General features: G+C 38.3%; 365 protein-coding genes, 7 tRNA genes and 1 riboswitch (2 of these 373 only partly in view). Of the genes, 165 read left to right on the forward strand and 207 right to left on the reverse strand.

The window, feature by feature from the left end; genetic code table 11:
* Nucleotides 1-497, reverse strand: partial view of a TerC family protein gene (locus DHW03_RS07170; RefSeq protein WP_109925096.1) — the start only. Its footprint begins 559 nt before the window's first position; only the first 497 of its 1,056 coding nucleotides appear in the window; the start codon lies at nucleotides 495-497; the stop codon falls past the left edge of the window.
* Nucleotides 497-1,468 carry a polyprenyl synthetase family protein gene (locus tag DHW03_RS07175; protein ID WP_109925097.1) on the reverse strand — a complete coding sequence of 324 codons (972 nt, stop codon included), beginning with the start codon at nucleotides 1,466-1,468 and terminating at the stop codon, nucleotides 497-499. The genes DHW03_RS07170 and DHW03_RS07175 overlap by 1 nt, the downstream gene beginning before the upstream one ends.
* 71 nt (nucleotides 1,469-1,539) lie before the next feature.
* On the opposite strand from DHW03_RS07175, the gene DHW03_RS07180 reads away from it, so the two are divergent.
* On the forward strand, nucleotides 1,540-2,538 hold the full coding sequence (locus tag DHW03_RS07180) for an alpha/beta hydrolase (RefSeq protein ID WP_109925098.1): 999 nt from the start codon (nucleotides 1,540-1,542) through the stop codon (nucleotides 2,536-2,538).
* Nucleotides 2,539-3,049: 511 nt separating this feature from the next.
* Nucleotides 3,050-3,499: a PH domain-containing protein gene (locus DHW03_RS07190; protein ID WP_109925100.1), complete on the forward strand. Its 450-nt coding sequence runs from the start codon at nucleotides 3,050-3,052 to the stop codon at nucleotides 3,497-3,499.
* Here the strand turns inward: DHW03_RS07190 and DHW03_RS07195 are convergent.
* The 6 genes from DHW03_RS07195 to DHW03_RS07220 all read right to left on the reverse strand — a co-directional run bounded on the left by DHW03_RS07195 (nucleotide 3,496) and on the right by DHW03_RS07220 (nucleotide 12,415).
* A complete protein-coding gene (locus tag DHW03_RS07195; protein WP_109925101.1) occupies nucleotides 3,496-4,479 on the reverse strand; it encodes a YpdA family putative bacillithiol disulfide reductase in 984 nt (327 codons plus the stop codon). The two genes, DHW03_RS07190 and DHW03_RS07195, sit on opposite strands and share 4 nt — an antisense overlap.
* Before the next feature lie 57 nt (nucleotides 4,480-4,536).
* A complete protein-coding gene (locus tag DHW03_RS07200) occupies nucleotides 4,537-5,949 on the reverse strand; it encodes an MBL fold metallo-hydrolase (protein WP_109925102.1) in 1,413 nt (470 codons plus the stop codon).
* Nucleotides 5,950-6,475: 526 nt separating this feature from the next.
* Nucleotides 6,476-7,495 carry an asparaginase gene (locus DHW03_RS07205; RefSeq protein WP_109925103.1) on the reverse strand — a complete coding sequence of 340 codons (1,020 nt, stop codon included), beginning with the start codon at nucleotides 7,493-7,495 and terminating at the stop codon, nucleotides 6,476-6,478.
* Between the two features lie 128 nt (nucleotides 7,496-7,623).
* Nucleotides 7,624-8,391: a TatD family hydrolase gene (locus DHW03_RS07210; RefSeq protein WP_109925104.1), complete on the reverse strand. Its 768-nt coding sequence runs from the start codon at nucleotides 8,389-8,391 to the stop codon at nucleotides 7,624-7,626.
* A 34-nt stretch (nucleotides 8,392-8,425) separates the two neighbouring features.
* The gene (uvrA, locus tag DHW03_RS07215) at nucleotides 8,426-11,335 is read right to left on the reverse strand and encodes an excinuclease ABC subunit UvrA (protein WP_109925105.1); all 2,910 of its coding nucleotides are present in this window, start codon (nucleotides 11,333-11,335) and stop codon (nucleotides 8,426-8,428) included.
* A 111-nt stretch (nucleotides 11,336-11,446) separates the two neighbouring features.
* On the reverse strand, nucleotides 11,447-12,415 hold the full coding sequence (locus DHW03_RS07220) for a hypothetical protein (protein ID WP_109925106.1): 969 nt from the start codon (nucleotides 12,413-12,415) through the stop codon (nucleotides 11,447-11,449).
* Between the two features lie 131 nt (nucleotides 12,416-12,546).
* Between DHW03_RS07220 and fic the strand changes: the two genes are divergently transcribed.
* Nucleotides 12,547-13,095, forward strand: a complete 549-nt coding sequence (gene fic / locus DHW03_RS07225; RefSeq protein ID WP_109925966.1) for a protein adenylyltransferase Fic — start codon at nucleotides 12,547-12,549, stop codon at nucleotides 13,093-13,095.
* 36 nt (nucleotides 13,096-13,131) lie between these two features.
* Here the strand turns inward: fic and DHW03_RS07230 are convergent, their stop codons facing one another.
* Nucleotides 13,132-14,178 (reverse strand): ferredoxin--NADP reductase, encoded by a 1,047-nt coding sequence (locus DHW03_RS07230; protein WP_109925107.1) that lies wholly within the window; start codon nucleotides 14,176-14,178, stop codon nucleotides 13,132-13,134.
* A gap of 308 nt (nucleotides 14,179-14,486) precedes the next feature.
* On the reverse strand, nucleotides 14,487-15,257 hold the full coding sequence (locus DHW03_RS07235; protein ID WP_109925108.1) for a lytic transglycosylase domain-containing protein: 771 nt from the start codon (nucleotides 15,255-15,257) through the stop codon (nucleotides 14,487-14,489).
* 265 nt (nucleotides 15,258-15,522) lie between these two features.
* Between DHW03_RS07235 and DHW03_RS07240 the strand changes: the two genes are divergently transcribed.
* A complete protein-coding gene (locus DHW03_RS07240; RefSeq protein WP_109925109.1) occupies nucleotides 15,523-17,058 on the forward strand; it encodes a pseudouridine synthase in 1,536 nt (511 codons plus the stop codon).
* A 209-nt stretch (nucleotides 17,059-17,267) separates the two neighbouring features.
* The gene (locus DHW03_RS07245) at nucleotides 17,268-18,380 is read left to right on the forward strand and encodes a lactonase family protein (protein WP_109925967.1); all 1,113 of its coding nucleotides are present in this window, start codon (nucleotides 17,268-17,270) and stop codon (nucleotides 18,378-18,380) included.
* 710 nt (nucleotides 18,381-19,090) lie between these two features.
* Here DHW03_RS07245 and DHW03_RS07250 read toward each other — a convergent pair.
* From DHW03_RS07250 to tilS, 5 genes are all read right to left on the reverse strand, one after another.
* Nucleotides 19,091-19,537, reverse strand: coding sequence for a KTSC domain-containing protein (locus DHW03_RS07250; protein WP_109925968.1), 447 nt, complete (start codon nucleotides 19,535-19,537; stop codon nucleotides 19,091-19,093).
* Between the two features lie 288 nt (nucleotides 19,538-19,825).
* Nucleotides 19,826-20,968, reverse strand: coding sequence for an N-acetyl-alpha-D-glucosaminyl L-malate synthase BshA (bshA, locus tag DHW03_RS07255; RefSeq protein WP_109925110.1), 1,143 nt, complete (start codon nucleotides 20,966-20,968; stop codon nucleotides 19,826-19,828).
* A gap of 105 nt (nucleotides 20,969-21,073) precedes the next feature.
* On the reverse strand, nucleotides 21,074-21,484 hold the full coding sequence (locus tag DHW03_RS07260; protein ID WP_109925111.1) for a GxxExxY protein: 411 nt from the start codon (nucleotides 21,482-21,484) through the stop codon (nucleotides 21,074-21,076).
* A gap of 249 nt (nucleotides 21,485-21,733) precedes the next feature.
* Nucleotides 21,734-22,225, reverse strand: a complete 492-nt coding sequence (locus tag DHW03_RS07265; protein ID WP_109925112.1) for a hypothetical protein — start codon at nucleotides 22,223-22,225, stop codon at nucleotides 21,734-21,736.
* Nucleotides 22,226-23,557 (reverse strand): tRNA lysidine(34) synthetase TilS, encoded by a 1,332-nt coding sequence (gene tilS / locus DHW03_RS07270; protein ID WP_109925113.1) that lies wholly within the window; start codon nucleotides 23,555-23,557, stop codon nucleotides 22,226-22,228. It lies immediately after the preceding gene.
* 64 nt (nucleotides 23,558-23,621) lie between these two features.
* Here tilS and DHW03_RS07275 point away from each other — a divergent pair, with 64 nt between their 5' ends.
* Complete coding sequence (locus DHW03_RS07275; RefSeq protein ID WP_109925114.1) at nucleotides 23,622-25,937, forward strand: OstA-like protein; 2,316 nt, start codon at nucleotides 23,622-23,624, stop codon at nucleotides 25,935-25,937.
* A gap of 185 nt (nucleotides 25,938-26,122) precedes the next feature.
* On the opposite strand, the gene DHW03_RS07285 is transcribed toward DHW03_RS07275, so the two are convergent.
* Nucleotides 26,123-26,701, reverse strand: coding sequence for a non-canonical purine NTP diphosphatase (locus DHW03_RS07285; RefSeq protein WP_109925116.1), 579 nt, complete (start codon nucleotides 26,699-26,701; stop codon nucleotides 26,123-26,125).
* 37 nt (nucleotides 26,702-26,738) lie between these two features.
* Nucleotides 26,739-27,392, reverse strand: coding sequence for a hypothetical protein (locus DHW03_RS07290; protein WP_109925117.1), 654 nt, complete (start codon nucleotides 27,390-27,392; stop codon nucleotides 26,739-26,741).
* A 104-nt stretch (nucleotides 27,393-27,496) separates the two neighbouring features.
* Here DHW03_RS07290 and DHW03_RS07295 point away from each other — a divergent pair, with 104 nt between their 5' ends.
* From DHW03_RS07295 to DHW03_RS07315, 5 genes are all read left to right on the forward strand, one after another.
* The gene (locus tag DHW03_RS07295; RefSeq protein ID WP_165825382.1) at nucleotides 27,497-28,084 is read left to right on the forward strand and encodes a hypothetical protein; all 588 of its coding nucleotides are present in this window, start codon (nucleotides 27,497-27,499) and stop codon (nucleotides 28,082-28,084) included.
* 60 nt (nucleotides 28,085-28,144) lie between these two features.
* Nucleotides 28,145-29,509, forward strand: coding sequence for a peptidylprolyl isomerase (locus DHW03_RS07300; protein WP_109925118.1), 1,365 nt, complete (start codon nucleotides 28,145-28,147; stop codon nucleotides 29,507-29,509).
* A gap of 5 nt (nucleotides 29,510-29,514) precedes the next feature.
* Entirely contained in the window at nucleotides 29,515-30,477 is a 963-nt protein-coding gene (locus DHW03_RS07305) for an AAA family ATPase (RefSeq protein WP_109925119.1), read from the forward strand.
* 128 nt (nucleotides 30,478-30,605) lie between these two features.
* Nucleotides 30,606-30,995 (forward strand): RDD family protein, encoded by a 390-nt coding sequence (locus DHW03_RS07310; RefSeq protein ID WP_109925120.1) that lies wholly within the window; start codon nucleotides 30,606-30,608, stop codon nucleotides 30,993-30,995.
* A gap of 125 nt (nucleotides 30,996-31,120) precedes the next feature.
* Nucleotides 31,121-31,315: a hypothetical protein gene (locus DHW03_RS07315; protein ID WP_109925121.1), complete on the forward strand. Its 195-nt coding sequence runs from the start codon at nucleotides 31,121-31,123 to the stop codon at nucleotides 31,313-31,315.
* A 60-nt stretch (nucleotides 31,316-31,375) separates the two neighbouring features.
* Here the strand turns inward: DHW03_RS07315 and DHW03_RS07320 are convergent, their stop codons facing one another.
* From DHW03_RS07320 to msrA, 5 genes are all read right to left on the reverse strand, one after another.
* Nucleotides 31,376-32,260: a glycerophosphodiester phosphodiesterase family protein gene (locus DHW03_RS07320; RefSeq protein ID WP_109925122.1), complete on the reverse strand. Its 885-nt coding sequence runs from the start codon at nucleotides 32,258-32,260 to the stop codon at nucleotides 31,376-31,378.
* 112 nt (nucleotides 32,261-32,372) lie between these two features.
* Complete coding sequence (locus tag DHW03_RS07325; RefSeq protein ID WP_109925123.1) at nucleotides 32,373-33,230, reverse strand: nuclear transport factor 2 family protein; 858 nt, start codon at nucleotides 33,228-33,230, stop codon at nucleotides 32,373-32,375.
* Nucleotides 33,231-33,358: 128 nt separating this feature from the next.
* Nucleotides 33,359-34,336 carry a M28 family peptidase gene (locus tag DHW03_RS07330; protein WP_109925970.1) on the reverse strand — a complete coding sequence of 326 codons (978 nt, stop codon included), beginning with the start codon at nucleotides 34,334-34,336 and terminating at the stop codon, nucleotides 33,359-33,361.
* Between the two features lie 19 nt (nucleotides 34,337-34,355).
* Complete coding sequence (gene cysS / locus DHW03_RS07335) at nucleotides 34,356-35,816, reverse strand: cysteine--tRNA ligase (RefSeq protein WP_109925124.1); 1,461 nt, start codon at nucleotides 35,814-35,816, stop codon at nucleotides 34,356-34,358.
* Between the two features lie 192 nt (nucleotides 35,817-36,008).
* A complete protein-coding gene (gene msrA, locus DHW03_RS07340; protein WP_109925125.1) occupies nucleotides 36,009-36,608 on the reverse strand; it encodes a peptide-methionine (S)-S-oxide reductase MsrA in 600 nt (199 codons plus the stop codon).
* Nucleotides 36,609-36,866: 258 nt separating this feature from the next.
* Here msrA and DHW03_RS07345 point away from each other — a divergent pair, with 258 nt between their 5' ends.
* Together DHW03_RS07345 and DHW03_RS07350 are read left to right on the forward strand one after the other, a co-directional pair.
* Nucleotides 36,867-37,829 carry an isopenicillin N synthase family dioxygenase gene (locus DHW03_RS07345; RefSeq protein ID WP_109925126.1) on the forward strand — a complete coding sequence of 321 codons (963 nt, stop codon included), beginning with the start codon at nucleotides 36,867-36,869 and terminating at the stop codon, nucleotides 37,827-37,829.
* A gap of 333 nt (nucleotides 37,830-38,162) precedes the next feature.
* The gene (locus DHW03_RS07350; RefSeq protein WP_109925127.1) at nucleotides 38,163-38,762 is read left to right on the forward strand and encodes a hypothetical protein; all 600 of its coding nucleotides are present in this window, start codon (nucleotides 38,163-38,165) and stop codon (nucleotides 38,760-38,762) included.
* Between the two features lie 294 nt (nucleotides 38,763-39,056).
* Here the strand turns inward: DHW03_RS07350 and DHW03_RS07355 are convergent, their stop codons facing one another.
* Both DHW03_RS07355 and DHW03_RS07360 read right to left on the reverse strand, forming a co-directional pair.
* A complete protein-coding gene (locus DHW03_RS07355) occupies nucleotides 39,057-40,874 on the reverse strand; it encodes a serine hydrolase domain-containing protein (protein ID WP_109925128.1) in 1,818 nt (605 codons plus the stop codon).
* A complete protein-coding gene (locus DHW03_RS07360; RefSeq protein WP_109925129.1) occupies nucleotides 40,861-42,495 on the reverse strand; it encodes an amidohydrolase in 1,635 nt (544 codons plus the stop codon). Before DHW03_RS07360 ends, DHW03_RS07355 begins: the two co-directional genes overlap by 14 nt.
* A gap of 176 nt (nucleotides 42,496-42,671) precedes the next feature.
* On the opposite strand from DHW03_RS07360, the gene mutL reads away from it, so the two are divergent.
* The 6 genes from mutL (at nucleotide 42,672) to DHW03_RS07390 (ending at nucleotide 51,199) form a co-directional block, all read left to right on the forward strand.
* Nucleotides 42,672-44,507, forward strand: a complete 1,836-nt coding sequence (gene mutL, locus DHW03_RS07365; RefSeq protein WP_109925130.1) for a DNA mismatch repair endonuclease MutL — start codon at nucleotides 42,672-42,674, stop codon at nucleotides 44,505-44,507.
* A gap of 27 nt (nucleotides 44,508-44,534) precedes the next feature.
* Nucleotides 44,535-45,248, forward strand: a complete 714-nt coding sequence (locus DHW03_RS07370; protein WP_109925131.1) for a rhomboid family intramembrane serine protease — start codon at nucleotides 44,535-44,537, stop codon at nucleotides 45,246-45,248.
* Nucleotides 45,241-46,095, forward strand: a complete 855-nt coding sequence (locus DHW03_RS07375) for a rhomboid family protein (protein WP_109925132.1) — start codon at nucleotides 45,241-45,243, stop codon at nucleotides 46,093-46,095. Before DHW03_RS07370 ends, DHW03_RS07375 begins: the two co-directional genes overlap by 8 nt.
* Nucleotides 46,095-47,204, forward strand: a complete 1,110-nt coding sequence (locus tag DHW03_RS07380) for an endonuclease/exonuclease/phosphatase family protein (RefSeq protein ID WP_109925133.1) — start codon at nucleotides 46,095-46,097, stop codon at nucleotides 47,202-47,204. Before DHW03_RS07375 ends, DHW03_RS07380 begins: the two co-directional genes overlap by 1 nt.
* A gap of 90 nt (nucleotides 47,205-47,294) precedes the next feature.
* Complete coding sequence (locus DHW03_RS07385; RefSeq protein ID WP_109925134.1) at nucleotides 47,295-47,927, forward strand: NAD(P)H-dependent oxidoreductase; 633 nt, start codon at nucleotides 47,295-47,297, stop codon at nucleotides 47,925-47,927.
* 545 nt (nucleotides 47,928-48,472) lie between these two features.
* Complete coding sequence (locus tag DHW03_RS07390; protein ID WP_240618492.1) at nucleotides 48,473-51,199, forward strand: alpha-2-macroglobulin family protein; 2,727 nt, start codon at nucleotides 48,473-48,475, stop codon at nucleotides 51,197-51,199.
* Nucleotides 51,200-51,743: 544 nt separating this feature from the next.
* Here the strand turns inward: DHW03_RS07390 and DHW03_RS07395 are convergent.
* The 9 genes from DHW03_RS07395 to DHW03_RS07435 form a co-directional block, all read right to left on the reverse strand.
* Nucleotides 51,744-52,703 carry a 2-hydroxyacid dehydrogenase gene (locus DHW03_RS07395; RefSeq protein ID WP_109925135.1) on the reverse strand — a complete coding sequence of 320 codons (960 nt, stop codon included), beginning with the start codon at nucleotides 52,701-52,703 and terminating at the stop codon, nucleotides 51,744-51,746.
* Nucleotides 52,704-52,775: 72 nt separating this feature from the next.
* Complete coding sequence (locus tag DHW03_RS07400) at nucleotides 52,776-53,576, reverse strand: DUF4249 domain-containing protein (RefSeq protein ID WP_109925136.1); 801 nt, start codon at nucleotides 53,574-53,576, stop codon at nucleotides 52,776-52,778.
* Nucleotides 53,577-53,582: 6 nt separating this feature from the next.
* Nucleotides 53,583-55,907, reverse strand: coding sequence for a TonB-dependent receptor (locus DHW03_RS07405; protein ID WP_109925972.1), 2,325 nt, complete (start codon nucleotides 55,905-55,907; stop codon nucleotides 53,583-53,585).
* 177 nt (nucleotides 55,908-56,084) lie between these two features.
* Nucleotides 56,085-56,747 (reverse strand): GDSL-type esterase/lipase family protein, encoded by a 663-nt coding sequence (locus DHW03_RS07410; RefSeq protein ID WP_109925137.1) that lies wholly within the window; start codon nucleotides 56,745-56,747, stop codon nucleotides 56,085-56,087.
* Nucleotides 56,748-56,780: 33 nt separating this feature from the next.
* Nucleotides 56,781-61,118 carry a PAS domain S-box protein gene (locus DHW03_RS07415; RefSeq protein ID WP_109925138.1) on the reverse strand — a complete coding sequence of 1,446 codons (4,338 nt, stop codon included), beginning with the start codon at nucleotides 61,116-61,118 and terminating at the stop codon, nucleotides 56,781-56,783.
* 211 nt (nucleotides 61,119-61,329) lie between these two features.
* Complete coding sequence (locus DHW03_RS07420; protein ID WP_109925139.1) at nucleotides 61,330-61,695, reverse strand: hypothetical protein; 366 nt, start codon at nucleotides 61,693-61,695, stop codon at nucleotides 61,330-61,332.
* Nucleotides 61,696-62,242: 547 nt separating this feature from the next.
* Entirely contained in the window at nucleotides 62,243-64,693 is a 2,451-nt protein-coding gene (locus DHW03_RS07425; RefSeq protein ID WP_109925140.1) for an outer membrane beta-barrel family protein, read from the reverse strand.
* A gap of 42 nt (nucleotides 64,694-64,735) precedes the next feature.
* The gene (locus tag DHW03_RS07430) at nucleotides 64,736-66,478 is read right to left on the reverse strand and encodes a PspC domain-containing protein (RefSeq protein ID WP_109925141.1); all 1,743 of its coding nucleotides are present in this window, start codon (nucleotides 66,476-66,478) and stop codon (nucleotides 64,736-64,738) included.
* Between the two features lie 17 nt (nucleotides 66,479-66,495).
* Nucleotides 66,496-66,831 (reverse strand): PadR family transcriptional regulator, encoded by a 336-nt coding sequence (locus tag DHW03_RS07435; RefSeq protein WP_109925142.1) that lies wholly within the window; start codon nucleotides 66,829-66,831, stop codon nucleotides 66,496-66,498.
* A gap of 543 nt (nucleotides 66,832-67,374) precedes the next feature.
* Between DHW03_RS07435 and DHW03_RS07440 the strand changes: the two genes are divergently transcribed.
* Both DHW03_RS07440 and DHW03_RS19265 read left to right on the forward strand, forming a co-directional pair.
* Nucleotides 67,375-68,811: an amino acid permease gene (locus tag DHW03_RS07440; RefSeq protein ID WP_109925143.1), complete on the forward strand. Its 1,437-nt coding sequence runs from the start codon at nucleotides 67,375-67,377 to the stop codon at nucleotides 68,809-68,811.
* A gap of 222 nt (nucleotides 68,812-69,033) precedes the next feature.
* On the forward strand, nucleotides 69,034-69,198 hold the full coding sequence (locus DHW03_RS19265) for a hypothetical protein (RefSeq protein WP_165825378.1): 165 nt from the start codon (nucleotides 69,034-69,036) through the stop codon (nucleotides 69,196-69,198).
* 85 nt (nucleotides 69,199-69,283) lie between these two features.
* Here the strand turns inward: DHW03_RS19265 and DHW03_RS07445 are convergent, their stop codons facing one another.
* The 3 genes from DHW03_RS07445 to DHW03_RS07455 form a co-directional block, all read right to left on the reverse strand.
* Nucleotides 69,284-69,913, reverse strand: a complete 630-nt coding sequence (locus DHW03_RS07445; protein ID WP_109925144.1) for a class I SAM-dependent methyltransferase — start codon at nucleotides 69,911-69,913, stop codon at nucleotides 69,284-69,286.
* Nucleotides 69,914-69,970: 57 nt separating this feature from the next.
* Entirely contained in the window at nucleotides 69,971-70,882 is a 912-nt protein-coding gene (locus tag DHW03_RS07450; protein WP_165825383.1) for a UbiA prenyltransferase family protein, read from the reverse strand.
* 623 nt (nucleotides 70,883-71,505) lie between these two features.
* The gene (locus tag DHW03_RS07455) at nucleotides 71,506-73,857 is read right to left on the reverse strand and encodes an efflux RND transporter permease subunit (protein WP_240618493.1); all 2,352 of its coding nucleotides are present in this window, start codon (nucleotides 73,855-73,857) and stop codon (nucleotides 71,506-71,508) included.
* 124 nt (nucleotides 73,858-73,981) lie between these two features.
* Here DHW03_RS07455 and recO point away from each other — a divergent pair, with 124 nt between their 5' ends.
* From recO to DHW03_RS07470, 3 genes are all read left to right on the forward strand, one after another.
* Entirely contained in the window at nucleotides 73,982-74,707 is a 726-nt protein-coding gene (gene recO, locus DHW03_RS07460; protein ID WP_109925145.1) for a DNA repair protein RecO, read from the forward strand.
* Nucleotides 74,708-74,772: 65 nt separating this feature from the next.
* Nucleotides 74,773-74,847, forward strand: a tRNA-Val gene (locus DHW03_RS07465).
* A 60-nt stretch (nucleotides 74,848-74,907) separates the two neighbouring features.
* Nucleotides 74,908-74,985: transfer RNA gene (locus tag DHW03_RS07470), tRNA-Val, on the forward strand.
* 66 nt (nucleotides 74,986-75,051) lie between these two features.
* On the opposite strand, the gene DHW03_RS07475 is transcribed toward DHW03_RS07470, so the two are convergent.
* The gene (locus DHW03_RS07475) at nucleotides 75,052-75,324 is read right to left on the reverse strand and encodes an isoleucyl-tRNA synthetase (protein ID WP_205940975.1); all 273 of its coding nucleotides are present in this window, start codon (nucleotides 75,322-75,324) and stop codon (nucleotides 75,052-75,054) included.
* Nucleotides 75,321-75,509 carry a hypothetical protein gene (locus tag DHW03_RS07480; protein WP_109925146.1) on the reverse strand — a complete coding sequence of 63 codons (189 nt, stop codon included), beginning with the start codon at nucleotides 75,507-75,509 and terminating at the stop codon, nucleotides 75,321-75,323. Before DHW03_RS07480 ends, DHW03_RS07475 begins: the two co-directional genes overlap by 4 nt.
* Nucleotides 75,510-75,592: 83 nt before the next feature.
* On the opposite strand from DHW03_RS07480, the gene ileS reads away from it, so the two are divergent.
* From ileS to DHW03_RS07495, 3 genes are read left to right on the forward strand one after another with little or no spacing between them, the layout of a single operon-like run.
* The gene (ileS, locus tag DHW03_RS07485; RefSeq protein ID WP_109925147.1) at nucleotides 75,593-78,994 is read left to right on the forward strand and encodes an isoleucine--tRNA ligase; all 3,402 of its coding nucleotides are present in this window, start codon (nucleotides 75,593-75,595) and stop codon (nucleotides 78,992-78,994) included.
* Nucleotides 78,995-79,028: 34 nt separating this feature from the next.
* The gene (locus DHW03_RS07490; protein ID WP_109925148.1) at nucleotides 79,029-79,412 is read left to right on the forward strand and encodes a TraR/DksA family transcriptional regulator; all 384 of its coding nucleotides are present in this window, start codon (nucleotides 79,029-79,031) and stop codon (nucleotides 79,410-79,412) included.
* Nucleotides 79,412-80,014, forward strand: a complete 603-nt coding sequence (locus tag DHW03_RS07495; RefSeq protein ID WP_109925149.1) for a lipoprotein signal peptidase — start codon at nucleotides 79,412-79,414, stop codon at nucleotides 80,012-80,014. Before DHW03_RS07490 ends, DHW03_RS07495 begins: the two co-directional genes overlap by 1 nt.
* A 138-nt stretch (nucleotides 80,015-80,152) precedes the next feature.
* Here DHW03_RS07495 and DHW03_RS07500 read toward each other — a convergent pair whose 3' ends face one another.
* The 4 genes from DHW03_RS07500 to DHW03_RS07515 all read right to left on the reverse strand — a co-directional run bounded on the left by DHW03_RS07500 (nucleotide 80,153) and on the right by DHW03_RS07515 (nucleotide 86,160).
* A complete protein-coding gene (locus tag DHW03_RS07500) occupies nucleotides 80,153-80,515 on the reverse strand; it encodes a ribosomal maturation YjgA family protein (protein ID WP_109925150.1) in 363 nt (120 codons plus the stop codon).
* A gap of 64 nt (nucleotides 80,516-80,579) precedes the next feature.
* Nucleotides 80,580-81,806 carry a 2-oxoglutarate dehydrogenase complex dihydrolipoyllysine-residue succinyltransferase gene (gene odhB, locus DHW03_RS07505; protein ID WP_109925151.1) on the reverse strand — a complete coding sequence of 409 codons (1,227 nt, stop codon included), beginning with the start codon at nucleotides 81,804-81,806 and terminating at the stop codon, nucleotides 80,580-80,582.
* A gap of 94 nt (nucleotides 81,807-81,900) precedes the next feature.
* The gene (locus DHW03_RS07510; protein ID WP_109925152.1) at nucleotides 81,901-84,699 is read right to left on the reverse strand and encodes a 2-oxoglutarate dehydrogenase E1 component; all 2,799 of its coding nucleotides are present in this window, start codon (nucleotides 84,697-84,699) and stop codon (nucleotides 81,901-81,903) included.
* Nucleotides 84,700-84,885: 186 nt separating this feature from the next.
* Nucleotides 84,886-86,160 carry a DASH family cryptochrome gene (locus DHW03_RS07515; protein ID WP_109925153.1) on the reverse strand — a complete coding sequence of 425 codons (1,275 nt, stop codon included), beginning with the start codon at nucleotides 86,158-86,160 and terminating at the stop codon, nucleotides 84,886-84,888.
* Between the two features lie 175 nt (nucleotides 86,161-86,335).
* Between DHW03_RS07515 and DHW03_RS07520 the strand changes: the two genes are divergently transcribed.
* The 3 genes from DHW03_RS07520 to DHW03_RS07535 all read left to right on the forward strand — a co-directional run bounded on the left by DHW03_RS07520 (nucleotide 86,336) and on the right by DHW03_RS07535 (nucleotide 90,988).
* Nucleotides 86,336-87,949, forward strand: a complete 1,614-nt coding sequence (locus tag DHW03_RS07520) for a DUF4139 domain-containing protein (protein ID WP_109925154.1) — start codon at nucleotides 86,336-86,338, stop codon at nucleotides 87,947-87,949.
* Nucleotides 87,950-88,713: 764 nt separating this feature from the next.
* Entirely contained in the window at nucleotides 88,714-89,616 is a 903-nt protein-coding gene (locus DHW03_RS07530; protein WP_109925156.1) for a TIGR01777 family oxidoreductase, read from the forward strand.
* Nucleotides 89,617-89,653: 37 nt separating this feature from the next.
* Entirely contained in the window at nucleotides 89,654-90,988 is a 1,335-nt protein-coding gene (locus tag DHW03_RS07535) for a cryptochrome/photolyase family protein (RefSeq protein WP_109925157.1), read from the forward strand.
* Here the strand turns inward: DHW03_RS07535 and DHW03_RS07540 are convergent.
* From DHW03_RS07540 to DHW03_RS07585, 10 genes are all read right to left on the reverse strand, one after another.
* Nucleotides 90,978-91,880, reverse strand: a complete 903-nt coding sequence (locus DHW03_RS07540) for an FKBP-type peptidyl-prolyl cis-trans isomerase (protein WP_109925158.1) — start codon at nucleotides 91,878-91,880, stop codon at nucleotides 90,978-90,980. The genes DHW03_RS07535 and DHW03_RS07540 overlap by 11 nt on opposite strands.
* 6 nt (nucleotides 91,881-91,886) lie before the next feature.
* Nucleotides 91,887-92,333, reverse strand: coding sequence for an FKBP-type peptidyl-prolyl cis-trans isomerase (locus tag DHW03_RS07545; protein ID WP_109925975.1), 447 nt, complete (start codon nucleotides 92,331-92,333; stop codon nucleotides 91,887-91,889).
* A 327-nt stretch (nucleotides 92,334-92,660) separates the two neighbouring features.
* Nucleotides 92,661-94,454: an acyl-CoA dehydrogenase family protein gene (locus DHW03_RS07550; protein WP_109925159.1), complete on the reverse strand. Its 1,794-nt coding sequence runs from the start codon at nucleotides 94,452-94,454 to the stop codon at nucleotides 92,661-92,663.
* A 169-nt stretch (nucleotides 94,455-94,623) separates the two neighbouring features.
* Nucleotides 94,624-94,977 carry a four helix bundle protein gene (locus DHW03_RS07555; protein WP_109925160.1) on the reverse strand — a complete coding sequence of 118 codons (354 nt, stop codon included), beginning with the start codon at nucleotides 94,975-94,977 and terminating at the stop codon, nucleotides 94,624-94,626.
* Nucleotides 94,978-95,081: 104 nt separating this feature from the next.
* Entirely contained in the window at nucleotides 95,082-96,257 is a 1,176-nt protein-coding gene (locus DHW03_RS07560; protein WP_109925161.1) for an acetyl-CoA C-acyltransferase, read from the reverse strand.
* 247 nt (nucleotides 96,258-96,504) lie between these two features.
* Complete coding sequence (locus DHW03_RS07565; protein ID WP_109925976.1) at nucleotides 96,505-98,910, reverse strand: 3-hydroxyacyl-CoA dehydrogenase/enoyl-CoA hydratase family protein; 2,406 nt, start codon at nucleotides 98,908-98,910, stop codon at nucleotides 96,505-96,507.
* 1 nt (nucleotide 98,911) lies between these two features.
* Nucleotides 98,912-99,346, reverse strand: a complete 435-nt coding sequence (locus DHW03_RS07570; protein ID WP_109925162.1) for a MarR family winged helix-turn-helix transcriptional regulator — start codon at nucleotides 99,344-99,346, stop codon at nucleotides 98,912-98,914.
* Nucleotides 99,347-99,482: 136 nt separating this feature from the next.
* Entirely contained in the window at nucleotides 99,483-100,808 is a 1,326-nt protein-coding gene (locus tag DHW03_RS07575) for an OmpA family protein (protein ID WP_109925163.1), read from the reverse strand.
* Between the two features lie 93 nt (nucleotides 100,809-100,901).
* A complete protein-coding gene (ggt, locus tag DHW03_RS07580) occupies nucleotides 100,902-102,623 on the reverse strand; it encodes a gamma-glutamyltransferase (RefSeq protein WP_109925164.1) in 1,722 nt (573 codons plus the stop codon).
* Nucleotides 102,595-104,370: an AMP-dependent synthetase/ligase gene (locus DHW03_RS07585; RefSeq protein WP_109925165.1), complete on the reverse strand. Its 1,776-nt coding sequence runs from the start codon at nucleotides 104,368-104,370 to the stop codon at nucleotides 102,595-102,597. The genes ggt and DHW03_RS07585 overlap by 29 nt, the downstream gene beginning before the upstream one ends.
* A gap of 259 nt (nucleotides 104,371-104,629) precedes the next feature.
* On the opposite strand from DHW03_RS07585, the gene DHW03_RS07590 reads away from it, so the two are divergent.
* Nucleotides 104,630-105,097, forward strand: coding sequence for a hypothetical protein (locus tag DHW03_RS07590; protein ID WP_109925977.1), 468 nt, complete (start codon nucleotides 104,630-104,632; stop codon nucleotides 105,095-105,097).
* A 219-nt stretch (nucleotides 105,098-105,316) separates the two neighbouring features.
* On the opposite strand, the gene DHW03_RS07595 is transcribed toward DHW03_RS07590, so the two are convergent.
* Nucleotides 105,317-107,146, reverse strand: coding sequence for a M61 family metallopeptidase (locus DHW03_RS07595; RefSeq protein ID WP_109925166.1), 1,830 nt, complete (start codon nucleotides 107,144-107,146; stop codon nucleotides 105,317-105,319).
* A gap of 273 nt (nucleotides 107,147-107,419) precedes the next feature.
* Between DHW03_RS07595 and DHW03_RS07600 the strand changes: the two genes are divergently transcribed.
* The 6 genes from DHW03_RS07600 (at nucleotide 107,420) to htpG (ending at nucleotide 117,036) form a co-directional block, all read left to right on the forward strand.
* A complete protein-coding gene (locus DHW03_RS07600) occupies nucleotides 107,420-108,514 on the forward strand; it encodes an efflux RND transporter periplasmic adaptor subunit (RefSeq protein WP_109925167.1) in 1,095 nt (364 codons plus the stop codon).
* Nucleotides 108,515-108,516: 2 nt separating this feature from the next.
* Nucleotides 108,517-111,627: an efflux RND transporter permease subunit gene (locus tag DHW03_RS07605; protein WP_109925168.1), complete on the forward strand. Its 3,111-nt coding sequence runs from the start codon at nucleotides 108,517-108,519 to the stop codon at nucleotides 111,625-111,627.
* Between the two features lie 5 nt (nucleotides 111,628-111,632).
* Nucleotides 111,633-112,946 carry a TolC family protein gene (locus DHW03_RS07610; protein ID WP_109925169.1) on the forward strand — a complete coding sequence of 438 codons (1,314 nt, stop codon included), beginning with the start codon at nucleotides 111,633-111,635 and terminating at the stop codon, nucleotides 112,944-112,946.
* A gap of 16 nt (nucleotides 112,947-112,962) precedes the next feature.
* Nucleotides 112,963-113,826 carry an N-acetylglucosamine kinase gene (locus DHW03_RS07615; protein WP_240618494.1) on the forward strand — a complete coding sequence of 288 codons (864 nt, stop codon included), beginning with the start codon at nucleotides 112,963-112,965 and terminating at the stop codon, nucleotides 113,824-113,826.
* Between the two features lie 116 nt (nucleotides 113,827-113,942).
* Nucleotides 113,943-114,332, forward strand: coding sequence for a response regulator (locus DHW03_RS07620; protein ID WP_109925170.1), 390 nt, complete (start codon nucleotides 113,943-113,945; stop codon nucleotides 114,330-114,332).
* Nucleotides 114,333-115,149: 817 nt separating this feature from the next.
* Nucleotides 115,150-117,036, forward strand: a complete 1,887-nt coding sequence (gene htpG / locus DHW03_RS07635; RefSeq protein ID WP_205940976.1) for a molecular chaperone HtpG — start codon at nucleotides 115,150-115,152, stop codon at nucleotides 117,034-117,036.
* A gap of 92 nt (nucleotides 117,037-117,128) precedes the next feature.
* Here the strand turns inward: htpG and DHW03_RS07640 are convergent, their stop codons facing one another.
* On the reverse strand, nucleotides 117,129-117,623 hold the full coding sequence (locus DHW03_RS07640; protein WP_109925173.1) for a type I restriction enzyme HsdR N-terminal domain-containing protein: 495 nt from the start codon (nucleotides 117,621-117,623) through the stop codon (nucleotides 117,129-117,131).
* A 391-nt stretch (nucleotides 117,624-118,014) separates the two neighbouring features.
* Between DHW03_RS07640 and DHW03_RS07645 the strand changes: the two genes are divergently transcribed.
* The gene (locus tag DHW03_RS07645) at nucleotides 118,015-118,758 is read left to right on the forward strand and encodes a LytR/AlgR family response regulator transcription factor (RefSeq protein WP_109925174.1); all 744 of its coding nucleotides are present in this window, start codon (nucleotides 118,015-118,017) and stop codon (nucleotides 118,756-118,758) included.
* Nucleotides 118,759-119,243: 485 nt separating this feature from the next.
* Here the strand turns inward: DHW03_RS07645 and DHW03_RS19270 are convergent, their stop codons facing one another.
* Genes DHW03_RS19270 through DHW03_RS19290 form a run of 5 tightly spaced genes read right to left on the reverse strand, consistent with a single transcriptional unit; the run spans nucleotide 119,244 to nucleotide 120,074 of the window.
* The gene (locus DHW03_RS19270) at nucleotides 119,244-119,381 is read right to left on the reverse strand and encodes a hypothetical protein (protein ID WP_165825384.1); all 138 of its coding nucleotides are present in this window, start codon (nucleotides 119,379-119,381) and stop codon (nucleotides 119,244-119,246) included.
* Nucleotides 119,382-119,406: 25 nt separating this feature from the next.
* Nucleotides 119,407-119,544, reverse strand: coding sequence for a hypothetical protein (locus DHW03_RS19275; RefSeq protein ID WP_165825385.1), 138 nt, complete (start codon nucleotides 119,542-119,544; stop codon nucleotides 119,407-119,409).
* Nucleotides 119,545-119,569: 25 nt separating this feature from the next.
* Nucleotides 119,570-119,716, reverse strand: coding sequence for a hypothetical protein (locus DHW03_RS19280; RefSeq protein WP_165825386.1), 147 nt, complete (start codon nucleotides 119,714-119,716; stop codon nucleotides 119,570-119,572).
* A gap of 30 nt (nucleotides 119,717-119,746) precedes the next feature.
* Nucleotides 119,747-119,893 (reverse strand): hypothetical protein, encoded by a 147-nt coding sequence (locus DHW03_RS19285; RefSeq protein WP_165825387.1) that lies wholly within the window; start codon nucleotides 119,891-119,893, stop codon nucleotides 119,747-119,749.
* Nucleotides 119,894-119,924: 31 nt separating this feature from the next.
* Nucleotides 119,925-120,074 carry a hypothetical protein gene (locus DHW03_RS19290; RefSeq protein WP_165825388.1) on the reverse strand — a complete coding sequence of 50 codons (150 nt, stop codon included), beginning with the start codon at nucleotides 120,072-120,074 and terminating at the stop codon, nucleotides 119,925-119,927.
* Nucleotides 120,075-120,214: 140 nt separating this feature from the next.
* On the opposite strand from DHW03_RS19290, the gene DHW03_RS07650 reads away from it, so the two are divergent.
* Nucleotides 120,215-121,330, forward strand: coding sequence for a sensor histidine kinase (locus DHW03_RS07650; RefSeq protein ID WP_109925175.1), 1,116 nt, complete (start codon nucleotides 120,215-120,217; stop codon nucleotides 121,328-121,330).
* Between the two features lie 567 nt (nucleotides 121,331-121,897).
* Here DHW03_RS07650 and DHW03_RS07655 read toward each other — a convergent pair.
* The 4 genes from DHW03_RS07655 to DHW03_RS07670 form a co-directional block, all read right to left on the reverse strand.
* Nucleotides 121,898-124,702, reverse strand: a complete 2,805-nt coding sequence (locus DHW03_RS07655; RefSeq protein ID WP_133248508.1) for a lantibiotic dehydratase — start codon at nucleotides 124,700-124,702, stop codon at nucleotides 121,898-121,900.
* 113 nt (nucleotides 124,703-124,815) lie between these two features.
* On the reverse strand, nucleotides 124,816-126,807 hold the full coding sequence (locus tag DHW03_RS07660) for an OmpA family protein (RefSeq protein ID WP_109925177.1): 1,992 nt from the start codon (nucleotides 126,805-126,807) through the stop codon (nucleotides 124,816-124,818).
* Between the two features lie 51 nt (nucleotides 126,808-126,858).
* Entirely contained in the window at nucleotides 126,859-127,860 is a 1,002-nt protein-coding gene (locus DHW03_RS07665; RefSeq protein WP_109925178.1) for a PorP/SprF family type IX secretion system membrane protein, read from the reverse strand.
* A gap of 40 nt (nucleotides 127,861-127,900) precedes the next feature.
* The gene (locus DHW03_RS07670) at nucleotides 127,901-137,311 is read right to left on the reverse strand and encodes an Ig-like domain-containing protein (protein WP_165825389.1); all 9,411 of its coding nucleotides are present in this window, start codon (nucleotides 137,309-137,311) and stop codon (nucleotides 127,901-127,903) included.
* 230 nt (nucleotides 137,312-137,541) lie between these two features.
* On the opposite strand from DHW03_RS07670, the gene DHW03_RS07675 reads away from it, so the two are divergent.
* Nucleotides 137,542-140,124: an NACHT domain-containing protein gene (locus tag DHW03_RS07675; RefSeq protein WP_109925180.1), complete on the forward strand. Its 2,583-nt coding sequence runs from the start codon at nucleotides 137,542-137,544 to the stop codon at nucleotides 140,122-140,124.
* A 313-nt stretch (nucleotides 140,125-140,437) separates the two neighbouring features.
* Here DHW03_RS07675 and DHW03_RS07680 read toward each other — a convergent pair whose 3' ends face one another.
* From DHW03_RS07680 to DHW03_RS07775, 20 genes are all read right to left on the reverse strand, one after another.
* Nucleotides 140,438-141,277, reverse strand: a complete 840-nt coding sequence (locus DHW03_RS07680) for an OmpA/MotB family protein (RefSeq protein WP_109925181.1) — start codon at nucleotides 141,275-141,277, stop codon at nucleotides 140,438-140,440.
* 66 nt (nucleotides 141,278-141,343) lie between these two features.
* Nucleotides 141,344-142,003 (reverse strand): DUF2461 domain-containing protein, encoded by a 660-nt coding sequence (locus tag DHW03_RS07685; protein ID WP_109925182.1) that lies wholly within the window; start codon nucleotides 142,001-142,003, stop codon nucleotides 141,344-141,346.
* Nucleotides 142,004-142,068: 65 nt separating this feature from the next.
* Nucleotides 142,069-142,464: a DUF983 domain-containing protein gene (locus DHW03_RS07690; RefSeq protein WP_109925183.1), complete on the reverse strand. Its 396-nt coding sequence runs from the start codon at nucleotides 142,462-142,464 to the stop codon at nucleotides 142,069-142,071.
* A gap of 1 nt (nucleotide 142,465) precedes the next feature.
* Nucleotides 142,466-142,738: a hypothetical protein gene (locus DHW03_RS07695; RefSeq protein ID WP_109925184.1), complete on the reverse strand. Its 273-nt coding sequence runs from the start codon at nucleotides 142,736-142,738 to the stop codon at nucleotides 142,466-142,468.
* 213 nt (nucleotides 142,739-142,951) lie between these two features.
* A complete protein-coding gene (locus tag DHW03_RS07700) occupies nucleotides 142,952-143,491 on the reverse strand; it encodes a DUF420 domain-containing protein (protein ID WP_109925185.1) in 540 nt (179 codons plus the stop codon).
* Between the two features lie 44 nt (nucleotides 143,492-143,535).
* Entirely contained in the window at nucleotides 143,536-144,231 is a 696-nt protein-coding gene (locus tag DHW03_RS07705) for an SCO family protein (RefSeq protein ID WP_109925186.1), read from the reverse strand.
* Complete coding sequence (locus tag DHW03_RS07710; protein ID WP_109925187.1) at nucleotides 144,231-144,587, reverse strand: cytochrome C oxidase subunit IV family protein; 357 nt, start codon at nucleotides 144,585-144,587, stop codon at nucleotides 144,231-144,233. Before DHW03_RS07710 ends, DHW03_RS07705 begins: the two co-directional genes overlap by 1 nt.
* Nucleotides 144,588-144,612: 25 nt before the next feature.
* Entirely contained in the window at nucleotides 144,613-145,320 is a 708-nt protein-coding gene (locus DHW03_RS07715) for a cytochrome c oxidase subunit 3 (RefSeq protein ID WP_109925188.1), read from the reverse strand.
* Nucleotides 145,321-145,351: 31 nt separating this feature from the next.
* Nucleotides 145,352-145,918 carry a cytochrome c oxidase subunit 3 gene (locus tag DHW03_RS07720; protein WP_109925980.1) on the reverse strand — a complete coding sequence of 189 codons (567 nt, stop codon included), beginning with the start codon at nucleotides 145,916-145,918 and terminating at the stop codon, nucleotides 145,352-145,354.
* Between the two features lie 15 nt (nucleotides 145,919-145,933).
* Entirely contained in the window at nucleotides 145,934-146,842 is a 909-nt protein-coding gene (gene cyoE / locus DHW03_RS07725; RefSeq protein ID WP_109925189.1) for a heme o synthase, read from the reverse strand.
* An 11-nt stretch (nucleotides 146,843-146,853) separates the two neighbouring features.
* A complete protein-coding gene (locus DHW03_RS07730; RefSeq protein WP_109925190.1) occupies nucleotides 146,854-147,912 on the reverse strand; it encodes a COX15/CtaA family protein in 1,059 nt (352 codons plus the stop codon).
* Nucleotides 147,913-147,994: 82 nt separating this feature from the next.
* Entirely contained in the window at nucleotides 147,995-149,782 is a 1,788-nt protein-coding gene (locus DHW03_RS07735) for a cytochrome c oxidase subunit I (protein ID WP_109925191.1), read from the reverse strand.
* Between the two features lie 116 nt (nucleotides 149,783-149,898).
* A complete protein-coding gene (locus DHW03_RS07740) occupies nucleotides 149,899-151,125 on the reverse strand; it encodes a cytochrome c oxidase subunit II (protein WP_109925192.1) in 1,227 nt (408 codons plus the stop codon).
* A gap of 70 nt (nucleotides 151,126-151,195) precedes the next feature.
* Nucleotides 151,196-152,419: a quinol:cytochrome C oxidoreductase gene (locus DHW03_RS07745; protein ID WP_109925193.1), complete on the reverse strand. Its 1,224-nt coding sequence runs from the start codon at nucleotides 152,417-152,419 to the stop codon at nucleotides 151,196-151,198.
* A gap of 15 nt (nucleotides 152,420-152,434) precedes the next feature.
* Nucleotides 152,435-153,046, reverse strand: coding sequence for a c-type cytochrome (locus DHW03_RS07750; protein ID WP_109925194.1), 612 nt, complete (start codon nucleotides 153,044-153,046; stop codon nucleotides 152,435-152,437).
* On the reverse strand, nucleotides 153,018-153,554 hold the full coding sequence (locus DHW03_RS07755; RefSeq protein WP_109925195.1) for a DUF3341 domain-containing protein: 537 nt from the start codon (nucleotides 153,552-153,554) through the stop codon (nucleotides 153,018-153,020). Before DHW03_RS07755 ends, DHW03_RS07750 begins: the two co-directional genes overlap by 29 nt.
* Nucleotides 153,555-153,556: 2 nt before the next feature.
* Complete coding sequence (nrfD, locus tag DHW03_RS07760) at nucleotides 153,557-155,029, reverse strand: NrfD/PsrC family molybdoenzyme membrane anchor subunit (RefSeq protein ID WP_109925196.1); 1,473 nt, start codon at nucleotides 155,027-155,029, stop codon at nucleotides 153,557-153,559.
* A 26-nt stretch (nucleotides 155,030-155,055) separates the two neighbouring features.
* Nucleotides 155,056-158,082 carry a TAT-variant-translocated molybdopterin oxidoreductase gene (locus DHW03_RS07765; protein ID WP_109925197.1) on the reverse strand — a complete coding sequence of 1,009 codons (3,027 nt, stop codon included), beginning with the start codon at nucleotides 158,080-158,082 and terminating at the stop codon, nucleotides 155,056-155,058.
* Between the two features lie 48 nt (nucleotides 158,083-158,130).
* On the reverse strand, nucleotides 158,131-159,444 hold the full coding sequence (locus DHW03_RS07770; RefSeq protein WP_109925198.1) for a c-type cytochrome: 1,314 nt from the start codon (nucleotides 159,442-159,444) through the stop codon (nucleotides 158,131-158,133).
* Nucleotides 159,445-159,744: 300 nt separating this feature from the next.
* Nucleotides 159,745-160,725 carry a deoxyhypusine synthase family protein gene (locus tag DHW03_RS07775; RefSeq protein ID WP_109925199.1) on the reverse strand — a complete coding sequence of 327 codons (981 nt, stop codon included), beginning with the start codon at nucleotides 160,723-160,725 and terminating at the stop codon, nucleotides 159,745-159,747.
* Nucleotides 160,726-160,950: 225 nt separating this feature from the next.
* On the opposite strand from DHW03_RS07775, the gene DHW03_RS07780 reads away from it, so the two are divergent.
* Nucleotides 160,951-162,081: a BamA/TamA family outer membrane protein gene (locus DHW03_RS07780; protein ID WP_109925200.1), complete on the forward strand. Its 1,131-nt coding sequence runs from the start codon at nucleotides 160,951-160,953 to the stop codon at nucleotides 162,079-162,081.
* A gap of 282 nt (nucleotides 162,082-162,363) precedes the next feature.
* Nucleotides 162,364-162,582, forward strand: coding sequence for a hypothetical protein (locus DHW03_RS07785; protein WP_133248509.1), 219 nt, complete (start codon nucleotides 162,364-162,366; stop codon nucleotides 162,580-162,582).
* A gap of 846 nt (nucleotides 162,583-163,428) precedes the next feature.
* On the opposite strand, the gene DHW03_RS07790 is transcribed toward DHW03_RS07785, so the two are convergent.
* On the reverse strand, nucleotides 163,429-164,100 hold the full coding sequence (locus DHW03_RS07790) for a DUF1345 domain-containing protein (RefSeq protein WP_109925202.1): 672 nt from the start codon (nucleotides 164,098-164,100) through the stop codon (nucleotides 163,429-163,431).
* Nucleotide 164,101: 1 nt separating this feature from the next.
* On the reverse strand, nucleotides 164,102-164,884 hold the full coding sequence (locus DHW03_RS07795) for an O-methyltransferase (protein WP_109925203.1): 783 nt from the start codon (nucleotides 164,882-164,884) through the stop codon (nucleotides 164,102-164,104).
* A gap of 43 nt (nucleotides 164,885-164,927) precedes the next feature.
* Here DHW03_RS07795 and DHW03_RS07800 point away from each other — a divergent pair, with 43 nt between their 5' ends.
* Nucleotides 164,928-165,800, forward strand: a complete 873-nt coding sequence (locus DHW03_RS07800) for a transglutaminase-like domain-containing protein (RefSeq protein WP_109925204.1) — start codon at nucleotides 164,928-164,930, stop codon at nucleotides 165,798-165,800.
* A gap of 567 nt (nucleotides 165,801-166,367) precedes the next feature.
* On the opposite strand, the gene DHW03_RS07805 is transcribed toward DHW03_RS07800, so the two are convergent.
* The 4 genes from DHW03_RS07805 to prfB form a co-directional block, all read right to left on the reverse strand.
* Nucleotides 166,368-173,600 carry a T9SS type B sorting domain-containing protein gene (locus DHW03_RS07805; protein ID WP_109925205.1) on the reverse strand — a complete coding sequence of 2,411 codons (7,233 nt, stop codon included), beginning with the start codon at nucleotides 173,598-173,600 and terminating at the stop codon, nucleotides 166,368-166,370.
* 548 nt (nucleotides 173,601-174,148) lie between these two features.
* Nucleotides 174,149-182,158, reverse strand: coding sequence for a gliding motility-associated C-terminal domain-containing protein (locus DHW03_RS07810; RefSeq protein WP_133248510.1), 8,010 nt, complete (start codon nucleotides 182,156-182,158; stop codon nucleotides 174,149-174,151).
* Nucleotides 182,159-183,855: 1,697 nt separating this feature from the next.
* Nucleotides 183,856-184,770, reverse strand: coding sequence for an alpha/beta hydrolase (locus tag DHW03_RS07815; RefSeq protein WP_109925207.1), 915 nt, complete (start codon nucleotides 184,768-184,770; stop codon nucleotides 183,856-183,858).
* Between the two features lie 11 nt (nucleotides 184,771-184,781).
* A protein-coding gene (gene prfB / locus DHW03_RS07820; RefSeq protein ID WP_109925208.1) for a peptide chain release factor 2 occupies nucleotides 184,782-185,856 on the reverse strand; the annotation gives its coding sequence in 2 pieces (ribosomal slippage) (nucleotides 184,782-185,795 and nucleotides 185,797-185,856; 1,074 coding nt in all).
* A 294-nt stretch (nucleotides 185,857-186,150) separates the two neighbouring features.
* Between prfB and DHW03_RS07825 the strand changes: the two genes are divergently transcribed.
* Both DHW03_RS07825 and DHW03_RS07830 read left to right on the forward strand, forming a co-directional pair.
* Nucleotides 186,151-187,407 (forward strand): 6-bladed beta-propeller, encoded by a 1,257-nt coding sequence (locus DHW03_RS07825; protein WP_109925209.1) that lies wholly within the window; start codon nucleotides 186,151-186,153, stop codon nucleotides 187,405-187,407.
* A 9-nt stretch (nucleotides 187,408-187,416) separates the two neighbouring features.
* Nucleotides 187,417-190,254: a TonB-dependent receptor gene (locus tag DHW03_RS07830; RefSeq protein ID WP_109925210.1), complete on the forward strand. Its 2,838-nt coding sequence runs from the start codon at nucleotides 187,417-187,419 to the stop codon at nucleotides 190,252-190,254.
* A gap of 171 nt (nucleotides 190,255-190,425) precedes the next feature.
* Here DHW03_RS07830 and DHW03_RS07835 read toward each other — a convergent pair whose 3' ends face one another.
* Nucleotides 190,426-191,730: an amidohydrolase gene (locus DHW03_RS07835; protein WP_109925211.1), complete on the reverse strand. Its 1,305-nt coding sequence runs from the start codon at nucleotides 191,728-191,730 to the stop codon at nucleotides 190,426-190,428.
* Between the two features lie 242 nt (nucleotides 191,731-191,972).
* Here DHW03_RS07835 and pgi point away from each other — a divergent pair, with 242 nt between their 5' ends.
* The 5 genes from pgi to DHW03_RS07860 all read left to right on the forward strand — a co-directional run bounded on the left by pgi (nucleotide 191,973) and on the right by DHW03_RS07860 (nucleotide 196,563).
* Nucleotides 191,973-193,619, forward strand: a complete 1,647-nt coding sequence (gene pgi / locus DHW03_RS07840; protein WP_109925212.1) for a glucose-6-phosphate isomerase — start codon at nucleotides 191,973-191,975, stop codon at nucleotides 193,617-193,619.
* A gap of 273 nt (nucleotides 193,620-193,892) precedes the next feature.
* On the forward strand, nucleotides 193,893-194,453 hold the full coding sequence (locus DHW03_RS07845; protein ID WP_205940977.1) for a YceI family protein: 561 nt from the start codon (nucleotides 193,893-193,895) through the stop codon (nucleotides 194,451-194,453).
* Nucleotides 194,454-194,457: 4 nt separating this feature from the next.
* On the forward strand, nucleotides 194,458-195,396 hold the full coding sequence (locus DHW03_RS07850) for a DUF5777 family beta-barrel protein (RefSeq protein ID WP_109925213.1): 939 nt from the start codon (nucleotides 194,458-194,460) through the stop codon (nucleotides 195,394-195,396).
* A 13-nt stretch (nucleotides 195,397-195,409) separates the two neighbouring features.
* The gene (locus DHW03_RS07855; protein ID WP_109925214.1) at nucleotides 195,410-195,862 is read left to right on the forward strand and encodes a QcrA and Rieske domain-containing protein; all 453 of its coding nucleotides are present in this window, start codon (nucleotides 195,410-195,412) and stop codon (nucleotides 195,860-195,862) included.
* Nucleotides 195,863-196,032: 170 nt separating this feature from the next.
* Nucleotides 196,033-196,563 carry a DUF4251 domain-containing protein gene (locus tag DHW03_RS07860; protein ID WP_109925215.1) on the forward strand — a complete coding sequence of 177 codons (531 nt, stop codon included), beginning with the start codon at nucleotides 196,033-196,035 and terminating at the stop codon, nucleotides 196,561-196,563.
* A gap of 216 nt (nucleotides 196,564-196,779) precedes the next feature.
* On the opposite strand, the gene DHW03_RS07865 is transcribed toward DHW03_RS07860, so the two are convergent.
* The 12 genes from DHW03_RS07865 to rsgA all read right to left on the reverse strand — a co-directional run bounded on the left by DHW03_RS07865 (nucleotide 196,780) and on the right by rsgA (nucleotide 210,506).
* Nucleotides 196,780-197,856 carry a glutaminyl-peptide cyclotransferase gene (locus DHW03_RS07865; RefSeq protein ID WP_109925216.1) on the reverse strand — a complete coding sequence of 359 codons (1,077 nt, stop codon included), beginning with the start codon at nucleotides 197,854-197,856 and terminating at the stop codon, nucleotides 196,780-196,782.
* Complete coding sequence (locus tag DHW03_RS07870) at nucleotides 197,834-198,199, reverse strand: YraN family protein (protein ID WP_109925217.1); 366 nt, start codon at nucleotides 198,197-198,199, stop codon at nucleotides 197,834-197,836. Before DHW03_RS07870 ends, DHW03_RS07865 begins: the two co-directional genes overlap by 23 nt.
* Nucleotides 198,200-198,205: 6 nt before the next feature.
* Entirely contained in the window at nucleotides 198,206-200,182 is a 1,977-nt protein-coding gene (gene dnaG, locus DHW03_RS07875) for a DNA primase (protein ID WP_109925218.1), read from the reverse strand.
* Between the two features lie 100 nt (nucleotides 200,183-200,282).
* Nucleotides 200,283-200,942, reverse strand: a complete 660-nt coding sequence (locus tag DHW03_RS07880) for an SGNH/GDSL hydrolase family protein (protein ID WP_109925219.1) — start codon at nucleotides 200,940-200,942, stop codon at nucleotides 200,283-200,285.
* Nucleotides 200,943-201,108: 166 nt separating this feature from the next.
* Nucleotides 201,109-202,050, reverse strand: coding sequence for a hypothetical protein (locus DHW03_RS07885; RefSeq protein WP_109925220.1), 942 nt, complete (start codon nucleotides 202,048-202,050; stop codon nucleotides 201,109-201,111).
* A gap of 92 nt (nucleotides 202,051-202,142) precedes the next feature.
* Nucleotides 202,143-203,327: a M20 metallopeptidase family protein gene (locus tag DHW03_RS07890; RefSeq protein ID WP_109925221.1), complete on the reverse strand. Its 1,185-nt coding sequence runs from the start codon at nucleotides 203,325-203,327 to the stop codon at nucleotides 202,143-202,145.
* On the reverse strand, nucleotides 203,314-203,757 hold the full coding sequence (locus DHW03_RS07895; RefSeq protein WP_109925222.1) for an SPOR domain-containing protein: 444 nt from the start codon (nucleotides 203,755-203,757) through the stop codon (nucleotides 203,314-203,316). Before DHW03_RS07895 ends, DHW03_RS07890 begins: the two co-directional genes overlap by 14 nt.
* Before the next feature lie 311 nt (nucleotides 203,758-204,068).
* Nucleotides 204,069-204,446, reverse strand: a complete 378-nt coding sequence (locus DHW03_RS07900) for a PEGA domain-containing protein (RefSeq protein ID WP_109925223.1) — start codon at nucleotides 204,444-204,446, stop codon at nucleotides 204,069-204,071.
* A gap of 261 nt (nucleotides 204,447-204,707) precedes the next feature.
* Nucleotides 204,708-208,010: a preprotein translocase subunit SecA gene (gene secA, locus DHW03_RS07905; protein WP_109925224.1), complete on the reverse strand. Its 3,303-nt coding sequence runs from the start codon at nucleotides 208,008-208,010 to the stop codon at nucleotides 204,708-204,710.
* Nucleotides 208,011-208,152: 142 nt separating this feature from the next.
* Nucleotides 208,153-208,452, reverse strand: a complete 300-nt coding sequence (locus DHW03_RS07910) for a hypothetical protein (RefSeq protein WP_109925225.1) — start codon at nucleotides 208,450-208,452, stop codon at nucleotides 208,153-208,155.
* 96 nt (nucleotides 208,453-208,548) lie between these two features.
* Nucleotides 208,549-209,499, reverse strand: a complete 951-nt coding sequence (locus DHW03_RS07915; protein WP_109925226.1) for a Smr/MutS family protein — start codon at nucleotides 209,497-209,499, stop codon at nucleotides 208,549-208,551.
* A gap of 86 nt (nucleotides 209,500-209,585) precedes the next feature.
* Nucleotides 209,586-210,506 (reverse strand): ribosome small subunit-dependent GTPase A, encoded by a 921-nt coding sequence (rsgA, locus tag DHW03_RS07920; protein ID WP_109925227.1) that lies wholly within the window; start codon nucleotides 210,504-210,506, stop codon nucleotides 209,586-209,588.
* 681 nt (nucleotides 210,507-211,187) lie between these two features.
* Here rsgA and thrA point away from each other — a divergent pair.
* The 4 genes from thrA to DHW03_RS07940 all read left to right on the forward strand — a co-directional run bounded on the left by thrA (nucleotide 211,188) and on the right by DHW03_RS07940 (nucleotide 217,292).
* The gene (gene thrA, locus DHW03_RS07925) at nucleotides 211,188-213,638 is read left to right on the forward strand and encodes a bifunctional aspartate kinase/homoserine dehydrogenase I (protein ID WP_109925228.1); all 2,451 of its coding nucleotides are present in this window, start codon (nucleotides 211,188-211,190) and stop codon (nucleotides 213,636-213,638) included.
* Nucleotides 213,639-213,705: 67 nt separating this feature from the next.
* On the forward strand, nucleotides 213,706-214,701 hold the full coding sequence (locus tag DHW03_RS07930; RefSeq protein ID WP_109925982.1) for a homoserine kinase: 996 nt from the start codon (nucleotides 213,706-213,708) through the stop codon (nucleotides 214,699-214,701).
* Nucleotides 214,702-214,791: 90 nt separating this feature from the next.
* A complete protein-coding gene (gene thrC / locus DHW03_RS07935; protein WP_109925229.1) occupies nucleotides 214,792-216,099 on the forward strand; it encodes a threonine synthase in 1,308 nt (435 codons plus the stop codon).
* A 650-nt stretch (nucleotides 216,100-216,749) separates the two neighbouring features.
* Nucleotides 216,750-217,292 (forward strand): REP-associated tyrosine transposase, encoded by a 543-nt coding sequence (locus DHW03_RS07940; RefSeq protein ID WP_109925230.1) that lies wholly within the window; start codon nucleotides 216,750-216,752, stop codon nucleotides 217,290-217,292.
* Between the two features lie 552 nt (nucleotides 217,293-217,844).
* Here DHW03_RS07940 and DHW03_RS07945 read toward each other — a convergent pair.
* From DHW03_RS07945 to murQ, 5 genes are all read right to left on the reverse strand, one after another.
* A complete protein-coding gene (locus DHW03_RS07945) occupies nucleotides 217,845-218,798 on the reverse strand; it encodes a methylenetetrahydrofolate reductase (RefSeq protein WP_109925231.1) in 954 nt (317 codons plus the stop codon).
* Nucleotides 218,799-218,909: 111 nt separating this feature from the next.
* Nucleotides 218,910-222,587, reverse strand: a complete 3,678-nt coding sequence (gene metH, locus DHW03_RS07950; protein ID WP_109925232.1) for a methionine synthase — start codon at nucleotides 222,585-222,587, stop codon at nucleotides 218,910-218,912.
* Nucleotides 222,588-222,755: 168 nt separating this feature from the next.
* A riboswitch (SAM riboswitch) is annotated at nucleotides 222,756-222,867 on the reverse strand.
* A gap of 115 nt (nucleotides 222,868-222,982) precedes the next feature.
* Complete coding sequence (locus tag DHW03_RS07955; protein WP_109925233.1) at nucleotides 222,983-223,738, reverse strand: Bax inhibitor-1/YccA family protein; 756 nt, start codon at nucleotides 223,736-223,738, stop codon at nucleotides 222,983-222,985.
* Nucleotides 223,739-223,776: 38 nt separating this feature from the next.
* Nucleotides 223,777-224,343, reverse strand: coding sequence for a hypothetical protein (locus DHW03_RS07960; protein ID WP_109925234.1), 567 nt, complete (start codon nucleotides 224,341-224,343; stop codon nucleotides 223,777-223,779).
* 90 nt (nucleotides 224,344-224,433) lie between these two features.
* Nucleotides 224,434-225,249, reverse strand: coding sequence for an N-acetylmuramic acid 6-phosphate etherase (murQ, locus tag DHW03_RS07965; protein ID WP_109925235.1), 816 nt, complete (start codon nucleotides 225,247-225,249; stop codon nucleotides 224,434-224,436).
* A gap of 189 nt (nucleotides 225,250-225,438) precedes the next feature.
* On the opposite strand from murQ, the gene DHW03_RS07970 reads away from it, so the two are divergent.
* Complete coding sequence (locus DHW03_RS07970; RefSeq protein ID WP_109925236.1) at nucleotides 225,439-227,046, forward strand: S41 family peptidase; 1,608 nt, start codon at nucleotides 225,439-225,441, stop codon at nucleotides 227,044-227,046.
* A 753-nt stretch (nucleotides 227,047-227,799) separates the two neighbouring features.
* On the forward strand, nucleotides 227,800-228,306 hold the full coding sequence (locus DHW03_RS07975) for a GNAT family N-acetyltransferase (protein WP_109925983.1): 507 nt from the start codon (nucleotides 227,800-227,802) through the stop codon (nucleotides 228,304-228,306).
* A gap of 9 nt (nucleotides 228,307-228,315) precedes the next feature.
* Here DHW03_RS07975 and DHW03_RS07980 read toward each other — a convergent pair whose 3' ends face one another.
* From DHW03_RS07980 to era, 3 genes are all read right to left on the reverse strand, one after another.
* Nucleotides 228,316-228,825, reverse strand: coding sequence for a GNAT family N-acetyltransferase (locus DHW03_RS07980; RefSeq protein WP_205940978.1), 510 nt, complete (start codon nucleotides 228,823-228,825; stop codon nucleotides 228,316-228,318).
* A gap of 171 nt (nucleotides 228,826-228,996) precedes the next feature.
* Nucleotides 228,997-230,298, reverse strand: a complete 1,302-nt coding sequence (der, locus tag DHW03_RS07985; RefSeq protein WP_109925237.1) for a ribosome biogenesis GTPase Der — start codon at nucleotides 230,296-230,298, stop codon at nucleotides 228,997-228,999.
* Nucleotides 230,299-230,429: 131 nt separating this feature from the next.
* Nucleotides 230,430-231,326 carry a GTPase Era gene (era, locus tag DHW03_RS07990; protein WP_109925238.1) on the reverse strand — a complete coding sequence of 299 codons (897 nt, stop codon included), beginning with the start codon at nucleotides 231,324-231,326 and terminating at the stop codon, nucleotides 230,430-230,432.
* A gap of 115 nt (nucleotides 231,327-231,441) precedes the next feature.
* On the opposite strand from era, the gene DHW03_RS07995 reads away from it, so the two are divergent.
* Together DHW03_RS07995 and DHW03_RS08000 are read left to right on the forward strand one after the other, a co-directional pair.
* Nucleotides 231,442-231,517, forward strand: a tRNA-Met gene (locus tag DHW03_RS07995).
* 78 nt (nucleotides 231,518-231,595) lie between these two features.
* A tRNA-Glu gene (locus DHW03_RS08000) sits at nucleotides 231,596-231,667 on the forward strand.
* Between the two features lie 366 nt (nucleotides 231,668-232,033).
* Here DHW03_RS08000 and DHW03_RS08005 read toward each other — a convergent pair.
* Genes DHW03_RS08005 through DHW03_RS08030 form a run of 6 tightly spaced genes read right to left on the reverse strand, consistent with a single transcriptional unit; the run spans nucleotide 232,034 to nucleotide 237,483 of the window.
* A complete protein-coding gene (locus DHW03_RS08005) occupies nucleotides 232,034-233,089 on the reverse strand; it encodes an NAD(P)-dependent alcohol dehydrogenase (protein ID WP_109925985.1) in 1,056 nt (351 codons plus the stop codon).
* Nucleotides 233,090-233,093: 4 nt separating this feature from the next.
* Nucleotides 233,094-234,371, reverse strand: a complete 1,278-nt coding sequence (locus DHW03_RS08010; protein ID WP_109925239.1) for a (R)-mandelonitrile lyase — start codon at nucleotides 234,369-234,371, stop codon at nucleotides 233,094-233,096.
* A complete protein-coding gene (locus tag DHW03_RS08015) occupies nucleotides 234,371-235,504 on the reverse strand; it encodes an NAD(P)-dependent alcohol dehydrogenase (protein WP_109925240.1) in 1,134 nt (377 codons plus the stop codon). Before DHW03_RS08015 ends, DHW03_RS08010 begins: the two co-directional genes overlap by 1 nt.
* Nucleotides 235,505-235,538: 34 nt before the next feature.
* Nucleotides 235,539-236,108, reverse strand: coding sequence for an NAD(P)H-binding protein (locus DHW03_RS08020; protein ID WP_109925241.1), 570 nt, complete (start codon nucleotides 236,106-236,108; stop codon nucleotides 235,539-235,541).
* Nucleotides 236,109-236,116: 8 nt separating this feature from the next.
* Nucleotides 236,117-237,100 (reverse strand): aldo/keto reductase, encoded by a 984-nt coding sequence (locus DHW03_RS08025; protein WP_109925242.1) that lies wholly within the window; start codon nucleotides 237,098-237,100, stop codon nucleotides 236,117-236,119.
* Complete coding sequence (locus tag DHW03_RS08030; protein WP_109925243.1) at nucleotides 237,082-237,483, reverse strand: nuclear transport factor 2 family protein; 402 nt, start codon at nucleotides 237,481-237,483, stop codon at nucleotides 237,082-237,084. The genes DHW03_RS08025 and DHW03_RS08030 overlap by 19 nt, the downstream gene beginning before the upstream one ends.
* Before the next feature lie 184 nt (nucleotides 237,484-237,667).
* Here DHW03_RS08030 and DHW03_RS08035 point away from each other — a divergent pair, with 184 nt between their 5' ends.
* Both DHW03_RS08035 and DHW03_RS08040 read left to right on the forward strand, forming a co-directional pair.
* A complete protein-coding gene (locus tag DHW03_RS08035) occupies nucleotides 237,668-238,564 on the forward strand; it encodes a helix-turn-helix domain-containing protein (protein WP_109925244.1) in 897 nt (298 codons plus the stop codon).
* A 381-nt stretch (nucleotides 238,565-238,945) separates the two neighbouring features.
* Complete coding sequence (locus DHW03_RS08040) at nucleotides 238,946-239,263, forward strand: RNA recognition motif domain-containing protein (RefSeq protein WP_109925245.1); 318 nt, start codon at nucleotides 238,946-238,948, stop codon at nucleotides 239,261-239,263.
* 282 nt (nucleotides 239,264-239,545) lie between these two features.
* Here DHW03_RS08040 and DHW03_RS08045 read toward each other — a convergent pair whose 3' ends face one another.
* Nucleotides 239,546-242,977, reverse strand: coding sequence for a PAS domain-containing hybrid sensor histidine kinase/response regulator (locus DHW03_RS08045; protein WP_109925246.1), 3,432 nt, complete (start codon nucleotides 242,975-242,977; stop codon nucleotides 239,546-239,548).
* Nucleotides 242,978-243,722: 745 nt separating this feature from the next.
* On the opposite strand from DHW03_RS08045, the gene DHW03_RS08050 reads away from it, so the two are divergent.
* From DHW03_RS08050 to DHW03_RS08065, 4 genes are all read left to right on the forward strand, one after another.
* A complete protein-coding gene (locus DHW03_RS08050; protein WP_109925247.1) occupies nucleotides 243,723-244,127 on the forward strand; it encodes a response regulator transcription factor in 405 nt (134 codons plus the stop codon).
* A 4-nt stretch (nucleotides 244,128-244,131) separates the two neighbouring features.
* Nucleotides 244,132-245,331 carry a sugar transferase gene (locus tag DHW03_RS19495; protein ID WP_133248511.1) on the forward strand — a complete coding sequence of 400 codons (1,200 nt, stop codon included), beginning with the start codon at nucleotides 244,132-244,134 and terminating at the stop codon, nucleotides 245,329-245,331.
* 193 nt (nucleotides 245,332-245,524) lie between these two features.
* Nucleotides 245,525-245,600, forward strand: a tRNA-Met gene (locus DHW03_RS08060).
* A 71-nt stretch (nucleotides 245,601-245,671) separates the two neighbouring features.
* Nucleotides 245,672-245,743 (forward strand) — tRNA-Glu (locus tag DHW03_RS08065).
* 112 nt (nucleotides 245,744-245,855) lie between these two features.
* Here DHW03_RS08065 and DHW03_RS08070 read toward each other — a convergent pair.
* The 6 genes from DHW03_RS08070 to DHW03_RS08095 all read right to left on the reverse strand — a co-directional run bounded on the left by DHW03_RS08070 (nucleotide 245,856) and on the right by DHW03_RS08095 (nucleotide 252,325).
* Nucleotides 245,856-246,059, reverse strand: coding sequence for a HipA N-terminal domain-containing protein (locus tag DHW03_RS08070; protein WP_109925248.1), 204 nt, complete (start codon nucleotides 246,057-246,059; stop codon nucleotides 245,856-245,858).
* Nucleotides 246,059-246,268, reverse strand: coding sequence for a helix-turn-helix domain-containing protein (locus tag DHW03_RS08075; protein WP_109925249.1), 210 nt, complete (start codon nucleotides 246,266-246,268; stop codon nucleotides 246,059-246,061). The genes DHW03_RS08070 and DHW03_RS08075 overlap by 1 nt, the downstream gene beginning before the upstream one ends.
* A gap of 285 nt (nucleotides 246,269-246,553) precedes the next feature.
* Complete coding sequence (locus DHW03_RS08080; RefSeq protein ID WP_109925987.1) at nucleotides 246,554-248,083, reverse strand: RagB/SusD family nutrient uptake outer membrane protein; 1,530 nt, start codon at nucleotides 248,081-248,083, stop codon at nucleotides 246,554-246,556.
* A gap of 10 nt (nucleotides 248,084-248,093) precedes the next feature.
* A complete protein-coding gene (locus DHW03_RS08085; RefSeq protein ID WP_205940979.1) occupies nucleotides 248,094-251,366 on the reverse strand; it encodes a SusC/RagA family TonB-linked outer membrane protein in 3,273 nt (1,090 codons plus the stop codon).
* A gap of 520 nt (nucleotides 251,367-251,886) precedes the next feature.
* Entirely contained in the window at nucleotides 251,887-252,081 is a 195-nt protein-coding gene (locus DHW03_RS08090) for a hypothetical protein (protein ID WP_133248512.1), read from the reverse strand.
* A gap of 34 nt (nucleotides 252,082-252,115) precedes the next feature.
* Entirely contained in the window at nucleotides 252,116-252,325 is a 210-nt protein-coding gene (locus tag DHW03_RS08095; RefSeq protein WP_109925251.1) for a hypothetical protein, read from the reverse strand.
* Nucleotides 252,326-252,689: 364 nt separating this feature from the next.
* On the opposite strand from DHW03_RS08095, the gene DHW03_RS08100 reads away from it, so the two are divergent.
* Nucleotides 252,690-253,088, forward strand: coding sequence for a response regulator (locus DHW03_RS08100; protein WP_109925252.1), 399 nt, complete (start codon nucleotides 252,690-252,692; stop codon nucleotides 253,086-253,088).
* A 220-nt stretch (nucleotides 253,089-253,308) separates the two neighbouring features.
* On the opposite strand, the gene DHW03_RS08105 is transcribed toward DHW03_RS08100, so the two are convergent.
* From DHW03_RS08105 to DHW03_RS19295, 3 genes are all read right to left on the reverse strand, one after another.
* Nucleotides 253,309-254,043, reverse strand: coding sequence for a sensor histidine kinase (locus DHW03_RS08105; RefSeq protein WP_165825390.1), 735 nt, complete (start codon nucleotides 254,041-254,043; stop codon nucleotides 253,309-253,311).
* A gap of 293 nt (nucleotides 254,044-254,336) precedes the next feature.
* Complete coding sequence (locus DHW03_RS08110; protein WP_165825391.1) at nucleotides 254,337-255,662, reverse strand: S41 family peptidase; 1,326 nt, start codon at nucleotides 255,660-255,662, stop codon at nucleotides 254,337-254,339.
* A gap of 141 nt (nucleotides 255,663-255,803) precedes the next feature.
* The gene (locus DHW03_RS19295; protein ID WP_165825392.1) at nucleotides 255,804-255,974 is read right to left on the reverse strand and encodes a hypothetical protein; all 171 of its coding nucleotides are present in this window, start codon (nucleotides 255,972-255,974) and stop codon (nucleotides 255,804-255,806) included.
* Between the two features lie 367 nt (nucleotides 255,975-256,341).
* Here DHW03_RS19295 and DHW03_RS19300 point away from each other — a divergent pair, with 367 nt between their 5' ends.
* The 6 genes from DHW03_RS19300 (at nucleotide 256,342) to DHW03_RS08135 (ending at nucleotide 259,668) form a co-directional block, all read left to right on the forward strand.
* On the forward strand, nucleotides 256,342-256,518 hold the full coding sequence (locus DHW03_RS19300) for a hypothetical protein (RefSeq protein ID WP_165825393.1): 177 nt from the start codon (nucleotides 256,342-256,344) through the stop codon (nucleotides 256,516-256,518).
* A 14-nt stretch (nucleotides 256,519-256,532) separates the two neighbouring features.
* Nucleotides 256,533-256,697: a hypothetical protein gene (locus DHW03_RS19305; protein WP_165825394.1), complete on the forward strand. Its 165-nt coding sequence runs from the start codon at nucleotides 256,533-256,535 to the stop codon at nucleotides 256,695-256,697.
* 114 nt (nucleotides 256,698-256,811) lie between these two features.
* On the forward strand, nucleotides 256,812-257,294 hold the full coding sequence (locus tag DHW03_RS08115) for a CPBP family glutamic-type intramembrane protease (protein ID WP_109925255.1): 483 nt from the start codon (nucleotides 256,812-256,814) through the stop codon (nucleotides 257,292-257,294).
* 216 nt (nucleotides 257,295-257,510) lie between these two features.
* A complete protein-coding gene (locus tag DHW03_RS08120) occupies nucleotides 257,511-258,362 on the forward strand; it encodes a CPBP family intramembrane glutamic endopeptidase (RefSeq protein ID WP_109925256.1) in 852 nt (283 codons plus the stop codon).
* A gap of 292 nt (nucleotides 258,363-258,654) precedes the next feature.
* A complete protein-coding gene (locus DHW03_RS08130; RefSeq protein ID WP_109925258.1) occupies nucleotides 258,655-259,134 on the forward strand; it encodes a CPBP family glutamic-type intramembrane protease in 480 nt (159 codons plus the stop codon).
* 21 nt (nucleotides 259,135-259,155) lie between these two features.
* Nucleotides 259,156-259,668: a GNAT family N-acetyltransferase gene (locus DHW03_RS08135; protein WP_109925259.1), complete on the forward strand. Its 513-nt coding sequence runs from the start codon at nucleotides 259,156-259,158 to the stop codon at nucleotides 259,666-259,668.
* A gap of 25 nt (nucleotides 259,669-259,693) precedes the next feature.
* On the opposite strand, the gene DHW03_RS08140 is transcribed toward DHW03_RS08135, so the two are convergent.
* Both DHW03_RS08140 and DHW03_RS08145 read right to left on the reverse strand, forming a co-directional pair.
* Nucleotides 259,694-260,497: a helix-turn-helix domain-containing protein gene (locus tag DHW03_RS08140; protein WP_109925260.1), complete on the reverse strand. Its 804-nt coding sequence runs from the start codon at nucleotides 260,495-260,497 to the stop codon at nucleotides 259,694-259,696.
* Between the two features lie 266 nt (nucleotides 260,498-260,763).
* Nucleotides 260,764-261,639: an oxidoreductase gene (locus DHW03_RS08145; RefSeq protein WP_109925261.1), complete on the reverse strand. Its 876-nt coding sequence runs from the start codon at nucleotides 261,637-261,639 to the stop codon at nucleotides 260,764-260,766.
* 161 nt (nucleotides 261,640-261,800) lie between these two features.
* Here DHW03_RS08145 and DHW03_RS08150 point away from each other — a divergent pair, with 161 nt between their 5' ends.
* The 3 genes from DHW03_RS08150 to DHW03_RS19420 all read left to right on the forward strand — a co-directional run bounded on the left by DHW03_RS08150 (nucleotide 261,801) and on the right by DHW03_RS19420 (nucleotide 263,159).
* Nucleotides 261,801-262,001 carry a hypothetical protein gene (locus tag DHW03_RS08150; RefSeq protein ID WP_109925262.1) on the forward strand — a complete coding sequence of 67 codons (201 nt, stop codon included), beginning with the start codon at nucleotides 261,801-261,803 and terminating at the stop codon, nucleotides 261,999-262,001.
* A gap of 112 nt (nucleotides 262,002-262,113) precedes the next feature.
* Nucleotides 262,114-262,500 carry a winged helix-turn-helix transcriptional regulator gene (locus DHW03_RS08155; RefSeq protein WP_109925263.1) on the forward strand — a complete coding sequence of 129 codons (387 nt, stop codon included), beginning with the start codon at nucleotides 262,114-262,116 and terminating at the stop codon, nucleotides 262,498-262,500.
* A gap of 119 nt (nucleotides 262,501-262,619) precedes the next feature.
* A complete protein-coding gene (locus tag DHW03_RS19420) occupies nucleotides 262,620-263,159 on the forward strand; it encodes a hypothetical protein (RefSeq protein ID WP_205940980.1) in 540 nt (179 codons plus the stop codon).
* A 595-nt stretch (nucleotides 263,160-263,754) separates the two neighbouring features.
* Here DHW03_RS19420 and DHW03_RS08165 read toward each other — a convergent pair.
* From DHW03_RS08165 to DHW03_RS08190, 6 genes are all read right to left on the reverse strand, one after another.
* The gene (locus DHW03_RS08165; RefSeq protein ID WP_109925264.1) at nucleotides 263,755-264,639 is read right to left on the reverse strand and encodes a glycoside hydrolase family 16 protein; all 885 of its coding nucleotides are present in this window, start codon (nucleotides 264,637-264,639) and stop codon (nucleotides 263,755-263,757) included.
* 75 nt (nucleotides 264,640-264,714) lie between these two features.
* Entirely contained in the window at nucleotides 264,715-266,136 is a 1,422-nt protein-coding gene (locus DHW03_RS08170) for a PKD domain-containing protein (protein WP_109925265.1), read from the reverse strand.
* Between the two features lie 11 nt (nucleotides 266,137-266,147).
* Nucleotides 266,148-267,659 carry a RagB/SusD family nutrient uptake outer membrane protein gene (locus tag DHW03_RS08175; protein ID WP_205940981.1) on the reverse strand — a complete coding sequence of 504 codons (1,512 nt, stop codon included), beginning with the start codon at nucleotides 267,657-267,659 and terminating at the stop codon, nucleotides 266,148-266,150.
* 8 nt (nucleotides 267,660-267,667) lie between these two features.
* Entirely contained in the window at nucleotides 267,668-271,024 is a 3,357-nt protein-coding gene (locus DHW03_RS08180) for a TonB-dependent receptor (RefSeq protein WP_240618495.1), read from the reverse strand.
* 215 nt (nucleotides 271,025-271,239) lie between these two features.
* Nucleotides 271,240-272,415: a FecR family protein gene (locus DHW03_RS08185; protein ID WP_109925267.1), complete on the reverse strand. Its 1,176-nt coding sequence runs from the start codon at nucleotides 272,413-272,415 to the stop codon at nucleotides 271,240-271,242.
* Between the two features lie 1,346 nt (nucleotides 272,416-273,761).
* Nucleotides 273,762-274,340, reverse strand: a complete 579-nt coding sequence (locus tag DHW03_RS08190) for an RNA polymerase sigma factor (RefSeq protein ID WP_109925268.1) — start codon at nucleotides 274,338-274,340, stop codon at nucleotides 273,762-273,764.
* A gap of 174 nt (nucleotides 274,341-274,514) precedes the next feature.
* Between DHW03_RS08190 and DHW03_RS08195 the strand changes: the two genes are divergently transcribed.
* From DHW03_RS08195 to DHW03_RS08205, 3 genes are all read left to right on the forward strand, one after another.
* Nucleotides 274,515-274,817, forward strand: a complete 303-nt coding sequence (locus DHW03_RS08195) for an ArsR/SmtB family transcription factor (protein WP_109925269.1) — start codon at nucleotides 274,515-274,517, stop codon at nucleotides 274,815-274,817.
* 13 nt (nucleotides 274,818-274,830) lie between these two features.
* Complete coding sequence (locus tag DHW03_RS08200; RefSeq protein ID WP_109925270.1) at nucleotides 274,831-275,931, forward strand: NADH:flavin oxidoreductase; 1,101 nt, start codon at nucleotides 274,831-274,833, stop codon at nucleotides 275,929-275,931.
* 207 nt (nucleotides 275,932-276,138) lie between these two features.
* Nucleotides 276,139-277,026 (forward strand): pirin family protein, encoded by an 888-nt coding sequence (locus DHW03_RS08205; protein WP_109925990.1) that lies wholly within the window; start codon nucleotides 276,139-276,141, stop codon nucleotides 277,024-277,026.
* Nucleotides 277,027-277,039: 13 nt separating this feature from the next.
* On the opposite strand, the gene DHW03_RS08210 is transcribed toward DHW03_RS08205, so the two are convergent.
* The 4 genes from DHW03_RS08210 to greA form a co-directional block, all read right to left on the reverse strand.
* Complete coding sequence (locus DHW03_RS08210; RefSeq protein WP_109925271.1) at nucleotides 277,040-278,236, reverse strand: hypothetical protein; 1,197 nt, start codon at nucleotides 278,234-278,236, stop codon at nucleotides 277,040-277,042.
* Nucleotides 278,236-278,877 (reverse strand): RNA polymerase sigma factor, encoded by a 642-nt coding sequence (locus tag DHW03_RS08215; RefSeq protein WP_240618496.1) that lies wholly within the window; start codon nucleotides 278,875-278,877, stop codon nucleotides 278,236-278,238. The genes DHW03_RS08210 and DHW03_RS08215 overlap by 1 nt, the downstream gene beginning before the upstream one ends.
* 373 nt (nucleotides 278,878-279,250) lie before the next feature.
* Nucleotides 279,251-279,649, reverse strand: coding sequence for an HIT family protein (locus tag DHW03_RS08220; RefSeq protein WP_109925273.1), 399 nt, complete (start codon nucleotides 279,647-279,649; stop codon nucleotides 279,251-279,253).
* Between the two features lie 63 nt (nucleotides 279,650-279,712).
* Nucleotides 279,713-280,186 (reverse strand): transcription elongation factor GreA, encoded by a 474-nt coding sequence (greA, locus tag DHW03_RS08225; RefSeq protein WP_109925274.1) that lies wholly within the window; start codon nucleotides 280,184-280,186, stop codon nucleotides 279,713-279,715.
* A gap of 292 nt (nucleotides 280,187-280,478) precedes the next feature.
* Here greA and DHW03_RS08230 point away from each other — a divergent pair, with 292 nt between their 5' ends.
* A complete protein-coding gene (locus tag DHW03_RS08230; protein WP_109925275.1) occupies nucleotides 280,479-282,359 on the forward strand; it encodes a M1 family metallopeptidase in 1,881 nt (626 codons plus the stop codon).
* Between the two features lie 88 nt (nucleotides 282,360-282,447).
* Here the strand turns inward: DHW03_RS08230 and DHW03_RS08235 are convergent, their stop codons facing one another.
* Nucleotides 282,448-282,924, reverse strand: coding sequence for an OsmC family protein (locus DHW03_RS08235; RefSeq protein ID WP_109925276.1), 477 nt, complete (start codon nucleotides 282,922-282,924; stop codon nucleotides 282,448-282,450).
* A gap of 100 nt (nucleotides 282,925-283,024) precedes the next feature.
* Nucleotides 283,025-283,954 (reverse strand): NAD(P)-dependent oxidoreductase, encoded by a 930-nt coding sequence (locus tag DHW03_RS08240; protein ID WP_109925277.1) that lies wholly within the window; start codon nucleotides 283,952-283,954, stop codon nucleotides 283,025-283,027.
* A gap of 232 nt (nucleotides 283,955-284,186) precedes the next feature.
* Between DHW03_RS08240 and DHW03_RS08245 the strand changes: the two genes are divergently transcribed.
* The 4 genes from DHW03_RS08245 to DHW03_RS08260 all read left to right on the forward strand — a co-directional run bounded on the left by DHW03_RS08245 (nucleotide 284,187) and on the right by DHW03_RS08260 (nucleotide 290,564).
* Nucleotides 284,187-286,679 carry an outer membrane beta-barrel family protein gene (locus tag DHW03_RS08245; RefSeq protein ID WP_109925278.1) on the forward strand — a complete coding sequence of 831 codons (2,493 nt, stop codon included), beginning with the start codon at nucleotides 284,187-284,189 and terminating at the stop codon, nucleotides 286,677-286,679.
* Between the two features lie 92 nt (nucleotides 286,680-286,771).
* The gene (locus DHW03_RS08250) at nucleotides 286,772-289,156 is read left to right on the forward strand and encodes an outer membrane beta-barrel protein (protein ID WP_240618497.1); all 2,385 of its coding nucleotides are present in this window, start codon (nucleotides 286,772-286,774) and stop codon (nucleotides 289,154-289,156) included.
* A gap of 30 nt (nucleotides 289,157-289,186) precedes the next feature.
* Nucleotides 289,187-289,741 (forward strand): NUDIX domain-containing protein, encoded by a 555-nt coding sequence (locus DHW03_RS08255; protein WP_109925280.1) that lies wholly within the window; start codon nucleotides 289,187-289,189, stop codon nucleotides 289,739-289,741.
* An 82-nt stretch (nucleotides 289,742-289,823) separates the two neighbouring features.
* The gene (locus tag DHW03_RS08260) at nucleotides 289,824-290,564 is read left to right on the forward strand and encodes a lysophospholipid acyltransferase family protein (RefSeq protein ID WP_109925281.1); all 741 of its coding nucleotides are present in this window, start codon (nucleotides 289,824-289,826) and stop codon (nucleotides 290,562-290,564) included.
* A gap of 219 nt (nucleotides 290,565-290,783) precedes the next feature.
* Here the strand turns inward: DHW03_RS08260 and DHW03_RS08265 are convergent, their stop codons facing one another.
* Together DHW03_RS08265 and DHW03_RS08270 are read right to left on the reverse strand one after the other, a co-directional pair.
* Nucleotides 290,784-291,533 carry a LytR/AlgR family response regulator transcription factor gene (locus tag DHW03_RS08265; protein WP_109925282.1) on the reverse strand — a complete coding sequence of 250 codons (750 nt, stop codon included), beginning with the start codon at nucleotides 291,531-291,533 and terminating at the stop codon, nucleotides 290,784-290,786.
* Between the two features lie 59 nt (nucleotides 291,534-291,592).
* Nucleotides 291,593-292,624 (reverse strand): sensor histidine kinase, encoded by a 1,032-nt coding sequence (locus DHW03_RS08270; RefSeq protein WP_109925283.1) that lies wholly within the window; start codon nucleotides 292,622-292,624, stop codon nucleotides 291,593-291,595.
* Nucleotides 292,625-292,868: 244 nt separating this feature from the next.
* On the opposite strand from DHW03_RS08270, the gene DHW03_RS19310 reads away from it, so the two are divergent.
* From DHW03_RS19310 to DHW03_RS08285, 4 genes are all read left to right on the forward strand, one after another.
* Nucleotides 292,869-293,033 (forward strand): hypothetical protein, encoded by a 165-nt coding sequence (locus DHW03_RS19310; RefSeq protein WP_165825396.1) that lies wholly within the window; start codon nucleotides 292,869-292,871, stop codon nucleotides 293,031-293,033.
* A 5-nt stretch (nucleotides 293,034-293,038) separates the two neighbouring features.
* A complete protein-coding gene (locus DHW03_RS08275) occupies nucleotides 293,039-293,947 on the forward strand; it encodes an ABC transporter ATP-binding protein (protein WP_109925284.1) in 909 nt (302 codons plus the stop codon).
* A 1-nt stretch (nucleotide 293,948) separates the two neighbouring features.
* A complete protein-coding gene (locus tag DHW03_RS08280; protein WP_109925285.1) occupies nucleotides 293,949-294,749 on the forward strand; it encodes an ABC transporter permease in 801 nt (266 codons plus the stop codon).
* Nucleotides 294,750-295,009: 260 nt separating this feature from the next.
* Nucleotides 295,010-296,575, forward strand: coding sequence for a M28 family metallopeptidase (locus tag DHW03_RS08285; protein WP_240618498.1), 1,566 nt, complete (start codon nucleotides 295,010-295,012; stop codon nucleotides 296,573-296,575).
* A 94-nt stretch (nucleotides 296,576-296,669) separates the two neighbouring features.
* Here DHW03_RS08285 and DHW03_RS08290 read toward each other — a convergent pair whose 3' ends face one another.
* Entirely contained in the window at nucleotides 296,670-296,933 is a 264-nt protein-coding gene (locus tag DHW03_RS08290; RefSeq protein WP_109925286.1) for a response regulator transcription factor, read from the reverse strand.
* A 224-nt stretch (nucleotides 296,934-297,157) separates the two neighbouring features.
* On the opposite strand from DHW03_RS08290, the gene DHW03_RS08295 reads away from it, so the two are divergent.
* From DHW03_RS08295 to DHW03_RS08330, 7 genes are all read left to right on the forward strand, one after another.
* A complete protein-coding gene (locus tag DHW03_RS08295; RefSeq protein ID WP_109925287.1) occupies nucleotides 297,158-297,535 on the forward strand; it encodes a hypothetical protein in 378 nt (125 codons plus the stop codon).
* Nucleotides 297,536-298,157: 622 nt separating this feature from the next.
* A complete protein-coding gene (locus DHW03_RS08305) occupies nucleotides 298,158-298,949 on the forward strand; it encodes a sensor histidine kinase (RefSeq protein WP_109925289.1) in 792 nt (263 codons plus the stop codon).
* A gap of 2 nt (nucleotides 298,950-298,951) precedes the next feature.
* On the forward strand, nucleotides 298,952-299,593 hold the full coding sequence (locus DHW03_RS08310; RefSeq protein WP_109925290.1) for a response regulator transcription factor: 642 nt from the start codon (nucleotides 298,952-298,954) through the stop codon (nucleotides 299,591-299,593).
* A 113-nt stretch (nucleotides 299,594-299,706) separates the two neighbouring features.
* Nucleotides 299,707-300,084 carry a BlaI/MecI/CopY family transcriptional regulator gene (locus DHW03_RS08315; RefSeq protein ID WP_109925291.1) on the forward strand — a complete coding sequence of 126 codons (378 nt, stop codon included), beginning with the start codon at nucleotides 299,707-299,709 and terminating at the stop codon, nucleotides 300,082-300,084.
* On the forward strand, nucleotides 300,081-302,051 hold the full coding sequence (locus DHW03_RS08320; RefSeq protein ID WP_109925292.1) for a M56 family metallopeptidase: 1,971 nt from the start codon (nucleotides 300,081-300,083) through the stop codon (nucleotides 302,049-302,051). The genes DHW03_RS08315 and DHW03_RS08320 overlap by 4 nt, the downstream gene beginning before the upstream one ends.
* 23 nt (nucleotides 302,052-302,074) lie before the next feature.
* Nucleotides 302,075-302,719, forward strand: coding sequence for a TonB-dependent receptor plug domain-containing protein (locus DHW03_RS08325; protein WP_109925293.1), 645 nt, complete (start codon nucleotides 302,075-302,077; stop codon nucleotides 302,717-302,719).
* 219 nt (nucleotides 302,720-302,938) lie between these two features.
* Nucleotides 302,939-303,310: an energy transducer TonB gene (locus DHW03_RS08330; RefSeq protein WP_109925992.1), complete on the forward strand. Its 372-nt coding sequence runs from the start codon at nucleotides 302,939-302,941 to the stop codon at nucleotides 303,308-303,310.
* A 437-nt stretch (nucleotides 303,311-303,747) separates the two neighbouring features.
* Here DHW03_RS08330 and DHW03_RS08335 read toward each other — a convergent pair whose 3' ends face one another.
* The 6 genes from DHW03_RS08335 to DHW03_RS08360 all read right to left on the reverse strand — a co-directional run bounded on the left by DHW03_RS08335 (nucleotide 303,748) and on the right by DHW03_RS08360 (nucleotide 310,603).
* Nucleotides 303,748-304,518, reverse strand: coding sequence for a succinate dehydrogenase/fumarate reductase iron-sulfur subunit (locus DHW03_RS08335; protein ID WP_109925294.1), 771 nt, complete (start codon nucleotides 304,516-304,518; stop codon nucleotides 303,748-303,750).
* Nucleotides 304,519-304,638: 120 nt separating this feature from the next.
* Entirely contained in the window at nucleotides 304,639-306,618 is a 1,980-nt protein-coding gene (locus DHW03_RS08340; RefSeq protein ID WP_109925295.1) for a fumarate reductase/succinate dehydrogenase flavoprotein subunit, read from the reverse strand.
* Nucleotides 306,619-306,635: 17 nt separating this feature from the next.
* Entirely contained in the window at nucleotides 306,636-307,316 is a 681-nt protein-coding gene (locus tag DHW03_RS08345; RefSeq protein ID WP_109925296.1) for a succinate dehydrogenase cytochrome b subunit, read from the reverse strand.
* Between the two features lie 391 nt (nucleotides 307,317-307,707).
* Nucleotides 307,708-307,899 (reverse strand): cold-shock protein, encoded by a 192-nt coding sequence (locus DHW03_RS08350; RefSeq protein WP_109925297.1) that lies wholly within the window; start codon nucleotides 307,897-307,899, stop codon nucleotides 307,708-307,710.
* 316 nt (nucleotides 307,900-308,215) lie between these two features.
* Nucleotides 308,216-308,512: a hypothetical protein gene (locus DHW03_RS19185; RefSeq protein WP_133248513.1), complete on the reverse strand. Its 297-nt coding sequence runs from the start codon at nucleotides 308,510-308,512 to the stop codon at nucleotides 308,216-308,218.
* A gap of 546 nt (nucleotides 308,513-309,058) precedes the next feature.
* The gene (locus DHW03_RS08360; RefSeq protein WP_109925299.1) at nucleotides 309,059-310,603 is read right to left on the reverse strand and encodes a trypsin-like peptidase domain-containing protein; all 1,545 of its coding nucleotides are present in this window, start codon (nucleotides 310,601-310,603) and stop codon (nucleotides 309,059-309,061) included.
* 243 nt (nucleotides 310,604-310,846) lie between these two features.
* Between DHW03_RS08360 and dapF the strand changes: the two genes are divergently transcribed.
* The gene (gene dapF / locus DHW03_RS08365; RefSeq protein WP_109925993.1) at nucleotides 310,847-311,629 is read left to right on the forward strand and encodes a diaminopimelate epimerase; all 783 of its coding nucleotides are present in this window, start codon (nucleotides 310,847-310,849) and stop codon (nucleotides 311,627-311,629) included.
* Nucleotides 311,630-311,633: 4 nt separating this feature from the next.
* On the opposite strand, the gene rsmA is transcribed toward dapF, so the two are convergent.
* On the reverse strand, nucleotides 311,634-312,413 hold the full coding sequence (rsmA, locus tag DHW03_RS08370; protein WP_109925300.1) for a 16S rRNA (adenine(1518)-N(6)/adenine(1519)-N(6))-dimethyltransferase RsmA: 780 nt from the start codon (nucleotides 312,411-312,413) through the stop codon (nucleotides 311,634-311,636).
* A gap of 350 nt (nucleotides 312,414-312,763) precedes the next feature.
* Here rsmA and pdxA point away from each other — a divergent pair, with 350 nt between their 5' ends.
* From pdxA to ade, 15 genes are all read left to right on the forward strand, one after another.
* Nucleotides 312,764-313,843: a 4-hydroxythreonine-4-phosphate dehydrogenase PdxA gene (pdxA, locus tag DHW03_RS08375; protein ID WP_109925301.1), complete on the forward strand. Its 1,080-nt coding sequence runs from the start codon at nucleotides 312,764-312,766 to the stop codon at nucleotides 313,841-313,843.
* 441 nt (nucleotides 313,844-314,284) lie between these two features.
* A complete protein-coding gene (locus tag DHW03_RS08385) occupies nucleotides 314,285-315,124 on the forward strand; it encodes a sulfurtransferase (RefSeq protein WP_109925303.1) in 840 nt (279 codons plus the stop codon).
* A 198-nt stretch (nucleotides 315,125-315,322) separates the two neighbouring features.
* The gene (locus tag DHW03_RS08390) at nucleotides 315,323-315,853 is read left to right on the forward strand and encodes a YceD family protein (RefSeq protein ID WP_109925304.1); all 531 of its coding nucleotides are present in this window, start codon (nucleotides 315,323-315,325) and stop codon (nucleotides 315,851-315,853) included.
* Between the two features lie 15 nt (nucleotides 315,854-315,868).
* The gene (gene rpmF, locus DHW03_RS08395) at nucleotides 315,869-316,060 is read left to right on the forward strand and encodes a 50S ribosomal protein L32 (RefSeq protein ID WP_025143959.1); all 192 of its coding nucleotides are present in this window, start codon (nucleotides 315,869-315,871) and stop codon (nucleotides 316,058-316,060) included.
* A gap of 101 nt (nucleotides 316,061-316,161) precedes the next feature.
* Entirely contained in the window at nucleotides 316,162-317,100 is a 939-nt protein-coding gene (gene plsX, locus DHW03_RS08400) for a phosphate acyltransferase PlsX (RefSeq protein WP_109925305.1), read from the forward strand.
* Nucleotides 317,101-317,109: 9 nt separating this feature from the next.
* The gene (locus DHW03_RS08405) at nucleotides 317,110-318,108 is read left to right on the forward strand and encodes a beta-ketoacyl-ACP synthase III (protein WP_109925306.1); all 999 of its coding nucleotides are present in this window, start codon (nucleotides 317,110-317,112) and stop codon (nucleotides 318,106-318,108) included.
* A 135-nt stretch (nucleotides 318,109-318,243) separates the two neighbouring features.
* A complete protein-coding gene (accB, locus tag DHW03_RS08410; protein WP_109925307.1) occupies nucleotides 318,244-318,717 on the forward strand; it encodes an acetyl-CoA carboxylase biotin carboxyl carrier protein in 474 nt (157 codons plus the stop codon).
* 160 nt (nucleotides 318,718-318,877) lie between these two features.
* A complete protein-coding gene (gene accC / locus DHW03_RS08415; protein ID WP_109925994.1) occupies nucleotides 318,878-320,224 on the forward strand; it encodes an acetyl-CoA carboxylase biotin carboxylase subunit in 1,347 nt (448 codons plus the stop codon).
* A gap of 187 nt (nucleotides 320,225-320,411) precedes the next feature.
* Entirely contained in the window at nucleotides 320,412-321,617 is a 1,206-nt protein-coding gene (locus DHW03_RS08420; protein ID WP_109925308.1) for an LVIVD repeat-containing protein, read from the forward strand.
* A gap of 178 nt (nucleotides 321,618-321,795) precedes the next feature.
* Nucleotides 321,796-322,677 carry a twin-arginine translocase subunit TatC gene (gene tatC, locus DHW03_RS08425; protein ID WP_109925309.1) on the forward strand — a complete coding sequence of 294 codons (882 nt, stop codon included), beginning with the start codon at nucleotides 321,796-321,798 and terminating at the stop codon, nucleotides 322,675-322,677.
* 45 nt (nucleotides 322,678-322,722) lie between these two features.
* Nucleotides 322,723-323,160 (forward strand): ribose 5-phosphate isomerase B, encoded by a 438-nt coding sequence (gene rpiB, locus DHW03_RS08430; RefSeq protein ID WP_109925310.1) that lies wholly within the window; start codon nucleotides 322,723-322,725, stop codon nucleotides 323,158-323,160.
* 32 nt (nucleotides 323,161-323,192) lie between these two features.
* The gene (locus tag DHW03_RS08435) at nucleotides 323,193-324,830 is read left to right on the forward strand and encodes a M28 family peptidase (RefSeq protein ID WP_109925311.1); all 1,638 of its coding nucleotides are present in this window, start codon (nucleotides 323,193-323,195) and stop codon (nucleotides 324,828-324,830) included.
* Nucleotides 324,831-324,920: 90 nt separating this feature from the next.
* Nucleotides 324,921-326,309 carry a LutB/LldF family L-lactate oxidation iron-sulfur protein gene (locus tag DHW03_RS08440; protein WP_109925312.1) on the forward strand — a complete coding sequence of 463 codons (1,389 nt, stop codon included), beginning with the start codon at nucleotides 324,921-324,923 and terminating at the stop codon, nucleotides 326,307-326,309.
* Between the two features lie 36 nt (nucleotides 326,310-326,345).
* Nucleotides 326,346-328,322 carry an alpha-ketoacid dehydrogenase subunit alpha/beta gene (locus DHW03_RS08445; protein WP_109925313.1) on the forward strand — a complete coding sequence of 659 codons (1,977 nt, stop codon included), beginning with the start codon at nucleotides 326,346-326,348 and terminating at the stop codon, nucleotides 328,320-328,322.
* Nucleotides 328,323-328,425: 103 nt separating this feature from the next.
* Nucleotides 328,426-330,063, forward strand: coding sequence for an adenine deaminase (gene ade / locus DHW03_RS08450; RefSeq protein WP_109925314.1), 1,638 nt, complete (start codon nucleotides 328,426-328,428; stop codon nucleotides 330,061-330,063).
* A gap of 30 nt (nucleotides 330,064-330,093) precedes the next feature.
* On the opposite strand, the gene DHW03_RS08455 is transcribed toward ade, so the two are convergent.
* Together DHW03_RS08455 and DHW03_RS19625 are read right to left on the reverse strand one after the other, a co-directional pair.
* Entirely contained in the window at nucleotides 330,094-330,702 is a 609-nt protein-coding gene (locus tag DHW03_RS08455) for a SprT-like domain-containing protein (RefSeq protein ID WP_109925315.1), read from the reverse strand.
* A gap of 290 nt (nucleotides 330,703-330,992) precedes the next feature.
* Nucleotides 330,993-333,260 (reverse strand): helix-turn-helix domain-containing protein, encoded by a 2,268-nt coding sequence (locus DHW03_RS19625; protein WP_205940982.1) that lies wholly within the window; start codon nucleotides 333,258-333,260, stop codon nucleotides 330,993-330,995.
* Nucleotides 333,261-333,558: 298 nt separating this feature from the next.
* Between DHW03_RS19625 and DHW03_RS08465 the strand changes: the two genes are divergently transcribed.
* Nucleotides 333,559-335,142, forward strand: coding sequence for a peptide chain release factor 3 (locus DHW03_RS08465; protein ID WP_109925316.1), 1,584 nt, complete (start codon nucleotides 333,559-333,561; stop codon nucleotides 335,140-335,142).
* Nucleotides 335,143-335,200: 58 nt separating this feature from the next.
* Here DHW03_RS08465 and DHW03_RS08470 read toward each other — a convergent pair whose 3' ends face one another.
* From DHW03_RS08470 to DHW03_RS08525, 12 genes are all read right to left on the reverse strand, one after another.
* On the reverse strand, nucleotides 335,201-336,721 hold the full coding sequence (locus DHW03_RS08470; protein WP_109925317.1) for a glycoside hydrolase family 32 protein: 1,521 nt from the start codon (nucleotides 336,719-336,721) through the stop codon (nucleotides 335,201-335,203).
* An 87-nt stretch (nucleotides 336,722-336,808) separates the two neighbouring features.
* Complete coding sequence (locus DHW03_RS08475) at nucleotides 336,809-338,062, reverse strand: pyridoxal phosphate-dependent aminotransferase (protein ID WP_109925318.1); 1,254 nt, start codon at nucleotides 338,060-338,062, stop codon at nucleotides 336,809-336,811.
* Between the two features lie 64 nt (nucleotides 338,063-338,126).
* Entirely contained in the window at nucleotides 338,127-339,458 is a 1,332-nt protein-coding gene (gene argH / locus DHW03_RS08480; protein ID WP_109925319.1) for an argininosuccinate lyase, read from the reverse strand.
* 27 nt (nucleotides 339,459-339,485) lie between these two features.
* Complete coding sequence (locus DHW03_RS08485) at nucleotides 339,486-340,550, reverse strand: M20 family metallo-hydrolase (RefSeq protein ID WP_205940983.1); 1,065 nt, start codon at nucleotides 340,548-340,550, stop codon at nucleotides 339,486-339,488.
* 73 nt (nucleotides 340,551-340,623) lie between these two features.
* Nucleotides 340,624-341,433 (reverse strand): pyrroline-5-carboxylate reductase, encoded by an 810-nt coding sequence (gene proC, locus DHW03_RS08490; protein ID WP_109925320.1) that lies wholly within the window; start codon nucleotides 341,431-341,433, stop codon nucleotides 340,624-340,626.
* Between the two features lie 123 nt (nucleotides 341,434-341,556).
* Entirely contained in the window at nucleotides 341,557-342,381 is an 825-nt protein-coding gene (argB, locus tag DHW03_RS08495) for an acetylglutamate kinase (protein WP_109925321.1), read from the reverse strand.
* Between the two features lie 256 nt (nucleotides 342,382-342,637).
* Nucleotides 342,638-343,606, reverse strand: coding sequence for a Rossmann-fold NAD(P)-binding domain-containing protein (locus DHW03_RS08500; protein ID WP_109925322.1), 969 nt, complete (start codon nucleotides 343,604-343,606; stop codon nucleotides 342,638-342,640).
* A gap of 223 nt (nucleotides 343,607-343,829) precedes the next feature.
* Nucleotides 343,830-344,960, reverse strand: coding sequence for an aspartate aminotransferase family protein (locus DHW03_RS08505; protein WP_109925323.1), 1,131 nt, complete (start codon nucleotides 344,958-344,960; stop codon nucleotides 343,830-343,832).
* A gap of 193 nt (nucleotides 344,961-345,153) precedes the next feature.
* The gene (locus DHW03_RS08510) at nucleotides 345,154-345,510 is read right to left on the reverse strand and encodes a four helix bundle protein (protein ID WP_109925324.1); all 357 of its coding nucleotides are present in this window, start codon (nucleotides 345,508-345,510) and stop codon (nucleotides 345,154-345,156) included.
* A 259-nt stretch (nucleotides 345,511-345,769) separates the two neighbouring features.
* Nucleotides 345,770-346,753 carry an N-acetyl-gamma-glutamyl-phosphate reductase gene (gene argC, locus DHW03_RS08515; RefSeq protein WP_109925325.1) on the reverse strand — a complete coding sequence of 328 codons (984 nt, stop codon included), beginning with the start codon at nucleotides 346,751-346,753 and terminating at the stop codon, nucleotides 345,770-345,772.
* 214 nt (nucleotides 346,754-346,967) lie between these two features.
* Entirely contained in the window at nucleotides 346,968-348,164 is a 1,197-nt protein-coding gene (gene argG / locus DHW03_RS08520) for an argininosuccinate synthase (RefSeq protein ID WP_109925326.1), read from the reverse strand.
* The gene (locus DHW03_RS08525; RefSeq protein ID WP_109925327.1) at nucleotides 348,164-348,865 is read right to left on the reverse strand and encodes an N-acetyltransferase; all 702 of its coding nucleotides are present in this window, start codon (nucleotides 348,863-348,865) and stop codon (nucleotides 348,164-348,166) included. The genes argG and DHW03_RS08525 overlap by 1 nt, the downstream gene beginning before the upstream one ends.
* Nucleotides 348,866-349,492: 627 nt before the next feature.
* Between DHW03_RS08525 and DHW03_RS08530 the strand changes: the two genes are divergently transcribed.
* The 7 genes from DHW03_RS08530 to DHW03_RS08560 all read left to right on the forward strand — a co-directional run bounded on the left by DHW03_RS08530 (nucleotide 349,493) and on the right by DHW03_RS08560 (nucleotide 357,610).
* Nucleotides 349,493-350,200, forward strand: coding sequence for a DUF4397 domain-containing protein (locus tag DHW03_RS08530; RefSeq protein ID WP_109925328.1), 708 nt, complete (start codon nucleotides 349,493-349,495; stop codon nucleotides 350,198-350,200).
* A gap of 180 nt (nucleotides 350,201-350,380) precedes the next feature.
* Complete coding sequence (locus DHW03_RS08535; protein WP_109925329.1) at nucleotides 350,381-352,768, forward strand: TonB-dependent receptor; 2,388 nt, start codon at nucleotides 350,381-350,383, stop codon at nucleotides 352,766-352,768.
* Between the two features lie 63 nt (nucleotides 352,769-352,831).
* Nucleotides 352,832-353,542 carry a DUF4198 domain-containing protein gene (locus DHW03_RS08540; protein ID WP_109925330.1) on the forward strand — a complete coding sequence of 237 codons (711 nt, stop codon included), beginning with the start codon at nucleotides 352,832-352,834 and terminating at the stop codon, nucleotides 353,540-353,542.
* 71 nt (nucleotides 353,543-353,613) lie between these two features.
* Nucleotides 353,614-354,819: a PepSY-associated TM helix domain-containing protein gene (locus DHW03_RS08545; protein WP_109925331.1), complete on the forward strand. Its 1,206-nt coding sequence runs from the start codon at nucleotides 353,614-353,616 to the stop codon at nucleotides 354,817-354,819.
* A gap of 158 nt (nucleotides 354,820-354,977) precedes the next feature.
* A complete protein-coding gene (locus DHW03_RS08550) occupies nucleotides 354,978-355,166 on the forward strand; it encodes a hypothetical protein (protein WP_109925332.1) in 189 nt (62 codons plus the stop codon).
* 49 nt (nucleotides 355,167-355,215) lie between these two features.
* Entirely contained in the window at nucleotides 355,216-356,358 is a 1,143-nt protein-coding gene (locus tag DHW03_RS08555) for a M28 family metallopeptidase (protein ID WP_109925333.1), read from the forward strand.
* A gap of 178 nt (nucleotides 356,359-356,536) precedes the next feature.
* Nucleotides 356,537-357,610 carry a DUF5694 domain-containing protein gene (locus DHW03_RS08560; RefSeq protein ID WP_109925334.1) on the forward strand — a complete coding sequence of 358 codons (1,074 nt, stop codon included), beginning with the start codon at nucleotides 356,537-356,539 and terminating at the stop codon, nucleotides 357,608-357,610.
* A 196-nt stretch (nucleotides 357,611-357,806) separates the two neighbouring features.
* Here the strand turns inward: DHW03_RS08560 and DHW03_RS08565 are convergent, their stop codons facing one another.
* The 3 genes from DHW03_RS08565 to DHW03_RS08575 all read right to left on the reverse strand — a co-directional run bounded on the left by DHW03_RS08565 (nucleotide 357,807) and on the right by DHW03_RS08575 (nucleotide 360,260).
* On the reverse strand, nucleotides 357,807-358,493 hold the full coding sequence (locus DHW03_RS08565) for a class I SAM-dependent methyltransferase (protein WP_109925335.1): 687 nt from the start codon (nucleotides 358,491-358,493) through the stop codon (nucleotides 357,807-357,809).
* Nucleotides 358,494-358,566: 73 nt separating this feature from the next.
* Nucleotides 358,567-359,970, reverse strand: a complete 1,404-nt coding sequence (locus tag DHW03_RS08570; protein ID WP_109925336.1) for an MBL fold metallo-hydrolase RNA specificity domain-containing protein — start codon at nucleotides 359,968-359,970, stop codon at nucleotides 358,567-358,569.
* Nucleotides 359,971-360,032: 62 nt separating this feature from the next.
* Nucleotides 360,033-360,260, reverse strand: a complete 228-nt coding sequence (locus DHW03_RS08575) for a YtxH domain-containing protein (protein WP_109925337.1) — start codon at nucleotides 360,258-360,260, stop codon at nucleotides 360,033-360,035.
* A 78-nt stretch (nucleotides 360,261-360,338) separates the two neighbouring features.
* On the opposite strand from DHW03_RS08575, the gene DHW03_RS08580 reads away from it, so the two are divergent.
* Nucleotides 360,339-360,965 carry an HAD family hydrolase gene (locus tag DHW03_RS08580; protein ID WP_109925338.1) on the forward strand — a complete coding sequence of 209 codons (627 nt, stop codon included), beginning with the start codon at nucleotides 360,339-360,341 and terminating at the stop codon, nucleotides 360,963-360,965.
* Between the two features lie 40 nt (nucleotides 360,966-361,005).
* Here the strand turns inward: DHW03_RS08580 and DHW03_RS08585 are convergent, their stop codons facing one another.
* Nucleotides 361,006-362,631: a DUF6600 domain-containing protein gene (locus DHW03_RS08585; RefSeq protein ID WP_109925339.1), complete on the reverse strand. Its 1,626-nt coding sequence runs from the start codon at nucleotides 362,629-362,631 to the stop codon at nucleotides 361,006-361,008.
* 278 nt (nucleotides 362,632-362,909) lie between these two features.
* Here DHW03_RS08585 and DHW03_RS08590 point away from each other — a divergent pair, with 278 nt between their 5' ends.
* A complete protein-coding gene (locus tag DHW03_RS08590; RefSeq protein ID WP_109925340.1) occupies nucleotides 362,910-363,611 on the forward strand; it encodes an SAM-dependent methyltransferase in 702 nt (233 codons plus the stop codon).
* 272 nt (nucleotides 363,612-363,883) lie between these two features.
* On the opposite strand, the gene nadD is transcribed toward DHW03_RS08590, so the two are convergent.
* The 3 genes from nadD to DHW03_RS08605 all read right to left on the reverse strand — a co-directional run bounded on the left by nadD (nucleotide 363,884) and on the right by DHW03_RS08605 (nucleotide 366,020).
* On the reverse strand, nucleotides 363,884-364,456 hold the full coding sequence (gene nadD / locus DHW03_RS08595; protein ID WP_109925341.1) for a nicotinate (nicotinamide) nucleotide adenylyltransferase: 573 nt from the start codon (nucleotides 364,454-364,456) through the stop codon (nucleotides 363,884-363,886).
* Between the two features lie 61 nt (nucleotides 364,457-364,517).
* Nucleotides 364,518-365,087 carry a guanylate kinase gene (gene gmk / locus DHW03_RS08600; protein ID WP_109925342.1) on the reverse strand — a complete coding sequence of 190 codons (570 nt, stop codon included), beginning with the start codon at nucleotides 365,085-365,087 and terminating at the stop codon, nucleotides 364,518-364,520.
* Nucleotides 365,088-365,156: 69 nt separating this feature from the next.
* Nucleotides 365,157-366,020 (reverse strand): YicC/YloC family endoribonuclease, encoded by an 864-nt coding sequence (locus DHW03_RS08605; RefSeq protein ID WP_109925343.1) that lies wholly within the window; start codon nucleotides 366,018-366,020, stop codon nucleotides 365,157-365,159.
* Nucleotides 366,021-366,486: 466 nt separating this feature from the next.
* Between DHW03_RS08605 and DHW03_RS08610 the strand changes: the two genes are divergently transcribed.
* The gene (locus DHW03_RS08610) at nucleotides 366,487-367,197 is read left to right on the forward strand and encodes a hypothetical protein (RefSeq protein WP_109925344.1); all 711 of its coding nucleotides are present in this window, start codon (nucleotides 366,487-366,489) and stop codon (nucleotides 367,195-367,197) included.
* 30 nt (nucleotides 367,198-367,227) lie between these two features.
* Here the strand turns inward: DHW03_RS08610 and rnc are convergent, their stop codons facing one another.
* The 3 genes from rnc to DHW03_RS08625 all read right to left on the reverse strand — a co-directional run bounded on the left by rnc (nucleotide 367,228) and on the right by DHW03_RS08625 (nucleotide 369,561).
* On the reverse strand, nucleotides 367,228-367,956 hold the full coding sequence (gene rnc, locus DHW03_RS08615) for a ribonuclease III (RefSeq protein ID WP_109925345.1): 729 nt from the start codon (nucleotides 367,954-367,956) through the stop codon (nucleotides 367,228-367,230).
* Nucleotides 367,957-368,049: 93 nt separating this feature from the next.
* On the reverse strand, nucleotides 368,050-369,303 hold the full coding sequence (gene fabF / locus DHW03_RS08620; protein WP_109925346.1) for a beta-ketoacyl-ACP synthase II: 1,254 nt from the start codon (nucleotides 369,301-369,303) through the stop codon (nucleotides 368,050-368,052).
* A 21-nt stretch (nucleotides 369,304-369,324) separates the two neighbouring features.
* A complete protein-coding gene (locus tag DHW03_RS08625) occupies nucleotides 369,325-369,561 on the reverse strand; it encodes an acyl carrier protein (RefSeq protein WP_008508386.1) in 237 nt (78 codons plus the stop codon).
* Between the two features lie 158 nt (nucleotides 369,562-369,719).
* On the opposite strand from DHW03_RS08625, the gene DHW03_RS08630 reads away from it, so the two are divergent.
* From DHW03_RS08630 to DHW03_RS08650, 5 genes are all read left to right on the forward strand, one after another.
* The gene (locus DHW03_RS08630; protein WP_109925347.1) at nucleotides 369,720-370,139 is read left to right on the forward strand and encodes an IPExxxVDY family protein; all 420 of its coding nucleotides are present in this window, start codon (nucleotides 369,720-369,722) and stop codon (nucleotides 370,137-370,139) included.
* Between the two features lie 150 nt (nucleotides 370,140-370,289).
* Nucleotides 370,290-371,720, forward strand: coding sequence for a pyruvate kinase (gene pyk, locus DHW03_RS08635; RefSeq protein ID WP_109925348.1), 1,431 nt, complete (start codon nucleotides 370,290-370,292; stop codon nucleotides 371,718-371,720).
* Between the two features lie 88 nt (nucleotides 371,721-371,808).
* Nucleotides 371,809-371,893 (forward strand) — tRNA-Ser (locus DHW03_RS08640).
* 102 nt (nucleotides 371,894-371,995) lie between these two features.
* Nucleotides 371,996-374,134, forward strand: a complete 2,139-nt coding sequence (locus DHW03_RS08645; protein ID WP_109925349.1) for a S9 family peptidase — start codon at nucleotides 371,996-371,998, stop codon at nucleotides 374,132-374,134.
* 105 nt (nucleotides 374,135-374,239) lie between these two features.
* Nucleotides 374,240-374,923, forward strand: a complete 684-nt coding sequence (locus tag DHW03_RS08650; protein WP_109925350.1) for a Rossmann-fold NAD(P)-binding domain-containing protein — start codon at nucleotides 374,240-374,242, stop codon at nucleotides 374,921-374,923.
* Between the two features lie 73 nt (nucleotides 374,924-374,996).
* Here DHW03_RS08650 and DHW03_RS08655 read toward each other — a convergent pair whose 3' ends face one another.
* Complete coding sequence (locus DHW03_RS08655) at nucleotides 374,997-375,176, reverse strand: hypothetical protein (RefSeq protein ID WP_109925351.1); 180 nt, start codon at nucleotides 375,174-375,176, stop codon at nucleotides 374,997-374,999.
* A gap of 826 nt (nucleotides 375,177-376,002) precedes the next feature.
* Between DHW03_RS08655 and DHW03_RS08665 the strand changes: the two genes are divergently transcribed.
* A complete protein-coding gene (locus tag DHW03_RS08665; protein ID WP_109925353.1) occupies nucleotides 376,003-377,703 on the forward strand; it encodes a glycoside hydrolase family 3 protein in 1,701 nt (566 codons plus the stop codon).
* 84 nt (nucleotides 377,704-377,787) lie between these two features.
* Complete coding sequence (locus DHW03_RS08670; RefSeq protein WP_109925354.1) at nucleotides 377,788-377,997, forward strand: hypothetical protein; 210 nt, start codon at nucleotides 377,788-377,790, stop codon at nucleotides 377,995-377,997.
* 70 nt (nucleotides 377,998-378,067) lie between these two features.
* Here DHW03_RS08670 and DHW03_RS08675 read toward each other — a convergent pair whose 3' ends face one another.
* A complete protein-coding gene (locus DHW03_RS08675; RefSeq protein WP_240618499.1) occupies nucleotides 378,068-378,604 on the reverse strand; it encodes a thioredoxin family protein in 537 nt (178 codons plus the stop codon).
* 104 nt (nucleotides 378,605-378,708) lie between these two features.
* Between DHW03_RS08675 and DHW03_RS08680 the strand changes: the two genes are divergently transcribed.
* The 9 genes from DHW03_RS08680 to DHW03_RS08725 all read left to right on the forward strand — a co-directional run bounded on the left by DHW03_RS08680 (nucleotide 378,709) and on the right by DHW03_RS08725 (nucleotide 391,825).
* A complete protein-coding gene (locus tag DHW03_RS08680) occupies nucleotides 378,709-379,365 on the forward strand; it encodes a TatD family hydrolase (protein WP_109925356.1) in 657 nt (218 codons plus the stop codon).
* 43 nt (nucleotides 379,366-379,408) lie between these two features.
* Complete coding sequence (locus DHW03_RS08685) at nucleotides 379,409-380,203, forward strand: tRNA threonylcarbamoyladenosine dehydratase (RefSeq protein ID WP_109925357.1); 795 nt, start codon at nucleotides 379,409-379,411, stop codon at nucleotides 380,201-380,203.
* A gap of 99 nt (nucleotides 380,204-380,302) precedes the next feature.
* On the forward strand, nucleotides 380,303-383,566 hold the full coding sequence (locus DHW03_RS08690) for a UvrD-helicase domain-containing protein (protein ID WP_109925358.1): 3,264 nt from the start codon (nucleotides 380,303-380,305) through the stop codon (nucleotides 383,564-383,566).
* A gap of 6 nt (nucleotides 383,567-383,572) precedes the next feature.
* Entirely contained in the window at nucleotides 383,573-386,494 is a 2,922-nt protein-coding gene (locus tag DHW03_RS08695) for a PD-(D/E)XK nuclease family protein (RefSeq protein WP_109925359.1), read from the forward strand.
* Nucleotides 386,495-386,557: 63 nt separating this feature from the next.
* Entirely contained in the window at nucleotides 386,558-387,115 is a 558-nt protein-coding gene (locus tag DHW03_RS08700; RefSeq protein ID WP_109925360.1) for a GNAT family N-acetyltransferase, read from the forward strand.
* 31 nt (nucleotides 387,116-387,146) lie between these two features.
* Nucleotides 387,147-387,503, forward strand: a complete 357-nt coding sequence (locus DHW03_RS08705; RefSeq protein WP_109925361.1) for a bleomycin resistance protein — start codon at nucleotides 387,147-387,149, stop codon at nucleotides 387,501-387,503.
* Between the two features lie 196 nt (nucleotides 387,504-387,699).
* A complete protein-coding gene (locus tag DHW03_RS08710) occupies nucleotides 387,700-388,686 on the forward strand; it encodes a pyruvate dehydrogenase complex E1 component subunit beta (protein ID WP_109925362.1) in 987 nt (328 codons plus the stop codon).
* Between the two features lie 347 nt (nucleotides 388,687-389,033).
* Nucleotides 389,034-389,336: an iron chaperone gene (locus DHW03_RS08720; RefSeq protein ID WP_240618500.1), complete on the forward strand. Its 303-nt coding sequence runs from the start codon at nucleotides 389,034-389,036 to the stop codon at nucleotides 389,334-389,336.
* A 200-nt stretch (nucleotides 389,337-389,536) separates the two neighbouring features.
* Nucleotides 389,537-391,825: a Tex family protein gene (locus tag DHW03_RS08725; protein WP_109925364.1), complete on the forward strand. Its 2,289-nt coding sequence runs from the start codon at nucleotides 389,537-389,539 to the stop codon at nucleotides 391,823-391,825.
* Nucleotides 391,826-391,967: 142 nt separating this feature from the next.
* Here the strand turns inward: DHW03_RS08725 and DHW03_RS08730 are convergent, their stop codons facing one another.
* Nucleotides 391,968-393,047 carry a mechanosensitive ion channel family protein gene (locus DHW03_RS08730; RefSeq protein WP_109925365.1) on the reverse strand — a complete coding sequence of 360 codons (1,080 nt, stop codon included), beginning with the start codon at nucleotides 393,045-393,047 and terminating at the stop codon, nucleotides 391,968-391,970.
* 201 nt (nucleotides 393,048-393,248) lie between these two features.
* Between DHW03_RS08730 and pnuC the strand changes: the two genes are divergently transcribed.
* Nucleotides 393,249-393,860: a nicotinamide riboside transporter PnuC gene (gene pnuC / locus DHW03_RS08735; protein WP_240618501.1), complete on the forward strand. Its 612-nt coding sequence runs from the start codon at nucleotides 393,249-393,251 to the stop codon at nucleotides 393,858-393,860.
* Nucleotides 393,857-394,837: an AAA family ATPase gene (locus DHW03_RS08740; protein WP_109925367.1), complete on the forward strand. Its 981-nt coding sequence runs from the start codon at nucleotides 393,857-393,859 to the stop codon at nucleotides 394,835-394,837. The genes pnuC and DHW03_RS08740 overlap by 4 nt, the downstream gene beginning before the upstream one ends.
* 176 nt (nucleotides 394,838-395,013) lie before the next feature.
* Here the strand turns inward: DHW03_RS08740 and DHW03_RS08745 are convergent, their stop codons facing one another.
* On the reverse strand, nucleotides 395,014-395,256 hold the full coding sequence (locus DHW03_RS08745) for a DUF2442 domain-containing protein (protein WP_109925368.1): 243 nt from the start codon (nucleotides 395,254-395,256) through the stop codon (nucleotides 395,014-395,016).
* A 145-nt stretch (nucleotides 395,257-395,401) separates the two neighbouring features.
* Nucleotides 395,402-395,560: a DUF4160 domain-containing protein gene (locus DHW03_RS19425; protein ID WP_205940984.1), complete on the reverse strand. Its 159-nt coding sequence runs from the start codon at nucleotides 395,558-395,560 to the stop codon at nucleotides 395,402-395,404.
* 501 nt (nucleotides 395,561-396,061) lie between these two features.
* Here DHW03_RS19425 and rplM point away from each other — a divergent pair.
* From rplM to frr, 7 genes are all read left to right on the forward strand, one after another.
* Complete coding sequence (gene rplM, locus DHW03_RS08755; RefSeq protein WP_109925369.1) at nucleotides 396,062-396,505, forward strand: 50S ribosomal protein L13; 444 nt, start codon at nucleotides 396,062-396,064, stop codon at nucleotides 396,503-396,505.
* Between the two features lie 3 nt (nucleotides 396,506-396,508).
* Nucleotides 396,509-396,895 (forward strand): 30S ribosomal protein S9, encoded by a 387-nt coding sequence (gene rpsI, locus DHW03_RS08760; RefSeq protein ID WP_025145383.1) that lies wholly within the window; start codon nucleotides 396,509-396,511, stop codon nucleotides 396,893-396,895.
* An 18-nt stretch (nucleotides 396,896-396,913) separates the two neighbouring features.
* Nucleotides 396,914-397,774 carry a 30S ribosomal protein S2 gene (rpsB, locus tag DHW03_RS08765; RefSeq protein WP_109925370.1) on the forward strand — a complete coding sequence of 287 codons (861 nt, stop codon included), beginning with the start codon at nucleotides 396,914-396,916 and terminating at the stop codon, nucleotides 397,772-397,774.
* 129 nt (nucleotides 397,775-397,903) lie between these two features.
* Nucleotides 397,904-398,749: a translation elongation factor Ts gene (tsf, locus tag DHW03_RS08770; protein WP_109925371.1), complete on the forward strand. Its 846-nt coding sequence runs from the start codon at nucleotides 397,904-397,906 to the stop codon at nucleotides 398,747-398,749.
* A 126-nt stretch (nucleotides 398,750-398,875) separates the two neighbouring features.
* Nucleotides 398,876-399,973 (forward strand): N-acetylglucosamine-6-phosphate deacetylase, encoded by a 1,098-nt coding sequence (nagA, locus tag DHW03_RS08775; protein ID WP_109925372.1) that lies wholly within the window; start codon nucleotides 398,876-398,878, stop codon nucleotides 399,971-399,973.
* A gap of 64 nt (nucleotides 399,974-400,037) precedes the next feature.
* Entirely contained in the window at nucleotides 400,038-400,742 is a 705-nt protein-coding gene (pyrH, locus tag DHW03_RS08780; RefSeq protein ID WP_109925373.1) for a UMP kinase, read from the forward strand.
* Nucleotides 400,743-400,782: 40 nt separating this feature from the next.
* Nucleotides 400,783-401,346: a ribosome recycling factor gene (gene frr, locus DHW03_RS08785; RefSeq protein WP_109925374.1), complete on the forward strand. Its 564-nt coding sequence runs from the start codon at nucleotides 400,783-400,785 to the stop codon at nucleotides 401,344-401,346.
* A gap of 311 nt (nucleotides 401,347-401,657) precedes the next feature.
* Here frr and infB read toward each other — a convergent pair whose 3' ends face one another.
* From infB to DHW03_RS08805, 4 genes are all read right to left on the reverse strand, one after another.
* Nucleotides 401,658-404,735 (reverse strand): translation initiation factor IF-2, encoded by a 3,078-nt coding sequence (gene infB, locus DHW03_RS08790; RefSeq protein ID WP_109925375.1) that lies wholly within the window; start codon nucleotides 404,733-404,735, stop codon nucleotides 401,658-401,660.
* 61 nt (nucleotides 404,736-404,796) lie between these two features.
* Complete coding sequence (nusA, locus tag DHW03_RS08795; RefSeq protein WP_109925376.1) at nucleotides 404,797-406,041, reverse strand: transcription termination factor NusA; 1,245 nt, start codon at nucleotides 406,039-406,041, stop codon at nucleotides 404,797-404,799.
* 64 nt (nucleotides 406,042-406,105) lie between these two features.
* A complete protein-coding gene (rimP, locus tag DHW03_RS08800) occupies nucleotides 406,106-406,570 on the reverse strand; it encodes a ribosome assembly cofactor RimP (RefSeq protein ID WP_109925377.1) in 465 nt (154 codons plus the stop codon).
* A gap of 121 nt (nucleotides 406,571-406,691) precedes the next feature.
* Entirely contained in the window at nucleotides 406,692-407,123 is a 432-nt protein-coding gene (locus DHW03_RS08805) for a hypothetical protein (protein ID WP_109925378.1), read from the reverse strand.
* An 18-nt stretch (nucleotides 407,124-407,141) separates the two neighbouring features.
* Between DHW03_RS08805 and DHW03_RS08810 the strand changes: the two genes are divergently transcribed.
* Nucleotides 407,142-407,486 carry a phage holin family protein gene (locus tag DHW03_RS08810; protein WP_109925379.1) on the forward strand — a complete coding sequence of 115 codons (345 nt, stop codon included), beginning with the start codon at nucleotides 407,142-407,144 and terminating at the stop codon, nucleotides 407,484-407,486.
* 65 nt (nucleotides 407,487-407,551) lie between these two features.
* Here DHW03_RS08810 and DHW03_RS08815 read toward each other — a convergent pair whose 3' ends face one another.
* The 4 genes from DHW03_RS08815 to panC form a co-directional block, all read right to left on the reverse strand.
* Complete coding sequence (locus DHW03_RS08815) at nucleotides 407,552-408,691, reverse strand: acyl-CoA dehydrogenase (protein WP_109925380.1); 1,140 nt, start codon at nucleotides 408,689-408,691, stop codon at nucleotides 407,552-407,554.
* A 179-nt stretch (nucleotides 408,692-408,870) separates the two neighbouring features.
* Nucleotides 408,871-409,851 (reverse strand): lysylphosphatidylglycerol synthase transmembrane domain-containing protein, encoded by a 981-nt coding sequence (locus DHW03_RS08820; RefSeq protein WP_133248514.1) that lies wholly within the window; start codon nucleotides 409,849-409,851, stop codon nucleotides 408,871-408,873.
* Between the two features lie 4 nt (nucleotides 409,852-409,855).
* The gene (panD, locus tag DHW03_RS08825; protein ID WP_109925382.1) at nucleotides 409,856-410,206 is read right to left on the reverse strand and encodes an aspartate 1-decarboxylase; all 351 of its coding nucleotides are present in this window, start codon (nucleotides 410,204-410,206) and stop codon (nucleotides 409,856-409,858) included.
* Between the two features lie 134 nt (nucleotides 410,207-410,340).
* Nucleotides 410,341-411,180, reverse strand: coding sequence for a pantoate--beta-alanine ligase (gene panC, locus DHW03_RS08830; protein WP_109925997.1), 840 nt, complete (start codon nucleotides 411,178-411,180; stop codon nucleotides 410,341-410,343).
* A 150-nt stretch (nucleotides 411,181-411,330) separates the two neighbouring features.
* Here panC and DHW03_RS08835 point away from each other — a divergent pair, with 150 nt between their 5' ends.
* The 3 genes from DHW03_RS08835 to glmS all read left to right on the forward strand — a co-directional run bounded on the left by DHW03_RS08835 (nucleotide 411,331) and on the right by glmS (nucleotide 415,605).
* On the forward strand, nucleotides 411,331-412,155 hold the full coding sequence (locus DHW03_RS08835) for a glycogen/starch synthase (RefSeq protein ID WP_240618502.1): 825 nt from the start codon (nucleotides 411,331-411,333) through the stop codon (nucleotides 412,153-412,155).
* Between the two features lie 21 nt (nucleotides 412,156-412,176).
* Nucleotides 412,177-413,604, forward strand: a complete 1,428-nt coding sequence (locus tag DHW03_RS08840) for a DUF4270 family protein (protein WP_109925384.1) — start codon at nucleotides 412,177-412,179, stop codon at nucleotides 413,602-413,604.
* A 162-nt stretch (nucleotides 413,605-413,766) separates the two neighbouring features.
* Entirely contained in the window at nucleotides 413,767-415,605 is a 1,839-nt protein-coding gene (glmS, locus tag DHW03_RS08845) for a glutamine--fructose-6-phosphate transaminase (isomerizing) (protein WP_109925385.1), read from the forward strand.
* 369 nt (nucleotides 415,606-415,974) lie between these two features.
* Here glmS and aspS read toward each other — a convergent pair whose 3' ends face one another.
* The 3 genes from aspS to DHW03_RS19315 all read right to left on the reverse strand — a co-directional run bounded on the left by aspS (nucleotide 415,975) and on the right by DHW03_RS19315 (nucleotide 418,789).
* Nucleotides 415,975-417,720 (reverse strand): aspartate--tRNA ligase, encoded by a 1,746-nt coding sequence (aspS, locus tag DHW03_RS08850; RefSeq protein WP_109925386.1) that lies wholly within the window; start codon nucleotides 417,718-417,720, stop codon nucleotides 415,975-415,977.
* 167 nt (nucleotides 417,721-417,887) lie between these two features.
* Entirely contained in the window at nucleotides 417,888-418,292 is a 405-nt protein-coding gene (locus DHW03_RS08855) for a hypothetical protein (protein ID WP_109925387.1), read from the reverse strand.
* A gap of 323 nt (nucleotides 418,293-418,615) precedes the next feature.
* Entirely contained in the window at nucleotides 418,616-418,789 is a 174-nt protein-coding gene (locus tag DHW03_RS19315; protein WP_165825397.1) for a hypothetical protein, read from the reverse strand.
* Between the two features lie 132 nt (nucleotides 418,790-418,921).
* On the opposite strand from DHW03_RS19315, the gene DHW03_RS08860 reads away from it, so the two are divergent.
* The 6 genes from DHW03_RS08860 (at nucleotide 418,922) to DHW03_RS08885 (ending at nucleotide 423,672) form a co-directional block, all read left to right on the forward strand.
* Entirely contained in the window at nucleotides 418,922-419,431 is a 510-nt protein-coding gene (locus DHW03_RS08860) for an RNA polymerase sigma factor (RefSeq protein WP_240618503.1), read from the forward strand.
* Nucleotides 419,424-419,948, forward strand: a complete 525-nt coding sequence (locus DHW03_RS08865) for a hypothetical protein (protein ID WP_240618504.1) — start codon at nucleotides 419,424-419,426, stop codon at nucleotides 419,946-419,948. Before DHW03_RS08860 ends, DHW03_RS08865 begins: the two co-directional genes overlap by 8 nt.
* A gap of 151 nt (nucleotides 419,949-420,099) precedes the next feature.
* Nucleotides 420,100-421,389: a hypothetical protein gene (locus DHW03_RS08870; protein ID WP_240618505.1), complete on the forward strand. Its 1,290-nt coding sequence runs from the start codon at nucleotides 420,100-420,102 to the stop codon at nucleotides 421,387-421,389.
* Between the two features lie 74 nt (nucleotides 421,390-421,463).
* Nucleotides 421,464-422,018, forward strand: a complete 555-nt coding sequence (locus DHW03_RS08875; protein ID WP_109925389.1) for a TlpA family protein disulfide reductase — start codon at nucleotides 421,464-421,466, stop codon at nucleotides 422,016-422,018.
* Nucleotides 422,019-422,157: 139 nt separating this feature from the next.
* Entirely contained in the window at nucleotides 422,158-422,934 is a 777-nt protein-coding gene (locus tag DHW03_RS08880) for a TerC family protein (RefSeq protein WP_109925390.1), read from the forward strand.
* 105 nt (nucleotides 422,935-423,039) lie between these two features.
* Nucleotides 423,040-423,672 carry a Pr6Pr family membrane protein gene (locus tag DHW03_RS08885; RefSeq protein ID WP_109925391.1) on the forward strand — a complete coding sequence of 211 codons (633 nt, stop codon included), beginning with the start codon at nucleotides 423,040-423,042 and terminating at the stop codon, nucleotides 423,670-423,672.
* On the opposite strand, the gene DHW03_RS08890 is transcribed toward DHW03_RS08885, so the two are convergent.
* The gene (locus DHW03_RS08890; protein ID WP_109925392.1) at nucleotides 423,669-424,559 is read right to left on the reverse strand and encodes a bestrophin family protein; all 891 of its coding nucleotides are present in this window, start codon (nucleotides 424,557-424,559) and stop codon (nucleotides 423,669-423,671) included. The genes DHW03_RS08885 and DHW03_RS08890 overlap by 4 nt on opposite strands.
* A gap of 134 nt (nucleotides 424,560-424,693) precedes the next feature.
* On the opposite strand from DHW03_RS08890, the gene DHW03_RS08895 reads away from it, so the two are divergent.
* Nucleotides 424,694-426,214, forward strand: a complete 1,521-nt coding sequence (locus tag DHW03_RS08895) for an MFS transporter (protein ID WP_109925393.1) — start codon at nucleotides 424,694-424,696, stop codon at nucleotides 426,212-426,214.
* A 10-nt stretch (nucleotides 426,215-426,224) separates the two neighbouring features.
* A complete protein-coding gene (locus tag DHW03_RS08900; RefSeq protein WP_109925394.1) occupies nucleotides 426,225-426,476 on the forward strand; it encodes a DUF6814 family protein in 252 nt (83 codons plus the stop codon).
* Nucleotides 426,477-426,991: 515 nt separating this feature from the next.
* On the opposite strand, the gene DHW03_RS08910 is transcribed toward DHW03_RS08900, so the two are convergent.
* A complete protein-coding gene (locus tag DHW03_RS08910) occupies nucleotides 426,992-428,176 on the reverse strand; it encodes a class I SAM-dependent rRNA methyltransferase (protein ID WP_109925396.1) in 1,185 nt (394 codons plus the stop codon).
* A 67-nt stretch (nucleotides 428,177-428,243) separates the two neighbouring features.
* On the reverse strand, nucleotides 428,244-429,278 hold the full coding sequence (locus tag DHW03_RS08915; RefSeq protein ID WP_109925397.1) for a LacI family DNA-binding transcriptional regulator: 1,035 nt from the start codon (nucleotides 429,276-429,278) through the stop codon (nucleotides 428,244-428,246).
* 254 nt (nucleotides 429,279-429,532) lie between these two features.
* Between DHW03_RS08915 and DHW03_RS08920 the strand changes: the two genes are divergently transcribed.
* From DHW03_RS08920 to DHW03_RS08930, 3 genes are all read left to right on the forward strand, one after another.
* A complete protein-coding gene (locus DHW03_RS08920) occupies nucleotides 429,533-432,739 on the forward strand; it encodes a SusC/RagA family TonB-linked outer membrane protein (protein ID WP_109926000.1) in 3,207 nt (1,068 codons plus the stop codon).
* Nucleotides 432,740-432,757: 18 nt separating this feature from the next.
* Nucleotides 432,758-434,548, forward strand: coding sequence for a RagB/SusD family nutrient uptake outer membrane protein (locus DHW03_RS08925; RefSeq protein WP_109925398.1), 1,791 nt, complete (start codon nucleotides 432,758-432,760; stop codon nucleotides 434,546-434,548).
* A gap of 93 nt (nucleotides 434,549-434,641) precedes the next feature.
* On the forward strand, nucleotides 434,642-435,658 hold the full coding sequence (locus DHW03_RS08930) for a pectinesterase family protein (RefSeq protein ID WP_109925399.1): 1,017 nt from the start codon (nucleotides 434,642-434,644) through the stop codon (nucleotides 435,656-435,658).
* Nucleotides 435,659-436,266: 608 nt separating this feature from the next.
* Here the strand turns inward: DHW03_RS08930 and DHW03_RS08935 are convergent.
* From DHW03_RS08935 to DHW03_RS08980, 10 genes are all read right to left on the reverse strand, one after another.
* Nucleotides 436,267-437,892, reverse strand: a complete 1,626-nt coding sequence (locus tag DHW03_RS08935; protein ID WP_109925400.1) for an NADP-dependent glyceraldehyde-3-phosphate dehydrogenase — start codon at nucleotides 437,890-437,892, stop codon at nucleotides 436,267-436,269.
* Between the two features lie 116 nt (nucleotides 437,893-438,008).
* Nucleotides 438,009-439,448, reverse strand: a complete 1,440-nt coding sequence (locus DHW03_RS08940) for an MFS transporter (RefSeq protein WP_109925401.1) — start codon at nucleotides 439,446-439,448, stop codon at nucleotides 438,009-438,011.
* A 22-nt stretch (nucleotides 439,449-439,470) separates the two neighbouring features.
* Complete coding sequence (locus DHW03_RS08945) at nucleotides 439,471-440,133, reverse strand: bifunctional 4-hydroxy-2-oxoglutarate aldolase/2-dehydro-3-deoxy-phosphogluconate aldolase (RefSeq protein WP_205940986.1); 663 nt, start codon at nucleotides 440,131-440,133, stop codon at nucleotides 439,471-439,473.
* A complete protein-coding gene (locus DHW03_RS08950; protein WP_109925402.1) occupies nucleotides 440,130-441,179 on the reverse strand; it encodes a sugar kinase in 1,050 nt (349 codons plus the stop codon). The genes DHW03_RS08945 and DHW03_RS08950 overlap by 4 nt, the downstream gene beginning before the upstream one ends.
* A 112-nt stretch (nucleotides 441,180-441,291) precedes the next feature.
* Nucleotides 441,292-442,692 (reverse strand): glucuronate isomerase, encoded by a 1,401-nt coding sequence (gene uxaC, locus DHW03_RS08955; RefSeq protein WP_109925403.1) that lies wholly within the window; start codon nucleotides 442,690-442,692, stop codon nucleotides 441,292-441,294.
* A gap of 90 nt (nucleotides 442,693-442,782) precedes the next feature.
* Nucleotides 442,783-444,429 (reverse strand): UxaA family hydrolase, encoded by a 1,647-nt coding sequence (locus DHW03_RS08960; protein WP_109925404.1) that lies wholly within the window; start codon nucleotides 444,427-444,429, stop codon nucleotides 442,783-442,785.
* A 1-nt stretch (nucleotide 444,430) separates the two neighbouring features.
* Nucleotides 444,431-445,942: a tagaturonate reductase gene (locus DHW03_RS08965; protein WP_109925405.1), complete on the reverse strand. Its 1,512-nt coding sequence runs from the start codon at nucleotides 445,940-445,942 to the stop codon at nucleotides 444,431-444,433.
* 46 nt (nucleotides 445,943-445,988) lie between these two features.
* Nucleotides 445,989-447,020, reverse strand: a complete 1,032-nt coding sequence (pelA, locus tag DHW03_RS08970) for a pectate lyase (RefSeq protein ID WP_109926002.1) — start codon at nucleotides 447,018-447,020, stop codon at nucleotides 445,989-445,991.
* 206 nt (nucleotides 447,021-447,226) lie between these two features.
* Nucleotides 447,227-449,158: a glycoside hydrolase family 88 protein gene (locus DHW03_RS08975; RefSeq protein ID WP_109925406.1), complete on the reverse strand. Its 1,932-nt coding sequence runs from the start codon at nucleotides 449,156-449,158 to the stop codon at nucleotides 447,227-447,229.
* A 9-nt stretch (nucleotides 449,159-449,167) separates the two neighbouring features.
* Entirely contained in the window at nucleotides 449,168-450,838 is a 1,671-nt protein-coding gene (locus DHW03_RS08980) for a glycoside hydrolase family 28 protein (protein WP_109925407.1), read from the reverse strand.
* Nucleotides 450,839-451,191: 353 nt separating this feature from the next.
* Between DHW03_RS08980 and DHW03_RS08985 the strand changes: the two genes are divergently transcribed.
* On the forward strand, nucleotides 451,192-451,956 hold the full coding sequence (locus tag DHW03_RS08985) for an HNH endonuclease (RefSeq protein ID WP_109925408.1): 765 nt from the start codon (nucleotides 451,192-451,194) through the stop codon (nucleotides 451,954-451,956).
* Complete coding sequence (locus DHW03_RS08990; RefSeq protein WP_109925409.1) at nucleotides 451,953-452,618, forward strand: HpaII family restriction endonuclease; 666 nt, start codon at nucleotides 451,953-451,955, stop codon at nucleotides 452,616-452,618. Before DHW03_RS08985 ends, DHW03_RS08990 begins: the two co-directional genes overlap by 4 nt.
* 2 nt (nucleotides 452,619-452,620) lie before the next feature.
* On the opposite strand, the gene DHW03_RS08995 is transcribed toward DHW03_RS08990, so the two are convergent.
* The 3 genes from DHW03_RS08995 to DHW03_RS09005 form a co-directional block, all read right to left on the reverse strand.
* Nucleotides 452,621-453,577, reverse strand: a complete 957-nt coding sequence (locus DHW03_RS08995; protein WP_109925410.1) for a pectinesterase family protein — start codon at nucleotides 453,575-453,577, stop codon at nucleotides 452,621-452,623.
* 344 nt (nucleotides 453,578-453,921) lie between these two features.
* On the reverse strand, nucleotides 453,922-454,704 hold the full coding sequence (locus DHW03_RS09000; protein ID WP_109925411.1) for a GLPGLI family protein: 783 nt from the start codon (nucleotides 454,702-454,704) through the stop codon (nucleotides 453,922-453,924).
* 4 nt (nucleotides 454,705-454,708) lie between these two features.
* On the reverse strand, nucleotides 454,709-457,498 hold the full coding sequence (locus DHW03_RS09005) for an outer membrane beta-barrel family protein (RefSeq protein WP_109925412.1): 2,790 nt from the start codon (nucleotides 457,496-457,498) through the stop codon (nucleotides 454,709-454,711).
* A gap of 299 nt (nucleotides 457,499-457,797) precedes the next feature.
* Here DHW03_RS09005 and DHW03_RS09010 point away from each other — a divergent pair, with 299 nt between their 5' ends.
* Nucleotides 457,798-458,439, forward strand: a complete 642-nt coding sequence (locus tag DHW03_RS09010) for a GIN domain-containing protein (protein WP_109925413.1) — start codon at nucleotides 457,798-457,800, stop codon at nucleotides 458,437-458,439.
* A 166-nt stretch (nucleotides 458,440-458,605) separates the two neighbouring features.
* On the opposite strand, the gene hisS is transcribed toward DHW03_RS09010, so the two are convergent.
* Nucleotides 458,606-459,997: a histidine--tRNA ligase gene (hisS, locus tag DHW03_RS09015; protein WP_109925414.1), complete on the reverse strand. Its 1,392-nt coding sequence runs from the start codon at nucleotides 459,995-459,997 to the stop codon at nucleotides 458,606-458,608.
* A gap of 192 nt (nucleotides 459,998-460,189) precedes the next feature.
* Here hisS and DHW03_RS09020 point away from each other — a divergent pair, with 192 nt between their 5' ends.
* Together DHW03_RS09020 and DHW03_RS09025 are read left to right on the forward strand one after the other, a co-directional pair.
* Nucleotides 460,190-460,522 carry a hypothetical protein gene (locus tag DHW03_RS09020; RefSeq protein ID WP_133248515.1) on the forward strand — a complete coding sequence of 111 codons (333 nt, stop codon included), beginning with the start codon at nucleotides 460,190-460,192 and terminating at the stop codon, nucleotides 460,520-460,522.
* 132 nt (nucleotides 460,523-460,654) lie between these two features.
* Nucleotides 460,655-461,373, forward strand: partial view of a TonB-dependent receptor gene (locus DHW03_RS09025; RefSeq protein ID WP_109926003.1) — the beginning only. 1,594 nt of this gene lie beyond the right edge of the window; 719 of the gene's 2,313 nt are visible here — the first part of the coding sequence; its start codon is at nucleotides 460,655-460,657; its stop codon lies off the right edge, out of view.

Raw genomic sequence — 461,373 nt, forward strand, 5'->3', positions numbered from 1 at the left:
AACTTTGCTATTAATGCTGCACCGACGAAAATAAAAATGAATCGCATCACAATTGCGCCAAGAATGCCCCAAAATAATACGCGATGGTAATATTTTTCTTCTACTGCGAATGCCGAAAAAATAAGCACGATAACGAAAATATTATCAATTGAAAGTGCATATTCGATTACATAGCCTGTTAAAAACTCTAAACCCAGGTTTTGCTTGTAGAGCGTTAAACTTTCTGGAAAATTATTGGGGATAAGCGTGATGTTATGCCGATGCTTTACTACAATTTCTTTTAGATGGGCGAAATCTTTAATGCCATGCAGTTGATGCCCTTCGGTTAGGAGAATGAAATAAAACCCGATGGCCATTGCCACCATAATTAAACTCATGATACCAGCTTGTTTTAAGCTTACAACATGCTCTTTTCTGCTAAAGAGACCTAAATCTAAAGCAAGTATAAGGGCAATAAATAAGAGGAAGCCTATGCTAAAGATTAATTCGTTATTCATTATTTTTTTCTTTCGGTAGTGTAAAGTACGAGTTGTTCTAATCCCGTTCTTGCTTCTCCGGCTTCAAATTGGTGTAAAATATCAAAGGCATCTTTTTGGTATTCCTGCATTTTTTGGTTGGCATAAAATACGCCTTCCATTCGGTTAACAAAATCGATAATCTGCTGAATTTTAACTGGATCATCTTGATGGTTTTTAACCAAGTTGATGATTTGTTTTCTTTCTGCCTTTTCGGCTTTGTTCAGGGCATAAATTAATGGTAAGGTTACTTTTTTCTCCTTGATATCTATACCCAATGGTTTACCTACATCATCGGTGCCAAAATCGAAAGTATCATCTTTAATTTGAAAGGCGATACCAACTTTTTCTCCGAATAAGCGCATTTGCTCTATTGTTGCATCATCTGCGCCTGCCGAAGCGGCACCTGCTGCACAACAAGATGCGATTAATGAAGCTGTTTTCTGTCTGATTACATCAAAATAAAGATCTTCGGAAATATCCATCCGCCTAACTTTCTCAATTTGCAAAAGTTCTCCCTCACTCATCTGTTTAACAGCTTCTGATACAATTTGTAACAAACGATGTTCATTATTGTTTACCGAAAGCAACAAACCTTTTGCTAAAAGATAATCGCCAACTAAAACAGCTATTTTATTTTTCCATAATGCATTGATGGAAAAGAAACCACGGCGTTCATATGCATTATCCACAACATCATCATGCACTAATGTGGCGGTGTGTAAAAGTTCGACCAAGGCTGCTCCTCTATGTGTAGATTCGGTGATGCCACCGCAAAGCTTTGCCGCAAAAAACACGAACATTGGTCGCATTTGCTTGCCCTTCTGCTTAACAATATAATGGGTAATTCGATCTAGCAAGGGCGCATCGCTGTGCATAGATTCTTTAAAGGTTTTTTCAAACGCTTTAATGTCAGTTGCTATAGGCTTTTTTATTTGTTCGATTCCCGGCATTATTGGAAAAAAATTGATTGCAAACTTAGGTTAAATTCCTATAAAACTTTACATTTAATAAAAACATTGCATTGAAAAAACGCTACAAAATATTAATAGGCTTATCTGTTTTAATTGTTGGCGCGTATTTCTCTGGGCCGAGGCCAAAGAAACCCCTTTACAGCGAAGAACTAACGAATGTTCCGGATTTAAAAGACTTGGATAATTATGTTAGAACCAAAGAAAGTGCGCATAAGTTAAAGCCCGATAACGAAGCTGAAATTGTGTGGGCGGATGCCGATCACCACCAAACTGAATATGCAATTGTGTATTTACATGGCTTTTCTGCATCGAAAATGGAAGGAAATCCTGTTCACTTAAACCTTGCTAAAAAGCTTAAAGCCAATTTATATTTATCACGCCTAGCCGACCACGGCCTTGACACCATTGCGCCCATGCAATATTTTACTGCTGAGCGACTTTGGGAAACCAGTAAAGAGGCTTACGCCATCGGCAAAAAGCTGGGTAAAAAGGTCATTCTGGTGGGCACTTCAACGGGTGGAACCGTCGCGTTGAAATTGGCGGCAACCTTTCCCGACATTCACAGCTTAATTTTACTTTCGCCCAATGTAGCCATAAATGATAAAAACGCTTGGTTGTTAAACGACCCATGGGGCTTGCAGATTGCCCGAAAAGTGGTGGGTAGTGAGGAACGTGTAATACTTGGTAAAAGCGAGGAAGCGAAAAAATACTGGTACACAAACTACCGACTTGAAGCTTTGGTAGAGCTACAGGAGTTTTTAGAAAGCACCATGATCAAAAGTACCTTTCAAAAAGTAAAACAACCGGTTTTGATGCTCTACTTTTATAAAAATGAATTGGAGCAAGATCCTGTGGTACGGGTGGATGCGATGCTGAAAATGTTCAATCAGCTGGGTACTCCAAATGATTTAAAACAGAAAATATCTATTCCAAACGCAGGGAACCATGTTTTGGGATCTTACCTAACGTCTAAAGATTTAAAAAGTGTTGAAACTGCCATTGATGGATTTGCACGACGATACAACCTCATTTCAACTGGAAATGAATAACAACACGGCCTTAATAACCTTATACCATTTATACTTTACAGAATGAAGCCAATATTTAAAGAGTTACTTTGGTTGTTTTTGCCGCTATTGATGATAATTGGGGGGTATATATGGTTGGGGGAACTAAGCCTAGAAATTAACCTGTTTGATAGCTATTTGGTTATTTCACCAACACCTTGCGTTTTTCTCTTATATGTTGGAATGGTTTTCGTCATTTATTTGATAAAGGAAACTAAACATCATTATCAAAGAAAGGCTCAGAATTTAATCACAATATTTTCAGGGCTAATCTTAACCATCATATGTACCCTCATTAATGGATTTATATATACATTCCTTTTTAACAGCTGGACCGTATATCCACCTCTAAGTGGCTTAAATGAACCACCCGAAAAGATTATAAATTTCCATAAACTAATCGGCCTAACAATTGGGGTAGGTTTCCAAATCATCATAATTCTTTTCTTAATTAATTTGGCCTATAATTGGGGAAAAGCTATCAAGAAATCAAATGGATAAAGCTATTTTCAAAAGTAACCGAAGCATCTTTTTCAGTTCTGTGGTAGTCATTACGGTAGTAGGTCTTCTAGCAATATGTGTTATCCAATTGATCACCCTGAATGGAAATATTTTAGGAATTATTCCTATGCAAATCATTTGTTGGTTATGTATTGGCTTTCTTCTCTCGATATTTTTCAATACCCATTATAAAATTTACAAGAGTTATTTGTTTTACAGAAGTGGTCCTATTAACGGAAAAATAGAGATCAGTAACATTAGAGAAATCATTATTGGCCAAAAATTTATCATTGGGTTTAAGCCTGCAACGGGCAACAATGGTTTAGTAATTAAATATAACCGATGGGATGAAATTTACATTTCGCCTGATAGCAACGAGGGATTAATTAAGTTAATTTTAGAAATAAATCCCGCGGTGATACTGACGGATTTGCGAACTTAAAACCAGGCCATAATATTTTTAACAATCATTTCGGCGTGTATTCTGGAGTTTTCGATAAAAAGCTTATGCGTATCCAAACCTCCGCAAACTACGCCTGCCAGGTATAAGCCTTTAACATTGGTCTCCATGGTTTCTTCGTTATACACAGGGCAAAGATTTTCGGGCAATTCAATGCCAAATTTTCTCAGCATCGCAAAATCGGGTTGGTAGCCTGTCATGGCAATCACAAAATCATTGGGGATGGTTTTTATGCCCTCGGGTGTTTTGATATCGACTTCGCCCTCCCTAATTTCAACCAATTCTGAATTAAAATGTGCGGTAACTTCTCCTTCTTTAATTCTATTTTGAATATCGGGGCGAACCCAATATTTAACGTGTGGCCCAAGTTCTGCACTACGCACCACCATAGTTACATTTGCCCCTTTTCGATAAGTTTCTAAAGCGGCATCCACCCCAGAATTGTTTGCCCCAACAACCACCACATTTTGAAAGGCATATAAATGTGGATCTTTATAATAATGGGTAACTTTTGGTAAATCTTCGCCTGGTACGTTCATTAACAAAGGAACATCATAAAAACCTGTTGAGACAATTACATTTTTAGCGGTGTAACTTGTTTTTGAGCTGGAGATTTCAAAAAAACCATCATCCTTTTTTATCACTTGATTCACACGCTCAAACAAATGAATGTTTAAATCAAAGGTTTCTGCCACTCGGCGATAGTATTCTACAGCTTCGTTTCTGTTTGGCTTAGGACTTATGGTTACAAATGGAAGTCCGCCAATTTCAAGTTTTTGAGAAGTTGAAAAGAAAGTCATGAACACAGGATAATTGAATAAGCTGTTTACCAACGCGCCCTTTTCTACAATAACATATGATAGTTTGGCTTTTTGAGCTTCGATAGCACAGGCCATTCCGATTGGGCCTGCACCAATGATTAACACATCGTAGTGATTGCTGTTATTCTTCTGTTCTATCATTTTTAAATATTAGGGAATTGATATTTTAAGCTTATTACATTTCTTGATTAATGCAACTTAAACCTTCATCGCTTTGCTTGGGCAGGCAAAGTCAGTTCTTTTTAATCCAGTATTTTTAATTGCCCCGTAACCCCCAGCAATATCAATTACATTTTCTACGCCACGCGATTTTAGAATACTCGCCGCAATCATAGAACGATAGCCACCAGCGCAATGGATATAGTAGGTAGCCTTTGGATTAATTTCACCTGTCCATTCGTTTATAAAATCTAAAGGACGGCTTAAAGTAAAATCCAAATGTTCAGATTCATATTCTCCAGGTTTGCGCACATCTATTGCGATAATTTCACTTTCATGAGCTGCCTTTTCAAATTCTTCTGCAGAGATAGATTCAATTGTGTCGATTTCTTTGCCTGCATCTGTCCACCTTTCAAAACCTCCCTCCAAGTAGCCTATGGTGCTGTCGTAACCCACTCTGGTTAGCCTAGTTATGGTTTCTTCCGCCTTACCTTCATCGGTAATGAGCAAAATGGGCTGTTGTAAATCTGTAATCAATGCACCAACCCATGGGGCAAATTGCCCGTTCAAACCAATGTTTATGGAGTTGGGTATAAAGCCCTTTGCAAACACCTGTGGATCGCGAGTGTCCAACATAATTGCGCCGGTATGATTTGCGGTATCTTCAAAAGCTTGTGGCGTTAGTGCGTTCAAACCTTTTTCATAAACCTCTTCTATACTTTCTACACCTCCTTTGTTTATAGCTGCATTCTTCGCAAAATATTGAGGTGGAGGCATAATTCCATCCGTTACTTCGGCTATAAATTGTTCTTTTGTGGCTGCTTTTAGGGCGTAATTAACTTCCTTTTGATGCCCTAAAGTATCGAAAGTTTCTTTACTCATGCTTTTGCCACATGCTGAACCCGCACCGTGTGCAGGATAAACAATTACATCATTTGATAAGGGTTTAATTTTATCGTTTAATGAATCGTAAAGCATTCCGGCCAAATCTTGCATGGTTAAATTACCTTTTTGAGCCAAATCTGGTCGGCCAACATCGCCAATAAAAAGGGTATCGCCGCTAAAAATACAGTGATCTTTACCATGCTCATCGGTTAATAAATAAGTGGTAGATTCTAAAGTATGACCGGGCGTATGTAGTGCGGTTATAGTTAAGTTGCCAATTTTAAATTGCTCGCCATCTTTTGCAATGTGCGATTTAAATTCAGTTTTTGCCGTTGGTCCGTAAATGATTTCAGCACCAGATTTCTCTGCCAAATCTACGTGTCCAGAAACAAAATCGGCATGGAAATGGGTTTCAAAAATATATTTAATTGTGGCTCCTGCCTTTTCTGCTTTCTTTAAATATGTAGAAACTTCTCTAAGTGGGTCTATAATAGCCGCTTCTCCATTACTTTCTATGTAATATGCTGCCTCTGCTAAACAACCTGTATATATCTGTTCTATTTTCATATTTTATTTATTGGTGTTTGAAGTATTAAGGGACGAGAATGGAGTTAAGGTTTTAAGTATCAAGTTTCCAGTATCAAATCACAAGTATCAAGTCATAAGTATCAAGTCACAAGTATTAAGTCACAAGTATTAAGTCACAAGTATTAAGTATCAAGTCATAAGCCATAAATCCTAAGTATCAAGTCACAAGTATTGAGTATCAAGTCGTGAGTTTTTTTTTGTCGGTAACAAGATTTGAGTTTTTACGATCGATAATTAAAGACTTTTAAACCTATTCTTTTACTTAACCTTAAATATTCCATTAATAGCATCAAGCAAAAATAAGGCTAAATACGAATAACCGAAATGATGACAGTCATAATTGCAGAAGTTTTACTTATGGGCTGCTGGGCCTTTTTGCATCCGTAAGTGGTGGAACATTTCTGATGAGTACAGAAAAACACGATACAGTCGTTTAGAATGGTCGCTTTGCTGCTCCAGGAACTCCTAAAAAAGGATTGCGGTTTATTGCCCCAAAGGGATTGCTTTAATCTTTGGTAAGTTCGCCGCGAAGCGACTCTTCCATTAACTGACGATTTTCTTCATGACTTAAACCTAAACCCATTACAAACATGAGCTTCGTTACCGTTGCTTCGAAAGTAAGATCGTAACCACTTAAAACGCCCATTTTTTGCAACTCTCTGCTGGTTTCGTAACGCCCTAGCTGAACTGAACCTTTTTTACATTGAGAAATATCGATAATAATTTTACCGTTAAGTATGGCTTGCCTCAAACTATCTAAAAACCATTGTGCAGTGGTGGTATTGCCAGAGCCAAAGGTTTCTAATATAATGGCATCCACTTTTGAATCGGTTATGGCCTGAACGGCTTGTGGTGTAATACCCGGATATAATTTGAGCACCCCGATGTTGGAATTGAAATTGGTGTGGATGGTTAACTTGCCAACACTTGGTTTAAGGATATAATTGCGATGAAACTGAAGATGAACCCCAGCTTCAGCCAAAACCGGATAATTTGGAGAACGGAAAGCTTCAAATTTTTCGCTATTGTATTTAATTGAGCGGTTACCCCTAAACAATTGCGCATCAAAATAAATGCACACTTCTGGAAACAAAGCCTTACCGTCTTCTTTCGTTGCGGCAATTTCCAAAGCTGTAATTAAATTTTCCTTTGCATCGGTTCTAATTTCACCAATGGGCAATTGTGATCCTGTTAACACTACGGGCTTGGTCAAGTTTTCCAACATAAAACTTAATGCCGAGGCTGTGAAGGCCATCGTATCTGAACCATGAAGGATTACAAAGCCATCATACAGATCGTATTTATTGTAAACAAGTTCTGCTAGCGTTTTCCAAATTTCTGGATCCATGTTGGACGAATCCAGAACTGGATTAAAGGAATGAACATCTAAATGATAATCCAAACGCGCTAATTCCGGCACGTTTTCTTTAATCTGCTCGAAATCAAAAGGGACTAACATTCCATTGCTGGGGTCATTAACCATACCAATGGTGCCACCGGTATAAATTATAAGGATTTTGGTCATTTGGTTGGTAAAGTTGCTCACCGCAAAAGAACACAAAAGATTTGTATTTTTTGGCGCTTTTTACCACAAAGCTCTTGGATTTTGCGCTAAAACCGCCGAAAATCTGAGAAAAGGGTGAGAAACTAACTTTAAATCCCAAAAATCTTTTTAGAATTTTCGGTCGTTACGTTTGCAATTTCCTCTACAGATACATCATAAATATCCGCTAGTTTCTCGGCAATGTAAATAAGGTAGCTGCTTTCATTTGGTTTACCTCTAAAGGGTACTGGCGCCAAATATGGCGAATCGGTTTCCAATACTAAATTGGCTAAGGGTATTTCAGAAAGTACAACATCCAAACCTGCCTTTTTGTAGGTAACCACACCTCCAATGCCTAAATAAAAATTAAGATCGATGGCTTGCTTGGCTTGCTCAGCATTCCCTGTAAAACAATGGAAAATACCTCGGAGCTTCTCATCACGCTCGCTTTCTAATAACTCAAAAACTTCATCAAAAGCTTCTCGGCAGTGGATAACAATGGGCAAGCCCAGCTTTTTCGCCCAACCTATTTGTTTTCTGAAAGCATCCTGCTGAATTTCTAATGTAGTTTTATCCCAATACAAGTCAATTCCGATTTCCCCTATTGCATAAATTTTCCGATTTGAAATACTGCTGTAAATCTCGTCAAGATGAGATAAATAATCTTCCTTCACATCGCATGGATGCAGGCCAGCCATAGCAAAACAATTTGCAGGGTATTTAGCCACCAAATCATCAATCATGGCTATCGATTTGACATCCACATTGGGCAAAAACAGGCGATTCACATCGTTTTCAAAACAACGCTCCATGAGTTGCGCTTGTTTTTCAGCATCTTGCTCGTAGTATAAATGGGTATGGGTATCGGTGAAAATCATTTTTAATCGTTCAATTTAAACAGGTTAGGCTGATCTATTTCACAACCTTTTTTGCCTTTTTAGGTTTTTTATCGCTTACTTTTTCCTCTTCGGGAGCTGGATGAAGTTGCATTTCTTTTTTCAGGAATTTTCCTGTTAAGCTTATCGGATTTTGGATTAAACCCTCTGGCGTGCCTTCAAAAAGAATTCTTCCACCGCCTGCGCCGCCTTCTTCTCCCAAATCAATTACCCAATCGGCCACTTTAACCACATCCAAATTATGCTCGATAACCAAAATGGTGTTCCCTTTTTCAACCAACTCTTGCAATACGCCCAAAAGCACATTGATATCTTCAAAATGAAGGCCTGTTGTAGGCTCATCTAAAATATAGAAGGTTTTGCCTGTATCTTTTTTAGAAAGTTCTGTAGCCAACTTAACACGTTGTGCCTCTCCCCCAGATAAAGTAACTGAAGACTGCCCCAAGGTGATGTAGCCTAAACCTACATCCTTTAAAGTTTTAATTTTACGATAGATGATCGGGATGTTTTCAAAGAAAACACAAGCATCTTCAATGCTCAAATCTAAAACGTCACTAATTGATTTTCCACGGAAACGGACTTCTAAAGTCTCTCGATTGTATCTTTTACCGCCACATTCTTCGCAGCGCACCTGCACATCGGGTAAGAAATTCATCTCAATAACTTTCATTCCGCCGCCTTGGCAAGTTTCACATCTACCACCTTTTACATTAAAAGAGAACCGACCAGGTTTATAGCCCCGGATTTTCGCCTCAGGCAATTGAACAAATAGGTTTCTAATGTCTGAGAAAACACCTGTATAAGTTGATGGATTTGAACGTGGAGTTCGACCAATTGGTGCCTGATCAATTTCGATAACCTTATCAATCTCTTTTAAGCCAGTAATTTTCTCGTACGGAAGTGGTGTTTTTTTCGCTCTAAAAAAATGATGATTCAAAATTGGATATAAAGTCTCGGTAATCAAACTCGATTTACCTGAACCAGACACACCCGTTACGGCGATAAATTTACCAAGTGGAAAATCTACAGAAACTTCTTTTAAATTGTGACCTGTAGCTTTGGTGATGGATAATTTATGTCCATTACCTTTTCTACGCACCTTTGGAGTTTCAATACTTCTCTTTCCGTTTAGGTAATCGGCCGTTAAAGTTTTCGATTTCAGAATTTGGCTTGCTGTACCCTCAGCAACGATTTGTCCGCCATGAATGCCTGCACCAGGACCAACATCAATAACCCAGTCGGCTTCCAAAATCATATCCTTATCGTGCTCTACCACCAAAACGGTGTTCCCCAAATCCCGAAGATTTTTTAAAGCATTGATTAACCGCTCGTTATCACGTTGGTGCAAGCCAATACTTGGCTCGTCTAAAATGTACATTACATTCATCAACTGCGAACCAATTTGGGTTGCCAAACGGATGCGTTGTGCCTCGCCCCCAGAAAGTGTTCGTGCGGTTCTATCTAAAGTTAAATAAGTTAAACCCACATCCGTTAAGAAACCGATTCGCGCTCTTATCTCTTTTAAAATTTCTTTGGCAATGATATTTTGGCGCTCAGAAAGTCGCTCATCTACTTTCTCAAACCAAGTATGTAAATTGGTAATGTCCATGGAGGCCAGATCGAAAATATTTTTTCCATCAACCTTAAAATGTAAGCTTTCTTTTTTTAATCGGGCACCATGACACTCTGGACAGGTTTTCAATTTTCGGAAAGCCTCCATATCATCCACCGCACTTTCCGATCTTTTCTCGTTCTGCTCTTCCAACATTTTAATGATTCCATCAAAAGTAATGTTGTAATTCTGAACGTTCCATTTATTATATTCTACCTCAACTTTAATTAAATCTTGAGAACCATTGAGGATAATATCTATCACTTCGTCGCTCAGTTTTTCAATTGGAGTGGATAAAGAGAAGCTATATTTTTTTGCTAAAGCCTTTAAAACCTGAAACATCCAGGTATCGCGGTACTCGCCAAGTGGCGCCAAACCTCCGTTTAAAATGCTCAGTTTTGGATTCGGCATAACCGATTCCTTGTCCACTACAAAAATATAACCCAAACCATCACAACGTTCGCAGGCACCGTAAGGCGAATTGAATGAAAAGCTGTTGGGCTGAGGCTCATCGTATGAAATACCAGTGGTTGGGCACATTAAAAATTTACTAAAATGGGCTACGTTATTATCTTTATCGCTAATTTTAATTACGCCCTTTCCCATTTTCATGGCCGTTTGCACGGAATCTAAAAGTCGTTTTTTGTCTTTATCATCAACAATCAAGCGATCGATAACAACTTCAATATCATGGATTTTATAACGATCTACCTGCATTTTGGCGGTAATGTCCTTAATTTCTCCATCCACACGAACCTTTACATAACCTTGTTTTCTAATTTGCTCAAAAAGCTCGCGGTAGTGCCCTTTTCTTCCTTTAACAACAGGCGCCAGAATATTTACAGCAGCTCCATCAAATTTGTTAAAGATGTTTTGCAGAATTTGGTCTTCACTCATGCGCTCCATTTTCTCGCCAGTATTGTACGAGTATGCATCGGCAACACGGGCGTAAAGCAAACGCATAAAATCGTAAATTTCGGTAATGGTACCTACCGTAGAACGTGGGTTTTTACTCGTTGTTTTTTGCTCAATGGCAATAACAGGACTTAAGCCAGAAACTTTATCAACATCTGGGCGTTCCATACCACCCATAAATTGCCTGCTGTAGGCGCTAAACGTTTCCATGTATCTACGCTGACCTTCGGCATAGATGGTATCAAAAGCCAGAGAAGATTTCCCGCTACCACTTAAACCAGTAATTACAACCAGCTGGTTTCGAGGGAAACTCACATCAATATTTTTTAAATTATGTACCCTTGCGCCGTAAACTTCTACTTCTTTCTGCTCCCCAAGGTCGATAGATTTTTTGCTCATATTTTATTGAAAATTGGATGGAATTTTAGCTCAAAACAGGCCCAAATTCCAATCTGCAAAAATGCTAAAAATTTTATCAAAAAGAAAGTGTAATTCAATCTGTATTCAGGTTTAATTGTCATAATGTCTACTTCTATTTCTCAGGAAACCAGAGGACAAACCAAAACGCATATACCCATAATGATCTTGAAAATAGATATTGTAATTATCCTCCCCATAATAGCCAACCGCAGCCATTAAGAATACATTATTCATAAACGGAAGGCTGTAATTAAAGTTTACTTCTGCGTTTAGCCGCTTGCCAATATTCACGATATTTTTTGATGGAATTTGGTTTACCGCATAAGACAGTTCTGTATTTAAACGCCAGGTTTCTTTTTCGGTTTTAACTTTTGGTTTGTTTCGTGCATTTTTTTCAACTTCATCGTACTTTCTCCAAGAGAAATTGTAGAGGACTCTTGTAAAGCCGAAACCTAAATCGAGTGCTGGCTCATAACGAAAAAACTTAAACCATTGCAAACCAATACGTTGATTAAATGAATAATAGCTCCCATTTGCGTTGAAGGCAGTTAAATGGCCAAAACGATATGATGCTGTTAAATAGTTAGCATTGAAATTCCCAGATATGGTATTTACAGAGCCATCGGGATTGATTGCGGCTTGATCTTGTCCGTTAGAATGGTGCGTGAAAGCCAGTTCGGCATATTTGTAATTTTCTGGGTTTGCATTAAGTCTGGCATATAAAACACCCCCAAGGCGATAGCTTGGAGTACGCACACCCGCAGAAAATTCGTTTCGAACACGCACGGTAAAATCAGGAATAATGGAAAAAGCAACGGGCGATTTATAGGTACCCAACAACATATAGGTTGTGGTTAACCTTCCGTTTATTACATACTTCGTAGGTGCCCCAATTTCTCCTGCCGGAGCCGTGTAAGATAAATCTGAATTTTCTTTATAAAGATTAATGTATTCCTTATTGGCAAACGCTCTTTTTGTGACGACAGAATCTAAATTATTTTGCGCAAGAACCGGCAACGTAAGGACTGTAACTACTAAAAACAATAAAGATTTTTTCATGCTTACATTAACGTTGATTCGCAAACAACAGTTTTATGTTTTTAGGAAATATTTATAGCCTCAATTTTGTAGGGAAACATTTTTATATTTACAATTCAACAAAGAATCATCATCAACGAATTAGAACAAATATGCAAAACATAAATAAAATAAGTTTTGAAAACGCGTTTCGTTTGTTTGAATCAGATGACATTAATAAAATCGATGTTGGCACAACGAAGGGTTTACAGCAAATCCACCAATATCTTTTTAACGGTTTGTATAATTTCGCTGGGCAAATACGCGTAAAAAATATATCAAAAGGCGGATTTAGATTTGCAACAACATTATATCTAAAAGAAATTTTAGAAAAAATTGAGCAAATGCCAGAAAACAATTTCGAAGAAATTATTGCCAAATATGTTGAGATGAATATAGCTCACCCTTTCATGGATGGCAATGGCAGAACCATGCGCATCTGGTTGGACATGATTTTAAAGAAAAGTCTCAAAAAAGTAATCGATTGGCAGCATGTAGATAAAACACTTTATTTACAAGGGATGGAAAGAAGCCCGATTAACGATTTGGAATTGAGAACTTTATTGGGCGCTAATCTAACTAATGACATCAACAATAGGGAAATCATTTTTAAAGGGATAGAGCAATCTTATTATTATGAGGGATACACGAAAGAAGACTAACTAAGTTCTCTATCACTTCCCGAGCTGGTAGATAATTTAAATCCACTCTATCGTTGTTCCATTTTCTGTAGGATGACCCGTACAAGCCAAAACTCTCCCCCGCTCCAACTCATCATCCGTTAGCACCTCATTGTAATCCATCCGAACGCTGCCTTTTGTGCAATTGGCTACACAAGTGCTGCAAACACCACCACGACAACTGTAGGGAAGTTTGATTTTGTGTTCAAGCGCTACATCCAATATGCGTTTAGGCCAAGGCACATCAAGGTTGTAAACTTCGCCCTTAAAATTTAAAACAACCGAATAGGTGTTCTTATCCACCACCTTTTCCGAGCTGTCGTCTTCATCTACCTCATCTTCAGGCAGAACGAAAGTTTCTCGTTTAATTTGAGAAATGTCAAAGCCCATTCCCAGTAATGTAATTCTGCATAGGTCCATGTAGATAATTGGCCCACAGGTATAAAAGAGCGCCTCCGTACGCTCAAATTTCAAATATTCCTTAAGAATTTTTTCTATGTAAAACTTATTGAGTCTGGCTGTGAGCAAATTTTTACTGTTGCTAAAAATCCAGATGATGTTTAATCGATTGGGGTATTCTGCTTGCCATTTTGTAAGTTCATCATAAAACAAGGCATCCTCCTTTGATCGGTTGCTGTAAACCAAGGTAATGATAGATTGTTCTTCGGCAACCAGAGCGGTTTTTAAAATGGAGAATAAAGGAGTTATCCCTACGCCAGCGGCAAACAAGAACAAATCACGATGAACATCCTTATTTGGGCGATAACTGAAAATACCTTGTGGCTCCAAAGCGGAAAGCACATCGCCTACTCCCGTTTTATGATGAAGAAACCGAGAAATTTCCCCATTCTCTACCCTTTTAACCGTAATGGCAAGTGGTTCGTTAACATCTGGTGAGCTATTAAATGAATACGATCTTCTAATTTCTTTGTGTTTACCCTCGAAAACTAACGAAACAAACTGTCCGGCTAAATATGTTGGGTAAGGCGTTCCAATTTCTTCAAACTGAAAAGTTAAGTTATCCCCAGGTTGATTAATAATTTTATCGATTCGCAATTTGAACATGTACAAAGAAAAGGATTAAAGGGGAAAGGGCAAAGACTAAAGGGGAAAGACTAAAGGGGAAAGGGCAAAGACCAAAGGGGAAAGACTAAAGCGGAAAGCACAAAGGAGAAAGACTAAAGTGGAAAGACTAAAGCGGAAAGACCAAAGGGGAAAGACTAAAGGAGAAAGAAACTTTTGTATTCTTTTGTTTCTTTTGTGGTAAAAAAACACGTTAAACTTAGAAATAAACAAAATTCGAGCGTGTAAAAAAAAGCGTCCAAACTTTACGTTAGGACGCCTTACCAAATGCTTTGTCTTTATTTTAATTGTTATTCAGCGTTGTAGGCCAATAACTGTTTCGGTTTATCGTAACCGTAACGTACAGGGTGCTCCATAATCTGTTTCATGGAAATTAATTTATAAACGTAGCCACCCGTTTCGCGGTTCAGCTTCATTTTATAGTAATTATCCTGATTTTGATTATTGATTTGCTTGCGAAGTCGGCCGTCGCCAACATTGTATGCCGCAGCAACCAATGTCCAGCTTTCTAAACCTTTATACATTTCTTTAATGTATTTGCAAGCTGCGATAGTTGATTTACGCAGATTGTAACGATCGTCTCTACCACCGCCAACTTTTAATCCGTACATACGGGCAGTACCTGGCATAAATTGCCAAATTCCGGCTGCGCCTTTTGGAGAAACTCCGCCTTGCATACCCGATTCTACCAGTGCAACGTATTTAAAATCGTTTGGAATTCCATAAGCTGCCAAAATAGGTTCGATAATTGGAAACCATTCTGCTGCTTTTCTATGTAAACGATGGGTTTGCAGGTTATCATAAGAATGTGCTGCAAGGATTTTTTTCATTTTACGTTCAACTCTTTTATCGCCTAAAGGCAAGGTTTCTTTCGCAAAATTTAACTGGGCCATTAAAGAAACAGGTTCTACTTTTGAGCTTACAGTTGGGGGTATTGTAGTGTTTAATTTTTCTTCTTTTAAAAGACTTTTTTGTGCTAAGGGCATTTGGTAAGCGAACACTTTTGCCATCATAAATAATGCTGCCATTACTACAAATGGTACTATGTGTTTCTTTAACATCTTCCTCCTTTTTTTGGTGAACTTATATAAAAACGTTGGCAAAGGTAAAAAATAATAAGCACATTATCAAATAGTTACGAATTTAGGCTCGAAAATCAGTCTCTAAAGTGCTTTAAACGTGGATTTTAAATTTTGATTTTAACTCCGAATTTTCTATTTTAGAGGCTATTTTTTGACTCAATTTTTAAGCGCTCAATAATTGTATTGTTCATCAATTTTGCCTAAATTTGCAACCCGCATTTTAGGATGTGATTAAAAGCGTATCATGATAAATAAAAACAACAGGAACAGTCGGGATGACAAGTCCAAACCGGGCAGCCGGAAAACAGAAGGCAGAAGCAGTTCTGCTGGGTCTGACAGAAAAAGATCAGACGAAAAAGACAGTAAATTCAAAAAATCATCCGACTCAAGAGAAGGCTTCAGACCTAGAAGCTCAGACAACAAAGATTTCAAATCAAAATCATTCGGAGACCGAAAAGATTCAAGACCAAGAACCAGCGGACGTGACTTCAAATCGAAAGATGAAGAACCGAAAGGCTTTAAATTTGGTGATCGTGAATTCAAATCAAGAGATTCAAATTCAAAACCAGAAGAACGTAGTTACAAGCCAAGAGAAGGTGGATCGAGAGATTATAAACCAAGAACTGGCGAGAGAGATTTTAAATCAAGAGAAGGCGGATCTAGGGACTACAAGCCGAGAACAGGAGATAGAGATTTTAAATCGAGAGATGCTAAAAGTGGAGATCGCGATTTTAAACCGAGAACAGGAGATAGGGATTTTAAACCAAGAGAAGGTGGATCAAGAGATTACAAACCAAGAACGGGAGAACGCGATTTTAAATCTAAGGATGGAGATTCGAGAGATTTTAAACCGAGAACAGGTGGATACAAAGATTTCAAATCAAGAGGAAAATCAGACGACTTTAAGCCAAGCGCTGGAAGCTCAAGAGATGTAAAACCTAGAGAGGGTGCCGATAGCAGACCTTTTAGAAATCGTGAAGAAAACCAACCAAGAGATACTGAGTTCAATCGCCCAGAAAGAACTGTAATTGCTCCAGGTCGTAGATCAACAAATGAAGATAAAGGCCTAATCCGCCTAAATAGATATATTTCAAATGCAGGTATTTGCTCTCGCCGCAAGGCAGATGAATTAATTGCTGCCGGCATTATTACCGTAAATGGCGAAGCCGTTACAGAATTAGGGCATAAGGTTGACCCAGCAAAAGATTTAGTACGCTATAACGGCGAACTGCTTAAACGCGAGAAAAAGGTTTATGTGTTATTAAATAAACCTAAAGATTACATCACTACTACGGATGACCCACAAGAACGCCGTACGGTTATGCAATTGGTTGATAAAGCCAGCCGCGAACGCATTTATCCAGTTGGCCGGTTAGATCGTAACACTACAGGTTTATTGCTAATGACCAACGATGGAGATTTAGCCGATAAACTATCCCATCCGAAAAACGGAATCACCAAAATTTATAATATTGAATTAGATAAATCTTTATCGCAAGGTGATTTGAATAAAATTGCTTTCGGTTTAGAACTAGAAGATGGTTTGATTAAACCGGATAACATTTCTTATGTTACAGGCGGTACCAAAAAAGAAATTGGCATTCAAATCCACAGCGGTAAGAACAGAATTGTTCGCCGTATTTTCGAACACTTGGGCTACACAGTAGAAAAACTCGATCGTGTTGTTTATGGCAACCTAACTAAAAAGGATTTACCAAGAGGAAGATGGCGCTATCTTGAAGAGCATGAGCTGATTCAGATTAAGCATCTAATTAAATAAAACACAAGGGGCAATCAATTGATTAGCCCCTTTTTTATACCCATTCAACTCAGCTATGAATGATATGCTTGTTAAACGAGATTTGGCTATACCTTAAATAGTTGTAACGAGCCTAGTCAAATTGTTTTTGGTAAGTGCCATCTCCTTTAAAAAATAATTTATTTAACGCTGATGTTTTTCCCATATTTGCTATTCAGCAACAAGTATTTATGAAAAAGTATTTCTTAACCCTACTCACCTTAACCTTATCTGCATTGGCATTTTCGCAACAAAGTAACTATAACCTGCTCATCGGCACCTACACTAGCGGAGGTAAAAGCGAGGGGATTTATGCTTATAATTTCAACACGCAAACTGCGAAAACGAAATTGAAAACCGTAACTAAAGGTGTGGAAAACCCTAGTTATCTGGCAATTTCGCCAGATGGGAAATTTGCTTATGCCGTTAATGAAACCGGAAATGCAAGCTCCGTTAGCGCATTCAAATACAATCCTGTTTCTGGCGCATTAATTTTTTTAAACAAGGTAAATAGTGAAGGCAATGACCCCTGCTACATTACAGTAGATGATAAAAATGTAATTGTTGCGAATTATAGCGGTGGTAGTTTGGCGGTATTTAATCGCAAAGCAGATGGCTCAATAACGGATGCCGTTCAGGTAATTAAACACAGTGGGAAAAGCATCGATCCAAAAGGAAGGCAAGAATCTGCTCATGTTCACATGACTAAATTTACCCCAGATCATCAATATTTAATATCCAATGATTTGGGCGAGGATCAGGTTTACATTTACAAATATAACCCAGCAAATAAAACAGACATTTTGAGTTTAAAAAATGTGCTTAAAACAAATGCTGGAACGGGTCCGAGACACATCACCTTCTCTCCTAACGGAAAATTTGCTTATTTGGCTCACGAATTTAATGGGTCTGTAACCGCTTTCTCATACTCCAGCGGAAGCTTGAAAAAGATTCAGGAGATTGGAACCGTTGCAAAAAATTTTGAAGGGAAAATAGATGGTGCAGATATTCATGTTTCGGCAGATGGCAAATTTCTCTATGAAAGCAACCGCGGGGATGCAAATACAATAACCGTATTTTCCATTTCACCGAAAGGCCTACTGAAACTTGTAGAGCGGGTAAGTACTTTGGGAAAAGGGCCGAGGAATTTTTCTATTGACCCAAGCGGAAGGTTTTTATTAGTGGCACATCAATATACGGATGAAGTTGTCATCTTCAATCGAAATAAACTAACAGGGAGATTAACAGACAGCGGAGAAAGAATTAAGGTGGGCGCCCCCGTTTGCTTAGTTTTTACTAGATAAGATAAATTCTAGTTAGAGTTGTTAATTCGCAGTAAATCGAAGGATTGGAGGTGATGTCGAACAGATCTTCTACATTCGTTCTCACCTATACGAAACAATTACAACTATTTTGTGGTACGTGGAGACACGTACCATGGCCGCTGAACGTAGCTACAGGCATCCAAGCAAAAAAAATCCTAATCAGAATATTTTCAAATGAACTGCCTTGGTTCGTGGCTTCACGAAACAATAAACACATTCTCGCCTTGTACTCCGTCAAGAGCCATACCATACCTGCTTACTACAGCAAACTGCATTTACCCAAACCATTGCAGTGGTCGGAATATTTTCAATTCCAATGTAAAAGACCTGCTTTTTTGAGCAGGTCTTTCAAATATTTTAAGCGGTTTCAGCCACTCTAGCTACATTTCTATACGGAAATTCGCTACAATTATTTTCACTTTGTGGTAGGTGGAGACACGTACCATGGCCGCTGAAGGTAGCTACAGGCATCCAAGCAAAAAAATCCTGATCAGAATAATTTTCAAATGAACCGCCTTGGTTCGTGTCTTCACGAAACAATAAAAACATTCTCGCCTTGTACTACATCGAGATACATACCATACCGCCTTACTACAGCAAACTGCATTTACCCAAACCATTGCAGTGGTCGGAGTATTTTCAATTCCAATAAAAAAGACCTGCTTTTTTGAGCAGGTCTTTCAAATATTTTAAGCTGTTTCAGCCACTCTAGCAACATTTCTATACGGAAATTCGCTAAAAATATGCCTTCTGGCAAAACGGCCTGGCGAATCTGCATTCACTAATTTCACATAAATCGCTCTCGGAACATCGAAGTATTCATAGCTGCTTCCATCAAAAAAAGTAACATTAAGTACTTGCTGTTTAAATTCGAAATCCTGAATGTTAGAATTGGTAATGGTTTGAGTATAAGTCTCAAGATTTTGTTCACGGGTTTCTGGTGCAATGCTCACTAAAAAATGATATGCCTCGATGATCTCTTTACTTCTTGCTTCTGCATCCAAACGCTCTTCTTCTTGCTGAAATTTATCTGGGTGACAGTCTTTCATCAATGTGCGGTAAACTGTTTTAAGCTCTTTTAGTTCAGCATTTTTATCAACGTTCAAAAGCTTTCTGTAATCAACTATTTTCTTCATCTGGCAATCTTTTTTTTTAATTTGATGATCAGATTGCAATTGTTATGTGCTCATAATGAGCTCACAATCTTTTCAAGGCCGCAAAGATACGATTTATAATCATTTGATTTTGAGAAAGTTTCAAATTTAATATTATGGTAATGTGGCATCTATTTTTAAAATAAAAGATGCCATATCATAATTCATCTGGCCTTTGAGGTTGCCAAATTATATTCTTGTAAACGATTAACTTTGTTGCTAAAATTACTTTTGATTAATGAAACTGCCTGTTTATGAATTCGATAACTTTTAATATCCTGGCTGAAGTGATTTTTCGATAACCTGCTTATAATATTCAACGTAAGATGGTAAAATCTTCTTCAAATCGAAATCTTTAGCTCTTTCATAAGCATTGTCTTTAAATTGCTTAAGCGTTTCGTCGTCTTTTAGTATTTCTATCGCATGCGCTGCCATTCCATCCACATCGCCAACATCATCTAAAAATCCACAGAACCCATGAACGTTAAGTTCTGGCAAACCACCTGCATTGGTGGAAATAACTGGAACTTTACAAGCCATTGCCTCTAAAGCTGCTAGTCCGAAACTTTCTGATTCAGATGGAATTAAAAATAAATCAGATACGGATAGAATTTCTTCAATTGCATCTTGCTTACCCAGAAAGCGAACACTATCGCAAATATTTAAGGTACGGCAAAGTTGTTCATCGTAAGCACGCTCTGGCCCATCTCCTACCATTAATAATTTGGAAGGAATTACAGATTGTACTTTTTCGAAAATTCTAATTACATCGGCAGTTCTTTTCACCTTACGGAAATTACTGGTATGAATTAAAATTCGTTCGTTGTTGGGCGCTATCGCTTTCTTAAAGTGATCTTTAGCTTGTAAACTAAAACGGTTAAAATCTATAAAATTTGGTATAACCTTTATGTCTTTTGTGATTTCAAAGTGGTTATACGTATCATCTTTCAAATCTTGAGATACGGTTGTTACGCCATCACTTTGATTTATAGAAAAGGTAACAACAGGTTTGTAGGTTGGGTCTTTCCCCACCAAGGTGATGTCTGTTCCGTGTAAGGTAGTAACCACGGGAATGTGAATGCCGTAACTTGCGAGGATCTGTTTTGCCATAAAAGCCGCAGATGCATGTGGAATAGCATAATGCACATGCAAAACATCCAGTTGCTCAAAACGTACAACATCTACCAATTTACTCGCCAACGCCGATTCGTAGGGCGCGTAATCAAACAAAGGATAGTCTCTAACCGACACTTCATGATAAAATAAGTTGGCGGAGAAAAAATCTAACCGGGCAGGTTGGCTATAGGTAATAAAGTGAACTTGGTGACCTTCGTTAGCAAGTGCCTTACCAAGTTCTGTTGCAACTACTCCACTACCGCCAAAGGTGGGGTAGCAAACAATTCCTATCTTCATTTATAAATGTATTGTTGTTACGCAAATGTAGCCCATTTATATCTAATTTACGTGTAAGGCAATTGCAATAAAAACCATGATGGATTTGGATTGAAAAAACTTTAATCAACAGATATTTTCTTCCATCAATAAAACTTGTTTGAATTGAAGTATTTCTTCATAAAAATTGATGGTTAAACCCAATTTTGGTTTTGTTACAACAAGTTGTTCAAGTACATCAACATAGCCATTCTTCAATCTTTCTGGTATGGATCTTACCTCAACTATGATTTGATCGTCAATTACAAAATCTGCAGAAAATTGTTGATCCATAATCAACCCGTTAAAGTTTAAGCCAAATCTCTTTTCTCTCTCAAAAGACATTCTTCTTGATTTTAATCGCTTGCTAAATGCTTCTTTGTAGGAAGAGTCGTCGAAACCACTGCCTAGAGATTTGTGCACGTCCATCGCAATTTCTATAATCTCATTGCAAGCCGCACTTAAGGGATATCGATTGAGTGATGTTTGATGTAACATTGCCTGATTAATTGTGTTGTGAGATTAATAAAGAATTTTCACATATCCTTAGGCTATAAGGTTGAGCAAATACAGAGAGCGGTGCTAAAACTGAGATTAGGATAACGATCAAGTTCTTAATATAATCCAACTGCAGATTACAATTCAATTAATATGCCTGTTAAAAAAAGGCTTTTAACAACAACATTAGATGGGTGGGATTACTACGGGAATTAATTTGTAGAAATTCGGGGAAATATAACCCCGTTGTTATGATTTTAAATTCCTCATTTCTTCTTTGATTACCAAAAACAATTCATTCGGGCGTTGTGTGCCAATGAAATATTCTAATCCATCTCGATCTGTTAAAACCACTGCATCTTTACCTGAGGAGTAAAAGCGGATGGTACCTTTGGTATGGAGATTATAAACGGGGTTATTAAAAAAATATCGACTATAGGTGGCTTTTCGAACATCAACAATACTGTTTAAGTCTATTTTAACACGCTTAGTTGTCCATAAACCATCTAAGATTAAACTCTTGTTATCCACCACAATTTTGTATTGTATAAGGAAAAGCAACAGCATTGAAACGCCGATAATTCCGAAACCGACAACCAAAAATAAATCTTGCGTATTGTCTCGGTCGCGTTCATAAACATAGGCAGCAAAGCAAAAGGCCGCCATAATAAGCCTAATGAAAATGCGAACATAATCACGACCAATGTATTGTTTTTCGATATACGCGTATCTGCTTTCCACTTAATTTATTTTGAGTTCGAATATAGCAACTTTTTTTGTTGTGGCTGTTAATTTATAACGGTTATCCTGACGCATTCCGGCAATCCAAACCACATCGCCATTTCCGTTTATTAAAATGGGCGTACTTGTTTTTAAATGAAGTGGTACTTTTTCATCAATAAAAAAATCACTCACCTTCTTAAAATTCCTCATTCCCAAGGGAATAAACTTATCTCCATTTTGCCAATTTCTAAGAATTAAAGGATAGATTAGTTTATTTAAATCTACAAAGGCTTTTTGCTTATTCGACTCATATTTTAACTCCTCTGTAAAAGTTTGCGCAATTTGGAGCGCTCCGAAACTGATGGTTTTTGTAACGGGGTGAAAGAATTGATTTTCAATAACATCGGCATGTTTTTCTACTATTACCAGGTTATTTCTATTAATAATGGCTTGATGACTTGCACTAAAAAATTGTGTACCGCTAAGGCTTTTCAAACTAGAAATTACCTCGGCAATCAGGCTTTCTGTAAATCCGTAGGGCTTTAAGAGTTCGAACAAAAGTAATTTCTGCGGGTTCAATTTTGCGATTTTATGTAAGGAAATGTAAATTCCATCGCCTTTTTTTACCACAATTTTTTCTTCTATTTTTTTAACTCTTAAGGCTAAAAACTGCTCTATCTCTGCAAATCGAGCAATATTTTCAGTAAAGGTTTTTTCCAGGTTAGGATTAATTTCCTGAAGATGCGGAACCACTTCCAATCTAATTTTATTACGGGTATAGTTGGTGCTTAAATTTGAACTGTCTTCAACATAGCTGATATCATTTTCATCAACCAATTGGTCAATTTCTTGGCGATTTAAGAATAGCATGGGCCTGATTAATCGCGCTCGCTTTGGTAAAATGCCATGCAAGCCGCTTATTCCAGTTCCTCGTGTTAAATTAATCAATACGGTTTCTACAGCATCGTTTTGGTGCTGGGCTAGCGCAATGAAATCGTAGTTTTCCTCGTTTCTAATTTCTTCAAACCATTGGTAACGCAATGAACGGGCAGCCATTTGGGTTGAAACTTTATTTTCTTGGGCATATTTTTTTGTATCAAATTGCGTTACATAAAAAGGCAAGTTTAGGCTGGCGGCTAGCATCTTTACAAAATTCTCGTCTCGCTGTGCTTCATCTGCCCTTAAATTGAAATTACAATGCGCTACGCCTACTTCAACTCCAATTGCTTTAAAAAGATGCAACATTAATACCGAATCTTTACCGCCACTTACGGCCAAAAGAATTCTGTTACCTGGGCTAAAAAGCTTATTTTGGTCAATAAAATCTTGAAATTGCGTTAAAGGTAACATCCCCAAAAATATTTAATTTTAACTGGTATTCCGAACGTTCGGAACAAAAAACTAACTTTGTAGAGTGCAAAAAATATTTGTCTTTTTATTTTTATTGATTTGCCCCGCAATTTTATTCGGTCAGCAAAAAGCTTCAATTATTAAAATCGTATCCTTCGAGCAAATCACAGGCGCTCCAAAAGCAAAGGTGTCTTATCTGCGGAAGCCGGTTTTCCAACAAGATAATGCTACTTTAAGTTGCGATAGTGCTGTGTATTATAGCGAACGAAACTACTTTGAAGCCTACAATAACGTACATATTACTCAGCTCACCACCAACATTTATTCTGATCAGCTTCAGTATGACGGTAATAAAAAACATGCGCATTTAACCGGAAATGTTAGAATGGAGGATCCCACCTCTATTTTAACAACCAACATTCTGGATTACAATACTTTAAGCAAAATCGGAACCTATACCAGCGGCGGTAAAATCGTCAATCAGCAGGTTACGCTTACCAGTAAAAATGGTTACTATTTTAGCACCAGCAGCGATGCCTACTTCAGGTACAATGTTGTGGTGGTTACTCCTCAGGTAGTCATTAAATCGGATACACTTCGCTACAACACCCAAACCAAATGGACTTATTTTTATGGCCCAACAAATATTAAAGGTAAAGACGATAATCTCTACACCGAAAATGGCGCCTATAACACCATGACGGAAGATGCTTACTTCGGAAAGAAAAATCTATACACACAAGGTACTCGATCGTTAAAAGGCGACAGCTTATACTATTTTGGTAAAATTGGTTATGGTAAGGCTGTTAAAAACATTGTCTTTTCAGATTCGAAAGATAAGCTCAAAATGTTTGGCGATTTAGGCTACTACTACAAAAAAGATCAGCGGACTTTAGTAACCAGAAATGCTTATTTGGGTATTGGAACGGAAGATTCCATTATGGTGAAAAACAAGAAAAAACCCGATAGTTTGTGGCTCGGGGCCGACACGCTTGAAACCCAAATGGTTTTACAAAAAACTTTGAAATTAATTCCAAAAATTTCGATTAAGGCCGATAACCAAGTTGGAGAAGATGATGAAGATGGGGGAGCAAAGGATAAGAAATCGACCGGAAAAGATAAAATTGCCCCACAAAAACGCGGCAACGCGCCAGATAAATCTAGCCAAGTTGATAAGGCTATCGATCCAAAAAGTACCAGAAAAAATAGAAAGGGAAGTAAATCAGACGATCTTAAAGCTGTGCCCGACAGCTTGAAATTGAAGAGCGATTCGCTTTCCAAGTCTTTATCCATTAAAGCAGATAGTTCACTTACCGCCACCATTTTAAAGACAAAGGCAGATTCGATTGCGAAAACCTTGCCCAAAATTAAAACAGACAGTTTACAGAAGAAAATTGTTGCCAAAGCTGCGGCAATTTCGAAAACGCTGCCAAAAGGCAATGTAGATAGCGTGGCCAAAACCGTTAATAAGCAAGCCCTAAAAAATGGAGTAAATTCTGTGCTGTCCAAATTAAAAACAGATAGTTTAAAAAATGATACGGCTAAGTTTAATCCAGCAGATACGGTGCAGGCTAGGGTGATTAGGGCTTACCACGGCGTAAAAATTTTCAAAAGTAATATCCAAGCTAAAACGGATAGTCTTTTCTACACCAGTGCAGACTCAACCTTACGCTGTTTTATCAATCCAATAATCTGGTCTGAAGGTTCTCAACAAATTGGCGATACCATTTATGTGCAGTTTAAAAAGAATAAGCTGAATAATCTTCAAGCCATTCGCAATGCGTTTTTAGTAAACACGCCTAAAGATTCACTTCGTTTTAATCAAATAAAGGGACGTTTAATGACTGGATTTTTTAGCGATGGCAAACTTAAAAACCTGTACGTTGATGGAAATGCAGAAAGTATTTATTACACGCAAGATGACAGTACAAAGGTTTACAAAGAGATGAATCAGACGCTGAGCAGTCGGATTAAGTTTATTTTTAAGGATAATGATATTGATGATATTGTTTACATAAAAGGCGTAGAAGGTGCCCTTAATCCTGAGGTTAAAGTTGCTAAAGACAATGTACTGAAAGGCTTTTCTTGGAAACCTACTGAAAGACCAAAATCAAAAAAAGATGCCATTGGCTCATCAGGCAAGGCTAAGCCAAAACCAAAGGCGAAACCTAAAGCTCCGCTTGCAAGTAATACGAAAGCTATAAAAGCTCCATCGCCGATAGCAACACCTGCTCAAGAAGTTTTAAAGAATGATTTAATTAAAAAAGCAGAAGCAACTAAACAGACGTTAAAAATCGATAGTTCTAAGCTTGACATTAAGCCTATCTTACCCAAGAAAGATTCTTTAGAGAAAATACTGAAAGGGATTGATAAACAATAAGGTACTGGCTTTTCTTCCTAATCATAGAAAGTGGGCCTGCCTTTTGGTTGTTTTTTTTCCGCTCAACCGCTGTGGTACCTGCCCCACTTACGAGCATACGAGAGATATGTTATTGTTTCGTGAAGAGGCGGATCAAGGCAATGGTTTGAGTAAAGAGCCTAAATAGCAAAGGAAATGTACGGAATTTAATGAGTTTCCTTTAAAAAATCAATCATCTTGGCAAGTGCAATTGCTCTATGACTGATTCTATTCTTTTCATCCATACTCATTTCCGCAAAGGTGATGTCATATCCGTTTGGCTGGAAAATAGGATCGTAACCAAAGCCCATTTTACCACTTAACTCCTCTCGAATGGTTCCTTCTACAAGCCCTTCAAATAAATGATTTTTACCATTTTGCATTAAAGAGATTACCGTTTTAAACCTGGCCTTACGATTGCTATTCCCTTCAAGTTTTTCTAAAACCAGATTCATGTTTTCTAAACTGTCTCTACTGCCTGAGTATCGTGCAGAATAAACGCCAGGCTCATTGTTTAAAGCCTCAATTTCTAAACCACTGTCGTCAGCAAAGCAATCTAAGTTATAATGTGCTACCACGTAACTGCTTTTAAGGGTGGCATTCCCGGCAAAGGTGCCGGAGGTTTCTGGGATATCCGCAAAACAGCCAATATCCTCCAAATTTAAAACTTCATATTGTCCTTTTAGGGCAGAACGGATTTCTTCTGTTTTATGTTGATTGTTTGTTGCAAAAACAAGTTTTTTCATTGAATTGAATTTCGAAGGCTTCAATTTACTATTGATGTTATTTTAATTTTTTAAGGTGTGTCCAAAGGGATATTTTGGCCTCTTGGTCAATTTCAAGATCATCAAGGTTTGGCGCAAAGATAAGCTTAGTAGATTGGTGTTGGATAATTTCATTCTGCCAAGTAACATTCAACTTTAGGCTATCGGCATTTACGCCGAAGGAAAGCATCACCTGTGGCTTAAAAAACTGATGAAGAGTTGTAAAATCGGCACCGAGATGATTTGCATAATTAACGAGGGCAAAATCTGGCGTTGTAAGTTCGATGGCCTTTACAATTTTACGAAGCAAATCTCTACCCCGTTCGGTACTCACATCGTTCAATGTATCGTGAACCAAAATTAAAACTGATTTTTGATTTCCGCCTAAATATTTGAACACTATTGGTGTAGCAGGCTCTTCCACAATCTGCGGTAAATCAGCAGGTTTGGGGTAATCTTTGGGCTCACTAGATGGGATATTATCCTTAATTACAGGATTTTGGACTGGCTCCGGTGATGGTTTGGCTGCATTTATAGGAGTGGATTCTTCTATAAAAACAGGCTTTTGGATAACTTCAGGCGCTATATTCACACTGTTATCTTCAACCAGAAAAACATCTTCAGTAAAAAATAAACGTAAAGCGTTCTCATTGTTGGTAACCTGGTTTTCCATTCGTATTTTTGCAGTATAATAATATCTGTTAAAATTAGTTAAATATCTTATAATAGCGTCGCTAATTGTTACTTTTATCCCTTAAAATTTACAGATTCCTCTACGTGAGAAAAGCTTGCTGTGTTATCGTTTTTAGCTTTATTTACAGCCTATCGTTTGGGCAAAACGTTGCTGTTATAAATGGCAAACCTTTAAGTAGCAAAGAGTTTCTATGGGCCTATAAAAAAAGCCATAATGGAAGCACCACAGCCGATTTTAACAGCTTGGCAGCTTATTTGAATTTGTATGTGAACTTTAAATTGAAGGTTTTAGATGCTCGCGAGATGGGGTTGGATAAAAACCCGAGCTATCAAGAAGAAATTAAAACTTATGAAACGGCGCTCTCTACCCATAAAAAGGTAAGTAACAGTGGAAAAGAGCATGATTATTTGGTAAATGAATATAGAGAAGGTGTTTTGATGTTTAATGTTTCTGAGCAGAAAATTTGGAGTAAAGCACAGGATGATGAACAGGCGATAATCGATTTTTACAATAAGAACCAACAAAACTACAATAAACCTTTAGGCGAGGTAAAAGGCCAAGTAATTGCCGATTACCAACAATCATTGGAAGAAAATTGGCTAAAGAGCCTAAAACAAAAGTATCAGATCAAAATTAACGATAACGAATTGAGGAAACTGGCAAAACAGTAAATTGATGCATATCCTAAAATCTGATCAATAATATTAAATTTGCATAATACATTAAATAGAATGAAGAAAGTTTTTTTAGTAGCAACCGCTTTAATTTGCTTGTTTTTGAATAGTTATGCCCAGCCGGGGAAGCATAACATCGATAAAGTTGCTGCTGTAGTGGGTAATAACATTATCTTACTCTCAGATTTAAATCAACAATACACGCAATATCTGTATCAAGGAAATCCAGCTAATCCAGAAATTAAGTGCAAAATTTTACAAAATACCTTAACCCAAAAATTACTTAAACAACAAGCAGAGATTGACTCTGTTATGGTTGAAGATGGGCAGGTAGATGATGAGGTGAATAAAAGAATGCGTTATAGCATGCAACGTGCTGGTGGACAAGAGCGTTTAGAGCAATTCTTAAATAAATCTCTGCTCCAATATAAAGACGAGATCAGACCATCTGTAAAAGATGAACTTATTGCACAAAAAATGCAGGCAAAAATTACAGAAAACATTAACGTTACGCCAATGGAAGTAGAAAAGTATTTCAAAACGCTTGGCGATAGCATTCCAGAATTTAATACTGAAGTTGAAGTTGGTGAAGTAATCTTAAATCCTCAATTAACACGTGCTGAAAAACAGAGGTTTCGCGATAAAATTGAAGCCTTACGTTTAAGGGTAAAAGGTGGCGATGATTTTGGCGTTTTGGCTAAAACTTATTCAGAAGATCCAGGATCATCTGCTGATGGTGGCGATTTAGGTTTCTTTGATCGAAGCACTATGGCAAAAGAATTTACGGCTTGGGCTTTTAAACTTAAAGCGGGCGAAATGTCGCCAGTTTTCGAAACCGAATTTGGATTCCATATCTTACAAGTAATTGAGCGCCGTGGAGAGCAGGTGCATGCACGCCATATTTTAATCAGACCGGCTACCACTCCAGAAAGTTTGGTGCGACTAAAATCACATGCCGACAGTATTTACAACAACTTAATGGCAAAAAAGATCTCATTTGCTGCTGCCGCAAACTTATATTCGGATAATAAAGAAACTAAATTTAATGGTGGTATGATGCTTAATGCCGAAAACGTACAAGCAAGAAGTACTTTTATCCCGGTTGATAAGTTAGACCCTACTGTGTTTTTAGTAATTGATACCATGAAGGTTGGTGGCATAGCCAAACCAGATTTATTCTCTTCTCCAGATGGAAAACAAGGATATCGTATTTTATATTTGAAATCCAAAATTCCACCGCATAAAGCCAACTTAGCTCAAGATTTTCCAAAAATCAGAGATGCCGCACAAAGTGATAAAATTAATCGTACTTTAAGCGAGTGGTTTGAAAAACGTCGTGAAAGCACTTACATTAAAATTGACGACGAATTTAATACCTGCGATGAATTAAAAATTTGGACTAAAACTACAGCCGCAAAATAACACGAATGCAATACAAGAACGAAGTAGAAGCTGTTGATGCACTTCATCAATCTTTCAACAAAATAAAAGCTGAAATCAGTAAAGTTGTAGTTGGGCAGGATGATATCATTAAATCTGTTTTAATCGCTATTTTTAGCAACGGACATTGCCTATTGGTTGGTGTGCCGGGCTTAGCTAAAACGCTTCTTGTTCAAACTGTTGCGTCTGTTCTTGATTTAGATTTTAACCGCATTCAGTTTACACCTGATTTGATGCCAAGCGACATTATTGGTGCTGAAATTTTAGGAGAAGATAGGCACTTTAAGTTTATTAAAGGTCCTGTTTTTTCAAATATCATTCTTGCTGACGAGATTAACCGTACCCCTCCGAAAACCCAAGCCGCTTTGCTTGAGGCCATGCAGGAGAAATCGGTAACGGCAGCTGGGCAAACCCATACACTGCCTAAACCTTTCTTTGTTTTGGCAACTCAAAATCCAATCGAGCAAGAGGGTACTTACCCTTTACCAGAAGCTCAATTGGATCGTTTCATGTTTAACATCCAGCTCAATTATCCTGCCTTTGCAGATGAGTTGAACATTGTAAAAAACACCACAAGCAACAAAACCATTCAATTGGAGAAAATCATCCATGCAGATGATATTCAATATTTCCAAAAGCTTATTCGCGATATTCCGGTGACGGATAATGTTTTGGAATATGCGGTTAAACTGGCTTCTAAAACCCGTCCGAACAGCCAATTCGCTACGGATGCAGTAAACAAATACATTAGCTGGGGTGCTGGTCCAAGAGCTTCTCAATTTTTGGTTTTGGGCGCCAAATGCCACGCAGCCGTTACTGGTAAATATGCACCAGATATCGAAGATGTACAGGCTGTTGCTGAAGCCATCTTGCGCCATCGTATTGTGCGAAACTACCGTGCTGAAGCAGAAGGTTTATCGATAGAAAAAATCGTTAAGGACTTGCTTTAGTCCTCCTCATTCCTCCCTAAATATTTAATTTAACAACCGTCACAGGGCATGATTGAAAATATTATGTTCCAGTTTTATTTATATTTTTAAAATGAATTAAATTTTAACAAAAAAACATTTAACGCAACATGGAACAGAAGTACCCAAATCTCCTACAGAGGTTACAATCAACATTTATAGATACGTTATTGATCATCCTTTTGATGGTCATTTTTTCAAATCTCTTAGATCGTTTCGAAAATGTACCCGATTGGATTAGAATTGCATTATTTATTTCCATCTTTTTCGCTTATGAACCACTGTTACTCACATTTGGTTGCACGCTAGGTAATTATGTTAAGGGCATAAGAGTGCGGAAATATTCCAATCCGACTGAAAAGATAAATATATTTCAGGCCTTAGTAAGATATCCCTTTAAGGCGGTACTGGGCTGGGTTTCATTTCTGACCATACATACAAATGAGGAGCGGAGAGCCATCCATGATTTGGTTTCGGGAAGCGTAATGATCAAACTATAAGGTTCTTGGGTTAAATTTCATCCAACAGTACGGAGAAAACGTCAAATCAAACTTTTAATTTTAAACTTTGTTAGTATCTTTATTGCGATTTTAAAGGACAAATTTTTAACTCAAAATATTTAGATATGTCAGGTCACGACACACACGCACCAGTTCAACAAACAAAAGGCATTTGGGCATTACCATTAACGGCTTGGATTATTGTTTTAATCCTTCTTGTGGTTTTCACCAGACCAATTTTACCACATGCAGAAGAATCTACATCACACGAAAAAACTGAGGCTAAGCATACTGCACCTGCTGAAGAAGCCCATCACTAATTAAATTAATTAGTATTATAGAAGGAATGCGCTGAATAATTCAGCGCATTCCTTTTTTTTTTATTTCAGTTGCCCCATCAAGTTTGGATAATCGGTGATTACTCCATCAACGCCCAAACTCATAAAATATTTAATTTCTTTAAGGGTATTTACTGTCCAAGGGATAATTTTAACCCCCATTTCATGGCAACGATCTACCAAACCCTTCCCTACCAAAACTGAATATGGGCTGTAAATGGTTGGTTTAAACCCCAGTTTATCAATATAATCTTCGAAAGGTTCTTTTTCATCAATTAACAATGAGGTTTGTATTTTGGGATACTTCTCGTGCAGGTATTGCAAAGTACGCATATCAAAAGATTGTATGATTACCCGTTTGGAAATCTTTTTCGCATTGACAATGTCCATAATCAAATCCACAAATTCAGCGGGTTCTGGCTGAAATTCGTTATCACCATTTTTGATGGTCTTGGTTTCGATGCTGTAAACAGGCTTAGTTAATTTATGCTCCTTTGCATAGGCCTCCACTGCATCAATGGTTTCTGTAAGTAATGGCTTGTAGGCCTTAAACTTCATCTGACCAGGAAAGCGTGCATGAACCTTACTGCCTACATCAAACTTTTTTACTTCATCATAATCCATTTTATAGATGTTGTATTTCTTCTGATCCTTAAAGCTGATTGCTTTACCATTTGGCATCAAAGAAATTTCATTGTTAAAATATGGCTCTTGCGACAACACAACCTGTTTATCTTTAGAGATTACGGCATCCATTTCTAAGGTGTTTACGCCTAAATCTAAGGCTTTTAACATCCCTTCGATTGTGTTTTCAGGCATAATACCCCTTGCTCCTGCTTTTCCTTGCACATCAAACTTCTGCTTTTGTGCCGAAACCTGAATGGAACATAAAATAATTGTGGAGAGCGTAAGTAATCGTTTTAACATAAAATTCGTTTTAGGAATGCTGTAAAATTAGGAAATTTCACTTCAAAAAAGGTTTAAACGAAAAAAGGGCAGCTCTATTACGAGTGCCCTTCTTTTCATTTTCACATTATAATTATCTTTCTGCCGGAACAAAAGCCTGTACAATTAGGTTCCAAGTATGATCTGCGGCTTTTTCGTAAACAAAAACATAGTTGAAACTTTCTCTTAAATCGGCTTTATAATCAATGGTTGCAACACCATAAGTGTAGGCTAAATCGCCACCAATCGCTTTATCAACACCATTCGTTTTTAAGTTGATTTTGCTAATCATTCCGTTAAAATATGAAATGATTTTCCCTTTGCCATTTATGGCATCGTTACCTGGAAAAAGCAATCTTGCATCTTCGGTTAAAAAGCCTCCAAAAGCGGCAATTCCGTGAGTTTTTAAAAGGGTATTTAAGGTTTTTTCTGTAGTTAAGATAATGTCTTTACCTGCTTTAACTTCTTTTTCATTTAAGAATTTAGGGGCGACATGATCTTTAGGCTCAACAAACTGGCTAGTTACTTTACCCAATGGTTTGTTGCTGTTCGTACCTAAATCGATAGCCAATTTCCATTTTCCATTTTCTACTTTCCAAATGGATAAATACTGACCATATTTCTTGTCGTCTTCTCCCATAATGTATGGGCCTGTAGTGAATCCTATATCGCCACTACGCGATACTTTAGCCAAATTCGGCTCCCAAGTTACATCATTCATGCCTTTGGCTTGATTTGAATAAAAACTTTTCGCGTTTACGGGATTGGGTCTGAAAACCAAGGCACTGTTTAAAGCATATTCTAAGTAAGCGTTCTTATCGCCATTTTTCGCAAGTGATTTAGCGAAATCCTTTTCGGCATTCACTAAAGATTTTGTGGTTCCATCGCTTTTTTGTGCATAGGCGCTTAATGATAAGGCAATAGCTATGGTAGTAGATAATAATTGTTTCATTGTGGTTTAGATATATAATTTGGCTAAGATAAAATTTTCCTGAATTCCTGTCTTTAAAAGTAATTAACAATTGCACATTTTGAGTGAATCTCGATACGGCCATCGTATAGAGAAAGTCTATTGCTATATTACTTTTCTCTATAGATGGTTTCCAAAACAGTTTGCCCTGTTGCTTTTAGTGTATTTTTATCAATATTACTGAGGTTATCCAATTGGGTGTGCCAATTCATATAAAAACCGCTATTGTCATTGTAATGGATAATATCTACGGATGGGATGGCTGCTTTATTCATCCACACATGGTCATCAACAATCCTTCCACTGGGTAAAGTGACAAAATATGAAGGATAGCCGATTTCATTGCCAATATCCCAAATCTTTTTAGCTACATCGGGCGCGGATTGACGAGAAATTTCATCTTGAGCAAATTGGGCACTTCCCCCGCCAACCATATCTAAATTGATGCCATAAAGCGCTTTATAGCCTTTTTTGACCGCTTCTTTCGACCAATATTGTGATCCTAAACACCACGTTTGCTCGTCTGGACTTTCATCGTTTGCTTTGCCATAATCTTCTAAATCCCACAAAACGAAATCGACTCCTACATTGGGTTGCTTTTGTTGGATTTGACGCGCCATTTCTAAAATAACGGCCACCCCACTACCTCCATCATTTGCGGCATCGAATGGCTTGTTGTGGAATGCAGGATTTGGATCTTGATCGGAAAATGGACGTGCATCCCAATGTGCAGTAACTAGGATTCTATTCGTTTTTTCTGAATTAAAGCTTGCTAAAATATTTTTGAGTTGGTAAACTTTACCATCGTATGTGGTGGTTTTTGAGCCTTGCATTTGCACAGCTGCACCGAACGATTTGAGCTTTGCAACCAGGTAATCTGCACATTTTTGATGCGCCAAGGTTCCGGGTATGCGTGGACCAAAATCGACCTGTGCCTTAACATAGGCGTAGGCACTATCGGCATTAAAATCTGGCGATGCCAATTTAATTTCTTGACTGCTATCTTCGTTTGAAACCTGTTTATCGTTTCTACACGCCTGAAAACTAAGTAAGGCAAGCGCAATAATAGTTATTCCTAATCTATTCATTTTAAAGGGAATGGTTAATTTAGGCTTTACTCCAAGTGGTGCCTTCTTTACCATCTTTTAATTGTATTCCTAATTCTTGCAAACCGATTCGGATTTTATCAGATGTTGCATAATCTTTATTTTCTTTGGCTTCTTTACGCAATTCGATAACCATTTCTAAAACGCTATTGAGCTCTAAATTTCCGCTTTCCTCATCTTTTAAGCCCAAAATATCGAAAACGAAATCATTTATTAATGCTTTCAGTTTCTCTAATGCGTCAGCAGAAATTTTACCTTTGCCATCGTAAACGGTATTTATGATTCTAACGGCTTCAAACAATTCGGCAATTAACACCGGACTATTAAAATCGTCGTTCATTGCGTTAATGCACTTTTCTTTTATTGCATCTATATCAAATTCGTTCTGATCGGAAACCGATAATTTTTCCAATAAGTTTACCGCAGCCATTAACCTTCTGAAGCCTTTTTCTGAGGCATCTAAGGCATCGTTAGAAAAATCTAGCGTACTGCGGTAATGGGCTTGCAACATAAAAAACTTCACCGTCATCGGGCTATAGCCCTTTTTTAACAGTGGATGGTCTCCTGTAAATAATTCTAAAGGGAGAAATCCATTACCTGCCGATTTTGACATCCGCGTACCATTTACGGTAAGCATATTGGTATGCATCCAATAACGGGCAGGCTGATGGTGACTGCATGCTTCTGATTGAGCAATTTCGTTGGTATGGTGTGTGGCGGCTAAATCCATTCCCCCACCATGAATGTCGAATTCGGCACCCAAATATTTTGCACTCATTGCCGAGCATTCGATATGCCAACCTGGAAAACCCATGCCCCAGGGCGACTGCCATTGCATTAAGGTTTCTGGTTTTGCTTTAATCCATAAGGCAAAATCTAAACGGCCTTTTTTATCATCTTGTCCGCCAAGTTCTCTTGTATTGGCCAGCATATCTTCCAAATTGCGATTGGTTAATATGGTGTAGTTGTATTTTTCGCTGTATTTTTCTACGTCAAAATAAACATTACCATCTACTTCATAACCATAGCCATTGGCTATGATGATTTTAATCATTTCGATTTGTTCGATGATGTGCCCCGTGGCTGTAGGCTCGATGCTTGGTGGCAAGGTATTGAGCATCCGCATTACATCGTGGAAACCCAATGTGTATTTTTGTACAATCTCCATGGGCTCCAGCTGCTCCAACTTTGCTCTTTTGGCAAATTTATCATCCCCTTCATCCCGATCGCCCTCTAAATGCCCTGCATCGGTTATGTTGCGTACGTAACGTACTTTATAGCCCGAATATTTAAGGTATCTAAAAATTAAATCGAAAGACATAAACGTGCGACAGTTGCCCAAGTGCACATCGCTATAAACGGTTGGACCACATACATACATCCCAACATTGGGTGCGTTTAGAGGTTGAAAAAGTTCTTTTTTACGAGAAAGCGTGTTATAAAGCTGTAAGCCAGTATTCATATTGCAAATGTAATATTTACCATCGGAAAGTTTCAGCAATGGTTAAGGGTTTAATTTTTGAATGTGGTTAATTGACAATTATTTCATCAAAAACAAGGTTCGGGGTATTTAAAGTTTATTTTAAAGCTATAAATAAAAATCCCGCATTGTTGTTAAACAGATGCGGGATGTATATAGGATGATTTAGCGATTCTAATTTTTCAGCTTTGCTTTAAAAACTTTCTCCAATTTTTCCAGTTTTGGTAAAATCACCAATCTGCAATAGGGTGCATTACCATTTTTGAGGTAGTAATTTTGATGGTAATTTTCAGCAACGTAAAATGGCTTAGCTGATTCTATCGCCGTGACCACTTTTTTACCATAGGCATTGGTTTTGTTTAAATCGGTCTTATACTTTTCGGCTAAAGCTTTTTGCTCTGGTGTGTGATAGAAAATCACCGATCGGTATTGCGTTCCGCTATCGGCACCTTGACGATTTAATGTTGTTGGATCGTGGCTTTTCCAAAAAACTTCTAATAAATCGGAATAGGTAATCTCCATTGGGTTATAGGTAATTTCTAAAACCTCGGCATGGCCGGTTAAACCTGTACAAACTTCTTCGTAAGTCGGTTTCTCCAACTGTCCACCTTCATAACCTGATTTAACAGATACCACGCCTTTCAATTTTTGAAATATGGCTTCGGTGCACCAAAAACAACCCATACCAAAGGTTGCCTTCTCGGTTTTTTTGCCTTGCGCATTGGCTGAATTTATGGCCAATACGGCAAGTAAAATTAAAATGATTTTTTTCATGTTGTGTGTTGATTTTTGACTGTCCCTGATTCTGAATACTCGAGGTTCAATTCTACTATATTACGAAATAAAATCTCCTAAAGTTTGTGAGGACTTAATAATGGATTTTGCATGACAATCTAACATTTCTTGTGTTTTGCTGTTAGTGTTAATAACTTAAAGTATTGATTTATAATTTAATGAAAATCAAAATTTTGTTTGGAATGCACTTATTAACAATTCTTTTTTAAATTCGTACTACATAAAAATTCAAAAAACATGTCTACACCCTATATCCCTTGTTTAGATTTAGGTTCGTACATCAACGGATCGGAAGAAGAACGCAAAAAATTTTCTGATGAACTTGGAAGAGCCTTTAATGATTCTGGTTTTGTTACGATCACCAATCATGGTTTAAGTCAGGATTTGATAGAAAAACTTTACGAAAATATAAAAGCGGCTTTTGCGCTTCCTTTAGAAACGAAAAGAAAATATGAAAAGCCTGAACTTGCCGGACAACGTGGATATACAAGTGCTGGCAAAGAAACCGCAAAGGGGGCTAAAACTCCCGATTTAAAAGAATTTTGGCAAATTGGACAGGAAGTTACGGATGGCGATCCAGTTAAAAATGAATATCCTGACAATGAGATTTTGGAAGAACTCCCTGAATTTAATGCGGTTACGGGTAGCATTTACAAGAAACTAGAAGAAAATGGAACGCATTTATTACGTGCCATTGCAACTTACTTAGAATTACCGATTAACTATTTCGATAAGCATGTGCACAATGGAAATTCCATTTTACGCGGAATCCATTATTTCCCTATCGAAAATCCTGAAATTATTCCGGATGATGCGGTGCGTGCTGGTGCTCATGAAGACATTAACTTAATTACCTTGTTAATTGGTGCCAGTGCCGATGGCTTAGAGGTGTTAACCAGAAGCAATGAATGGTTGCCGATTAAAGCGCATCATACGGATATTGTGGTAAATGTGGGCGATATGTTGCAACGTTTAACCAATAACAAACTAAAATCGACCACCCACCGTGTGGTTAATCCGCCTCGCGAATTGATGAAAACTTCTCGTTTCTCGGTTCCGTTTTTCTTGCATCCGCGTAGCGATATGGACTTAACCAGTTTACCATCTACAATTGATGCTGAACACCCTAAGCTTTACAGCGATATGACTGCCGGCGAATACCTTGACGAAAGGTTAAGGGAAATTGGTTTAAAAAAATAAATACGCCATTGATTGGCATTTTCTCTTTCTGTATTTAGAATAAGCGTCGGCCAAAAACCGATGCTTTTTTTTTGGACTCAAAAATTATGGGGCTTTCAATCATAATTATATATTTGAGTATTCTCCTTATTCCTTTATACATCCTGTTATCATGTTAAGTTATGACTCCAGAACTTTATCAGGGAATATTTTCGGTTTTTAATGCGATTTATCCGCTCAGTTGTACACGCTGAAAAAGCCAACATCTTATCAATAATATTGAATACGTGATTAAAACAGCTTAGATTAGCTAATTCATCTCAAACATCACTATCTTCAATTTCTAATTTACTTATGAAAAACATTTTATTAACCGCATATCTAACGCTCCTACTTTCTTCTTTTGCTTGTGCACAGAAGCAGGATATAAAAGACTTGTACTTCGATTATCTTCAGGTAAGGATGGATGCAGATGAAAAACCAGAGGCGAAAGCAAAGGCCATTGCTTTGTTACAGCGTTCATCAGAACTTAGCAAAACTCAACTTGGAAATGTGAACTATCATTTGGGTAGGTTATATGAGGAAGATGGTGAGATTGAAAAATCGGTTCCGTATTATGAAGAATCGATTAAAATTACTCCTGGATATTATGTTCCCTACCGTGCATTGGGTTTTATGTACTATAAAAAATGTAAAGATTTAGCGCAAAAGTTAACCACAATTAATCAATCTGGAACTGGAACGGCAGGAAATAAAGCTTCTGAAGAATTTAAATCGCTAAGCTTGAAAACGGCCAAATATTTAGAAAAGTCGCAAGCTTGTGATCCTGATGTTGAAACGCTTGGTATGATTAAAGCACTGTACAAAAACATAAAAGATGATCGTGCTTTGGCGACACTTAATGATAGGTTGAAAGCATTAAGTGCAGATTGTGTTACCTTGCTAGAGGATTAAATTTAAGGGGCTTCCAAGCTGTAATTTTATTAAAAATTAGCGCTTTTCGGGTCTTTAACCCATCATCTTAAATGGAGCTCAGCGGAATGGAGAGATCCTTGAACCCAATAATAAGAATCTCCTTAAAAGATTTTTCCACTGCGGTCGAAAGGACGATGGTCTAATCCGGCACCGCTCTGGAGCGCAGCGGAATTGCATTTTTAATTTAAAACCCCGCCAGGTGGTTGAGCTTATGCACTCAGCATACTAACGAGGTTTATATTGCAGTAAAGCTAATTTACCCAAATGTGTTCCTTATTTTCTAGAATCATCAATCGCTTTGTTTACAACATCTTGAATGCGACCTCTTATTTTCAAATTGGACAATTTCTCGGTTACGGTTGGGTTCACACGGTTCGATAAAAATATATAAACCAATCCTCTCGATGGATCTACCCAAACACAAGTTCCTGTGTATCCTGTATGTCCGTAAGTTTGCGGTGAGGCTAAATTAGATGGATAATGTTTGGTGCTATCTGGATCCCAACGGTCGAAGCCTAAACCTCTGCGACTTACATTGGATTGTTTGGAAGTGAACATATCAACTGTTGAGGTTTTAAAATACTCTTCACCGCCGTAAGTGCCGCGATTCAAAAGCATTTGATAGAATATGGCCATATCATTACTGCTTGCAAATAAGCCTGCATGTCCAGATACTCCACCTGCTAGTGCTGCGCCTTGATCGTGTACAAAGCCGACTAATAGCGTTTTTCTAAAATAGGTATCGTTTTCTGTTGGGATAATTTGATCTTGCTTAAACCGATTTCTTGGCAAGAAGCCTGCGGTTTGCATGCCTAGTGGTTTATAAAAATTCTCGTAAGCATATTGGTTTAAGGGCACTTCGCTAATGTGCTCTACAATATCTTTCATTACATACATGCTGATGTCGCTATACACATATTGCCCACGGGTTTTAATTGGTGAGTTGAGCATTTTTGGCCACATAAAATCTTTGAAAAAGCCCTTCTTTATGAAATAGTTGTCTGCAACCTTTGTTGGAAAGGCTGCTGAAGAATCGCGACTATAATCGCCTGTTTTAATGTAATTATGAAAAGGAATGTAAGGAATGAAACCCGCTTGATGCAACATCACCTCTCTTACTTGAATGTTATTCATCGGTGTGGTACGTGCCTTCGGAATGTAAGCGCCAATATTAGTGTCAAGCTTCAATTTTTGTTCTTCGAAAAGACGCATCACCGAAGGGGTAGTTGCCGTGACTTTGGTTATCGATGCCAAGTCGAAAATATCAGTAACTTTATCTGGGATATTATCATCGTAGGTATGGTTTCCGTAGGCTTTATTAAAAATTACTTTGCCATCTTTTGCCACCAATACCACCAAACCCGGGGTAGCTTTTTGGGAAATGGCTTCGGCAGCAATGGCATCAATCTCTTTGAGGTTATTGGAGTTTATTCCAGCATCTTCTGGTACGGTATATTTTAATCTGGTTGCTGTTGTTATAAAACCCGAACCAGCGGTATAGCGCCCAGAAAGGTTGTTTTTAAGTTTGTTGGTGGCGGGAATCCCCCCGAAAATGTATTGTGGAATTACTGCAGCTGCATCGGCATTGTTTTGTGCGGTCCAAATTAGAGGCGAGTTTAAAGCATCTAGCGATTTTAAAGCATTACCATTTCCAAAAAATGCAACAATAACTTCTTTGCTTTTACTAATGCTGTTTATAAAATTAACATACTTTTCTTTGCTCACGTTTTGATCGTCAACCGAGATGATTATCGTACTAAAGTATTTCAGTTCATCTTCTAAATCGTTCAGATTAAGGCTGTCTTTATAAGAATCAGCAGAGAAAGAGGTAATTTTATCGTATTTATTGGCCAGGCTATCAAAAGTGGCGCTGTAGGCAAAACTTAAACTTACAGAGGCAATATTCTTTTTATCGAGCTTTGTTAGCGGAATTGTAGCATCTTGGTTATTGAGTAAAACTGTATTTTGTGTGATGGCATTGGTTATGGATAGTTTTTTCTCGTTGCTTACATGTTCTTGAGCACAGGCCAATAAACATAAAACATTAAAGAAACTTGCGGCAGCCAGAATTAATAATCTATTTCGCTTCATATACTTTTTCTCCGTTCAGGTAGGTTTTTAATACTTTGGTTTTTAATAGGTTTTGTGGGGTCGATTTTAAAATGTCGTGATCTAAAATTACGAAATCGGCGAGTTTGCCAACTTCTAAACTTCCTTTTTCTTTTTCCTCAAAATTTGCTTTGGCCGCCCAAATGGTCATCCCACGAAGTGCTTCCTCAGGTGTAAGTGCATTTTCTTTCTGGAATCCGTTTTTAGGGAAACCGCTAGCATCTTGACGAACCGTTGCTGCATAAAACGTTAATAAAGGATTAATGTTTTCTACAGGAAAATCAGTGCCGAGTGGAATCCAACCGTTCTGCTTTAATAATTGCTTGTAGGCGTAGGCATCTTTTAATCGGGCTTGCCCCAATCGCTGTCCTGCCCAATACATATCAGACGTGGCATGTGTTGGCTGTACAGATGGAATGATGCTTGCTTTTCCAAATAAATCGAAATCATTTTTGTTGAGCACCTGTGCGTGTTCAATCCGCCAACGCTTATCGTTTTTGCCTTTTAATACCTTGTTGTAAATGTTTAGGATTACGCGGTTGGCAGAATCGCCAATGGCGTGAGTGCACATTTGAAAACCGCCAGAAGCAATTTTTGCGGCCACATCTTCGTAATGTTTAATGTTTTTTAACAGAAAACCGCTTTTGTTCGGCATATCAGTATATGGATGCAATAAGCAGGCTCCACGAGAACCCAAAGCTCCATCTGCGTACACCTTAAAAGCCCGAACATTTAGGCGGGGCGTTTTTATTGCTCCTCTACTAAAAAGATAATCGTAGTTTTCTGCGTTATCGGAGAGCATAATGTACAAGCGCATTTTAAGCTTATTTTCCTTTTGAAGTTTCTCTACAAATTCTACTGCCCTCCAATCTAAACCGCAATCATCAATCGTGGTTAAACCTGCGGCGAAACAATTTGCCTGCGCATCGCTAAATATTTTTTCTGCCAATTTCGCATCGGGAGATGGAATTTTACTTTCTACCAAAGCCACGGCATTATCAATTAAAACCCCGGTTAGTTTTCCGTTTTGTGTGAGCATATCGCCACCAACTAAATTTTCGGCTTGCTTGATGCCCGCATCATCTAATGCTTTTTGATTTGCAATTGCCGCATGTCCATCAATTCTATTTAAAAAAACAGGGCGATTAGGAAACAGGGCCGTGAGTTGTTCGTTGGTTGGGAAAGCTTTGTTTGTCCAATCGTTTTGATCCCATCCATTTCCGATTAACCAACCATCTGGATGGGCTTTTGCAAAATCGATTAGGCGTTTTAAAACTTCATCCCAAGATTTTGTTTCTCTTAAATCTGCGGCTTGAAGGCTTTGTCCATAACCATAAAAATGTGCATGGGCATCAATAAACCCAGGGTAAACGGCCTTACCAGCTGCATCAATCTCTTCTTTAGCTGAATATTCGCCTTTAATGTCGTCGGTTTTACCCAGTGCCAAAATTTTTCCATTTTGTACCGCGAAAGCTTCAACCGTATCAAATGCAGTGTTCACTGTGTAAACTTTGGCGTTGTAAACGATTGTATCTACTTGTTTTTTATTGCTGCAAGAAGCGAGTGTGGCAACAACAGCTAGGGCGGTTAAAAAGGATTTCATGTTGATAAAGATAGAAAAATGTACTTACTCGTGTTTGTAAATTCGACTTTACATTAGAATGGGTTACAGATTAATCACTTGCCAATTATTAGCGTCATTTATGTGTTGAGTTTTAAACAAAGCCCATTCTTTAAGCTTATTTTACATAATTTAGCACATTCACTTTGCCATAATACATGACTGATATTATCCACCTATTGCCTGATGCTGTTGCCAATCAAATTGCTGCAGGAGAAGTTGTTCAAAGACCTGCTTCTGCTGTAAAAGAGTTGCTAGAAAATTCAATTGATGCAGGTGCAGATAAAATTCAATTGGTGATTAAAGATGCTGGTAAGGCGCTCATTCAGATCATCGACAATGGTTGTGGTATGAGTGTTACCGATGCCAGAATGTGTTTTGAGCGCCATGCAACCTCTAAAGTAAAAAAAGCCGAAGATTTGTTTGCCATCCGCACCATGGGTTTTCGGGGCGAGGCGATGGCTTCTATCGCCGCAATTGCTCAGGTAGAAATGAAAACCCGTAGGCATGAAGATGAAATCGGAACCTGCATCACCATCGAGGGTGCCCAGGTCACCGCTCAAGAACCTGTTGCTACATCGCCGGGAACACAAATTGCAATCAAGAATCTATTTTTCAATACTCCAGCAAGGAGAAATTTTCTGAAAAGTAATCCGGTAGAAATGCGTCATATCATCGATGAATTTCAGCGGGTTGCGCTTGCCCATCCAAATGTGTTTTTTAGCCTGCACCACGATGGTTTGGAAATTTTCAACCTCCCAAAAGGTAATTTGAAGCAAAGAATTGTTCATCTTTTTGGCAACAACTACAACGAACGTTTGGTGCCGGTTGAAGAAGAAACGACCATCATCAACTTAAAAGGCTATATCGGTAAGCCTGCTTTTGCCAAGAAAACTCGAGGCGAGCAGTTCTTTTTTGTAAACAATCGTTTTATAAAAGATCCTTATTTAAACCATGCGGTAAGCTCGGCTTTTGAAGATTTATTGCCTGATGACAGCTATCCGCTTTACGTTTTGTTTATCGAAATTGATCCGGCTAAAATTGATGTGAACGTTCACCCGACTAAAACTGAAATCAAGTATTTAGATGAAAAGTCCATTTATGCGATTTTAAAATCGGCTGTAAAGCGATCCATTGGGCGTTATAACATTTCGCCAACCTTGGATTTTGACCAGGAAACAGGTTTCAGTAACATGATTACGCAGAAGGCGGTTGAAGATATTGTTCCGCCAAGTATCAATTTCAATCCAGATTTTAATCCTTTCGCTACCGATAAAAGTTCTACTTCTGGATATTCATCTTCCAGCAGAAATTACGAGGCCAAGCCGAGTGCCAAAAATTGGGGCTCGCTTTATGAAATTACGCAAGAGCCTGTAGCAGAGCAAACTTCTTTTTATACGGATGACGCCATTACAGAAACCAAGCAGAAGCAATATATGCAATTGCACAATCGTTATATTGTTTCGCAGATTAAATCGGGTTTAATGGTTATCGATCAGCAAATGGCACATGAAAGAATCCTTTACGAACGTTTTGTCGTACATCTTGAAGATCGAAAAGGAGCATCGCAACAAAGTTTGTTTCCTCAAACCATTACACTCAATGCCAACGATTTTGAGTTGGCCAAGAGCCTATTGGATGATATTAAAAGCCTAGGCTTTGATGTAAGAGAATTTGGCAAAAACACTTTAGTTGTTGAAGGAATTCCTGTTGATTTGGGCAGCACTAATGTAAATGAAACCCAATTGTTTGAACAGTTAATTGAGGGTTTTAAAAACTCGCAACAAGAATTAAAATTAAGTAAACGCGATAGCTTAGCTAGAAGTTTGGCCAAAAACAGCAGCATTAAAGCGGGTAAAACTTTAAGTCAGGAAGAAATCAATACATTAATTGATGAACTTTTTGCCTGTAAAACCCCTAACTTTAGCGTTACCGGAAAGCCAATTATACAAACCATTACCCTAGCCGAGCTGGATAAAAAGTTTGAAAAGTAAGCTTAAAACACATTACAACCACAATAAATGAACAACATACATTTACCACCAGTAGTTAAAAACCTGCTGATTATTAATATTTTATTTTTTATTGCAACATTGGTTTTCCATCCTAATGGAGGTTATCCACTGGTAGATTGGTTTGCGGTTTATTATTTTGGCTCGGAAAAATTTAGACTTTGGCAACCGATTACTTATATGTTTATGCATAGTCCAGTTGATTATTTCCATATCATATTTAACATGTTTGCGTTATATAGCTTTGGAAGTGTGCTAGAAACTAAATGGGGCGCCAAAAAGTTTTTAATTTTTTATTTCGTTACCGGTTTGGGTGCATTGGCACTGCAATGGGCGGTTCAAACTTATGAGATTTACAACACAGTTGGTCATTTAATTTCCAATATTTCCACTTACGTACCAAAAACTAAAGCGGAGTATAACTTGCTATCTGAAATTTATTTTAGCCCAATGCTCGGTGCTTCTGGTGCTATATTTGGCTTGTTGGTTGCCTTTGGTATGCTGTATCCAAATGCAGAATTACTCATCATGTTTATACCAATTCCCGTTAAGGCAAAATATATCATCCCAATTTATATTTTAATTGAATTATTTTTAGGTGTTAATCAATTCGAAGGAGACTCGGTAGCCCATTATGCTCACCTAGGTGGAGCCTTAATCGGGTTTATTTTGGTTAAAATTTGGAAAGACAAGAACGATACATTTTATACGCTTTATGAATAATAACTTCTTTAAAGATTTAATTTACAAAGTATTCCGTTCGGGTAACCCACCATTTTTCTACATCGGGTTAAATACCATCGTGTTTTTATTGGTTGCTATAACCGCTGTTATATTTTACCTTGGTGGTCGGGTTTTAAGTACTGAAATACTCATACAAGATTTTGTTGCCCTACCGGTAGCCTTATCAGAATTACCTGCCCGTTTTTATACGGTGGTTACGTATATGTTTTTTCATGCTGGCATTTTTCATATTTTCTTCAACATGCTCGGATTGTATTGGTTCGGGAGCATCTTTATGAATTTTTTAAAAAGCCGGCAGTTTCATTTTGTTTACCTAGCAGGTGGTATTTTTGGGGGCTTATTTGCTGTTGCGGCATTAAACGTTTTCCCTGTTTTTAGCGCCAGCTTATCAAACGCTACCATTATTGGCGCATCTGCCGCTGTGATGGCCATTATCACCGCAACCGCTACTCTAGTTCCAAACTATACCATCATGCTGCTGCTGATAGGTGAGGTAAAAATTAAGTGGATTGCAATTGCTTATTTCGCTTTAGATTTTATTACCATCGGATCGGGTAATGAGGGTGGAAATTTCTCGCATATTGGTGGTGCAATTTTAGGTTTCGTTTTCATCAAAAGCCTTCAAAATGGAAATGATTGGAGTAAGATATTTGAACGCAAACCTAAAATGAGGGTGGTAAAAAACGAAAAACCTATTAAAAAAGAAAGCTTCAAAGGCGTTTCTCAACAAGAAATAGATGCGATTCTAGATAAGATATCTACATCAGGTTATGATACTTTGACAGCAACAGAAAAAGAAAAATTATTCAAGGCAAGTAAAGATTAATGGCAAAACAGAAATACACTTTCATTGATAAAATAATCTTGCCAATTGCAATTATATTGGCTATTTCTCTTTTTATCGGGACTTTGGCGGCTGGTGTTGACCCTCGAAAAAACATTCTCGTTGCCTTTTTTGGTTTGGCCTATCCCTTTATGCTTTTCTTTAATGTTATTTTCTTGCTGTGGTGGGCTTTAAGAAAAAAATGGCTGTTGGTGCTAGTTACATTCTTCATCATTGCCATCGGCTATAAAACCGTTTATTCTACTTTTGGATTTGGTGGTGATACTGGAAGCGCAGAAAAAGTGGAGGGAAGCGTTCGCGTAATGACTTACAATGTGCACAGTTTTAAACTTTTTGGAGAAGATAATACCCGTTCTGACAAAGAGAAAATGCTACAAGTAGTAAAAGATCAAAATCCTGACATCATTTGCTTCCAAGAATTTTACACCCGCTACAAGGGAGACTTTAATACTATTGATAGCTTAAAGCGCCTGCTGAATACCAAATATTACTATTTTAGACCGGCGAACAAAAATGATTATGAAGCCTTTGGTTTAGCCATCTTTTCAAAATATCCAATTAAAAATAAAGGCGATATTCTTTTTCAAGCCAATGGCGATAACATGAGCATCTACACCGATGTGGATATTAATGGTAAGCTATTGCGGGTTTTTAATGTGCATTTTCAGTCCATTAGTTTTCAGCCGCAAGATTATCAATTTATAGATCAGCTAACGAAAAAAACGCGGGGAAAACTCTTTGCATCGAAACGGATTTTAAGCATGTTAAAATATGCATTTGAAGAGCGGAGTGGCCAAGTAGATATTATGAAAACCGAAATGGCGAATTGTAAAATCCCTTATTTTATTGCTGGCGATTTTAATGATACCCCTGCATCATACGTGGTTAATCAGATAACAAAAGGTTTAAATAATACCTTTACTATTAAAGGCTCCGGCTTTGGAAAAACCTATAACGGCAAATTTCCAAACTTCCAAATTGATTACATTGCATGTACCAAAGATTTAGAAGTATTAAATTACAACATTACTCAAGCCAAACTATCCGATCATTTTCCTGTAAGAAGTGATTTGAAATTCAAAACTCCATAACCTTCGGTTACTTTCTTACCATACATCAACAAACACCTGTAAGTTAATGGTGATATTTGCTTCATAAATTTTGAAATTAATATCACGAACATGAGTTTAATAGATGCCCTTAACTGGCGTTATGCCACTAAAAAAATGAATGGTCAGCCTGTTGACCAGGAAAAAGTTGATCAAATTATCCACGCAGCCCAATTGGCACCAACTTCATCTGGCTTACAGCCATTTAAAGTTATCGTAGTAACCAATCAAGAGCTTAAAGAAAAAATTGCACCAATTGCTTACAATCAATCTCAAGTTATTGACTCATCTCACTTGTTGATTTTTGCTGCTCAAGAAAATTATTCTGAAGAAGGCATCGATGGTGTTTTCAATAGAATGAATTCAGAGCGTGGATTGCCTTTAAACACTACAGATGATTACAAGGCACAATTAAAAAAAACGATCTTATCCAAATCAGCCGAAGAAAACTTTGAACATGCAGCTCGTCAGGCGTATATCGCTTTTGGTATTGCCATTGCAGAAGCCGCTGTGCTTAAAGTTGATGCCACTCCAATGGAAGGTTTCGATGGGCCTTCTTTAGATCAACTTCTTGGCCTAAAGGAAAAAGGTTTAAAAAGTGTTACTTTATTGCCATTAGGCTATAGAGACGAGGCTAACGATTGGTTGGCAAACCTTAAAAAAGTGCGCAAACCGCTTAATGAGTTCCTAATCGAATTTAAATAACATCAAGGCTAGTCGAATTGCTAAGGGAGAAAACCGAAGCAAAACAACAGCCATTAGGATGCTGAAACACATTCAGAATGACGGTGGAGCTTTAAAAGACTTTTATAGAAAGTCGTGATGAATTTATTTTAGGATCTTAGATTTTTTAAAAGGTATTTACATCCCAATGTACCATTTTGAAACGGGCCAATTTATTGGTCCGTTTTGCTTTAATGCCGGGGCCTTCTTTCGTGTCTTCGCGAAACAATAGATAGGTCTTAAATAATGGTACATAATAACTGGTACCATGGCGGATGGGTAGTTGATCCCCACTAAAAGAGAGGCGGTATCATAAACCAAAATAATGACAGCAAGCAAAACTTTATTTTTAAATGGGCATAAAAGTAACAATGCAATATTTACAAACGCAATTAAACTTTTAAAAATGATTGTGACTTTTGAAATGCTACCCTAGGTTATGTAAAAAAATGTTAAACATGGGTACATTTTAGGTGCTCTATTTTTAATTGGATATATTTACATCTTCAGTATTTAATTTCCAGTTCATGAAGATTTTTAGAATATCGCTTATCATATTTACGCTTGTATCTGTACTAAACTTCTCCTCTTCGGCTCAAACCGATACCATCAGTATCAACTCGCTTATTACAAAAACCAACAAAGTTTTAAACGATTACCCTGCCGAGAAAATCTATCTTCATTTTGATAAACCTTACTACGCAGTTGCTGATACCGTTTGGTTTAAGGCTTATGTTACCGAAAATCAGAACTTCTTATCGGGCATAAGTAAAATTATTTATGTTGATGTTATTAACCAACAAGACTCTTTAATCCAGACCCTAAAATTACCTATTGTGGGTGGTATGGCTTATGGCAACTTCCCCTTAGATCAAATAAACTACAAACAGGGCAATTACCACATCAGAGCTTATACTTTATGGATGCTGAATTTCGAAAGTCCGGCCTTTTTTAATAAAACCTTTTTTATTGGTGAGGCCATTGATAAAGAACTAAAAACACAAATTTCTTACAAAAATACATCAACGGATAAGCAGGAAAAAATAGATGCCAGAGTTCAGTTTAAGGATGCAAACAATAAACCTTACGCCAACAAAAATGTAACCTGGCAAGTGGTAACCAGCTATACCGTTATTGCCAAAGGCCGAGGTACCACTGATGCAAATGGTTTCTTAACCATTGCCATGAGTGCCGCCCAAAAAGCCGAGTATCAATTACAAAAAGGCGAATTGGTAACAACGATCAATACCACCGACAAAGATGTTGCAACGACCAGTTTTAGGCTCAAAAATGCCATCATCAGTAAAGATTTTCAATTTTTCCCCGAAGGCGGAAATTTAATTGCAGGCCTAACAACTAAAGTTGCTTTTAAAGCCCTAAAAAGCGATGGACTTGGAATAGCTGCCAAAGGAACAGTTACGGATAATGATGGCAAGCAAGTGGCCAACTTTTCGGCGCAACACTTGGGCATGGGTTCTTTCCAACTCTTAGCTGAGGCGGGCAAAACCTATAAGGCCAGTGTTACCTATTCTGATGGTTCAACGCAAAATTATAACCTACCTCCTGTTACTGAAAATGGAATCGGCATTAACATAGATAATAGCAATCCAGATCATATTGCGGTTAAAATAGCCTCAAATGATGGCTTCTTTCAACAAAATCAAGGTAAGAAATTCTATTTGATTGCTCAAAGCAAGGGCGTAATTTGTTATGGCGCACAAACTGCATTATCAAATAAAGAATACAGCACCACCATTCTAAAATCTAAATTCCCGGCAGGCATAGCCCAGTTTACCTTATTTGCCGAAAACGGTAAGCCGCTAAGCGAACGAATTGTATTTGTGCAACAAAAAACTGGTTTAACGTTAGGGGTAACGAGTCCGCTAGCAACTTATGGGATTAAGAAAAAAGTAAAAATTAATCTAACTGCCAAGAAAGATGGTGCTCCGGTAGAAGGCAATTTCTCTGTCTCTGTAATCGATGAAACTAAAGTACCTTTTAATGATGATGCCTCGACTACAATTTTAACGGGTTTGTTATTGAGCAGCGATGTTAAGGGTTACATAGAAAAGCCTAACTATTATTTCAATACACCTGATGCAAAAAAAGTTGCCGATTTGGACGTGCTTTTGCTCACACAGGGGTATCGCACGTTTTCTTATTCTGATATTTTAGCCAACAAAACTCCTAAGATAGATTTCCTACCCGAGCAAGGGATTCAAATTTCTGGGATCCTGCGAATGGCAAATGGCATCCCAGTTAGAAAGGGTGCACTGTTGCTTACCATCCCTGATAAACGCTTTAATTTAGAGGGGACTACAGATCCAGTTGGAAATTTTAAATTCCAGAACTTGGTTTTTAATGATTCATCAAAAGTAACCATTTCGGCAAAATACAATGTAAATTACAAAGCTATGGTATTGAGTCTTACTGGTTCTCCTGTTCCATCAATTACCGGAAATTTTAGTGCAGCCGATGAAGTTTTGAATATCGATAGCGCATTAAATACCTATTTGGATAATAGCAAAAAACAGTATGCTTATTTGCACACCCTTAAAGATGTAACCATTAAAGCGGCGGCCGTGCCAAAGGTTAGCCATAAAGATTATCCAGCATTATCGGGCTTAAGCCAAGTGGCAGATCATGAAATCTCAGGAGATCGTTTACAGGGATGTAACTTGCTGATTAATTGTTTATCAACCATGTTGCCAGGCGTTACCTTTATGGATAATATTTTTTATGTAACCCGAGATTATAATGCCGGTGGAAGAGTGCCGATGGGTATTTTTATCAATGGAATGAACGTAGATGCAAACCAAATTAGCACTTTGAATCCGAATGAAATTGAGTCGATAGAAGTTTTTTTAAGAGATGAATTGGGCTTGGTGAACAGAGCAAATAACATTAACGGTGTAATTGTAATCAACCAGAAAAAAGCACCTAAGGGAACTAAGATTTCCAAATCGCAGCTTTTGGATATGTTGCCGAAGAATTACGAGGTTAGCTTTTCGCCACAAGGTTATAATAAAGAAAAACAATTCTATTCTCCAAAATACGACGCACCTGCAAGCACAAATAGAAGCGATTTAAGAACCACAATTTATTGGAATCCAAAGGTTGTAACCGATGTAACAGGAAATTCATCATTTGAATTCTATAATGCGGATGGACGCGGACAATATAAAGTTATTGTAGAGGGTATTGATGCGAGTGGAAATTTAGGAAGATCTATTTTTAGATATACCGTTAAGTAAATCAATAGGATGTATTTTTTGGGTTTGGTGGGCTAGGCTTTGGGCGGATTATAAATCCGCAGGTCAATGGTCGAGAAAACATTTCTCGACCAGCTTGTTATTGATGCAAGCGGAAATTTGGGGAGATCTATCTTTAGATATACCGTTAAGTAAATCAATAGAATGTATTTTTCGTGGTACCCTGGGATAGGCTTTGGGCGGATTACAAATCCGCAGGTCAATGGTCGAGAAAACATTTCTCGACCAGCTAGAAACTAAAATCAAAAAACTCAATGGTTGAGAAAACAATTCTCGACCAGCTTCAAACTAAAATCAAAAAGCATATTTAAATGATTCCCAACTACGATGGAAAGGACAATTGTTGAGCGTGTCATCTCTTTCGGGGCGCATCTTCCGTAACCCTCATCTCGACTGCAGAGCAGCGGAACGGAGAGAACTTTAAATTAGCAATTCAAGGATTTAACCATTATTGTGGAAATGACAACCCTTTACTAAGGTAAAATCAGGATTAAGAGATCCGTCCTCTCGCCTATCTAACCTAATTTTAATCTACTTGATGAGGTAATTTCTGATCGTTTAAACCCGCTACAATATTTTTAACGATCACTTCTGCCATGGCACTTTTGGTCTCTTTGGTAGCAGAGCCAATGTGAGGCAATACCGCTACATTCTCCATATTTAGCAATGGGTTATCAGCATGCATAGGTTCTGGATTGGTAACATCTAAACCAGCGCCCCAAATCAAACCAGATTCCAAAGCCTCAATCAAATCCGCTTCATTATGAATACCACCTCTCGCCGTATTTACAAAAATAGATTCTGGTTTCATCTGTTTAAATACCTTCATATTAAATTTACCTTTTGTTTCATTTGTTAAGGCTGTATGAACGGACAACACATCACTTTGAGCAATGAGCTCTTCAAAGGATACATATATAGCACCTATCGCCTTTTCTGCATCGCGGTTCTGGCTCCTATTGTGGTAAATCACGTCCATTTGGTAAGCACCAATGCATTTTTTCGCCATTTCCAAGCCAATGTTGCCCATGCCAAAAATGCCAAGTGTTTTGCCCTTTAGTTCTATTCCAAGTTCTGGTGTAGGCTCATAATTTTTCCATTGGCCTTTAACAATTTTTTTATGCAAGTAAAATGCCTTCCTAGAAACGGCCAACATTAACAAAAAAGCAGTATCGGCTGTAGCCCCGCTGAGAACGCCAGGCGTGTTGCCAATTGCAATGTTCAATTTTTTCGCTTCTATTACATCTACTTGGTCAAAACCAACAGAATGTAAAGCAATCACTTTTAGATGTTTACAGGCGTTTAAAAAATCTGCATTCAATTTGTTTGGACCAACGCTAATTAAACCGTCTTGATTTTGGCAAGCTTCAATCAACTCATTGGCAGTTATTTGGCGTTTCTCTTTCCACTGTGTAATTTCGATGTTATGTTCTCCCAATTGTTTTAAGCCAATTGGTGCAATATTTCCGCTGATAAATACTTTCATCTTGAATTAACAATGTAATTTTCGAGGTGTTTTAAATGATTTGAGATGAAATAAGGTTATTCAATTGTACGCCTAAGGCACGGTGATATTTATCTTTTGAAAAGTATGTGCGCTAAAATATCCTAAAGAATTGTTTGATATATTTGATGTTGGATTAGCGGGTGTAGTACCTTGATTTGGACCACGGCCAGATTGCTGACTAAGCGCATACCAATAATCGAAGATATTGCTGTCAATGCACTCCATTTCTACACTAATTTTATCACCTGTTTTTAATCCAGTGTCGTTATCATCATCTTCCGAATAGTACAATTGTGTGCGTAGTTTATTTCCATTGGTTAGGCGATCATTACTCACATAAATACGCTTAGAAAATGAATTGTTCACGTATAAATTAAAGTGATAAAAGTTTGTTTCGTTGGCCGGATCTACCAAGTAAGCCGCAGCAATTTTACGCTCATTGCCAAAAAAAGAATTTACCGTTACCCCCACAGAATCTAGCTTAACGTTATTGGGCATTTTGGAACTTGCAGTATAGGTTTTTCCCTCTACAGTTACCGTAAGAGTATAGGTATTGCCCGGAATGCCCCGCATGGCCTGGACATAAACCCCAGGAGATTTCTCAATGTAAGTATATCTACTGCCCTTATCGTCTGTAACCATAACAACAGCCCCAGAAACATTTGGAAAGATGCTTTTATCACTGTAACCTACTGTTTTACTGATTAATACCTGCTGATCTGCAAGTTTATCCGTAATCTTTCCTTCAATTACAATTTGTGCTTCAGCGTTGTTGGTATCTACTTCAATAATTTTTTTGCAAGAGATAAAGCAGCAACTTAAAATGGAAAAATATATGATAATTTTTTTCATGTCTAGTTAAAATTTAAAATTCCAAGTAATGGAAGGAATTATACCAAATAAGGAGGTTTGCTCGGCAACCGTTCTACTCGGATCGTTCGGGTCGTTAATAAATTCTATTGAATATGGATTTTTACGACCCAATGCATTATAAACGCCAAAATTCCAACTAGATTGGAATCTGCCCCTATTTTTACCTTCAAGCGTAGCACTCAAATCCAAACGCATATTGTAAGGCATTCTGCCTGCGTTTCTTTCGGTATAGTAATAAGCCGTTTGATTGTTAATGACATATTTCCCTGCTGGAAAAGTAACTGCATTCCCTGTACTGTAAATAAAGCTTGATGAAAATGTCCAGCGCTTGTTCAAGTTATAAATCCCAACAACCGATATATCGTGTGTCCGATCTTGCCTTGCCGGAAAGTAATTACCATTATTGAGTTCTGTAAACTTACGTTCCGTTCTGGATAGCGTGTAACCCACCCATCCGTTAAGTTTACCGAATTTCTTTTTAAAAAATAATTCCAAGCCGTACGCTCTGCCCGAACCGTAAAGTAATTCAGACTCTACATTTGAATTGGCCAACAACTGTGCGGCATTTTTATAATCGATTTGATTTTGAAGCCATTTATAATACACCTCACCCGAAAATTCATAATTGTTTTCATCCAAATTCTTGAAATAACCTAAAGCCACCTGGTCAGCAATTTCTGGTTTAATGTTGTTGCTACTCAATACATATTGATCTGTTGGTGAGCTAGATGTGGCATTAGTTAAAATGTGGATATTTTGTGTGTTTCGGTTATATGATGCCTTTACTGAATTCTGCTCGTTAAACAAATAACTGACCGAAAAACGAGGTTCTAAATTGAAATAGTTTTTATAAAATTTCCCGCTTGCGACATTTTCTGTCGAAATGATGTTTCCAGATGGGTCGTATTGACTAAAATTACCAGGACCTAATAAAGAAAAAGCCGCTAAACGAATGCCATATAAAAAGTTTAGTTTATCGGTTACGGCCCATTCATCAGATACATAGGCGGCCGTTTCCAACCCATAACGCTTTTCTTGTGTTAAGGAGTTTACTTGCGATTCTTGACTGGTGGTGATGTCAATTGGCGATATGCGATGATGTGTGGCATTTAAACCGAAACGAAGTGCATGCTTATTGCTGAAATATTGGAAGTCTTCTTTAAAGTTAAAATCGCGCACTAAAGAGGTCGCCTTAAAATTGGTTACATCATTTAACAGGCGAACGGTGTAGTTGTAATTGTTGTAAATAAGCGAGGTATTGGAAAACAATCGGTCACTAAATATGTGGTTTAAACGGATGGTGGTGGTTACATTTCCCCAATTATTTTCGAATAAATCTTTAACGCCAATATTATCTTTACCAAAATAACCTGAGATGTAAATGGTGTTCTTATCGTTAATTTTGTAATTCGCTTTCGCGTTAATGTCGTAAAAGTTTAAGGTACTGCCGTTGATGGATGAATCTGGTGATGCCCTTAAAAATAGATCAATATAGGTTCGGCGGAAACTAACCATGAACGAGCCTCTATCTTTTACAATTGGTCCTTCAGCCTTTAATCTCGAAGCAATTAAACCGATGCCACCCTGAAACTTAAATTCTTTATTGTTCCCATCATCCATTTTCACATCCAATACCGAAGATAATCTTCCGCCATATTGGGCAGGCATTCCACCTTTATACAAGCTCACATCTTTAATGGCATCTGCATTAAAAGTAGAGAAGAAGCCCAATAAATGTGAAGAATTGTACACAACAGCCTCATCTAAAATGATTAAGTTTTGATCGGCTGCACCCCCACGTACGTAAAAGCCTGTATTGCCTTCACCCCCTGATTTTACCCCTGGAAGCAACTGAATGGTTTTTAAAATATCTTTTTCACCCAATAAAACCGGGATGCTGTTGAGCGATTTCATATCTACCCGCTCCAACCCCATTTGCGCGCTTTTTACATTTTCGTTTTTGCGATTATTGGCGCTTATGGTAACCTCTGCCAAATCATTAACAGATTTAAGTTCCTCGTTTAGTTTGGTGTCTTTATTTAAATTGATGGTTTTGGTAATTGGAAGATAGCCGGTATAACTTACCGTTAAGGTATAAGCTCCTTCTGTTTGGGTAATTGCAAAATAACCATAGCCATTGGTTAATGTACCCGCAGCGGTTGCACCTGTAACTTTTACCGTTGCTCCAATTAAGGTTTCCCCGGTTGCTGCATCGCGGATGGTACCGCTTAAGGTATATTTATTCTGAGCCGAAGCTGTATTGAAAAGAAAAGGGACAAGAAAAAATGCTAAGTAATATTTTATTGGCATACCAGTTAAAAATCTATTTACGAGTTGGTTGCCAAATGTACAAAATACAAATCCTTTTATTTCAATACGTTTAAATCTTAACATATATAGAACACTGCCCTCTCTTCACAATGTGTTGAAAGGCTGGGCGTAGCGTACACCTTTACTACTTTGGGACGCTATTGCAGAAAACCACCGCTATTTTTTAATCAAGTATGGTTCAACGGCCTTTTTCCAAATGGCGTAACCCTCCGCGTTCATATGCAACTGATCTCCCACAAACAATTCAGGTCTTAAGTTTCCATCTTTGGTAAGCATAAGTGGAAATATATTGATGAAAACGGTATTCTGTTCGCCAGCCAAAAATTCCTTAATCAATAGGTTTGAGGCCACAGCCTTATCCTGGAATTTGGCTCTGCTGGGGCTCGGCTTAATGGAAATGTAGGCAATTGGCACATTTGGGAGTTTAGCTCTAATACCTTTGAAAAGTCTAACGGTTCTATTTAAAACGCTATCGGCGTTGGTTTTTTCATCTGGCAAATCATTTTCCCCTACATAGATTACAATTTGACGCGGTTGGTAAGGAAACACCAAATCATTCAAATAAAAAGTAATATCATTCGTAACTGCACCTCCAATTCCTCTATTTAATGCATTGTATTTTGCAAAAACCTGTGTTAAATCATCCCACTTTCGTATGGATGAGCTACCAATAAACAAAACCGGATTTACGGGTGGCTTAAACATTTGATCGTAACGCTTGATGGTTTGTACATCATCCCAATAATTGGGCTTGCTTTGTGCAAACGAGCTGACAAAGATTGCTTGCAAAAATATAATGATTACGAAATACTTTTTCATTTTTGTATGGTGTTAGTGGCAACAATATAATCGCTAATCTAAATATTGGTGGGTTAAAAAACCGACTAAATATTCAATTTCTGCGGTAAAGCGCTCAAATAGTTGTTGTTGTTTCAAATCCTCCAAGGTTTCCACCTTCTCTATCTCGGCTGCAATTTTAGAAAGGGTGGTTAAACCTGCCGAAACAGAAGTTCCGTAAACTTTGTGTCCAAGCAAATTTACACTTTCTAAATTTTGACTAGAGATGTCTGTTTCCAACAGCGCTATCGATTCTTGTAACTGTCCGATGGTAAGGGTAACAATTTTTTTCAATTTCTCGGCATTTTGCCCATAGTAACTCCGCAATCTGTTGGGATCGAAGTGTTTGTCATTACCCTCTTGAATGTCGATTACTGTTGCTAATACATCATCTTTTTTAAGCAACCATTTATTGAGAATTTGTTCAACAGTATCTTCCAAAATAGGCTTCGAAATAAAATCGTCCATTCCGGCATCCAGGCATTTCTCTTTCTCGCCCATTACATTACCCGCGGTGATGGCAATAATTGGCGTATTTTTCAAGTCTATTTTTCGGAGCTCTCTAGTGGTCTCATAGCCATTCATTACCGGCATTTGAATGTCCATAAAAATTAAATCCGGGGCCTCCAAAGCAAATAATTTTAAGCCCTCCAAACCATTTTTCGCTTCTATGATAGTATTTCCCGGAGAAATGTTATCAATCAATGTTTTGGTTAAAAACCGGTTAACCTCATTATCCTCAACAATCATAATTTTGCAAGGACTAGCTTCTGCGCTGAGCAAGGTTTCATCCTTTTCATCCGCAACAACTTCTGCATTTGTTTGATGAAGCTTACTTAAAATGCGGTAAATGTCGGGCATTTTAATCGGCTTTACCAAACGATGATGCACCAATAAATCCTGACAAGATTTTATTAATGTTCCATCATCAGATGAGCTGTGTAGCAGAATAATTGGTTGTTTTTCATGGGTGTTAAAGAAACTGTTTCTTATTTTAGAAATGGTTTCCAAACCATCCATGTAAGGCATATGGTAATCCATCAAAATGGCATCATAACGTTTGCCCTCCGATAAAAATTGGAGTGCCTCGAAACCACTTTTGGCCTCATCGGTTTTTATGTTTTTTAACAAAAGAATCTGATTTAAAATGGTTCTATTATTGTCGTTATCATCAACAATCAACACACTTTTAATGCTGTCTAAATTTTGCCATTCAATTTCTGGTCCATCTTCGGCTTTCAACAAAACATCAAAATAGAAGGTACTACCAACATCTGGCGTACTTTTCAACTTCAATCGACTGTCCATCATCCGCAACAGTTTGTTGGATATGGTTAAGCCTAAGCCAGTACCACCGTATTTTTTGGTTGTAGATGAATCTTCTTGGGCAAAGGCTTCAAATATTTTCTCTTGTTTATCAGGCTTAATTCCAATTCCGGTATCGCGAATGCTAAATCTCAGTAAATTGTTCTCTTCATCCTGACTAAGCGATTCTATCTTCAGCTCAATTTCCCCTGTTTCTGTAAATTTAGATGCGTTACCCAAAAGGTTAATCAAAATCTGCTTTAAACGAACTGCATCTGCCCAAACAAAACGAGGTAAATCTGGCGCAATATTCAACAACATTTCTAGGTTTTTAGCCTGAATTTGATAGGTAGTAATGTCTGTTGCCTGCGATGCAATTTCATACAGATCGCACTTGTCAATGTCGAGTTCAAATTTGCCAGCTTCTATTTTAGAAAAATCTAAAATATCGTTGATAATGCTGAGCAAAGCATTGGCCGACTGATTAACAATGGTTAAGTATTGTAGTTGCGTTTCGTTTAGCTTTGTTTTTAAAACCAGATCGGTAAAGCCAATTACACCGTTTAGCGGTGTACGAATTTCATGACTCATATTAGCCAAAAATTCTGATTTTGCTACATTGGCCTGATCGGCCTGAATTTTCGCGTTTTTTAGTTCTTCGCGTTGGTTAACCAATGGAGAAATATCTTGCGTAAACATCATCATTCCGCCTATATGTCCATCCAGTTGATACCATGGACGCATTTCCCAAGTGATGTAGTGATTGAGACCCGTTTCTGGGTTTGTAAAAACGTCTTCTTCTCTGCGGTCAACTTTTCCAGCAAGAATTTTTTTGTGCCTTAGTTTTCTGCCTTCATCTAAATTGGGAAAAACATCATAATGGGAAACGCCGATTACGTTCCTTGATTTGAGATCATAATCTTCCAACCATTTTTGGCTAACTGCCAAATAAGTCATATCGTTATCCAACATGGCCACCGCAGCCGGAGTATGCTCTATAAATGCCAATAATCTAGCCTTTTCTAAGGCTAAATTTCTTTCAGTTTCTTTTCTTTGAGTAATATCTGTTGAGATACCTAAGTAGCCAATCACCTTACCTTCCTCATCCTTTATGGCGGTGGCATCAACAGAAACGGTTAATCTCGATTGATCCTTTTTTACAAATGTCCAATCTTTTTTCTCGATTTTACTCTTATTTGCATAGCCCACTAAAATATCAAAGCCCTCTACCGTATAGCCAAGTTCTTGGCTCAGTTTGTTTCCATAAGCCAAAATCTCTGCCTGATCGTGAATAATGGCTGGGGTATATTTTCCAATCATTTCCTTACAATCGTAACCGAGCATTTTTTCGGCGCCTTTGTTAAAAACAGTTATTATTCCATCAACATCGGTGGCAATAATGGCAATTTCAGATGCTGCATTTAAAACGTCATCCAGTAATTTTTTAGCTTCGTTTCTGGCAATATCTGCTTTTTTATACTCATCAATGTCCTGAAAGGTACCGAAAGTACGTACGCATTTACCATCCACGAATTCGCAATTTCCTAAAGATCGAACCCACAGCTCTTTGCCTTTAGCCGTAACTACTTGTAACTCTAAATCCCAACCTCCACCATTTGAAAGCGCATCATTTAAGGCTTCAATTATCTTATTTCTACTATCTCCTGCTTTATAAAAATTAATTGCAGTGTTTAATTCAGGTGTATAATCTGGTTCAACCTCATGTATATTTTTCGTCATAGAGGTCCAGTAAAGTTTATTCTTTACTAAATCCAACTCCCAACCCCCAACTCGGGCAACGGTATTGGTTTGCTCCAAAACATCCTTTGTATGTTTCAGATCGATTTCCAAATTGTATTGATCGGTAATATCAACTGCATTTCCTATCACATACTCATCTCCATTTATATCTTGCTCTAACACATTGGAGAACATCCAGATACGCTTTGCCCCCTCCTTAGTATGTGTAATCATTTGGCCCTTTACGTAGCCAACGTTTTTAATTTGCTTTAAATAAGCGTGCAAAAAATCATGGCGTTCTTCGGGTACAATATCATATAGTCCCTTCGTATCCAAATCATCTTTTGTATAGCCCAAAATTTTGGCTCCAGCGCTATTTACCGATATAAAATTCCCTTGCAAATCGTGGGTACACATCAAGCCTTGAGAGTTCTCAAAAAAGGTTTTAAACTTTTGCTCGCTGGTTAATAAGAGTTGCTGCTGCTCTATTTCTACAGAAATATCACGACCGATGGCAAAGATGTTGTTGGTTCCTTCTTCAATGGTGGCCACCCAGTGTACAGTTTTATAATCGGTATTTTTTGTTCTAAAACGATGTGTAAAGCTGATGCCTGTATTTTGTTTCTGAAGAATGTTTAATTTACGCTTGGTTAGCGATGTATCATCCGGGTGAATGTAGTCGTAAAAAGATTTGCCTAAAATTTTATCATGTTTCCAACCCAGAACTTTTTCAAAACTTGGATTTATTTTTTTCAGTCTTCCATCTATTCCGGCAACACAAATTAAATCATCAGACAACTCAAAAAGCTTGGCAAAATTTTTAAATTCTTCCTTTTCGCGTCGCTCAACAATTAAAGAAATGGCTTCATCGGCCAACATCTTTAAGGCACTTTTTTGCTTTTGGGTTAAAATTTTTGTCGCACCATCCGCCACACACAAAGAGCCTATGGCAAAACCTTTCGGATCAATTAACGGGTAACCTGCATAAAATTTAACACTCGGATCGCCAGAAACAAACGGATTGTCTTTAAAACGATCATCCTTTGAAGTATCTTCCACCTCCAGCAATTTATCGTCTAAAATTGTGTAGTTACAAAACGCTAGGTCGCGATCTATCTCAGATAATTCCATCCCAACCTTCGACTTAAACCATTGTCGGTCTTCATCAATCAAGGTAATTAAAGAAATGTCTGTTTCGCAAATTATGGAAGCAAGTTGCGTAATTCGATCAAATTCTATCTCACTTAACGAATCTAGTACTTCATAGCCTCTTAGTGCGGCTAATCTATCTACTTCATTTTTATTCATTTACTCAGTAATATTAAAATAATAGGGACAATTCTTCTAAGATCATGGATAAAAAACAGACAACATTATGCTCTATCTATTGATAAATGCATGAGAAGTGATGATTAAAATTCTCTTTTAAGAATACTGCAATTAACTACAAATTTAATTAAATAAAAAAAGGTTGATGAACAAATCCAACAACCTATATAAAAACGAAATTTATTGCCCTTTAGTTTTTTGTTAGCAGATTACATATGCTTTCAGTTAACCGCTTAACTTTCAGATAATTTTTATCAGAACTTCCAGCTTTGTTTAATGCAATTTCCAAATGTCCGCTTGAAGCTTTTAAATTAAATTTGTCTGCCCCATCTAGGTTGATTAGCAAATCTAAGTTTTCATTTAAGGGCAAATTTGTATGTAAAACGCTGTCTAAATACTTTTCGAGTTTTCCTGTCTTTTCTTTTGGGTAATCTGCTTTGAAGATCAACTTTGAAGGCGAATCCATGGTTGATACCGATAAATGGTCTCTGTTTATGTTACAGCCAATGCTTAGTGCTATAACTAAAGTTACGATGTAATAGCATAATTTATTCATTTTGATATGTTTAGTTTAAGGTTAGTTAGTGCCAGCAAACATGGCCGCGGTTCGTGTCTTCCCAAAATGCAAGAACAATCCTGCGTAATAGTAATTTCTACCGCCTCGGTTCGTGTCTCCACGAAACGCAAGAAAAAGCGTTGTAATACTAAATTTCATTTATTTTTTGTTTGGAAATGTATGGTTCTGTGCTACTTGGCCGATTGCAGCCCTGTCTTCCGCTAAATCCCCGATAGAAAAAATCGGGGGATAACGCTCCAACCAGGTTTAAAATGAACGTCTTGTTAAGCTACCGCCGCTGTGAGGGTGCATCACAATTCGTTTTGCAATTGCATTCGCCAAATAAGCTTTCGCAAGAGCTATCATTATGGTTTTAAAGAACTAATTCTTGCACATTAATTTTGTCTTTTGGCTTACTTGTCTTAGGTGTCTTAGCTGTCTTAGGTGGTTCAAATTAAAATTAATTAATTGAAAATGTATGGTGAGGCGCCTCTACCGCCTCGGTTCGTGTCTTCACGAAACGTAAGAAAACATATTTGGCTAGAGATTAATTACCTCCAGCCCGATTTTTAATATCATCGGTAGCCGTATTTCTCGTTCTGGCCGATTTTACATTTTGGTTTCCGAAGCTATAACTTACGCTGAAGTTTGCCCGTCTGCTGGTGTATCGGTTTACCACATTCATGTTAATGTTTTGATAAACCAACTTGCCCTCCCATCTATTTGTCAGCAAAATGTCATCCATATTTAAACGTAGTTTAAGTTTTTTATTCATCATGCTTTTTTGGATTCCCGCGTTTAAAGCACCCTGATAAATTGTAGTCTGCTCAACCCCCGAAATTCGTGGCGAATCTAACCAATAACTCACCTCTACTACAAAATTGTTGGGCAAAGTAAACGAACTCGAACTATATAAATTTATGGCTACTTTGCCCGCATTGTACGCTGCACCCTCTATGTTTCCATCCTCAAACTTATTGTAGTAAACACTAACATTATTCTGTACATTCCACCATTTGGCAATTTTAACCGGCACATTTAAGTCGGCAGAATAATTTTGGAATCGCCCCAAATTCTGGCGGATTACGCTGATGATTCGAGTAGCATCATCTTGCTTGCTAATTTGCGTAATCATGTCTCGCGTATCAGAGTAATTTAAACTCAGCGATGTCTCCTTATAACTGTAGCTGATTTCATAATGCGTTGTAAATTGAGGTTTTAGATAAGGATTTCCCTGATCCACAGCCAATGGATCCATGTAAAAAACGAAAGGATTTAATTGCTGGTAATTTGGTCGATCTACCCGCCGACCAAAGGAATAACGGATATTGTTATTTTCATTCAATTTTTGATTTACAAAAATCGTTGGAAACAAGGAAAGGTAATTCCGATCAACCTCCTTATTATCCGTAACCGAATTTCCATTAGAATGGGTTTGCTCTGCTCTTAAACCCAATTGTATTTGCCACACTTTCCACTCCTTTGAAAAATTAACATAAGCAGCATTAATATTTTCTTTGTAAACAAAGTTATTCGATTTACCTAAATCGTTTTGCCAAACACCACCTAAAAATTGTTCTGATAGGAAATCATTATTGGTAACCACGTAACTGCTTTTCAAGCCCGTTTCTATCTTCAAGGTTTTAGATAGCGGCCAGGTGAAGTCTGTTTTAGCCGCATAAACATCAATTTTAGCATCGGTATTGTTTCTCAAATTGGTTTGGTTGGTTGCCCCGCCCGAAGCATTTAAGTAGTTGGCCAAGAAATTCTCATCCTTTTTATTACTGAATCCAGAATAATCCGCGTCAAAAGTTAGGCTTTTCCCATCCTTGTTATAATCGTGCTTAATATTAAAGTTTGCTGTTAAGTTACTCGCTGGCGAATTTGAATTGGCATCTTGCAAAATATAGCTCAAGTTAGATGCCCCATTTTGAATGGCATTAATATTGGTATTGCTGAAATTAGTTAAGGTGGTATTCACCGTATTTGCATCCACCATCACTCCAAAAACTGTTTTTTCTGAGGCATAATAATCTGCACCTCCCTTGGCCTGAAAACCTAGCCCTTTGTTCTTGCGATCGAAATTTTGAGTTAATGAACTGGCCACACCGTTTGATAAAGTTGTTCTATCTAAAAATGTATTATTGAAATTAGATTTACGTGCAACCGTACCATTTCCAAAGATGTTCCATTTGCCTGCCCGATGATTTAGATTTAAGTTTAAACCAGCACGGTATAAATCGCTAGGCGAATCTGGCATAAAGCCTTGGCCACCATTAAATGAAACCGTGCCATTTGTTCCAAAAGCCTTGTTTCTTTTTAATTTGATGTTGATGATTCCCGCATTTCCAGCGGCATCATACTTCGCCGATGGGTTGGTAATCAACTCAATAGTAGCAATTTGTTCACTACTCATGTTGCTCAACAAGGTGGTCACATCTGCCCCAGAAAGATAGCTGGTTTTACCATCAATCATCACCATCACGCCGGTTTTATTATTTAACTTAATCTGGTCATTTTGTCGGTCAATTTTTACACCAGGCGCTTTTTCCAAAACCTCTAAAGCCGTACTTCCCGAAGCATTAATACTGTTCTCTACATTTAAAACGGTTTTATCAATTTGGTGTTCAATGAACGGTTTTTTACCCGATATGCTCACCTCTTTAAGTTGTTTGGTACTGGTTTCAATGGCAATGGCATCTAAAACCAAATTCTGATTTACCGAAAACTTAGCCGTTTTTTTGTTTTTATAACCAACCATAGAAACTGATAGGATATATTCTCCGTTCTTAATTTCATCGAAAGTGTAGGTTCCATCTAGGCTGGTTGCCATGCGCTTAACTAAAGCCGTATCCGGAAAGCTAAGCAATTTGATTACGGCAAAGGGCACAACCACAGCTTTTTCATCCACAACTTTGCCCGAAATTTTACTTAATTTTTGGGCAAAAGAAGCCCCACATACCAAAAGGCATGCAATTAGCACTAATAATTTTTTCATGATGTTTTCAGTAATGCCGGCTAGGGCGTTTATAGGTTTTTGTTATTCTTCAGTAATGCCTAACTCTGTTTTAACTTCTTTAATTCTATTCGAAACAGAATCTTGATAAATTGAATCTGTGGAATTGGTTTTTCGAAGGATTTCCAAATTGCGCAGCTCCTGCCTAAGTCTTTTGTTCTTAATGGCTTCTTCTTTTAACTGCGCCACACATTTCAATCCATCTTCAGTCATAACCCAAACGCTGTAATCGTTTTTATCATTTTCTAAATCGCGACAATCCCAAGTACCATAATTGTTGATGTACCTGTAAGCATCTTCTTTTAAAATTAATCGAGTTCCAACGGGTACCTCAAGGTTTAGCCAAACTTCTTGATTCCTCCAAATCGTACCTTTCCTCAATTGGAAACGCGGACTAAAAACGATAGATGAATCTCTTGTAAAATATTTGTAGTCGATACTTCGAGCGTTTTGCAAGGCCTGAGAGAAGGTTTTTCCTTGCGATTCATATTTCTGCACCAATCTACTGTTGCCATTTTCACTTTTTTCAATGTTGATGCGAATGTTATTGTGCGCAACAAAAGGTCCGTTTTCAAAATCTTCAGTAACAATTTGCCTGCGCTCGCTGGCATCAATATGGTAGGTAATGCTATCTTCTTTACTAAAATATTTGCTCCTGTCGATATCAATCACATAGGTTTTATACGCTTTCAAATCAGCCGTTTGAGTTAATTCGGCATGCTGTTTAAATTCTGTTGAAATTTTAGCCGCCTGATAACCGGTTGTTGCTACACCAACCAACCAAATAATTAACAAAGCAAAAGAAAGTGTTTTATTAATAGCCTGTTTATTAAAGGCAACTCGGATAGAAAACAGAACCAGCGCTAAAATTGGAATAAACAAAACGATAAATGCACCCAATAAAATTACTCCCCTAGCGCTATCATTAACAATAGAAAAAGGAAAATATTCGTAAATGCTTTCATCCCAAAAGCCTTGGAAAGCTGCAAAGCCAACAATTAACGAAAGCAAAAACAAAACTCCAAAAACAATGATTACACCAGCGATGACTTTAAAAATAACCTTTCCCGTGCCGCCAATAAAGCGACCAAGCCATTCAAAAAATTCGCCAATAAAAATCCCGAATCGGGCAAATAAAGGCTGTGCGTGTTTATTTACTTCAGATAAACGCTCCTTTACGGCTTGCAATTCTTCATCCAAATTTTTCTGAAAACCCTGTAAGTTTGCAGGCTCGCCCTTCATTTCCATTTTTTCAATTCGCGATTTTGCCTTCGGCATAATTACCCAAAGAATCGCATACACCAAGATACCTGCACCACCAATAAAGCTGATCAGCAACAAGGCCAATCTAATCCACTTCGCTTCCGTGTTAACGTAATGCGCTATGCCGGCACAAACCCCTGCAATCACACGATCGTCCATGTCGCGATATAGTTTTTTGCCCGCATAAGCCTGTTGGTAGGTGCTATTCGCAATCGGCTCTGCTTCTTCTGGCTCCTCTGCAGAATCGAAATCCTGCACACGTCCCATTAGTCCAATTACCGAATTTACATTGCTCGCATCTACGACTTGCTTTTTCTGTTCTTCCAGTTGCTCGCTAAGCAACTCAGCAATTCTGTTCTCGATGTCTGTTACAATTTCCAAATCATCTGCATGGTTTGCAAAATGCTGTTTAACTTCAAATAAATAAGCTTTTAAGAGTTCGTATGCACTTTCCTCAATGTGAATGATGGTGTTGCCTATATTTATGATGATGGTCTTTTCCATTTCCTTTTTACTAAAATTTATGAATTGGCTCCTTTTTGTGAAACACCTACAGCATAAGCCAACTCCTGCCAGGTTTGATCTAATTGAGATAAAATACCTCTACCTACTTCGGTTAGGGTATAGTATTTACGCGGTGGGCCCGAGGTAGATTCTACCCAGTTGTAGCTTAACAAACCATTGTTTTTAAGCCGCGTTAATAAAGGATATAATGTGCCCTCAACCACCAACAACTTTGCCGACCTTAACTCGGCAATAATATCAGAGGCATAAATTTCTCCTCTCGAGATGATTGATAAAACACAATATTCCAGAATCCCCTTCCGCATTTGTGTTTGCGTATTTTCTGCTATCATAAAACAAAGATATATGTTTTGTACAATACTATGCAATACATAGTACTAAAATAAATTAATAAACTTAATTAAACACTTGTATATCAACTATTTAAAATTTATCATGAAAATTCTAAACGACTATAAAATCTTAAATTCGGGTAAATTTCATCTATTTTGGAAAGCAAGGTTCAGTAATTCTTGGCAATTTTAGTCCTGCTTTACCTCCAAGCCCAATGAAAAATTGGGGCTTTCCGTTCACTCAGGTTTAGAACACGAAAGTCCACACATAAATGCAATCTTATCCGTTAAATCTCACGCCGTGCTTGGTGTTCTTAAACAACACAATGTGAAAAAAATAGCCTTGGGTCGGTGTCGTACCTAAATAAGTTCAAACGCCTTCCGTCCTAGTGTGTTCACTACTAATAATAGATAATTGAAAGAGAATGCCATCTGTGCTCATCAACCAAAAGGCTGTTTGTATAATTTATTGCAGATTATTTACTACAAACGCTATAGAATTAATATATTTTAATAATTTTGCCTCATTCCTATCTTATTTTCATGAAAAAATCAATTGCGAGCATAGTTGCAGAAGCAAACCAAAGCGGTGAAGGCACGCTTAAAAGAACCTTAGGACCAATTAACCTCATTTTAATTGGTGTAGGTTTAACCTTAGGCGCTGGTTTATTTTCCATTACTGGTTTGGCGGCCGCAAATCACTCTGGGCCAGCGGTAACCTTGTCTTTTGTAATTGCAGCCTTAGGATGTGGTTTCGCAGCATTATGTTATGCAGAGTTTGCATCCATGATTCCCGTTGCAGGTAGTGCATATACCTACTCTTATGCCACCATGGGCGAACTCTTCGCCTGGATTATAGGTTGGGATTTGGTGCTCGAATATTCAGTGGGTTGCGCAACAGTTGCCATTTCATGGTCGCAATATTTAACCAAATTTTTGGGCAGCTTGGGCCTTTACCTGCCGCCGCAACTTACCCTTTCTCCATTTGAAACGGCAAAACTTGCTGATGGCTCTACCGTAAACGGCATTATAAATATCCCTGCTGCACTGGTTGTGGTACTTATGACCGCCATTCTGATTAGAGGCACAAAAGGCTCGGCTATTGTTAATGGAATTATCGTTTTCTTAAAAGTTGGTGTGGTATTGGTTTTTATCGCCTTAGGTTGGCAATATATAGATCCTGCAAATTACCATCCCTATATCCCAGAAAACACAGGCACATTTGGCCAGTTTGGCTGGAGCGGCGTTTTACGTGGTGCCGGTTTGGTATTTTTTGTGTTCATCGGTTTTGATGCCGTAGCAGCATCTGCTCAAGAAACCAAAAACCCCGCCAGAGATTTACCTATCGGAATTATTGGCTCTCTCTTAGTGTGTACCATTTTATTCGGTTTATTTGGACACGTAATGACGGGCTTAGCCAATTATAAGGAATTTGCGAACAGTGGTGCACCTGTTGCCATCGCAATAGAAAAAACGCCATACGCCTGGTTAAGCCAAGCCATCATCTTAGCGATTCTGATTGGTTATACATCTGTTATTCTCATCGACTTAATGGCACAATCCAGAATGTTCTATTCCATCAGTAAGGACGGCTTATTGCCAAAAATGTTTTCAGATGTGCACTCAAAGTTTAAAACACCTTGGAAATCAAATATCATTTTATGTATTTTCATTGCCCTTTTTGCGGCCTTTGTACCCATGAATGTGGTAGGTGAAATGACTAGCATTGGAACCTTATTGGCATTCTTGATGGTTTGTGTAGGCATATTAATTTTGCGCAAAACAGATCCTGAAGCGAAACGCCCATTCAGAGTTCCCTGGGTTCCGGTAATACCCATATTGGGGATATTAACCTGTATTGCCATGATGGTTTTCCTGCCTTGGGAAACTTGGTTGAGACTGGCCGTATGGTTATTGATTGGCTTGGCCATATACTTTTGGTATGGCAAAAAAAACAGCAAGCTGAACGACGGAAGGTAAAATTTCTTACGGTAATTTACTGTTAATTAAACAGATACGTCGTTTCCAATCGTCGGCTTTTGACTACAGACTGATTATCAAACACATGGACAAACTGGTATTTATAACCGTATAAATATCAGTTATTTAACAAAAAGTAAAAGTTATCCACAAATAAACATTTTTTTATTTTTTTGGCTTGGGATTTGTCTTAAGTATATCATCTACTTAAAACATTTACCTATGATTATTAAATTAGACACCTCCCTTTTCAGACTTGCCAGACCAAAAACAGAAAGCAATAGAATCGCATCTAAACCGCTAACAAAAGCACAATGGATTAATGCAGATCGAATTGTAATGGCAATCTTGTTTATTGTAACCATTGCTGGGGCAATTTTATTTTAGAACCAAAACGTTTAAAAAAAATAAAGCTCAAAAGCATCACTGCTGCAAACCCTAAAATGGTTATGCATTGCTATTAATGGGTTTATCATGCTTTCTTATAAACAGATGCTCTAATAAAACCTCCGAAGTATCTAGATTCATCAATAAGCGTATATTTACTCCCTTCGAAATACGGTTTAGTTTCTATAAGTTGTGAGGCCTCCACAATTGATAAAAGCTTAAAAAACCGATACATCGCTTTCAACAAAAACAGCTTCCACCATTGCCCGCTTGCGGTGCCCACACAAAAATCTACGAATAGCCATAGTCCACAAGGTTTTAAAAAGCCAGATAACTTTTCAAAAACAAATTCGACTCGTTCTTTCGAGAAATTATCGAACAGGAAAGGCGTTAGTATGGCATCAAATAAAATTGATGAATCAAATTCTTCAATGCCTTGATTGACAATTTGAACTTCGTTATCTCCAAAATTTCTTTGTTTAGAAAGCGCCACCATTTTTGCTGAAATTTCCACATAAACAATTTTCAATCCCTTCGGACTAAGTTTCGAAATTTCTTCCAGAATCCAACCTGTTCCCCCGCCAACAACTAATATAGACCCATTTTTTGGCAGATATTTTAACTGATTTATTTGGGCGTTCACCTGCGATTTAAAAAACACCAACCGACTCATAAAATCGTATTGATTGGCTATTTTATCGTAATTGTTAAGCAATTTATAGGTGTTTAAATTTGTAAATCATTAATAGGATATGGAGTTAAGCATTGCACCCTATTGTACAAACTGCATTCCAATAATTCCGCAAATGGCCTTAAATAAAATTAATCCATCAATAACCATTAAATAGTATAAAATATTCTTCCTTTTATGCATAGAATAAGCTAAATACATGGTTAGCATAAATGGCAATACATTAAACAAAACCTGCGGTAAGCCAAAACCCTTAAAGTATCCAAATACGGCAAGCGAAACCAATCCAACAACAAGTAATGGAATTAAAATGTTAAAAATTGTCCTGCGTAAACCATAACGTACCACAAATGTTCTAAGCTGTTTATTGCTATCGGTGGGATAATCCTTAATGTCGAAAATGATGGCGTTAACGGTACAAAACATCCAGTTTTTAATAAATAACCAAGCCCATAATACCGAATCGTGATAACCAATTCCAGTTTCTATCTTAAGCATAATAAGTGGCAAAACATTAGCACAGCAAGCCCATACAAAACCGATTACAAATGCTTTAAGCCACCCTGTGTTCCGTAAATTAAACTTTAAGAAGGATTTAGGCAATAGGCCATAATATAGTGCCCCAGCAACAACAATAATTATAATTGCTATCCAATAATTTAAAGGAAGTTGTAAAAAATTATCAAAGTTTTGATAGAGTAAGCTCAACGCCAGCACCACACAAAGCGTAAACAGAATAGCCTGACTCCAATTTATAAACTTTTTATGTTTAAAATACCATTGATTTCTTGGATTGTTAACCGAAGCACTTGTTGATACCCGATTATAGGCATAGGTATAATATATTGTGGGAGCCAAAAAAAGTAAAAGGAAATAATTTAACGAATTATAAGGCAAACGCAATTGCTGTGTAGCTTCTATAGTCAATGCCACAGCCAACAAACCAACAAAATAGTTCCCAAAAAAAATAAATCGGATAATCTTATTCAGCATTTACTTCATTAAAATTTCGATACCAATTTCGGATATAAAATCGAATTGCGAGACATCTTTTGTCCACCTAAATCCCCTTAATCAGCTTCATCTGTGTAATCTGCGGCAACAAATCTGCCTCATCTGCGGGAAAAAATTTAAGCCCTGTCAAAACAAAAACAAGTTAATCTTCCTAAATCCCCTTAATCAGCTTCATCTGTGTAATCTGCGGAAAAAATCTGCCTAATCTGCGGGAAAAAAATTTAGGCCCTGTCAAAACAAAAAACAAGTTAATCCACCTAAATCCCCTTAATCGGCTTCATCTGTGTAAACTGCGGAAAAAATCTGCCTAATCTGCGGGAAAAAATTTAAGCCCTGTCAAAACAAAAACAAGTTAATCTACCTAAATCCCTTAATCGGCTTCATCTGCGTAATCTGTGGAAAAAATCTGCATAATCTGCGGGAAAAATCTGCCTAATCTGCGGGAAAAAATTTAAGCCCTGTCAAAAAGAAACAAGTAAGTCCACCTAAATCCCCTTAATCAGCTTCATCTGTGTAATCTGCGGGAAAAATCTGCCTAATCTGCGGGAAAAAATTAAACGTTTTACCTCAAAACAACCTGATCTGCGCAATTGACATCCCTCCTAATGATCAAACTCACCAATATGCTTAGCCGATTCCTCATCAGAAATCACCTTTCTAACTTTCTTCCTATCCAACCACAAAACCAATGCAGGCAATAAAGTTAAATTAAAGATAAGGGCTACGAACAACGTAATTGATAGCAGTAAACCCAAAATAACAGTTCCGCCAAAGGTAGATGCCGTAAAAATTCCAAATCCGAAGAATAAAATTAGGGCAATATGTGTCATACTCACTCCTGTTTCCGTAATCGTATCGGTAATTACTTTCGGAACGCTAAAGTTGGTTAGGTTTAATTCCTGCTGATAACGGGTGAGGAAATATATAGTTTGATCGGAAGCCAATCCAAATGCGATGGTAAAAATTAAGATGGTTGATGGCTTTAATGAAATTCCGAAATAACCCATAATGCCAGCTGTTATAATTAACGGAACGATATTGGGCAATAGAGATATAAACATGATGCCTAAACTCTTAAACTGTGCCAGGCGAAGTAGGGAGATTAAGATGATGGCTAAGCCAATACTTTCGAACAAATGCTTCAACATATAATCGGTTCCTTTGGAGAAGATTACGCTCGAACCTGTTAATTCCACATCAAATTTAGACGGCGGCAAAATACTGTCAATTCGCGGTTTAAGTTCCTTCATAATGGCATCCAAACGTTTAGATCCAACATCTGCCATCTGAAAGCTGATTCTGGTACTTTGATTGTCTTTGCCTACAAAACTGGTTAGTAAACTGGCATTTCCCTTACCGCCGTTGGCAATGTAAGCCAGAATAAAGTTTTTTTCCAGGTTATCAGGTAATCTAAAAAAAGTAGAATCGTTGTTATAGAATGCCTGTGTGGCATATTTTAAGCCCATATTTACCGAAATTGAACGGGAGAATTCGGGATAAGCTGAAATCATTTTTTCCATTTTCTCCATTCGTTTAAGGTTCGTTAAATTGAAAACACCATTTTTCTTTTTGGTATCAACACTAACCTCAAGTGGCAAAATGCCTTCAAAATTTTTCTCGAAAAACTTTAAATCAGTTAAAATTTCAGAATTTTTCGGAAGGTCATCAACCACATATCCATTAACGTTTATCTTTAAAACGCCGATGAAAGCAATAATGGCGATGATGATTGTTGCGACATAAATTAACACACTCTTTCGCTGCACAAGAGCATCTGTTTTGACCAGCAACTTGTGCAAGAACCCTTCTTCTACATGCGTTTGCGCTTTGAGTTTTGGTGCAGGCAGATAGCTAAAGATAATTGGAATTAAACATAAGCACATTAACCAAGTAATCATTACATTAATAGAAGCCACACTTCCAAATTGCATTAGCAACTCACTGCCTGTAAAGTACAATACGCCGAAGCCAATTGCAGCCGTAATGTTCGCAATCAAAGTTGTAACAGCGATTCGTTCTATGGTTAAACTTAAAGCCCTTTCTTTATCGCCATGTTTTCTTAACTCATTTTGATATTTGTTAAGCAACAAAATACTATTCGGAATACCGATAATTACAATGAGCGGGGGAATTAGTCCGGTTAAAATGGTTAACTCAAACCCAAATAAAACAAGTGTGCCGATACTCCAAATCACCCCCATTACCACCACCAAAATCGGGAAGAATACCGCATAAAACTTTTTAAAGAATATGAGTAAAATAATGGCAGAAACCAAAATGGATAAACCTAAGAAAAGTACAAACTCGTTACTTACCAACTTACTAACCGCAGTACGAATGTAAGGTAAACCAGAAATATGAACTTGTATTTTGGTAGCAGACTGAAAGTCTTTGGCTTTTTGTTCAATCTGCTTTAAAATTGGGTTTCGTTCGGCCGTATTTAGAATTTTAGTATCAAAGGTAATGGCCATCAAGGTCGCATTCTGCCTATTGTAAACTAAACCTTCGAAAAATAGGGTATTGTATACGGTATTTTTAATGGAATCCATTTCTGAATCCGATTTAACCAAGCCATTTGGAATGGCTTTAAGCGTAAACTTCTGCTCTACAGTGTCTTTCTCTAGCTGGAAAATTCTTCCTGATGACAAAACCTGCTTAATTCCTTTAAGCTTTTGAATCTCATTTGAAAGTTGAACCCATTGATTGTAAACCTCTTTTTTAAAAATATCTGGCGATTGGATGCCAACAACCATTACACTTCCATCCTCACCAAACTGCTTTTTAAAGGCATTGTATTTTACAAAGGCACTATCTGTTACGGGTAGAATTTTGCTCCCTGTGTATGATAATTTCACATTCTTGGCTTGGTAGGCCATGAATATGGTGCCTAATAAGAAAAATACGATGATCGCGATACGGTTCTGAAGAATAAATCTCGATAGCTTAACCCACATGTGCAGCTTAGTTTTAGTAATAATATTTAAGGGCAAAACTAATCTTATTTATAAATGGTGATTACTTTTTACGCATTTAAATTTGCACAAATAACATACTTTTGAAAAAATTGTTTTAATAAGAATGCTACACAAGGTTAGGGGAATTGTTTTAAAGACAACCAATTACAGCGAAAGCAGCGTAATTGTACAGGTTTTAACAGATAAATTTGGGATGCAATCTTATCTAATTAATGGGGTTAAAAAACCAAAGGCGAAGATTAAGTTAAACATGCTACAATCTTTACATCTATTGGATATGGTGGTTTACCACAAAATAAACACCAATATTCAACGGGTATCCGAAGCAAGACAAACACCCGTTTTCAAATCCATCCCCTATGATATTGTTAAAAGCAGTATTGTAATTTTTCTTAATGAAGTCCTATACAAGAGCATCCGACAACAATCTGCGGATGATAGTCTATTTGATTACATTTACAACTCTATTGCTTGGTTTGATGAATGCGAAGAATTTAATCCAAACTTCCACTTATCATTTTTATTAAAGCTCACCCGATTTTTAGGCTTTTCGCCAAATGATCAAAGAAGAAACGATCAGGTTTATTTCGATTTGCAAGAAGGAGAATTTGTTTCAAGACCACCCATTCATGTCAATTACCTAGAGTTGGATGATGCTTTAGGGTTCATTTCATTATTTAACACCCCATTGGAAAAAATTTATGAACTAAAGTTTACCAATAGCCAAAGGCGGTTTTTATTAGATAAGATATTGGTATTCTATACCTTACATACGGCCTCATTTGGAGAAGTGCAATCGCATAAAATTTTAGAAAGCCTATTAAGCTGAAAAAAAATAAAAAAGATTTGCGAAACAAGATTATAGCGCTATATTTGCATTCCCAAAAGGAGAAAGGGAAATTAGCTCAGCTGGTTCAGAGCACCTCGTTTACACCGAGGGGGTCGGGGGTTCGAACCCCTCATTTCCCACGAAAGCCTTTTAGTTTTAACTAGAAGGCTTTTTTATATCATACATAGTCCTTATCAAAAGGGAAATTAGCTCAGCTGGTTCAGAGCACCTCGTTTACACCGAGGGGGTCGGGGGTTCGAACCCCTCATTTCCCACCAAAAAAAAGCCTTTCAGGAAACTGAGAGGCTTTGGTTTTTTTAGGGTATTTTTAAACTCAATTCAATCTATTCTGTTGCTGGCTTCTTTTCTTCTTCATCAACAGGGACTTCTACCGTTGGATCGGTAATAATTTCAGCCTTACCCTCGCCATCGCTCTTCGCAAATAAAATTGGGTACAACAGCCATAATGCACCAATGATAATCAATACGCCGGCAAGCATCTCAAAATATATGCTTCCCTTCACTTCGTTGGCATCAAGAATTTTATAGGCTATAAAAGAAAGCACGCCCAATACTAAAAGTAAAACTGCTTTCTGCAACTTGAGGAGCTTGATCATAGGATTTTCTTTTTTAATGTAATGATATGGAATAAAACAAAGATTAATCCTATAAGTTCTAAAAGACCACAAAAATAAAAACCATACAGCACAAAATCTCGGCTGGCGGTATTCATCACAGCAAAAATTGGGAGCGCAACTACTGCTACAATCATCAATGTAAGCCCAATATTAAATAATTTCATAGCAAAAGTATTTATGCCAAAACTACCGAAATTCAGCCATTTTTTTTAACTTTGCATCCTTAATTTTTTGAGGTACTTGATTGATGTATAGCGAATTTAAACAATTAGACCTTGCCAAAATAGGGCAAGAAATACTGGATTTTTGGAAAAAAGAAAACATCTTTGAAAAAAGCATTTCTTCACGTTCAAAAGCCAACCCGTTTACTTTTTACGAAGGTCCGCCCTCTGCCAATGGTATGCCAGGGATTCACCATGTGATGGCTCGTGCTATTAAAGATATTTTTTGCCGTTACAAAACAATTAAGGGTTATCAAGTTAAAAGAAAAGCGGGCTGGGATACGCATGGCTTACCCGTAGAACTAGGAACTGAAAAAGAGCTAGGCATTACCAAAGAAGATATAGGTAAAACAATCTCTATAGAAGACTACAACGAAGCCTGCAAAAAAACGGTTATGCGCTACACAGATGTGTGGAACGACTTGACCGAACAGATGGGCTACTGGGTGGACATGGACGACCCATACATTACCTACAAATCGAAATATATGGAATCGGTTTGGTGGCTTTTAAAACAGATTTACGATAAAGGATTAATTTACAAAGGCTATACCATACAACCTTACTCGCCAAAAGCTGGAACCGGATTAAGCTCGCATGAGGTGAATCAACCTGGCGCATACCGCGATGTGACCGACACAACAATTGTCGCTCAATTTAAAGCCTTAAAAGATACACTTCCAAGCTTTTTGAAAGAATTTGGCGATATCTATCTCTTGGCATGGACCACCACACCTTGGACTTTACCATCAAACACCGCATTAACAGTTGGACCAAAAATCGATTACGTTTTGGTTAAAACTTTTAATCAATATACTTTCTTGCCAACGCAAGTAATTTTGGCTAAAAACCTGGTTGGAAAACAGTTCAGCAAAATTTTCTTCGAAAGCAATGAGGAGCAAGACTTTACCAATTTCAAGGCTGGCGATAAAAAAATTCCGTTCAAAATCCTTTCAGAATGTAAAGGAACTGAATTGGTTGGCATTAAATATGAGCAGCTCTTAACCTATGCTTTACCTTACACTAACCCAGAAAATGCATTCCGTGTAATTTCAGGCGATTTTGTTACCACTGAAGATGGAACAGGTATCGTTCATACTGCACCAACTTTCGGCGCAGATGATGCGAAGGTGGCCAAAGAAGCCGTTCCTGAAATTCCACCGATGTTGGTGTTGGATGATCATGACATTCTTGTGCCACTTGTAGATTTACAGGGTAAGTTTACTAAACATGTAGGGCCATTTGCCGGAAAATACGTTAAAAATGAATATTATAACGCTGGCGAAGCGCCTGAAAAATCGGTTGATGTAGAAATTGCCATTTTATTAAAGGAAGAAAACAAAGCTTTTAAAGTAGAGAAATACGTTCACAGCTATCCGCACAGTTGGAGAACAGATGAACCACTTTTATATTATCCGTTAGATTCTTGGTTTATTAAAGTAACTGATGTTAAAGACAGAATGTTCGACCTTAATGAAACCATCAATTGGAAACCAAAATCTACTGGTGAAGGTCGCTTCGGAAATTGGTTAAAAAATGCAAACGATTGGAATTTATCGCGTTCGCGTTATTGGGGTATTCCACTTCCAATCTGGAGAACTGAAGATAAAAAGGAAGAGATATTAATCGGTTCTGTTGAAGAACTTTACAAGGAAATTGAAAAATCAATATCAGCTGGCTTTCAGAAAGAAAATCCATTTAAAGGATTCGAAATCGGAAACATGTCTGAAGAAAACTACGACTTGATTGATCTGCACAAAAATGTAGTGGATCAAATCACTTTAGTTTCTCCATCAGGCAAACCTATGAATCGCGAAAGTGATTTAATTGATGTTTGGTTTGATTCGGGAGCCATGCCCTATGCCCAATGGCATTATCCTTTTGAAAATAAAGAGAGTATTGATGGAAATGAGGACTTTCCAGCAGATTTTATTGCAGAGGGCGTAGATCAAACTCGTGGTTGGTTTTATACCCTCCATGCCATCTCTACTTTGGTATTTGATAAAGTTGCCTACAAAAATGTAGTTTCAAATGGATTGGTATTGGATAAAAACGGGCAGAAAATGTCTAAACGTTTAGGCAATGCCGCAGATCCATTCAAAACCATACAAGAGTATGGTGCCGATGCAACGCGTTGGTACATGATTTCTAATGCAAACCCTTGGGACAATTTAAAATTCGACATTGAAGGGATTGCCGAAGTTCGTCGTAAATTTTTTGGCACCCTGTACAACACCTATGCATTTTTTGCATTATACGCCAACATCGATAAATTTGAAATCGATAAAAATAATTTAAGCAAGGTTGAAGACAGAACCGAACTAGACCGTTGGATCTTGTCGTTACTGCAAACCTTAATTAACGAAGTGGATGAAAGCTACAACAGTTATGAGCCAACAAAAGCTACGCGAGCAATACAAGCCTTTGTAGATGAACATTTAAGCAACTGGTACATTAGGTTAAGTCGTCGTCGTTTCTGGAAGGGCGAAATGACCGATGATAAACGTGCTGCCTACGAAACGCTATATACTTGTTTAGAAACCTTAGCCCAAGTGATGAGTCCGGTGGCGCCTTTCTTCGCCGATTGGTTGTACAAAAACTTAACTGTTAACGATACTCATGCGGAACAATCCGTTCACTTAACTTTATGGTCCGCTGCCGATGAAAGTTTAATTGATATCGATTTGAACGAACGCATGGTGTATGCTCAAGATATTTCATCGATGGTTTTGTCATTGCGTAAAAAATCGAGTATTAATGTTCGTCAGCCCCTAGAAAAAATCCTAATCCCTTCATTGAACGGCGATTTTGAGCAAAAAATTTCGAAAGTGGCCGATTACATTTTAAGTGAAACAAATGTAAAGCATATCGAGTTTATAACGGACACGCATGGAATCGTTAAGAAAAAGCTCAAACCTAACTTCAAATCCTTAGGTAAAAAGGTAGGCAGAGATATGAGTTTGGTAAAAGAAGCTTTAGAAAATGCAGACCAAGACGCCATTCAACGTTTAGAAAACACCGGTTCGCTAATTGTACCTGGAAATAATGGTGCTGAATACACTATCGATTTGAATGACGATGTTGAAGTTTTTGCTGAAGACATTCCAGGCTGGCAAGTAACCAATCTTGGAAATTTAACCGTTGCATTAGATGTAACCATTTCCGATGAATTAAAACAAGAAGGCATTTCTAGAGAGTTGGTAAACAGAATTCAGAACTTACGTAAAGAATTGAATTTTGAAGTGACAGATCGAATTAAAGTTAGGTTACAAAATGATAACTTAGTAGCTGATGCAGTTATTAAGAACAAAGCATACATTTGCGCCGAAATACTTGCCGACGAATTTGAGTTGACAAACGAAATTGAAAATGCAAACAAAATCGTAATAGATGAGGTTGAATTAAATATCTCGGTAATTAAACTATAAAGAAATCCATAAATTAAAAAATTATATAAAGAACATGGAAAACAGCAACAAAACACGCTACTCAGACAGTGAACTACAAGAATTTAAAGAATTAATTCAAGATAAATTGCGCAGTTCTAAAGAAGAACTGAGCGCGCTAACAATGTCATTAAGCAATCCAAATGCGAATGGAACAGAAGATACCTCTGGTGCTTACAAAACATTAGAAGATGGCTCTGCAACAATGGAAAAGGAGCAAATCAATCAATTGGCTGCCCGCCAGAAAAAATTTATCGATAACCTGGAAAATGCATTGGTTCGCATCGAAAACAAAACTTATGGCATTTGTCGCGAAACAGGGAAATTGATCCCAAAAGAACGTTTACGTGCAGTACCACACGCAACATTGAGCATGGAAGCTAAATTAAAGCAGAGTTAATGAAAGGCCATACAAAACCTTTAATTCTAATCTTTTTGGTTTTATTGGCTGATCAGCTGGTAAAAACTTGGGTTAAAACGCATATGTATCTTGGCCAAGAGTTCAATATTATTGGTAAGTGGTTTATCATCCACTTTACAGAAAATAATGGAATGGCTTTTGGAATGGAGTTTGGTGGTGAGTTTGGCAAACTGGCTTTATCTTTATTCCGCATTGCAGCAGTGGCAGGGATTGGTTACGGTTTACACTATTTGGTTAAGCATAAATATCACAGAGGGTTAATCCTAAACGTTTCATTAATCTTTGCAGGCGCGTTAGGTAACATCATTGATTCGGTGTTTTATGGTAAGATATACGGCTACGAAAGTTGGTTTCATGGTCGCGTGGTGGATATGTTTTATTTTCCGATTGCCGAGGGGCATTTCCCATCTTGGATTCCAATTTGGGGCGGTGATGAATTTGTCTTCTTCAGACCTGTTTTTAACCTTGCTGATGCCGCGATTTCAGTTGGAGTGATCCTTATCCTAATCTTCCAGAAAAATTACTTTAAGGAAGATGTAAAAGATGAAGTAAGTATCAATAGTGAGATTGTTGAAGAATAAGCAATTGCCATTCTCGGCTTAAGCACTTGAATAAAATATCAGCCCATTTCTTAATTGAAATGGGCTTTTTTATTGGTTTATAGGAAATTGCACAATTGCACTGAAGTAAAATTAGGTAGCATTATCCCCGATGGTTCATCACCAATCTGTAAACCACAAGCAAATGAGGTAACCAACAAAATAAGCCAATAAATCAAATACTGAAAAATAAGTACCAAGAACCGTACTCCAAAATTTATCATCCTGCAAACCCAACCAATTTACATAATGAATGGCTTGCAAACCTTCAATGATAAAGGAAAAGATTAAAACGCCTAAAGCGAGCATTTTAAAATTGGTATTTAAGAAAGTCCGTAAAAAAGCATAAATCAAAATCACCACCAAAACATCACCACCAAATGGGCGGATGTAATCGTCATGCAGATATTTTGCAATCAGAATTTCGATGATAAAAATCACCAAAAACAGCAACAAGAATTTGGTATTGAACGTGAATTTCATATTCAATAATACAAAAAAAAAGCCTTGACAAAATGCCAAGGCTGTGTTAAGTATATTTACAGCGTTAAACGCCTAAAAGTAATCTAGCTGGATCTTCTAACAACTGTTTTACGCGAACCAAGAAACCTACAGATTCACGTCCATCGATAATTCTATGATCGTAAGATAAGGCAACGTACATCATCGGACGAATTACAACCTCACCCTTTTCTGCAACAGGACGCTCTACAATGTTATGCATACCTAAAATAGCCGATTGTGGTGCATTGATAATCGGTGTAGACATCATTGAACCGAACACCCCACCGTTGGTGATGGTGAAAGTTCCGCCAGTCATTTCCTCAATTGTTAATTTGCTATCGCGTGCTTTCAAGGCTAACTCCAAAACTGATTTTTCAATTTGAGCTAAAGTCATGCTTTCTGCATTGCGAATAACTGGAACAACTAAGCCTTTTGGAGCAGAAACGGCAATAGAGATATCAGCAAAGTTGTTGTAAACCAATTCTTCACCCTCAATACGACCATTAACAGCAGGGAAATCTTTTAAGGCTTCGGTAACTGCTTTGGTAAAAAAGCTCATGAAACCCAAACCAACTCCAAATTTCTCTTTAAATTGATCTTTATATTTTCCGCGTAAATCCATGATTGGCTTCATATTAACCTCATTAAAGGTGGTTAACATGGCGGTTTCATTTTTAACAGCAACCAAACGCTTTGCAACGGTTCTACGCAATGGCGACATTTTCTCGCGACGCTCGCTACGGCTTCCCGCCGGAGCTGCTTCTGCAGCTGGAGTGCTTGCTTTAGGGGCTTCTGGTTTTTTTCCGGCTTCAGCTTTTACAGCATCATCTTTGGTAATTCTACCATCAATACCTGTACCTTTTACGGCAGCACTATCAATACCTTTTTCGGCAAGAATTTTGCCCGCAGCAGGAGAAGGCGTACCGCTTGCATAACTGTCGCCAGATTTCTCTGCAACAGGTGCTGAAGTTTTTTCTTCAGCCACAACTGGTTTTTCTTCAGCTTTTGGAGCATCAGCCTTTGCAGGGGCTGCGCCACCATCTTCAATTTTACAAACTACTGCACCAATGGCTAAAGTATCGCCTTCAGCAGCAATTGTTTTTAAAGTTCCAGCTTGTTCTGCGGTTAATTCGAATGTGGCTTTGTCTGATTCTAACTCGGCAATAACCTCATCCATTTCAACAACATCGCCATCGTTTTTTATCCAACGGGATAAAACAACTTCGGTTATCGACTCACCAACTGGTGGAACTTTTATCTCTAAACTCATAATGTTTAATATGTCTTTACTAGATTCTAAATATTTTATATCAACTCAATCATTAAATCCGATTAAGAAATAGCATTTGCTTTTTGATGCTATATTAATCGGCCTCAGCTAATTTTTTGCTTGCTTTTTTAGTGGCGTCTTTCAACTCCTCTTTTTTCACAGGCACCTCTAGTGCTTTGGCTAAAATATAAGCTTGTTGATTGGCATGTTGTTTTGCAAATCCTGTAGCCGTACTGCTGCTTTCTCTTCTAGAAATTACATCAATGCCTTTTAAGGCTGTTTTATACAATTTACGGAATAGATATGGCCATGCGCCCATGTTTTCTGGTTCTTCTTGTACCCAGAAAATTTCATCTGCATTTTTGTATTTTATCTTGATGGCTTCCATTTGATCGACAGGTGTAGGATACAATTGCTCAACACGTACAATTGCAACATGTTTAACTTTATCGGCCTGTTGTTTCTCTAGCAACTCGTAATAAATTTTACCACTACAGAAAACGATTCTGTTTACATCTGCAACTTTAACATTTACATCGTCAATAACCTCTTTGAAACCACCATCTGTAAACTCCTCTAATTTAGAAACACATGCTGGATGACGCAATAGGCTTTTTGGAGTAAATACAATTAACGGCTTACGGAAATCGCGTTTAAACTGTCTGCGTAAAACATGGAAAAAGTTTGCCGGCGTAGTACAGTTGGTTACTTGCATGTTATAATCGGCGCAAAGCTCCATAAAACGCTCAATACGTGCTGAAGAGTGCTCAGGACCTTGACCTTCATAACCGTGTGGCAATAACATCACCAAACCGTTTTCACGTTGCCATTTTGTTTCGGCACTTGCAATGTATTGATCTACAACAATTTGTGCTCCATTAAAGAAATCGCCAAATTGTGCTTCCCAAATGGTTAATGCATTTGGGTTGGCCATTGCATAACCATATTCAAAGCCTAAAACACCGTATTCTGATAAGTGAGAATTGTAAATATCAAATGGGGCTTGCTGATCTGAAATATTAGCCAATGGCACATATTCTTCTTCGCTATCTTCTAAAGTTAAAACAGCATGGCGGTGCGAGAAAGTTCCCCTCTCTACATCTTGCCCACTTAAACGAACACGTTTACCTTCTGATAGTAAAGTACCATAAGCCAATTGTTCGCCCATTGCCCAATCGAAAACTTTGGTTTCATTAACCATCTTGGTTCGCTCGGCAAATAGTTTCTCTATTTTCTTAAAAAACTTTTTATTGGCTGGCAAAGTTGTAATGCGTTTACCAATTTCTAACAGGGTAGATTTTTTTACTGCGGTAACTGGCGAAGTTTCGAAATCTTTTGGAGTAGCCATACGCAAATCTGCCCAGGCGCCACCGAATTTAACTTCGGCATTACCCGCTACATATTCTTTAGCTTCGTTTAAACGTTCTTGCAAAATACCCCGGAAATCTTTTTCCATTTCTTTTGCCAAGCCTGCCTCCAATTTACCCTCTTTGGTTAATTGTTCTATATATAATTCCCTTGGGTTAGGGTGTTTTTCTATGGTTTTGTACAATAAAGGTTGGGTGAATTTTGGCTCATCCGATTCATTGTGTCCAAATCTACGATAACAAAGGATATCAATAAACACGTCGTTTTTGTATTTCTGACGATATTCCATCGCTAAATTAATGGCATAAACCAACGCTTCAGGATCATCGCCATTTACGTGGAAAACGGGCGATAAAGTTACCTTGGCAATATCCGTACAATAAGTACTGGTACGTGCATCTTTGTAATTTGTTGTGAAGCCGATTTGATTGTTAATAACCAAGTGGATGGTTCCACCGGTTTTATAGCCATCCAAGCCTGCCATTTGAATTACTTCATACACAATACCTTGTCCAGCTACCGATGCATCGCCATGAATCAAAATTGGAGCTAAACGACTGTTATCACCGCCATATTTGAAATCGATTTTAGAGCGGCTCATGCCCTCAACAACGCCATCAACAGTTTCTAAGTGAGAAGGATTTGGACATAAACTTAAGTGAACGCTTTTTCCTGCATTTGTGGTTACATCGGTTGAGTAACCCAAATGATATTTTACATCGCCACCAAAAGGGGTTTCTGGATTATAGCTTTTGCCTTCAAACTCTGCAAAAATATCTTTGTAGGTTTTTTGCATGATATTGGCCAATACGTTTAAACGACCACGGTGTGCCATACCAATTACAAACTCCTCGATGCCCAGCTCTGCTCCTTTTTCAATTACAGAATCTAAAGCAGGTATTAAAGCTTCCGCTCCTTCTAAAGAGAAACGTTTTTGACCTAAGAACTTTGTACCTAAGAAATTTTCAAAGCTTACTGCTTCATTTAATTTTCTTAAAATGCGTTTTTTCTCCTCGATAGAAAAGTTTGGGGTATTACGTGCACTTTCCATTTTTTGTTGAATCCAATTCAACACTTCTGGCGTACGTAAAAATTTATATTCTGCTCCGATGGAGTGTGCGTAGGTTTGTTTTAAAAAGGCAACGATATCTTTCAGCTTTGCTGCACCGATACCAATTTCTACTCCAGAGTTAAAAACAGTTTCCAAATCTGCATCTGATAAACCGAAATTATCTAAATCTAATGTAGGTAAATGTTTACGTCTTTCGCGTACTGGATTGGTGTGCGTAAATAGGTGACCACGAGTACGATATCCGTCAATCAAATTTAAAACACTAACCTCTTTTAAAAATTGTTCTGGAGTTTCTGCAGTTACTGTTGGTGCTTCTGATCCTCTTCCGAAATCAAAACCCTCAAAAAATTTCCGCCAACCAAATTCAACCGACTCTGGGTCTTGCTGATAAGACTGATATAAAGACTCTATATATTCGGCGTTTGCGCCGTTAAGATAAGATAAACTACCCATTATTAACTGTTTACTATAAGCATTACAAAATTAGAATTTTACCTTATATAAATGGCAAAAATCTCGATTAAAAATAGAATGATTGAAATTGGAATAATTAATATCGGGAATGATTAAAATGTGCAAAATCAGATCGTTAAAAAAGGCCGCCTTTTGATTCCTCCCATTTAAAAAATTAACCACTTTTTAAGAAGCCCAAGTTAAGGCATAGTTCCCTTTTGGATCGAGATTTTTAATATTCTTATCCAAATCGAATACATTTTTAGTTTTTTGGTCGTTACCAACACCAGCCATATTTGCCCAATTGCCCCAATTACTGGCTGGATTATAATCGATTAGCTTTTCTTCAAAATAAGCAGCTCCATAAATCCAACTCACCTCTAAATTGTTTATTAGATATAAAGCAGCAGTTTGGCGAGCAATGTTAGAAATGTAACCAGTTTGGTTCAACTCCGTCATTACAGCATCCACCACAGCAAAACCCGTTTGCGCATTTTTCCACTTATTAAAATTTTCCTTTTCGTTCTCTACATCAACCGGGCCTTGACTTCCGAAACCATCGGGAGTAAAAAATGTGTTGCCGTATTTTTTAAACATAAAGCGGAAATAATCTCTCCAAAGCAAGCCCAACAAAATATGATTAAACATGGCCTTGGTATTAGGCGTAGTTTCCATTTTTTTGATTTCCCAATATACTTTACGAGGAGATAAACAACCCATAGCCAGCCAGGCAGAAAGTTTCGATGCCAAAATTAAATTCTTGGCTGTAGCAGCCTGTTGCATGGCTAAAATAACTTTGTGAAGATGCGCTATTCCACAGGATTCGCCACCTGCAAATTCGAAATCGCATCGTTGGTCTTTAAGGTGGGCAACCAATCCAAAATCTTCTAAAGTTGATAAAGTTCCCCAATCTATTACCTCTGCAACGTTAACTCGATCTGGCGCTAAAAAACAAGGCTTAATGATCGAATCTCGTTCAATTTTCTTTTTAAACTGATTAAATGCATCTGGAATATCTTTAATTGGGAAGGGTAAGTCTTCTTTATTGTATAAAGTATGACCGATGAAGTGTTTCAGATTAACGCGAAGTTTCCATAGTGCATTTTCTAGCATTGCCGAAATGTGGGTTTCCTCACTCGCTACCTCACGATGGTGATAAACCTCTGTAATTTCGTATTCCTGAACCAGTTGCGGAATAATTTCTTCGGGATGGCCTTTAGCGATTAATAAGTTACCACCAATTTGTTTTAAGGAATTTCTTAAAGCCGCTACACTTTCCAAGATAAACTGTCCTCTGATATTTCCGGTTTTTAAAGTGTGGTATTTGGTTTCGCCAAATAGCCGCGGATCAAGAATATAAACAGGCAAAATTATATCCGATTTCGCAATTGCCTCCACAAGCATTTCATTATCATGCAAGCGAAGATCATTTCTAAACCAGACTAAAATTTTTTTGGACATTCCTTACCTAATTAAGAGTAATATGAGCGCTATACAAAAATATCTTATTTTTCTGTTGCCACAAAAACATGCGAAATTCTTTACAAATACTCAACAAAAGCAAATTGACTTATGGAATAGTAGAAATCTGCACATCCTCTATTAAAAATTAACGATACCATAATAAGAAAAAAACATGAAACACTTGCTAACACTTTTACTATTCCCAATCAGTTTATGTGCACAACAACAAATTAAAACCAAGGCCTCACTAGAAAGTGTTACCGTTTACAATAATGGTGCACAATTGAGCCATATTGGAAAGGTAAATTTGCCAGCGGGCACCTCAGAAATTGTAATTAACAATATATCTGGACGTGTGAATGAAAACTCGATCCAAGTTGGGGTTTCAACTGGTGTAACCATATTATCGGTTCAGTTTAATAAAGATTTCTTAAATACAGAAGCCGCCAATCCTGAAATTAAAAGATTAACGGATAGTGTTAAAATCATTTCTAACGAGTTGATTAAAACCAAAAATGCCAAAACCATCGAAGAACAAACTCTGGTTTTGCTAGATGAGAATAGAAAATCGGGCGGCACAAACTCTGGAACAAATGTTACCGAATTGATTAAACTTGCCGATTATTACCGCACTAAAAATGCGGAAGTAAGAGCTGCCATTGCTACCTTAAGCCTAACTGAAGACAAGCAAAACCAAAAATTAAGTGCCTTACAACAACAAATTGCCGAGCTCAGGAATAACCCTAACCAACAACTTGGCCAGTTGGTGTTGCAATTGATGGCAAAAGAAAATATAGATGCACAATATAACGTAACATACATTACACCAAACGCAAATTGGGCAGCCAGTTACGACATTAAATCCACAAACATTTCCAATCCCTTAGGCCTGGTTTACAAAGCTGCGATTACCCAAAATACAGGTTTAGATTGGAAAAAAGTTAAGCTTGCGTTATCAACCGGCAATCCAAATTATAACATTACAGCACCCATATTAAATCCTTGGTTCGTATCAACCTCACAACCGCAAATCCGTATTAGAGGCACATCATCATTTCCTGGTGAACAAAAAAATAGCTTAAACGAAGTACTGGTCGTGGGCTACGGGAGCGCGAAAAAAGAGCGCTTTACTGGGGCGGTATCTACCGTAAACAATTACACTTCTGTTAACGAATCTCAGCTCGGTGTAACTTTTAATATCGATATCCCTTATGATGTAAATAGCGATAACAAACCACACACGGTTTCTTTCAAAGAATACCAAGTACCTGTAAAATACAAATATTATGCGGCTCCTAGGTTGAGCACCGATGCCTATTTATTGGCGGATGTAATCGATTGGGAAAAATTAAATCTACAGGCGGGCGATGCTAACATTATTTTCGAAGGCACTTATACCGGGAAGTCTTACATCAACCCAGCAAACATTCAAGATACCCTGAGTTTAAGTATGGGGAAAGATAAAAAAATCATCATAACCAAAGAGAAACAACAAGATTTTAGCAGCACAAAATTTGTTGGAACAAACAAAAAACAAGTGTTTACTTATCTAATCAAAATCAGGAATACGAAAAAAGAAAGCATAGATTTAACCTTGAAAGATCAATACCCACTATCAACCGAAAGTGATATTGAAATAGAACTTCTAGAAGCTAATGGTGCTGAAGTAAACAAAGATAATGGAATGCTTTCTTGGCAATTAAAAATTGCGCCAAACGAAACCAAAATAATTAAGCTAAGTTATTCAGTTAAAGCACCAAAAAATAAGGTTATTGCGGGATTATAGCGAAGGCATTTTGCGGAAATGATAAGACAATAGCGTTTATATTTTTTGGAAATGAACGTTAGTGAATCGTCGGGGGCAGCAGTCCCGCTCCCGCTTCTGCCCCAATGAAAAATTGGGGCATCTCGCTTCGATCCCTTAGGGGCAGAAAGATTGATGCTTTTGGCTTGTTATATCAGTCCATTCAATTTAAACCCGACAGTAGCGGCAGCCCCGAGTTTTTCACGAGGGCTATAGCGTATGGCGGGACTGCTGTTCGCCAAGAAGTACAGACCGTTCATTTCCAAATCATCATTAACATGCTTTACCTATTCAATTCCTTAAAGCGAAGGCACTTTGCGGAAATGATAAGACGAAAGCGTTTATATTTTTTGGAAATGAACGTTGGTGAATAGTCGGGGGGCAGCAGCCCCGCTCCCGCCTTCTGCCCCAATGAAAAATTGGGGCATCTCGCTTTGATCCCTTAGGGGCAGAAAGATTGATGCTTTTGGCTTGTTATATCAGTCCATTCAATTTAAACCCGACAGTAGCGGCAGCCCCGAGTTTTTCACGAGGGCTATAGCGAATGGCGGGACTGCTGTTCGCCAAGAAGTAAAGACCGCTCATTTCCAAATCATCATGAAAATTTTTGCATTCCATTCGTAAACAAGTAAATATTTGAGGATGAATCCATTTTTAATTGGTGCTTTCTGCCAAACCAACACGGACTTACTAATTTTGTTGTGAGCAGTGCAAAAACCCTTTTGTATCTTTAGTGTTTTAAAACCATGGTAAAAAAGATTCTGATTACTGGGGCAACCGGACTTGTAGGCAAAGCACTCAAAAAACAATTGGTTAAACAAGGCTACGAAGTGAATACGCTGTCGAGAAAGAAAACTGGCGAGCCAAATACTTTTTTTTGGGACGTGTATAAGGGTACTATTGATGAGGCTTGCTTAAACGGTGTAGATTCGATTATCCACCTAGCTGGCGAGCCTGTTGTAGATAAAAAATGGACAGAAGAACGTAAACAGCAGATTATTGATAGCCGTGTAAAATCGACTCAATTACTTTTTAAAACCATTAGATCAAAACCCGATCATCAAGTAAAATCATTCGTTTCTGCATCTGCGGTAGGTTTTTACGGCGATTGTGGCGACGAAATTTTAACGGAAGAAACGCCGAATGGCTATGGCTTTTTAGCAGAATGCTGTAAGCTTTGGGAAGATGCCGTTGATGAGGGTAAAAAATTGAGTTTAAGGGTTGTGAAACTCCGCACCGGAATTGTATTGAGCAGAGCCGGGGGTGCACTGCCACAATTGGATCTTCCGGTTCGTTTTTTTGCGGGTTCTGCAATTGGAACGGGGAAACAATGGACACCTTGGTTGCACCTCGATGATATGGTAGGCATGTACATTTTCGCAGTAGAAAACTTAAATACAGCTGGCAGCTATAATGCTTGCGCACCTTTTCCAGTAACCAATTATGGCTTAACTAAAGCCATTGCTAAGCAGCTTCATCGTCCTTTTTGGCCCGTTAAAGTACCAAAGTTTGCCCTACACGCCTTAATGGGCGATAGGGCTGATGCCGTTCTAATGAGTAGTAATACCTCTGCTCAAAAGTTACTAAACGCTGGTTTCAAATTCAAGTTTACACAGGTTGAAGACGCCTTAAAAGATTTATACGCATAGGAATTAAGGCAAATAAAATTTATATTAAGAAGTATTTATGCACGTTGAAAAATTGAAGTCCAATTCAGAAAATTTAGGAGTTAATATTTGTTGGTTGAGGAGAGATTTGCGTTTAGAAGATAACGCCGCACTTTATCATGCATTAAAAAGCGACAAGCCCGTACTGGTACTTTTTATTTTCGACAAAAATATTTTAGATAAACTTCAAAAAGATGATGCACGGGTAACCTTTATCCATCAAACCATTGAGGCTTTAAAGGCAGATCTTCGCAAACATGGTTCGGATATGTTGGTTAAGTATGGCGAACCAGAAAAGGTTTGGCCAGAAATTTTAAAGGGTTATGAGGTTAAAGAGGTTTATACCAACCACGATTACGAACCTTATGCTCGCGAACGCGACGATAACATGGCTGAATTTTTAAGCAGCGAGAAAATTGCTTTCAAAACCTTTAAGGACCAGGTTATATTTGAAAAGGGCGAAATTTTAAAAGCGGATAAAACGCCTTACACTGTTTTTACACCTTTTTACAAACAGTGGCATGCAAAGCTTAACGATTTTTATATAAAACCTTATCCTACAACGAAATATTTCAAAAATCTTACTAAAAGCAAGCATTTAAATCTGCCGACTTTAAAGGATATGGGCTTTGAAAAAAGCAAAATGGAATTTCCAAAAATTAGTTATAAAAGTAAGTTGGATGATTATGCCAAGGAGCGAGATTTTCCTGCATTGGATGCTACCACCCATATTGGCTTACATTTAAGGTTTGGAACGCTAAGTATCCGCAAAGCTGTAAAAGATGCCATTGATGCGAAATCAAACGTGTGGCTGTCTGAACTTGCCTGGAGAGAATTTTACATGACCATTTTGTGGCACTTTCCTTATGCAGCCTTCGACTCTTTTAAAAAGCAATATGACAAGATTAAGTGGCGCAATAATGAGGAAGAGTTTAAAGCTTGGTGCACGGGGAACACAGGCTATCCAATTGTTGATGCTGGCATGAGGCAATTAAACGAAACTGGATGGATGCACAATAGGGTGAGAATGGTTGTTGGAAGTTTCTTATCTAAGCATTTGTTAATTGATTGGCGATGGGGCGAAAATTATTTTGCTTCAAAGCTTTTAGACTACGAAATGGCGAGTAACGTTGGTGGCTGGCAATGGGCTGCAGGATCTGGAAATGATGCCGCACCTTATTTCAGAGTTTTTAACCCGGAACTTCAAACCAAAAAATTTGATCCAAAGTTTGAGTATATTAAGAAATGGGTTCCAGAGTTTGGTACAAAAAAATATGCCCAACCAATAGTTGAGCATACTTTTGCAAGAGAACGAGTTTTAAAAGCTTTTAAGGAGGCTTTGTCTAATTCGTAGCACTTACAATTTCAATGTCGAAATCTAATGTTGTATTTGCAGGGATTACGCTTACACCTGATGATGAATCTATACTTCCAGAAGGGCCATAAGCCAAAGCTGATGGAATAAAAAGTCTAACCTTGGCACCTGGGGCAAAGTTTTTCAAAATGCCCCAACCTTTTATTACATCATTCAATGTTGTAGAAAAGGTTCCATCTGAAGAGGAATCAAACGTAGTTCCACTTAAAAACCTTCCTGTATATTTTACAACTAATGTTGTTTGGTCATTAATCACTGTGCCTGGTGTACCCGGACTGGTAACTACATAATAAATCCCCGTAGCTTGGTCCTTTGTAGCCGTAATTTTATTTGCTGTTAAGTAGGTTTGAATGTAGTAATCATCCAATTGCCATTGTTTTCTATACGTAAGCGTGGTGATGTAGGTATCCAAAATGGCATTTGAGGGTACATTTATAGCTGAGGAACCGTTTTTACCATAGGCAAGGTGCGATGGGATTAGGATACGAACTTTAGCGCCATACTTCAATCCGTTTAGTGCCTTACCCCATGTACCATTAAACGTATTACTCATGTAACCAAAATAAGTTCCACTTACTCCATATGTTGAAGTAGAATTATATACAGTTCCATCGGTAATCGATTTTTCTTGGTAGCTAAAGAAAACCGAGTCTCTATTTGCAAAAACATCGCCTGTACCACCATCTATAACTTGGTAGTAAGAGCCAGAACCATCTGATTTCATTACAGAGCCAAGATTGTTTGCTTTAATATAGGCCTGAATCGCAGCTTCATCAACGCTTTCAATACTTTCATACTCCTTTTTACAAGAGCTGAAAATGGTTGTAGCCAATAATAGGGCAGCCAGACTTATTTTAGAAAAATTGTTCATTGTTTATTATTGTGCGTTTGTTAACTGTATATTAAAATCTAAAACCGAATTGGCCGGAACAGGTCCTACCGCTCTACTTCCGTATCCTAAAGCCGGTGGAATAATTAATCTAATCTCACCGCCTTTTTGAATTTTGGGAATGCCAATTTTCCAACCTTCGATTAGATCTCCTAATCTAAATGTGTTCTCTTTGCCTCCACCATTATCAATCACCGTTCCATCAAGTAATTTACCTTCGTAAATAATGGTAATGTTTGTATTCGAATTGATGTTGGTAGTTCCAGAACCGGGTTTAATGATTTGATAGTATAAGCCTGATGGATCTTTTACAGCATTAATCTTATTCTGTTGAATATAGTTTGAAATCTGCGTATCTACATCTTCTTCTTTTTTACAAGAAGATAACGCCAGAACAAACAAAAGAAGTATTGAGAAATATTTAAACTTAACCATTATCCGCAAAAATAAGCTTTTAATACGGATGCCACAATTTTTAACCAATTTTAACACATAGCAAACAAGACTAAAGGGTGGGAAAAGACCAAAGGAGAAAGGTGAAAGACTAAAGGGCGCAAAAATACCAAAGGAGAAAGGTGAAAGACTAACGATTCGCAATGAACCATAAAGGATACAAAAGAAACAACAGTTTTGGTGCTTCTGCTTTGGCCTTTCACCTTTAGTCTGTCAGCTTTTTGCTTTCACAAAAGAAACAAAAAAGATAAAAGTATTGCGTCTTCCCACTTCGGTCTTCGGTCTTTCAACTTTAGTCTTTCACCTTTATTAAAAAATATACTTATTGGCTTCGATTAATTGTTGTGCGACTCTTTGTCTGGCCTCTTTAACGTTAAATGGCTCCACTTTGGTAAAACGGCGTAGTCCAACCAACATCATGCGTTGTTCGTCGCCTTCGGCAAATGCCCAAAGTGCTTCTTTACCAGCCTTTGCAATACCATCAACGGCCTCAACCATGTAAATTCTTAACAAATCCAATTGACCAGCCGATGTTTCCTCGCCTTTTGTTGCAACTAATTTTTCTGTTCTAAGCAAGGCTGATTCAAAAACGTACACATAACCTGCCATATCAGCTATGTTCATTAAAATTTCTTGCTCTTTGCTTAAGGTCATCATAAGTTTCTGAACCGCAGCGCCTGCAACCATCAACGTAGCCTTCTTCAAATTGGCTAAAACTTTTTTCTCGGCAGCGAATAAGGTGGTGTCTTCTTCTCCAAAATCAGGGATACTCATCAATTCGGCAGCCACAGCAGTAGCTGGCCCCATTAAATCCAATTCCCCTTTCATTGCGCGTTTAAGCATCATATCAACGGTTAACAAACGGTTAATCTCATTTGTACCTTCAAAAATGCGGTTAATTCGAGCATCGCGATAAGCCCTGTCCATTGGTGCATCGGCGCTGAAACCCATACCTCCATAAATTTGAACGCCCTCATCAACGGTGTAATCAAGCGCTTCAGAACCCCAAACTTTTAAAATGGCGCACTCCACTGCGAATTGTTCAACAGATTTCAATCGTGCCTTGCCAGATTCCATTCCGCCTGCCACCAATTGGTCGTAAGTGTCATCTATGTTTTGTCCTGCACGATAATTTGCTGCATCTACGGCGTACAGTTTGGCGGCAATTTCTGCTATTTTAAAACGGATGGCTCCATATTTAGAAATCGGGCGACCAAACTGAATTCTCTCATTGGAATAATTGATTGCGGTACTTAAAGTTGCTTTTGAGGCCCCAATAGCTGCGGCCGATAATTTAATACGACCTATATTTAGAATGTTTACTGCGATTTTGAAACCATTTTCTCTTTCGCTCAACATGTTTTCAACCGGAACTTCACAGTCGTTAAAAAACACCTGACGAGTTGATGATCCCTTGATGCCCATTTTATGTTCTTCTGGGTTCATGGTAATGCCGCCAAAATCTTTTTCTACGATAAATGCAGTCAAGTTTTTATCGTCATCTATCTTTGCAAAAACGATGAAGATATCTGCAAAACCACCATTGGTGATCCACATTTTTTGTCCAGTGATGATGTAATGTTTTCCATCGTCGCTTAGTTTCGCTTTTGTCTTTCCTGAATTGGCATCAGAGCCCGAGTTTGGTTCGGTTAAGCAATAGGCAGCTTTCCATTCTCCAGAGCCTAATTTGGGTATGTATTTGGCTTTCTGTTCTTCATTTCCATAATAAAGAATCGGCAAAGTTCCGATTCCAGTATGTGCTGATAGGGCTACCGCAAACGAATGTCCTGCACCTACAACATCGGCAACCAACATAGATGTGTTGAAGTTTTTACCGAAACCTCCGTATTCTTCGGGTACAGAAACGCCCAAAATTCCTAATTCACCAGCCTTCGTTAAAAGGTTTGGCATCAATTCAGGGTCTTCCTGCTTATCAATTTTATCTAAGTTAGGATAAACCTCTGCTTCCAAAAAATCGCGACAGGTTTGTGCAATCATTTGTTGCTCTTCATCAAATTCTTCAGGAATAAATACATCCTTGTACGTGGTTTCTTTAATTAAGAACTCTCCACCTTTAATTGTCTTTTTTTCAGTTGTTTCCATTGTTATAGTATCTAGTAGCGAGTATCAAGACAAAGCTCAACCTGATTTTCGCTAGGATTAAGTTTTAAATATTTATGTGCACACAAAAGCGAGTATCAAATGATAGAAATGTTTTAAAATTTGATATTTCTAATTGATATCTTATCCCTTTTTTCAAATGCGAATTGTTTCAAACATTCATACTTTTTGATAAGGCATGCACCATTTTTTGAATTTCGATTGTTCTCTGAATCAAATCGGCTGATTGCTCGTCATTCAACAATTTTAGTTGGTTCGATATAATCAATTGCGTTTCTAATTCAAAAGCCGAACCTTGACTGATGTTTAAAAAATATTTGAATTGAGCACTGCTGCCCCTTCCACATCCTTCAGCAATATTTGAAGAGATTGAAACCGAACATCTCTTCATTTGCGAAATTAAACCAAACTTCTCGTCAGCTGGAAGCGTTGATACAGCCTTATAAACTTCAACCGCTAATTCAATCGACTTTTGCCAGACCTTTAAATCCTTAAAGTTGTGCATACACTAGTTTTAAAATTGAGTAAATATTTGAGATGAATTCTTTTGGGGATGATTTTTATCCTATCGGTCTTCAAACTTGATACTTGATACTCACTTAAACTAATCTATAAAAGCTCAAAAATCCCTGCTGCGCCTTGGCCGGTTCCTACGCACATCGTAACCATGCCATATTTTTTATTTTGTCTTTTCAATTCATTCATCATTTGTACGGTAAGTTTAGCCCCTGTACAGCCTAGAGGATGACCTAAAGCGATGGCACCTCCATTTACATTGATGATATCCGGATTTAAATTTAACGTTCTGACAATGGCTAGAGATTGTGATGCGAAAGCCTCATTTAATTCAATTAAATCGATATCATCTTGTTTTAGTCCTGCTTGTTTCAGGGCTTTCGGAATGGCTTCAATCGGACCAATTCCCATAATTCTTGGGGGTACCCCTGCCACGCCATAACTTACCAATCTCGCTATCGGCTCTACGTTTAATTCTTTCATCTTCTTCTCAGAAACTACCAAAACAAAGGCGGCTCCATCAGACGTTTGAGACGAGTTACCCGCAGTTACGCTTCCAACAGCATCGAAAACAGGTTTCAATTTTGCTAATTTTTCTAAAGTGGTATCTGCACGAGGTCCTTCATCTGTATCTACAACGTAAGAACGGGTTTTCTTCTTCAGGTTATCATCCAAATAATTTTCATTAATGGTAATCGGCAAAACACCATCTTTTAGATGACCATTTTTAATGGCATGAATTGCCTTTTCATGAGATTTTAGTGAAAATGCATCTTGATCTTCACGACTAACCTTGTACTCTTTCGCAACCGCTTCGGCCGTTAGGCCCATGCCCCAGTACCAATCGGGATTATTCTTAGCTACCTCCGCATTGGGTACCAATTTCCACCCACCGAAAGGCATTCCACTCATCACTTCTACTCCCCCTGCAATAATACAATCGGCCATGCCAGCCTTAATTTTTGCCACCGCGGTTGCAATGGTATCTAAACCAGATGCACAATAACGGTTAACGGTAACACCCGGAACTTTATCGGTATCCAAACCCATTAGCGAAATCATACGGGCGATATTTAAACCCTGCTCCGCCTCTGGTGTAGCATTACCCACCATTACATCATCAATTTGTTCCTTATCTAAGTTTGGAACAGATGCAACCAATGCTCTAATCACTTCTGCAGCCAAATCATCAGCTCTTGTAAAACGGAATACGCCACGAGGTGCTTTACCTACTGCTGTACGATATCCGGCTATAATATATGCTTCCATGTTTTAAGATTTGAGATTTGAGACAATGCTTCGAGATTTGCCCGAAACAGATTGTCCAAATCGTAATGTTTATTTTTTTATTTGAGACTTAAGATGTGAGATTAGAGACTTGAGATGTGAGACTGGAGATAGGAGAAAAGAGATTGGTGACCTGACAAGCTCTGTCATCTAATCTCTAACCTCTCATATCTAACTTCTCATATCTAATATCTAACCTCTCATATCCCAACTCTCTCACCTCTATTCCCTAGTTTCTTAATGGCTTACCTTTTGTTATAATTGATTGAATTCTTTCCAGCGATTTTCGTTCCCCAGCAAGTGACAAAAAGGCTTCTCTTTCTAAATCCAACAAATATTGTTCGCTTACTTCTGTTGGAGAGGATAAATCACCTCCACACATTACGTAACCTAACTTTTCGGAGATTTTTTTATCGTGTTCGGAAATAAAATGCCCCGCATACATGCTGTTTGCACCTGCATAAACAATTCCTAAACCTTGCTTGCCCAATACTTTAATGTCAGTACGTTGAACTGGTTTTGTATATCCAGCATCGGCAAGTTCAATTGCTTTTGCTTTCGCATCAGCCAACAATCGGTTGCGGTTCATTGAAATCGAAAATTTGTCCTTTTGAAGGTAACCCAACTCATACGCTTCATAGCCTGATGTAGAAACTTTCGCCATACCAATGGTTAAGAAACGTTCTTTCAAAGCATTTTGAACGATTTGATCATCTTTATATTCATCAGAAGCTCTTAAGGCAAACTCTTTTGTGCCGCCTCCGCCTGGGATTACCCCTACACCAAACTCAACCAAACCCATATACGTTTCGGCAGAAAGCTGAACATGATCGGCGTGTAAACTAAATTCGCAACCACCACCTAATGTTAAATTGTGTGGCGCAACTACCACTGGAATTGATGAGTAACGAATGCGCATAGATGTGTTTTGGAACATGCGAATCGCCATATTCAATTCATCCCATTCCTGCTCAACGGCCATCATAAAAATCATCCCAACATTTGCGCCCGCAGAGAAATTAGCGCCATCATTGCCGATAACTAAGCCACGATAGTCTTTCTCAGCCATGTCAATTGCTTTGTTGATTCCAGAAATTACATCCCCACCGATTGTGTTCATTTTGGTGTGGAACTCTACACTTAAGATGCCATCGCCTAAATCAATAATAGATACACCCGAGTTTTTCCAAAGCGTTTTGTTTTCGCGAATGTTATCTAAAATGATAAAATCATCTGTTCCTGGTAAAGCCTTATAGGATTTTGAGGGAATGTCATAATACTTTTTAATGCCATCCTCAACTTTATAAAATGAGGTATTTCCAGCATCAAGCATTTCATGTACCCAAGCCGCAGCTTTGTTTCCATATTGGTCCATCCCTTCGAGGGCTTCTTTAACGCCAACGGCATCCCAAAGTTCAAATGGGCCTAGTTCCCAGCCAAACCCTGCTCGCATGGCATCGTCTATACGATATAATTCATCAGATATTTCTGGAATTCTATCGGATACATATTCGAACAAACCAAATGAAGAATGACGGAAAAGCTCACCTGCTTTGTCTTTCCCCTTGGCAAAAATCTTCATCCTATCGCGAAGATTTTCAACCGGCTTGGTCATTTCTAAAGTGGCCGATTTTACTTTTTGCTGTGGCTTGTACTCTAAAGTTTTTAAATCAAGCGCAAGAATTTCCGTTTTACCATCAGCCGTTTTTGTTTTTTTATAGAAGCCCTGCTTGGTTTTATCACCTAGCCATTTCTGCTCTTCCATTTTCTTTACATAGGCTGGAAGTTGAAATAAATCATGCGCCTTATCCTCCGGACAATTATCATAAAGCCCTTTGGCAACCTTAATCATGGTATCTAAACCAACCACATCCGATGTGCGGAAAGTTGCCGATTTTGGCCTGCCCAAAGCTGGACCAGTAAACTTATCTACTTCTTCTACAGTTAAATCTAGTTTTTCAACCAAATGCAAAAGTGCCATGATGGAATAAACACCTACACGATTTGCAATAAAAGCTGGCGTATCTTTGCAGAGCACCGTAGTTTTACCTAAAAATTTATCACCATAATGCATCAAGAAATCAACAATTTCTGGCTTGGTGTGTGGCGTTGGTATTACTTCTAATAATTTTAAGTAACGTGGCGGATTGAAAAAGTGTGTTCCGCAGAAATGCGCTTTAAAATCATCACTTCTTCCTTCAGCCATAAGATGAATGGGAATACCGGAAGTATTTGAAGTAATTAATGTACCTGGTTTGCGGAATTGCTCAACCTGCTCAAAAACTTTCTTTTTGATGTCCAGATTTTCGACTACTACTTCAATCACCCAATCAAAGCCTGAAATCTTCGACATATCATCATCGAAGTTTCCTGTTTTAATTTTATTCAATACTTTTTTAGAATAAACTGGGGATGGATTTGTTTTTACAGCAGTTTGCAAGGCGGTATTTACAATTCGATTTTTCACCGCAGGGTGATCCAATGTTAATCCTTTTGCTTGTTCATCTGGATTCAAATCTTTTGGGGCAATATCCAACAACAAAACCTCTACACCAATATTGGCGAAGTGGCAGGCGATACGCGAACCCATAATACCTGAGCCTAAAACAGCAACTTTATTTATGCTTCTTTTCATGTTAATCAACGGTATATGCTACAGTTATATCATTTAGTTTTATCAATAGATTTATGAAAGTCTCCTTTTCTTTTTTGGAGAAATGCTCGTCGAGATACTCATTAAATTTGCGAACAACACCTTTGGCTAAATGTTTCTTTTCTTTACCAAAATCGGTCAGAAAAACCTTAACAGATCTTTTATCTCCAACCGAAGTTTCGCGATAAATTAACCTAGCCTCTTCCATGTTGTTTAACATGCGAGATAAGCTGGTGGCTTTAACACCAAGCAACGCTGCAAGATTCGAAACAGCTGTACCATCAACATCATCAATATTAATTAACATATAACCAATCGCCTGGGTGATCCCAAAACTTGATGCCATTTGATTATATTTATTAAACATATTTTGCCAGGCAAACTTTACGTGGTAATCTAATGTTTGTTGTTGCTTCATTTGGTTAATTTTATTATGCTTGCATAACAAAGCTAACGAATGTATTTTGTTAATGCAAGCAGAAATTAATTATTTTTTGTCACAAAAAAAGCGTCCTGATTTTCATCAGGACGCTTTCTATTAAAACTAAGTTAGATTAGTAAATTGTAAATTCTACACGACGGTTTTGTTGACGACCAGCTGCAGTTTTGTTTGTTGCAATTGGTTGACCCATTCCATAACCTGTAGCTTCTATACGAGATGCATTAGCGCCTTGAGAAACTAAATATGCTTTCACTGATTCTGCTCTATCTTTTGATAAACGTAAGTTTAATTCTTTAGAACCTGTGTTATCTGTATGACCAGCTAATTTTAAGCTGAAGTTTTTCTCGATTAATAATGCTGCAACTCTATTTAAAGATGCGAAAGATTTAGAACGAATAGTAGCTTTACCTAAATCGAACTCTAAATTTTTAATGGCTTCTTTAACAACTGCACGATCTGCTTCAGTAACGATTACTTTCTCTGTAATTTGTGGAGCTGGCACTTTTAATGGACAACCAGAACCATCAACCACTGTACCTGCTGGTGTACCAGGGCATTTATCTAATTTATCAGCAACACCGTCACCATCAGCATCAGCTAATAAGTTGTTTAAATCTGAACGCAATTTTGCATTTTCAGCTTTTTGAGCATCTAAGTCTGATTTTAATGCGTTAGCCGTATTTTTCGCAGCTAAAGCTTCATCATAAGTGGCTGCAACTGGATTGTGGAAAGCCAATTGTTTTCCGCTTCCAAGTGCAAATTCTAAACCTGCATAAGCATAGTTATATTTATCGTTTGATCCTCTGTAGTAACCATCTAAGTTATCACCATCAACAAAGTTGATTGTCCAACCTAAATCAAAGTTTACCGCGTCAGAAATTTTAAATTTAGCACCCAGGCCAACCGGAATAATTAATTCGCTAATGTTTTTACCACCTGCGTAATCTACTGTACCTGCAGCAGTTGTAATGGTTGGTTTGTAACCTGCTAAACCTGCACCTGCTGAAGCATAAAGTTGTAATGCATTTTCTTTCTTAAACATATCGATGTTAAACATATTAACAACTGCGCTTAAGGTTCCAGAATATTCTAACTGAGTATCAAATGATCTTACTGGTGAATTGTTGGTTACTCCGCTTTCGAAAGCTTCTGTATTATCACCTTTCAATTTCCCTCTAACTCCGTCTAAACGTAAAGAGAAATAAGGTGTAAATTGTTTTTTGATGTAAAGACCATAGCCTAAACTAGATTTGTTGTTGCTAAAATCGTTTTTACCGCCCAGTGGAGATAATGGTGTAAGTACACCGGCATTAACACCGATTGACCATGTTCTTAAACTGGTTGTGCTTGATGCCATTGGCTCTTGAGCTTGAGCTACTGATCCAATAAATAAACCAGCAATTGCTACTGGTAATGCTTTGAATAATTTTGATTTCATAATTTCTAAATAACGTTAAATAAGCGTTTGACCATTCTATGCAATCGCCATACCAAAACTATGATTTGATCAAAAAATTACTTTATTAAAGGATTAATAGCCAATGGCCTTATCATCGCCACGCGGGTCAGCACCACCTTGATAATAGCCCCATTTGGTTTTTAATATCGCATCAACACGGCCAATTGGCCCTCTCGGGCTAATTACATAGCCTTTAGATTTTAACTTCTGTGTAGTCAAACTATCCAAAGCGTCTTTTTCTACATACACTTCATCTGGTAGCCACTGATGATGAAATTTTTTCGCCGATACAGCAGATTGCATCGACATATCAAAATCGATTACATTAATAATGGTTTGCAAAACCGAAGTGATAATGGTTGAACCACCTGGGGTACCCACAACCATGAACAATTTTCCGTCTTTTTCTACAATACTTGGTGTCATGGAGCTTAGCATTCTTTTATTCGGTGCAATTGCATTGGCTTCACCTCCAACTAAACCATACATATTTGGGGCGCCAGGTTTTACAGAAAAGTCGTCCATTTCATTATTTAAGAGGAAGCCCGCACCTTTTACGGCTACCAAAGCTCCATAAGAACCATTTAACGTTGTGGTGATGGACACAGCATTTCCGGCTCTGTCCACAATAGAGAAATGGGTGGTTTCTTCGTGCTCCTTGCCTTTAACTTCGCCAGCAAAGATTGCACTGCTTGGAGTTGCAGCGTTCCAGTTAAAATTAGCCATTCTATTTTTATTGTATTCGGGCTTGGTGAGTTCCATTTGCGGAACGGCATAAAAATCAGGATCGCCCAAGTGCGTAGCGCGATCTGCATACACTCTTCTTTCGGCTTCTACGATCACCTGTACTGTTGAATCGGCATTATGACCCCATTTTCTTAATGGAAAAGGTTCTACCGATTGAAGCAGTTGAACGAGGGCAATCCCACCGCTCGATGTTGGGGGCATAGTGACAATTTTATAACCTCTATACTGACCTATAATTGCTTTTCGCCATGTGGCGCGGTAATTCTTTAAATCGGCTTTGGTGATTAACCCTTTGCCACGTTGCATTTCAGCTACAATTGAATCGGCAACGGCACCTTCATAAAACCCTGCTCTGCCTTTTTCCTGAATCAATTTGAGTGTATTGGCGAGCTCTTTCTGTACCAATACATCATTTTCTTGCCAAGGACTCTCCAAATTTACGAATGCCGTACCGTTGGGATTGAACTGCATAAATTTTTGGTGGAGACCGTTTAATTCGCTTGCTTGTCTTTTGGTAATTTTAAATCCATTCTGGGCAAGTTCGATAGCGGGCTGTAAAACCTGCGCCCAAGTTAGTTTGCCGTATTTTTTGTGGGCTTCCACCATCCCATCAACCGAACCTGGTACACCGGCAGCCAAATCACCATATAAACTTTTGTCCACTATCGGATGACCTGCTGAATCCAAATACATATCACGGTTAGCAGCTTGTGCGGCCTTTTCCCTAAAATCGAGCGTATTTACTTCTCCGCTTGCAGCGCGATAAACTATGAAACCACCGCCGCCAATATTTCCTGCATTAGGATAAACAACGGCTAGGGCAAATTGAACGGCAACTGCTGCATCTATTGCATTGCCTCCTTTTTTTAAGATTTCTATGCCAACTTCTGAGGCGGCTGGATGGGCTGAAACCACCATCCCATTTCTAAATTCGTTACTGTTGTTTTTACCCAATTGCCCGCTTGCACAAGCTGAGCATAATAAAACGATAAAAAGGTAAGCTGATATTACTTTATAATTAGTTCGATGCCTTGTAGTTCTCTGCATCCTTGTATATCTTTTCAATGATTTCGTTATTTTTTTCTGTAATTACTTTTCTTTTTAAACTTAATTTAGGTGTAAGCTCTCCCCCATCAATGCTCCATTCTTTTGGCAATAAGGCAAAACGCTTAACTTGTTCCCATTTACCAAAACCCACACTTGCAGCTTCAATTACCTCAGTATATTTCGTTAAAACCTGCTCGTTTTTTATAATTTCTTCATTAGTAGTGTATGGAATGCCTTTTCTACCCGCCCATGTTTTTAGTGTTTCGAAATTAGGAACAATCAGGGCAGAAGGGAATTTTCTATTCTCTCCCAAAACCATAATCTGCTCGATAAATATAGATTCTTTGTATTTATTTTCAAGCATTTGTGGCGCAATGTATTTTCCGCCTGCGGTTTTAAACATTTCTTTTTTACGATCTGTAATTCTTAGAAAGCGCCCATCTACCAATTCACCTATATCGCCAGTGTGGAACCAGCCTTCACGATCAATGGCTTCATCTGTTAAATCTTGACGATTATAATAGCCTTTCATCACTTGGTGGCCGCGAGTTAAAACTTCACCATCTTCGGCAATTTTTACTTCCACACCTTTAATCACCTCGCCAACAGAGCCAAACATCGTTCCACCGAAGTGATTTACCGTAATTACAGGCGAGGTTTCGGTTAATCCGTATCCTTCAAACACAGGCATTCCTGCTGCCCAAAAAATTCTTGCCAATCGTGGATTTAGTGCTGCACCCCCAGAAACAATAACTACAATCTCGCCTCCTAAAGCTTCCTGCCATTTTTTGAAAACCAGTTTCCTTGCAATACCCAATTTAAAATTATACCAAGGGCCAGCATCGGTTGTATATTTTTCGGCCAATGCAACCGACCAAAAGAAAATCCCTTTTTTAATTCCAGTTAGAGATTTTCCCTTTTCCATTATTTTATCGTACACCTTTTCTAAAAGACGAGGAACGGTTGAAAAAGCATTTGGCTTAACTTGCTGAATATCTGCAACTATGGTATCCATACTTTCTGCATAATACACCGCCGTGTGATTAAAGAGGTACAAATAGATAATCATGCGCTCGAAAATATGCGAAAGCGGTAAAAAGCTCAATCCTTTGCTTACGCCTTCGGGCATTACCACGGCCGAGTTTACAAAGTTTGAAACTAAATTGTGGTGTGTTAACATCACGCCTTTCGGGGTGCCAGTTGTACCAGATGTGTATATTAAAGTCAGAATATCTTCCGGCTTTACCTTGTCACGGTATTCATCAAGATTGATTTCGGCACTGGACTTACCCTCTTCTAATAAGGTACTCCAGTGCGCGGTACCTTGTATTTCATTAAAACCATAAATTTTTATCGCTGGATTTACAGCTTCTACACAAGGTTTAACCTTTTTGTAAATTTCCTCGTCTGCAACAAAAATTATTGCGATTTCGGCATCCTTTAAAATAAATTGAATATCGTTTTCTGCTAGCGTTGGATACAATGGAATTTGATAGGCACCAATTTGGTTGGCCGCAAAATCGGCAATATTCCATTCTGGCCTGTTGTGAGACATCACCGCCACCCGACCGCCTTTGCCAATGCCTTGTTTGACTAATCCTCGGCTTAAATCGTCAACCGTGTTGCAAAAATCTTGTGTACTGTAATTTATCCACTTTCCTTTAATTTTTCCGCTGATGAATTCTGCTTTGGGTTGCTCAAGGCTAAATTTTAAGAGATCGAAAACCCGTTTAATTGATGCAGCCATATAATTTATAATATTTGGTTAAGTTAAAAAAATCAAACATAAAGACGTAAACAATATGTTTTTTGTGATTAGAAATTCTATTTAAGCCTACGATAGCTTTGCTAAAATTTCATCATGTAAATATTTAAATAAACTTAGCAATTACAAAATTACTATGCAAGCATTGTTTTTATCTAATCTGTTTTTTACCCAAAAAACATAAACGGCACAAATGTTGTTTAATTGCAACCTTAATAATTCATCCTTAAAATTACAAATTATGAAAAAATTATTCTTTACTATTTTTGGTTGCGTAGCCTTATTCGCGATGACTGCAACGACTGTTAAAGCTCAAAATTACAAAACTGGTTTAGGCTTGGGTATCGATTTTGGTGATGGAGCAACCTTAGTTGGCCCATCTGTTAGACATCATTTCAGCAGAAATGCAGCTTTACAAGGCGAAGTTTTGTTCGGTGGAAATTCTACGATTTTACAAGCTTTCTTACAGTACAACGCTCCAATTCCTGGTGCTAAAGGACTTGATTGGTACCTTGGTGGTGGTCCATCTGTACAACTTTACGATGGTGGATCTAGCTTTTATTTAGTGCCGATGGTAGGTTTAGACTATAAATTTAGCGGTGCACCTTTGGCATTGGCTTTAGATTGGAGACCAAGATTATACATTGGCAGCAATGATAGCGACTTTAATGCTGGCCGATTTGGCTTAGGCTTTAGATATACCTTTTAATTTGGTACGAAGCATTTATAAAAAAACCGTGAACAATTTGCTCACGGTTTTTTTATGCCTTTTAAATAAACATTATTTAGTTGTCCTCTTTACAAACACTTTGATGTGTGCCCTCCGTCATGCTTCAAAACCATCCGTCATGCTGAATTTATTTCAGCACCTTAACGAGCATTCAAAATGCTTTGGCCTTTCTCCTGTACGGCTAAAGCCGAAAACAGGTTATTTACCTGTCCATTTTTGAAAAACAGCTTTCTGTGCTGGACTAGCGTTTTCATTTATGGTTGCTTTCAAACGCACACTTGGGTTTGCTTTTAGGGTTAACAATAGCTCGCGATCAATTCCATCACGCTTAATTTTAACTTTCAACACCTCTCCAATATTCTTTTTGGCCACAACTGGCAGTACATCTAATGAAATTAGAGGGCTTCTTAACCTGATGTTGGAGAGGGCATCATTAACCGTTACATCATCTAAAGAGATAATTTCATCGTTTACATTTAAGCCATCAACCCAAGCGGCCGAATTTCTTGTAACTGAAGTAACCATTAAACCGCTGTTGCTTAACTGACCACTTGCACCTGTTACAGGTTTTCCTGGCGTTGCGTTTTCTGTAGAAACATCTACACCAGCATAGCCAAAATATTTACCGTATTCGGCATCATCTACCCCATTAATGTATTTAGCCCAAAAATTGGTGAAATTAATACCAGAAATTTTTTCCACCATAGCCTTAAATTCTGCATCGGTATAACCTCTTTTCAAGGTTTTGCATTGTAAATACATGGCTTTCATTACATCATCGAGGCTTTTTGTACCTTTACTGGCGTTGATGATTTCCAAATCCATCATAATTCCAATTACCTCGCCTTTGTTATAATACGAAATGGAATTGTTTTTAGAGTTTTCATTTGGGCGATAGCCAATAATCCAAGCGTCGTAACTCGATGCTGAGGCAGACTGGTATTTAGCACCTGGTGTGTTTAGTACAACAGCTATAGCTCCCGCCAAATCATTTACAAAAGTGTTGGCATCATTAAAGCCAGCACGATGCATATATTTGTTTTCGTAATATGAGGTAAAACCTTCAGCCACCCACAAATTGGTGGTGTAATTCTCGTTATCATAATCAAACGGACCCAAGGCCACCGGACGCAAGCGTTTAACATTCCATAAATGATGGTACTCGTGAGCAACCAAGCCTAAAAAGCCTTTATAACCTGCTTCTGTATTGTAGGCGTTTCTGGTTGCACCTAAGGTTGTAGAGTTTAAATGCTCTAAACCGCCACCGCCACGAGAAAAGTTGTGTACAATAAATAAATAGTATTTGTTCGGGTTTTCACCATAAACTGCGGTTTCTTGCTCCACAATTTTGGCCATATCTACCTTTAGTTTTTCTTTATCATAATTACCACCACCGTACATGGCTACTTCGTGGCGTACACCAGAAGCGGTAAATTCGAAAACATCTTGGTTGCCGACTTCAATCGGGCTATCATATAAAATATCGAAATCAGTTGCTTTATAGGTAAAGTTTTCGCCAGCTACCGGAGTTAATCCGGTTGATACCTTGCTCCAAGTTTTAAATGGAACAATTTTAACGGTACTGGGTGATTTAATCATTCCATCTGGGTGCATGAATATACCCGTTGGCGATAAGAAAGCATGGGAATCATCAATGAAAGGTGTACGTACAGAAATTTCGAAAGCATATACACGGTAATTGATTTGGATATTTGTTGCTTTAGCAGAAAAGATTCTCCAAGTATTTTTCCTAACTTTTTCTACCCTTACAGTTTTGCCGGCAGCGGTAGCTTTAAATTCTTCCACACTTTTTTCAAATTCGCGCACCAAGTAAGAACCTGGGGTCCAAACTGGCATTTTTACATCCACGAAATCTTTAACTAAACCAGAAATATTCATCTGTATTTCGGCATAATGTGCCTGTGGTTCTTTAAAGGAAACCTCGAAACCTATTTTTACTTGCGCCTTAGCTGCCATAATACTCGTTAGTAATAAAACTAAACTTAAAACTGATTTTTTATTAAACATATGGATGGTGTTTTGCAACAAATTTATAGTTTCTTATCATCGTTTAAAATTTTAATGGCAATTGAGCTATAAATTTTACCTAAACCCTGTTGATACGGAAGTTTTCACAATAAGGCCAATATGTGGTGCAACATAGTCTTGAGCGCTTGTTGATTTAGTAACATCCTTAATACAACGAATTTAAGCTTAAACTAATTGGATATTTTTACCAACCAATTTTCGAACATTTGTTCTATATTAATGTTCTCAACAGTTATACACACACACCAATACATGAAGAAAAGGTATATTTTTTACATCATTTTAGCTTTAGGGCTAGCTTATTTAGTTTATTATCGCATTAGTGCGAACAAGAAAATAGAAGGGAAAGGCGGAGGAGCATCTGCAGGCAAAGGTGGAAAAGGCGGCAAAGATGGCAAATCGGCTCCATTAATAGTTGATGGAATCGTGGTAAAACCTGTTTCATTTGATAACGATTTGGAAATTACCGGTGCCATTGATGCAAATGAATCTGTAATCCTTAAAAGTGAAGTGTCAGGCCTAGTTACCGGAATTTTTTTCAAAGAAGGTTCGACAGTAAGTAAAGGGACTGTTTTGGTAAAAGTTAACGACCTTGACATACAGGCGCAACTGCAAGAAGCATTAACCAAGCAACGCCTATCTGGCACCAATGAAAACCGAGCGAAACAGCTCTTAGCCAAAGGCGCTATCAGTCAGGAAGAGTACGATACTTCTTTGGCAGACTTAAAATCTTTGCAGGCGCAATCGCAATTAATTAGAGCGCAATTGGCTAAAACAACCATACGTGCACCGTTTACTGGGCGTATAGGTTTGAGAAATATTTCGGCCGGAACTTATTTAACCCCGGCTACGACCATTGCAAACTTGGTAAGTACAAACCCCATAAAAGTTACCTTTTCGGTACCAGAAAAATATGCGGGTGAAATTAAGGTTGGCTCAGAAATCACATTTACTACTGATGGATCTTCGAAAGAAAATACCGGAAAAGTATATGCCATTGAGCCTGGAATTAATGCAACAACCAGAACCTTACAAATTCGGGCGCTGGCACCAAATTCAAACAATGCTTTGTTACCTGGATCTTTCGCTAAAATAAAACTGGCATTAAGTACTTTAAATAATGCCATTCTAATCCCTAATGAAGCCGTTGTTCCCGTTTTGAAAGGAAAAATTGTTTACATCCAAAAAAATGGAAAAGCACAGGAAGTTAAAGTTGAGGCAGGCACACGTACAGCTGAAAATATTGTAATTACATCTGGATTGAAAGCTGGCGATACCGTTTTAACAACTGGATCGATGGCATTGAAAAAAGACGCTCCGGTAAAAGTTAATTTGGTTAAACAATAAGTATGAGTATTTCCACTACCAGTATAAAGAGACCGGTTCTTGCTATTGTTATGAACCTAATGATTGTCCTGTTTGGGGTAATCGGTTATAACTTTTTGGGCGTACGCGAGTATCCGTCTATTGACCCAACCGTTGTATCTGTAAGAACCTCCTATCCTGGAGCCAATTCAGACATCATCGAATCACAAATTACCGAACCATTAGAAAAATCCATTAACTCTATCGATGGGATTCGGAACATTTCATCATCTAGTAACCAAGGTACGAGTAACATTACCATTGAGTTTAATCTCGATAAAAACATAGAAGAGGCCGCCAACGATGTACGTGATAAAGTTTCGCAAGCGGCAAGAACCTTACCGAAAGATATTGATGGTTTGCCAACGGTAAGTAAGGCAGATGCCAACTCCGATGCCATTTTATCGATGACCATTCAAAGCGATAAAAGAAACACGCTTGAATTGAGTGATTTTGCCGAAAACGTTATTGCCGACCGAATTCAAACTATACCAGGGGTAAGTAGCGTACAAATTCAAGGCCAAAGGAAATATGCCATGCGAATTTGGATGGACCCCAATAAGTTAAGTGCTTATGGACTAACCTCGCAAGATATTGTTACCGCCTTAGATAATGAAAATGTGGAGTTGCCATCAGGAAAAATTACTGGGGCCACAACCGAGCTTACGGTTAAAACTTTGGGTAAATTAACCAACGAATCGCAGTTTAATAACCTCATTCTAAAAACAGACAGTAACCAAGTTATCAAATTAAAAGATGTAGGTTATGCCGTTCTAGGGCCTGAAAACGAGGAAACGATTTTAAGAGAGTCGGGCAGACCCATGGTGGCTGTTGCCATTATACCGCAGCCAGGCGCCAACTATCTGGATATTAGCAACGAATTTTATAAGCGTTTTGATAAGTTGAAGGCAGATATTCCGCAGGATATTAAACTTAAAGTTGCATTAGATACCACTTTATTTATTAAACGTTCGGTAACTGAGGTGGCAGAAACCATCGGTCTATCTCTCATACTGGTTATTTTAATTATCTATTTATTTTTTAGAGACTGGGCAATTGCTTTCCGTCCGCTGATTGATATTCCTGTTTCTTTAATCTTCACCTTCTTTATTATGTACGCTTTTGGATTTTCCATTAACGTATTAAGCTTACTTGCCATTGTTTTGGCCACAGGTTTGGTGGTTGATGATGGGATTGTGGTAACAGAAAACATATTTAAGAAAGTTGAAGAAGGTATGTCGCCATTTGAGGCTGCAATTAAAGGCTCAAATGAGATTTTCTTTGCCGTAATTTCCATTTCCATTACGCTTGCAGCGGTATTCCTCCCAGTAATATTTTTACAAGGATTTGTTGGGCGATTGTTTAGAGAATTTGGGGTGGTAATTGGTGCGGCCGTTTTAATATCGGCTTTTGTATCGCTTACCTTAACGCCAATGCTTAATGCCTATTTAATGAAAAAAGGTGGCCATAAGCCATCAAAATTTTACAATTGGACGGAGCCTTATTTTGTTAAGCTGAACGATGGTTATGAAACCAATCTAAATAAGTTTTTAGATAGACGATGGTTATCTATCCCGATTATCTTGGTTTGTATGGGTTTAATTTTTCTTTTCTGGAAAATCCTTCCTAAAGAAACTGCGCCTTACGATGATAGAAGTGCCATCAACATCAATGTAACCACACCAGAAGGGGCATCATTTGCTTACACGGATAAATTCATCATGAAATTGAATCAATTGGTTATTGATTCAGTTCCAGAAAAAAACGTAAACATCACCATTACCTCCCCAGGCTTTGGCGGTTCGGGATCTGTAAACTCTGGTTTTTTGCGTATGGGTTTAGTCAATCCAGAAGACCGAGACAGAACGCAACAGCAAATTGCCGATCAGTTAACCAGACTCACAAAAAAATTCACCGAAGGAAAAACGATTGTAAATCAGCAACCTACAATTTCTGTTGGTCGTAGAGGTGGCTTGCCGATAAGTTACATCATTCAGGCACAAAATTTTGAAAAACTGAGAGAGAAGGTGCCATTGTTTATGGAAGCGGTTTCTAAAGACCCAACTTTCACTACTTCTGATGTGAACTTGAAGTTTAACAAACCAGAAATTAATCTCACCATCGATCGTGATAAGGCAAAAAATCTAGGTGTTTCTATTGCGTCAATTGCACAAACCTTAAATCTTGGCCTTAGTGGGCAACGTTTTTCTTATTTCTTTATGAATGGAAAGCAATATCAGGTTATTGGGCAGTTTGATCGGGGCGATAGAAAAGACCCATTGGATTTAAGTTCGGTATATGTGAGAAATGATAGCGGAGAGCTGGTACAGCTGGATAATTTGGTTACGGCGAAGGAAGAAAGCAGTCCGCCACAACTCTACCGAAATAACCGTTTCATAGCCGCTACGGTTTCTGCTGGTTTAGCTCCAGGGAAAAGTATTGGCGAAGGTATCGATGCTATGGATGCCATTGCTAAAAAGGTTTTGGATGAAAGCTTCTCTACCGATTTGAGTGGAGAATCGAGAGATTTTAAAGAAAGCTCATCGAACACATTTTTCGCCTTTGGATTGGCTTTGCTATTGGTTTATCTAATTTTATCTGCACAATTTGAAAGTTTTAAAGATCCAATCATCATTATTTTAACTGTACCCATGGCGGTCGCAGGGGCATTCTTATCGCTCTGGTTATGTGGTCAAAGTTGGAATATCTTTAGTCAAATTGGTACCATTATGCTCATCGGTTTGGTAACTAAAAACGGTATCTTAATTGTAGAATTTGCCAACCAGCTCAAGGAGAAGGGCATTCCAATTCCAGAAGCCATACGCGAGGCTTCAGTTTCTCGCTTACGCCCAATTTTAATGACAAGTTTGGCCATTGCAATTGGCGCTTTACCCATTGCTTTGGCATTGGGTGCGGCTGCAAAAAGCAGAATGAGTATGGGAACTGTTATTGTTGGTGGTACGTTATTTTCTTTAATTTTAACCCTTTTTGTAATTCCGGCAATATATTCGTATTGGGCAAAACCATACAAGCCAAACAAAGACTTAAAAGAAGCTGATCGTTATGAACACGAAGCATTGGAGGGATCAAAATAAATAACATGAGCAGAAGATTAAATCTATTAATATTATTGCTGAGTTTAAGTTCGTTTTCGGCCTTTGCCCAAGAGAAGCTCAGTTTGCAAGATGCGATAAGCATTGCGCTCCAAAATAACTACGACATCAAAATCAGTAAAAACAATATCGATATTGCGAAAAATAATGCAACCATTGGTAACGCAGGAATGCTGCCAAATGTTGCTGCCAATTACACCAATGGGGGAAGTATTCAAAACACCAGACAAACGCCCGTAACTGGTGAAGATCGGGTGATTAGGGGTGCTAAAAGTACAAATAATAGCCTGGGGGCCGATTTAAACTGGACCATTTTTGATGGTTTTACCATGTTTGCCAACTATGACCGGTTAAAGGAATTGGAAAAACAGGGTGAAATAAACGCTCGATTAACAATCTTAACCACAGTTTCTGATGTAATTACCGCCTATTACGATGTAGTGAGACAGCAACAATTGGTAATTGCTGCAGATAGCGCAATGGACGTTTCTGTGTTGAGAACACAAATTGCCAAAACCAAACTGGAACTGGGTAGAGGTTCTAAGCTTGATGTGCTAACGGCTCAGGTAGATTACAATACGGATACATCCAATTATTTACAAACCAAAAACGCTTTAAAGGTTGCCAAAGTTCGATTAAACCAATTGATGGTAAGAGAGATCAGTACCGACTTTAATGTTGTAAACGAAATTGGGGTAGATGATGGCTTGATTTATAGCCAGCTTGCTGAAGTTGCCGAAAAACAAAACCCGAATGTTCAAAACGCCTTTATTAATCAGAGGATAGCCGCATTGACCTTAAAATCCATTCGTGGGTCGAGGTACCCAGCAGTTAGCTTAAATTCAGGGTACAGCCGAGCAAACAGTACCAGTCCGACGGGTTTTAACCAGAAATTTGCGGCTAACGGTTTTACTTACGGCGTAACGGCAAGCTTAAATCTTTTTAATGGTTTTTTACAAAGACAACAAGAGCGTAATGCTAAAATTGATATTGATAATTCGCTACTGAATTTGAACAAAACCAAGCTCGACGTTAATGCGCAACTACTTTCTGCTTATCAAAACTACAGTACTTATCTGGATTTGGTAAAGCTTGAGCAAACCAATGTAAATATTGCGAAAGAAAACTTAGATATTACCCTTGCTAAATACCGTTTGGGAAGCATAGCACCTTTAGAATTGAGAGAAGCACAAAGAAATGCTATTGATGCCCAAAATCGCTTCATTGAAATGCAATACCAAGCCAAATTAGCAGAAACAACGCTTAAAGAAATTAGCGGAAATATAAACTTAACCAATTAATTTTTATATTTAGTCCATGATACTTGTTGCAGATAGCGGTTCATCCAAAACCGATTGGATGGGTTATTTCAATGGTGAAACCATTACATTTAATACGCCTGGTATAAACCCTTATTTTTTAAGTGAGCAGGAAATAACTAAACTGATTTCGAAGAATGAAACGGTTATGGAATTTGCCTTAGAGGTGAAGGAGATTTATTTCTTTGGTGCAGGATGTTCATCGCCCGATAAACATGAGGTGGTATCGAACGGGCTTTCTGCAGTTTTTTCAAATGCTTTTATTTCTGTCGATCATGATTTACTCGGCTCAGTTTATGCAACTTGTGGCGATGCAGAGGGTTTGAATTGCATTTTGGGTACAGGCTCAAACATCTGTTATTTTGACGGTGAAAAAATTCACGATGGACACCACGGCCTAGGTTATGTTTTAGGAGATGAAGGTTCGGGCACTTTTTTCGGAAAAAAGGTTTTGCTGAGTTACCTGTATAAAAAAATGCCTTCAGATTTGGTAGCCGAGTTTAAAAAAACTTTCGCAACAGAAAAGGAGCAAATCATTACCAATGTATATCAAAAACCTTTTCCAAATATTTATCTCGCCAGCTTTAGCCGTTTCATGGCCAATCATAAAAGCCATCCATTTATTCAAAATATTTTAAAAACAGGCTTTCAGGAATTTGTAGATACCAATGTTAAGGACTATTCAAGGCACAAAAAGGTTCCGTGTCATTTTGTAGGTTCTATAGCTTATTATTATCAGGATGAATTGAAGCAAGTTTTGGCCGAAAATGGTATAGAAGCGGGCAAAATTTTGCAAAAACCAATAGAAGAACTTTTCAATTTTATTTTGCTAAAAGAAGGCGTTGTAAAGCAAGCCATTTAAACTACCCAACATTTTACGATAAATATAAATTTATTGTTAAAATATTCTTAAGATTGTAAACATAACCGTGCGAAGTAGTGTTATAAATAAACAACACACAAAATTGCACAGAACATATGAAGAGAATACTGGTAGTTGATGATGATATTGAGGTTTTAGAAACCATACAATTGATTTTAGAAATAGGTGGTTTTAAAGTGTCTGCACTTAGCGATGGCGAAGAAGTTTTTAATCGCATTGAAACCTTTAAACCCGATTTACTTTTATTGGATATTTCACTTGGCCATATTGATGGGCGTGTATTGTGCGAGCAACTAAAATCAATAGAAAGTACTTCTCAAATTCCAATTTTATTAATTTCTGGTTTGTACGATCCTAAAGATTTCACCACATTAAATTATGGACAGGATGATTTCTTATCAAAACCTTTTCAAATGGATGTACTATTGAAGAAGATTAGTAAAATTCTTTCGTTAGAACAGGATGAAACTTATTTAATGAACTAACTAAAAATCAGCAAAATATACAGCCAATACTCATTTAGGGTGTTGGCTTTTTTTATTTGCCCTGATTTATGGTTTCACAGTGCTTTTTGTTTTTTGTTATGTGGTTCGTGAAGACACGAACCACGGCGGGGTGAAACTTATTTAATGAACTAACTAAAAATCAGCAAAATATACAGCCAATACTCATTTAGGGTGTTGGCTTTTTTATTTGCCCTGATTCGTGGTTTCACAGTGCTTTTTTTGTCTTTTGTTATGTGGTTCGTGAAGACACAAACCACGGCGGGATGGTTTGCCATTGCCTTGCGTCGCTGTGCACTGGCCTTAGTAAAATAAACCAGATTGAAACGGCAGCCCCCGATTTTTTCTATAGGGGCTACAGTGAAAAGCTGGACGAACATTAATAGATGCACTGCCCCTGCTTTACAAATTATTTTCAGCACAAGTTTTATATTTATTTCCTTATTCATGAACACACAAACCACGGCGGGATGGTTTGCATTTGCCTGCTTCGCGGTGCACTAGCCTTAGTAAAATAAACCAGATTGAAACGGCAGCCCCCGATTTTTTCTATCGGGGCTACAGTGTAAAGCTGGACGAACCTTAATAGATCCACTGCCCCTGCTTTACAAATTATTTCCAGCATAAGTTTTATACCCTTTTCGTTGTTAATGAACATACAAACTACAGCGAGTATTTGTGAATACACCTACCAAAACGAAAGATGAGTAATTGAAAAGTCTCTGTCAATTTGTCAAATAAGCGGCTTTGGAACAAGCCTTGTTATGCAGGTTATAGATTAAACAATTTATTTACACATATGAGCATACAAGAAAAAGGAAACATCTCGATACATACCGAGAACATTTTCCCGATAATTAAGAAGTTTTTATACTCTGATAACGAAATTTTTCTTCGTGAATTGGTTTCTAACGCTGTAGATGCGGTTCAGAAAATTAAAAGACTAGGTTCATTAGGTCAGTTTAACGGAGAAGTTGGGCAACCTTTGGTGCAAGTTGCGGTTGATAAGGAAGCTAAAACCATTACCATTAGCGATAATGGTTTGGGTATGACTGCCGAAGAAATAAAAAAATACATCAACCAGGTTGCATTTTCTGGCGCAAGTGAGTTTGTTGAGAAATTTAAAGATGCCAAAGATGCCAATGAAATTATTGGTAAATTTGGTTTAGGCTTTTACTCGGCCTTTATGGTTTCAGATTTAGTGGAAATTCAAACTTTATCTTACCAAGATGGTGCAGAACCTGCCCGTTGGATTTGTGATGGTAGTACAGAATTTGAAATTACTGAAGGCACCAAAACTACCCGTGGTACGGATATTATTTTACATGTAAATAAAGATTCGGAAGAGTTTTTGGAAGAATCGAAGTTGCAAGAAATTCTTGATAAATACGCAAAATTCTTACCTGTGCCGATTAAATTTGGTACGAAAACCGAATCTGTAGAGGATGGTGAAGATGAAGAGGGAAAGAAAAAATACAAAGATGTAGAGGTTGATAATATCATCAATACAACAAATCCAATTTGGGCAAAAGCGCCTGCAGATTTGTCAGACGAAGATTACCTAAATTTTTACCGCGAGCTGTATCCGTTTAGTGAAGAGCCATTATTTTGGATTCACCTAAATGTTGATTATCCATTTAACTTAACTGGTGTATTGTATTTCCCTAAGTTGAAAAACGACTTTGAATTGCAACGCAATAAAATTAAGCTTTACTCTCGCCAAGTATTTATTACTGATGAGGTTAAGGATATTGTGCCAGAATTTTTAATGTTATTGCACGGGGTGATTGATTCTCCAGATATTCCATTAAACGTATCGCGTAGTTTCTTACAGGCCGATAGTAACGTTAAGAAAATAAACAATTACATTACCAAAAAAGTTGCTGATAAACTAGGCGAACTGTTTGTTAAAGACCGTAAAAGCTTTGAAGACAAGTGGAAAGACATTGGTATGTTTGTGAAGTACGGCATGATTAGCGAAGATAAATTTTATGATAAAGCTAAAGATTTTGCCTTAGTAGGAAACACGAAAAATGAACTTTTCACCTTGCCAGAGTATAAAGAGAAAGTTTCGCCTTTACAAACTGATAAAAACGGACGAGTAGTTTATTTGTACACCAATGATGCGGCTAAACAGGATGCTTTTATCCAATCGGCTAATAAAAAAGAGTACGATGTTTTGGTGTTGGATTCGCCAATAGACAATCATTTTATCAATCAATTGGAGCAGAAGTTGGAAAAAACATCGATTAAACGTGTTGACTCTAGCGTGGCGGACAAATTAATTGAAAAAGATGAGCAAAACGAACATGTTTTAAATGAAGAGCAGGTTAAGGAAGTAACGACCATCTTCGAGAAAGCGATTACAAAACCGGGAATGCAGGTAGAGGTTGTGGCTTTACACCCTGAGGAGTTACCGGTTACCATTACCATGGATGAATTTATGCGCCGCATGAAAGATATGGCGGCAATGGGTGGCGGAATGGGCTTTTACGGCCAAATGCCCGACAATTACAAAGTTGCCATTAATGGAAATCACAAGTTGGTGAGCAAAATTTTGAAAGCTGAAGGCGAAGAGCAAAGTAACTTGGCTAAACAAGCAATAGATTTAGCTTTATTGGCTCAAGGCATGTTAACGGGTGCAGAATTAACCGCATTTGTAAGCAGAAGCGTAGCGTTAATTTAATTTCTCTGCATTGGTTTGGTGTATTCACGAACCAATAAAAAACCCCTCAAATTTATTTTTGAGGGGTTTTTCTATATTAGGTTAGATAAAGTCTAGCTTGCTATCTGATCATCCTTCGCTTCAACTTTGAAATAATCTTTATGTTCTTCGATCATTTTAGCAATGGTTGCAGCTTTGGTATCGGTAATTTTAAATTCAAACAATGGCTCTGAATTTTTTTTACTGTTTACCATTTTCTCTGTGTAAAAACGGTAAACTAAGCCATTGGTTAATAAACCATATTTGGCTTTTGTTTTACGGAAATATTTAGATAAGCGAGACTGCTGAATATCAAGGCTTTCGTTGTGGTGTTTACACTCTACTAAGATAGTAGGTTCGCCATCTTTCATTATTGTATAATCTACTTTTTTACTTTTCTTGATGCCAAAATCCAAAACGGCTTCTGATTGAACCTCTGAAGGGTCAAAACCTAAGATTTGAATAAATGGCATAACTAAAGCGTTCCGAGTAGAATCCTCTGTTTGAACGGTTGGGAGCATTTTCTTAATTCTCACGGCAAATTGGCTTATTTCGTCTTTAAGTTCCATGATTATTATATTTAATATTGATCTGTTTAATCTATTCTTATTTGCTTATTCAAAAAATACAAGTTGTTTTATCCCAGTATTGTATGGCCTGTCTTAATTTTTTTACAACAGGCTACACAACATTGGGGCAGGTAGATGTTTTTTTTTAATTGTACAATTTTACTTTTAGGCTCGATTGTGCAATCATTTGTTTTTGGCAAACAGTGTAAAGTTTAGTAAAAACAACTAATTGAAGTATTTTTTTACATCAACCTTAGGAATTTTTACACCAACCTGTGGTGATTATTAGACAAACCAGATTGAAGATTTTTTCTAACACCTAGTTGAAGAGATTCTTTTTTTATTTAACTTGCGTTGAAATCATTCCAAACATACATATTTAATTAAGAACATGAATCTAAAATGCGTTGTTATTGACGATGAACAACATGCGATTGAGGTGTTAACTGACCACATAGCGGAAATGCCAGGTTTGAATTTGTTTAAAACCTTTACAAGTCCGATACAGGCGTTAACTGAAATAAGTACAGACGATGAAATCGACTTGTTGTTCATGGATATTGATATGCCTGGAATTAACGGGATAGAGTTGGCTAAAAACATTAGGGAAAAAGCAAAGTACCTGATATTTACGACAGCTCACCCTGATTATGCGCTTCAGGCTTTTGATGTTCAATCCGATCAATACTTACTTAAACCGATTTCGTTTGCAAAGTTTGCACTCGGTATTGACAGAATCTTGAAGAAAGAGGCTAATAATTCTAAAAATGCGACAAAAGATGCCGATCAGGTGGCTGCCTTATATATTAAAGGCGATCACAAATATGCGTTTTCTAATATCGCTATTGATGAGATTTTATACATCAAGGCGTTGCAAAACTATATTCAGATCATTACTAAAGGCGAAACGCATACGACCTACCTTACACTAAAAGAGATTGAAAAGGCTTTAGAAACACATGCATTTATTCGCGTGAATAAATCAAACATTGTTGCTAAGTCGGCAATAAAGAAAGTTGATGGTAATATTATTCGTTTGGTTAATAACGAGATGATTCAGATTGGAGAGGGCTACAAAGAGGCATTCTTCGCTTACGTTCAGAATAGCTTGTTAAAATCTAACAGAAGCCAGTAGCATTTAAGATTTGTATGGAGTAGCTTCGGTTACAAGTGTCTGATTTGAATCAGATGCTGTTTTTGTGCCAAAGTTATTTAATGATTTTTGAGAATAAGAATCTTTTGGAACGAGAGAGGTTTGGACAAAGGGTAAATCCCTGCGCTTAAGAATTAAAAGCTAAGAGCAAATGTTCCTAAAGTTACTTGAGTTTGGCTTTGATCAGAAATTGGGTTCGTAACAAAGTTATTTTGATACTTTACACTTTTGTAAACAAATACAGTTTTTTTAGATAGCTTGCTATTTTTAGTTTTCATAATTCTTAAAATTAAAGCTAGTTACTAAATTATTGCAAATGTTCCTAGAGTTACCTGAGTTTGGCTTTGATCAGAAATTGGGTTGGTAGCAAAGTTGCTTTGATCTTTGATGCTTTTGTAAACAAAGATGGTTTTTTTTGCAAGTTTAATGTTTTGAGATTTCATAGTATCGACGGGCGGAGCTAATTATTAGATTGCAAATGTTCCTAAAGTTACCTGAGTTTGGCTTTGATCAGAAATTGGGTTGGTAACAAAGTTATTTTGGTCTTTAACGCTTTTGTAAACGAAGATCGTTTTTTTAGAAAGTTTAATATTTTGAGTTTTCATATTATTAGTAGAGTGAAGCTAGTAATTAAATTGCAAATGTTCCTAAAGTAACTTGAGTTTGACTTTGATCAGAAATTGGGTTGGTAACAAAGCTATTTTGTTCTTTAACGCTTTTGTAAACGAAGATCGTTTTTTTAGAAAGTTTGATGTTTTGAGTTTTCATGATATTGATAGATTGAAGCTAGTAATTAAATTGCAAATGTTCCTAAAGTTACTTGAGTTTGGCTTTGGTCTGATACTGGATTTGTTCTTTCGAAATCGAAGTTGTTTTGATCTTTGATGCTTTTGAAAACGAAGATGGTTTTTTTAGCGATTTTGATATTTTGAGTTGTCATGAGTTTAAAACTTAATGGTTACTAAATAAATTATACTGCGAATGTGCCTAAGGTTACTTGAGTTTGACTTTGATCAGAAATTGGATTGGTTCTTTCAAAATCGAAGTTGTTTTGATCTTTAACACTTTTGAAAACGAATACAGTTTTTTTGGCAAGTTTGATGTTTTGAGTTGTCATGATTATTATAATTGAAAGGTTAATGTTTAAATTAAATTGCGAATGTTCCTAAGGTTACTTGAGTTTGGCTTTGATCAGAAACTGGGTTTGTTCTTTCGTAACCGAAGTTGTTTTGATCTTTAACGCTTTTGTAAATGAATAAAGTTTTTTTTGCAAGTTTGTTAGTGTATTCAGCTTTCATTGTAATTATTTTAAAATTTTTAATTCGTTGTTGTTATCTGATGTAAAGGTGCAACTCCTAAATACCTACTACCATTTTTTTACACAAACACCTAGTTTTAGAAGATAAAAGGCCTAATAAAATAGATAAAAAGCAATAAAATGAAAATTTCTACTCTCAGTAATTTCTTTAAACAGTATAGACTTCACTTCCTTATTTGGGGTATTTATATTATTTATGAGTCTGTTATTTTGTCGTTAGCCTCGCTGAAGTTCAGACCTCTTGGGGTTTACGTATTAATATACTTCACGAACATACTCTCCTTCTATGTATATGCTTATTTGCTTAATAAGGTACTCAATATAAAATCTCGTTTTAGCGCATTGGGAATTCCCCTACTGATTATCTTGGTAAGTGGCTTTTATGTCTTCTTAAGCTTTGGCCTAGGCATTTTATTTGTAAAACTTGGCTTTTTCGAATCGACCAGGCCAATGAATTTAGATCACGAATTTATCTTTAGCTGCATTTTTAGAGCCTTATATTACATTGGAATTGCTACAGGTTATGTTTACCTCATAAAATCATTAGAAGAGCGGAAGAAAGTAGAACAACTTGAAAGACAAAGTTTAGTTACTCAGATTGAAAAGCAAGCATTGGAAAACGATTTGGTTCAATCGCAAAATAATTTCTTAAGGAGCCAAATTAATCCACATTTCTTATTCAATACGCTGAATTTCATCTACAACGATGCGCGTAAAAAAGCTCCAATGGCGGCTGATGCCATTATGAACTTATCTGAAATGATGCGTTATGCCTTGAAACGCCCGGAGGCTTCGGAATTGGTGCCACTAAGTGAGGAGATTGAGCAAATTGAGCACCTGATTAACCTACACAAACTGCGTACGGCCAATTTACTTAACGTAGAATTACAAATTAATGGCGATTTATTTGGTCTTCGCTTTCCGCCTTTAATTATGCTAACCTTGGTTGAGAACATTTTTAAACATGGAAATATCGCACATTCTACCCAACCTGCTATTATTTCGGTTGATTATCATGGCAACCACTTAAATATAAAAACCATTAATATGGTTAATGATGTAAAGAGTAAAAAAGTAGAAAGCCATCATGTAGGTATAGAAAATATCCAAAAACGACTAAATAATTTTTATAAAGACAACTTCGAGTTTAAATATTACACCGATCAGCAGAACAGATACATTACCGAAATTAATGTTACTGTGGTTAATTTGATGGCTAATTTGAACATTAATTAAAGGCATTGGGTTTAACTTATAAGGGGAATAGATCCATTAAGATGCTGAAATAAATTCAGCATCACGGATTGTTTATTCAGCGTGGGGATTGTTTATTTAGCATGAGGGATGGGCGTAAGGTAGCGTTACCCCGAATTATTTCAGGCTCATAGTTCCTTTTTTTGAGCATGATAGAAGGTTAAGATATTGTTTATTCAGCATGAGGGATTACTTATTCAGCATGAAGGATGGGCGTAAGGTATCGTTACTCCGACTTATTTCGGTACTTGCAATTGCCTAAGTGCAATAAACCCGGGCGGCACGGAAATCCTTTTACCAAATCCCTTTTTCAGGGATTTGCAGTAAAAGATTGGAGTAAGCACGGGGCTATGGTAGCCGATTAGCACTGAATTTGATTTTCAATTAAAAAAACAAGAACCCCTATCATAATTCATTTTCATTTGAGATTGTCAAATAATTTGAAGCTACACCTGCTTCGCTCGGTTTAAACGCTAAGGAGCAAGATCAAATCGAATTGATTTGCATTAACGTGCTCAAATAAATTTAGCATGAGGGATGGGTTTAATTTTAATTGGCCATTGCGTTTCTGCGTTGAACATCTTTCAACAGGTAATAATACATAACCATTTCGTGGGTGCGCTGATCTTTATTAAACAGGCGATTAACGTGCATGTGCATTAAATCGCTAAACAAGCTCATTCTTTTATTTGGCTCTGCCTGCTTTAAAACGGCTACGAAAGATTGCGAAAATAGCTCAAAATGGCTTGCCTGATCGGGACTTAACTCCATAGATGCTCCCTTGCGATACAATTGATATTGGGTGTTTAGTTTTTTAAAGTCGGTAGCATCGAGGTTATGCTCATTGTTATAGGAATCTGAAAATAGCTTAATCATTTTAGCGAAATCCTTTGTATCGAATATTTCAGCTTGATTAATTTTATCTGCCACATCCGAACACAATTTATATTTGGTAAAAGCATCTGGTTGGGCTTGCAAAAGCGAGATTACATAATTGCTGTCTGCTCCGAAATGAGTTTCTACTTGTGCAATTAAATCATTTCCGTAGCGTTGTGTTTCGCGTTTATAGGTTCTAATTTGAAAATCGGATACGAGGCCAACTTTTAAATCATCATCTAAATAATTAGAAAGAGCGGTTGTTAATGCTTGCCCTTGGCCTACATCGTGTAGCAAGAGCCTTAACCTTAAATGATTTCCATTTTCGTTGTAGCGGATGAAAAACCACGATTTAATGTCTTGCTCGTGGGTTTCTAAAAAGTAACTGATTACACCAATCAGCATTTCATCCGACCGTTGCTGGTGGCAATAAATTTCGAAATAAAGCCACTCGCTGCCCGGCGGAAAGTATTGTTGAACGTGTGTTGATGCTGAGTTTTCTACCAAATTGGCTGGGGCATAAATTTGGCTTTCTTGATAGAGATTGAGTATAAATTGGGCTAAATATGGTTTACCATCTTCATCAACCACTGGGCTACTTTCTGGCAAAATTACCTCTTCCAAGTACACGCTCTTTTGTTTTTGCATGTATTGTATCAATGCGTTGATATCCTCATCGTTGGCTAAGTTAAAACATAAGGTTTGATCGGAAGCGCCGGCTTTAAAACAATTTGATACACCCAGATTTGTAAGATAAGTTCGGCATTGTGCTAATGTAAGTTGTTCATTTTTAGCTGGAAAGATGGCTTCTTTTTTTACACGCCATTTTGCCCTACTTAAGGAGATATTATGAAAATGTAGTGGTGGATAGTAATCCAAATTTGGGAATATGGCATCTAAGGGGATATTCAAATTGCTTGCGATTTCTTGATGTTGTAAATCGCAGAGCAAACGAAAGATAGAAAGATCTGAGCGGCTGTAGTTATATGCCGATGCCATTTTCGGCACCATTCTTTTATTCAGTTTTTTTGATCGAAGTATTATTTCTGATCCTCTAACAGAAATCATTATGTCGTTTAACAACAGAGGCTCGGCTGATGTATCGTAATTTAAAATAGAAAGCTGCTGCCCATAAATTATCTTTCTTCTGTTGATGTTATCTACCGTGGCCTCGACCATGTAGGCCACATCAAAAAACAAAACATCCGGATTTGCTTTTTGCTCTATTTCTGCTATTAACTTACTGTGCTGCTCTACTTCGGCATTTGCCATTGTAAACCGACCACTTAAGCCGTTTGCTGTTATGCCCCCAACCTGATCTACACATAATTGATCATCGGCTATCGACATTAACATACTGAAGGTATTGGGCAATTTAGCAGGTTTTTCGCTCAGTTTAAACGCCAGTTTGTTTAGGTAAATTGGCTTCCCTTGTTCAAAGGATTCTTGATTTAGGGTTTTGCCCAATGTGGATTTTAGGTTTTCTCCCTCTTTAGTTTTTTCAGCTTGCTTGTTGCTAAATTGAGCTACAAAATCATCGCTTTGATCGGCTTGCTCCAATTCATCGTATCCAACGCCCATTTCCGGATCAAGTGCAATTAAAAGCGAAACCTCTTTTTGCTCGAACTTTTTCTTAAATCTATTTTTAAATTTCTGAAGGGCTTCTTTTTCGTTGTTGGGTATGATTTGCTGTAACAGTTGGATTAAACTGGGTACATGTTGCAACAATCTTTCTTCTATTTGCCCAGCTTTGGCTTTGCGTTCTGCTATGATATATCTTGGCAACCCTGTATCGGAAAAACCAATTCTTTTAAAATAATCTTCGCCTAATATATTTGGATCGTGATCTGTAAACAGGAGTTGAAGATCGCGCATATCTGCAAGAAGATTTAGAAAGGATTGGTGCTCATCTTCTTGAATACCCATTGTTTGTTCCAATTCTTGTACACTGATGGGCTTTAAACAGGCTTCTAAAACCTTTTGCACAAATACATCTTGATTAATTTCTGCCAGTTCGAATAATCCATCGGTACAGGCAATGTAGCGCAAGCTGTTGGAAGTTGGGTAGTAACTACTGTTGCTAAACAATAAACAATTTTTGGCAAGCAGTTCTGCTACGGAGTAGGATACATTATTTTTTTGAGGCCAATCGATAAACGAATGTTCTTGTTGGTGGGCTTCAATTAGGATTTTATCGGCATTAAATTTTACCGCATTTTTTAGCAGGCTAAAACTTGCAAACGTACCATATGGTGTTGAGCGAAATTTTGCTCGGTTGAAATATTTCCAAATGGTAAAAACAATTTTTGGTGGTAGGTTTGGTATTTCATCGGCCTTTACATCTTTAATGGTCTCGTAAAATGCTTCCGACGAGATGGATATGGCTTGTTTAAGTTCATCCCAACAGGCCGAAATATCTGATTGATACGAGAATTTTGGTGTTCTGAAAATGGCAGTTGGGTGTATATTGATATTCATAAATTTGTTTGATAAGCGGAAATTACAAAGATTAAATTTAATTCTGTTATTTGCCAATAGCAAAAAAAGCCATCCCCCTAAAGGAATGGCTAACCAAAACAACTGAATAATTTCTATTTTTTTGTAACCTTAAACTCTGTGCGCCTGTTTTTGGCTCTACCTTCCGGGTTATCTTTTCCTTTTTTAAGGGTATTGGGTGCGATGGGCATTTTCTCGCCGTAGCCTTTTGATGTCATACGTGAGGCGGATATGCCTTTGGTTACTAAATAATCTACACAAGACTGTGCTCTTTTTTCGGATAATTCCTGATTGTACTCCTCCTTACCCACATCATCCGTATGGGCGCCTAATTCGATTTCCATTTCGGCATTATCTTCCATAATGGTGGCCAAGGCATCCAAAACCTTTTTCGAGGGTTCGGTTAAATCTGCACGATCAAATTCGTAATACACGTTATCCAATACGATGGGAATATTGATTTTGAATGGGCTAATGCAGTAATCTTTATGGATTAAAGTATCGGCCTTGGCCAACTCTTCGAAAGGATAATTTTTGGTGATGGAGAAATAATTATCTTTTGCAAAAGCCAATTTTATTGGTCGTTTTCGATCTACTTTAAAACTATACATACCGGATGCATTTGTTCTGATTCTTTGATCACCCTCGTAATTACTAAGCGTTACGGTTGCATCGGCCATGGGTTTGTTGGTTTTACAATCGTTAAGTACGCCACTAAGGGTAAAGTATTCTTTTTTAACTTCGAAAATTTCTAAACAGCAGGATGATTCTCGATCTGAGCTGATGTACCCGCGGTTTCCTTGGGCATCTATCGGGGTAAAATAAACATCGTCTTTAGATGAATTGAAAGGATAACCCATATTTTTGGGTTTCGACCAAGTGATTAAATCGCCTTCTGACTCGAAGAAATCCAATCCACCCAAACCAATTCTTCCATCGGTACTAAATAATAGCTTTTTGGTTACCACATTATAGTATGGTGCCCTTTCGTCATCTTCTGAATTGATGGTTTCGCCTAAGTTAACAGGCTGCCCTAATGATCCATCATTCCGAATAACGCAATACCACAAATCGAACTTCCCAAATCCTCCGCTTCGATCAGATGAAAATAGCAGAAACTTTCCATCGCTGGTTACAAAAGGTTGCATGGCATTAAAATCTTTGCTATTTACCTGTAAGCCTAAGGGCTGAGGGTCTGACCAATTATTGCCCGATTTTTTTGAACTGTATATGGCGTATTTTTCTTTGTCGCGCCAAGCGGTAAAGTAAACGGTGTTTCCATCTGGGCTAAAAGTTGTCGCAGCAACTTCCATATCTTTTGGTAGGTTAATACCCATCATTTTTACCGAAATTTCTCCCTCAACAGCACTATTTTTTGCGCTATAAATATTGTTGATGAATGGATTTGCTTTAGTTGAAACTTGAACCTGTCCATTTTCTGTTTTCACAATATCTTTTTTACCGGCAATGGAAATGGGTCTTGACGATGTGAAATAGATTTCGTTATTGAATCTATATGGCGCATAGTTAGATCCTAAGCCATTAACTTTGTTGGGCATTTTGTTAATTTGCTCCATTCTGGGGAAACGCATTTCTTCAATTGCAAATTTGCTTGAAAGAATTGCCTTCTGAGCATCTTTAGCTAAAACATCGCCGTTATTTTTCTGAATAAATTTTTCATAAGCGGCAATGGCTTCGTTGAATTTTCGGTTAGCCCTCAGGCTTTCGGCATACCAAAAAAGTGCTTTTCTATATCTGGTATTGGTAAAGGTTATGGCGATGCCGTAATATTTTTCTGCTTCAGAAAATTCCTTATACATCCGACTAGATTCTGCCAAATTGTAAATAGCGCCTTCGTAATCTTCTATCACTTTATCATCGCTAGTGGCTTTACGTTCTTTACCATAGGGCAAAATGGCCTGGGTACTGTCGCTGGTAATTTTTAAGGCCTTTTTATAAAAGGTAGATGCGGCATAGTAATCCTTATTTTCGAAATATGTATCAGCAACTTTTTTATAGTTTACCACAAACTGTGCGTTTGCCAAACTGCTATATGCTACCAATAAAATGATTAAAATTTTTCTCATCTCTATCGATTTATTTATTTGATGATTGTTTTTGTTACCTCTTATATTGAACTATAATCGTGGGCAAAAGAAGTTTGGTCCAATAATTCCATTTCTGCCAATAAGCGATATGGAAAGTTCCAAACCTCCGTTGCTATTAGAAGCACGCTGAAAAGTGGAGGTATTTACATCGTAACTTAATCCAAAAACCATGTTCTTTAATTGCAGGCCCACAAAAGCGATAGCTGCATCTTTAACCCGATAATTGCCTCCGAACAGGATATTGGATGAATTATTTACGTTTAGCTGGGCATAAGCACCCACAGAAACTTCATTTGTATTGCCTTGATACATCACTAATGCATTTGGCACAATATCCAACAATTCGGATGCGCGCACCCTTGCCCCGCCATGTGCTGTAAACCGAATTGGCGTTTTACCGTTGTAACCTGTAAAGCGTTCTGTTGGTCGGTTTAAATGTGCCGCACTAACACCTGCGAAGATATTTACACTTTGATTTGGATTGCCATCAAAAAACATAACCCCTGCGTTTACATCGGGCACAAAAGATGAGGTTGATGAGAAGGTTTCCCCACTCATCATGCCGCCATCATAACCTGTAATCGGGTTGAACTGATTACCGAAACGAGCCTGAGAGAAATCAAAACTTCTATTTACAAAACCGGCTTGCAAGCCGAAACTAAACATCTGCAATCCCTCCACACCAAACCTTAATCGATATGAACCCGAAACCAAGGCGCTTAAATAATTAAAATCCAATTCACCGGCTCTTTGATTGAGGATGGTTACCCCAAAAGCAAAGTTTTTAATGGGTGCCAAATCAAATGACGCCCCTCCTGTTAAAAAAGAACTGTTTAGCGCAGCCCATTGCTGTTTAAAATTTACCGATGCTCGATAATCGCCATCAATTACACCTGTTAATGCTGGGTTTAGCCAAAGTGGATAGGCATAATATTGTGAGAAATGTGGATCTGTTTGTGCAATTGATTTCGATGCGCATAGCACTATGCCGATTATAATTGCATATATTTTTAAAGCCGATAGTATTTTCATGGTTTGTAGTTTTTCGATTTATAAATTAATCCGATCGTGGTTATCTTATTAAGGTTACTGTCCCCTTTTTCATCACACTTGTACCATCTGCAAATTTCACATCAACGATGTACACATACACACCTACAGGTTGATTAACGCCTTTGAAGGTTCCATCCCATCCATTTGCTACGTTATCTGATTGATAAATTAACTGTCCCCACTGGGTGTAAATGGTCATTCGGGCACTGGCGATGGTATTTCCATAAATTAGGAAGAGGTCGTTCTTTCCATCATTATTCGGCGTGAAAATATTTGGGATGTAAATCTCATTGCCCAGCGGGTTAGTGGCCTTGCCTGTAAAAGGTGCAGAATTTGCACTGGTTTGACAGTCAATTTGACCCTTTGCCCGAACAATCAAGGTTACACTCTGATCTGGTTTTAAGCCTGAAACTAAAAAGGTTGTACCTGCAGAGCCTGATGTTGGGGCTTGCCAACTTAAGCCGTTATCTGTTGATACTTCATAAGCGATTGCGCCTGATATTGCTGGCCATCCGAACGTGATGCTATTGGATGTTATTGCTTGAACGGACACTACTGGCCTATCCAACACTGGCAACACATTAACGGTTACTGCGGTTCTTGTTGGACTCGAACAACCGCCTAAGGCAACGCTTTCTACATAATAGGTTGTGGTGCTTGTTAAAGTTGGCGTGGTAAAAGTTACACCTTCTGCTAAAAATGCCCCACCAGAACTCGAAGCATACCATCTGTAAATCAGGTTGGCTAAAGGATTGTTCACGGTCAATATGGCTGTACTGCCTGAGCAGATTGGACTACTATTAACCGTTACTGAGCTTGGTGCAACAGGTACCGGTAGTGGCGAAACATTTACTGCTGTTCGTGATGTTGAGATACAAGAACCAGACGCCCCCTCTACGTAGTAGGTTACATTTGCTGTTATGGCTGGAGTGGTAAATGTTGTGCCAGTAGCCACTAATGTTCCTCCTGTAGCGGTTGTGTACCAGTTGTAAACAACCCCCGATTGTGGAGTGGACACGATTAAAATTGTCGAACTGCCTGTGCAGGTACTTACATTATTTGCTGAAACCGCTGGTACATTAGGCCTTGGATTAACGACTACCGTAACCTGAACTCTAGCGCTAGCCGTATTACAACCTGTTGCGTTAACTGCATTTACATAATAAGCTTTGGTTGCACTTAATGCAGGCGTAGTATAAGTTGTTCCAGTAAATAGCAAATTACCTCCTGTTGCTGCATCATACCATTCGTAGGTTATGCCTGCTTGTGGGTTTTGGATGGAGAGTGATGTAGCCTCGCCAGCGCAGATGTTGGTGCCTGTTGTTGATACAATAGGGTTTGATGGCAAGGCATTGACTGTAACACTTACCACTTTTGCATTACCTGGTGCATTTTCACATTTATTATCCCCTTTCACGGTAACGTAGTATGTGGTATTTACACTTAAGTTTGGCGTTACAAATGTTGCGCCTATAAACGATACATTGGTTAATGCAGCATCGGTGTACCAGGTAAATACAGGGTTGGTAACAGTTGGCGAACTGGCAGTTAAAGTGGTTGATGATCCGGCACAAATTACGGCATTATTGGCAATAATATCAGTTGTAGAGGCCAATGGATTAACCGTTACCGTTACCACCTTAGCGTTTGCTGGAGTGTTTTCGCACTTATTTGCACCCCTAACCGTTACGTAATAATTTGTAGTGGTGGTAACTGGAACCGTAAATGTTGGCCCTGTAAACACAACGTTTGTTAATGAAGCATCGCTATACCAAGTGAAGATTGGCTGTGTTACCGTTAAGCTTGATGCCATTAATACCGCTGAAGTGCCCGAACAGATTTGAGCATTGTTTAGGGTAATATCGGCCGCTGTGGCAAAGGCCTTAACTGTTACCGTTACAACTTTTGCATTGCTTGGCGCATTTTCACATTTATTATCGCCTTTTACCGTAACGTAGTATGTTGTGCTTACATTAAGAATTGGTGTATTAAACGTTACACCAACAAAGGCTACAGTGGTTAAGCTTGCATCACTGTACCAAGTAAATACTGGATTATTAACCGTTGAGCTTGAAGCGGATAAAACTGTTGATGAACCTTGGCAAATGGTTGTATTTCCACTTGCGGAGATGTCAGCATCTGTTGCTGAAGGATTAACCGTGACGGTGATTGCCTTAGCCGTAGCACTCGTATTTTCGCATCGGTTATCTCCTTTTACAGTTACATAATAGGTTGTGTTGGAAGATAAAACAGGGGTTGAAAATATTGACCCAACGTAAGCTACAGTGGTTAAGCCTGCATCACTGTACCAGGTAAATATTGGATTGATCACCGTAGTTGAGCTGGCGGTAAGCGTTACAGATGAACCTCCACACAATGTTGTGGCTCCCGATAAATTAATGTCTGAAGCCCCAGCAACAGGATTTATTGAGATGGTTACTTCTGCTGCATTACCAGCCGTATTGGCGCATTTATTGGATCCGTTAACGGTAACATAGTATTTAGTGGTTGCTGAAATTGCCGGCGTTGTATATACTGGGCCTGTAAATACAGTTGTTGTTAAGGCTGCATCGCTATACCAAGTAAATATTGGATTGTTAACTGTTGTACTGCTTGCTGTAAGTACAGCGACTCCCGATGTGCACAATGACGTATTTCCATTGATGGAAACATCTGATGCAGTTGCGGATGGGTTAACGGTAATCGAAATTTTTGTGCGCGCAGGATTTGTACAACTTGTGCCGCCAGCATTTACCGCTTCTACGTAATAATCATATATTCCGGGCGCTAGTGAAGCTGAAGTGGTGAAACTGCTATTGTTACTTACCAACAAATTTCCGGCCGTTGGCGCATCGTACCAATTATAAACTACACCACTACTGGCTTGAACACTTAATGTTGCAGGGGTGCCAATACAAGTTGTTAATGGGTTTCCTAGAGTAGGAACTGGTGGGGCTGGCGGGGCCACAACAGTTATTGTAATTACCGCTCCAGCCGTTTCGCAACCATTTGCGGTTGCTGTAACGGTGTAGTTATAACTTCCTGCGGCTAAACTCGCATCCGTTGTAAAGGTTGGCCCATCTTTACCCGCTTGGTAAGTTGTACCCAGATACCATTTATAGTTAAGGTTAGCTTGAGGGTTTTGAACACTTAATACGGCGGATGTTCCTTCACAAATATTGTTCACCGAGGCTTGAACCGTTGGAACAGGAATTGTTCTTTGGGCATAATTTAGATTTACAGAAGTTAATGCACCTAAAAGCCCTGAATTCAATCGAAGTTCAACTCCATCAAATTTTGCTGATGGAACAAAAGTTAATATTGCCCCGCTCCCATCACTTAATAAGTTTACACCGATTAATGGATTGTTTAAGCTCATTCCGTCATTGTTGCTCACCGCACCTTGAAAGGTAGTTACCACTAAACTTGGTAAAACTGAAAGTGATAACAACTTTCCAGGAGAGGTGATGCTTACTCTTAATGTATCTCCAACATTTGATAATCCTCCGGTAAAGCCAAGTTGTTGATAAACAGATCCACCAACAAACCCAACCGGAATGATTAAGCTAGACCCTGTATTCACATCATTATCTATTGCCAAGCCTGGATTAATAACCGATGCACCTATAGTACCAGCTGTTGCGCCTGTTGCTAGAGAAACGGTAGCCGCACCACATGGCGTAGGAACAGGGGTTCCATTTGGAATTACGGTTACAACAACCGAAGCTCTAGCATTTGTAGAACAACCACCTATTGTAGCTTCTATATAATAGGTTGTCGTACTCGATAGTTGTGGCGTTACAAAAGTATCGCCAGTAAACAATGAAGTGGTTGAAGTTGGACTATCATACCAGTTAAAAACAACCCCAGCGGTTGTAGAGGTGGCTTTTAATACGGCTACCGAACCACTGTTAATGGTAACCGCCGCTGGCGTAATCACTGGTGTATCTAAACCACCACCAGTTTGAATTGTGGCAGTTGCCCTAGCTGTGGAAACGCCGCAGCTATTGGTGGCCTCAACCGAATATGTTGTGTTTCCCGCAGCAATGTTGCTTATGGTAAAGGTGTCGCCATCTTTTCCTGCTTGATATACATTTGCTGCATCGTACCATTTATATACTATTCCTGCAACAGGGTTTTTTACCTGAAGTACTACGGTTTGACCTGCACAGGTTGAAACGTTTGGCGATAATAATTCTGGAGCTGCTGGTAGTGGATTAGCGGTTACGTTAACCACCGTTTTAGCACTCAGGCATCCAGATGCAGAAAGTGCAGCAACAAAATATTTCGTGTTCGCGGTTAATGTTGGGGTTGTGAAACTTACTCCATCTTTACCAGTTAAGTAAGTTCCAGAAGCATCAAACCATTGATACGTAAATCCTGCGGCTGGATTGCTTACTTCTAATAAAGCGGTATTACCGATGCAACCAGCAACATTTGCAGAAACCACTGTTGGGGCAACCAAAACACGTTGAGCATAGTTCAAATTGATTGAACTTAAGGCACCTACCACACCAGAATTTAATCGTAGTTCCACACCATCAAATGGTACTGTTGGAACGAAGGTGATTAACGCTTGCGTATTCCCGTTCAATAATTGAACATTCAGGAGCGTGTTGTTGAGAAATCTCGAATCTGCATTGCTCGTTGTTCCGTTAAAGGTAGTTACCTGAGCATTGCCCAAAAGAGCCAGAGAAAGTAATCTACCTGGCGATGAAACCAATACTTTTACCGTATCGCCAACTCTTGAAAGCGAACCAAAACCCAAATATTGATATACCGAAGCACCCAAAGCACCAACAGGCATAACTAATGATGATGCGGTTTGCGTATCTGTATCAATGGCTAAACCTGCATTAAACACACCCGCTAATAATGCCACCCCAGTTACTCCGTTGGCTTGTGAAATTGCAGCTTCACATGGAACAGGATTTGGCGTGATGGTTCCATCTACCGTAATGGTGATTTGAACTCTGTTAGCAGATGTACACCCATTGGAAGAAACCGACTCTACAAAATAAGTTGTGGTAGAGGTTAATGGTGGCGTTACATAAGTAGATCCTGTAAAAACCGAACTGGTAGAAGTAGCTGAAGTGTACCAATTAAAGGTAAGCCCTGCTTCTGAAGAAGTGGCGGTTAAAATTGCCGATTGCCCCGCACTTACGTTTGATGCCGATGCACTAACCATTGGCAAAGTCGGACGTGGATTAACCGTCACTGTCGCCACCGCACGAGTTGCACTTATACAAGTGCCTTGACTGCCCTCAACATAATAGTTTGTTGTTGCGGTGAGCGCTGGGGTAATAAACGTAGCTCCTGAAAACAAAAGTGTTCCTCCTGTAGCCGCATCATACCAGTTATAGGTTGTTGCTGGGTCGGGGTTATTAATGGATAGCGTAGTTGTAGCGCCTTCGCATGCACTTACAATTGGCGCCAATACAGGAACTGAGAGCACAGGTGTTACCGTTACAGTTACCGGGATGCGCGAGGCGTTTGCGCAGCCAGCTCTGCTCACTTCGATATAATAAGTTGTAGTTGTAGTTAAGGCTGGCGTGGTATATGAAGGGCCGTTGACTAATAAAGTCCCACCCGTAGGTGCATTATACCAATTCAAAGTTGTACCCCCATTTGCAGTTGCCGTTAATGTAGCGGTACTTCCCGAACAAATGGTTTGCGATCCTGCCGTGAAAGTTGGATCGGGATAAATTACGCTTGCACCATAAACATCTAAACTTGAAACTGCCGAAGCTAAACCATTAATTCGGACTTCAACACGATCGTAAGCACCGCCCGCAACCAATGTGGCCGCAAACCGACTTCCACCCAAAACCTGAAGATTTAATACTGATGAGTTTAATTGAACAGTCCGAACAACGTTATTTCCATTCAAAACATTTATAGTTATTCCACTAAGTACACCTAAGTCTAACAATCCAGATGGCAAACCTAAGTTTAAACGAATACTATCTGTTGCCAGTCCGATGGATGGAAAGTTGAGCTGTTGGTACCCTGCCGAACCTACACCAACGGCTAAAGTGATTCTTGTGAAGTTATTCGGATCTGCATCAATAGCATTTCCGGCATTGCTTACGCCACATAAAAGGCAGATGCCTGTAATGCCGCTGCTTTGGCTATTTGCTGTATTACAGGCGGTACTACCACCGCCATTAATTACCGTTACAGTTACCGGAACGCGACTTACACTTACACAGCCATTTGCAGTTATTGTTTCTACAAAGTAAGTGGTTGTGGTTGTTAATGTGGGGGTTGTAAAGCTTGCCCCTGTTGCCAATTGTGTTCCACCTGTTGCAGCATCAAACCATTTGATGGAATTTCCGGTATCTGTTGTTGCAGATAATGTAGTGCTTTGCCCGTTATTGATTATCTGGTTGTTTGTAGTAACCACCGCTAGATTTGCAGCAGGATTTATAGAAACCGTAACCGCAGTGCGGGCGCTTACTGCCGTTCCAGAAACAGCCTCAACATAAAAAACAGTTTGTGCATTAACTACTGGGCTTGTGAACACACCTGTATTATTTGTGGCAAGAGGATTATTTCCTGTAGATGAATACCAATTATAAGTTACACCTGCTTGCAAATTACTCACACTTAAGGTGGCTGAGCTGCCTGGACAAACCGTTGCTGCGGCTACAACAGGTGCATTAACCGTTACATTGATGCTATAATCGGTATTGATTTTATTGCCGTTCGCATCTGTTGCTGTTAAGGAAACAATATAGGTTCCACCCAAGGTTGGTGTGCCTGTAATTTCTCTAGTTGTGGTATTAAAATTTAATCCCGGAGGAAGATTTGTCGCTAAATAAGTATATGGCGCTGTTCCACCAGCTACCGCGGGTAAGGTTTGGGTTGGGTATGAGGTTCCAACAACACCATTTGCTAAGGTAGCAGGAGGTAATGACAATACCCCGTTTACCTTTAGCGGGTAGGTATTACTCGCCGTTCTGCCTTCGCTGTCTGTAACCGTCACGAAAACTGAATAATTACCTGCTTGGCTTGGTGTGCCAGTAATTGCTCTTGTTACAGGATCGAATGTTAATCCCGGCGGAAGATTTGTAGCAACGTAAGTATATGGTCCAACGCCACCTATTGCCGCAGGCGTGGTTTGAGTTGGATAAGCAACGCCTACATTTCCATCTGCTAAACTTGCATTTGGTAAGGATAGCGGATCGGTAATGGTAATGGAATAATTGGTTGTGACCGTTTTACCTGTGTTATCCGTAACCGTTACTGGAATGATAAATGTTCCAGCCAGCGTTGGCGTACCCGTAATTTCCCTCGTTGTAGGGTTGAACGATAAGCCCGCTGGCAAGCCAGTTGCCGAATAAGTGTATGGCAAGGTACCACCTGTTGCGATGGGAATAATTTGCGTAGTGTAGCTTGTTCCAGTGGTACCAGCAACTAGCGTAGCCGATGGCAATACCAAAGGATCGGTAATTTTAAGGGAGAAATTAGATGTAATTGTATTTCCGTTTGCATCAGTTACCGTAACTGGAATGGTATAATTACCGCTCTGAGTTGCTGTTCCGGTGATTTCCCGAGTTGTCGGATTGAAAAGTAAACCCGGGGGAAGTGCACTTGCCGAATAAATATAAGGTTCAGTTCCACCAGTTGCCAATGGAATGATCTGTGTTGGATACTGTGATCCAGTAATCCCATCAGGCAATGCCCCTGCTGTTAGCGCCAAAGTTTCGGCAACAATCAAAGTATAGTTAACAGTAGCTGTACAGTTTTTAGCATCGGTGGCGGTAACAGAAAAAGTATAAGTACCTGCTGCCGTTGTGGTACCCGAAATTAAACCACTATTGGATAGGCTTAAACCGGGGGGCAAACTGCTTCCATTTGTTAATCCATAACTATAAGCTGGAGTGCCGCCAGTGGCAACATCCAACTGTTTGGAGTAAGCAAATCCACTTGTTGCATTATTTAAGGTTGTTGTATTAAAAACAATTGCAGGATTTACGCTTACCATTACAGGTACCCGAAATGATTCAGCTGTACAACCCAGTTTACGGGCAGCAACATAACAGGTTGTGTTGCTTGTTAATAGAGGTGTATTGAAAGTGCCATTATAGGCAACGGTTGCTAAAGGAACTCCTCCGTCTGCTGCTGCATACCATAAAAGCTCATTTGTAATTAATGTGGTGGCCGTTAAAGCGGCAGAGCTGTTATAACAAGTTGTTACTAGATCACTGGCTGGTAAGGTAAAAGTCGGCCGGCCTGCAGATCTGGAGATTCCATATACCTGTATGGTTTGCGTTAAATTCGCATTCAATAGAGAAGATAGTGACACCCTAATCCGATCGAATGGCACACCGGGTGAAAAAGGGATGTTCGCAATTTGTCCTCCATTTAGTAATCCCAACAAATCAAGCCCCAACAAGTTAGCTGCCGATTGAGTATATACCTCAGTATTCCCATTATACGCGGTAACCCTGATGTTGTTTAAAACTCCAGCATTTAGCAAAGCTGAAGAAACGCTTAATCTTAAGTTAAAATCATCACCCGCATCTGATAAGGTATTGTAATAAAAATTCTGCCCAATAGATCCTGCAACACCTAACGCGCCTAAGCTTATGCGAGAAAATGTGGCCGGATTGGCATCAATTGCATTTTCTGGGTTGGTTACTCCTGCACCTCCAAGCCCTAAAGCATCTACCGTTAAACCTGTTCCATCAAAACTGGTAAAGGCAGCCTGGGCACAAACATCCGATCCTGAATTATAGAATGCGTAAAACACCTTAGTATTGTTGGCTGTGCTTACCAATAGTGATGCTGTTCTATCTCTTACGTAAATTCTATCATATACTTGGCTAGGCGTAATGGCAACATAAAAGTATCCATTGGCATCTTTTACCAAACGCAGGTTATTGTTAGAAAAAGCAGCAGAACTTGTTCCACTTAAAACCGTTGTACCAGTAGAGTTTCGTGCACCTATTTCAAATGTGTGGTCGCCCAAAGCAACATTGCCAACCACATTAGCCAGCAACCCGCCCAAATTACCTCCCAAAAGGGCATTTAGCACATCAGCATTAAAATCAATTCGAACGTAGGAAGTTTTTCCAGCTGGAACATCAGTAGGAAATTTTATTTCCAACTCACCACTATAAGCTGAAATGCCTAACGCTGCACCGCCATAAGACTTTACCGTTGCAAAGGTGGCATTATCGGGGCTTAAAGCATTATTGGCATTTTCTACTGTAAGGGTATTGTAGCAGGGTTGAAGATTTAATAAGCCGCAGCCTGTTAAAGATGAAACTGCGTTTGGGCTAACAGAACTAACCGTATTTGCATAAACTTTTGTTTGTGCATACGAATTTGATCTGATAAGCGTTAAAAAGATAACAACTGCAATAAAGTAAATACTGCAAATAATCCTTTTCAGAGATGGAGAGGTAAAATGTTTCATCATGTCAAGCATTTATATAGGTGATGCGTTGTGAAGTGCACAAGGTGTAAAGGCTATATTGTACACTTACATGACAAATCTACATTTACCCTAATGATGAATTTTATCCATTACTATTCATTCTATTTTTTCAAGTCTCCGTTCATTTCATTCATAGAATTGTTTCTTACCAAATTTGTTTCGCTGATTGTGAAATTATGATGACATTAGCATAAGTCATCTATCTATATTTAATGAAAACTAACGAGCTCCTTATAGAACTCAGGAAGTTTGTGCTTATCAAGTCAGGATTGAGGAATATCGACCCGGGGCATTGTAAGATAATTTCTGAGTATGTTTTTCAAGAAACTAAAAATTACGTCAGTGAAACAACTATTAAGCGTTTTTTTGGTTTTGCAAACACCTTACACAAATTTTCGTTATTTACCTTAAACAGCCTATCTCAATATATTGGCTATTCAAACTGGGAATCCTTTTGCTTGGATAAAGAAGGCGACATTGCTGATGTTCAAAGCGTTTGGCAGGATTTAAAACTTAAAACCCATGCCATTACCGAAATATCATTAATCGCCAAAAAAAATAATTCAGGTGTTCCTTTCAATACCACGGCCAGCAGAAGCTTCTTCTTTCCAGATTTTGATTACTTCCTAAAAAACAACTATCAGTTTACAACCATCAGTGCACAACCGGGGCATGGAAAATCCATCTTGATTGCACATATCGTAGAACACTTTTTCCATTCAGAAAACGCTTTATATAAGAACGACATCGTTCTACTCGTTAACTCGGCCAGTATTAACGCCATTATACAAAACGGACTGAGCCTTAAAGATTGGTTTTTAAAGGAATTTAAGTTCGGTAACGTTAGCGAACTCATTAGCTATTTCAAAAAAAATCCAGATAAAAGAGAAGGACGATTTGTTTTAATACTTGATGGAATTGATGAATACTTGCTAAAAAGCAGCTACTTTAAGGTTTTTACTGACTTTTTATACGGCATCGAAGAAAACAACTTTTTCAAGGTAGCCATCGGTTTAAGATCCAATACCTGGGTAAATCTTCAGCCTGTTATTACGGGCTCGGCTTTCTTAACTAAAACTTGGTATGAAGGTTTGTTTTATGATTCGGAAATTTTGAGTAATGTCCCTTTTTTAAATACGGATGAAATTCTTCACTCTTTAAGCCAAATTGAAGGCAAAATAATGACGAAGAACGACATCAACCCGTCGCTTCTAGAACAATTCAAAACGCCATTTTGGCTACAGGTATATTATAAAATTAAGCATGAAAATGAACTATTAGACCTTAAAAACCCATTATTAAGATATGAACTCATTCACTATTTTTTAGAGAAAAAAATATTTCTGGCAAAAAACAGCACCGAGAAGATATTCATCCTTAAAAAAATTAGCGATGCCATATCAGAAGGCAATAAGGGCCTTAGAGTTGCGAAAGAGAAAATTCTAAGCTATGCCACAATCTATCCAGAAATCTATCAAGAACTTATTTTAAGCGGAATAATTGTTGAAGAGAAAAGATTTACCACCGCCATACCAACAGAAATTGTTCGATTTTTGAATAACGATATTTATACCTACTTTATTTTTATCCAGCTCACCGAAAAATTTGACTACAAGCCTGACAAATCATTTTTTGAATACATCCATAAAACATATACAAACACCCTCCTCAGAGAACACATTCTAAATTGGACCATAAGATTTTGCATCAACAGAAACGAAGTTGAAGTACTAAAAAATATCTTAAAGCTGCCTTTTTCTAATGAGGAGAAGAATAAATCGTTTGATTTCATCTGTTATGTAGCCAAATATGAACTCAGCAAACCTACATCTAACTTTAATAAACAAACGATCGGATCAGAATTTATAGATATTATGGCTATGGGTAGAACCATGAGCACGCTATATAAAGAAACGATTAAAACCATATCGGATAAGGTACTGAATGAAGATGCACAAATCATGCTTCATATTATCGAATGCAACATCAACCTAATTGATATTGACAAAGGCGCATTAATGAATACCATGCACCTCCTAAAACGCAATTACAAACGCCTAAACGAACTTTTCCCGATTAATCCCTATGATTTAATTTTATACTTTTATAATAATTTGGTTGGTAAACCGAGCGAAAGCAAAACTTTAGAACAAAAGATTATTAAGCTTTGCCACGTAATAGATAAAAGCCCTGCCCAACGTAATGAAGATTTAACTACAGCAGAACTGCTAACGTTTAGATTGGTTTTGATTACCTTGTTTTCTCAGAAAAATTATGCCGAATCACACAGATTCACCATGGCCATCTTAAGCAAATATCCGAATATATTTTACATTAGGCATTCGGTGTTCTCGCCGTTCTTGCTCATTCACTTAGGACAAACCTATTTAAAGCTCAACTACTTTAAAAAAGCACAGCGTATCATTCAATTCCTTGATAAGATTATTAGTAGTGAATATACTTATTTCACCAATTTCATCATCACTTCTTTCAGTGTTTTTAAAGCCAATTTCTACAACTACACGCACAATTACGATCAAGCTTTAATTGAAGTAAATAATGGATTAAAAGTTGCTTCGGCACACGATTTCAAAATGTTCGAAGTTGCACTATTGCTCATCAAAATAGATGCTTTAAAGCATACTGATGCTAATGAAGAAGTTTCAAATGTAATCAAAGAGTTGTTGCATTTCCTATCTGTAAATAAAATAGCAATGCCAGATTATGCCAATTTGAATGGAGGAGAGTTTGACCACACGTTCAAAATCCTAAAATCTTACAGAAAGCATCAATAAAAGAGGCTGTATAATTATTTCAATAGATTTAGCGAACCAAATTAAGTTTTGAACCACCTTGGCGACCTAAAAACACCCAAAACAAAAGCAATTAAATATTCCTTCGATTAAATTTTCCTGTTCAGTGTACCTGATTAGTGGCTAGAATATAAACCTAAATAATCGTTTCAAATGTTTCACCTCATAATGTATCAGAGCAGAATATAAATATTCAGTAGCGAGAATGCCCTTAAAACCTTATTGATATTTGTTCCGAGAAAGTCTTTAGTCCCTCAGCTCCAAATGAGTTATAATACAGCCTTTATTTATAATTTTATTTAATCAGATTGTACAATTCGTCTAATTTCGGCGACAGCACAATTTCAATTCTTCTATTTTTACTTCTGCCCTCTGCGCTGGCATTAGAACCCAATGGTTGAAACTCGCCCTTTCCAGTAGCGGTCATTCTAACACTTTGTACTTTCTCGTTTTCAGTTAAATAGCGAACAACAGATGTGGCTCTGAGCACGCTCAAATCCCAGTTATCTTTAATCTGACCTAAATTATTGATCTTTTGGTTATCGGTATGCCCTTCAACTGCAATATTGATTTCTGGTTGCTGCTTTAACACATTGGCTAAAGAAGCCAAGGCTTGCTTACCTTTTTCATCAATAACGATACTTCCTGATGGGAATAGCAATTTATCTGTTAAGGAAACATAAACTTTACCATTCTTAATTTCTACGGTTAAACCATTTTTAGTAAAACCCAGCAAAGCTTGTTGAAGTTTCTCTTTAAGCGCATTTGTAGCTTCATCACGTTTGCGTAAAACCTCCTCAACCTCCTTTAACCGTTTTTCCCTTGCGGCTAAGTCGCCAGAAAGTTTGGTAATTTCCGAAGAAGAATTGTTTTTAAGCCTTTTGTAATTTGCATCCATATCATTGTAATCTTTCTGCAACTCACGGAGTTCCTCCGCCATCATTGAAGTATCCTTTTTCAACTTGGAAACTTCACCTTCAAGATTTTCAATTTTAACCAAGCCTTCATTAAAAGCCGTGTATAAAGAATCTTTTGTGCCCAATAATGCTTTATATTTTTTGGGCGAAAGAATTACGCAGGATGAAACTGATGAAATAAGGAGAAGTAATGCAAAAGCTAAAAAGGTATTTTTCATAGTGTAATTTCGAAGTTTTTGAATCAGCAAAAATCCTTTCGGATTTAAAACTGGTTCATTTGTTGGTTATTGATTAATTGCGTTTCGTAAAAATACAACTAATGGTTGTACCGTTTGAAAAGAACTTATTAACTTATTAATGAGATTTGGCTTAAAAAATTCTGCATCACTCAGCGCCATCGTGGCTTCAAAGCTTTTCAACTTCAAAAATTCTATGTTAGGATCTGTAGGGTCATATCCCTTTGGGGCGTTTTTTAAAGAATTGCCCACACCAAGCTTAAAATTATCTTTAAAATCTTTATTGTTGATGATTTCCTTAAAATCTTCAACATTGTAATCTATTTCTTGGCGAATGAGTTTTAAGTGGGGTGCCTCCGGCATCCAATATCCGCCTGCAAGGAAACTGCTTCCGGGTTGGATGTGAAGATAATAGCCCGGTTCGTTACTTCCCTTTTTAGTAGAAAACCAAATGCCGAAATTAGTTTTGTAAGGGTCTTTATTTTTGCTAAAGCGCACATCGCGATAAATACGCATCAAACTTTTCTTTGGATCGGCTTCTGCGGAAAGTGCCGGATCTACCTTTGCCAATTCTGGAATTATTGAAGCCACTAATGCTAGAACATCAGTTTTCGCCTCTTCATATCTTGATTTATTTTCTGCAAACCATTCGCGATTATTATTTTCTGCAACTTCTTTAATAAAATTGAGGGTTTCTTTTTTTAACATACGGATATGAATTGTATAATGGGTTAATCATAAGTTAACCGATATTGAAATTTAAAAAATTGAAATTATTGATCGTAGTAAGGCTTGTATTTGATATTTGGAGATAACACATGCAGCAGAATTATTCGGGAATATCGGTAATTGAATGGATAGAATAAAAAACAGCCCGCAAATATTACGATTAAATAGGTCCAAAAGGTGTTGTCCTCAAGCGGTCCACAAATTAGATAAGTTATAAAACTTGCGATAAGCATCTCAATTACATTCATGGCATAGCTCACATACATGGCCGCATAAAAATAACCGGGTTCAATTTCTATTCGTTGCGCACAATGACCACAAATTTCTTTGGTGTGCTGAATGTTCCAACCATACATACTGCCTGTAAATATATTTCCTCTTCGGCAATGTGGACATTTTGCATGTGCTATGGCATAAAGCTTTGAGGTTTTACCTGCCATGCTAGTTTAGGTTAAAGGGTTCGTTCTTCATGTTGAGATGAACGTTCTTCTTGCGGTATTTTTTATACCAAATTACACCTACAACCATCGCCATTAAATAAGGAATAGCCAATAGATATAAAACACCAGTATTTAATCCAGCAGAAACGGTATTGCCGTTTTTTACGCCCTGCTCAGCATTGATACTGCACATGGCGCACTGCGCATTAACTTCGCTAGAAACAGCAAGAGTTAAAGCAAATAGAAATAAGACAAAAATAATTTTCCTCTTCATTATTACAAATATACTGATTTAACTAAAGGAGCGGTTTAAAATTAATGTCATAAAAAAAAACCTGAAAATCTTTCTAGGCTTTTATTTAAGTGGACATTAGGGTATATCCAAAAACTAGGCTAGTAAGGTGGTTGGTGGTTTAACACGGATTGTCACGGATGGAGAAACCGTATCGTTATCGGATTTATTTAAAATTCACCTTGATCAGTTACCTTAATAGATATAATATGGCGATATCATTAAGTAAACAACTACACCCGTAACTGCTACATATAACCAAAGTGGAAAGGTGATTTTAGCAATCTTTTTATGTTTGTCAAAGCGTTGCGCCAATGCCCTAACATAAGTAACCAATACCAAAGGTATTATGGCTATTGACAACAAGATATGAGTTAAGAGAATAAAAAAATAAGCATATTTAATCGCACCTTCACCACCAAATTTAGTAGATGGCGTGGTCATGTGGTAAGCGATATACATCACCAAAAACAACAAAGAGCAACCTATTGCACTTTTCATTAAGTTTTGATGCAGTTGAATCTTCCCATTTTTTATCGCCCATACGGCGATGACTAACAAAATAGCTGTTAAACCGTTTATGGTTGCATAAATTGGCGGCAAGAGAGGCAGTGGCTTAGCATCAATGCCTAAATCCTTTAACTTAATTACGAATAATAAAGCTACTGCAACAGGTATGAAAATGGAGAGAACTATAATCCATTTACTGTATTTCTTTTCTATTGGCGTATTCATATCCTTAACTAAAACAACTACAATGTGTTTATTTTTATTGCTAATTACCGACCATCCTTTAAATTGCGCAAATCTTCTGCTACCAACACCTTAATTTCGTCGGTTAACTTGGCTTGTGCATCTGCATTGGTGGCTTCATAATAACCCCTAATTCTATGTTGATTATCTAAAAGAATCATTTGGTTACTGTAGATAAATTTAGATCCATTAGTTTCCTCGCTATGAATCACATCAAGCATTAAATCCTTCCTAATAAACGGGTAAACGCTTGTTGTATCGCCAGTAAGTAAATCCCATTTGCCAGCTTGGGCTTTGATCAAACGAGCATAACTAGAAATTTTATCTCGGTCGGTTGGATCAACCGATAGGCTAATGAATTTGATCAACCCATTTTTTTGATACTCTTCTACAAGTGCATTAACACTTTTTGCTACATCCTTAATTGGCGAGCCCGTATAGAATAAATTAAGAACGACAATTTTATTTTCGTAAGATTTCCAGTTAACAGCATCTGAGTTCTGATTAATCAGCTTAAAATCTCGAACAGTATGATAAATCGTATCTGGAATTTTTTTCCCTTTTACGCTATGGAACGTAGAAGCAACTTTCTTCTCGCCGTAAATTGGTAGGCTTTTATACCTGTTTTTTGCGAAGTGCGGCAATAAGTAAAAAAACAAAAATCCCGGTACAGCAAGTATGCTTACCAGGATTAGCGTTTTCGATATCGAAAATGATTTCATTAAAAGTTTTGGCTGTGGTGGAAAATAAATCCACCTTCAGTTAACATTAATACGATAAAGTATATAATGAAAACAAATGAAACTGTTAAGGCCAGCTGCAAACCTAGCTTTTCATATTTTAAGTGCATAAAATAAGCAACAATATAAAATGCTTTCAATAAGGTTAAAATGATATAAACATAGTTACCAATTTGCTGTGTCATAAATCCCTTAGGAATTAAAACCAATGCAATGATGAATTCAATAACTGTGATTAATAATAATATTCCGAATACTTTCCAGATTTTGCCTTTCGATAAACCTGCGTGTTCTTCGTGTCCGTGCTCTTCTGGGCTATGTACGTTATGTTCTGACATGATAATATTTTTAGATAATGATAAGTTAAACTAAATAGAAGAATGTGAATACAAACACCCAAACTAAATCTACAAAGTGCCAGTATAAACCAACTTTCTCCACCATTAGGTAATGTCCTTTTCTCTCGAAAGTACCGTTAATGGTCATAATTAAGATGATGATATTGATTAATACACCCGTAAATACGTGGAAACCGTGAAAACCAGTGATTGTAAAAAACAAATTGGCAAATTGTTGTGCTGCCACTAAAGAAACTGGACCGTTAAAGAATTGCTTTAATTCTTCAGCAGATGGAATCTCTCCCCATCCGAATCCTTCGTGAAACAAGTGCGTCCATTCTATTGCTTGACAGCCTAAGAACATGAAACCACCAATAATGGTTGCAATCATCCAGCCAATAACTTCTTTTTTAGAACGTCTGTGTCCAGCTTCTACAGCCAATACCATCGTTACAGAACTCATAATCAAAATGAATGTCATGATACCAACGAATACCAAAGGAGCACCGTGTTCTACAACGCCAGGGATTGATTGAAAAACTTTATCTGGAGCTGGCCAGGTTAATTTAGAAAAACGCTGAGCGCCATAATAAATCAAAAGTGATGAAAAGGTAAAAGCATCTGATAAAAGGAAAAACCACATCATTATTTTACCATATTCTACCGACCAGGGAGAACGACCACCATTCCATGGTCCGGTTTTAACTTGATCTAATTGTGATACTGTATTCATTTGGAAATAGTATAATAGTTTGTTAACAAATTTAACGGTTCAAAAGTAAAAAAACATACAGATATATCCATAATATATCTATAAAATGCCAAAAAATAGAAGCAATCTCCATACGGAATTGACTCTTAACAAGCGGAATATTTTTATAGCTACCAACTAACGTGCTGATAATTAATGCAACACCTGCAATAATATGCAATAAGTGCATTCCAGAAACAATGTAAATAAAGGAGATCGCTGCGTTGTTACCCACTAAGGTAGCACCCGTTTTAACCATACTGCCCCATGCATTAAACTGCATAAAACCAAAACTAATGGCCAAAACAACGGTTATCCAAAGCATCCTTCTTTGCAAGCTAAAGTTTAATTTGCGTAGTGCTCTAGAAGCCAACATCAGCGTTATGCTACTCGCGATGATGACCAAGCTGCTATAAATAAAGGCATCAGGTAAAACCAAGCCGTGTCCCTTACCTTTAGAAGCTGCGAAAACCAAATAATAACTGGTAAAACCACCAAACATGATGGTGGATGATACCACAAACAGCCAGACGATAAATTTTCTGGGTTTTGGATCAAAGGTATCTTGAATATTTGCCATTGCTAAAATCATAAATTATTTCGCGATAAAATTTAATAATAAGCCCAACTGCACTGCTGGGATGTAAAAAAATGAACAGAACATTACACGTTTCGCATCCACTAGCTGTCTGTTCAATAAAAGTTTAAATGCCAACCAGCTAAAAATAACCCCCGCAATTATTGATAATGCGGCGATATAATAACCACCAAAACCATAAAAGGTTGGCAACAAGCTTACAGGTATTAATATCAATGTGCTCAAAAATGTCATTAAAGCGGTTATTTTATCCCGTTTCTTTGTCGGTAGCAATCTGAAACCTGCCTTCTTATAGTCATCATCCAAAACCCAGGCAATTGCCCAGAAATGCGGAAATTGCCACACAAATTGAATCAGAAATAATATTCCAGCGATGTAATAATCAATCTCATGAAACATTTCTGCCTTCAAACTACCAAATGCAGCCAAATACCCAATAAGTGGAGGCAATGCCCCTGGTATGGCTCCAACAAAAACTGCAATTGGAGATTTTCTTTTTAACGGGGTATAAGCAAAAGCGTACAATAAGATAGAAAATACTGAAAGTAATCCTGTTTCCAGATTAAGCTTACCCAGTAACCATGTTCCTAAGAAAGCCATAAATACCCCTAAAATTAACCCCTGTCCAGTTGTCATTCTACCCGCTGGCATTGGGCGATCTTTGGTTCGAGCCATCAACTTATCCAAGTCTTTCTCAATAATTTCATTAAAACAATTCGCTGCGGCTGTAACTAAAAAACCTCCAGCAATTAAAATAAGCCAGTTCCCCCAATCAATAGAAGGAATATTACCTCTTCCAACTTGCATTTTTTGACCAATCAAAAAAGAGATCGATGCAGAAAATACAACGGTAAAGCTCAGTCTGAACTTCACTAGCTTAGAAAAATCAGAAATAAATTGTTTCAATTCCCTTTATATTATTGCTTATAAGTACTTGTTCGATAAACCAACAGGTACAAATAAAATTGTAAACTAAATAACAGCGTAGAAAACAAAATATGTAAAGCTTGCGCCGCCGGTGGAAAAGCTATGTATGCCAATGCAAAACCACTTAATAATTGGATGAGGAGCGTAATCAATATAAACCTTGCTGTTAATAATGGTGCTGCCTTTCCACTAAACCGATCAATCACCATTTTATAAACGATGGCATTTGAGATGATAACCAAAATTGCCAGATCTCTATGGTAAGAAAAAATACTGCCTACCTTCGTAATCCAAACTGACCTGCTACCATACAGGAAGGATTTTGCTATCACATCAATCGATTCCCTTACTTCGGTACCCACAATAATTTGAGCGATACTTAACAATACGGTAAAGAACAAAAATCCCTTAAGCCACAATATCCGATACATAATCACTGAAGGCGCCTTATGTAACTGCTTTGCGTAATTATAAGTGTAAATGGATATGCCTAAAATAACCAGTGCCAGCAGCATATGTACGGTTACAATCCACTGGGCCAAATTGGTTGATACCACAACTGAACCCAACCACGCTTGGTAGCCAACTACCAAAATGTTAATGATGCTGAGCACAACTATTCTTTTAGCTGTTTTTTTATAAGCAAAAGAATAAACTGCGGTAAGCAACAACAGTATCCCAACTAATGCACCCAGTAACCGGTTCACATATTCCGTCCATGTTTTTGCCGGGTTGAATTCTTCTGGTACCGTAATGCTCTTGTCTTTTCTGATACTGTCTGCTAAAGCAACTTTACCCATACTTTCTAAGTATTTTGCAAAGCGCTCATTCTTTTTTATCCTGCCCGCTACATATTTCTCCTTGTAATTAGCAGGGAGTTCGGATGCACTTGTTGGCGGAATATACCGATCAAAGCACTTCGGCCAATCAGGGCATCCCATGCCAGAACCCGTACTGCGAACAATACCTCCTGCTAAAATAACCAATAGTGTAACTATTATGGTTATCAGATTTATCCTAATGAAACGTTGTTCTGATCTACTGATCATATATCTTAAAGATGAAAAAGGGGTATCTGGATAAGCAGAAACTTAATCAGATACCCCTTCTTAGTTTTGTTAAGCTTTTAAACTAGCCCTTATTTTCTACAACTGGATTGGCGATTTCCCAATCTTGTTGTATTTTCTCTGCTTCAGCATTTCCTTCAAAATCGTGAGGCAAGTTTGAGCTCATGGTTTGAGAGAAAGGAACTGTTTGAGGAATAAAGTCAGCATCATGACCAGGTTTGCTATAATCATATGGCCATCTGTAAACGGTTGGGATTTCTCCTGGCCAGTTTCCATGTAAATGTTCTACAGGAGCTGTCCATTCTAATGTATTTGATTCCCATGGATTTTGAGGTGCAACTTTTCCTTTGAAAATAGAATAGAAGAAGTTAAATAAGAATGCTACCTGCGCCAATGCTGCCAAAATAGCTGCCCATGTTACAAAAACATTTACAGTTAACCATTTTTTCATGAATTCAAATTCAGTGAAAGCATAATAACGGCGAGGCACACCATCTAAACCTAAAAAGTGTAATGGGAAGAATACCAAATAAGCGGCTATAAATGTTAACCAGAAATGTAGATATCCAAGTTTTGCGTTCATCATTTTTCCAAACATTTTTGGAAACCAGTGATAAACACCCGCAAGCATACCAAAAATAGCTGCTGATCCCATTACCAAGTGGAAGTGGGCAACAACAAAGTAAGTATCATGTAAGTTAATATCCAATGAAGCGTTACCTAAGAAAATACCGGTTAAACCTCCTGAAATAAAGAACGATACCAAACCAATTGCAAACAACATTGCTGGAGTGAAACGGATATTACCACGCCATAATGTAGCTAGGTAGTTGAACGTTTTTACCGCTGATGGAACAGCAATAATCAAAGTTGTTATCATAAACACACCACCCAACAACGGATTCATACCCGTTACAAACATATGGTGACCCCATACGATGAAGGATAGTACGGTAATACCAATTAATGAGTAAACCATTGCATGGTAACCAAATATTGGCTTACGTGAGTTTACTGAAATTACTTCTGATGAGATCCCCAATGCTGGCATAATTACAATATATACCTCAGGGTGACCTAAGAACCAAAATAAGTGTTGCCATAAAATCGGAGAACCACCTTCGTTAGGTAAAATGGTAGTACCCATAACGATATCAGACAAGTAGAAACTCGTTCCGAAACTACGGTCAAATACCAATAAAACTACACCAGCAACCAATACTGGGAAAGATAATATACCTAGGATAGCCGTTAAGAAGAATGCCCAAATGGTTAATGGCATTTTCCAAAGATCCATACCTTTGGTACGCATGTTTAATATTGTACTTACGTAATTGATACCACCCATTAATGAAGATGCTACGAAAAGCACCATACTCACTAACCATAGCGTCATACCTAAGCCTGAACCTGGTATTGCTGTTGGTAATGCAGATAGCGGAGGATAAACTGTCCAACCACCAGATGCAGGTCCGGTTTGAATGAAGAATGATGACATCATAACCACACAGGCCATAAAGAAAAACCAGTATGAAAGCATGTTCAAGAATGGCGATGCCATATCTCTTGCACCAATCTGCAATGGTATGAGTAGGTTACTAAATGTACCACTTAATCCAGCTGTTAATACAAAGAATACCATGATGGTACCATGAATCGTAACCAATGCCAGATAAAAATCTGATTTGATACGACCACCTTCTGCCCATTTACCTAAGAAAGTTTCTAGGAATGGAAAATTCTTATCAGGCCATGCTAACTGGATACGGAATAATATGGATAAGCCCATGGCAATAACAGCCATGATGATACCTGTAATTAGGAATTGCTTAGCAATCATCTTGTGGTCCATACTGAAGATGTACTTTGAAATCAAAGTCTCCTTATGGTGTCCATGATCAGCGTGATCGTGATTGTGTTCGTCGTGTAATGCTATTGTTGACATAATTCTTTCGCTCTGCATTAATATTATTTATTTAAAGCCATTTGGTTAGTTTTTACGGCTGCTGTATCCTTAGCTGCTGTATCTGCAACCGATTTGATTGGTGCAGGTGCCACTGGCAAATTAAATTGTTTTCTTAAATCGTCATTTAAGTAGGTTTTCTGTTTAGCTAACCATTCTTCGTATTCCTTTTCAGAAACTACACGAACATCCTTCTGCATGTTGTAGTGACCAGCACCGCAAATTTTTGCACAAAAGAAAAGGAACTTGAAGTTAGGATCGTTCGTTTCCTCTTGCATTTGAGCAGTAGTTTTCGTTGGTGTGAATTCGAAAATGGTTTGCATACCAGGCACAGTATTCAATTGAACTCTGAAATGTGGCATGTAAAAACTGTGGATTACATCTTTACTATTCAAAATCAACTTAATCGGCTTATTAACTGGAATGACCATTTCATCAGCCAATAAATCGTCGCGAGATTTTAAATCACTAAAATCGATACCTAACGTATTACTAGCTGTAGTTAACTTATAGTTTCTATGACCTACAATACCATCAGCTCCTGGGTAACGAATAGACCATTTAAACTGCTCAGACGTTACTTCAATTTGAAGTGGCTTATGATTTGGATCTTCAGGTTTGAAGAAGATTGATCTCCAAGTTAAGAATCCCATCAATACCAATACGGTTAAAACCAATGCAGGAACAATAGTCCAGATTTTTTCGATCGTGTTATTGTGTGGATAGTAGTAAGCTTTTCTTTTTGCAGAATATTTGTAGATGTAAGAAAATCCAAATAACAAAATGTGTGTTGCAATGAAAACGATGGTTGTAATGATCAATGTTAAATTGAACATATCATCAATACGCTTTCCGTGAACAGAGGCAGCATCTGGAAGCAACATGGCCCCATGAACTGTATATTCCCAATACACACCATATAAACCTAAAACTAAGAATAATGCAAACAAACTAGAATTTACTCTATTCCAGTTAATTCCACCCTCTTTGCCTTGCGCCTCACGGCTCAATTCATAAACCTTTAGGGCTTTACCCACAATTGCTATGAATAAACAAACTGCAAGGAAAACCAGAATATAAAATATAACTGATTTATAAACCTCGCCCATATCAACCTTAGGTGCCGCCGCTGCTGCTGCATCTTGTGCAAATGCTCTGGTGTTTGCAAAAACAGTAAGTAATACTGCTAAAGCTGCGGTCGTTTTATTCGTGATAAACTTTCTTAAACTCATTTTCTTAAAAGTAGTACGCCGTACTTCTATTATAATAATAATTAAATATTTGCCCTTATGTAGTCACCAATTAAAGCTGGTGATGCAAACTTTCTTGTAATAATGGGTGATTCTTCGCTATTAACGGCTTTTTACTAAGCGAAGTTAAAACCGTAAAGGTAAACAATCCTACAAAACCTATTGCTGTACCAATTTCTACAATTCCGAAACCATTGTGTCCGTCTTCAACTGCACCCGGCATAATCATTTGGTAGTAATCTACCCAGTGACCTAACAATACCACAATTGCAACGAACAAAAGCTTCTTATCTGTTCTCTTATTATCTCTGTCCATTAATAATAGTACTGGAGCAAGGAAATTCATTGCAAGGTTTAAGAAGAACCAAAATTTGTAATACTCGAAACGCTTATAGAAATAAACAGTTTCTTCAGGCATGTTTGCATAATAGATTAATAAGAACTGTGCAAACCAAACGTAAGTCCAGAAAATAGAGAAACCAAATATGAACTGACCCAAGTTATGCAAGTGACTGTTATTAACCCATTGCATGTAACCTGCTCTTCTTAACAAAATTAAGATGATCGCTATTGTTGCTAAACTACTTACCCACATTGCTGCGAAGTTATACCAACCAAACATGGTTGAGAACCAGTGAGCTTCTAATGACATCACTGTATCAAAAGCAAAAATTGGTGTAGTGAAACCGTAGATTACTAAAAAGATACAAGCGTTTTTAAAGCTCTTTCTGTAAGAATTTAATCCTCCAGCTAAATCCTCATTGTATGAATACTTAACGAAAAGCATAGAGAAGATGCTATACACACCTAAAAACACAACCTGACGGCCTAAAAAGAAAGGAACGTTCAAGAATACGGATTTACCAGCAATAATTGCATCGTAATTAGGGCTGTTTACATCTGTTAAACCATCTGCATGCCAGTGGTGGTATAAGTTATGTGTGTATAAACCTGCTGAAATAATAACAACAAGGATAATTGCAGCAATAGGCAATGTTTTTGCCATAGCCTGTGGTACGCGTAAGATTGATGCAGACCATCCTGCTTGAGCTACATATTGAACAGCTAGGAAAAATGTACCCGACATACAAACGCATGCAAAGTAATATCCCATAAGTAACAGGTTGGCAAAAGTACGCTCATGCATTACCTTATCGCCAGCTAAGAAACCGTAAGCAATAGCAGCGATACCTAAAACGATACCTACTATGCTTAAAGTTTTTACTTTTCCTGTAAACTCAAATTGTTCACTAAAATTAATATTGTGAGTTCCCATTTATATTCTGTTTACTTATTGTCCTTTTTGTACCTGTAATTGTTTAACATACATCACAACTTTCCAACGATCCGTTGGAGTAATTTGCGAAGCATGCGAACCCATGTTATTTACACCATAAGTTATCGTGTGGTAGATTTTTCCATCATTCAAATCAGCCATTGCGCCGCCTCTTGATGAACTGCCTTCGTAATAGGAAGGAACACCACTAAATTTCTCAATTTTAACTAAATGTCCTTGTCCATCACCTTTATCACCATGACAAGGGCTGCAGAATACAGTAAACAAGTGTTTACCATCTGCAAGGTTTAGTGTATCTACAGGTAATGGATTAACCATGCTTACACCTGCTGCTTCATATCCTTCTTTTGTATTTGGATATTCATCATACTCTGTAAAACCTACTGGTTTTGTGTGTGCAGGTGGTACCTGTGCAGTTTTACCATCTTTAAAATTCTTATTCGGTTGATCTGGATTGTAAGCAATCGGATCATACATATTCCTGGCATATTCTAACCCAGTACTACGTTTATCTTTACATGCTGAGAATGTAGCTACAAAAGCAATAGCTAAAAGCGCAGTGTAAACAAATTTATTCCTATTCATAGCTAATGTACTTCCTTTCATTATACTTTACTTCTAAAGCACCAGCGTTTTTTAATAATTGATCAATTACGGTATGCTCAGCGTTTTCTTTTGCATCAACTGCAATAACAAAGCGATCATCGGTTGCACGAAGATCCATTACTCTTGGAGCTCTTCCTGGAAATAAATGTGTTGAAGCATAGTAAGTTAAAACCATACCGAAAGCACAAAATAACACCGTTAACTCGAACATTATCGGAATAAAATCCGGCAATGCGAATGATGGCTTACCACCAATGTTTACTCTCCAATCGATAACTGCGCAAAAATAAATTAATGCGAAGGCTGCACAGGTTCCTGTAATACCAAAGCAGAATGCTGCAATATCAATTCTTGATCTTTTAACGCCCAATTTGGCTTCTATTCCGTGTATAGGCATTGGAGTATATACATCATGAATACTGATGTTATTTTCCTGAAGCTTCTCGATGCCGTGCATCATTTCATCAGGATCACCAAAACTGCCTAAAATATATTTGATATCACTCATTGTTATATTTTTGCGTAATCTTCTTGTTTAACACTATCAAATTTCTCTAAAGATTCTATGTACTCTGCTACATATTCTTTATTCTCATGACCTTCTTTAATTTGCTTCATCTTAGCTTGCTCACTTGCAGATTTTAATAATAATTTAACCTCAGCAATAGCGATAGATGGTAATACCCTTAAGAATAATAAGAACAAAGTAAAGAATAAACCAATTGAACCAACAAATACACTTACATCAACCCAAGTTGGATAAAACATTGCCCAGCTTGAAGGAATATAATCACGGTGTAGTGAAGTAACGATAATTACAAATCGCTCAAACCACATACCCACGTTTACCACAATTGATAAAATCCATGTTGCTCTGATGCTCAAACGAATCTTCTTGAACCAAAGCAATTGTGGAGAGATTACGTTACAAGTCATCATCATCCAGTATGCCCACCAGTAAGGACCCGTTGAACGATTGATAAATGCGTATTGCTCATACTCTGAACCAGAATACCATGCAATGAAGAACTCAGTTAAATAAGCTACACCTACAATTGAACCAGTTAAGATGATGATTTTATTCATCGACTCGATGTGGAACATGGTGATGTAGTTTTCAAGACCCAATACTTTACGTGCTACCAATAACAAGGTTAACACCATTGCAAAGCCTGAGAAAATCGCACCAGCAACGAAGTAAGGAGGGAAAATTGTAGTGTGCCATCCCGGTATTACCGATGTTGCAAAGTCCATTGATACAATAGTGTGTACCGAAAGTACTAGTGGTGTTGATATACCTGCAAGGATTAAAGACACCGCTTCGAAACGTTGCCATGTTTTAACGCTTCCGTTCCATCCAAAAGAGAAGATAGAATAGATTTTTCTGCGCGTACCTACTGCACGGTCTCTAATGGTTGCAATATCTGGTAACAATCCTGTGTACCAAAACAATAATGATACTGAGAAGTATGTAGAGATTGCAAACATATCCCAAACTAATGGTGAGTTAAAGTTTACCCAAAGTGATCCAAACTGATTTGGAAGCGGTAGTACCCAATAAGCCAACCAAGGACGGCCCATGTGAGAAACAACATAAGTTGCCGCACAAATAACGGCGAATATCGTCATCGCTTCTGCCGATCGGTTAATGGAGTTACGCCAGTTTTGACGGAAAAGTAATAGTACAGCTGAAATTAACGTTCCAGCGTGACCAATACCAACCCACCATACGAAACCGGTGATATCCCATGCCCATCCAACTGTTTTATTTAAACCCCATGCTCCGATACCATTCCAGAAAGTATAGCTTACCGCTACAACCCAAAGTAAAGCACCTAATGAGGCAAAAGTGAACCCGATCCACCAAGCTTTGTTTGGCTTATTCTCTACCGGGCCTAAAATATCATCCGTAATTTTTGCATACGTGATGTTATCTCCGGTAATTAATGGTTCTCTAAGTATTGATTCGTTATGTCCTGACATAATTTGTATTTTCTTTATACTAAAGCTTACGCTTGTACTGTTGTATCTGTATTTCTAATTTTTGTCATGTATCCGATACCTGGTTTCACGTTGATTTCTTCTAATACGTAATAGATACGCTCAGAACGCAATGCTTTAGAAACTTCAGAGTTTGGATCGTTTGAATCACCAAATATGATTGCATTTGCTGAACAAGCTTCTTGACAAGCCATTTTAATATCGCCATCTTTTAATGGGCGTTTCTCTATTTTGGCTTTCAATTTACCTGCCTGTATACGTTGGATACACATAGAGCATTTCTCCATAACACCACGTGAACGTGCAGTTACGTCAGGATTTAAAACCAATTGAGTAAACTCGTTATTCAAATAGTTATCGAAACGAGAATCGTTCCAGTAGTTAAACCAGTTGAAACGACGTACTTTATACGGACAGTTATTCGCACAGTAACGCGTACCTACGCAACGGTTGTAAGCCATGTGGTTTAAACCATCTGATGAGTGTACAGTTGCCAATACCGGACAAACAGTTTCGCAAGGTGCGTGATCACAATGTTGACACAACATTGGCTGATGAACAACAGAAACATGATCTAAATCTTCCAACTTAGCAATTTCTTTTTCTCTCGTTACATCACCTTCCGCAGTTTCGTAGCTGTAATAACGATCGATACGAATCCAGTGCATTTCACGACGACGACGAACCTCATCACGACCTACAACAGGAATATTGTTTTCTACGTTACAAGCAACAATACAAGAACCACAACCTGTACAAGCATTCAAATCGATTGCCATAACCCAGTTGTTACCTGGTTTTTCGTATTGATCCCAAAGATCATAGTTTTTATGTCCTTCTTCGCCCTTACCTGTACCAGCTGCAGGATCGTTTAAGAACTCTTTGAAAGAAGCCTCACGGATTACGTTACGACCTTCAAAAGAGTGGTGTGTTTGTGTTTGTGCCAATTCATAATGCCCTCCTGTTGGAGTAAGCGTTACTGTAGTGGCATATTGCATTGTTCCGTTTACAAAAGAAACAAAAGGGAAAGCATTTTTACCCACGTCGTTACCCGCTTTACCAACTTTGGTACGGCCATAACCTAAGGCAATAGAAACAGTGCCTTGTGCTTGTCCTGGTTGAATAAGAACAGGTAAATCAATCGAATATCCGTTATTGCCTTTTACAGTAACAACATCAGATTCTTTAATATTTAATTTCTCAGCATACTTTGGAGCGATGGCTACAAAGTTATCCCAAGTTACTTTAGAAACTGGATCAGGAAGCTCTTGTAAGAAAGCGTTATTTGCATTTTTACCATCACGCATTGGAACGTTTTCGTAAACCTGCAACTCTACATCTTTTGCTAAAGCTTTGCTGCTATTAATGATTGAGGTGGCCACTGCGGCTAGAGACAAACTGAAGGCATATGTACCTGCAGGTTTTGCAGCTATTGAAACCACTCCTTTTTCTAGTACCTCATCCCACTTAATCCCTAAAGCTGGCAACATTTTGGTTTCCCAATTGGTGCGCACAAACTGATAGTAATCTTTAACAGGCGCATCAGCCCAAACGAGTAAACTTTCTTCTGCTTGGCGGCTATTGAAAACTGGGTTGATGGTTGGCTGTACGATAGAGTAATATCCTTCGTAAGCATTTGCATCACCCCACGATTCTAAATAGTTATGATTGATTGCCACAACATCACAAAGTGAGGCCGTTTCATCTGCACGATCTGCGAATGAAATTTTTGCTGGTACTTTCGCTAAAGCATCTGCAAATTTCTTACCATCAATTGAATCGTATGCTGGGTTGCTATTCAAGAATAAAACAGCACCAACTTCACGACGGCTCATCTCAGCTACTAAACCATTAAATTCAGCATCATTTCCTGCGTATAAATAGCAAGGGTTATCTAAATCGATGGTTGTACCATAACTTCCAATAGCGGCGTTAATGGCATTTACTAAAATTTGAGTAGAAACATCATTAGAACCACACACAACAAGGCCTTTACCTTTGTTTTGCAATAATTCTTTTGCTACTAACTTAATTACTTTATCTGCGGTAGTGTTGTTGCCTAATGTTCCACCAGGTAAAGCACTTCCCGTAATTGCATTGTATAGGGCAATTAACGCTGGACCTTGTTCTGATAATTTTACCGGAACACGTGTATCAGCATTCGTACCTGTTAAGCTCATTCCACTTTCAAATTGAATGTGGCGGCTCATTTTTTTATTTTCTAACGATTTATAGTTACGGTTAGCTGTATATTGAGAGGTAAACTCCTCACCGCTAATCCAAGTCCCTAAGAAATCGGCAGCAAAACTTACGATTAAATCAGCCTTGTTGAAATTGTATTTTGGTAAAACGGCTTTACCAAAACTGTTCTGGTTGGCTTGAATTATACCTGTGTAAGAAACCGCATCATATTGAACCAGTTTAGTTGCAGGGTATTTCGCAATGAAACCTGCAATTACTGCATTTGTAGATGGACTATTTACTGTTGATGAAACAATACGGATTTTTTTACCAGATGCTTGTGCTTTAGCCAACTCTGATTTTACAAAACCATCAATTTCAGCCCAAGTGCTTTCTTTGGTTTTAAGTAGAGGTGCTTTTAATTTAGATACATCGTACAAATCTAAAACAGAAGCTTGCGCTCTTGCATCTGTACCCAGATTAAATTCTCCAGCATTTGGATTTGGCTCAATTTTAATTGGGCGTCCCTCTCTTGTTTTAACTAAAACACTCTGGCCATTAAAGCTAGAAGTATAGTAGTTAGGAATACCTGGGGTTACTTCTTCAGGTTTTACCAAATACGGGATAGATTTTTTTAACGGGGTACTTTGGCATGCCGCCAAAGTTACAGCACCTAAACCAAAGCCTAACGCCTTTAAAAAGTCGCGGCGTGGGGTAACGGTACTTAACCCTGCTTCATTTAAAACATCTTCTATTGGAAGTGGCTCGGCGAATTCGTTTTTGTTATTTTTAACAAAATCGGGTGTATTGTTATACTCCTCTAAGCCTTTCCAGTATTTTTTATTGCTTTCCATTTAAGCTATATTACTGTTTATCGAACGTTCTTACTAAACTCTAATCTATTAATAGTGGCACTTACCACACTCTAAACCACCCAATAACGCTGGTGTAATTTTCTCGCCTTTTTTAATTTTCTCATGCGATTCGATAACCTTAGCGTAGAAAGCATTATTTTTTTGACCAGAAATATCTGTTTCTTTATGGCAGTTGATACACCATTTCATGGTTAATGGAGAATATTGATAAATTTCTTCCATTGTATTAACCGGACCATGACATGCGAAACACACAGGCTCTGTTGGTTGTAATCCTTTTGCTTTACGAATTGCATCTTCTGCAACAACAACGTGTTGAGAGTGATTGAAGTAAGCAAAATCAGGAAGATTGTGTACACGTACCCACTCCATTGGTTTTGATTTACTTTCGTCGTATTTCTGAGTTTCAGGATCGTAACCTAAAGCATTGTAAATTTTCTTAATCTCAGGCGAAATCTGTCCCTCATATTTATCTCTTGCTTGTACTGCTTTATGGCAGTTCATACAAACATTTAACGATGGAATAGATGCGTTTTTAGATTTGAATGCACCAGAGTGACAGTATTGACAATCGATTTGATTGATACCGGCGTGTAACTCATGCGAGAATTTAATTGGTTGTACTGGCTGATAGCCTGTATGTACCCCTGTATTCCACATGCCCATCCAACCGAAAGATCCTAAGCAGATAATTAAACACAAGATGAAGAACATCACAAATTTCTTGTTTTTGAACATCTTGCGAACACCAACTTTCAAAGGCACATCTTCTTCAATCTGAATACCTTGTTTTTGTAAGATTAAGCGCTCAAGCAATTTACTTGCGCGACCTAAAATCACCAAAATCACAACTGCGATTAATACAATGGCAATAATACCAACTAGCGATAAACCAGAAACATCTTCTTTAGCTGTGGCATTTGCATCGGTTGCTCCAGGAGTACCTGGCGCAGCAGCAGGAGCTTTTGGCTCACCTTCTTTGATATAGGCTAAAATGCTTTTAACTTTTGCCTCATCCAATTCTGGAAAAGAAGTCATGGCAATTTTACCATTTTCATTGTACAGCTTTACCGCAGCAGGATCACCCGCAGCGATTAAACCTTGTGAGTTCGGAATCCACTTCAATAAGAACGACTCTGGATGACGATCACTAACACCCGTTAAGGCCGGACCTATCAATTTCGCATCTAATGCGTGGCACGAAGAACATTTAGCTTTAAAAAGCGTTCTTCCTTCTTTAGCATCTTGCGCACTAACGGTTGATACCGCTATAACGGAAATGGCTGAAAACAAGAATAACGACTTCCAAACGCTTTTTAAAATCATCGAGATATCTCTCATAATGAACACTTTATACTTATTTAATTTACTTTTTGTTGTGAAATTGATGCCTGAGTTGAAATAACCCCATCAAAACTTGAACAAAAGTATAACTTATTAATAAATCCCATGACATAATACTGACTGGAAATACAATTTATAATCATTCTAAACAAATGCTGATTCAGGCCCCTCAGGCTATAAAAATGGCCATTTTGATCTAAATCTAAAATGGCCACCCTATTCAAGTTAAGTGTTGGAAGTTTTCAATTTGCATTTATTACTTGCAATTGTGTTAATAAACTCCCAAATGTTAAATACTTATTGTTTTAATATCCAAGCAAACATAAGTGGCGCTACAATTGTCGCATCACTTTCTACAATAAACTTTGGTGTATGGATATCTAGCTTGCCCCAAGTAATTTTTTCGTTTGGTACAGCGCCAGAATATGAACCGTATGATGTTGTTGAATCAGAAATTTGGCAGAAATAACTCCAGAAAGGAATGTTCTCCATTTCCATATCCTGATAGAGCATAGGTACCACGCAGATTGGGAAATCGCCAGCAATACCTCCACCAATTTGAAAGAAACCAATGCCCTTACCACCACTGTTTGCAATGTACCAATCGGCCAACCAACCCATATATTCAATACCACCTTTTACAGTGGTTGCGGTTAACTCCTTTTTCATTACGTAAGAAGCGAAGATATTTCCCATGGTAGAATCTTCCCATCCTGGAACCACAATTGGCAAATTCTTTTCTGCAGCGGCAAGCATCCAAGAGTTTTTAGGGTCAATTTCATAATATTGCTCCAAATCTCCACTTAAAAGCATTTTGTACATAAATTCATGTGGAAAATAACGCTCGCCGGCCTGTTCTGCATCCATCCATATTTTATGAATGTGCTTTTGTAAACGACGGAAGGCTTCCTCTTCTGGAATACATGTATCTGTAACACGGTTATAATGGTTTTCTAAAAGATCCCATTCGTCCTGTGGACTTAAATCGCGGTAATTGGGTACGCGTTTGTAATGTGAGTGGGCAACCAGATTCATAATATCTTCTTCCAAGTTGGCTCCTGTACAAGAGATGATTGAAACTTTATCCTGACGGATCATTTCTGCAAGTGAGATGCCTAACTCTGCAGTACTCATTGCACCTGCAAGTGTAATCATCATTTTACCACCTTCATCCAAATGCGTTTCGTAACCCTTTGCTGCATCCATCATAGCCGCCGCATTAAAATGGAGGTAATTACGCTCCATAAACTGAGATATTGGTCCTCTTGTATTGCTCATTTTATTTGTATTGTTTTGCGGCAAAAATAGGCATTTAGCCCGAAAGCTGAAAACATAAACCACTTTCAGGTCATATAAGTTAATCGAATTCTTCAATCTAGAACCTCCCAATACCTAATAAATAACCCATTTGAACATGCTGAATTAGGTTTATGGATTTTCGAAGAAGAACTCACTGCACAGCAACACTAATTATTTATTCAAGAAATTGCTTTTCTTTGCGCCATGAAAAGAAGTTTCGCTTTCCTTATACTTTTGCTTGTTTCTTTGCCAGGCATGGCCCAAATGAAACTGATTAAAAAAATGCTTTCAAATGAAAAAGACACTACCAGAAAAGCCAGCTTTCTTCCCATTCCCTCACTCGGATACGCCCAAGAAACTGGCTTTGAATTTGGCGTTGGGGCAATTTATTCGTACTATACCGACCGGGAAGATACCTTAACCAGAAGCTCTAATTTCTCTTTAAACGCTACCTATTCTACCAAAAAAACTTACAACATTACTTTGAAAGGCGACGCTTGGTCGCCCGGCAATAAGTATCATTTTATTGGTGACGTTCGCGTTAAAAAAATGCCATTCAATTTCTATGGAATTGGCAATAACACCCTCAAAACTGATGAGGACAAGCTCGTAATGAACCAATTTAAAGCCCAGTTTGATGCCGAAAAAAGTTTCCTGAAAAATGCCTATACGGGTGCATCTGTTGGTTTTGAGCATTACAAATTTGCCGATCAAACAACAGGTGGAATATTCTCAAACAACGCAACAATTTTGGATAAGGATGGTGGCAGTGTAGCCTACCTAGGCTTAAGTCAAAGTTACGATACCCGAAACTCAAACAACTACCCAACCAAGGGCTTTTTCGGTAGAATTACTTACCAGTATGCCCCTCACCTTTTCGATGCAGAAAGCTTTACTGGAAGTCAGATTAAAGTTGATATAAGAAATTTCTGGAGTGTGAATAAAAAAATCGTTATCGGGGTTCAAGGCATTTATTACACTATACAAGGGACTAAAACACCTTTCTATCTATTGCAACAATTGGGTAACGACCAAATTATGCGGGGTTACTATGGCGGTAGGTACCGTGATGAAAACTTAATGGCCTCGCAAGCTGAGCTTCGTTATCGGTTTATAAATCGTTTCGGAATTGTTGCTTTTGCTGGTGTTGGAAAGGTTTTCAACAACGGGAATTTTGATTTTAACAGCTTAAAACCCAACTATGGTGTTGGCGGTCGGTATTTCTTCGATACGGCCAAAGGATTAAGCGTACGGATAGATTATGGTGTAGGGGAGAAGTTAGCTAACGAAAAACGCCAGAGCGGATTTTATATCAGTTTAGCAGAGGCCTTTTAATCCTGAAACCACCGAGTATTTAGTGGTTCATGAAACATCAACAAAATGTTAAATCAGAATAAAATTTAATTTTTGGAACGAACGGGCAGCGCTTTTTGGCGAATGAAGCCTCGCCATTCGCTGTAGCCCTCGTGAAAAACTCGGGGCTGCCGCTGCTGTCGAGTTTATAATTTACGGCCTGTTCCTTACAAGTTTGTGTTCCTCTTGCCGCATCACATCCAATTTTTGGTGGCTAGTGAAACATCAACAACATGCTCAACAAAATGCTAAATCAGAATAAAATTGAATTTTTGGAACTATAAGGAAATTTATGTTTTGCCAAAAGCACTACACTTTGTACCTAAACCCGATCAAAGCGAAATGCCGATTTTCTCGGCAGAAGCGGGAGCGGGACTGAAAGCCGCCAAACGAGCGGAACTGCTCATTTCCAAAAAAAGATTCAGAATTTTCGGTAAATTTCATTTATCAGGAAATGAACGGACAGCGCTTCTTGGCGCATGAAGCCCCGCCATTCGCTGTAGCCCTCGTGAAAAACTCGGGGCTGCCGCTGCTGTCGAGTTTATAATTTACGGCCTGTTCCTAACAAGTTTGTGTTCCTCTTGCCGCATCGGCTCCCATATTTGGTGGCTAGTGAAACATCAACAAAATGCTAAACCAGAATAAAAATTTAATTTTTCGGAAATGAACGGGTTAGCAATGCTTGGCAAATGAAGCCTCGCCATTCGCTGTAGCCCTCGTGAAAAACTCGGGGCTGCCGCTGCTGTCGAGTTTATAATTTACGGCCTGTTCCTTACAAGTTTGTGTTCCTCTTGCCGCATCGGCTCCAATATTTGGTGGCTAGTGAAACATCAACAAAATACTAAATCAGAATAAAATTTAATTTTTCGGAAATGAACGGGTTAGCAATGCTTGGCAAATGAAGCCTCGCCATTCGCTGTAGCCCTCGTGAAAAACTCGGGGCTGCCGCTACTGTCGAGTTTATAATTTACGGCCTGTTCCTAACAATTTTGTGTTCCTCTTGCCGCATCGGCCCGCATATTTGGTAATGCACCAAACGTTAAACAAGCTAGATCATATCGTTTCGGCAACAAACCGACCGATAAAAGAAAATTGGCACTAACTATAAGGAAATTTATGTTTTCCCAAAAGCACTACACTGTGTGCCTAAACCCGATCAAAGCGAGATGCCGATTTTCTCGGCAGAAGCGGGAGCGGGACTGAAAGCCGCCAAACGAGCGGAACTGCTCATTTCCAAAAAAAGATGCAGGATTTCATGCTGATAAAATACCAATGGCACAAGACGCTATTACGGGAAAACAACAATCGGTAGTTAAAACAAATCACAGGCTATTTACTCATTCCGGCCAATGCGTTTATAGTTAAGGCTACAATTACGGTATTAAAAATGAAAGAGATCATACTGTGTAGCAAGGCAAGTCTGCGCAATCTCCGTGAAGATATTTCTACATCCGACACTTGAAAAGTCATCCCTAAAACAAAAGAAAAATATGCAAAATCGATAAAATCGGGGGCACGTTCTCCAGGGAAATCTAAGCCACCACCCTTCTTAGTATCATCAACGGTGTCTCTATCGCCATAATACAAATGTGCATAACGCATGGTAAAGGTGGTGTGCACTAAAAACCAAGAGAGAAACATGCCTAATAGGGCAATGGTTAAATCTAGGGCTTTGACATTTTTATCTAGCAACAAAAGTATTACGGCAAGTAGCCCAGCGAAAGTTGAAACTAAGACTACGGCAAAAATTTCGGTTCGGGTTTCATCTTGTAACTTGGCCTTCAAATGCGTTTGCGAGGCGCCTGTATGAAAAAACATGTACCAGTGGGTGGATATTAGGGCCAAACAGGAAGCGTCCCAACCGAGCATGATGTGTGTTAAAGTTTCTAATTTTAAAAAAAATGCGCCTAAATAAACAACCATTCCAAAAGCGAAACTTAAGAGCAAAATTTTGGCGGCAGAAAGCTTCTGGAAGTTACTGAGTTTAGGCCTTAATTCCATATTAAAATTTCAATTTAAAATGCTCTTTTGCTTGTCCCTTTTTAAAATAAACCAATCCAATCCAAAATAAATCTATGGTTACGGTTACATCAGGTTGATTTTTAATTTCTGCCCAGGCTTCTTTCATACCTTCACTCCAGTAAATATCATCAAAAATAAGCAATGAATTTTCGGTAACTTTTGGCAAACACCATTTAAAGTAATTCAGGGTAGCCTCTTTGCGGTGATTTCCATCAATGTAAACAAAATCTAAGGTTGGTTGCTTGGCAATTACATCAGGTAGGATGGAATCGAAATTACCAACATGCAATTCTATGTTATTCAAATTGAGTGCGGTGAAATTGTTTTTAGCAACGTTAGCAGTTTCTGGGCAACCTTCTATAGTGATTATATCGGCATTGGGGTTTGCTTTTGAGAGATAGGCCGTTGTTATGCCTAAACAGGTTCCTAACTCAATGGCAGTTTTGGCTTTTGTGTGTTTTGCCAGGCGGTAAATGAGTTTTGCTAAACGCGGACTTTTCAATGCATTTTTTGCGATCTGACTTACCTTTTTGGTTTTGTTTTTATTTAGGTGAGAACCTGCTCCGAGGTCTGTAACGGTGATTATGGAATCGTCATTAAAAAGTTTTTTTCGCTGAAGTTCGATGTTTTTGTATTCGGATTTGTCTGTAAAATCGTAAATTACCTCATCAGCTAATTGATAAACAAATGGTGAATGCGTTCCGTGTCTGCTTTTAGCTGTTAAACGGTGTTTTAAAAAATCTGTAATAAATTGAATTATCATATATTGCAAAAGTAATTAAACGCCGCAAACGTATGTATGTTTTATGGAAAATATAGCAGAGATCAGTGCTTTAGTTAAATTGCTTGATGATCCGGATGAGGAAGTATATCAACATGTAGAGAAAAAGCTTCTTGAGTATGGTGGCGAGGTAATTCACTTTTTAGAAAACGCATGGGAACAATCCTTTGATGGACTTTTACAAGAACGGATTGAGAATATTGTCCATCAAATTCAGTTTAACACAGTTAAAGAGGATTTAAACTTATGGTATTTAAGTGGTGCTTTTGATTTGTTGCAAGGCGCCATGATTATTAACCGTTACCAATATCCAGATTTAGATGAGCAAAAGATCATCAATCAGATAGAGGAAATTAAACGTGATATTTGGCTGGGTTTACAATATGAAATGAGCTCAGTTGAAAAGGTTAAACTCATCAACCACGTTTTATACCAACAATACGGCTTTGGTGGGAATACCAAAAACCATCACGATCCGCAAAACTCGTATCTCAATCAGGTTTTAGAGAGCAAGAAAGGGAACCAGATTTCTTTAGCCATTATTTATTCTACCTTGGCTCAAAAGTTGGATTTACCTGTTTATGGAATAAACTTGCCCCAACACTTTATTTTGGGCTATATTGATGATAGCAAGCAAGAAGGCTCAGAATATGGGGTTCTTTTTTACATCAATGCCTTTAATAGAGGGAACATTTTCGGCAAACATGATGTTGATCAATTCCTTCGTCAGCTAAATTTAGAGTCGTTACCAGAATATTACAGGCCATGCAGCAATACCGACATTATCAGGAGGGTAATTAGAAACTTAATCTCTGCGTATGAAAATGCAGGAGCTACAGAGAAAGTTTCCGAGTTAAACGAACTCCAAAATATCTTGGCGGAATCTAATCAAGAATAAAAAGCTTTTTTGCTACAGAGCGTCATATTTGCTGAACAGTGTGCGTCTTAAATGTCTTTTTCAGTATATAACACTAAAAAAGGGTGATTTTTTTGAAGAAAAAATCACCCTTTCTCATTATCAATCGCATTGTATGCCGGAATACCATTGTATTCAAAATTTACTTGAATTAAATTGCAATTGCTGTTGGGAAACAAATGCTTGGATTATTGCTTTCCCACAACCTACAACAACATACCTATTTATCAAGTTACAGCATACACGCTTAATTATTAATGATTTTTTGTTATCCGCTAAGCTTAAGAAAAATCATTCTATAAAAATATCGTAATCTCCTGATTAATAAATGATTATGAGTGATGATTCAAAACTCACAGTAAATTCTAATTTCCAAAAATCTCATAGTGCACAAAAAACTAACTCAAAACGTTAAGTTTCTTTCTGAAAAGTGGCTGTTTAAAAATCAGTCAAATTTACATGCATAGCTTTATACAATAGATATGAAACATAAAGAGGGTGTTTGCAAACACAAACACCCTCTAACTATGCCATTTTATGCATTAATGGTTACTTAGCTTCTCGAACAATTGTTATTGTACCTCGGACTTGTTTTTTATTATCATCTAATTGTAGTAGATAGAAATAAACGTCTTCATTTAATGGCGTACCATTATAGGTACCATCCCAATTGTTTTTGTAGCTATGCGCTTTGAAAACTAAAGTACCTGAACGGTTGTAAATGCTAACCGTATTGTTTGGATACTTTTCGATATCAGCGATGATCCAAGCATCGTTCTTTCCATCGCCATTTGGTGTAATCATGGCTGCACGCGACTGATTAACGTCATCAGCATAAGTAACGCTTGGCGCTGTATTGGCTATACTAGCCAACTGAGGCTGACTTCCCTGGTTAGCAATTGCAGCTGCAGATGTCTTACTTACGACAATTGTTCCTTTCAAAGTCGCTAAAGCACAATCATTAGTAGTACTTACCGTATAGGTAAATATACCGGTGTTTTTTGGTGCTCCAGAGATGGTCAATGCACCTTCATCGTAAACAGCAATTAAACCACTTGGCAAATCAATTACGGTTGCACCTGTTGCACTACCACCTATTGTATAAACAATCGGTGTGATTGCCGTATTGATAGTTGCTGTTGTACTTACATCACCACTAGTTAAGGTTAATGCACGGATAAAAGTCCAGTTGATGTTATTACCTCCATCTACACCCGAGAATTTGTTCTCTGATGCAGAGCCGTTTCCAGCTATTGCATCTCTTAGATGAACGGATTTTAAATCGAAGTTCTTCATCGTAGATTTTAATGTATATCGACTACCCTCGATATCTGACCTCAATTCTGTAGGTTGGCATGGAGTGCCATCAGCTGTCAACACACCGTCTATTACAAAGGTTCCTGCTGGTTTAAATTTATTTGAGGCAGAAGCTTGTAAAGTAAGGTTATTAAACCTCAAATTTAAAGCATCGAATGTAAAATCTGCAAACTCTACCTTTACATCTCTAAACGAAAGCAAGGCAGGCGAGAAAGTTTTTATAAAACCTAACTTATATCCCAAGAAGTTTACATCATTATAAACGATATCTATATCATCGCTAGTAACACTAAAGTAACGAGTATTGATGGTAGAGTTGGTTGTTTTATAATTGAATGCTCTATTATGTAAAGAGCGATAATTATCGGTAATTATTTTAGAACCTGATATATCGAATCTACTATTAGGGTTACTGTCCTCAACTACAGCCACTAATTCAACCAGACCCTTACCGTCTGAAGTCATGGTATGCCCATTAGAATAAAATTGACCAGACATTTGTCTTAAGCTGCTAAAGGTAATGTCATCGAGTAAATCGAAACGCCCATTGTAGAAGTATAAATAAGTATCAGGAAGTTCAGCACCATTTGTTTTAATGGTCTGACCATTAGCCGCTAGGCTACTACCACGCATGTTGGTGTTGCCTTTATGTAGGTATAACATCCCTTTAGCCAATTCTAAGTTGCCATAGATGTTTAGATTTAAACTATAGTCGCCTAAAAATTGTGGTTCCTTCGTTGCGGCATCAGCGTTCCAAGTCATACTTCTGCAATTTGCATCAGCAATTAGGGTTACTTTAGAATCCACCACAGAGAATGAATTACCGTCAAAGAACACATCATCATTTTCAGTAGGAACTTCACCAGAAGCTGGGCCTCCACTGATAGCACTCCAGTGCGAGCCATCGCTCCAATTACCGCTGTTTCCAACCCAATAGAAGGCTCTAGGCGAAACTGTGATCGATCCGCTTGCTGTCTCACTCGTACAGCCACCCTCCGTTGTTACTTTAAAATTATATGTTCCATTTGATTGCGGTGTTCCACTAATCGTAAATTTACCAGCTTTGTAAACTCCATTTACTCCTGCAGGCAAACCTGTAACGGTTGCGCTAAAGGCATTCTCTATAGTATAAGTTATGTTTTTTATTGGAGAATAAACTAAGAGCACCTGATTTGCTTCGCCACTCGTCAGACTTATCGATGAATTTGGATCTACAACTATAGTTCCTTTTAAACCCTCTGTTGAACAGCCTCCTGTGGTGACAACTACAAAATCGAATGTACCGACTGTTCGTGGCACACCACTGATGATAAATCTACCAGGTCTGTATTGGCCTTGTACGCCGTCTGGCAAACCACTTACACTTACACCAGTGGCATTAGTTACGGTATAAACTAACTGTGAAATTTCAGTATTGACACAAACTGTTTGAGAAGCTGGTCCGCTGTTCACTGGGTTTAATGAAATGGTTGCATTTTTTGTAACGGTAAGTGTACCAGTTAACTCAAATGTTCTACATCCACCCGCGTTAACTACTGTGAAATCGAATACACCACTTGCTGTTGGTGTACCACTAATGGTAAATTTACCATCGCTGTAAACCCCACTTACGCCTACTGGCAAACCACTAACTTTTGCCCCCGGGGCATCACTTACCGAATAAACAATTGGTGCAATTGCCGTATTGTTGCAAACAGTTTGAAATGGTTCGCCACTGCTCAGGGTTAGCTTCGCATTTGGTTTCACAACGATTATTCCCTTCGAACTCGCTGATGAACAGCCACCTGTCGAACTCACGATATATTCGAATGTACCGAGCGATCTTGCTATACCAGCGATAACGAATTGACCATCACTGTAGGCTCCAGTTAACCCTTCTGGTAAGCCACTTACGCTAGCGCCAGTGGCATTGCCTACGGCGTAAGTGATTCGTGTAATTGTACTATTGATGCAAACCCCTTGATTGCTTGTTGTAGGGTCACTAATCAATGATAAATTTGCTCTTTTTAATACAGTAATTGTGCCTGTTGAGCTCACTGTTGAACAGTCGCCACTAGCATTTAATACATATTTAAAGCTACCGCTTGAGGTTGGAGTTCCACTGATGGTAAATGTTCCTTCACTGTAAACACCATTTATCCCAGCTGGCAAACCACTTACGGTTGCACTTGTAACATTACTTAAGCTATAAAGAATCGGCGTCATTCCTGTATTGTTACAAACAGACTGAGACGCAGAGCTACTGTTCAGTGTTATCCTTGCATTTGGTTTCACATTGATTGTACCTGTTAAACTCGCCGATGAACAGCCGCCGATGGTGCTTACTGTATAAGTGAATGAGCCGCTTGATGTTGGCGTGCCAATTATGGTTATTGTACCCTTGCTGAAAGCACCGGTTACTCCTGCTGGCAAACCGGTTACGGTTGCACTGTTGGCATTGCTTATGCTATAAATAATACCGCTTATCGCTCTATTAACACATAGGGTTTGAGCGGTTGTTGCGACCGCAGTGTTTAATGTTAATGTTGCAATTGGTGAAACATTAAGTGTTCCTTTCAGGCTAGCGGATGAACAACCACCGGTAGTGCTTACAGTATAATCAAACTTACCGCTTGATGTAGGTATGCCATTGATGGTAAAATCACCCTCACTGTAAACTCCAGTTACGCCTAATGGCAAACCACTTACAGTTGCTCCTGTTGCACTACCGCCTACCTTATAAACAATATTAGCAATTGTGCTATTGATACATGCTGTTTGAGTGCTCGCACCACTGTTGAGTGTTAAGGTTGCATTTGGCGTAACATCAATGGTTCCTGTCAAACTTGCTGAAGAACAGCCGCCGATAGTATTTACTAGATAAGTGGATGTACCACTTGATGTTGGTGTTCCGCTGATGGTTAGTTTACCTGCGATTAAAACACCTCTTACTCCCGCAGGCAAACCAGTTACGGTTGCGCTTGTTGCATTGCTTAAGCTATAGATGATGTTGTTTATCGCCTTATTGACACATACTATTTGAGCGCTTGTTTCAACCGCACTGTTTAAGGTTAAGCTTGCATTTGGCGTAACATTGATTGTTCCTGTTAGGCTAGCTGATGAACAGCCGCCTATAGTGCTCACCGAATAAGTGAAGGAACCGCTTGATGTAGGTGTACCACTGATGGCCAGGGTACCTTTAGATGCATCATATATGCTGGTTATGCCTTCTGGCAAACCAGTTACCGTAGCCCCTGCGGCATTGCTTGCGGTGTAGGTGATGCTGTTTATCGCTTTATTGATACACACTGTTTGAGAGGCCGTGCCATTGCTGAGTGCTAATGTGGCATTTGTTGTAACATCGATTTTCCCTGTCAAACTTGCTGAAGAACAGCCGCCTGTTGTAGTTACTGTATAACGGAAGGTACCGCTTGATGTTGGTGTGCCACTAATTGTGAAATTGCCAGCACTATATACCCCCTTAACTCCCGCTGGTAAGCCAATTACTGTCGCACCTGAAGCATTGCTTACCGAATAGGTTACAGTTTCTATTGGCGTTTTGACGCACACCACTTGATCGGCTAATCCATTAGTCAAGGTTAGTAAATCGGCATTAACGGTTATCTTACCGGTAGCCGTTGCCCCTAAACAGCCTCCTGAGGCAGTTATCACATAATCGAATGTACCACTTGTCGCTGGTGTACCACTAATAGTCAGAACACCTCGCAAAGCATCGTAAGTGCTGGCTAAGCCATTTGGCAAACCAGTTACGATTGCACCAGTGCCATTGCTTAAGGTATAGATGATGTTACTTATCGGTTTATTGACACACACTGTTTGGGAAGCCGCCCCCATGCTCAGTGATAATGTCGTATTTGGTGTGATGTTAATATTTCCAGTCAAACTCGCAGATGAACAGCCTCCTATCGTGCTTACTGTATAAGGGAAAGCACCGCTTGAAGTTGGCGTGCCACTGATGGTTAACGTAGCTTTAGATGCATCATAAATGCCTGCGACACCATCTGGCAAACCTGTTACGGTTGCAGCCGTTGCATTGCTCAAGCTATAGGTGATGTTATTTATCGCTCTATTGATACAAACCGTTTGTGAGGCCGATCCGACGCTCAGTGATAATGCCGCACTTGGTGTAACATTAATTGTTCCTTTCAAACTTGCTGATGAGCACCCACCTGTGGTGAGGACTGTATAAGCAAAACTACCGCTTGATGTTGGTGTGCCACTAATGGTGAAATTATCCGCAGTATAAACACCTTGTACGCCCGCCGGCAAACCAGTTACCCTTACGCCTGTGGCATTGCTTACTGAATAAACAATCGGGCTAACCGACGTATTCACGCAAACGATTTGAGAGGCAGTGCCACTCGCTAAGGTTATGAAATCGGCGTTAACCGTTATGTTACCTGTAGCGCTAGCAGATTTACAACCACCCGTTGTGACTATTGCGTAATCAAATGTGCCTCTTGCAGTTGGCGTGCCACTTATCGTGAACTTACCCGCATTAAAAACACCCTTAACTCCTGCTGGTAAACCACTTATGCTTGCACCAGTGGCATTGCTTATTGAATAAGAAATTGGGGCAATCGCCTTATTGATACAAACCACTTGAGAAGCTGAGGTACTGGTTAAAGTGATTAGATCGGCATTAACCGTTATCTTACCTGTAGCTTGAGAACAGCCCGCAGACGTGGTTACCATATAATCGAATGTACCGCTTGCTGTTGGCGTTCCGCTTATGGTGAAATTGCCATTACTAAATAGGCCTTTTAGCCCTTCTGGTAAACCAGTTACGGTTGCACTAGTGGAGTTGCTTACCAAATAGCTTATCGTTTTAATTGGCGTATTGATACAAACGGTTTGAGAAGCCGTGCCACTGGTCAAGGTTAACAGCTCGTTGTTAACTGTAATATTTCCGGTTGTTGTAGTTGTTGAACAACCATTTGTAGCGGTTACCGTATAAGTGAATGAACCGCTTGATATTGGTGTACCGCTAATGGTCAAGTTATCTCCAGTATAAACTCCTTTTACGCCAACAGGCAAGTTACTTACACTCGCTGTTATGGCACTGCTTACATTATAAGTTATCGGCGTTATAGCCTTGTTAATACAAGTAGTTGTGCTTGCACTGCTGCTGCTAAGAGCTAAAACTGGATTTGCATTATCAAATTTTGCGTTGGTTACATTACCCAAGCTAGAGCCATTGAATACGTTGAGTATTGAACCTACGACGTTTACATCTGTTAAATTAGCAGAAACGATGGTAAAAGGTGAAGCGTCTTTTTTAAGATTGGTTTGCAAACCTGGGATAGAACTTTGAATACGAACTTGATTGCCACAAGCAGATTTGGGCGTATTGATGGCATTCAGAATGCTGAAAGTTGCACCAGCAGTAAATGTGTAAGTATCGCCTTCTGTAAGGTAATAATTCTGAGTGATAGAACTTGTGGATGTACCTTGCTCAATCTTAGCGTTACTAGCAAAGCTAACGTCAAGGAAAGAGGCACTTGTTGAAGTTGAAATCAAATTGGCAGTACCCGTTTTGGCGGTAAAACTCACATCGCCATAAGCAATTGCCGTAGTATTTACATTATTATCACCTTGAACAGTACTGAATAATCCGTCAGGTGCAGTTATCCTAATTAGTGAATTCTCAACTCTGAAACTGGTTAAATTTAGTCTAGTTAAATTCCATGCATTTTGATCAGTAAGTTCAATAGTAGAATTGGAAATGTTTAGCGCGCGAGACGTACCAATAGGGAAAGAATTGCTCTTAAAAGCACTTGCTTTTAAAAGTTTGCCATTGGTATTTAAGGTACCGGCATTATGATTGATTATGGTTGAATATCCGGCTGTTTGTCCACATCTAAAGTCATCTTGAAGAGTATAGCTTCCAGATCCTGAAAAAGTTATGCTCTTAGAATCGAAGATACAGATTGTACCAGATGTAATGGTATGACTCGAAGTACCTGAAAAATTCAAATTCGAAAGGATTCTGCTGGCACCAGTAAAATTCGCACTTCCAGTAATGTTTAAGGTTCCATTATACAAAATGGCTTCAAATTTTGGATCATCAAAAGTAATATTTCTGCAAGTACCCCCCTTCGCAACGTTTATTTCATAACCAGCAATACGACCAAATGAACCTGAATTAAATACCACATCATCTTCATCCGTAGGGATACGACCTGCTGAGGTACCCTTGCTGGTGAAGCTCCAATGCTCGGGATCATTCCAATTTCCACCACCTCCAATCCAAAACATCGTTTTTCCCACTAATGCCTTCTTAACAAATGAGGCACTCGATCGATTTTTGCTCAAATGTGCCTTTGAGGGGGCTTTCAAATTGCTTTTAACAACGAAACTAGAATTGCCATTCCAATGATAATTGGCTGCCTTTGAAAAGGAGGCAACACACATTAGAAAGGCAATAATCATGAGGGTTTTACCCAAGCGGATAATGTCATTCATAAACTAATAATGGTTTTTAATTACGTATTATTACTCATACATAAATATGTTTTTTATATAAGTTAAACATACATATATATAATATAACTTTTGCAATTATATAAAATAAAGACTACTACACCAAACTTTTTTATTAATCATTTTTATAAGTTAAATCATACAAAAATGACCGATATGGCCTCATATACTAATAAAACGTTTTAGATAGGGGAAAAAATCTTGCTATTGTCATTGTTAAGAATTTGACAGAGCTAAATAAATGAGCTATTTTAAGCTATACAAATTGAGTAAATTTTATTATACTTTATTATTGCTTTTAAGAACTACAATTTTTAAATGGAATCACCTGCGAAATTGAGGTTCAATCAACATACAAAGCAAAGAATGACAGGGTGGTTTACATCTGTTCAGCCATTTAAGGAATTACATTGAGTCATTTTTTCATGTTTCCCAGTTAGACACAGATTTTTAGAAGCAATTGTACCAAAAAAAGAGGGTGCCTGTAAACACAGACACCCTCTTGTCATTCCATTTTTATACCTGAAGGGCTACCTGGTATCTCGAACAACCGTAACCGTACCTTTGATGCGGTCTTTAGTTCCATCTAATTCTATTACATAGAAATAAGCATCTTCATTCAACGGGATACCATTATGTGTTCCGTCCCAAGTGTTTTTGTAGTTGCGCATTTTGAAGACCAAGGTACCCGAACGGTTGTAAATGTTGACCGTGTTGTTTGGATGGGACTCGATGTTGCCCACAATCCAGGTATCGTTCCTTCCATCGCCATTAGGCGTAACCACTGCGGCTGGTGAAATCGTATCGTCGACAGGGCTACCGATGCTTGCTGTAGCATCGACCATACCAACCGATTGACGCTGGCCTGGCTGGTAACCGATTGGTGCGGCTGGCTTCATAACAACGCTAACAGTTCCCGTTAAGCTCACTGATGAACAGCCGCCCGTGGTGCTTACCATATAATCGAACCTACCAATGGATGTTGGTGTACCACTGATGGTCAGGGCCTCTCCAACGAAAACTCCTGTTACACCAGCTGGCAAACCGGTTACGGTTGCGCCCGTGGCGTTACTACTTATTGTGTAGACAATTCGTGAAATCGGCGTATTTACGGTAACCGTGGTACTTGCACTGCCAGTGGTTAAGGATAAGGTTGGCGTATAAGTCCAATTGCTGTTGTTGCCTCCATTTGCCCCGGCAAACTTGTTCTCCGATGGCCGTCCATTTCCGGCTATGGCATCTCTTAAATAAACAGATTTTAAATTGAAGTTCTTTAAGATGGATGTCAAGGTGTATTGAACACCGTCTGTGCTTGACCGCAACTCTGTAGGTGCGCATGGCGTACCATCTGCTGTCAATACACCATCTATGGTAAAAGTTCCTCCAGCCTTGAATGTATTTACAGATGAGGCCTTTAGATTCAAGTTGTTAAGCCTCATGTTCGAGCCCTTCGAAGCTTCAGGGTTGTCTACAGTTGAGGTTTCTGCAATGATAGATGCATTCGAGCTAAAGCTAACATCGTGGTAAGAGGTGCCAAGCGCGTTAGAGATTAAGCTGGAAGTACCAGATTGTGCGGTAAAAGTCACGTCGTTATAAACAATCTTTGATGCATTAAGCTCGCTGTTGTTCAAGATAGTTTTGAATCTAGCATCTGGTGCGGTTAATCTAATCAAAGACCCAACTGTATTGAAAGCGGTCAGGTTTAATCCATCCAAGTACCAGTCCTGCCCGTTAAGTTCGATGGTAGAATTGGAAATATTTAGCTCACGGGCCCTATCTGCCGTTAAAGGGAAACTTTGGAAATTGCTTGTCGTTACGAGTTTCCCATTGGTATTCAAGGTGCCTGCCTTATGATAAACTGTAGTGGTATAACCAGGCGTTTGCCCGCTTTTAAAGTCGTCGCCTAAGGTATAAGAGCCTGTTCCGGCAAAAGTAATTTCTCTGGAATCATAAATGCAGGCGTTGCCCGATTTTATGGTGTGCTTAGCGCTTCCCGAATAATAAAGGTCACAGAGGACTCTTTGCGCTCCCGTAAAGTTCGAACTACCAGCAATATACAGCGTGCCATTGCCGAATATCGCCTCATTAAATGGATCTTTTACCGTAATGTTTTTACAATATGCTGCTTTGCCGATGTTTATCTCGTTGCTCAAAGGCCCAACAGATGAGCCATCAAATACCACGTCATCTGCGGCCGTAGGAATAGCCCCAGAAGCTGCGCCCCCACTGCTCAAGCTCCAATGGTTGCCATCGTTCCAATCGCCACCGCCTTTTATCCAATAGTAGGTATTGCCAATGATGGTAATCGTTCCCTGCAGGCTTGCGGATGAACAGCCATCCAGTGTAGTCACCGTATAGCCAAAGGTACCTGATGACGTTGGTGCACCACTAATCACCAATGTACCTGTACGGTTAGAAGCTGTTACCCCTGCCGGCAAGCCCGATACGCTTGCACTCGTTGCATTGCCTATGGCATAGGTTATGTTGGTTATTGAATTATTGATAGGAACCGTTTGAGAGGCCTCGCCACTGCTTAAGGTCAATGTTGCATTTGGCGCAACAGTAATTGTTCCCGCTAAGCTCACTGGTGAGCAACTGCCCGTGGTGCTTACAATGTAATCAAATATACCGCTTTCTGTCGGCGTGCCGCTAATGGTCAGGTTACCTGATGCGTACGCGCCGGCTACTCCCGTTGGCAGGCCCGTTACGGTTGCGCCATTAGCATCGCTTACGCTATAGCTGATGCTGTTTATGCCATTGTTGATGCAAACGGTCTGAGCAATTGTCCCATCCGCACTATTTAGGGCCAAGGTTGCATTTGGGGCAACATCGATTGTTCCCGTCAAGCTTGTGGATGAACAATTGCCCGTGGCGCTCACCGTATAGGTGAATTTACCGCTTGAGCTTGGTGTGCCGCTAATGGTTAGTTTACCCGGTGCGTAAAAGCCCTTTACCCCTGTTGGCAGATCTCTTACGGTTGCTCCCGTAGCATTGCCTACGCTATAGCTGATGCTTCTTATGCCATTATTGATGCATACGGTTTGAGCATCTGTTCCCCCCGAACTGTTCAGGGTTAATGTTGCATTTGGGCTGACATTGATGGTTCCCGTCAAACTTGTCGATAAGCATCTACCTGTAGCCTTTACCGTGTAGGTGAACTTACCGGTTGATGTTGGTGTGCCGCTAATGGTTAGCTTACCTGATGTGTAAACGCCCTTTACTCCTGCCGGCAAACCGGTTACGGTTGCTCCCGTAGCATCGCCCACGATATAGCTGATGCTGTTTATGCCGTTATTGATGCAAACGATTTGGGCATTCGTTCCCCCCGAACTGCTCAGGGTTAACCTTGCATTTGGGGTGACATCGATTGTTCCCGTCAAGCTCGTTGGCGAACAGCTGCCTGTGGCCTTTACCGTGTAGGTAAATTTACCGCTTTCTGTCGGCGTACCGCTAATGGTTAGTTTACCCAGCGTGTAAACGCCCTTTACTCCTGCTGGCAAACCGGTTACGGTTGCTCCCGTAGCATCGCTTACACTATAGCTTATGCTGCCTATGCCCTTATTGACACATATGGCTTGAGCAATTGTTCCGATCCCACTGTTTAGGGTTATTGTTGCATTCGGGGCGACATCGATCGTTCCCGTCAAGCTTGTTGATAAGCAGCTGCCCGTAGTGCTGATCATGTAAGTGAATTTACCGCTTTCTGTCGGCGTACCGCTAATGGTTAGGTTACCTAGCGTGTAATCGCCTTTTACTCCTGCTGGCAAACCTGTTACGGTTGCGCCTGTGGCACCTGCTATCGTGTAGAGGATCGGTATGATGGCGGAATTCTTGCAAACGGTTTGGGCATTTGTTCCCCCCGAACCGTTCAAGGTTATTGTTGCATTTGGGGTGACATCGATTGTTCCCGTCAAGCTTGTGGATGAACAATTGCCCGTGGCGCTTACCGAGTAAGTGAATTTGCCGCCCTCTGTAGGCGTACCGCTAATGGTCAGGTTACCTGGTGTGTAAGTCCCTTTTACTCCTGCTGGCAAACCCGTTACGGTTGCGCCATTAGCATCGCCTACGCTGTAGCTGATGCTGTTCATGCCATTGTTGATGCAAACGGTTTGGGCATTTGTTCCCTCCGCACTGTTCAGGGCCAAGCTTGCATTTGGGGTGACATCGATTGTTCCCGTCAAGCTTGTGGATGAACAATTGCCCGTGGTGCTCACCGTGTAGGTGAATTTACCGCTTGATGTTGGTGTGCCGCTAATGGTTAGGTTACCCGGTGCGTAAAAGCCTTTTACCCCTGTTGGCAGATCTCTTACGGTTGCTCCCGTAGCATTGCCTACGCTATAGCTGATGCTGTTTATGCCATTATCGATGCATACGGTTTGGGCATTTGTCCCCCCCGAACTGTTCAGGGTTAATGTTGCATTTGGGGTGACATCGATGGTTCCCGTCAAACTCGTTGATAAGCATCTACCTGTAGCCTTTACCGTGTAAGTGAACTTACCGGTTGATGTTGGTGTGCCGCTAATGGTTAGCTTACCTGATGTGTAAACGCCCTTTACCCCTGCCGGCAAACCGGTTACGGTTGCTCCCATAGCATCGCCCACGATATAGCTGATGCTGCTTATGCCATTATTGATGCAAACGGTTTGGGCATCTGTTCCCCCCGAACTGTTCAAGGTTAACCTAGCATTTGGGGTGACATCGATCGTTCCCGTCAAGCTTGTGGACGAACAGCTGCCTGTGGCCTTTACCGTGTAGGTAAATTTACCGCTTTCTGTCGGCGTACCGCTAATGGTTAGTTTACCCAGCGTGTAATCGCCCCTTACTCCTGCTGGCAAACCGGTTACGGTTGCTCCCGTAGCATCGCTTACACCATAGCTGATGCTGCTTATGCCCTTATTGACGCATATGGCTTGAGCAATTGTTCCAACCCCACTGTTCAGGGTTAGTGTTGCATTAGGGGTGACATCGATCGTTCCCGTCAAGCTTGTGGATAAGCAGCTGCCCGTGGCACTGATCATGTAAGTGAATTTACCGCCTTCTGTCGGCGTACCGCTAATGGTTAGGTTACCTAGCGTGTAATCGCCTTTTACTCCTGCTGGCAAACCTGTTACGGTTGCTCCTGTGGCACCTGCTATCGTGTAGAGGATTGGTATGATGGCGGAATTCTTGCAAACGATTTGGGCATTTGTTCCCCCCGAACCGTTCAAGGTTATTGTTGCATTTGGGGTGACATCAATTGTTCCCGTCAAGCTTGTGGATGAACAAGTACCCGTGGCCCTTACCGCGTAAGTGAATTTACCGCTTTCTGTTGGCCTACCGCTGATGGTTAGTTTACCTAGCGTGTAATCGCCCCTTACTCCTGCTGGCAAACCGGTTACGGTTGCTCCAGTAGCATCGCCTACGATATAGCTGATGCTGCTTATGCCATTGTTGATGCAAACAGTTTGAGCATCTGTTCCCCCCGAACTGTTCAAGGTCAAGCTTGCATTTGGGGTGACAGTGATCGTGCCCGTTTGGCTAGCCGATGAACAACTGCCCGTGGTGCTTACCTTATAACCAAAGGTACCGCTTGATGTTGGTGTACCACTGATGGTGAATTTACCTGCATTGTAAACGCCGGTTAAACCACTTGACAGGCCCGTTACGCTTGCTCCCGTAGCATCGCCTACACTATAGCTGATCATGCTTATGCCATTATTGATGCAAACAGTTTGAGCATTTGGTCCATCCGAACTGTTAAAGGTTAATGTTGCATTTGGGGTGACAGTGATCGTGCCCGTTTGGCTAGCCGATGAACAACTGCCCGTGGTGCTTACCTTATAACCAAAGGTACCGCTTGATGTTGGTGTACCGCTGATGGTGAATTTGCCTGCATTGTAAACGCCGGTTAAACCACTTGGCAGGCCCGTTACGCTTGCGCCTATGGCACCTCCTATCGTATAAACGATTGGCGTAATGTCCGTATTGTAGCAAACTGTGGTACTTGCACTGGCACTGTTTAAAGATATGGATACTGGAACATTTGTCCAATTGGTGTTGTTCCCTCCATCAACGCCTGAAAATTTATTTTCTGACGCGATGCCATTACCTGCTTTGGCGTCACTTAAGATTACATTTTTTAGATCGAAGTTTTTCAGGGTAGATGCTAAGGTATATTGGCTACCTCGCGTCAACGAGCGAAATTCTGTAGACGAACATGCTGCACCATTTGCGCTTAGCACACCGTCTATAGTATATAATCCCCCCGCAAGGAATTTATTTATCGAGGAAGCTTTTAAATTAAGGTTGTTAAACCTAACATTGGCAATATTGAATGTAAAATCTGACGATTGCACATCTACGTTTCTGAATGTAAGTGAACCTTTTACACCTGGTAGAGATGCAATGGAGCTGGTATTTCCTGTTATTTGCAAATCATTGTAAGCAACAGGCACATCGAAACCAGGGACTGCAAAAGTATCTTTAACCTTAATTGTACTGTTAGTGGTTTTATAGTTTGTTTCGCTGTTGTGCGCAGCAGTATACCTCCCTGTGGATATGATAGAAGATGATATATCGAAGAATGCCTTAGAATTATCCCCCCTTATCTCTGCATTTAATGTAGTAAAACCAACTAAATTATTTGGGCCGAAATTTGTTATGTTATGTCCATTGGTATAAAATTGACCAGATGTTTGAATTAAATTAGCTGAAGATAAATCGTCAGCCAGGTCAAAACGACCATTTACCAGCTGCAAGTTCGAAGAAGGAATCCATACTTTGTTTGTTTTAAGGGTTTGGGCATTGGCAACAAAACTGCTACCCACCATTCGCGTACTACCAAGAAAATCATAAGTCATATCCTTGGCCAATTCCATACTGCCATAGATGTTTAAGTTAAGATTACTCTGACCAGTGAGTTTCGGCGTTTTCAATCCCGCACCAGCATTCCAGATCATGCTTCTGCAACTTGCATCAGCATTTATGTTTACAGTTTGGTTGGTGCCTGAAAAAGATCTATCATCAAAATACACATCATCTAGTGCTGTAGGTACAAGCCCTGATCCTGCTCCCCCGCTAGTGTAGCTCCAATGGGCACCATCATTCCAATTGCCGCTGCCCCCTACCCAATAAAGGAATCCGTTAGTAACATTAATCGTTCCCCCCAAACTCACTGATGCACAGGCACCCGTGGTGCTGACGGTATAATTGAATCTACCCCTTGATGTTGGGGTACCGCTGATGGTTAAATTGCCATTTGTATAAAGGGTGGTTAGACCATTTGGCAAACCTTGTACTGTTACGCCTGTAGAATTGCTCACGTTATAAACAATGGGTTGAATTGGCGTGTTGCTAGAAATTGTTGTATTGTCATTGCCACTGGCTAAAGTGATGGTAGCTTTTTGATTTTTAAGAGGCGTATAAGTCCAATTGGTATTGTTACCGCCATCACTGCCTGAAAATTTATTTTCTGCCGCGGAGCCGTTACCTGCTTTGGTATTACATAAAATTACATTTTTTAAATCGAAATTTTTCTGGGTAGATGTTAAGGTATATTGTCCAGTTGATCTTAACGATCGAAGCACGGTGGGCGCACAGGCTTCACCATCGGCCGTTAGCACGCCATCAATTGTAAAGCTACCATCTACCTTAAAGTCATTTACTGAGGAAGCTTTTAAATTAAGGTTGTTAAACCTCATGTTTGAAAGATAGAACAGACAAGTTGATGATTGCACATCGACGTTTCTAAATGTGACTAAATTTGCTGAAGTGTAGCCCGAAATCAAGGGATTATCTCCTCTTAACTGCAAATCGTTGTAAAAAACTGGGTCATTTTCAGCAGAAATAACAAAGTTCCGAACAATTATAGTACTATTATTAGTGCGATAGTAGTTTTGGCTGCTGTGTGCAGCCACATAGGCATCTACCGCTATAGTAGAACCCTCAATATTGAAATACGCATTGAAATTATCGCCCCTAGCTCTTGCATCTAGGACAAGAGCACTAGAACAACTTATGTTGTGGGCGTTAGAATAAAATTGACCAGAAAATTGTTCAAAGTTATATACAGACATATCGTCGAATAAATCAAAACGACCGTTATACAACTGAAAAGCTGAGCTAGAGATACTTACGCCATTTGTTTTAATGGTTTGGGCATTGGCATCGAAACTGTTACCCAACATACGGGTCTTTCCGGCAAAACCAAAAGTCATGGACTTAGCCAATTCCATACTGCCATAGATGTTTAAGTTAAGATTACTCTGACCAGCGAGTTTCGGTGTATTCAATCCCGCACCAGCATTCCAGATCATGCTTCTGCAATTTGCATCAGCAGTTATGTTTACGGTTTGATTGGGGCTTGAAAAAGATCTATCGTCAAAATACACATCACTTAAGAATGTAGGCACAAGCCACGCCGGCGATCCTCCGCTAGTTATGCTCCAATGTGAACCATCATTCCAATTGCCACTTCCCCCTATCCAATATAGGGGTAAAATTACAATTGGCCTTTTAGAGCTAGATACGGGACTTGATCTATCGCCGACATTAGCGCTCAAAGGTTTTTTTAAATTACTTTGAACAACAACACTGGAATCAGCATTCCAATGATGGTAGGTTGCTTTTGAAAAAAAGGTAACACACATCAAAAAGACAATAATGAGCAAAGATTTACTTAGATGGCTAATGGCATTCATAACAGAAAACAGTATTAATTAGTATTATTAATATTACAAAACTACAGTTTAGTAAGATTAATTAATACAATCGTATATTATATTTTTTACAATTATAAATAATAAAAGATACCATTCAAATTTTTTTTATATAAATATTTTGGATGAAAATTCATTTAAAAACACCTGTAACACCTAAAATAGCTATAAATCGTTTTAGTCAAATTGAAGAGATGCAACTAAATCTAGATATGGGATTTAATCAACGAAAAGGAGTAACCGACACAAAATCTGTAGTTTTTATTATACTACAAAGACTTTGAACCATAGATAGGTAATCAAGAATTAAATTTTAAGATCATTCGTCTTTCTCGCATATCCACGATTCACAAAATAATTCTGTTATGATTTGTACAGCCGGCTGTAAGTAAACTGATTAGAGCGAGCACGGAGTGAAACGATTAAAGCGGAGCGCAGGACGAACATTAAAATGGAACACAGGTTTTGCTTTCCAGATATTGATTTAAGGTTTTGATGTTTTTACTGTTTGTTAGTGTGTCCAGATACAGATAACGGGGGTTTAGGACAACGAAAATATCTTTTACATGACTAAGACCTTGACATAAATTGAGGGTGACAATACCTCATGAAGATCTTTTACAACTAATCTTAGTCGCCCCATTTGGCGCCTACGCATGTTTTTGCACAGCCCGCTGTAAATAAACCTGATCGGAGCGGGCACGGAGTGAAACGGAGTAAAGCGGAGAGCAGGACGAACATTAATATGAAATACAGGCTTTGCTTTCCAAATATTGATTTACAAACCTGTTGTTTTGACGTTTTTAACTGTTTTTTCGTGCATACAGATACAGATTACATGAGTTCGGGATAACGAAAATCTTTTACATGACTAAGACCCTGAAATAAATTGAGGGTGACAATACCTCATGAAGATCTTTTACAACTAATCTTAGTCGCCCCATTTGGCGCCTACGCATGTTTTTGCACAGCCCGCTGTAAATAAACCTGATCGGAGCGGGCACGGAGTGAAACGGAGTAAAGTGGAGAGCAGGACGAACATTAATATGAAATACAGGCTTTGCTTTCCAAATATTGATTTACAAACCTGTTGTTTTGACGTTTTTAACTGTTTTTTCGTGCATACAGATACAGATTACATGAGTTCGGGATAACGAAAATCTTTTACATGACTAAGACCCTGAAATAAATTGAGGGTGACAATACCTGGTGAAAAACTAATCTTAGTCGCCCCATTTGGCGCCTACGCATGTTTTTGCACAGCCCGCTGTAAATAAACCTGATCGGAGCGGGCACGGAGTGAAACGGAGTAAAGCGGAGAGCAGGACGAACATTAATATGAAATACAGGCTTTGCTTTCCAAATATTGATTTAAAAACTTGGTGTTTTGACGTTTTTAACTGTTTTTTCGTGCACACAGATAACATGAGTTCGGGATAACGATAACATATTTTAATGACTAAGACCCTGAAATAAATTCAGGGTGACGATACCCTAAAACAATCCGTCATGCTGAATTGATTTCAGCATCTTAGTAGATATTAAAGTTTTTCTTTCTTCATCCAAGCGGCTAAAAGATTAAACCAATCTACATCTGAAGTTTTATTAATCAAACCAAATCCATGCCCACCATTTTCGTATAAATATAAATCTGTGGGTACATTTTTACTTTTTAAAGCTTGGTTTAGCGAGATGCTATTTTGCACAGGTACGGTTTGATCGTCTTTGGCATGAACTAAAAAAGTTGGTGGTGTTTTAGCTGTTACATTTTTATCGGCAGAGAAATAATGCTTTAAACTGTCTGGAGGATTTGGACCCAAGAGATTTTTCATCGTTCCGGTATGAACAGACTGTTCGAAACTGATAACAGGGTAAATAAGGGCTGCAAAACTTGGCCGTAAGTTGAGCTGGTCTGGGTTAGCAATTTTGGAATCGTTGTAGTGCGTAATTAATGTAGAGGCAAAATGACCTCCGGCAGAGAAACCCATAATGCCAACTTTCTGCGACTTAATATTATATTTTTTGGCATTCTTTTTTACCAGATAAATGGCTTGCTGAGCATCTTGTAAACAGGCATACATTTTATCTACCATGATTTGATCGCTGGGCAGGCGATATTTGAGTACAAAGGCGGTAACCCCAATCGCGTTAAACCGTTTGGCAACATCTATTCCTTCATGACTAAAAGCCAAAGCCCCATAGCCGCCCCCAGGGCAAATAATAACTGCGGTGCCTGTTGATCGTTCTTTCGGCGCTTGGAACACCATTAAAGTTGGTACAGAAACCTTTGTAATACTTAGCGTTCCATTTGAACGGGTTTCGGTATTTTCTTTATAATCTGAGGGTGTTGGTTTTGCTCCAGGAATGCCACTGGAATATAAGGGAATAATTTCTTGCGCTTGCGAAAGGGTTGCCATAATTAAAAACAGTGTTGAAAATAAGATTGATTTTGCCATGTTTAAATCTTTTAAAATTCCATTAAATATGCTTTCAAAAATTCGTTGATATCACCATCGAGCACCGCTTGTGGATTCGAAGTTTGATAATTTGTGCGGTGATCTTTTACCCTACGATCATCCAAAACATAACTCCTAATTTGCGAGCCCCATTCGATTTTCTTCTTTGAACCCTCTACCGCAGCAATCGCATCATTGCGTTTACGTTCTTCAATTTCATACAACTGCGATTTTAACAAACGAATTGCGTTTTCTTTATTTTGAAGTTGCGAACGCGACTCTTGATTTTTGATGATGATACCGGATGGTTTGTGATACAATCGAACAGCTGTTTCTACTTTATTTACGTTTTGGCCACCAGCACCGCCTGCTCTAAAGGTTTCGAACTCTATATCGGCAGGGTTAATATCAATCTGTATGGTTTCATCAACCAAAGGATACACATAAACCGATGCAAAAGAAGTATGCCGACGAGCATTCGAATCAAAAGGGGAAATGCGAACCAAACGATGAACGCCATTTTCACCTTTTAAGTAACCGTATGAAAAATCGCCATCGAATTGAAGTGTTACGGATTTTATACCCGCAATCTCCCCTTCCTGACTATCTTGTTCAGTAATTTTGTATCCGTTTTTTTCGCCCCACATCATATACATGCGCATCAGCATGTATGCCCAATCGCAACTTTCCGTTCCGCCAGCTCCTGCTGTAATTTGCATCACTGCCGAAAGTTGGTCTTCTTTATTCCGGAGCATATTTTTCAATTCTAGCTCCTCAACAGCTGCTTTGCTCATTTCGAATTGATCATTTAATTCTTCTTCTGAAGCATCGCCAGATTGGTAAAAATCGAACATCACAACCGCATCCTCAACCGAATTATCGGTGTTGGTGAAAGCGTCCGTCCATTTTTTCTTCGAACTAATTTCCGCTAAAATTCTCTCTGCTTTTTTTGGATCGTCCCAGAAATCGGGCGCCATGGTTAATTTTTCCTCTTCGCGAATGGCGTAGAGTAGCTCATCAACGTCAAAGATGCCTCCTCAGAGACGTAATTCTGTCTCTTAAATCCTGCAATTGCTCTTTTGTCATAAAGCAAATATAGTAATGATTATAGCATTTTAACCTTCATGCTCAATCTTAAACCTCGAAAAAAATTCGGTGTATTTTAATCGTTACAAGTAATCGTTACATTCGTTAATATCACACAAAATCGATTTAGTTTGGGTTAAAAATGAGTTAAATGTGAACAAAAATTTTCAAATAACTAATAAATTAGTAATTTCATCCCTAATAAAACAGTTTATTGAAAACTCGATTTGATGCAAAATTCGAACGAAATTTCTCTTGGCTGTTTGAAATTTTAACCAATCATCCATCTTATCAATGCTCAAAACAACCCTCTCCTCTCTTTTTGTATGCATTCTATTTGCATGCAATGTACAAGCCCAAACCAGTAAAGTTGATAGTTCTGAAATGGTAACCCTCCGAATTGATCCGGATAACGCTCGCGGTGCTGCTGTTTCTCAAATTTTCGATGAAGTAAAGTTTATACCGCTAGAAACGACAAAAGAAAGCTTATTTGGATCGATAAGCCAACTTCGAACCACAAAAGATTGTTATGTAATTTATGATTATGATACCAAATCTGTGCTGATTTTTAATAAGGATGGGAAGTATAGGGCAAAAGTTAACAGCAGTAAGGTTGTTGCTGATGCAGATGAGAAAGACAAGCAAGTTTTTTATGGATTCCAACTAATTAAGAACAAAGATGAAGCTTTAATTCGTGTATCATCTGGCAAAAATCATTTCTTTTTTGATTTGGATGGAAAGTTGGTTAAAAAAGCTGCGGTAGGTAAAAGAACTGCGGAAGACAGATACATAAAATTTGCCGACAGCATCACAACCATAGCCCCATTTCACGTTTCTAAGAATGGCAAAGACAGCACCAATTATGAAATCGCAATCTTAAACAACAAAAAAGAAGTGGCGCTTTACTTCCCATTCGAATCTGATCGATTTGAGAAAGATCAATACATTGGTGGCGGCAATCCCCTTACTGATTATGGTGTTGACAATGAGATATTTTATGTGCGGTATTACGAGTACAATTTATATAAAATTAGGCCCAAATCAGTTTCTCTATCTTATCGCATACTTTTCCCTGCAAGCATTTCCCTGCCTAAAGGCTTTATGGAAATGACGGAGTACAGAAAAAAGCGGATAGAGTATTTCGAGAAAAACCCCACACAAATTGTAAACATAAGCAACCCTTACCTAGTTGGCGATAACCTATTTTTCAAAACCAATAATTGGGGTTGGAGTCAAGATAAAAAGAATGCCCTGGTTTACAATCTAAAAAATGGCGATTTAACTTCAATCAAAAATCTAGATCCCGATGAACGATCTCAGTTTTTACCTGTAACAGACGGGGGAACGTTCTACGATTTTACAAATAACGGTTTTCACACCTTTGAGGATGGTTATCTATACACCAGCTATTCTGCGCTTGCGCTTTTTACTTTTAAAGACTTAAATGCGGGGAAAGATAAAAAGTACGACACAGTGTTAACTAAGTTTTTTGAAACCCAAAACAAAAAAAGCAACCCAATCATCATCCAATTAAAACCTAAAAAAAACTAAAGCGCGCTCATGCTCAAATTTCTTAAATTGCTTTTTGCAATCTCTTTTGCAATGGCTTTAAATAGTGCTTCGGCGCAACAAAGTAAACCTGTTCTTCCTGGCGCAGCTAAAGGCATTTTGCGCGATACTGCACACAACTACGCCCTAAAATCAGCTACGGTTTCGATATATAAATCATCAGATAGCAGTTTAATCAGTTATCAAATCAGCAACAACTATGGTGAATTTAGCTTTAAAAATCTACCCGTTGGGGTGTCTTTAAGATTAGATGCCAGCCACGTAGGTTATCAATCTCTCAGAAAGAAATTTACCATTCCCAGCGATAAAAATTTTATTGATTTGGGCACCTTAATTATTAATCCGAAAGATAACAACCTGGAGGAGGTAACCGTAACCATTCCACCCATTAGCATGAATGGCGACACGCTCGAATTTAATGCAGCGGCATTTAAGTTGGATAGCAATGCCGTTGTGGAAGATCTGCTCAGAAAAATACCCAATGTTACGCTTTGGGGAGACGGCCAAATTACCGTTAACGGCAGAGAAGTTAAAAGTGTATTGGTAAATGGGAAACCGTTTTTTGGTGGAGATGCAAAGGTAGCTACTCAAAATATTGCGAAAAATGCTTTGGATAAAATTCAAGTTTACAATACCGTTAAGGATAAAAATAACCCTTTAGATTCTACATTAACGGTAAATTTGAAATTAAAGAAAGGGAAGGAACTTGGCTTTTTTGGGAAGATTGGTGGTGGCTATGGAACAGATAATCGATACGAAGCCGATGCAAGTTTCAATGTTTTTTCTCCAAAAATGCAACTGGCCATTGTGGGGGCAAGCAATAACATCAACAAATCGCTCAATGATGTAAATACGCTCATCAACAACAGCACTTTTAAGGGGGTGGGCACAAACGTAGAGTATCAATCTGATTTTAGCGCAACAGGCATTAACCAACCCAATGCCGGTGGGGTAAAATTTACCTATAACTTTGTAGAGAAGCCTACATGGGAAAATAGGAATACGGTCACTTCAAGTTATTTTATCCAAAATACCAATAATGATTATGTGAGCAATACCGAAACCACAACATCCATCAATACAACTGATAAAATTTTTGAGCAGAACAGCAATACAAGTTCCAATGTAAACAATAGACAAAATTTTGATGCGAGGTATGATTTAACCAAAAAAAACAAGGCCTTAAACTTGAACCACACCTTCTCTAGAAATAAAGGGGAGAATACTAACCAAACCTTTAGAAATGCTTTAAACACGCAAAATGTACTAACCAGCACCAACAATACATTGAATCAGAACAGCTTTGATAATACGAGATTTAGTTTTCAGGCAGATTTCCGTTTGTCGCAAAATTACATGAAGCCGAAACAGTTGATAAAAGGTTTGAACTTAAACTATGGAATTACGGTAAACGATAATGAAAATACCAGATCAAACCTAACAAACTTTACTTCGTTTACAAACGCAGCATCGAACAGAAAATTTGATAGGCGCTATGAAACCACATATAACTCCACTAACCAACAAATCAGAGTCGAACTACCCAACTTAAAATCATTATTTTTTGGAAACAATGATATAGGTGGGATTGAATTTCAATTGTCAAACACCATCAGTCTAGATCATATAAAAAATGATAATCGTGTTCAGGATTTAAACCCAAGTAATAATACTTACGTTAACAACGCCTATTTAACCAACCATGTAGAAACCAATCTTATAGAACAAACACCCGGACTAACCATCAGTAAGAATTTTTACAAAAACCTTTCCAATCGATACAACAAGAACCTAAGTTTAAATTTCGCACCAAAGCAAAAATTCATCCGACAAGAAAACAAGTCTCAAAAATCGTTTCAAAATATCACGAGAAACTATCAGCAGTTTATGCCCGATGCTTACATTAACTACTCGGACAATCAGTATGGCGAATATTATAAAAGTTATACCCTAAGCTACAACACTAAAGTTAGAGTGCCATCTTTAGATCAATTGGCTCCGTTAACAGACAGCACAAATTTATATTCCTTGCAAAGGGGAAATGTTAACTTACAGGAAGCTGTAGATCGGGAGCTTAGCTTAAGCATAAATCACTTTGACCAAACCAACAAGAATACACTAAACTATAATTTGAGCATGACGCTTGGCTTCACAAAAAACCAAATTGTGGATAGCACCTTTATTGATGACCAAAACAGAAGAACTAATTTTTTAACCAACGCAGGCGGCAATCGCTATCAAAATCTTTATGGTAATTTGCGTAAGGCTTATAAGTTTAAAACTTCAGAGCTCCAATTCAATGTAAATTCCCAAATAAGCAATTCAAAAACACCAGGTTATACCAATTCGTTGTTTGCCTTTTCAAAAAACTTTAATACCAACACTACCCTAACTATTAATTATACTTACAAAAGTTACCTCGCACTTGCCGTAGGCCAAACCTACGGAACGTATCGATCGAAACAAGAGGCGTTTAATACTGAATATAGTGGCGTAAATAAGGTTAGTACTTTAAGTTCAAGCTATAATGTAACCAAGAAATTTACGCTCAACACCAACATCAGCTTCAACCAAAGTTCTTCCTCTAATTCGGATGATATTAACTTTACCATTTGGAATGCAAATGCTGTTTATCGGCTTTTAAAGGGTAACAATGCAGAATTTAAACTATCTGCACTAGATATTCTCCATCAAAACACGAGTATAGTGAATTATGGAAGCGGAAATAGTTTTACAATAGGTTCCCGGAACGTATTACAACAATATTTTATGGCTACCTTTTCTTATTACCCAAGGCAGTTTGGAAAGAAAGCGCCAGTGAAAAAATAAGAAAACGGCGGCTTTCTAGCCACTGAAACACAAAATACACGGAACAGATGAATTTAATCAACCGGTTTTTAATTGGTGTTTGGGTGATATGCAATTAAATTGCCTAGCGGATTTAAAATTTAATTTTTTTACGATTTGCCGTCTTCAAACCGAGTTAGAATAAACTTTTGCTTATTTCTTCATGGCCATGTAATCCAGTGTTAGGTTAGATAAAAGCTTAACCCCTAAAACAAACCCACTTTCATCCAAATAAAAATCGGGGGTATGGTGCGATGGGGCTTTTAAAGGATCTGCTCCTTTGGGCATCCCCCCAAGAAACACAAATAAGCCCGGTACCTTTTCTTGAAAAAACGAGAAATCTTCTGCGCCAGTAACAGGAGGTTTCAACTTTACATAATCTGCGCCCGCCGTAGCCCGCATGCTTGGCAACATTTTTTCGGTTAAGGCGATATTGTTAAACGTTACAGGGTAATGGTTGCTGTACGGAATTTTAACTTCGGCGGTTGCACCATTGGCTTCGGCCGTTTTGGTTACAATGGTTTTAATTCTATCGATAAACATCGCCTCATCTTCCTTGCTAAAATTTCTAACCGTACCCAGCATCTCTACTTTTTCGGGAATGATGTTTGAACGCACACCGCCGTTAATCGCCCCAATGGTTACCACACCAGGGTTTTCTGTCACATTTAAATTTCTACTTACAATGGTTTGCAAATTATTGATAATTTGAGCTGAAGTAACGATTGGATCAATGCTGCTCCAAGGATATGCACCATGCGCTTGTCTGCCCGTTACCGTAATTTTCATGTCGTTTACAGCCGCCATCGTTCCTCCGGGGCGATAGGTTACTGTTCCTACTTCGGTTTGCGAATTGATGTGAAGTCCAAAAATGACATCAACCTTAGGATTTTCCAGCACGCCCTCTTTTACCATTAAAGCCGCCCCACCCTCTTCACCTGCAGAAACCCCTTCTTCAGCAGGTTGAAAAATAAACTTCACGGTGCCTTGTATGTCTTTTTGCATGGAAGCAAGCACTTCTGCCACGCCCATGAGAATGGCAACGTGACTATCGTGTCCACAAGCATGCATCACGCCCACAGTTTGCCCATTATATTGCGCCTTTACCTTCGACGCGAAAGGCACATCAACCCTTTCCGTAACTGGCAAGCCATCCATATCTGCACGTAAAGCAACAACAGGCCCAGGTTTACCGCCCTTCAGAATACCAACCACACCTGTTTTGGCAACCCCAGTTGTTACTTTTATCCCTAACGCCTCTAAATGTTTGGCTATAATACCGGCAGTTCTCACTTCATTGTTTCCCAGTTCTGGATGTTCGTGAAAATCTCTGCGCCATGAAATTACTTTTTGTTCAATTGCATCTGCTTTCTTGGCAACAGTCGCTCTTTGCTCAGATTTTTGGGCAAATGCAGCTAAAGAGGTGAATGAAAAAAGCAATAAGTAGATTTTTTTCATAAAGAATTGATTTGGGATTAATTAACATCCTAATCTAGTTAATTTTATGGAAAAGAATAGTCGTATTAAATAAGAAAAATAAACGTTCCATTAGCATTTCTTCGCTCGGCTTAAATTGAACTAAAATTATACCCAAGCAATGAGGTGAACAAAGGGTTAACTAATTAACAATTCTAATTTTTGAACCTAAAAAAACGATTTTAAATTTTTGCTTTCTTACTTTTACAAAAAAACAAAAGACTATGTTACCAAAAATTAATTTTACAGAAACTGAAGCCTATAAATATTTGGCTGATCATTTCATAGATATCAATCAAAAAAGCATTGCCTCCCTTTTTGCAGAAGATGCCGATAGATTTAGCAAGTTTTCGGTTTTTTTTGAGGACATTTTATTAGACTACAGTAAAAATAGAATTAGTGATGAAACCTTAGCCTTGTTAATGCAATTGGCCCGCGAATGCAAACTAGACGAGGCCATTAAAGCCATGTACAATGGCGATAAAATTAATGAAACCGAAGACCGCTCCGTTCTGCACATCACCTTAAGAAATCTAAGCGGCACACCCGTTCTGGTTGACGGCAAAGACGTAATGCCTGAGGTGAATGCTGTGCTGGCCAAAATGGAGAAATTTAGCAATAGTATCATTAGTGGCGAGTGGAAAGGCTACACCGGCAAAGCCATTACCGATGTTGTAAATATTGGTATTGGGGGATCAGATTTAGGTCCAGTAATGGTTACCGAAGCATTAAAACATTATAAAAATCACCTAAACATCCACTTCGTTTCTAACATAGATGGTACGCACATTGCCGAAACGCTTAAACATTTAGATGCAGAAACTACTTTATTTTTAGTGGCTTCCAAAACTTTTACTACGCAAGAAACCATGACGAACGCACATTCTGCACGCTCTTGGTTTTTAGAAAAAGGTGGTAAAGAGAATGATATTGCCAAGCACTTTGCGGCCTTATCAACCAATGCAAAAGATGTAGCTGCCTTTGGAATCGACACCGAAAACATGTTCGAATTTTGGGATTGGGTTGGTGGTCGTTATTCTTTATGGAGCGCAATCGGATTATCCATTTCGTTAAGCATCGGCTTTGATAACTTCAAACAACTTTTAGCCGGGGCGCATGCAACAGACAATCACTTCAAAACGGCGGAATTTGAAAGCAATATTCCAGTGATTTTAGGCCTACTGGGTGTTTGGTACATCAATTTCTACAATGCAGAAACGCAAGTAATACTCCCTTACGATCAATATCTACATCGTTTCTCTGCTTATTTTCAACAAGGCGACATGGAAAGTAATGGTAAGCATGTAGATAGAAATGGCAATGAAGTGGATTATGAAACAGGTCCAATTATTTGGGGTGAGCCAGGAACAAATGGACAACATGCTTTCTATCAATTGATTCATCAAGGCACGAGGATTATTCCGGCAGACTTTATCGCCCCTGCTCAAAGTTTAAATCCACTTGGAGAACACCATGAAATTTTGTTGTCCAACTTCTTTGCACAAACGGAAGCATTAATGAATGGCAAAAGTGAGGAAGAAGTTTCAGCAGAACTGAAAAAGGAGGGTAAAACAGACGCAGAAATTAAAAAACTTGCACCATTTAAGGTATTTGAAGGAAACAGACCCACAAATTCCATCCTACTTAAAAAAATAACGCCGTACAGCTTGGGCAGCTTAGTGGCCATGTACGAGCATAAAATATTTGTTCAAGGCATCATTTGGAACATCTTTAGCTTTGACCAATGGGGTGTGGAATTGGGTAAGCAACTAGCTAAAAAAATCCTACCCGAATTAAAAGGTAATGAAGAAATTTCTAGCCATGATGGTTCCACCAACGGACTCATCAACCAATACAAGGCGTGGCGATAAGATACAAAACATTTTAACACGAAAATCCTGCTCAATTCATTTTGAGCAGGATTTTTTGTTTTTGAGACCTACACTAATTTATTTCCAATGCGATAAGCAACCATCATACAGAAGCACACGTAATCAACTTTGAATTCATTGGAAATTCAATTTTAGAAAATCTTTGCTGTTGCGAAATCATCCTTTTATAAAATTTACGGGCTTTAAAAATTAATCGGGCGCAACAGGCAGGTTTTTATAAATAGGATATAAAAATTCTAAAACACTCTGGTTATGAATAAAAAAAAGCAAATTTTAGTTATCCTTTTTGCGGCATTTCTTCTCATGCTTTGCATCTCCGTAAATGCTCAAAGCTTTACATCAAGCAATTTAAGAACCTCCTTCTTTTCTTCAACACCCATCGAGGATATAAAAGCGGCCAGCAACAAAACCGTTGCCGCGCTCATTTCAAAAACAGGCGATTTTGCATTTCAAGTACCCATTAAAAGTTTTGAGTTTGAAAAAAAATTGATGCAGGAACACTTCAATGAAAACTATCTGGAAAGCGACAAATACCCTACAGCATATTTCAAGGGAACGGTAGATCCAAACATCAATTGGGCAAAAGATGGCGAATACAGCGTGATGGCAAAAGGCACCCTAACCGTTCATGGGGTGAGCAAAGTGAGAAGTATCCCTGCAAAAATTACGATAAAAAATGGATCTGTAACAATCTCATCTAGTTTTGATGTGGCGTGTGTAGATCACAATATCGAAATCCCTACGCTTGTTTTTACCAAGATTGCTAAAATAATAGCTGTAAAAGTTAATGGAACCCTCAACTTAAAGCCTTAAATACATGTTAAAAATCTCTACTTTACTAGGTTTTGCTGTTTTAATAAGCGGCAATGTTTATGCTCAGTCTGCCGATTCATTGTTAAAAACGATGACCGACACCACAAAAATAAAAGTGCTGAATCCCACTTTTAAATCCACACGGATTGTACTTTCACAATCTACCGAAACCCAAAAGAAGCACGATCTGGATATGCGCATTCGCCATCATTTTGGCGATATAGGTGGAGAATTTGGTAGTGCGCATACGCTTTATGGTTTAGATGTGGCATCAGATCTTTTTATTGGATTCGATTATGGCATTACCGATCGCTTAACAGTAAGTATTGGAAGGAGCAAGCACAACGAACTTTATAATGGATTTCTGAAATATAAGCTATTGGAACAAGAAGGAGGAAATTCTGGCAACATCCCGCTCAATATTACTTTACTGGCACAAATGGGTTGGATAGCCAGAGAACCTTTTACAACAACAGAATTTGAAACCTATGCCAATCGTTTCAGCTACTTTTTACAACCCATCTTCTCTAGAAAAATTACTCAGCGCCTTTCTTTACAGGTGGCGCCATCGGTATTACTCAGAAAAAACACAACTGAGGCGAGAGACCCAGAAAGCTTGTTCAGCATCGGCTTTGCCGGAAGGTTAAAATTAACCAAAAGATTATCTTTTGTAGCCGATTACACATGGGTGAATGGCATCAATCGGCCAACAGATTTGTTTCAGAAATTTTATAATCCCTTAGGCCTTGGTTTGGAAATAGAAACTGGCGGACATGTGTTCTCGCTCAACTTTATGAACGCTGAATTTATTTCAGAGAATAGTTTTATTCCAGACACTAAAAAATCTTGGAAACATGGGGGTGTTCGATTTGGATTTACCATTTCAAGAAACTTCACTTTGTTCAAATCGAAAGATAAAGATCTTCAATCTAAAATATACTAACAAAACAGAAATTATGGAACGTAACGAATTTATTAAATCTTTGGGCTTAGGAATAGCCCTAGTTTGCACAGGATCGTGTTTAGCTGGTTGCGGTAAAAAAGGCGATGACCCATCTCCTAGCACCCCAGGCGGCGGTGGCGTACCTGCTGGAACCACAGCAAGTGTAGATCTTGGAACTCAACTGCTAACAGTGGGTGCATCTATAGTGGTAAGTGGAATATTGTTTATTCGAACAGCGACTGGAAATGCGACTACATCTTTTGCGGCCACCCAAGCCGTATGCCCGCACCAAGGTGGATCGTTAAGCTTCATCCAAGCCAGCAACTTTATCCAGTGCAGTTTGCATGCTTCAAGATATACAACCACAGGTAGCATTTTAGCCCAACCTAACGATGGTGGAACAACAAGCGCACTAAGAACATATCCATTAACACTTACAGGCACAACACTTTCTGCCACAGCATAGTAATTTGTTTTTATTAGGGGTTAGGCGGTATCATTTTATGGTATCGCCTTTTTTACTTTGGCTGAATTATTGATTACATTTAGGTATAAAAAATTTTTGAGTTGCCGTATTTTATGGAATCCGACAGGCTAGCACATCATTAAGTTGTTATTTCATTAAAAATATTAATCATGAAAAATTTAAAATCCCTATTGAGCATTGCCATATTAGCTTTAGCTACCCAAGCCTTTGCTCAAACCAATAAAGAAACTACCGCAAAAATTGTTGCTGAAAAAAACTATACTTTTATTGCCAATACAGCCATCCCAATGGCGAATAACGACATTAACAATGTTTTATCACAATTGCAAGGCGGACAAGGTGGTGGTTTAATTAATCTTACTGGCTCTCAGTATGACGTTAAGGTTAATAAAGATAGCGTAATTGCTTATCTGCCTTTTTACGGTCGTTCGTTTAACGCCCCATACAACCCATCTGAGGGCGGGATCAAGTTTACCTCAAAGGATTTTACTTATACAGAATCAAAGTCGAAAAAAGGATCCTATACCATTCAAATTAACACGAAAGATGTTAAGAGAGAAAATTACCGCTTTACCATTAACATTTCTGCGAATGGATATGCTTCATTGATAGCCAGTAGCGTTAATAAGCAACCCATAACTTTCAACGGTTATTTGAGCGAACCTAAAAAAAATGACTAAAGTTGTTTAAGGATTCTAAATTTCAAGTTTTCGAAACCTCAAGATCCGCTGCGCTCCAGTCGAAAAGACGGATTACTTAGGCGCCATTTCGACCGTATTAAGGGATCGTCCTTTCGACCGCAGCGGAGAAATCATTTAAAGATGTTTGCGTTCTTTCTTTAAAAAATCTTCCCGTCCCCGCTCCAATCGGGAGGACGCACCTTTTTTGTATCGAGCTTACTTTTTAATCAATTTGATTTCGAAAATGTGTGGCCATTTTTTTCCGGTAACAAAAAGTCTTCTAGTTGCCTTATCGTAAGCAATACCATTTAACACATTATTTCCAATGGCATCTTCCGTTTTAAAATAGCCTTCGGGCAGCAGTCCTGATAAATCAATTCTAGCTTCAACAGCACCTGAGGTGGCATCGATAATTAAAATATCATTTGTAGTGTACACATTGGCATAAATTTTCCCATCAATAAGTTCCAATTCGTTCAAATCTTTGATTGCGCCTTTATTATCGAACACATCAATTGAACCAACAGGCTGATAAGTATTTTTATCTAAGAAAAATATGGTGCCAGAACCATCTGTGTTCAACACTTTATTTCCATCAAAATACAAACCCCAACCCTCCTGTGTACCGTGGGTATAAGGAAACTCTCCGATTTTTTTCAAGGTAGCTTTATCATACACAAAACCCACTTTTTCGCGATAGGTGAGTTGGATGATTTTATCGCCAATTACAGTTATGCCCTCGCCAAAGTATTGCTTATCCAAATCTGCCTTTTGAACAATTTTTCCTGTGGTGGGTTCTACTTTCCTCAAGCTCGAATGGCCATAATCACCAGCACTTTCGTAGAAATATCCATCGTGATATTCCAAACCCTCTACATACGATGAAGTATCGTGAGGCAAACTTTTAATAATTTTATAGCCATATTGGATGGGCTCAATGTTTGACAGAATGTTGATATTAGTGGTTAAATCATCTGATTTTCCCTCTCCAAACACTTTTGCTGTAATGAGGTGATTACCCAACTTCAATCCTGCCGTTTTTAGCTTTAAAATAGAGGTATCTTGCTTGGTTTCTAATTTTACGGTATCCAACAGGTAAACAACAGAATCTACTTTACGGTCGGTTCCAAACTGCACCTTAACCTCTATTTCATTACCCGATGGTACATTTAAGCCAATAATTGGCGAAACAATGCTTCTGTACGTTACAGATGGAGCATCTTTACAGGAACTTATACCTGCAACCAAAATTGTAATAAAAAATAGGTTTTTAATCTTCTGGCCAAAAAGCATCTTCGATATGATTTAATGTATAACTTTTATTTTTTGTGAATGTAATTGCAATAATATCAAAACGAACATCATTTTGATGATTCATCATTTCAATATAGGCGGCGGAGGCAAGCTCCATTTGTTTCTGCTTTGCTTTATGAACAAAATCTTCTGGCTGTCCAAAAGCGATTGAACTTCTGGCTTTTACTTCAACAAAAACCATAATGCCGTTCATATAGGCGATTAAATCCAGCTCAGCCTTACCATGTACCCAATTCTCGTCTAAAATTTCGTAGCCATTATCTTCCAGATATTGTTTGGCAATTCCTTCGCCTGCTTTACCTAGCTCGTTGTGAATGGCCACTTTAAACTATTTTACAATGACTGAACCCAGAAATTTAGAAATTTCCCTCTCTACACCTTTAATAACCCCATAACGTTGCATCAAAATCATCTGGTTATCCATATCTTTTTCATCTTTAATTTCTTTCAACAAATTAGATAAAATTTTATCAACCTTATGTTTTTTAAGATGAAAAATGCCTCCAAGTATGGTTGCCTTTAAGTGCATAGATTCATCTTTCACATAAATTTGATGCTTGTTTAACCAATTTTCGCTCAATGCATATTCTGAGGTAGAAAGGGTAATGGCTAAATCTGCAATGTCGCGATCTTCATTTTTAATAAAATGATTTGCAGTTGGCAATCGTCCGTTATCAATTTCAGATTTATAATAATCTACTATTCTTTTGCAGAGCGCATTTTCGAAATCAACATCAGCCAAATTCTGCATAATGAAGGAACCGATGTACATATCATCAATGTTATCCCAATTCACAAATTCATGACCATAGGCCAATAATAAACGCACCACTTCTCTTTCCTGATGATCTTCTGCCAGCGACTGCACCTGCGTTTCACCAGGCCCAGCAGCATCATCCCATAGGTTATCTGGCGGACCTAATGGCTCAGGGGCATTTGATGAATGCGCGTAATTATTGGTTTGACTTGCCCTCTGGTTGCTTTCGAAAGTTTTTTTACTTTTTGCAGAACGCATTTTGTTCAGTTCTGTCAGCAAAATTCTCTCCTCAATTTCAAGCAAGCTACTGCACTCGCGAATAAAAACAGAAGCCTTAATTTGATCGGGAATTTTAGCGATACTTTCAACAATATCACGAATGATTCCTGCTCTTTTTATTGGATCATCGCCTGCATCTTTTAGCAAAACATTGGCTTTATACAAAATAAAGTCTTTTCTATTCTGCTCTAAATAGGTTTTAAAAGCCCCTGCACCAACGTGGTGCATATACGAATCTGGATCGTGCCCATCAGGGAAAGAAACAATTTTAACGTTGAGCCCTTCCTCCAAAATCATATCCAAACCACGCAAAGATGCCTTAATACCAGCGGCATCTCCATCGAATAAAATGGTTACGTTTTGCGTAAAACGACCGATTAACTTAATTTGCTCTACTGTGAGCGATGTTCCAGAAGAAGCCACTACATTTTCTATTCCGGCTTGATGAACCGAAAGTACATCGGCATATCCTTCAGCCAGATAGCAATTATCCGATTCTCGAATGGCTTTTTTCGCATGGAATAAGCCATAGAGCACATTGGATTTATGGTAGATCTCGCTCTCTGGAGAGTTTACATACTTCGGAACATTTTTATCGGTTTTAAGTGTTCTACCCCCAAAACCAATAATTCTGCCTGTAAAATTATGGATCGGAAACATCACCCTACCTCTAAACCGATCGTAGATTTTACCTTTCTCGTTTTTGATGGATAGACCTGTGGCTTCTAAAAACTCGATGTTATGACCTGCATTTATGGCACTCTGGGTCATGGCGTCCCAAACATCAGGCGAGTAGCCGACTTCAAATTTTTTGAGGATGTCTTCTCTAAAACCGCGCTCCTTAAAATAACTAAGACCAATTCCCTTTCCCTCGTCGGTTTCCCAAAGTTGCTTTACAAAAAATGCTGCGGCGTATTGCGATACGATATAAAGACTTTCCTTTGCGCTTTGTGCTTCGGCTGCCTGAGGGCTAAGTTCTGTCTCCTCAACCTCAATATTGTATTTGTTGGCTAAAAACTTAAGGGCTTCTGGGTACGAATATTTCTCGTGATCCATGATAAAGCGCACAGAATCTCCCCCTTTGCCACAACCAAAACATTTATAAATACCTTTGGTTACCGAAACGTGAAACGACGGTGTTTTTTCGCCATGAAAAGGACAATTGCCAATGAGGCTGGTTCCGCGTTTTTTTAAGTGTACAAAATCCCCCACTACCTCCTCAATTCGGGCGGTATCCATGATTTTATCTATCGTTTCGCGGTTGATCAAGTTTTATATCGTTTACGAGATTAAGCAGTTATGCCATCTACATTTGTTTTTATCCACTCATGAGCGCACAATTGTTCATCCATTATTGCATCTAGCGAAACTATTTTACCAATGGCAATAGTTGATCTGCCACCAACTTATTTCCAGTTTCGTTTAAATGTACCCTATCAACGGTTAATATTCCTTTTTCTTTATCTTCAGGATTGTTTTTTGCTTCATATTCTGTAAAGATTTTTCTTAAATCGCAAACCGGAAGATTGTTTTTTGCTGCCAATTCTCTGATACCCGCAGCATACTTATTCAAATCTGCGTCAAGCTCATTAGTGCCATCTTTTTTCTCGCCCACAACCGATGGGGTAACCAAAACTACTTTACTGCCTACGCCTTGAATTTTGTTAATTAATGCCTGATAGAATTTCAAATATTTATCATAATCGGTTCCGGTATGTGACGATTGCTTGTGCCAAACATCATTTATGCCTACATAAATCACAACTAAGTCTGGCTTTTTATTCAGTACATCATCTTCCAGGCGTAAGTACAAATCATACACCTTATTGCCGCCAATTCCGGCTCCAATAACATTGTATTTTGTAGAGTCTAAGGATTTTTTAATTAAGGTAACATATCCATTTTTAGAAACGCCTTGTTGCGTAATCGAATCGCCAAAGAATATGATTCGTTTTGGTTTAAATGTCATTGAGGTTAATACGATTAAGCAAATACAAAGTAAAATGCTGGTTTTGAATAGGATTTTCATAATGGGTTATATATTGGTTAGAATTACTGTTTATCTGTCTATTTAAAATCTAAATTCTGGAAATCGAAACTAAAATTGCTTAATGGAGAGATGCCTTCTGTCTTATAGAAAGCTGCCTATCCAAATCAACCAAAAATATTGATTTTTTACGTGTTATTTATGCGAATTATTTACCCTTTTCGAGTTTGTAATCTTTATGAACGATTAGGAAACTTGCTCGTTCTTCCTTTTTGAAAGGATAATCCCAATTGCCTTGGTAAGTAATTTTTGTTGGCAGTTTATCATCACCAAAATACCCCATTTCAATATTCATTTGCACATCGAAATCAAAAAGCATGTTGCTGTACTTCATATCCACGTATCGACCTAAAATATTAAAATTACGCTTATCAAAAATGGTAACCAACTCTTTAATCATGATGCCATCTTTTGTCCAACTGCTCAAATCGGGCTTAACCGAAACTTTGAAGCGATATACCGGAATGGAATCTAGGTAGGTACCACTGGTGAAACCATAATCGTAATATTGGCGCATGTTTGCTGAAAAGATCTCGGTTTTACTGCCAATAAAAGGCACTTTAACGGGCCTACCCGGATTAAAGATCAGCGTTTTTAATTTATCCTTATAACTTTCATTTGTACCGCCTTTTCCATCACCTGATGGTGCATTTGGCACAAAATCGGTATTGTAGGCATTCATAAAAATATAGTCGAACATCTCCACGGTGTAGAGCTGATACTTTCCATTCTTTTTATAGATTTTTCCAGTGTCTTGCTTCAACAGATATTCCATTTTATAAGGCCCTTGGTTGTTGTGGCGTATTTTGCGATAAATTTTACCATCAACCTTGTTCTTTTTATCGTAGGTGTAAATTCGATTTTCGGCAATGAAAGTGTATCGTTTCATATCTCTAAAAGATTGATAAAACGAGGTATCGTTTACGATGCGATTGATAAATGTTTCGATGTTTAGGCGCTCCGCTTTAATATTTACAGCCGAATCAAGCGTAATCGTTTTTATCGTGTCGGGGTTAAATCGAGGGATTTCCTGCCCATAACTGTTGTAAAATAGAGCGATTGAAACGAAAAATAAAAATAATTTCTTCATGCTTGATTGTGTTGACAAAAACGATGCCCATTTATAATGTAGTGCAGAAATGGGTAGGCGATAGCCCACTATATTTACTCGATGCGCCTTATTTAATTTCCGAGCTGCTTCAGGGCGATATAAGCCATTAAACCTGTTGATATTTTCAGTGCATCTTCATCTACATCAAACCTTGGCGTATGAACAGAATATTGGGTTTCTTTGGCGGTATTGCCAGTACCCAACCTGTAAAAACAGGCATCAGTAACCTGAGAGTAGAATGAGAAATCTTCCGCTGCCATCCAAATATCCAAATCAATTACGTTTTCTTTACCTAAAAAATCTTCTGCAAAGGATCTTGCGTTGGCGGTTAACTTTTCTTCGTTAATGAGAAATGGATAACCCCTGTGGATATCAAAATCACAGCTTCCGCCCATGCTTTCTGCCATGCCTTCAGCCATTTTTTTCATGCGTTTATGCGCTTCGGCTCTCCAGTTTTCATCCAAAGTTCTAAATGTTCCTTCAATTTTAACTTCATTTGGGATAATATTGGTTGCGCCATTTGCGGTAACTTTTCCAAAGGATAAAACAGAAGGTAAACGTGGATCGGCATTACGACTTACAATTTGCTGCAAAGCGACAATAATGTGCGATGCGATTAAAACAGGGTCGATATTTTGGTGTGGTTGTGCGCCATGCCCACCTTTTCCAGTTACGGTAACGTACAGCTCATCGGTAGAAGCCATGTAAATACCCGAACGAAAACCTACTTTCCCCGTTTCTATTAAAGGCATAACGTGCTGACCGACAATATAATCTGGTTTTGGGTTTTCTAAAACACCTTCCTTAATCATAATGCTCGCCCCACCGGGAAGTAATTCTTCTGCGGGTTGGAAAATCAGTTTTATGGTTCCGCCAAATTCGTCTTTTAATTGATTCAAGATGAAAGCAGTACCTAGAAGGGAGGAAGTATGAACATCGTGCCCACAGGCGTGCATTACGCCATGATTTTTGGAAGCATAGGGTTTATCGTTTGCCTCATGGATGGGAAGGGCGTCCATATCAGCACGTAAAGCAATAACGTTATCGGATGGTAGCTTTCCTTTGATTAAGCCCACAACACCAGTATTTGCACAATCTGTAAATTCAATTCCCCATTTGGCTAATTTGTCTTTCACAAACAAGGAAGTTTGAAATTCTTTGAATGACAGTTCGGGATTGGCATGAATATGTTGACGATAGCCAACTACATCATTAAAAATGCTGTTCGCTAATTCTTGAATTTTATTTTTGATCATCAGAAGCAGTTTCTAAGGTTGGCGCATTAATTTTTTCCCTAAATATAAATAAAGTGGGGAAAGTTGGGCGAAGCTCGTTGATTAAACGTTGAGCTTCCAATCTGGTACGAAAATCGCCAACACGCACGTAATAATTTGGCTCTTTATAAACGATATAGGTATTCAATTTTGGATAGCTTCCTTTAAATCGCGCTTGTTGGTTAAACACCTCACGCCGATCGGAGCCATAAAAAATTTGTACTCTATAGCCATAGCCCGAAACGATGGGCTTGTTCGATTTGACCACATCGCCCCCGGTTTTATAAACTTCTAGGCGCTTAGCAATTAAACTATCAATTTTTGGATCTTTTATCTCCGTTACTTCCCCCTTTTGTGCAAACGATGCTTTAAATAAAAGTAAACAGCCAATAAAAGTAAATAGTATTTTCATGTATGATTAACGCTGGGCATTCGGAAATTGTTTAACAACAATGGAACCGAAAATATGTGCAAAAATCGACATTCTTTATGGGTTGTGCAAATGGTTATTATCCAGAGCAGATTTTTTCGATTTCTTGGCGCTTGCGAGGGCGGAAGAAGCATACCGTTTTGAAAATCGGTTCAAATTGAAGAACGTGGATGATTCGCCCAAAGGCTGAAAATTGGGATCTTTGAGGCAAAATGAAATTAAAGCTACAACAACACAAAGGCCAAGTTCCTTACGAAACCTGACCTTTAGAATTATAACCATTAAAGGGATTTTTATTGTGCCTTTTTAGGCTCCAATGTAAATTCGTAAACTTTTGGATCGTATTTCATCATTGCTCCAGTAGCTGCATCTATAGCAAAACCTGGCCAAAATAATACATTTACAATGCCAACTGCGTTGAAAGCGGTTTTGGGCTGAAATGTTTTTGTTTCGTAACCATCTAGTTTTAAACTGATGGTTTGTCCGCTAAAACCTTTCTTAAGTGATACAGCCATAGGCGTAACACCTGTTTTTACTCCGTCTACTTCAATAGTTGCAGCTGGTGGGTTTGAGTTAATTTGAACGGTTTGACTGGTTCCCGTAAAAATAGTGGCGCAGCTTGATAGCAGCAATGTCGCTGATACAGCAACAGTGTTCATTACTTTTTTCATTTGTGTGTTTTTTGTGTGTGTTCTTACTCTTATGGCTTTTCAGTTACGCCCCGTTTTTTATGGTTTCTGGTCTCCATTTTAAATTGTTACATCATTAAAAAACTGCCTACCAGTTTCAAATTGATTTATTAAACATTTTCAAGAAATTTTTAAATTTCTATTTCGCTAAAATAGAAGTTATATCTAAAAGTAAAAATTTTGTTGCAAAAAAAACCACATCGATTGATGTGGCTTTAGCAAATAAGATTGGGCAATGGCTAGCTACAGGTTTGCGCCGTGACAGTTTTTGTATTTCTTACCACTACCGCATGGGCATGGTTCGTTACGGCCAACTGTTGCTTCTTTACGAACCGGTTGTTGCGGTACTGCTTCGCGTGTATCTCCAAATTCAACTCCTGGCTCCTCTCTACCAAATTCTTGTTTGGTGGTTTGTAGCTTAGGTTGTTTTTTCGGCGCTGGTGCTTCTCTTACATCTTCTGGTTCTTGTTGTACAGGAATACCACCTTTATATAAGAAACTCACAACCTCTTTATTTACAGCATTTAACATGTTTTTAAACAAGTTGAAAGCTTCCATTTTATAAATTACCAATGGATCTTTTTGTTCGTAAACTGCATTCTGAACCGATTGTTTCAAATCATCCATTTCACGCAAATGCTCTTTCCAGCTGTCATCAATTAAAGCTAAAACAATTGTTTTCTCGAATGATCGAACAACCTCTTTTCCTTTATTGTCAATGGCTTTCTTTAAATCAACAGCAACCTGAATTCCACGAATACCATCTGTGAATGGAACAACAATTTGCTCAATCTGCTGACCGCGTTCTTCGTAAACTTGAGTTAAAACAGGCAATGATTGTTGAATAATGGATTCTGATTTGCGCGCATAAAATACTTCGGCTTCTTCGAATAAACGTTCTGTAAGCGTTGCGATGTTTGATGATGAAAACTCTTTCTCAGTAATCGCTGTATCTATCGAGAAGTTTTTAATTACTTCAAGTTTAAAACCATCGTAATTAGCTTCTTCTTTATATTCTGTAACGATATCTTCAGCAACATCAAACACCATATTGTTCATGTCCACATCCAAACGTTCGCCGAATAAAGCGTTTTTACGCTTCGCATAAATAACGGTACGTTGAGAATTCATAACATCATCGTATTCCAATAAACGCTTACGAATACCGAAGTTGTTTTCTTCAACTTTCTTTTGGGCACGCTCGATGGATTTGGTAATCATAGAGTGTTGAATCACTTCACCATCTTCAATTCCCATACGCACCATAATGCTTGAGATTCTTTCAGAACCAAACAAACGCATTAAGTTATCCTCCAATGAAACGAAGAATTGTGATGAACCTGGATCGCCCTGACGACCTGCACGACCTCGCAACTGTCTGTCAACACGACGAGATTCGTGCCGCTCAGTACCTACGATGGCCAAACCTCCTGCTTCTTTAACGCCTGCACCCAATTTTATATCGGTACCACGACCAGCCATGTTGGTTGCAATGGTAACGGTGCCTGCTTGTCCGGCTTCGGCAACAATATCCGCCTCTTTCTGGTGCATTTTAGCGTTTAATACGTTGTGCTTAATTCCGCGGAGTTTAAGCATACGGCTTAACAATTCAGAAATCTCAACTGAAGTGGTACCCACCAAAACTGGGCGACCTGCCTCTGTTAATTTCACAATTTCATCGGCTACTGCATTGTATTTCTCCCGAACCGTACGGTAAACGTAATCTTGCTCATCTTTTCTAGAGATATTTCTGTTGGTTGGAATTTCAACTACATCTAATTTATAGATAGACCAAAACTCGCCTGCTTCTGTTGTTGCAGTACCAGTCATACCACAAAGCTTATGGTACATACGGAAGTAATTTTGCAGGGTTACTGTAGCATAGGTTTGAGTTGCATCCTCAACCTTTACATTTTCTTTGGCCTCAATGGCTTGGTGTAAGCCGTCAGAATAACGACGACCATCCATAATACGACCTGTTTGCTCATCAACAATTTTTATCTTGCCTTCATCAATGATGTATTCTACATCGATTTCGAATAAGGTATAGGCTTTTAATAGTTGATTTACAGAATGGATACGTTCTGCTTTAACCGAATAATCGCGCATTAAAGCATCTTTTTGAACTACTTTTTCCTCTAAAGGCAAATCAGATTTCTCTAAATCAGCCACTTCAGTACCCACATCAGGCAATACAAAGAAATGAGGATCTTCTCCCGATTGGGTAATTAATTCAATCCCTTTTTCAGTTAATTCTACCTGATTATTTTTTTCGTCGATATAGAAGAACAACTCCGAATCTACCTTAGGCATATTCTTAGATTGATCTGCCATGTAGTAATTTTCGGTTTTTAATAACAAACCACGAACACCACTTTCGCTTAAAAATTTAATTAAGGCCTTATTTTTTGGCAAACCACGATAAGCACGTAATAGTGCTAAACCACCTTCACCTTCTTCGGTTCCGGTATTGCCCGCGTTGATCAGTTTTTTGGCTTCGTTTAATGCTGAAGAAACATATGCTTTTTGAGCGTTAACCAAACGTTCGATACGTGGTTTCAACTCATAAAATTCGTGTTCATCGCCACGAGGAATAGGACCAGAAATAATTAATGGTGTACGGGCATCATCAATTAATACTGAATCGACCTCATCCACCATTGCAAAGTGCAATTTACGTTGCACCAATTGATCTGGCGTTTGCGACATATTGTCACGCAGGTAATCAAAACCAAATTCGTTGTTGGTACCGTAGGTAATATCAGCGGCATAAGCTTTTCTTCTTTCTTCAGAATTTGGCTCATGTTTATCAATACAATCTACACTTAAACCATGGAATTCGAATAGTGGGCCATTCCATTCACTATCACGACGAGCTAGATAATCATTCACCGTAACAATGTGTACACCTTGACCAGCAAGGGCATTCAAATAAGCAGGCAATGTACTTACCAAGGTTTTACCCTCACCAGTAGCCATTTCGGCAATTTTACCACTGTGCAAAACAATACCACCAATTAACTGCACATCGTAATGCACCATATTCCACGAAACTTCCGTTCCGGCGGCATCCCATTTATTTGCCCATTGTGCTTTATCGCCAACAATTTTTACATTGTTTTTTCTTGCCGCATAATCCTTATCAAACTGAGTAGCGGTCACTTCCAAATAGTCGTTTTCGCTTAATCTGCGTGAAGTTTCTTTTACAACGGCAAAAGCCTCCGGCAAAATTTCCAAAAGCACTTTTTCCAGTTCTGCATCACGCTCTTTGCCCAATGCATCTACTTGATCATAAAGGGCTGTTTTTTGGTGAAGATCTAAATCATCACCCTCAGCATCGTTTTTTAAAGCCGCAATTTTAGCATCAATATCTGCTAAAAAAGTGGAAATTTTTTCTTTGAATTCTATTGTTTTACCACGTAATTCATCATTGCTCAGGGCAGATAATTTACTGTAGTGTTCGTTTATTTTAACTACCAAGGGCTGTATGCTCTTGATATCTCTTTCTGATTTACTTCCGAAAACCTTCGCTAAAAATCCTAACATTATATTTTAATCGTATTTATTGTAAAAAATGGTGTGTTTTAACAAGCAAGCCATGTTATGGCTTAAGCCATTTTGGCATTGTTGCTTTATTATGGATATAAATCTTTCACTAAAGATTTACAAAATGAATTGGAAAAGATAGCTAGGGACTGTTATTCTTCGGTTTTTTCCTGATTGTTAAATCAGTGATTAGCTGATTAACACTAATATATTTTGCAACTTTAAAAGGGCTTTGGGTTCCAATTAAAGCAAGACTGCTGTAGGATAATAAATAAGGGTTGTGTTGCTCATTAAGCTGAAAAGAGGCATTATCAGCTGCGCCAGCGGTAATTTTGTGCTCGTTACAATATTCAGTCAACATCCTTAGCCCTTCAACACGTTCGGCTTTTGCCAAATGTGTTAAGCTAAAAAATACAAGCGATATGGTAACTAGGTGTTTCATTAATAGCCGCAAAGCTAGTTTTAATCTTTTATAAAACGAAATTAAGGGCCTGCAAAAAGCATACCTCTATTTCTAGCGCCCACAAATTAGCCCTAACTATTTAAAAACAACCTCGGTTGCACCGTAACCAAATTTTTCTTTTTGAGCATCCATGTACGTTTTTACGTGTGGATTTTTACTAATCATTTTATGAATCTTATCCCTCAATGTTCCATTTCCAGAACCATGAATGAAAACCATTTTATCGAAGTGATGCACCACTGCGGCATCCATAGCGGTTTGAAAATGATTCAGTTGGATTTGCAACATCTCATCAGCTTCTAAAAAATGATGATCGTCGCGAAGTTTTTCGATATGTAAATCTATTTCCTTTGCAGGTACATCAACCGTTTTTTTCTGCTCTGCGCCCCTAAAAAAGCTTTCCTTTAATTTTTGAGCATCAATTAAAGGTACCTGATCATCTAGGCGAATGAGCCAGCCTTTCTGCTTAGCACCTGGAAGTTCTTTAAGTTCGCCACTAAAATCTTTCGCTCTAAACTTTTTGCGTATCACCAAAGGTTCTATCGGTTTAACATCAGCCTTGCTGTACACTAAAATCTGGAAATTGAACTCAGGCCATAAATCTAAATCCGGTAAAGAAGCGGAGTAAACCAGCTCAGTGGCTTGGGCTTCTAAAACACCATAAAAAGCGCCGGCATATTTGTCCTTTCGCGCTGTATTTAAGGTAACCAGCAAAACATTTGGACTTTGGTTTTGCAAATGGAAATGAACCACATTGCCGGCCTTATTATCGTTTGCAACAGCAAGATAAATTCCATTTTCGATGGTATTGATGCTGGGTACATTTACTTGAATGGGTTTTGGAGCATCTACTGCTTCTGCTGTATGCCCATGCCCGTGCACGGAGGTTAAATTACTCAACGCAACCGGAATTTCAAAGCCATCTTCATCCGTTACGCCCAAAGTTTGGCCATCAATTATTTTGGTTACATAGCCTTCACGTTTTTCATCAACAAAACGAACAAAATCACCTAATTTAAATTTCATAACCCTAAATCCTCTAAACGGGATTTCTCCATTCTATATTTTAAGCAACATGCAAAAAACAAACTCATTAATTCTTCAATCCAAAGCTAATGCCTAGTATCATTGCCGTGATAAATGCTCAAATAGCTTTCATATCTCGATACAGCAATATCGCCATTGTTAACCGCTTCTAAAACGGCACAACCAGGTTCGTTAACATGCCTGCAATTATTAAAGCGGCAACTGTGAGAGGTTTTAAAAATTTCTGGGAAAAAATGACCAAGCTCTTCCTTTTCGATATCGATTACACCCAATTCTCTAATGCCCGGCGTATCTACAATGAAACCGCCTTGTGGCAGTTCAAACATCTCGGCAAAGGTGGTGGTGTGCTGGCCCTTATCGCTCCAATCCGAAACTTCTCCTGTTCTTAAATCTCTATCGGGCAAAAGTGCATTAATTAAACTCGATTTTCCCACGCCAGAATGCCCAGAAATTAAGGTAATCTTATTGGCAATTAAATCTTGAATTATTGGGATATTGATGCCTTTTAATGCAGAAACCTCATAACAAGGATAGCCAATGGCTTGATATATTTCTTTAAAATCTTGCAGAATTTCTAAACCTTCTTTACTAAATAAATCTAGTTTGTTAAACACTAAAACAGCGGGCACATCATAAGCTTCTGCGGTAACTAAAAACCGATCGATAAAACCCAATGAGGTTCGAGGTGAAGCCAGCGTAACCAGCAAAATCGCCATATCCAAGTTTGCGGCCAAAATTTGCGCTTGCTTACTTAAATTTATAGACTTGCGGATGATGTAGTTTTTTCTTGGCAACAGTTGGTTAATCACTCCAGTAATCCCATCACGTTCCAAATCGAATTTCACTTGGTCTCCAACCGCAATAGGATTGGTGGTTTGGATCCCCTTCATTCTGAATTTCCCAACAATGCGGCAGTCATAGCGGTCGCCATCATCAGCCAAAACACTATACCAACTCCCGGTAGATTTAATTACTAAGCCCTGCATATTTGAAACAAAGGTATAAAAAGGATAGAAGATGTAGGCGCTAAAAATAGCAGGCTTTTTTCAATCAATATTTGGAAAGCAAAACCTGTGTTTCATCTTAAAGATTCAAAGCACAGCGACTGGGCTTAAAAATATTTCGGTACGTGCAATACCAACCGATAGGCAAACACCCACCTTAACTAAACCTGACAGACGCGGAAATACTTTTTGCAGTACAAACTTACATGTATGTGTTACGATTGCAGTGTAAACATTACTTGCATTCACTTTACCCAAAAAGATTGTAGCAAATGGCAGGATTGCTGCTGCCGAAGAGTTACTGAAGCATCTTTTCTAATATCTATGTACGCCTCAGTTTGAGTTCATGATCACGAGCATAAATTACACATTTGGCTAAATCAGTTTTCGGTTCAGAAAATGTGGCTATTTCATCTGATTAAACGTTTTATTAAAATATTTTCAAATAAATTTCAAAATTGTTTGCATTTAAGAAAAATAATCTGCTACTTTACGGTGTAGAAAATACACTAAGAAATGAATTTTAACACTTCAATTATTACAACGATTATTATTACCACCGGTATAAACCAGCGGGGCTAATTTGTTGTAAATTGAAAAAATATAAAACACCAAAAGCGTCCCGACAAAAATCGGGGCGCTTTTTTTTTAACTCCAAACTAAATGAAAGTACTAAAATTCGGCGGCACATCCGTAGGTTCGGCCGAGAACATTAAAACGCTACTGCGCATAGTAGCCCAAGAAAAATTACAGAGCAATCCGGTAGTTGTATTATCGGCAATGAGTGGCGTAACCAATTTGCTTACCGATATGGCCGAAAAGGCAGAACGGGGCGAAGATTACGATGCATCTTTAAAAGAAATTGAAGCCAAACACTTCGCCGTAATTCGCACCCTACTTCCGGCCGGCGCTCAAAACCCAGTATTTACACGTTTGAAAATCTTTTTTAATGAGTTAGAAGATTTATTACAGGCGGTTACCAACTTACGCGAGTTGAGCCTGCAGACCAAAGATCAAATTTTAAGCTATGGCGAGCGTTGCTCATCTTTCATGATTGCACACATTGCGGCACAGCAATTTCCAGAAGCCTTGTATGTTAATGGTGCAGAATTGATAAAAACAGATAACAATTTCGGACAGGCAAGGGTTGATACGGAGCTTACCGAAATGTTGATTAAAAATTTCTACCAAGAAAATAAAAGTAAAGTGCTTTTTGTTACTGGCTTTATTGCTAGCAATGCAAATGGTAGAGTAACCACTTTAGGGCGTGGAGGAAGCGATTACACCGCGGCTGTATGGGGAGCGGCTTTAAATGCGGAGGAGATTGAAATTTGGACGGATGTTAATGGAATGATGACTGCCGACCCACGTATTGTCAAAAAGGCTTTCTCTTTACCCGAACTGAGTTATACTGAGGCCATGGAATTGAGTTATTTTGGGGCGAAGGTTATTTATCCACCAACGATGATTCCCGCCTTTATGAAGAAAATTCCGATTGTAATTAAAAATACTTTCGAGCCTGACTTTGCTGGAACTTACATCAAAAGTGACGTTAAAACATCGAGTTTGCCTATAAAAGGCATTTCTTCGATTGACCACATTAGCATCATCAATTTGACTGGAAGTGGAATGGTGGGCAAGGCGGGTTTTAGCGGGAGATTGTTTTCTTTACTTTCTCGCGAACAAATTAATGTAGTACTGATTACCCAATCTTCTTCAGAGCATAGCATTACCTTTGCGGTGAAACCTACTGATGCCGGGCAGGCCATTGCTTTAATTAAAAAAGAGTTCGAATTAGAATTGGATGCCAATAAACTGGCTTTACCAGAAGTTGAAAATAATTTAGCGGTTTTGGCCATTGTTGGCGAAAACATGAAGCATACGCCGGGCATGAGCGGTAGATTGTTTAACGCATTAGGCAGAAATGGTATAAACGTTAGGGCCATTGCTCAAGGATCTTCAGAATACAATATTTCGGTAATTATCGGTGCTGGCGATTTATCAAAAGCCGTAAATGCCGTCCATGATGCCTTTTTTACCGATTTGAAAAGAACACTAAACATTTTCTGTTTAGGTACAGGTAACATCGGCAAAACCTTATTCAATCAGTTGAAAGAGCAAATGCCTTTTTTGGCGGCCAACAACGATTTACAAGTTAAAGTTGCAGGCATTAGTAACACCAGAAAAATGATTTTCAAAGCGGAGGGCCTATCACTTGATGAATGGGAATCGGAATTGGAAAAAGATGGCGAAACAGCAGACTTGGCCGGCTTTGTTGAAAAGATGAAGCAGATGAATTTGCCAAACTGTGTTTTTGTGGATAATACCGCAGCAGAAGCGCCAATTGAATTTTATCAAGGCATTTTTGAAAGCAGCATTTCTGTGGTTACTTGCAATAAAAAAGGCAATTCGGCTGATTTTGCTCAATACAAATCATTTAAAGATACGGCCCGTAAATTTGGGGTAGATTTTTATTATGAAACCAACGTAGGCGCAGGGCTACCAATTATCCGTACGCTTAGAGAATTAATGATGAGTGGGGACAAAGTTGCACGTATTGAGGCCATTTTATCAGGAACTATTTCTTACATTTTCAACAACTTTAAAGGTGATGCAGGATTTTACGAAACCGTGAAAGAGGCACAAGAACTGGGCTACACTGAACCCGATCCGCGTGATGACTTAAACGGAAAAGATTTTATGCGTAAAATGTTGATTTTGGCTAGAGATGCAGGCTATCCTTTAGAAGCATCGGACGTTAAGATTGACAACATTTTGCCAGAAGCTTGTTTAAATGCCACTTCGGTTGAAGACTTTTACACTGAATTGCAGAAAAATGCAGCCTATTTTGAAGACTTAAAAACCACAGCCGCTAACGATGGAAAAGTACTGCGTTACATTGGTAAGTTAGAAAATGGAACCGTAGAAATCAGTTTGCAAATGGTTGATGATAGTCATCCGTTCTTTATGCTTTCAGGCAGTGATAACATCATTTCTTTTACAACAGACAGGTATAAGTCTCGTCCATTGGTGGTTAAAGGACCAGGTGCAGGCGCTGAAGTTACCGCAGCTGGAGTTTTTGCAGATATTATAAACGTAGGCTCCTTAAGCTAAAAAAGAAAGCCAATTATACAATCCATATTACGCGCCCAATAAAAGCTTGGGAAAAATTAGAGATAAAATGTCAAACAACATAAGTCCAAAAGAAGAGGTTTTAAACCTCAAAAAGAACGATACAAAAACACCACTAAAGGTTATCCGCGTGTTTGCACCGGCAACAGTTGCCAACGTGGTTTGCGGTTTCGATGTGTTGGGCTTCGCAGTAAATGAACCTGGAGATGAAGTTGAAATGCGCTTAACCGAAATACCAGGGGTAGTGATTAAAAAAATTACTGGCGATGATGGAAAATTGCCCTTAGATGCAGCCAAGAACACGGTAAGCGCAAGTGTACAGCATTATTTAAAGCATGTTAACCGCTTAGATGTAGGGGTTGAAATTGAATTGCACAAGAAAATGCCAATTGGCAGCGGGTTGGGTTCGAGTTCTGCGAGCACGGTTGCGGGTTTGTTTGCCATCAACAAATTAATGGGCGATTTATTAAGTCCGAAGGAGTTGGTTCCCTTTGCCATGAAAGGTGAAGAATTGGCTTGTGGCTATGGGCATGCAGATAATGTAGCACCGGCAATTTTAGGTGGCTTCGTCTTGGTGAGAAGTTATGATCCATTGGATGTAATTTCATTACCAACACCTGTAGGCATGTTTGCTGCAATTGTTTACCCAGAGGTGGATGTGCCAACAAAAGATGCCCGCCAAATGATTCGAAGCAAAGTGTTTTTAAAAGACGCCGTTACACAATGGGGTAATGTTGCTGGCTTAGTGAGTGGCTTGTTTATGAATGACTTTGATTTAATTGGCCGAAGCATGAAAGATGTTTTGGTTGAACCTACCCGATCAATCTTAATTCCTGGGTTCGAAGAAATGCGAGCCATAGCGATGGAAAATGGTGCAATTGGCTTTGGTATTTCTGGTTCAGGGCCATCGGTTTTTTCTTTAACAAAGGATGAAGAGAGCGCAAAACGCATCACTAAAGCACAACAACAACTTTTACATAAATTAAATATTAACAGCAAAGCCTATGTTTCTTCAGTAAATGCTGAAGGGCCAAGAGTACTTTAAGATAGGTTTACGACCGACGTTTCAGCGCGCTTTAAATAATCAAGTGCGATAAACTAAACCATCGAAATCTTGAACTTTATTACCTTAACAATGAAACTATATTCAACCAACAATAAAGATTTACGTGTATCCTTTAAAGAAGCTGTTTTTAACAGCATGCCACAGGATAAAGGCTTATACATGCCTGTAGAAATACCAGCTTTAGATTCAGATTTTATCGAGAATATTGAAAAATACAGCCTACCGGAAATTGCTTACCAAGTGGCCGCAACTTTGCTAAAAGACGAGATTCCGGTGGAAGATTTGAAGGCCATTATTGAAGATGCCATTAACTTCGAAGCGCCTGCCGTAAAGTTAGACGACCACACTTTCGTTTTGGAATTATTTCACGGACCTTCCCTAGCTTTTAAAGATTTTGGTGCTCGTTTTATGAGTAGGGTGATGGCTTATTTTTTGAAAGATGGCGAACAGTTATTAGATGTTTTAGTAGCTACCTCTGGCGATACTGGTGGTGCCGTTGCACTGGGCTTTCTTGGTGTACCAAATACCAGAGTTACCATTCTTTATCCAGAAGGAAAAGTTAGCCCTATACAAGAATTACAATTAACCACCAACGGTGCAAACATCAGAGCTGTAGAAGTGAAGGGTACTTTTGATGATTGCCAAGCACTGGTTAAACAAGCTTTTGCAGATGATGAATTGAATACCAAATTCCGACTAACATCTGCAAATTCGATTAATATTTCGAGATTAATTCCGCAAACATTCTATTATTTTAACACCTATGCACAACTAAAAAAGCAAGGATTTAAAGATGTGATTTTTTCCGTACCAAGTGGAAATTTCGGAAATATCGGGGCAGGTTTATTGGCCTACAAATTAGGATTACCTGTTAAACAATTTATTGCGGCAACAAATGTAAACGATACCGTTCCTCGTTTCTTACAATCGGGTATTTACGAAACCAAACCATCTACCCAAACCTACTCAAATGCAATGGATGTGGGTGCGCCTAGCAATTGGGTGCGGATTATGGATTTGTTTAGCGGCAACGTAGATGAACTCAAAAAAGTAGTGACCTCTTATCGCTTTGATGATGAAGAAACACTTAACGGAATTAAAGCGATTGACTCCAAATTCGATTATGTTGCTTGTCCGCACACGGCTATTGCTTACCTAGCGATTGAAAAATTCAGAAACGAAAATCCAGATGATCAGAGTGCCGCTGTATTTCTTTCAACGGCCCATGCCTGCAAATTTCCAGATATTTTCCCTACTAACATTGCCGATAAAATTGAAATTCCGGTACAACTTAAAGCTTTAGAAAGTAAAGCAAAACATGCAGATCAATTGAGTGTAGATTTTGAATCGTTTAAAATTTATTTATTGAATGGTTGAGGTGGATTGAAAATCCCCATTTTCTTAGGTCGAGAAAACATTTCTCGACCAACCTAATTAACAATTAGCTAGTCGGGATTTGCAATCCCGACTTAAGAACTAAGGATTTGTAATCCTTTATTGTATTAGAAATTCACAGTTCCACAGTCTAGAAAACAATTCTAGATCAACTTAATTATCAAAAGCTAGTCGGGATTCGTAATCCCGACTTAAGAACTAAGGATTTGTAATCTTTTATTGGATTAAAAATCCACAGTTCCACGGTCGAGAAAACATTTCTCGACCAACCTAATTAACAAAAGCTAGTCGGGATTTGTAATCCCGACTTAAGAACTAAGGATTTGTAATCCTTTATTGCATTATAAATCCACAGTTCCACGGTCTAGAAAACAATTCTAGATCAACTTAATTAACAAAAGCTAGTCGGGATTTGCAATCCCGACTTATGAACTAAGGATTTGTAATCCTTTAATGAATTATAGATCCACAGTTCAACGGTCGAGAAAACATTTCTCGACCAACTCAATTAACAAATAGCTAGTCGGGATTTGGAATCCCGACTTAAGAACTAAGGATTTGTAATCCTTTAATGAATCCCCTATTCAAGATCACATCAACACCGTACAAAGACCAATATTTTAAACATTAATATGGCTTTCAAATACAATGTGACGGAACAAAATGATCTTTATTTCGTAACCATTACAGTAGTGGGTTGGATCGATGCCTTTACGCGAAAGGAACTTTCTTATGTGATAATTGACAGCTTAAAGTTTTGTCAAGAAAAGAAAGGATTGATCCTATATTCATGGTGTTTGATGCCTAGCCATCTACACATGATTGTGAGCGCCAAGGAAGGCAATAGACTTTCAGATATCATTAGAGACTTCAAGAAATTCACCTCAAAGCGGATTATTTCTACCCTAAAAGAAATCAATGAAAGCAGGGATTGGTTGTTGGACAAATTTTCCTTTGCTGCAAAAACACATAGTAAAAGTAAAGAATTTAAATTTTGGCAAGATGGTTTTCATCCCATTGCACTTTATTCAAATGAATTCAAAGATCAAAAATTAGATTATATCCACTACAATCCTGTTGAAGCGGGTATTGTAGCAGAACCCGAACATTATCTCAACAGCTCTGCAATTAATTATTCAGGTGGTTTGGGGTTAATCGATATTGTATTTTTATAGTAGAGTAGTTGAAGAATTATATGTGGATTAAAAAAATGCACAGACCTACGGTTAACAAAAGCTAGTCGGGATTTGCAATTCCGGCTTAAAAACTAAGGATTTGTAATCTTTTATTGGATTAAAAATCCACAGTTCCACGGTCGAGAAAACATTTCTCGACCAACGTAATTAACAAAAAGCTAGTCGCGATTTGCAATCCCGACTTAAGAACTAAGGATTTGTAATCCTTTATTGCATTATAAATCCACAGTTCCAAGGTCGAGAAAACATTTCTCGACCAACTTCATTAATAAAAAGCTAGTCGGGATTTGCAATCCCGGCTTAAGAGCTAAGGATTTGAAATCCTTCATTGGATTAGAAATCCAAAGTTCCACGGTCGAGAAAACATTTCTCGACCAACCTAATTAAAAATTAGCTAGTCGGGATTTGCAATCCCGGCTTAAGAACTAAGGATTTGTAATCCTTTATTGCATTATAAATCCACAGTTCCACGGTCGAGAAAACATTTCTCGACCAACCTAATTAACAAAAGCTAGTCGGAATATGCAATTCTTAAAATATCGCCTTTGCGATCCTTTTGGTTTGTTCTGGCCTGCCCATGGTGTAAAAATGCAATACTGGCGCACCAAAATCTATCAACTCCTTACATTGCTTAATCATTGCTTCAGTTCCGATTTCTTTAGCTTCTGCATTGCTTTTCGCATGAGATAGAGCATCTGTGAGTTCGTCCGGCAAATCTATATGGAAAATCTTAGGCAGAACGTTTAGTTGCGTAAGGGTACTTATCGGTTTTAAGCCTGGTATAATCGGAACATTAATATCATTCTCTCTACATTTTTTAACAAAGTCGAAATACTTCTGATTATCGAAAAACATTTGAGTAACAATAAACTCTGCGCCCATATCAACCTTCTGCTTCAAGTATTTGAAGTCGGCATTTAAATTTGGAGCCTCAAAATGCTTTTCAGGATAGCCTGCCACACCAATACAGAAATCACTTTTAAAGGTTTCGATATCTTCATGTAAAAATTTACCATCATTGTGGTTTTTGATGTGCTGAATCAAATCCGTTGCATAGCAATGTCCGCCCTTTGTCGGGATAAATGAATGGTCTGCCGCACGGGCATCGCCCCGTAAAGCCAATACATTGTCGATTCCTAGAAACTGCAAATCTATCAAGGCATTTTCGGTTTCCTCTTTGGTGAAACCGCCACAAATCAAATGGGGTACGGCATCAATTTTATATTTATGGATAATTGCAGCGCAAATGGCTATTGTACCAGGCCGTTTACGGTAAGAAACTTTTTGCAACAGTCCGTTTTCTTGTTCTTTATAAATGTAATCCTCCCTTAAAGATGTTACATCAATAAATGGTGGATTAAACTCCAATAGAGGATCAATGGCATCATAAATCCATTGGATGCTTTGCCCCTTAATTGGCGGTAAAAGTTCAAAAGAGAATAAGGTTTTACCCTTTGCGTTAATGATATGGTCTGTAATCTTCATGCTTAATTTTAGTCTGCTATGCTGATGCGAGAAACACCTTTAAAAACACAGCTATTTTGTTTGTTGCCTACGTTAACATTTTATGCCTTACTAATAAATTCCGAATAGAAATTAATAAGCCAAATTTGGACTTAGCCACCTTTCTACCTCCTCTATCGTCATGTTTTTACGAGCGGCATAATCTTCAATTTGATCCTTTGTAATTTTGCCTAAACCAAAATACCTCGAATCGGGATGAGCGAAATAAAAGCCACTTACCGCAGCTGTAGGATACATGGCGTAACTTTCAGTTAAATGTAAGCCGATTTCCTGTTCAGCATTGAGCAATTGAAATAAAGTGCCTTTTTCGGTGTGTTCAGGGCAAGCTGGATAACCTGGCGCCGGACGAATACCTGCATATTCTTCTTTAATTAATGCAGAATTATCTAAATTCTCATCTTTTGCATAACCCCAATATTCCTTACGCACCCGCTCATGCATCCTTTCAGCAAAGGCTTCTGCTAAGCGATCGGCCAATGCTTTTGCCATAATACTGTTATAATCATCATGATTTGCTTCAAACTCATTCACCAATTCATCTATCCCAATACCTGTCGTTACAGCAAAACCGCCAAAGTAATCTTGAACACCGCTTTCTTTAGGCGCAATAAAATCAGATAGTGCGTAGTAAGGCTGGCCATCTACTTTTTCGGCCTGTTGGCGAAGGGTGTGAATAACAACCCGATTCAATTCTTCAGAATCACCATCTCCAACCTGTAGTTCGATATCATCGCCAATGGCATTTGCAGGCCAAAAACCAATAACGCCCCTTGCCGTCAATAATTTTTCATCTAAAATACGTTTCAATAAAACTTGAGCATCATGGAAGAGTTTTTTAGCTTCATCACCCACGTTTTTATCATCAAATATTTTAGGATAACTACCACGGAGTTCCCAGGTGTGGAAAAACGGTGTCCAATCTATGTAAGGTACTAACTCCTCTAAAGGATAATTGTCAAAAACTTTTGTCCCTGTAAACTGAGGAACTGTTAGGTTTTCTTTAAAATCAATTTTAAACTTATTTGCTCTGGCGTCTTCAAGCGTTTTAAAACGTTTGTCAGAGCGTTTATTCAAGTGTGCCTCTCTGGCCTTATCATATTCAGCCCTAATGCCAGCAACATATTCGTCCTTAGTTTCAGGATTCATCAAAGTGCTGCAAACCGTTACACTTCTTGATGCATCCAAAACATGAATAGCGGGTCCAGAATAGTTTGGCGCAACCTTTACCGCTGCATGAATGCGAGACGTTGTGGCTCCGCCTATAATTAATGGAATGGTAAAACCCTCTCGCTCCATTTCTTTCGCGAAGTGAACCATTTCATCTAGAGATGGGGTAATTAAGCCACTTAAACCGATGATATCGGCGTTAATTTCTTTGGCTTTCTTAATGATTTCCTGTGCCGGAACCATTACACCCATATCTACAATTTCGAAATTATTACAGGCCAATACCACGCCTACAATGTTTTTACCAATATCGTGTACATCACCTTTTACAGTAGCCATTAAAACTTTACCTGCTGATGAGCTTTGATCTTGATCGGGATTATCCAATTTTTCTTGTTCGATGAAAGGCAATAGATAAGCTACCGCCTTTTTCATCACTCGGGCCGACTTTACCACTTGAGGCAAGAACATTTTACCTGCTCCGAACAAGTCGCCAACGATGTTCATTCCATCCATTAAGGGCCCCTCAATAACCTGAATTGGACGAGCATATTTTTGACGGGCTTCTTCAACATCATCATCTAAATACTCAACAATTCCTTTCACAAGCGAATGCGATAGTCGGTCTTCAACTGTACCTTTCCGCCATTCCTCATCGCGAACAATTTCTTTGCCTTTGCTTTTTATCGTGTCAGCATATTCTACCAGGCGTTCAGTGGCATCTTCTCGGCGATTAAGCAACACATCTTCTACCCTTTCGAGTAACTCTGGCGGAATTTCTTGATACACTTCCAACATCCCGGCGTTCACAATGCCCATATCTAAACCCGCCTGAATGGCATGATATAAGAATGCAGAGTGCATGGCTTCGCGGACGGTATTGTTTCCTCTAAATGAGAAAGATATATTGGAAACACCCCCACTAACTTTGGCGTATGGTAAGTTTTCTTTAATCCACCTTGTGGCATTTATAAAATCTACAGCGTAATTGTTGTGCTCTTCTAAACCTGTTGCCACAGTTAAAATATTCGGATCGAAGATAATGTCCTCAGCAGGGAAACCAATTTCATGCACTAGAATATCGTAACTTCTTTTACAAATTTCTTTTCTCCGTTCGTAGTTATCGGCCTGTCCCTGCTCATCAAAGGCCATTACCACAACCGCAGCGCCGTATTGCATAATTTTCTTTGCACTCTCGCGAAATTTGTTTTCGCCTTCCTTTAAAGAAATGGAGTTTACAATGCCTTTGCCCTGCAAACATTTCAAGCCATTTTCAATAACCGACCATTTTGAGGAATCGACCATGATGGGAAGTTTCGCAATGTCTGGCTCAGAAGCAATTAGATTCAAAAACTTGGTCATGGCCGCTTCCGAATCCAACATACCTTCGTCCATATTTACATCGATGATCTGAGCGCCACCTTCCACTTGCTGTAAGGCAACCGCCAATGCCGCTTCATAATCGCCCCCCAAAATTAACTTAGAAAATTTAGGTGAACCTGTGATGTTGGTTCTTTCGCCAATATTAACAAAAATGCTTTCTGGAGTAATGGTAACGGGCTCTAAACCACTTAAGCGCATAAACGGCTCTATTTGTGGGATTTTTCTTGGACTAGCTTTTCGAGCATTTTTGGCAATACAGCCAATGTGCTCTGGTGTTGTACCACAACAACCGCCTACAATATTTACAAAGCCTGATGAAATAAAATCATCAACCAAATGAGCGGTTTCATGAGGTTGTTCATCATAAGCACCAAATTCGTTTGGTAAGCCCGCATTTGGATAGGCTGATACATAACAACCCGCCTTTGCAGCCAGCTCCTCAATATGCGGACGCATTTCTTTTGCACCCAAAGCGCAGTTAAAACCGATACTCAAAGGGTTAGCATGCCTTACAGAATTTAAAAAAGCTTCTGCGGTTTGCCCTGAAAGTGTTCTTCCTGAAGCATCGGTAATGGTACCAGAAATCATAATTTCTAGTTTTCTACCAATAATTTCTTCGTATTTTTTGATCGCAACAATAGCAACCTTGGCATTTAGGGTATCGAAGATGGTTTCAATTAAAAGCACATCAGAACCACCATCAACCAACCCGCGCACTTGTTCATAGTAGGCGGCCTCCAACTCATCAAAGTAAACGGCTCTGTAACCAGGATCATTTACATTCGGCGACATAGAAAGTGTTCGGTTTGTTGGACCAATGGCACCTGCCACAAAGCATTTGCGATCTGGATGAGCAGCCATAAATTCGCTAACCGCCTCTTTTGCTACTCTCGCCCCTTCAAAACTCATTTCGTATGACAAATCTTCCATTTGGTAATCGGCCATGGAAATGCGTTGCGTACTGAAAGTATTGGTTTCGATAATATCTGCACCAGCATTCAAATACTCCAAATGGATGGCCTTTATAATATCCGGGCGGGTTATGTTTAAGAGGTCGTTATTCCCCTTTACATCGCAAGGATGGTTAGCAAAACGTTCCCCTCTAAAATCTGCTTCTGATAAAGTATAACGTTGAATCATGGTGCCCATGGCCCCATCAATTACTAAAATACGTTTTTCTAATTCTTCTCTAATGCTCATTTGTTGTTGTTAGTACCAAAAACCTTAAATCGAATATCAAAATGCCCTAATATTCTACTAATGGTAAATGATGCGCAAAATATACAGACTAAATTTGTCTCGATATTTATGCTTTATACCTGATGTTTAAAAGGCTTATTTAAAAAGTGGCACGTAAGCGATACCCTAAACTTATCTGTTCCGCACCAACAATAATCAGTACGAATAGAATTTAGCACCTTGTTGGCACAGGTTGCTAAGACATCTTTGGGTCTAATCCCTCCGTCTTTCTTAATAAGCACACAAAAATGCAACAAAGCAACATCAATTCCAAAAATTATCGGGCAACTGCCAAATAAAATTACAAAGGCCATGCAATTATGCACGGCCTTAAGAATATTGTTCTGTTTATGAAATTATTTTCTGTTTCCGAATATGCGAAGCAAAAAGATAAAGATGTTTAGGAAATCTAAATACAATGATAAAGCAGCAACAATCGAAGTTTTCTTAGCATCAACAGATAATACCTGATCTCCACTTGCTTCAATTCCTTCTCCAATTCTTTTGATTTTCTGAACATCATAAGCGGTTAAAGCGGTAAATATAGCCACCCCTGCATAGGCCAATAGCAAATTAAAACCTTCACTTTGGATAAAATAATTAATTAGGGTTGCCACAACAAGCCCAATAACCCCAACCATTAAAATAGTGCCGAACTTACTTAAATCTACATTGGTAGTGTATCCCATTACAGCCATAATTCCGAAAATACCAGTTGCGCCAGCAAAACAACTTACTACAGAGCTTGATGTATATGCCCAAAGTATGAAACTTAAGCTTACACCTGTTAAGGCAGCATAAAGCACAAACAAGGCAACCAATGCTACATAAGAAAGCCTGCTCAAGCCGAAACTAATTGTCATAACAAGACCAAGTGGAGCAAACATGGCAATGTAACCGAAAATGGTTGTGCTCACTTTTCCAGTTTCTGGGTTTACTACCCTCAAATACTGCATCAATTCTAAATTTGTACCAAAAAGGTATGCGGCAAGGGTTGATAAGCCTAGCGCTACAAACATCCATGTAAAAACGCTTGCGAAGAATTTTTTTGAAACCGATCCCTCCTCTACGAAAACACTATTCTTTTGATATTGAAAATTTTGTTGTTCCATTTTAATTTGTGTATGTATAATAATATAAAAATAAGGCTTTAATTCAATCTTTTTGTCAGTTGCTCTTCAACTTTTTTAAAGAATTGTAAAGGCTTTAAAGTTCGCCAAGGCATTTCATCAAAAGCTCCCCCGAAGTTTATAAAATAATCGATATTGTTATCCTTAAACTCTCGAATCACATGCTCGCTAAAGTTGATGCCGGCAATCCATCCTTCTTCCACTTCTTGAAACCATTCTTCATAGTAACTGTCATCAGAAGCATGAAAATTTAAAACATTTTCGCCAATAAGGATAAACTTGTTAATGCCCTCATCCATCATCAGTTCCAAAATATCGCGCTTCAACAACATAATATCGTTATTAATGGCATCATTCCATTCTCCAATAAATTCTATTATGGCATAACTTCTGTCGTAATCGGCAAACAATACTTTCATATAAAGCGTGTTCGAACCAAATTCATCCCATTGCGGGTGTAACAAGAAGTTGTATATCTGCTTATCGAAATAAAGCTCCGAATATTCGGTATTATAAAATGGCGAACGCTCATCTTCTGCCGAAATATATTCATCTCTCCACTGATAATAAGGCTCTATTTCGTGCATTGGTAAATTTTAATTTTGATTGAACGTTTTGAAAGCGCAAATGTTTCAAATGTTGGTGATTATACGCATTGCTACAGTTGATCTTATTTATTACTGAGGTTGTTTTTGCCCAGCGGCAACGGCTTTTCGAACACTTCCGTACTGCGTTAACAATTCGGCAGCTTCGTTGTAATCAATCTTCAATTCATTGGCAACCATTTGCACACCGCGATCAACCAACTTGTGATTTGTTAACTGCATATCAACCATTTTATTGCCAACTACACGTCCCAATTGCACCATTACCGTGGTACTCAGCATGTTTAGAACCAGTTTTTGAGCCGTTCCAGATTTCATCCGTGTAGAACCGGTAATAAATTCAGGACCAACAACCACTTCAACCGGAAAATCAGATTCTGCAGCAATCGGACCACCCGTATTGCAAACAATGCATCCTGTTAAAACACCCATTTTACGAGCGGTATTTAAACCACCAATTACGTAAGGTGTGGTGCCAGATGCGGCTAAGCCTACTAAGCAATCCTTTTCATTAATGTTAAACTCTTGCAAATCTTTCCAAGCTTGTTCTGCATCATCTTCGGCAAACTCTACAGCTTTTCTTATGGCGGTATCACCGCCAGCAATTATGCCCACTACCCAATCGAAGGGTACACCATAAGTTGGAGGACATTCAGAGGCATCTACAACGCCCAAACGGCCACTTGTTCCTGCACCAATATAAAAAAGACGACCGCCTTTTTTCATTCTTTCGGCAACTGCCGAAGTTAATTTTTCTATCTGAGGCAAAGATTTTTCAACTGCGAAAGCCACAGTTTTATCTTCGTTATTAATGCCCTGCAAAACTTCCATTACCGACATTTGATCAATGTGGTTATAGTTGGATTCGTGCTCGGTTACTCTGTCCATAAATTTAATTTTGATAAAATTCGGTAAATTCTTTCTAAAAACTGGCTTAAAAATTCAAAAATATATGTTCAAATGCGAAAGTTGTAAATCGCAAACTTAATTTATAATAAAAATTATAAACAAAAGACAGTTAAATTGAGTTAAAAAATTAACCAACCCGCTAATTTTCATAAATTTGTAGCAACGCTGATGAAGAAAAATACCCGTAACAATCTATTGATATCCCTGAGCTATTCTATCATTTTAATAGCAGGAATGGTATTGGGTATAAAATTTATCAAAGATCAAGGTTACGGCGTTCAAAAAAACTCAAAACTTGCCGATAACAATTCCGAAAAACTCGATGAAATTCTTCACATCATCAATCGGAATTATGTTGATGACATCAATACCGATTCGCTACAGAATTTGCCTATCGATAGCGTGCTTCACCAACTCGATCCGCATAGCGTTTATCTTCCGCCATCTGATGCGCAAGATATGACCGATAACCTAGAAGGAAATTTTGAAGGCGTGGGCATTGAATACTATATGCTTAACGATACCATGATGGTTACCGGAGTGGTTAAAGATGGCCCAGCATATCAAGCCGGAATTAAACTTGGCGATAAAATTTTGAGTATAGATTCTACTTACGTAAGTGGAAGAAATTTGCCCAAAGAACAACTCACCGGCCGCTTTAAAGGCAAAGCAGGAAGCGGTGTAAGTGTGCTATTAACCAGAGCCGGACTTAGCCAACCAAGCAGACTGATGGTTACCAGAGGCAAAGTAAACATCAGCAGTATTGATGCTTATTACATGATGAACAGCGAAACAGGCTACGTACGCATTAGTAAGTTTGGTGCCAACACCGATGAAGATTTCGCCCTTGCAGCCAATAACCTAAAGGCTAGAGGGATGAAAAAACTTATTCTAGACTTACGCGATAACGGTGGTGGCTATTTTACCGCAGCAACAGGTTTGGCAGATCAGTTTCTGCCCGAAAATAAACTCATTGTGTACACCCAAGGCAAGCACGAACCCCGCACCGATTACTTTTCTACCGGTAACGGCGCTTTCCAGCAAGGCAAACTAGCCGTATTAATTAACGAAAATACCGCCTCGGCCAGCGAAATTGTTGCCGGTGCCATACAAGATTTAGGCAGGGGAATTATCGTGGGTCGCCGATCGTTTGGCAAAGGCTTGGTACAAGAACAATTTGCTTTTGGCGATGGCTCTGCACTAAACCTTACCATCGCCAGATACTATACCCCATCAGGCAGAAGCATACAAAAATCATATAAAAAAGGTTATGATGCATACAAGCATGAGCTTGATGAACGAATGAGCGATGGCGAACTTACCGGTGATCGAACATCCTTTCAGGATTCTATTGAAAAGGCAGAAGGTGTTAACGTTACATCAACAAAAAAATTCAGAACGAGTGGTGGCATCCAACCCGATATTTTTGTAAAACTAGATACCACCGGCTACAATAGATTTTATGCCAACTTAGTCAGCAAGAAAATTCTCTCCGATTTTGTTTTCAATGTGTTAACCAACAGATACAGTGCAAGTTTTGTAGAACAAAACATCAACATCTTTAACATTAACGATAATGATTTTAGAGATTTTATCGGTTTCATCCAACGTAAAAACGTACCCATTGATCGGATGCAGCTTTATAGTTCCAAATCAGTTATTCAAAATGATTTGAAAGCCTTACTATGTCGTTACTACTTAGGCGATGTTGGGTATTACAGAGCTGTCAATCAGAATGATAACGCAGTAAAACAAGCCTTGGCAAACCTACAATAACCTTATTATTGGTGAGGCGACAACCATAAAATACGCACTTTTGTGGCTCATTAAATAAACAATAGCTTAGTTTTTTTGGAAATGAACGTTCAGTAATACGACCAACCCGACAGCCCTGCTTTCCGTTATATCCCTGATGAAAAATCAGGGATGCCACTTCAATCACGTTTATGAACAAGGGTAAGCACAATAAGTTCTAGCCTATCAAAAAACTAAACGCCTTAAATCCTTTTTTGGAAATGAACGTTCAATAATACGATCAACCCGACAGCCCTGCTTTCCGTTATATCCCTGATGAAAAATCAGGGATGCCACTTCAATCACGTTTATGAACATGGGTAAGTACAATAAGTTCTAGCCTATCAAAAAACTAAATAGCTTAAATCCTTTTTTGGAAATGAACGTTCAGTAATGCTACCAACCCGACAGCCCTGCTTTCCGTTATATCCCTGATGAAAAATCAGGGATGCCACTTCAATCACATTTATGAACAAGGGTATGTACAATAAGTATTCGCTATGCTCATGCTTGGTAGCCTATTAAAAAATTAAAAGGCAATTTTTGCGTATTAATTTTGTACCGCTACTTTTGTGACCTTTTGTGCCATATGTAGTTCAAAATAAAATTTTGTAAGCTCTACGTAATTTACGATATACCCCCAATAGAGATAGTGTGATAAGCGCATAAAAAATAACGCTCAAAAAGTAAAACTCTTAGTAAGTTATTCGGTTATCTAATAAAATGCTGCTCAACATGATAGAAACCGAAAGACTCTTATTAAAGCCACTAACTCACGATCAACTTTTAAAATTCATTAAAGACGATCATTCTCTGGAAAAAGAGTTTAAAATATTACCGACTAAAAAAAGCATCTCACCCACCCTACAAAAGGCCCTAAAAGAAACCATTTTACCCAATGTTTGCGATCAAGATAAAGACTACTTATACAACACCCTGTGGACAATCATCTCCAAACCGGATGACAAAATAGTTGGTGATATTTGCTTTGTGGGCGAGCCCGACCCGAACGGTGAAATTGAAATTGGCTATGGCACCTACGAGGAATTTCGGGGCAAGGGGTACATGACTGAAGCAGTGGGCAGAATAGTGGAATGGGCTAAAGAACAGCCAAAAGTTAAATCCATCTTTGCCTCCACAGCTAAAGAAAACATTGCTTCTTATTCTATTTTAGAGAAAAACAATTTTGTGCAAATTGGAGAAGTAGATGATATGCTGAGCTGGAACATTAAAATTAAATAACTAACAAGACTATAATTCAATTTCAAATAAACTTAAACTAATGCCCTCGTAATGTTTCGGTAAACCTTCCGTTTCGGTTAGGGTTACAAGGCCTACATAATTAAAACCGCATGAGGTGTAATAGTGCAAAAGCTTTTCATTATCGGCCCAGGTATCCATGCGGATGTATTTAATCGCATGTTTTGAAGCATAACCTTTAGCCCATTTAATAATCTCTTTTACAAAGGCATAACCCCGAAAATTAGGGTGCGTAACAATACGGTGGATGTAGATCGAATCCCGATCGCGATTGCCCCAAATTAATTTATCATTAAAGGTTACGGCAAAAACACAAGCCACCACCCCATCAACAAGAATTTTATACTGCCTATTTTCTGAAACTTCTTGGCTAACCAATTCTAAGCTAAAGCCTTGCCAATGTTTATTGAATACCTTTTTTTGGTGTGCTATAGCTAAATCGTAAAACTCGAAAATGGTATCAATATCACAGCTTTGGCTATTTTGTACTTGAATTTGCATGGCGCAAAGGTAAAGAGGTTTTTGGAGATTGAACAGTAAAATTTAGTTGCCCAATCAATCTATATGAAATGATTTCCTTAAAAGAAAAGGGCTTGTCATTCTAGTGAAAGCAAGCCCTTTGTAATGATATTGAAGATTTAACAATCGCCTTTACGGGCGTAATCTGTCATATTATTTTTGTCTGAAATAAATTTGAATTGGAGAACCAGAAAAATCAAAGTTTTCTCTCAACTTATTCTCAATGAAACGTTTATACGGATCTTTAATATACTGTGGCAAGTTGCAGAAAAATGCAAACATGGGCGAAGTCGCGTTAATTTGAGTGATGTATTTAATTTTAATGTGCTTTCCTTTTAGTGCTGGAGGTGGAAATTTCTCAATTAGCGGCAACATTACATCATTCAATTTTGATGTAGGTATCTTTTTGCTACGGTTTTTATAAACTTCTAAAGCGGTTTCGATTGCCTTAAAAATACGTTGCTTGTTTAATACGGAGGTGAAAATGATCGGCACATCTGTAAAAGGGCGAATACGCTCGTGAATTTGCTCTTCGAAAGCTTTCATGGTTTGCGTATTTTTCTCAATTAAATCCCATTTGTTAACTAAGATTACAATACCTTTTTTGTTTTTCTCTGCAAGGTGGAAGATATTAATATCCTGACTTTCAATTCCTTCTTGGGCATCAATCATTAACACCACCACATCTGCTTCTTCTAAAGCTTTGATGGTACGCATAACGGAATAAAACTCAAGATTTTCCTTAACCTTGGTTTTTTTACGCAATCCGGCGGTATCAATCAGCATAAATTCATGACCAAATTGGTTGTAATGAATTTTTATAGAATCGCGGGTTGTACCTGCATTTGCGGTTACAATGTTGCGTTCTTTACCAATTAAAGCATTTACTAAAGATGATTTACCTACATTCGGGCGACCAGCGATGGTTATCTTAGGCAACTGGTTTTCTTCTTCTGGAACATCTTCGAAATTTTTGATGATTTCATCCAATAGTTCTCCAGTTCCCGAACCCGTCATTGAAGATAATGGATACACTTCGCCCAAACCGAAACCGTAAAAAGTGCTAATTTCGCTATGTAGAGCGGTGTTATCTACTTTGTTTGCCGTTACAAATACCGGCTTGTTGCTTCTACGCAAAACCTGTGCAATATCATCATCCAAATCGGTAATGCCTGTAGTTACATCAACCATAAAGATCAATACACTGGCTTCTTCAATGGCAATCATTACCTGCTCACGGATGGCGGCCTCGTACACATCTTCTGAATTGGCTACATAACCTCCGGTATCAATTACTGTAAACTGCTTGTCGGTCCACTCGCCAACACCGTAATGTCTGTCGCGGGTTACGCCACTTAAATCATCTACAATTGCTTTGCGACTTTCGGTTAATCTATTAAAGAGGGTGCTCTTGCCTACGTTTGGCCTGCCTACGATGGCTATAATGTTACTCATGATCTGTGTTATTGATAGTTAATGGCTTATAGTTAATGGTCGGGATATCTAGGCGTTCTGCATAAATGATTTGGCTATCAGCCATTGACTATCAACTACTAACCGATTTCTTTCGGGCTGCAAAGGTACGCTTAATTATCGTAACCAAAGCTCTTTAGGTAGTTCTTTTTGCTTCTCCAATCCGGAATCACCTTTACGAATAACTCAAGAAACACTTTTTTATCCAAAAATTTCTCGATCTCGGTACGGGCTTCGGTGCCTACTTTCTTAAGCATACTACCACCTGTGCCAATTAAAATGTTTTTTTGCGAATCGCGTTCTACCACAATTTCAGCACTGATGCGAATCATATCGCCTTTGCCATGTTTAAGTTGTTCTTCTTTAAAACTTTTAACAATTACCTCGGTGCTGTAAGGGATTTCTTTCTGATAATTTAAGAAGATTTTTTCGCGAATAATCTCCGAAACGAAGAAGCGCTCAGAGCGATCGGTATAATCTTCTTTATCGTAGTAAGCTGGATGTTCTGGCAATAAATCGAGCACCAAATCCATAATTCCATCTAAATTGTGATTATGCAGTGCAGAAATGGCGTGGATGGAAACTGGTTTTAGCTTTTCTTGCCAATAGGCAATCTTTTCATCAACCTGTTCTTGTAGGGCTTTATCTATCTTATTGATGAGTACAATGGTGGGAATATCTCGGTTTAAAATTTTCTCCAAAACATCCTCTTCGTCATGCTCTTCATTAATGTCCGTTACAAATAAAAGTACGTCGGCATCGGTTAAAGATCCGTTAACAAAACTCATCATACTCTCCTGTAAGCTGTATTTTGGCTTGATTATGCCCGGAGTATCAGAAAAAACGATCTGATAATCTTCTTCATTTACGATGCCCAAAATACGGTGTCTTGTGGTTTGAGCCTTAGGAGTTATAATGCTAAGTCGCTCGCCTACAAGCACATTCATGAGGGTTGATTTACCTACATTTGGTTTACCTATTATACTAACAAAACCTGCTTTATGCGCCATTAAAATATTTTTTAAAAAAAATTTGCAGTACAAAGAAACGAATTATATCTTTGCATTCCAATTCGGAAACAGAGTTAAGGATTTAATTCAAGCGAAAAAACGAGTTGATATAGAGTGCGGGGTGGAGCAGTTGGTAGCTCGTCGGGCTCATAACCCGAAGGTCGCACGTTCGAGTCGTGTCCCCGCTACCAAGTAGATTGATGAAGATAGATTTTGTGAACCAGATTTGAAAAAATTGAAGTTCTAGAATCTTAACTCTAAAATTTAATGGCCCGTTCGTCTAGGGGTGAGGACGCCAGATTTTCATTCTGGAAACAGGGGTTCGATTCCCCTACGGGCTACAGAAAATTTATAAAAGAACCTGCAAATATTTAATTTGCAGGTTTTTTGCGTTTAGATGTTATTTTATAAATAGGTCGAATTTCTGAATGGTCTTCAAAATAATAGAAATGAATTAATTAACCTACTTTTTAGAGTTCAACCCTAATTCTATAAAAGAACGAGAGTGTTCGAAAAAGAATTGATAACCGATTACTTAGGCTTCATTTCTATTTCTACAACATTTTGGAACACTGATTTATCCTTTTGCAAAGCATAATTTCTACAATAAGGTTAGCCGTTAGATTGTAATAACGAGTTTTATTCCTCGTTGATTTGTTGTGGTTTTAGGATGCGTTTTCCTGTACGTTTTTTCAATTCCAAAAATCTTAATTTTCTAGCGATGCCATGTCGATTACAAAGCGATATTTTACATCGCCCTTTGCCAGACGTCCAAAAGCTGTATTCACTTCTTGAATGTTGATGATTTCACTTTCAGCAGTAATGTTATGCTTAAAGCAGAAGTCGAGCATCTCTTGTGTTTCGGCAATGCCACCGATGTTTGAGCCCGCAAAGCTCCTTCTTCCCATCACTACATTAAATGCCCCTATTTCGAGTGGTTCTGGTGGAAGGCCCACCAATACCACGCTTCCATCATGCCTTAAAAGATTGAGATAAGTATTAACATCGTGCTTTGCAGAAACGGTATCAAGAATGAAATGAAGTTTGCGATTATATTTAGCCATTTGCTCGCTATCGGCCGAAAGCACTGCCTCGTCGGCACCTAAACGTTTAGCATCAGCTACCTTTTCGGAAGATGTGGTGAACACCACCACCTCAGCACCCATTGCCTTTGCAATCTTGATGGCCAAATGACCCAGTCCCCCAATGCCAAGCACACCAACCTTCTTACCAAGGCCCGCTTGCCAATGCTTTAATGGAGAATATACCGTAATGCCCGCACAAAGCAGTGGTGCCGCAGCTGCCAAATTTTCAAAAGAGGGCATACGCAAAACATACTTCTCGTTGCATACATACGCTTTGGAGAAACCTCCGAATGTTGTACCACCCAGATCGTGATCTAAGCTATTGAAAGAAAAGGTTACCCCATCGTCACAGAACTGCTCGATGCCATCTTCGCAATATTCACAATGCCCGCAGCTGTACACAATACAACCTATACCCGCAAGATCACCAACCTTGAAATCCTTTACGTGATCGCCAACTGCTGTAATCCTACCCAAAATCTCATGTCCTGGAACAATAGGGAACATCGTTCCACCAAAGTCGTTTTTGATCTGGTGAAGGTCTGAGTGACAGATCCCGCAGAAAAGGATTTCCATTTCAACATCGTTTGGCTTAACGACTCTACGATTGATATTCATCTCTGCCAATGGCTGTTCGGCTGGTGCAGTACCATATGCTTTTATTTGCTTGATTTCCATATTCTTATTTTGCTGGTAAAATTTCATTTAAACAATTGATAGCATTCAGGGTACGTGGATAGCCAACATAAGGCAATAGCTGAGTCATCAGATTAATTAGTGTTTGCCTATTATTTCCTACTTTAATATTGCCGCTGATATGACCTTTGATCTGGCTTTCTGTTCCGCCCAAGGCAATAAGAAAAGATAGTGTAACCATTTCCCTTGTTTTCACATCTAGACCATTCCTTGTTATGTAGTCTCCGAAACAGTTTGCAGACAGATATTCCTGAATGTGCAATAAATCCTTTGGTGAGCTTTTATACATCTCGTTTACACGGTTGCCTACGATTTCCTTTTGTTTGGCCATTCCCTTCTCCATACGAGTTGCGGGAGAGGTGGTAGCCTGGCTTTCCAATGGTAATTCAATATTTTTCGCAACAAATATTTCATTCGTTGCACCGATAAAATCGATCACCTTTGAGATGCCTACATATGGCACAGACTGATAGAGCACCTCCTTAATCTCAACAGGTGTAACGCCCACATTCAATGCCGCTTCAACAAACATTTTATATTCGGTTAGCGCTTGACTACCGATTGTAGAGGCCATGATTATCAGCACACGTATTTTTGTTTCCATTTTATCGTGGGCAATTACCTGGTCGAATGCAAAATTGTCAAACACCTGGATCAACTCAGGATCGGTCTGCGCTGCTTTAGAAACATAGTTAGGCCAAAGCTCTTCGTGATTTTTATGGGCAGTTTCGGTTATTCCCAACTTCGATGAACCCTTAATGGCTGATGCTTGGTAACGGTTATAATCTTCATCACTAACCGGATTTAACCATTCGGTCTTGTCCTTTTCATAATCCGGAACAAGGGCGATGTGCCGCATCAAACTGCCATGTGATGCGCCATGCCAGTGTACAGCATTTTTTGGAATTTTCACTACATCTCCTTTTTGTATGAGTTGGATTGATTTTCCTTTTTCCTGGTAATACCCCGTTCCTTCGATTACAAATAGAATTTGTCCGCTAGCATGGGTATGCCAGTTGGTCCTTGCTTTGGGCTCAAACGTTACCGTCCCGATATTTACATCATAACCTTCATCAGGCTTTACGTTCATGTTCACCCAAACCGTTCCGGTAAAATTCTGTGCTGGCGCAGCTACACCCTTATCGATAAATGAATTCATCTTATTAATTCTTTTCTGTTCAACCTGCGCATCAGCTGTGGTTGCATCTAATAAAAGGGATGCAACCAGCAACAGCGCGGGCTTCATTTGTTTAAGTACTTTCATTATTTCAATGTTTTCATATCAATCACGTAACGAAACTTTACTTTTCCATCCAACACATTTTTATAGGCATTTTCTACAGCTGTTGCTGTTGCCGGAATGATTTCTACTTCCGGATAGATATTGTTGGCGGCCGAATAATCCAACATCTCTTGTGTTTCTTTAATACCTCCAATTTGTGAACCAAATACCTTTCGGTTGCCTTGCCAGATCAGTTTATCAATAGGAATGTTAGGCATTACTGCATAAGGTGGAAGTCCAACAATCCCCATCTGCCCATCAATCTTCAGCATCTTGAGGTAGGTGTTCGGTTCGTAGCTTGCAGGAATGGTGCTGAGCACGAAATTCAATGAATTATCTAGTCCTTTTAACTGGGCAGAATCATTTACGTTTACATAGCGAATAGCTCCCATTCGCTTCGCATCTTTCCTTTTATCTTCTGTAATATCAAAAACAGTAACCTCTGCTCCTAGTTTTACCGCATATTGGACGGCCATGTGGCCTAACCCGCCAAACCCTGCAACACCTACCTTGTCGCCCTTTTTCACGCCTGCATAACGGATTGGCGAATAAGTGGTAATGCCCGCACATAAAAGTGGTGCTACCTTTTTAAGGTCGGCAGTTGCTGGGATTTTAATGGCAAAGCCTTCGGTCAGCGTAATGTTGTTCGAATAGCCGCCTTGAGTGGTTTCATTGTTATGGAACTGGTCTTTGTCATGATAGGTGAGCACCACATCTTTGCAATACTGTTCTAACCCTGCCTTGCAGTATTCACATTGACCACAAGAGTTTACCATGCAGCCAACCCCTGCAAGGTCGCCAACCTTGAACTTGGTAACATTTTTACCTATGGCAACTACCTTCCCTGCGATTTCATGTCCGGGAACCATCGGAAATTCTTCCTTTCCCCAATCGCCTTTTACATGGTGGATGTCGCTGTGGCAAATACTGGCATAAAGTATATCGATCTGGATATCGTTATCGCCAACTGCATGCCGCTGGAATTCAAAAGGCTTAAATTTTCCACCGATCGCAACTACGGCAAGGCCTTTTGCTGGAAGGGTTTTTTGTTGTGCAGATGCCGCAGTAAAAAGGGAGAGCGTAAGTAGTGTAATCAAATTGAGTGTCCGTTTCATAATTTTGCTTTTTTATGTAATTATTAATTTGTGATTAGGGCTTACTGATGCCCAGGTTTTCATTTTTATGCAGTTCTGGATTTTGAACAAGGGTTGCCACAAATGCAGCAATGCTTTTTCTGGATATAGCCGAACCTTTTTCGGGAGTGCCCTTTTCTGTCAATGTATAGTTCACTTCATTGCTATTGGTAAACCAATCTGGCCTTAGTATCGTAAAATCTAATCCAGATGCTTCAATTACATCTGCCAATTTCCTGTAAGGAACCAGAACTGATTTCAACGGTGTTTCATAAATACCAATGGAACTTATAGCAATTATTCGCTTTGCTTTGGCTTCATTCATTGCCTTTACAATGTTCTTTGTCATGGCCTCTAAGTTACCTGCAAGGTTTACATACACAATATCCTGTCCTTCAACTGCATCTTTCAGATTGGTATAATCCATTACATCTCCTTGCACTATCTTAGCGCTGGTGGTTTCTTTCGTTATATTGCTTATGTTTCTTGCCAAAAGGGTTAGATGTATATCATCCAGTTTTTGTAGGGCATCTACTACAAATTTCGCTAGACTTCCTGTGGCACCTACAATCAATACATTTTTCATATTTTTATTTATTTACCTACTCTGTTCATCAAATGCTCCGGATATCTAGCACCAACAATTTCAATCTGAAGTAATGATTTTTCAATCTCCGCTAGCTCACTTGGAGAAAGTGAAATAGTTGCTCCACCGATATTTTCCCTTAAACGGTGCAGTTTCGTAGTTCCTGGAATTGGGGCAATAAACGGTTTTTGGGCCAGTAGCCAAGCAAGTGCAAGCTGTGCTGGGGTCGCTTCTTTTTCTTTTGCTATAGCTTTCAACAGCTCAACCAATACCTGATTTGCCTTTCTGTTTTCCTCCGTGAAACGGGGAACGATATTCCTGAAATCTGTTGGGTCGAACTTTGTTTCTTCGTTAATTGCCCCAGTTAGGAAGCCCTTGCCTAATGGACTGAATGGCACAAGACCAATTCCCAGTTCTTCAAGCGTTGGAAGAATTTCCTTTTCAACTTCGCGAAAAAACAGGGAGTATTCGCTTTGCAGTGCCGCAACTGGTTCCACCGCATGAGCTTTACGAATAGTTTCAACACCAGCTTCCGAAAGCCCCCAATGTCTGATCTTGCCCTCTTTTATTAGGTCTTGAATTGTTCCTGCAACATCTTCTATTGGCACATTCAAATCAACACGATGTTGATAAAAAAGGTCGATATAATCTGTATTTAAAAACCTTAAGGAATTTTCTGCAACCTGCCTTATTCTTTCAGGGCGACTATCTTGTCCTTTGCTCGAATCACCCTCGGTAAACCCAAATTTCGTTGCAATAACGACTTTATCTCTGAACGGTTGCACGGCTTTCCCCAAAAGTAGTTCGTTGCCTCCTTGGCTATAGGCTTCTGCGGTATCGAAAAATGTAATGCCAAGTTCATAGGCATTTCTAATCAGTTCAATAGCTTCTTTTTCACCGGTTGCCGGTCCGTAACCAAATGTTAACCCCATGCAGCCTAAACCCAATGCGGAAACTTCCAGTCCGCCATTTCCTAATTTCCTTCTTTCCATTTTCTTTCGTTTTTAATGTATGATCTAGTATATAGGGGCACCAGCTTCCACTCCCCCATTTTTATGGTATAAACTTCTGTATAAATGAGCTTATAGATGCGCCCATCGTTTACTGTAAACCAGGCTTTTCCTACCGATACTGGCATATCGCCATACACTTCAACACGATGTTCTTGTGGTTTAACTTTGTTGTAAATGAATGTCTTTGCCCTGAGTTGCAAAATCCATTCGGACTTGCTGGTCATGCGTCCGGTAAGGTGGGTGAATTCTAGTCCATCATCAAACAGGTCAGCGACCCTATCAATTTGCCCAAAAGTTTTCCGTCTAAACTTTTCAAGGGATAGCTCCAAGATTTGCTCTTTTAAATTGATTGTTTTATTCATTTATTGAGAAAGCTAGTTTCTGTTTGATATGCTCAATGTTATCGATAATACAAAGTTGGACATAGCCCATAAACAAATTGTTATACAGATTACTGCATGTTATACCATTATCACTGATTTAGATTTTTCAAGGACATAAACACTATCTGCGTTTGTATATTTGAGGTAGATAAATGGAAATGAAATGGAAAAATTGCTCAAAATCGACAATGTAGGACAATTCAGCGCTATGAATAACAATGAAACCCTGCACCCACTGGTAAATATCGTTGACCTATCTAAGGCTGACAAAAGAGAGAACCGCAAGTCTAATTATGGTTTTTATGCTGTTTTTCTAAAGGAAATAAAATGCGGCGATCTTCATTACGGCTGTAATTATTACGACTACGAGGAGGGCACCTTGGTCTTTGTGGGGCCTGGACAAATAATTGGCGTAGAAAATAGTGGTGAGATGTACCAGCCAAAAGGCTCTGCGCTTGTTTTTCACCAGGACCTAATCAAGGGAACATCACTTGGCCGACACATCGCTGATTATAACTTTTTTTCTTATCAAGTGCATGAAGCACTCCATCTTTCTGAAAGCGAAAGAAAATTAATTTATGATTGCTATGAGAAGATCAGACAGGAATTGGGCCGTTCCATTGATAAGCATAGCCGCACATTGATTGTAAGTAATATCGAGCTCCTGCTCAATTACTGCGTTCGCTTTTATGATCGCCAGTTCATTACCCGTGAAAATGCAAACAAGGGCGTCCTTCAAAAGTTTGAAGAACTACTTAATGGCTATTTTAGCTCAGAAAAGCCCAGGGAAATCGGCCTCCCGTCTGTTGCGTATTGTGCAAATCAACTCAACTTATCGGCAAATTATTTTGGCGATCTCATCAAGAAAGAAACCGGAAAATCTGCACAGGAATACATCCAATTAAAACTGATGGATATTGCCAAAGAGAAAATGTTTGACACTAGCAAGTCCGTTAGTGAGATTGCGTACGAATTAGGATTTAAATATCCCCAGCATTTCAGCCGGTCGTTTAAGCAACATGTTGGGTATTCTCCCAATGAATATCGTAGCTTGAATTAGTAATACAGCTACTTAAAACGAACCTCCCCATACCCAAAATTCCATTAAAGAGTCCGAACAAATCCCATTCCTGAACAGAAAGTTAAAACCTATAGATCAATAATCTGTAGGTTTTTTTGTTTTATCTATTTAAAATTTCTTCTATACTACCAAAACACATTTTCTTAGTGATATTTCGCACAGAAACCACATATAACTTAACCTTTCAGCTCAGAAAAAGTTAAATACACTAAAAATCAAACGATTTGCATATTTTTTTGTTTAAAACGTATTATTTAATTTCACTTTCAGCTTGTAATTGTTTTATTTTGTAATGCTCTTAACGGATTACTGATTAAACTCACCGAAAAGGGACTTAAAGATATCCGAAAATTATTATTTATGCCTAAACTTTTTATTGGAGGACTTGCTGAGAACATTCAGGAAATGGATTTGGCGATATTTGTGAGTTTGCATGGTCGCGTGGATACAATAAAAGTGGTAAGAGACCGAGCCACAGGTAAATGCAAAGGTTACGCATTTCTAGAAATTCCAGATCTGGCAGACGCGAAAAACATCATTTCTATGCTTAATGGAGAAACTTTTAAGGGCAACGTAGTTACCATTAAAATCAACCCAGATACACCTGTAGTCACTAAACCAATAGCTAAAAACAACGACACCTTTAAAAAGAAACGACCAAGGGTTTCTAAAAGTTAAAAACCATTTAAAATGCAACCGTTAACTCAATTGAGGTTTATTTAAGCCCCAAGATACTAAAGCACACCCTGAATTTATTTCAGTTTCTATTTCGTTTTAAAAGCTATTATTGTAATCCCGAAGCTAGGTCAACTTAGTTAAATTATCAATCAACATTCCGAAATACTGCGGTGCGCTGTTCCCATAAACCAAATACTCGTTTCGGTTTTTGCTCCCGAAAGATACAAAAGGTGTATTGGAAAACCTTTTCGTTTTACCAATACACTAAATTAGGGCAAATGCTTAAGCCTCAGCGGCTTCCGAAGGAAATTCAATTTTAAGCATAGAAATCACTGTATTTACGGTTTCATCTACATTTTTGATGGCGCCTTCTAAAGATGGATCATTAATTTGCTCGCTTCCGAAACCTTCTATATCTCGAATTACGCGTTGTATGGTGGTCATATTTAAATGATCTATACTCGATTTTAATTTGTGGGCAACTGAGCCCATTTGCTGCAAGTTGTGGTTTTGGTAGGCTTCTTTAAGCTCATTTACCATTGGTGGCATTTGCTCACAGAACATATCGACCATTTTTTTCACAAAATCTTCTCTCCCCTTACTGATTACACGCAGAGAGGATAAATTATATAAAGGTTCTTCCATTTTAACTCCTTCTTCTAGTTGAGTATCCTCATCTTTATTAATCCACTTATCTATTGTTTTTAAGAACGTTTCCTCGTCAATTGGTTTGGTAATGTAATCGTTCATCCCCGCAGCAATGCACTTCTCCCTTTCGCCTTTTATGGCCGATGCTGTAAGGGCAATAATCGGAATTTGATTACCCATTTCGCGCAAACGCCTGGTGGTTTCGTAACCATTCATAATTGGCATTTGAATATCCATTAAAACCACATCAAACTGATCATTAGCAATCATATCCAGCGCCATTAAACCATTTTCTGCTACCATTACCGTTGCACCAAAATCTAAAAGTAAAATAGAGGCAACTAGGCGATTTAAATCGTTGTCATCGGTAATTAAAACTTTTCTACCCTGTAGAAATTCCTCGCTGAATTCGGTTACCACTTTCTCTGGCATATCTTCGGCAACACCCTTTGGTAGTTCCAAAATAAATGAAATGGTGGTTCCTACGTTTTTAACGCTATCTACAAAAATCTCACCACCCATTTGTTTAATTAGGTTTTTACAAATGCTCATCCCTAAGCCTGTACCCCCATATTTACGGCTTACCGATTCGTACTCCTGACTAAACTTATCAAACAAGTGTGCAACAAAGGATTCTTCCATCCCAATACCGGTATCCTTTACAGAAACCTCGATCACTTGAGAGTGGAGCCTATCGGTAATTACTTTGCAACTTAAATCAACAGATCCCTTTTCGGTGAACTTAACGGCATTGGTCATTAAATTGAGCAACACCTGATTGATGCGGTATGGATCGCCAATTAATACCGGTGCAATTTTACCATCGAAATAGTAATTATTTAAATCTAAGCCCTTTTGTTCGCCCTTGTGTGTAATTACCTGCATCGAGTTTTGAAGCACATCTATCAAATTAAAGCCGATGTTTTCTAAACTCAGTTTACCCGCATCAATTTTTGAAAGATCCAACACATCATTGATGATAACCAACAGACTTTTTGAGGCTTTTTGTATCGTTTCGAGATAAAATTCTTGCTCGGTACCCAATTCAGTTTTGGCCAATTGGTTGGTCATACTCATTATTGCATTCATCGGAGTACGCATTTCGTGGCTCATATTTGCCAAAAATGTTTCCTTTGTGGCCGCCAAATGCTCAGCCTCATTTCGTGCTGCAATTAGTTCTATTTCTTGTAGCTTTTGGTCAGTAATATCGAGGTGAATGCCGATAGAACCTACGAGTTCTGATTTATCATTATAGCGGGGTGCACCACTTACCAACCACCATTTCTTTTCGCCATTTTTGTTTTTGGTTTCTACTTCGTAGGCATCTGCAACGCCTTCTTGGCGCTGTTTTATTTTATCCTGTTCCAGGTAGTCCTGCTCTGGTGATAAAAACATTTCGCTGGCCTTTTTCCCAATTAACTCGGGAATGGTATAACCACACATGTGGCAAAAACTGTTGTTGGCGTAGGTAATGTATCCATCGTTATCTACCTCAACCATACCCAGTTTCATATTGGCTAAAATACTTCGGTACTTTTCTTCGTTCACCCGTAACGATTCCTCCACTGTCTTCCGCTCAGTTATATCGGCCATAAAGCCTGTAAATACCTTGGCATTATCCTGGCTGGTGTATGAGTAAGCCGAGTGCACGGCATACCATCTGGTATCTAAACCCGGAATTGTAATTTCCGACTCATCGTAAAAGGGCTCTAATGTATTTCGGCTGTGTTGCTGTTTGCGATCTATCCGAGCCTGATCTATAGGGGAAATATATTTACCTTCCCAAAATTCTTTTGCAGAGATGCCAAATACACGCTCAACCGCTGGACTTATATATCGTAACCCATCTGTGCCATCTTCTCTATATTCGTATTCGTAAATTACCCCTGGAATATTCTCCGAAAGCGATCTAAATTGCCTTACGTGCTGCTCCAGTTCGAGCTCTGTTTTTTTAATCGGTGTAATATCTGTATGGGTACCCACAATTCTAAGGGGCCTCCCGTTATCATCTTTTTCGATCACTACACCTCGATCCAATACCCATTTTACATCTCCATCTTTTTGAATGATGCGGTATTCTTCGTTGTGTGAATCTATTAAGCCACGTTTATATTTTTTAAAATTTTGAAAAAGCAGGTGAAAATCTTCCTTATGCACTTTATCCCACCAAACAATCTCGTTGGCCTCCATTTCTTCGTCAGAATAGCCCCAAAACTCATTATTGGTTTTAGAAAACAGGGTTTTTCCAGTCCTGAAATCGTGTTCCCACACATTACCTATTTTTTCTAAAGCCAACCTAAAGCGGTTTTCAGATTCTTTTAAAAGCTCTTGGGCTTCTTTTTCTTTAGTAAAATCTTCTATCAGTGCAAAAAAGCCAGTAAGCTCACCAGATTGATTATGAATGGGTTGCCCTTTTATACGAGCCCAATAGGGTTTCCCAGATTTAGAGTAGTTGTAAATATCTGCATTAAACGCCTCCCCTTTTGTTATCTGGGTGTTTAAATACTTTAGCGTTTCTCGATCTGTTTTTTCACCATTAAGCAAATCCTCAGGTTTCTGGCCGAGTGCTTCTTCAAAAGTATAACCCGTCATCTCGGTAAAGCTTTTGTTTACCCAGGTTATTCTATCCTCTTTATCGGTGATGATGATGGTATTGATATTGATTTCTGCAATTCTAGAAAGGGTTCTTAATTGATCTTCCTTACTTCTGGTGGCAACGGGAGCATTTTCTGATGCCGCCATATCGTAAGATGTTCCAGTAAAAAGAATCTGATCACTCCCTTCCAAATATTCAATATTACCGTTGATGGTATATCCGCTGCTGTGTTTTACTCTGAGGTTTAAAGATTGGCTATTGAGAGATTTAAGAAAATCAAAGCTCAGAACATCATCAGTTGCCTTATCTAAAACAAAGTGTTCTGAAAATGAACTTGCGACGCATTTTTCACAAATCTTCTCTATTTCAACGCCACAATCTTCAATAATTAAATTTTGATCAATAAGAATGTACAACGGAAACAATCGGTTGAGTTGTTTTTTGCTGAACGAAAATTGGGATGTACTCATTTTTTTAAGGGATAATTTAATTTTCAGAACCTAAATTCTGAGGAGCGATTAATTTTAGTCGATGATCTATATTGTTAAGTAGACCAATTCTCAAAACAGTCAAAATAGCCGATTTTGGTCTTCCTTTCAAAGATATTTCATCTCAAAGAATAATGATTAAAGATAGAAGTTTAAAATTTAAAAATGTAAGGAACTACGTTTTTAACAATTTTTTACATACAACTGTGTAAACTTAATCATCAACACCATCAAATGATTTTTAATGAAGTAAGTGATTTGAGCCAGTAGAGCTATCATTTACATAAAAACGGAAAAGAATTGTGAATTATTCTAAAATCAATTTGTAATTAGGTCAGCTTTTTTTTTTATAATTGCACTAATCATCACCTATTTAATCATAAAAAAGCTGTTCAAAGGAATGAATTTGCATGTTAAATGTTTCTCCAACCAAAGAAATGTAATGCAATTATTTGAACAGACACTCGAAAATGGGTTTTGGTAAAAAAAAATTACTGAGACGTGTAAATCAATCTAGATTCTAAAATTACAAGCAGAAACCCCATTAAAATTTTCTATCCGATTGAGAATCAAGATTTAATTTGATGCAAATAAACAAGAATAGATAATTTATTAATAAAATAGTAATCATAAAAGTAACATTCGGGCATTTGAGAATATTACCTTTATAAATCGCTCTGAGTTGTTTTTACGTATTAAGAGCAAGAGTTTAAATCACCCTATTAAAATGAATTTATCCAGTACCCGTACAATTAACATCCTTATTGTTGAAGACGATGTGTTTATGCAGGCCATACTCGAAGAGATATTAAGCACTTCATACCTGATCGAAATCAGATCTAATGGAATGGATGCTTTAGCCTATATGCAAAACGGAAACATCCCTGATTTGGTTATCGCCGATTTGAATACTCCAAAATTAAGCGGCTTAGAGCTTATCCAACAGGTTAAGGTTAGTGATTTTTTCAATTCTGTTCCTATCATCATATTATCGGGCGAAGAAAGTTCTGATAAAAGGATAAAATGCTTAGATGCTGGGGCTGATGATTTTGTGGTTAAACCATTTAATCCGGCAGAGCTGGAAGCGAGAATACGAGTGGTTTTAAGGCGTATGGGCAAAATGAGTGCTTAATTATATGGTTGAAGAAATTAATGCTGAAACTAAAAAACCGATAATTGCACTTATAGGATTTGACGATACTTCTGCTGAGGTATTTGAACAATGCAATTTCGGGGATAGAATATTAGTTCGTTTCGATAATGGAATGAAAATGGCTACATCATGGAATGATGAAGGGCTTAATATTGCGGCTATAATCTCTTACAGCGAAATCATGGCCCCTGCTGGCTTATCGCTTATAGAAACCCTTAATAAAAAAGAACACCCAGTAGTTCCATTTTTTCTGGTTGTAAATTATTTCAATCCTAATCTTCGGGTACTTGCGCTATCCGCAGGTATATCTGATGTATTTAGGCTTCCCCTGAAAATGAAGCGTGTAGAAAAACGCATCAATTTTTTAATCGACAATTGGGATAACCTTAAAGGCAACATCAAATCGGATGTGCCTCCAATTAAAAATATTGGTTTCGCAAAGCGGGTTTTTGATGTGTTTTTTGCCGGTATGGCACTAATTGTACTTGCCCCACTTTTTGTAATCATCTACATCTTAATTAAGCTAGAATCAAAAGGACCTGTATTTTATTATTCTTTACGGGCTGGAACGGGATTTAGGGTTTTTAGATTTTACAAATTCAGATCGATGTTTGTGAACGCCGACCAAAGAATTAAAGATTTAAAACACCTTAACCAATATGATATTGATGCGGGCGTTGATACCGTTGAAGAAATAAGTAACCACACTCTATGCTCAAAATGTGCAGCTGAAGGCAAATGCCAATACCCGCTATATGCCGATAACATTCAATGGTGTGAGAAAGATTTTATTAGCAATAAAAACGCTAATGCAGGGGCTGCATTCTTTAAAATTAAGAACGATCCTCGTATTACTAAGGTGGGTAATTTTATCAGAAATACGAGTATTGATGAGCTTCCGCAGCTTTGGAACGTAATTATTGGTGATATGAGTATTGTAGGCAACCGTCCGTTGCCGCTTTATGAAGCTGAAAAGTTAACTACCGATAAATATGTGCTTCGCTTTGCGGCACCCGCCGGAATTACGGGCTTATGGCAGGTAGAAAAACGTGGTAAAGGCGATATGAGTGAAGATGAAAGACTGATGCTAGACAATACTTATGCTAAAAATCAAAGTTTTTCGAACGACATTAAGCTGATTTTAAAAACCATTCCGGCTTTGCTTCAAAAGGAAAGTGTTTAGCATTTAATTCGATAAATTATTTTTGAAATAAATATCTAATAATATACAATTAATAGTTTGTTTAATAAACAAATAATAGTACCTTTGCACTCCTTCAAACGATAAGATTTAAAGGAAAAACGGCGTAAACTGCCGCTTAAAGCATGAAAATTCGAAAGAGTTGATTTGCGGAGACGAAAAGTTTAACATAGAGTGCGGGGTGGAGCAGTTGGTAGCTCGTCGGGCTCATAACCCGAAGGTCGCACGTTCGAGTCGTGTCCCCGCTACCAAATCAATTGATGGTGGTAAATTTAATACTGGAAACAATGTTAAGTTCAAATCACATTACAAAGATTGACTTGGCCCGCTCGTCTACCGGTTAGGACGCCAGATTTTCATTCTGGAAATAGGGGTTCGATTCCCCTGCGGGCTACTGGGATTTTAACCCAAAAATACGAAAACGCTGTAAATCATCATTTACGGCGTTTTTTTTTCGCACTCATTTGTGATTTATAGGTACAAAGGGCTATTTGAACTGGATATTCTTATTTATGCCCTCCGTTAAAGGCCCGACCAAAAAGAAAGAGCTGTTCGCTTTTAAACTCTTTTTGTGTTTTGGGCAATGTAATACTAATCGCATGCGTTAGCGGATCATCAAAGTACTCCTGCTCGTAAACAAAGCGATAGCCATCCTCTTTTTCGATATATCCAGCTAAACGCCCATTACAATAAACCGCTCCCCTCTGCATTATTCAGTCTGTTTTACTACTACGCGAATATCAAGACCCAAAATTTCAAAAAGCTTACTCAAGGTTAGCAATGAGGGATTTCCTTTTCCTGACTCTATTTGTTGAATGGTTTTCATATTCACTTCGCTCATTTCCGACAAATCTTCCTGCCGCAACCGCAGCATCAAACGCCTTTCATTGACAATCCGTCCAATTTCTATAAGATCCATCAGTATTATAATACTTATTTTGATCAAATCTAACGTTATCTATGGAAATTTACAACAAAAGCGAATTATAATTCTTATTTCGGTAATATTTTGTTTATGGTCTTATTTTTAGGTCATTTAAGAATTATAATACCGATTTTGGCTATGAAAATAAAAAAGAAGGCAATTCTCGTAAGTGAAAATTGCCTTCGTTAATCCTAAACGATGTTCGCTGTAAACTATTATTTGGCCGATGAAAGGTCAAATTGAGTAATGATACAGCCCTTACTGAAAGGATCTTTCTTCTTAATATCCAGGGTTCTGATACATTTTAGCTGGATCTAATTTAACTTCATCAAAAGGAATCGGATAAAAACGATCTTTTAAAGTAACGTTTGATAATTTCGCGATGCCGTAAGAAGCTTGTGGTTTGGATTTGAGATAAGTTACCAACTCGGCTGCCGTAAAGTTCCTAATCAAATCGAACCACCTATGGTGTTCAAAGGCCAATTCAACACGTCGCTCATGCAAAATAGCAAGTTTTAAAGTTGGAAAGTTAGCGGCGTAGGTTGCGTTTAACTTTGCTACGGCATACAGCGGCATTCCTGCTCTTGCTCTCACCATATCTAAATATTGGATGGCTACTGCATCATTGCCTTGCAACATGTTCACTTCTGCAAGCATTAAAATTACATCTGCATAACGCATCAAAATCCAGTCGTTGCCACCATAACCATTATTGGTTGCCGCAGAACTTGCATCGCGAAACTTGGTAATAAACCAATCCTTAACAATTGGGTCGTTAGCATATTTAATGGAATAATCTTTTCTTAAATCGGCTGTTTCATATTCGTTTACCAAATCGAGCTTCACATTACCCCCAATTCCTGTCGATACTTTCAAAGAATTTATGGTTTCGCCTTTTGCCTGATTGTTAGCGGCGATGCTTGAGCTATAGCTGATATCGCCTTGTTTATTTGAGATTACAAAAAGCGCTTCTTTATTGGTGGTTTTTTTAGATACGTCAAACACATCGGCATATGGAATTTCGGTCAATGCGCCGAAAGTGCGTAAGTTATAAGCAGCCAACAAATAGGTATTGGCATTAGTTAGGTTTTCGGCCTTATTATTTGGCAAAGTTGCCGCCATAGTAAGGTAAACTTTCCCTAAATATGCATTTATAGCCGCTTTTGATGCTCGCCCACTTCCAGAAACGGGTTGAAAGTTTGGCAATGAACTGTTTAATCCATCTTTCAAATCAGCTACAATTAAATTATATACATCTGCCTCTGGTACGCGAAAAGTGTTTTCTGTTACTTCTCCCGGTGTGCTTAATGGTTTGGTTACCAATGGAACCGGCCCCCATTTCCGAACCAGTTCGAAATACATGATAGCCCTGATGAATTTAGCCTCGGCACTATAGTTGGCTTTATTAGCCGCATTGGCGAAAGTTACTTGATCAATATTCGCTAAAATTACATTGCTTCTGGTGATGGATTGATACAAGGCTAACCAGTGGCTCTTTAAATATGAATTGCTGGGTAGTAGTGAGAAATCGTTAAACTGAAAAGGCTCGCCGGCATTACTTTGATTGTCATTTCGTCCGGCATCATCAGAACGTTCATCGCTAAACAAGCCACTGTTCTCTCCCACGGTGTTCGAACTTCTAAGCGATTGATACGCACCATTAACGGCTAATAAAACATCGTTCTCTGTTTTGAAATAATTTTCTACCGCAATTGCATTTGGATTGTTTTGATTCAAAAAATCCTTTTTACAAGCGCCCAAGCTTAAAACAAGGCTTAAGACTGCTATTTTATAAATATTTTTTTTCATTTCCGTAATTCTAAAAAGTAAGTTTAACACCAACGTTGTAAGCTCTGGCCAATGGATAGTTTCCATAATCTACGCCTGGCGCAAGGTTATTGCCAGCGCTGTAATCTACCTCTGGATTATAGCCTTTATAATCGGTGATAGTAAAGGCATTGTCAACGCTTGCATAAAGACGGATGTTACTCACCTTCAATGTATTGGCTAACGATTTAGGAAAACTGTATCCTAATGTAATGTTGGTACATCTGAAATAAGAACCATCTTGAATGTAGAAGCTTGATAAACGCGTACTGTTACTCTGCGTACCCGCTCTTGATGCCCGATAAACCAAACCAGATCCTGGATTCGCTTCATTGCGGTAACGATTTGCCACATCGGCATATTGATTGCCCGATCCTTCCATGTTATACAAATAGTAATCCTGCCCATCCAATACTTGGTTACCGTAAGAGCCATTAAATGAAGCTCGTAAATCGAATGTTTTATAAGAGGTATTTAATGCAAATCCATACGTAAATTTAGCGTATGGTGTGCCGATTACGGTTTTATCTGCATCGTTAACAATTCCATTTCCATCGGTATCTTGGAAATATAAATCGCCAACTTTTAACGGATTGGTTGACGCCGCTGAAGGGGCTACTTTTCCTAAATTATCTGGAGTAACTCTTCCCAACACCTTAAATCCATAAAACATACCAATCGATTGCCCTTCTTGTGTAATGTGGGTAATGTAAGAGCGTTCTGCACCAGCGGTGAAGATGGTACTTGCTCCACCCATGTTTAATACTTTGTTTCGGTTTACGGCAATATTTCCGCTTAGGCCAAAAGTGAAGTTTTCATTCTGGATAATTCTACCATCTACCTGTAAATCAAAACCTTTGTTCCGAACTTTACTATCAGCCAGATTGGTTAAAATGGATGAGGTACCCGATACCGCAGAAATGGGCTGATTGAATAATAAGTTGTAAGAATAACTTAAATAATAGTTGGCGATAATGGAAACCCGGTTTTTAAACAAAGTAATGTCTGTTCCGAAATTATATTGCGATGTTGATTCCCATCCAAGTCCTTGATCTTGTATAGCATTAGGCCAAATGGCTGTGGCAATTGCATTACCAATTACAACACCACCTGGCGAACTCAGTTCTTGAGCCGTTCTATAATTTGGGATGTTGTTGTTTCCACTTAAACCCCAACTGGCTCTGATTTTAACTTTTGATTGCTCGCCCAAGAAATTGTTGTAAAAATCTTCGTCAGATAAATTCCATCCCGCAGCAACTGATGGGAAGTTCCCATACTTATTTAATGGGCCAAATCTTGATGAACCATCTCTACGGAAAGATCCGGTTAAGAAATATTTACCTGCATAATTGTAACTGAAACGACCAAAATAAGAAAGCAAGGTATTTACAGATTTACCTGTTCTGGAGTTATCTAAAGTAAAAAACCCAGCATCTGCCCCTTTATCTGTAATTTCTCCAATGTAATCATTCTGGAAACCCGTGGCCGAAACCCGAATCTGGTCGCTGGTTGTTTTTTGTGCCGAATAACCTCCTAAAACATCAAGGCTGTGTTTGCCAAACGTTTTGTTGTAGTTTAAGGTAAATTCAGCCAACTGATCTACCTGACTTAAGGTTTGAGCGATTGCATTTGCGGCCGTTATTGAGGCAGTAGAATACGGTGGATTATTACCGTTACTTAAGCTGGTTGGTAAATAATAATCGTATTTTTCATTGTACGTTTGGGTACCTAAATTTGCCTTAAATGATAAACCATCGATAATTTTGTAGGTGGCGTTTGCATTATACGAACTTCTATTGCCTTTTCTGGTGATTTTTAGTTGTTCTACCGTTGCCAAAGGATTCTCTGGATTTTGAACCCCAAAAGCGGAAGCAATAGCGCCCATTCCAAATTGAATGGGGTTGCCATTTGCATCGCGAGCTGGAAGATAGGGTAGATAAAGTAATGCAGACATCATCGGACTCAAATTATAACGTCCTTCCTGCACTTCTCTATTGGTATTTTGGGTATAAGATACGTTTGCGCCAACATGCAATCGCTCACTTACATTACCATCTACGTTTGCTCTAAAATTGATAACCTTTTGATTGGTATTGCTTACTATCCCATCATTATCCTGAAAACCACCGCTTAAGAAATATTTGATGTCTTTATTACCTCCTGAAAAGGAAAGATTATGGCGTTGAAAAGCGGCATTGCGATACAACTCATCTTGCCAATCGGTATTGTAGGCAGCAGGAATAGCCGTTTGGGTACTGAAGTTATAAAGATCGGTTGGAATGCTTACACTAGATCCGTTACCAACATTTGTGATACGGGTAGCATTGTTATCTCCAAACATAGAATCGTTCCATGTTTTACCTGCATTTACCCATAAATCTTTATAGGCGTTATTGCGTCCATCAATTAACAATTGAATAAATTGATTTGCATCTAAAAGTTTAATCTTTTTTGCCAATTGCGAAACTCCGCCTTGAACATCATATTCAAAACGACCTTGACCATCTTTTCCTCTTTTTGTGGTGATTAAAACTACGCCTCCCGATGCTCTGGAACCATAAATTGCTGCTGAGGCTGCATCTTTCAAAATGTCGATGGTTTCAATATCTTCGGGATTGATGGCCACATTATTTCCTGCCGGATAACCATCAATAACGTATAAAGGATCTGAACTGGCGTTAATTGACCCAACCCCTCTAACTCTAATTTTTGTACCCGAATAAGGAGCACCACTGGTTTGCGAAACCTGCACTCCTGCTACCTTACCCACCAAGGCCTGCCCAACTGTTGGTGAGGTTAAATTCAGTTCGCTTGCTTTAACACTACTAATTGCGCCCGTTACATCAGATTTTCTGATTTTTTGATACCCGATTGCAACCACCTCATTTAAGGTATTGCTGTTTTCTTTTAAAACTATGTTGAGTGTTTGGCGCCCGTTTACCGAAACTTCCTGACTGTCGAAACCGATAAACGAGAATATCAAGACAGCCCCATCTTCAACTGATATTGAAAATTTACCATTACCATCGGTTACGGTTGCCTTTTTGGTTTTCTTCTCGTAAACATTTACGCCTGGCAATGGCTGCCCGTTTTGATCTGAAACGGTACCATTTACGGTAACTACAGCCTTATTGTTACTTACCAGATGCTTAACTGGTTTAGGTTTCATGGCCATTATTGTGGTATTACAAATTGCAATTAATCCTAAGGGCAATAGCAATTTCCTGCATGTACTTTTCATACCTGCGGTTAAAATTGATGTCATCTTTTTGTTTTTAGTAATGTTTTAAATGTGATTGTACTGTTTTTAAAAGGCATGTATCGTTCGGATCTACATAGGCTCTAATTAAATGTTATACTGTTGTTTGGGTATTTTTGAATTGCCCAAATGTAGATGTGTACTTTTAACACTATGTATCTTTAGCGTTAACTCTATAAAAAATTTTTGATGGGCTTAAAAGTTGGGGTTACAACAGCATAGGTTAAGAAAACAATAGACTGTTTTAAGATATTTAGTCTGTTGGTTTAACTGCATAAGCTGGCCTTTCCCATTTCTGCGAAGGCAAAAAAGAAGTGGATGCGAAAATACTATTGATTGGGCCTTCTGAATGAAAACCGTGCGACTTCTATGGAAATAAAATATTGTAATTTGGATTATACAATAGGAATTGTGGTATAAGATGAGCTGAAACTTGCTAAAATTTAGCGGCTCATCTCATTTAACACGATTGGCTTTCTAAAAACCTGAACAGGAATTTAGAAAGTGTAGAAGGATAATGACTTAATTATGCGGTTTTATCGAGTTCTTGTAGATAAGCTTCAAATGCAATTTCAAAGTCTGATTTTTCTACATAAATGGCACCAATGCCTTTGGGCACTGAGTTAAGCTGAGTAAATAGCGTTAAGCGATTCGATTGCTTGTTGATATCGAAAACATTTAACAATTCTCTGAATTTTGATGGACTTAATTTGAGTAACATATTGGTATTTTTTAAAAAAATTAATGTTAAAACTCTAATCATTACAATACGCTTCCCCCACTTGATGATTGCCCTTAACTTTTGTTGGCACAACCTCTCCGCTTTCTAAGTATAGCTTGTACAATGGCTGACCATCAACAGGCGAAGTTTCTGTGCTTATGGCCGTAATTACGCCACAAAACTTTTTCTTACAACTAGAAAAACAGATCACGAAGACAAATAGGGTTAGAAGTACTTTTTTCATAGGTACAGATGAATAGCCAAATTTAATACCAAAAATTAACAAAGCCTAGTGAAACCTGTATGATTAATCATATTTTTATCCACAATTTTATAAAGTTATCAACAGACTACCAGCCAGTTACGGGCTAATTAATTGGATATTTATAATAGCAAGTGCTAAATGGAGTATTCCGTTTTTGTTTAAATTATTTTGTAGAAATGATTAGTTTTGCCATCAATTTTGAACAAAATGAATAATCGATCTAAAAAGAAAAAACTATCTTCGTATTGTAAACCATTGATAATCTGAGTGTGAAAAAATAGATTTTATACCTGTTTTTCGCCAATCCCACATCTATCCTTATTGCTAAACATTCCAAATTTACATGAAAACAAAAATACTGATCGTCGACGATGATGAGATGACCCTTTTAATTCATCGAGAAGTGCTTAAAGGCAGCGAATTCTCTTTTGGTGCCAAATATTTTAATGCGGCTAAACCTGCGCTAAAATTTATCGAAAAAAACTTATCATACGAACTATCTTTTTTAATCCTGCTAGATCTTGAAATGCCCGGAATGGATGGTTGGCAGCTACTCGATCATTTGCAAATAAGTCCGTATAAAAACAATATTTATGTGGTTCTGGTTACCGCATCCGAAAACGAGGAGGATAAAAAGCGGGCAGCAGAATACGAAGAGGTACACGGTTTTATAACTAAACCCTTTGTAATTGACCATTTTAAAATGCTGAAAGGAATTAAAAAGGTGATCGATTCTTTCTGATAAACGGAAATCCGAGGGGTAGATACGAGAAAATAGATGTGAGATACGAGAAACTAGATAGGAGAAACTAGATGTGAGATACGAGAGATTAGACGGCTAATCTTTCCCCTCTCACGTCTCACCTCTCAAATCTTAAATCTCACGTCTCGCCTCTCAAATCTCACGTCTCAAATCTCCAATCTCAAATCTCAAGTCTCACCTCTATAAACATTTTTCAATGCTAGAGTATCGGTAATCTTAACTCGATGTTGTAATCATTTTTCCCTTCTTTTATCTCTAAGGTAAAATTACTGCCGTAATGGTGCGCCAACCTTTTTCTAATGTTCACTACCCCTATCCCGCTCGAAAGTTCTTTAGGCCCTGTTTTCTTTTTGTTGCTGGCATTAAAATAAATAAGCCCATCCAGCTCAGAAATACTTAAAATGATGTAAACTGGGTTGAGTTTATCGGTACAATCGCCATGCTTGAGTATGTTTTCTACCATGGTAATTAGCACCAAGGGAATAATGCGCACGTTTTTGGTATCGCCTTTCACATCAAAATCCAATTGCAGTTTGTTGTTAAAGCGGAGCTGATTGATTTTAATGACGTTTCTAATGTGCGCCAATTCATGATCCAAAAGGGCCGTTTTATCATCTTTATCAATTTCTAAAGAGTAGCGCATAATTTCACTCAAAATCATGATGCCCTCAGAAAGTTCAGCCGATAGCGTTAAAGATTTTGCGTAGAAAAAGTTTAAGGTATTGTTTAAAAAGTGTGGATTTATTTGCGCCCGCAAAAAGGCATATTCTGCCTCGTGCTTCTCTCGCTCCATTAAGCGCAATTGTTTTTGTTGCTTAATGTTTTCCGTGGCATAGTAATAACTAAAAGCAAAGAGCGCATATTTTATAAAAATCCAAATGAGCAAAACCGAATAGTTCCAAATGCTCATTATGGGTGGTGGATCACCATTCATTCTAAAATGAGGCCTAATTAAATATCCTGTAACATACCAATGCAGGCATGAAAATGCATAAACTAAAAATATACCTATTGATAATGGAACAATTTTTAGTGGGGAGGCAAATTTTCTAAATAAAAGGATACACAGATATACAGTACAAATATTCGGGAACTCGGAGAAGAAAATATCCGGTATGCTAAAAAAAAAGGTTTCAGGCTCGGCCACAAACTCCAATAACCCACCTAAAAGCATATAAGGTAACCAAAAGATGAGGTGGTAAACTATAAGCTTGTATTTAGACTGCATTACTTTTCCTTATAAGTTTTTACGTAATCAACCCAATTTTCTATTTTCTCAGAAAGTTCAACGTCAGGTTTAATACCCGTATTATCCAATGGATTATTTATACTATATATAGATTTACCTGCTGGATAAACTAATGTATAAAAATCACATGGTAGCTTCGAGGTTATAACTTCCAAATAATCAACCATCCCTGCACTAGCGGTGCCAAATATTTTGCATTTTGTACTTTGTTTGGCTTGTAATAAAAAGAGCTCTGCCGCGCTTGCCGTATTCTTATTAATCAAAAAAGATACTCGTTCTGGATTCTTGGCAATTGACTCAAATTTGATAGTGTCAACAGGGTATAAATCATAAAGTTCTCCTTCATGTTTTTTTAGCTCTATTAAAGTTTCATCCAAAGCTTTTTGAATACTGTCAGATACGCCAGGATATTTAATTGAATAGCCATCCTTAATATTATCTGGTGTAGCCAGTACCATACCGCCAGCGGTTAGAATAGGATTGGTATAAATATAAGGCATTAGGCTTTCATACACATATACCGAACCTCCACCATTGTCCCGTAAATCAATGATTAGATGTTTCGTATTTTCTAAAATGGATTTATTTTGCTTTACAATACTATCGACTTGATTTATGTATGCCATTGATTCAAATGATGGAAACGTAAATAAGGCGGTTTCAGGGTCTATAATTCTAAATTTTGGAGATAAATCCGAATTACCCAGAACTATTTCTTTTGGTTTTAGCGTGCCTCTAACCCATTTACCAAAGAAATCAAAATCTAGAGTATCTGAACTATACTTTAATTTTGGATAATTTATTGAATGATCCCCAGCTCTAAAAAAAACGGTCCTATACCTGTTATCCTTCTTTAATAGTCTAAATTTTACTTGTTGAGGCATCCACCTCGAACTATCTGCTTTCAGCACAAAAGCAAGGAATTCTTTGTTTTTTTTAGTTCTGTCCCTTACAACTCCAACTTGATACACTCCAAAACTCCAAACACCTTCAATGGGGTCAAGGTATTTTTTCTCATATTTTAGGTATAATTTGAATTTATTTTGTGTCCAAGATGTTTTTTCTTCTTTTGAAAAAAATTGCCTGATGGAATCAGGGGATATAGCATCGAAATCAATCCACATGTTAACATGCTTATCCTTAAATAGTGCCAGCCACTCTCTGCTCAATGACAAACATTCATAGGGATTAGAATGGCTTGCAATTCTAGCTAAACTATCTGTTTTTTTTTGAAAGCCACTCCTATTTAGTGCAGTTATTTTATCTGCATATCCAGGGTAGTTGTTTTTAATTCTATCTACCATCGAATGAAAATTATCCGAACAATTGCAGTTTTGTGCCTCTACAACACTAGATATCGTCAGAAAAAAAATTAATAGTTTGAAGTAATTCATCTTAAATAAGAATTTTGTTAGGTTATGGAACCCATGTTTATTACACTAAGATTAATTACCGAAGGTTTTCATTGTAAAATTTTTACATATCGGTGTGCCTGACAAAGGCTTCACACCTCCACCCCCACTATTAATTTGGTTCATTTCGTCTTTAGTTAATTCTTTTACTACATTTTTTTTGAAAACAAACGCGGTTTTCTTTTCTAATTTTTTAGTTTTCATAAAATTATATTTTTAGTTGTTTATAGCTGCAAGTTGTAAATAAAAAAAATATCTACCAAAAACGATACACCAAACGGCCGATTGTACGTACGAAACCACTAGATTGTAGGGACGAACGCCAAATTAACCCATTAAAAATTTTGGTTTTGAGTGGAAATTTTCCTGTTTACCATCATTTTATTTTTTTATGGAAAAAGCCAAAAAAACCTAAAAAAAGACCCGTTCGTACTTACAAAAAGGCATTTCGTGTATCGTTTTTTGAGAATTAAAATTTAAGCGCAATACTTGCATCATGTTTGGCCAACAGTGGTGGCACCCGAAAAACCAGTAAAGAGTAGGGAGATTTAAAAAATTTAAATTTAATTACATGAAAAATTTAGAGTTAGAAAATTTTGGCGTGCAAGAAATGAATGCCAAAGAAATGCAAATAGCAAACGGAGGTGCCGGTGGCGGTATGATTAAGAAGGTATTAGGTTACATAGGGGGTGCAATTTCAGATTGTGCTCATGGATTTGTAGAGGGTTTTTTAGAAGGTACACGTTAAACTAAGAAAATAGTATGAAAACAGAAGAAGTAGAATTAGGTCTTGAAAATTTATCGCCACAAGAGATGGCGGAAATTGACGGAGGACGAAGCATATTTGGATGGATAGGTTATGGTGTGGGCGAATTTGTTGGCTTAGCATCATGGGTTGGGGCAGGTCTTGCAGGATGTAGCGACTAAATCCAAAACATAGTAACCATATGAGAATATTTTACTCATATGGTTACAATATGTGATCTTGTGTATTGCTAGTACAAAACCACCTGTAAAATAACAATAATAATAACAAATCTGATGTCACAACTCCATCCAACTTTTAGTAAACCAATCAATAAAACTTTCAAAAATAATATCAAAACCTTACGTGTTTTTGCTCTCTCTATGCTTGTTTTGCTATTGATAAATTTTATTTATGATAAAACACAATTGTATTTTGCAACACCGTTAGCAATCAACCCGATTGATAATGAAAATTTAGTTTATAAAATCGTTGTTGGATGTTTAGTTGCTCCAATATTGGAGACTTTTTTCTTTCAAGTATTACCGAATATCGTGCTGACAAATCTAAAGATTAGAAATGATTTCCTTTTAATCGGCTTACCTGCATTTTTTTTTGGGTTAGATCACTACTATAATATTTTGTATTTATTATGTGCGTTCTTTGCGGGCATTATTTTTAATTACTTATACATTACAGGAAAAAGAAATGCCAATAATGCTTTTTTTTATGTTTTCTTTCTTCATTGTATTTATAATTGTTACGCATATTTATTGTAACCCTAAACTTAGCTCTTAGGCAAATCATGTTTTTAAAAGTAATTGATTACTAGGCTAATACAGATACTAAATTGAAATAAATTAATGACACCTATCAAATCGTATATATAATTTACTAGGCATCTATTTACCTCTATTGTAAAATTCCTTCCACATAGCATAACAGATAGGTCAAACAGACAATACATTTTCTAAATAATGAGATAACTTAATTTCATGAGACACATTTTATACTTTTTATTTATTTGGTTCTTAGTTAACACATTATTGGGCGGTTTGGCGTATGGCGTGGTATTTCTTACCCAACACCTCTCTGTTGCTGAAGTATTGAACTTGTTGGATAAAAAAATTGCATACATATTTGCTTGTCAAGTCCTAAGCTTAATAGCAACCCTTATTACTGTTTACGTTTTTCTGCGAGATGAGGCTAAGTCTACAATCATAGATTTAGGATTAAAATTCTATTCTGTGAAAAATCTTTTACAGGGTTTTGCTTTTGGAACAATCCCCATCCTTCTAGTTGCATTCACTCTTTATTTTAGAAAGGAAATCGAATATCAAAGTCATCCATTTAATCCTGCACATATAATTTTATATATTGTCATATTAATAATAGGTGCAGCTAATGAAGAGATATTGGCAAGAGGCTATATTTTAAATCATTTATTGAAGACGAGAAGCAATCTTAAATCTTTGCTCTATTCAGCAATCCTATTTGCATTGTTCCACATTAGTAATGATAACCTTACTTTAATACCATTCATTAACATCTTATTATCAGGAATATTTCTAGGTGTTTTCTATATTTATTTTAGAAATTTGTGGTTTTCAATTGCCGCTCACTTTGCATGGAATTATTTTCAAGGCCCAATTTTAGGAAGCCCAGTTAGTGGGTTAAAAACGGATAGCATTTTTAAACAAATACCTGCTGGTAGTGAAATTTTAAGTGGAGGCAATTTCGGATTTGAAGCCTCTTTAATATGCACGATAGTGCTTATCATCTCAATTGCTGTACTTTATTTGTTTTGTTTAAAACATAAGAATAGCTTCCACTCCAATGCAATTTAATCTAATTCTTTTATTGTCTCAGATGATTCAACGGGATAATTTAAGCTCTTTCAAATAATTACAAATGATCTCCAATTTTTTCAAAAATCCAAATATTCAATTTAAAAACGATGACGCTGTTAAAGATGCGCTCAAGGAATTGTTTGCAGTTTTTTGGTATTGTTTGTTGTTTTCGGGCATTAGTTTGTTGGTAGTTTCTTTAATTGACTTTGTTATAAAATTAAACCATCAATTTTCGTTTATGGATGCTATAGATCATGCTCAACAGTAGGCCTCTACAAGGAGAAGTTTCGTGTTCTTTATCGTGGTGGCACCCATAGCAGAAGAATTAATTTTTAGGCTTCCCCTAAAGGTAAAAAGGCTAAATATATTCGTTGCACTTGTTATGGCTTACGGTATATTTTATTTATCACATAAAAGTGTTGCAACGCTATTTAGCCTAGCTGAAGTTTTAAAGGCTATTACTTTCATTTTAATTTGTTTAGAAATTCTATACTGCTTAAAGGATGAGTTTTTTAACGCCATTTCTACCCGGTATTTTAGTCTGTATTTTTATGCGCTTACCATAACCTTTGGTTTGCTTCACGTAAGAAACTACATAGATTTGGTGCCTAGCAATTTGGTTTTATTGGCGCCGATATTTGCCATACCTCAAATTATTGCTGGTTTTTTCCTGGGCTATTTCAGGCTAAAAAGGGGGCTGTTTTGGAGTATTTTATTGCACGCAGTGATTAATACACCAACAACCCTATTTTATTTTGTTAAGCATTAGAATGATTAAGTTTGCAGGCGAATGGCAGAACTTAAGCTTTATGTACCCAAAAAATCTGATTACCCTGCCCTAATTATCTTATGGGAGGCTTCGGTGCGGGCAACACACCATTTTTTATCTGAAAGTGATATTCAATCTTACAAATCATTAATTTTTAATCAATATCTGCATCAAGTTGAATTATTCAGCTTGAAGATAGAAGATGAAATAATTGGTTTTATGGGTTTAGCTGATGATGTTTTACAAATGCTTTTTATTCAGCCAAATTTTAGGGCTAAGGGTGTGGGTAAACAGTTAATTCGATATGCAATTGAGCATAAAAACATCACCAAAGTTGATGTGAACGAACAAAATTTACAGGCAGTTGGGTTCTATACACATTTAGGTTTCCAAGTTACCAATCGTTATGAAAACGATGCTGCTGGTAAGCCATACCCCATTTTATCAATGGAATTGAGAAAAGGTAGGCGCTGCAAGATTGTATATAATCAATTAGTCAAGCGGCTTTTTAACTTTAAAAAGGGTAAAAAATAGTGGTTCTGTAAACATTTCATGAAAATTACCTGAGTTTGGATGGTGCCAAGCCAAATGCCTTTTTAAAGGCAAAAGAAAAATGAGATAAATCTTTAAAACCAACTTCTAAATATACATCGGTTGATTTCCAACCCTTTTCTTTAATTAAATAGTAGGCATCATTTAATCGCTTTTGCTGTAACCACTTATTGGGAGACATGTTGTAAATTTTCTCAAAATCTCTTTTAAATGTAGCCAAACTCCTCCCGGTTAAATATGCAAAGCGGTTATTATCCACATTAAATTTATAGTGTGCATTCATGTAAGCTTCTAAATCAATTTTTCCGGGCTCGGTAAAATCGAACAAAACGTTCTTCAACTCCGGATTGGTTTGCAGCAAAATCATAACAGCCTCCTTAACTTTTAAATTGGTTAACATGCTATTCAATTCATTTACACCATCTAGGTAAGGCTGCAATGAGTCTATATAATTGGTAAAAAGCACATTGGGTTGTAACAGCATAGAATTCAATTCAGGTGCTGGATGATCCATCGTTAATTTGAATTCCTCACTAATGCTGCGTAGCGTTTCCTGATCTATGGATATAGAGATGGATTGGTAATCTCCTCCATCAACAGGTGGATATTTGGTATATCTGGCCAATTGATTTCGTCTAAAAAACCTAAAATCTCCTGATTTGAAAGCAAATTTTTGCCCTGCAATAAACATTTCAGAGACTCCAGAAATAAGGTAGCCAAAGTTGTGACTTTCTATAAACTGTTCTCCCTCACTACTTTTATGCGCGTAACAGGAATACAAGATTTTTGGCCGTTTTTCTACTTTCTGCATGTAAATCAAATTTATAAAATAATTGCTAACACCATTAGAAGCCGTTCATATCTGAACACATGATGCCAACTAATCTTTCTAGGATTTAAATTTCAGGGTGTATCATAACCAATTAAGTATAGCAGACAAAATTTTGTTTTGAAGCTAAGGCAAAAATTAGCGATACAAAATTCTCACGCAAATTGAATTTAAAATCATTATGCGCTTTGTTGCGAAATGATTTGGCACCTCTGCAGTAAATTGATTGATGATACACCCTTGCTCGTTTAATTCTTGGTAAAGGATTTGCCCAAGGCTGTATCTAAGAAATTGGTCGCCTCGTTGTGATCGGTTGAAAGACTTACCTCCATCCATTTTTCCATCTCTTCAGTTCTGCTGGCATCAGCGTGTTTCAACATGCCAATGGCTTCGCTTCCTAAAACCAAATGCAATGGAGGCTCTGGATGCTTTACCAAATCAATCATTGCTTGGGCAGCTTTATCTGGATCGCCTGTCGGGATGAAATTTCCGCTCTGGAAAAATTCACTTCGCTGTTCGACTAAAGGATAGCCGGATATTTTTGGTGCATAGGTCATGGATTCTCCAGCCCAATCGGTTCGGAAACCACCTGGTTCTACACTGGTGACTAAAATACCAAGATCTTTAACCTCCTTTGCCAAGGATTCGGTAAATCCCGTTAGGCCAAACTTAGCCGCTTGATAAATGCTTACACCGGCATTTCCTACACGCCCGCCTATGGAGCTGATTTGCAAAATCCGACCAGATGCTTGCTTACGCATGTGGGGCAAAACGGCTCTTGTAATCTCAATGGGGGCATACAAATTCGTTTCTAACTGACTGCGAACCTGCTCATCTGTAAAGGCTTCGGCAGCACCAACAATTCCGAAACCAGCATTGTTAACCAAAACATCTATTTTGCCAAAATGGCTAATGGAGGTTTCAACAGCTGAGTATATTTGTTTGTGATCGGTAACTTCTAAGGTAATTGGCAATATTTGAGTTGGATATTGTTCTACCAAATCCTGTAAAGCATTTATGTTTCTGGCAGTTGCCGCTACTTGATCTCCCTGGGCCAATACTGCCTCTGTTAGGCTGCGACCTAATCCGCGGGCGCTGCCTGTAATAAACCAAACTTTTTTCATCTTTTTTTTATTTTTTGTTTAATCAAAGGTAGGTGCAGATTGCGCTTGGCGTTTTGTTTAAAAGCTCAAACTTATTTGTCCACCGGCTCATTACAATAATTTCGATGAACATTTTGTAGGATTAGAATGTTGTAAATGATTATCAACTCAAAACAATTACTATGGCTAAGGAAAAAACTAAAGGCAAAAAGAAAAAGGATAAAAAGAAAAGCAAGGGCAAGAAAAAAAATAAGCTGGGTGTTAAAAATTCGCTAGTAAACAATATTAATGCCCGTAAAAAGAAAGGGAAGTCTCGTTCGAAAAAGAAATCGAAAATTAGTAAAAAGGCCTATAAAAAAATGCAAAAAGGTTGGAAAAAGTAATTTAACTGATTGATTTTTAAGCAATAATTCGAGATAGATTATATGGTAACTAAAAGATAGCAGTATCTAAAAGGATAGCATTATTCTTTAAGAAACCTTTGTACTTTTGGGAATGGGATTTAGAAAAAAACATTTAGACAAATCTGCCTGCACCGCCAGCATGACCGCTGTTAAGGATGCTTTATACGTATTAAATGGCAAGTGGAAGCTTCCTTTAATTGTGAGTTTACAGGAGGGGCCATTGCGTTTTAACGAAATACAAAAAGCGCTGGAAGACATTACTCCAAAAATCCTATCAAAAGAATTAAAGGAATTGGAACTCAATGAATTTGTGGTTAGAAAAGTTTTTCCAACCAAACCTGTTACCGTTACTTACGAGTTAACGCCATATAGCGAAACGCTTGATGATGTAATTACCGAGCTTAGAAATTGGGGCTTGCAACATCGAGAAAGATTGGTAGCGAGCAGGCGTTCGGAACCTCTTGTGGTAGAGTCGTAAACGATTATGGCCATATGCATCAATGTTTAAGCATCCAAACGTTTAACTTTAAAAAGTTTAAATGCCTTATTTACATGAATATCTGTAATATCGGCTATCTTTGCAGAAATAAAAAGTAAATGGCAGTATTACATAAAAAAGAAGAAAAGATTCAGGCAACGTTGGGCAGGTTGCCGAAAAAATATACTCACGAACAATTTATAGAAATGTTTATCAAACTTTATTCTAAGGATTGGGGCAAAATTAAATCGGCATATATTAAACAATCTCAGGATAAAGAACGCGGTACAATTATCAATATGCCCAAACCAGAAGTTTATCTTCAACAAATTTTAGCAAATTACCTTCAACAAGCAGATGCGCCTAAAGTGGTAACACCTGAAATTGCTCCAGTTATTGAGGCGAAAGAAGAAGTTGCTGAGGTAAAAAAAGCTAAAGCACCTGTTAAGAAAAAAGTTGCCGAAGCAGAAACGCCAGCTGCTGAAGCCACAAAGGTAAAAGCAACGGCAACCAAAAAAGCAAAGGCTTTAGAAGAGCCTGTGGCTGAGGTAAAAAAGCCCAAAGCACCTGCTAAGAAAAAAGTAGAAAAAGATGCTGAAGAAACAGCAGAAGTTAAGAAACCGAAAGCTGCAGCCAAAAAGCCAGCTGCAAAAAAATAAAAAAATTAGCCCGCCCATAATAAAACATTCATTTAGGTGTTTATATATGTGAGAGCGTTAATTTAGATGACGGGGATAGGTCGGTATGATTTATCCCCGTTCTTTTTAAAATCAATTTCCGATCACATTGGGTGTATTTATAAATCTTAACACCTGCGTGAGGCACCTACTAAGCACTTAAACCTTAACTGAATACCCCAAAGCATGAGTTTGCAATGCCCGCAATCGTTAGGTTAAAAACCTACGTATAGGCCAATATGTAGTGCACTTTGTGAGTGTTTTAGGCTTGGCGAGCCATCCACCATTCGGCAAATATTACGTTATTTCCCAATTTTAACCCGAACCAATAAAAAAATTTCAAGCGTACATAATAAAATGCCTTTTTAGGTGTTTATATATACGAGAGCGTTAATTTAGATGACGGGGATAGGTCGTAATGATTTATCCCCGTTCTTTTTTTTACCATTTTGCAGCATAACAGTACCCTTTTTTGAATTAAATTCGTCAATAAAAAAAGCCACTGATTTCTCAGCGGCTTAACAATTAAACTAACCTATTGAATTGGCGCTGTAAATGCTGACCAATTTTTATCTAATTATTTTTCAATCATTTTATAGTAACGAACATAATCTACGTCCATTTTTTGAGGCCAAATAGAGGCATCTACTCCTTGTGCCCCACCCCAATCGCCACCTACGGCAATGTTTAGTAAAAGGTGAAAACGCTTATCGAAGGGCCAAACTTTATAACCTGTGCCTTCATTGGCGAAATCAAATACCTTCACATCGTCATAATAACCACGAATGGCGTAAGGTGTCCAATCTACCCGGTAAAGGTGAAAAGCAGTACTGGCGCCGTCGATTTTTTTGGTGATGGTTTTTTGAGTGTTTATTTTAAAATAGTAAGCTTCGCTATGCGTGCTGAAATGGACATTATCCTGGTCGTAACCAACATGTTCCATAATATCAATTTCGCCAGATTTTGGCCAATCTCCGTAAGCTCTGTCTGTAGGCAACATCCAAATTGCCGGCCAAGTACCTTTCCCTGATGGAAGTTTTGCCTTAATTTCAAAACGGCCGTATAGGGCATCTAATTTCCCTCTGGTTACCATTCGCGATGATGTATAAGCCATACCGCCCATATTTTCTTTTTTGGCTGTTATGGTTAAAAGGCCATTTGCAACACTTGCGTTATTGGTGGTGTTGGTGTAATATTCTAATTCGTTGTTTCCCCAACCGCCGCCGCCGGTGTCGTAATCCCAATTGGAACTTAACGGTGCACCAGTATTGGTAAATTCATCGCTCCAGGTGGGAGTTGCCTCAAATGTCCAACCTTTATCTACGGGCGTAGTAACTACAGGGGGAACATAAACTGGTCCTTCTTCACCTCCTGATCCTTTAGAGCATCCACTTAAACCTACAACCGCAATTGCAAGGACTGCAAAAACTTCTTTTTTAAAACACTTCACAAAATCTATCATCTTTTAACGTTTTTAAAAGAGCAGTTTAGAAATTTAAGCTTCCTAAACTGCTCGGTATTTTAGAGCGTCTTTTTACTATTTAAACTCAAAATCATCTATATAAAATATGCCCGGATTTGGATGGCCTTCACCACCTAATTGAACAACAATTTTATCATATAAAGTTTGACTTGCTGAAGCAGAATAATCAAACTCTAATTGTACCCATGTATTGTATTGCGCTGGTGTAATGGTTTTCACAATCTCGATTTGAGTGGTGTAAGCATTACCGCCCAACAAAGAGTTTTGTAGTTTAACCGAAACCGTTGGCGCAACCTTGGTAAAATCATTGGCACCAGGAATAAACACTTTTAGCCTGATTTTATTTTTCGCAGCTAAATCAAAACGATATGGAAGCGTAATGTTTAGGTTTCCATATTGCCCATCCGGACCTGTTCTTTTCTCATAATAAGCTACTTTAGATGAGGTATTTAGCGGGAATTTAGAAGGATTATCATAATTACGGATGTAATCCATGTTTTCTGCCACCCATGCCATACCACTTGCCGCTTGGAAATCATCAGCCAAATTAGCAGCCTGTATTGGTTTTTGAACAGGAGGTACAACTGGTCTTACGTAACCTTTTCTAATCAGTTTTAAATACCATGCATTACCTGCGTTCGATTTATCTAAGCATCTTAAGTACATCTCATCTGCCGTAAGTGATAAGATTTGATATGAAGAAACGCCTAAATAGTAAGAGATAAAACCATTGTTGCTGATGTTGATGTATTTAACACCGTTCACATCGTTTAAAATCCAGGTTAAATTGGTTGGAGGTGTATAATTTACGGTTGGATCGTTTCCACCGGTAGGGCCACCAATTCCTGGAGCGTTTGATGCATTTGCAAAAGTGGTTCCATTGTTCGCGTAAGTATATTTAAGCGAAGAAGCACCCATTGCAAAGGTCATTTCATCATCGTAAAAACCGGTTCCTGTTTTTTCATTCGGGCCGGCTTGATACCAATCTGGTCCTTGAGAAGTGATTGGTCCTACACCCAAATGCCCAGGTTGAGTTTGATCGATTACCCATACTTTACCCGCAGGGTTTGACAATCCTCCTGAAAGCAAGGTGTAAGCAGGATCGCTTAACATACTGGTATTTGTATTGGCAATAACCAACGTTTTGGTTGTAGATACGGAACCGCCATCGGCTAAAATGGTTAATTTGATGGTGTACGTTCCGGCGATTGGGTAAGATGATTGTACATCATTTCCATCCGCTGTTGCACCGTTGCCAAAATCCCAATGGGCATTAATCCCATTATACAAGCTTTTAAAGTTGATGATATTTGGATTATTAGCTGTGGGTGTTGTGGTAAACTGGATTTCTGCAGCCGTTGGAGGCGTGCCGATATCTTTAACCGTTTCGCTTTTTTTACAAGAAACGATTATGCTAAACACTAAGCCCAAACTAAGCAGGACTGATGTTTTTATGGTGTTTTTAAATAATTTCATTTCAGTACGGATTAATTGTAACCTGGATTTTGTTTAATACCACCTTTGGTAACTTCAATTTCGTTTAGTGGAATAGGTAAGTATTCGCTCTTGCCTGCTTTGAAGCCCGAAGCGCCCAAAACAGCAACTGCTTTACCCGTACGAACCAAATCAAAGAAACGGTGACCTTCTGTAGCCAACTCTAGCCTGCGCTCTGCATAAACATTATCAAGTGTAGCTGGAATAGAGGGTAATCCAACCCTGGCTCTAACTGCATCTAGCAATTCTTTAGCACGGGCAGCGCTACCGCCACTTCTTAACAATGCTTCAGCTTGCATTAAATAAGTATCGGCCAAACGGATTTCAATTTCATTAATCGGCCAGTTTTGTTCTGCAACACCACTTGCCGAGCGAAATGCTTTTAAAGGCGCGTACTTTTTAATGAAATAATCGGTGTTTTGATAGCGGGCATTGTATGTAGCACCAGCGGCTTTTAATGCAGCGCCATCTATGATTGTGGCTGCAAAACGTGGATCAGTTTTCATAACGTTAACTAAATCCAAGGTTACTGGGCAGAAGCCCCAACCACTAGAGTAGGTATCGCCATTGTAGCTATCCATTCCGATAAATTGCGTACCAACGTTTCCTTCACCACCATTAATGTAACCCCAATCTGTCCATGCAGCGTTATTAGAGTGCGGAATCTCTAAAATTGATTCGGCATTAAATTTATTTGCCGGATTAAAAATATCAGCATAATTAGGCAATAATGAATAGCCATAAGGGTTGCCTACACGGTTTACATCTTCAAAAATTGTTGCGGCCTCGGCCATTTTAGCATTATCGTTTTGATACAATAAAACCTTTGCCAACTGTGCTTTTGCGGCACCTTGAGAAATCCTGCCTTTTTCTGCATCAGAAATGGTATTCGGCAAACTCGGACCTGCTTCTCTCAAATCTTTCTCTATCTGAGCGTAAATTTGTGCAGGCGTAGATTGTACCTGCGCATAAAGTTCGCTCGTTGACAAAACTTTTGTGATTAATGGCACATTGCCAAAAAAGCGTACTAAATCGAAATAGAAATAAGCCCTTAAAAATTTAGCCTCGGCTGTTACCCGCGATTTGAATGCTGCGCTAAGTGTGGTCGATTTTTCGATTTTACTCAAAATTAGGTTTGCACGATTAATTCCGCTGAAGTTCTTGTTCCACAATCCAACCTGTGGACCCAAACTAGAATTCATGTTAAAATTATCATAAGCCACCCAGTTTGGCTGATCGGAAGCATTACTTCCACCCGCGAAACAATCATCAGAAGCTGCACTTAACAAAGGCATTTTCATGGTATAACCTCCCGTTGTTCCCCATTGGGTAACATCATAAACGGCAAGGATACCTTGCATTACTTCTTTTTCATTTTGATAAAAGTTATCTTCCAGAGCAGTTCCTCTTGGGGTAAGCTCCAGATAATCCTTTTTACATGATACAAAAATTAGCATAACTGCAACTATTGCAATTGCACTTTTAATGTTTTTACTTCTCATCATTTCCATTTTTAAAAACCAACATTTAGGCCAGCAAAGAATGTTCTTGCTTGTGGATAGAAACCACGATCAACACCATAACTTCCGCCTCCAATTTCAGGATCGTATCCAGTATATTTTGTAAAGGTTACCAAGTTGTTTGCCATCACATAAAATCTTACTTTATCCAAACCTGCTTTTTTGATAAGGTTTTTTGGAAGTGAATATCCAACTTGTAAAGTCTTGATTCTGAAGTAAGATCCACTTTCTAAAAACAGGCTAGATACACGGCTATAGTTTTGATTGGTATCATCTAAAGTAACCCTAGGGATGGTATTACTTGTACCCTCTCCTGTCCATCTGTTTAAAATTGAAGTGGTATAATTTGCGGTTGGCAAATCGAATCTTCTTAGTGCGTTAAAAATTTGGTTACCTGCAACGCCTTGACCTAACACAATCAAATCGAAACCTTTATAGGCCAAATTGAATGTCATACCGTAAGTAAAATCTGGCGTTGGGTTACCGATGATTTCTCTATCATCGTTGTTAATTTGTCCGTCTCCGTTCAAATCAACGAACTTAATGTCACCAGGTTTTGCATTTGGCTGAATTAACGTACCACCTGCATTTTTGTAATTGTTAATTTGTGCTTGATTTTGGAATAAGCCATCGCTTCTGTATCCATAAAATGATCCAATTGCATAGCCAACTTTGGTACGCGTAATTTCAAGCGATTGTGGTGTAACCGTTTGGCCACCCAAGTATTCTTTGTCATCGCCCAAGAAATCGATGTTATTTTTAACAAAAGCACCGTTTGCATTCACTTTTAAAGAGAACTCCCCGAATCTTTTCGTGTAACCCAATTCCAACTCGAAACCTTTGTTTGATAAATCGGCAATATTACCAATTGGCCCAGCGTTACCCACGTAGCCCGGAACTGCAATTTGCAACAACATACCTGTTGTTTTTTTCTTGTACCAATCTGCGGTTAATGTGAAGTTGCCAAAAAGGTTCATATCTACACCAATATCCGTTGATGAAGTTTGTTCCCACTTCAAATCTGGATTTGATAAGGCATCTGGACTTACCCCATTGTTTAAGCCTGCTGAAGTACCTAAAGTATAGTTTCTGCCGCCACTTACGGTTGATAAATATCTGAAATCTCCGATGTTATCATTGCCCACAACTCCATAAGATCCTCTAAATTTAACGAAAGTTACATAGTCGTTTTTAGGAAAGAAATCTTCTCTACTGGCTACCCATCCTACTGATCCAGAAGGGAAGTATCCAAATTTATTATTTGGCCCAAAACGAGATGAACCATCCCTACGAATAATACCTGTAAACAGATATTTCTCATCATAGTTATAGGTTAAACGGGCAAAGGCCGAGTTTAGGGTATTTAAATATTCGCCTCCGTAAAACACATCATTCGCTCTCGAAACTGGAAATTGTAATGAAGCATCTTTAATGTTGGTTACTGGAATTCCCTCTTTGGTTCCACCTTGAGTTTCGCCTCTATTTTTTTGGAATGAATACCCAATTAAACCCGTGAAGTTATGCTTAGCAATTTGCTTGTTGTAACTGATGGTGTTTTCTAAAGAGTAAAACAAACCTCTGTTCGAGTTTCTGTTGTACGACGTAATGGTGGTTTGATTAATCGAGTTTAAGTAATAGATTGGTGTAAAACCTTCACTTCCCCAAAAAGCTAAATCTACACCACCTTGCGATCTAACTTTTAATCCTTTTATAATTTCAGCCTCAACAAATGCGTTAGCCACAACTTTATCCGACCAGCCATTGCCTTGTGCAACCTGTAGTGCAGCAACAGGGTTTAGGATTTCTGATTGTGCGTAAGGAGAAATTCCATAAGGAAAACCTGCTTCGTTTCTTACAACCGGGTTACCGATGTATGGAGCAGCGCCATATTTTGCTGGATCTGTTTCTACAATTGGCGTAATGGGATCAATATTGATCGCTCTATTTAATGGCGAACCGTATTCTGTGTTAGTACCAACACCTACAGAATTTGTACGTGTGTAACCAATGGTTTGGCCAAATTTAATGGCCTTAGTTAATTGATGCTCTGAGTTAAAACGTGCGGTAAATCTTTTATATTGAGAGTTACTTGTAGCTACAATTCCGTCCTGATCAAAATAACCAAAAGAGCTATAGTAAGTAGATTTTTCGTTTCCACCGCTAATGCTCAATTCGTGGTTTTGAATGCGTGCATCATTATTAAAAACCGCAGCTTGCCAATCTGTTCCAACGCCATATTGAGCTGGATTTGGAAATCTTGGTGTAGTTAAGCCAGGTGTTTTGGCATATTCTGCTTCGTTATAAATGGTAGCATACTGCGTTGCGTTTAATAAATCTAGTTTTCTAGATGGCGCCTGAGTACCCAAATAAGTATTATAGTTTACACTCATTCGGCCATTTTTATTTCCTTTTTTAGTGGTGATGATGATTACCCCATTTGCAGCTCTAGCACCGTATATGGCTCCAGATGCAGCATCCTTTAAAACCTCTATCGATTCGATATCGGCTTGATTTAGGTAATCGATTCCACCGCCAACTTGCACACCATCAACAATATACAAAGCTTCGCTATTGTTAATTGAAGTTGTACCACGAATACGCAAGGTTGCACCTTCACCTGGTTGACCAGATGAGGTTGTAATCGTTAAACCCGACGTTCTACCTTGTAAAGATTGTTCCACACGAACAACAGGCATGTTTTCTAAATCAGTTGCTTTAACCTGAGAAATTGCGCCAGTTACCACGCTTTTCTTTTGTGTACCATATCCAATTACAACAGCATCGGCCAATAAGCCTGCTTGCGGTGCCAATTGAATGGTTAATTCTCCTGTAGCAGTTGCTTTTACTTCTTTATTTTCGTAACCGATAAAAGAAACCACGAGTGTTGCGTTATCCTCAACAGTTTTTAAAACGAAAATACCGTTGGCATCCGTTACCGCACCTTGGTTAGATCCTTTTACTTTTACGCTGGCGCCAATCATTGGAGCCCCGTTTTCATCAACCACTTTTCCGCGGATATCAATATAAGCTCTTAACAATAGTGGTGAGCCATCCACAGATTTACGATGAATAATAATGGTGTTGTTTTTTATGGTGTAACCAAGAGGTTGTTCGCTAAAGATTTGTCTTAAAGCCTCTTTAATGTCGGTATTTTTAATGTCGATAGTTACAGGTTTGGCTTCTCTTAAAAGCTCAGTATTGTATAAAAAACTATAGCCAATGCTTTTGTTTAACTTTCGAAAAACTTTAAGTAAGGCTGTATTTTTTTCTGAAAGCGTTACGTTTTGTGCTCGTGCTCCGTAACTGATTTGAAGAAAGGTGGTGATTAATAAGACAAAAGTCAATTTCATAATCAACAATATTTTAAACAGGCGACCCTTAGGTTGGGGCAACCATTCGGTATAAAAATTCATATATTTGGTTATTAGGTTTAGAATAGTTGTATCTCACAATTTTACGATTAGAATAAAGCCTTAATTTTATGGTCGGGAGCGTTGCCGCGCTTCCGATTTTTTTAGTTAAGCTTTATTCCAAAACATCTTTTTAGGATGATTAAAGTATAGGTTTAAGGCATAACTAAAATCCTCCTTTCTTCAATTTTAAAATGAACGTCGCCTGTAGTTTGCAGCGTTTCCAACACCTCATTAACGCTGTTGAAACGAGATATACGACCTCCAAAAAGTTTATTTATTTTCGCTCCGCGGTATTCAATATCTACGTTATACCAACGCGAAATTTTATTCATAATGGTTTCTAAGTTTTCATCATTGAAACTGAAAAAGCCATCTTTCCAAGTTACTGCCTCCTCGGCATCTACATCTTTAATGATAATTGAAGGTGATGATGCACTGATAATAGATTGCTGACCAGGTCTTAATAAATTTGAGGTTGAAGCGCTTGTATTTGCCACCCGAACACTTCCTTCGAGCAGGGTGGTTTTACTTGAAGGCTCATCGCTGTATGCATTAATGTTAAAATGCGTTCCCAGCACCTCTACCTCTTGGTTTCGGTTTGCGCCTAAATTACTCTTAACTTTAAACGGAACACGATTGCCTGCTTTGCTAAGCAACTTGGCTACTTCAAAATAAGCCTCACCTTTCAACTCAACCACTCTACTGCTTTGATTAAAAACTGCGGGATACTTTAAAGATGATTCTGCATTTAACCAAACCCTTGTGCCATCAGGCAAATTAACCTGATACTGTCCTCCACGTGGAGTTTCTATGATGTTAAATAAATTTTGTGTTTTCGAAGTAGATAAGGCAGCAACTGTGTAAATCAGCTCGCCATTTTCTGTTTTGGTAATGTTAATACCAGCCTGTTTTGCAATAATTCCATTGCTGGCATCTGTTAACGAAATCTTTGAACCATCTGCCAGCGTTAATGTTGCCTTATTTCCACCAGGTTTAATGGCTTTAGAGGTGATTTTGCTGAGATTCTCGTCGGCAGGGATTTGTTTTTGAATTTGGTTTTTAATTACAAAGCCAACGAACAAAAGAACCACTGCCGCCGAAGCAACTTTTAACCATAAAGCATATCTTGTTCTTGTTTTTAATTCGGTCTGCTCTTCAATGGCATTCCAGATTTGATTTTTGGCATCAATTAAATCGGCATGATTTAAGTCAGAATCTTTAGTGGAAAGCTCGGCTAAGTGCCACGACTCTACCAATGCTTTTTCTTGCTCAGTACACAGTCCGTCGCTATATTTTTGTAAAAGTTTTTCAACTTCTGCTTTATTCATCACTACAATATATTTGGCTAATTAGATACATGTAGGTTAAGCAAGGGCTAGGTAGTAGAGGGAATGAAAATAATTTTTATTTTTTTTATTTTATCTACTGCATTCAAAAGTTTACCGCCATCTGCATGCTGGTTGAGAAATGCTTTCTCGAACTTTGAGCTGTGGATTTTTAATCCACCCAAAAATTACTTCCAACCCAACATCAAATATTTTTTGGAAATGAACGGCTCGGTGGTTCTTGGCCGATGACAGTCCTGTTTTCCGCTAAATCCCCGATAGAAAAATCGGGGGATACCGCTTATGCTGGTCGAGAAATGTTTTCTCGCCTTTGAGCTGTGGATTTTTAATCCACCTAAAATTTACTTCCAACGCAACATCAAATATTTTTTGGAAATGAGCGGCTCGGTGGTTCTTGGCCGAATACAGCCCTGTTTTCCGCTAAATCCCCGATAGAAAAAATCGGGGGATACCGCTTATGCTGGTCGAGAAATGTTTTCTCGATCTTTGAGCTGTGGATTTTTAATCCACCTAAAATTTACTTCCAACGCAACATCAAATATTTTTTGGAAATGAGCGGCTCGGTGGTTCTTGGCCGAATACAGCCCTGTTTTCCGCTAAATCCCCGATAGAAAAAATCGGGGGATACCGCTTCAACCAGGTTTAAAATTTGCGGTTAAATAAACGCACCATTCGATATGAATCTAATTAAAACGAAATATAACCTTATGCTGGTCGAGAAATGTTTTCTCGATCTTGGAGCTGTGGATTTTTAATCCACCTGAAATTTACTTCCAACGCACATCAAATATTTTTCGGAAATGAACGGCTCGGTGGTTCTTGGCCGATTACGGCCCTGTTTTCCGCTAAATCCCCGATAGAAAAAATCGGGGGATACCGCTCCAATCAGGTTTAAAATTTGCGGTTAAGTAAACGCACCATTCGATATGAATCTAATTAAAATGAAATATAACCTTATGCTGGTCGAGAAATGTTTTCTCGACCTTTGAGCTGTGGATTTTTAATCCACCTAAAATTTACTTCCAACGCAACATCAAGTATTTTTTGGAAATGAACGGATCGGTGGTTCTTGCCCGATTATAGTCCTGTTTTCAAGTGTAGAATTTAGGACTGAGTACATGTATCATTCGAAATGAATCTAATTAAAACGAAATATAACCTTATGCTGGTCGAGAAATGCTTTCTCGACCTTTGAACTGTGGATTTTTAATCCACCTAAAATTTACTTCCAACGCAACATCAAATATTTTTTGGGAATGAAGGGTTCGGTGGTTCTTGGCCAATCTGACACCCACCGGATAGATAAATTGCATTAGGCTAACGTGCTCTTAAGAAATGAAAAAAACTACTGCAAGAATCAAAAAAGAAGTTAATTTCAATCGCAACACTTTGAGTGCATTACTCATTTGTTTTTTAACGGTTTTATCAGACAGGTGAAGTAATTGGGCAATTTCCTTTTGAGACAAATGCTGTTGACGGCTCATTTCAAAAATCTGCCGCATTTTAGGAGGCAATAAGCTCACTTCTTTTTCAATTAAAGAGGCAAATTCCTTTTCCCTGATGTAGTTATCGGTAATACAATCACCGCGATCTACAAATTTTTCAAGCGATTGTAGGTAATTAGACTTGGATTTATTTTTATCCAACCAATCGAAAATTTTATACCGAACAGCAGTGTATAAATAGGCAGATAATTGCGATTTAATTTTAATGTTCGGATTGCTCCAGAGATAAACAAAAACTTCCTGAACAATGTCACGAGCATCTTCCCGATCAGAAACCAACTTGCAGGCGTAAATGTAAAGCAAACCATTAAATCGCTCGTAAATTTCTTCAAAAGCATACCTGTCCCCGTCTTGCATGAGAGAGAAAAGATCGTTATCAGCTAATGATTTATAGGTTGACATTTGGTTAGAATGATTAAACGAATGTAAGAAATAGTTTAAATTAAATCCTAACTAAATTTTAATATAAAAGTAATTTTAAAACGTTTTAAAAACGCGTATAACCCATTTCACACGCCATTGTAAACTTCCAATTTATAATTGGAATATCGGGAAAAGTCGATATACATTTGCATCATGGATCAAGTAGAAGTATTTAAAGCCCTATCTAATAAAACCCGTTTACAAATTTTAAACTGGCTAAAATCGCCAGCCCAGCACTTTCCCGACCAACAAAATGCTGACTTTGAAAATGTGGGGGTTTGCGTTGGGCAGATTCAAATGAAAAGCGGCTTGTCTCAAAGTACCATTTCCGAATACCTTTCCATTTTACAAAGGGCGGAGCTAATTAACTCTACTCGGGTTGGACAATGGACTTATTACAAACGTAATGAGGCAGGCTTTAAAGCACTCGAAAAATTAATTAATCAAGAATTATAAAATAGAATACAATATGAACACAGATAGCTTATTTAAACCCTTTAGTTTAAAAACATTACACACCAAAAATAGAATTGTAATGGCACCAATGACGAGATCTTTCTCTCCAAATGGGATCCCAACCGATGATGTTGCTGCCTATTATGCAAAACGAGCAGAAGGCGAAGTTGGCTTAATTCTATCAGAAGGTACGGTAATTAACAGACCATCTTCTTCTGCAGACCCAAACATTCCGCATTTTTATGGCGAACAGGCTTTAGCCGGATGGAAAAAGGTAATTAATGATGTTCACACAGCAGGCGGCCAAATGGGCCCGCAAATTTGGCATCAAGGCATATCAGCAAACCATGCATCTGGTTGGTTACCAAGCACACCTTTTGAGGGCCCATCAAGCCTAAATAGCCCTGGCTTTGAAAACGGAGTTCCAATGACAGATGTAGCTATTGCAGATACCATTGCGGCATTTGGACAAGCCGCTGCAGATGCAAAAGCGTTAGGGTTTGATACCGTTGAAATTCATGGTGCACACCAATATTTAATTGATCAGTTTTTCTGGGATGCCACAAATAATCGTACCGATATTTACGGTGGTAAAACCTTGGCAGAACGTACCCGTTTCGCTGTTGAGGTAATTAAGGAAGTGCGTAAACGAGTTGGCGAAGATTTCGCTTTGATTATCCGCCTATCTCAATTCAAGCCAGCAGCTTACGACTTTAAATTGGCTAAAAACGAAAATGAGATGGAACAATGGTTAACCCCAATGGCCGAAGCTGGAATCGATATTTTCCACTGCTCGCAACGTCGCTTTTGGGAACCAGAGTTTGAAACATCAGATTTAAACTTTGCAGGTTGGGCTAAAAAATTAACAGGCAAGGCTACAATCTCTGTAGGTTCTGTTGGCTTAGATGGCGATTTCTTCGGCGCCTTTGCGGGACAAAGTTCTCAACCCAGCTCCTTGGATGAATTGGTACACAGAATGGATCGTGGCGATTTTGATCTGGTAGCCGTTGGCAGACCACTTTTAGCCGATCCAAATTGGGTAGAAAAAATTAAAAATAACCGCACAAGCGAGTTAAAGGGTTTCACTAAAGAAGCTTTGGCTGAATTAGTTTAATTTCCTTTATCCAACTACAAGCAGTGCATCGAAATGCCTCCAAAAAAGCTAAACACTTTTAGGGGGCATTTTTTGCTTCCGAGCCCCTTGTTTTACTGGGCGATAAAGTTGACTGAAACCAACCCGTCTGTTAAAATTTCAGCACTCCAATCTGCCAATAATCGTACATTTTCATTAAATTGTCCTCAGAAAAGCAATCCCAAAATCATGTCGAATATTAAACTTATTATCGAAGAAAGACCTGCAAATATTGGCAATTTTATGGTGGGTAGATTGTTGCCCTTCCGCGAAAAAAGAATGGTTGGTCCTTTCGCTTTTATCGATCACATGGGGCCAGCAGCAATGAAAGATCATCAAAACCTCGATGTACCTCCCCACCCACACATTGGGCTTTCTACCCTAACCTTTTTATTTGAAGGCGAGATAACGCATAAAGACAGCCTAGGTTCTGATGTCGTTATCAAACCCGGTCAAGTAAATTGGATGACTTCTGGAAGCGGCATCGTGCATTCAGAACGAACACCAGATTACCTTCGCCATACTGATAAAATGCTACATGGCTTGCAGATTTGGGTGGCACTTCCAAAAAATCTCGAGCAAATGGATCCTTCATTTTTTCATGCCGATGAAGCAGAAATTCCGAGTTGGACCGAGAATGACGTAAATTTTAAACTCATGGCTGGTGAGGCTTTTGGCCGAAAATCGCCAGTTCCGGTTTATAGCCCCTTATATTTTCTAGAGTTAAAAAGCACCAATCGACAAAAAATTAACATAGGCAATAATCTTTTCGGGGAAAGTGCATTGTACATTTTGGAGGGCGCGATTGAAAGCGACGGTCATTTATACGAACCCAAATTAATTTTAATTGCAAATGACGCAAGGCTTTGTGAATTTACCATGCACGAGAACACAACCATTTATATTTTTGGTGGCGATGCCTTTCCAGAAGAGCGATTTATTTATTGGAATTTTGTTGCATCCGATAGAGTATTAATCGAAAATGCGAAGACCAAATGGCTAGAGCAAACTTTTAAACCCGTTCCTGGAGAAACTGATTTTGTGCCGCTACCAAATCAAAATGCACCTAAGCATTAAAACTAGCTTACTTTCAGTTCTTCTTAAACAAATTTATATTCAACGAAACAGCTAGCCCTGTAGATGACAATTTCGAGTTTCCATAACCAATATCAGTTAACGGAATTTTCATAAATGGCCTTGCGCTAATGCTTAGGTTGTTGTTTATCTTGTGCTGAAACTCTATTCCAACATTTGCGATGCCTAAATAATGCTGGTTTTGATTTTTCACCTCATAATCTAACGGCTTCTGATATTCATCTGCGTAGGTATAACTGTATTTTTCTTTCAGCATTAAATAACTGGATAATCCTGTACTTACCGTAATTGAATTTCTATTATTATCAAATACTTTATAATTTACGTTTAAAGGAACATCAATTACATCGCAGTTTGCATGTACATTGGTTGGATTTTCCTTAAAAACGTAGCTAGAATTGGGTCTGTATAAGCTAAAATCAGAATCGTAAATCTTTTTTGCATAGCCTGCGCCCGATGTTATGCTTAGTCTTTTGGTTAAGAATAAGGTTAACTCTGCACCTAAACTTGCACTTAAATTACTTTTGCCTGATGCTTGTACGCTGGTAAGATCTGGTGCAGCCAATATACTTAACACCAATCTCGGTTTAGTTTTGGAAACAGGATCAAATGCCTTATCAATCCTAGTGCGCTTAATATTTGTTACCAGCACTTGATTTTTAAACTGAACAGGATTAACTGAGGAAAGTAAAATCGAATTGTAGGACAAGCTGGCCAATGAACTTCCAGATTTAATCTCAGTCGATAATGCTAATTCATCCTCATTTAGAGTTTTGTTAAAATCTTTACCAAAAGCTGGCTGAGGGTTCAAATTGGATATACCCTCAACGCCAAAGGGGGCTAAATTTTGTTTTTCAGCAATGCTTGTATTCTTTACCGAATCATTTGCCTGCCCTCCCGAGTCTTTTGGATTTGAAGGATTAATTTTTTCACGATCAGCAGTTTTCTTACCCTTAACCTCAACCACAAGCTTTTGCTTGCCATGATCATCATCATTTCGCATAATGAAGAATACAACAATGATCATTGCAGCAACACCAGCTACTGCCGCAAACCAAATTGGTGCCATCCTTCTTTTTGTATTGGGATGGAGTTTTTGTTCTAGATCCTCCCAATCCAAATCATTAAAAGGAATATTTGGACTTCCCAGTCCCTCCTTAAATAATTTATCTATATCTCTTCCCGCTCTCATTACATATTGGGGTTTAATCTAACCTGAATAAAATTCTGGTCGGTTTCTGTTGGCGATGTCCTCACCAAATAAGTTTTCTGATCAATTGCTTTTAACATTTCCTGTAACTTCTGTCGAGCCTTAAATAAATTAGACTTCGATGTGCCGATGGATATTTTCAACATTTCACCGATCTCTTCGTGCGTGTATCCATCAATTGCATACAGGTTAAACACTGTTCTGTATGCAGGGCTTAAATTTTGAACCAATGCGAGTAAATCATGATAGGCCAGCTGATCGTAAACAGAACTTTCGTGTGCAACATTGTCGTGGTCGTTCACATCAGCATGATCGGCAAACTTTAGGTTAGCTCGATAATAATCAATGGCTGTATTGGTTACAATCCGACCTAACCATGGCAAAAACGCCTTGGTAGATTCGTATTTAGAGATGTTTTTGAAAGCTTTAAAAAATGCATCATTTAAAATCCCAGCAGCATCCAACCGATTATTCGCATAGCGTAAACAAATGCCCATAGCAAAGCTATAGAAATGCTTATAGAGTGCCTTTTGACTCCCTCGTTCATTTCTAATACAGCCCTGAATATGCTTTTCTACAATATGTTCACTATCGCGATTAGTGGTCACTAGTTCTCCTTTCAAAACACATTACGGTAAGGTTAAAATAAAGGTTGCCTAAGATTTGTTTATTTGTTTGGTTTTAACTGATGGGAACCTTCTGATAAAAATTTTAAAGCCAAGCAACCCTTAACATACTGCCTGCGTAATACAAACAATAATAGATTAACGATTACAAAAAATTTATACTAATCTACTTAAAAGAAACCGAATGGCAATAAGGCGTAATACTTTGATATTTAACGCTTTTAGGAGAAAAAGATATTAGAATCTGTAGGATAGGAACCAATGCGAAATGCTTCAACAACATTTACAGTTGAGGACTAAGCAGCATAATAACAAAAAGGTTGAGTTAGGCGGGTAGAGAAGTCGGTTGGTTTTAGCCAGCCGGCTTTTTTTAAACTTCTAAAAGGGCTTGTCTAATTTTTTCGGCTGCTTCAGCCAATTCTTCATCAGTAGGTTTTAATTTTTCCTTACTAAAATTCATATCACTCACGTTATTCATGGGTATTAGGTGAATGTGTGCATGTGGCACCTCTAAGCCAATTACTGAAACACCCACTTTTTTACAAGGAAAAGCCACTTTTAAGCCTTTAGCCACAATTTTAGCAAACATCCAAAGACCTACATACAAATCTTCTTCCATATCGAAGATGTAGTCATTTTCAATTTTGGGGATTACCAAAACATGTCCGGCGGTTAATGGTTGTACATCTAAAAAAGCTAAATATTCAACGGTTTCAGCCACAACATGCGCGCTAATTTCTCCTGCAACAATTTTCGAAAATATAGTCATTTGAGGTGTATGAGTTTAAGGCGAAAGGTTTTAAATTGTTTTGTACAACCTTTCGCCTAATAATTATCTAGATATTTCTAAAACTTCGAATTGCATTTTTCCAGCCGGCACTTCAATTTCGGCAAACTCTCCAACTGATTTTCCCAACAAACCTTGTGCAATTGGCGATTTAACAGATATTTTACCCGTCTTTAAGTCTGCTTCAGTTTCTGCAACCAATTGATAAGTCATGATTGCGCCGTTCTTCACATTTTTTATTTTAACTATCGATAAGGCAAGCACTTTCGATAAATCCATTTTCGATTCATCAATCAAGCGTGCATTCGCTAAGGTGTTCTTTAATTTGGCAATTTTTGCTTCATGCAAACCCTGTGCTTCCTTCGCCGCATCGTATTCTGCGTTTTCCGATAAATCACCTTTATCCCTCGCCTCTGCAATTGCTTTAGATATAAGCTGACGGCCAGTGGTTGTTAAGTAATGTACTTCCTCTTTTAATTTATCTAACCCCTCTTGGGTGTAGTATGTTACCTCTGTCATTGCTCCATTAATTTTTATTCAAACTCTATAAAAAACAAACAAGACTACATAGTTGGTTTGCTACATAGTCTTGCTTCAATTATAACGAAGATAAAATGTGGAAATTACAAAAGCAAATAAAAGAACAGGATTTTTATGATTTAAGTGTTTTAAAAACCATAAAGCGTATTAATTGGGTGTAATTAGGGCGATCCAATGCTCAAATTAATCCTCTTCATAGCGCAAAATATTTACAGCCACATTCAAATTTCATCCATTATTTTTAGCTTAGCTAAAATTATCCAGACAAGAAATGAAAAAGATATTTTCAATTGCCCTAATCTCCTATTTTGGGCTCCAAGTGGTTTCTGCACAAGAGCTCTACATGCCACGAAATATTAAGGCCGCCTACGAAAAAGGAACCCGAGCTATGGATGGCAAACCTGGTCCCAACTATTGGCAAAACCATGGTCGCTATAACATGGATATTAAAGTGGATGCCGAAACGAAGGTGGTAAGCGGCCAAGAAGAAATTTTATACAGCAACAACAGTCCCGACACATTAAGAAACCTAGCCATTCGCTTTGTAAACAATTTACATAAACCCACAGCACCACGTGGTGGAAGCGTAAGCCCAGACTTCTTGACATCTGGTTTGAATATCTCCTCATTTTCTGTTGATGGGGAGACGTACAAGGTGGATAGCAAAAACTGGGGGACGGTTGGAAGTGTGCGACTCAAAAAACCTTTGGCGCCCAAATCTAAAATCTCTGTTAAAATAGAATGGGATTATCCATTATCAAAAGAAAGTGGGCGAGAAGGTCAGATTGACCCTAATTCCTTCTTTGTGGCCTATAGCTACCCTCGTATCTCGGTTTACGATGATTACAACGGCTGGGACAGAATTCCGCATACTGACCGAGCTGAATTTTATAATGATTTTAACGACTATGTTTTCTCTGTCAAAGCACCCAAAAACTATGTGGTGTATGCAACCGGCGATTTTCTAAATCCAGATGAGGTTTTACAACCAGAAATTGCTGCCAGGCTAAAAAAATCTTACAATAGTGATGAAGTTATTCATATTGCAAATGAGCAGGAATTGAAGGACGGAAAAGTAACCGCACAAAAAGAGTGGAATACTTGGAAATTCGCAGTTGATCACGTCACAGATGTTTGCTTTGCTATGAGCAACCATTACGTTTGGGATGGTGGAAGCGTAATTGTAGATGCTAAAGCTAACCGTAGAGCAAGTGCGCAAGCTGCTTACAATCCTACAACCGGTAAAGACTTTATTAATTCAGTAAAAAATAACATTTATGCATTGGCTTGGTTTTCAAACAATTGGCCAGGTGTTCCTTATCCGTTCTCTAAAAGTATTGCTTTCCAAGGCTTTGCCGACATGGAATACCCGATGATGGTGAACGACTCTAATTTTGGCGACCCCGTATTTGCCCAGCTGGTTCAAGACCATGAAGTTGCACACACCTACTTTCCGTTTTACATGGGTATAAACGAAACCCGTTATGCCTACATGGATGAAGGTTGGGCAACTACTTTCGAATACTTAATTGGCATTGCCGAACATGGAAAGGATGCGGCAGATAAATTTTATAAAAACTTTAGGGTTAACCAATACATTAATGATAAATCTGCAGAAGAAGACCAGCCAGTTATTTCTATGTCCGATCAGGTTTCTGGAGCTGGTTACGGAAATAATTCTTACGGTAAAGCCTCCCTGTCTTATTTGGCTTTAAAAGATATGCTCGGCGATGAATTGTTTAAGAAGGCATTGCACAACTATATGAGCAACTGGAATGGAAAGCATCCTATTCCTTGGGATTATTTCAACTCTATGAGTGCAGGTTCGGGTAAAAACTTGAATTGGTTCTTCAAAAACTGGTTTTTCACCAATAACTACATTGATTTGGCCATCGATCAGGCAACCGTATCTAAAGGGAAATATGTTTTAAAAATTAAAAACACAGGAGGTTTTGCCATTCCATTTAACGTTCTGATTACCTATGAGGACGGTAAAACAGATTTGATTCATAAAAGCCCAGAGGTTTGGCAGGGCACAGAAAAAGAAATTACCTTAACCGTTAACACCACTAAAAAGGTAAAGTCAGCGGTATTGGATGGTGGTATTTTTATGGATGCCACCCCAAAAGACAATGTTTGGGCAGCAAAATAAAGCGGCAAGGCCTTGCAAATTTTAATCGAGTAAAAACAATCACTCTTTAACATAGGCGATTGCTTTTACTCAAATTTGTTTTATGATTTTAACTGTTCTCAGCCTTACAAGTCGGCTCATGTTTTACAGGAAAGTTTAGAGAATTTGCAATGAAACACATTTTATTGGCTTCTGTATGTAAAGATTCTGCCAGTTCATAATGCAGCTTGTCGGCAATTAAAACCTGTGGATGCAAGGTAACCTCTTTGAACTTGCCACTACCGTCAGCCAATTCCTCCATAGTTCCAACGGCCTCATCTTTATAATCAATAACAACAATTTCATTTTTCGAGCATAAGTGCAAATACCAAAGCATGTGGCAACTTGAAATGGAGGCTAATAGCAAATCTTCAGGATTGTATTTAGATTTATCGCCCAGAAATGCAGAATCAGATGAACCTGAAATATCGGCTTTTCCTTTTACTGAAATTACATAATCCCGATCGTAGGAACGGTAATCCATTGTGCCAGAGCCTTTATTGCCTGTCCAAATTACGGTAGTGGTATATTGATGATCTTTCGGCATAATACAAATTGGTTAGAATGTATTGCCAATTTAAGAAATAAAATCTTCGTTTTAAGGATTATTTAGCCTCAAAATTTGAGTTCAAAATAATCAGTCTCGTTTATAAATTTAAACCCCTCAACTTTTCTGCCAGTACTTCAGAAATTTTCCGGTAGCTATCAAATGTCCAGCCGCCCACGTGTGGGGTTAAGATTATTTGATCGTTCGTTTTTAATTCATTGTACCAGTTTTGCTCTTCTAAAGCAGGAAATTTTTCTGTTTGAAGCACATCTAAGCCTGCTCCTAAAATTTTTCCAGATTTTATGGCGTTTAAAACTGCCGATACATGAACGATCTCGCCGCGTGCGGTATTGATAAAGAAGATTGGTTTTTTAAAATGGAAAAAATATTCGTCATCAACCATAAGTTTAGTTTCGGCAGTTAAGGGGATGTGCAAACTAAGTACATCGCTGTACTTCACAATCTCTTCCATACTCACTTCCCGGGCAAAGGCATCGCTGAAACCCGTTTTGTATTTATCATAAGCCATAACATCAACCTCAAAACCAGCAAGTTTTTTGGCAAAGCTCTGCCCCATAAAACCATAGCCAATAATGCCCACTTTTTTACCCTTCAATTCGTAGCCGCGATTACCTTCACGATCCCAAATTCCATTTCTAATTTCTACATCCGCCTTTCGAAAGTTATTCATAAGAGACAATAACAAACCTATAGCATGTTCACCAACTGCATCGCAATTGCCTTCAGGGGCATTAATTAACTGGATATTCCTTTCAGAAGCAATCTTATCGTCAATATTATCTAAACCCGCACCAGCACGGGCAACGAATTTTAAATTTGGAGCCGCATCGAAAATCTCTCCATCAATTCTGAATTTGGTTCTAACCGCAATGCCCATATAATCCTTGATCTTTTCTAAGGTTTGCTCACGGGTAATTGAGGGTTCATCATCCACCTCATAACCCATACTTACTGCTTGTTCTTTAAAGCTAGGATGAAGGTCATCAACAATTAATATTTTTTTACTCATGATAAGGCAAAAGTAACATTTTAAGATTTTGCTTGCATCCTTATTTTAGCAAAGCAAGTAATTGTTTCAATTAACTTTACATAAGCCACAGAAGTGAACTGTAAACGAGCAATTAAACCACAAAAATATTACCCGAATATGGCTGTAATAAAATAGTTACGGGTCCTTTTTTAAACTAAGTTGCCGTTACTTTGTCTCCCTTTAACAAAACACATAAAAATTTAATTTTTTAATGAGACTATTACAATCAAGAACAATACAAATTACCCTTTTATTTTTAAGTATTTCCTTTTCTTTATTTGCACAAACTGGCGGAAAGGCCAAAATTACCGGAATTTTAAAAGACGCGAAAACACAGGAAACCATTCCTTTTGCATCAGCAGTTTTAATTAACAAAACCACAAAAGCAAATGTAAAAGTTGCGCAAACCGATTTAAATGGCGCATTTGTAATGACAGATCTTCCGGCAGGAACGTTTACATTTAAAATTAGCTTTGTGGGTTATCAAACCATGGTTAGAGATAATGTGGTGATTAGTCCAACAACTGGAACGTTAAATTTTGGCGATATTAAAATGAATACGGCCAAAGGAAACGTACTGAGCGAAGTTACCGTAACCGCACAAAAGGCAACCATGCAAATGGGAATCGATAAGAAAGTTTTTTCTGTAGATCAAAGTTTGGTAAGTGAAGGTGGTTCGGCAGGAGATTTGCTTCAAAACGTACCTTCGGTATCCACCGATATTGATGGTAATGTAAGCTTAAGAGGCTCGGCGGGTGTAAGGGTTTTAATTGATGGGAAACCATCATTAATTGCAGGTGGAAACGTTGCACAAATTTTGGCCTCTATCCCAGCAAGCTCAATCGAAAGCGTAGAGGTTATCACCAACCCATCAGCTAAATACGACGCTGAAGGACAGTCAGGTATCATAAACATTGTATTGAAGAAAAACACCAAATTGGGTTTTAATGGCTCAGTTGCCCTTACTGCTGGTAATCGTGACAACTACAACGGCAATACCAATTTGAGCTTTCAAAACAGTAAAGTAAACCTGTATGGAAACTACAGTTACCGTTATGGCAATCGCTTAGGTGGCGGCTTTCAAGACATTACCTATAAAAACACCTTGAGCTCTACTGCTTTCGCCAATCAGAATACATCTTCAACATCATTAGATAAAGGCCATAACGCGAAGGCAGGCTTAGATTATTACCTAGCTGAAAAAAGTGTGATTAGTTTATCAGGAAGTTTCAACTCTAGAGAGAATGACCGCAATGAATTGCTAAACATCAGACAATTAAGCAGCAACCTAAGCCCAGTTTTATTAAGCAATAGAAATAACATAAATTCTGGTGATGGAAGCAGTTACGATTTGAATTTAGATTTTGTTCAAAAATTTAAAAAACCTAAAGAAGAACTGACTTTTAACTTTGGCTATTCTTACGGAACAAACAATAACGATCAAACGTACAACACCAATTTCACCAACTTAAATGGCACCAGTGTTAATTTAAACCCAAGCTTGCAACGTACTTTTAATACCGGAGACAATACAAACTATAACATTCAAGCAGATTATACGCTTCCGGTGGGTAAGGCAGGCAAGGTAGAGGCAGGATACCGTAGTCAAATTCGATTGGGCAATAACGACCAATACGCAGATTCGATCTTAACCACCACAAATGTGTACGTTCAGAATAATAAGTTAATCAACAATTTTGATAGTAAAGATCAGGTGCATGCCTTATACTTAAATTATCAAAATCAGATTAAAGATTTTGGCTACCAAATTGGTTTAAGAGCAGAAGATGCTCGCTTAGACACCTATTTGGAAGGCTATACAAACAATGTACTTACCCCAGCTAACGGACAAATTCGCTACAAAAGATTATATCCAAGTGTATTTTTAACGCAAAAACTCAAAGGCGATCAACAGGTTCAATTGAGTTATACGCGTCGAGTTAACCGCCCAAGACCATGGGATACCAATCCATTTTTAGATGTTTCAGACCCGTTAAATTACAGAGGGGGTAATCCAAATCTATTGCCAGAAGATGTGCACTCCTTTGAGTTGGGCTATAGCAAATACTGGAAAAAAGTAACCTTAACTTCGAGTTTATACTTCCGTCAAACCAACGATGTAATTCAGAGGGTTAGAAGCGTGCCCAATTCTGCAGGAATCATAATTTCAACCCCGCAAAACTTAACCCAGCAAATTAACAGCGGTTTAGAGTTAATTGGCCGTTTCGATTTAATTAAAGCCCTAAGCTTTACCACCAACGTTAACTTATACCAAAGTAAATTTGATGGCGATGCAAGATATAACATTGCCGATAGAAGTGGTTTTAGTTGGAACGCCAACCTAACTGGAAACTTAACCGTAGCCAAAAATGTATCGCTACAAGTTCGTGGAGATTACCGGGCACCAGAAGTAATGGCGCAAGGCAAACGAAATGCCATGTACGGAATTGATGGTGGCGCAAAATACGATTTCCCAAACAAGAAAGCTTCTCTTAGCTTCAACGTGAGAGATGTTTTCAACACAAGAAGATGGAGCATGACTACCGATGATAATTTCACGTACATCGATTTTCAACGCCAAATGCAAGGCACAATGGGAAATTTAACCTTCTCCTACCGCTTCGGAAAAACAACATTTAATAATGTTAAAAAACAGAAAAAAGACGATCAGCAAGATAACAGACCTGACGAAGGTTCATTTTAAATCAAATAGGCGCTTAATCATATTTTTAAGCGCCTATTTTAAACAGCCAAGTATTGAAACCGCTCCTAAAATTTTGTCTTACAGGGATAATTTTGCTCAACAGCCTTTTGCTGGTTGCTGCTGAGAAGGGCGTTATTAGCGGGCGCGTTGTAGAAGAAGTTGGTGGCTTATCCATCCCCTCGGCTGTAATTTCGGTTTATGTAGATGGAATAGAGCAACTCTTAATTACCTCATCTACTGATGAAGATGGTCGATTCAGCATCAAAAATTTAAAACCCGGGAACTACCACATTAAGGTTAGTTTTGTGGGCTATGCACCGCTCGTTGTAAATGGTATTGTATTAACAGACAAAGATTTCGACAAAAATTTAGGTGCGCTCAAGCTCTCATCCGATCAAAATTCTCTTCAAGAAGTAACCATTACCGTTCAAAAACCCCCTATTGAATTTGGAGCAGATGGCGTTACCTACAATGTGGGCTCATCGCTTTTAGCCGAAGGCAGTACCGCTACAGATGTATTAAAAAATGTGCCTTTGGTACAGGTTGATATTGATGGGAATGCAACTATAGCTGGAAAACGAAACACCAGAATTTTTATAGATGGAAAACCCTCTGATTACATGACTTCCAACATTTCAGATTTACTCAATGTCCTTCCATCAGATGCAATTGAGAAAATTGAGGTGTTAACCAATCCGCCTTCAAAATACAGTGGCGATGGAGAGGGCATCATCAACATCGTAATGAAAAAGGGGTTCAAAGTTGGCTTTAATGGAAACATTGGAGTTTCTGGAGGCTTGCAAGGCAATGGAAACACCAATGCAAATGCATCTTACAGAGGCAAATCGTTTGCTATTAATGGAAGTGCTGCCTACCGATATAACATTGGTAAAGGCAATAGCCACAACTATCGCGAAAACTTTTTCCCAGATACAACTTTTTACTACGACCAATATGGAGGTTTCAAAAACAATAACACAGGCGGGAATTTTAGGTTGGGTTTCGATTGGACCATTTCCCCAAAACAAAGCTTAAGGTTATCTACCAATTACAACAACAACAATTCAACCTCAAACTCAACCACCGATCTTCATTATTTGAGTGAGGAGCTGATTGAAAAGCGACTTAGAAACCAATTGAATACTGGTGATGGTAAAAGCAATAACTTCGTTTTCAATATCGATTACGATCTGCAAACCGATACCAGTGGGGGAAAGTTATCGCTCAGCGCAACGGTGAATAACAATAACAACCTCGATTTTAGAGATTACAGCACCATTTTCGCCCAGCCCAGCACCTCCATCCCATCATTACAGCAAAACAATAATGATACTGGGAATAATGGTGTTACCCTAAATCTGGATTATGAAAAGCCTGTTTTTAAAAAGAGAGATCGGGTAGAACTCGGCTTAGCCTACAACTACAGAAAGAATGATAATGATTTGTTAATTCAAAATTTCAATTTCAATACACAACAGTTTATCACCAACATTAAACTTTCCAATCAGTTTTTATACAATGAAAACATTGCTGCGGCTTACGCATCTTACAATTACCGTAATGTGGGCTGGGGTGTTAAAACGGGTATCCGTGCAGAGCTTACCGATGTGGCTTTCGATTTATCGAATGGCCAGAATTATCAGGTAAAACCATACTTAAGTTTATTTCCGAACCTATCACTAAATCGTTTTTTTAGAAAGCGGTACAGTGTTGGTGCAACTTATAGCATTCGTGTTAACCGGCCAAGAGAGAATACTTTAAACCCTCAGGTTAACAACGTAGATACCCTAAACATCTCTTACGGTAACCCAAACCTATCGCCTTCCTACACGCATCAAATTGAGGTTAACTTTGGCGCTTTTGGTCAAAAATGGTCGTTTAATCCAAGGCTTTCCTATTCTACCAGTCAAGGCGTAATTGAGCGTTTTCGAACGGTAACCTTAATCCCTGGTACCAGCACGGCCAGAGCCGAAAGTACATTTGATAATGTAGGCACCAACAACTCGCTGGCTTTAATTTTAGTTGGCAATTACCGCCCAACTAATAAAATTTCGGCCAATAGTAACCTAAGCATTATTCAAAGCAACTACACATCAAAATTAAACAGCTCCTTAAATAGAGATGGTTTAAGCTTTAGGGCGGCGGTGGGGCTTTCTATGCAATTGCCCTTAAAAACAGCCTTCGAATCGAACCTAAACTATGCAAACAACACCAATGCCCAAGGCAGAAATAAAGGCTCAATGACTTCAAATTTTTCTGCAAGGAAGCTATTTTTCAATAACCGATTAAATTTCAGAGTAACCATTAATGATGTTTTCGGAAACAGAAGCAATACTTTTTATAATGAAGGGCAGAATTTCAGGTTGGAGAATTTCTCTACCAACAACACTCAAAATTTCACATTTAGCTTAAATTACCGTTTCACCAAAATAACCGTAAATAAAATACCTCCTCCGCCATCAGTTAAGCCACAATAAATGCTCGCGCTTAAATATTTATATTGCACTATGAATGAAACAAACCCTTGGAAAACTTTAGAGAGCCAAGTCAAGTACGATAACAATTGGATTAAACTTACCGAACATCAGGTAATTAACCCTTCTGGTGGAAATGGCATTTATGGCGTGGTACATTTTAAAAACTATGCCATCGGCATTTTACCTCTAGATCAAGACTACAACACCTGGTTGGTTGGTCAGTATCGCTACGCTTTAGATTGCTACAGCTGGGAGATTCCAGAAGGTGGCGGACCATTGAATGAAGAGCCTATAGAAAGTGCCAGAAGAGAGCTTTTAGAAGAAACGGGCATGAGTGCAAAAAACTGGTTGGAGATTCAACGCATGCATCTTTCCAATTCCGTTAGCGATGAATTATCAATCATCTATCTGGCAACAGATTTAATTCAAGGCATTGCAATGCCCGAAGAAACAGAACAACTAATTGTAAAGAAAGTCCCTTTCGAAGAAGCCTATCAAATGGTTTTAAAAGGAGACATTACCGACTCCATGAGCGTTGCAGCCATATTAAAAGCAAAGCTAATGATCGCCGAAAAATTGATTTGAGGATATTTACAAGGCATGTAGTTCTTCGCATTCAAAAATCAGCATTATTCATATCTTTGTTCCCAATTTTGAAACCAACCCAATGAGCAAATTTTTCGGATATATTTTAAGCGCTGTTTTTTATATTTTTTTTGGCTTATTTCTGTGCATTTTTCATCCCATACAGTGGCTGTGCTTTAAACTTTTTGGTTACAAGGCGCACAAAATTTCGGTTGATGTGCTTAACTTTTTCCTAACGTACTGCCAAATTATTCTGTTTAATTCCATCAGTTTCAAAAACGAATACGATTTACCCACCAACAGACCGATTATCTTTGCGGCTAACCACCAAAGCATGTACGATATTCCCTCCCTAATTTGGTTTTTGAGAAAATACCACGCAAAGTTTATCTCTAAAATTGAGCTCACGAAAGGGATCCCTTCAATATCCATTAATTTAAGGTTAGGGGGTGGCGCAAACATCAACAGAAAAGACAACAAGCAAGCCATTTCTGAAATTATTAAGCTGGGTAGAAGGATGAAGGACAACAACTGGAGTACAGTTATCTTTCCCGAAGGTACAAGAGCTAAAGATGGTCAGGTAAAAACATTTCAATTTGGCGGCATTGCAACGTTACTCAAAACTGCCCCGAATGCACTAATCGTTCCGGTAGCCATAGAAAATTCTTGGAAAATTGTCCGTTTTGGAATGTTTCCGCTAACCACAGGTCATGCAATTAGATGGACAATTTTAAAACCGATTGAGCCCGCAGAGAAAAATGCAAATGACATTACGCTAGAAGTGGAAACCGAAATTAGAAAAGTATTGGGGCAAAACCTTTAGCTGGTTTGCCAAGGGAACACGGAAGGCACAGCAGTTTTATCAATTAAATTATGAAAGTCAAAACTACAGGCTAAGGGCATTCTAATAATTAATATTAAAACAGGAATTTGTATCCCTTTACTATTGTGTTTAGATTTCTTAGGCTGTTCAAAAATATTTATTTCCTAAACCTACATCCTACCTAATTACCCAGCTCTATAAATCACTTGATTGGCCCTGTTAGATGTTTTTATTGCCAATCACCCTGAAAAACTCGTCACGGTAAGTATCTCCAACCGGAATAATCTTTTTATTTATGGTAATGCGACTGCGTTCTATGCTTTCAATTTTATCAATGGCAACAATGTACGATTTATGCACCCGTATAAACTGACTCGGAGGTAAAGCTTCTTCCATTTTTTTCATGCTTTGCAAGGTAATCACACGCTCATCTTTGGTAAAAATGGAAATATAATCCTTCAAGCCCTCAATAAAAAGAATATCATGCAGATAAATTTTTTGAATCTTATGTTCAGTTTTAACGAAGATAAAATCCTGAACTGGATTTGGTGGACTTGAAAATGCCGCTGGCGTAATAATGGGTTGGGCAACACTGGCTGGTGCTTCTAACGGTTTAATTTGATTGTGCACTTTTTCTACCGCCTTGTAAAAGCGATCAAATGCAATTGGCTTTAAAAGGTAATCAGATACATTTAAATCATAACTTTCTAAGGCATACTGCGGGTAGGCTGTTGTTAAAATGTAATGGCACTTGTTGCCCGCAATTTTCAAAAACTGTATACCCGTAAGCTCAGGCATCTGGATATCCAAAAACACCAAATTAATGCCACCACCTTGAACAATTTGTAAAGCTTCGATTGGGTTTTCGCATCTTTTAACCATCGTTAAAAAAGGTACTTTAGAAATATAATCTTCTAAAATATCAAGCGCTAAAGGCTCATCATCAACAACAATACAGTTTAAGGTCATTTTCGGTAGCTATTAATTTTAAATTTCTTTTGATGTAAAATGCTATTCTTCTAAGCAAATTATATGTCAATCATCAACTCACAAGTGTAATGGGTAGCCGAATTTACAACATTTAATTTATATCTATCAGGATAAACCAGTTGCAATCGGCGTTCAACATTGGTTAAACCCACCCCACCTTGGGCATCTTTATTTTGCTGGCTTTTTTTGTTAATTACGCTAAAATGTAAAATCTTCTGGTTGGCAATTATGTTAATTTTCACAGGCTCTGCCGGATCGTTCACCACCCCATGTTTAAATGCATTCTCCACAAAAGAAATCAGCATTAAGGGTACAATCTTCTGATTGTCAATTTCGCCATTCAAACTCAGCTCAACAAAAGCACCATCTTTAAATCTAATCTTTTGTAATTCAATGTAATTGGTTAAATAATCTACTTCCTTACTCAACGCAACCGTAGGTGTATTGCTCTCATAAATCATGTAGCGCATAATTTCCGAAAGCTTCATAATGGCATCAGCCGTTTTATCCGATTTCTGATATGCCAGCGAATAAATGTTATTTAACGAATTGAACAAAAAGTGCGGGTTTAATTGCGATTTCAAAAACTGCAACTCCATTTCCCTACGCTCGCTTTCTAAATTTCTTTGAATACGCTCGTTAGAAAACCAGTCGATGGTAAACTTGATGATGCAACTACAAATCAGGAAAAAACCAGCAGAAAACACACTGTTAATGGCAAACTGGTTTACGGTAAATTCGTGTTCTTTACCATTCATGGTGTAGGTTAACAACTCTGCCGGATTAAGCACAGCAATAACGGTTTTTATAAAAGTACCACCAATAATAAGCAAGAAAAAAGAGATGATATATAGCCAATATTTTTTCCGCTTCTTAATTAAACTCGGAATTAGAAATATATAGTTGATATAAAATAAAGACACGTTAATAATACCCAACACCCCGAACGAGAGAAAGTAATCTTTCAAAGAATGCTTACCCTTTTCAAAGAAAACTACCACAGTAATAAATAATAATATTAGCACCCAAAAAATGGTATGCAATATTAATGGACCTTTACTTTTCTTCATAATGTGTACTTATAACTGCGCATTAAACACCGCAATCGATTAGGGAAGCAAAATAAATAAACTTCTCTGCTTTAGATAACACAATCTACCAACGGGCATTATTTTTCTACCAACGGCCCAAAGGGCAAATTTTATCGACGAACGCCCAAAATGGCTGTTTATCTAGAATCTTGAACACTTGGTATAATAGATTTTAGCAACAACTTTTTCTTCAGTTCCTTTGAATCAACAAAACGAAAACAAAATGAAAAAGTTAGCAAACACCTCTCCATTCTTACTATTATTATTACCAGTATTTATGATGATTATATTAACCCTTACCGTTAATACAAATCAAAACACTAACGGCGAAATCGTTGTAAAGCCAGCCAAAACCCCAACATCTATTGTTAAGGCCATATTCAAATAAAACCAATGGGTAATTACGCTATCGAAACCGTTGGTTTAAACTTCAACTTTGGCAACCAAGCCATAGTAAAAGATTTATCGCTCCAAGTGCCCAAAGGAAGTATATACGGCTTTCTAGGTCCCAATGGAGCAGGAAAAACCACAACCATAAAAATTCTATTAAACCTGCTCAAATCCTCAAACGATCAGGTTTTTATTTTTGGTAAGGAAATCAACCATAACCGCATTGCCAGCTTAAAAAGAATTGGTGCATTGGTAGAACAACCTGCCATTTATGGGCACTTAACCGGTAAAGAAAACCTAATAAACAGGTGCATTTTATTGGGCATTAACAAAAGCAAAGCCGATGAAATGCTATCCCTTGTTGGCTTAAGCGATGCATCAAACAAAAAAGCATCAAAATACTCTTTAGGTATGAAACAACGTTTGGGCATTGCACTTGCACTTGTTTCAGATCCAGAATTGTTACTATTAGATGAACCAACCAATGGCCTCGATCCAAATGGAATCATCGAAGTGCGAAACCTCATGATCGATCTGGCCACAAAACACAATAAAACCATATTAGTTTCCAGCCACTTACTTGCCGAAATAGAACGCACAGCTACCCATGTAGGCATTATAAACAAAGGCCGTTTGCTGTTCCAAGGCACTATAAATGAATTACATTTGTTAAGCAAGCCCATGCTCGAAATAGAAGTGAGCAAAACAAGCGATGCAGCAGCTTTCTTAACCCAAGCAGGGTACGAAATTTTGGAAATTACAGATAAAAAAATAATCGTTCCCTTTACCTCCCCAGAAGATAGTGGCGCCTTAAACACGCTACTCATCCAAAAAGGTTTTACGGTAAGCAGCCTTTATCTTCAGAAAAAAGATCTAGAAAACCTATTCTTAGACATTACAAAAAACAACTAAAATGCGCTCCTTAACCATCTCCTTAGTATCCGAATTTTACAAATCCAGAAAAACACTCGCCTTTTGGGCAGCCATCATATTGCCATTCGTAATCTGTGCATTAGTAGCTTTTGGCTTTTATACAAGCTCAGATAAGGTGCTCAAAATGCACTACCTACCTATTATGCTGTGGCTACGCTACTTAGGCGCCGCGCTCGGGGTTATGGGTGTTTTAATCTTACCATTTTACGTCATTTTCATGGCTTTTTCAGTTAATAATATCGAGCATAAAAACGATACCTGGAAAACACTTTTCGCGCAGCCATTAAATAAGTTTTCCATTTATGCCGCCAAATATTTATACGCCGTAATCTTAATATTTGTTTGCCTGTTCCTTTTTGCCGCCTTCACGTTTGTATTCGGGCATCTGTTGCAGGCCTTAGTGCCCAAATACAATTTTAATCAGTACGATCCTTCTTTGGTTCTAGTTAAATTTTACGCCAAACTCTTCCTAGCATCATTAGGTATTCTATCCATTCAATTTATATTAAGCCTACTTTGGGGCGATTTTTTAAAACCCATGGGCATTGGCTTCATCGGAACAATCATGGGCATCATAACGGGCAATGTAGGTTGGAAATATGCCTATTTAATTCCTTACAGTCACCCATCATTGGTTTTAAACAGCAGTACAGCCGCCAGAAAATTATCCGATCCTTCTGATTTCCCAATCTTTACACAAGAAATTTACACCAGCTTAATTTACGCTTTGGTATTATTTGTCATTGGCTATTTCATCGTAACTAAAAAAAGTATAAAATAAACCGTCTTTAAAATTCGAAAAGCAATACCTGCCTTTCATTTTAACGGCAGCCCTTCTTTACACTACAAGTCCGCACCATAAAAAATGGTTTGCGGGCTTTTCGTTTCAATAAGGTTTAGCTAAATAAAAGCCCTACAACAAAAAAACCGCCCAAAGCGATAAACGCAACAAAGTTTCGATGTAAAAATCTCATTGTAAATCATTTTAAGTCAAGTTAAAGCGTATTTTTAAATCAAATCAAACCGACTTATAAAAAAACTATGATTAAAAGATTTACACTAACCGCTTTAGCCTTTGGCTACTGCCTCTCTGCCTTTGCACAAGACACACCCGATGCTGCCGCAGTACAGAAAATCAGAAAAGAAGGCTTAGAAAATTCCAAAGCCATGAATATCGCCTTTAACTTAACAGATGTTAATGGCCCCCGTTTATCCAACTCGCCAGGCTTAAAAAAAGCACAAGAGTGGGCAGTTAAACAACTTACCGAGTGGGGATTAAAAAACGCACATTTAGAAGCTTGGGGCACTTTTGGCAAAGGCTGGCAAATTGATAAATACTATGCAGCAACCACACTTCCGTATTACCATGCAATTATTGCTTCACCCAAAGCTTGGACACCTGGCACAAATGGCCCTATAAAATCTGAAGTCATTTTAATCAAAGCGGATAGTGTATCAGATTTGGCGAAATACAAAGGCAAACTATCAGGCAAAATCATTATGTTAGATCAAGGTACGCCATTAACCAGTGGTACGCGACCAGATTTTTCTCGCTATGCAGATACAACCTTAGCCCAAATGGCTGCGGCTAAAGCTGGTGCGCCAGCAAGGCAACGCCCAGCCGGTGGCCCTATGGCAGATCGAATGGCCCAAATGATGAAAATGCGAGAAGTTAGAGCAGCCATCAGCGCCATGCTGTTAGAAGAAAAAGTAGGCCTAATTTTAACCTATGCCCGTGGCGGACAAGGTACTTTTTTCACAAGCAATGGCGCCTCTTATGCCTTAGATGCTAAACCTGTATCCCCAGAGTTAGAAGTTTCAGCAGAAGACTTTTTACACATTCAGCGCTTGCTTCGGGCAGGAAAAGCAGTAGAGCTAGAAGCCGATATTAAAACCTCATTTTACGATCAAGACCCACAAGGCTACAATGTTATCGCAGAAATTCCCGGAACGGATAAAAAATTGAAAGACGAGGTGGTGATGATTGGCGGTCACTTCGATTCGTGGCATGCGGCAACTGGTGCAACAGATAATGCAGCTGGCTCTACCGTAATGATGGAAGCCATGCGGATTTTGAAAGCAATTGATTTTAAACCAAAACGCACCATCCGAATTGCCCTTTGGAGCTCAGAAGAACAAGGTTTATTTGGATCGAGAGGCTATGTAGCAAAACATTACGGCGACCCAAAAACGATGGTTTTAACACCCGATCAGAAAAAAATCTCAGCCTACTACAATCTAGATAACGGCACGGGAAAAATCCGAGGCGTTTATTTACAAGGAAATGAAGCCGCAGGGCCCATATTTCAGAGCTGGTTAACACCATTTAACGATCTAGGCGCAACAACCATTACCATAAACAATACAGGTGGAACGGATCATCAAGCATTTGATGCCGTTGGAATCCCAGGTTTCCAATTTATTCAAGATCCAGCAGATTACAACACCCGCACACACCACAGCAACATGGATACCTACGATAGGTTAGTAGAAGATGATTTAAAACAAGCGGCAACCATTATTGCATCCTTTGTGTACAATACCTCACAACGCGAAGCACAAATTCCAAGAAAAGAATTGCCTACGCCAGCACCGGCAAGACCTTAATACCCACAATACCTATCAAAAACAAAAGCCTGCCATTAGATAGTGGCAGGCTTAATTGCGGTTGAGAGATAGAGGCGTTAAATAATAATATTTTCTAGAAGGACAGAACTCTCTTTTTAAATGCCCAAACAATTAACTGATACGAATTTTTCAGATCTAGCCTTTTCACCATATTCCTACGGTGGGTATTTACGGTATGTTCGCTTATAAAAAGCATTTCACCAATTTCTTTGCTATTGTAACCGAGCGATAGAAGTTTAACAATCTCTATCTCTCTATCACTTATAGAGTTTTGACGATCAGAAACTAAAATCGTGTTCATCATTTTTAATGATTTGGAATGTACAGAATTCATCATAACGAATCATTTTAAACTGGACCAATAGGTTAGACAATTATTTTAATGTAATTCATAGGGAGATGTTTCCTTTAATTACAATCCAAAAGTAATTGCCAGCATCTTTAAAAAACAGCGCAATTAGCCCTAATTAAAAGGGTGTTTTTACGGTATAGAAAATAAAGCAGAGCTATTGCCAATACTTTAATTATTCACGAGTTTTATAAAAATTATCCCAAACAAATATGAACGATGACAAAAATCCTGGAAGTATTCCAGTAGAAGTAGCCAGACAAATGGTTGATGCCTACACCCGGTACAATAAAGAACATCCGAGCGATGCCTATACAAAAGCCGTTTGGTTTCCGCTAGAACAAATAGAACGCATTTACACCACATTAAAAGAACAAAACGCGGATGGTTTACGCGTTTATTTTGGACAATACACCAAAGAAACCGTTGCAGATTTACCAGATGATTACATCGGTAGAAATACCGTAATTTTTGTACCTACAACACAAGGTAAAGGTTATGGCGGAGAAGTTCACGACGACGATTTAAGTGTAGATCCCGAAAATAAAGGTGAAATTTGTCCACATTCTTGCGATGGAACCGCGCTGTAAAAATGATTAAGATCATATCTCCTTCCACTTGCGTAGAGCTTATCTGCTTAATCGTTGCAATTATCTTTTTAGCAAAAGACAAAAGTTTGTTTTGGAAAATCGCAATTGTGTATATGGCAATTACTTTTTCTACTGAAACAATTGCATCCATAATCAGTAAAGTGTTCCACCATTATAATGTATGGCTCTATAATCTTTATATATTAGTTGAACTTTGTTTTGTAAGTTTCGGCCTTTATAAATTTCTGAAGGAATATACTAACCCCAAACCGATTATTCTAGTCGGTTCGGGGTTAATGCTTTTATCATATAGTTACGATTTGTACAGTCACGGAATAACAGAATTAAACACCATTACCATCAATGTATCAGCCATAATATTTGTTATTTACAGTTTATATTACTTTCTGTTGCTCTTAAAAGACCAGAATTTTATTCAATTAAAATATCACCCCCAATTTTGGTGGGTGGTTGGTGTGCTTTTTTACTATTTCGGAGGAACGGTTATTAACTTGTTTGATGAGGTTTTGTTTGATAAAGTCAGCACAAATAATCACTTAAGATGGTATATTTATGTCCTTCTTAATGTACTTTTATATAGTTTTTGGTCATATTCCTTTATATGCAGAGCCCGGCAACGCAGGTTACATCTTTAATAATTTTAGCAACGCTTATTTTTCTGTTGATGCCTGTATTCTTGATTCTGTACATCAGGCTCTACAATAAGCATAAGAGAAATCATGTAATCGAAAAGGAGAACATGAAACAGCAATTTGATGCCGAAATTTTGAAAACCCTCGTCGAAGTTCAAGATCAAACCATGCAGAGCATCGCCACAGAATTACACGATAATGTGGGCCAATTGCTCAGCTTAACCTCCCTTACCCTTAACTCCATAAATTTAACCGATCAAGAAAAGGCCGGAAAAAAAATAGAAAATTCACTTTCCCTGCTCAGTAAATCTATTAAAGAACTTAGAGAATTGGCCAAGTTATTACATGGCGAACAAATGGTAGAACATGGCATTGGCCACGCCATCGATCAAGAAATAAGTTGGCTAAGCAAAACCGGAGCCTACGAACTTAAAGTTTCGAATGATCTGTTTGATATACAAGTATCATCGCCTGATAAAGATTTAATTATTTTACGTTTACTGCAAGAAATTATAAACAACATCATTAAGCATGCACAGGCTACAACCATTCAAATAGATACTTATTTTAGTGATAACAAGCTTTTCTTAAAAGTTAAAGAAAATGGAGTAGGCTTTAATTACGACGAAACCAAAGCAAAAAAAACAGGCATGGGCTTAAACTCAATCCACAAAAGAATAGACATGATTAATGGGAAATTAGACTTAGATTCGTCACCTCAAATTGGAACAACAATATTAATCGAAATCCCCTATCCATAATTATGCAGCTGCCCACTATACCCATTGCCATTGTTGATGACCATACACTTTTCCGTTCTGGATTAGCCAGTCTTTTAGAAGAATTTGATGAAATTGAGGTGGTTTTTGAAGCGACCAATGGAGTTGATTTACAGCATAAAATAAATAAAAATCCAGAGGTAAAACTCGTTCTGATGGATATCAATATGCCCATTATGGATGGTTACATTGCAACTAAATGGATAAAAGACAATCATCCAAAAGTTCATGTACTCGCTTTAAGTATGTTTGAGGATGAAAAAGCCATCATCGGGATGCTAAAAGCAGGAGCTGTTGGTTATATGCTAAAAGAATCTACCCCTACAGATTTACTTACCGCCATTAAAACTATTGTAGCAAAAGGATTTTTTGTAAATGAAATGGTTTCGGGTAGGCTCTTAGTCGCACTTAAAGATGGAGATACCAAACCATTATTCACAGCAAGAGAATTGTCTTTCCTCCAATTCTGCAGTAGCGATTTAACCTATAAGGAAATTGCCGATCTGATGAACGTAAGCCCTAGAACTGTTGACAACTACCGCGAATCGCTTTTTGCGAAGCTCAATATCAAATCGAGAACAGGACTTGTCGTGTACGGCATCAAGAACAACCTCATTACCATTTAATTATTTCCATTTTTTGTTAAAATAAATCACAATAAATTTGCGTAACTAACTGATTAGTTTTAACTTTAATTTAAGGCAAAAATTTTGCCCCAGTCCTTATTATTAAAGTTATCATGAAAATTAAAGATTTAACAAAAGCCGAAGAGCAGATTATGCAAGTCTTATGGCAGTTGGAAAAAGCATTTGTAAAAGAAGTAATTGACGAATTACCCATCCCAAAACCAGCTTACAACACCGTGTCAACCATTATCAGAATCCTAGAAACCAAAGGATTTATCGGTCATGAGGCTATGGGCAAAGCCCATCAGTATTACCCCTTAGTTAGCAGAGAAGAATACAAACGCCACGCAACAGAAAAACTGCTTGGCAATTATTTCGAAAACTCAGTAGAAAGCATGTTCTCATTTTTTGTGAAAGAAGAAAAGCTTGATTTAAGTGATGTTGATGAAATCCTAAAAATGATTAACAAAATTAAACACAAGCCAAAATGAGTTTTGCACACTATCTCCTACAGGTAAACATATACTTAATTGTTTTTTACGGCTTTTATAAGTTGCTATTAGATAAAGAAACCTACTTCACATTAAACCGTTTTTACCTTGTTGCTGCGGGCGTACTATCTTTGGTGATCCCATTTATTCGTTTAGAATGGCTAACTGAACAAAAAGCTGCACAACAAGTTTATGCATCTGTTAATTGGGATGAAGTGTTGGCGAAAGCAACCATAGCAACAGAAAGCAATTCTGGCTTCGGTTGGGCCAGCATTTTGGTTTCTATCTATTGTGCAGGTATAATGTTTTTTCTTGGAAAGTTAGTGTACAACTTAGTTGTTGTTAAAATTTTAATAAAAAATGCAAAATCTGGCTCGGCCTTTTCATTCTTTAGCAGTAAAATCATAGACAAAGAACTTCCTCAAATGGATGTGATCGACATTCATGAGGAAGCTCACATTAAGCAATGGCATACCTTAGATATTTTATTCTTTGAACTCTTGGGTATTTTAACTTGGTTAAATCCGATTATTTATTTTTATAAAAGAGCCATTAAAAATATTCACGAGTTTTTAGCTGATGAAAAGGCGGCCGAATTTCAAGGCGACAAATCAGAATACGCATTGTTAATTTTAAGCAAATCTTTCGGCGTTTCGCCCAATAGTTTAACCAATGGTTTCTTCGATAAATCATTGATTAAAAAGAGAATATTCATGCTTCACAAAGAGCCCTCTAAAAAAATAGCCGTTTTAAAGTATGGAATCTTTATCCCGTTATTTGCAATTCTGATCGTATTCTCCTCCGCAACAATTCGGAAAAATGAGGAACTAATCTCCATTACAGATCAAATCGCTATAGAAGAGCCCATAGCATTGGTGCAAAATATGGTTTCTGAACCAGAAGCCAAGGCTGATTCTGCTGCATCTAAAACTGCGGTTGAGGGCGAAACAAATCATCAATGGAAAGATTTTTATAATTTTTTATCTCAAAACATCAACTACCCAGCAGAAGCCAAAGAAAGCGATCTTCAGGGCAATACACAGATCAAGTTTACCGTAACAAATGGGAAAATAAATAATTTAAGCAATAGCATAGATTTAGGTAAAGGCTGCGATGAAGAAGTAATCAAAGCCGTTTCGGCCTACAAAGGTTTCAAAACAGTACCAAATGGAAAATACACACTTAAAGTATCATTTGCTATTATTGGTGCAGACAGTAAATTAGAAAACAATAACATAAAATCAATTGATGGCTACCAAGACTTAAGTAATCTATCGGTGACCGCTTACAGTAAGCCAACGCCCAAAACCGAAAACGGCGATGAAAAGGTTTACGACTTTGTTTCCATAGAAAAGCAGCCCGAATTTCCAGGGGGCATAACAAAATTCTACGAATATTTAGGTAAATCGATTAAATACCCAGAATTGGCGGTCGAAAATAATATTCAGGGCAAGGTTTTTTTAAGCTTTAACGTTGAAAAAAACGGAGATCTATCGGACATTCAAATCACGCGGGGCTTAGGCAGCGGAACAGATGAAGAAGCGATACGAGTACTTTCAGAAAGTCCAAAATGGTATCCAGGCATTCAAAACGGCAAGCCAGTAAGAGTTAAATACAACATCAACGTAAATTTTAAGCTCGCAACGGAGAAACCAATAAGTACAGAAAAAACGGATGCAAAAGTTTCATTAAGATTTGATGGAACACCCATTAACAGTTCAACGGCACCGCTTATTGTAGTTGATGGCGTTAAGCTTTCAAGCAATACCTCATTAAGCACGATAAACCCAAACGATATAGAATCTATAGCCGTACTTAAAAATCAAGTAGCCACCAATTCTTATGGGCTGAGCGCAAAAAATGGCGTAATTCTAGTTACAACTAAACAAGCAAAGGCAAACTTATTCAAAAAATTAGAAAGTAAAGATTTCGTAATTGATAAGCCTTTTGACCAAAGCATTAAATAAATCATCAACCTTAACATCATCCTATGAACAAATTATTCTTTATAACCAGCATATTTTTTGGCTTTGCACTCAGTGTTTCAGCACAAAAACAAGACAGCATTAAAATCGAAAGAATCACATTTAAAGAAACAAACCCCCTATCAATTAAAGAACCACTGGTGATCATTGATGGCAACAAGCAGTACATTAGGGGTACATCTTCTTTCAAAGGTTTAGATCCAAACACCATCGAATCCGTAACCATTTTGAAAGACAGTTCGGCAGTGGCGCAATATGGCACAGATGGTTTTGCAGGAGTAATCATTATTAAAACTAAAGAAGGTAAAGGACCCGTGGAACCCATCACGCCTAAAACCCTGCCAAGTTCCAAAATTGATGGCAAGGAGTTGGGTATCAGCCTGAGAAAACAGAATCCGACAGTTCTGCTCAAAAGGGATTCTAAAAGCATATCTTTGTTCGCCGATTCCTTATCAATAGCAAAACCACTATACATTATTGACGGCAAAGAGACTGCAGAAGCAGATTTTAAATTAATTAATCAAGAAAACATTGCCTCTATTGAAGTATTAAAAGATGCCTCCTCAAAAACGCTGTATGGTGAAAAAGCAAAGAATGGCGTAATTATCATCACAACCAAAAAAGCTAAAACTGCACCAAAAAAGAATTAATGAATAGCTTAAAAATTTGAATCAACGCCAATGAACGTTGGCTCGTACTTTAATTATTAGGCCTTTGCATAACAAACGAATGCATCTGCCGCAATTCATAACTAAACACCCCTTAAATCCCTAAATAATCTAATCTTAACACTCATTTGCTTGTTCTTCTTGAACTCGCTTTTACATGCACAGAACCAAAAATCAGATAGCAAAACCAAATCGGACAGGATGACTGAAAGTGCCAAATCTAAGTCACCATCAGCAGATTCTGATAATAATGCAATAGTTGATTTTGTTAAAATTGAAAAGCAACCCCAGTTTCCGGGTGGTATGCAGGCTTTCTATCAATATTTAGGTCAGCATATTAAATACCCAAAAGAAGCTGCGAAAAATAAAATTCAAGGGAAAGTATTTCTCACCTTTATTGTAGAAAAAGATGGTGCGCTAACTCATGTTGAAGTAACTCGGGGTGTCAGTCCTGAAATAGATGCAGAAGCATTAAGGGTAATCTCATCATCACCAAAGTGGAATCCTGGAATGCAAGACGGATTACCCGTTCGGGTGAAATACAATATTAACGTTAACTTCAATCTCCGTTAAGAGAAATTTCCAACTCACCATCTTCTACCAATCAACACCTTTACAATAGCATAAAATATCATGTAAAAAACCACAAAACCCCAGCTAAATAGTCGGGGTTTTATGATTTCTCTCCTGTCTCGGAAGTCTAAATTTATAAAATCTTTAATGTATATGCAAATTTTACAGAATAAAATTTCCAATATCGGAATATTTTAATATGCCAACATAAGATTTTTAACACTTTCGCAAACTTTTATTTTGCGTTAAATTCGCCTATCAAACTTTCGATTGAAAATAATTAACTTTCGTATGTTTTCAAATGGATCATTAGTGATGAGTCTTTGTACTTTTTAATCTAAAAATGCCGTTAAAATATTTCAGTTTCTAAACAAAAAAAGCCCTCACAAAGTGAAGGCTTAAGAACCCAAGTTTTAACCTGGATGCACAGTATATTTTTAAACCGTTTCTTCTGAAATGAACTTTGCTGATGCGAAATCACGATTCATACGGGCAATGTTCTCTAAAGAAATTCCTTTAGGGCATTCCGCCTCGCAAGCACCTGTATTAGTACAGTTACCAAAGCCTTCGGAATCCATTTGCGCTACCATGCTCTGTACGCGACGGTAACGTTCTGGCTGCCCTTGAGGCAATAATGCCAGTTGTGAAATCTTCGCAGAAACGAAAAGCATTGCTGAGGCATTTTTACAAGTTGCCACACAAGCACCGCAACCAATACAAGCAGCAGCTTCAAAAGCCGCATCAGCCTGCATTTTTGGAATAGGCAAACTGTTTGCATCTTGAGCATTACCTGTGTTTACAGAAATAAAACCACCAGCTGCAATAACCCTGTCAAATGCAGAACGATCTACAGCTAAATCTTTAACAACTGGAAAAGCAGCAGCTCTCCAAGGTTCAACCACAATGGTATCGCCATCTTTGAAAGATCGCATGTGCAATTGGCAGGTTGTAACCAAATCCTTAGGCCCATGCGGACGACCATTAATAAACATCGAACACATTCCGCAAATTCCCTCACGACAATCGTGATCGAATACTACTGGCTCTTCACCTTTGTTAATCAACTGCTCATTCAACACATCGAACATCTCCAAAAAGGACATATCTGGTGAAATATCAGTTACTTTATAATCAACCAAAGCACCTGCGGTTTTGTTATTTTTTTGACGCCAAACTTTTAGCGTTAAGTTCATATTTCCTGTACTCATGATATTGAGATTTTGGACATTAGATTTGAGATGTGAGGCTTAGATTTAAGATTTGAGGATTTTCGGGCATCGCCCATTCTCCTATCTTCAATCTGGTTTCTCATATCTACCCTCTCACATCTATTTATAACTTCTTTGTGCTACTTTAATATTTTCAAACTTCAACTCTTCTTTATGAAGCTCGAAGTTTACCCCTTCTTTAAATTCCCAAGCTGCAACGTATGCATAGTTTACATCATCACGTAAAGCTTCACCTTCTTCTGTTTGGTATTCTTCACGGAAATGACCACCACAACTCTCGTTACGGTTTAAAGCATCAATACACATCAATTCGCCTAGTTCTATAAAGTCTGCAACGCGGCCTGCCTTTTCTAGTTCTGTGTTTAATTCATCACTTGTTCCAGGAACACGAACATCTCTCCAGAATTCAGCTCTTAATGCTCTAATTTCTTCAATAGCTTGTTTTAATCCTTGCTCACTACGAGACATTCCACATTTATCCCACATAATTAAACCTAGGCGTTTGTGGAAATGATCTACAGATTTGGTGCCTTTGATATTGATTAATGTATCCAAAATGCCTTTTGCCTTAGCTTCAGCTTCAACAAACGCAGGATGATCTGTTGGGATTGCTTTTACCGAAATTTCTTTTGATAAATAAGCTCCAATGGTGTACGGTAGAACAAAATAACCGTCAGCTAAACCTTGCATTAATGCCGATGCACCTAAACGGTTGGCGCCATGATCTGAGAAGTTGGCCTCACCAGTACAATATAAGCCTGGTACAGATGTCATTAAGTTATAATCAACCCAAAGTCCGCCCATGGTATAGTGAACCGCTGGATAAATACGCATTGGAGTTTCGTAAGGGTTTTCTCCAGTAATTTGCGCGTACATATCGAAGAGATTACCGTATTTTTCTTTGATTACCGCAGTACCCAAACGCATACAGGTTTCTTTATCGGGATTATGATTACCCGCTTTTGAAGCCTCGATTTTACCATAGCGTTCTGTATTGGCTTTGAAATCTAAATAAACGGCAAGCTTAGAAGCACCTACCCCATATCCTGCATCGCAACGCTCTTTGGCCGCTCTAGAAGCCACATCACGTGGAACCAAATTACCAAAAGCAGGGTAACGACGCTCTAAATAATAATCTCTTTCATCCTCTGGAATATCGGTTGGTTTGCGGTTATCATCTTTCTTTTTAGGCACCCAAATACGTCCATCGTTACGCAATGACTCTGACATTAGGGTTAATTTTGATTGATGATCACCAGAAACTGGGATACAAGTTGGGTGAATTTGAGTATAACAAGGATTGGCGAAGTAAGCACCTTGTTTGTGCGCTTTCCAGGCTGCAGTAACATTACTTCCCATTGCATTGGTAGAAAGATAAAATACGTTTCCATAACCACCTGTTCCTAAAACTACCGCGTGACCGAAGTGACGTTCCAGTTGTCCTGTAATTAAGTTACGTGCAATAATACCACGAGCCTTACCATCGATTTTAACCACCTCAAGCATTTCATGTCGTGTGTACATTTCTACCTTACCCATACCAATTTGGCGTTCTAAAGCAGAATATGCACCTAACAATAATTGCTGACCAGTTTGACCCGCAGCGTAAAATGTACGTTGAACCTGTGTACCACCGAATGATCGGTTATCCAACAAACCACCATATTCACGAGCTAAAGGAACACCCTGAGCCACGCATTGATCTATAATATTGGTACTCACCTCTGCCAAGCGATGCACGTTGGCTTCGCGAGCACGGTAATCACCACCTTTAATGGTATCGTAAAATAAGCGGTAAGTGCTATCACCATCATTTTGATAGTTTTTTGCTGCATTGATACCCCCTTGAGCAGCGATTGAGTGCGCCCTACGAGGTGAATCTTGAAAACAAAAACACTTTACCTTGTAACCCATTTCGGCTAAAGTAGCTGCCGCCGAAGCGCCCGCCAAACCTGAGCCTACTACAATTACTTCTATACTTCTTTTATTGGATGGATTAACCAAAGCCACAGATGACTTAAATTTGGTCCATTTTTGGGTTAATTCGCCTTCCGGTATATTTGAATTAATATCTGACATATCTTTCGTGCTTAAAATTATTTAATTAAACCTGCGTAAACTGCAATTGGCATTGCCGCAAATAGCAATGAAATGATAATTGAATACCAAACCCCAACATTTTTAATTATACCGTTATATTTAGAGTGATTCCAACCCATTGTTTGAAATGCAGATGCAAAACCATGCAATAAATGGTAACATAAAGAAATCATAGCTAGGATATAAACACCTACTCTAACTGGATCTTGAAATTTCACTTTCATTACACCGTAAAGATTTTCGTGACCGTTTACATCAACGGTTGGAATCCCAGTAAAGCGAGAAACTACCCAAAAGTCTTTTAAGTGAACCACCAAGAAAATAAGCAATAGTGTGCCTAATAAGCCCATTGAACGGCTATACCATTTACTATTTGCCTTGCCATCATTAACAGCATACTTAACTGGCCTTGCTTTTTGATTTTGCAATGTTAAACGCAACGCTTGAAAAATGTGAACCAACAAACCAATGAATAGAACATATTCACCAGCCCTGATGATCCAATTTGTTGCCATAAAATGTGCACCAATGTTAAACTTTAAGCCATCGTCATCTAAAAAGATTAACGCGTTAATGCCACAGTGTACAATTAAAAAAAGTATCAGGAACAAACCTGTAATACCCATTATGAATTTCTTCCCAATAGAAGAAGAAAAAGCATTTCCGAAACCACTCATTTGATTAGGATTTATATCTATATTTCTTGCAAAAGTATTTAATTATAGCTTTAATTTATAAAGCATTATGACAAAACGCCCATAAAGTATTTATTTAGAAACATTCTAAAGCTAAGTCGCAAAAAATCGAAAGTTTTTGGATTATTTATAGTTTCATTTGGGCTCGAATAAGCTCGAATCAGCCTTGGGAAGCTTGCTGTTTGTCGCTTTGAAATTGATTATACACATTTCACACTTTTGGGTTTTATTTGGCATTAAAAATGATTCTGCTATCTAATTTCCAATAAAGGATGTTGAAATGATTGATACCATAGTTAATTTCAAAATTATGGGCATAAAAAAAGTCCCGATTTGTACCGGGACTTTTTACGATTTATGTGTTCGAGTTTTCTTAAGCTACTTTAACATTTACCGCGTTTAGGCCTTTTCTTCCTTCTTCTACGTCGTAGGTTACAGAATCATTCTCACGAATGTTGTCGATTAAGCCTGAAGCATGAACAAAGATTTCGCTATCGCCGTTTGATGGAGTGATAAATCCAAAACCTTTAGTTTCATTAAAAAATTTTACTGTTCCTTGTTGCATTATATTGTATTTAATTTCTTCAAAGGTACGCTTAAATACCTATAAATCAATTTTTTATTTTTTTTACTTCAATTATTATTTGAATATACTGATTCATTGCACTTTAAGTGCCTTTTTAAGTGAATCACCCGTCCACTTAAATGCTCACTTACGGCTTATTTTGATGGAAAAACGTTTTAAAAGAATACGCATTGCTTACCTTTTCTGCCCAAAAATGGCATGTAAGCACACCATAAAAGGGGTCATTTTTGTGAATGGGTTAATCTCGAGGCAGCCTGAAGATTATAGGTCTTTCAGCCTTTATTCCGAACGGACATTAGCTCAACACCAACGCGTTTTGCTCTTGATAGTTGACCATAACATCATTTTTCATTTTAACGATAAAGGTCTCATTGACATGACTTCTGTTATCATAACTTAAAATAAGCAAATCATCAACAATTTCGTGCAAAACTAATTTTGGGCTGGTATAATTTAAGCTCACCACATGCGCAGCCTTGTTTAATAAATCAGAAGCATAAATTTCCAACTCTGCAAAATCAAATAAAATAGCATTCCCGTCCTCATCTTGGAGTGTAGGCATCTGATTTTCTAGAGCTTCAATCGTATTCATTACGCAATACTGCAATTTATGATGTAACGAATTGGCTCTTGTATTCGCTTTAACCATATCTGAAAAAGTATGAAGAGTGGCGTTTAAACTGTATATCTTTGATTTTTTTTGAAATTCCCGATACGTATCATGATAGATTCTCCTTTGAAAATCGCTCGTGCACATAAAATTAAAATATTGTTTAGAGCTAAGGTTAATGTACGCTAATGCCATAATTGGTTGTAGGTTGATTATTCAAAATCAAGCATCGATTAACACTGATCATCAATAAATTGCTAAACTAAATATTGTTCATGAAAAATAGATGAACAATGTTATGATGGCATAGAGTGATTTTAGGACGAAGGGTTTAATATGCAACAGCTCCCACCTTTTTTAAAGGTGCCCCAATTGAATTCACACCACTAGAACAAGTTTAAAACGATTTGATTGAAACTTTATTGGCTCCTAGGATTGTCGTATTACCATTCCTAACGTTATCCAAATCATATGCAAAAAAAATGCTCCCTAAATTTGGGAGCATCTTTGAATTTTTCACTTGTTAAGCTATTGAACCGGGAAATTAAAATTGTAAGTTCCTTGTTCATCTACACCAGCAATTCTGATGATGTTGTTTCTTGTTTGTGGCAATGCTTTTTGCACATCTGCAACACTGTTCACGCTTACACCATTCACTTTCGTAATGATTAATCCTTTCGGGATTCCATAGTTATCAAATGCTTTACCAGCAGTTACGCCCGTTACCACAACACCATTGGTGATGCCAAATTTTGATTTTTGAGCTGGAGAAACTGGAGCAAAGGTTGCGCCCAGCTTTGAAATCTCTACCGCTTTTGAAGCATTATTGTTAGCCACTAAGCCTACGCTTGCTTCGCCTTTTAAGGTTACAGTATAATCTTTAAGCGCACCATCTCTTAAAACGGTAAGTTTCACTTTATCGCCTGGGTTTAAACGACCAACTTTCTCTTGTAAATCTGGAGAGTCATAAATGGTAGTGCCATCTACTTTTTTGATGATATCGCCAGCTTTTAATCCGGCTGCCTCAGCACCACCACCTGCAACAACATCATTAACATAAAGTCCGTTAATTTCGCTCGTTTTAATTTCTTCCGGATTATCTGCACTTAAAGGAACAAAGTTTACGCCGATGTAACCTCTCTTAACAGATCCATATTTCATGAAATCATCAACAATTTTTCTGGCTAAATTTACCGGAATTGCAAAACCATAACCTTGATTGTAACCACTTTGTGAGGCAATTGCAGAGTTAATTCCAATTAATTCGCCGTTTGCATTCACCAAAGCACCACCACTATTACCAGGGTTAATTGCCGCATCCGTTTGGATGAAAGCCTCGATACTGGTATTTGGTGCTTGTTGTGGTCTTTTACCGGTACGACGATATTCATCATACTCCTCTTCGGTTAATTGGTTGCCTTGTTCACGTCCGATAATTCCAATGCTGCGGGCTTTTGCGCTCACAATACCAGCAGTAACGGTAGTGTTCAAATCTAATGGATAACCAACGGCTAAAACCCACTCACCCACTTGCACATTATCTGAGTTTCCCATTTTTACAACCGGTAAACCTGTTGCATTTACTTTAATCAAAGCCAAATCTGTATTTGGATCGCGACCAATTACTTTCGCTTCAACCTTGCGTCTATCGGTTAAAATAACTTCTACTTTATCTGCATTTTCAACTACGTGGTTGTTAGTTACGATATAACCATCCTGACTGATAATGACCCCAGAACCCGATGCGGCTCTAGGCTGGCGTTGTGCCTGTCGACCACCGCCGCCAAAAAAGTCTTCAAACATATCAAAGGGAGAAGAACCGCCTTGTCCCTTGCTTGATGCTGCATAAGTTGTTTTAATGTGTACCACACCTGGGGCAACTGCCGCAGCAGCTTGAGTAAAATCTGCCTCACCTGCAGATGAAACTTTTAATGGGTTATTGGCAAAATACAATTCTTGTTTTTCAGAAATTGTTCCGCCTAATTGGTTACGCTCGAAAAGCTTGTAACCTCCAATGGCAGCTGCACCACCTATAAATGCAGCCAAAACTGTGATTCCTAATATTTTTTTCATGTGTTAATTATTTATTTAATAAAGGTCGCGAGAGCATTGTGTTCATCTTTGATTTAAGCAGAATGCCCCAGCAGTTTTTATCTGCTTAAATTCTTTTCGTTAGTTTATTCAAATTTAATACCATATAAACGATATTTGTACAATTAAAGCACCTGGTTTTTGTTAAAAAATGTTAAAACAAAAAAACACATTGGCTCTGGTTGCTTTTACATTTCAAATATTGCATTTAAAAATGAAGCTTTCATGAAAATTAATTTCTTTAAATACCAAGGCGCTGGAAACGATTTTATTTTAATTGATCATACGGCCAGTCCGCTAAAAGACATTGATAATGAACTGATTGAACAGCTCTGCGATAGAAGATTTGGGATTGGAGCCGATGGATTAATGTTTGTTACCCAGCATGAACAATACGATTTTGAGATGCATTATTTTAATGCCGATGGCCGATTGGGCAGCATGTGCGGTAATGGGGGGCGCTGTATTGTTGCCTTCGCTAAACATCTGGGTATCATAAACAAGGAAACAAACTTTTTGGCAGTTGATGGCCCACACTATGCCAGAATTTCAGAAAATGGCGAATGGGTTGATCTCCAGATGATTGATGTTGACCTGATAACCAACGATGGAGATGCGTTCGTTTTAAATACGGGCTCGCCGCATTACGTTAGCCTACAAAAAGATTTAAAGAATTTTGATGTTTACCACACGGGTAAAGCCATTCGCTATAACGAAACCTACAATGAAAAAGGCATAAACGTAAATTTTGTAGAAGACCTAGGCGACCATTTATTTGTGCGCACTTACGAACGTGGTGTTGAGGATGAAACTTATGCCTGCGGTACAGGCGTTACCGCCGTAGCCATGGCTATGGCAAAACATAAAAACCAAACAGGGCACCTCAAAACCGATATCAAAGTGTTGGGGGGCGACATTAAAATCGAATTTGATTACGATGGCGAAAAATTTACAAACGTATTTTTATGTGGGCCCGCCAAATTGGTTTTTGAAGGCCAAGTAGGATAAAATTTTAAATCAATGCACTTACGTGCTGAGTTAAAGCCACAAAATCAGCAACCGTTAACTGCTCAGCTCTTTTCTCAAAGTAAATATGCTCGTCCATTTTATCGCGTGGCATAACAGCAGACAAGGCATTCCGCAAGGTTTTTCGCCGTTGGTTAAAGCCTGCTTTTACAACACGCCAAAACAGTTTTTCATCGCAGTCTAAATGTTCAATATCGTTACGGGTTAAACGAATCACTGCCGAATTAACCTTTGGTGGTGGATTAAAAGTACCCGGTTTTACCGTAAACAAATATTCAATTTTATAATACGCTTGTAGGAAAACACTTAAAATACCATACTCCTTGGTGCCAGATGGTGAAGCGCAACGCTGGGCAACTTCCTTTTGAAACATCCCAACCATCTCAACAACTTTGTTTCGATTGTCTAAAATTTTGAATAGAATTTGAGATGAAATGTTGTAAGGGAAGTTTCCAATAATGGCAAATTGATCTGGAAAAATCGCGTCGAAATCTAATTTCAAAAAATCGCCGTTAATTAGGCGCTCGCCCAATTGCGGGTATTTCTCATTTAGAAAATGAAAGGATTCCGTATCGATATCAATTAAATAGGTTTCTAAATCTTGGCGTTGCAACAAAAAATCAGATAAAATTCCCATACCAGGCCCAACTTCTAAAACCTGTTTGTACTTGTCGGTACTCACCAAACTTTCTACAATGCGGTTGGCAATGCCTTTATCGGTTAAGAAATGCTGACCTAAATGTTTCTTCGCTTTAACTAAACTCATCTTTAAAATTTATTGGCCGCTGAACACCTAAGGCATGGAAAAATCAGAAAAACAATTTTTTCTTCTTCAAGCTGTGTTTTGCAGACTAACTCTATTACACAAAATAACTAATTTTTATCCGTTAAGCACCTGTTTAATCGAAAATCGGCAATTTGGGTTAACTAAGCTTAGCTTAAAATTTATTTGTCCACGGAAACGCAGAAGGCACGGAAAATTAAAAAACAATTGTGTTCTCCCGATAAAAGCTGGGTTATGGAAAATAAACTTTTGCTACAAAACAACTAATTTTTATCCGTTAAGCACCTGTTTAATCGAAAATCAGTAATTTGCGCTAAAATTTTCCAGGAATTATGAGCAATAAACTTAAAATTGGCATCAGTATAGGCGACGTAAACGGCATAGGTTTAGAGGTAATTATCAAAACATTATCTAATCCTGCCATCCTAAATTATTGTACGCCTATTGTTTATGGCCACACCAAGGTTTCTTCCTTCCACAGAAAAGCAAATAACCTTGGCGATTTTAGTTTCAACGTAATTAACCATGCCAACCAAGCACAGCTTAAAAAGGCAAACATGATTAATTGCTGGGAAGAAGACGTAAAAATAGAACTAGGAAAAATAACTGAAACAGGTGGTAAATATGCACTACTATCTTTGGAACGTGCAACTGCCGATCTTGTAAATGGCGATATAGATGCCCTAGTTACTGCGCCAATAAATAAACACAACATCCAATCAGAAACGTTCGCGTTTCCTGGCCATACCGAATATCTACAAGAAAAAAGCGGTAGTAAAGATGTACTGATGTTCTTGATCAGCGAAAATTTACGTGTAGGTGTGGTTACGGGGCATATTCCTGTTAAAGATGTACCAACGGCCATTACCAAAGAAAAAATAGTAAGCAAGTTAAAGCTCATTAACGAAAGCTTGAAAAAAGATTTCTGGATTGAAAAACCAAAAATTGCAGTTCTGGGTTTAAACCCTCATGCCAGCGATAATGGTTTATTGGGAACAGAAGAAGCAGATATTATCACTCCAGCCATTCAAGAAGCTTATGATAAAGGCATCATTTGTTTTGGTCCGTACCCAGCAGATGGTTTCTTTGGCAATGGCAGTTATAAAAAATTCGATGCCGTTTTAGCCATGTACCACGATCAAGGGTTAATTCCTTTTAAAACGTTGGCATTTCACAATGGCGTTAACTATACCGCTGGCCTAAAGTTCGTTCGTACCTCTCCAGATCATGGAACAGGTTATGACATTGCAGGTAAAGATTTGGCAGATTCAACTTCATTTACCGAGGCATTATTTTCGGCCATTCACATTGTAAGAAACCGCAGAGAACAAGAAGATTTGCTAAGCAACCAGTTACGCGGCGGCGGAAAAGTGGTAGAAACGCAATTCGACATTAAAGATGATGCTTCCTAAACTTGGTATGTAGCAAAACCCACATGAACTTTATCTTTTTTCTTAGAAAAGCAAGGTTCTGCATTTCATCGGCTACGAAAGTCCTGCTTTCCCTACAAGCCCAATGAAAGATTGGGTCTTTTCGTCCAATCAGGTTTAAATCGGTTAAAACAGCGCATCGTTGTCTTTGGTACATCCAAATGGCTTCATAATAACCAATTTTCCCACATTGTTGAACTTTTGTAATGCTTGACCATTTAAGCTGAGTTTGGTAGGCAAAAACACTAATTCTCAACCCATTGCAAAATTGCATTGGCTTTGCCATAACCATCGCCAGCACATAACTTCTCAATATTTTACACAAACAGATAAATACTCAATATCTTTATATGGTTTTTGCAATAGCCCCCTTAGATGGAATTATGGGTTTAGTCAATCACTCAAACAAACTAATATCACAATATGAATACACTTTTGCCTATTATAAAGCCAGCAGATTTAATAGCTTTAAGTCAATCTCAAGATTTTGTAATTATCGATGCCAGTGCGGGTTCAAAATCGCGATATGAAAAAGAACATTTAAAAGGGTCCCTTTTTGCAGATGTAAATGATGATTTAGCCAATATTGGGGATTTTGCCAAGGGCGGAAGGCACCCTTTACCAACATTAAATCAATTTGCAAAGGTTTTACAGCGATTTGGGATTGCTAAAAGCAGCCATATTATCGTTTATGATGACAAAAACGGAGGCAATGCCGCCGCCAGACTATGGTGGATGCTCAGGGCTATCGGTCATAAAAAAGTGCAGGTAATTGATGGTGGATTTGATGCAGCGGTTAAGGCAGGTTTCCCTACAAGTAATGCACGGGAAATTGCAAAAGTAGTTGGCCCGTATGAAATCAGCGATTGGAGTTTACCACTTGCGGATATAGATGAAGTTGAACAAGTTGCCAAAAGGGAGGAATATATTGTTATTGATGTGCGAGATGCGAATCGATTTGCAGGTTTAACCGAACCAATAGATTTAATTGCAGGCCACATTCCGGGCGCAAGAAATATTCCCTTCACCGAAAATCTTGATGGAGCAGGTTCGTTTCTGGCACCAGAGATTTTAAAGCATAAGTATTTAAAAGCGCTGGGGAACGTTAAGCCAGAAAATGTGATTGTACATTGTGGATCGGGCATTACCGCTTGCCATACTCTACTCGCAATGGACTACGCAGGATTACCCATTCCGAAACTTTACGTTGGGTCGTGGAGCGAATGGAGCAGAAACAACAAACAAATGGTTTTGGCAAAATAATCAATCCTGATTTTGTAGGCAGAATGGTGATGATTGAGATCCTAAACTTTAAAATAACAATAACACCAAGATTTTCAAAATTTTAGAATTTAAGGCTTTGCTGCGAAATACCAGAAATTGAAAGCCAACAATTTTTAAAAAACATTTTTAATCTAATTATTTTATCCCTACATTTGCAGGCTAAAATTTTACAGTACTTTGAACCCATTAAAACAATTTTCATTACCGTTTACCGGCTTAAAATTGGGCACTCATCAGTTTGACTATGAGCTAGATGACACCTTTTTTAACGCTTTTGAGTACTCGCTAATTAAAAGTGGGAATTTAAAAGTAGATCTGGAACTTGAAAAACAAGAGACCATGATGCTTTTAAAATTTAAAGTAATTGGAACAGTAAATTTAGATTGCGATAAATGCTTAGCTGAATTTCCTCTACCTATTAATTTGTACGAGAGACAAATTGTAAAGTTTGCAGAAGACGAATTGGAAAGTGATGATGATGAAATTATCTCGCTAAGCCGTAAAGAAACTGCAATTGATGTATCTGGCCCCCTATACGAAATGATTAACGTAGCAGTGCCTTATATTAAAAACTGTGAGCAGGCTGGTAAGGATTGCGACCAAGAAATGATTGATCGACTAGAAAAACTATCAATCGAAAAGCAACACGAAGAAAATGAACAAAATAGCGACCCACGTTGGGAAGCACTTAATAAGTTAAAAAAATAATTAGATTATATACCAATGGCACATCCAAAACGGAAAATCTCGAAACAGAGAAAAAATAAAAGAAGAACGCACTATAAAGCTGTGACTCCTTCTTTGGCAACATGCTCGGCAACAGGTGCTATCCACGTACCACACCGTGCTTACAACGTTGATGGTAACCTATACTATAACGGTAAATTGGTTATCGAAAATACTCAAATCGGGTAATTTTCTTAAAAAATTGTTTGTGTTTTCAGCGGCTTTAGTCATACCTTAGTCAACTGAAAAATTCAGGATTACACCTGAACTAACACAAACAGATTTTTTCTATGAAAATAGGCCTCGACATAATGGGCGGAGACTATGCTCCCAAAGCAATTGTTTTGGGAGCAATAGCAGCTCATCAATCGCTAAACGCTGGTGAACAGTTAGTTCTCATCGGCGATACCGAACAGATTAAACCCATTCTAGCAGAACAAGGTTTCAATCCGGATCATTTTGAATACGTTCATACTGATGAAGTAATTGGTATGGGCGAACACCCCACCAAAGCAATCGTTCAGAAACCGAATTCGAGCATAGCCGTTGGTTTCAATCTTTTAAAAGAAGGTAAAATCGATTCTTTCGCAAGTGCCGGTAACTCTGGTGCAATGTTGGTTGGCGCAGTTTTTAGCGTTAAAACCATTCCGGGCATTATCCGCCCATGTTTATGTACAATACTTCCAAAAATTAAAGGTGGCACAGGCTTATTGCTTGATGTTGGCGCAAATGCAGATTGTAAACCCGATATACTACTTCAGTTTGGAGTTTTGGGCAGTTTGTATGCCGAAAATTTATTGCAAATAAATACACCTAAAGTTGCGTTAATGAATATAGGTGAAGAAGATGAAAAGGGTAATATGCTGAGTATGGCGACCTTTCCTTTAATGAAAGAGACGCGTTTGTTCAACTTTGTGGGTAATGTGGAAGGCCGAGATCTATTTAATGATAAAGCTGATGTTATTGTTTGCGATGGATTTACAGGGAATGTGATGCTTAAACTGGCAGAATCATTCTATGTGTTAACCATAAAAAAAGGTATGAAAGACGAATTTTTTGATCGTTTCAACTACGAACAATATGGCGGAAGTCCGGTTTTAGGTGTAAATGCTCCTGTGGTAATTGGTCATGGTATTTCTAGCCCATTAGCGGTTAAAAACATGGTTTTACAATCAAGAGAAATGATTACGACCAATTTGGTTGAAAAGATTAGAATTGCATTTAAATAATTTATTAAAATGAGTAAAATTCACGCTGCTATAACGGCAGTAAATGGTTACGTTCCAGACTATGTGCTTACAAACGCTGAGTTAGAAACCATGGTTGATACTTCTGATGAATGGATAACCAGTAGGACAGGGATTAAAGAACGCAGAATTTTAAAGGGAGAAGGCTTAGGCACTTCAGATATGGCTGTTCATGCTGTAAATGGTTTGCTTAAAAAGAGAGGTATTGATGCAAAGGAAATTGAACTGATTATCTTTTGCACCACTACTCCAGATTTTACTTTCCCTGCAACCGCAAACGTTTTAGCTGATAAGATTGGCGCAACAAACGCTTGGGGTTACGATTTACAGGCGGCATGTTCGGGCTTTATATTCGGCTTGTCAACGGGTGCATCTTTTATCGAATCTGGCAGGCATAAAAAAGTATTGGTTGTTGGTGGCGATAAAATGTCATCTATTATCAATTACGAAGATCGTACAACTTGCATTATTTTTGGTGATGGTTGCGGATGTGCATTGTTAGAACCAAATGAAGAAGGCCTTGGTGTTTTAGATTCCATTTTAAGAACGGATGGTTCCGGAAGAGATTTTCTAGGCATGAAAGCTGGTGGATCAGTAATGCCAGCAACCCACGAAACAATCGATGCCAGATTGCACTATGCACATCAAGAAGGGCCTACCGTGTTTAAATTTGCGGTAACCAACATGGCTGATGTAGCTGCCGAGATTATGGAACGCAACAGCTTAACCGCTGAAGATGTAGCATGGTTGGTGCCGCACCAAGCCAATAAACGTATTATTGATGCAACTGCAAACCGCATGGGTGTAACAACCGATAAGGTGATGATTAACATAGAACGTTATGGCAACACAACCAATGGAACTATTCCGTTATGTTTGTGGGAGTGGGAAAGCAGATTGAAAAAAGGAGATAACATTGTATTAGCTGCCTTTGGTGGTGGTTTCACATGGGGATCAGTTTACCTCAAATGGGCTTATGATACTAAATAGTTTGAAGAATTGGTTTGGCTCAAAGTGATTAGCAATGAGCGCCCTCCCCTTATCAAAAACTTAAATTAAATAAAACAAAAAAAGTATAACTTAGTTAATTCATTAACACTATTTTTTACATAACTAGCTTAAAAAATGGATATCAAACAAATACAGGAACTGATTAAATTTGTTTCTCGATCTGGTGTAAACGAAGTTGCTATCGAGCAAGAAAACTTTAAAATCACCATTAAAACAAACCAAGCACCTACAGTTGTGCACGCTACAGTACCACAAGCTCCGCTTATTCAAGCAGCGGCTCCGGTTGCTACGGCGCCTACCGCACCAGTTGCTACACCAGCTGTTCCTGCAGCAGAAGATACGTCGAACTACATTACGGTTAAATCGCCAATGATTGGTACTTTTTACCGTTCAGCTGGACCAGATAAACCAATGTTTGTAAACGTTGGAGATGAAATTGGTACAGGTAAAGTGGTTTGTATCATCGAAGCGATGAAGCTTTTCAACGAAATTGAAAGTGAAGTATCTGGTCGTATTGTGAAAATATTGGTAGATAACGCGTCGCCAGTAGAATATGATCAACCGTTATTTTTAGTTGAACCTATTTAGTAAACCGTCTTATTGCGCCAAGGTTTTGTGCTAAACAAACCGATTAACATATAGATAGTTGGTATCTTACCAGCAATCGCAGTGTAAATGGTTTTTAGAAACATGAATCATGGCATTTACAATTGTTTCGAATAGAAACAAAGACGAAAACGAAAAAATCATGTTTAAAAAAATACTAATTGCCAACAGGGGTGAAATCGCTTTGCGTATTATTCGTACCTGTAAGGAAATGGGCATCAAAACGGTTGCTGTTTATTCTACCGCAGATCGCGAAAGTTTACACGTACGTTTTGCTGATGAGGCTGTTTGTATTGGCCCTCCACCAAGTAAAGATTCTTATTTAAATATTCCCAATATTATTTCAGCAGCAGAGTTAACAAACGCTGATGCCATCCATCCAGGTTACGGCTTTTTATCTGAAAATGCTAAGTTTTCAAACATCTGCCGTGAGTATGGAATTAAATTTATCGGTGCAACACCAGAGCAAATTAACGGAATGGGCGATAAAGCTTCGGCTAAAGAAACCATGAAAATTGCTGGTGTACCAACCATCCCAGGGTCAGAAGGCTTGCTAGAAAGTGTTAAGGAAGGTATCACCATTGCGAACGAGATGGGTTACCCAGTTATTCTAAAGGCTACAGCAGGTGGTGGTGGTAGAGGTATGCGTGTGGTATGGAAAGATGAAGATTTCGAAAATGCATGGGATAGCGCTCGCCAAGAATCTGGTGCAGCATTTGGAAATGACGGTTTATATTTAGAGAAATACATCGAAGATCCACGCCATATTGAAATCCAAATCATTGGAGATCAATTCGGTAAGGCCTGCCACTTATCAGAGCGCGACTGTTCTATACAACGTCGCCACCAAAAATTGGTTGAAGAATCTCCATCTCCTTTTATGACCGATGAACTTCGTGTTAGAATGGGTGAAGCGGCGATTAAAGGTGCAATGGCCGTAAATTATGAGGGTGCAGGTACAATCGAGTTTTTGGTTGATAAACACCGCAACTTCTACTTCATGGAAATGAATACCCGAATTCAGGTAGAGCATCCAGTTACTGAAGAAGTAATTAATTTTGATTTAATTAAAGAACAAATTAAGGTTGCTGCCGGGATTCCAATATCAGGCAAAAATTATTTCCCTGATATGCACGCGATTGAATGCCGGATAAATGCAGAAGATCCTGCAAATAATTTCCGTCCATCACCAGGCAAAATTACCAATTTCCACTCTCCAGGCGGGCATGGTGTTCGGGTTGATACTCATGTGTATGCAGGTTATCAAATCCCATCCAACTACGATTCGATGATTGCCAAGTTAATTTGTGTTGCACAAACAAGAGAAGAGGCGATTTGTACCATGGAACGTGCACTTGGCGAATTCGTAATTGAAGGCGTTAAAACAACGATACCATTCCATCTACAACTCATGAAAGACCCTAACTTTAGGGCAGGAAATTTCACTACGAAATTCATGGAGACGTTTGAATTTGTTGAGAAGATATAAATTCAAAAAAGCAATATAAAAAGAGGTCAAATTATAAAATTTGACCTCTTTTTTTTTGTCAAAATCTAAAACCTCAAATATTTAAAATCGATACACCAACATAATTTTTTGTGTGGCTTAAGAATTAATAAGCTAATTTGTAGCGTTTTACACTTGCCCCACGTTTTAGAATAAAAATCAACTGAATATGAAAAAAAATCTAATTAACGCCTTATTGCTTCTTCTTGTTGTTGGCTTATTTACGCAATGTAAAAAAGATGAATATGAACTGATTCAAATTGTAAAGATGATATCGGTTAAAGAAATGAGGGCCTTACCTGTTGGAATATCCAAAGCAATTGAAGTAAAAAAAACCGGCAAAATATATCTTTACAAGGATTATCTTTTTATTAACGAACCTAATGAGGGCATTCACATCTACAACAATTCAAACCCCAATGCTCCTATAAATGTAGCCTTTCTTAAAATCCCTGGAAACATAGATTTGGCCGTTCACAACAACATTCTCTATGCAGATAGTTTTATCGACTTGTTGGCTTTTGATTTATCTAGCATAAACAACATCAAACAAGTAAAAAGGGTTAACGATGTTTTTCAACAGCAGTATTCCGTAGGGGCAGAAAAGTATCTATACATTACTAAAGACACGTTGGTAAAAAAAGAAACCTATCGCAAAAACATGATATATTACGATGCATACAGCAGCTCTAACAACTCAAGTGCAAGCACCTCGGGGCAAGGTGGCTCTATGGCAAGGTTTACGCTGATGAATGATTATTTATATACTGTTGGCATGAATAATTTAAGTTTGTTTGATATTAAGGCCGCAGCCAATCCACTTTTTGTAAAGACAATCAATTTGGCTGGGGGTGTAGAAACGATTTTCCCTTATGAAAATAAGCTGTTTATTGGCACAAATTCTGGCATGCATATTTTCAGTACAGCAGATGCCTCAAATCCAGTAAAACTATCCACCTACAGCCACATTTTTGCCTGCGATCCTGTTGTTGTACAAGGTAAATATGCCTATGTTACATTACGCACTGGAAATAATTGCCGACAGGCAAGCAATCAATTAGAGGTTGTGGATATTGAAGATCCAACTCAGCCAAAACAAATTGCGGTGTACGCTATGCAAAATCCACACGGCCTAAGTGTAAGTGGCGATAATTTATTTCTATGTGAAGGGAATTTTGGAATAAAAAGTTTTAACATCATTAACCCATATAAAATTGGCGATAACTTGTTGCAAACCTTAAGCAATGTTAAAAGTTTTGATGTAATTGCAGGGCCTAAATCCCTAATTGTAACGGGCGCAGATGGAATCTACCAATTTAATGCTGCCGATCCTAAAAATTTAAGGCAGTTAAGTATAATTAAAGTACAAATGTAGGATTTGGATTTAAAAATCTGGAACAGTTTAGCCTTCAAATGGTTCTAACATTTTAATCGATAATTTGCATTCTGTTGAGCGGTTTTTTTCAGCTAATTCTCATAATGAGCTAAACTATTTCTATATTTAACACGTACATACCATTCTATTCAAATAGAATGGTATTTTTGTTTTCAACATGAGCGACACTAAAAAAACATCCCTTTTACAAGCGATCGGGAATAAAGGAACAACCCTTGAGGCAGAAATGTCTTTTTTCGATCACCTAGACGTACTTCGTAAACATTTAATTAGAGCAGTTATAGCCATCGGGGTATTTACCGGTATCGCCTTCTATTTTAATGAAGAAATTTTAGATAAAGTAATTTTCGGCCCAAAAAAACCTGATTTTTGGACGTATAGAATGATGTGTAGGCTTGTAGAGCACTTCCCATCATTGGGTAAGGATATGTGTATCACTAAAATTAATGGTGAAATTATCAATACCGAAATGGCTGGGCAATTTAACTTACAACTAAATGTTTGCGTAATGTGTGGCATTGTTGCGGGCTTCCCTTATTTGCTTTGGGAAATCTGGCGTTTTATAAAGCCAGCTTTGCATGAGAACGAGCGCAAATCGGCAAGTGGTTTTGTTTTCTTTGCTTCAGTGCTTTTCGTAGTTGGGATATTGTTCGGTTATTTCGTAGTTTGCCCTTTATCGGTAAACTTTTTAACCGGATATACCGTAAGTGAAGAAATTAAAAACACTTTTACAGTCGATTCTTATCTATCATCTGTTTCTACTTTAACTTTAGGTACAGGCATCATATTCGAACTTCCTGTAATTATTTTCATCCTTTCTAAACTGGGGCTGATGACGCCAAAATTGATGAGATCAAGTAGAAGATATGCCGCAGTAATAATTTTAATTATAGCTGCAATTGTAACGCCAACACCAGATATCATGACGATGTTGATTGTGGCCACTCCACTTTTCTTACTTTATGAATTAAGTATTTTTGTGTCAGCCTATATCGAGAGGAAAAAGAAAAAATCTGAAGCGGCTTTCTATGCTAACTAACAAAAACATTACGAATAGATTTCATAATTCTCTATAAATTTGGCCATGTCTGATACGAAAATAAAAATTGCTATTGGTTCAGATCACGCAGGGTTTGAGTACAAGGAAGTTTTAAAGAATTTCCTTAATGATTATGAAGTTAAGGACTTTGGAACCCTTTCTCTTGATTCGGTAGATTATCCAGATTTTGCTCATCCAGTGGCTTCGGCAGTGGAAAAGGGTGAGTTTGATTATGGGATTTTACTATGCGGATCGGCAAATGGAGTTGCCATCACCGCCAACAAACATCAAAATATACGTGCAGGATTATGCTGGGAAAATGAGGTTGCATCTTTAGTACGTAAACATAATGACGCGAATGTTTTGTGTATCCCTGCCAGATTTGTATCAGAAGAACTTGCAAAAGAAATTACAACCACTTTTTTAAATACGTCCTTCGAAGGAGGTCGTCATCAAAACAGAGTGGATAAAATATCTTGCTAAAAAACACTAACACAAAAACTATTTATAAAATAATGAATAAAAAAATCCTTTCCCTAGGCTTGGCATCCATACTTAGTGCTGGTTGTTTCGCCCAAATTAAACCACTTGTAGCCAATAAGGATGCAATTAGGTTTAGTAAAGCCATTAACCCAATTGACGGTCGCAAACATTTATCCATTTTAGCTTCCGATGAGTACGAAGGTCGTGAGACGGGAACAAAAGGCGCATGGATGGCTGCAGATTACATCCGCAATTACTTTAAATCAATCGGATTGAAAGGCCCTGTAAATGGCGATTATTTCCAAAAAATCGATCTGGCAAATTATAGTGTGAGCGAAAGTATGTTTACGATTAATGGCCAGCCAAAACAAGCTTATAAAGATTTTGTAATCTTGAGCAATTCTGTTGGTTTAAACGGTTTCACTTTTAGTGCAAATGATGTAGTGTTTGTGGGTTATGGTTTAACAAAAGATGGCTATAACGATTTCGACGGCATTAATGTAGAAGGAAAAGTGGTGATGATGTTTGCTGCTGGAGATCCAACGGCGAAAGCTGGAGATAAAACAGATCGTCGCCAAGCTATGATGGCCCGTGCCAAAAAAATGTCGTACTTGGCTCAAGGCAAGGCAAAGGCGGTTATCTTAATCGACCCAACGCTTGATAATATAACAGAAGCCCGTAAGGCATCTTATACTGCTGGATCGAACGTGATGAAAACTGCAGAAAACATCGAAAGGATGAAAAAGCAAAACCCTTTTACATCGATTTCAATTTCTACAGCAACGGCAAATGAAATTTTAAAAACTGCAAACACTTCGGTTGATGCTGTACAGAAGAAAATTGCCGAAACGATGAAACCCGCTTCACAAACTTTAAGTGTTGCCATTTCTGCAAGTGCAATGAAAAAAGAAACACCTGTTCGTTGCGAAAACGTATTGGGATTTTTAGAAGGAACTGATCCTGTTTTAAAGAAAGAAGTTTTGGTTCTAACTGGACATTACGACCATATTGGGATTACACCTGATGTTGAAGGACCGGATAAGATAAACAATGGCGCAGATGACGACGGCTCTGGTACCACTGGCGTGTTGTTAATGGCTAAGGCATTTTCTGATGCTAAAAAAGCAGGCAAAGGCCCTAAACGCAGCATTTTGTTTATGACTGTTGTTGGTGAAGAAAAAGGACTATGGGGTTCTGAATGGTATTCTGAACATCCAGTTTTTCCTGTAGAAAACACGATTGCTGATTTAAATACCGACATGATTGGTCGTGTTGGTGAGGAATATCTGGGTAAACCCGATTCAGCAAACTACATTTATTCAGTAGGTTCGAAAATGTTAAGTAGCGATTTGGCTACGCTTCAGGATAGAGTGAATGCAACCTACACTAAAATGAAACTGGATTTTAAATATGACGATCCTAATGATACAGAGCGTATTTACTACCGTTCAGATCATTACAACTTTGCTAAACTTGGCATTCCTATTATTTTCTATTACGATGGTATGTTGCAACAGGATTACCACAGGCCTGGCGATGAGGTAAGCAAAATTAACTTTGAGTTGTTGGCAAAAAGAGCACACTTAACCTACTATATTGGCTGGGAGTTAGCTAACCAAGCAAAACGTCCGGTTGTTGATATGGATGGAAAAGGCAATCCAAAGAAATAATAAAGTAAAAATATTTAGCCTCCCGATTATTCGGGGGGCTTTTTTATGCACAATACTTCTGCTGGCAACAGAAATTCCTATCTTTGAAATATGATGAAAACCTCCGAGGAATTTTTAGAAAAATCCGATGAAAAAGCTTTTGATTTACCACATCGTAAAACCATAAATTACAATATTGGTAAATACAACGTAGCTGTTGAACGCGGATTATCTAAATTCGAAAACCTAGAAGCATCTAAAAAGAAAGCTCATGTTGTTAAGTGGCGGGTGATGGAAAACCTCGATAAGTTCTTGCCAGAATTTGAATCGAATTTTCAACGCAGAGGCGGAAAGGTAATTTGGGCAAATGATGCCGAAGAGGCCCAACAGGAAATCCTTAACATCATTAAAAGAAATAATGGCAAAACGGTTATCAAGTCAAAATCGATGACTACCGAAGAGATTCATCTCAATGAATTTCTAGAAAGCAATCAGATAGAATCCTTAGAGAGTGATTTGGGCGAATACATCGTACAATTGCTTGGACAAGCACCTTATCACATTGTTACACCTGCCATGCACCTCAGTGCTACGGATATTGCACAATTATTCCATGATAAATTCGGGACACCCATTGATGCAACACCGCCGCAATTGGTACAGAAAGCGAGAGAACTCCTTCGAGATAAATACTTAAATGCCGATATTGGGATTAGTGGGGGTAATTTCCTCATCGCCGATACAGGAAGTATTGCCTTAACCGAAAACGAAGGCAATGCCCGTTTGAGCACCACCTTCCCTAAAATACATATTGCAATTGTTGGAATTGAAAAAATCATTCCTTCAATGGCAGATTTAGATCTATTCTGGCCTTTACTGTCCTCCCACGGCACTGGACAAAATCTTACGGTTTATAACACCATTTTGAGTGGGCCCCGCCAGCCAAACGAAACCGACGGCCCTGAAGAAATGTATGTAATCCTGTTAGACAATGGGCGTACAAACCTTCTAGCTCAAAAAGATCAGCGCCAGGGTTTATATTGCATTCGTTGTGGTGCCTGTTTAAATGCTTGTCCAGTGTATAAAAATATTGGCGGCCATACTTACAACACCACATACAGCGGACCTATCGGCTCAGTAATTACACCGCACCTAAAAGGCATGGAAGAATTTAAGCATTTAAGTTATGCTTCTAGTCTTTGTGGCAAATGCTCGGAGGTTTGTCCAGTTAAAATTGATATTCATAAAATGTTATTGCTCAATCGAAGAGATGCGGCAACGGCACACGATAATGGAAAAGTAGAAGAAATTGGTTGGAGCGCATTTAACAAAATGATGCAAAACCGAAAATGGATGGACTTTTTTGGCGGAAAATTTAAAAACTTTATGCTGAAAACTTTCTTCAAAAAAAGTTGGGGCAAATATCGCGAAATGCCAAAAGTTGCCGATAAATCTTTTGCAAAGCAATTTGAGGAAATGAAGAAAAATAAGGAATCTTAATCATCCTGATCTGCTAACTGTAAACCGAAAACCAATATGCACTTCCATCGCGGCGACAAAGACGACAAATTCTTATTGAATTTATATAAAAGGCTTCTTTACCCACGAATGGTTGAAGACAAAATGCTGAAACTTCTGCGCCAAGGCAGAATTGGAAAATGGTTCTCGGGAATTGGGCAAGAGGCAATTGCCGTAGGCAGTACCTTGGCCATGCAGAGCGATGAATATATTTTACCCATGCACCGCAATCTGGGTGTATTTACTACACGGGATATTCCTTTGAAAAAATTGATGGCGCAATGGCAGGGCAAAATCACAGGCTTTACCAAAGGTAGAGACCGCTCTTTTCATTTTGGCACTCAAGATTATAAAATCATTGGTATGATTTCTCACCTTGGCCCACAAATGGCTTTGGCTGATGGTATCGCCCTGGCAGATGTTTTAGCCGAAAGGCAAAGAGTAACCTTAGTTTATACAGGCGAAGGAGCAACAAGCGAAGGCGATTTCCATGAAGCCGTAAATGTTGCCGCTGTTTGGGATTTGCCCGTTATCTTCCTCATCGAAAATAATGGCTACGGCCTTTCAACGCCAAAGGCGGAGCAATTTAGATGCAAAAATTTAATTGATAAGGCAATCGGTTACGGCATAGAAGGTGTGCAAGTAGATGGAAACAACATTTTAGAAGTGTATGATACCATCAATCGCTTAGCTACCGATTTGCGTAAAAACCCTCGCCCTGTTTTAGTGGAGTGCTTAACTTTCAGGATGCGCGGACATGAGGAAGCATCGGGCACAAAATATGTACCCCAAGAATTGTTTGATGAGTGGGAGCAGAAAGATCCATTAAGCAATTATGAAAATTATTTATTGGAACAAGGCATTCTAACGGCTGATTTGATTTTGGATCTGAAATTTCAAATCAAAAGAGATCTGGAATTGGAAGTTGAAGCCGCATTTGAAGCGCCTGAACCCATAGCTAACGCTGCTCTGGAAGAAGCAGATATGTATTTCCCACACCAACCGAAAATCATTGAAAAAGGGGAAGCCTCAACAGAAAAAAGATACCTAGATGCCATAACAGACGGTCTGGATTTGGCTATGCAAAAATATCCAAATCTGGTTTTGATGGGTCAGGATATTGCAGATTATGGCGGGGCCTTTAAAATTACCGATGGTTTTACTTCCAAGTACGGAAAAGGTAGAGTACGCAATACGCCCATTTGCGAATCGGCAATTGTTGGCGCAGGCTTGGGTTTATCCATCAATGGTTATAAAGCAGTAGTAGAAATGCAATTTGCCGATTTTGTAACTTGTGGATTCAATCAAATCGTAAATAATTTGGCAAAAACACACTATCGCTGGGGAGAGAAGGCCGATGTTGTGGTGAGAATGCCCACAGGAGCAGGAACGGGTGCCGGTCCGTTTCACTCTCAAAGTAACGAAGCTTGGTTTACCAAAACCCCGGGTTTAAAAATCGTATATCCCGCTTTCCCTGAAGATGCAAAAGGGTTATTACTTTCAGCTATTGAAGACCCAAACCCAGTGCTTTATTTCGAGCATAAATATTTGTATAGAAGTTTAATGGCACCCGTTCCGGACGGTTACTACACAACAGAAATTGGTAAAGCTGTTACGCTTGCACGGGGCAGCAAATTTTCGATAATAACGTATGGCTTAGGTGTGCACTGGGCTTTAGATTATTTAAAAACTCATCCCGAGCATGAAGCGACATTGATAGATTTAAGAACTTTACAGCCTTGGGATCAAGATGCCGTAAGGGATGCGGTGATGGCTACGGGCAGAGTTTTAATTTTACATGAAGACACCCTAACCAATGGATTTGGAGCCGAAATTTCTGCATGGATTGGCGAACATTGTTTCCAATATCTGGACGCCCCCGTTTTACGTTGCGCCAGTTTGGATACTGCCATCCCGATGAATAAAGTATTGGAGGAAGATTTTTTAGCGAAGTCAAGGTTATCAGAAACCGTAGATAAATTATTAAAATACTAAACAGCACCTCTTTACCGCGATTTGTGCGGAATTGATTTCAAAATCCAATTGCTATAAACCCTAAAGTAAAGGCGGTGGACTGCCTAAAAAGAATTATATGCCAATGAGCAATTTCAAAATCGAAGGAAACCTAGTCAACATTACTAAACGAAACATTTTCTTTGGAGAAGTTGAAGTGGAGATGGGCAAGATAAAATCCATTAACAAAATAGCTGAGGCTAAAGAGGGTGTTCATTTCATCACCCCAGGATTTATAGATAGCCATGTCCACATAGAAAGCAGCATGTTGATTCCCAGCGAATTTGCGAGGCTTGCCGTGCTACATGGCACTGTGGCTACCATTAGCGACCCACATGAAATTGCCAACGTTTGCGGAATGAAGGGTGTAGAGTTTATGATCGAGAATGGAAATACCGTTCCCTTCAAATTTAATTTTGGTGCGCCGAGCTGTGTTCCAGCAACCATTTTCGAAACGGCTGGGGCAGAACTGAATCATCACGATGTTCAGTCACTATTGGAGCGTCCGGAAATAAAATACCTCAGCGAAATGATGAATTTTCCGGGTGTACTTTACAAAGATGAAGAAGTTTTAAAAAAGATTGCTGCCGCTCACAAATTAGGAAAACCTGTAGATGGGCACGCACCGGGTTTGCGAGGAGATACCGTACAACAATATATCGACGCCGGAATTTCTACAGACCATGAATGTTTTACAGCCGAAGAAGCTTTAGACAAATTGCAACGTGGCATGAAAATTCTAATTCGGGAAGGAAGTGCAGCAAAAAACTTCGAAGCGCTAATCGATTTAATGCATGATTGGCCAGAAATGATGATGTTTTGTAGTGATGACAAGCATCCAGATAGCTTGGTCGAAAACCACATCAATCAGCTTTGTGCCAGAGCCATAGCAAAAGGGATCGATATTTTCAAGGTGCTTCAAGCGGCCTGCATCAATCCAATACTCCACTATAAATTAGATGTGGGGCAACTCCAAATTGGCGATAATGCCGATTTTATTGTACTGGAAGATTTAAAGAACTTCAATGTTAAACAAACCTATATTGATGGTATCCTACTTGCTGAAAACGGCAAATTGGTTGGCGATTGGGTAAAACAGGTTGACGATCAAGAAGCTGTAAATCAGTTCGATTGTAGTTTAAAAAAAGTAGAGGATTTTATTTATCCGCACAAAGGTGAAACAGAAATTTTAGTGATAGAAGCATTAGATGGGCAATTAATCACCAATAAGTTAACAAAAAAACCAAAGGTGCTAAATGGCAATCTGATTAGCGATTTAGAAACCGATGTGTTGAAGATGGTTGTGGTAAACCGCTACAAAAATGCACCTATTGCAATTTCCTTTGTGAAAAATTTCGGGTTGAAAACTGGCGCTATCGCCTCGAGCGTAGCCCATGATAGCCACAACATCATTGCGGTGGGGGTTGATGATGAAAGCATCTGTACGGCTGTAAATTTGGTAATACAAGCAACTGGCGGTGTGGTTGCTTTGGGTAACGGACAGGAAGAATTATTGCCCTTGCCAGTTGCTGGCTTGATGAGCAATCGGAATGGATTTGACGTTGCTGAGCGCTATACCTCTATCGATCGATTTGCAAAAGAATTGGGTTCAACTTTAGTTGCACCTTTCATGACGCTATCTTTCATGGCCCTATTGGTGATTCCACATTTGAAACTAAGCGATAAAGGGCTGTTTGATGGAGATGAATTTAAGTTTATTTAAGGCATTGGTAAACCACCTAAGGCGAAAACGCTAGCTCAACACAAAAACCTCTGCCAAAGGATTGAATAGATAAATTCTTTTATCGTCCAAACAAACGCAACGGTAGCGTTTTCTGATGCGCTCGCCTTTGGTAAATCTTCTGCCATCTTTAATTTTGAATGTAGAATGAATGGGCAATTGCTCTAAATGCAAGGTTTCCGTTTGACCGGAATCGTATTTTTTTAAGGCCCGAGATAGGTGTAAATCAGAACAACTTGATGCCGCCGGATTAGACATGTAATTATTTATGGCCTTATGAATGTCTTCAGGAAAAATGTTCATTTCAAAAAAAGGCACCATCATCCTCTGGAAATTCTTTTTCCACTCCGAACCATGTGGTTTCACCTTGTTTTTAAAATCATTCCACGTTAATAAGTGTGCAAATTCGTGTACGGTAGTAACCAAAAAGGAGTAATGATTCAAATTATAATTTACAGAGATGCGGTGACCCTTATCGCGATATGGATGCCGATAATCGCCAAGTTTTGTGGAACGTGTTTTTGCAATTTTAAATTCGCACTGAAAATAATCTATCCACTTTGCAATAAGCGGGGCCGCAGGTTCTGGCATGTATTGGGCAAGCAAATCAGTATTTTTCATTCAAGTGCAAATCAAAGAGCAAAGGTAAAAGACTAAAGGGAAAGACCAAAGGGGAAAGGGTAAAGGTAAAAGACTAAAGGGGAAAGACCCGACACAAAAGACCAAAGGTAAAAGACTAAAGGGGAAAGACTAGGGGCAAAAGACTAAAACAAAAGAGTCGATTAGGTTTGAAACAACAGTTTATTTTACAATCTCCATATCCCTCGTTTTGGTGCTTCTGCTTTGGCTTTTCATCTTTGGTCTTTCAGCTTTTCGCTTTCTTCTTTTTGCTTTCTTCTTTTCGCTTTCTTCTAATCATCTGATGGAAATAATGAGGCCAACACCAACTTAATCTCGCCAAAGGAATAATCCTTACCTAAAAAATCTCTTAAAGTACCTAATGATTTTGTCTTTTGGCTCTCCACGGCATCGCTTATATTTTTAATTTTATTTGACTTAACCAGTTTGCTTACATCTAACTGTTGCGCCGACACATAATAAGCCAAGTGACCTTCAATCGTGGCAATAGAAAAACCCCTTTCCTTTGCAATTTCTGGTAGCGTTTTGCCTTGTTCGTAGAGTTCGAAGCTGATTAACTTAGTGTCTATTTTGGGTTCTTTTTTCTTTTTTTCCGTTGGCGATTTCACTTTCAACACCTGGCCTTTCAGTTGTATGGCCTTTTGCAATTGTTCATTGCGTTCAGTCACATTTAGTAGTGCTTCCGTATCGGCCTTGCTAAACTCTTTCCCTTCAATAATTGCTTTAAGCAAAGCTTTGCTTTTGTGCATCTTTTTCAGTTGCTCATAAACCAAAATTTCCAGTTCAAGCAGTTCTGTTACATAAGTTTTAATTTGTTTCTCTTCTTTAACAGAATCTATATGGGCTAAAAACCGATCGGAAACGCCCTTTATTAATGGATTGAAATATTTTAATGCGGCCTCCACCCTTTTCGATACATTAAAAAGTGTATGTTCAGTTTGTTGGGCAAATAGCCCTTTAAGCTGGTTAATAAAGGTATCGGCTGTTGCGGCTATCTTTTGGAAATCTTTGTAAAGTTCCATGGTCCAATCATCATATCTCTGCTTGATGGATTTCTCACCCTTATCAAAGGTTTGCAAATGCTCTTTGATGTAATATCTAATCAGATTCAAATCAAAAGCAGTCAACAAATAGGTTCTGATAAAATCGTAACTTTCTAAACTAATTTGTTGCGTTAAAACCTCTGTGGGTTGTTTGGTACTCGAAAAATAATGGATATTTTGATCTTGTTGCAAGCCACTTTCGCGCAGATGTGATGTTAAAACCAAACCCTTCAAGCTGCGCAAACGCGATAATGCCACATAAGCCTGTCCAGGGGCAAAGGCATCACCAACATCAATTATGGCCTTATCAAAAGTTAAACCCTGGCTTTTATGAACAGTAATGGCCCAAGCTAATTTGATTGGATATTGTATGAATGAACCTGCAACGTTTTCTTGAATTTCATTGGTGGCCTCGTTTAACTTATACTTTACATTTTCCCAAGTGTAAGGGGTAATTTCAATCACCGTTTGTTCATCTGGCAATTCTATCTCAATTAAATCCTTTTCTATATGATGTACCACACCTATTTTGCCGTTGTAATACCGTTTTTCGGCAGTCATGTCATTTTTAATAAACATCACCTGCGCACCCACTTTAAGTTCTAAACTTTTATCGTTGGGATATGCATACTCGTTAAATTCTCCTTGAATTTTTGCTTCGAAGAAATACGATTTGTTTTTAAGTTGTGTTAATCTTTCGCGATTTATGCTGTCGGCTTTATTGTTGTGTGTGGTGAGCGTAATGTAATTTTCATCGGTAGAGGGTTTAAAATCCTGTCTGAAATGCTGGCGTAATAATGCCGTATCTTCTGGGGTAATCTTATTGTTTCGGAGGTTATTCAAGAGATTAATAAATACTGCATCATCTTGTCGATAAATTTTATCCAACTCGATATAAACTGGCGGATTGTTCTGTAAGGCGAGCGCATCGAAAAAGTAAATGCTTTTGTAAAAACCTGCCATCACCCTCCATTCGTCGTTTTTAACTACAGGTGGAAGCTGGTGTAAATCGCCAATAAAAAGTACCTGAACGCCGCCAAATGGTACGTTTCTATTTCTACGCACATACCGAAGTGCAAAATCAATCGCATCCAGCATATCCGCACGCAGCATACTCACTTCATCAATTACCAACAACTCTAATTCCTGAAGCATTCTACGCTTATTCCCTTGCATATTCATATGCTTTACAATGGTTTTCGGCGTATTAAAATTGAAACTGATGCTCTGGTTTATAATATTTCCTGCGGCATCAGGAAAAAAAGCGCCAAAGGGCAACTGAAAAAGAGAGTGGATGGTTACACCGGCTGCATTAATTGCCGCTATCCCCGTTGGCGCACAAATCAAGGCCTTTTTATGCGTTAATTTTATAAGTCTTCGCAAGAAAGTGGTTTTTCCTGTCCCGGCCTTTCCGGTTAAAAAGACGTGTTTGGATGTGTAATTAATAAATTTTGCCGCGATTTCAGCGGCCATAGAAGTCTCTTCTAACTCTGGCATCTGCAATGATATTATGATTTGCTTTATTCTGGAGGGATAAATAAAGCTAACAATTTTAGCACAAAAATAAGTATGATTTGTAGAATAATTTAGCGAATGCTTAAAAATTAATCGTTTACATTGGCAAAAGCACCAAATCATCTAACCTCAATTTTACTCGCTTAACCACACAAAGGCACACGAACAGTTGTGCAAAATTATTATCTTTGCATAAAATGAAACAAAACTATTCAAATCTTATTGCAGTTAAATTTCTTTAACTCCGTTTCATTGTCTTTTTTTTACCCAAAATTTTGTTATGCTTAACCCTGAAATAGAAAAACGTAAAACCTTTGCCATTATTAGTCACCCCGATGCGGGCAAAACTACTTTGACGGAAAAATTCCTACTTTTTGGTGGTGCCATTAATACGGCTGGTGCTGTAAAAAGGAACAAAGCAAATCAAAGCAATACGTCCGATTTTATGGAAATTGAGAAACAACGTGGTATCTCGGTTGCAACCTCGGTAATGGGTTTCGAATACAGTGGAAAACGCATCAACATTTTAGATACACCAGGCCACAAAGATTTTGCGGAAGACACTTATCGTACTTTATCGGCTGTGGATAGCGTAATCTTAGTTGTAGATTGTGTTAAAGGTGTGGAGGAACAGACAGAAAAACTGATGTCTGTTTGCAGAATGCGGAATACACCGGTCATTATCTTCGTTAATAAGATGGATAGAGAGGGTAAAGAAGCTTTCGATTTATTAGATGAAATTGAAGAGAAATTGAACATTAGCCTTTGCCCATTATCTTGGCCGATAGGCTTAGGCCATACATTTAAAGGCGTTTATAGCATCTACAACAAACATCTAAATTTATTTCAGCCAGATAAGACCAAAATTTCAAATTCAGTTATCGCCGTAGAAGATTTGGATGATGATAACTTAACCAATTTTTTAAAGGATACCGAAATCAGTAACTTAAAAGATGATTTAGAACTTGTTGATGGCGTTTATGGACAAATTGACAAAGAACTTTATAACGATGGCTTACTGGCACCGGTATTTTTTGGTAGCGCCATTAACAACTTCGGCATTAAGGAGCTTTTAGATACGTTTATTGATATTGCACCTAGTCCGCGACATAGAGAGGCTGAGGAGCGTGATGTTTTGGTTGGCGAAAAAAACTTTAGCGGTTTTGTATTTAAAATTCACGCAAATTTAGATCCCAAACACCGCGATAGAATTGCCTTTTTACGTATTTGCTCTGGCAAATTTGAACGCAACAAATTCTACTATCATACTCGTCAGGATAAGAAATTGAAGTTTTCGAACCCGATGGACTTTATGGCTAATGAAAAAAGCATTGTAGAAGAGGCATGGCCTGGCGATGTGGTTGGCTTATATGATAGTGGCAACTTCAAAATTGGCGATACTTTAACGGAGGGCGAGAAACTTCAGTTTAAAGGCATACCAAGTTTTTCTCCATCTATCTTTAAGGAAGTTGAAAATATGGATCCGATGCGCACCAAACAATTGGAAAAAGGCATAGAGCAATTAACTGATGAGGGTGTGGCACAATTATTTGTAATGCAACCTGGAAACAGAAAAGTGATTGGTGCTGTGGGTGAACTTCAGTTTGAGGTAATAAATTTCCGGTTAGAACATGAATACGGGGCAAAATGTCGTTTCAGAACTTTAAGCTATACCCGTTCGAGCTGGGTAACTTCAGCTGATCGAAAAAAACTGGATGAGTTTGTAAAACGTAAGCAACAGCACATCGGCTTTGATAAAGAAGCAAATCCAGTGTATTTAGCCGATAGCGAGTACATGATTAATTTAACCAAACAGGATTATCCTGATATTGATTTCCATAAAACGAGCGAATTTAAAAGTTAAGGATGGTTGAGGTGAACTTTGAATGAAAAAACTATAGTATTCAAAATTCACCTTTTAATTATTGTCCTTTACTTAAATCCCAAACTTTAAGGCGGCTTAATGTAGCTATTCCCCCACTTGCGAAAGCGGCATAACCCGTGGCATTTTCATCTGGAAAAACCATCGTGGTGATTACCTTTTGTCCGTCGTTACCAAAAACTTCTAAGGATGATTTATCCAATAAAATTTGAAGTTTAATCTTTCCATTTTTAGGACTCACATGAGCCACTTGAACAATGTTTTTATCATTTTTAATTCCCTTTTCTGAACGAGAACAATCTACATAGAGTTCACTATTAAGCACATCATAACCAACCTCAATCTCTTTGATGATATTGCCTTTACCATCCTTTAACTGGGAAATTTTAAAACCAATTTTCTTGGCTAATTTTACATCAAATTCTGCATCAATCCAATAGCTATTTTTACTCAAACCTAAATCTGTATTCCCATATAGGTTTAAATTCTGCTTCGTGATAAAATTACTTTCCGAATGCTTATTTAATTTACTAAATATGATGTTGGTAGGTTGTTGGTACAATCGAATACCTTCATCTGTAATTTTTAAAGATAAATCTCTGGGTATCGACATTTGCCCTTTCCATGGATAAGTTTCTTTTCCTCCAGGTTGCAACCAACCCAACAATATTTTTTTATTTTTTGGGGCATCATTCCATGGAATTCCAGCATAAAAAGCGTCTCCATCATCAATTAAAAGAGTCCGATCACCATCGTTATCATTTTTGAAAACTTTGCCATCAAAATTACCCACAAAATATTGCATGGTTGGTCCTTTTGGGCCGAATAAGGAAATGACCAAAACCCACTTTAAATTATTTTTATTGCCATCAACTGCTAATGGAATCATAAACGGGCATTCCCACCCGCTGCCTTGATTGCCCTGTTTGCCGAAATCGCTCAATATATTCCAATCTTTTAAATTGCTCGAACCATAAATCCGTACTTGATGCTCATCAACCATTGCAACCGTCATAATCCATTGCTTGGATGCTTCATGCCACCAAACATTTGGATCGCGGAAATCTTTTTTATTAAGGTCAATAATTGGGTTTTTATTATAATTGGTAAATGTTAAGCCTCCATCGGTACTGTAAGCCATATATTGTGATTCATTGTGTTGTTTAGGCAAATCGGCAGTATAGAAGGCAACAACCGGCGCCTTACCCTTACCGAAGCCACTCACATTATCTTTATCCAGAACCGCCGAACCTGAAAAAATCATGGTTGTGGTATCTTTGCTTATTTTTTCGGGAATGGCTACGGGCAGGTTGTGCCAATTCACTAAATCTTTACTAACGGCATGGCCCCAACTCATGTGACCCCATTTATTTTCGAAAGGATTGTGCTGAAAATAAAGATGAAATGTTCCATCTAAATAGATTAATCCATTTGGATCGTTGAGCCAATTAGATGGCGAAGTAAAGTGATAGGTTGGCCGCCATTGGGTTGTTGCATGTTGCGCAAAACCATTTGAAATTCCAAGTAAAAAAAGAATGGGGAGTAACTTAAGCTTATTCATAGGTTAGATTTGAACAAACAAGTTAATAAAAAACAAGCCCATGAAGAAATGATTCTTCATGGGCTTTTAAGCTTTATATCAGGCAGGTTATTTTAACTTGCTTAAGGCTGTTTTAATCCTTGGCAACATATCTTTAATATCTTGCAGGGTACAAGCACCAACCGATGCCCTAAACCATGGCATACTGTGCTCGTTTCCAAAGGCAGAAAAAGGAACTAAAGCCGCGCCCGCTTCTTTAATTAAATAGAAGTTTACATCTGCACTGTCTTTTAACAACTGCCCATCTTCGGTTGTCTTACCGATGTAGTCAATTTTGATGGTTAAATAAATTGCGCCCATTGGCTCAACGGCATCCACATTAAAGCCCTCATTTTTCAAGGCGTTGAAGCCATTGTACAAAGCGTTTAAACTTTCTTGAATTTGCCCTTTAAAGTTGGTTAAATAAGTATCAACTTGTGCCTTATTATTGAAATAGTTAGACATGGCAACCTGCTCAGCCTTTGGTGCCCAAGCGCCCATGTGCCCAACCAATGCCTTCATTCTATTCACAATATCTTCTGGTCCGAAGCCCCAACCTACACGCACACCTGTTGCGGCTAAGCATTTAGAACTTCCATCCACAAAAATGGTAAATTCTCTCATTGCTGGGCGCAGTGAAACTGGATTTACATGTTCTTTACCAAAAGTTAATAGCGAGTAAATTTGATCGTACATCAAATACAATGGCTTCTCATCTGCTGCGCGTGATGCATTTTCTTCCAAAATGACATCGCAGATTTCTGCTAATGAATCGGCATCGAACATGGTACCTGTTGGATTTAATGGCGAGCATAAAGCCAATAAAGTTGCCCCTTTTAAATGTGGTTTCAACTGAGCTGCAGTGGGCATAAAATTATGCTCTGCATCCGTTTCTACCGCAATTGCTTTTGCCGATGTTAAGTGGCAATAGTGATTGTTATTCCACGATGGTGCTGGGAAAACCACGGTATCTCCCGGATCAATTAAAGCTAAAAATGTAGCGTAAATTAATGGACGAGAGCCGCCTGAAACCAAAATACTGTTGGTGTTGTATTCCAAGCCAAATCGATCTTTCAATAATTCAGAAACAGTTTCTCTTAATGACAAAACCCCATCTGCTGGCGGATAATTGGTTTGATTTGCGTTATAGGCATCAACAATTCCGGCTTTTAATTCAGACGGAATTGGATAAATATTCGAGTCAAAATCGCCAATAGTTAGGTTAGCAATCGAAGCACCTTTTCGCTTCATCTCGTTAACTTCGTTGCCAATTTTAATAATTTCTGATCCAACCAATGCGCTGGCTAATATTGAAACTTTCATGTTTTTATTTTTTTTTCGCCCTTGAGGTCATATCTTTAAATCGACGATCAACTTAAAGCACCACCTATCGAACCAATTCCTCAATTGCCTTATTTACTTTTTCGAAACCAAACTGAGCCAAAACTTCTTCCATTGCTGCAGAAATTTGTGCGTTGCAGAGGTTTCCGATGCTCCCTTCGTGTGTATGATGGATTTCGCCTGATGGTGCAAAAGTACCATTTTCAATTTGTTCCCCAACAATTTTATAGGCTTCTCTAAAAGGGACACCTTGCAAAGCTAAATCGTTAACCACCTCAACACTAAACAAATAATCATACTTCTTGTCTTTTAAAATATCATCCTTGATGGTGATATTTTGGAACATGAATGTCGCGATCTCCAAACACTCATTCAAGGAGGTGATTGCAGGAAAGAGATTCTCTTTAAGCAATTGTAAATCACGATGATAGCCTGACGGCAGATTGGTAATCATCATCGCAATTTCGTTTGGCAAAGCTTGGATTTTGTTACAGCGTGATCGGATCAACTCAAAAACATCAGGATTCTTCTTATGTGGCATAATACTCGATCCGGTGGTTAATTCTGCCGGAAAACTGATAAAACCAAAGTTTTGATTGATGAACAAACAAACATCCATAGCCATTTTGGCTAAGGTAGCAGCTACAGCACTCATGGCCTGTGCTAAAATTCTTTCGGTTTTACCACGACCCATTTGTGCATAAATTACATTGTAATTTAAGCTTTCGAAGCCCAGCAATTCTGTTGTGAGTGTTCTGTTCAACGGGAACGACGAACCATATCCCGCTGCCGAGCCTAATGGATTTTTATTGGTGATTTTCCAAGCGGCCAGCATCAATTCCATATCATCTGCAAGGCTTTCTGCGTAGGCGCCAAACCACAAACCGAAAGATGATGGCATGGCAATTTGCAAGTGCGTATAACCTGGCAATAATTTATCTTTATGGGTATTGCTGAGTTCAATTAGTTGGTTAAACAAAGTTGAGGTTTGGTTAACCATATCTTCGATGCAGGCCCGGAAAAACAACTTTAAATCAACCAAAACCTGATCGTTGCGAGAACGCCCACTGTGTATTTTCTTGCCTGCTTCGCCAATTCGTTGAGTAAGCAACCATTCTACCTGCGAATGTACATCCTCTACACTGTCCTCAATCGTAAAATTTCCAGCTTCAATTTCAGCGTAAATATTTTTCAATTCTATTTGAACGGTTTTCAACTCTTCAGCCGTTAACAGATTGATGGTTTCTAGCATTTGTGTGTGCGCCAAAGACCCCAACACATCAAATTTTGCCATTTGCAAGTCCAATTCCCGATCTTTACCCACAGTAAAGGTTTCTACAAATTGGTTTACATCGATATTTTTTTGCCAGATTTTCATTATTAATTTTTATAAAATTACAATTGTTTATTGGATAACCGGCTTCAACATATTTACGTAGCCTTCTACGCCTTCTGCAACCTCTCTAACATATAAAAATTCATCTGCCATGTGCGAACGACCTGAAAAACCTGGACCACATTTTACGGATGGAATATCCAACAAGGCTTGATCGGATGTAGTTGGAGAGCCATAAGTGGTTTTTCCGAGTGCAACACCTGCCACTACCACCGGATGATTTTTATCTATTGATGATGGTTTTAATCGGATGGAACGGGGCGTAACATCGCAACTTACATTTGCTCTGATAATTTCTAATACTTCTTCATTGGTGTAGGCATCTGTTACCCTTACATCAACCGTGAATGTGCAATTGGCTGGCACAACATTGTGTTGAGATCCAGCATTGATAATGGTAACCGTCATTTTCAGCGGACCAAATACTTCAGAAACTTTTGGGAATTGATAGGTTCTAAACCATTCAATATCAGCCAATGCTTTGTAAATTGCATTTTCCCCTTCCTCTCGGGCCGCATGGCCAGCTTTACCATGCGAAACACAGTCCAAAACCAATAAGCCACGCTCAGCAATGGCCAGGTGCATTTCAGTAGGCTCGCCCACAATCCCAAATTCTAATGGGCCCAAATCGGGCAAAACCAATTCCAAACCGTTGTTCCCTGAGATTTCTTCTTCTGCCGTTGCTGCCAAGCAAATGTTATATTTTAACTCTTCTTGGTTATAAAAATATAAGAACGTTCCAATTAATGAAACCAGGCATCCACCGGCATCGTTACTCCCTAAGCCGAATAATTTTTCACCCTCAATAGCGGCATCATATGGATCGCGTGTGTAACCTGAATTTGGTTTTACGGTATCGTGATGAGAATTTAGCAACAAAGTTGGCTTACTCGCATCGAAATGCTTGTTGTAAGCCCAAACGTTATTCATTTTACGATGCGTTTTAATTCCTCTTTCTTCTAAAAATTGAGCAATTAAATTTGCTGTTCTATCTTCTTCCTTGCTAAACGACTGAATACGAATTAACTGGCGTAATAAGTCTAGACTTTCCTTTTGTATATTTTCTAACAACATAGTTTCGAATCGTTGGTATCAGGCTTAGTGGCAAAATGCCTCAAGCCTTAACCTTTAAATTTGCTTTACGCTTTTATTGTGCTTTGGTGTATAAATTTCCTGCTTGTAGCGCAGAAAGTTTTATGCCTTTTATTAGGGATGAACTAAAACCATTGTGTTCCATTTCGTTTAAACCTGCAATGGTACAACCTTTTGGCGAAGTTACCTTATCTATCTCTGACTCTGGATGCGTTCCGTGTAATAATAATAAATCTGCCGCTCCTTTGGCCGTTTGAACTGCCATTTTCAAGGCTTCATCTGCGTGGAAACCAATCTCTACCCCACCTTGAGATGCTGCACGGATTGCCCGTAAAAAAAATGCAATGCCACAGGCACACAGTGCCGTTGCAGAGGTCATTAAATCTTCATTGATTTTTACAACGGAACCAACCGTTTCGAACATTTTGGTAACGTCGGTGATGTTTTCTACCGTGGCATTATCGCTGGCTATGCATGTCATAGATTGACCAATAGCAATTGCTGTGTTCGGCATTACACGAATTACCTCCACATCAGCCCCTAACTTCTCTCTCACCGCAGCACAACTTACTCCAGAGATAACTGAAATGACTAAATGCTTTGCTGGATTAACTACAGGGTGAATTTCATCTAAAACCGTATTTAATTGTTGAGGTAAAACGGCAAGAATCAAAATGTTTGACTTGGCAACTGCGTCTTTATTGTTATTGCTCACCACAAAGCCAGCATCGGCAAAACTTTGTAAGTGATCGATGTTTCTTCTAGTTAGTGTGATATCAGCTGCTTTTGCAAAATCGGCTTTAACCAATCCTTTTGCTAGGGATAAACCGATATTTCCACTACCAATTATGGCTATTTTCTTCATGTGGTTCTTTTTAATTTATTTCAGCTGGTTAGGCCGATTGGTGTTTGTTTGAATAGCAATTTCAGCATTTTTATATGCAATAAGCTCGACAAGTTGAGCTCATCGACTATGGCTAGTTTGGATTTAAGGTTTCATTTTAGTACCGAAAGTGCCCGCTTCCAGTTCGTCAAGTTCATCGGCTTTACCGATATAAACAGCAGTTACACCCTTCTTTATGGCTTCAAAAGCATTGTGCAATTTTGGAATCATACCACCTTGTACAGTACCATTTGCTTTTAAACCTTCAAATTCATGGGCGCCAATTTCCCGCACTACAGAGCTTTCATCATTTACATCTTTCAGCACGCCTTTTTTCTCAAAGCAATATACCAAACGTGTTTCATATAAAGCTGACATCGCTACCGCTACTGATGATGCAATGGTATCGGCGTTTGTATTTAAGAGTTGTGTTTCCCCATCGTGTGTAATGGCGCACAAAACCGGAACAAGCCCTGCTCTTAGCAAACTATCTAGGGTATCGGCAGATACTGAAGTCTCGTCCAAATCGCCAACAAAACCGTAATCAATTTCAGTGGCTTCTAAATTTCCCGCCGATGGTTTAACTTTAACAATTGGCCTTTTTTTGGCTTTGATGATGTTTCCATCTGCACCGGTTAATCCAATTGCGTTGCTGCCTTTAGCTTGTAGTTGGGCAACCATGTTTTTATTAATTAAGCCTGCATAAACCATGGTTACAATCCGCAGGGTTTCAATATCTGTAATCCGACGCCCTTCAACCATTTTCGCTTCAATACCAAGACTTTCTCCAAGTTCGGTAGCGATTTTACCACCACCGTGAACTAAGATTTTATCGCCAGGCAAAGCTGTAAAATCTAAAAGGAATTGATGTAAATTTTGAGAATTATCAATTACATTTCCTCCGATTTTTATGATTGTAAGTTGCTTCATCATTTTAGTTTTTTGTCATTATTCTATAAAGCCTTGGATTTTCTTCTTTTTTGAACCACAAAAGGAACAAAAGAAAACAAAAGTTTATTAACTATTTGGTCTTTCAACTTCCATCATTAATCTTTCCCCTTTAGTCTTTCAGCTTTACCCTTTCAGCCTTAATCTTCGGTCTTTCTCCTTTAGTCTTTCAGCTTTAGTCTTCGGTCCTTCTCCTTTAGTCTTTCAGCTTTAGCCTTTCAGCCTTAGTCTTCGGTCTTTAGCTTTCCAGCATCGCTTTAAGTACGGCTTGCGCTGCCCACAGGCGGTTACCTGCCTCATGAATGACAAGTGAATTTGGCCCATCTAAAATTTCTGAAGATAATTCCAAATCGCGTCGAACGGGCAAACAGTGCATTACTTTTGCATCATTTGTAAACTTCAGCTTTTCATTGTTCATCATCCATCCATCAGGGTAGGTTAAAACCTTCCCGTATTCCTTGTAGCTGCTCCAATTTTTAACGTAAACATAATCCGCACCAGCTAAGGCTTCATCCAAATGGTATTGAATATCAGCACCAGGTGTGAAATCTCCGGAGAGTTCGTAGCCTTCTGGCTGAGCGATTGTAAAATCAATCATCCCTTCATCCTGCGCTTTACACATCCATTCTGCAAAAGAATTCGGAACAGCTTGAGGCAATGCTTTTACATGTGGCGCCCAAGCCAAAACAACTTTAGGTTTTCTACCGTCGGGTTTTTTAGTCCACGTTTCGTGAATGGTAATGATATCAGCAAAACTTTGTAGTGGGTGACGTGTTGCACTTTCTAAGCTCACAACGGGCACTGCACAATACTTCACAAATTTGTTAAAGAAATCTTCACTATAATCTTCTTCTCGGTTGCTTAGTTTAGGGAAAGAACGCAATCCTAAAATATCGCAATATTGGCCCATTACTGCAGCTGCTTCGCGTATGTGCTCTACAGTGGAGCCATTCATCACTACACCATCCTGCGTTTCCAATGCCCAACCTTCTTTGTCCAAATTCATGACCATCACATTCATACCTAAGTTAAGAGCCGCTTTTTGGGTACTCAAGCGGGTGCGCAAACTTGGATTCATAAAAACTAACCCTAAAGTTTTGTTTTTACCCAAATTTTGATGTGCGAAAGGATTCGATTTTAATTCGAGTGCATCCTTAACAAATTGTTTGATGCTTGGAACATCGTGTACGGAAGTAAAAAGTTTCATTTTTTTTTAATGCTTAAAAGCTAAAGGCGGCAAGCTTCATGCTAACGAAAAAGCCCAGACTTTAGTTAATTATTTCATTTCAGCAAGCCAACCAGCATTGCTTAACTGTGTTTGTTTACTATTTATGCTCGATATTTTCTACCTTAATTATTCATCTATCTGCCGAGTAAATCTCTGCATTGTTTAATGCCAGAACCTCATGCCAAGTTCCTTCATGATTCTGTTATTTAACCAGCTTACGGAAGGCAGTTAAAAATTCGTCGGCATGCGCTTGAGTTAAATTTAAAGCCGGCAATAAACGAATAACATTAGGCTTTGCTTCGCCTGTAAAAATATGATGTTTAAATAATAGATCCTTTTTAACATGGGCAAGCGATTCCGGTAATTCTATTCCAATCATCAAACCACGACCGCGAACCTCAACAACTTGTTCAAATTTTCTCAATTCAGCGATTAAATAGTTTCCGATTTCTTCAGCATTCTTCATGAGGTTATCTCTTTCCATCACTTCTAAAACAGCCAAAGCTGCTGCGCAGGCTAAATGATTGCCTCCGAATGTAGTGCCTAGCTCGCCATGCCAAGGTTTAAATTTTGGAGCGATAGAAATCCCTGCCACAGGAAAACCATTACCCATTCCCTTTGCCATGGTATATACATCGGCTTCAACCCCAGAATAATCGTGCGAATAAAATAAACCTGTCCTACCATAGCCACATTGTACTGAATCGGCAATGTAAACGGAATTGTACTCATCACAAAGTGCACGGATTTTTTGCAAGAAACTTTTTGAAGCTTCTTTGATACCACCAACGCCTTGGATACCTTCGATGATTACAGCAGAAATTTCATTTCCTTGCGCCTTAAAAGTTTCCTCTAAAGCCACTTCATTATTGAAAGGTAAAAAAATTACATTTTCGGTTTGATTAACAGGGGCTACAATTTTTGGATTATCGGTTACGGCTACGGCCAAGGAAGTACGGCCGTGGAAAGCGCCAGTAAAGGCAATCACTTTTTTTCTTCCGTTGTAAAAGGATGCTAATTTCAGTGCATTCTCATTTGCCTCGGCGCCTGAGTTAACCAAAAACAACTGGAAGTCCTTTTTCCCTGAAACCTGTCCTAACTTCTCTGCAAGTTGAACTTGCAAAGGAATTTTTACAGAGTTGGAATAAAAGCCTACTTTATTTAACTGATCTGTTAATCGACTTACATAATGCGGATTAGTATGCCCAATTGAAATCACGGCATGGCCACCATATAAGTCTAAATATTTTTGTTCATTGGCATCCCAAACATTACTGAATGATGCCTTTGTTATTTCTATATCGTTAAGTGGGTAAACGTCGAATAAATTCATTTCTTTTTAATGGGTAAGGTGAAAAGGGTAAAGACCAAAGCGGAAAGGGTAAAGACAAAAAGCAAAAAGGGTAAAGACCAAAGCGCATAAGCTAAATCCTAAAGAGCCAAGGCTATAGACTAAAGTTGAAAAATTAAGGGTTTCTATATATAAACAGTAATCCAAATTCTGCATTTCTTAAATCGATAATTTGTTATAACCGTAGATGTTTAATTAAGCCAATTAACATCGCTTTAACTTCTCCAGCCATTTTATTAATTTCTAAATATTTGTTTTCTTCCAGATATTCTAGATCTTTTGCAAGAAAGCATGTGTACTCCATTTCATGAACTGAGCCCAGAGCAATATCAAGAAAATGGGCAAAATCCTTTTCTGTACGCCGGCCCGCTCCTTCAACAATATTTAAAGGAACAGAATATGCAGCCCGTTTAAGTTGACTATGTAAATCATATTTCTCATGAGCGGGAAATGCAGGCAATACAACATTGTAAATATGCAAAACCATCGAATGTGATTTCTTCCAAACATCTAATTTTTGATAATCTCTCATATTTATTCGGTTAAAGCTCAAAGCAAAAAACAAAATTCTTTGGCTTTCAAAATTTTATCAATATGTATATTTGCTCCTCTCAATCTCCACATTGGTCTTCAGCTTCAGCCTTTTACCTTTAGTCTTTCACCTTTGCTCCTTCACCTTCGGTCTTTCACCTTTAGTCTTTCACCTTTGCTCCTTCACCTTCGGTCTTTCACCTTTAGTCCTTCACCTTTGGTCTTTCACCTTTAGTCTTTCACCTTTAGTCTCGTTCAAACTAAAAATAAGCCGCCTTTAATTTCAAGCCTGCTGTTTCTTCTAAACCAAACATTAGGTTCATATTCTGAACCGCTTGGCCACTGGCGCCCTTCAATAGGTTATCGATAATGCTTATAATAAATAATTTACCATTATGCTTTTCTACATGAACCAGCGCTTTATTTGTATTGACAACTTGTTTTAAATCAATGTTTTTCCGACTTACGTGGGTAAAAGGATGATTGCTATAATAGTCTTCGTAAAGTGTTTGAGCATCTTCCAGCGACAAATCGGTTTCTAAATACATCGCTGCCAAAATACCTCTAGTAAATGCCCCACGCTGTGGAATAAAACTCAACACATCAGAAAGCGAGGGTTGCAATTGCAATAATCCCTCTCCAATTTCATTTAAATGTTGATGTTCAAACGCTTTGTAAATAGAAAGGTTATTATTCCTCCAACTAAAGTGAGATGTTGCATTTAAACCCTGCCCAGCACCTGTTGAGCCAGTTGTTGCGTTTATGTGTACCTCACTTTTAATTAATCCTTTTGCAGCCAACGGCAACAATCCCAATTGAATACAAGTTGCAAAGCATCCAGGGTTAGCAATATTATTTGCAGTTTTAATTTGGGCTCTGTTGAGTTCAGGAAGCCCATAAATGAAATTACGATTATCTAATAAAGCATTTGCTGTTAACCTGAAATCTTGCGATAAATCGATGATTTTTATACCCTCCTGAATCGGATTAGCGGCTAAGAATTTTTTAGCATCACCGTGCCCAACACACAGAAAAAGCACATCAATATCTTGAGGAATATCATTCACAAATTTCAAATCTGTATCGCCGATTAAATCTGTGTGTACATCAGAAATTAAATTACCAGCATTACTCGTGCTATTTACGAAAGCAATTTCTACATTGGGGTGATTGACTAAAATACGGAGCATTTCACCGCCCGTGTATCCTGCACCACCAATTATTCCTGCTTTTATTTTGTTCATGTTTAAATTATATCAATCCTGTAAAGAAAATTCGGTATCGGGTTCTCGTTCTTTAAAACCCATAGCATAATATTCAGCTTCAGTATCTCAGCTTTAGTCTTTCAGCTTTGGGCCTTCAGCTTTGGTCTTTCCGCTTTCAGCTTTGGGCCTTGAGCTTTGGTGTTTCAGCTTTGGTCTTTCAGCTTTGGTCTTTCAGCCTTTCAGCTTTATTCTTTTAGCTTTTCCCTTCTTCGCCATTCACTTTATGCCAAATCATCACCTGATTACCGAAAATTTTGGAGAAACCTTTAACATCTTCTCCACTCCATGCGTTATTCATTTCGCCATAACTGCCAAATTTATTACTCATCAAATCGTGGTTGGATTCAATACCAATAATATGGAAACGATAAGGCAACAACTCTACAAACACTTTACCGCTTACTACTTTTTGTGTATCAGTCAAGAAAGCTTCGATATTCCGCATAATTGGATCGTGAAACTGACCCTCGTGCAGCCAGTTGCCATAAAAAGAAGACAATTGCTCTTTCCAGCTAAGTTGCCATTTTGTTAGGGTATGTTTTTCTAAAGTGTGGTGTGCTTTAATGATAATTACTGGTGCTGCTGCTTCAAAACCTACGCGACCTTTAATCCCAATAATTGTATCGCCCACATGTATATCGCGCCCTATGCCAAATGGTTGGGCAATGGCTTGCAACTTTTGGATTGCTGTAACAGGCGCCAAATTTTCGCCATCAATGGCCACCAACTCACCCTTTTCAAAAGTTAATTCTAGCTTACGTGATGCCGTTTCTGAAACTTGAGTAGGCCAAGCACTTTCTGGCAGGGTTTCATTTGAGGTTAGCGTTTCCTTGCCACCTACTGATGTACCCCATAAGCCTTTGTTAATCGAATATCTTGCCTTTTCTGCACTATACTCAACACCATGTTCGGCTAAATATTCTATTTCCGCTTCGCGGGATAGTTTCAAATCTCTAATTGGTGTAATGATTTCAACTCCTGGAATAATAATGTTAAAAATCATATCGAAACGAACCTGGTCGTTTCCTGCACCGGTACTTCCATGTGCCACGTAATCTGCACCAATTTTCTTTACATAATTGGCAATTGCCGTAGCTTGGCTTACACGTTCTGCACTAACCGAAAGTGGGTAGGTTGCATTTTTTAATACGTTGCCATAAATCAGGTATTTAATACACCCATCATAATAACTTTCAGTTTCATCTACCACAGCATGAGATTTTACGCCTAACGCGTAAGCTCTTTTCTCTATTTCTTGTAATTCATCATCAGAAAAACCACCAGTATTTACGATTACCGAGTGCACTTCCAAACCACGATCTTGTGCAAGGTATATACAACAAAATGAGGTATCGAGACCTCCGCTAAAAGCTAAAACAACTTTTTTCATTACTTATTAAATAACAGGGTAAATAAAAACATCAATACTTTTAAGCCTGGTTTTGGCTTAGGTTTAAGCACCAAACTTTGTTTAATGCGCATAAAACGCTCATACAACTTTGGCTTTTTTTGTAATTCGTCGGCAAATTTCTTAGCGGCATCATGTTTCTGTGTAGCTGGATCGTAAAGCATGGCCGTGCACATACAGTTTTTGCGCTCTTTCATTTTCAGAATTTCGAAGTTCACGCAGCTCTGGCAACCTTTCCAAAATTCTTCATCTTGTGTTAGTTCAGAATACGTTACGGGTTCGTAACCTAAATCAGAGTTGATTTTCATAACCGCTAAACCGGTGGTTAAGCCAAAAATCTTGGCCTTTGGGTAAAGCGACCGAGAAAGATCAAAAACTTTTTCTTTAATCGCATGCGCCAATCCAGCTTTTCTGTATTCAGGTGCTACAATCAAACCCGAGTTGGCTACAAACTGTCCATGGCTCCAAGTTTCGATATAACAAAAACCTGCCCAAGTGCCGTCTTTGTGAAAGGCAATAACAGCCTTCCCTTCCTTCATTTTGTTTGCAACGTATTCAGGCGACCGTTTAGCAATGCCAGTACCTCGGGCTTTAGCCGATTCTGCCATCTCAGTTACAATTTGCTCTGCAAAGACATGATGCTCAGCAATTGCGACTTGTACTATAAATTCATTAATATCCATTCGTTTTCTAACGAAAAATTAAGGTATTCTTGTTAATTGGGTTTTTAGAGAGGATCAATTCCTCATAGTATTAGTAAGATGTACTAAATACGTGGAGTAAAATTTTGCCGACTTGTGGGATAGTAAAATACAGGCTGAAAACGATTAATAAACAAACTTTTCCCAGGCACCAGTTGTGCTGTGAAAACAGAAAGTTTATATAAAAATTGTTTAATCATTTCTTGCGTATTAAAACGGCTATAACTCTATTGAGGTGCAAAGGTTTAAATAATAATCGAGTTACACAATACTTTTTAACTTTTTTACATTTTTATACATACAAAAAATGCTAAAGCCTCTTCAAAAACACAAGGCTTTATCTGGCTATTTTCTCATAGTCCAATTGAAACTGTGGTTCCATTTAAAATGCAGCTAGATTAACTTGTTTTGGTGCGGGCCGCCAGTTGAATATCGTGTAGCTATTCCAAAATCTTATTGATACAATTTAACATTGTTAAAAATCGCCACACATATTTAACATGGCATTAACATCATTTAACACTCTAATTCGGGCTATAAAATTAATCTTTGCTTTACCAGAATCAGATAGTCCATTTCATTTAAAAACCAACACTCGCCAAAACCATTATGAACAATTTTACCTTTAAATCTTTCCTACCACGCGTAACTTACTCAATTTTACTACTGTTTGCTGTGGTGCTTATTTCTTGTTCGAAAGCAGATTCCGTAGATGCAACGTTATCTTCTGTTCGGGTAATCAATGCATCGCCAAGTGTGGCTACGTACAATGTTTATTTGGGTGGAAGCCAAATTAATGCTGCAGAATTACCGCTCAATGGATCAAGCGCATATGTTCAAAAAACAGGGGGAACTTATAGCTTAAAATTTACCACAGGCAGTTCGGTAGAAAGTTTACTGACCAAAAGTATTACGATCAGCCAGGGTGCTTATCAATCCTTTTTCTTAATTAATAAGCCTGGTGCTTTGGATGGTTTATACATGACCGATGATTTAGCTATTCCGTCAGTAGATCAAGCCTACATCCGATTTATAAACCTTTCGCCAGATGCACCTGCGTTGGATTTAATTAAAACTGGCGCCACAACGTCATTAATCACAAATAAGGCATTTAAGGCATCAAGCAGTTTCATTTCCATCGCCCCTGGCACTTACTCGTTTGATGTGAAAGAAACTTCTTCAGGGCTAGTAAAAACTACCCTAAGCAATGCAAGTTTTGCCGCTGGATACCATTATGACATCATTTGTGGAGGCTTAGTTTCCCCCTCTAATGATTCCGAACGTGGATTAACGCTCCAAGCATTGCTCATTAAATAACCCCGAATAATTAATAATCTTGCCGATCTTCAATCCCACTGATGATCGGCTTTTTTATTTGCAATCGTAATAGCGACAGGATATTTCCAGTTCTTATTTAGAATAATTAAAAATAATTTGGAATTTAAAGCAGAACGACGTTAATTTGCGCTGTTTAGAATTAATCCAAATAAATTTAAAATGAATAAAATCCTCCTTACAAGTTTATCGTTCATCCTAACCGTTATATGCTTCGATACTTTTGCACAACAACTTGCCACCATTAAAGGCACAGTTATAACATCTAATGGTAAACCAGCTGCCTTTATTTCAATTGGGCTTAAAGATAAGGGCCTTGGTAATACAACCGATGACAATGGTAACTTTACCATTCATCGCGTAAAACCAGGAACTTATATACTAAAGGCATCAGCAGTTGGCATCCAATCGAGTGAGAAAACCATTAGCATCGTTGCCGGAGAAGTTAAAATCGTAAATTTTACCCTGGTTGAAAATGATCAAGCCTTACAGGATGTTACCATTGCGGGTAAAAACAATCGATACAAAATTGGCTTACCATCTGCTTCTTTGAGATTGAACGAACCACTTTTGGAAGCACCCCAAAACATTCAAACAGTTACCAATCAAGCCATTAAAGATCAACAGATTATCAGCATGAGTGATGGCCTAATTAGAAATGTGAGTGGTGCCGTTCGGGTAGAACATTGGGGCGATTTATATACAAACATCACCATGCGAGGCTCTCAAATTCAGGCCATGCGAAATGGCTTCAACGTCGTTTCATCCTTCTGGGGGCCGCTAACTGAAGATATGAGTTTTGTAGATCACATCGAATTTGTAAAAGGACCAGCAGGGTTTATGCTGGGCAATGGCGACCCAAGTGGCTTGTACAATGTAGTTACAAAGAAACCTACTGGATTTAACCGAGGAGAAGTTTCCTTTACGTTGGGCAGCTTTGATTTGTACAGAACAACTGTAGATTTTGACCACAAATTAACCAGTGATGGAAAATTATTATTTAGGCTAAATGCAGCTGTTCAAAATAAAGGTTCTTTCCGTCCTTACGAGCAGAACGATCGCTATAGCTTTGCTCCAGTGTTGAGTTATCAAATTACAGACAAAACTAAACTCACCGCAGAATATACTTTCCAAAATGCGAAAATGACTGAGGTAGGTTCATACTATATTTTCTCTCCTACTGGCTATGCCACTTACCCAAGAGAAGCTACCATGACCCAACCGGGCTTACCTGCCACTCGAATCAACGATCAAAGTTTGTTTTTAAACCTGCAACACAGTTTTAATGATAACTGGAAATTAACTGCACAGGCAGCCTACTTTAAATATGATCAGGTGGGTAACAGCTCTTGGCCTTCTGCCGTTAACGCAAATGGCACAATCATCAGAAACGTAGCCATCTGGGACGCCGCAAGCACCATGAAGTTGGCTCAATTATTTATTAATGGCCAAGCTGAAACCGGCGCCATTCATCACCGAATTCTTGCCGGATTTGATGGTGGCAAGAAAAACTATATGGCAGATTGGGGCCAATCGCATAACTTAGATTTAGCCTCATCACCATTCGATTTAAATAGTCCTAATTATGGTTTCCCTGCAAATGGCTACCCTAATTTTGATCGTACAACTCCCCTAGCACAAAGAGCTATAAACGCTGGTGGTTTGATGGACTCAAAATATTTAAGTGCTTATGCACAAGATGAATTGGGGTTTTTTAACAACAAAGTACGCTTAACGCTGGCGGGCCGATATACTTTTGTTAGTCAATCGGCTTGGGGCGGCGCAGCTTATCAAGCTAAAAAAGTTACACCTCGAGTGGGTTTAAGTGTATCAATAGATGAAAACACCGCGGTTTACGCTGTTTATGATCAAGCCTTTACACCTCAAAGCGGATCCATTCGCAATGGCGGCAAGGTTGAGCCAATTACGGGTACAAATAATGAAATTGGAATAAAAAAAGAGTGGTTTGATGGAAAATGGAATACCACTTTATCCGCATATAGAATCCTTAAGCAAAATGAATTAACCGCAGATCCAACCAACACGCCCGGCCAAAATTTCAGTGTCATTTTGGGCGAAAAAAGATCGCAAGGTATTGAATTCGATGTGAGAGGTAAAATTACCAATGGCTTAACGCTGATTGCGAATTATGCCTATACTGATAGCAAAGTTACAGAAGTTGCATCAGGGGTAACGGGTATAAATGTTGGTGATGTGATTCCTGGCTTTGCTAAACATGTTTCAAACGCTTGGTTAACTTATACCCTACAAAATGGCGCCCTTAAAGGCTCTGGAATTTCTGCTGGCTTTACTTATCTGGCCGATCGTGCTACAGATACCTGGAGTGTGGGCTTACAAAAACTTCCAAACTACTTTAAATTGGATGGTGGCCTTTTTTATGAGCGTCCGAAATTTAAAATTACGGGCAATGCATTCAACATCCTAAATAAATATCTGTTTACGGGTTCATACTACCAATGGTTAAACGCCTACTACTATCAAGCAGAAGCGCCAAGAAATTACCGCGTATCTGTAGCTTACAAATTTTAATAATCAAACGAGTAGGGGTTGGTCAGATAGCCTCCGCTCGTTTCCACCCTAAAAACAAAACCCATGAAAACTAAATTATCCCTATTGTTTTTCTTTATCGCTTTCAGTATTTCTAATGCATTTGCACATGCCTTGTGGATTGAAACACCATCCAACGGAAAAAAAGGTCAAGCACAAGAAGTTAGAATTTTTTTCGGTGAGTATGAAAGTAATCAACCCGATTCTACAGCCAAGTGGTTTAGCAATTTGAAGGCATTCAGATTGATTTTAACGGCTCCAAACGGAAAAACTCAATTGTTAAAGGCTTCTCCAGATGTGCAGTTCTTTAAAACTAGTTTCACTCCAGATGAGGATGGAACTTACCAGTTATCTGTTGTACACGAGGTTGAAGGAATTTTTGAAAACGCGAAAATTGACTACTATGCCTTTGCTGATGTTCGGGTTGGAAACGGAAAAACAAACAATAACCATCCTACAAAAGCAGCACTAACCATCAGACCAGATAAAACTGCACTTAAAAGTGGCGATGTCGCTATTTACAAAATGAAGTATCAAAAAGCACCATTTGCGAAACAAAAACTAAGCATAGTGGGGCCTGATAGGAAAGTACAAGCAACTGAAACTGATGCCGATGGAAAGTTTACCTTTAAGCCCGAACAACAAGGAAACTATTTTTTCGAAGCCTTTACAGAAGATAAAACGCCAGGACAGCTCAACGGAAAAAACTATGAGAAAGTTTGGCACTTAGTAACCTACACTACCGAAGTTAAGTAATACACAATTTGAAAAACACCTAACCAATTGGATAAAAAAATCCAATTGGTTTTTTAATTGAAACAAGTTTAATGGCATTAACAAAACCGCTTCAGAAGAAATCTAAAAAATCAAAGTTGAGACGCCTAAGCGATTGGTTGCACTTGTGGCTAGGAATTATTTCTGGCCTTGCTGTTTTTATGCTAGGGCTGACAGGATGTATCTTCTCCTTCCAAAAGGAAATCACAACGTTCTTACATAAGGATTCTATTTTTATTGAAGCGCCCTCTAAACTAAAAACTTTGCCCTTAAGTACGTTAACAGCAAATGCTGAAAAAGCTTTAGGTGCTGAGAAGAAAGTTTCATTCATTACCACTTATAAAGTGCCTAATCGGGCATGGGAATTTGGAACATACAAAGCTGGGGATCCTAAAGCTTTTTGGTATTTCGATTCGGTTGATTACTATGATTTAGTGCTAATTAATCCATACACTGGCAAAGTAACTTTGGTTGAAGATCATAAATATGAATTTTTTACCGTGGTAAAAATGTTGCATTGGAGCTTTTTAATCAACCATCCAATCGGTCAACAAATTGTAGGCTGGAGTACCGTCATTTTTGTTTTTCTGCTGATATCTGGAATGATCATGTGGTGGCCGAAAAACCTCAAAAAATCAAATTTCGATAAGAGTTTTAAGATAAAATGGAAAGCAAAATTTAAACGCGTTAATTACGATTTGCATAACGTTTTGGGCTTCTATGTGATGATTATTTGCTTGATGTTGGCTTTAACCGGGATGGTATTCGCTTTCCAGTGGTTCCAAAAAACGGTATATGCGGTGGCTTCACTAAGTACAGCCGCACCAAAAAGTGTAGTGGCAAAATCAGATTCCACTGCAAAAGGTTCCGCGAATCCTTTTGACGTAGCTTTCAACGCTGCCCAAAAAGAATTTGAAAGTGCCGAGAGAATCGGAATGTCGCCCGCAACTGGAACAGGCGATGGTGTAATTTATGCTACTGGCTACCGCGACGATGAAACCTATTGGAATTTTGATGTTTTGCAATTCGATCAATACTCGGGTAAACTACTTAAACGCAGAAATCAATCTGAAAAAAATGGCGGGGAAGTTGTAACGGCTATGAATTACGATATCCATGTCGGGGCTATATTAGGGTTAACAGGCAAAATACTAGCGTTTTTTGCAAGCTTTATCGCAGCAAGTTTACCCATTACTGGATTTATTATTTGGTGGGGCAAAAAGAAAAAGAAGAAAAATCCTGCGCTTGTAGAATTATAACTAAACTTCGCAAAAACCGAAGATGAACTTCATTTGTAATGGCCCAAAGTTTTTAAAACACAGTTAGCCAAAACTAAAACACTTTTAGTCAGATTAAAATTCAGATTTTTAATCACAACTATTAAATTTGTGCTATATCATCACCTAAAATTTATAAAATGAACGCTCTTCTAACCTTCTTAAAAAACTTCTTCCTTGCCTCTGGAATTATTTGGGTATTGGCTGCCTTATCGATAATCACCTTCGGATTAAACTTTCAACGCCAAGAAATTATCATTACGTTAATCTTACCCCTAGCTTACGCGATTGTTAGAATTTTCGACCAGAGTAAAAACACAGCGAACTGAAAATCGTAATCGCTAATTAATTTTAACTTTAAGACTTATTCAATTTAACATGAAGCGATTTGTCTTAATTTTCATTTTATTTCTTTCTAGTAATTGTTTCGCACAAGATTCTATCTATACCAGAGCCATTTTAAATGTACTTACATCCAAAAATTTTTGGGGTCGCGGTTATACTAAAAATGGGATGGGCAAAGCAGCAGATTACCTTTCTGCTGAATACAAAAAACTAGGGCTGTTTGCATTTAACGGCGGTTACAAGCAGTATTTCAGTTATCCTGTAAACACATTTCCCGGAAAGATGAAGGTTGAGCTTAACGGAAAAAAGCTTATTCCGGGGAAAGATTTTCTTGTAAATAATGAAAGTAAAGGTCTAAAAGCCATTTCAAATGTAGAAAAGATTGATAGCATACATTTTACAGGCACAGGAAACCTACAACTTATTTTAAAAGATAAACTAACTTGGTCTGTTGCCACAGAAGTTGGAGATTATACCTTAATCGAACTAAATCGAAAAAACCTTAAAGAAACGCCCACAAATATTCATGTTGAAATCGAAAATCAGTTTATAGAAGATTTCAGCGCCTCGAATGTTTGTGGCTACATAAAGGGAACAAAATTTCCCGATTCGATTGTGATGATTACCGCACACTATGACCATTTAGGGGGAATGGGTACAGAAACTTACTTTCCAGGGGCAAATGATAATGCCGCAGGGGTGGCAAGCTTGCTGAGCTTAGCTAAATATTATGCTGCCAATCCACAACCCTATTCCGTTGGATTTATCTGCTTTGCAGGAGAAGAAGCCGGTTTGCTAGGTTCGAAGTACTTTACTGAGCATCCGTTAGTTGCCTTAAATAAAATTAAATTCTTGATTAACTTAGATTTGGTTGGTACCGGAGAAAACGGGATGACGGTAGTAAACGCCAGTGTTTACCCCAAAGCTTTTGAAATTTTAAAAACCATAAACGCAGAGTACAAGTACATTTCTAAAATAAATGCTCGTGGCAAGGCCGCCAATAGCGATCATTATTTCTTTACTGAAAAAGGCGTACCCGCTTTCTTCATTTATACACAAGGCGGACCTTCTGCCTACCATGATGTATTGGATCGGCCGGAAACGTTACCACTAACAGAGTATGAAGATTTATTTAAATTAATTGTGGGTTTTAATCAAAAATTGATGGAGGAATAAGCGGTTATCCGGATGAACACCCGAAAACAGGATGTAAACTTTCCGTTTGGAACGACGAAGCCAACTTTTATAGATTTAATTTATTGGGATAATATTTTGAGCCTTTGGGATAATTAACTTTAGCCCTTGCATTTGTATAATCATCTTTGAATCAACAAAAACGAAAACAAGATTCAATATGAAAACGATACAAAAAATCAGCTTAGCTCTTTTAATTTTATGTGCCTTCACGGTAAATTTAATGGCGCAAAACCAAATCGAAATCGTAATTGTGGCTTCAAGTCACGACAATTCCAAATCCACCCAAAATTTTCGGGCCATTATTGATAAACTGAAGAATTTCAAACCCGACATGGTATTTGGGGAATATCTACCAGAAACTGATTATGCTCAATTGGAAGAAGGCCACTGGGCAAAAAAGGCTTTCAAAAAAGGGCACGACTATTTGGAAAGGTTAAATCCTGGGGTAATCAAAAATCCATCAAAACAGATTAAAAAAGATCAGCAGGCCTTATCAAGCTTTGCGTATTATCATAAAACCAGAATGAATTTGGCTGTAAATTATGCTAAAATCTGGGATCGGGGCAATGCGGAATATCAGATTTTCTTATTAGAGAATGAGATGAAAAAAAGATTTGGCAAAGAGGAAGCTACGAAATATAGCGAGATGTTTGGCAGTCAGGATTCTTTAAAGAAAGCTGGATTGTATCGCCCTGGAAGTGAATATTCGAAAATATACTTCCCCTTAATTTATGAACTAAAACAAGATCAAATTTATAAAATGGACTGCCAAACCTATGATAAACCTTGGGGAGAAGCATGGGCAAAAATGGATTCTCTGTATAAAATAATGGTTAAAAAGGCAGAGGCAGATTCTACTTCAGATGAAGCAAAAACAGTTGAAGCGATGAATGTATATTGGAAATTTACCCCAGAGGAGGCGAAAGTTTTTAATGCTGATGCCTATGCAGGTATGAATTCAAAAAAATATGGCGAGCTGGACGAAGCTTGGAATTTGTATGGCGGTAGGCACTTTTACGGCTACGCTGGCTTTCCAACTGATGCTTTAAAGGACATGGTTGCTCAATGGGTTTTAAGAAATGAGGGCATGTGCAAAAACATCATCAACCAGGCCCAAGCCAAAAATGCAAAAAGAATTGTTGTGGGTGTTGGCGCATCGCACAGAATTTGGATGGAAGAAATTTTAGCTAAAAACCCAAACGTCAAAATCATCAATTTCAACAATTTATAACAATGGTTAAAAGGTTATATCATCAATCAAATTTGATTTAAACTTAAAGGATTTAATCTAAAGCCACCGCATTCCGCCTTTGTTCGTGTCTTTAAGATCCAATAAAAACACCCTTCAGTTAATGTTACGTGCGAACCCCACTATTGCCATTAGCAAACGCCTCCCAAGTAGGGGCGTTTTGCTGGTATTTTTAAGATTAATCTTTCTGAGTGAGTCGAACAAGATATTGATCTTCGCCATCATCAAAAACGAGCTCACAATTCCAGCCCGTTTCTTCTGCTATTGATTTAATTGTTCTCTCATCTATGTAAATCCAATTGAACCAGTTTCCTTTTTCACCTTTATACTCGTATTGATAGGATACCTCGCCATAGTACTGATTCTGAGGTTTAGGTAAATCTTCATACAAATAGGCAATATCGGATGAATCGAAAATCAGCTGTCCGTTGGGATTCAGTAATTGCTTTATTTTAAGTAAAAAATCCTTAAAGCCTGGCAAAGTACCGGTCAAGCCAATTCCATTCATCAGCATGATAATGGTATCGAACTTTCCTTCGAGTGTATAAATATCTTGCAAAAGTGCCTTTTTAACCCCTCTGTCTTTCATGATGTTTACCGCAGCTTCTGATACATCAATTGCAGTAACATCGATATTAAAGGCCTGTAGAAGTAAAGCATGGCTACCCACTCCAGCGCCAATATCCAAAACCTTACCTTCACACATATGGAGCGCCTGCAACTCTAAAACAGGCATTTCTTCGTCATCACGAAAGAAAAATTCTAAAGGCATCTCTTCTGGCTCACCATAAGAATTGTTCAACCAAAGTACATCAGCCTCACCAGTATTGTAAATATCAGTAAGTGCTTTACCAAAAACATCCATAAGTGCAAAGATAGTTAGGAAACACTAAAGCGAAAAAATTAAACTACTCAGCTCATTAACTTTATACTTCTAATCAGTCTGAAAGATTAAACTCTTGATGATATTCTGGAATAGCGACATGCATAAAGCCGTGTTCTTTCAAGGTGGCGGCAAAATGTTGTTGCACTTCATATTCGCCATGCACCAAAAATAACTGTTTAACCTTGGCTGGGTCTTGGCAAGATAAAAATTTAAGTAAATCTTCATAATCGCCATGCGCGCTCATCGATTTGATAGATCTTACCTCTGCTTTCACATCGTAATTGTCTCTAAAAATCTCTACAACCTTCTGCCCTGCAATTAGTTTTCCGCCAAGCGAATTGGGTTCACAATACCCAACCATTAATATGGTATTTTTGTGGTTTCCAATGTTATTTCTAATGTGATGCTTGACCCGGCCAGCCTCCGCCATGCCAGATGCCGAAATAATTACACATGGCCTTGGATCTTCATTTAAAGCTTTAGACTCTTCTACAGTTTCTATAAATCGAAGCCCTTTAAAAGCAAAAACATCATGATCTACCTTCAATGTGCTTTTTACCCCATTATTGTAAACTTCGGGATGGTTTTTCAAAATCTCTGTCGCTTTTGAAGAAAGTGGACTATCTACATAGTAAGGTACATCAGGCAATTTTCCCTTAAGCTCTAAACCATTTAAGGCATAAAGAAGTTCTTGTGTTCTTCCAACACTAAATGCAGGAATAATCACCTTACCTTTTTTTACTTTACAGGTATTACTGATGATCTCCAGCAACATATCTTCAATTGGATCAAGATCTTTATGTAAAGAATCTCCATAGGTAGATTCCATTAAGATATAATCTGCCTGATCAAACTGCTGTGGGCTTTTTAAAAGTAAATCACCATAACGGCCAACATCTCCGCTAAATGTAATTCTTGTGGTTTGCTTATCTTCCGTAATAGTTAAATGAATCGCTGCACTTCCTAAAATGTGGCCAGCGTCAGTAAATTTTAGTCGGATGTTTTCTTCAATTTCGAAATCCTCTTCATATTCTACGATTTTCATCTGACTTACCGTCTGAATCACATCGTCATCAGTATAAAGGGGCTCTTCTTTTTCTTCGCCTTCGCGTAAATGGCGATTGGAGAAGTCCGCATCCTGCATTTGAATTTTAGCAGAATCCATCATTAAAATGCGGGCCAAATCCATGGTAGCCGAAGTACAGAAGATTTTTCCTTTGAAACCCTCTGCAACAAGGCGTGGCAATAAGCCGCAATGATCGATATGTGCATGAGACAAAACCAGATAGGTAACTTGCGCTGGGCTAAAGCCAAAGTAACCGTTTAGCTTATCGGTAACCTTACCCATGCCTTGGAAAAGGCCGCAATCTAGTAATATTTGAGTGTTATTTTTTAACGTAATAAGGTGCTTACTACCCGTAACTGTGCGGGCTGCACCGTGAAAAGCAATTTTCATTTGTAATGGTTAGAAATTATTTTAGAATAAAAATGCCGGATAAATCCGGCATTTCCTATTCTTTAAGCATTTATATCTGCTAGTTTATCTTTAACCTTGTCGGCCACCGTTGTTGCTTTATCTGCTAGGCCAGCTAACTTATCCTTTGATACATCTAATAAATCAGCAAAAAAATCTGATAATTTACCTTTGATGTCGCTGGTAGAATCTGAAGATAATGCCAATGCGATTGTTGCGCCTAATGCTGCTCCGGCTAATACGCCTACTATAATTTTTGTTTCTTTCTTCATGATCTTAAATCTTTAACTAATAAACATATTTTAGCTTATCGTGTTTTATTTTTTTTATATTACAAAAACCAATCCACAATGAAACAAGTATTTTTTATCGATTTAGATAATACCATTTACTTCACAAAGCCAAATGAGCAGCAACTCATGAGTGGGATTTATAACCTGCTGGATCAATTAGATTTAGGCATTACAGCGGATGAAAAAAGGCAAGCTAAACAAGAAATGCTTCGCACACCTTTCTTAAAGATTGCTAAAAAATACGGCTTTAAACCTGAAGCTTTAGAAAAGGCAATCGAGTATTTGAGCAATCGATCTGTTACTGCGCCTTTAAAACCCAGCCACGACTACCATTACATAAAAAACCTAAAAGGAAGAAAATTTATTGTCACCGCTGGTTTTCCAAAACAACAAAACTCAAAAGTTGTAATGTTAGGCATAGCCGATGATTTTGAAGAAGTATTTGTGGTTGACGCAGGATCTTCTAATAAAAAAGAAGCATTTCTACATTTAATAGAAAAGCATGATTTAAATAAAGATGAGATTTTAATTATTGGTGATGATGCAGATTCTGAAATTAAATTTGGGCTCGAACTTGGAATCGATACTTTTCTATTAGATCCCGAAAATCTCCATCCTAATGCTAAAAGCACTTATACAGCAAAGGATTTAAGTATTTTACCCCAAATTGTTGAGTATGGATAAGGCATAAAAAAAGTCCCGATTTTCATCGGGACTTATCAATCTATCCTCTACCACCTCTTGATGGTCTTCCTTCCGAGCCACTTCTTTCGCCACCACGATTTTGTTGTTGCTGTTGTTGTGGTGCTTCTACTCTTCGTGGTTCAGTACGTTGTTGCTGTTGCTGAGCCCTTTGCTGTTGAACTTGTGCTTCCCTTTGCTGTGCTTGTTGTGCACGCTGTTGTTGTGCTTGTGCATCGCGTTGTGCTCTTTGTTGTTCCATTTGGGCAGAACGTTGCTGTGCTTGCTGAGCCCTTTGCTGTTCTACCTGTTGACTACGTTGTTGTTGAGCTTGCGCATCACGCTGTGTTCTTTGCTGTTCCATTTGGGCAGCACGTTGTTGTACTTGTTGTGCACGTTGCTGATCTACCTGCTGACTACGTTGTTGCTGTAATTGGGCATCTCTTTGTGCGCGTTGTTGTTCAAATTGCCCACGTTGCTGATCAGTTTGCTGGCCTCGCTGTTGTTGGATTTGCACATCGCGCTGCGCACGTTGCTGGTCTTGGCTCATACGATCTTGTTGAACACCACGTTCAGCTCTTTGTTGTTGGGCCTGTTGTACCCTTTGCTGATCTTGATTTCGATCAACATTTGGTTGCCCATTGTTCTGACCAATACGTTCACCTCTACCATTAGCATCCCTATTATAAACCCCGCCTCTGGTATTGGGTTGATTGCTATTGCCTCTATTCTCTACATTTCCATTGATGCGAACATCGGATTGGCCATTTCTGTTTCCAAATCTGTTATCGGTATTGTTTCCGCCACGAGTAGAGTTGTCGTTCCCTCTTCCGTTTCTAGCAAAACCTGCATTACCTTGTTCAAATTTCCTTGGTGCCGCGTTGCGATTATCTACCGCATTGCGTTCTGGCCTTGGTCTGTAAATAGAAACCGCTCTGCTATCTATCCTACTTGCTCCTGGTCTGTTGCTTTGGTCAAATCTATACACACGTACATCGCGGTTTGTTGCACGTCTAATATCTTCAACTCTTGGTCCGCCATAATAAGTTCTTCTATTATAAACGTAAGTGTTGTTGATAATGGTTGTGTTGCGGATGTACACATTGTTTCTACCATAGTCATACCTAGGAAATCTATTGATATAAATATTGGCTTGAGGAATAAAGTTCCAGCAAAATTCTGGCACCGAATAACGACGGCCAAAGCTTAAGTTAATGTTGATGCTTGGCGCCATTGGTGCCCAGCCGTAATAACCATCACCACTTCTCCAATCTACCCAAGCTGGTCCCCAATTGGTATCTGGCAACCAAATCCATTGTCTATAACTGTTTATTACCCAACGACCGTAGTGAAATGGAGCCCATCCCCAATCGTAATTTGATACCCAAGTATTGCCATATTCTGTCATTGCCCAACGGCCATTTGAATAATATGGACGAAACTCATTTTGATCTACATCAGGACGCCAAACGTATCCGTATTGTGGGTCTTGAATCCAGGTACCGTAGGGTGAAAGTTCATCGTAGAAAGTTTGTAAAGAAACGTTACCCGTGCTATAACCATCATCTTGGTAACTGTCTTGGTAGTCTTGTGCCCTGACTAAGGTTGTGGTTCCGGCAAGGAGCCCAAAAAGCCCCAGCACAATAGCCGCTAATTTCAGTGTTTTCATTTGTGTGTTTATTTTAATAACCTAATGTGTGTGTATCAATTAGAGAACCAAAACTACCCAGGGTTTAATATGCTAGCATAGTTTTCGTCATTTGTGCCAAATATCGCTGATAATGGCATATTTAACTCTTATTTAACGTTTTAACTTGCGTATAATTGTGCGGAAAATAAGTCATTTAGAAATAAAATTTGCTACACCACTGTTTACAAAATAGATTGTATGGTACAACTCTTAAACTTTAAAACTTAAATTCTATTTATTGTAAGTATTTTTGCATCATGCAGAACGGTACCTTATATTTAATTCCTGTTCCTCTTGCTGAAGAGGTAGCACATAAAACTTTTACACCTTATTTGGTTGATACCATTAATCAAATTGACACTTACATCGTAGAAAATAGCAAAACCGCTCGTCGGTTTTTGAAAGAAGCGGGCTTAAAAACGCCTCAAAAAGATTTAATCGTACACGATTATGGAAAACATAACCGTACAGATTTAGGTCAGTTTTTCGTTGAGCTTTTGGCAGGAAAAGACGTTGGCTTAATGAGCGAAGCAGGATGCCCTGGTATTGCAGATCCAGGTGCCGATATTGTTGCAGAGGCACACAAAAAAGGAATTAAAGTTGTGCCTTTGGTAGGGCCTAGCTCTATTCTGCTTGCATTGATGGCCTCTGGCTTTAATGGACAAAGTTTTGCATTTTGGGGCTATTTGCCAATTGATAAGGAACAAAGAACTAAGCGAATTAAAGATTTGGATTTATCGGCTAGTCGATATAAACAAACGCAGATCTTTATTGAAACACCTTTTCGCAACAATCAAATGCTAGAAGAAATTTTGAAAAGCTGTAAACCAAGTTCTCAGCTTTGCATTGCTAGTAATTTGACAGGTGAAGACGAATACATCAAGACCCAAACGGTTTATCTATGGCGCAAAGAAACAATAGATTTACATAAAAAACCAACTATCTTTCTTTTATACTAACCCTTTGGTGTTATTGTGAATTAAAAATTAGGGGATTTCCGAACGGAGAGATCTTTGAAAAAAGAACCAAAATTTCCTTAAAAGATTTCTCCGCTACGGTCGAAAGGACGCCTCAGCAATCCGTCTTCTCGACTGGAGCGCAGCGAAATGGAGAGATCTTTGAAACCAATAACTAAAACTTCCTTAAAAGATTTCTCCGCTACGGTCGAGGAAATGTTTCTCGCCCAGCATGAATGCCTTGCTTCACAAACTAAAAATGCACAAGATTCATTCTAGCGGTACATTCCCTTTCCCTCGATAAATTGTATGACTTTATCTGGCAAGAAAAATTGAATGTTTTTATTTTCTTTAATCGCTTTGCGGATGAAGGTTGAAGAAATTTCCATCAATGGCGTTTTCGTTAGCGTAATGGATGGATGATTTCCCCATTCCGTTACATTAGCCTCTGGGCGGGGATAAACGTAAATTTGATAATTTTTGAGCAGCACCTCGTAATTTTTCCACTTTTTTAAAGAGGCTAAGTTATCCGCTCCCATAATCAGCACAAATTCTTTTTCTGGATACTTTTCGTGTAAATGGGTTAATGTGTCGATGGTATAGGAGGGCTGAGGCAATGCAAATTCGATATCACTCACTCGAATGTGCTCGGCGTTTTCAGTAGCCAGCTTAGCCATTTCCAGCCGATCGTACATGTTGGTTAATCCACTTTTATCTTTCAGTGGATTGTGTGGTGAAACCACCAGCCATACTTCGTCTAGCTCGGTATGATTGGCCATGTAATTCGCAATAATTAAGTGCCCAGTATGGATTGGATTATAAGAACCGAAAAAAAGACCAGTTTTCATATTAAGATAATCAGCTAGATAATTGCGGAGTTAATATTTTAAACGTTGAAATCAGATTTGGCTAACTTTTAATAAAATCTCCAACCAATTTTTCTGCTTCGGCACAAGCTGTTGCTAAATCGTAGTTTTTTAAAATCACATCAAACTTATCGGCATAGGTTAACTCCTTTTCTGCTTTGATAAAACGTTCTTGTAATTTTTCAGGACTATCAGTTCCTCTACCACTTAAACGCTCTTTTAAAACTTCTAAAGATGGTGGCTGTACAAAGATAGCTAAAGCATCTTCTTCATATTTTCGTTTCAGCCTAATGCCACCCTCTACATCAATATCAAAAATAACGTGTTTCCCTTCATTCCAAATGCGTTCAATTTCGGAGCGCAATGTTCCGTAGAATGTTCCATTGTAAACCTCCTCAAATTCTACAAATTCTTGACGGGCTACTTTATGCAAAAACTCTTCTTTACTAATGAAATAGTAGTCATTTTCATGGGTTTCGGCGCCACGTAATTCGCGGGTTGTTGCAGAAATAGAAAAGCTCAGTTCAGGAAATTTGCTTAATAAGTGATGTACGATAGTGGTTTTGCCTGCTCCAGATGGTGCCGAAAATATAATTAATTTGCCTTGTTTCATTTTGTTGAGACTAAAGACTAAAGCTGAACGTTCAAAGCGGTAGTATTTGAACCATAAGCTTTAAACTTTCTATAATACATTTAATAACTGTTCTTTTATCTTTTCTAATTCTTCTTTCATGCCCACCACAAACTGTTGCATTTGTGCGTCATTTGCCTTGGCGCCCATCGTATTAATTTCTCTGCCAATTTCCTGCGAAATGAAACCTAACTTCTTACCATTCGCTTCTTTACTGGTTAAAGTTTGTAAAAAGTAATCGCAATGACTTTTCAAACGCGTTTTTTCCTCAGTGATGTCTATCTTATCGATATAATAAATTAATTCTTGCTCAAAACGGTTTTGATCTATATTCACCTTACCCACGGCATCATCTAAAAATTGGGTAAATTTATCCCGAATGGCCGAAATTCGCTTTGGCTCTAATTCTTCAACAGATTTGAAATATGACAGAATATTCTGAATGCGTAGCTCTAAATCAGATTTCAAAACAGCGCCTTCATCTTCTCTAAATTTGTTAAAACTAACAACAGCTTGGGTAAATATTTGATATAGATGGTTCCATTCATCTTCAGAAACACTTTCTTCTTTGTAATTAATTACATCTGGAAAGGTTAACGCTATTTGCAATAAATTACTGCTATTAGCATTTAATTCGTTATTAACGGCAATGAGTTGGTTGTAATAATGCGCTAATAAGGCCGTGTTAATGGATGCGCCCGTAACTTCAGCCGCGGAGCGCTCTACGTTAATATTCAAGCTTACTTTACCCCGCTCTATATCTTTACTACACACGTTGCGCAGAATAATTTCTTTATCAGAAAAGGCTTTAGGAAATTTTAAATTAAGCTCAAGAAATTTACTGTTGAGCGATTTGATTTCGACACTGTACTTTGCATTTGCATAATCGGCTGTTGCTAAGCCGTATCCTGTCATGGATTTTATCATGCGCAAAGATAGAAAAATAAGTTTGGAGTTTAAGTTGCCCGCCAGGAGTTTTGCGCTGCTTTAACATCGACAAGATGGAACCAAAATTTCTGTGGTTCACACTTTCAATCTTCAGCAGGGTGAACTTTATCAATGCATTAACGTTTATTTAACAATTAAAAAGTTAAACAAATGTTAATTTTACAAAAAATACTTGGTAGGCACGAAGCAGTTTTGCTATAAACTGAAATTTTAATTTGTTTGATTTTTGACACAAGGTCTTCCAGTGGATGAGATTTGTTACCAAAAGGTGTTATTATTAAAAAAGATACGAACATTAGAATAGCACCATGTGTTGTAAAGATTAACGAGGCAAAGGGAACATGGGGTATTAAAAATTTAGAATGTACTTAAATCCATGCTCTATTAAACATCCGGTATAGGCACACCAATATCAAGCAAAAATTATATGCTCATGAAATTTTTTAAATACTCAATTCTTCACATACTATTTATCCTATTTGGCTTGGGCGCAAAGGCTCAAGATTTTATTGCCAAAGGGGTGATTATAGAAAAGGGCTCAAACATTAGAATTGCATTATCGGAGATTACAAATAAGCGCACCAAATTGGGTGTGGGAAGCAATGATTTAGGTTTCTTCCAGATTAAAGCTAAAGTTGGAGATACTTTGCTCATAACAAAAAGAAATTTAATGGATCAAGAAGTTGTGGTAAAGGGTGAGCAGGATATAATCGTATATCTCATTCGGAATACCACCATGCTGGAGGATGTTACCATTAGGGGAAATACCAAAAAGCAAGATCTGGATGAAATCAAGAAAGAATTTCAGAACAAAGGCGTTTACAATGGTGGTAAATCATCCGTTCTTTCGGCCATCTTTAGCCCGCTAAATGCACTATATAATTTAATTGGAAAGGATCCTAAAAATGCTCGACGATTTGGAAGATACGCCGATAATGAAATCAAACAATCGCAAATTGATGTGTATTTTAATCAAAGCATCATTAAAAACAATACTGAGCTAAGAGGTGATACACTGGAAAAATACATGCTAAATTGCCGACCAGCATTTGAAAAAGCACAGTATTGGAACAGTTACGATTACATTAAGTACATTAAAGAATCGTCAAAAAGTTTTACAGATACGTTGGGAAAAGGAAAATAAAGGGCGGTATCCGGTCTTAATTAATGTCCTCTAAATGGATAAGGTTTCGCAAGCTTTTTCTGCGGCTAATTTTTCGGCATTCTTCTTATTATAATCTCTCCCAGTTCCAACTTTTTCACCTTCTACAACGGCGCTGATGGTAAATAATTTAGCGCTTTCGCCTTCGCCATTTTCTGCCAGTTCGAAAAGTACATCTTTACCATGGCGTTGACACCATTCAATCAATTTACTTTTAAAATTGGTTTCGGTAAGTTCCAAGGTATGAATGTCGATATGGGGCTTAACAATTCTACGAAGCAAAAATTCTTTGGTGAAATTATACCCCTTATCCATGTAGATTGCACCAATTATAGCCTCGAAGGCATCACCCAACATGGAGTTGTGCTTGGTTTGAATGCTTACAGATCGCTGATCGAACTGAATCATTCGATCGAAACCGATTTTTTTCGCCAACTGGTTTAAATTAGCCCGATTTACGATTTTAGAACGCATTTCGGTTAAAAAGCCTTCTTCTTTGTACGGATAGTGTTTGAAAAGAAGTTCGGCAATTACAGATCCTAAAACAGCATCACCTAAAAATTCCAGCCGCTCGTTACTGCTTCTGCTTCCGTTTTTCAAAACTTTAGCTACAGAACGATGTCTAAACGCCATTTTGTATAGCGTAACATTGCCTGGAACAAAGCCCAAAATATTTTTCAGCTTTTTAACAAACTCCTTTTCAGGAGATAGATAAAGTTTATATAATTTTAATATCGGCATTAAAGAAATAACACAATTAACGGCTAACTAGCATATTTAACTAAGTTATCTATTTTTAATTAGCATACAAAATTATATAAAGAGGCTGTTTAATTAATCTTCGTACTTTTTGAAAATTACTGAAGCGTTATGCCCACCGAAACCGAAAGTATTACTTAGCGCGGCTCTAACTGTGCGTTTTTGAGCTTTGTTAAATGTAAAATTGAGTTTAGGATCAAAAGCAGGATCATCTGTAAAGTGATTAATTGTTGGAGGAACAATATCATTTTGAACAGCTAAAATTGCTGCAATCGCTTCAATTGCACCCGCTGCACCCAATAGGTGACCAGTCATTGATTTGGTAGAACTGATGTTTAAACGGTAGGCATCTTCTCCAAATAAGGCACCAATGGCTTTGGTTTCGCTAATATCACCAAGCGGTGTAGAAGTTCCATGAACATTGATGTAATCGATATCAGCAGTAGTTAAACCCGCATCTTTAAGTGCATTTGTCATAACCATTCTAGCGCCTAAACCTTCTGGATGTGGAGCGGTGATGTGATTTGCATCAGCACTCATTCCACCACCAACAAGTTCTGCATAAATTTTTGCACCCCTTGCTTTTGCGTGTTCAAGTTCTTCTAAAATAATTGTTCCGGCACCTTCACCTGCTACAAAACCATCACGATCTTTATCGAACGGACGAGATGCCGTTGCCGGATCATCATTACGTGTAGATAGTGCGTGCATGGCGTTAAAGCCACCCATTCCTGCTTCATTAATAATCGCTTCTGATCCTCCGCTAATGATCACATCGGCCATACCCAAGCGGATATAGTTAAATGCATCAATCATTGCATTGGTAGAGGAAGCACATGCCGAAACAGTTGCAAAATTTGGCCCACGTAAGCCGTATTTAATTGAAATATGCCCTGGAGCAATATCAATAATCATTTTAGGGATAAAAAATGGATTGTATCTTGGCGTGCCATCTCCCTTCGCGAAATTCGAAATTTCATCTAAGAAAGTTTTCAATCCACCTATGCCTGCGCCCCAAATTACACCGATTCGATTGGTATCTAATTTTTCAAAATCAAAACCACCATCCTTCACAGCCTCATCTGTTGCTACTAAAGCATATTGTACAAACGGATCTAGCTTACGGGCTTCCTTTTTCTCCAAAAAATCTTCTGGATTAAAGTTTTTTACCTCGCAAGCGAATTTGGTTTTAAACTTCTCAGTATCAAAACCCTTAATAGGAGCAGCGCCACTCACCCCGTTAGTCAATCCTTCCCAAAAATCGGGAACATTATTGCCTATAGGAGTGAGCGCACCCAACCCTGTTACTACTACTCTTTTTAATTCCATTTATACTGAAAAAGCGTAATTCTATTTAACGTTTTTTTCCAAATAAGCGATTGCTTGACCAACTGTACCGATGGTTTCAGCCTGATCGTCAGGAATAGCTACATTGAATTCTTTCTCAAATTCCATAATAAGTTCTACGGTATCTAAAGAATCTGCACCTAAATCGTTGGTGAATGAAGCCTCTGGCGTAACTTCGCTTTCGTCAACACCTAGTTTTTCTACGATAATAGCCTTAACTCTTGAAGCAATATCAGACATAATTTTATAATTTAATGGTTAAATAATTCTGTGCAAAGAAAAATAAATTCTTACAATTTTCAAATGTTTTTATTTCGACCCCTACTTTTGGTATCTAAATAACACAGCGAATATAGAATTAGTTTTTTAATTTCGTTCTGTAAATAATTTATTTCCCCTTGAATAGAACTTACCTAAAGCTCACGTTAGACCTTGATTTTATACTAATTGCGATCACAGCGCCCCTAAAAGACTATGTGCTTTGCCACAAAATTAATACGCGACTAAATTTACATTTCGAAAAAATTGAAGACCATGAAATTTTTTTTAACATTGATGAACCCGCCTGGTCTTTCTCTAAATATTACTTTTTTGTTGAGCAGGGCGATGTAGAATATTACTTAATTAGCAACAGGAGCAGTGATGGAATCCTGATTCCAGAAATGGCAAATGTTGATTTTTTCATCATTATTAAAGAATTTATAGATAAGGAAGATCTTGATTATTTACTCACTAGCTTAAACAAACTGCCTGATATACAGGTAGCTGCAAAAATAGATCCCACCAAATTAAAGAGTAAAGAAAATTTGGTAATATAAAAATTATATACTTGGTGTATTAAATACACTATATTTGAGGGTTATAAACAACGAACAAAAAAACAAAATATATAAATATTGATGCAGTTTGATTATTTTAGATAATTAATTGGCGTTTTCTTAAACTGCATTGCTAAAATCAATTATTAAATGAAACCTTTTCATTCTAGAACTAAAATTGTTGCCACTTTAGGCCCAGCATCCGCTAAACCAGATGTATTATATAGTATGTTTAACGCAGGTTTAGATGTTTGCCGTTTAAACTTTTCACATGGTTCACAAGCAGATCATCAAGCGGTTTTGGATACCATCCGCGATTTAAATAAAAAATACGACTATAACGTTGGTATTCTTGCCGATTTACAGGGCCCTAAAATCCGCATTGGATTAGTAAAAGAAGGTGGTATTAATTTAATTAACGGTACAACAACTGTAATTACAACTACTGAGTGTATTGGTAACGAAGAGCGTATTTACATTACCTACCAAAGTTTCCCTCAAGATGTTCAAGCTGGAGAAATTATTCTTTTGGACGATGGTAAGCTTCAAATGAAAGTGATTTCGACCAATTTAAAGGATGAAGTGGTTTGCGAAATTGTTCACGGTGGTATTTTAACTTCGAGAAAAGGTGTAAATCTTCCTAATACAAAAGTTTCTATCCCTTCGTTAACGCCAGAAGATCGCGAAAATTTAGAGTTCGTTCTTGAAAATGATGTAGAATGGATTGGTTTATCTTTCGTTCGTAAGGCTGAGGATATTGTTGAACTTAAAAAAATAATCGCAGAGCGTGGCAAAACGGCTCGTGTTATTGCTAAAATAGAAAAGCCAGAGGCTATTGCTAACATCGATGAAATTATTGCTGCATCTGATGGTATTATGGTTGCTCGTGGTGATTTAGGTGTGGAATGTCCAATGGAAGAAGTTCCTTTGTTACAGAAAATGATTGTTGCTAAATGTAGAGCCGCATCTAAACCTGTAATTGTTGCCACTCAAATGCTTGAAAGTATGATTACTACGCCGCGCCCAACGCGTGCTGAGGTTAATGATGTTGCGAACTCAGTTTTAGATGGTGCTGATGCGGTAATGCTTAGTGGCGAGACTTCAGTTGGAGAATTTCCATTAATCGTGATTGAAACGATGCAGAAAATTATTCAAAACATCGAGCAGAACAACTACCCTTTCAATCCTGATAAATTCTTAAAACCAAAATCGCCATCTTTCTTAAGTGATGCAATTTGTGATTCTGCTTGTTTCTTAGCTAAACAAACCAACGCAGTAGGTATTGTTTCCATGACATTGAGTGGTTACACGGCATTCGAAATTTCGAGTCACAGACCAGAAGCTTTAACCTTCATTTTTACCAGCAACAGAGCTTTATTAAACGCTGTAAGTTTACTTTGGGGTGTTAGAGGTTTCTATTACGATAAATTTGAAAGTACAGATAACACCATTATCGAGGTTAACGAGTTCTTGAAAAGTCAAAAATTGGTTAAACAAGGTGATATCATCATTAATACCGCAGCCATTCCGATGGAAGCTAAAGGTAAAACCAACATGTTAAAAATTACGGTTATCGACTAATTCTCTAACCTTTTAAATATTTTAATGCTCTCGATTGTTTCGAGAGCATTTTTTTTAGCTTAAAAATTATATTTTTGCAATCCCTAACGGAGAGGTGTCAGAGTGGTCGATCGAGCACGCTTGGAAAGCGTGTGTACTGAAAGGTACCGCGGGTTCGAATCCCGCCCTCTCCGCTCTTTTCCCCTTTAACGCATCATATTCTGTATCATTCTTAATACTTTAAATTGAAGTGCGGGAACAGTGTTATTTTTATCGCTGAAGAATAAAATCAAACAATGAATAAATACTTTCTTACGGTAACGGCCTGTGCTTTGGCTGTTTCTGCATATGCTCAGCAAGGCATTCCGTTAACTGCAAAAGATTACGAAAGAGCCGAGAGTTTTATGGGCTATAGTACTGCGAAATTTATTGATCATGCCAATGTACAACCAAACTGGCTCGATGGTGATAAATTTTGGTACACCACCAAAACAGAAAATGGAGAGCAAACCTATTTGGTTGATCCGGCAAAGAAAACAAAAACCTTAACTTCAGATTATAAGGCCACGCCACCAACTGGCGGACGACGCTTTGGAGGAAGAAACGAGGTTGTATCGCCCGATGGCAAAAAAGCAATCTTGATAAAGGACTACAACCTATATGTGAAAGATGTGGCGACCGGAAAATTAACACAGTTAACAACTGATGGCATAAAAGATTACGGTTATGCAACAGACAATGCTGGCTGGAAACACAGCGATGCGCCAATTTTACGCTGGTCGCCAGATTCAAAGAAGATTGCTACTTTTCAACAAGATCAAAGGAACAGTAAAGACATGTACTTGGTAACAACCAATGTTGGAGCACCGAGATTAGAAGCTTGGAAATACCCACTACCTGGCGATAAACAAATTGCCACGATTAGAAGGGTAGTAATCGATGTCGAAAATCCTAAAATCATATCGCTAAATATCCCTGCCGATCCGCATAGAGCCACTTTGAGTGATGACATTTCCAGTAGTGGCACTTTCGATGATATTGATTGGAAAGCAGATGGTTCTGAAGTTGCATTTGTTTCTACTTCAAGAGATCATAAAGAGGAAAAATTCAGAATTGCCAATGCCGCTACCGGAGCTGTTCGCGAGGTTTTCGAAGAAAAGGTAAAAACCCAATACGAATCTGGCCAGGGGGCAATTAACTGGAGATATTTAGCCAATACAAAAGAAATCATCTGGTATTCTGAACGTGATAACTGGGGCCATTTGTATTTATATGATGCCACAACAGGAAAAGTGAAAAACCAAATTACCAAAGGCAATTGGGTTGTAACTCGACTACTAAAGGTGGATGAGAAATCCCGTACGCTTTATTTTATTGCAAACGGTCAGGACAAAAAAAACCCTTACTTCGGACATTTTTATAAAATTGGCTTTGATGGAAAAAAACTAACAGATTTAACTCCTGAAGAAGGAAATCACATCGTTTCCATATCTCCCTCGGGTCAGCATTTTATGGATACTTATTCTCAGCCTGATGTTCCGCCAGTAACTTTAATGAGAAGTTTAGATGGAAAACTGATTACAACATTAGAAAAAACAGATGTAACCAGATTAACGGCAACGGGTTGGAAAGCGCCAATTCCAGTTACGGTAAAGGCACATGATGGCAAAACGGATATCTACGGGTTGGTTTTTACGCCGACCAAAATGGATGCAACTAAAAAATATCCTGTTATCGATTATATTTATCCAGGCCCTCAAGGTGGCAGTGTAGGCAGTTGGAGCTTTATCGCTTCTCGTGGCGACAACCAAGCTTTAGCAGAACTTGGATTTATAGTTGTAGTTATTGAGGGTACCAGCAACCCAGATCGCTCAAAGAGTTTCCATGATATGAGTTACGGTAATATGGCAGAAAACACTTTGCCAGATCAAATCACTGCAATAAAACAATTATCAGAAAAATACCCAATAGATACCACAAAAGTTGGCATTTGGGGTCACTCGGGTGGTGGTTTTGCCACCGCTACCGCAATGTTTCGCTATCCAGACTTTTTCAAGGTTGGTATTTCAGAATCTGGAAACCATGAAAACAGAAACTATGAGGACGATTGGGGCGAAAGATATAATGGTTTAGTAGAAAATTCAGATTATGAAGCGCAGGCAAATCAAAATTACGCCAAAAACTTAAAAGGCAAACTGATGTTGGTGCATGGCCTAATGGATGATAACGTACCGCCGTACAACACTTTACTAGTTGTAGAGGCGCTAGAAAAAGCCAATAAATCTTTTGATTTAGTGATTTTTCCAAATAGTGCACATGGCTACGGCGCATACTCTCCTTATATGATGCGCAGGCGTTGGGATTACTTTGTACAAAACCTTTTAGGCCTAGAACCTCCGAAAGATTATAAAATGCAAGGCACTGTAATTAGATAAAAAATAGAAAAGGTCTCGACTAAAATCGAGACCTTTATCATTTATAAGCAAACAAAGTTTCGCTCAAACAGTTTTGATGGGTAGGCAAACAACAATTAGCACAGCATGGGAAAAACAAGGTCAGAAAATCATGTAATTATCACCGGCACAACGGGTATGGTTGGAGAAGGGATTTTGATAAAATGCCTCGAGAGTTCGGAAATAGATTCAATTTTAGTAATTAACCGTAAACCGTGTGGTTATGTGCACCCCAAACTCAAAGAAATTATCCATCAAGATTTTTTAAACCTCTCCCCTATAGAAAATCAATTGAAGGGTTATAATGCTTGTTTTTTCGGTTTAGGCATTTCATCTGTTGGCGTTAATGAAGATACCTATTACAAAATGACTTATATACTCACCATGCATGTGGCCCAAACATTAGCCAAATTAAACAGCGGAATGACTTTCTGTTATGTGTCTGGAAGTGGGACAGACAGCACTCAAAAAGGGCGTTTGAAATGGGCAAGGGTAAAGGGAAAAACAGAAAACGACCTCATGAAGCTCCCATTTGAACAAGTTTTTAATTTTAGGCCCGGGTTTATTAAACCAATAGAAAGGCAAAAATATGCTCATAAATTCTATAAATACATCAATTGGATGTTTCCCATTGGACGAAGAATATTTCCTAATGGCTTTTGTAGTATGGATGAATTAGGCAATGCAATGATTAATACATTAAGCCACAACAACGAACGGAAAGTGTTGGAGGGGAAGGATATTATCGCCTTAGCAAGCGAGCCATCCTAAAAATAACAAACCTTATTCTTATAAAAATATTTAGCCTGTTGATTAATCGTCAGCAGGCTAAATAAAATATAAATTACTTCTTGTTATCTTGTTTTCTTTGGTTGTCTTTGTTTGAAGTCTGGTCAGACCGTTGTCCACCACCATTCGTAATACCCTGAATTTTCTTGTCCACTTTTACATCATGGTTTGCTCTATCTGCAATTGAACTTCCTTGCCCGGTTGGGTTGTTTTTTGGTGTGCTTACGTTTTTCATAACATTATAAATTTAATTAATACTGTTTAACACGGAGCGTTATAATATTAACCGAAAGCGGCAGATTATGTTTTAATTTTCTGATGTAGGGTAGTTTAACTACTCGGTACGATTTTACTTAGCTGTATTACTAAAAATAATTTGGAAATGAACGCTCGGCATTTCATTTGAGGCACCTGCCCCGCTTTTCCTGCTGCCAATTAGAAAAAAATTGGCATTCGGGCAATCGGGTTTATGATTTACGGTTGTTGCAAAACAGGAGCATTGTGCCCAAACCCGATGGAAGCGGTAGCCCGAGCTTTTTCTGCGAGGCTTTAGCAGACAGCGGAACTGCAAATTCAAAAGGATTACTGCACGCTCGTTTCCAAAAGAGTTTTTTATTTTGGTTATTGGTGGGTGCGGCACTAAGCAAACGACGGTTTAAAATGATTTGGAAATGAACGCTCGGCATTTCATTTGAAACACCCGCCCCGCTTTTCCTGCTGCCAATTAGAAAAAAATTGGCATTCGTACAATCGAGTTTATGATTTACGGTTGTTGCAAAACAGGAACATTGTACCCAAACCCGATGGAAGCGGTAGCCCGAGCTTTTTCTGCGAGGCTTTAGCGGACAGCGGGACTGCAAATTCAAAAGAATTACTGCACGCTCGTTTCCAAAAGAGTTTTTAATTTTGGTTTTTGGGCTATTAAGCAATAAATAGATTTTGCGCCATGCCTTACCAACCTATGAGATTAAATATTGTATCAAATCAATTACTTGGATTGGTTTTTGTTTAAATCGTTTTTTGATTCTTTAATTTAGCATATCGAACACAACAAAACACACGTGAAAAAAAACTTATTCCTCCTTATTGGATTCTGCATTGCAACATTTTCTGCAAATGCGCAAAAAAAAACCTATTTAGAACTGTTGGCCAATCAACCAAAATGGGTTGATTCTGTATTTAATAAACTAAACCGTAGAGATCGGATTGCACAGATGTTTTTTGTGCGGGCACACACCAATTTGGGTAAAAAATATTCTGATTCGGTTGGAATGGTGATTAAAAAGGAACAGCTTGGTGGGGTAATATTTTTTCAAGGCGGACCGGTGAGGCAAGCTGTTGTAACCAATGCTTACCAAAAAGTGAGCAAAGTGCCATTAATTGTGGCCAACGATGGCGAGTGGGGTTTGGGTATGCGTTTAGATAGCACCATTTCTTACCCCTACCAAATGACCTTGGGCGCCATTCAAAACAAAGATTTAATTTATAGAATGGGGCAAGAGGTTGCCAAAGATTTTAAGCGCATGGGTATGCATTTAAACTTAGCGCCCGATGCTGACGTTAATAACAACGCAAAAAATCCGGTAATTAACTACCGTTCTTTCGGTGAAAACAAATACAACGTAGCCAATAAAGTTGGGGCTTACATGAAGGGCATGCAAGATGGGGGTTTACTTACTTCGTTAAAACATTTTCCGGGCCATGGCGATACGGATGTAGATTCGCATTACGATTTGCCTCAACTGAATTTTAGTTTTACAAGACTTGATACCCTAGAAATGTATCCTTTTAAAGAGTTAATTAAACAAGGTGCTTCTGGTGTGATGGTTGCCCACATGAATATACCGCAATTGGATAATACACCAAACTTGCCTTCTACACTTTCTAAACCTATAATTACTGGCATTTTAAAAGAGAAGATTGGCTTTAAAGGCTTAATTATTACCGATGCCATGGATATGAAGGGTGTGGTAAAATATTTTAAGGATGGAAATGCCGATTTGATGGCCATTATGGCTGGCAATGATATTTTAGAGCTTTCAGAAAATAGCGACAGGGCAATTAAACTGGTGCGGAAAGCGGTCCGTCATAACGAAATAGACATGAAAGTTATCGATGAAAGCGTTAAGAAAATTCTGACTGCAAAGTATTGGGCGGGTTTAAACAGAAAAGATACGATAGTTACCCAGAATATTGTGGCCGATGTAAACCGCAAAGCGAGCTATGCCTTGGTACAGGAACTGGCAAATGCTTCTGTTACGCTTTTAAAAGGTAAACCTTACATTAAAAACCTGATCCCGATTAGAAGAACTGCAATTATTAGTATTGGTGTGCCTAGTGTTACCACTTTTCAGAAAGAAATTTCGAAGGGTTATTATAACTCGGTATATTATGTTTTGGATAAGGATGCCAGTGCTGCACAAATATCTAACGTAGCGAGAGAAATTGGCGCTTTTGATCAGGTAATTGTTGGCATCCATGATAGCAGAGCTAGACCAGCCAATAACATTCCATTAAACGCTGGTATTAAAAATTTTATAAAGGAACTAAGTTCTAAAAACGCTGTTTTTGCCTTGTTCGCCAATCCATACAATTTAGCGGGCTTACCTGGCCTAGAAAATAGCAAAGGATTGGTTATAGCTTATCAAAAAGAAGATTACATGCAAATTTCTGCAGCGGCTGTAATTAACAACCGCCTAGTGCCCTCAGGCAAATTACCAGTAAGCATTTTGCCAAATTATAAGTTTGGTGATGGCTTGTAAAATATTGCAATCATATAAAGGTTTTAGATAAAAACTTAAAACAAATTGGCTTTATAAATCATTATCTATTATAAATTAAATGTTATGATAGACCCAAAAGACGAAGACTACTCAAGCGATCCGAATGATGCTTTACGCAGAGAGGACGAAGTAAACGATATAAAAGAATTAAGTGGAGACGATACCAGCATTGAGCATGACAAAGACATGTTGGAGCAAGCCGATGAAGCATCAAGAGCATCATACGAACTTAATGTAGATGATTTGGATCCTGAAGACGATTCAGAGGACTGAAAAAAGCGCCGGAACTTAAAGAAAAATCTTAAAGTTTCGGCGCTTTAACTTTATAGAAGTTTATACTTCTTTATTTCGCTTTTGCTTTATAAGTTTCAGGATTAACGGCTGTAACTGTCCAGCCTTTTAAGAATGATGTTATTTTTTTAACATCATGCCCAACTTTCTTTTTACCGTTTGCTGCAACTTCTTCTGTTTCTAAGTAAGAAGAATTTTCGATGTGTAGCACCTTTCCTTTTCCATCTAACACCAAAAATACCGGAAAACCAAATCGTTGAGGGTTACCCAAATCAGCCAAAACCGCTTCGTTTTTATTCTCTGGACTGTAATTAACCAATACCGTTTCGAAGTTATCGTTAATGTATTTTTTCAAAGTTGCGGTACTATCCACCAAATTATGAAAGGCAATGCACCATGAACACCAATTGCCACCCACTTGCACGAGCACGTGCTTGTTTTCTTGAGCCGCTTTACTTACAGCAGCGTTAATATCGGCCTTTGCGTTGGCCTGAGGATTGTAAATGTGAACGACTTCTTTTTTTGCCTGACTAAAAGCAACACCCGAAATGAGTAGGGCTATTATAAATACTGATATTTTTTTCATCATTTTTAAGAATAATGAGGTAAAATTAATAAAGTCTACTAATTTTATAGATTATTAGCGAATTCTTTACAGAGCAAATACATTCACAAAAAGCCATCCCGCAGAAAATGCTATATCTTGATATACATACTCATCAACCTTTACCTAAAAACGATGTACAAAGCATTTTGAGTTTATCCCTAACTGAAGATGATTTATATCCATTAGTTCAAACCAGAGCTGTTTCTGTAGGTTTGCATCCATGGTTTGCTAAATTGGAAAAGCTGGAAACGCAAATAGAAAATTTATACCAAAAAGCAAAACAGACCAACGTTAAAATGATTGGCGAATGTGGTTTAGATCGCTTAAGGGGCGAAAGTTTAGAAAATCAAATCATCATTTTAGAAAGGCAAATTGCTGTGGCAGAGGAATTAAACAAACCAATTATTTTACACTGCGTTAAATGTTTTGCTGAGCTCATAGAAATTAAAGAGCGATTGAAGGTTAAAATACCGATGATTATACATGGATTTACCAAAAATGAAGAACTGGGCAAACAGCTTAAGGCCAAAGGCTTTCTTTTATCATTCGGAACGGCCATTTTACGTGAAGATTCAAGCGCAGCTAAATTGGTTAAGCATGATGATGACTTTTTCTTGGAAACCGATAATTCGGAAACACCCATCCAAGAGATTTATAAAGCTGCAGCCAATTTAAAAAAATGTTCTGATGATGAACTTAAAGCACGTATTTTTGCCGACTGGAAGAAGCTTAATTTACTTTAAACATTGTAAATCTGCGTTTCCTGAATAAATAAACCAAAGCAATATGTTTGATGTTACCTGGCTTTCGCGCTCTGCCCTCCTACTTGGAAATGATGGAATAGAAAAACTACAATCGAAACACGTTTTAGTGATTGGCTTAGGTGGGGTGGGCTCTTTCGCCGCCGAATTTATTTGCCGCTCGGGTATTGGAGAAATGACCATTGTTGATGGTGATGTTGTTGATCCGACCAACAGAAATAGGCAATTACCGGCTTTGGCCACCAACCATGGCGTGAGTAAGGCCGCCATTATGCAAGAGCGCTTGCTTGCTATAAATCCCGATTTAAAACTTCATGTCATCAACTCATTTCTCACTCCCGAAAAGTGCCGGGAAATTTTGGAAATGGAATTTGATTATATTATGGATTGCATTGATAGCGTGATGCCGAAAATTACTCTGCTTTCTACTGCCCTACAAAAAAACATACCGATTGTAAGCGCTATGGGAGCTGGTGGTAAAATGGACCCCACAAAGTTGAGAATTACCATGCTTCCAGATACCTACCAATGCGTTTTTGCAAGTTATGTGCGCAAACGCTTAAACAAGCTCGCTAATGCTGGCAAAATCAAAGCGGTATTCTCAACCGAAGAAATGGATAAAAACGCTTTGATTATGACCGATGGAAGCAATTTTAAACGTTCGGCCTATGGTACGGTTTCCTATCTGCCAGCCGCTTTTGGTGGCGCATGCGCATCAGTGGTAATTAGAGATCTACTCGGCTTACCAATAGAAATGGCCGAACGCCCACTAAGAATCAGTCATAAAAATTTGGCCAAGAAGAAAAAGAAAAGCCTTTAGGATTTCAACCCCCGAAGATTAAGACTGAATTATTGACAACATGATTATGTGAAGATTTTAAATTGTTGTAAGTTTAAAATTCCGAAACGAAATCATTTTATGCCCCTACCCGTAAAAATTCTTCAAGCTTCTGCCGGTTCTGGTAAAACATTCAGTTTAACTGCACATTACCTTACCCTGCTATTTTCTGGTGACAATAAATACCGTGAAATATTAGCGGTAACTTTTACCAATAAGGCTACCGAGGAAATGAAAACCAGAATTTTAGAAGTTTTACTCGGTTTTGCAAAGGGCGATGAATCTAGAAAAATTGAAGATTACCGAGTTTTGGTTTTGGCTAGCCACCCAGATTTGAATGGCGAAACGCTGAAGTTAAAGGCCGACAAAATTTATCGCAAAATTTTGCACGATTATAGTCGTTTCTCGGTTAGTACAATTGATGGTTTTGTACAAAAGGTAATTCGTGGCTTTGCTTTCGAACTTGGTTTAGAAAGTGGCTACAGTTTGGAGATGAATACCGAAAAAGTAAAAAAGGAACTCACTACAAAACTTGAAAAATTACTCGACGAAAAAGATAACCTATTACAATGGGTAATAGAACTTGCATTAGATAGAATCAGCAATAACAAATCTTGGAATTATAATGCAGAACTTTTAAAACTTGTAGGCGAAGTTTTTAAAGATAAATTTTCATCATTTGAATTGGCCGTTAACAGTTTCGGAACGGAAAACACCGACATCGTTTTTAAAAAATACATCGATTTCTCTAAGAATTTAGTCAAGGATTTTGAAACAAATATTGCCGACTTAGCATTAGAATTGCAGCAGGTTTTTGAACTCTCAGCTGAAGATTTAGATGCACTTAATAAAGTAAAAACAGGTCAGCTTTATCAATTACAAAGAATAATTGATGGAGATTACAAGGGAATGCCCTCACTTGAAAAATTGGTCGATAATCCTGACGCCTGGTTTAAAAAAGGCAAAAACAACGGATTATTTGATGAGCTGAACCCCTTTATCCAAAAACTTACAACAGCTTATAATACAGGCATTGGCGATTATACCTTAGCCAAAGAATTTATCAAGAACGGCTATTTTTTACGCCTGATGCAAGAAATAGCGGTTTTGCTAAGTCAGTATCGCGAAGAAAACGAAACCCTGCTTATTAGCGATGCTCAAAGGTTATTAAACGGAATTGCCCAAGATGCGGGTGAAAATCCTTCCTTTATTTGGGAGAAAATGGGCAATAGATACCGTAACTTTCTTTTCGACGAATTTCAAGATACTTCTGGCAACCAATGGGACAGCTTTTTTCCCTTGGTAGAAAATGCCGTATCTACACACAACCGCAAACTGCACGATCATTTAATTGTGGGCGATGCAAAACAATCGATATACCGATGGCGCGATGGCGATTATAAATTGCTGCACCAAAAGGCAAAAGCCAATTTAGGCGAACATAATGTTTTCGAAGATAAACTGCTGGAAAATTATCGAAGTACAGAAGAAATCATCAACTTCAACAATCAGCTTTACCAAAAATTGGCAGTGCTCTTACAAGAGAAAATTAACAATGAAATTCCAGCTGATGACGATTTGTTAAGCGATTTTTGGCATGATCCGGAGAATCAGTATGATAGCATCATCACCAACATTTACAAAGGCGTTGAGCAAAATACGCATCCAAAAACAACCAAAGGGGGGATCATCAAAATTAAAAAAATTGATTTTGAAAAGTCCAAAACCAACGGCGATGGACTGGTTGAAACCCTAGTTACCGATACAGAACCCGAAAATAAAAAGGAAGCTTTACTGGCAGAAATGCTACAGGAGATAAAACTTTTATTAAATGAAAAGGGCTATCAACAAAGGGAAATAGGTATTTTGGTGAGAACAAACGCCGAAGCTACTGATGTGGTTAACGCCTTGATGGAGGCTGGCTTGGATGTAATATCTGGCGAAGCCTTAAAAATTGCGAGCAGTACAGCCATAAAGCTCATTATTAACTTGTTAAAGTTGTTAATTGTAAGTCCCGCAAATTCTGCTTTGTATAAGGCAAATTGTATTGCTTTATACGCACAGCTTCACCAAAAACCTATTAACGGCGATCATTATTTCGATCTCAAAGAGGTATCAATGGAAAATCTGCAACATGTTTTACCCGCAGATTTTTGTTTAAACTATAAAACTTGGATGGCACTGCCCGTTTCAGAGCTGATAGAAAAAATCATTACCGCTTTTGAGTTGGATACCTATCATAAAAACGGCATCAATCCATTTCTACCTTACCTTTTAGCCTTTAGAGATTTAACAAACAAAGCCTCTCGACAGGGAGAAAAAGGCATTTCCTCTTTTCTGGATTGGTGGGAAGAGGAAGGACACAACAAGAATTTGCCCTCACCCGAAACAGCAAATGCCATTCAGGTAATGACCATCCACAAGTCAAAAGGATTGGCTTTCAGGGCTGTTTTCATTCCATTTTGCGATTGGCAATTAGCCGGCAGGCCAAACAACGCCTTTTGGGTACCGATGGAAGGAACCCCTTATACCGATTTGCAAAGTGTACCACTTCAATTTACAAGAGCTTTAATAGGCTCTAGCGTGGCGAAATATTATCTCGAAGAACTCTTGATGAATTACATGGATGCCTTAAACAGCCTTTATGTAGCCACAACAAGGGCCAAAGATTACATTTACATCTCTTTTGTAGGTAAGAAAAAACCATCGCTAAGCCATATTGGCGACGCCGTGTTTAGTGCTTACTCAGAAGCGTTTGAACAGACTGATGAGATTCAAATCGGCACCTTTTCTATTAAGGGCGATGGAATAGAAGCTATAAAAGCCTTAAATTTAACTAATTACCCAACTACAAATAGATTGGAAGATGTTTACGAAGAAAGCGAAAGCCGCCCACAACGTTATATAGATAACATTACAAAATCTGGTAAAAAAGGAAGCAATCTTCACTTAATTTTAGCTGAAGTAAATAAGGTTGATGAGATTGTAGATGTGGTTGATCGTTTCCTCCTCGAGGGACTGATCACAGAAGATGAAAAAGACGATTATGTGCAACGCGCAACAGCTGTGTTAGCCCATCCCGAATTGAGTAAATTGCTCAGTCAAAACGCCAATCAAATTAACGAAAAATCCATTATTGGTATCGATGGAAAAACTTATCGCCCTGATAAATTGGTGTTAAACGGACAAGAGGTTTCCATTATCGATTATAAATTTACGGCTGAAGAAAGCCAAAGCCACGTGGTACAAATTAACCATTATAAAAGCTTAATCGAAGCCATGGGTTACCAAGATGTAAAACCGTACCTATTTTATGCCACATTGGGAAAACTAAAATCTGTTTAAGAAGATATGAAAGCCTTTTTACAAGAAGTTGCCGAAGATTTAGTTGCCAAGTTTGGGCAAAGTTTGCAAGATTGCGCCATTGTTTTTAACAACAAACGCCCAACGGCCTATTTACAAAAGCACCTTGCCGATATTTATAAAAAACCCTTCTGGAGCCCGGCTTTTTTTACCGTTTCAGAGTTTTTTGCAGAATCCACACACTTAAAAATAGCCGATCATTACACGCAATTTTTTACCCTTTACGATTGCTACATACAACTGCTTAAACAAGAGGGCATGGAAAAATTTCCATCCATTGCAAAGTTCCATAACATTGCCAAAATCATTTTGGGTGATTTTAGTCAGATAGACAATGATTTGGTAGATGCCAACAAACTCTTTACCGAACTCGAAGATATTGCCCTGATTAACCAACAGTTTGATTTTTTAACCGCCGAACAGAAAAATTTCCTGGCGCAGTTTTGGCAATCTTACTCAGAAGGGAAGTTTAAAAAACAGCAAGAACTGTTCATCAAAATGTGGCATCGAATGCCCTTGCTTTACCATGAATTTCATCAGCAATTAAAAGCGAAAGATTTAATTACCATGGCGAGGTTGTATAAAAACATTGCCGAAAACACAAATGAAATTGATTTCACCGCTAAATATGAGGGTAAAAAACTTATTTTCATTGGGTTTAATGCGCTAAGCAAAGCAGAGGCTAAAGCATTTAAACGCTGGCAGGAAGAAGATAAAGCCATATTCTATTTCGATACAGATAGCTATTATCTGGAAGATGAAATGCAAGAAGCGGGTTTGTTTTTGAGGAGAAATTTACAGCAAATTGGCTTGGTTAATCAATTATCAAACGATTCTAGCTCGATCAAATCGGCGCCACGCCAAGTAAGTGTATTCAAAGTGCAAGGGCAAACAGCACAGGCAAAAATTGTAAACGAATTACTGACCCAAGAAAAAGAACAAATTCTTAACAATCAACCCATTACATCTACAGCTATTATTTTAGCAGATGAGAGTCTGCTCATTCCCTTGATGCAAACCATCCCATCAACGGTAGAAGACAAAACGATAGATGTAAACATTACGATGGGATTTGGTTTAGCCAACTCATCATTATATGGCCTTGTTGATTTATGGTTAACCGTTCAATCTGAACTGAACGCAAAAAAAACGGTGAGGTATCAAACCGCCGAAGCCTTTTTATCGCATCCCTTAACCGGAATTAGCGAAATTATGCGCCCTAAAATAATAGATGCCTTAATTAGAGAACAATTAATTGAAATACCATATCAACGCCTAACCAGACAGGGTGGCCTATTGGCTAAGTTTTTCGAACCAGTAAATTCTACAACTCAAGCCGTTGTCACTTTAAATGAACTGCTGGATTACGTTCTGCATCGCGAGCTGGCAAATAAATCGCTCAAAAGAATCGATGCCGAATTATTCGGTAAAACCATTCAAGAGCTTAACCGCTTGCAAGATACACTGCAACATCACATCGATAAATACAATAAAGAAATCGAGCTCAGTTTCGTATTTTCTTTAATTCAAAAATCTTTGGCAGAAGTTGCCGTACCCCTAGAGGGCGATCCACTCAGTGGCATTCAGATTATGGGTTTGCTAGAGAGCCGAAACCTAAATTTCGATCGGGTAGTTATTTTGGGTTTAAATGAAGGCATTGTTCCGCAGGCCACAACCGCAACAACCTTTATACCAGATAGTTTACGGCGTGTTTATGGCTTGCCTGTGCTCGAAAATCAAGATGCCATTTCTGCCTATATGTTTTATCGCCTAATTCAAAGGGCACAAAAGCTAAACTTTGTGTATAACAGCTTAACCGATGAAAGCAATAGCGGCGAACCCTCTCGGTTTATTAAGCAATTGGAATACGAAAGTGGCTTTACTTTTAGCCATCAAGAGCTTCAACTCGCCGTTAAAACCGAACTCAAAAGAGAAGAAATCGTTGTCAAATCTGAAAAGGTTAAAGCGGTTTTGAATAAATATCTATCCGGGCAAAAGTATCTTTCTGCTTCAGCATTAACCACCTACATCTCTAACCCAATTGATTTCTTTTACAAATACATTGCAGGCATAGAAGAACCAAAGGAAGTAGAAGAAACTGTAGAAGCCAATAAGGTTGGCTTAATACTGCATTATGCCATGGAGCAGTTTTATGAGCAGTTGCGCCTAGAATCGCCAGAAATTACGGCAGAAAGAATTCAAGAAAAAAGAAAAGATATTACCAGTTTAATTTTAGAAGGTTTTGCAGATTGTATGTATGCCGATAAAAAAGCACATAATGAAATCCGCATGGCTCAGGTAAAACAAATGGCCGAAACACTCAAATTAAACGGAATGGAGAAAATTGTTTTCGCCATTGTGAATGAGTACATCAACATTATTTTAAAGCAAGATACTCAAGATGCACCCTTCACCTTAATCGGATTAGAGCAAAAAGGCAATATTGGCTTCCAGTTTGAGGCCAACGGCGTACAGCAACAGGTTAAACTGTACGGCATTATAGATCGCGTTGATTTAAAAAATGGCATATACAGAATTGTAGATTACAAAACTGGTAGCGATAAACTCAAATATTCATCTATAGAAGAATGTTTTGATACCGATTGTGGTAACATCAACAAAGCGCTTATCCAAACCCTTTTTTATACCCATGTTTACGAGCAAATTTCTAAAAACGAAAACGTAGAGCCCAATCTTTATGTGGTTAAAAACATGCGGAAAGAGGGCATCCATTTCACCGGAAAAGGAGGCATCCTTAAAAGCGAATTTTTGGCTGCTGAAAAGCAATTGTTTTTAAATGCCCTCCGCGAAAAACTGAAAGAATTATTCGACTTTAACACTCCTTTTAGGGCAAGTCAAAATTCGGGCAACTACGTGTATTCCATATACACCACGCTATTTGGACGGTAGATGTGACGTTTTTATAGATATGGTGACCTTTTGCTTTTTACGTTTAATCTATTAAATTTAGAAATGTTAAGTCTTAACTTCAGCAAGTTCCCAATTCTTTACACCGAGCGCCTAATTCTCCGAGAGCATGTACTTTCTGATGCAGAGACTTTATATGCCATGCGCACGAATGAAACCGTAATGAAATATATTGATCGGGAACGGCCAAAAGATTTATTGGAGATTAAAACATTTATCACCACTTTTAATGATGGTTTCGAAAACGGCGACAACCTAGCTTGGGTTATCGCAGCAAAAGAAAAACCCGAAAAAATGATTGGCTCAATTGGCTATTGGAGAACAGATTACGCCAACCATAGAGCCGAAATTGGCTATATGCTACATCCCGATTATTGGCGAAAAGGCATCATTTCAGAAGCCCTAAAAAGAACAATTGATTTTGGTTTCATCGACATGAACCTGCATAGCATCAAAGCAAACATCAATGTAGAAAATAATGCATCAAGGCAAATACTCCTAAAACACGGCTTTGTTAAAGAAGCCCATTTTAAACAGGATTATTACTTCAGAGGCCAATTTTTAGATAGCGAAATCTATGGACTCCTAAATCCAAATCATTAAATTCACACTACAATTTTATTTAAAACCAAAAATGCTTAAAACAGCAACACCAATACTCGCCTCCTTAAATGCAGAAGAAACCATAACCTTCTATACCGAAAAGTTAGGGTTTAAATTCCATAACAATTGGGATGGATATTTAATTTTTAGCAAAGATGAAATTGGCATACACCTTTGGCCTACTGATGATGAGCGTATCCCTAAAAATACGGGTTGCTATATTTATGTAACGCAAGTAGATGAATTATATCGAGAATACGCCCAACAAAACATAATACATCCCAACGGCAAACTGAAAAATATGCCTTGGGGCATGCGTCAATTTTCCATTTTAGACAATAACGGGAACATCATTCATTTTGGCGAAGATGTTTCGGAAAAACCTTAAACCTTAATACAAAAATGAGCCAATTAAAAGATCTACCCAATAATATTTTTAGTTCATCCCAAAGTTGAACCCATATCTTAAAAATTTACTCAAAAATCGTCCTAAATCAACTATAATTATTACAAAATACAAGCAGAAATGCCTTTGGTTTCAATGCGATTAATAATTATATTTGCCACCGTTATTAAAATTTACAATGAGAGAAATCCAATTTAGAGAAGCACTACGCGAAGCCATGAGCGAAGAAATGCGTAAAGATGACCGCGTTTTTTTATTAGGTGAAGAAGTAGCAGAATATAACGGTGCGTACAAAGTTAGTCAAGGCATGCTTGAAGAATTTGGTGCGAAACGTATAATTGATACCCCAATTGCAGAATTAGGTTTCGCAGGTATAGCAACAGGAGCTGCAACAGCTGGTCTTGTTCCAATTGTAGAGTTCATGACATTCAACTTCTCATTAGTAGCGATTGACCAAATCATTAATGGTGCAGCTAAAATTTTATCAATGAGTGGTGGTCAGTTCTCTTGCCCTATGGTTTTTCGTGGCCCAACAGGTAACGCCGGTCAATTAGGCGCACAACACTCTCAAAATTTTGAAAACTGGTTTGCCAACACGCCAGGTTTAAAGGTAGTAGTTCCATCTACGCCTTACGATGCAAAAGGATTATTAAAACAATCCATCATCGATCAAGACCCTGTTATTTTCATGGAGTCTGAGGTGATGTACGGCGATAAAGGAGATGTTCCGGCAGAAGAATACTACATCGAGTTGGGGAAAGCAAACGTAACTAAAGAAGGTACAGATGTAACCATTGTAACTTTTGGTAAAATGTTAACCCGTGTGGTAAATCCAGCTGTAGAAGAATTAACCAAAGAAGGCATCAATGTTGAAGTAATTGATTTGCGTACAGTTCGCCCGATTGATTATGCTACAATCATCAATTCAGTTAAAAAAACAAACCGTTTAGTGGTAGTAGAAGAAGCATGGCCATTGGCATCGCTTTCAGGCGAAATTGCTTTCATGGTTCAAAAACATGCTTTCGATTATTTAGACGCACCAGTTTTACGCATTACTTGTGCTGATGTTCCACTTCCTTACTCACCAACTTTAATTGCAGCTAGCTTGCCAAATGCAGAACGCGTGGTTAAGGCAGTAAAAGAAGTGATGTACGTTAAAAAATAATTACCTCGTCTTCTATTTCTTGAAGAAAGAATATATAAATCCTCCAGAGCAATTTGGGGGATTTTTTTATACCCTTTTATGGGTACGTGAAGCCACGCACCAAGCCAAAAACAGCAATCGCTATTTTACCCGCCCCCACGAACAATCTTGTAAAAGACATTCTATTATGCTTAAATGCGCATTTCCAAAAAAAATAACGTCTGCAATGCACAACATTGATAAAACATACAAATAATTATTTCATATTTTTTGTAATTTCATGGCAGTTTTAAAAACATATGGAACAACCAAAACCAGAAAACATCGATCAATACATCGGGAATTTTCCTTTGGAAACCCAAAAGTAATTGCAGCACATTCGCGAAACAATTCATCAAGCTGTTCCTCATGCAACTGAGGTAATTAGCTATGGTATGCCTGCCTTTAAACAACATGGAATTTTAGTTTATTTTGCCGGTTATGCAAAACACATTGGTTTTTATCCAACAGGCGCGGGCATAGAAGCTTTTAAACACGAATTTGAAAATTATAAATGGAGTAAAGGCGCTGTTCAGTTTCCTTTAGATCAACCGCTTCCCCTTGATTTGATTACCCGAATCACCAAGTTTAAGGCAGCGCGAGATTTGGAGAAAAAAGCCAAAAAGAAATAAACGGATCATAGTCGCCTTGCATAAAACCAAATTATTACGCTACCAACCTCAGAAAAATTGGCCTTAACGCCTCAACCTCATAATCAATTTGTAATTGTAAATTTTTAAACAGTTGTTGGTTAATCCTTAAGCGATAAAATATCAACAGCTGAAAAATCTTTGCAAAATCCTATTTAGCTTTACCCCTTTAATTTTAAATTATGTTAACCCACCATACATTAATTGCCACCGAATTAAAGGTTGCAGAACAACAAGTAACAGCAACCATAAATCTGTTGGATGAAGGCGCAACAGTTCCATTTATTTCAAGATACAGAAAGGAAGCTACAGGAAGTTTAGACGAAGTTCAGGTTGCAGCAATTCGAGATAGAATGTTGCAATTACGCGATTTAGATAAACGCAGAGAAGCCATTTTAAAATCGATGACCGAACTGGGCAAATTAACGCCTGAACTTGAAAAACTAATAAACGAAGCGGAAACCATTTCCCGATTAGAAGACATTTACCTACCCTATAAGCCGAAACGTAAAACTCGAGCGTCAGTAGCAAAGGAAAAAGGTTTGGAGCCCTTAGCCTTACAAATCTTCGATCAGCAAAATTTTGATTTAGAGGCTATTGCTGAAGGGTTTATAGATTCAGAAAAAGGCGTTAATTCTTTAGACGAAGCTTTAGCAGGAGCGAGAGACATTATTGCTGAGCTAATTTCAGAAAATGCAGAAGCTCGTACCAAAATGCGTAAGTACTTCCAAGAAAAATCTGTTTTTAAAACCGAAGTAATAAAAGGGAAAGAAGAAGAAGGTATAAAATATAAAGACTATTTCGAATGGACTGAACCTGTTAAAACAGCAGCTTCTCATCGGGTTTTAGCTATGCGCCGTGGCGAAAAAGAGCTCATTTTAAGGATGGATGCTTTACCGCCAGCTGATGACGCGATTGCGCTTTTGGAAAACCAGTTTATTTTAGGCAACAACGCCGCATCAAAACAAGTTCAGCAAGCTTTGGAGGATGGATATAAACGCTTATTGGAACCTGCGATGGAAACCGAACTTCGGGTATTAACCAAACAAAAAGCCGATGAAGAAGCCATCCGTGTGTTTGCCGAAAATGCTCGTCAACTCTTGTTGGCCGCACCAATGGGGCAAAAAAATGTATTGGCTATAGATCCTGGTTTCCGTACGGGTTGCAAAGTTGTTTGTTTAGATAAGCAAGGTCAGCTATTAGAAAACACTGCAATTTATCCGCATACCGGGCAAGGCAATGTAAAAAATGCTGAAGCTACGATACAAACGCTATGTAAAAAATATGATGTTGAAGCCATTGCCATTGGCAACGGAACAGCAGGTAGAGAAACCGAAGCTTTTGTGCGTGGTTTAAACCTGCCGAACATTACCATTGTAATGGTTAACGAAAGTGGTGCTTCTATTTATTCGGCATCTGATGTGGCCAGAGAAGAATTCCCAACACAAGACATCACCGTGCGTGGCGCAGTTTCCATCGGCCGAAGATTGATGGATCCATTAGCAGAATTGGTGAAAATTGATCCAAAATCCATTGGCGTAGGTCAATACCAGCACGATGTAGATCAAAATAAATTGCAGGCCAGCTTAGATGATACCGTTATTAGCGCTGTAAATGCCGTTGGTGTTGAGTTAAACACGGCCTCAAAACAAATTTTAGCCTACGTATCTGGTTTAGGGCCAACCTTAGCTCAAAACATTGTGGATTACAGAAATACACATGGCGCTTTCAAAAACCGCGAAAGCTTAAAGAAAGTGCCACGTTTGGGCGATAAGGCTTATGAGCAAGCAGCCGGTTTCTTGCGCATCCGAAATGCAGAAAACGTATTGGATACCAGTGGCGTACACCCAGAGCGTTATAATGTGGTAGATAAGATGGCGAAAGATTTAGGCACTACAGTATCGGTATTGATGAAAGATCCCGAACTACAGAAAAAAATTAAACCACAACAGTACATCACTTCAGAAATCGGTTTACCCACACTTAACGATATTTTAAAAGAGCTTGCAAAACCGGGCCGCGATCCACGAGAGCAATTTGAAGCCTTTAGCTTTACAGATGGCGTTAACGAAATCACTGATTTAAGAATTGGAATGAAATTACCCGGTATTGTAACCAACATTACCAATTTTGGGGCATTTGTAGATATTGGTGTTCATCAAGATGGTTTGGTTCATACCAGTCAATTGGCCAATAAATTTGTGGCGAATCCAAATGATATTGTAAAGGTTCACCAAAAGGTTGAAGTAACCGTGATGGAGGTTGATGCCGCTCGCAAAAGGATTTCACTCTCTATGAAAACCGAAAACAGCCCTAAAGCTAAAGAACAAGGTAAAAAAGGGGCAGAAAAACCTAAGCAAGATTTTAAGCCAAATCATCAAAAACAAAATTTTAAACCTAAGCAAGAGCAGAAAAATGCTGATGGCGACCTACAAGAAAAACTGGCAAAACTGAAGGGAATGTTTAAATAGATCAACCCATCATCATTTGGAGTTGAATATAATCAGAATTAATAAAGGCAGTTTTCATGAGCGAAAACTGCCTTTTTTTATATTTCAGGCTGCTCAAAATGGAATCTTTTCACTAAAATTCTTTTTGATAACTGATACAACCTTACATATTGGTAAACTTATCTTTATACTCCAACCTTGTTTTTGGCAGGCTTTCTGGGAAGTTCGTTTGGATAAATGTGATCATAGCCTCCCTAACCATACACCTTAAATCAAAAGCTCTAGACGAATTAGAAGCACTCATTAAAAATCGAATTTCAATGGAACCATCTTTATTGGTATCCGTAACTTGAACAACATTCACACGTTTATCCCAAAGCGGACTATCGTTTAAAAGCCGAGTCAATTCTTGACGTAAAGGTTCGATTGGAATGGTGTAATCCATATAAAGAAAAACCGTCCCAAGCAAATCTGCCGACACTCGTGTCCAGTTTTGAAATGGTTTTTCAATAAAATAAGTAATGGGTAAAATTAATCTACGTTGATCCCAGATACTTACCACCACATAAGTTAAAGTAATCTCTTCTACTCTGCCCCACTCCCCTTCAACAATCAAAACATCATCAATGCGTATGGGCTGTGTAAAAGCAATTTGAAAACCCGCCAACAAATTCCCTAACGATTTCTGAGCGGCAAAACCAATAATGATTCCACCAATACCCACCCCGGTAAGCAGTCCCGCACCAATTTTACGCATGCTTTCGAAGCTCAATAAAATTATGGCCGCTGTAATTAAAATAATTAGGGAAACCACAAATTTTCGAACAAATTGCAGTTGGGTTCTAATCTTTCGTTCCTTTAAATTATTTTCTTTATTTAAATCATATTTTAAGAAAAAGTAGTCTTCAAGTACATCAATAATACGAATAAGAATCAGTGCAAATGTGGCAGTTAAGGCTACCTCCAATGTCTTTGTTATGGGTATGCGATAAACCACATCCATTTTCATTAAGGATAAAGAAAAGTTTAAAAACAAGAGTGGAATAAACACTCCAACAGGATGCCTTAAATGTTTTATAGTAGATTTAATGACGATTGAATCCCACCACTTAGAAAGCAATAGAAAAAGCTTATGAATGAGAAACTTAGCCAGCATCCCCACTAGTACGGCAATAATTCCAATAATTACATTCTTAACAAACAAAGGAATTGGGTAACCGAAAAAATGGTCGAGATACTGCATAAAAAATTTGTTGGTTAATTACATGGGCGATTTACCCAAGCAATAACTAAACAACAACATTTTACATTTTGTTTGTTTGCGTAATTTTCCAATCAACTAATATTTTAATACATTAGATTTTTCAATTAAAAAAGCACACAACTAAACAGAATGGATTTTTTCAATAGCCAGAGTATTTTTTTTACAATATTGGATTACAAAATGAGTTATTTGGAATTTTTCGCTGTAATTACAGGAATCATTTCAGTCATTTTATCAGCAAAAGCAAGTATTTGGAGTTGGCCGGTTGGTATCGTTAACGTCTTTTTATCGGCCTTTTTTTATTACCAAATTCAACTCTATCCAGACATGTTTTTAATGGTTTTCTTTTTTGCAACCAACATTATGGGTTGGTACAGATGGGCGAATCCGAAACCAGAAGAACAGGATAAAAAAAAGGAATTGAGAATCAGCTTTATGCCACGCAAACACTTTATAATTTTATTAGTGGTTGGAATACTGGGCACATTTTTAATCGGAACGTTGGCAAGTAAGCTCCACACTTGGTTGCCATTGCTGTTTAGCATACCCAGTGCCTACCCTTTTATAGATTCGTTCATTTTGGTTATGAGTGTAATTACTACTTTTTTAATGATCCAAAAAAGAATAGAATGTTGGATAATTTGGCTACTTATTGATGTTGTTGCTACCTATTTATATTTTTTAAAAGGCGCCAAGTTTTTCGGGATTGAATACTTCATCTTTACTATAATTGCCGGCTTTGCCTTATGGAATTGGATTAAAGAATATAGAGGATATTCAAAAGTAGCATGAGAAGGGGTTTAGTAATTGGAAAATTTATGCCCATTCATAACGGGCACATCTCATTGATTAACTTTGCTGCTGCTCAGTGTGATGAACTAATCGTATCGATGAGCTATACCCCTCAAGATCCGGTAAATCCTGAAATGCGATTTGAATGGATTAATGAAATTTTCAAAAACCATCCTAAAATTAAGCCTGCCATTATAGTTGATGACTTTGACGATGATAGGCTTGTTTTGCAGGAGCGCACTCGCATTTGGGCTAATAAAATGAGTGAAGTGTATCCAGAGATTCATGTTCTGTTTAGCTCTGAGGATTATGGCGAATCATTTGCAATCAGCCTCCAGGCAGAACACGTATTATTCGACCAGGCCAGAACGCTAACTCCAATTTCAGCAACCCTTGTGAGAACAAGCCCCTTTAAATACTGGGATTTCATCCCTAAGGAAGTTAGACAGCACTACGTAAAGAAAATTTGTTTGTACGGCCCAGAAAGTACAGGAAAATCTACGCTTGCAGAAAAAATGGCTTTGCATTACCATACCGAATTCGTGCCAGAGGTGGCCCGGGAATTGATCAGCTCCAATGATATCACCGTTGAAGATATCATCAAAATCGGATACGCACAAACGGAACGGGTAAAAGAGAAAACCAAAATAGCAAACAAGATTCTTTTTTGTGATACTGATCTAATTACCACAAAAATTTATTCAGCACATTATCTTAACCAAGTACCTCGCATTTTAGATGAGTTGGAAAGTGAAATTACTTACGATTTATATTTGTTGTTGGATATTGATGTAGAATGGGTTGCAGACCATTTGAGGGATTTTGGCGATAAACGTTTAGAAATGTTTAACCGCTTTAAAACTGAATTGGATACACGTGGTATAAATTACATTATAATAAGTGGAAATTACGAAGAACGGGAAGCCAAGATAATCGCTATTGTTGATTCGATACTGAATAATGTGAGTTCGGGATAACAAAACACCCTGAACGAAATTCAGAACTACCTTCTACAGCCATCTTTTAAGAGTTGTCCGTCATGCTGAATTTATTTCAGTATCTTAATGGATATTAATTTGCTTTCTCCTTTCTACCGTAGGGCTTAACCCAAACTCACGTTGAATCAGAATGAAGTTTGATACGGCCACATTATCTATATTTTGCCATTATATAAATCCCAAATCGGAAAACACATTTCAAAATCATTCCATTCGATATCACCAAATTCGAGATTAAAATCTTTAAAATTCGCCAAATCTAGATATTTTCTAGACATGGGATTATTTGATGATTTTAAGAAATGTTCAAAATCAATTACCTGATTTAAGCCGTCAGAAAATTCGAAAGCAATTTTATAATCTTTTAGATATTCCGCTTTAATAATCTCTATAACCATTGCTATATTTTTTTTGTTATTACCTCTGTGTGCACTGGCTTATTATAAACAAAATAATCAATCCACTTGATAACGATATCTTCTCTGAATGCCTCGACAAAAACTTGAAAATTCTTTAAATTTTTGAATCTAAAGGTCTTTTACCTTATACTTCAGAAATGATAATCTCTTTAAAAGTACCATTAACGAATATAATTTCCGCCTTACTCTCCATACCTTGATATTTTCCATGCACATGAATTGGCTCATGCTCGTTAGAATAAAAAAGGATTATGAGACCCAAATATTCGTATAGTTTTGGCATTAAACAAATATGATCAAAACCTTATTATTAATTATCGATAAAAAAGTAAAAATGATTTTGCTTAAGAGAAATCAAAACAAAAGGAATATCAAGCGATATTACATTAATAGCCAAGCTATTTCAGTATGTTTAATCTTTAAATTAAATAAACCCTTTTACGGCTAAACATCTCACAACCCTTATATCTTACACAACCCTTGCCAGCTAAACGGGATTGCAGCGGTATCCTTTTTTGTTAATCGTCCGTTAAAGCCGGCATTAGCGCTCACAAAAAAGATTTAGCGCAAAGCCCGACCGGAGCCTACAAATGCAGTACTGTCTTTGCTTTACCTATCTTGAATAAGAAACTCAACTTCAAGCGCTCAATTAAAACAAATCGTAAACTCCAATAATCGAAATTTTTTTCTCTTCAACTGTTTGATAATAAAAGTATTTCATCTATCTTTGCAGTCCCAAATTTAATGGGAATAAATAATTGTTTAATAAATTAAATACAAGCAAGTGAATACGTTAAGTTACAAAACTGTCTCGGCCAATGCGAAAACTGTTAACAAACAGTGGGTTGTTGTTGATGCGCAAGGCGAGATTTTGGGGCGCTTGTCATCGAAGATCGCTATGATCATCCGTGGTAAAAACAAGCCTGAGTACACCCCACACGTAGACTGCGGAGATAATGTTATTGTTATCAATGCAGACAAGGTTAAATTGACAGGAAACAAATTCAGCGAAAAGCAATATGTTTCTTATACTGGTTATCCAGGTGGTCAACGTTTTATCTCTCCAAAAGAGTTAATGGCGAAACACCCTCAACGTGTAATAGAGAAAGCGGTACGTGGTATGTTACCGAAAACTAAATTGGGCAAAAAATTATACACTAATCTTTTTGTGTATGCAGGTGAATCTCATCCGCATTCGGCTCAATCTCCAAAAACCATTAAACTTTAAGAAATGTCAGTTACTAACACTTCAGGAAGAAGAAAAACAGCTGTTGCACGCATCTACTTAAAAGATGGTGCTGGCGCAATTACCGTTAACGGTAAAGATCACAAAGTATATTTCCCAACTTTACCTTTGCAATATATCGTAAACCAAAGTTTAGAGGTTTCTGAACTTACTGGCCGTTACGATATTACAGTAAACGTACAAGGTGGTGGAGTAAAAGGACAAGCAGAAGCTGTTCGTTTAGCTATTGCTAAAGCGATTGTAGAACTAGATGCGGAGAAAAAACCAGCATTACGTGCTAAAGGTTTAATGACTCGTGATAACCGTATGGTTGAGCGTAAAAAACCAGGACGTGCTAAAGCTCGTAAGAAATTCCAATTCAGTAAACGTTAATCACAGGAGGCAAAGACAATGGCAAGAACAACTTATCAAGACTTATTGGATGCAGGTGTACACTTCGGTCACCTTACCCGTAAATGGAATCCAAAAATGGCTCCTTACATTTTCATGGAGCGTAATGGAATTCACATTATAGATTTAAATAAAACTTTAACTAAAACTGAAGAAGCTGCGGCTGCGATTAAACAAATCGTAAAATCAGGACGTAAAGTATTATTTGTTTCAACAAAAAAACAAGCTAAAGGAATCGTAGCTGAGCAAGCTAAAAAAGTAAACATGCCTTTCGTAACCGAGCGTTGGTTAGGTGGTATGTTAACTAACTTTGCTACAGTACGTAAGTCAATCAAAAAGATGTCTAACATCGATAAAATGACTAAAGACGGTACTTATGCGATTTTATCTAAAAAAGAGCGTTTGATGATTCAACGTGAGCGTATTAAATTAGAATCACTTTTAGGTGGTATTGCTGATTTAAACCGTTTGCCTGCAGCATTATTCTTAATTGATGTTAAGAAAGAACATATTGCAGTAACTGAAGCGTTAAAATTAAACATCCCAACTTTTGCGATGGTTGATACAAACTCTGATCCTTCTAACATCGATTTCCCTATTCCAGCGAATGATGATGCTACAAAATCAATCTCTTTAATTACTGATGTAATTATCAAAGCAATTGAAGAAGGTTTAGATGAGCGCAAACGCGAGAAAGATGATGAAGCAGAAAAAGAAGCAGTAGCAGCGAAAGTTGCAGCTGATGCTCCTGAAGTTAAAGAACCTAGAGCAGCTGGTGAAAAAAGACCAACTACTAAAAAGGTAACTGCTGAAGCAGAAGTTGAAGCTCCTTCATCAGAAGAAACTAAAACAGAAGAATAGTAATATTTTTTAATTGCAGGTTACTGGTTTCAGGTTTTAAGTTGGCTTAACATGAGTTTAACTTGGCGCTTGTAACTTGTAACCTGTAATTGTTATAAACAGATTGTAAAATTTAAAAAAGGAAATAAAATGTCTACAGTACAAATTACTGCCGCAGATGTAAATAAATTACGCCAACAAACTGGCGCTGGTATGATGGATTGCAAAAAAGCTTTAGTAGAAGCTAATGGCGATTTCGAAGCTGCTGTTGATTTATTGCGCAAAAAAGGTCAAAAAGTATCTGCCGCTCGTTCTGGCAATGCTACTTCTGAAGGTTTAGTATCAATCGCTATTTCTGCGGATGGCACTAATGGCAAATTAGTTGCTTTAGCTTGCGAAACTGAACCAGTTTCTAAAGTTGAAGATTTCCGTAACCTGGCTCAGGCTGTTTTAGCTGCTGCTGTTGCACACAATCCTGCTACTGCTGAAGAATTATCAGCAATTACTTTGGAAGATGGACGTACAGTTGCTGAAACAATAACTGAACTAACTGGTAAAATCGGAGAAAAAATCGTTATCCAAGATTACTCGAATATTTCTGGTGAAAAAATCGTTTCTTACATCCACTCTAATGGCAAAATGGGCGTTTTGGTGGTATTTGAAGGCGTTAATGGCGCAGATATTACTGAAGCTGGTAAAGATGTTGCAATGCAAATTGCTGCAATGAACCCGGTTGCTGTTGATAAAGAAGGTGTTGATCCTGCTACAATTCAACGTGAAATTGAAATTGCCAAAGATGTAATCCGCGCTGAAGGTAAACCAGAAGAAATGGTTGAGAAAATCGCTGCGGGTAAATTAAATAAATTCTATAAAGACAGTACTTTATTAAACCAAGAGTTTGTTAAAGACAGTTCGGTAGATGTTCGTAAATTTTTAGATAACACTTCTAAAGGTTTAACGGTAACTGCATTTAAACGTGTACAATTAGGTGCATAAGCATTAAATTTATATTCAAATCCCGATGAAAGTCGGGATTTTTTTTTGCCCAAGATTTTGCCCCGAATTAAAAATTTTATTTTCTTCGATACAGTTGTAATTTAGCCTAAACAAATACCTAAAAATATGCCCATATTGGAGAATGTAAATAGCTATCAAAACAATGTCTTAACGGAAAATCTGGATATTGAAATTGAAAATGGAATAATTTCTTCAATTAAACCCTCTGTTAGCTCGAAACAAGATTCTAAAAACCTTATCGTTCCGGGATTTATTGATCTGCAAATTTACGGTGCAGGAGGCAAATTGTTTTCAGCAGAACCATCGCTAGCATCTTTAGCCATTATTGAAGATGACCTTTTACAAAAAGGGACCACAGGTTTTCTTATTTGTTTGGCTACAAACACTGAACAAGTATTTAATGAATGTATCAAAACAGTTAAAGCACATCTACCATCAGCTAAAAACTGTTTAGGCCTACACCTGGAAGGCCCATTTCTAAATCCGAAACGTTTGGGAGCACACGTTCCGGAGTTTGTGCGTAAAGCCACACTGGATGAAATCAAAGCCCTTTTGGATTTTGGTGATGGTGCAATCAAAATGATGACGATTGCCCCAGAAATTCAGGATGATGATGTAATTCAATATCTTCTAGATCATAATGTAGTGGTATCCTTGGGCCATAGCAACGCTACGTTTGATGAAGCAACTGCTGCCTACAACAAAGGCATTCAAACCACCACACACCTTTTCAATGCGATGAGTCCAATTCATCATCGAGAACCCGGAATCCCTACAGCGGTTTTCAATCACGATAAAGCCATGGCCAGTATCATTGTCGACAATCAGCATGTAAGTTTTGAGGTGGTTCGGTTTAGCCAAAAGTTATTGAAGGAGAGGTTGTTTTTAATAACGGATGCAGTTACCGAGTGCGCTACGGGACCGTATCAACACCGAAAGGTTGGCGACAAATATGTCATGCCAGATGGAACGTTATCAGGCTCCTCTTTAACGATGTTGAAGTCCGTTAAGAATTGTATTGAGCATTGCGATATCGATGCCCTAGACGCCATAAAAATGGCAACTGAGTACCCTGCAAAATTAATTGGTGCAGATAAATCCCTAGGACAGATTGCGGTGGGTATGGAGGCTAACCTATTGGTATTGGATGAAAAGCTTAATCTAACCGATGTAATGTTTAAGGGCAATACAATTTCAAACTAAATATTTACATCAATTATTGAAATCAATAGCTCGTAAGTAAAAAATTGTTAATATTTTTGAGGTCATGAAGTACAAACGCATCCTATTAAAGCTTAGTGGCGAATCGCTGATGGGCGACAAACAATACGGTATTGATAATGAACGGGTTAGACAATATGCAATCGATATAAAGGCTGTTCACGATAAAGGCCTAGAGATTGCAATCGTTATTGGTGGTGGAAATATTTTTAGAGGTTTAAGTGCCGAAAAAAGTGGGATGGATAGAGCGCAAGCCGATTATATGGGTATGTTAGCCACCGTTATAAATTCAATGGCCCTACAAGATGCGCTAGAGAAAGTTGGCATTAAAACACGATTGCTTACGGCAATTAAAATGGAGCAGATATGTGAACCATTCATCCGCAGAAGAGCCGTTCGCCATTTGGAAAAAGGCAGGGTTGTTATTTTTGGAGCCGGAACCGGAAATCCATATTTCACAACCGATTCTGCCGCAGCACTCAGAGCAATCGAAATCAAAGCTGATGCTGTATTGAAAGGAACACGTGTAGATGGAATCTATACCGCAGATCCTGAAAAAGACCCTTCAGCAACAAAATACGAAGAAATATCTTTCAAAGAAGTTTATGCCAAAGGCCTAAACGTAATGGACATGACCGCCTTCACTCTTTGCGAAGAAAACCAAGTTCCCATTATTGTGTTTGATATGAATAAACACGGCAACTTCATGAAGATCGCCAATGGCGAGCCTATCGGAACCCTGGTTAAATAACCATAAAAAAATTATTATTTTTGTAGAAATACACACAATTATGAATGACCTCATACAATTACAATTAATGGATGCTCAATCTTCTATGGAGAAAGCTATCGATCATTGTGAATCTGAATTAACCAAAATTAGAGCTGGTAAAGCATCAGCAGGAATGTTAGATGGCATATTTGTAGATTATTATGGCGCATCTACCGCTTTATCTCAAGTTTCAAGTATCAATACACCTGATGCCAGGACAATAGTGATTCAGCCTTGGGAAAAATCATTATTGGTACCCATCGAAAAAGCAATTCAAGTGGCTAACATCGGCATCAACCCGCAAAATGATGGTATTGTAATCCGTTTAGTTGTACCTCCATTAACAGAGGAGCGCAGGAAGGATTTGGTTAGAAAAGTAAAGGAAGAAGCTGAACGCGGCAGAGTAACGGTTCGTAATATTCGTAAGGACGCAAACACCAAAATCCAAAAATTAAAGGGTGAAGGCGTTTCTGATGATGAAATAAAAACTGGTGAAGCGGAAGTTCAAAAATTAACAGATGCGTACATCATTAAAGTGGACAAGCACGCAGAAGCTAAAGAAAAAGACGTGATGACCGTTTAACAAAATAATTTATAAAAATGAGGGAATAGCATAAACTGTTCCCTTTTTTTATGCCAAAATATTTTTTATACAAAAAGAATTCTGCCTCATTAATTAAGGTAAATCCTAGCAGGGGAAGTTAATTCAATTTTCAAGGACCTAAGAAAATAAACTCATAAAAGTATAGAGGAAGCCAAGATACCATGGTACGTGTCTCCATGTACATTATTGGGGGATATTTAATTGCTTCGCGAAGACACGAAGCAAGGCGGTTTTACAAACAAAAATGGGTCTCATTTGATTGAGACCCTTTCACTTATGATTTAGAAAGATTAAAGCTTTCTAGCTACTTCTACTTGTTCGTAAGCTTCAACGATATCGCCAACTTCGATGTTGTTAAAGTTTTGAATGTTTAAACCACATTCGTAACCTTTATTAACTTCTTTCACATCATCTTTAAAGCGTTTTAACGATGCCAATTCACCTGTGTAAACCACAACACCATCTCTAACGATTCTAATTTTGCTGCTACGTGTAATTTTACCATCCAATACCATACAACCTGCAATAGTACCCACTTTAGTGATTTTGAAAGTCTCGCGAATTTCTACGTTAGCCACAATTTTTTCTTCAAATTCTGGATCCAACATGCCTTCCATTGCCGATTTAATCTCGTTGATTGCATCGTAAATGATAGAATATAAACGGATATCGATTTGCTCTTGCTCTGCCAATTTACGTGCACCAGTTGATGGACGAACTTGGAAACCAATAATAATCGCATCAGAAGCCGAAGCTAACAATACATCAGATTCTGAAATCTGACCAACACCTTTACTAATGATGTTGATTTGAATTTGCTCTGTCGAAAGTTTCAATAATGAATCGGCTAGGGCTTCGATAGAACCATCCACATCACCTTTAACAATGATGTTAAGCTCTTTAAAGTTACCAATTGCCAAACGACGGCCAATCTCATCAAGTGTAATGTGTTTCTGCGTACGCAAACCTTGCTCACGTTGTAATTGCATACGTTTGTTTGCAATATCACGTGCTTCAGTTTCACTTTCTAATGCATTGAAACGATCACCGGCAGTAGGTGCGCCTTGCATACCCAATACCTGTACAGGTTGCGATGGCCCAGCAGACTCTACCTTGGCACCACGTTCGTTGGTTAGTGCTTTAACACGACCGCTATAACTACCTGCTAAGATTGGATCTCCAACTCTTAAAGTACCAGCTTGAACCAATACAGTTGTTACAATACCACGGCCTTTATCTAATGCCGACTCAATTACCGTACCTGTAGCTCTCTTATTAGGATTTGCTTTCAGTTCGAGTAATTCTGCCTCTAACAAAACTTTATCTAATAGTAAATCTACGTTTAAGCCGCTTTTGCTTGAGATTTCTTGTGATTGATATTTACCACCCCAATCTTCAACCAAAATATTCATTACCGATAACTGCTCACGTACTTTATCTGCGTTTGCGCCTGGCTTATCCACTTTCGTGAAAGCGAATACCAATGGTACGCCCGCAGCTTGTGCATGGTTAATGGCCTCTTTTGTTTGAGGCATCACCGCATCATCCGCAGCAATTACAATAATTGCAATATCCGCAGCTTTAGCACCACGAGCACGCATTGCTGTAAAGGCTTCGTGACCAGGTGTATCTAAGAAAGTTACTCTTTTGCCAGTTGGTGTAGTTACCATATAAGCACCAATGTGCTGTGTAATACCACCAGCCTCGCCAGCAACCACATTTGCTTTACGAATATAATCCAGCAATGAAGTTTTACCATGATCGACGTGACCCATGATGGTTACCACCGGGGCTCTTTCGATCAAATCCGCATCATTATCTTCTTCTTCAATTACATTTTCTTCATCTTCATCTGGTTTAACGAATTGTATTTCGTAACCAAACTCATCTGCTACAATGGTTAAAGTCTCAGCATCTAAACGCTGGTTAATTGAAACGAACATACCAAGGCTCATACAAGTACCAATAATTTTGGTAACTGGTACATCCATCATGCTCGCCAATTCGTTAGCCGTAACAAACTCTGTTACTTTTAATATTTTTGATTGCGATTCAAGTTCATTTGCTGCTTCTTCTGCTGAAGTTGCTACATCATCACGTTTCTGACGACGTAATTTCGCACGTTGAGCAAATTTACCAGACTTACCTGCTCCACTTAAACGAGCAAGTGTTGCTTTAATCTGATCTTGAATTTCCTTTTCAGTAGGTTCTTCTTTTGGTCCGCTTGGTGTAGCATTTCTATTTTGGAAACCTGGTCTGTTATTGTTGTTATTTCTATTGCCTTGGTAAGGAGTTCCACCACCGCCAGCAGGCCTATTACCTTGGTATGGTGTGCCGCTTGCAGGTCTGTTACCTTGGTAAGGTGTACGTGGTTGCCCTGGTGTACCTGTACCCTGCCCAGCTGGGTTTTGCCCTTGCTGACCTTGGCCACCATTTTGACCTGGCTGGCCTGGCGCACCAGGAGTTTTTTTGCGTTTACGCTTACGTTTTGCAGCTTCGCTATCGCTAGATGATGCTACAGGACCGTTTCTTCTATCTGGTGTTGTAGGTAAAACAATTTTACCGATGATATTTGGTCCCGTAAGTTTAACGGTACGAGCTTTAATTACTTCTGGTTCATTGCTAACCGGAGGCGTTGGTTTAACTTCTGCTGGTTTTTCTTCAGCTTTCGGTTGTTCAACAACTGGTTTAGCAGGTTCTTCAGCTTTTACAGCCGGAGCTTCAACTTTTGGAGCAACTGGAGTTTCCTCTTTTTTTGCTTCTACTGGTTTCTCTTCAACTTTTGGTTGCTCAACTGCTGGTTTAGCAGGAGCCTCAACCTTTGCAACTGGAGGTGCTGTTTGTGGCGCCGCGGGTGCTTCTTCCTTTTTAACAGGACGTGTTTTTGAGTTCAAATCATTTAAGTCGATTTTTCCTACAATTTTAACACCTGGTCTTCCGCTATCTTCAGCTTTGTCTTCTGTTTTAGTTTCTTTAACTGGCTCTGCTGCCGCCGGAGCTGGAGTTTCTACTTTTGGTGCCTCAACAACCTTTGGTTTCTCTACCGGAGGTGCGAATGATTGAGCATTTTTAATTAAAATCTCTTCTTTCTCAAAATCGGCATTCTTCTTCGGCGCTTCTACTGGCTTTTCAATTTCAGGCTCGTCACGACGTATTTTACCAATCACTATTTGTTTGGCTTCTTCTCTTACGATCTTATCTCCCTGATACTCTTTTAATAAGGCATTATACATGTCTCCCGTAAGTTTAAACATAGGGCTCTTCTCGGCAGAGAATCCCTTTTTGTTTAAAAACTCAACGGCCGTACCCATGCCTATATTAAGTTCTTTAATAGCTTTAATTAAAATGATTGGTTTGTCGTCTGACATTTAGCTCCTGTTATTGTTTTTTATTTAATACAAAAGTAGTGTTTATTTGGCAATTACACCACTATTCAAATTCTGACTTCAAAATTTGAACCACTTCTTTAATGGTTTCCTCTTCAAGGTCGGTGCGTTTTACTAAATCTTCTACTGTAAGTGCTAAAACACTCTTCGCAGTATCGCAACCGATAGCCTTTAATTCATCAATAATCCAGCTATCAATCTCATCTGAGAATTCTTCTAGATCCACATCTTCATCTGTTTCTTCACCTGCTTCGCGATACACATCAATTTCATAACCGGTTAATTTGCCGGCCAATTTAATGTTGTGTCCGCCACGTCCGATGGCCAACGAAACTTGGTCTGGTTTTAGATAAACCGATGCATGTTTAGTTTCATCATCTAACTTAATAGAGGTGATTTTTGCCGGACTTAAGGCACGTGTGATATATAATGAAATGTTATTTGTGAAGTTAATCACATCAATATTTTCGTTTTTCAATTCGCGAACGATGCCATGAATACGAGATCCTTTCATACCCACACATGCTCCTACTGGATCGATACGATCATCGTATGATTCTACAGCTACTTTAGCACGTTCTCCTGGTTCACGAACGATTTTTTTAATGGTAATTAATCCATCAAAAATTTCAGGAACTTCTTGCTCAAACAAACGTTGTAAAAACTCTGGTGCTGTTCTTGAAATAATAATTTTTGGATTTGCATTAATCATTTCCACTTTAGAGATTACTGCACGTACAGAATCACCTTTTTTGAAATAATCTGCTGGAATTTGCTCTGTTTTAGGCATTAAAAGCTCATTGCCTTCATCATCTAAAACCAAAGTTTCTTTTTTCCAAACCTGATAAACTTCGCCTGTTACAACTTCGCCTACCCTATCTTTATATTTTTTGAAAATTTCGTCTTTCTCTAATTCTAATACTTTAGAAACTAATGTTTGACGGGCTGCTAAAATTGCTCTCCGACCGAAACTTTCTAAGGTAATTTGTTCAATATAATCATCACCAACTTCGAGAGTGCTGTCTAATTTAGACACTTCAGCAAGTTCGATTTCTAGATCATCATCCTCAGAGAATCCGTCTTCCATTACCTTTCTTGTTCTCCAAATCTCCAAATCCCCGTTATCTGGATTCACAATCACATCACAGTTTTCGTCTGTTCCGTATTTTTTACGCAACATGCTACGAAAAACTTCTTCCAACACGCTAATCACCGTTGGGCGATCTATATTTTTGAAATCTTTAAACTCCTGGAAAGAGTCAATTAAATTAATTGTTGTAGTACTCATTTTTTACCATGATTAAATAGATTATTAGGTTAACGAGATGATCCCGTTTCACGCCTTAATCAAATTACTTAAAACTTATTAACACACTTGTTTCTAATATATCATTAAACGCTACTTCAGTTTGTATCGTAGTCGCTTTTTTTCCTTTTTCCTTAACAGCCTCTTCAATTAACAGTTTGTTATCCTCAACTTGTAAAAGCTTGCCTTCTTTTTTCTGTCCGCCTGCTAGTTTAATGCTAATGGTACGACCAATGTTTTTATTGTATTGACGAATCAGTTTTAGAGGCTCACCTACACCTGGAGAAGAAACTTCTAAATTGTATGCTTGCTCAATGGCATTTTCTTCTTCTAAATGAAAACCAACATGCCTACTAATTGCCACACAATCCTGAATGCTTATGCCTTCGTCTCCATCAACATGAATAATCAGTTTGTTGTTTGGCAACATTTTCACTTCGACCAAAAAAAGCTCTGGTCTATCTGCAATTTTTTCCTCTACAAGGGCTGCGACTCTCTTTTCTACCTGCATATTTTAACCTGATTTCATAGAAAAAGGGGACATTGTCCCCTTCTCTTTTCTTCGATTACGATGCAAATGTAGTAAATTTTTATAGAAAATCCAATAGCTATCTCAATTATTATGATGGAAATCAGCGTGTAAGTATTTGTTGTTGTGGCTGTAAGTTGTGTTTTATGCCATTTGTCAGCAGTTTTCTGGCATCGGCATAATTTACACCTATAAAGCTCTCAATTAAATAACTTTTACCCCTCACAAATGGCGCTGCTGGCTTAAATATTACCGAATCGCCGCTTACGTTAAAAGCACCTTTTATCGGTTTTTCTATCTGTAAACTATCCTGATCGTTAGGCGTGAGCAGCACTGAAACTAAATTTAAAGAATCTGGGTTTTCTTTGAAGGCATTTTTAACCTGTAGTAAACTGGCCTCATCAATATTTTTAATTATTATTGAACTACTATCTCCCGAAAACTTTATGAGTGGCTTACTGTTTGTATTTGAGCAAGAAAATAAAAATATTGCTGCAACAACGATAAACAAATATTTAATAACACATTTAATCATTTACAAAACTAAACAATTATGAGATTTATTATCGAAATCCTATTGATGGGATTAGCCTTTTTTATTGGCGCTAAGTTAGTTCCGGGTGTAGAGGTTGCTGGTTTTGGCAGCGCTATTATTGCCGCCATTTTAATTGCATTGGCAAACTCAACCATCGGCTTCATTTTAAGATTGTTAACCTTTCCTGTAAATTTCTTAACCTTAGGATTGGTTTCTTTCATCATTACCGTATTGATGATTCTGTTGGTGGATAGCATGATGACTTCCTTTAATACATCTGGGTTTTTAGCTGCCGCATTTTTAGCTATAGTTGTGGCCTTAATTAAAGCAATTTTTGGCGCTATTGCTGGTGAGAAGGAATAATTTGGATTACAGTTTACAGTTAGCGATTAGAATGGCTAACTGTAAACTGAATTTGAAACCTTACCTTATCTGATCACCTCTCTGGAAATGACCATTTTTTGAATTTCTGATGTACCCTCATAAATTTGGGTAATCTTTGCATCTCGCATTAAACGTTCTACGTGAAACTCTTTCACAAAACCATACCCTCCATGCACTTGTACGGCTTCTATCGTTACATCCATAGCTACTTTTGAAGCGAAAAGTTTAGCCATTGACCCGGCCTGCGTATAAGGTAAACCTTGATCTTTCAACCAGGCAGCTTTATATACCAATAATCGTGCGGCCTCAATTTGAGTGGCCATATCCGCTAACTTAAAAGCGATAGCTTGATGTTCTACTATTGGCTTTCCGAATGATTTGCGTTCTTTTGCATATTGGGTTGCCAGTTCGAAAGCACCTTGTGCAATACCCAGGGCCTGTGCCGCAATGCCAATGCGCCCACCTTCGAGCGTTTTCATTGCAAACTTAAAACCAAACCCATCCTCACCAATTCTGTTTTCTTTGGGCACTTTAACATCATTAAACATTAAAGAATGTGTATCTGAGCCTCTAATCCCCAATTTATTTTCTTTCGGACCGATGGTAAAGCCCTCAGCACCTTTTTCTACAATAAAAGCGTTTATACCTTTGTGCCTTAATTCTGGATGGGTTTGCGCAATCACTAAATAGGTAGAGGCTGTACTGCCATTGGTGATCCAATTTTTAGTTCCATTTAGCAAATAGTAATCGCCCTTATCTTCTGCGGTAGTACGCTGAGAGGTTGCATCCGATCCAGCTTCAGGTTCAGAAAGGCAGAACGCCCCGATCTTTTCGCCTGATGCCAGCGGCTTCAAGTATTTTTCTTTTTGAGCTTCGGTACCGTACTGCTCTAAACCATAGCAAACCAAAGAGTTATTTACAGAAACCACTACAGATGCAGAGGCGTCGATTTTGGAAAGTTCCTCCATTACCAGCACATAGGATATGGCATCTAAGCCGCTGCCATTGTATTTTGGATCGACCATCATGCCTAAAAAGCCAAGTTCTCCAAGCTTTTTTACTTGCTCTGCCGGAAATTTTTGATGTTCGTCTCTTTCGATTACGCCAGGCTTTAATTCTTGCTGTGCAAAATCGCGAGCAGCCTGTTGAATCATTATTTGTTCTTCACTTAATTCAAAACGCATAACATTTATGTATAAAAGGTTAGTTAATCAAATGTAGCATTTCTGATTGAATTTACTATGGCTGCATAGTAAATTATTTTATCTTGATTTGAGATTTGCCGTGCATTTTGCAGTTAATTATAACAAAGGGAGAAAATTAAAGCGATACCTTGCGAGTAAGATTGGGAATGGGTATTAATCTACTTGGTGCCTTTTTTCGCAAGTACAAAAAATAAACTTAGGCTACCCAAAATAAGGATGAGTAAAACTTGTGAGGAGTGTATGATGGTTGCATAGGCCAATCCATCATTAAATGCCAAGCCATGCAGCACCAACGATTGGGCAACCATCCAATGAAAAACACCAATCCCGCCCTGAACGGGCGCAACCATCGCAAAGCCAGAGAACACCATTGCGGTAAAAGCAGCATCTAAACCTAACGAAGATGTTGACTCTATCGCGTAGAACGAAAAGTACATGGGCAAAAAGTAAAATACCCAAATGGCGAGTGTGTAGAATAGAAAAAGTGGTTTGTTTTGGAGTTTTCTATAAGAGCCAAATCCCTGCCGCAAACTCACAAAAATCCTAAGAAATTTATTGCTGAATTTCGAGCGGAGAAAATAAATGGATCCGGCAATTAGCAACCCCAAAAGCACCATAATGCCAATAATCCAAAAATAATTAAGCGATTGCAATTTATGGACTATGCTCAGAAAAATGGTGTTATAGAGGAAATCGGAAACCATATCGTATTGAACTATCAATAAGACTAATCCGGTTAGGAGAAGAACGAGAACATCAAAAAGCCTTTCGGTAATTACGGTACCAATGGAAGCAAACATTGGAACTTGCTCCGTTTTATGAACAACTGAGCATCGCCCGATTTCGCCAAAACGTGGTAACGCTAAGTTTGCAAGATAGCCAATCATAACCGCATGGTAGGCATTCCAAAAACTGACTTTATATTGAATGGATTTGTACAGCATCTGCCAACGTAAGGCCCTTAATACGTGAGCCATCCAAACCATTAGCGCAGAAAAAATAACCCAAAAAAGGTTGGCGGATTTAATCTCAATCCAAATTCTTTCTAAATCCTGACCTTTAAAAGCTAAGTACAAAACCCCCATCCCGATGAGTAGTAGGATGATATACTTAAGGGCCGTTTTAAGGTCGAACGTCAAAATGCTATTTTAACAAGTGGTTATTGTCATCAGGAAACACCAATATTGGATTGTATTTTTTGGCTTCATCTATTGGCAAAGCTCCGTAAGACATGATAATTAATATATCGCCAAGTTGGGCTAGCCTTGCCGTTGCTCCATTCAAACAGATGGTTCCGGTACCCCTCTCGCCTTTAATTACGTAGGTTTCGAAGCGTGCTCCGTTGTTGTTATTAACAATCTGCACCTTTTCATTGGCAATGATGTTGGCTGCGTCCATTAAATCTTCATCAATCGTAATACTGCCTACATAGTTAAGTTCGGCTTGTGTTACCTTAACACGGTGTATTTTCGATTTTAATATAGTGATAATCATTTGGCAAAGTTAGTAATAAAAAGATTGAAGGTAAAAGGCTTGAAGTGTAAACATTGTGTCGTATAAAACCATAAACCCACTAATACTTTACATTGATCAGAAGGCTATCATTTGTTAGGACGAAAACCCGAATGCTATTTTATAATCATATTATCGATTAACCGAGTTGAGCCAACCTTTGCCGCTACCAGCGCAACTAAGTTGTTTTCTGTTTTTGATTTCGCAGGCTCTAAGCTTTCTCCGTTTGCAATGGTGAAGTAATCTAGCTCTACACCTGGAATGTTCTCGTAAAATGATTTGCCTTTCTCTTCCAGCTCGGGAATAGAGTACTGATCAAAATGATCGATTACAAATTTAAGTGATTGATTGAGTACCAGTGCATGCCGTCTATCTTCTCCAGATAAGTGAATGTTTCTGCTGCTCATGGCCAATCCGTCATCCTCACGGATGATTGGGCAAGTTATGATGGTGATTGGCAGATCAAAGTGCTTCAACATATTTTTAATCATCAGCACCTGCTGAAAATCTTTTTGCCCAAACATAGCTACATCCGGCTTAACGGCATCAAAAAGTTTGTGTACAATTTGGGTGACGCCCTGATAGTGTCCTTTACGAAACTCGCCTTCCAATAAAAATTCGGCTTTGCCTAAATCGATGTGCCAATCTTCTTTTTCGGGATACATTTCTTTAACATCTGGCATAAAAACACCATTACAACCTGCTTGTTGAAGCATGGATAAATCATGTTCGATTGGTCGCGGATATTTTTCGAGGTCTTTAGGATCGGTAAACTGGGTTGGGTTTACAAAAATGCTACAGATGATGATATCGGCATTTTGCTGTGCCAGCTTAATTAAAGAAATATGACCATTATGCAATGCGCCCATTGTAGGCACAAGTGCAATTTTGAGCCCTGAGGCTTTTAAAGGTTCTAAGAAAGCTTTAAGGGTTGCTTTCGTTTTAAATATTTCCAATTCGGACAATTTAAATTAAAGCCGTAAAGGTGTAAATTAATCTAAACGAAACCAAACAAATGCTTGCGATATTGATAAATAGTATTATTATTAGTATCTTTGCAGCTCATTATCTTTTATTTAACTTAAATATTTTCTTAAAATATGGAGATGGCAAAAACGAAGCTGCTGATTGTTACCCACGAGATGTCGCCTTTCCTCGAGCTTACTAAAATTTCTGAAATCACACGTCAATTACCACAAGCCATGCAAGATAAAGGATTCGAAATCCGTATTTTGATGCCTAAATTTGGTAACATCAACGAGAGAAGAAATCGTTTACACGAAGTAATCCGCTTGTCTGGAATGAATATCATTATCGATGACAACGATAATCCTTTAATTATTAAAGTAGCATCCATCCCAGCTGCACGCATGCAAGTTTATTTCTTGGATAACGAAGAATATTTCCAACGTAAACAAGTTTTTAGAGATGCTAGCGGAAAATTCTTTGATGACAACGACGAGCGTACCATCTTTTTCTGTAAAGGTGCATTAGAAACGGTTAAAAAATTAGGATGGGCTCCAGATATCGTTCACTGTCATGGTTGGATGAGTGCTTTGGTTCCTGCTTATATCAAAACCACTTATAAAAACGATCCGACTTTCAAAAATTCTAAAGTAGTGTATTCTATTTATGAAGATTGCTTTACTGAGCAATTAAACGCAAACTTTTCTAAGAAAGCGGTAATGGCAAACATGACTGAAGCAGACACGGAGGCTTTCCAACCTTCAGATTGTAACAGCATGCACATTGGTGCGATAACCCATTCAGACGCAGTTGTTTTAGCGGATGAAAAGCTTAGCGAAGATGTGTTAAAATTTGTTAAAGATTCCAATAAGCCAACTTTAGCTTTTAACTTAACCGAAAATTTTGAAAACTTCTATACTTTTTACGAAGAAATTTCAAGTGATGAATTGGTTTCAGTTGCTTAATTAGGTATTATTATTTTAAATATGAAATTTACAAAACAAGACTTATTAACCCTGTTGATAGGTCTTTTTCTTTTTGCATCTTGTAAAAACCCAGATAGTATTGGTTTAGACGTAGATCCAAGTCAGGCCATACAAGGAACTTTGGTAAATAGTGAGGTTAGATCTCAAACGGTTTTGGATAACGCAGTGAATACAGTTGGATTAACGCGTCATCCTTTAGGTTACATGGTTGATCCAGTTTTTGGTAAAACAGAAGCAAGTGTTGCCATGACCGTTGTGCCACCATCATTGAGTTACGATTTTGGAACATCGCCAAGCTTAGATTCTGCTATTTTGGTTTTAAGAATAGATACCAACTTGTTGAGTCCGAAAATTAAATTTTATGGCGATACCACCAATTCGATCTACAGCATTGATGTGTATCAGCTTACTAATAAAATTACCACTTACAAAAGCTCTGATGTGCAAGCGCACAATAGCACGCTTTTAGGAAATTTTAGAAGCAAAATTTATCCGAACACACCGATCAAAATCTCTCACATTCTTAAAGGTAAAACGGATACCTTAAAAACTGTAAGAGCAGAAATCAGAATTCCATTAAATAAGGCTTTTATACAAAGCACACTACTAAGCTTGCCCACAACGGGAACAACAACCAACGTGAAATTTATAGATTACTTTAAGGGATTGTATGCAGAGATTAATAAAACCTCTTCAACAGGTACGGGTGGTATTGCCTTTATCGATTTTTCTAATGCAAAATCTTATTTACAGTTGGTGTATAAAAACACAAATTCTTCAAACGGTACTGATACTGTTGATGTAAAATGGCCAATTAATACCAGTTCTGGTGCAATTACTGCAAACATTAAACACGATTATACAGGAACCGCGATTAAAACGCAATTGGATAATCCGCCAACTACTGCTAACCCAACGCCTTACACGGTTACATATACCCAAGGTTTAGTTGGGGTTAGAACAAAAATTTCGTTCCCAAATCTCGCCAACTTCACCACCACTTATGGAAAATCAATTATCAATAAAGCGGAATTGGTTGTTGATTTAAGCGCAGGAACCTATGCCTACCCTTTCGGCCCTGCTCAAAGACTTTCTTTATACCGTTGGGATATTGCCGAACAACCTGTCAACGTCCCAGACCATGATCCTCTTACGAATACGGGTGGAGATAGAAGGGGTTTATCTGACGGCATTTTCGGCGGATATTATGACTCGTTAAAAAACAGATACATTTTCATCGTAACCAGTTACGTACAAGATTTGATTGATAAGAAATTAACGGATTATGGAACCTTTATCGGCCCAACAGCTTTAGATGTGTTTCAAATTGCACCAACAGCAACTTCAGCAGATCGGGCAGTTATTGGAACTGGAGTGAACACAACCAATAAGGTTAAACTTAATATTTATTACAGCAAGATAAATTAAAGCATTCCAAAAAAAACTCATTATAAATTCACCTTTTGTTCTACACAAGGTGAATTTTTTGTTTAGGCCCGATATAAAAAAATCGCTTTATTCGGGATTGCTATATTAAGCAAACGTTGTTTAGTATATTCGTGCGTTTTTAATTAATATCATATACAAACTATGTGTGGAATTGTAGGCTATATAGGCTATAGAGAAGCTTGGCCAATTGTACTTAAGGGTCTTAAAAGATTAGAATACAGAGGTTATGACAGCGCGGGCATTGCCTTAATGAACGCTAATGGACAACATATTTATAAAAAGGTTGGCAAGGTTGCCGCACTGGAAGAATTTGCTGAAGATAAAGATAAAAATGGCACCATAGCTATGGGCCATACACGTTGGGCAACCCATGGTGTACCATCAGATAGAAATTCGCATCCGCATACTTCAAACAACGATAAGCTTTCGATTATTCATAACGGCATCATAGAGAACTATGCAACATTAAAAGAAGAGTTAATTTCTCGTGGACATCAATTCAAAAGCGATACAGACACAGAAGTTTTGATTCATCTAGTTGAAGAAATTCAGAAAATTGAGCAAATTGATTTGCTTGAAGCCGTGCGCTTGGCTTTGAAAGAAGTAACCGGTGCCTATGCAATTGTGGTTATGGATAAAGAACACCCTGATCGGTTAATTGCCGCCCGAAAAGGTAGCCCGATGGTAATTGGTGTGGGTAAAGGCGAATATTTCATTGCTTCTGATGCTACCCCGATTATTGAATACACCAAAAATGTGATCTATTTAAATGATAACGAAATTGCATTGGTTACGAAAGATGATCTTCTGGTTAAAAGATTAGATAATGTGGTTCAAACCCCTCTAATCCAGGAGCTAGAGCTGAAACTGGAAATGCTTGAGAAAGGTGGTTTCGATCATTTTATGCTTAAAGAGATTTACGAACAACCGCGATCGATTAGAGATTGTATGCGTGGCCGTATTTACCCAGAAGAAGGCAAAGTTCAATTGGGTGGAATAAAAGAGTTTGTAGAGAAGTTAAAAAACATAGACCGAATTATTATTGTGGCCTGCGGTACCTCTTGGCATGCTGGTTTGGTGGGTGAATATTTAATAGAAGAGTACGCTCGAATTCCTGTAGAGGTTGAATATGCTTCAGAATTTAGGTATCGCAACCCAATTATTACTGAAAAAGATGTTGTAATTGCCATATCGCAATCGGGCGAAACCGCAGATACCATGGCGGCGATTGAAATGGCTAAAGAACGTGGTGCAACCATTTTCGGAATTTGCAACGTTGCCGGAGCATCTATCCCTAGGTTAAGCCACGCCGGTGTTTATACACATGCTGGTCCGGAGATTGGTGTTGCTTCTACTAAGGCATTTACTGCTCAAGTAACCGTTTTAACATTGATGGCCTTTTACATGGCTCAGCAAAAGGGAACAATTACACAATCCAAATTGGTTGGTTTATTAACGGAATTGGATAACATTCCGGATAAAATACAAATTGCTTTAGAGTCTAACGATTTGATTAAAGAAGTTGCTTCGAAAATTAAGGATTCTAGAAATTGCTTGTTTTTGGGTAGAGGAAGTGGCTTCCCTGTTGCTTTAGAAGGCGCATTGAAGCTGAAAGAAATTTCCTACATCCACGCAGAAGGTTACCCGGCTGCGGAGATGAAACATGGTCCTATTGCATTAATTGATGAGGAAATGCCAGTGGTATTCATTGCAACGCAAAATTCTTCCTACGAAAAGGTAATCAGCAACATTCAGGAGGTGAAGGCCAGAAAGGGAAAAGTAATTGCCATTGTTACCCAAGGCGATACAGAGGTTAAGAAAATGGCCGATTATTGCATTGAGATTCCAGATTCTGACGAGGCGTTTTTACCTTTATTGGCTACCATTCCATTACAGCTTTTATCTTACCACATTGCGGTAATGCGAGGTTGTAATGTAGATCAGCCTAGGAATTTAGCAAAATCTGTGACGGTAGAATAAAGTAGATTTACTTGATCTGAAGCATCTTCTAAAGATCAAGTATACCTTTTCGGTTTGGGGTAATGGTACGTGAAGACACGTACCAGGGCGGTAGAACACAATGCCAACAGGAAATAACCATCAAAATGCTGAAATAATTTCGGCATGACGAGCGCGTGTAAAAGTTCCTTATGAACGATCGTCACCCTGAATTTATTTCAGGGCCTTAGCTTCATTGAATTCAATCTCAATGGTATTGTGAGCACAAACCAAGGCATTTTTAAGGAGATGTGAAATAAGCAACCTGGCAAAGCACCATAAAAAAACCACTAAATCAGCTGATTTAGTGGTTTTTTCTTATATATTGCTATCCCAATAAGGAAGAGTTTATTACAAATCTGTTTTGATTTTAAGCTCTTTTAATTGCTTATCGTCAATAGTGCTCGGGCTATCAATCATTACATCTCTACCTGAATTGTTTTTAGGGAAAGCGATTACATCTCGAATAGAATCTAACCCGGCAAAAATTGAGGTTAAGCGGTCAAATCCAAAGGCTATACCGCCATGTGGAGGGGCGCCATACTCAAATGCATCCATTAAGAAACCAAATTGTTTTTGTGCTTCTTCCGTACTGAAACCTAAATGTTTAAACATTAAAGCTTGTAGCGTTCTATCGTGAATACGGATTGAACCGCCGCCTATTTCTGTTCCATTAATCACCATATCATAGGCATTGGCCCGAACATTTTTAGGATCGGTATCTAATAGTGCAATATCTTCTGGTTTTGGTGAAGTGAAGGGATGGTGCATGGCATGGTAACGCTCGGTTTCTTCATCCCATTCTAGTAATGGAAAATCTAAAACCCAAAGTGCCGAGAATGTATTTTTATCTCGCAAGCCTAATCGGTTACCCATTTCTAAGCGCAGTTCATTTAGCTGCTTACGCACTTTATCTGTAGAACCAGCCAAGATTAAAAGTAAATCGCCTTTTTCGCATGCAAAGGCTTTGCTCCATTGTTTTAAATCTTCTTCGTTAAAGAATTTATCTACTGACGATTTGATGGTATCGTCATCGTTATGGCGGGCATAAATTAACCCCGTAGCTCCAATCTGCGGACGCTTGATAAAATCGGTAAGCTCATCTAATTGCTTACGTGTATAGCTTGCCGCACCTTTTGCATTAATACCCACAACCAATTCGGCATTATCAAAAACTGGGAAGCCTTTGCCTTTTGCGACATCGTTCAGTTCAACAAATTGCATTGCAAAGCGCGTATCTGGCTTATCAGAACCATACAAGCGCATGGCATCTGCATATTGCATGCGTGGTACTTCAGGGAGGTCGTAATCGCGAACTTCTTTAAACAACGTACGAATTAACCCTTCAAATGTGTTTAAAATATCTTCTTGCTCAACGAACGACATTTCGCAATCAATTTGTGTAAATTCTGGTTGACGATCGGCTCTCAAATCTTCATCTCTAAAGCATTTCACAATTTGAAAATAACGGTCGAAACCAGAAACCATCAGCAATTGCTTAAACGTTTGTGGCGATTGTGGCAATGCATAAAACTCGCCAGCATTCATTCTGCTCGGTACAACGAAATCTCTAGCCCCTTCTGGCGTAGATTTGATTAAAACAGGTGTTTCTACTTCAATAAAATCTAAAGCATCGAGATAACGGCGAACGGATTGAGCCATTTTATGACGCAAAACTAAGTTGCTACGAACCGGGTTACGGCGTAAATCTAAATAGCGATATTTCATACGCAACTCATCGCCTCCATCGGTTTCATCATCAATCATGAAAGGTGGAAGTTTTGCTGCGTTAAGCACTTCTAAAGCAGAAACTTTGATTTCTATATCACCTGTAAACATTTTCGGATTTTTGTTGCTGCGTTCTACAACGGTACCGGTGGTTTTAATTACGAACTCGCGGCCCAATGAGCGTGCGGCTTCGCAAAGTTCACGATTATCATCCATGTTAAAAACAAGTTGTGTAATACCATAACGATCGCGAATATCGATGAAAGTCATACCGCCTAAATCTCTTGATTTTTGTACCCAACCACACAGGGTTACACTTTCGCCCAAATTTTTAAGGCTTAATGCACCGCAAGTTACTGTTCTTAACATATATAGTAATCTAAATTAAGCGGCAAAAATACCGAATTTGTTTTAAAGTTTGTAAGAGAAGATTCAGGGAAATTCTGAAAATCATTTATTTCGGCAAGGATGGAAATAAATAAGAATTAGGGATTGTTCATTGGGTTGAATTTTGTTGAGATAAACTTCGGTTATCGTCAATATTTTTCTTCCAAAACCACTTCTACTTCAACAACCTTCCATTCGCCACTATCATTTTTCCAACGATAAATTTCTTCGGTTTGGATGGTTTGCTTTTTGGAAAGCAATATCAGTTTGGGCTTGATAATGATGGATTTTCTTGCGATTTTCTCTGTAAACACACCGTTCTCGAAAGACGATTTTATTCGATATTGACTGCTTGTGTATGCTTTTATGCCCTTAAAATGTTTTTCAAGATCTAAAGTCAACTGTTTTTTATCTAAACTCACAGCGTCGGGCTTTATGTATTTCAAACCATCATCAAATTGATTCATATACCGCTTTACATCTCTTGCTTCTAGTGCCTCATTTGCATCTTTGTGTTGCGCATCTATAATTGAAGCTATTGCATCGATTTCCATGGTATGAAGTTAAACGTTTGTTTGCTGTTTTCAAATTAATGATGAGGTAGGGAGATATTTTCCATAAAAACCAAGGGTTCAACAAATCAAAAGTTTGTAAGTTGATGGTTTGGAAATGAGCGTTCAGGAATACTTGGCGGTTTGCAGTCCCGCTCTACGCTTTATCCCCAATAAAATTGGGGGATGCCGCTGAGATCGGGTTTAGGCACAAAGCAATCCTTTCAAAAAAAAGCAAATGGATTGCTCATTGAGCATTTAATTAACCGCTCCTATTGGCGCAAGCCCTTTAAAACCAAACCCGATTGAACGGATGCCATTTTTTTTTAATTGGCAGGAGGTAAAGCGGGGCTGCTGTTTCCTATGAAATGCTGAACGTTCATTTTCAAGTTATTTTTATTTTTTGATGAGTTTCGGTTATACCTTCTTGGTGAGCAGGAAACACTTCCCCTACGGTAACTGGCTAAGGTAAGCGTGCCTCTATCAAGCTCAATGATCATAATTTAACATTATTTAAACTATTTTTATACCTTAATGCAACGTTTTAAAATCCCCCCTGTCTTATAACCAGAACTATCAAAATTTTGGAAGCGGTCTACATCGATAAAAACCTAGAATTAGTAAAAGCGTGCATGCAAGGAAGCCGGGCAGCACAGTTTGAATTGTACAAGCTGTATGCTAAGGCCATGTATAATGTGGCTTTGCGTATTCTAAATTACGAAGAAGAAGCTGAGGATGTTTTGCAGGAATCGTTTTTAGATGCCTTTACCAGAATCGTTGATTTTAGGCAGGAAACCACTTTTGGACTGTGGCTAAAGCAAATTGTAATTAACAAATCTATCAATTACCTCCGCAAACGTAAGTTTGAATTTGTTGGCACAGATGAGATTTCGGAGATACCTGATGAGATTAGCGCTGATGAGTATGAGGTGAAATCGCAGGCCGATGAAATTAGAACCGCAATTACACAATTGCCTGATGGTTATAGGGTTGTGCTTAGTTTATATTTATTGGAAGGTTACGACCATGAAGAAATCGCACATATTTTAAAAATAAGTGAAAACACAAGTCGCACACAGTACATGAGAGCGAAAAAGAAGTTAAAAAGTATTTTAGAACAGAAAGGGATGAGAGATGAATAAATTGGAAACTTTTGTTAAAGAAAACCGCAAATCTTTTGATGCGTTTGAGCCATCTGCTGGTCTTTGGGCAAAGATTGAACTCGAATTAGACAACAAAAAGAAAAAAAAGCCCATAAAGCTGTACTTATGGATGAGCGCAGCGGCAGCAATTGTAGTTGTTTTCGGTTTAGCCTGGCTATTCGCCGGAAGCATGCAAAACAAAGATTTAGAAATCGCTGATGTAAACTCGGCTTATGCAAAGAAAGAAGGTCATTACGCTGGTTTGATAACCGAAAAACGCGACAGCTTGGCCATTTTTGCCTCTGCAAACCCAGATTTGTACAAAAAATTTACTGCAGATTTGAGTAAACTCGATGAGGATTATGAACGTTTAAAGGCAGAATTGCCAACCACGCCGAACCAACTTTATGTGGTAAAAGCAATGGTCAAAAATAGAGAAATCCAACTCCAATTATTGAAACAACAATTAATGATTATAAACCAGGTTGACGATTACAAAAAGGTTAACCAAATATAAATTAAAGTAAATTAAGTAATTAAATTGATAAGACTATTGCATCCGCAAATTTTGAGGAATTGCAATTTCTTACTACTTAACTTACGCTCACCACGATATCTACTTGAACCAGCCGGCAGTTTTGAGGAGATGTTATTAACCATTAGCAAACATGAAAACAATAAACATATTTTTAGCCATTATGGCTTTCATCGCCGTAAAAACTTATGCACAAGGAATAGTTGTAACGACCAACCCATCAGAACGTTATGCAGTAAATACAGTCATTAATATTGATGCACATGCGAAAGTTCCTATTACTCAAGACGTAAACACTGGTAATGATGCGGAGCGATCAAAATCTTTTAGCAAAAGCTTTAGTGTAGATAATAATGATAAGGTGAATTTGAGTAATCAGTATGGCGCAATCGTAATCAAAACATGGGATAAGAAAGAAGTTCGTGTGGATATTGATATTAAGGCCTACAGCAATTCTGACAATGACGCTCAAAAATTAATTGATGATGTAACGATCGATGCCAATAAAACTGGAGATATGGTTTCCGTTAAAACCAACATGGGCGAGAAAAATGGCCGGTACGGCCGAGGGGTAAAAAACGGCGTAACAACTTGGAGAAGAGAGGTGAAAGTGATATACACTTTATACATGCCTGCCATTAATCCATTAACCGTACAACAGCAGTATGGCAATGTTGATTTGGCCGATTTTTCAGGGCCAACATCCTTAAAGGTTCAGTATGGCAACTTAACGGCTGGTAACTTAAGCAATGCCAACAACTACATCAACGTACAGTATGGCAAAATTACCGTTCAAGATATAAATGCAGCGATTGTAAAGCACGAATATGGCGGCGGGGTAAACATCGGTTCGGTGGGTACTATAGAAGTGTCTGCCCAATATGTTGCGGTGAACATTAATACGATTAGAAAATCTGCGGACATTAAAGTTGAATACGGCCCGGGACTTACTGTAGGTAATATTGGAGGCAACTTATTGTTGCACACTGAATATGCGAAAGTCAACATCAATACGGTAAAGGGCAATACAGTAATTCAGCAAGGATATGGAAGTTTAGCCATTGCCAATGTGGGCAAGCTGGCCTTAAAAACTGAATACACAAGCGTAAGTTTGGGTAATTTAAATGGTGATGCCAACATTGATATGGACTACAATAAGTTATCCGTTGCAGAAATTACACCGGCTTGTAAGAGCTTTACTTTCAATGGCGAATATGTAAGTATTGGTTTGGGCTTTGCAAACAACTACAATGCAAACTTTAACCTTTCAACCGCTTACGCAGGTTTTAAATACGGTCCAAATGTATCTTCTACGCAGATTAGCAAAGATGACGAGACCAGGAAATATGCTGGTAAGATTGGTAATGGCGGTGCAGCAAACGTTTCCATTAAAACAGAATATGGCTCCGTTACTTTTAAATAAAATTTCCAAGCTAAATAAACTAATCAGTCTTGCCGGTAATTGGCAGGACTTTTTTTTATATTTATGGCCTCAACATGAAAAGTTATTTAGCTACCTTTTTTTTATTAATGGCTTGTTTTTTTGCCAGAGCGCAGGAGGCACCGGTGAGGTGGGCGACCCAAGAAACTTTTTTCGAAGATTTGGTGGGCAAAGATTTACCAAATTTTAGCGGGCAAACGGTTGATAAGGTTTCTTTCAAAAAAGAAGATTTAAAAAGCCAGATCGTGCTGATTAACTTTTGGTTTGAAAAATGCCCTCCTTGCATTGCTGAAATGCCAGAATTGAACAAGCTTGTAAAAAAATACTCAGACAAAAAAGTGAGATTTATAGCGCTGACCTATGATATGCCGAATGCGGCCAAAAGATTTCAAAAACGTAGCGGCTATTTATATGAAATTGTAAGTTTAACGAAAGAAGAAATTCGAAAGTTGAATATCAATCATGGTTTCCCATCAAACATTCTGGTGGGCAAGGATGGCAAAATTTTGTATGCAACGGCAAATATCTCTTTTTCAGATGCGGAATTCAAGGCGAAATCGATGCTATTGGAGGAAAAACTTCGGGCTGAAATTGAACGATCAACCAAATAAAATACAAGTTAAAAAAGCTGAATTTTACTCGCCCTAACACGCAGTCTATTCATATCGCAACCTTGCAAACTAATTCGAGTATAAACTGTTCAATAAATCAGTTGGCTTTTATATCTTCGCCTTATCAGATAAAATAATTATGGAATTTTTAAGTACCCCCGAAGCCTGGATTTCTTTGTTAACGCTTACCGTTCTCGAAATTGTATTGGGCATCGACAATATTGTGTTCATTTCTATCCTCTCGGGAAAGTTGCCACAAAATCAACAAAAGAAAGCTCGCCAGTTGGGTTTAGGTTTGGCTATGATTACCAGAGTATTGCTGTTATTGTCTTTAAGTTGGGTAATGACACTTACATCGCCGCTCTTTAACATGGGCAGTTGGGTGGGCATCACCACTGGAGAATGGTTTGAAAAACTTGCCATCTCTGGCAGAGATTTAATTTTGATTGTTGGGGGATTGTTTTTGATTTACAAAAGCACACACGAAATTCATAATAAGCTAGAGGGTGAGGAAGATGATGAAGGGAATAGAAAAGCCCATTCTTTTTGGCCTACAATTGTACAGATTTTAATTTTAGATGTGGTATTCTCCTTAGACTCGGTAATTACGGCTGTGGGTATGGCTGAGCACATTGAAATTATGATTGCGGCGGTAGTTATCGCGGTGATTATTATGATGATTTCTGCGGGATCAATAAGCGGTTTTGTAAACAAGCATCCAACGGTTAAAATGTTGGCGCTTTCGTTCTTGCTGCTCATAGGTGTTTCGCTTTTGGCAGAGGGCTTGGATCAGCACATCCCTAAAGGATATGTATATTTCGCGATGGCATTCTCTGTTTTAGTTGAGATGTTAAATTTAAAAATGAAAAAGAACTCTAAACAGCCACTTAAGTTGAGAAATACACCTAAAGACTAAATAAATTAAAATTAAGCTAAAGGCTTTTATTTTCAATATGCTTATCTTATTTTAGATAGGCATATTTTTTTTTTGCCAAATATCCAATCACCTTGATTACCGCCTATGAATTTTTTAACCAGCAGAAAAATTTTTATTACGGTTGCTGCATTGATTACCTGGTTTGCCATTAGTTTGCAGTTTAATGTGAGTTTACAAGCACTTAACAGCAATTACCCTGCAACCATCAAGTTATTATTATCTTATTTTACGGTAACTACAAACATTATTCTTGCCTTATGCTTCACCACACTTTGGCTATTTGAAGATACTGCTTTAGGGAAGTTCTTTTCGAAATCAAATACATTAACCGCCATAACGGTTTACATCTCTGTGGTGGCCTTGGTGTACAATACCATATTACGAGGCTTAGTTACCCCGCTGGGCTGGGCCAGAATTGCGGATGAACTGCTCCACGTTGTTGATCCCTTAATTTTTATCGCCTTTTGGATCTTTTTTGTAGATAAATCAAAACTTGAATATAAGGCTGCAAAGTTTTGGATGATTTATCCTTTGGTTTACGTTGTTTTTGTGGTGATACGTGGTGCCCTGATTGGGCAATATCCCTATCCTTTTATCAATGTAATTGATTTGGGTTATCCTAAAGCAATTATAAATGCAACTGTGGTTGTAATCATTTTCTATTTGCTTTCTTTATTTCTCATTTTTATTGGCAAAAGAAGTACGGAAAAGCATTAAAGGATATATTCATCATTTATCGGTTTGATGGGTTCAGGAATTTCCTCTTCCTCAAGCATTTGTAACAGATTGATTTCTATTGTTCGGGTGATTTGGTTGAGCGGAACGCCGGCAGAATTATTTTCGAAAGGGTTAACCAAACTCATCCCATTGATTTGTGTTGATACAAACACAAAACCTATTAACCAACCTAAAAATATGGAATAAATACCTGCTGATTGGCTGATAACCAAGGTAAAAGTAACCACAAATAGCCAAATAAACACTTTTGTTAGGTAAGAATACGTCGTTGGAAAAATGGTGTTTTTTATTCTTTCGCTCATACCCATCGAATCGGAAAAACGGATAAGCATTTCGTTTATTTCCATAAATCGGAAACCATCAATTGCATTCGATTTTGATAATTTCTGTAAATCTCTAGATTGAATGTTTAGAAGCGCATTATGCGCATTGTTGTGTTTTTCGATCTCCTTTAAATCTTCTTCATTTAAATACTTGATGTAGATTTCATCAACCGTACCCCTGAGGTTTGCTTTTAGGGCATATAAAAAAGCAAGGTGACGATAAATCATTCGTTTTACCGTTTCATCATCTGCATCTACATAGTTAAGGAGGTTTCTGGCAAAAGAGCGGCTATCGTTAACCAATGCGCCCCAAATTTTACGGGCTTCCCACCATCTATCATAAGCTTGATTGTTGTTAAAACCAATAAAAAAAGCAATTGCAGTACCCAAAAGTGTTGGGATGATGGATGGGATTTCGAAGTGATGGGCAATTAAATATTCTCTTACCAGATAGGATACTGTGCAAGATGCGATCATAATTAAATCGACTTGCCAAGTGTTTCTTAAAATTCTACTCAGTCTAATGTTTTGTATTAAAAGCATATATTGTGTTTAGCAGTTGAAAATACAAAAGAAAGGCCAAAATGTTTCATCTGTAAAAATTTTACTGCTAAATAAATCAGGTTATTGATTTGTGGTACAAATGTTTATCTTAGAAAACCAAATATTCCTATTGTATGAGCGAAACCCTACCGAAGAATAATATTTTCAAAGTTATTGGAGCATCCTCTTTGGGCACTTTAATAGAGTGGTATGATTTTTATATTTTCGGTAGTCTTGCCGTAATTATTGGTCACCAGTTATTTCCAGAGGATGCCGGTGCTTCTGCCTTAATTAATACCCTTGCCATTTTTGCTGCCGGTTTTATTGTACGCCCGTTTGGAGCGCTTGTTTTTGGTAGGCTTGGCGATTTAATCGGTCGCAAATATACGTTCTTGTTAACGCTTGTTTTAATGGGGGGTTCTACCTTTTTGATTGGCTTAATCCCATCATACAAAAGTATTGGTTATGCGGCTCCGATCTTAGTTTTAATTTTAAGGTTAATTCAAGGGCTTGCACTGGGCGGAGAGTATGGCGGGGCGGCCACCTATGTGGCTGAACATGCGCCTAAAAATAGACGAGGGTTTTTTACCAGCTGGATTCAGACTACAGCAACCTTGGGCCTATTCTTATCGTTGGGGGTAATTGTTATAACCAAAAACCTTTTAGGTGCCGAAACTTTTGGCGATTGGGGCTGGAGAATCCCTTTCTTATTATCGATTGTATTGGTGGTGGTGTCTATCTACATCCGCATGAAAATGCACGAATCGCCCATGTTTTCGAAACTAAAAGCGGAAGGAAACATTTCCAAAAATCCACTAAAGGAGAGTTTTAACAATAAGGGAAACTTTAAAATGGTTTTGTTGGCTTTATTTGGGGCAACTATGGGCCAAGGGGTAATCTGGTACACGGGTCAATTTTATGCACAGTCATTTTTAGAAAACACCTGTAAGTTAGATTTTAACGATTCGAGATACATCCTTCTTTGGGGTATTGCGTTTGCCACGCCATTTTTTGTAATTTTTGGTGCTTGGAGTGATCGGGTTGGGCGGAAATGGATTATGCTAAGTGGCATGTTGCTGGGTATAATTTTCTACCGTCCTATTTATCAAATATTTTTAGATGATACCGATTTTACCAAAATTGAAAAAGCCGATACTTTCTCTTCAACGAATGTAAGCACAGCTGTTTTGATAAATGGAACGCAGGATATTTTGAGCACATTAACCACAAAAGTTTTGCTCAAAAATGGAGCATCTTTCAACATCATTCAGGCAGATACGGTTTCCGCTACGAAAGGGCTTTTACCGGGTAAAGCGGTAATGAAAGATAAAGTACTACCTGCCCGTGTGTTTTGGAAGTTTGTAGGCTTAATTTTCTTTCAAATTTTATTAGTGACCATGGTTTATGGCCCAATTGCGGCATTTTTAGTCGAACTGTTTCCTACAAAAATTAGATACACCTCCATGTCTTTACCTTACCACATTGGCAATGGGGTATTTGGTGGTTTGGTGCCTTTTATTGCTACCCTGATTGCGAGTTTTGCTGGTGCTACACCCTTATCTGGCTTGTGGTATCCTATTGGTATAGCCGCACTTAGCTTAGTTATTGGCACGGTTTATCTATCAAATAAAAAAGACGAGCGCATTAACGATTAAATAGAAATATATGAACGCGTTAAAGAAATTTTTAGGTGTAATTTGGTTGATTACGGGACCGCTGACAATGGCATTTTTAATTGTTCAGGCCATCCAAAAGGTTGGGTTAACCCATACCGATATTGAGCGAACCAATACCATTCTACAGTGGGCAATTATTCTATTTATTTTCTTCCCAATTAGCATTGGATTGGTGATTTTTGGTTTTTATGCTCTGAGAGGTGAGTATGACCGCTTGCCGGAAAGCTCTGAAGATATTTAAGGGTATATCATTTGAAAAAAAGCAGCGTTTTAATCCTTGATGGGTTTAAGCCCTTACTTGGTAATCAAATAGATAAAGGATTTGAAAACAAATGCAGTACTGCTTCGGTTTGGTTCTGTCTTGCTGTACCTCTAAGCGCTATGAAAAATAGCGGCTTTCTGCGCCATCAGGTTCAAATTATAATTGTGGCAAATGATTTAAGGGTTTGGGTGGGTATAAATGTCTTGGCCAGCTGTGGATTTAGGCATTTGCACAGGAGTATTGATTGTGGTGCGCGCAGACACGAACTTCGGTAGTTAACCACCAAGCACGGCATTAGGTGGGAATATTATGCAGCAACGGGAGTAACCTAAACCCGATATAAGGGTAAAGCCCCCATTCAAGCTTCTGAAGGTTGTTACGGTGGGCGTAATTTCTTATTTGCATAAGCTTTTGGGGCTTGGAACGATTAGCGGGACGAACGCTAAAATGTGCAGTGCAATTGCTTTTCAAATTAAATTCATGCACACCTAAGTTTAGAGTACCCTTAACAACAAACCTTTTAAGTACTCACCTTCTGGAAAAGATATTCGAACTGGGTGATCTTCTGGCTGGCAAAATTGTTTGATAATTTGTACTTCTTTGCCAGCATCTAACGCTGCCCAAGCAATAATTTGCTTAAAGGTTTCGATATCCACCGCTCCAGAGCAAGAAAATGTTGCGAGTAATCCGCCTTTTTCCAACAACAACATACCCAAACGGTTTAGGTCTTTGTAGGCTCTCGCTGCACGATCTAAGGCAGACCGTGATGGTGCATATTTTGGTGGATCGAGTACAATGACATCGAAAGTTTCGCCTGATTCTTTAAACGCTCTGAGCTGCTTATTTACATCTGACTGTATTGCGGTAACTTTTTCTTCGCTGAAATGATTTAAAATAATGTTTTGTTTAAGGGTTTCTACGGCGAGGGCAGAGCTATCTACACTGGTTATGCTTTTCGCTCCGTTTGCTAAACTATTTAAACTGAAACCGCCGCTGTAACTGAAACAATCTAAAACCCTTTTCCCTTTGGTATAGCTGGCTAAAATTTTTCGGTTATCGCGCTGATCGCAATAAAAGCCTGATTTTTGTCCATCTGCAATGTTGATGTTGTAAATAATGCCGTTCTCTTTTACCTCTAATAATTCTGGTGGGTTTTCGCCCCAAATTAATCCGTTTTCTATCGGTAAACCTTCGTGCGTACGGGCTGTGGCATCGCTCTTATCAAAAATTCCTGTCGGATTTAGCGCTGCTTTTAGTATATCTACAATAATATCTTTTACTTTTTCAATGCCTGAACTTAAAATTTGGAGGGATAGAAAGTTGGCATATTTATCTACAATTAATCCGGGTAGGAAATCGGCTTCGCTAAACACCAAGCGGCAGGTATTGGTTTCTTCGGTTAAAATAAACTGGCGCGATGCGATGGCTTGTTTCAAGCGGTTTTCGTACCAAGCTTTATCAATGGTTTGGGTTTCATCCCATTCTAACAATCTAACGGCTACCCTAGAGTTGCTGTTAAAATAGCCATAGGCAAGAAATTCATTATCAAAAGCAAAAACTTTAACTACGTCGCCATCTTCTGGTTTCCCCTTTATTTTCTCTAATGCTCCAGAGAATACCCATGGATGTCTTTGTAACGCTGCTTTTTCTTTACCCTTTTTTAATACGATTTCTACCATGGGGCAAAGGTAATAATTAGTTTGGAGTTAAGGGTTTGAGTTTTGAAACTGCCTAGGATGGATAAGGCTACAAAAATCTATTGCCTAAGTTTTTCTTCATTCTTACCAGTTCGGTATCTAAAACTCTGGTTTCAAATTCGGTAATTGGCCTTTTGGCTTCAATCATAGAAATGAGCAGTTCTGTTGCTACCTGTCCGATTTCGAAGGCGGGTTGCTTAACGGAGGTTAATGAGGGGGAGAACAGTTCGACTAAATTGGAGTTGGTAAATCCGGCTATAGCAATTTTATGGGCTACCTCTGGGTTGGTGTTTTTGAGTGCCAAAATGCAGCCTGTAGTTAATCTATCGCTCGAAATAAAAATACCATCTGGTTTTAGGGGCAAAAGCTCTTTTACGGCTTGCTCTAATTCGGCACTGTGCATACCGCCATGCTGGCAATATTTTACCAGTTCGGGTTTAAATTCGATGTGGTATTTGCTTAGGGCGGCTTTGTAACCCGCTAATCTTTCTTTGGTATTGGATAATGTTTCGGAATTGGTTAAATGCGCAATTACCCTTTTTCCTGAAAGAATTAAATGTTCGGTTGCATCAAAAGAACCTTTGAAATTATTGGCGATAACCTTATGGGTTTCAAAATCTTCGGGTACGCGATCGAAGAAAACAATGGGGAGCCCTTTTGCATATAAATCTCTTAGATAGTCGATATCTTGTGTTTCTGATGATAGGGCAATCAACAGGCCATCAATAGAACGTGAGGCTAAATGCTCTACGTTGAGTTTTTCTTGTTTGTACGATTCGTGACTTTGAGATATGATTACATGGTAATCTCGATCGTAAGCGATGGATTCGATACCATTGATTACCTGAGAGAAAAAGTTGTTGGCAATTTCGCTAACAATAATGCCGATGGAGTAACTTCTGCGTTCTTTTAAGCTTCTGGCAATGGGGTTTGCTCGGTAATTTACCTTTTCGGCATAGGCTAAAACAAGTTTTTTGGTTTCCTCACTAATTTCGTAACGGTCTCTTAAAGCTCGGGAAACGGTTGATGTGGAGAGCCCCAAAGCTTTAGCGATATCTTTTATGGTAGAAGTTTCAAATCTCATTTTTAGTACTTGCACCCAAGTTACAAAAAATATCTCTTTTGGGGTTTTAAACGGCTTTATTTAATAAACGTTAAAACAACGTTTTTGGGAACGTTTGCACACTTTTTTGGGCAAAACTGTTACCAAGCCGTTTTTAGTTTGTAAAATTGTTACACGTTACAACCAAATATTAACAATGAATATTCTCTTTAACTAAGAATAATATTCTACATACAAGCAGTTGCTTGAAACAAAAAAACCAAATTCAACATGTTATGAGCAAAATTTTACTCTTACTCAGTATTTTTACTTTTTATGTCGGGATAGCCAACGCTCAAACCAAGCAGGTAAGCGGAACGGTATCAGAAAAGGGCGGCGAAACAATTCCAGGGGTTAGCGTTCTTGTAAAAGGGGCTAAAACCGGCACGCAAACAGATAACAACGGGAGGTTTACCATAACCGTTTCTCCGGGTGCGGTTTTAGTGTTCAATTATGTTGGCTACGCATCTAAAGAGGTTACCGTTGGCAACCAAACCAATTTAAAAGTTACTCTTGAATCAAACGCTACGGATTTGGGAGAGGTGGTAGCGATTGGATATGCTACAGTTAATAGAAGAGATTTAACAGGCTCTGTATCTTCTGTTGGTGCCAAGCAATTAAAAGACATTCCAAACAATTCATTAGCAGAAGCAATCTCCGGCCGATTGGCAGGGGTTCAGATTACTGTTTCTGAGGGTACGCCAAATGCAAGTGCTCAAATTAGAGTACGTGGTGGTGGATCCATCACTCAAGACAATACCCCTTTATATGTTGTGGATGGTGTTCAGGTCGAAAATGCACTCTCTGTTTTGTCTCCGCAAGACATTGAAAGTATAGATGTTTTGAAAGATGCATCGGCAACAGCCATTTATGGTTCGCGTGGAGCCAACGGTGTGGTGTTAATTACCACTAAGGGCGGCAAAGAAATGAAAACGACCATAAATTACAATGGCTTTGTTGGTTTCAGACAGTTGGCCAATAAACTTGAGGTGATGAATCCTTACGATTTTGTTAAATATCAATACGAGGCCAGTCGGGGTAATGCAACAAGTGAAAGTTTGTATGCAAGTTACTACGGAATTTTTAATGACTTGGAAAGTTTTAGAAACACGCCATTTGTGGATTGGCAGGAAGAACTATTTGGCCGCAACGCACTTATGCAAACGCATAACGTAGGCATCACTGGTGGCGATGCAAAATCTACTTTTAATTTAAGTGTAACTTCAAACACGGAGGAAGGTGTAATGCTTGCCTCTGATTTTGATAGAAAGTTAATCAACTTCAAATTCGACCACAAATTTAACAGTAAGCTAAAAGTAGCCTTTAATGTTCGATACAATAATACTGTTGTAAATGGAGCAGGTACAAGTAGCGAAGGTTCATCATCATTAAATAGATTGCGCCAGGCCGTTAAGTATCGTCCTCTATTGGTTAAAGGTCAAGATATTCTTGCTTTCGATCCTGATTATGCCAGTGAAACCAATGGAAACAGTTTAGCCTTGGTAAATCCCCTCTTGCTAAATGAGGCTGAATATAAAAAGGCCTTCACAAACGTAACCAACTTTAATGGCTACCTAAATTATATTATTTATAAAGGCATTTCATTTAAGAGTACTTTTGGTGCCGATTTCAATAACAACAGAACAAATGTTTTTAACGACATCATTACCAACGAATCGAGATTGGTGGGCTCTTCTCAGCCAATTGCCTCTATTGCAACGGCAAATAGGCAAACCATAAACAACTCAAACGTGCTTTCTTACACCAACTCTGGGTCAAAAACCGAGTTTAGCAAGCACCACAGCATTGATGCGTTAATAGGTCAAGAGCTTTACCAAGACAAAGTTCAGGCGTATTATACCGAGAACCGATTATTTCCTATCGGGATAACAGCTGAACGGGCCTTAGCCAATATGGCCTTAGGAACAACCCCTGCCGGTGCTGCAACATCCAACGATTTAACTGCCAGATTATTCTCTGTTTTTAGTCGATTTAACTATTCATTCGATAAAAAATACTTGCTAACCCTAACCATGAGAGCCGATGGTTCATCAAAATTTGCTGAAGGCAACAAGTGGGGTTACTTCCCTTCTGGATCTGTAGCGTGGAGAATCTCAGATGAAAAATTTATGGAGAAATTTAAAAATGCAATTCGCTTAGATGATTTAAAGCTTAGGGTGAGCTATGGAGAAGCGGGTAACAATCGGATTGCAGATTTCTTATATACCACTCAGTTTAAGCCAAATGCATTTTACGACATTAATAACACATTGGTTACGGCCTTAGTTGCTACAGAACTTGCCAACCCTAATTTGAAATGGGAAACCACCGTTTCGAGAAATATTGGTTTGGATGCGAGTTTCTTAAATAGAAGGTTACAATTCTCGCTCGATTTATATAGCAATAAAACTAAAGGCTTACTGGTTAATAACCCTTTCCCGTCAACAAGCGGTTATGCTTTTCAATTGCAAAACATTGGCTCTACAAGCAATAAGGGTATAGAATTTCAAATTAATGGTACACCTATTCAAACCAAAAATTTCTCATGGTCAACCAATTTTAACATCTCCTTCAATAAAAACAGAGTTGAAAGCTTAGGCGATTACCAAAAATCGTTCTTGATTAACTCGGGTTGGGCAGGAACAAATGTACCGGCGGATTATCAGGTTGCTGTTGGCCAAGCCGTAGGTAAAATGTACGGTTTGGTAACGGATGGTTTTTATAAAATAGAGGATTTTACCTATGCAGGTGGCGTTTATACCTTAAAGCCAGGTGTTCCTAACAATTCCAGTGTAACCTCATTAACACCAAAACCTGGAGTTATTAAATTTAAAGATTTAAATGGCGATGGTATTGTAGATATTACGAATGACAGAACCATTATTGGTGATGCTAATCCCAAGTTTACGGGTGGTTTTAATCAATCATTCACCTATAAAAACTTCGATTTGAATGTATTTGTGAATTTTCAGGTTGGGAACGATGTGTTAAATGCAAATAAGCTCGAATTTACGAGTGGATATACCCAAAACGCAAATTTACTTGCAACCATGAATGGGCGATGGAGAAATGTTAACGACCAAGGACTTGTGGTTACAGACCCCACCGAACTTGCTGCATTAAATGCAAACGCGACTTTATGGAGCCCCTTAACCAGCAACAGTTCATTTTTTGTTAATTCTTACGCGGTTGAAGATGGCTCGTTTCTGAGAATCAATAACATAACTTTAGGTTATACCCTACCAACTGATTTAATGAAAAAGTTTAAGATAAACAGGATGCGTTTTTATGCTACAGTGAACAACCTTGCAGTAATCACAAATTATTCTGGTTACGATCCAGAGGTAAATACTCGCCGTAGTACAGGCACAACCCCTGGTGTAGATTATTCTGCTTATCCAAGAAGTAGAGCATTTATTTTCGGTCTAAACTTTACGCTATAACACCTAATTAGAGCAACGATGAAAACTAATTTAAAACTTATTATAAGCGGACTTTTTATTACCGCAACCATCTTCTCAATATCTTCTTGCAAGAAATTTTTAGAAGTAGAACCCATCTCATCTTTCGGTAACGACTATGTTTTTAGTAACGTTACAAATGCACAAAAAGCACTTTTGGGTGTGTACTCATCGCTCGGTGGCGATCAAGGCTATGGCATCCGCTTAAGCATGTATTATCCTTATGATAACGACGAAATGATGGGACAGGGCGGAACACCATATCCTGACAATGAAAGAAGAGATATTGCCCATTACAATGTACAACCAGCAAATACACAATTGGCTGGACCATTTAATCAACTCTATGTTGGTATCGAAAGAGCAAACATCTGTATTGATAATATTCCAAAAATGGAAGCTTACACCAATGGAAGTGCCGCTGATCAAAAGGAATTGAGAAGATTATACGGAGAGGCTTTGGCTTTGAGAGCTCAGTTCTATTTCGAAGTGGTTAGAAACTGGGGCGATGTTCCAGCTCAATTTACTTCATCTATTAACGTATCAGACCCTTACAATTCGAGAACCGATAGAGATACCATTTACAACCGCATCATTAAAGATTTAGCTGTAGCAGCCCCACTTGTGCCTTGGCGTACAGAATCCTCGGTAACAAGTGATAGAATGAGTCAGGGTGCAATTAGAGCCCTGAGAGCCAGATATGCCTTATTCCGTGGTGGTTATGCTTTGAGAAGAGATAGAACGATGAGGCGCAATGCAGATTACAGAACATTTTATCAAATTGCGAAAGATGAGTGTGCAATTATTATGGCAAGAGCAGACCACAAACTTAACCCAAGTTTTCAGTCGGTTTTTAAAGATGGTATCAATGCCCATAAATTCGAAGCTAATGGAGAAGTTTTATGGGAAGTGGGTATGACTGGCGGAAGCTCTGGTGTTGGAGATAGCAAATTAGGATATTATAATGGTCCAAGACAATTTACCGCTGCAACACCCAGCACCGCTGCTGTTGGTAACGCTGCATTAACGATTTTACCCACTTATTTTTATGCCTTTGATGCAAATGATAGAAGACGTGATGTTACCTGTGCGCCTTACGATATTAACCTGGATATGACTTTACGCCCACGTACATTGGTAACCATGCTTGATGGAAAATTTAGAAGAGATTGGCAAATACCGGCAGTTACCACAAGTGCGGCGCAGTATTTCGGTGTAAACTGGCCAGTTATACGTTATTCGGATGTTTTATTGATGTTTGCCGAAGCTGATAACGAGTTAAGTGGCGCGCCAACCGCCGCAGCAAAAGCAGCTTTTGAGCAAGTTCGTACTCGTGGTTTTGGAGGCAATGCTGCACTCATCGGAACTACACCTTCAGATTATACGGGTTTCTTTAATGCAATTGTGAAAGAACGTCAATTAGAATTTGGAGGAGAGGGAATTCGAAAATATGATTTAATCAGATGGAATTTATTAGCCTCGAAAATTGCAGAAACTAGGGCAAACTTAGCACTGATGGCCGCAAAAGCTGCGCCTTACAATAATTTACCTGCAACCATGTATTACACTCCTAACCAACCTACGGTGGTTTGGCTGAATTCATTTTATGCTCCATCGCCTACAGCACCTGCTGGTTCGGCAAGTGTTGCCTGGAATGCCACAACAATTAATACAACCCTATTAACGTATTATTCAATTGCATTTACGCCCAATAAAAGCGAGTTGTTGCCACTACCTCAATCGGTTATTGATGCCAACCCTAATCTTGGCGGGCAATGGTATGGTTATTAGTGGGAATTTAAATTTATAAAATATCAGGGGCGATGTAATTATCGCCCTTTTTTCATTCAAGAAATTAATAAATTGCCTCATAACTGAAAAGGTATGTTAGTTAAAAAAAGATCATTTGCAATTTGGACGTTCACGTTATTTCTACTGGTTCAACTCAACAATACCCGTGCTCAAAGCAACATTTACCCTTCAGAAATTACCGTATCCAAGGATGGAGCGGGAAACTACCAAACTATACAGGAAGCGGTTAATTCGATAAGGGATTTGGGCGAGAAAGAGGTTAAAATTATCATCAAAAAGGGCATCTATCGAGAAAAACTCATTATTCCTTCTTGGAAAACTAAAATCAAATTAATTGGAGAAAGCAACGAAAACACCATCATAAGCTTTGGAGATTTCTCTGGTAAAAAAAATGCAACTGGGCAAGATGCTTTCGGTACAATTAAATTTTCTACTTATACCTCCTTTACGCTTTTAGTTGCGGGGGATGACATTACACTCGAAAATTTAACCATTGTAAATGATGCAGGGTCTGTTGGACAGGCTGTTGCGTTACACGTAGAAGGCGATCGCTTTGTAGCGAAAAATTGTGCTATTTTAGGTCATCAAGACACCCTCTATGGCGCTTCGGAAAGTAGCCGACAACTGTACACCAACTGCTATATTGAAGGTACTACCGACTTTATTTTTGGGAAAGCTACCATGGTGTTTAAAAATTGCCTGATTAAAAGTTTAAGCAATTCTTACATTACTGCTGCGGCAACCTCTTCCAGACAGAAATTTGGATTCGTTTTTTTTAATTGTACATTAATTGCCGATAGCAGTGTTACTAAAGTTTATCTGGGCAGGCCATGGCGACCCTATGCCAAAACCGTTTTTATTAACTGTGAGCTTGGCAAACACATTGCCCCTGAAGGTTGGAATCCTTGGAAGGGTGATGCCATGTTTCTTGACAAGGATAGAACAGCATATTATGCCGAATACCAGAGCAAAGGCTTAGGCGCTTCTGCGAAAAAGCGTGTGCCATGGTCTAAACAGTTAACTGCTAGGCAGGCAAGGGTTTATACAGTACAAAATATCTTAAAAGGGCTGGATGATTGGAAGCCCTAGATTTTAAAAAGGGGACGCGTCATAAATCAATTGACCTTGAAGCCTGATGTTTCGTTGATTTAATCATAGATTTTATTTTAGGATTGAAAATCCCTAGCTCGAAAGTCGGGATTGCAAATCCCGACTAACAAGTAATGATTTACACCGCTCAAAATATCTTGAAAGGGCTGGATGATTGGAAGCCTCAAATTTTAAAAAGGGGACGCGTCATAAATCAATCTGACCTTGAAGCCTGACGTTTTATTGGTTTAATCATAAGTTTTATTTTAGGATTGAAAATCCCTAGCTCGAAAGTCGGGATTGCAAATCCCGACTAACAAGTAACCTTAGATTTTAAAAAGAAGACGTGTCATAAATCAATCTGACCTTGAAGCCTGATTTTTTAATAGATTAGTCATAGGTTTTATCTAAGGATTGCAAATCCCTAGCTCGAAAATCGGGATTGCAAATCCCGACTAACAAGTTTAATATCAAAGATCTCTCTATTCCGCCGCACTCTAGGGGATAGAACGGATTGCTGATGCGTCCAAAATCCCCACGAGCAAATACCATCTGCTACAAAGCCACCAAAACCTTTTTGATTCATCATATACCCTACCGAATCTTTTCTAGAATATATATTTCGTGCTTAAAAAATTAGAGTCGTTTGCGCCGACGATTTCATTTAACAACTTCTTGTTGTTATCTGTAAGTTTTGTTGCAACTAATGACCTGATGGAGAAAGATCGCAATGCATCTACAACAGAAAGCGTACCTTCGGCACTATCCTTACGACCTGTAAACGGAAACACATCGGGCCCTCGCTGGCATTGGCAATTGATGTTAACACGGCTTACTTGATTCACCAAAGGATCAATAAGGGATGAAATCACAGCAGCGTTATTGCTAAAAATACTCACTTGCTGTCCGTGTGGCGAGCCAATTAAATACTCTATCGGTTCTTCCAAATCATCAAATGGAACAACTGGAATTACGGGCCCAAATTGTTCTTCTCGATACAACTTCATGTTGCTCGTTACCGGATAAATTACAGCTGGATAAACGAAGGTTTCTAATGTTTGCCCACCATTTTCGTTCACCACTTTTGCACCGTGGCTAAGCGCATCATCTATACATTCCTTTAAATATTCTGGTTTATTGAGTTCGGGAAGTGGCGTTAAGCTAACCCCCTTTTCCCATGGCATACCGAATTTTAACTTCTCAACTTCTGCGGATAAGCGCTTTAAAAACTCCTGCGCCAAACTGCGGTGCACATGTACAATTTTAATCGCGGTGCAACGCTGTCCGTTAAACGAGAGCGATCCTAAAACGGTTTCGGAAACGGCCAAATCCAAATCGGCATCTTTCGTAATAATCGCTGCGTTTTTAGCATCCAAACCCAAAATTGCACGTAAGCGGTTAACTTTTGGGTGTAATTTCTTCAGCTCGTTGGCTACCTTGCTCGATCCAATAAGTGTTAAAACATTAATTTTTCCCGACTTCATTAAACCTGGTACAATTGTGTTTCCACGTCCATAAATCGTGTTTACCACCCCTTTTGGGAAACTAGAACGGAAAGCCTCAAGCAATGGATAGTGCAGTAATGTTCCATGTTTAGGCGGTTTGAATAAGAGGGTGTTGCCCATAATTAAGGCAGGAATTAAGGTAGTGAAGGTTTCGTTTAAAGGGTAGTTAAATGGCCCCATACAAAGCACCACCCCAAGTGGCGAACGACGAACCTGAGCCACAATTCCCTGCTCCATCTCAAAACGAGATGACTGGCGATCGATGTCCTTCAAGGCATCGATTGTTGCATAAATATATTCTATCGTTCTATCGAATTCTTTTATCGAATCTGCATGTGATTTACCAATTTCCCACATGATGAGCTTGGCAACAATTTCCTTTTGCTCAAGCATTTTATGCGTAAAATTTTCTACGCAGGTAATTCTATCGGCAACGCTCATGGTAGGCCATTGCCCACGTCCATTATCGTAAGCCGCCACCGCAGCATTTAACGCTTCGGTAGATTCTTTTTCGGTGCACACCGGAAAACTCCCAATTCGCTTTCGTTTTAAGCCATCAGCAGTTTTGATACATACGGGAGAGAAAACTTCATTAAATGGGCCATCCCAGGTTTTCATTTCCCCATTGGAAAGAAATTCCCTTTGATTGATTTCTTCTTTAAGCCTAAACTCATCTGGAATTTGGCTTTCTTCAACGAAAATATTTTCGAGGTTTAAGGGTGTGCTCAATTTTGGTTCGTTTGTAAGGTTTGTTTATTCTGTAAATCTATGGTTTTAGTATAGATTAAAATTGAATTAATTTAAATTTGAAAATTTGCCCAGTGCATAAACGCGATGCAGTTGTCTTATTTTAGCTCGATAACTTTATATTTTGGAACGAGGGTTTTCATTACCGTCCATCCGATTAAATAGCATACGGCACAAATGGAAAAGATGATAAAATAACCGGCTTCCTCGCCTTTGAAACCCATGAATATGATTTTGTTTTTTCCGGTGTAATCGAACAGTAAGCCCGAGCCTTTATTGATGATGAAGGAGCCAAGCCCTCCTGCCATACCGCCGATACCTGTAATGGTTGCGATTGCTTTTTTAGGAAACATATCGCCAACTGTAGAAAATATATTAGCCGACCACGCTTGATGCGCTGCTCCTGCAATACCGATAATAATTACCGGAATCCAGTAGGTAATGTGTCCTAAAGGTTGTGCGGCAAGTGCCAACAAAGGGAAAAACGCAAAAATGAGCATCGCCCGCATTCTACCTTCATATGGGTTCATTCCTTTTTTATCAACGAAATAAGTTGGTAACCAACCCCCAATAATAGACAATAGTGTGATCATATAAAGCACAAATAGTGGCAATGCACTTTGGGTAGAATCCATTCCGTAAACGGATTTTAGGTAAGCTGGGGTCCAGAATAGAAAGAACCACCATACCCCATCCGTCATAAACTTACCAAAGGCAAAAGCCCAGGTTTGTTTGTATTTGAAGCAATCGATAAAGGAAACTTTTTCTTTGGTTTCTTCAACGTAGGTTGCTAATTTCCGATCGTTAATTACATCTTGCTGAATATAAGCCAATTCCTCAGCACTAACTCGTTTATGCAACTCTGGTTTGTTGTAAACGAAAACCCATAGTCCCATCCATACAAAGCCCAATGCACCAATTATAATGAACGACATTTCCCAACCGTATGCCTTGGCAATAAATGGAATTGTTATCGGAGCTGCCAGTGCCCCTACGGTTGCCCCTGCATTAAAAATACTCGTTGCAAACGCCCGATCTTTCTTTGGGAAATATTCTGCAGTGGCTTTAATGGCAGCCGGAAAGTTTCCAGCTTCGCCAACCGCCAACACGAAACGAGCGAAAATAAATAAGGTTACACTTACCGAAACCACCATTCCTGTATTGTTAATGCCAGCGATGATTTCTTTTGCACCCTCAAAACCTACAAGCCAGTTTCCGCTAATGATGCCAGCCGTTGCAATACCACAAAAAGCGTGTAAACAAGCGCCAACTGACCATACACCAATGGCCCACAAAAAGCCCTTCTTTGTATCTAATTTGTCAACCAATCTGCCTGCAAAAAGCATCGATATGGCATAAAAGATTGAGAATAATGCGGTAATATTTCCATAGTCGTTATTATCCCAATGGAATTCTGGCTTGATAAAATCCGTCCAGGTTAGAGAAAGTACCTGTCTATCTAAATAATTAATTGTAGTGGCAAGAAACAATAGTAAACATATCGTCCACCTGTATTTGCTTGGTCTGGTTTGGTTCATTTGGTTAGGGGTGTTTTGGATTTTATTTACTTTGCTTAATTAAATCAAGCGCCAGTTTTGTGTTGTCAAATAACTCTTCGTATAAACCTTTGCTCATAACGTCTTTACTGATGAGTTTACTGCCCATGCCCACGGCACAAACACCGGCTTTAAACCAGGTTTTCAAATTGTCGGCATCAATTTCTACTCCGCCTGTTGGCATAAACAGTTGGCCTGCAAACAAATCTTTTATAGAAGAAATAAACTCTGGACCTAAAATATTAGCGGGAAATATTTTGATAAGCATAGCTTTGTATTCTTGCGCAACGCTGATTTCGGTTGGCGTCATACAGCCAGGAATCCAAAGCATACCGATTTTATTCGCAATTTCTGCAACTGCCGGATTTACGATTGGAGCAACAATAAAATCCGTTCCTGCATCTATAAAAGCATGTGCATCTGCGGGTGTTTTAATGGTGCCTATACCCAAATAAAGATCGGGCATTTCGGCATCGCGAATTTCTTTTAGTTTTTTAAAGTTTGGTAAAGCAGATTTTCCGCGGTTGGTATATTCAAAAACCCGCACCCCTGCCTCATACAGCGTGCGCAAGATTTCAATACTTCCTGCTTCGCTATCTTGGTAGAAGAGCGGTAGCATGCCTTGCTCTAAAATGGCATCTAAAATTTTATGCTTGTTGCTGATCATCTTATTATTCGTTTTTCTATATCGGCCACCGTACTTGTAGTGGCATCGCTTGGAATGTATAATTTATCGTAGGCTGCTGCGGTAGCAAAGTTTAGCGTTTCATGAACTGATAATTGATTGTAAAAACCATAAATTAATCCGGCCATAAAACAATCGCCACTGCCCACCTTATCTAGAATTTTTTCTGAAACATATTCTTCAGAAACCGTTAATTCGTTATTGGCGTAAAGTGTTGTGTAATACCTAATTCCATTACCATGATCAAACCGAAAGGTATTGGCAACCGCTTTGCACGAGGTAAACAAACTTAATATTTCTTTAGAGGTATCTGTTGCTTGTTGCAGTAACGTTTCCTTTGCATAACCTTCAGTGGGTTTTAAATCATCGTGGAGCGCTGTACCCAACATTTTGTTTGCCGCCCAAACATTGCCCATAATCAAATTACAATATTTGGCCAATTCTGGCAGAACATCAATAGGCTCTTTGCCATATTTCCAGAGTTTGGAACGGTAGTTTAAGTCTAAGGAAATGGTGATGTTTTTAGTGCTCGCCGCCTTCAATGCTTCCAAACACACATCGGCAAGGGATTGATTTATTGCTGGGCAAATGGCACTAAAATGGAACCAAGTAACCCCTTCAAAAACTTCATCCCAGTTAATTTGTCCAACTTCCAGTTGGGCATAGGCCGAATTTGAACGATCGTAAATTACACCTGCATTTTTTAAATCCTTTCCCTTTGGCAAATAATATAAACCCAAGCGCTCGCCATGATAAACCATAGCAGAGGTATCTATATTTTTTTTGTCTAGATGATCTACAATTTCATCTGTTATCGAATTTTTGGGCACAGCAGATAGATAAGCCGATGGCACCTCCCATAGGGCTAAAGCAGTAGCTACATTTAGCTCTGCACCACCAATATAAAAGGGCAGCTTGTTTTCTTTTAACCATTGGCCATCCATATCGGGGCAAATGCGTAAAAGTAGTTCGCCAAAGCTTAAAACTTTTTCTCCTTCTTTTAATGAAGCTAATATTTGGTCGCTCATTTTATGTTTAATCGGCGTATTTCATACCATTTTACAAATTGGTATAAAAAGAAAGGAAAACGATTGAAATGATTTGATTCAAACGAATTTCGTTCAAAAAGCCTGATTTTGGTTAAAATTTAAAGTAATTTTTTGCGTTAAAATACGAAATATCCTGCACAATCTTGCCCACCCACTCTAGGTCGTTTGGCAGTTCTCCGTTCTCAATATCCTCCCCAAATAGGTTGCAAACAATGCGCCTGAAGTATTCGTGTCGAGGAAATGAAAGGAAGCTTCGAGAATCGGTGAGCATTCCAACCATACGGCTTAAAAGCCCCATGTTGGAAAGTGCATTGAGTTGCTTGATCATGCCATCTTTTTGATCCAAAAACCACCATGCCGAACCAAACTGCACTTTACCTGCAATTGAACCATCATTAAAATTTCCAATCATAGTGGCAATGAGTTCATTATCGGCCGGATTTAGGTTATAGATGATGGTTTTAGCTAGCTTATCCTGTGTATCTAAGCGATTTAAAAATTTAGATAACATTCTTGCCTGACTGAAATCACCGATAGAATCCCATCCAGTATCTGGCCCTAACTGGCTTAACATTCGGGTGTTGTTGTTGCGTAAAGCACCCAAATGATATTGTTGAACCCAACCCTTTTCATGATCCCATTCTGCAAAATAAACCAACATGGCCGATTTAAATTGCAGGTTTTCTTGATAACTGATTCCTTGCTGACTACGAATCTTATTGAAGATTGAAGCAATTTCTGCTTCTGTATAATCTTCGGCATAAATTTGCTCTAAACCATGATCGGATACAGAACATCCATTTGCAGCAAAATAATCATGGCGACTTTTTAAAGCCTCTAAATAATCTTGAAAACTATTGATGGTTTTATCGGCCACCGTTTCCAATTTATTAATGTATTCATTTAAGCCTGCTATATCGTCGCTGTTCATCGCTTTATCAGGACGGAAAGCAGGTAACATCTTCAAGTTTGCACCTTCTCTAAGCAGTTGCTGATGGAAGTTTAAACTATCCAAAGGGTCATCAGTTGTACAAACCGCCTCCACATTCATCTTCGCTAATAAACCTCGAACAGAATACTCGGGCGTTTGCAATTTAGCCGAACAATCATCGTAAATGCTTTGGGCTGTTTTACCAGAAAGCAAATCGCTGATGCCAAAATAACGCTGCAATTCTAAATGTGTCCAATGATAGAGCGGGTTGCGCAGCGTGTAGGGAACAGTTTCTGCCCACTTTTCAAATTTCTCATAATCAGAACCCACACCAGTGATGTATTTTTCATTAACCCCATTGGCACGCATGGCTCGCCATTTGTAATGATCGCCGGCTAGCCACACCTGGCTGATATTTGAGAACTGCGTATTGTTTGCAATTTGCTCTGGAATCAGGTGATTATGATAATCGATGATGGGCAATGATTTTGCAAAATTATGGTAAAGCTTTTCGGCTGTTTTATTCTGCAAAAGAAAATTTTCGTCTAAAAAAGATTTCATTTGATTAGATATGGTTACTAGAATTGATGGGTTATCATCAAAATCTATTTATATTTTTTTAAGTATAAGCTTTAGCTATAGGTTTTTCGGCTACAAACTCACGCCTCTTTTCCATGGAATGAAGTCATCTTGATTCAGCAACACCGCTTTTGGAATAACTTCTCCACTAGCCGCTTTGATACAATATTCTAAAATGTCTTTTCCCATTTCTTCAATGGTTTTTTCGCCTTCTATCACTGGTCCACAATTAATGTCGATAATATCGCCCATGCGTTTTGTAAGGGCATTATTTGTAGAAACCTTAATGGTTGGACAAACGGGATTGCCTGTAGGTGTGCCTAAGCCTGTGGTAAATAAAATTAAGGTTGCGCCAGATGCGGCTTTGCCTGTAGTGGCTTCAACATCATTTCCTGGTGTACAAACTAAGTTTAAACCTGGCTTTGTAGCTGGCTCGGTATAATCCAAAACATCTTCTACTGGCGATGTTCCGCCTTTTTTAGCCGCTCCAGTGCTTTTAATTGCATCGGTAATTAACCCATCTTTTATGTTTCCTGGAGATGGGTTCATAAAAAATCCTGATCCCACATTTTCTGCGGATTGATTGTAGGCCGTCATCAACTGAATAAACTTACGGGCGGCTGTTTCATCTTTTGTACGATCTATTAATTGTTGCTCTGCGCCACAAAGCTCCGGAAACTCGGCCAATAAAACCGTTCCGCCTAGCGCCACCAATAAATCTGATGTGTAACCTACCGCTGGGTTGGCACTAATGCCACTAAACCCATCGCTACCACCACATTTTACACCCAAAACCAGTTTGCTGAGTGGTGCGGGTTGACGTTCTATTTTATTTATTTCGGTTAAACCAATAAACGTTTTTCTGATGGCTTCTTTAACCAATTGTTCTTCACTTTGCGATTGCTGTTGTTCAAAAATAAAGAGCGGTTTATCGAAATTCGGACTGCGATGCTTCAAATCGTCCATAAAATCCTGTACCTGCAAATTCTGACAGCCTAAGCTTAAAACGGTAACTCCGGCAACATTGGGATGATCTGCATAAGCCGCCAAGAGCTTGCTTAAAACGGCTGCATCCTGCCTTGTGCCACCACAACCACCTTGATGGTTTAAGAACTTAATTCCATCTACATTTTTGAAAACTCGATTGGCAACAGGATTGGCTAAACCGATAGAGCTCGGATCGGCCTCCTCTAAAATTTCGCCATTTTTATAAGCTTCAACCAAATGATGGGCATAGGATTTGTATTTATCGGTTACAGCATAGCCCAACTCATTGTGCAAGGCTTCGCGGATTACATCTAAATTTCTATTCTCACAGAAAACGGTCGGAATAAACAACCAATAATTGGCAGTACCTACGCGGCCATCGCTGCGTACATAGCCATTAAAGGTTCTCCCCTCAAATTTGGAAACATCAGGGGCATGCCACTCGTAATGATAGGGCCTAAACTCGTATGGATCAGACGCGTGTTTGGTGTTTTCGGTATCCATTAAGCCTCCCTTTGAAATAAAGTGTTGTGCTTTACCCACCAACACACCGTACATCATAATCGGATCGCCCACATTCATATCTTGCATAAAAAATTTATGCTTGGCGTTGATGTCATCCGTTAAAGTATATTCATGTCCATCGTGAATAACCGTTTCTCCCTTTGCCAAATTTTGCAAGGCAACGAGCACATTATCATTAGGATGGATTTTTAAAATTCTAGTAACCATTTTAAATTGTTCTTTCTGAATGCAAGTTACTTAAAGTTTCCTTTGCACCTTTGTTCTGTATTAACTCTACATATGATTTCACTGCCGCAGTAAAACCTGGGTAATTATTCAGATTTTTATCCCATAAACGCCTATCACCTAAAGTATTTTCTACCACAGTTGCTGGATTTTTCCAGTAGTTGAATAAAATTTCGGCAAATTCATCCTGAATTGGGTACGATTTTCCCTGTACGTTGGCCGTGTAGGTTTCCCCATCTTTATTCACATTCATGAAAACGATATAGGCCGCAAAACCAAATGCGGTAAGCTGAGGAACTTCATTATTTAAGGCATAATATCTTCTGATGAGCGGGATATTACGCATTTGCATTTTAGAGGTATAGTTTAAGGTAATTGCTTGCCATTGATGATCCAAAAACGGATTGCTGAAACGATCAATTACACTTTTTGCGAAATTTACAGCTTCATCATAAGTAATATCTGCATTTTCTACAGCTGGTGCAATTTCATCTTTCATCAATTTTAAAACATGATTTGCAAATTCTTCATCGGCCATTGCCTCTTTAACAGTATTAAAACCTGCTAAAATGGCCAAGCCACAACTGATGGTGTGCGTACCGTTTAACAAACGCAATTTTAATTCCTTAAATTTATCGATGGATGGAACGATAAAAATGCCTTTATCTGCCTTTGCAAATGACAAGATTTCTGCAACCCTTTCGTTTGACGATTCTATTGCCCATAGTCTGAAAGGTTCTGCCATGATCATTAAATCATCGCTGTAGCCCAATTCTGTTTCAATTTCCTTTTGTGCTTCTGCTGGTAATTTTCCGGGAACAATTCTATCTACCAAGGTTTTGCAAAATTGATTAGCCGTTTTAAGCCATTGCTGAAAATCCCAACTCAAATTGTTATGAATGGCTAAATCCAGTAAAATTTGTTTAAGCTTATCGGCGTTATCGCTAATCAACTCTGTTGGAACGATGACCATTCCACTTGATGCAGATCCATTAAAGGCGGTGAATCTTTCGTGCAGAAACGCCAATAACTTTCCGGGATAGGACTGCGGTGGCTGATCGGTAATTAAATCTTCACTCTTAACAATTCCGACTTCGGTTGTATTGGAAATTACAATTTGCATTTCAGGTTGGTGTGCAGCCTTTAAAATTTCTGCCCAATCGTTTGAAGCTGCTAAAACACGGCTGATTGATGAGTTGATGATGTTTTCTTCAACATTTACGCCATCCTCTATGCCTTTTACGCAAAGTGTGTAAAGATTATCTTGCTTTGAAAATTCATCGGCCCCACCTTTAGCGGTTGATTTAACGACCAAAATACGACCATTGAATATGCCCTTGCGATTTGCTTTATCAATAAAATAATCTGGCAAACCACGTAATAAAACGCCTGTTCCAAATTGGATTACCTTTTCTGGCCATTCAAGAATTTCCGGGCTTGGTGTTGCAACCTTTTCCCCATCAATGTTTTTTAAATTTTCTTTGCTTAAAATCATTTCCTTACTGTTTTCTGTTATCGCTTGTGCAATTCCAAATGCTACCTTATTTAGTTCCGTTTGCGGTTAACCACTTTGGATATTCCTTTTCAATTAATTTTTGTGCCCAGTTGCCGTACCAAGCGTAACCATTTCTACGTTCTGGGATTAAATCCTCTAATTTTAACTTTATTGTATTGTCTCGGTCTCCAAAAATTGGAATGTTTTTGTCGATGTCGTAAAAGCGTGCCCAAACCATAGCGGTATTATCGGCAACCAGTGCGGCTGTTTTTACCTTCGTTTTGGGATCTGTTTCTCGATCAAAGCGATAGCCTACAATTTTATTGGCATCAAACCATTTTATCGCCGCTGCAATGGCATTTTTAATTTGAAGTGATGGTTGATTGATGCGCATTAAAAACCGAACCACTCCAACTGATTCGCTGGTACTTAATGATGCTGGTTCAAAATTTCTGGCCTTGGCTGGCAACATAGAATCTTTATCATACTGGGCGGCCCAAATGCTTGGGTTTCCACTCTGCTTTACCTGAGTTTTTAAAATGCAATTTATCCCCTTGGCCACGGCCGTTTCTGCCTTTTTAATGTATTCTGGATTTACAAGTTCAAAATCGTTTTTCTGGGTTGCAATGTCTTGTAGAATGTTTAAAACGTTAATCATGGCATCGTCGTTATAGGTAATCTCCGAACGATACAAAGCTTTATCTGGATAATACTGTGGCCAACCTCCATTGGCATACTGGGCCATTAAAATGTAATCGATACCCTTTTCTGCTGCTTTTAGGTATGCTTTATTTTGAGATTTTTTAAACGCCTTAATTAAATAAACCACTTCTCTACTGGTTGCTTTGTTATCGAAAGTGGCGTGTAAATCTTTTGTCGATTTTATTTTCTCTAACAATTCTGGGGTTAAGGGTAAGGCATAATCTACCACACTTTTATCTTCTAGCTGCTTTGGCCAACCCCCATTGCCCAATTGATACACCAACATTTTATCTGCGGTAGAATCGGTTGCCGTTTGGGCATAGCATGAGGTTAGCAAGATGCTGCAAATTAGGGTTAAGATTATTTTGATTTTCATGCCGTTATTGTTTTTTGCCACGAAAACACGCATTAACACGGAACGTTTTTTTGATTCGATGTTTTTTTGTGCAAGTGCTCCACCTAATTACGCAATGTAGAGTGGTGCCCTTCGTGTTCTCTTTTTCCTTTCGTGAAGACACGAACCGAGGCCTGCTTGATAAAATTTGACTGGCCTAAGTTCTTGTTCGCACAAACCATTTAATGTTATTTCCTTGTTGGTACTTGCTTAATTAACCAGTTCACTAAATCATTCGTTGCTTTAAAATTCTCGAATTCGGCAGGTAATTTCCTACCATCGATATATTCGTTATAAAACCATGGATCGCCTACTGCAAATACAGTTCCTTTGCCATACTTTGCGGTGGCTATAATTACATCGCCCTTATCGGTTAAGGCAGCAACTGCGGGTGATTTTGCCACTATCGTGGAAATTTCTTTGATGTAAACTTTTTTTGCAGTTTTGAAAATTGAATTGCCCGAAGGGATTTTGATTGCGCCCTGCTCAAAGTTCGAGCCTTGCACCTTATTGCGACTATCTTCATTAAAATGGATTCCAAACATTTCTGGAAGGATGTTAAATTTGGTGATTTCGCAGTTCCCCACATCATTCAGCAACAGCACCAAAACACCCCCAGCCTTTACCCATTCACTGATTTGTTTGGCGTGTTGAGCATTCATGTAATTTGGGTTTGCGGTTTCCTTTTCCGTATCTGGATCGACAATGATGTAGATGTTACTAGCTTTTAGATTCGCCACAGTTGGAGCCGCTGATAAGGTGGATGTTTTTACACCAGCATCATTAAATATCTTTCCGAACAAAGAAAAGCCGTTGTTATCGTCTTCATCCCACAAGTAATGAAAAGGAATTTTATTGCCAGCAGGACCATCTTTAAATTCGTGGTTAAAAAAGTTGTCAACCGTAACGGAGAGCCCTTTACCTATTTTCGGCAATTCATCAATTTCCATTTCTGCGGCAGCACAAATGAAAGCGCCCACGCCTTTCGGATCGTTCGTAATTACTTTTTCACTGATGTAATATTCAAAACTTCCATCGCGATATTTTGGCTTTCCGCCTAAGCCGGAAACGGAAACTGTTCCATTTAAATTTATACGCTCTGCACCCGCAGTGGTAATAAATTCTTTCTTTAAACCGGCATAACCCTTGTAGGCTGCAGCTCGATAACTTTGAGGCAGATAACCCATTCTAACTCCCTTGGCTAAACCATATACAAACATGCTCGATGCGGATGCCTCAAGATAGTTGCCTTTTCTGGTAGGCAAGTCGACAATGTCAAACCAAACGCCAGATTTAGCATCCTGATATTGTACAGTTGCTTTTGCTGTGCGGTTTAAAATGGCAATTAGTTCCGCTCGCTTCGGGTGGTTTTTCGGAAAATTATCCAATACATCTACCAAAGCCATCATATACCAACCCATTGCCCTAGCCCAAATATTAGGCGATTTACCAGTTGTTTTATTTGCCCATTGTTCAGTTTTACTTTCATCATAACCATGGTAAAGCAAACCCGTTTTTTCATTGCGGGCATATTTTTCCATCAATATAAACTGTTTGGCAACGTCATCAAATGCAGCTTCTTTGTTCATTAATGCTGCATATTCTGCATAAAAAGGCTCGCCCATGTACAAACCATCCAACCACATTTGATTTGGATAAATTTTCTTGTGCCAAAAGCCGCCTTCTTTAGTTCGGGGCTGCTGTTGCAATTGATCGTATAATTTTGTGGCTGCGGTTAAATATTTCTGCTGACCGGTAACTTTGTATAAAAGCAGAAGGGCACGACCATTTTTTACGTTGTCGATATTAAAATCTTCTGCCTTGTAGGTTCTGATGTTTCCATCTTTATCTATGTAAGCATCCATTGAATTTTGGATGTACTTAAAATATTTACCGTTGCCCGTATTGCGCCAAACCGCGGCTGCACCTTCTAAAACGACACCCATATCGTAGCTCCATTTAGGGCCTTTGGCATCTTTCAAAACGGTAGAATCCTGAAATAAGGTTTCCATAGCGGTTAGTGTTAATTGCTCTGAGTGTTTTTTCTGTGCAAAGCCGTATTGCGAAAAAAATGTTAAGCCAACTAAAACAGTTGAAATATATAGGATTGGTTTTCTCATTTTTGTAATTTATTTTGAAATCTCCAGCGCAGATTTAATCACTTCATCGCCAATAATGGATGCTTTTTTAGCTTTAGAAACGTCTGTTCTACTCACTTTTACACCTTTTGTTTTTTCTCCAGTAATGTTAAACAACAACTCGCTCCCGTTTTTATATTGCAAACTATTAATGCTGATGTTACTGCCATTTTGAATGTGCACAATTGGATTGGTATCTTCCGTAATCACGTTTACATTGGTTAAGAAAACACCTGAAGCTTCGATAATTTCGATCCCCTTTTTTGACTGAATGGTTACGTTTTCCAAATGCACGTCTTTAATGTTCATTTCTGGTAAACCTCTGAAGAATATGGCCTTTTCAGCGCCATTAGCCACAATATCTTTGATATAAAAATTTCTAAACTGCGGTGTGGCTTCCGTAACGGGTACAACAACTGTTTTAATGGCTTCGCGTTTTTCGCCCGCTAAAGGAACTGGATCAACCGCCGCATAATACATATCAAATAAGATGGCTTCACCTGGTATATCAATCATATTGATGCGGTTGATGTAAATGTTTTCTACAATTCCGCCTCTTCCACGGGTAGTTTTAAAACGCAAACCAATATCTGTACCGATAAAAGAACAATCGTAAACCCAAATATTTTTAGCACCACCGCTCATTTCACTGCCGATTACAAAACCTCCGTGTGCATGATACACAATGTTATTTCTAATAATCACATTTTCGGTTGGAACACCACGCTTACGCCCGGCTTCATCTCGCCCAGATTTGATGCATATCCCATCATCGCCTACATCAAAAGTGCTACCTTCTATCAATACATTCTTGCACGATTCGATGTCAACCCCATCGCCATTTTGTGCATACCAAGGGTTTTTCACCTGAAGATTTCTGAGTGTTAAATCCTCGCAAAGCAGAGGATGTAAATTCCATGCGGGTGAGTTTTGAAACGTAACGCCTTCTAAAAGAATTTTTTTGCAATTGGTTAAAACGAGCAAATTGGGGCGCAAAAAATCTTTAATATCCTGATAATCTGCCGCAGTTTTACCAGCCTCAATTACGCCTGCATTTTTGATTTTAGAGCCTTTAACCACTTTTTCTGATGGATACCAAGTTTTGCCATCTTCGCTAACAGCACCACCAGAATTGGTCAGCTTTTTCCATTGAGATTCGGTTAACTTATCCTTTTTCACCATTCTCCACGATCCGCCGTTACCATCAATCACTCCTGCCCCCGTTATTGCAATGTTCTCTAAATTTGTTCCAGAAATTGGACTTTGGTTGCGCCAAGCTGGTTGTCCTTCCCAGTTCCCTTCTACTAACTTGTATTGATTGAAATCGTCTGTGAACAATAAAATAGCATCGCGTTTTAAGTGCAGGTTAACATTGCTTTTAAGTTCTAAAGGTCCTGTTAGCCATAATCCCGAAGGAATTAATACCACGCCACCACCTTTTTGGCTAGAGGTGGCTATGGCTTTGTTAATGCTTTGTGTATTGAGTGCGTATCCATCGCCTTTGGCGCCGAAGCTAATGATGTTTAGGGTATCCTTTTTAAATTTAACCTGCTGGATGAATGGTAGCTTTTGGCTTTGCGCCATTACCGAACTTGCCGAAAATAGAATTATGCAAGCTAAAACCGATGGTAAACGGGATAAATGACCTAAAAAGTGTTTCATTAGTGATGCTTTTTTAATTATACTTGGTTATGGTATAACAAGTGTACGTTGTTTGGGGCTAAAAGAGAAGAGAAATCTATGCAAACGTTGCCAAAGAATAGCCTAGAAAACTTGACTCACTTAAGGTTATCACACTGTATAGCAGCGAATTAAAACATATGTTTTGCATTAAAATGCATTTTAGGAAATCGTTTTCCTAAATAGATATCACCTAGGAAAAACTTTGTTCATTAAGCATTATGGAATATAATCACCAGAGTGTTATCAACCAGAACTCATCCACGCTCGTGGAAAACTTCTTATAAGGGTTTGAATAAGAATTAGTAATTTAAGAAATCTAATCCGCTAATAATATGTCAAATGGAGATTGGACAAGAGAGCAAACGATTATTGCTTTTAACGTCTACTGTAAAATACAATTTAAGAAAAGTAGCAAAACAAATCCTACAATAATAAAGTATGCTAACATAATTGGCCGTTCGCCATCTGCCTTAAATATGAAAATAGGTAATTTCGGCAGATTAGATCCAGAACTAAGAAAACAAGGTATAACTGGTCTTAGGCATGGTGCTAAGCTTGAGGAAGATGTTTGGGATGAGTTTAATAATAATTGGGATGCGTTAGTTTATGAAAGTGAACTTTTAATTGCAAAGTTTCAAAATAAAAGAATTGAAGAAATTCTTGACAATAATGATTTTGAATTTCCTATTGGTCGAGAAAAGGAAAGAACAATTAAACAGAGAGTAAATCAAAGTTTTTTTCGATCAACAATTCTCTCAGCCTATAATCTAAAATGCTGTATTACGGGACTATCGATCCCTGATTTATTGGTTTCAAGCCACATCCTGCCTTGGGCTAAGGATGAAAGCAATCGATTAAATCCGCGAAACGGATTATGCTTAAATACACTGCATGACAAAGCTTTTGACAAAGGCTATATCACAATCAGACCTGATTATACGGTGAAAATTTCTAGTTTATGTAAAGAAATTCTAGGTGGGGAAGCGGTAGAAGAACTTTTTACCAAATATGATAATAGATCGATTTCCTTGCCAGATAAGTTTCTTCCCGGTAGAGAATTTTTAGATTACCATTATAGTGAGATTTTTAAAAAATGATGAAAGAGACACAATATTTAATGTTTGATTCAAACGGATTAAAAACAGTAAAAAAATCCCAAATCCCAGAATATTATAATACATTCAATCAAAACAATCTCTTGGACCTGAACTCGATTATCTTCAAATTAGATGAGCAGAGTTTTTTGGAATATAACTTAATTAGTAAAGTTGAAAATGACTTAAATAACACCGCAATTAGCTCGCTAAAAATGTCTTTTATTAAAATAGAATGTCAAGAAACTGAGCTAAAAATGAAATTGATTGAATCTAGAATGCCGGAGCTTATATCACACATTGCTCATTTCGGTTACAGGACAAGTTCAAACTCATTAAAAGAATTGATTGGCTACTTAGAATCTCAAAATCCATTAAAATTTGATCAGTCAAAAGGACACCCTTTTTACGAGCATAACTTGAAAAAATTATTATTTACACTTTGCCTAACTAATTGGCCCAAAGGAACAAATAACTACACCAATGGCCTTTCATTTATTAATGGAGACGGTAAATTAATATACTGCCATGTCAGTGATCAACGAAGTTTTCTAGAGTTTTTAATCGAAAACACTCAAATCACGACTAAATCAGGTATGGAAAGGATTTACGAAGAAAATGGCGAGCTTTTCATTAAGCTCAATCTTCAAATTCGATTTAAATAAACCTATTTCACCTCGGGATTCCATCCACGGAAAACGTTTTCCAAAATGTAGGCTTTGTATTCTTCATCTGTTAATTGGTGCGACCAACCCACCCTTTTATCGGGCAAGGCACCTTTTCCCTTACTGTTGTACTCTGCATAATAAGCGGTTTTCTCATTGCTTTCCTTGCCCCAATTGTTCCACCCTTCTGGTCGGATAAATTCTGGTAGTTCGCAGTTTAGATAAGCAACCTTAGCATAAGGCCGCCATGGGCGACCCAAATAAAAACTATTGAGGGGTGCATCACCTATGATTTTGCATTTGTTAAACACATACCCAAATTTTGTGGTATCGGCAGTTGATGCAGCAGTGATGTAACCTGCCTTTTTACAAAAAATGGTACAGGCTTCGAACCAGGCGGTAGATGCGCCAAAAATAAAATCAACAGTTCCTTCTATGTAGCAGTCTTTATAATATTGGCGATTGTTCCCGCCATAGGTATAAAGGGTATCCTGAAAGCCTAGAAATCTACAGTTATTGAAAACCAATTTATCGCCACCAGCCCAAACGGCTACGGCTTGCCCAACAGGGCCAGATGAATTCTCAAACGTGATGTTTTCTGCGGAGAAGCCTTCACCATAAATGTAAAAGCTTGAGGAGCCTGATGTTCCCTTTTCTTCGCCAAAAATGTTTTTCTTTTGTGCAAAATCATCATAAGTTAAAATGGTTTTGTCTCTATCCGCTCCAATAAGTTTCACATTTTTTTTTGAAGCAGCCAAAATCAGCTTTTCCTTATAAACTCCTACTTTGATAAAAATAATGGTGGTTTTATTTCTAAAATCTGGTACAGCATGAATGGCTTCTTGAACGGTTTTAAAATTTCCGCTCCCATCAGCAGCAACCACAAAATCTGGCTTAACATCCATGGCATTTGCAGATAGGCAAATAACAAGCAACAACAATAGGAGTGATGATTTCATAAAGAATTTGGTTAGCTATCAATAAAATAGGCTACGTAAAGCCAAAAAACTAAAACGTAGCCTTATTTTAATAAATATATGATGAACAATTTTAAATAATAATCTTCAGGAGAAAGAATTTTTATCTTGATTAAACGTTGCAAACGATAACGGCAACGATTGCATAAATAGGTTTAATCGCTACAGCTCATTGTAACATCAACTGAAAGATATTTTCAATGCACGCAGACATGAAACCAAATCAATAATTGATGGTTCGAAGTAAATGCCGTTGGATAAACATGATTTCGGCCAATATTAGAACCTCATTTACCATTGACCTAGATATAAACTGATGTTTGTGACTACAGTGAAAAAGCTTTAAGCTGCGGTTTGGCATATTCCCCCCAATCGCCCATAGCGCCAAGTAAAATTGCATTTAACGATTTATTGTCAACAGGCTTACCCTTGGTTGGCGGCAATAAATCCTTTTCTGGAACAACTACCTCCGTTACTTTGGTTGCAAACCACGTAATGTTTTCATGCGGCATAGCTAAGCCTAAAATCATACCCGGTAAGCCTGTAAACGATTCTGGTCCGCCAGAAACGGCTATTTGATTTGAGTAGTAAGCCACAATATAAATCGAATCCATGATGAGTGCATTTGCCCTCCTACACTCGTAACCTGCAATTTCTCTCGTTTCATCGGTAATTTTCCAGTTAATTTTACGTACACTATCCTTAACTAAATAGGTAGCTTCGTAAACGCTTTTCTGCGTGGTGCTGCTTTGTGTATCAAAGTTGGTTGCAATGGTATTTTTTAAATCAGCCAATGGATCTCTACTGATCCAATTATTGTTAGCCACTTCTGAAGTTTCATTCCATTTATACAAACTACGATTCTTATTGAAGTTTAGCGTGCTTTTCTCAGCTTTAAACTGTGGGTTGTTCTTTTTATACTGATCAAATGCCTCATTATACCAGTTTTCGTTCTCCTTATTGATTTTCTTTTTAATAATGGCATACATGTTCGATCGTTTCTCAAATTCGATTACACCATTCTGTACAAAATGAACATTTTGTGCATAAATATTAGTGCTGATGAAAGTAACAGCAAATAGGATGAAATATTTTAAAGTCGTTTTCATAATTCTAATTTTGTTTTTTTACCCCACCGCCCATTTTGCTGAAATCCCATGATACGTTGAACATAAAATATCGTTGAATGGTGGTATAACTGCTTTGTGTAATGTTACCGCTGCTTGCCGAGCGACTAAAGCCTACGTTTTGGTTTAATAAATCGTTTCCAGAAATAGAAAGCCTTAAATTATCTTTAAATAGTTTTTTGGCTACTGATGCATTCCAGATAAAACGCTCAAAGGTTTCGTTAAAGGTTTGTGTTTTGCCGTTGTAGGTGTAATCGCCATCGCTGTTGATTTCGATTTTACCAGGCAGTTGAATATTGAAGCCAACATAACCTCTCCATCCCCAACCGTCGCTATTGCCTGATTCTCTGATTGTTGTTCGGGCAATATTATAAGTTGGACCAAAATTCCCATAGAAACTATATTTTTTCTCTTTATATTTCTGAATATTTATTCCGCCACCGTAAGTATAATTTTTGGTTTTATTTAATACATCATTTATAAAATTATACGAGGTATTGCCATTGGAGTTAAAATTTAAGCCTGTACTTATGCCTAAAATTTTTCTGCTTATGCTTCCGTAAATAAAGAAGTTGTCGGGCATTTTATCAGATAAGTTTACCGATCTATAAATACTTTGTCCGCCCGCACTTGTGGTTACATCACTTATAATTGGATTTGCAGTAAAATTATAAGATCCGCTGATCCAAACGGATTGATCCGTTAAAACCTTGTACGAACTGTAACTTCCGCTGATGCTACTTCTAAAAGATGGCTTCAAATCAGGATTCCCCACCGTTAAATTCAGCTGATCTAAATTGCTTCTGATGGGCTGAATTTGATCTAATGAGGGTTGGTTGGTATTTCCGTTATAGCCAATTCTTAACGATTTTTGTTGAGAAAAGCGATATTGGTAAGAAGCCTGTGGCATGTAGTTTACAAAATTTCTGGTATAAGCTTTATTGTTGTACACATCATATTGCTTAAAATTCACTCCACTAAACTTCGATCCAAAGTTGATGATGGTTTTTCCATTTTTATAATTAAAGATAGCACCTCCCTGATTAATTACCTGATCGAGTTCGTAATCATTACTAAACACAGGGTCGAACACATCGTAATTACCACTTCCAGATTGATTGAATGATCTGCGATCAGACTCCCCACTCATCAAGCTCAAACCATAATTCACAATTACCGTAAGCGTTTTTGTTATTGGCTCGGTATAAGCCAAATTTGATTTAAACGATGTGTTGTTGATGTTATTGGTTTTGTATTGGTTTACCGTTTGCGTACTATCTAAAACGCCTTGTAAGTTGTAAAATCCATTAGTCGAATTTAAGTAACCATCACTTTTACTGTCGTTTATTGATTGATTTAAGTTTAAAGAAAGCGTTCTGCCTTTTTTCTTCAGTTGCTTAGTAACTAATGCATTTATATTAAAGATCTGATCATCAACCTTATTGTTTAACGTGCGGTTTGAAATATTTTGCAAGCTGTTATCGCCACGGGTTGCTATGGTACCGTAATCATTAAAAGTATTGCTGTTTTTTACCGATCCATCCACACTAACTTTTAAGGTTAGGGTTGTATCGAGTTTAATTTCATAGGTAGCATCCAGCTTTTGCCTAAACATATCGTTATCATAAAACTGATTTGAATTGGTGTTGATTACCCGATCGGCTAAACTGTTTTGGTTTAACGTATTGCGATCTCCAGAAACCCTTATGGAGCCAATTTTATAATTTGTATTTAACGATTCCTTATCGCTGTTCCATTTATTGTCGAAGTGCAACCCTCCTGTTCTGGCTACCGGAATGCCTTGGCCATTGTATTGTCCATCGTAAGATTCGAAATCATCATTTCCATTATTAAAAAAGTAAATACTTCCATCGTCGCCGACTTCTGGGCCACCTCCTGCGCTATACTTATCCCGATCTCCCCAACCTAATCCAACCGTACCGTTATTCCCTAAAATACCATAGGCTGAGAATTTCTTTTTGCCCCAAAACTTGTTGAACATGGCCTGACCAACGTAGTATTTATCGGTACCTACGCTACCTTGCAATTTGCCAAAGTAACCGTTCTTCTTATCTTCTTTAAGCTTGATGTTCAAGGTCTTGCTTTTTTCGCCATCATCTATCCCCGTAAAGGTAGCTTGATCGCTCTTTTTATCAAACAGCTGCACTTTATCCACCATATCTGCACGAAGGTTCTTGGTTACCAGCGTGGGGTCATCACCAAAAAATTCTTCGCCATCTACCAAAACCTTGGTTACGGTTTGGCCTTGGGCAGTAATTTTACCGTCTTTATCAATCTGGATTCCTGGAAATTGCTTTATCAAATCTTCAACTTTCGAATTTGGTTCGATGTTGTAGGCTAGGGGATCAAATTCCGTTGTATCGCCTTTGATTTTGATTGCAGCCCGATTTCCTTTGATAATTACATCGGCCAGCAACTTAGCCTTTCCAGTTAAGTTTATTTTTCCATAATCAATGATGAGTTTTGTAGAATCCAACGTGAAGTGATCTACGAAATCGGCATATTTTGGGTAGGAAACCAAAAGAATAAACTTACCATTTCTGATGTTGGTGAGTTCAAATGTTCCATTTTCTGCAGCCCTTGTAAATTTAACTAATGTAGAATCTTTAGCGTTTAAAACCGAGATTGATGTGCCCGACAAAATAGATGTCGAGGCCGTATCAATCACTCGGCCTTTAATGGTATGCTGGGATTGCGCTTTAACGAAAGTAGAAATCAGGAGTAGAAAGCACACCGAGAGTAAGAGTCGTTTCATAGGATGATTAAAGTTTGTGACACGAATATAAAACTAATATTTTAGTTTAATCAAGCGCTTTAACCTTTTTTAACAAAAAAACGGATTTCCCTCAAAATCCCCTGTTGAAATTCATCTTTTAGCTTCATAGCCGTAACTGTTTTTGTATAGATAATACAGGCGTTCGTCTATAATTAAAAGCTTGTGGTATAATAGGCACAAACCGGCTGAAACGTTTTTGATGTGATGAAGTCTTATTTACAAAACCCCTTAATTATTAAGGATTTAAAAAAGATTTATACACATAAAATATTCAGATCATGAAAAATTCTATTCAACATTTATGCGCAGTTGCCTTAACAATAGTTGCTTTGAGCACTGCCAACCTTGTAGCAAAAGCTAAAGAGATTAATGCAAACTACACTGCTTTAACCAAAGTGAAAAACATCAATAAAATTACAATTAGCGGGAACGTAAAAGTAATCTTAGTACAGGATGGGAAAGAAAGTGTTGAGGTGTATAACCAATACTTTGCCAAGAATGCCCTTGTACAACAACAAGGAACTGAGCTTCGTATTAGTTCTTTTGAAAAAGAAACTTTAACCGTTATTGCTCATGTAAACAATCTCTCGTCTATCGAGGCTTCTAACAATTCTACCATTACCACTGCTGGAAAATTTAACTTACTTAGCTTAAATATTGTATTAAAAGATCAGGCATCAGCAACAATTAATGCAAATACAGTAAGCCTATACTCAAAAGTAGGTGATGATGCTCGCTTAAAATTAGAAGGAACTACCGAAAATCACCTCGCGGTACTGGGTACTTTGGCAAATTTAAAAATGGATGATTTTATGGCTCAAAACACAAACATTAGCGCTTTGCCCAAACAGGATTTAACCAGTAAATCTGCTACCCGATACGATGATTTAAAAACAGACTTATTGGTGCAACTATTCTAGTCAACCATCATATCGTCATGCGTTACCTTATCCAAATAGGGTAACGCTTTTTTTTATCAAAACTTGAGGAATTTTATACAGTTATTCGGTCAGCCATCTACTCAGCGCAAGCCTTAGGAACTAGATGGTTTTTACCAGTACGGCACATCAGATTTTAGAATGGCAATTATTTTAGCAAATCCAAAATTGCCAAGGCACTCAACTTCTTCTGTTCGCCGCTTTGCATATCCTTTAAAGTAAGCGCACCACTGTCCATCTCATCGCCACCAATTAAAACCACATAAGGAATTTTTTTAGCATCGGCATAAGCCATTTGCTTTTTCAATTTTGCTGATGATGGGTACAATTCTGCCGAAATACCAGCTGTTCTAAACTGTTGTAAAATTGGAAGCGCATATTTCTCGGCGGTAGAGTCAAAATTGCTGATGAGCACTTTCGTTCCCACTTCAGCTGATGTTGGAAAAAGGTTTAATTCTTCCAATACATCGTAAATGCGGTCTGCACCAAAAGAAACGCCTACTCCAGTTAAATCTTTCAAGCCAAACATTCCGGTTAAATCGTCATATCGGCCTCCACCACCAATACTGCCCATGGCAACCTCGTTGGTTTTAACTTCGAAAATACAACCGGTATAGTAATTTAAGCCTCTGGCTAAGGTGATATCAAGCTCCAATTTGGCCGTAAGCGGCAAACTGTAAGCCAATAAACAATCTACGTATTCAAAAACTTGTTCTATTTCGGCAACACCTTTCAATCCCGTTTCTGACGAAGCTAAAACCGATTTCAAGCTGGCCAACTTTTCTTCATTGCGGCCTTCTAAAAGTATAACCGGTCGCAGTTTTTCTAAATCAGCTTCGGTAAATCCGCGCTCTAACAACTCTTTACTCACACCATCCAATCCGATTTTATCCAGTTTATCGATGGCAACCGTCATATCAATAATTAGGTCGGGTTTGCCAATAATTTCGGCAATGCCAGAAAGGATTTTTCTATTGTTGATTTTTATACTAAAATCTTTTAAGCCCAGTTTGCTCAACGCTTCGTTGTAAATTAGGATAAATTCTGCTTCGTTTAATAAACTTTCAGAACCCACCACATCTACATCGCATTGGTAAAACTCCCTGTATCTGCCTTTCTGTGGGCGATCTGCACGCCAAACGGGCTGTACTTGAAAGCGCTTAAAAGGCAAAGCAATTTCGTGTTGGTGCATCACCACGTAACGGGCAAATGGAACTGTTAAATCATAACGAAGTGCTTTTTCAGAGACGAATGGAATCAGTTTGTTGCTATTGTCATCCTCAGCAAAATCGAACGATTTTTTCTTTGCATCTTTTAAAAACTCTCCACTATTCAGAATCTTAAAAATAAGCTTATCCCCTTCATCTCCATATTTACCTGTTAAAGTAGATAGGTTTTCAAAGCTTGGCGTCTGAATTTCTGCATAACCATATTTTTTGAAAACCGTTTTAATGGTATCATAAATAAAGTTACGTTTAACCATTTCCACAGGCGAAAAATCGCGGGTACCTTTTGCTAACGAGGGTTTAATAACTGACATAGGCGCAAAAGTACAAAAATTGCAGAAAGCTATCCATCACATGAACCATAAACTTCAACTATGGCATTTACGGCTTTATAAACATTGGCCACTGCTGATGCGGGATGCAAGGCTTTTGTTTTTAAACTCTATAAAAGCAATGTTACCTTTCAAATTCTATACAATCGATTTCTATTTACTATTTTTGCAACGTTGAAAAAGCATAAGCAACATATAAACCGTTTATTATCTGCAATCATGCTGATGGTTTTTGCCATTGCCTTAACGCCCTGGAATTTACTTCATCATCACCAAACCATTCCTTCTGTACCTAAAGAAGTTAACTGTAAACACGTTAGCCATGTTCAGGCACATGCCGATAATTGCTTAATTTGTAATGCAGGTTTTGAAAAAAATTACGTTCAAATACACAACATTTATAAAATATTTCTTTCTGTAAAAATATTTGGCCAAACCGAACCCGTGTTAAAAAGCGCCTATACAGAAATTAAGCGTAGTTGCTTACGTGGCCCGCCCTTGGCTTAAATTCTTAAGTTTAACAAACTCCTTTCAGGGCGTTTGTAATTAACCAATTTATTTTATTTATGAGATTCTAAAAAGATGTTGCCATTTTTCGCGACCTCTACTTTGGCAATCTCTATCATTCTTGTTTTTATCATGAAAAAATTACAGCTTATAGGCTTCGTAATTCTATATACATTATTAAGCAGTACTGCGTTTGCATCTGTTTTAAAAGATATTAAGGGCAAGGTTATCGATGCGAGTAACCAGCAAACTCTACCAGGTGCAACCATTTTTATACCCGATTTAAAGGTTACTGCCCAAACCAATAACGATGGAGCGTTTACACTAACTAATTTGCCTTCAAGAGGTTCATATTTGGTAGAAGTACATTATGTAGGCTATAAAACGGCTACTCAGGTTATTAATCTTGCATCCGCAAACAGCCTATCTTTCGCCCTTCAGCCTACTGCAATTGAAACCAAAGAGATTGTAATCACAGGCAGTTTAATAAGCAGTACAAGCAAAAGAAATAGTGCTTCATCTGCCGTTGTGGGTAAAGATCAGCTCTTGCAGCCCTCTACAAATTTAATTGATGCCCTAACCCGCATTCCAGGTGTATCGCAAATCACCACTGGTCCGTCCATCTCCAAACCCGTAATTAGGGGCTTAGGCTACAACCGAATAGTAACTTTAGATGATGGAATTAAACAACAGGGACAACAATGGGGCGACGAGCATGGAATCGAAATCGACCAGTTTAAATCAGATCGGGTAGAAGTGTTACGTGGTGCCGCTTCTTTAATGTATGGCTCCGATGCTCTTGGCGGGGTAATTAACCTGCTTGAGCCAAGTACTGCACCAGAAGGACAAGT

This window comes from Pedobacter yonginensis (assembly GCF_003173595.1).
GTDB lineage: Bacteria > Bacteroidota > Bacteroidia > Sphingobacteriales > Sphingobacteriaceae > Pedobacter > Pedobacter yonginense.

What these genes read in the sequence shown, in the direction of transcription:
- DHW03_RS07175 (WP_109925097.1), bottom strand. Translation starts at nt 1,468, where the DNA reads ATGCCGGGAATCGAACAAATAAAAAAGCCTATAGCAACTGACATTAAA.
- DHW03_RS07190 (WP_109925100.1), top strand. Translation starts at nt 3,050, where the DNA reads ATGGATAAAGCTATTTTCAAAAGTAACCGAAGCATCTTTTTCAGTTCT.
- DHW03_RS07195 (WP_109925101.1), bottom strand. Translation starts at nt 4,479, where the DNA reads ATGATAGAACAGAAGAATAACAGCAATCACTACGATGTGTTAATCATT.
- DHW03_RS07200 (WP_109925102.1), bottom strand. Translation starts at nt 5,949, where the DNA reads ATGAAAATAGAACAGATATATACAGGTTGTTTAGCAGAGGCAGCATAT.
- DHW03_RS07205 (WP_109925103.1), bottom strand. Translation starts at nt 7,495, where the DNA reads ATGACCAAAATCCTTATAATTTATACCGGTGGCACCATTGGTATGGTT.
- DHW03_RS07210 (WP_109925104.1), bottom strand. Translation starts at nt 8,391, where the DNA reads ATGATTTTCACCGATACCCATACCCATTTATACTACGAGCAAGATGCT.
- uvrA (WP_109925105.1), bottom strand. Translation starts at nt 11,335, where the DNA reads ATGAGCAAAAAATCTATCGACCTTGGGGAGCAGAAAGAAGTAGAAGTT.
- DHW03_RS07220 (WP_109925106.1), bottom strand. Translation starts at nt 12,415, where the DNA reads ATGAAAAAATCTTTATTGTTTTTAGTAGTTACAGTCCTTACGTTGCCG.
- fic (WP_109925966.1), top strand. Translation starts at nt 12,547, where the DNA reads ATGCAAAACATAAATAAAATAAGTTTTGAAAACGCGTTTCGTTTGTTT.
- DHW03_RS07230 (WP_109925107.1), bottom strand. Translation starts at nt 14,178, where the DNA reads ATGTTCAAATTGCGAATCGATAAAATTATTAATCAACCTGGGGATAAC.
- DHW03_RS07235 (WP_109925108.1), bottom strand. Translation starts at nt 15,257, where the DNA reads ATGTTAAAGAAACACATAGTACCATTTGTAGTAATGGCAGCATTATTT.
- DHW03_RS07240 (WP_109925109.1), top strand. Translation starts at nt 15,523, where the DNA reads ATGATAAATAAAAACAACAGGAACAGTCGGGATGACAAGTCCAAACCG.
- DHW03_RS07245 (WP_109925967.1), top strand. Translation starts at nt 17,268, where the DNA reads ATGAAAAAGTATTTCTTAACCCTACTCACCTTAACCTTATCTGCATTG.
- DHW03_RS07250 (WP_109925968.1), bottom strand. Translation starts at nt 19,537, where the DNA reads ATGAAGAAAATAGTTGATTACAGAAAGCTTTTGAACGTTGATAAAAAT.
- bshA (WP_109925110.1), bottom strand. Translation starts at nt 20,968, where the DNA reads ATGAAGATAGGAATTGTTTGCTACCCCACCTTTGGCGGTAGTGGAGTA.
- DHW03_RS07260 (WP_109925111.1), bottom strand. Translation starts at nt 21,484, where the DNA reads ATGTTACATCAAACATCACTCAATCGATATCCCTTAAGTGCGGCTTGC.
- tilS (WP_109925113.1), bottom strand. Translation starts at nt 23,557, where the DNA reads ATGTTACCTTTAACGCAATTTCAAGATTTTATTGACCAAAATAAGCTT.
- DHW03_RS07285 (WP_109925116.1), bottom strand. Translation starts at nt 26,701, where the DNA reads ATGAAAAAACTTGTTTTTGCAACAAACAATCAACATAAAACAGAAGAA.
- DHW03_RS07290 (WP_109925117.1), bottom strand. Translation starts at nt 27,392, where the DNA reads ATGGAAAACCAGGTTACCAACAATGAGAACGCTTTACGTTTATTTTTT.
- DHW03_RS07300 (WP_109925118.1), top strand. Translation starts at nt 28,145, where the DNA reads ATGAAGAAAGTTTTTTTAGTAGCAACCGCTTTAATTTGCTTGTTTTTG.
- DHW03_RS07305 (WP_109925119.1), top strand. Translation starts at nt 29,515, where the DNA reads ATGCAATACAAGAACGAAGTAGAAGCTGTTGATGCACTTCATCAATCT.
- DHW03_RS07310 (WP_109925120.1), top strand. Translation starts at nt 30,606, where the DNA reads ATGGAACAGAAGTACCCAAATCTCCTACAGAGGTTACAATCAACATTT.
- DHW03_RS07315 (WP_109925121.1), top strand. Translation starts at nt 31,121, where the DNA reads ATGTCAGGTCACGACACACACGCACCAGTTCAACAAACAAAAGGCATT.
- DHW03_RS07320 (WP_109925122.1), bottom strand. Translation starts at nt 32,260, where the DNA reads ATGTTAAAACGATTACTTACGCTCTCCACAATTATTTTATGTTCCATT.
- DHW03_RS07325 (WP_109925123.1), bottom strand. Translation starts at nt 33,230, where the DNA reads ATGAAACAATTATTATCTACTACCATAGCTATTGCCTTATCATTAAGC.
- DHW03_RS07330 (WP_109925970.1), bottom strand. Translation starts at nt 34,336, where the DNA reads ATGAATAGATTAGGAATAACTATTATTGCGCTTGCCTTACTTAGTTTT.
- cysS (WP_109925124.1), bottom strand. Translation starts at nt 35,816, where the DNA reads ATGAATACTGGCTTACAGCTTTATAACACGCTTTCTCGTAAAAAAGAA.
- msrA (WP_109925125.1), bottom strand. Translation starts at nt 36,608, where the DNA reads ATGAAAAAAATCATTTTAATTTTACTTGCCGTATTGGCCATAAATTCA.
- DHW03_RS07345 (WP_109925126.1), top strand. Translation starts at nt 36,867, where the DNA reads ATGTCTACACCCTATATCCCTTGTTTAGATTTAGGTTCGTACATCAAC.
- DHW03_RS07350 (WP_109925127.1), top strand. Translation starts at nt 38,163, where the DNA reads ATGAAAAACATTTTATTAACCGCATATCTAACGCTCCTACTTTCTTCT.
- DHW03_RS07355 (WP_109925128.1), bottom strand. Translation starts at nt 40,874, where the DNA reads ATGAAGCGAAATAGATTATTAATTCTGGCTGCCGCAAGTTTCTTTAAT.
- DHW03_RS07360 (WP_109925129.1), bottom strand. Translation starts at nt 42,495, where the DNA reads ATGAAATCCTTTTTAACCGCCCTAGCTGTTGTTGCCACACTCGCTTCT.
- mutL (WP_109925130.1), top strand. Translation starts at nt 42,672, where the DNA reads ATGACTGATATTATCCACCTATTGCCTGATGCTGTTGCCAATCAAATT.
- DHW03_RS07370 (WP_109925131.1), top strand. Translation starts at nt 44,535, where the DNA reads ATGAACAACATACATTTACCACCAGTAGTTAAAAACCTGCTGATTATT.
- DHW03_RS07375 (WP_109925132.1), top strand. Translation starts at nt 45,241, where the DNA reads ATGAATAATAACTTCTTTAAAGATTTAATTTACAAAGTATTCCGTTCG.
- DHW03_RS07380 (WP_109925133.1), top strand. Translation starts at nt 46,095, where the DNA reads ATGGCAAAACAGAAATACACTTTCATTGATAAAATAATCTTGCCAATT.
- DHW03_RS07385 (WP_109925134.1), top strand. Translation starts at nt 47,295, where the DNA reads ATGAGTTTAATAGATGCCCTTAACTGGCGTTATGCCACTAAAAAAATG.
- DHW03_RS07390 (WP_240618492.1), top strand. Translation starts at nt 48,473, where the DNA reads ATGAAGATTTTTAGAATATCGCTTATCATATTTACGCTTGTATCTGTA.
- DHW03_RS07395 (WP_109925135.1), bottom strand. Translation starts at nt 52,703, where the DNA reads ATGAAAGTATTTATCAGCGGAAATATTGCACCAATTGGCTTAAAACAA.
- DHW03_RS07400 (WP_109925136.1), bottom strand. Translation starts at nt 53,576, where the DNA reads ATGAAAAAAATTATCATATATTTTTCCATTTTAAGTTGCTGCTTTATC.
- DHW03_RS07405 (WP_109925972.1), bottom strand. Translation starts at nt 55,907, where the DNA reads ATGCCAATAAAATATTACTTAGCATTTTTTCTTGTCCCTTTTCTTTTC.
- DHW03_RS07410 (WP_109925137.1), bottom strand. Translation starts at nt 56,747, where the DNA reads ATGAAAAAGTATTTCGTAATCATTATATTTTTGCAAGCAATCTTTGTC.
- DHW03_RS07415 (WP_109925138.1), bottom strand. Translation starts at nt 61,118, where the DNA reads ATGAATAAAAATGAAGTAGATAGATTAGCCGCACTAAGAGGCTATGAA.
- DHW03_RS07420 (WP_109925139.1), bottom strand. Translation starts at nt 61,695, where the DNA reads ATGAATAAATTATGCTATTACATCGTAACTTTAGTTATAGCACTAAGC.
- DHW03_RS07425 (WP_109925140.1), bottom strand. Translation starts at nt 64,693, where the DNA reads ATGAAAAAATTATTAGTGCTAATTGCATGCCTTTTGGTATGTGGGGCT.
- DHW03_RS07430 (WP_109925141.1), bottom strand. Translation starts at nt 66,478, where the DNA reads ATGGAAAAGACCATCATCATAAATATAGGCAACACCATCATTCACATT.
- DHW03_RS07435 (WP_109925142.1), bottom strand. Translation starts at nt 66,831, where the DNA reads ATGATAGCAGAAAATACGCAAACACAAATGCGGAAGGGGATTCTGGAA.
- DHW03_RS07440 (WP_109925143.1), top strand. Translation starts at nt 67,375, where the DNA reads ATGAAAAAATCAATTGCGAGCATAGTTGCAGAAGCAAACCAAAGCGGT.
- DHW03_RS19265 (WP_165825378.1), top strand. Translation starts at nt 69,034, where the DNA reads ATGATTATTAAATTAGACACCTCCCTTTTCAGACTTGCCAGACCAAAA.
- DHW03_RS07450 (WP_165825383.1), bottom strand. Translation starts at nt 70,882, where the DNA reads ATGCTGAATAAGATTATCCGATTTATTTTTTTTGGGAACTATTTTGTT.
- DHW03_RS07455 (WP_240618493.1), bottom strand. Translation starts at nt 73,857, where the DNA reads ATGTGGGTTAAGCTATCGAGATTTATTCTTCAGAACCGTATCGCGATC.
- recO (WP_109925145.1), top strand. Translation starts at nt 73,982, where the DNA reads ATGCTACACAAGGTTAGGGGAATTGTTTTAAAGACAACCAATTACAGC.
- DHW03_RS07475 (WP_205940975.1), bottom strand. Translation starts at nt 75,324, where the DNA reads ATGATCAAGCTCCTCAAGTTGCAGAAAGCAGTTTTACTTTTAGTATTG.
- DHW03_RS07480 (WP_109925146.1), bottom strand. Translation starts at nt 75,509, where the DNA reads ATGAAATTATTTAATATTGGGCTTACATTGATGATTGTAGCAGTAGTT.
- ileS (WP_109925147.1), top strand. Translation starts at nt 75,593, where the DNA reads ATGTATAGCGAATTTAAACAATTAGACCTTGCCAAAATAGGGCAAGAA.
- DHW03_RS07490 (WP_109925148.1), top strand. Translation starts at nt 79,029, where the DNA reads ATGGAAAACAGCAACAAAACACGCTACTCAGACAGTGAACTACAAGAA.
- DHW03_RS07495 (WP_109925149.1), top strand. Translation starts at nt 79,412, where the DNA reads ATGAAAGGCCATACAAAACCTTTAATTCTAATCTTTTTGGTTTTATTG.
- DHW03_RS07500 (WP_109925150.1), bottom strand. Translation starts at nt 80,515, where the DNA reads ATGAAATTCACGTTCAATACCAAATTCTTGTTGCTGTTTTTGGTGATT.
- odhB (WP_109925151.1), bottom strand. Translation starts at nt 81,806, where the DNA reads ATGAGTTTAGAGATAAAAGTTCCACCAGTTGGTGAGTCGATAACCGAA.
- DHW03_RS07510 (WP_109925152.1), bottom strand. Translation starts at nt 84,699, where the DNA reads ATGGGTAGTTTATCTTATCTTAACGGCGCAAACGCCGAATATATAGAG.
- DHW03_RS07515 (WP_109925153.1), bottom strand. Translation starts at nt 86,160, where the DNA reads ATGTCCAAAAAAATTTTAGTCTGGTTTAGAAATGATCTTCGCTTGCAT.
- DHW03_RS07520 (WP_109925154.1), top strand. Translation starts at nt 86,336, where the DNA reads ATGAAACACTTGCTAACACTTTTACTATTCCCAATCAGTTTATGTGCA.
- DHW03_RS07530 (WP_109925156.1), top strand. Translation starts at nt 88,714, where the DNA reads ATGGTAAAAAAGATTCTGATTACTGGGGCAACCGGACTTGTAGGCAAA.
- DHW03_RS07535 (WP_109925157.1), top strand. Translation starts at nt 89,654, where the DNA reads ATGCACGTTGAAAAATTGAAGTCCAATTCAGAAAATTTAGGAGTTAAT.
- DHW03_RS07540 (WP_109925158.1), bottom strand. Translation starts at nt 91,880, where the DNA reads ATGAACAATTTTTCTAAAATAAGTCTGGCTGCCCTATTATTGGCTACA.
- DHW03_RS07545 (WP_109925975.1), bottom strand. Translation starts at nt 92,333, where the DNA reads ATGGTTAAGTTTAAATATTTCTCAATACTTCTTTTGTTTGTTCTGGCG.
- DHW03_RS07550 (WP_109925159.1), bottom strand. Translation starts at nt 94,454, where the DNA reads ATGGAAACAACTGAAAAAAAGACAATTAAAGGTGGAGAGTTCTTAATT.
- DHW03_RS07555 (WP_109925160.1), bottom strand. Translation starts at nt 94,977, where the DNA reads ATGCACAACTTTAAGGATTTAAAGGTCTGGCAAAAGTCGATTGAATTA.
- DHW03_RS07560 (WP_109925161.1), bottom strand. Translation starts at nt 96,257, where the DNA reads ATGGAAGCATATATTATAGCCGGATATCGTACAGCAGTAGGTAAAGCA.
- DHW03_RS07565 (WP_109925976.1), bottom strand. Translation starts at nt 98,910, where the DNA reads ATGAAAAGAAGCATAAATAAAGTTGCTGTTTTAGGCTCAGGTATTATG.
- DHW03_RS07570 (WP_109925162.1), bottom strand. Translation starts at nt 99,346, where the DNA reads ATGAAGCAACAACAAACATTAGATTACCACGTAAAGTTTGCCTGGCAA.
- DHW03_RS07575 (WP_109925163.1), bottom strand. Translation starts at nt 100,808, where the DNA reads ATGAAATCAAAATTATTCAAAGCATTACCAGTAGCAATTGCTGGTTTA.
- ggt (WP_109925164.1), bottom strand. Translation starts at nt 102,623, where the DNA reads ATGCAGAGAACTACAAGGCATCGAACTAATTATAAAGTAATATCAGCT.
- DHW03_RS07585 (WP_109925165.1), bottom strand. Translation starts at nt 104,370, where the DNA reads ATGGCTGCATCAATTAAACGGGTTTTCGATCTCTTAAAATTTAGCCTT.
- DHW03_RS07590 (WP_109925977.1), top strand. Translation starts at nt 104,630, where the DNA reads ATGAAAAAATTATTCTTTACTATTTTTGGTTGCGTAGCCTTATTCGCG.
- DHW03_RS07595 (WP_109925166.1), bottom strand. Translation starts at nt 107,146, where the DNA reads ATGTTTAATAAAAAATCAGTTTTAAGTTTAGTTTTATTACTAACGAGT.
- DHW03_RS07600 (WP_109925167.1), top strand. Translation starts at nt 107,420, where the DNA reads ATGAAGAAAAGGTATATTTTTTACATCATTTTAGCTTTAGGGCTAGCT.
- DHW03_RS07605 (WP_109925168.1), top strand. Translation starts at nt 108,517, where the DNA reads ATGAGTATTTCCACTACCAGTATAAAGAGACCGGTTCTTGCTATTGTT.
- DHW03_RS07610 (WP_109925169.1), top strand. Translation starts at nt 111,633, where the DNA reads ATGAGCAGAAGATTAAATCTATTAATATTATTGCTGAGTTTAAGTTCG.
- DHW03_RS07615 (WP_240618494.1), top strand. Translation starts at nt 112,963, where the DNA reads ATGATACTTGTTGCAGATAGCGGTTCATCCAAAACCGATTGGATGGGT.
- DHW03_RS07620 (WP_109925170.1), top strand. Translation starts at nt 113,943, where the DNA reads ATGAAGAGAATACTGGTAGTTGATGATGATATTGAGGTTTTAGAAACC.
- htpG (WP_205940976.1), top strand. Translation starts at nt 115,150, where the DNA reads ATGAGCATACAAGAAAAAGGAAACATCTCGATACATACCGAGAACATT.
- DHW03_RS07640 (WP_109925173.1), bottom strand. Translation starts at nt 117,623, where the DNA reads ATGGAACTTAAAGACGAAATAAGCCAATTTGCCGTGAGAATTAAGAAA.
- DHW03_RS07645 (WP_109925174.1), top strand. Translation starts at nt 118,015, where the DNA reads ATGAATCTAAAATGCGTTGTTATTGACGATGAACAACATGCGATTGAG.
- DHW03_RS19270 (WP_165825384.1), bottom strand. Translation starts at nt 119,381, where the DNA reads ATGAAAACTCAAAATATTAAACTTTCTAAAAAAACGATCTTCGTTTAC.
- DHW03_RS19275 (WP_165825385.1), bottom strand. Translation starts at nt 119,544, where the DNA reads ATGAAAACTCAAAACATCAAACTTTCTAAAAAAACGATCTTCGTTTAC.
- DHW03_RS19280 (WP_165825386.1), bottom strand. Translation starts at nt 119,716, where the DNA reads ATGACAACTCAAAATATCAAAATCGCTAAAAAAACCATCTTCGTTTTC.
- DHW03_RS19285 (WP_165825387.1), bottom strand. Translation starts at nt 119,893, where the DNA reads ATGACAACTCAAAACATCAAACTTGCCAAAAAAACTGTATTCGTTTTC.
- DHW03_RS19290 (WP_165825388.1), bottom strand. Translation starts at nt 120,074, where the DNA reads ATGAAAGCTGAATACACTAACAAACTTGCAAAAAAAACTTTATTCATT.
- DHW03_RS07650 (WP_109925175.1), top strand. Translation starts at nt 120,215, where the DNA reads ATGAAAATTTCTACTCTCAGTAATTTCTTTAAACAGTATAGACTTCAC.
- DHW03_RS07655 (WP_133248508.1), bottom strand. Translation starts at nt 124,702, where the DNA reads ATGAATATCAATATACACCCAACTGCCATTTTCAGAACACCAAAATTC.
- DHW03_RS07660 (WP_109925177.1), bottom strand. Translation starts at nt 126,807, where the DNA reads ATGAGAAAAATTTTAATCATTTTATTGGTAGCATATAGCAGTTTGGCA.
- DHW03_RS07665 (WP_109925178.1), bottom strand. Translation starts at nt 127,860, where the DNA reads ATGAAAATACTATCGGCTTTAAAAATATATGCAATTATAATCGGCATA.
- DHW03_RS07670 (WP_165825389.1), bottom strand. Translation starts at nt 137,311, where the DNA reads ATGATGAAACATTTTACCTCTCCATCTCTGAAAAGGATTATTTGCAGT.
- DHW03_RS07675 (WP_109925180.1), top strand. Translation starts at nt 137,542, where the DNA reads ATGAAAACTAACGAGCTCCTTATAGAACTCAGGAAGTTTGTGCTTATC.
- DHW03_RS07680 (WP_109925181.1), bottom strand. Translation starts at nt 141,277, where the DNA reads ATGAAAAATACCTTTTTAGCTTTTGCATTACTTCTCCTTATTTCATCA.
- DHW03_RS07685 (WP_109925182.1), bottom strand. Translation starts at nt 142,003, where the DNA reads ATGTTAAAAAAAGAAACCCTCAATTTTATTAAAGAAGTTGCAGAAAAT.
- DHW03_RS07690 (WP_109925183.1), bottom strand. Translation starts at nt 142,464, where the DNA reads ATGGCAGGTAAAACCTCAAAGCTTTATGCCATAGCACATGCAAAATGT.
- DHW03_RS07695 (WP_109925184.1), bottom strand. Translation starts at nt 142,738, where the DNA reads ATGAAGAGGAAAATTATTTTTGTCTTATTTCTATTTGCTTTAACTCTT.
- DHW03_RS07700 (WP_109925185.1), bottom strand. Translation starts at nt 143,491, where the DNA reads ATGAATACGCCAATAGAAAAGAAATACAGTAAATGGATTATAGTTCTC.
- DHW03_RS07705 (WP_109925186.1), bottom strand. Translation starts at nt 144,231, where the DNA reads ATGAAATCATTTTCGATATCGAAAACGCTAATCCTGGTAAGCATACTT.
- DHW03_RS07710 (WP_109925187.1), bottom strand. Translation starts at nt 144,587, where the DNA reads ATGTCAGAACATAACGTACATAGCCCAGAAGAGCACGGACACGAAGAA.
- DHW03_RS07715 (WP_109925188.1), bottom strand. Translation starts at nt 145,320, where the DNA reads ATGAATACAGTATCACAATTAGATCAAGTTAAAACCGGACCATGGAAT.
- DHW03_RS07720 (WP_109925980.1), bottom strand. Translation starts at nt 145,918, where the DNA reads ATGGCAAATATTCAAGATACCTTTGATCCAAAACCCAGAAAATTTATC.
- DHW03_RS07730 (WP_109925190.1), bottom strand. Translation starts at nt 147,912, where the DNA reads ATGATCAGTAGATCAGAACAACGTTTCATTAGGATAAATCTGATAACC.
- DHW03_RS07735 (WP_109925191.1), bottom strand. Translation starts at nt 149,782, where the DNA reads ATGGACCACAAGATGATTGCTAAGCAATTCCTAATTACAGGTATCATC.
- DHW03_RS07740 (WP_109925192.1), bottom strand. Translation starts at nt 151,125, where the DNA reads ATGAGTTTAAGAAAGTTTATCACGAATAAAACGACCGCAGCTTTAGCA.
- DHW03_RS07745 (WP_109925193.1), bottom strand. Translation starts at nt 152,419, where the DNA reads ATGGGAACTCACAATATTAATTTTAGTGAACAATTTGAGTTTACAGGA.
- DHW03_RS07750 (WP_109925194.1), bottom strand. Translation starts at nt 153,046, where the DNA reads ATGAAAGGAAGTACATTAGCTATGAATAGGAATAAATTTGTTTACACT.
- DHW03_RS07755 (WP_109925195.1), bottom strand. Translation starts at nt 153,554, where the DNA reads ATGAGTGATATCAAATATATTTTAGGCAGTTTTGGTGATCCTGATGAA.
- nrfD (WP_109925196.1), bottom strand. Translation starts at nt 155,029, where the DNA reads ATGTCAGGACATAACGAATCAATACTTAGAGAACCATTAATTACCGGA.
- DHW03_RS07765 (WP_109925197.1), bottom strand. Translation starts at nt 158,082, where the DNA reads ATGGAAAGCAATAAAAAATACTGGAAAGGCTTAGAGGAGTATAACAAT.
- DHW03_RS07770 (WP_109925198.1), bottom strand. Translation starts at nt 159,444, where the DNA reads ATGAGAGATATCTCGATGATTTTAAAAAGCGTTTGGAAGTCGTTATTC.
- DHW03_RS07775 (WP_109925199.1), bottom strand. Translation starts at nt 160,725, where the DNA reads ATGAGCAATACAAGAGGACCAATATCTCAGTTTATGGAGCGTAATTAC.
- DHW03_RS07780 (WP_109925200.1), top strand. Translation starts at nt 160,951, where the DNA reads ATGAAAAGAAGTTTCGCTTTCCTTATACTTTTGCTTGTTTCTTTGCCA.
- DHW03_RS07790 (WP_109925202.1), bottom strand. Translation starts at nt 164,100, where the DNA reads ATGGAATTAAGGCCTAAACTCAGTAACTTCCAGAAGCTTTCTGCCGCC.
- DHW03_RS07795 (WP_109925203.1), bottom strand. Translation starts at nt 164,884, where the DNA reads ATGATAATTCAATTTATTACAGATTTTTTAAAACACCGTTTAACAGCT.
- DHW03_RS07800 (WP_109925204.1), top strand. Translation starts at nt 164,928, where the DNA reads ATGGAAAATATAGCAGAGATCAGTGCTTTAGTTAAATTGCTTGATGAT.
- DHW03_RS07805 (WP_109925205.1), bottom strand. Translation starts at nt 173,600, where the DNA reads ATGAATGACATTATCCGCTTGGGTAAAACCCTCATGATTATTGCCTTT.
- DHW03_RS07815 (WP_109925207.1), bottom strand. Translation starts at nt 184,770, where the DNA reads ATGGCAAAATCAATCTTATTTTCAACACTGTTTTTAATTATGGCAACC.
- DHW03_RS07825 (WP_109925209.1), top strand. Translation starts at nt 186,151, where the DNA reads ATGCTCAAAACAACCCTCTCCTCTCTTTTTGTATGCATTCTATTTGCA.
- DHW03_RS07830 (WP_109925210.1), top strand. Translation starts at nt 187,417, where the DNA reads ATGCTCAAATTTCTTAAATTGCTTTTTGCAATCTCTTTTGCAATGGCT.
- DHW03_RS07835 (WP_109925211.1), bottom strand. Translation starts at nt 191,730, where the DNA reads ATGAAAAAAATCTACTTATTGCTTTTTTCATTCACCTCTTTAGCTGCA.
- pgi (WP_109925212.1), top strand. Translation starts at nt 191,973, where the DNA reads ATGTTACCAAAAATTAATTTTACAGAAACTGAAGCCTATAAATATTTG.
- DHW03_RS07845 (WP_205940977.1), top strand. Translation starts at nt 193,893, where the DNA reads ATGAATAAAAAAAAGCAAATTTTAGTTATCCTTTTTGCGGCATTTCTT.
- DHW03_RS07850 (WP_109925213.1), top strand. Translation starts at nt 194,458, where the DNA reads ATGTTAAAAATCTCTACTTTACTAGGTTTTGCTGTTTTAATAAGCGGC.
- DHW03_RS07855 (WP_109925214.1), top strand. Translation starts at nt 195,410, where the DNA reads ATGGAACGTAACGAATTTATTAAATCTTTGGGCTTAGGAATAGCCCTA.
- DHW03_RS07860 (WP_109925215.1), top strand. Translation starts at nt 196,033, where the DNA reads ATGAAAAATTTAAAATCCCTATTGAGCATTGCCATATTAGCTTTAGCT.
- DHW03_RS07865 (WP_109925216.1), bottom strand. Translation starts at nt 197,856, where the DNA reads ATGCTTTTTGGCCAGAAGATTAAAAACCTATTTTTTATTACAATTTTG.
- DHW03_RS07880 (WP_109925219.1), bottom strand. Translation starts at nt 200,942, where the DNA reads ATGAAAATCCTATTCAAAACCAGCATTTTACTTTGTATTTGCTTAATC.
- DHW03_RS07885 (WP_109925220.1), bottom strand. Translation starts at nt 202,050, where the DNA reads ATGAAGAAATTATTTTTATTTTTCGTTTCAATCGCTCTATTTTACAAC.
- DHW03_RS07890 (WP_109925221.1), bottom strand. Translation starts at nt 203,327, where the DNA reads ATGATCAAAAATAAAATTCAAGAATTAGCGAACAGCATTTTTAATGAT.
- DHW03_RS07895 (WP_109925222.1), bottom strand. Translation starts at nt 203,757, where the DNA reads ATGAAAATACTATTTACTTTTATTGGCTGTTTACTTTTATTTAAAGCA.
- DHW03_RS07900 (WP_109925223.1), bottom strand. Translation starts at nt 204,446, where the DNA reads ATGAAAAAAGTAATGAACACTGTTGCTGTATCAGCGACATTGCTGCTA.
- secA (WP_109925224.1), bottom strand. Translation starts at nt 208,010, where the DNA reads ATGTTAGGATTTTTAGCGAAGGTTTTCGGAAGTAAATCAGAAAGAGAT.
- DHW03_RS07910 (WP_109925225.1), bottom strand. Translation starts at nt 208,452, where the DNA reads ATGAAACACCTAGTTACCATATCGCTTGTATTTTTTAGCTTAACACAT.
- DHW03_RS07915 (WP_109925226.1), bottom strand. Translation starts at nt 209,499, where the DNA reads ATGAAATTTAAATTAGGTGATTTTGTTCGTTTTGTTGATGAAAAACGT.
- rsgA (WP_109925227.1), bottom strand. Translation starts at nt 210,506, where the DNA reads ATGCAGGGCTTAGTAATTAAATCTACCGGGAGTTGGTATAGTGTTTTG.
- thrA (WP_109925228.1), top strand. Translation starts at nt 211,188, where the DNA reads ATGAAAGTACTAAAATTCGGCGGCACATCCGTAGGTTCGGCCGAGAAC.
- DHW03_RS07930 (WP_109925982.1), top strand. Translation starts at nt 213,706, where the DNA reads ATGTCAAACAACATAAGTCCAAAAGAAGAGGTTTTAAACCTCAAAAAG.
- thrC (WP_109925229.1), top strand. Translation starts at nt 214,792, where the DNA reads ATGAAACTATATTCAACCAACAATAAAGATTTACGTGTATCCTTTAAA.
- DHW03_RS07940 (WP_109925230.1), top strand. Translation starts at nt 216,750, where the DNA reads ATGGCTTTCAAATACAATGTGACGGAACAAAATGATCTTTATTTCGTA.
- DHW03_RS07945 (WP_109925231.1), bottom strand. Translation starts at nt 218,798, where the DNA reads ATGAAGATTACAGACCATATCATTAACGCAAAGGGTAAAACCTTATTC.
- metH (WP_109925232.1), bottom strand. Translation starts at nt 222,587, where the DNA reads ATGAGCATTAGAGAAGAATTAGAAAAACGTATTTTAGTAATTGATGGG.
- DHW03_RS07955 (WP_109925233.1), bottom strand. Translation starts at nt 223,738, where the DNA reads ATGGAACAACAAAATTTTCAATATCAAAAGAATAGTGTTTTCGTAGAG.
- DHW03_RS07960 (WP_109925234.1), bottom strand. Translation starts at nt 224,343, where the DNA reads ATGCACGAAATAGAGCCTTATTATCAGTGGAGAGATGAATATATTTCG.
- murQ (WP_109925235.1), bottom strand. Translation starts at nt 225,249, where the DNA reads ATGGACAGAGTAACCGAGCACGAATCCAACTATAACCACATTGATCAA.
- DHW03_RS07970 (WP_109925236.1), top strand. Translation starts at nt 225,439, where the DNA reads ATGAAGAAAAATACCCGTAACAATCTATTGATATCCCTGAGCTATTCT.
- DHW03_RS07975 (WP_109925983.1), top strand. Translation starts at nt 227,800, where the DNA reads ATGATAGAAACCGAAAGACTCTTATTAAAGCCACTAACTCACGATCAA.
- DHW03_RS07980 (WP_205940978.1), bottom strand. Translation starts at nt 228,825, where the DNA reads ATGCAAATTCAAGTACAAAATAGCCAAAGCTGTGATATTGATACCATT.
- der (WP_109925237.1), bottom strand. Translation starts at nt 230,298, where the DNA reads ATGAGTAACATTATAGCCATCGTAGGCAGGCCAAACGTAGGCAAGAGC.
- era (WP_109925238.1), bottom strand. Translation starts at nt 231,326, where the DNA reads ATGGCGCATAAAGCAGGTTTTGTTAGTATAATAGGTAAACCAAATGTA.
- DHW03_RS08005 (WP_109925985.1), bottom strand. Translation starts at nt 233,089, where the DNA reads ATGGAAATCAAGCAAATAAAAGCATATGGTACTGCACCAGCCGAACAG.
- DHW03_RS08010 (WP_109925239.1), bottom strand. Translation starts at nt 234,371, where the DNA reads ATGAAAGTACTTAAACAAATGAAGCCCGCGCTGTTGCTGGTTGCATCC.
- DHW03_RS08015 (WP_109925240.1), bottom strand. Translation starts at nt 235,504, where the DNA reads ATGAAACGGACACTCAATTTGATTACACTACTTACGCTCTCCCTTTTT.
- DHW03_RS08020 (WP_109925241.1), bottom strand. Translation starts at nt 236,108, where the DNA reads ATGAAAAATGTATTGATTGTAGGTGCCACAGGAAGTCTAGCGAAATTT.
- DHW03_RS08025 (WP_109925242.1), bottom strand. Translation starts at nt 237,100, where the DNA reads ATGGAAAGAAGGAAATTAGGAAATGGCGGACTGGAAGTTTCCGCATTG.
- DHW03_RS08030 (WP_109925243.1), bottom strand. Translation starts at nt 237,483, where the DNA reads ATGAATAAAACAATCAATTTAAAAGAGCAAATCTTGGAGCTATCCCTT.
- DHW03_RS08035 (WP_109925244.1), top strand. Translation starts at nt 237,668, where the DNA reads ATGGAAAAATTGCTCAAAATCGACAATGTAGGACAATTCAGCGCTATG.
- DHW03_RS08040 (WP_109925245.1), top strand. Translation starts at nt 238,946, where the DNA reads ATGCCTAAACTTTTTATTGGAGGACTTGCTGAGAACATTCAGGAAATG.
- DHW03_RS08045 (WP_109925246.1), bottom strand. Translation starts at nt 242,977, where the DNA reads ATGAGTACATCCCAATTTTCGTTCAGCAAAAAACAACTCAACCGATTG.
- DHW03_RS08050 (WP_109925247.1), top strand. Translation starts at nt 243,723, where the DNA reads ATGAATTTATCCAGTACCCGTACAATTAACATCCTTATTGTTGAAGAC.
- DHW03_RS19495 (WP_133248511.1), top strand. Translation starts at nt 244,132, where the DNA reads ATGGTTGAAGAAATTAATGCTGAAACTAAAAAACCGATAATTGCACTT.
- DHW03_RS08070 (WP_109925248.1), bottom strand. Translation starts at nt 246,059, where the DNA reads ATGCAGAGGGGAGCGGTTTATTGTAATGGGCGTTTAGCTGGATATATC.
- DHW03_RS08075 (WP_109925249.1), bottom strand. Translation starts at nt 246,268, where the DNA reads ATGGATCTTATAGAAATTGGACGGATTGTCAATGAAAGGCGTTTGATG.
- DHW03_RS08080 (WP_109925987.1), bottom strand. Translation starts at nt 248,083, where the DNA reads ATGAAAAAAAATATTTATAAAATAGCAGTCTTAAGCCTTGTTTTAAGC.
- DHW03_RS08085 (WP_205940979.1), bottom strand. Translation starts at nt 251,366, where the DNA reads ATGACATCAATTTTAACCGCAGGTATGAAAAGTACATGCAGGAAATTG.
- DHW03_RS08090 (WP_133248512.1), bottom strand. Translation starts at nt 252,081, where the DNA reads ATGTTACTCAAATTAAGTCCATCAAAATTCAGAGAATTGTTAAATGTT.
- DHW03_RS08095 (WP_109925251.1), bottom strand. Translation starts at nt 252,325, where the DNA reads ATGAAAAAAGTACTTCTAACCCTATTTGTCTTCGTGATCTGTTTTTCT.
- DHW03_RS08100 (WP_109925252.1), top strand. Translation starts at nt 252,690, where the DNA reads ATGAAAACAAAAATACTGATCGTCGACGATGATGAGATGACCCTTTTA.
- DHW03_RS08105 (WP_165825390.1), bottom strand. Translation starts at nt 254,043, where the DNA reads ATGAATGGTGATCCACCACCCATAATGAGCATTTGGAACTATTCGGTT.
- DHW03_RS08110 (WP_165825391.1), bottom strand. Translation starts at nt 255,662, where the DNA reads ATGGTAGATAGAATTAAAAACAACTACCCTGGATATGCAGATAAAATA.
- DHW03_RS19295 (WP_165825392.1), bottom strand. Translation starts at nt 255,974, where the DNA reads ATGAAAACTAAAAAATTAGAAAAGAAAACCGCGTTTGTTTTCAAAAAA.
- DHW03_RS19300 (WP_165825393.1), top strand. Translation starts at nt 256,342, where the DNA reads ATGAAAAATTTAGAGTTAGAAAATTTTGGCGTGCAAGAAATGAATGCC.
- DHW03_RS19305 (WP_165825394.1), top strand. Translation starts at nt 256,533, where the DNA reads ATGAAAACAGAAGAAGTAGAATTAGGTCTTGAAAATTTATCGCCACAA.
- DHW03_RS08115 (WP_109925255.1), top strand. Translation starts at nt 256,812, where the DNA reads ATGTCACAACTCCATCCAACTTTTAGTAAACCAATCAATAAAACTTTC.
- DHW03_RS08120 (WP_109925256.1), top strand. Translation starts at nt 257,511, where the DNA reads ATGAGACACATTTTATACTTTTTATTTATTTGGTTCTTAGTTAACACA.
- DHW03_RS08135 (WP_109925259.1), top strand. Translation starts at nt 259,156, where the DNA reads ATGGCAGAACTTAAGCTTTATGTACCCAAAAAATCTGATTACCCTGCC.
- DHW03_RS08140 (WP_109925260.1), bottom strand. Translation starts at nt 260,497, where the DNA reads ATGCAGAAAGTAGAAAAACGGCCAAAAATCTTGTATTCCTGTTACGCG.
- DHW03_RS08145 (WP_109925261.1), bottom strand. Translation starts at nt 261,639, where the DNA reads ATGAAAAAAGTTTGGTTTATTACAGGCAGCGCCCGCGGATTAGGTCGC.
- DHW03_RS08150 (WP_109925262.1), top strand. Translation starts at nt 261,801, where the DNA reads ATGGCTAAGGAAAAAACTAAAGGCAAAAAGAAAAAGGATAAAAAGAAA.
- DHW03_RS08155 (WP_109925263.1), top strand. Translation starts at nt 262,114, where the DNA reads ATGGGATTTAGAAAAAAACATTTAGACAAATCTGCCTGCACCGCCAGC.
- DHW03_RS19420 (WP_205940980.1), top strand. Translation starts at nt 262,620, where the DNA reads ATGGCAGTATTACATAAAAAAGAAGAAAAGATTCAGGCAACGTTGGGC.
- DHW03_RS08165 (WP_109925264.1), bottom strand. Translation starts at nt 264,639, where the DNA reads ATGATAGATTTTGTGAAGTGTTTTAAAAAAGAAGTTTTTGCAGTCCTT.
- DHW03_RS08170 (WP_109925265.1), bottom strand. Translation starts at nt 266,136, where the DNA reads ATGAAATTATTTAAAAACACCATAAAAACATCAGTCCTGCTTAGTTTG.
- DHW03_RS08175 (WP_205940981.1), bottom strand. Translation starts at nt 267,659, where the DNA reads ATGATGAGAAGTAAAAACATTAAAAGTGCAATTGCAATAGTTGCAGTT.
- DHW03_RS08180 (WP_240618495.1), bottom strand. Translation starts at nt 271,024, where the DNA reads ATGAAATTGACTTTTGTCTTATTAATCACCACCTTTCTTCAAATCAGT.
- DHW03_RS08185 (WP_109925267.1), bottom strand. Translation starts at nt 272,415, where the DNA reads ATGAATAAAGCAGAAGTTGAAAAACTTTTACAAAAATATAGCGACGGA.
- DHW03_RS08190 (WP_109925268.1), bottom strand. Translation starts at nt 274,340, where the DNA reads ATGTCAACCTATAAATCATTAGCTGATAACGATCTTTTCTCTCTCATG.
- DHW03_RS08195 (WP_109925269.1), top strand. Translation starts at nt 274,515, where the DNA reads ATGGATCAAGTAGAAGTATTTAAAGCCCTATCTAATAAAACCCGTTTA.
- DHW03_RS08200 (WP_109925270.1), top strand. Translation starts at nt 274,831, where the DNA reads ATGAACACAGATAGCTTATTTAAACCCTTTAGTTTAAAAACATTACAC.
- DHW03_RS08205 (WP_109925990.1), top strand. Translation starts at nt 276,139, where the DNA reads ATGTCGAATATTAAACTTATTATCGAAGAAAGACCTGCAAATATTGGC.
- DHW03_RS08210 (WP_109925271.1), bottom strand. Translation starts at nt 278,236, where the DNA reads ATGAGAGCGGGAAGAGATATAGATAAATTATTTAAGGAGGGACTGGGA.
- DHW03_RS08220 (WP_109925273.1), bottom strand. Translation starts at nt 279,649, where the DNA reads ATGACTATATTTTCGAAAATTGTTGCAGGAGAAATTAGCGCGCATGTT.
- greA (WP_109925274.1), bottom strand. Translation starts at nt 280,186, where the DNA reads ATGACAGAGGTAACATACTACACCCAAGAGGGGTTAGATAAATTAAAA.
- DHW03_RS08230 (WP_109925275.1), top strand. Translation starts at nt 280,479, where the DNA reads ATGAAAAAGATATTTTCAATTGCCCTAATCTCCTATTTTGGGCTCCAA.
- DHW03_RS08235 (WP_109925276.1), bottom strand. Translation starts at nt 282,924, where the DNA reads ATGCCGAAAGATCATCAATATACCACTACCGTAATTTGGACAGGCAAT.
- DHW03_RS08240 (WP_109925277.1), bottom strand. Translation starts at nt 283,954, where the DNA reads ATGAGTAAAAAAATATTAATTGTTGATGACCTTCATCCTAGCTTTAAA.
- DHW03_RS08245 (WP_109925278.1), top strand. Translation starts at nt 284,187, where the DNA reads ATGAGACTATTACAATCAAGAACAATACAAATTACCCTTTTATTTTTA.
- DHW03_RS08255 (WP_109925280.1), top strand. Translation starts at nt 289,187, where the DNA reads ATGAATGAAACAAACCCTTGGAAAACTTTAGAGAGCCAAGTCAAGTAC.
- DHW03_RS08260 (WP_109925281.1), top strand. Translation starts at nt 289,824, where the DNA reads ATGAGCAAATTTTTCGGATATATTTTAAGCGCTGTTTTTTATATTTTT.
- DHW03_RS08265 (WP_109925282.1), bottom strand. Translation starts at nt 291,533, where the DNA reads ATGACCTTAAACTGTATTGTTGTTGATGATGAGCCTTTAGCGCTTGAT.
- DHW03_RS08270 (WP_109925283.1), bottom strand. Translation starts at nt 292,624, where the DNA reads ATGAAGAAAAGTAAAGGTCCATTAATATTGCATACCATTTTTTGGGTG.
- DHW03_RS19310 (WP_165825396.1), top strand. Translation starts at nt 292,869, where the DNA reads ATGAAAAAGTTAGCAAACACCTCTCCATTCTTACTATTATTATTACCA.
- DHW03_RS08275 (WP_109925284.1), top strand. Translation starts at nt 293,039, where the DNA reads ATGGGTAATTACGCTATCGAAACCGTTGGTTTAAACTTCAACTTTGGC.
- DHW03_RS08280 (WP_109925285.1), top strand. Translation starts at nt 293,949, where the DNA reads ATGCGCTCCTTAACCATCTCCTTAGTATCCGAATTTTACAAATCCAGA.
- DHW03_RS08285 (WP_240618498.1), top strand. Translation starts at nt 295,010, where the DNA reads ATGATTAAAAGATTTACACTAACCGCTTTAGCCTTTGGCTACTGCCTC.
- DHW03_RS08290 (WP_109925286.1), bottom strand. Translation starts at nt 296,933, where the DNA reads ATGATGAATTCTGTACATTCCAAATCATTAAAAATGATGAACACGATT.
- DHW03_RS08295 (WP_109925287.1), top strand. Translation starts at nt 297,158, where the DNA reads ATGAACGATGACAAAAATCCTGGAAGTATTCCAGTAGAAGTAGCCAGA.
- DHW03_RS08305 (WP_109925289.1), top strand. Translation starts at nt 298,158, where the DNA reads ATGCAGAGCCCGGCAACGCAGGTTACATCTTTAATAATTTTAGCAACG.
- DHW03_RS08310 (WP_109925290.1), top strand. Translation starts at nt 298,952, where the DNA reads ATGCAGCTGCCCACTATACCCATTGCCATTGTTGATGACCATACACTT.
- DHW03_RS08315 (WP_109925291.1), top strand. Translation starts at nt 299,707, where the DNA reads ATGAAAATTAAAGATTTAACAAAAGCCGAAGAGCAGATTATGCAAGTC.
- DHW03_RS08320 (WP_109925292.1), top strand. Translation starts at nt 300,081, where the DNA reads ATGAGTTTTGCACACTATCTCCTACAGGTAAACATATACTTAATTGTT.
- DHW03_RS08325 (WP_109925293.1), top strand. Translation starts at nt 302,075, where the DNA reads ATGAACAAATTATTCTTTATAACCAGCATATTTTTTGGCTTTGCACTC.
- DHW03_RS08330 (WP_109925992.1), top strand. Translation starts at nt 302,939, where the DNA reads ATGACTGAAAGTGCCAAATCTAAGTCACCATCAGCAGATTCTGATAAT.
- DHW03_RS08335 (WP_109925294.1), bottom strand. Translation starts at nt 304,518, where the DNA reads ATGAGTACAGGAAATATGAACTTAACGCTAAAAGTTTGGCGTCAAAAA.
- DHW03_RS08340 (WP_109925295.1), bottom strand. Translation starts at nt 306,618, where the DNA reads ATGTCAGATATTAATTCAAATATACCGGAAGGCGAATTAACCCAAAAA.
- DHW03_RS08345 (WP_109925296.1), bottom strand. Translation starts at nt 307,316, where the DNA reads ATGAGTGGTTTCGGAAATGCTTTTTCTTCTTCTATTGGGAAGAAATTC.
- DHW03_RS08350 (WP_109925297.1), bottom strand. Translation starts at nt 307,899, where the DNA reads ATGCAACAAGGAACAGTAAAATTTTTTAATGAAACTAAAGGTTTTGGA.
- DHW03_RS19185 (WP_133248513.1), bottom strand. Translation starts at nt 308,512, where the DNA reads ATGAATACGATTGAAGCTCTAGAAAATCAGATGCCTACACTCCAAGAT.
- DHW03_RS08360 (WP_109925299.1), bottom strand. Translation starts at nt 310,603, where the DNA reads ATGAAAAAAATATTAGGAATCACAGTTTTGGCTGCATTTATAGGTGGT.
- dapF (WP_109925993.1), top strand. Translation starts at nt 310,847, where the DNA reads ATGAAAATTAATTTCTTTAAATACCAAGGCGCTGGAAACGATTTTATT.
- rsmA (WP_109925300.1), bottom strand. Translation starts at nt 312,413, where the DNA reads ATGAGTTTAGTTAAAGCGAAGAAACATTTAGGTCAGCATTTCTTAACC.
- pdxA (WP_109925301.1), top strand. Translation starts at nt 312,764, where the DNA reads ATGAGCAATAAACTTAAAATTGGCATCAGTATAGGCGACGTAAACGGC.
- DHW03_RS08385 (WP_109925303.1), top strand. Translation starts at nt 314,285, where the DNA reads ATGAATACACTTTTGCCTATTATAAAGCCAGCAGATTTAATAGCTTTA.
- rpmF (WP_025143959.1), top strand. Translation starts at nt 315,869, where the DNA reads ATGGCACATCCAAAACGGAAAATCTCGAAACAGAGAAAAAATAAAAGA.
- plsX (WP_109925305.1), top strand. Translation starts at nt 316,162, where the DNA reads ATGAAAATAGGCCTCGACATAATGGGCGGAGACTATGCTCCCAAAGCA.
- DHW03_RS08405 (WP_109925306.1), top strand. Translation starts at nt 317,110, where the DNA reads ATGAGTAAAATTCACGCTGCTATAACGGCAGTAAATGGTTACGTTCCA.
- accB (WP_109925307.1), top strand. Translation starts at nt 318,244, where the DNA reads ATGGATATCAAACAAATACAGGAACTGATTAAATTTGTTTCTCGATCT.
- accC (WP_109925994.1), top strand. Translation starts at nt 318,878, where the DNA reads ATGTTTAAAAAAATACTAATTGCCAACAGGGGTGAAATCGCTTTGCGT.
- DHW03_RS08420 (WP_109925308.1), top strand. Translation starts at nt 320,412, where the DNA reads ATGAAAAAAAATCTAATTAACGCCTTATTGCTTCTTCTTGTTGTTGGC.
- tatC (WP_109925309.1), top strand. Translation starts at nt 321,796, where the DNA reads ATGAGCGACACTAAAAAAACATCCCTTTTACAAGCGATCGGGAATAAA.
- rpiB (WP_109925310.1), top strand. Translation starts at nt 322,723, where the DNA reads ATGTCTGATACGAAAATAAAAATTGCTATTGGTTCAGATCACGCAGGG.
- DHW03_RS08435 (WP_109925311.1), top strand. Translation starts at nt 323,193, where the DNA reads ATGAATAAAAAAATCCTTTCCCTAGGCTTGGCATCCATACTTAGTGCT.
- DHW03_RS08440 (WP_109925312.1), top strand. Translation starts at nt 324,921, where the DNA reads ATGATGAAAACCTCCGAGGAATTTTTAGAAAAATCCGATGAAAAAGCT.
- DHW03_RS08445 (WP_109925313.1), top strand. Translation starts at nt 326,346, where the DNA reads ATGCACTTCCATCGCGGCGACAAAGACGACAAATTCTTATTGAATTTA.
- ade (WP_109925314.1), top strand. Translation starts at nt 328,426, where the DNA reads ATGAGCAATTTCAAAATCGAAGGAAACCTAGTCAACATTACTAAACGA.
- DHW03_RS08455 (WP_109925315.1), bottom strand. Translation starts at nt 330,702, where the DNA reads ATGAAAAATACTGATTTGCTTGCCCAATACATGCCAGAACCTGCGGCC.
- DHW03_RS19625 (WP_205940982.1), bottom strand. Translation starts at nt 333,260, where the DNA reads ATGCCAGAGTTAGAAGAGACTTCTATGGCCGCTGAAATCGCGGCAAAA.
- DHW03_RS08465 (WP_109925316.1), top strand. Translation starts at nt 333,559, where the DNA reads ATGCTTAACCCTGAAATAGAAAAACGTAAAACCTTTGCCATTATTAGT.
- DHW03_RS08470 (WP_109925317.1), bottom strand. Translation starts at nt 336,721, where the DNA reads ATGAATAAGCTTAAGTTACTCCCCATTCTTTTTTTACTTGGAATTTCA.
- DHW03_RS08475 (WP_109925318.1), bottom strand. Translation starts at nt 338,062, where the DNA reads ATGAAAGTTTCAATATTAGCCAGCGCATTGGTTGGATCAGAAATTATT.
- argH (WP_109925319.1), bottom strand. Translation starts at nt 339,458, where the DNA reads ATGAAAATCTGGCAAAAAAATATCGATGTAAACCAATTTGTAGAAACC.
- DHW03_RS08485 (WP_205940983.1), bottom strand. Translation starts at nt 340,550, where the DNA reads ATGTTGTTAGAAAATATACAAAAGGAAAGTCTAGACTTATTACGCCAG.
- proC (WP_109925320.1), bottom strand. Translation starts at nt 341,433, where the DNA reads ATGAAGAAAATAGCCATAATTGGTAGTGGAAATATCGGTTTATCCCTA.
- argB (WP_109925321.1), bottom strand. Translation starts at nt 342,381, where the DNA reads ATGAAGCAACTTACAATCATAAAAATCGGAGGAAATGTAATTGATAAT.
- DHW03_RS08500 (WP_109925322.1), bottom strand. Translation starts at nt 343,606, where the DNA reads ATGAAACTTTTTACTTCCGTACACGATGTTCCAAGCATCAAACAATTT.
- DHW03_RS08505 (WP_109925323.1), bottom strand. Translation starts at nt 344,960, where the DNA reads ATGAATTTATTCGACGTTTACCCACTTAACGATATAGAAATAACAAAG.
- DHW03_RS08510 (WP_109925324.1), bottom strand. Translation starts at nt 345,510, where the DNA reads ATGAGAGATTATCAAAAATTAGATGTTTGGAAGAAATCACATTCGATG.
- argC (WP_109925325.1), bottom strand. Translation starts at nt 346,753, where the DNA reads ATGAACAAAATAAAAGCAGGAATAATTGGTGGTGCAGGATACACGGGC.
- argG (WP_109925326.1), bottom strand. Translation starts at nt 348,164, where the DNA reads ATGAAAAAAGTTGTTTTAGCTTTTAGCGGAGGTCTCGATACCTCATTT.
- DHW03_RS08525 (WP_109925327.1), bottom strand. Translation starts at nt 348,865, where the DNA reads ATGGATATTAATGAATTTATAGTACAAGTCGCAATTGCTGAGCATCAT.
- DHW03_RS08530 (WP_109925328.1), top strand. Translation starts at nt 349,493, where the DNA reads ATGAACAATTTTACCTTTAAATCTTTCCTACCACGCGTAACTTACTCA.
- DHW03_RS08535 (WP_109925329.1), top strand. Translation starts at nt 350,381, where the DNA reads ATGAATAAAATCCTCCTTACAAGTTTATCGTTCATCCTAACCGTTATA.
- DHW03_RS08540 (WP_109925330.1), top strand. Translation starts at nt 352,832, where the DNA reads ATGAAAACTAAATTATCCCTATTGTTTTTCTTTATCGCTTTCAGTATT.
- DHW03_RS08545 (WP_109925331.1), top strand. Translation starts at nt 353,614, where the DNA reads ATGGCATTAACAAAACCGCTTCAGAAGAAATCTAAAAAATCAAAGTTG.
- DHW03_RS08550 (WP_109925332.1), top strand. Translation starts at nt 354,978, where the DNA reads ATGAACGCTCTTCTAACCTTCTTAAAAAACTTCTTCCTTGCCTCTGGA.
- DHW03_RS08555 (WP_109925333.1), top strand. Translation starts at nt 355,216, where the DNA reads ATGAAGCGATTTGTCTTAATTTTCATTTTATTTCTTTCTAGTAATTGT.
- DHW03_RS08560 (WP_109925334.1), top strand. Translation starts at nt 356,537, where the DNA reads ATGAAAACGATACAAAAAATCAGCTTAGCTCTTTTAATTTTATGTGCC.
- DHW03_RS08565 (WP_109925335.1), bottom strand. Translation starts at nt 358,493, where the DNA reads ATGGATGTTTTTGGTAAAGCACTTACTGATATTTACAATACTGGTGAG.
- DHW03_RS08570 (WP_109925336.1), bottom strand. Translation starts at nt 359,970, where the DNA reads ATGAAAATTGCTTTTCACGGTGCAGCCCGCACAGTTACGGGTAGTAAG.
- DHW03_RS08575 (WP_109925337.1), bottom strand. Translation starts at nt 360,260, where the DNA reads ATGAAGAAAGAAACAAAAATTATAGTAGGCGTATTAGCCGGAGCAGCA.
- DHW03_RS08580 (WP_109925338.1), top strand. Translation starts at nt 360,339, where the DNA reads ATGAAACAAGTATTTTTTATCGATTTAGATAATACCATTTACTTCACA.
- DHW03_RS08585 (WP_109925339.1), bottom strand. Translation starts at nt 362,631, where the DNA reads ATGAAAACACTGAAATTAGCGGCTATTGTGCTGGGGCTTTTTGGGCTC.
- DHW03_RS08590 (WP_109925340.1), top strand. Translation starts at nt 362,910, where the DNA reads ATGCAGAACGGTACCTTATATTTAATTCCTGTTCCTCTTGCTGAAGAG.
- nadD (WP_109925341.1), bottom strand. Translation starts at nt 364,456, where the DNA reads ATGAAAACTGGTCTTTTTTTCGGTTCTTATAATCCAATCCATACTGGG.
- gmk (WP_109925342.1), bottom strand. Translation starts at nt 365,087, where the DNA reads ATGAAACAAGGCAAATTAATTATATTTTCGGCACCATCTGGAGCAGGC.
- DHW03_RS08605 (WP_109925343.1), bottom strand. Translation starts at nt 366,020, where the DNA reads ATGACAGGATACGGCTTAGCAACAGCCGATTATGCAAATGCAAAGTAC.
- DHW03_RS08610 (WP_109925344.1), top strand. Translation starts at nt 366,487, where the DNA reads ATGAAATTTTTTAAATACTCAATTCTTCACATACTATTTATCCTATTT.
- rnc (WP_109925345.1), bottom strand. Translation starts at nt 367,956, where the DNA reads ATGCCGATATTAAAATTATATAAACTTTATCTATCTCCTGAAAAGGAG.
- fabF (WP_109925346.1), bottom strand. Translation starts at nt 369,303, where the DNA reads ATGGAATTAAAAAGAGTAGTAGTAACAGGGTTGGGTGCGCTCACTCCT.
- DHW03_RS08625 (WP_008508386.1), bottom strand. Translation starts at nt 369,561, where the DNA reads ATGTCTGATATTGCTTCAAGAGTTAAGGCTATTATCGTAGAAAAACTA.
- pyk (WP_109925348.1), top strand. Translation starts at nt 370,290, where the DNA reads ATGAAACCTTTTCATTCTAGAACTAAAATTGTTGCCACTTTAGGCCCA.
- DHW03_RS08645 (WP_109925349.1), top strand. Translation starts at nt 371,996, where the DNA reads ATGAATAAATACTTTCTTACGGTAACGGCCTGTGCTTTGGCTGTTTCT.
- DHW03_RS08650 (WP_109925350.1), top strand. Translation starts at nt 374,240, where the DNA reads ATGGGAAAAACAAGGTCAGAAAATCATGTAATTATCACCGGCACAACG.
- DHW03_RS08655 (WP_109925351.1), bottom strand. Translation starts at nt 375,176, where the DNA reads ATGAAAAACGTAAGCACACCAAAAAACAACCCAACCGGGCAAGGAAGT.
- DHW03_RS08670 (WP_109925354.1), top strand. Translation starts at nt 377,788, where the DNA reads ATGATAGACCCAAAAGACGAAGACTACTCAAGCGATCCGAATGATGCT.
- DHW03_RS08675 (WP_240618499.1), bottom strand. Translation starts at nt 378,604, where the DNA reads ATGATGAAAAAAATATCAGTATTTATAATAGCCCTACTCATTTCGGGT.
- DHW03_RS08680 (WP_109925356.1), top strand. Translation starts at nt 378,709, where the DNA reads ATGCTATATCTTGATATACATACTCATCAACCTTTACCTAAAAACGAT.
- DHW03_RS08685 (WP_109925357.1), top strand. Translation starts at nt 379,409, where the DNA reads ATGTTTGATGTTACCTGGCTTTCGCGCTCTGCCCTCCTACTTGGAAAT.
- DHW03_RS08690 (WP_109925358.1), top strand. Translation starts at nt 380,303, where the DNA reads ATGCCCCTACCCGTAAAAATTCTTCAAGCTTCTGCCGGTTCTGGTAAA.
- DHW03_RS08695 (WP_109925359.1), top strand. Translation starts at nt 383,573, where the DNA reads ATGAAAGCCTTTTTACAAGAAGTTGCCGAAGATTTAGTTGCCAAGTTT.
- DHW03_RS08700 (WP_109925360.1), top strand. Translation starts at nt 386,558, where the DNA reads ATGTTAAGTCTTAACTTCAGCAAGTTCCCAATTCTTTACACCGAGCGC.
- DHW03_RS08705 (WP_109925361.1), top strand. Translation starts at nt 387,147, where the DNA reads ATGCTTAAAACAGCAACACCAATACTCGCCTCCTTAAATGCAGAAGAA.
- DHW03_RS08710 (WP_109925362.1), top strand. Translation starts at nt 387,700, where the DNA reads ATGAGAGAAATCCAATTTAGAGAAGCACTACGCGAAGCCATGAGCGAA.
- DHW03_RS08725 (WP_109925364.1), top strand. Translation starts at nt 389,537, where the DNA reads ATGTTAACCCACCATACATTAATTGCCACCGAATTAAAGGTTGCAGAA.
- DHW03_RS08730 (WP_109925365.1), bottom strand. Translation starts at nt 393,047, where the DNA reads ATGCAGTATCTCGACCATTTTTTCGGTTACCCAATTCCTTTGTTTGTT.
- pnuC (WP_240618501.1), top strand. Translation starts at nt 393,249, where the DNA reads ATGAGTTATTTGGAATTTTTCGCTGTAATTACAGGAATCATTTCAGTC.
- DHW03_RS08740 (WP_109925367.1), top strand. Translation starts at nt 393,857, where the DNA reads ATGAGAAGGGGTTTAGTAATTGGAAAATTTATGCCCATTCATAACGGG.
- DHW03_RS08745 (WP_109925368.1), bottom strand. Translation starts at nt 395,256, where the DNA reads ATGGTTATAGAGATTATTAAAGCGGAATATCTAAAAGATTATAAAATT.
- DHW03_RS19425 (WP_205940984.1), bottom strand. Translation starts at nt 395,560, where the DNA reads ATGCCAAAACTATACGAATATTTGGGTCTCATAATCCTTTTTTATTCT.
- rpsI (WP_025145383.1), top strand. Translation starts at nt 396,509, where the DNA reads ATGTCAGTTACTAACACTTCAGGAAGAAGAAAAACAGCTGTTGCACGC.
- rpsB (WP_109925370.1), top strand. Translation starts at nt 396,914, where the DNA reads ATGGCAAGAACAACTTATCAAGACTTATTGGATGCAGGTGTACACTTC.
- tsf (WP_109925371.1), top strand. Translation starts at nt 397,904, where the DNA reads ATGTCTACAGTACAAATTACTGCCGCAGATGTAAATAAATTACGCCAA.
- nagA (WP_109925372.1), top strand. Translation starts at nt 398,876, where the DNA reads ATGCCCATATTGGAGAATGTAAATAGCTATCAAAACAATGTCTTAACG.
- pyrH (WP_109925373.1), top strand. Translation starts at nt 400,038, where the DNA reads ATGAAGTACAAACGCATCCTATTAAAGCTTAGTGGCGAATCGCTGATG.
- frr (WP_109925374.1), top strand. Translation starts at nt 400,783, where the DNA reads ATGAATGACCTCATACAATTACAATTAATGGATGCTCAATCTTCTATG.
- infB (WP_109925375.1), bottom strand. Translation starts at nt 404,735, where the DNA reads ATGTCAGACGACAAACCAATCATTTTAATTAAAGCTATTAAAGAACTT.
- nusA (WP_109925376.1), bottom strand. Translation starts at nt 406,041, where the DNA reads ATGAGTACTACAACAATTAATTTAATTGACTCTTTCCAGGAGTTTAAA.
- rimP (WP_109925377.1), bottom strand. Translation starts at nt 406,570, where the DNA reads ATGCAGGTAGAAAAGAGAGTCGCAGCCCTTGTAGAGGAAAAAATTGCA.
- DHW03_RS08805 (WP_109925378.1), bottom strand. Translation starts at nt 407,123, where the DNA reads ATGATTAAATGTGTTATTAAATATTTGTTTATCGTTGTTGCAGCAATA.
- DHW03_RS08810 (WP_109925379.1), top strand. Translation starts at nt 407,142, where the DNA reads ATGAGATTTATTATCGAAATCCTATTGATGGGATTAGCCTTTTTTATT.
- DHW03_RS08815 (WP_109925380.1), bottom strand. Translation starts at nt 408,691, where the DNA reads ATGCGTTTTGAATTAAGTGAAGAACAAATAATGATTCAACAGGCTGCT.
- panD (WP_109925382.1), bottom strand. Translation starts at nt 410,206, where the DNA reads ATGATTATCACTATATTAAAATCGAAAATACACCGTGTTAAGGTAACA.
- DHW03_RS08835 (WP_240618502.1), top strand. Translation starts at nt 411,331, where the DNA reads ATGGCAAAAACGAAGCTGCTGATTGTTACCCACGAGATGTCGCCTTTC.
- DHW03_RS08840 (WP_109925384.1), top strand. Translation starts at nt 412,177, where the DNA reads ATGAAATTTACAAAACAAGACTTATTAACCCTGTTGATAGGTCTTTTT.
- glmS (WP_109925385.1), top strand. Translation starts at nt 413,767, where the DNA reads ATGTGTGGAATTGTAGGCTATATAGGCTATAGAGAAGCTTGGCCAATT.
- aspS (WP_109925386.1), bottom strand. Translation starts at nt 417,720, where the DNA reads ATGTTAAGAACAGTAACTTGCGGTGCATTAAGCCTTAAAAATTTGGGC.
- DHW03_RS08855 (WP_109925387.1), bottom strand. Translation starts at nt 418,292, where the DNA reads ATGGAAATCGATGCAATAGCTTCAATTATAGATGCGCAACACAAAGAT.
- DHW03_RS19315 (WP_165825397.1), bottom strand. Translation starts at nt 418,789, where the DNA reads ATGATCATTGAGCTTGATAGAGGCACGCTTACCTTAGCCAGTTACCGT.
- DHW03_RS08860 (WP_240618503.1), top strand. Translation starts at nt 418,922, where the DNA reads ATGCAAGGAAGCCGGGCAGCACAGTTTGAATTGTACAAGCTGTATGCT.
- DHW03_RS08865 (WP_240618504.1), top strand. Translation starts at nt 419,424, where the DNA reads ATGAATAAATTGGAAACTTTTGTTAAAGAAAACCGCAAATCTTTTGAT.
- DHW03_RS08870 (WP_240618505.1), top strand. Translation starts at nt 420,100, where the DNA reads ATGAAAACAATAAACATATTTTTAGCCATTATGGCTTTCATCGCCGTA.
- DHW03_RS08875 (WP_109925389.1), top strand. Translation starts at nt 421,464, where the DNA reads ATGAAAAGTTATTTAGCTACCTTTTTTTTATTAATGGCTTGTTTTTTT.
- DHW03_RS08880 (WP_109925390.1), top strand. Translation starts at nt 422,158, where the DNA reads ATGGAATTTTTAAGTACCCCCGAAGCCTGGATTTCTTTGTTAACGCTT.
- DHW03_RS08885 (WP_109925391.1), top strand. Translation starts at nt 423,040, where the DNA reads ATGAATTTTTTAACCAGCAGAAAAATTTTTATTACGGTTGCTGCATTG.
- DHW03_RS08890 (WP_109925392.1), bottom strand. Translation starts at nt 424,559, where the DNA reads ATGCTTTTAATACAAAACATTAGACTGAGTAGAATTTTAAGAAACACT.
- DHW03_RS08895 (WP_109925393.1), top strand. Translation starts at nt 424,694, where the DNA reads ATGAGCGAAACCCTACCGAAGAATAATATTTTCAAAGTTATTGGAGCA.
- DHW03_RS08900 (WP_109925394.1), top strand. Translation starts at nt 426,225, where the DNA reads ATGAACGCGTTAAAGAAATTTTTAGGTGTAATTTGGTTGATTACGGGA.
- DHW03_RS08910 (WP_109925396.1), bottom strand. Translation starts at nt 428,176, where the DNA reads ATGGTAGAAATCGTATTAAAAAAGGGTAAAGAAAAAGCAGCGTTACAA.
- DHW03_RS08915 (WP_109925397.1), bottom strand. Translation starts at nt 429,278, where the DNA reads ATGAGATTTGAAACTTCTACCATAAAAGATATCGCTAAAGCTTTGGGG.
- DHW03_RS08920 (WP_109926000.1), top strand. Translation starts at nt 429,533, where the DNA reads ATGAGCAAAATTTTACTCTTACTCAGTATTTTTACTTTTTATGTCGGG.
- DHW03_RS08925 (WP_109925398.1), top strand. Translation starts at nt 432,758, where the DNA reads ATGAAAACTAATTTAAAACTTATTATAAGCGGACTTTTTATTACCGCA.
- DHW03_RS08930 (WP_109925399.1), top strand. Translation starts at nt 434,642, where the DNA reads ATGTTAGTTAAAAAAAGATCATTTGCAATTTGGACGTTCACGTTATTT.
- DHW03_RS08940 (WP_109925401.1), bottom strand. Translation starts at nt 439,448, where the DNA reads ATGAACCAAACCAGACCAAGCAAATACAGGTGGACGATATGTTTACTA.
- DHW03_RS08945 (WP_205940986.1), bottom strand. Translation starts at nt 440,133, where the DNA reads ATGATCAGCAACAAGCATAAAATTTTAGATGCCATTTTAGAGCAAGGC.
- DHW03_RS08950 (WP_109925402.1), bottom strand. Translation starts at nt 441,179, where the DNA reads ATGAGCGACCAAATATTAGCTTCATTAAAAGAAGGAGAAAAAGTTTTA.
- uxaC (WP_109925403.1), bottom strand. Translation starts at nt 442,692, where the DNA reads ATGAAATCTTTTTTAGACGAAAATTTTCTTTTGCAGAATAAAACAGCC.
- DHW03_RS08960 (WP_109925404.1), bottom strand. Translation starts at nt 444,429, where the DNA reads ATGGTTACTAGAATTTTAAAAATCCATCCTAATGATAATGTGCTCGTT.
- DHW03_RS08965 (WP_109925405.1), bottom strand. Translation starts at nt 445,942, where the DNA reads ATGATTTTAAGCAAAGAAAATTTAAAAAACATTGATGGGGAAAAGGTT.
- pelA (WP_109926002.1), bottom strand. Translation starts at nt 447,020, where the DNA reads ATGAAAATCAAAATAATCTTAACCCTAATTTGCAGCATCTTGCTAACC.
- DHW03_RS08975 (WP_109925406.1), bottom strand. Translation starts at nt 449,158, where the DNA reads ATGAGAAAACCAATCCTATATATTTCAACTGTTTTAGTTGGCTTAACA.
- DHW03_RS08980 (WP_109925407.1), bottom strand. Translation starts at nt 450,838, where the DNA reads ATGAAACACTTTTTAGGTCATTTATCCCGTTTACCATCGGTTTTAGCT.
- DHW03_RS08985 (WP_109925408.1), top strand. Translation starts at nt 451,192, where the DNA reads ATGTCAAATGGAGATTGGACAAGAGAGCAAACGATTATTGCTTTTAAC.
- DHW03_RS08990 (WP_109925409.1), top strand. Translation starts at nt 451,953, where the DNA reads ATGATGAAAGAGACACAATATTTAATGTTTGATTCAAACGGATTAAAA.
- DHW03_RS08995 (WP_109925410.1), bottom strand. Translation starts at nt 453,577, where the DNA reads ATGAAATCATCACTCCTATTGTTGTTGCTTGTTATTTGCCTATCTGCA.
- DHW03_RS09000 (WP_109925411.1), bottom strand. Translation starts at nt 454,704, where the DNA reads ATGAAAACGACTTTAAAATATTTCATCCTATTTGCTGTTACTTTCATC.
- DHW03_RS09005 (WP_109925412.1), bottom strand. Translation starts at nt 457,498, where the DNA reads ATGAAACGACTCTTACTCTCGGTGTGCTTTCTACTCCTGATTTCTACT.
- DHW03_RS09010 (WP_109925413.1), top strand. Translation starts at nt 457,798, where the DNA reads ATGAAAAATTCTATTCAACATTTATGCGCAGTTGCCTTAACAATAGTT.
- hisS (WP_109925414.1), bottom strand. Translation starts at nt 459,997, where the DNA reads ATGTCAGTTATTAAACCCTCGTTAGCAAAAGGTACCCGCGATTTTTCG.